The organism is Thermopirellula anaerolimosa (genome assembly GCF_054657335.1).
In genome coordinates, this window is sequence record NZ_BAAHYX010000006.1 from 57,672 (window position 1) to 519,044 (window position 461,373).

General features: G+C 60.2%; 324 protein-coding genes, 8 tRNA genes and 2 pseudogenes (2 of these 334 running past the window's edge). 142 read left to right on the forward strand and 192 right to left on the reverse strand.

The window, feature by feature from the left end:
* Positions 1-81, forward strand: partial view of a sialidase family protein gene (locus ACYQ6J_RS06440; RefSeq protein WP_460183362.1) — the 3' portion only. The gene continues 1,182 nt to the left of window position 1, outside the view; only the last 81 of its 1,263 coding nucleotides appear in the window; its start codon lies off the left edge, out of view; the stop codon is at positions 79-81.
* A gap of 399 nt (positions 82-480) precedes the next feature.
* Here ACYQ6J_RS06440 and ACYQ6J_RS06445 read toward each other — a convergent pair whose 3' ends face one another.
* Positions 481-1,713 (reverse strand): inositol-3-phosphate synthase, encoded by a 1,233-nt coding sequence (locus tag ACYQ6J_RS06445; protein WP_460183363.1) that lies wholly within the window; start codon positions 1,711-1,713, stop codon positions 481-483.
* 198 nt (positions 1,714-1,911) lie between these two features.
* Here ACYQ6J_RS06445 and ACYQ6J_RS06450 point away from each other — a divergent pair, with 198 nt between their 5' ends.
* Positions 1,912-3,114: a pyridoxal phosphate-dependent aminotransferase gene (locus ACYQ6J_RS06450; RefSeq protein ID WP_460183364.1), complete on the forward strand. Its 1,203-nt coding sequence runs from the start codon at positions 1,912-1,914 to the stop codon at positions 3,112-3,114.
* A 179-nt stretch (positions 3,115-3,293) separates the two neighbouring features.
* On the opposite strand, the gene nadB is transcribed toward ACYQ6J_RS06450, so the two are convergent.
* The 5 genes from nadB to ACYQ6J_RS06475 all read right to left on the reverse strand — a co-directional run bounded on the left by nadB (position 3,294) and on the right by ACYQ6J_RS06475 (position 10,468).
* On the reverse strand, positions 3,294-4,949 hold the full coding sequence (gene nadB / locus ACYQ6J_RS06455) for an L-aspartate oxidase (protein WP_460183365.1): 1,656 nt from the start codon (positions 4,947-4,949) through the stop codon (positions 3,294-3,296).
* Between the two features lie 1,172 nt (positions 4,950-6,121).
* On the reverse strand, positions 6,122-6,448 hold the full coding sequence (locus tag ACYQ6J_RS06460; protein WP_460183366.1) for an HU family DNA-binding protein: 327 nt from the start codon (positions 6,446-6,448) through the stop codon (positions 6,122-6,124).
* A 311-nt stretch (positions 6,449-6,759) separates the two neighbouring features.
* Positions 6,760-8,304: a hypothetical protein gene (locus ACYQ6J_RS06465; RefSeq protein WP_460183367.1), complete on the reverse strand. Its 1,545-nt coding sequence runs from the start codon at positions 8,302-8,304 to the stop codon at positions 6,760-6,762.
* Between the two features lie 94 nt (positions 8,305-8,398).
* Positions 8,399-9,367 (reverse strand): glycosyltransferase family 2 protein, encoded by a 969-nt coding sequence (locus ACYQ6J_RS06470; RefSeq protein WP_460183368.1) that lies wholly within the window; start codon positions 9,365-9,367, stop codon positions 8,399-8,401.
* Positions 9,368-9,421: 54 nt separating this feature from the next.
* Positions 9,422-10,468, reverse strand: coding sequence for a lysylphosphatidylglycerol synthase transmembrane domain-containing protein (locus ACYQ6J_RS06475; protein WP_460183369.1), 1,047 nt, complete (start codon positions 10,466-10,468; stop codon positions 9,422-9,424).
* A 683-nt stretch (positions 10,469-11,151) separates the two neighbouring features.
* On the opposite strand from ACYQ6J_RS06475, the gene ruvX reads away from it, so the two are divergent.
* From ruvX to ACYQ6J_RS06520, 9 genes are all read left to right on the forward strand, one after another.
* Positions 11,152-11,664 carry a Holliday junction resolvase RuvX gene (gene ruvX / locus ACYQ6J_RS06480; protein WP_460183370.1) on the forward strand — a complete coding sequence of 171 codons (513 nt, stop codon included), beginning with the start codon at positions 11,152-11,154 and terminating at the stop codon, positions 11,662-11,664.
* 175 nt (positions 11,665-11,839) lie between these two features.
* Complete coding sequence (locus ACYQ6J_RS06485; protein WP_460183371.1) at positions 11,840-12,763, forward strand: SDR family oxidoreductase; 924 nt, start codon at positions 11,840-11,842, stop codon at positions 12,761-12,763.
* A gap of 130 nt (positions 12,764-12,893) precedes the next feature.
* Positions 12,894-16,646: a hypothetical protein gene (locus tag ACYQ6J_RS06490; RefSeq protein WP_460183372.1), complete on the forward strand. Its 3,753-nt coding sequence runs from the start codon at positions 12,894-12,896 to the stop codon at positions 16,644-16,646.
* 347 nt (positions 16,647-16,993) lie between these two features.
* Complete coding sequence (locus ACYQ6J_RS06495; protein WP_460183373.1) at positions 16,994-17,185, forward strand: DUF6800 family protein; 192 nt, start codon at positions 16,994-16,996, stop codon at positions 17,183-17,185.
* Between the two features lie 74 nt (positions 17,186-17,259).
* Positions 17,260-17,604, forward strand: coding sequence for a histidine triad nucleotide-binding protein (locus tag ACYQ6J_RS06500; protein WP_460183374.1), 345 nt, complete (start codon positions 17,260-17,262; stop codon positions 17,602-17,604).
* A gap of 26 nt (positions 17,605-17,630) precedes the next feature.
* Positions 17,631-18,833, forward strand: coding sequence for an 8-amino-7-oxononanoate synthase (gene bioF / locus ACYQ6J_RS06505; protein WP_460183375.1), 1,203 nt, complete (start codon positions 17,631-17,633; stop codon positions 18,831-18,833).
* A gap of 262 nt (positions 18,834-19,095) precedes the next feature.
* Complete coding sequence (locus ACYQ6J_RS06510) at positions 19,096-19,668, forward strand: DUF2760 domain-containing protein (RefSeq protein WP_460183376.1); 573 nt, start codon at positions 19,096-19,098, stop codon at positions 19,666-19,668.
* A gap of 126 nt (positions 19,669-19,794) precedes the next feature.
* The gene (locus tag ACYQ6J_RS06515) at positions 19,795-21,591 is read left to right on the forward strand and encodes an Hsp70 family protein (protein ID WP_460183377.1); all 1,797 of its coding nucleotides are present in this window, start codon (positions 19,795-19,797) and stop codon (positions 21,589-21,591) included.
* Between the two features lie 211 nt (positions 21,592-21,802).
* Positions 21,803-24,724 (forward strand): Hsp70 family protein, encoded by a 2,922-nt coding sequence (locus tag ACYQ6J_RS06520; protein WP_460183378.1) that lies wholly within the window; start codon positions 21,803-21,805, stop codon positions 24,722-24,724.
* A gap of 66 nt (positions 24,725-24,790) precedes the next feature.
* On the opposite strand, the gene ACYQ6J_RS06525 is transcribed toward ACYQ6J_RS06520, so the two are convergent.
* The 4 genes from ACYQ6J_RS06525 to ACYQ6J_RS06540 form a co-directional block, all read right to left on the reverse strand.
* A complete protein-coding gene (locus ACYQ6J_RS06525; protein WP_460183379.1) occupies positions 24,791-25,189 on the reverse strand; it encodes a hypothetical protein in 399 nt (132 codons plus the stop codon).
* A 105-nt stretch (positions 25,190-25,294) separates the two neighbouring features.
* Entirely contained in the window at positions 25,295-25,972 is a 678-nt protein-coding gene (locus tag ACYQ6J_RS06530) for a hypothetical protein (RefSeq protein WP_460183380.1), read from the reverse strand.
* Between the two features lie 243 nt (positions 25,973-26,215).
* The gene (locus tag ACYQ6J_RS06535; RefSeq protein ID WP_460183381.1) at positions 26,216-27,319 is read right to left on the reverse strand and encodes a polysaccharide biosynthesis/export family protein; all 1,104 of its coding nucleotides are present in this window, start codon (positions 27,317-27,319) and stop codon (positions 26,216-26,218) included.
* Positions 27,320-27,652: 333 nt separating this feature from the next.
* Complete coding sequence (locus ACYQ6J_RS06540) at positions 27,653-29,239, reverse strand: glycosyltransferase family 39 protein (RefSeq protein ID WP_460183382.1); 1,587 nt, start codon at positions 29,237-29,239, stop codon at positions 27,653-27,655.
* 953 nt (positions 29,240-30,192) lie between these two features.
* Between ACYQ6J_RS06540 and ACYQ6J_RS06545 the strand changes: the two genes are divergently transcribed.
* The 3 genes from ACYQ6J_RS06545 to ACYQ6J_RS06555 all read left to right on the forward strand — a co-directional run bounded on the left by ACYQ6J_RS06545 (position 30,193) and on the right by ACYQ6J_RS06555 (position 34,723).
* Complete coding sequence (locus tag ACYQ6J_RS06545) at positions 30,193-31,221, forward strand: dihydrodipicolinate synthase family protein (RefSeq protein WP_460183383.1); 1,029 nt, start codon at positions 30,193-30,195, stop codon at positions 31,219-31,221.
* 135 nt (positions 31,222-31,356) lie between these two features.
* Positions 31,357-32,364: a TerC family protein gene (locus tag ACYQ6J_RS06550; protein WP_460183384.1), complete on the forward strand. Its 1,008-nt coding sequence runs from the start codon at positions 31,357-31,359 to the stop codon at positions 32,362-32,364.
* An 844-nt stretch (positions 32,365-33,208) separates the two neighbouring features.
* Positions 33,209-34,723 carry a trypsin-like peptidase domain-containing protein gene (locus ACYQ6J_RS06555; protein ID WP_460183385.1) on the forward strand — a complete coding sequence of 505 codons (1,515 nt, stop codon included), beginning with the start codon at positions 33,209-33,211 and terminating at the stop codon, positions 34,721-34,723.
* A gap of 165 nt (positions 34,724-34,888) precedes the next feature.
* Here ACYQ6J_RS06555 and ACYQ6J_RS06560 read toward each other — a convergent pair whose 3' ends face one another.
* Positions 34,889-35,710 carry an OmpA/MotB family protein gene (locus ACYQ6J_RS06560; RefSeq protein WP_460183386.1) on the reverse strand — a complete coding sequence of 274 codons (822 nt, stop codon included), beginning with the start codon at positions 35,708-35,710 and terminating at the stop codon, positions 34,889-34,891.
* Positions 35,711-36,043: 333 nt separating this feature from the next.
* Between ACYQ6J_RS06560 and ACYQ6J_RS06565 the strand changes: the two genes are divergently transcribed.
* A complete protein-coding gene (locus tag ACYQ6J_RS06565; RefSeq protein WP_460183387.1) occupies positions 36,044-36,727 on the forward strand; it encodes a class I SAM-dependent methyltransferase in 684 nt (227 codons plus the stop codon).
* A 17-nt stretch (positions 36,728-36,744) separates the two neighbouring features.
* Here ACYQ6J_RS06565 and ACYQ6J_RS06570 read toward each other — a convergent pair whose 3' ends face one another.
* The 4 genes from ACYQ6J_RS06570 to ACYQ6J_RS06585 form a co-directional block, all read right to left on the reverse strand.
* A complete protein-coding gene (locus ACYQ6J_RS06570) occupies positions 36,745-39,750 on the reverse strand; it encodes a cytochrome c biogenesis protein (RefSeq protein WP_460183388.1) in 3,006 nt (1,001 codons plus the stop codon).
* 198 nt (positions 39,751-39,948) lie between these two features.
* Positions 39,949-42,225 carry a hypothetical protein gene (locus ACYQ6J_RS06575; protein ID WP_460183389.1) on the reverse strand — a complete coding sequence of 759 codons (2,277 nt, stop codon included), beginning with the start codon at positions 42,223-42,225 and terminating at the stop codon, positions 39,949-39,951.
* Positions 42,226-42,611: 386 nt separating this feature from the next.
* Complete coding sequence (locus tag ACYQ6J_RS06580; protein WP_460183390.1) at positions 42,612-43,775, reverse strand: helix-turn-helix domain-containing protein; 1,164 nt, start codon at positions 43,773-43,775, stop codon at positions 42,612-42,614.
* Between the two features lie 69 nt (positions 43,776-43,844).
* On the reverse strand, positions 43,845-44,198 hold the full coding sequence (locus ACYQ6J_RS06585) for a hypothetical protein (RefSeq protein WP_460183391.1): 354 nt from the start codon (positions 44,196-44,198) through the stop codon (positions 43,845-43,847).
* Positions 44,199-44,705: 507 nt separating this feature from the next.
* Here ACYQ6J_RS06585 and ACYQ6J_RS06590 point away from each other — a divergent pair.
* From ACYQ6J_RS06590 to ACYQ6J_RS06605, 4 genes are all read left to right on the forward strand, one after another.
* A complete protein-coding gene (locus ACYQ6J_RS06590) occupies positions 44,706-46,190 on the forward strand; it encodes an ATP-binding protein (RefSeq protein WP_460183392.1) in 1,485 nt (494 codons plus the stop codon).
* Positions 46,165-47,592, forward strand: a complete 1,428-nt coding sequence (locus ACYQ6J_RS06595) for a sigma-54-dependent transcriptional regulator (RefSeq protein ID WP_460183393.1) — start codon at positions 46,165-46,167, stop codon at positions 47,590-47,592. Before ACYQ6J_RS06590 ends, ACYQ6J_RS06595 begins: the two co-directional genes overlap by 26 nt.
* A gap of 15 nt (positions 47,593-47,607) precedes the next feature.
* Positions 47,608-48,099, forward strand: coding sequence for a SixA phosphatase family protein (locus tag ACYQ6J_RS06600; protein WP_460183394.1), 492 nt, complete (start codon positions 47,608-47,610; stop codon positions 48,097-48,099).
* Positions 48,100-48,417: 318 nt separating this feature from the next.
* Positions 48,418-49,677: an aminotransferase class V-fold PLP-dependent enzyme gene (locus ACYQ6J_RS06605; protein ID WP_460183395.1), complete on the forward strand. Its 1,260-nt coding sequence runs from the start codon at positions 48,418-48,420 to the stop codon at positions 49,675-49,677.
* Positions 49,678-49,787: 110 nt separating this feature from the next.
* Here ACYQ6J_RS06605 and ACYQ6J_RS06610 read toward each other — a convergent pair whose 3' ends face one another.
* From ACYQ6J_RS06610 to ACYQ6J_RS06635, 6 genes are all read right to left on the reverse strand, one after another.
* Positions 49,788-50,096 carry a putative quinol monooxygenase gene (locus tag ACYQ6J_RS06610; protein WP_460183396.1) on the reverse strand — a complete coding sequence of 103 codons (309 nt, stop codon included), beginning with the start codon at positions 50,094-50,096 and terminating at the stop codon, positions 49,788-49,790.
* 95 nt (positions 50,097-50,191) lie between these two features.
* Positions 50,192-51,337 carry an enolase C-terminal domain-like protein gene (locus tag ACYQ6J_RS06615; RefSeq protein ID WP_460183397.1) on the reverse strand — a complete coding sequence of 382 codons (1,146 nt, stop codon included), beginning with the start codon at positions 51,335-51,337 and terminating at the stop codon, positions 50,192-50,194.
* Between the two features lie 1,434 nt (positions 51,338-52,771).
* The gene (locus ACYQ6J_RS06620) at positions 52,772-54,253 is read right to left on the reverse strand and encodes a sulfatase-like hydrolase/transferase (protein ID WP_460183398.1); all 1,482 of its coding nucleotides are present in this window, start codon (positions 54,251-54,253) and stop codon (positions 52,772-52,774) included.
* Positions 54,254-54,332: 79 nt separating this feature from the next.
* Positions 54,333-55,643: a hypothetical protein gene (locus tag ACYQ6J_RS06625; protein WP_460183399.1), complete on the reverse strand. Its 1,311-nt coding sequence runs from the start codon at positions 55,641-55,643 to the stop codon at positions 54,333-54,335.
* A gap of 378 nt (positions 55,644-56,021) precedes the next feature.
* Positions 56,022-57,188: a hypothetical protein gene (locus ACYQ6J_RS06630; protein WP_460185530.1), complete on the reverse strand. Its 1,167-nt coding sequence runs from the start codon at positions 57,186-57,188 to the stop codon at positions 56,022-56,024.
* Positions 57,189-57,611: 423 nt separating this feature from the next.
* On the reverse strand, positions 57,612-59,087 hold the full coding sequence (locus ACYQ6J_RS06635) for a trypsin-like peptidase domain-containing protein (protein WP_460183400.1): 1,476 nt from the start codon (positions 59,085-59,087) through the stop codon (positions 57,612-57,614).
* A gap of 654 nt (positions 59,088-59,741) precedes the next feature.
* Here ACYQ6J_RS06635 and rnc point away from each other — a divergent pair.
* From rnc to ACYQ6J_RS06655, 4 genes are all read left to right on the forward strand, one after another.
* Entirely contained in the window at positions 59,742-60,566 is an 825-nt protein-coding gene (gene rnc, locus ACYQ6J_RS06640) for a ribonuclease III (RefSeq protein WP_460183401.1), read from the forward strand.
* A complete protein-coding gene (locus tag ACYQ6J_RS06645) occupies positions 60,563-61,564 on the forward strand; it encodes a hypothetical protein (RefSeq protein ID WP_460183402.1) in 1,002 nt (333 codons plus the stop codon). The genes rnc and ACYQ6J_RS06645 overlap by 4 nt, the downstream gene beginning before the upstream one ends.
* A 179-nt stretch (positions 61,565-61,743) precedes the next feature.
* Positions 61,744-62,838 carry an ROK family protein gene (locus ACYQ6J_RS06650; RefSeq protein ID WP_460183403.1) on the forward strand — a complete coding sequence of 365 codons (1,095 nt, stop codon included), beginning with the start codon at positions 61,744-61,746 and terminating at the stop codon, positions 62,836-62,838.
* A 142-nt stretch (positions 62,839-62,980) separates the two neighbouring features.
* The gene (locus tag ACYQ6J_RS06655) at positions 62,981-64,138 is read left to right on the forward strand and encodes a hypothetical protein (RefSeq protein WP_460183404.1); all 1,158 of its coding nucleotides are present in this window, start codon (positions 62,981-62,983) and stop codon (positions 64,136-64,138) included.
* A gap of 12 nt (positions 64,139-64,150) precedes the next feature.
* Here the strand turns inward: ACYQ6J_RS06655 and ppk1 are convergent, their stop codons facing one another.
* The 7 genes from ppk1 to ACYQ6J_RS06690 all read right to left on the reverse strand — a co-directional run bounded on the left by ppk1 (position 64,151) and on the right by ACYQ6J_RS06690 (position 73,298).
* Positions 64,151-66,256 carry a polyphosphate kinase 1 gene (gene ppk1 / locus ACYQ6J_RS06660; RefSeq protein ID WP_460183405.1) on the reverse strand — a complete coding sequence of 702 codons (2,106 nt, stop codon included), beginning with the start codon at positions 66,254-66,256 and terminating at the stop codon, positions 64,151-64,153.
* Between the two features lie 187 nt (positions 66,257-66,443).
* Positions 66,444-68,024 carry a Ppx/GppA phosphatase family protein gene (locus ACYQ6J_RS06665; RefSeq protein WP_460183406.1) on the reverse strand — a complete coding sequence of 527 codons (1,581 nt, stop codon included), beginning with the start codon at positions 68,022-68,024 and terminating at the stop codon, positions 66,444-66,446.
* 138 nt (positions 68,025-68,162) lie between these two features.
* Complete coding sequence (locus ACYQ6J_RS06670) at positions 68,163-69,152, reverse strand: CHAD domain-containing protein (protein ID WP_460183407.1); 990 nt, start codon at positions 69,150-69,152, stop codon at positions 68,163-68,165.
* Between the two features lie 432 nt (positions 69,153-69,584).
* The gene (gene bshB1, locus ACYQ6J_RS06675; protein ID WP_460183408.1) at positions 69,585-70,280 is read right to left on the reverse strand and encodes a bacillithiol biosynthesis deacetylase BshB1; all 696 of its coding nucleotides are present in this window, start codon (positions 70,278-70,280) and stop codon (positions 69,585-69,587) included.
* Positions 70,281-70,331: 51 nt separating this feature from the next.
* Positions 70,332-70,985, reverse strand: coding sequence for a LutC/YkgG family protein (locus ACYQ6J_RS06680; protein WP_460183409.1), 654 nt, complete (start codon positions 70,983-70,985; stop codon positions 70,332-70,334).
* Positions 70,982-72,448, reverse strand: coding sequence for a lactate utilization protein B (locus tag ACYQ6J_RS06685; protein ID WP_460183410.1), 1,467 nt, complete (start codon positions 72,446-72,448; stop codon positions 70,982-70,984). Before ACYQ6J_RS06685 ends, ACYQ6J_RS06680 begins: the two co-directional genes overlap by 4 nt.
* Positions 72,449-72,530: 82 nt before the next feature.
* On the reverse strand, positions 72,531-73,298 hold the full coding sequence (locus ACYQ6J_RS06690; RefSeq protein ID WP_460183411.1) for a (Fe-S)-binding protein: 768 nt from the start codon (positions 73,296-73,298) through the stop codon (positions 72,531-72,533).
* A gap of 472 nt (positions 73,299-73,770) precedes the next feature.
* Between ACYQ6J_RS06690 and ACYQ6J_RS06695 the strand changes: the two genes are divergently transcribed.
* Positions 73,771-74,280 carry a nitroreductase family protein gene (locus tag ACYQ6J_RS06695; RefSeq protein WP_460183412.1) on the forward strand — a complete coding sequence of 170 codons (510 nt, stop codon included), beginning with the start codon at positions 73,771-73,773 and terminating at the stop codon, positions 74,278-74,280.
* A gap of 206 nt (positions 74,281-74,486) precedes the next feature.
* Positions 74,487-75,764, forward strand: a complete 1,278-nt coding sequence (locus tag ACYQ6J_RS06700; RefSeq protein WP_460183413.1) for an N-acetylglucosamine-6-phosphate deacetylase — start codon at positions 74,487-74,489, stop codon at positions 75,762-75,764.
* 42 nt (positions 75,765-75,806) lie between these two features.
* Here the strand turns inward: ACYQ6J_RS06700 and ACYQ6J_RS06705 are convergent, their stop codons facing one another.
* Both ACYQ6J_RS06705 and ACYQ6J_RS06710 read right to left on the reverse strand, forming a co-directional pair.
* Positions 75,807-76,727 (reverse strand): hypothetical protein, encoded by a 921-nt coding sequence (locus ACYQ6J_RS06705; RefSeq protein ID WP_460183414.1) that lies wholly within the window; start codon positions 76,725-76,727, stop codon positions 75,807-75,809.
* Positions 76,728-76,951: 224 nt separating this feature from the next.
* Positions 76,952-77,188 carry a hypothetical protein gene (locus tag ACYQ6J_RS06710; RefSeq protein WP_460183415.1) on the reverse strand — a complete coding sequence of 79 codons (237 nt, stop codon included), beginning with the start codon at positions 77,186-77,188 and terminating at the stop codon, positions 76,952-76,954.
* A 523-nt stretch (positions 77,189-77,711) separates the two neighbouring features.
* Between ACYQ6J_RS06710 and ACYQ6J_RS06715 the strand changes: the two genes are divergently transcribed.
* Positions 77,712-77,954 carry a hypothetical protein gene (locus ACYQ6J_RS06715; protein ID WP_460183416.1) on the forward strand — a complete coding sequence of 81 codons (243 nt, stop codon included), beginning with the start codon at positions 77,712-77,714 and terminating at the stop codon, positions 77,952-77,954.
* A 144-nt stretch (positions 77,955-78,098) separates the two neighbouring features.
* Here the strand turns inward: ACYQ6J_RS06715 and ACYQ6J_RS06720 are convergent, their stop codons facing one another.
* The 5 genes from ACYQ6J_RS06720 to ACYQ6J_RS06740 all read right to left on the reverse strand — a co-directional run bounded on the left by ACYQ6J_RS06720 (position 78,099) and on the right by ACYQ6J_RS06740 (position 84,306).
* Entirely contained in the window at positions 78,099-79,976 is a 1,878-nt protein-coding gene (locus ACYQ6J_RS06720; protein WP_460183417.1) for a hypothetical protein, read from the reverse strand.
* A gap of 50 nt (positions 79,977-80,026) precedes the next feature.
* On the reverse strand, positions 80,027-81,034 hold the full coding sequence (locus ACYQ6J_RS06725; protein ID WP_460183418.1) for a DUF1573 domain-containing protein: 1,008 nt from the start codon (positions 81,032-81,034) through the stop codon (positions 80,027-80,029).
* Positions 81,035-81,613: 579 nt separating this feature from the next.
* On the reverse strand, positions 81,614-82,597 hold the full coding sequence (locus tag ACYQ6J_RS06730; RefSeq protein ID WP_460183419.1) for a BON domain-containing protein: 984 nt from the start codon (positions 82,595-82,597) through the stop codon (positions 81,614-81,616).
* A gap of 612 nt (positions 82,598-83,209) precedes the next feature.
* The gene (locus ACYQ6J_RS06735) at positions 83,210-83,491 is read right to left on the reverse strand and encodes a hypothetical protein (RefSeq protein WP_460183420.1); all 282 of its coding nucleotides are present in this window, start codon (positions 83,489-83,491) and stop codon (positions 83,210-83,212) included.
* Between the two features lie 200 nt (positions 83,492-83,691).
* On the reverse strand, positions 83,692-84,306 hold the full coding sequence (locus ACYQ6J_RS06740; protein ID WP_460183421.1) for a class I SAM-dependent methyltransferase: 615 nt from the start codon (positions 84,304-84,306) through the stop codon (positions 83,692-83,694).
* Between the two features lie 275 nt (positions 84,307-84,581).
* Between ACYQ6J_RS06740 and ACYQ6J_RS06745 the strand changes: the two genes are divergently transcribed.
* Positions 84,582-85,253, forward strand: a complete 672-nt coding sequence (locus tag ACYQ6J_RS06745; RefSeq protein ID WP_460183422.1) for a metallophosphoesterase family protein — start codon at positions 84,582-84,584, stop codon at positions 85,251-85,253.
* A gap of 21 nt (positions 85,254-85,274) precedes the next feature.
* Here ACYQ6J_RS06745 and ACYQ6J_RS06750 read toward each other — a convergent pair whose 3' ends face one another.
* The 6 genes from ACYQ6J_RS06750 to ACYQ6J_RS06775 form a co-directional block, all read right to left on the reverse strand.
* Positions 85,275-85,841 carry a phosphatase PAP2 family protein gene (locus tag ACYQ6J_RS06750; protein ID WP_460183423.1) on the reverse strand — a complete coding sequence of 189 codons (567 nt, stop codon included), beginning with the start codon at positions 85,839-85,841 and terminating at the stop codon, positions 85,275-85,277.
* A gap of 280 nt (positions 85,842-86,121) precedes the next feature.
* Positions 86,122-86,343 carry a carbon storage regulator CsrA gene (gene csrA / locus ACYQ6J_RS06755; protein WP_460183424.1) on the reverse strand — a complete coding sequence of 74 codons (222 nt, stop codon included), beginning with the start codon at positions 86,341-86,343 and terminating at the stop codon, positions 86,122-86,124.
* A 286-nt stretch (positions 86,344-86,629) separates the two neighbouring features.
* Entirely contained in the window at positions 86,630-87,277 is a 648-nt protein-coding gene (locus tag ACYQ6J_RS06760; RefSeq protein WP_460183425.1) for a hypothetical protein, read from the reverse strand.
* 196 nt (positions 87,278-87,473) lie between these two features.
* Positions 87,474-89,246, reverse strand: a complete 1,773-nt coding sequence (locus ACYQ6J_RS06765; protein ID WP_460183426.1) for an NADH-dependent [FeFe] hydrogenase, group A6 — start codon at positions 89,244-89,246, stop codon at positions 87,474-87,476.
* Between the two features lie 122 nt (positions 89,247-89,368).
* Positions 89,369-92,551, reverse strand: a complete 3,183-nt coding sequence (locus tag ACYQ6J_RS06770) for an NADH-ubiquinone oxidoreductase-F iron-sulfur binding region domain-containing protein (RefSeq protein ID WP_460183427.1) — start codon at positions 92,549-92,551, stop codon at positions 89,369-89,371.
* Complete coding sequence (locus ACYQ6J_RS06775) at positions 92,548-93,084, reverse strand: NADH-quinone oxidoreductase subunit NuoE family protein (protein ID WP_460183428.1); 537 nt, start codon at positions 93,082-93,084, stop codon at positions 92,548-92,550. Before ACYQ6J_RS06775 ends, ACYQ6J_RS06770 begins: the two co-directional genes overlap by 4 nt.
* A gap of 649 nt (positions 93,085-93,733) precedes the next feature.
* Here ACYQ6J_RS06775 and waaF point away from each other — a divergent pair.
* Both waaF and ACYQ6J_RS06785 read left to right on the forward strand, forming a co-directional pair.
* Positions 93,734-94,789, forward strand: coding sequence for a lipopolysaccharide heptosyltransferase II (waaF, locus tag ACYQ6J_RS06780; protein ID WP_460183429.1), 1,056 nt, complete (start codon positions 93,734-93,736; stop codon positions 94,787-94,789).
* A gap of 13 nt (positions 94,790-94,802) precedes the next feature.
* The gene (locus ACYQ6J_RS06785; RefSeq protein ID WP_460183430.1) at positions 94,803-95,651 is read left to right on the forward strand and encodes a glycosyltransferase family 2 protein; all 849 of its coding nucleotides are present in this window, start codon (positions 94,803-94,805) and stop codon (positions 95,649-95,651) included.
* Between the two features lie 189 nt (positions 95,652-95,840).
* On the opposite strand, the gene ACYQ6J_RS06790 is transcribed toward ACYQ6J_RS06785, so the two are convergent.
* Together ACYQ6J_RS06790 and ACYQ6J_RS06795 are read right to left on the reverse strand one after the other, a co-directional pair.
* Entirely contained in the window at positions 95,841-96,602 is a 762-nt protein-coding gene (locus tag ACYQ6J_RS06790; RefSeq protein WP_460183431.1) for an SDR family NAD(P)-dependent oxidoreductase, read from the reverse strand.
* Positions 96,603-96,789: 187 nt separating this feature from the next.
* Positions 96,790-98,277, reverse strand: coding sequence for a beta-galactosidase (locus ACYQ6J_RS06795; protein WP_460183432.1), 1,488 nt, complete (start codon positions 98,275-98,277; stop codon positions 96,790-96,792).
* Between the two features lie 312 nt (positions 98,278-98,589).
* Between ACYQ6J_RS06795 and ACYQ6J_RS06800 the strand changes: the two genes are divergently transcribed.
* Positions 98,590-102,279 (forward strand): glycosyl hydrolase, encoded by a 3,690-nt coding sequence (locus tag ACYQ6J_RS06800; protein ID WP_460183433.1) that lies wholly within the window; start codon positions 98,590-98,592, stop codon positions 102,277-102,279.
* Positions 102,280-102,584: 305 nt separating this feature from the next.
* Positions 102,585-103,580 (forward strand): CBS domain-containing protein, encoded by a 996-nt coding sequence (locus tag ACYQ6J_RS06805; protein ID WP_460183434.1) that lies wholly within the window; start codon positions 102,585-102,587, stop codon positions 103,578-103,580.
* A gap of 59 nt (positions 103,581-103,639) precedes the next feature.
* Here ACYQ6J_RS06805 and ACYQ6J_RS06810 read toward each other — a convergent pair whose 3' ends face one another.
* Positions 103,640-104,629, reverse strand: a complete 990-nt coding sequence (locus ACYQ6J_RS06810; protein ID WP_460183435.1) for an ATP-dependent 6-phosphofructokinase — start codon at positions 104,627-104,629, stop codon at positions 103,640-103,642.
* A 301-nt stretch (positions 104,630-104,930) separates the two neighbouring features.
* On the opposite strand from ACYQ6J_RS06810, the gene ACYQ6J_RS06815 reads away from it, so the two are divergent.
* Both ACYQ6J_RS06815 and ACYQ6J_RS06820 read left to right on the forward strand, forming a co-directional pair.
* The gene (locus ACYQ6J_RS06815) at positions 104,931-105,485 is read left to right on the forward strand and encodes a magnetosome magnetite crystal formation protein family (RefSeq protein WP_460183436.1); all 555 of its coding nucleotides are present in this window, start codon (positions 104,931-104,933) and stop codon (positions 105,483-105,485) included.
* Positions 105,486-105,906: 421 nt separating this feature from the next.
* Positions 105,907-108,504: a redoxin domain-containing protein gene (locus tag ACYQ6J_RS06820; RefSeq protein WP_460183437.1), complete on the forward strand. Its 2,598-nt coding sequence runs from the start codon at positions 105,907-105,909 to the stop codon at positions 108,502-108,504.
* 94 nt (positions 108,505-108,598) lie between these two features.
* On the opposite strand, the gene ACYQ6J_RS06825 is transcribed toward ACYQ6J_RS06820, so the two are convergent.
* The 3 genes from ACYQ6J_RS06825 to ACYQ6J_RS06835 all read right to left on the reverse strand — a co-directional run bounded on the left by ACYQ6J_RS06825 (position 108,599) and on the right by ACYQ6J_RS06835 (position 113,099).
* Entirely contained in the window at positions 108,599-109,264 is a 666-nt protein-coding gene (locus tag ACYQ6J_RS06825) for a lysophospholipid acyltransferase family protein (RefSeq protein ID WP_460183438.1), read from the reverse strand.
* 157 nt (positions 109,265-109,421) lie between these two features.
* Positions 109,422-110,120 (reverse strand): (d)CMP kinase, encoded by a 699-nt coding sequence (cmk, locus tag ACYQ6J_RS06830; protein WP_460183439.1) that lies wholly within the window; start codon positions 110,118-110,120, stop codon positions 109,422-109,424.
* A 78-nt stretch (positions 110,121-110,198) separates the two neighbouring features.
* The gene (locus ACYQ6J_RS06835; protein WP_460183440.1) at positions 110,199-113,099 is read right to left on the reverse strand and encodes a hypothetical protein; all 2,901 of its coding nucleotides are present in this window, start codon (positions 113,097-113,099) and stop codon (positions 110,199-110,201) included.
* 487 nt (positions 113,100-113,586) lie between these two features.
* On the opposite strand from ACYQ6J_RS06835, the gene ACYQ6J_RS06840 reads away from it, so the two are divergent.
* Positions 113,587-114,933, forward strand: coding sequence for a hypothetical protein (locus ACYQ6J_RS06840; RefSeq protein WP_460183441.1), 1,347 nt, complete (start codon positions 113,587-113,589; stop codon positions 114,931-114,933).
* Between the two features lie 145 nt (positions 114,934-115,078).
* Here the strand turns inward: ACYQ6J_RS06840 and ACYQ6J_RS06845 are convergent, their stop codons facing one another.
* Both ACYQ6J_RS06845 and ACYQ6J_RS06850 read right to left on the reverse strand, forming a co-directional pair.
* A complete protein-coding gene (locus ACYQ6J_RS06845; protein WP_460183442.1) occupies positions 115,079-116,770 on the reverse strand; it encodes a glycoside hydrolase family 172 protein in 1,692 nt (563 codons plus the stop codon).
* A gap of 108 nt (positions 116,771-116,878) precedes the next feature.
* The gene (locus ACYQ6J_RS06850) at positions 116,879-118,477 is read right to left on the reverse strand and encodes a glycosyl hydrolase family 28-related protein (RefSeq protein WP_460183443.1); all 1,599 of its coding nucleotides are present in this window, start codon (positions 118,475-118,477) and stop codon (positions 116,879-116,881) included.
* Between the two features lie 267 nt (positions 118,478-118,744).
* Between ACYQ6J_RS06850 and ACYQ6J_RS06855 the strand changes: the two genes are divergently transcribed.
* Positions 118,745-119,557 (forward strand): nucleotidyltransferase family protein, encoded by an 813-nt coding sequence (locus tag ACYQ6J_RS06855; RefSeq protein WP_460183444.1) that lies wholly within the window; start codon positions 118,745-118,747, stop codon positions 119,555-119,557.
* 16 nt (positions 119,558-119,573) lie between these two features.
* Here ACYQ6J_RS06855 and ACYQ6J_RS06860 read toward each other — a convergent pair whose 3' ends face one another.
* Positions 119,574-120,701 carry a DUF1570 domain-containing protein gene (locus ACYQ6J_RS06860; protein ID WP_460183445.1) on the reverse strand — a complete coding sequence of 376 codons (1,128 nt, stop codon included), beginning with the start codon at positions 120,699-120,701 and terminating at the stop codon, positions 119,574-119,576.
* A 347-nt stretch (positions 120,702-121,048) separates the two neighbouring features.
* Here ACYQ6J_RS06860 and ACYQ6J_RS06865 point away from each other — a divergent pair, with 347 nt between their 5' ends.
* Positions 121,049-122,227 (forward strand): cysteine desulfurase family protein, encoded by a 1,179-nt coding sequence (locus tag ACYQ6J_RS06865; RefSeq protein ID WP_460183446.1) that lies wholly within the window; start codon positions 121,049-121,051, stop codon positions 122,225-122,227.
* A gap of 279 nt (positions 122,228-122,506) precedes the next feature.
* On the opposite strand, the gene ACYQ6J_RS06870 is transcribed toward ACYQ6J_RS06865, so the two are convergent.
* From ACYQ6J_RS06870 to ACYQ6J_RS06880, 3 genes are all read right to left on the reverse strand, one after another.
* Positions 122,507-122,579: transfer RNA gene (locus ACYQ6J_RS06870), tRNA-Lys, on the reverse strand.
* Between the two features lie 551 nt (positions 122,580-123,130).
* Positions 123,131-123,203: transfer RNA gene (locus ACYQ6J_RS06875), tRNA-Ala, on the reverse strand.
* 52 nt (positions 123,204-123,255) lie between these two features.
* Positions 123,256-123,327, reverse strand: a tRNA-Gly gene (locus tag ACYQ6J_RS06880).
* A gap of 263 nt (positions 123,328-123,590) precedes the next feature.
* On the opposite strand from ACYQ6J_RS06880, the gene ACYQ6J_RS06885 reads away from it, so the two are divergent.
* The 4 genes from ACYQ6J_RS06885 to ACYQ6J_RS06900 all read left to right on the forward strand — a co-directional run bounded on the left by ACYQ6J_RS06885 (position 123,591) and on the right by ACYQ6J_RS06900 (position 128,364).
* On the forward strand, positions 123,591-124,100 hold the full coding sequence (locus ACYQ6J_RS06885; protein ID WP_460183447.1) for a hypothetical protein: 510 nt from the start codon (positions 123,591-123,593) through the stop codon (positions 124,098-124,100).
* Between the two features lie 117 nt (positions 124,101-124,217).
* A complete protein-coding gene (locus tag ACYQ6J_RS06890) occupies positions 124,218-125,609 on the forward strand; it encodes an SPFH domain-containing protein (protein WP_460183448.1) in 1,392 nt (463 codons plus the stop codon).
* Between the two features lie 33 nt (positions 125,610-125,642).
* Positions 125,643-126,842 (forward strand): DUF1570 domain-containing protein, encoded by a 1,200-nt coding sequence (locus ACYQ6J_RS06895; protein WP_460183449.1) that lies wholly within the window; start codon positions 125,643-125,645, stop codon positions 126,840-126,842.
* Between the two features lie 169 nt (positions 126,843-127,011).
* Complete coding sequence (locus ACYQ6J_RS06900; RefSeq protein WP_460183450.1) at positions 127,012-128,364, forward strand: Gfo/Idh/MocA family protein; 1,353 nt, start codon at positions 127,012-127,014, stop codon at positions 128,362-128,364.
* A gap of 156 nt (positions 128,365-128,520) precedes the next feature.
* On the opposite strand, the gene ACYQ6J_RS06905 is transcribed toward ACYQ6J_RS06900, so the two are convergent.
* The 4 genes from ACYQ6J_RS06905 to ACYQ6J_RS06920 form a co-directional block, all read right to left on the reverse strand.
* Positions 128,521-130,440 carry a DnaA ATPase domain-containing protein gene (locus tag ACYQ6J_RS06905; protein WP_460183451.1) on the reverse strand — a complete coding sequence of 640 codons (1,920 nt, stop codon included), beginning with the start codon at positions 130,438-130,440 and terminating at the stop codon, positions 128,521-128,523.
* 468 nt (positions 130,441-130,908) lie between these two features.
* Entirely contained in the window at positions 130,909-131,856 is a 948-nt protein-coding gene (locus tag ACYQ6J_RS06910) for a GNAT family N-acetyltransferase (protein WP_460183452.1), read from the reverse strand.
* A 12-nt stretch (positions 131,857-131,868) separates the two neighbouring features.
* Positions 131,869-132,591 carry an NAD(P)H-hydrate epimerase gene (locus ACYQ6J_RS06915; protein ID WP_460183453.1) on the reverse strand — a complete coding sequence of 241 codons (723 nt, stop codon included), beginning with the start codon at positions 132,589-132,591 and terminating at the stop codon, positions 131,869-131,871.
* Positions 132,592-133,042: 451 nt separating this feature from the next.
* Positions 133,043-133,984, reverse strand: coding sequence for a sugar phosphate isomerase/epimerase family protein (locus ACYQ6J_RS06920; protein ID WP_460183454.1), 942 nt, complete (start codon positions 133,982-133,984; stop codon positions 133,043-133,045).
* Positions 133,985-134,203: 219 nt separating this feature from the next.
* Between ACYQ6J_RS06920 and ACYQ6J_RS06925 the strand changes: the two genes are divergently transcribed.
* Positions 134,204-135,028 carry a hypothetical protein gene (locus ACYQ6J_RS06925; protein WP_460183455.1) on the forward strand — a complete coding sequence of 275 codons (825 nt, stop codon included), beginning with the start codon at positions 134,204-134,206 and terminating at the stop codon, positions 135,026-135,028.
* A 30-nt stretch (positions 135,029-135,058) separates the two neighbouring features.
* On the opposite strand, the gene ACYQ6J_RS06930 is transcribed toward ACYQ6J_RS06925, so the two are convergent.
* From ACYQ6J_RS06930 to nth, 5 genes are all read right to left on the reverse strand, one after another.
* The gene (locus ACYQ6J_RS06930) at positions 135,059-136,543 is read right to left on the reverse strand and encodes a hypothetical protein (protein WP_460183456.1); all 1,485 of its coding nucleotides are present in this window, start codon (positions 136,541-136,543) and stop codon (positions 135,059-135,061) included.
* 154 nt (positions 136,544-136,697) lie between these two features.
* The gene (locus tag ACYQ6J_RS06935; RefSeq protein WP_460183457.1) at positions 136,698-138,038 is read right to left on the reverse strand and encodes a Gfo/Idh/MocA family protein; all 1,341 of its coding nucleotides are present in this window, start codon (positions 138,036-138,038) and stop codon (positions 136,698-136,700) included.
* A gap of 160 nt (positions 138,039-138,198) precedes the next feature.
* Positions 138,199-139,875 carry an ArnT family glycosyltransferase gene (locus tag ACYQ6J_RS06940; RefSeq protein ID WP_460183458.1) on the reverse strand — a complete coding sequence of 559 codons (1,677 nt, stop codon included), beginning with the start codon at positions 139,873-139,875 and terminating at the stop codon, positions 138,199-138,201.
* Positions 139,876-139,920: 45 nt separating this feature from the next.
* Positions 139,921-140,499, reverse strand: a complete 579-nt coding sequence (dcd, locus tag ACYQ6J_RS06945) for a dCTP deaminase (RefSeq protein ID WP_460183459.1) — start codon at positions 140,497-140,499, stop codon at positions 139,921-139,923.
* Positions 140,500-140,610: 111 nt separating this feature from the next.
* Complete coding sequence (gene nth / locus ACYQ6J_RS06950) at positions 140,611-141,375, reverse strand: endonuclease III (protein WP_460183460.1); 765 nt, start codon at positions 141,373-141,375, stop codon at positions 140,611-140,613.
* A 268-nt stretch (positions 141,376-141,643) separates the two neighbouring features.
* Between nth and ACYQ6J_RS06955 the strand changes: the two genes are divergently transcribed.
* Together ACYQ6J_RS06955 and nrdR are read left to right on the forward strand one after the other, a co-directional pair.
* Entirely contained in the window at positions 141,644-142,081 is a 438-nt protein-coding gene (locus ACYQ6J_RS06955; protein WP_460183461.1) for a DUF309 domain-containing protein, read from the forward strand.
* A 73-nt stretch (positions 142,082-142,154) separates the two neighbouring features.
* The gene (nrdR, locus tag ACYQ6J_RS06960; protein WP_460183462.1) at positions 142,155-142,640 is read left to right on the forward strand and encodes a transcriptional regulator NrdR; all 486 of its coding nucleotides are present in this window, start codon (positions 142,155-142,157) and stop codon (positions 142,638-142,640) included.
* Positions 142,641-142,832: 192 nt separating this feature from the next.
* On the opposite strand, the gene ACYQ6J_RS06965 is transcribed toward nrdR, so the two are convergent.
* Positions 142,833-162,680 carry a GEVED domain-containing protein gene (locus ACYQ6J_RS06965; RefSeq protein ID WP_460183463.1) on the reverse strand — a complete coding sequence of 6,616 codons (19,848 nt, stop codon included), beginning with the start codon at positions 162,678-162,680 and terminating at the stop codon, positions 142,833-142,835.
* Positions 162,681-163,310: 630 nt separating this feature from the next.
* On the opposite strand from ACYQ6J_RS06965, the gene pheS reads away from it, so the two are divergent.
* The 3 genes from pheS to pyrF all read left to right on the forward strand — a co-directional run bounded on the left by pheS (position 163,311) and on the right by pyrF (position 167,886).
* Positions 163,311-164,336, forward strand: coding sequence for a phenylalanine--tRNA ligase subunit alpha (gene pheS, locus ACYQ6J_RS06970; protein WP_460183464.1), 1,026 nt, complete (start codon positions 163,311-163,313; stop codon positions 164,334-164,336).
* Between the two features lie 124 nt (positions 164,337-164,460).
* Positions 164,461-166,845, forward strand: coding sequence for a phenylalanine--tRNA ligase subunit beta (gene pheT / locus ACYQ6J_RS06975; RefSeq protein WP_460183465.1), 2,385 nt, complete (start codon positions 164,461-164,463; stop codon positions 166,843-166,845).
* Between the two features lie 63 nt (positions 166,846-166,908).
* Positions 166,909-167,886 (forward strand): orotidine-5'-phosphate decarboxylase, encoded by a 978-nt coding sequence (gene pyrF, locus ACYQ6J_RS06980; RefSeq protein WP_460183466.1) that lies wholly within the window; start codon positions 166,909-166,911, stop codon positions 167,884-167,886.
* Between the two features lie 126 nt (positions 167,887-168,012).
* On the opposite strand, the gene ACYQ6J_RS06985 is transcribed toward pyrF, so the two are convergent.
* Complete coding sequence (locus tag ACYQ6J_RS06985; protein WP_460183467.1) at positions 168,013-169,089, reverse strand: Mrp/NBP35 family ATP-binding protein; 1,077 nt, start codon at positions 169,087-169,089, stop codon at positions 168,013-168,015.
* Entirely contained in the window at positions 169,086-169,637 is a 552-nt protein-coding gene (locus ACYQ6J_RS06990) for a hypothetical protein (RefSeq protein ID WP_460183468.1), read from the reverse strand. Before ACYQ6J_RS06990 ends, ACYQ6J_RS06985 begins: the two co-directional genes overlap by 4 nt.
* A 233-nt stretch (positions 169,638-169,870) precedes the next feature.
* On the opposite strand from ACYQ6J_RS06990, the gene thiD reads away from it, so the two are divergent.
* The 3 genes from thiD (at position 169,871) to ACYQ6J_RS07005 (ending at position 172,195) form a co-directional block, all read left to right on the forward strand.
* Entirely contained in the window at positions 169,871-170,668 is a 798-nt protein-coding gene (thiD, locus tag ACYQ6J_RS06995) for a bifunctional hydroxymethylpyrimidine kinase/phosphomethylpyrimidine kinase (protein ID WP_460183469.1), read from the forward strand.
* A gap of 61 nt (positions 170,669-170,729) precedes the next feature.
* Positions 170,730-170,963 carry a DUF2905 domain-containing protein gene (locus ACYQ6J_RS07000; RefSeq protein ID WP_460183470.1) on the forward strand — a complete coding sequence of 78 codons (234 nt, stop codon included), beginning with the start codon at positions 170,730-170,732 and terminating at the stop codon, positions 170,961-170,963.
* Between the two features lie 191 nt (positions 170,964-171,154).
* A complete protein-coding gene (locus tag ACYQ6J_RS07005) occupies positions 171,155-172,195 on the forward strand; it encodes a glycosyltransferase (protein WP_460185531.1) in 1,041 nt (346 codons plus the stop codon).
* A gap of 98 nt (positions 172,196-172,293) precedes the next feature.
* Here the strand turns inward: ACYQ6J_RS07005 and ACYQ6J_RS07010 are convergent.
* Positions 172,294-172,367 (reverse strand) — tRNA-Ile (locus tag ACYQ6J_RS07010).
* A gap of 389 nt (positions 172,368-172,756) precedes the next feature.
* On the opposite strand from ACYQ6J_RS07010, the gene ACYQ6J_RS07015 reads away from it, so the two are divergent.
* Entirely contained in the window at positions 172,757-174,649 is a 1,893-nt protein-coding gene (locus ACYQ6J_RS07015) for a redoxin domain-containing protein (protein WP_460183471.1), read from the forward strand.
* Between the two features lie 576 nt (positions 174,650-175,225).
* Here ACYQ6J_RS07015 and ACYQ6J_RS07020 read toward each other — a convergent pair.
* From ACYQ6J_RS07020 to ACYQ6J_RS07035, 4 genes are all read right to left on the reverse strand, one after another.
* Entirely contained in the window at positions 175,226-176,662 is a 1,437-nt protein-coding gene (locus ACYQ6J_RS07020; RefSeq protein WP_460183472.1) for a transposase, read from the reverse strand.
* A gap of 123 nt (positions 176,663-176,785) precedes the next feature.
* Positions 176,786-177,370 carry a hypothetical protein gene (locus tag ACYQ6J_RS07025; RefSeq protein WP_460183473.1) on the reverse strand — a complete coding sequence of 195 codons (585 nt, stop codon included), beginning with the start codon at positions 177,368-177,370 and terminating at the stop codon, positions 176,786-176,788.
* A 53-nt stretch (positions 177,371-177,423) separates the two neighbouring features.
* Positions 177,424-178,968: a phage portal protein family protein gene (locus ACYQ6J_RS07030; protein ID WP_460183474.1), complete on the reverse strand. Its 1,545-nt coding sequence runs from the start codon at positions 178,966-178,968 to the stop codon at positions 177,424-177,426.
* An 18-nt stretch (positions 178,969-178,986) separates the two neighbouring features.
* Positions 178,987-179,568, reverse strand: coding sequence for a KTSC domain-containing protein (locus ACYQ6J_RS07035; RefSeq protein ID WP_460183475.1), 582 nt, complete (start codon positions 179,566-179,568; stop codon positions 178,987-178,989).
* A 308-nt stretch (positions 179,569-179,876) separates the two neighbouring features.
* Here ACYQ6J_RS07035 and ACYQ6J_RS07040 point away from each other — a divergent pair, with 308 nt between their 5' ends.
* Positions 179,877-181,313 carry a transposase gene (locus ACYQ6J_RS07040; RefSeq protein WP_460183476.1) on the forward strand — a complete coding sequence of 479 codons (1,437 nt, stop codon included), beginning with the start codon at positions 179,877-179,879 and terminating at the stop codon, positions 181,311-181,313.
* 266 nt (positions 181,314-181,579) lie between these two features.
* On the opposite strand, the gene ACYQ6J_RS07045 is transcribed toward ACYQ6J_RS07040, so the two are convergent.
* The 14 genes and pseudogenes from ACYQ6J_RS07045 to ACYQ6J_RS07110 all read right to left on the reverse strand — a co-directional run bounded on the left by ACYQ6J_RS07045 (position 181,580) and on the right by ACYQ6J_RS07110 (position 190,187).
* Positions 181,580-182,188, reverse strand: a complete 609-nt coding sequence (locus tag ACYQ6J_RS07045; protein WP_460183477.1) for a hypothetical protein — start codon at positions 182,186-182,188, stop codon at positions 181,580-181,582.
* Between the two features lie 40 nt (positions 182,189-182,228).
* Entirely contained in the window at positions 182,229-183,731 is a 1,503-nt protein-coding gene (locus tag ACYQ6J_RS07050; RefSeq protein ID WP_460183478.1) for a terminase large subunit domain-containing protein, read from the reverse strand.
* Positions 183,728-183,892, reverse strand: a complete 165-nt coding sequence (locus ACYQ6J_RS07055) for a hypothetical protein (protein ID WP_460183479.1) — start codon at positions 183,890-183,892, stop codon at positions 183,728-183,730. Before ACYQ6J_RS07055 ends, ACYQ6J_RS07050 begins: the two co-directional genes overlap by 4 nt.
* Before the next feature lie 280 nt (positions 183,893-184,172).
* Positions 184,173-184,490, reverse strand: coding sequence for a hypothetical protein (locus tag ACYQ6J_RS07060; protein ID WP_460183480.1), 318 nt, complete (start codon positions 184,488-184,490; stop codon positions 184,173-184,175).
* Positions 184,491-184,757: 267 nt separating this feature from the next.
* Positions 184,758-185,684 carry a hypothetical protein gene (locus ACYQ6J_RS07065; protein WP_460183481.1) on the reverse strand — a complete coding sequence of 309 codons (927 nt, stop codon included), beginning with the start codon at positions 185,682-185,684 and terminating at the stop codon, positions 184,758-184,760.
* On the reverse strand, positions 185,681-186,247 hold the full coding sequence (locus ACYQ6J_RS07070; RefSeq protein ID WP_460183482.1) for a hypothetical protein: 567 nt from the start codon (positions 186,245-186,247) through the stop codon (positions 185,681-185,683). Before ACYQ6J_RS07070 ends, ACYQ6J_RS07065 begins: the two co-directional genes overlap by 4 nt.
* Positions 186,198-186,563, reverse strand: a complete 366-nt coding sequence (locus ACYQ6J_RS07075) for a hypothetical protein (RefSeq protein WP_460183483.1) — start codon at positions 186,561-186,563, stop codon at positions 186,198-186,200. Before ACYQ6J_RS07075 ends, ACYQ6J_RS07070 begins: the two co-directional genes overlap by 50 nt.
* Positions 186,564-186,819: 256 nt before the next feature.
* The gene (locus ACYQ6J_RS07080) at positions 186,820-187,101 is read right to left on the reverse strand and encodes a hypothetical protein (RefSeq protein ID WP_460183484.1); all 282 of its coding nucleotides are present in this window, start codon (positions 187,099-187,101) and stop codon (positions 186,820-186,822) included.
* A 55-nt stretch (positions 187,102-187,156) separates the two neighbouring features.
* Positions 187,157-187,498 (reverse strand): hypothetical protein, encoded by a 342-nt coding sequence (locus ACYQ6J_RS07085; RefSeq protein WP_460183485.1) that lies wholly within the window; start codon positions 187,496-187,498, stop codon positions 187,157-187,159.
* A gap of 755 nt (positions 187,499-188,253) precedes the next feature.
* Positions 188,254-188,433, reverse strand: a complete 180-nt coding sequence (locus ACYQ6J_RS07090) for a hypothetical protein (RefSeq protein ID WP_460185559.1) — start codon at positions 188,431-188,433, stop codon at positions 188,254-188,256.
* A 49-nt stretch (positions 188,434-188,482) separates the two neighbouring features.
* Positions 188,483-188,599: pseudogene (locus tag ACYQ6J_RS07095) on the reverse strand (carbon storage regulator); the annotation flags it as partial.
* Positions 188,593-189,429 (reverse strand): tyrosine-type recombinase/integrase, encoded by an 837-nt coding sequence (locus ACYQ6J_RS07100; RefSeq protein WP_460183486.1) that lies wholly within the window; start codon positions 189,427-189,429, stop codon positions 188,593-188,595. The pseudogene ACYQ6J_RS07095 and the gene ACYQ6J_RS07100, both read right to left, overlap by 7 nt.
* 317 nt (positions 189,430-189,746) lie before the next feature.
* Positions 189,747-189,938: a helix-turn-helix domain-containing protein gene (locus tag ACYQ6J_RS07105; protein ID WP_460183487.1), complete on the reverse strand. Its 192-nt coding sequence runs from the start codon at positions 189,936-189,938 to the stop codon at positions 189,747-189,749.
* Between the two features lie 176 nt (positions 189,939-190,114).
* Positions 190,115-190,187: transfer RNA gene (locus ACYQ6J_RS07110), tRNA-Glu, on the reverse strand.
* A 781-nt stretch (positions 190,188-190,968) separates the two neighbouring features.
* Between ACYQ6J_RS07110 and ACYQ6J_RS07115 the strand changes: the two genes are divergently transcribed.
* The 9 genes from ACYQ6J_RS07115 to ACYQ6J_RS07155 all read left to right on the forward strand — a co-directional run bounded on the left by ACYQ6J_RS07115 (position 190,969) and on the right by ACYQ6J_RS07155 (position 199,622).
* Positions 190,969-191,949 carry a class II fructose-bisphosphate aldolase gene (locus ACYQ6J_RS07115; RefSeq protein WP_460183488.1) on the forward strand — a complete coding sequence of 327 codons (981 nt, stop codon included), beginning with the start codon at positions 190,969-190,971 and terminating at the stop codon, positions 191,947-191,949.
* Between the two features lie 597 nt (positions 191,950-192,546).
* Entirely contained in the window at positions 192,547-192,903 is a 357-nt protein-coding gene (locus tag ACYQ6J_RS07120; protein WP_460183489.1) for a hypothetical protein, read from the forward strand.
* Positions 192,904-193,233: 330 nt separating this feature from the next.
* On the forward strand, positions 193,234-193,560 hold the full coding sequence (locus tag ACYQ6J_RS07125) for a hypothetical protein (protein ID WP_460183490.1): 327 nt from the start codon (positions 193,234-193,236) through the stop codon (positions 193,558-193,560).
* Between the two features lie 70 nt (positions 193,561-193,630).
* On the forward strand, positions 193,631-193,924 hold the full coding sequence (locus tag ACYQ6J_RS07130) for a hypothetical protein (RefSeq protein WP_460183491.1): 294 nt from the start codon (positions 193,631-193,633) through the stop codon (positions 193,922-193,924).
* 81 nt (positions 193,925-194,005) lie between these two features.
* Positions 194,006-194,512 (forward strand): A24 family peptidase, encoded by a 507-nt coding sequence (locus ACYQ6J_RS07135; protein WP_460183492.1) that lies wholly within the window; start codon positions 194,006-194,008, stop codon positions 194,510-194,512.
* A gap of 205 nt (positions 194,513-194,717) precedes the next feature.
* Positions 194,718-195,884 carry a Flp pilus assembly protein CpaB gene (gene cpaB, locus ACYQ6J_RS07140; RefSeq protein ID WP_460183493.1) on the forward strand — a complete coding sequence of 389 codons (1,167 nt, stop codon included), beginning with the start codon at positions 194,718-194,720 and terminating at the stop codon, positions 195,882-195,884.
* 206 nt (positions 195,885-196,090) lie between these two features.
* Positions 196,091-197,488, forward strand: a complete 1,398-nt coding sequence (locus ACYQ6J_RS07145) for a TadA family conjugal transfer-associated ATPase (protein WP_460183494.1) — start codon at positions 196,091-196,093, stop codon at positions 197,486-197,488.
* The gene (locus tag ACYQ6J_RS07150; RefSeq protein ID WP_460183495.1) at positions 197,488-198,402 is read left to right on the forward strand and encodes a type II secretion system F family protein; all 915 of its coding nucleotides are present in this window, start codon (positions 197,488-197,490) and stop codon (positions 198,400-198,402) included. Before ACYQ6J_RS07145 ends, ACYQ6J_RS07150 begins: the two co-directional genes overlap by 1 nt.
* A gap of 173 nt (positions 198,403-198,575) precedes the next feature.
* Positions 198,576-199,622: a type II secretion system F family protein gene (locus tag ACYQ6J_RS07155; RefSeq protein WP_460183496.1), complete on the forward strand. Its 1,047-nt coding sequence runs from the start codon at positions 198,576-198,578 to the stop codon at positions 199,620-199,622.
* Positions 199,623-199,720: 98 nt separating this feature from the next.
* Here the strand turns inward: ACYQ6J_RS07155 and ACYQ6J_RS07160 are convergent, their stop codons facing one another.
* Positions 199,721-200,581 carry a sugar phosphate isomerase/epimerase family protein gene (locus ACYQ6J_RS07160; RefSeq protein ID WP_460183497.1) on the reverse strand — a complete coding sequence of 287 codons (861 nt, stop codon included), beginning with the start codon at positions 200,579-200,581 and terminating at the stop codon, positions 199,721-199,723.
* A 303-nt stretch (positions 200,582-200,884) separates the two neighbouring features.
* Here ACYQ6J_RS07160 and ACYQ6J_RS07165 point away from each other — a divergent pair, with 303 nt between their 5' ends.
* From ACYQ6J_RS07165 to ACYQ6J_RS07180, 4 genes are all read left to right on the forward strand, one after another.
* Complete coding sequence (locus tag ACYQ6J_RS07165; RefSeq protein WP_460183498.1) at positions 200,885-201,529, forward strand: flavodoxin family protein; 645 nt, start codon at positions 200,885-200,887, stop codon at positions 201,527-201,529.
* 354 nt (positions 201,530-201,883) lie between these two features.
* Entirely contained in the window at positions 201,884-203,191 is a 1,308-nt protein-coding gene (locus tag ACYQ6J_RS07170; protein WP_460183499.1) for a hypothetical protein, read from the forward strand.
* 105 nt (positions 203,192-203,296) lie between these two features.
* Positions 203,297-204,793, forward strand: a complete 1,497-nt coding sequence (locus ACYQ6J_RS07175) for an aldehyde dehydrogenase family protein (protein ID WP_460183500.1) — start codon at positions 203,297-203,299, stop codon at positions 204,791-204,793.
* A 309-nt stretch (positions 204,794-205,102) separates the two neighbouring features.
* The gene (locus ACYQ6J_RS07180) at positions 205,103-205,519 is read left to right on the forward strand and encodes a tetratricopeptide repeat protein (RefSeq protein WP_460183501.1); all 417 of its coding nucleotides are present in this window, start codon (positions 205,103-205,105) and stop codon (positions 205,517-205,519) included.
* 61 nt (positions 205,520-205,580) lie between these two features.
* On the opposite strand, the gene ACYQ6J_RS07185 is transcribed toward ACYQ6J_RS07180, so the two are convergent.
* Together ACYQ6J_RS07185 and ACYQ6J_RS07190 are read right to left on the reverse strand one after the other, a co-directional pair.
* Entirely contained in the window at positions 205,581-205,994 is a 414-nt protein-coding gene (locus tag ACYQ6J_RS07185; RefSeq protein ID WP_460183502.1) for a 6-pyruvoyl trahydropterin synthase family protein, read from the reverse strand.
* A 59-nt stretch (positions 205,995-206,053) separates the two neighbouring features.
* Complete coding sequence (locus ACYQ6J_RS07190; protein ID WP_460183503.1) at positions 206,054-206,779, reverse strand: 7-cyano-7-deazaguanine synthase; 726 nt, start codon at positions 206,777-206,779, stop codon at positions 206,054-206,056.
* Positions 206,780-207,243: 464 nt separating this feature from the next.
* Between ACYQ6J_RS07190 and recR the strand changes: the two genes are divergently transcribed.
* From recR to ACYQ6J_RS07210, 4 genes are all read left to right on the forward strand, one after another.
* Positions 207,244-207,843: a recombination mediator RecR gene (gene recR / locus ACYQ6J_RS07195; protein WP_460183504.1), complete on the forward strand. Its 600-nt coding sequence runs from the start codon at positions 207,244-207,246 to the stop codon at positions 207,841-207,843.
* A 186-nt stretch (positions 207,844-208,029) separates the two neighbouring features.
* Positions 208,030-209,526 (forward strand): RNA polymerase factor sigma-54, encoded by a 1,497-nt coding sequence (gene rpoN, locus ACYQ6J_RS07200; protein ID WP_460183505.1) that lies wholly within the window; start codon positions 208,030-208,032, stop codon positions 209,524-209,526.
* A 265-nt stretch (positions 209,527-209,791) separates the two neighbouring features.
* Positions 209,792-211,513: an ATP-binding protein gene (locus tag ACYQ6J_RS07205; RefSeq protein WP_460183506.1), complete on the forward strand. Its 1,722-nt coding sequence runs from the start codon at positions 209,792-209,794 to the stop codon at positions 211,511-211,513.
* 70 nt (positions 211,514-211,583) lie between these two features.
* Positions 211,584-211,832: a dodecin family protein gene (locus tag ACYQ6J_RS07210; protein WP_460183507.1), complete on the forward strand. Its 249-nt coding sequence runs from the start codon at positions 211,584-211,586 to the stop codon at positions 211,830-211,832.
* 184 nt (positions 211,833-212,016) lie between these two features.
* Here ACYQ6J_RS07210 and ACYQ6J_RS07215 read toward each other — a convergent pair whose 3' ends face one another.
* Positions 212,017-212,676 (reverse strand): MBL fold metallo-hydrolase, encoded by a 660-nt coding sequence (locus ACYQ6J_RS07215; RefSeq protein ID WP_460183508.1) that lies wholly within the window; start codon positions 212,674-212,676, stop codon positions 212,017-212,019.
* A gap of 372 nt (positions 212,677-213,048) precedes the next feature.
* Here ACYQ6J_RS07215 and ACYQ6J_RS07220 point away from each other — a divergent pair, with 372 nt between their 5' ends.
* Positions 213,049-213,933, forward strand: a complete 885-nt coding sequence (locus ACYQ6J_RS07220; RefSeq protein ID WP_460183509.1) for a DUF1571 domain-containing protein — start codon at positions 213,049-213,051, stop codon at positions 213,931-213,933.
* A 70-nt stretch (positions 213,934-214,003) separates the two neighbouring features.
* On the opposite strand, the gene ACYQ6J_RS07225 is transcribed toward ACYQ6J_RS07220, so the two are convergent.
* From ACYQ6J_RS07225 to speB, 3 genes are all read right to left on the reverse strand, one after another.
* Entirely contained in the window at positions 214,004-214,486 is a 483-nt protein-coding gene (locus tag ACYQ6J_RS07225) for a putative molybdenum carrier protein (protein ID WP_460183510.1), read from the reverse strand.
* Between the two features lie 80 nt (positions 214,487-214,566).
* Positions 214,567-216,006 carry a LysM peptidoglycan-binding domain-containing protein gene (locus ACYQ6J_RS07230; RefSeq protein ID WP_460183511.1) on the reverse strand — a complete coding sequence of 480 codons (1,440 nt, stop codon included), beginning with the start codon at positions 216,004-216,006 and terminating at the stop codon, positions 214,567-214,569.
* 194 nt (positions 216,007-216,200) lie between these two features.
* Positions 216,201-217,112 carry an agmatinase gene (speB, locus tag ACYQ6J_RS07235; protein WP_460183512.1) on the reverse strand — a complete coding sequence of 304 codons (912 nt, stop codon included), beginning with the start codon at positions 217,110-217,112 and terminating at the stop codon, positions 216,201-216,203.
* A gap of 489 nt (positions 217,113-217,601) precedes the next feature.
* Here speB and ACYQ6J_RS07240 point away from each other — a divergent pair, with 489 nt between their 5' ends.
* Positions 217,602-218,654 (forward strand): DUF1559 domain-containing protein, encoded by a 1,053-nt coding sequence (locus ACYQ6J_RS07240; RefSeq protein ID WP_460183513.1) that lies wholly within the window; start codon positions 217,602-217,604, stop codon positions 218,652-218,654.
* Positions 218,655-218,790: 136 nt separating this feature from the next.
* Here the strand turns inward: ACYQ6J_RS07240 and ACYQ6J_RS07245 are convergent, their stop codons facing one another.
* The 5 genes from ACYQ6J_RS07245 to ACYQ6J_RS07265 all read right to left on the reverse strand — a co-directional run bounded on the left by ACYQ6J_RS07245 (position 218,791) and on the right by ACYQ6J_RS07265 (position 224,362).
* The gene (locus tag ACYQ6J_RS07245; protein WP_460183514.1) at positions 218,791-219,174 is read right to left on the reverse strand and encodes a cupin domain-containing protein; all 384 of its coding nucleotides are present in this window, start codon (positions 219,172-219,174) and stop codon (positions 218,791-218,793) included.
* A 248-nt stretch (positions 219,175-219,422) separates the two neighbouring features.
* The gene (locus tag ACYQ6J_RS07250) at positions 219,423-220,589 is read right to left on the reverse strand and encodes an HD domain-containing phosphohydrolase (RefSeq protein WP_460183515.1); all 1,167 of its coding nucleotides are present in this window, start codon (positions 220,587-220,589) and stop codon (positions 219,423-219,425) included.
* 12 nt (positions 220,590-220,601) lie between these two features.
* Positions 220,602-221,876, reverse strand: a complete 1,275-nt coding sequence (locus tag ACYQ6J_RS07255; RefSeq protein WP_460183516.1) for an HDOD domain-containing protein — start codon at positions 221,874-221,876, stop codon at positions 220,602-220,604.
* Positions 221,877-221,926: 50 nt separating this feature from the next.
* Positions 221,927-223,375: a two-component system sensor histidine kinase NtrB gene (locus ACYQ6J_RS07260; protein WP_460183517.1), complete on the reverse strand. Its 1,449-nt coding sequence runs from the start codon at positions 223,373-223,375 to the stop codon at positions 221,927-221,929.
* 123 nt (positions 223,376-223,498) lie between these two features.
* A complete protein-coding gene (locus ACYQ6J_RS07265) occupies positions 223,499-224,362 on the reverse strand; it encodes an HDOD domain-containing protein (protein WP_460183518.1) in 864 nt (287 codons plus the stop codon).
* 368 nt (positions 224,363-224,730) lie between these two features.
* On the opposite strand from ACYQ6J_RS07265, the gene ACYQ6J_RS07270 reads away from it, so the two are divergent.
* The 3 genes from ACYQ6J_RS07270 to ACYQ6J_RS07280 all read left to right on the forward strand — a co-directional run bounded on the left by ACYQ6J_RS07270 (position 224,731) and on the right by ACYQ6J_RS07280 (position 228,080).
* Complete coding sequence (locus ACYQ6J_RS07270) at positions 224,731-226,185, forward strand: hypothetical protein (protein ID WP_460183519.1); 1,455 nt, start codon at positions 224,731-224,733, stop codon at positions 226,183-226,185.
* Between the two features lie 246 nt (positions 226,186-226,431).
* Positions 226,432-227,175: a rhomboid family intramembrane serine protease gene (locus ACYQ6J_RS07275; protein WP_460183520.1), complete on the forward strand. Its 744-nt coding sequence runs from the start codon at positions 226,432-226,434 to the stop codon at positions 227,173-227,175.
* Between the two features lie 74 nt (positions 227,176-227,249).
* On the forward strand, positions 227,250-228,080 hold the full coding sequence (locus ACYQ6J_RS07280; RefSeq protein ID WP_460185532.1) for an SDH family Clp fold serine proteinase: 831 nt from the start codon (positions 227,250-227,252) through the stop codon (positions 228,078-228,080).
* Between the two features lie 5 nt (positions 228,081-228,085).
* Here the strand turns inward: ACYQ6J_RS07280 and ACYQ6J_RS07285 are convergent, their stop codons facing one another.
* The 5 genes from ACYQ6J_RS07285 to ACYQ6J_RS07305 all read right to left on the reverse strand — a co-directional run bounded on the left by ACYQ6J_RS07285 (position 228,086) and on the right by ACYQ6J_RS07305 (position 235,936).
* On the reverse strand, positions 228,086-229,366 hold the full coding sequence (locus tag ACYQ6J_RS07285) for a tetratricopeptide repeat protein (protein ID WP_460183521.1): 1,281 nt from the start codon (positions 229,364-229,366) through the stop codon (positions 228,086-228,088).
* Positions 229,367-229,422: 56 nt separating this feature from the next.
* On the reverse strand, positions 229,423-231,681 hold the full coding sequence (locus ACYQ6J_RS07290) for a hypothetical protein (protein WP_460183522.1): 2,259 nt from the start codon (positions 231,679-231,681) through the stop codon (positions 229,423-229,425).
* Between the two features lie 88 nt (positions 231,682-231,769).
* A complete protein-coding gene (locus tag ACYQ6J_RS07295) occupies positions 231,770-233,956 on the reverse strand; it encodes a BatA domain-containing protein (RefSeq protein ID WP_460183523.1) in 2,187 nt (728 codons plus the stop codon).
* Positions 233,957-233,975: 19 nt separating this feature from the next.
* Positions 233,976-234,872 carry a DUF58 domain-containing protein gene (locus ACYQ6J_RS07300; protein ID WP_460183524.1) on the reverse strand — a complete coding sequence of 299 codons (897 nt, stop codon included), beginning with the start codon at positions 234,870-234,872 and terminating at the stop codon, positions 233,976-233,978.
* Positions 234,873-234,979: 107 nt separating this feature from the next.
* Positions 234,980-235,936: an AAA family ATPase gene (locus ACYQ6J_RS07305; protein WP_460185533.1), complete on the reverse strand. Its 957-nt coding sequence runs from the start codon at positions 235,934-235,936 to the stop codon at positions 234,980-234,982.
* Positions 235,937-236,497: 561 nt separating this feature from the next.
* Between ACYQ6J_RS07305 and ACYQ6J_RS07310 the strand changes: the two genes are divergently transcribed.
* Complete coding sequence (locus tag ACYQ6J_RS07310; protein ID WP_460183525.1) at positions 236,498-238,891, forward strand: DUF4159 domain-containing protein; 2,394 nt, start codon at positions 236,498-236,500, stop codon at positions 238,889-238,891.
* Positions 238,892-239,053: 162 nt separating this feature from the next.
* On the opposite strand, the gene ACYQ6J_RS07315 is transcribed toward ACYQ6J_RS07310, so the two are convergent.
* The 3 genes from ACYQ6J_RS07315 to ACYQ6J_RS07325 form a co-directional block, all read right to left on the reverse strand.
* The gene (locus ACYQ6J_RS07315) at positions 239,054-239,392 is read right to left on the reverse strand and encodes a hypothetical protein (RefSeq protein ID WP_460183526.1); all 339 of its coding nucleotides are present in this window, start codon (positions 239,390-239,392) and stop codon (positions 239,054-239,056) included.
* 110 nt (positions 239,393-239,502) lie between these two features.
* Entirely contained in the window at positions 239,503-240,648 is a 1,146-nt protein-coding gene (locus tag ACYQ6J_RS07320; protein WP_460183527.1) for an SMP-30/gluconolactonase/LRE family protein, read from the reverse strand.
* A gap of 286 nt (positions 240,649-240,934) precedes the next feature.
* Entirely contained in the window at positions 240,935-242,602 is a 1,668-nt protein-coding gene (locus tag ACYQ6J_RS07325; RefSeq protein WP_460183528.1) for a hypothetical protein, read from the reverse strand.
* Positions 242,603-243,039: 437 nt separating this feature from the next.
* On the opposite strand from ACYQ6J_RS07325, the gene ACYQ6J_RS07330 reads away from it, so the two are divergent.
* Positions 243,040-244,905: a S1C family serine protease gene (locus tag ACYQ6J_RS07330; protein ID WP_460183529.1), complete on the forward strand. Its 1,866-nt coding sequence runs from the start codon at positions 243,040-243,042 to the stop codon at positions 244,903-244,905.
* 102 nt (positions 244,906-245,007) lie between these two features.
* Here ACYQ6J_RS07330 and ACYQ6J_RS07335 read toward each other — a convergent pair whose 3' ends face one another.
* Together ACYQ6J_RS07335 and ACYQ6J_RS07340 are read right to left on the reverse strand one after the other, a co-directional pair.
* Positions 245,008-247,413 carry a glycoside hydrolase family 127 protein gene (locus ACYQ6J_RS07335; protein ID WP_460183530.1) on the reverse strand — a complete coding sequence of 802 codons (2,406 nt, stop codon included), beginning with the start codon at positions 247,411-247,413 and terminating at the stop codon, positions 245,008-245,010.
* Positions 247,414-247,838: 425 nt separating this feature from the next.
* A complete protein-coding gene (locus tag ACYQ6J_RS07340) occupies positions 247,839-249,167 on the reverse strand; it encodes a DUF4339 domain-containing protein (RefSeq protein WP_460183531.1) in 1,329 nt (442 codons plus the stop codon).
* 122 nt (positions 249,168-249,289) lie between these two features.
* Between ACYQ6J_RS07340 and ACYQ6J_RS07345 the strand changes: the two genes are divergently transcribed.
* A complete protein-coding gene (locus ACYQ6J_RS07345; protein ID WP_460183532.1) occupies positions 249,290-249,904 on the forward strand; it encodes a MarC family protein in 615 nt (204 codons plus the stop codon).
* Between the two features lie 57 nt (positions 249,905-249,961).
* On the opposite strand, the gene ACYQ6J_RS07350 is transcribed toward ACYQ6J_RS07345, so the two are convergent.
* Both ACYQ6J_RS07350 and ACYQ6J_RS07355 read right to left on the reverse strand, forming a co-directional pair.
* Positions 249,962-250,177: a hypothetical protein gene (locus ACYQ6J_RS07350; protein WP_460183533.1), complete on the reverse strand. Its 216-nt coding sequence runs from the start codon at positions 250,175-250,177 to the stop codon at positions 249,962-249,964.
* Between the two features lie 151 nt (positions 250,178-250,328).
* The gene (locus tag ACYQ6J_RS07355) at positions 250,329-251,648 is read right to left on the reverse strand and encodes a beta-ketoacyl-[acyl-carrier-protein] synthase family protein (protein ID WP_460183534.1); all 1,320 of its coding nucleotides are present in this window, start codon (positions 251,646-251,648) and stop codon (positions 250,329-250,331) included.
* 435 nt (positions 251,649-252,083) lie between these two features.
* Here ACYQ6J_RS07355 and ACYQ6J_RS07360 point away from each other — a divergent pair, with 435 nt between their 5' ends.
* The 6 genes from ACYQ6J_RS07360 (at position 252,084) to ACYQ6J_RS07385 (ending at position 261,003) form a co-directional block, all read left to right on the forward strand.
* Positions 252,084-253,346: an L-rhamnose isomerase gene (locus ACYQ6J_RS07360; RefSeq protein ID WP_460183535.1), complete on the forward strand. Its 1,263-nt coding sequence runs from the start codon at positions 252,084-252,086 to the stop codon at positions 253,344-253,346.
* A 75-nt stretch (positions 253,347-253,421) separates the two neighbouring features.
* The gene (locus tag ACYQ6J_RS07365) at positions 253,422-255,659 is read left to right on the forward strand and encodes a purine-cytosine permease family protein (protein ID WP_460183536.1); all 2,238 of its coding nucleotides are present in this window, start codon (positions 253,422-253,424) and stop codon (positions 255,657-255,659) included.
* A 92-nt stretch (positions 255,660-255,751) separates the two neighbouring features.
* On the forward strand, positions 255,752-258,538 hold the full coding sequence (locus ACYQ6J_RS07370; RefSeq protein WP_460183537.1) for a family 78 glycoside hydrolase catalytic domain: 2,787 nt from the start codon (positions 255,752-255,754) through the stop codon (positions 258,536-258,538).
* A 227-nt stretch (positions 258,539-258,765) separates the two neighbouring features.
* The gene (gene proC / locus ACYQ6J_RS07375; protein ID WP_460183538.1) at positions 258,766-259,575 is read left to right on the forward strand and encodes a pyrroline-5-carboxylate reductase; all 810 of its coding nucleotides are present in this window, start codon (positions 258,766-258,768) and stop codon (positions 259,573-259,575) included.
* Positions 259,576-259,800: 225 nt separating this feature from the next.
* Positions 259,801-260,295, forward strand: coding sequence for a hypothetical protein (locus tag ACYQ6J_RS07380; protein WP_460183539.1), 495 nt, complete (start codon positions 259,801-259,803; stop codon positions 260,293-260,295).
* Positions 260,296-260,439: 144 nt separating this feature from the next.
* Positions 260,440-261,003, forward strand: coding sequence for an elongation factor P (locus tag ACYQ6J_RS07385; protein ID WP_460183540.1), 564 nt, complete (start codon positions 260,440-260,442; stop codon positions 261,001-261,003).
* Between the two features lie 47 nt (positions 261,004-261,050).
* Here the strand turns inward: ACYQ6J_RS07385 and xseA are convergent, their stop codons facing one another.
* From xseA to ACYQ6J_RS07415, 6 genes are all read right to left on the reverse strand, one after another.
* Positions 261,051-262,298: an exodeoxyribonuclease VII large subunit gene (xseA, locus tag ACYQ6J_RS07390; protein ID WP_460183541.1), complete on the reverse strand. Its 1,248-nt coding sequence runs from the start codon at positions 262,296-262,298 to the stop codon at positions 261,051-261,053.
* A gap of 90 nt (positions 262,299-262,388) precedes the next feature.
* On the reverse strand, positions 262,389-263,222 hold the full coding sequence (locus ACYQ6J_RS07395) for a lysophospholipid acyltransferase family protein (RefSeq protein WP_460183542.1): 834 nt from the start codon (positions 263,220-263,222) through the stop codon (positions 262,389-262,391).
* 101 nt (positions 263,223-263,323) lie between these two features.
* Entirely contained in the window at positions 263,324-264,163 is an 840-nt protein-coding gene (gene dapF, locus ACYQ6J_RS07400) for a diaminopimelate epimerase (RefSeq protein WP_460183543.1), read from the reverse strand.
* A 165-nt stretch (positions 264,164-264,328) separates the two neighbouring features.
* Positions 264,329-264,658 (reverse strand): hypothetical protein, encoded by a 330-nt coding sequence (locus ACYQ6J_RS07405; RefSeq protein ID WP_460183544.1) that lies wholly within the window; start codon positions 264,656-264,658, stop codon positions 264,329-264,331.
* Between the two features lie 175 nt (positions 264,659-264,833).
* Positions 264,834-268,052, reverse strand: a complete 3,219-nt coding sequence (locus ACYQ6J_RS07410) for a hypothetical protein (RefSeq protein ID WP_460183545.1) — start codon at positions 268,050-268,052, stop codon at positions 264,834-264,836.
* The gene (locus tag ACYQ6J_RS07415; protein ID WP_460183546.1) at positions 268,049-269,365 is read right to left on the reverse strand and encodes an ArnT family glycosyltransferase; all 1,317 of its coding nucleotides are present in this window, start codon (positions 269,363-269,365) and stop codon (positions 268,049-268,051) included. Before ACYQ6J_RS07415 ends, ACYQ6J_RS07410 begins: the two co-directional genes overlap by 4 nt.
* 399 nt (positions 269,366-269,764) lie before the next feature.
* On the opposite strand from ACYQ6J_RS07415, the gene ACYQ6J_RS07420 reads away from it, so the two are divergent.
* Together ACYQ6J_RS07420 and ACYQ6J_RS07425 are read left to right on the forward strand one after the other, a co-directional pair.
* Complete coding sequence (locus tag ACYQ6J_RS07420) at positions 269,765-271,237, forward strand: cytosine permease (RefSeq protein ID WP_460183547.1); 1,473 nt, start codon at positions 269,765-269,767, stop codon at positions 271,235-271,237.
* 192 nt (positions 271,238-271,429) lie between these two features.
* Entirely contained in the window at positions 271,430-272,851 is a 1,422-nt protein-coding gene (locus ACYQ6J_RS07425; protein ID WP_460183548.1) for a sulfatase family protein, read from the forward strand.
* Between the two features lie 80 nt (positions 272,852-272,931).
* Here the strand turns inward: ACYQ6J_RS07425 and ACYQ6J_RS07430 are convergent, their stop codons facing one another.
* Complete coding sequence (locus tag ACYQ6J_RS07430) at positions 272,932-275,187, reverse strand: hypothetical protein (RefSeq protein WP_460183549.1); 2,256 nt, start codon at positions 275,185-275,187, stop codon at positions 272,932-272,934.
* A gap of 396 nt (positions 275,188-275,583) precedes the next feature.
* Between ACYQ6J_RS07430 and ACYQ6J_RS07435 the strand changes: the two genes are divergently transcribed.
* Positions 275,584-277,041 carry a sulfatase family protein gene (locus ACYQ6J_RS07435; RefSeq protein ID WP_460183550.1) on the forward strand — a complete coding sequence of 486 codons (1,458 nt, stop codon included), beginning with the start codon at positions 275,584-275,586 and terminating at the stop codon, positions 277,039-277,041.
* A gap of 190 nt (positions 277,042-277,231) precedes the next feature.
* Positions 277,232-278,644 (forward strand): Gfo/Idh/MocA family protein, encoded by a 1,413-nt coding sequence (locus ACYQ6J_RS07440; RefSeq protein WP_460183551.1) that lies wholly within the window; start codon positions 277,232-277,234, stop codon positions 278,642-278,644.
* A gap of 91 nt (positions 278,645-278,735) precedes the next feature.
* Here ACYQ6J_RS07440 and ACYQ6J_RS07445 read toward each other — a convergent pair whose 3' ends face one another.
* The 8 genes and pseudogenes from ACYQ6J_RS07445 to ACYQ6J_RS07480 form a co-directional block, all read right to left on the reverse strand.
* Entirely contained in the window at positions 278,736-281,402 is a 2,667-nt protein-coding gene (locus ACYQ6J_RS07445; RefSeq protein WP_460183552.1) for a molybdopterin-dependent oxidoreductase, read from the reverse strand.
* Between the two features lie 262 nt (positions 281,403-281,664).
* Positions 281,665-282,009 (reverse strand): annotated as a pseudogene (locus ACYQ6J_RS07450) (hypothetical protein); the annotation flags it as partial.
* Between the two features lie 18 nt (positions 282,010-282,027).
* Positions 282,028-283,221 carry an NrfD/PsrC family molybdoenzyme membrane anchor subunit gene (nrfD, locus tag ACYQ6J_RS07455; RefSeq protein WP_460183553.1) on the reverse strand — a complete coding sequence of 398 codons (1,194 nt, stop codon included), beginning with the start codon at positions 283,219-283,221 and terminating at the stop codon, positions 282,028-282,030.
* A gap of 59 nt (positions 283,222-283,280) precedes the next feature.
* Entirely contained in the window at positions 283,281-284,183 is a 903-nt protein-coding gene (locus ACYQ6J_RS07460; RefSeq protein WP_460183554.1) for a 4Fe-4S dicluster domain-containing protein, read from the reverse strand.
* Positions 284,184-284,815: 632 nt separating this feature from the next.
* Positions 284,816-284,888, reverse strand: a tRNA-Cys gene (locus ACYQ6J_RS07465).
* 475 nt (positions 284,889-285,363) lie between these two features.
* A complete protein-coding gene (locus ACYQ6J_RS07470; RefSeq protein ID WP_460183555.1) occupies positions 285,364-289,731 on the reverse strand; it encodes a secretin N-terminal domain-containing protein in 4,368 nt (1,455 codons plus the stop codon).
* Positions 289,732-290,298: 567 nt separating this feature from the next.
* Positions 290,299-292,485 carry a hypothetical protein gene (locus ACYQ6J_RS07475; RefSeq protein ID WP_460183556.1) on the reverse strand — a complete coding sequence of 729 codons (2,187 nt, stop codon included), beginning with the start codon at positions 292,483-292,485 and terminating at the stop codon, positions 290,299-290,301.
* A gap of 271 nt (positions 292,486-292,756) precedes the next feature.
* Positions 292,757-294,814, reverse strand: coding sequence for a prenyltransferase/squalene oxidase repeat-containing protein (locus ACYQ6J_RS07480; protein ID WP_460183557.1), 2,058 nt, complete (start codon positions 294,812-294,814; stop codon positions 292,757-292,759).
* Positions 294,815-295,341: 527 nt separating this feature from the next.
* Between ACYQ6J_RS07480 and ACYQ6J_RS07485 the strand changes: the two genes are divergently transcribed.
* The 3 genes from ACYQ6J_RS07485 (at position 295,342) to ACYQ6J_RS07495 (ending at position 299,550) form a co-directional block, all read left to right on the forward strand.
* Entirely contained in the window at positions 295,342-296,814 is a 1,473-nt protein-coding gene (locus ACYQ6J_RS07485; RefSeq protein ID WP_460183558.1) for a protein kinase domain-containing protein, read from the forward strand.
* A 418-nt stretch (positions 296,815-297,232) separates the two neighbouring features.
* Positions 297,233-298,642 (forward strand): twin-arginine translocase subunit TatC, encoded by a 1,410-nt coding sequence (gene tatC, locus ACYQ6J_RS07490; protein WP_460183559.1) that lies wholly within the window; start codon positions 297,233-297,235, stop codon positions 298,640-298,642.
* Between the two features lie 380 nt (positions 298,643-299,022).
* The gene (locus ACYQ6J_RS07495) at positions 299,023-299,550 is read left to right on the forward strand and encodes a hypothetical protein (RefSeq protein WP_460183560.1); all 528 of its coding nucleotides are present in this window, start codon (positions 299,023-299,025) and stop codon (positions 299,548-299,550) included.
* Positions 299,551-299,694: 144 nt separating this feature from the next.
* Here ACYQ6J_RS07495 and ACYQ6J_RS07500 read toward each other — a convergent pair whose 3' ends face one another.
* Positions 299,695-300,753 (reverse strand): hypothetical protein, encoded by a 1,059-nt coding sequence (locus ACYQ6J_RS07500; RefSeq protein WP_460183561.1) that lies wholly within the window; start codon positions 300,751-300,753, stop codon positions 299,695-299,697.
* A 185-nt stretch (positions 300,754-300,938) separates the two neighbouring features.
* Complete coding sequence (locus tag ACYQ6J_RS07505) at positions 300,939-302,396, reverse strand: cryptochrome/photolyase family protein (RefSeq protein ID WP_460183562.1); 1,458 nt, start codon at positions 302,394-302,396, stop codon at positions 300,939-300,941.
* A gap of 300 nt (positions 302,397-302,696) precedes the next feature.
* Here ACYQ6J_RS07505 and ACYQ6J_RS07510 point away from each other — a divergent pair, with 300 nt between their 5' ends.
* A complete protein-coding gene (locus ACYQ6J_RS07510; protein ID WP_460183563.1) occupies positions 302,697-303,599 on the forward strand; it encodes a sugar phosphate isomerase/epimerase family protein in 903 nt (300 codons plus the stop codon).
* A gap of 30 nt (positions 303,600-303,629) precedes the next feature.
* Positions 303,630-305,039 carry a Gfo/Idh/MocA family protein gene (locus ACYQ6J_RS07515; RefSeq protein ID WP_460183564.1) on the forward strand — a complete coding sequence of 470 codons (1,410 nt, stop codon included), beginning with the start codon at positions 303,630-303,632 and terminating at the stop codon, positions 305,037-305,039.
* Positions 305,040-305,118: 79 nt separating this feature from the next.
* Here ACYQ6J_RS07515 and ligA read toward each other — a convergent pair whose 3' ends face one another.
* The 3 genes from ligA to ACYQ6J_RS07530 all read right to left on the reverse strand — a co-directional run bounded on the left by ligA (position 305,119) and on the right by ACYQ6J_RS07530 (position 310,478).
* Positions 305,119-307,134, reverse strand: coding sequence for an NAD-dependent DNA ligase LigA (gene ligA / locus ACYQ6J_RS07520; protein ID WP_460183565.1), 2,016 nt, complete (start codon positions 307,132-307,134; stop codon positions 305,119-305,121).
* A 206-nt stretch (positions 307,135-307,340) separates the two neighbouring features.
* Positions 307,341-309,083 (reverse strand): DUF1559 domain-containing protein, encoded by a 1,743-nt coding sequence (locus ACYQ6J_RS07525; protein ID WP_460183566.1) that lies wholly within the window; start codon positions 309,081-309,083, stop codon positions 307,341-307,343.
* Between the two features lie 96 nt (positions 309,084-309,179).
* Entirely contained in the window at positions 309,180-310,478 is a 1,299-nt protein-coding gene (locus tag ACYQ6J_RS07530) for a Gfo/Idh/MocA family protein (RefSeq protein WP_460183567.1), read from the reverse strand.
* A gap of 386 nt (positions 310,479-310,864) precedes the next feature.
* Between ACYQ6J_RS07530 and ACYQ6J_RS07535 the strand changes: the two genes are divergently transcribed.
* From ACYQ6J_RS07535 to ACYQ6J_RS07560, 6 genes are all read left to right on the forward strand, one after another.
* The gene (locus ACYQ6J_RS07535) at positions 310,865-313,624 is read left to right on the forward strand and encodes an FAD-dependent oxidoreductase (protein ID WP_460183568.1); all 2,760 of its coding nucleotides are present in this window, start codon (positions 310,865-310,867) and stop codon (positions 313,622-313,624) included.
* A gap of 160 nt (positions 313,625-313,784) precedes the next feature.
* A complete protein-coding gene (locus ACYQ6J_RS07540; protein WP_460183569.1) occupies positions 313,785-314,759 on the forward strand; it encodes a sugar phosphate isomerase/epimerase family protein in 975 nt (324 codons plus the stop codon).
* Between the two features lie 26 nt (positions 314,760-314,785).
* Positions 314,786-315,799 (forward strand): Gfo/Idh/MocA family protein, encoded by a 1,014-nt coding sequence (locus ACYQ6J_RS07545; RefSeq protein WP_460183570.1) that lies wholly within the window; start codon positions 314,786-314,788, stop codon positions 315,797-315,799.
* A gap of 26 nt (positions 315,800-315,825) precedes the next feature.
* A complete protein-coding gene (locus tag ACYQ6J_RS07550) occupies positions 315,826-316,224 on the forward strand; it encodes a metallopeptidase family protein (RefSeq protein ID WP_460183571.1) in 399 nt (132 codons plus the stop codon).
* 170 nt (positions 316,225-316,394) lie between these two features.
* A complete protein-coding gene (locus tag ACYQ6J_RS07555; protein ID WP_460183572.1) occupies positions 316,395-316,799 on the forward strand; it encodes a UxaA family hydrolase in 405 nt (134 codons plus the stop codon).
* A gap of 61 nt (positions 316,800-316,860) precedes the next feature.
* A complete protein-coding gene (locus ACYQ6J_RS07560) occupies positions 316,861-318,096 on the forward strand; it encodes a UxaA family hydrolase (RefSeq protein WP_460183573.1) in 1,236 nt (411 codons plus the stop codon).
* A 67-nt stretch (positions 318,097-318,163) separates the two neighbouring features.
* On the opposite strand, the gene ACYQ6J_RS07565 is transcribed toward ACYQ6J_RS07560, so the two are convergent.
* Positions 318,164-319,183 (reverse strand): 2-hydroxyacid dehydrogenase, encoded by a 1,020-nt coding sequence (locus ACYQ6J_RS07565; RefSeq protein WP_460183574.1) that lies wholly within the window; start codon positions 319,181-319,183, stop codon positions 318,164-318,166.
* 228 nt (positions 319,184-319,411) lie between these two features.
* Between ACYQ6J_RS07565 and ACYQ6J_RS07570 the strand changes: the two genes are divergently transcribed.
* Both ACYQ6J_RS07570 and ACYQ6J_RS07575 read left to right on the forward strand, forming a co-directional pair.
* Positions 319,412-320,167: a glycosyltransferase family 2 protein gene (locus ACYQ6J_RS07570; protein WP_460183575.1), complete on the forward strand. Its 756-nt coding sequence runs from the start codon at positions 319,412-319,414 to the stop codon at positions 320,165-320,167.
* A gap of 15 nt (positions 320,168-320,182) precedes the next feature.
* Positions 320,183-321,862, forward strand: a complete 1,680-nt coding sequence (locus ACYQ6J_RS07575; protein ID WP_460183576.1) for a hypothetical protein — start codon at positions 320,183-320,185, stop codon at positions 321,860-321,862.
* A 63-nt stretch (positions 321,863-321,925) separates the two neighbouring features.
* Here the strand turns inward: ACYQ6J_RS07575 and ACYQ6J_RS07580 are convergent, their stop codons facing one another.
* Positions 321,926-322,462, reverse strand: coding sequence for an adenine phosphoribosyltransferase (locus ACYQ6J_RS07580; protein WP_460183577.1), 537 nt, complete (start codon positions 322,460-322,462; stop codon positions 321,926-321,928).
* 57 nt (positions 322,463-322,519) lie between these two features.
* A complete protein-coding gene (locus ACYQ6J_RS07585; RefSeq protein ID WP_460183578.1) occupies positions 322,520-323,263 on the reverse strand; it encodes a hypothetical protein in 744 nt (247 codons plus the stop codon).
* Between the two features lie 264 nt (positions 323,264-323,527).
* On the opposite strand from ACYQ6J_RS07585, the gene ACYQ6J_RS07590 reads away from it, so the two are divergent.
* Positions 323,528-324,157 (forward strand): methylated-DNA--[protein]-cysteine S-methyltransferase, encoded by a 630-nt coding sequence (locus tag ACYQ6J_RS07590; RefSeq protein WP_460183579.1) that lies wholly within the window; start codon positions 323,528-323,530, stop codon positions 324,155-324,157.
* A 40-nt stretch (positions 324,158-324,197) separates the two neighbouring features.
* Here ACYQ6J_RS07590 and ACYQ6J_RS07595 read toward each other — a convergent pair whose 3' ends face one another.
* The 5 genes from ACYQ6J_RS07595 to ACYQ6J_RS07615 all read right to left on the reverse strand — a co-directional run bounded on the left by ACYQ6J_RS07595 (position 324,198) and on the right by ACYQ6J_RS07615 (position 332,381).
* Entirely contained in the window at positions 324,198-325,430 is a 1,233-nt protein-coding gene (locus tag ACYQ6J_RS07595; protein ID WP_460183580.1) for a Rid family hydrolase, read from the reverse strand.
* A 359-nt stretch (positions 325,431-325,789) separates the two neighbouring features.
* Entirely contained in the window at positions 325,790-327,691 is a 1,902-nt protein-coding gene (locus tag ACYQ6J_RS07600) for a heparinase II/III domain-containing protein (RefSeq protein ID WP_460183581.1), read from the reverse strand.
* A 397-nt stretch (positions 327,692-328,088) separates the two neighbouring features.
* Positions 328,089-328,871 carry a glucosamine-6-phosphate deaminase gene (gene nagB, locus ACYQ6J_RS07605; protein WP_460183582.1) on the reverse strand — a complete coding sequence of 261 codons (783 nt, stop codon included), beginning with the start codon at positions 328,869-328,871 and terminating at the stop codon, positions 328,089-328,091.
* Between the two features lie 251 nt (positions 328,872-329,122).
* The gene (locus tag ACYQ6J_RS07610; RefSeq protein ID WP_460183583.1) at positions 329,123-331,351 is read right to left on the reverse strand and encodes an NfeD family protein; all 2,229 of its coding nucleotides are present in this window, start codon (positions 331,349-331,351) and stop codon (positions 329,123-329,125) included.
* 400 nt (positions 331,352-331,751) lie between these two features.
* On the reverse strand, positions 331,752-332,381 hold the full coding sequence (locus ACYQ6J_RS07615; protein ID WP_460183584.1) for a GNAT family N-acetyltransferase: 630 nt from the start codon (positions 332,379-332,381) through the stop codon (positions 331,752-331,754).
* 362 nt (positions 332,382-332,743) lie between these two features.
* On the opposite strand from ACYQ6J_RS07615, the gene ACYQ6J_RS07620 reads away from it, so the two are divergent.
* Positions 332,744-334,924: a protein-disulfide reductase DsbD family protein gene (locus ACYQ6J_RS07620; protein WP_460183585.1), complete on the forward strand. Its 2,181-nt coding sequence runs from the start codon at positions 332,744-332,746 to the stop codon at positions 334,922-334,924.
* Positions 334,925-335,074: 150 nt separating this feature from the next.
* On the opposite strand, the gene ACYQ6J_RS07625 is transcribed toward ACYQ6J_RS07620, so the two are convergent.
* Positions 335,075-335,824 carry a hypothetical protein gene (locus ACYQ6J_RS07625; RefSeq protein WP_460183586.1) on the reverse strand — a complete coding sequence of 250 codons (750 nt, stop codon included), beginning with the start codon at positions 335,822-335,824 and terminating at the stop codon, positions 335,075-335,077.
* Positions 335,825-336,647: 823 nt separating this feature from the next.
* On the opposite strand from ACYQ6J_RS07625, the gene ACYQ6J_RS07630 reads away from it, so the two are divergent.
* Positions 336,648-336,830 carry a hypothetical protein gene (locus ACYQ6J_RS07630; RefSeq protein WP_460183587.1) on the forward strand — a complete coding sequence of 61 codons (183 nt, stop codon included), beginning with the start codon at positions 336,648-336,650 and terminating at the stop codon, positions 336,828-336,830.
* Positions 336,831-336,969: 139 nt separating this feature from the next.
* Here the strand turns inward: ACYQ6J_RS07630 and cobA are convergent, their stop codons facing one another.
* A complete protein-coding gene (cobA, locus tag ACYQ6J_RS07635; protein WP_460183588.1) occupies positions 336,970-338,649 on the reverse strand; it encodes a uroporphyrinogen-III C-methyltransferase in 1,680 nt (559 codons plus the stop codon).
* A gap of 207 nt (positions 338,650-338,856) precedes the next feature.
* Between cobA and ACYQ6J_RS07640 the strand changes: the two genes are divergently transcribed.
* Complete coding sequence (locus ACYQ6J_RS07640; protein ID WP_460183589.1) at positions 338,857-340,344, forward strand: tetratricopeptide repeat protein; 1,488 nt, start codon at positions 338,857-338,859, stop codon at positions 340,342-340,344.
* 110 nt (positions 340,345-340,454) lie between these two features.
* Positions 340,455-340,757 carry a 30S ribosomal protein S20 gene (gene rpsT / locus ACYQ6J_RS07645; protein WP_460183590.1) on the forward strand — a complete coding sequence of 101 codons (303 nt, stop codon included), beginning with the start codon at positions 340,455-340,457 and terminating at the stop codon, positions 340,755-340,757.
* Positions 340,758-340,862: 105 nt separating this feature from the next.
* Here the strand turns inward: rpsT and ACYQ6J_RS07650 are convergent, their stop codons facing one another.
* The 3 genes from ACYQ6J_RS07650 to ACYQ6J_RS07660 form a co-directional block, all read right to left on the reverse strand.
* On the reverse strand, positions 340,863-341,714 hold the full coding sequence (locus ACYQ6J_RS07650; RefSeq protein ID WP_460185534.1) for a dihydroorotate dehydrogenase electron transfer subunit: 852 nt from the start codon (positions 341,712-341,714) through the stop codon (positions 340,863-340,865).
* A 187-nt stretch (positions 341,715-341,901) separates the two neighbouring features.
* On the reverse strand, positions 341,902-342,741 hold the full coding sequence (locus tag ACYQ6J_RS07655) for a pseudouridine synthase (RefSeq protein ID WP_460183591.1): 840 nt from the start codon (positions 342,739-342,741) through the stop codon (positions 341,902-341,904).
* Positions 342,742-342,947: 206 nt separating this feature from the next.
* Positions 342,948-343,787 (reverse strand): DUF4339 domain-containing protein, encoded by an 840-nt coding sequence (locus ACYQ6J_RS07660; protein WP_460183592.1) that lies wholly within the window; start codon positions 343,785-343,787, stop codon positions 342,948-342,950.
* Positions 343,788-344,908: 1,121 nt separating this feature from the next.
* Between ACYQ6J_RS07660 and ACYQ6J_RS07665 the strand changes: the two genes are divergently transcribed.
* The 4 genes from ACYQ6J_RS07665 to ACYQ6J_RS07680 all read left to right on the forward strand — a co-directional run bounded on the left by ACYQ6J_RS07665 (position 344,909) and on the right by ACYQ6J_RS07680 (position 351,175).
* Entirely contained in the window at positions 344,909-348,328 is a 3,420-nt protein-coding gene (locus ACYQ6J_RS07665; protein WP_460183593.1) for an FG-GAP repeat domain-containing protein, read from the forward strand.
* A 465-nt stretch (positions 348,329-348,793) separates the two neighbouring features.
* A tRNA-Pro gene (locus ACYQ6J_RS07670) sits at positions 348,794-348,869 on the forward strand.
* A 578-nt stretch (positions 348,870-349,447) separates the two neighbouring features.
* Positions 349,448-350,758 carry a Gfo/Idh/MocA family protein gene (locus ACYQ6J_RS07675; RefSeq protein WP_460183594.1) on the forward strand — a complete coding sequence of 437 codons (1,311 nt, stop codon included), beginning with the start codon at positions 349,448-349,450 and terminating at the stop codon, positions 350,756-350,758.
* 69 nt (positions 350,759-350,827) lie between these two features.
* On the forward strand, positions 350,828-351,175 hold the full coding sequence (locus ACYQ6J_RS07680; protein ID WP_460183595.1) for a P-II family nitrogen regulator: 348 nt from the start codon (positions 350,828-350,830) through the stop codon (positions 351,173-351,175).
* 125 nt (positions 351,176-351,300) lie between these two features.
* Here ACYQ6J_RS07680 and ACYQ6J_RS07685 read toward each other — a convergent pair whose 3' ends face one another.
* Positions 351,301-352,554, reverse strand: coding sequence for a hypothetical protein (locus tag ACYQ6J_RS07685; protein ID WP_460183596.1), 1,254 nt, complete (start codon positions 352,552-352,554; stop codon positions 351,301-351,303).
* Between the two features lie 372 nt (positions 352,555-352,926).
* Between ACYQ6J_RS07685 and ACYQ6J_RS07690 the strand changes: the two genes are divergently transcribed.
* Together ACYQ6J_RS07690 and ACYQ6J_RS07695 are read left to right on the forward strand one after the other, a co-directional pair.
* Positions 352,927-353,637, forward strand: a complete 711-nt coding sequence (locus tag ACYQ6J_RS07690; protein WP_460183597.1) for a HEAT repeat domain-containing protein — start codon at positions 352,927-352,929, stop codon at positions 353,635-353,637.
* A 294-nt stretch (positions 353,638-353,931) separates the two neighbouring features.
* Entirely contained in the window at positions 353,932-354,981 is a 1,050-nt protein-coding gene (locus ACYQ6J_RS07695) for a DNA integrity scanning protein DisA nucleotide-binding domain protein (protein ID WP_460183598.1), read from the forward strand.
* Between the two features lie 93 nt (positions 354,982-355,074).
* Here ACYQ6J_RS07695 and ACYQ6J_RS07700 read toward each other — a convergent pair whose 3' ends face one another.
* The 19 genes from ACYQ6J_RS07700 to ACYQ6J_RS07790 form a co-directional block, all read right to left on the reverse strand.
* Positions 355,075-355,854 (reverse strand): DUF6690 family protein, encoded by a 780-nt coding sequence (locus ACYQ6J_RS07700; protein ID WP_460183599.1) that lies wholly within the window; start codon positions 355,852-355,854, stop codon positions 355,075-355,077.
* 411 nt (positions 355,855-356,265) lie between these two features.
* Positions 356,266-356,685: a hypothetical protein gene (locus ACYQ6J_RS07705; RefSeq protein ID WP_460183600.1), complete on the reverse strand. Its 420-nt coding sequence runs from the start codon at positions 356,683-356,685 to the stop codon at positions 356,266-356,268.
* A gap of 432 nt (positions 356,686-357,117) precedes the next feature.
* Positions 357,118-357,714, reverse strand: a complete 597-nt coding sequence (locus ACYQ6J_RS07710; protein WP_460183601.1) for a hypothetical protein — start codon at positions 357,712-357,714, stop codon at positions 357,118-357,120.
* Between the two features lie 72 nt (positions 357,715-357,786).
* Positions 357,787-358,665, reverse strand: coding sequence for a 5'/3'-nucleotidase SurE (surE, locus tag ACYQ6J_RS07715; RefSeq protein WP_460183602.1), 879 nt, complete (start codon positions 358,663-358,665; stop codon positions 357,787-357,789).
* A gap of 168 nt (positions 358,666-358,833) precedes the next feature.
* Entirely contained in the window at positions 358,834-362,190 is a 3,357-nt protein-coding gene (locus ACYQ6J_RS07720; protein ID WP_460183603.1) for a protein kinase domain-containing protein, read from the reverse strand.
* A 130-nt stretch (positions 362,191-362,320) separates the two neighbouring features.
* Positions 362,321-363,436 carry a zinc ribbon domain-containing protein gene (locus ACYQ6J_RS07725; protein WP_460183604.1) on the reverse strand — a complete coding sequence of 372 codons (1,116 nt, stop codon included), beginning with the start codon at positions 363,434-363,436 and terminating at the stop codon, positions 362,321-362,323.
* Between the two features lie 3 nt (positions 363,437-363,439).
* Positions 363,440-363,598 carry a hypothetical protein gene (locus ACYQ6J_RS07730; protein WP_460183605.1) on the reverse strand — a complete coding sequence of 53 codons (159 nt, stop codon included), beginning with the start codon at positions 363,596-363,598 and terminating at the stop codon, positions 363,440-363,442.
* 34 nt (positions 363,599-363,632) lie between these two features.
* Positions 363,633-364,571 carry a type II secretion system F family protein gene (locus ACYQ6J_RS07735; protein WP_460183606.1) on the reverse strand — a complete coding sequence of 313 codons (939 nt, stop codon included), beginning with the start codon at positions 364,569-364,571 and terminating at the stop codon, positions 363,633-363,635.
* A gap of 45 nt (positions 364,572-364,616) precedes the next feature.
* Entirely contained in the window at positions 364,617-365,468 is an 852-nt protein-coding gene (locus ACYQ6J_RS07740) for a type II secretion system F family protein (protein ID WP_460183607.1), read from the reverse strand.
* Between the two features lie 122 nt (positions 365,469-365,590).
* Complete coding sequence (locus tag ACYQ6J_RS07745) at positions 365,591-367,576, reverse strand: TadA family conjugal transfer-associated ATPase (RefSeq protein ID WP_460183608.1); 1,986 nt, start codon at positions 367,574-367,576, stop codon at positions 365,591-365,593.
* Positions 367,577-367,658: 82 nt separating this feature from the next.
* Positions 367,659-368,453, reverse strand: a complete 795-nt coding sequence (locus ACYQ6J_RS07750) for a hypothetical protein (RefSeq protein WP_460183609.1) — start codon at positions 368,451-368,453, stop codon at positions 367,659-367,661.
* 158 nt (positions 368,454-368,611) lie between these two features.
* Positions 368,612-369,580, reverse strand: coding sequence for a hypothetical protein (locus ACYQ6J_RS07755; protein ID WP_460183610.1), 969 nt, complete (start codon positions 369,578-369,580; stop codon positions 368,612-368,614).
* A 128-nt stretch (positions 369,581-369,708) separates the two neighbouring features.
* A complete protein-coding gene (locus ACYQ6J_RS07760; protein WP_460183611.1) occupies positions 369,709-370,605 on the reverse strand; it encodes a hypothetical protein in 897 nt (298 codons plus the stop codon).
* A gap of 203 nt (positions 370,606-370,808) precedes the next feature.
* Positions 370,809-372,272, reverse strand: a complete 1,464-nt coding sequence (locus ACYQ6J_RS07765) for a Tad domain-containing protein (protein WP_460183612.1) — start codon at positions 372,270-372,272, stop codon at positions 370,809-370,811.
* 73 nt (positions 372,273-372,345) lie between these two features.
* Entirely contained in the window at positions 372,346-373,335 is a 990-nt protein-coding gene (locus ACYQ6J_RS07770) for a TadE/TadG family type IV pilus assembly protein (RefSeq protein ID WP_460183613.1), read from the reverse strand.
* Positions 373,336-373,421: 86 nt separating this feature from the next.
* Complete coding sequence (locus ACYQ6J_RS07775) at positions 373,422-374,009, reverse strand: prepilin peptidase (protein ID WP_460183614.1); 588 nt, start codon at positions 374,007-374,009, stop codon at positions 373,422-373,424.
* 50 nt (positions 374,010-374,059) lie between these two features.
* Positions 374,060-374,266, reverse strand: a complete 207-nt coding sequence (locus ACYQ6J_RS07780; protein ID WP_460183615.1) for a TadE/TadG family type IV pilus assembly protein — start codon at positions 374,264-374,266, stop codon at positions 374,060-374,062.
* 169 nt (positions 374,267-374,435) lie between these two features.
* Positions 374,436-374,648: a hypothetical protein gene (locus ACYQ6J_RS07785; protein ID WP_460183616.1), complete on the reverse strand. Its 213-nt coding sequence runs from the start codon at positions 374,646-374,648 to the stop codon at positions 374,436-374,438.
* Between the two features lie 57 nt (positions 374,649-374,705).
* Positions 374,706-375,821 (reverse strand): TadA family conjugal transfer-associated ATPase, encoded by a 1,116-nt coding sequence (locus tag ACYQ6J_RS07790; RefSeq protein ID WP_460183617.1) that lies wholly within the window; start codon positions 375,819-375,821, stop codon positions 374,706-374,708.
* 543 nt (positions 375,822-376,364) lie between these two features.
* Between ACYQ6J_RS07790 and ACYQ6J_RS07795 the strand changes: the two genes are divergently transcribed.
* The 3 genes from ACYQ6J_RS07795 (at position 376,365) to tgt (ending at position 379,306) form a co-directional block, all read left to right on the forward strand.
* Positions 376,365-376,437: transfer RNA gene (locus ACYQ6J_RS07795), tRNA-Thr, on the forward strand.
* A 230-nt stretch (positions 376,438-376,667) separates the two neighbouring features.
* Positions 376,668-377,996, forward strand: a complete 1,329-nt coding sequence (locus ACYQ6J_RS07800) for a tetratricopeptide repeat protein (protein ID WP_460183618.1) — start codon at positions 376,668-376,670, stop codon at positions 377,994-377,996.
* A 179-nt stretch (positions 377,997-378,175) separates the two neighbouring features.
* Entirely contained in the window at positions 378,176-379,306 is a 1,131-nt protein-coding gene (gene tgt, locus ACYQ6J_RS07805) for a tRNA guanosine(34) transglycosylase Tgt (protein ID WP_460183619.1), read from the forward strand.
* Here tgt and ACYQ6J_RS07810 read toward each other — a convergent pair.
* A complete protein-coding gene (locus ACYQ6J_RS07810) occupies positions 379,252-380,406 on the reverse strand; it encodes a helix-turn-helix transcriptional regulator (protein ID WP_460183620.1) in 1,155 nt (384 codons plus the stop codon). The two genes, tgt and ACYQ6J_RS07810, sit on opposite strands and share 55 nt — an antisense overlap.
* Positions 380,407-381,060: 654 nt before the next feature.
* Here ACYQ6J_RS07810 and ACYQ6J_RS07815 point away from each other — a divergent pair.
* Complete coding sequence (locus ACYQ6J_RS07815; protein WP_460183621.1) at positions 381,061-382,935, forward strand: COG1470 family protein; 1,875 nt, start codon at positions 381,061-381,063, stop codon at positions 382,933-382,935.
* A 49-nt stretch (positions 382,936-382,984) separates the two neighbouring features.
* Here the strand turns inward: ACYQ6J_RS07815 and ACYQ6J_RS07820 are convergent, their stop codons facing one another.
* A complete protein-coding gene (locus ACYQ6J_RS07820; protein WP_460183622.1) occupies positions 382,985-384,991 on the reverse strand; it encodes an NPCBM/NEW2 domain-containing protein in 2,007 nt (668 codons plus the stop codon).
* A gap of 294 nt (positions 384,992-385,285) precedes the next feature.
* Here ACYQ6J_RS07820 and ACYQ6J_RS07825 point away from each other — a divergent pair, with 294 nt between their 5' ends.
* Positions 385,286-385,951, forward strand: coding sequence for an HAD family hydrolase (locus tag ACYQ6J_RS07825; RefSeq protein ID WP_460183623.1), 666 nt, complete (start codon positions 385,286-385,288; stop codon positions 385,949-385,951).
* A gap of 139 nt (positions 385,952-386,090) precedes the next feature.
* Here ACYQ6J_RS07825 and xylA read toward each other — a convergent pair whose 3' ends face one another.
* The 3 genes from xylA to ACYQ6J_RS07840 form a co-directional block, all read right to left on the reverse strand.
* Positions 386,091-387,404 (reverse strand): xylose isomerase, encoded by a 1,314-nt coding sequence (xylA, locus tag ACYQ6J_RS07830; protein WP_460183624.1) that lies wholly within the window; start codon positions 387,402-387,404, stop codon positions 386,091-386,093.
* Positions 387,405-387,586: 182 nt separating this feature from the next.
* Positions 387,587-388,426 carry an SDR family NAD(P)-dependent oxidoreductase gene (locus ACYQ6J_RS07835; RefSeq protein ID WP_460183625.1) on the reverse strand — a complete coding sequence of 280 codons (840 nt, stop codon included), beginning with the start codon at positions 388,424-388,426 and terminating at the stop codon, positions 387,587-387,589.
* A gap of 191 nt (positions 388,427-388,617) precedes the next feature.
* Positions 388,618-389,961 carry a Gfo/Idh/MocA family oxidoreductase gene (locus tag ACYQ6J_RS07840; protein ID WP_460183626.1) on the reverse strand — a complete coding sequence of 448 codons (1,344 nt, stop codon included), beginning with the start codon at positions 389,959-389,961 and terminating at the stop codon, positions 388,618-388,620.
* 183 nt (positions 389,962-390,144) lie between these two features.
* Here ACYQ6J_RS07840 and pyk point away from each other — a divergent pair, with 183 nt between their 5' ends.
* Positions 390,145-391,617 carry a pyruvate kinase gene (gene pyk / locus ACYQ6J_RS07845; RefSeq protein WP_460183627.1) on the forward strand — a complete coding sequence of 491 codons (1,473 nt, stop codon included), beginning with the start codon at positions 390,145-390,147 and terminating at the stop codon, positions 391,615-391,617.
* 348 nt (positions 391,618-391,965) lie between these two features.
* On the forward strand, positions 391,966-392,277 hold the full coding sequence (locus ACYQ6J_RS07850) for a hypothetical protein (protein WP_460183628.1): 312 nt from the start codon (positions 391,966-391,968) through the stop codon (positions 392,275-392,277).
* 106 nt (positions 392,278-392,383) lie between these two features.
* Here the strand turns inward: ACYQ6J_RS07850 and lysA are convergent, their stop codons facing one another.
* The 6 genes from lysA to def all read right to left on the reverse strand — a co-directional run bounded on the left by lysA (position 392,384) and on the right by def (position 398,281).
* Positions 392,384-393,667 carry a diaminopimelate decarboxylase gene (lysA, locus tag ACYQ6J_RS07855; RefSeq protein ID WP_460183629.1) on the reverse strand — a complete coding sequence of 428 codons (1,284 nt, stop codon included), beginning with the start codon at positions 393,665-393,667 and terminating at the stop codon, positions 392,384-392,386.
* Between the two features lie 150 nt (positions 393,668-393,817).
* Positions 393,818-394,618 (reverse strand): type III pantothenate kinase, encoded by an 801-nt coding sequence (locus tag ACYQ6J_RS07860; protein ID WP_460183630.1) that lies wholly within the window; start codon positions 394,616-394,618, stop codon positions 393,818-393,820.
* A gap of 130 nt (positions 394,619-394,748) precedes the next feature.
* Positions 394,749-395,759 carry a GTPase ObgE gene (gene obgE, locus ACYQ6J_RS07865; RefSeq protein ID WP_460183631.1) on the reverse strand — a complete coding sequence of 337 codons (1,011 nt, stop codon included), beginning with the start codon at positions 395,757-395,759 and terminating at the stop codon, positions 394,749-394,751.
* Between the two features lie 176 nt (positions 395,760-395,935).
* Positions 395,936-396,187 (reverse strand): 50S ribosomal protein L27, encoded by a 252-nt coding sequence (rpmA, locus tag ACYQ6J_RS07870; RefSeq protein WP_460183632.1) that lies wholly within the window; start codon positions 396,185-396,187, stop codon positions 395,936-395,938.
* Between the two features lie 174 nt (positions 396,188-396,361).
* Positions 396,362-397,318, reverse strand: coding sequence for a hypothetical protein (locus ACYQ6J_RS07875; RefSeq protein WP_460183633.1), 957 nt, complete (start codon positions 397,316-397,318; stop codon positions 396,362-396,364).
* 375 nt (positions 397,319-397,693) lie between these two features.
* Positions 397,694-398,281: a peptide deformylase gene (gene def / locus ACYQ6J_RS07880; protein ID WP_460183634.1), complete on the reverse strand. Its 588-nt coding sequence runs from the start codon at positions 398,279-398,281 to the stop codon at positions 397,694-397,696.
* A 399-nt stretch (positions 398,282-398,680) separates the two neighbouring features.
* Between def and ACYQ6J_RS07885 the strand changes: the two genes are divergently transcribed.
* The 6 genes from ACYQ6J_RS07885 (at position 398,681) to ACYQ6J_RS07910 (ending at position 405,521) form a co-directional block, all read left to right on the forward strand.
* On the forward strand, positions 398,681-399,745 hold the full coding sequence (locus ACYQ6J_RS07885; protein ID WP_460183635.1) for a VWA domain-containing protein: 1,065 nt from the start codon (positions 398,681-398,683) through the stop codon (positions 399,743-399,745).
* Positions 399,746-399,774: 29 nt separating this feature from the next.
* Positions 399,775-400,866 (forward strand): hypothetical protein, encoded by a 1,092-nt coding sequence (locus ACYQ6J_RS07890; protein WP_460183636.1) that lies wholly within the window; start codon positions 399,775-399,777, stop codon positions 400,864-400,866.
* 52 nt (positions 400,867-400,918) lie between these two features.
* Positions 400,919-401,959, forward strand: a complete 1,041-nt coding sequence (locus ACYQ6J_RS07895; protein WP_460183637.1) for a MotA/TolQ/ExbB proton channel family protein — start codon at positions 400,919-400,921, stop codon at positions 401,957-401,959.
* Entirely contained in the window at positions 401,959-402,375 is a 417-nt protein-coding gene (locus tag ACYQ6J_RS07900; RefSeq protein WP_460183638.1) for an ExbD/TolR family protein, read from the forward strand. Before ACYQ6J_RS07895 ends, ACYQ6J_RS07900 begins: the two co-directional genes overlap by 1 nt.
* Positions 402,376-402,456: 81 nt before the next feature.
* The gene (locus tag ACYQ6J_RS07905; RefSeq protein ID WP_460183639.1) at positions 402,457-402,909 is read left to right on the forward strand and encodes an ExbD/TolR family protein; all 453 of its coding nucleotides are present in this window, start codon (positions 402,457-402,459) and stop codon (positions 402,907-402,909) included.
* On the forward strand, positions 402,906-405,521 hold the full coding sequence (locus tag ACYQ6J_RS07910) for a hypothetical protein (RefSeq protein ID WP_460183640.1): 2,616 nt from the start codon (positions 402,906-402,908) through the stop codon (positions 405,519-405,521). The genes ACYQ6J_RS07905 and ACYQ6J_RS07910 overlap by 4 nt, the downstream gene beginning before the upstream one ends.
* A 15-nt stretch (positions 405,522-405,536) precedes the next feature.
* Here the strand turns inward: ACYQ6J_RS07910 and ACYQ6J_RS07915 are convergent, their stop codons facing one another.
* From ACYQ6J_RS07915 to ACYQ6J_RS07930, 4 genes are all read right to left on the reverse strand, one after another.
* Positions 405,537-408,326, reverse strand: a complete 2,790-nt coding sequence (locus ACYQ6J_RS07915) for a GDSL-type esterase/lipase family protein (RefSeq protein ID WP_460183641.1) — start codon at positions 408,324-408,326, stop codon at positions 405,537-405,539.
* A 119-nt stretch (positions 408,327-408,445) separates the two neighbouring features.
* On the reverse strand, positions 408,446-409,792 hold the full coding sequence (locus ACYQ6J_RS07920) for a Gfo/Idh/MocA family protein (RefSeq protein WP_460183642.1): 1,347 nt from the start codon (positions 409,790-409,792) through the stop codon (positions 408,446-408,448).
* 127 nt (positions 409,793-409,919) lie between these two features.
* Complete coding sequence (locus ACYQ6J_RS07925; protein WP_460183643.1) at positions 409,920-412,214, reverse strand: SLC5 family protein; 2,295 nt, start codon at positions 412,212-412,214, stop codon at positions 409,920-409,922.
* Between the two features lie 252 nt (positions 412,215-412,466).
* On the reverse strand, positions 412,467-414,356 hold the full coding sequence (locus tag ACYQ6J_RS07930) for a rhamnogalacturonan lyase (protein ID WP_460183644.1): 1,890 nt from the start codon (positions 414,354-414,356) through the stop codon (positions 412,467-412,469).
* A gap of 161 nt (positions 414,357-414,517) precedes the next feature.
* On the opposite strand from ACYQ6J_RS07930, the gene ACYQ6J_RS07935 reads away from it, so the two are divergent.
* Complete coding sequence (locus ACYQ6J_RS07935; RefSeq protein WP_460183645.1) at positions 414,518-415,291, forward strand: hypothetical protein; 774 nt, start codon at positions 414,518-414,520, stop codon at positions 415,289-415,291.
* Positions 415,292-415,350: 59 nt separating this feature from the next.
* On the opposite strand, the gene ACYQ6J_RS07940 is transcribed toward ACYQ6J_RS07935, so the two are convergent.
* Complete coding sequence (locus ACYQ6J_RS07940; protein WP_460183646.1) at positions 415,351-415,857, reverse strand: acetolactate synthase; 507 nt, start codon at positions 415,855-415,857, stop codon at positions 415,351-415,353.
* A 180-nt stretch (positions 415,858-416,037) separates the two neighbouring features.
* Here ACYQ6J_RS07940 and ACYQ6J_RS07945 point away from each other — a divergent pair, with 180 nt between their 5' ends.
* A complete protein-coding gene (locus tag ACYQ6J_RS07945) occupies positions 416,038-416,538 on the forward strand; it encodes an NUDIX domain-containing protein (protein ID WP_460183647.1) in 501 nt (166 codons plus the stop codon).
* A gap of 128 nt (positions 416,539-416,666) precedes the next feature.
* Here ACYQ6J_RS07945 and ACYQ6J_RS07950 read toward each other — a convergent pair whose 3' ends face one another.
* A complete protein-coding gene (locus tag ACYQ6J_RS07950; RefSeq protein WP_460183648.1) occupies positions 416,667-418,403 on the reverse strand; it encodes a hypothetical protein in 1,737 nt (578 codons plus the stop codon).
* Between the two features lie 151 nt (positions 418,404-418,554).
* Between ACYQ6J_RS07950 and ACYQ6J_RS07955 the strand changes: the two genes are divergently transcribed.
* Together ACYQ6J_RS07955 and ACYQ6J_RS07960 are read left to right on the forward strand one after the other, a co-directional pair.
* Positions 418,555-418,866: an acylphosphatase gene (locus tag ACYQ6J_RS07955; protein WP_460183649.1), complete on the forward strand. Its 312-nt coding sequence runs from the start codon at positions 418,555-418,557 to the stop codon at positions 418,864-418,866.
* 216 nt (positions 418,867-419,082) lie between these two features.
* Entirely contained in the window at positions 419,083-420,078 is a 996-nt protein-coding gene (locus ACYQ6J_RS07960) for an ABC transporter permease (protein ID WP_460183650.1), read from the forward strand.
* 77 nt (positions 420,079-420,155) lie between these two features.
* Here ACYQ6J_RS07960 and ACYQ6J_RS07965 read toward each other — a convergent pair whose 3' ends face one another.
* The 7 genes from ACYQ6J_RS07965 to ACYQ6J_RS07995 form a co-directional block, all read right to left on the reverse strand.
* Positions 420,156-421,373: a serine hydrolase domain-containing protein gene (locus ACYQ6J_RS07965; protein WP_460183651.1), complete on the reverse strand. Its 1,218-nt coding sequence runs from the start codon at positions 421,371-421,373 to the stop codon at positions 420,156-420,158.
* 250 nt (positions 421,374-421,623) lie between these two features.
* Positions 421,624-422,163 (reverse strand): 50S ribosomal protein L9, encoded by a 540-nt coding sequence (gene rplI, locus ACYQ6J_RS07970; RefSeq protein ID WP_460183652.1) that lies wholly within the window; start codon positions 422,161-422,163, stop codon positions 421,624-421,626.
* A 139-nt stretch (positions 422,164-422,302) separates the two neighbouring features.
* The gene (locus tag ACYQ6J_RS07975) at positions 422,303-422,758 is read right to left on the reverse strand and encodes a single-stranded DNA-binding protein (RefSeq protein ID WP_460183653.1); all 456 of its coding nucleotides are present in this window, start codon (positions 422,756-422,758) and stop codon (positions 422,303-422,305) included.
* Positions 422,759-422,885: 127 nt separating this feature from the next.
* On the reverse strand, positions 422,886-423,296 hold the full coding sequence (rpsF, locus tag ACYQ6J_RS07980; protein ID WP_460183654.1) for a 30S ribosomal protein S6: 411 nt from the start codon (positions 423,294-423,296) through the stop codon (positions 422,886-422,888).
* Between the two features lie 89 nt (positions 423,297-423,385).
* Complete coding sequence (gene pth, locus ACYQ6J_RS07985; protein WP_460183655.1) at positions 423,386-424,018, reverse strand: aminoacyl-tRNA hydrolase; 633 nt, start codon at positions 424,016-424,018, stop codon at positions 423,386-423,388.
* Between the two features lie 65 nt (positions 424,019-424,083).
* Positions 424,084-424,713: a 50S ribosomal protein L25 gene (locus ACYQ6J_RS07990; protein ID WP_460183656.1), complete on the reverse strand. Its 630-nt coding sequence runs from the start codon at positions 424,711-424,713 to the stop codon at positions 424,084-424,086.
* A 239-nt stretch (positions 424,714-424,952) separates the two neighbouring features.
* Positions 424,953-425,903 carry a ribose-phosphate diphosphokinase gene (locus ACYQ6J_RS07995; RefSeq protein ID WP_460183657.1) on the reverse strand — a complete coding sequence of 317 codons (951 nt, stop codon included), beginning with the start codon at positions 425,901-425,903 and terminating at the stop codon, positions 424,953-424,955.
* Between the two features lie 230 nt (positions 425,904-426,133).
* On the opposite strand from ACYQ6J_RS07995, the gene ACYQ6J_RS08000 reads away from it, so the two are divergent.
* The 8 genes from ACYQ6J_RS08000 to ACYQ6J_RS08035 all read left to right on the forward strand — a co-directional run bounded on the left by ACYQ6J_RS08000 (position 426,134) and on the right by ACYQ6J_RS08035 (position 437,923).
* Positions 426,134-427,492, forward strand: a complete 1,359-nt coding sequence (locus ACYQ6J_RS08000) for a leucine-rich repeat domain-containing protein (RefSeq protein ID WP_460183658.1) — start codon at positions 426,134-426,136, stop codon at positions 427,490-427,492.
* A gap of 462 nt (positions 427,493-427,954) precedes the next feature.
* Complete coding sequence (locus tag ACYQ6J_RS08005) at positions 427,955-429,061, forward strand: DUF1559 domain-containing protein (protein ID WP_460183659.1); 1,107 nt, start codon at positions 427,955-427,957, stop codon at positions 429,059-429,061.
* 114 nt (positions 429,062-429,175) lie between these two features.
* A complete protein-coding gene (locus tag ACYQ6J_RS08010) occupies positions 429,176-429,529 on the forward strand; it encodes a hypothetical protein (RefSeq protein WP_460183660.1) in 354 nt (117 codons plus the stop codon).
* A gap of 242 nt (positions 429,530-429,771) precedes the next feature.
* A complete protein-coding gene (locus ACYQ6J_RS08015; RefSeq protein ID WP_460183661.1) occupies positions 429,772-431,208 on the forward strand; it encodes a tetratricopeptide repeat protein in 1,437 nt (478 codons plus the stop codon).
* Between the two features lies 1 nt (position 431,209).
* Positions 431,210-432,928, forward strand: coding sequence for a CRTAC1 family protein (locus ACYQ6J_RS08020; RefSeq protein ID WP_460183662.1), 1,719 nt, complete (start codon positions 431,210-431,212; stop codon positions 432,926-432,928).
* Between the two features lie 44 nt (positions 432,929-432,972).
* Positions 432,973-434,706: a CRTAC1 family protein gene (locus ACYQ6J_RS08025; RefSeq protein ID WP_460183663.1), complete on the forward strand. Its 1,734-nt coding sequence runs from the start codon at positions 432,973-432,975 to the stop codon at positions 434,704-434,706.
* Positions 434,707-434,822: 116 nt separating this feature from the next.
* Positions 434,823-436,112 (forward strand): tetratricopeptide repeat protein, encoded by a 1,290-nt coding sequence (locus tag ACYQ6J_RS08030; RefSeq protein WP_460183664.1) that lies wholly within the window; start codon positions 434,823-434,825, stop codon positions 436,110-436,112.
* Positions 436,109-437,923 (forward strand): CRTAC1 family protein, encoded by a 1,815-nt coding sequence (locus tag ACYQ6J_RS08035; protein ID WP_460183665.1) that lies wholly within the window; start codon positions 436,109-436,111, stop codon positions 437,921-437,923. Before ACYQ6J_RS08030 ends, ACYQ6J_RS08035 begins: the two co-directional genes overlap by 4 nt.
* Positions 437,924-437,987: 64 nt before the next feature.
* Here ACYQ6J_RS08035 and ACYQ6J_RS08040 read toward each other — a convergent pair whose 3' ends face one another.
* Complete coding sequence (locus tag ACYQ6J_RS08040; protein WP_460183666.1) at positions 437,988-439,247, reverse strand: cellulase family glycosylhydrolase; 1,260 nt, start codon at positions 439,245-439,247, stop codon at positions 437,988-437,990.
* A 260-nt stretch (positions 439,248-439,507) separates the two neighbouring features.
* Between ACYQ6J_RS08040 and ACYQ6J_RS08045 the strand changes: the two genes are divergently transcribed.
* The 3 genes from ACYQ6J_RS08045 to ACYQ6J_RS08055 all read left to right on the forward strand — a co-directional run bounded on the left by ACYQ6J_RS08045 (position 439,508) and on the right by ACYQ6J_RS08055 (position 443,567).
* On the forward strand, positions 439,508-440,476 hold the full coding sequence (locus tag ACYQ6J_RS08045) for a sugar phosphate isomerase/epimerase family protein (protein ID WP_460183667.1): 969 nt from the start codon (positions 439,508-439,510) through the stop codon (positions 440,474-440,476).
* Between the two features lie 281 nt (positions 440,477-440,757).
* Complete coding sequence (locus ACYQ6J_RS08050; RefSeq protein ID WP_460183668.1) at positions 440,758-442,122, forward strand: L-lactate MFS transporter; 1,365 nt, start codon at positions 440,758-440,760, stop codon at positions 442,120-442,122.
* A 122-nt stretch (positions 442,123-442,244) separates the two neighbouring features.
* Positions 442,245-443,567 (forward strand): Gfo/Idh/MocA family protein, encoded by a 1,323-nt coding sequence (locus ACYQ6J_RS08055; RefSeq protein WP_460183669.1) that lies wholly within the window; start codon positions 442,245-442,247, stop codon positions 443,565-443,567.
* A gap of 93 nt (positions 443,568-443,660) precedes the next feature.
* On the opposite strand, the gene ACYQ6J_RS08060 is transcribed toward ACYQ6J_RS08055, so the two are convergent.
* On the reverse strand, positions 443,661-446,378 hold the full coding sequence (locus tag ACYQ6J_RS08060; protein ID WP_460183670.1) for an FtsK/SpoIIIE family DNA translocase: 2,718 nt from the start codon (positions 446,376-446,378) through the stop codon (positions 443,661-443,663).
* Between the two features lie 304 nt (positions 446,379-446,682).
* Between ACYQ6J_RS08060 and ACYQ6J_RS08065 the strand changes: the two genes are divergently transcribed.
* On the forward strand, positions 446,683-449,553 hold the full coding sequence (locus ACYQ6J_RS08065) for a hypothetical protein (protein WP_460183671.1): 2,871 nt from the start codon (positions 446,683-446,685) through the stop codon (positions 449,551-449,553).
* A gap of 344 nt (positions 449,554-449,897) precedes the next feature.
* Here the strand turns inward: ACYQ6J_RS08065 and panB are convergent, their stop codons facing one another.
* Together panB and ACYQ6J_RS08075 are read right to left on the reverse strand one after the other, a co-directional pair.
* A complete protein-coding gene (panB, locus tag ACYQ6J_RS08070) occupies positions 449,898-450,701 on the reverse strand; it encodes a 3-methyl-2-oxobutanoate hydroxymethyltransferase (protein WP_460183672.1) in 804 nt (267 codons plus the stop codon).
* A gap of 269 nt (positions 450,702-450,970) precedes the next feature.
* Positions 450,971-451,591 carry a TlpA family protein disulfide reductase gene (locus ACYQ6J_RS08075; protein ID WP_460183673.1) on the reverse strand — a complete coding sequence of 207 codons (621 nt, stop codon included), beginning with the start codon at positions 451,589-451,591 and terminating at the stop codon, positions 450,971-450,973.
* A gap of 426 nt (positions 451,592-452,017) precedes the next feature.
* On the opposite strand from ACYQ6J_RS08075, the gene folK reads away from it, so the two are divergent.
* The 3 genes from folK (at position 452,018) to ACYQ6J_RS08090 (ending at position 455,644) form a co-directional block, all read left to right on the forward strand.
* Positions 452,018-453,160: a 2-amino-4-hydroxy-6-hydroxymethyldihydropteridine diphosphokinase gene (folK, locus tag ACYQ6J_RS08080; RefSeq protein ID WP_460183674.1), complete on the forward strand. Its 1,143-nt coding sequence runs from the start codon at positions 452,018-452,020 to the stop codon at positions 453,158-453,160.
* A 136-nt stretch (positions 453,161-453,296) separates the two neighbouring features.
* Complete coding sequence (panC, locus tag ACYQ6J_RS08085; protein ID WP_460183675.1) at positions 453,297-454,196, forward strand: pantoate--beta-alanine ligase; 900 nt, start codon at positions 453,297-453,299, stop codon at positions 454,194-454,196.
* A gap of 17 nt (positions 454,197-454,213) precedes the next feature.
* A complete protein-coding gene (locus tag ACYQ6J_RS08090) occupies positions 454,214-455,644 on the forward strand; it encodes a prolipoprotein diacylglyceryl transferase family protein (RefSeq protein WP_460183676.1) in 1,431 nt (476 codons plus the stop codon).
* Here the strand turns inward: ACYQ6J_RS08090 and ACYQ6J_RS08095 are convergent.
* From ACYQ6J_RS08095 to ACYQ6J_RS08105, 3 genes are all read right to left on the reverse strand, one after another.
* On the reverse strand, positions 455,638-456,819 hold the full coding sequence (locus ACYQ6J_RS08095) for a glycoside hydrolase family 5 protein (protein WP_460183677.1): 1,182 nt from the start codon (positions 456,817-456,819) through the stop codon (positions 455,638-455,640). The two genes, ACYQ6J_RS08090 and ACYQ6J_RS08095, sit on opposite strands and share 7 nt — an antisense overlap.
* Positions 456,820-456,856: 37 nt before the next feature.
* Complete coding sequence (locus ACYQ6J_RS08100) at positions 456,857-460,420, reverse strand: right-handed parallel beta-helix repeat-containing protein (RefSeq protein ID WP_460183678.1); 3,564 nt, start codon at positions 460,418-460,420, stop codon at positions 456,857-456,859.
* A gap of 284 nt (positions 460,421-460,704) precedes the next feature.
* Positions 460,705-461,373 carry the 3' portion of a zinc ribbon domain-containing protein gene (locus ACYQ6J_RS08105; protein WP_460183679.1) on the reverse strand. Its footprint extends 171 nt past the window's final position, so only the last 669 of its 840 coding nucleotides appear in the window; its start codon lies off the right edge, out of view; its stop codon occupies positions 460,705-460,707.

The following is a 461,373-nucleotide window of genomic DNA, read 5'->3' on the forward strand; positions in this document are numbered from 1 at the left end:
GCGAGAGAGCCAGTCTTCCCCAAATCTAGGTTGAAGATGCTCATCAGCCGGCCGTTGGCGATCAAAAAAACTAAGCCGTGAGGTTCCTTCCCAAGGCGAGAAATAGGGGTTTTCGGTCGCTCTACGTTGTCTATTGTGTCCAGGTGATACTTCTATCGTTGGGCGGCGCAAACTATGAGCGCTCTATCCTGCGCAGACCAGGGCCACGCTCCGCGGAACTGCTCGGCGGTGAAGGTATATAGTCACGGTGCTCGCCCTCTCCGGGGCGCGACTCTTGACCTCGTTCTTCGTCGAGGTCGGGGCGTGCGTCACCGCAGCGCTCACGATCGTCTCGCCTCGAACCTCTACCCCATGCTTGGCCAGATTCGGTCGCGACCGTCATTTCTATCTTAGTCCCTAGTTGTGGCCGTATTATGCTGTTGCCGGGCGGTTGTTGTGCAGAGATTTCGTTGCTTTCGTCCGGCAATCGCTTGCGGCGAATCAGCTACCGTTATCCGCGAGTGATGCGACCCAGTGCAGCAAGTTCCCCTGCTGGGAGAAGAAGTCGTTATCGGAGACTCCAAAGGGGCTTTTGAAGAAGGGGGCCAAAAAGGGCATGGTTCCGGTGAGCCCGGAGCGCGCGGCTCGCTCCGTCAAGCGAAACAGGTCCAGCACCAGCGGCGCGGCTAGCAGGGAATCACAGCCCTGCCAAATGAATTGCAGCACCATGGGCGTTCCCAGAAAACCGGAAAAGTGAATGTGATCCCACGCCGTTTTCCAATCGCCCATGTCCTCCACGTATTCAATCGAAACGACCGTCTTCGGGCTATAGCCGAGGATGTCGCCAACAAGGTGGTCCTTGCTGCGGACCTTGGTCGCTTTGTGGTGGGGTTCGTCCAGGATCCGCCCGTCGAGGTTTCCGAAGATATTGTGACCAACCCAGCTCATTACCTGAAGGTTACGGGCGCGATACATGGGCGCCAGCACGCTTTTCATGAGCGTCTCGCCGGTCTTTCCGTCGCAGCCCATGTGCAGCGTGCGATTGATTTCCGCCAGTTCGGTGAGGGCCGGCAGCGAAGCCCCGAGCGACGGTGTGAAGTTGACGTACGAGCAACCCTCGGATAAAGCCGCAACGGCGTACAGCGTGCTGGGAGGGGGCGAGAGTCGGCCCGATCGCAAGGCCTCTTCCATCGCCTTCCAACTCGACGGATAGGATGCGGCATCGACGGGCGGTTCCGTGGAGGCGACGTTCACCACCACGACGTGTCTCAGCCCGCGCGTTTGCCGAAACGCGGATAAATCTCCCCGCAATCGTTGCACGGCTTCCCAAGGCGACGCGTCGCGAGGAACATCCGATGCCGCCAATTCCATGACGGCCTGAGAAGCCCCGCTCAAAGTTCCCCAGCGAATCCGCCCGTCGCAGTCGTCCAGTTCGCTTTGCAACGAGTCGATCCAGTCGGGCGAAAAAACCCGATTGGTGCGGTGGAAAGCCCGTATCTCGTCCACGAGTCGCGCAAAGCGAATTTCGTGGCCGCCGATTACCACCTGATCGAAGGGAATGAGCCCCGCCTTGCCGAATTCGGGCAGCGCGGTGACCAGGCCGGTGGGCGGCACGGCATTTCGCCGCAACAGGAACAAGCCCAAGATCGAACAAGAGGCAACGCCGCCCCGTGCACCGATCAACCACAATCCGACCGGATTCGTGGGAATCCCTTGATTAGCGGAAGACGTCATCCCAGCCTCATCGACAAAAGCAGCGTGGAAAATCCAGTTAAGATCGGCGGCAGAGGGTGCTACCGCTTCAGAGAGCGTCGGTTTAACCTATCAATTATCCGCCGAATCGCACGGCACTTCAACGATGGGTTGACGTGAGTCGTCGGCCGTTTTGCTCTCTGAACGGGATTTTTCCTCGCGAAGTTGAAGGACATTGGCATGACAGTGACCGTCTCGCAACTGATCCAGGCTCTCGAACCCTCCGCAACGATGGCGATGGCAGCCAAGGCCAAGGAATTGAAGGCCGCGGGCAAGACGATTTACGACCTCAGCTTGGGAGAGCCTGACTTTGCGACCCCGGCGCATATCTGCGAGGCCGCCGTCGCCGCCATGCGCAACGGGCATACGCATTACACGGTGGCGAGCGGCATTCCCGAACTGAAGAAGGCCGTCGTGAAGCAGTATCACGAGCGTTACGGTTTGGAGTATCCGCCCGAGCACGTCGTGATATCCAACGGAGCGAAGCACGCCATTCATAACGTCTTTGCCTGCCTGCTGGATCCCGGCGACGAAATGATTATTCCGGCGCCCTATTGGGTGAGCTATGCCGAGTTGGTCAAATTGACCGGTGCGGTTCCCGTCATCGTCAACACGCCGCAGTCCAACGGATTCAAGTTGACAGCCGACGCTTTGCGCGATGCCATTACCCCCAAGACCAAGGCGCTGCTCCTGTGCAGCCCGTCCAATCCGACGGGCACGATGTATTCGCGTGAAGAGCTACAAGCCCTTGCCGACGTAGTTTTGGATACGAACTTGGTCGTAGTGGCGGATGAGATTTACGATCGGCTCATTTACACGGGGCAGCCCTACGCCGGCTTTCCTACGGTGCGACCGGGATTGAAGGATCACACGGTGGTCATCAATGGAGTCAGCAAGACGTATGCCATGACCGGTTGGCGGATTGGCTGGGCTATTGCCCCCAACAAGGCTTTCGCCAGGGCCATGGGAGATTTGCAGAGCCAGGAGACGTCGAACCCGTGTAGCATCAGTCAGTACGCCGCCATCGCCGCCATTGAAGGACCGCAGGACTGTGTGGAAACGATGCGGCAAGAATTCGACGCACGGCGCCGCTACGTCGCATCGCGACTGGATGCCATGCCCGGCTTGTCGTGCCCGAAGATGGAAGGAGCGTTCTACGCCTTCGTCAACATATCGCAACACTTGGGCAAAACCTACGGCGGCGTCCGCGTGGATCAGGACTCTCAATGGTGCCTGGAGCTTCTGGGGCAAAAGGGTGTGGCTTCTGTGATGGGATCCGCCTTCGGGGCGCCGGGCTACGTGCGATTCTCCTTCGCAACCTCGATGGAGAACTTGGCTTCCGCCATGGATGCCATCGAAGCGTTTATCAACGAGGCGAAGTGAGGCTGGCCGCTTGTGCGGGCACTGGGCGTTTCGATCGGGTCCGGCAAGTTGCAATATCCGGCGATTCGATCTTTTCCCCTTTGCCGCACCGTGCACGCCGATGTTGTCCTCCGTTCAGCCCCGAGATGGCAAGGCCTTCGACTTTGTCGCGCGTTGCCGGACAGCGGTGCGCGCGATGGTCAAGCGTGTTCGGCGATGCCTTGGACTTCGGTGGGACCCGACTCTCCGCCGGTTTGACAACCAAAGGTCAGGTGCCTACGCCATTCTTCGCGCGGCTCGGGATAGTCGGTTCGGAAGTGGCATCCCCGCGATTCCTCGCGAGCGAGCGCTGCCAGGAGCATCACTCGGGAAACGATGAGCATATTCTGGAGTTCCCAGCCCTGCGGGTGATTGAATTGGCGAGGCAGCACGTAACCGCACCAGCGAGAAATATCCTCCAGCGCCTCGCGCATCAGTTCGGGATCGCGGCGAACTCCCATGGATCGCCACATTAGGCTTTTCAATGAATTGCGGATGTCCACGAGGTCCAGGGGTTCGTGAGAGGGTGGGACAGGCGCGCTTTCGATGGGCGGGACATCGAATCGGTCCTCTCGTTCCATGGCCTCCGCCGAGGCACCGGCACCGGCGCGGGCGCCGAAGACTAAAGCCTCCAGTAAGCTGTTGGAAGCGAGTCGGTTCGCGCCATGAAGTCCGGAGGCCGTCACCTCCCCCGCCGCCCATAAGCCGGGAATCCCGGTGCGTCCGTTCGCGTCCACGGTCAATCCACCCATCATGTAGTGGGCTCCGGGGCGAACCGGGATGCGGTCCCTGGTGATGTCAAGGCGGAACTCTTCGCATATGGCGGCGATGCCGGGGAAGCGTTTGCGAATGTGCCTCGCGTCGAGATGGCTGAGGTCGAGGTATACGCAGGGATGTCGCGTTTTCGCCATTTGTTCTACGATGGCCGCGGCCACCACATCTCGCGGTGCCAACTCTCCGCGCGGATCGTAGTCCGCCATGAATCGGTAACCGTGTCGATCGACCAGACGCGCGCCCTCGCCGCGCATGGCCTCGGTGATCAAGTGTCGCGCGCCTCCGGCGATGTAAAGCACGGTGGGATGGAACTGCATGAATTCCATGTCGCGCAATTCGGCCCCCGCCCTACAGGCCACGGCCATACCGTCGCCGGTGGCGACTTCCGGATTCGTGGTTTCGCGATAGATCTGTCCGCAACCGCCGGATGCCAGGATGGTCTGTCTTGCCCAAACAAGGGTTCGACCGTGACGATGGTTCCAGAGTATCGCTCCCCGGCATTCCCCGTCATGGGTCAACAGATCGATCGTGAAGGTATCTTCCCAGATGTCGATATTGCTTCGGCAGCGGATGCGTTCGTGCAGGGTCCGCACCAATTCTCGACCGGTCGCGTCGCCGTTGGCGTGAAGGATGCGATTTCTTCCGTGACCGCCTTCTCGCCCCAGGGATATCCGTCCGTCCTTACGATCGAATTGTGCGCCCCAGTCGATTAGCTCGCGAATCCGTTGCGGGCCTTCCTCAACCACCATCCGGACGATGGCTTCGTCGCACAATCCTCCGCCCGCCTCCAGCGTGTCGCGAACATGGTCCTCCACCTTGTCTTGCGGATCATAGACCGCTGCGACGCCCCCCTGCGCGTACCAACTGTTGGAGGCTTGTAGCTCACCTTTGCAGACGATGAGCACGGCCAGTCGCGGATCGACCGCCAAGGCGGATCGCATGCCGGCCACACCCGCCCCGATAACCAGGACGTCAGTGAAGTAGTGCGGGATCCGCTTGGGATGGAAGGGTGTGAGATACCGAGAGCCGCAGTCGATTATCATGGCTTCTTCTTCCGGATGTAAGCCTGCGAAAAACCAGAGCGGACCGGCGGCGATCAACAAATGGCGTCGCCGCCGATGCGTTGCGGGAAGACATGAATTGGATTTGTGTGGCGATCCCCGGCCGACATTTGATTATATCCAAGATACGGGCCGAGCGATTGGAGACTGGCGGCCGGTGGCTGGTTCGTGCCTAGTTTGAGGGGAACCGTTGTCTCTGCTCGCTGCCTTTGCGATGGAGGCCAAGGCCGCGTGGCAGCGAGTTGAGAGATTTGCCAAAGCCGCTCGGCATGGGCGAAATCGGACGAACCGGGTTTCGTCTGGAAGTTACCGAACACCCAAATCGGACTCAATCGACCTCGCGCGATTGCTGAAGGTGAACGGCTCAAGATTCGGGTCTTTCGGACGCGCCCGCTGGGCAAGTTCCGAAAGCTCCGACGGCGGGTCGGGTTGCCCGCGGAGGTCCATCGAGGTGCAACCGGCGGACAGGAATAGCAGTATCCCCACCGCAGCGAGCAGCCAAGCCTGAGAAAGAGCGGACTTCACGCCGACTCGCCCAAGGGGCCCGAGAGATTGGCAGGTGGCTAAACCACGGTGCGGACAACCGGAATCATGCCGCTTTTCATTCGTCCAGGAACACCCGTCGTCGTGAAGCATCGCCATCCTATCATCCCATTTTTGACGATGGTGGTTGCGAAACCCGATCGGTAAGCAGGGGCGCGATCGAACCGCAGTTTTGAATGGAAAGCCGTAAGTGGCAAGCCGTCAACGATTTGGCTCAGTGGTCGCCTTTCGGCGGGGCGGAGTGTGCCAAAAAAGAATCGCCGAATCAAGGGCGATGAGGAGATTTTGTGAAAGAGCCAAGACAGCAAGCGCTCTGCGAGGGCCGCGAGGCAATGACCATCACGAGCGGGAAGAAAACCCAAAAGTCCGTTGCGAGCCGCGACGGACTTGGGAGCAAACATGCGGAAATGTCAACGGACCAACCCCACTTGTAGGCGGCGTCATCCCGAAATCATGGCCGAGCATCTTCGTCGACTCATTGTTTTTGCGGCAGTCGTTCTCGCCCCCGAACCGTGCATGTCCGAAACGAGCGAAAGGCGAGTCGATGTTGAACACTCGGCCATGACCATCGGCTGAGAGATCCGGGCGACGATAATGCCGCCCGGTCGCAATCACACCATAGCCTTTAGGGGCTTGAGCACCCGGACCCGAACCGTGTTGTGGGCGGGCTTGGCGGGGATGGTGATGATTTCATCGGGTTTGCCGGGCCGGGGACGCTTTTGAGCGGGCCGGGCCTTCACACGCTTCTTCACGATCTTCAAAAGACCGGGCAGGACGAAAGCGCCGGCGCCGCGCGGACCGAGCGACTTCTGGACTTCCTTCGTCAGAGCGTCCAGCACGGCTGCCACGTCAGCCTTCTTCAGGCCGGTCGCTTCGGCGATGGCGTCGCGAAGTTGCGTCTTCGTCAACGGCTTTTTGGGAGCTGCTTCTTTGGCCATAGACCTGATTCCTCCATGCCACGTCGAGAAATGGTTGGTAACGAACGTCCGTCCGAGTCGGGGCGAAAACTCCCGCGAGAACGGCTGCCTGAATGCAATGATTAGACCCTGATTCCCGCGAATTTCAAGGGGGTTAAGCAGTTTATCGGTCGGGGAATGGGCCAAAATACGGCGTTTTCGCGCGATTTTGCTCCGCGTGCGGCGTTGGAATCGCCGAAAACGGCCGTTTTCGACGCTCTTTTCGCCCTGGAATGGCCACGGGCGAGGGCTGCGCCTTCATCCCGTGCTGCTGCGTTTCGGGTCGTGGGCCGTCAATACGCGATCCAACCTTGGTACTCCAACCATCGAAAGAGCCAAGGATGAACCCAGGGCGACCACGTCGGATAGGCTGCCGACATCGCCGAGACTGCTAGGCACGCCAGCGCGCCCCCCCTGCCCCATCGGGAGCGGGCCAAGCGGTCCAGCCCCGGTGCCATGAGCAGAAGCCAGAACGGGGCCCACCAGAACATCCAACGAAAGCCGCAGCAAAGGCCGCCGTAATTGCGTGCGCGGAGGTCCCGCGTCCAATAGAAGATCAGACATATCAGGGAGGCCGCGGCGACCGTCGCGGCGAATGCACGCCATCTACGGTCTTCTCCGAGGCATGCAAACCAAATTCCGCCGACCGTCAGCAGCCAGATGGGCGTCAGGGAAAAAATCCCGTGATGTCCGATCAGAGAGTGGAAGACATACGCGGCGATCGAAGGCTCGCCCTTATCGATCCCCACGGGGTTGCGCCAATAACTCTCGATGACGCGGCCCCTTCGCTCGTAGGTATAGTCGTACCAGTTGTCACCCTCCTCACCGCGGTGCGAGTAGGGAATGGTCAGAGTCCCGTGGGCCAACCAATTGGTGCAGAAGTAGGCCGCGCCGACCAGGAGTGCGGCAGGCAAAAAACACAAAACCGTTCTGCGAAGCGAAACCATAGACAAAAAACCGAGGATGGCGACGAACATGATAAGCGCCGGCAGTTCAAACGTCACGGCGAAAGCTGCCAGGAAGCCGACGAGGGCAAATCTCCATGCCTCTCGGCGGTCGTCCCAAAAGATCGGCACGGCGAAAAACATCGCCCCAAATGCACATACCGCACCGGGCAAGTGATTGTTGAGCGTTACAACTATGGTGGTCAGAAACGTCGCGAAGCATCCTGCCGCCAGGACGAAAATGCGTGTCCAATCATTGCGTGCGAAACGCTCCAGGAGAGAAGCAAGGCCGATCAAATACGCGATCAAGGGAAGCCATTGCACCAGGATCAACACGACTCGCGCGATTTCGTAGGGCTGATCTCGCAACGTCCAACCCGTGGTATGCAAGATGACCCAATAAAGCCCGGCCAAAAGCGTTGGGAACAGAGGCGGCTTGCTCGAGTACAAATGGCCGTCGTGCTTGACCATGTCGATGGTGTCCCATCGCGGTTCCTGAATCACGCGGTCGATGGCGTACGGCGCACCGGGTACTCGCATTTCCGGTTCCACCAAGGCGCGGACGGTGCACCAGCGACTGCGATCATTAGCGCTGAGAAAGGGGCGACTGAGGACGGCCCGATCCTGGAGGGCTTTCTCGATGCGAGCCATTTCGGCCTCGAGTCGCCTGCCGGTGACGCCTCGGGCGACGTATTCCGCGCGGCGCGACTCCAACTCCCTTGAGATATCTTGCAAGCGTTGCCGTTCCAGCAGTTCGACATCGACCGACGTAACCGCCAGAATGCGTCCCAACATGGCCCCCGCCGCGGCGGTGATCAGAATCGCGTAGCAGGTGCGACGAACGAGCGTAGACGTCAAAGCGGAAGAAGTTTCGGCAGGCGGTGAGGCGGTCATGGGCGGCGGTCTCCCTTTGCATGGGGTGTCGGATGGTTGCGTTCTCGATGCCCGGCAGGATGAACGAAGCAAAAGGGATCACCGGTCATGCTTGTCACGCGGGCGGCGAGTCGATCCGCTCCGCGACGGAATACGTGCGTTCGGGACGGACATGATAGGCCAAGAATAGCTCGGCCAAGAATCCCATGCTCATCAATTGTCCTCCGAGCAGCAGCAGACCGGTGGCGTAAACCACCAAGGGACGATCGTGCAGCGTGACGGGGTTCCAACCGGGGAGCGTGCGCGAGCAGGTCCAAAGAGCGGCCAAGTACGTCAAAATCACGGCGCCCAAGGCGAAGGAAACCAGGCCGATGGTACCTAACACGTGCTGCGGACGCTGGCCGAAACCGGTCAGAAATCGTACCGTCAGCAAATCGAGAAACCCTTTGACGAAACGAGAAAACCCGTATTTGGATTTGCCGAAGCGGCGGGGACGGTGGTGAATCACGAGTTCGCCGACGCTAAATCCTCGGGCGGCGGCCAAGACCGGCACGAAGCGATGCAACTCGCCGTAAAGAACGACTTCTTCCAAAACCTCGCGGCGGTAGCACTTCATGCCGCAGTTGTGATCGTGCAAACGTACGCCGGTCATACTGCTGACCATCCAATTGAACACGCGGGATGGAAGCACCTTGTGCCAGGGATCGTGACGGATCTTCTTCCAACCACTGATGACGTCGAAACCCTCCTCCACTTTGGCCAAAAAGTTCGGGATTTCGTGGGGATCGTCTTGCAAATCTGCGTCCATCGTCAGGACTCGCGGGTTCTTCGCCATCGCGAATCCGGCGCTGAGTGCGGCGGCCTTGCCGAAATTGCGACGGAATCGCACGGCCCGAATCCGTCCATCTCGCGACGCCAACTCGCGAATCACGGTCCAGCTATCATCGCGAGAACCGTCGTCCACGAAGATAATCTCAGCCTCATAATTGTGCTGTGCGAGAACTTCGGCGATCTCGTCGTAAAGCTGCCGCAGACTGGCAGCCTCGTTGAAAACCGGTACTACAATCGACAAAGGCTGTGCCATGTTCGTTCCCTTCCGCGGTGTATGCGAGGTCGTCGGCCCGCGGACCGCAAGCGTTCAAGAAAGGTCCGTCGGCAGGGCTGGGGACATGGCGTCCTCGTCCGGCGTCCCCGGGGGTGGCGAACGCATTTCCGACCGCGATGCGTTGGATGATCGCGCAGCGGGCCACGCCGACAGCCAGCAAACCAGTGCGGCCGCCACTTCGGCCAAAAGCCAAATTACGCGCAGCAGTCCGGCCGCGAGAACCGCCGTCAACTCCCCTCGACCGGCAAGTTCCGAGGCGACCGGCGAATCCGCAAGGTAGGGTGCCAGCAACGCTACCAAAACGAATTCTCGAACGCCCAAACCGCCCGGCAAAAGAATGATCACAAATCCGGAGACGGTGGCCATGGCTGCGGTGGCAACCATGCGGGGCAACGGTTCCCAAAACGGCAAGCCGTGCAGTCCCAACGCCTGTAACGTCATCCAAAGGCTGATACCCAGACATATCCATAGGAGGAACATCCCCAGCCAGCCTTGCCACAACGTGCGGAATCCCAGACGCTCCACGGCTTGAAGCACGTCTTGCCGACCGCTCTTCCGGGCGACGATTCGCAAAACAGGCTTGAAAACGGGCGGCAAGGTAAAAAAGACGGCCACGGATGCGATGCCCGCCGCTGCCGCCAGCAACTCCCCTTTGCCCTGCCACGCAAAGACCAGGTAGACGGCGGAAAGAAACGCGCCCACCGCCATCATCGTCAAGGTCTCGATAAACACTGCCGCTGCCGCCATGGAAGGCTGGACCTCGGGCCCGGCAACCAATCCTACTCGCAGGAATACGACCCACAGTTTCCCCGGAACGTATTTCCCCAAGTGCCCGATGAAATAGGCCCGCATGGCCCGGGCCAGGCTCGTCCGTTGGCCGAGATCTCGCAGCACTCGATGCCAAAACCAACCGGCAGGCAAGACACCCACGACATACATCGCGGCGGCACCCAAGCACCATCCCCACCGAAAATGAAGGCGGATGCCCGAGTCCGCCTCAAGGCGGTGGAATTGCCCCCAAGCCCCCAGCAGCGTGTTGCGTAAAAAATAAACCAGCGCCAACACCACGAGAAAGCTCACGGCATGCCGCACCCATGCATGCCGTCGCCGTCCGGACCTTGGGGGCCGATCGGAGGTCGATGTGGAGGGCACGTTGCTGTTCACAGCGTTATCTCGAATCGACAAAATGAATGACGAATTCGTTTCAGCGAGCGAATCATCGGCGAAAAAGAGTTACGGCATTCGGCGTGGCGGGATTACGATGCCGGCGGTCGTTTGCGAAATCCGCCCCCAAGTCGCCGACCTATGTCGATGGGGGCGGACACTTCGGGAACGTCAAGGCGACGGCAACCGGCACGCGGTTCATGATACCACGCCGCGGAGCGGTTCAAAAGGTTGAATTTAGGCCGCGAAAAAAGCCAAGGTGTTCGTTTCTCGATCCAAGGACGCATTCTCTCGCCGGGGCGATTCCGTTTCCTCTCCGAGGCATGGCGAAAATGGCGGCGAATGCGGTTTCGCGGCGCCGTTTGTTCCTTCGCTGATGCAACCACGAGACAGTGCGGAGCCGTTTATCATGCGAAGAAGCCTCAGCCCACGCGCTTCAACATCGACGCCCTGACTGGAAGCGCGGATAAAATATAGGGTTGTGAGGAGAAAGCAAGAAGGCCAAGCTTCGCGACGAATTGAGCGTCGCATTCCGTCGCCCAATGGTTTTCCGAGGGGATAGGAAATCGCGATACCCGAAGAGGGATGCGTCACCACAGATGAAAGAGCGGCCAATTCCAGCAACGGGACGGTTTGTCGGCATTGACTACGGGAAGCGACGGATTGGCTTGGCCATCAGCGACGCCGGGCGGTCCATCGCCACGCCGTGGGACGTTTATTGCCCCAAAGACGAACGGCAGGATACCGCCTTTTTTCGGCGACTCAGGGACGACGAAGGAGTGGTCTTGTTCGTTGTCGGCCTCCCCGTTCATTGCGACGGTTGGGAGTCGGAACTGTCTCAGGCGGCACGATCGTTCGGGCAATGGCTCGAATCGGCCACGGGAGTGCCGGTCGTGTTCATGGACGAACGATTCAGTTCCAGGACTGCCGAGACGTGGTTGACTGAGGCGGCGATGACCAAGAAACAGCGAAAGAAAAGGCTCGACAAGGTGGCCGCGCAAATCATCCTCCAGGCATATCTCGAAACCTTTGCACGTCGAAACCCCACCGTCGCCGTCAGTTGGGAACCGACCGGCCTGGATGATGGTAATGGCGATACGGCCTCCAGTTGATCGAATCAGAATAAGTCGGGGCAAGCGTTGTTGATGGCGTGTCGCTCGAATTCATCCGTCGGTGAGAGAGGCAAGCAAACCGGGCGACGTGCGACCCCGGCACGCTATTTAGGGGTTCGGGCCGGCTTTTCGAATCCGATTAGGATCGCTCCTTACTTCAACTCAAGGGATGGCGATGCCCTCACGATTGATTGTCGGCGCCGGCTATTTGGGAAAACGCCTGGCCGAGGCCTGGCAGGCGCAAGGGGATACGGTTTTCGCGGTGACCCGGTCTGCAGAGAAAGCGGCCCTCTTTGAGTCGGAAGGGCTCATTCCGGTTGTCGCTGACGTCACACGATCCAAAACACTGGGTCGACTGCCGACCGTAGACACTCTGGTCTTTTGTGTTGCCTACGATCGGCAGAGTCACGAATCCCCATACCAGGTGTACGCCGAGGGAATGCGCAACGTGTTACTGTCTCCCGCCGGAGAGTCCGCCTGTATCGTTCATATCAGCAGTACCGGGGTTTACGGAGATCATGCCGGAGAGTGGACGGACGAATGCAGTCCAACGCGTCCCGTACGCCAGTCCGCCAAGGCACTCCTGGAAGCCGAGAACATCCTGAGATCATCGCCGGCAGGCCCGAGGAGCATCGTGCTGCGATTGGCGGGCATCTACGGTCCCGGACGGATTCCGCTGCTAAGGAATCTCATCCAAGACCTTGTGTTGCCCGGCGAAGCCGAGGCTGTCGTCAACTTGATTCACGTGGACGACGCCGTGACGGCAGTGCTCTTGGCGAGCCAAGACGCCTCTAGACCTAACGTATTTAATGTTTCGGACGGTCAACCCGTAACCCGCGCGGATTTCTATCGGGAATTGGCACGACTCTTGAATCTTCCTGTGCCCAGGTTCGACAATCCTTCCCAGGAGGGTGCATCGGAGGGTTCCGAGCGGAGTTTCAACAAAGGGGCGACCCGCGGGACGGGGCACAAGCGGGTCTCGAATCATAAGATTTGCCGGGAACTGGGTTTCTCGTGCCGTTATCCAAGTTATAGGGAGGGACTCGCCGCGGTCGTTCGGGCGGACTTGGCCGGGGAGACGCTCCAAGATCGGGTATAATGCAAGTAGGTTTTGCCGCGGGAGAACGGCGTACCGGTGGTGATCGCAGTAATCCCCTACGCCGTCCCGGGCACGCTATAAACAGCACGTCGGTCGAGTGGGCCGTCAAACGACGCAATTGAGGTTGTGTATGTCCGGCTCCGAAGCCGCTCCGACAATTCCGTCCGTTGCAACGTCCGTTCGTTCCGAACAGGACGAATTGGAACGTCGGATCGAAGAACGTATCCGTTCCGTGGGACGGCGGATCGGTTGGGTCGAGTTGTCTTGGCGGCTATTGATTTGGCTGGTCGGAGTCGTCGGCTTCTTGTTGGTTTTCACCGTCTGCGATCAATGGCTGTTTTCTCGTGGAATGCCGACTCCGTTGCGGTGGACCGCCTGGTCTCTTGTAGCGGGACTTTCCGCCGCTTGGCTGGGACTCGCGGTCGGTCCCTATCTCCTGCACCGCATTCACCCGCTGTTTGCCGCGTACGTATTGGAAAAAGCGTTCCCCGGCCTGAAGCACGCCGTGATGGGGTTCTTGCTATTACGGGAACGAAGGCAAGACTTCGAGCACGATCCCCTTTCCAAGCACGTTTTTCTAGGATTGGAGCGCAAAGCGGCGGCGACCGTCGAGACCGTCGCGTTGGACTCGGTCGTGGACCGTGCTCAAGTAGTACGCTGGGCCGCCGTTCTCGCTGGTGTGATTGCCGCGTTCTGCCTGTACGTCGTTTTCTCCCCTAAGAATGCCTTGGTTTCCACCGCCCGGGTACTGATTCCTTGGGCCGACATCGCGCCTGCCACGCGGGTCCGGATCGAGGACGTGTCACCCGGCAATGCCGAAGTTACGGCGGGGGATCGGGTCATTGTTACGGCCCACGTGTTCGGCCTACGCAGCGGCGAGGAACCGCGACTGCACTTCTCCACGGCGGACGGACAGTTCTCGGATCAGGTCATTCCCCTGCGGCCCGTCGACGGCGAATCCTCGCGGTTTTCCGCCGAGTTATTCCCGGCAATTCCCTGCGATACCACGTATCGCATCGAGGCGGCGGACGCCGAGACCAAGGCATTCCGGATTCGCGTACTCCCAACCGTGAGGCTGGAGGTACAAAGCCTGGAACTGGAATATCCGCCGTACACGCGACTCGGGAAAAAGACGTTGACCGGGACAGGCGATATTTCGGCCATTGAGGGGACTCGCGTTACGGTCTCGGCGCAAGCTTCCGTACCCTTGAGAGACGCCGAGATCGAACTGGACGACGGCAGGATCCGCATACCGATGCAACGCTCGGGCGAAGGCTGGCTGGGTCGATTCACCTTGAAGATGAGTAAGAAGGACCCCAACATAGGCGAATTCACGTCTTACGCCCTGCGCGGCACGGATGAGGACGGTCGAAGAAACCGAGATCCGGTTCGATTCAGTATTGCAACAATTCCCGATCGGCCTCCTTGGGTGGATTTTCAAGACCCGCCGGCGGACGGTTCGGTCATCCCGGTCAATGCGGCGACCACCCTTCACGTGAAAGCCCAGGACCCGGACTTCGGCTTGAACCGATTGGCCCTGTATTTGGAGAAGGGCGGTCGGTCGATCCATTCATCGGTGCTGTTGGAGACGCCGCCGTCCGAGTCGGGAAGCACCGAAATTGTAACGAAATCGTTTGAGCTTCGCCCTGCCGAACTGAATCTCCAGCCGGGAGACACCGTTTTCTGCTGGTCGGAGGCCTTGGATAACCGAGAACCAACCGCCAATCGCGTCGAGAGTCGGCGCTTGCAACTCGTGATAGGAGAATCGACTCCGTCCGACAACGCGCAACCGCAGCAGCCGAATGCTGCCGGCGGGGACGCTTCGGCGGAGAATCGATCGGACCGATCCGATTCGCCGTCATCGGATGCTGCGCCTGAGAAGAATGGAAAGAACTCTGCAAACGGACAAGATCGCCCTCCCCCGTCGAACCAAGGCTCGACGTCCGAGAATAGTGCGTCCTTAGACGGACAACAGAATCCCGAACCTGCCGACGCATCTTCCGGCGGAGATGGACAACCGCAGCCAAGCGACAACAATCGCCCCGACCAGTCCAAGCCAAGTGAGGGCGGTTCCGATGCCCACCAGGGGCAGCAGGGCATGGAGGGCCAAGGGGCGCAGAGCGGTTCGCAATCCGGCGGTGCATCGTCCGGCTCGCAGTCCGCCGACGGCACCGGTTCGCAAAGTCAAAGCGGGAGCCAAAGTGAGTCGGGCGGCACCGGCCAATCCTCGGCGGCAAGCCAGTCTGCTGGTTCTAATGGCAATTCCGGCGGCGACTCCCCGTCAACAACCCCAGATGGCCAAGCACAACGGCCTTCGCCAGCTAATTCCGGAAACGGGGCAGGACAAGGTGACCCGGCAGCGATGCAGGAAACCGGCGGCGGTCGCGACGCAGAGGGCGCCCAATCGCTGGGTGACGGGAAAGGTCCCACGGCGGGAGCGGTAGGGCAGGAAGGCTCGACGCCCGCCGATACATCAGAATCCGGAGAGTCGGGCAATAGCGGACGCAACCCGACCTCTAACGGTGACGGCGGTCGTTCCGGGAAACCGCCGAGTCCGGCGGATGGACAGAATAACCCGGGCGAGGCTTTTGAGAGGATTTTGAAATACTTGCAAGAGAAAGGCCGGACGGGGACGCCGGGGGGCGAAGGCACGCCCGACCCTGCCGTACAGCAAGAGTCACCAGCTAACTCACCAAGCGAGGGCACGACAGGCTCCGATCGGCCGGGCGCAGAAAAGCCTTCCCCCAACGCAGCGGAAGGAGCCGATTCGCCTCAGGAACGCCCACAAGGCTCGGGCACGCCGGGCGAGTCAGGCCCCGAGCGAGGTTTTCCGGCAGGCGACAATACCGGACAAGACTCGGATGATCCGGATTCGCAGTCGCCGCGGGGAGGGGGGGAAAGCCCTGCCAATCCAAGTGCACAAAGCGGAGCTTCCCAACCCGGCGCGGCCCCGGAAGATGCCGCCATGGGGACAACGCCTCCACCGGGTTCGCAGACGCAAGGCCGGTCGCCGCAAGGAACGCAGTCGTCCGAAACGCCGCCTCAAGCCTCTCGTTCTCCGCAGACGGAGGGGGCCTCTGAGAGTTCACCCGAACCGCAAGCCTCCACCGATCCTTCGTCTCGCGACAGTTCGCAAACCCAAAGCGAAAACAGCGGTACGCTCCCCGGCGGCGGGCGAGAGGGACAAGGACAATCGTCCCCGCAAAGTGGTTTTGGCACCCCCGGCAGCCAATCGCCGGCAACTACCGGTGGTGAAGCAATGCGAGACCCCAACGGTCCGGAATCCGGTGGGCCGAATGGAACGGATGGTCGTGCCTCCGCAAATCAGGGCTCGCAGCAAGGTGGCGCGGAGACCTCTGCTCGGTCCGACGAGGCGGGCGATTCGGGGCGGGCGCCTTCGGTCGGACAAAGATCTCCGGGGAACGGCAATCCGCGCGGTGGCGGGTTGCCCGGTGACGCGGATTCCGCCCCCGTCCAACGCGCGCCGCGCCCCGACTCGGCGGATGAGCCGATCGTGGAATTCGCACGCAAGCAGACCGATTTGGCTCTGCGTTATTTGGAGGAAGAGTTGGCCAAGAATACGCCTGACCCGGAACTCCTCGACCGACTTGGTTGGACCCGAGAGGATATGGAACGCTTCGCACAACGCTGGCGAGAACTGCGAGATAAGGCGGAGGTGCCCACGGCGGACAGTAGCTCGGCCCGGCAATTTAGAGAAGTATTGAAGAGCCTGGGGCTTCGCCCTCGGGGCACCGAATTGCGGAGTGGGCGGGGTGCCAATGACTCGCAACGTGGGCTGGGGACTCCTCGCCAGACCGCACCGCCCCCGCAATGGAGCGAACAGTACCGCGAGTACCTCAAGGCCCTTGGCAAGTCCCAGTAACGACTCGGATATAGCCAATCGGATATAGCCAAAGGGTATGGGCGCATACCGACAAAATTGAGTCGGAGTGTCTTGTCCGCTGTCCAACTGAGGGCGAGACTTGACCGCTGCGTGGCGGATCCTTTTTTCGCCCGGCGTAAGATTCTGCCCATCGAAGCGGCAGCGACGAGGCCTGCTACGTCGATCGGTACGTATTGACGCTCCGCCGAGGGAGCGGTAATGATTGAAGGTTGGGATCGTGAAGGTTCCGCTGCCGGACGGTATCCCGACGATACGGCTTGCGGCCGGTTTGCGAGGCGCGCTCGATTGCGAGTTGATTCTAAGTTATTGAGCTCAAGGGAGAGAATATGCCCATCAGTGAGAGGAAGACGGAACTGCGACGTCGGCGAAAGCGCAGCGAAAAATACGCCATTTTGAAACGCAAATTGGAAAAGGCGACGGCATCCGAGCGAACCGCCATCGCCGAGAAGATTCGACGCATGGCGCCGAACCCGGAAGTCGTGCTGGACAATTTCGGTTTGACGGAGCGGTCCGCTTGACGCGTTTCAGCGGACGACTTTTCTCCGATCGGAATCGAGAGTTGTCCGCAGCCTCGACGGGATGAGGTGTCGGCATGACGTCCAAGTCCGTATTCCAACGGATCATCGACCGCGAGATACCGGCTGAAATCGTGTATGAGGATGCCGATTGCTTGGCTTTCAAGGATATTAATCCGCAGGCTCCGGTGCACATCCTGCTCATTCCCAAGAAGGAAATTGCGGACTTCGAGTCTCTCGACGAGGCGGACGAAGCGGTCATGGGCAAACTGCTAATGGCGGTCCGGAAGATCGCCGAAAGCCTGGGGCTGAATCGAGGCTTTCGCCTGGTTTTGAACAACGGTCGAGATGCCGGTCAGGAAGTCAAGCATTTGCACTTTCACATCCTCGCCGGGCGCCCGTTCGGTTGGCCGCCCGGTTGAGGTCCTGTTTCCGCCGGCGCCGGTCGATGACAAATTCTCCTGACGTCTCTCCCAACTCGCTCGGGTGGCTCGTCGAATCTCTAGAGAGCCTGCGTCGCGAAGATCTTCTTCGTTCGCCACGTATTCGGCTTACTCGACAAGGGCCTGTCATCGACCTCAACGGACGCTCGTGCGTGAACTTCGGGTCGAACGACTACCTAGGTCTGGCCGGCGATTCGCGGTTGGTGGATGCCGTCCGCCGGGCCATGGTTGAAGAGGGTTTCGGCGGGGGTGCCAGCCCGTTGATTTGCGGGCGATCAAGCCTGCACGACGCCCTCGAGTCCGCCCTTGCGCAATTCGAGGGCACGGAAGCCGCCATCGTGTTCTCGTCCGGTTATTCGGCCAATAGTGGGACGATTGCGGCACTCGTCGGTCCGGGCGACGCCGTTTATACGGACGAAAAGAACCACGCCAGTATCTGGGACGGTTGCCGTCTGAGCCGCGCCGATGTGAAGGTCTATCGTCACGGGGACGCGGATCATTTGGCCGCCTTGTTGGCCAAGCCTCATCGTCACCGTCGCCGCTTGATCGTGACCGACACCGTTTTCAGTATGGATGGAGACCTTGCACCGCTTTCCCAGCTTGCGGAGGTCGCTAGTCAATTTGGTACCATGCTGATGGCGGACGAGGCCCACGCGACCGGCGTTTTCGGGGAATTGGGGCGGGGACTTTGCGAAGCCTACGGCGTGGAGGATCGCGTCCCGATTCGCGTGGGGACATTGAGCAAGGCTCTCGGTGGGGTGGGAGGATTTACGGCGGGGTGTCGGTGGTTGACTTCGTGGTTATTCCAACGTGCCCGATCGTACGTCTTTTCGACGGCCTTTCCCGCCGCGTTATGCTCGGCTGCAATGACGGCACTGGATATCGTTCGAGCGGAACCGCACGCAAGACGCAAGTTGCTGGAACGGGCCGAGACGGTGCGTAACGTACTTCGCGGCCAGGGATGGAACGTCGGGCGCTCACAAAGCCAAATCATCCCGATCATCGTCGGCGATGCCCGAACTGCGATGGAATTGTCCGCGGCCTTGTGGGATGCAGGGTTTTTCGTGCCCGCGATCCGCCCGCCCACGGTGCCAAAGGGCGAGGCTTGTTTGCGTCTGAGCCTTACCACCGTACACGAGGACGGCGACGTTGCGCGGTTCCTGCAAGCGCTCGAAAAAGTGCGGGACCGGTTCCTACTTCGCCGCTAGGCCGTTGTACGACGGGCCTATGCCGCCTGAACCACTCGGTTCTTAACTCGCTCGAACCCGTTACAATAATGGAATATCCGCCTCCGGTTGCGATATCGGCTGACCGGGGGCGCTCAGCGATTGCAAAACGGCGGCAATCGAGGCGGGTTTTCGGTGCCACGATGCGACTTCGAGAACGGAAGTATCGGAGGAGCACGCGTTTTATTTATTGCCGCCGCGTGTCCATACAAATCGAGGAATGAGTGTCAACATGGAGTAGGTCATGCGACTTGGATTGGCTTTCCGGGCTTTTTTTGCCGTACTGTTCGATCGTTTAGCGGCGGAGCGAGTGCGCATCGCCATCGACACAGCCGTGGAGAAAACTGCGACGGTCCCCCCGCCGCCCGAAGGCGCGGCTGAAACCGACAAGGTTGCCACACGAAAGGAGACACGCCCGCCCGCCAAAGCGGTCAAGAGCGAAGCCCTCATCCTGTTGGAGGTGCTTCAACGGGAGGGCCGATTGATCGACTTTTTCAAAGAGTCGATCGCGGAGTACGGCGATGCCCAGGTGGGTGCCGCCGTGCGCGACATTCATCGTGACTGCGCCGCGGCTTTGGAACGCATCTTCGCCATTCGTCCCGCCGTCGATCAGGGCGAGGGCCAAACGGTGGAGTTGCCCAAAGGCTACGATTCCGGAATCTACCGACTGGTGGGAGAAGTCGGCGGATCGGGGCCGTATCGAGGTATCCTCCGCCATCACGGGTGGAAGGCGACGCAGTGCCAATTGCCGGTGTGGACCGGTTCGACTCAAGCCGCTCAAGTAATTGCTCCGGCGGAGGTCGAAGTCCAAGCTTGAGTTTACAGCGGACGGGAACCGAACTTCCTCTCGCGTGCCGCCCCATGATGCGGGCCGAACAGTCGCGTTTTCCACCGAATTGAAAGCCGCCGAAGTCGTCGGCGCTATGGAACGATTTGAGTGCCTATGAGAACGAAGTATGTGATCGGAGTCGATCTGGGGACGACCAATAGCGTGTTGGCTTATGTGCCGATCGATGCGGAAGAACCGCAACCGGAGGTCCTCCGGATTCCGCAACTGGTTGCGCCGGGAACGGTCGAGGAGAAGACGAGCCTGGCATCCTACGTATATCTCAGTTCCGACGACGAGGCGACCGAGGGTGCGCTTGCCCTCCCGTGGGATCGGGCGCCGAAGTGCGTGGTGGGCGAATACGCTCGACGCCAGGCCGCTGATGTGCCGCAGCGAACGGTAAGCGGGGCCAAATCATGGTTGTGTCATAGCCGTGTCGATCGGCGGCAACCGATCCTTCCCTGGAATGCTCCGGCGGATGTCGCCAAAATTTCTCCGGTTCAGGCTTCTCGGCGTATCCTGGAACACCTGATCGCAGCTTGGCAGCACGCCTTTCCGGATGCACCGTTCGCTCGACAGCGCGTGGTGCTTACCGTACCGGCCTCGTTTGACGCAGCCGCTCGCGAGTTGACGCGGGAAGCCGCACTGGAAAGCGGGTTTCCCGCTGATTTCGTGCTTTTGGAAGAACCGCAGGCCGCGCTGTACGCCTGGCTCGCCGATACCGGAGCCAGGTGGCGCAAGGTCCTCAATGTGGAGGATCAAGTGTTGGTGTGCGACGTCGGCGGGGGCACTACCGACTTGACGCTGGTGGGAGTCGCCGAAGAATCCGGCGAATTGACTCTCCGTCGTCTAGCGGTGGGCAATCATTTGCTGGTCGGCGGCGACAACATGGACCTGGCCCTCGCGCACATGGCCGCCCGAATGTTCGCGGAAAAAGGCACCTCTCTGGACGCGTGGCAGTCCGTGTCGCTTTGGCATGCTTGTCGCCAAGCCAAGGAGTCGCTCTTGGCGGAGGACGGTCCCGACGAATTCCCGATCACCATCCTCGGTCGGGGCAGCAAACTGATCGGCGGCACCATTAGCGTGAAGGTCAAACGGGAGGAGGTGGCGGCATCCCTTCTCGAGGGCTTCTTTCCGCCCTGCGAAATCGGTGAACGTCCGGCGAAACGACGAACTTCCGGCTTCAAGGAGGTCGGCTTGCCGTACGAAACGGACACCGCCGTGACGCGGCATCTGGCGGCGTTTTTGCAGTCGCATGGGCCGGACGACGGCGGTCCGGCACGACCGACGCAATTGCTGCTGAACGGCGGCGTATTCCGCGCCCCTCGACTCCGTCAACGAATTCTCGAAGTACTACGGTCCTGGTTTCCCGACGATCCGCGGCCTCAGATGTTGGCGGGCAAGCAGGACCTCGATCACGCCGTGGCCAAAGGCGCGGCTTATTACGCCTGGGCCAAGGAACACGGCGGCGTACGAATTCGCGGTGGCACCGCTCGGGCCTATTATGTGGGCGTGGAGACCTCCGGTCCTGCGGTTCCCGGCATTCCTCGACCGTTACGTGCGCTGTGCGTCGTACCCATGGGCATGGAAGAAGGTTCCGCGGTGGACGTCCCTTCCGAAGAGGTGGGATTGATCGTCGGTGAACCCGTTCAGTTTCGCTTTTTCGGGTCGTCGATCCGAAAAAACGACCGACCGGGCGATGTGCTGGATCGTTGGACGCCCGAAGAACTCGAAGAAACCGACTCTCTGGAGGCGTGCCTGCCCGCGGAAGAGGCCGGCGAAGGCGAATACGTACCCGTGCGATTTCACGCCAAGGTCACAGAATTGGGAATGCTGGAACTGTGGTGCAACAGCATCCATTCCGACAAGAGATGGAAGCTCGAATTCAGCGTGCGTGAAGCCGATGAGGGTTAGTCGACCTCCCTGCCCGACTTTCGGAGCTTCCGATTCGCGTTTGCCGATCGGCCCCCGCAGTCATCTCTCCATCCCTACCAGACGCCGGGACGCACGTCGAGGTCCTTTTCGGCGAGTAGGACGACCAAGGGAGCGCCGCTTGTGCCGCGAAGGGGGTTTCGTTGTGGATCGACGCGGGAGCTTTTTTCAAATCCGCGAGGAAACGTAATACTTGCAATCAACCTTCGGGATCAAACGCCCCATGGAAGACGATCGCGCGGCTTCGCGTTTTGTGGTGGGGATGGACCTGGGCACCACCAACTCCGCCGTCTGTTATGTGGATACGGAAGAGCATCCCCGACGCATTCGAAGCTTTCGCATTCCCCAGATCGTCTCGCCGGGGCGTATCGAGTCCTTGGAGGTATTGCCCTCGTTCCATTACGAGGCCGCCGAAGGCGAGTTTCCGGACGATGCCTTGCGGTTGCCGTTCGTCGGCGAGCCTCGCAATTACACCGTCGGCTTGTTCGCAAGGGATCACGGAGCCTTGGTGCCGGGACGATTGATCGCTTCGGCCAAGTCATGGTTGTGTCATAACGGTGTTGATAGGACGGCGCCGCTCTTGCCGTGGCATGGTTCGCCGGATGTGACCCGACTTTCTCCCGTCGAAGTCTCCTCGCGATATCTCCTGCATGTGCGGCAATCGTGGGACGCCGCCTTTCCGAATTATCCGTTGTCGGATCAGGAATTTGTGTTGACGATTCCGGCCTCGTTTGACGAAGTGGCTCGGCAACTCACGATCAAAGCCGCCGCGGTCGCAGGATTGGATCGGGTCATACTGATCGAAGAACCGCAGGCCGCCTTCTATGCCTGGTTGTACCGTCACGCCCACGATTGGCAGACCGTCGTGAAGCCCGGTGAAAAAATATTGGTCTGCGATATCGGCGGGGGAACCACGGACTTGACGCTCATTCGCGTTCGCGGGGGAGCGGATGGAAATGTCCGGTTCCACCGCATTGCCGTGGGAGATCATTTGATTCTCGGGGGCGACAATTTCGATCTCGCGCTTGCCCATCATGTCGAGGCCAAACTGGCGCAACGCGGGACGTTGGAAACGCGTCAGTGGTCCGTACTGGTACGTCGTTGTCAACGGGCTAAAGAAGAATTGTTGGGTTCCCATCCGCCGGAGAAGCTCACAATCGCGATCCCGGGGAGCGGGTCTCGGATCGTGGGTGGATCGTTGCAGGTCGAGCTTTCCAGGGAGGAAGCTCAACGGGTGATTTTGGATGGGTTTTTCCCGTTTGTCGAAAAAGACGCACGTCCTGAATCGCGGCGCACCGGTTTTCAAGAGTTCGGCTTGCCGTACGCGAATGATCCCGCGGTCAGTCGGCAAATAGCCTTCTTTTTGCAGTCGCACCGCGAGATTCTGACGCAGGATCCGCCCGCTCAAGACGACCTTGATCCGACGGCGCCCGATCACGTGCTGCTAAACGGCGGAGTATTCTTTGCCGCGGCCATACGCGACAGGCTGATGTCGGTGCTGGCCCGATGGTACGGCAATTCGGAACGGAAATGGGAACCCAACCTCCTGGAGAACGATCGCTTGGACTTGGCGGTGGCCCAGGGCGCGGCCTACTACGGCATGGTTCGTCGCGGCGAGGGAGTTCGAATTGCGGCGTCGCTCGCGCGGTCTTACTACCTGGGCATCGATCTGCCAAGCGAAGAAAAGGATGTTTTGGAGTCGGCCATGGAGGCTCGCACCGGCGAACCGTCCCAGGAAAAAGTGGAGACACCTAGGTTCGACGCCGCGATTTGCGTACTTGCCGCCGGAACCGAACCGAATCAGGAGGTTACGCTGACCGATCGCCCCTTTCGTTTGCGTGTAGCCGAACCGGTCGAATTCCCTGTGTATTATTCGGGTACACGACTGACCGACGCGGTGGGCCGAATCATTCTCGCTCACCCTGAACAAGTGACCGCCTTGCCCCCGATTCGCACGGTCCTGAAAGCCGTGCGGCGCGCCGCCTCTGAGAAAGAGGCGGATGTGGAGATACACGCCAAATTGACCGAAATCGGAACGTTGGAGATGTGGTGCAAACGCCTGGATGGGCCGGGGAGTTGGCGACTGGAGTTTGATGTTCGCTCTGCGGTTCGGACGGAAATCGCTCCCCACGGCGGAGGCGCCGAGGACGAGGGGGTTTGGGACGAAGGGGTGACTGAGGCGGCAGTTTCCGCGTTGCAAGAGTATTTCGGCGTAGGAGCGCGGAGAAGTCCTGAGGGAGTCGTGAAGCAACTGGTCCGACTCACCGGTGTTCATCGCTACGAATGGCCCGCGTCATTCTTGCGACGACTTTGGGCAGGGTTGGTGGAGTGCGAGCAAGGACGGAGGCAAAGTCCTTCGCACGAGGCGCGTTGGCTGAACCTGCTAGGTTTTTGCCTGCGACCGGGATACGGCGTCGCCGCTGATGATTGGCGAGTCGCGGAGACGTGGCGTCTGCTCCACGGGCGTTTGGTGCATCCCTCCCCAATGTGCCGTGCGGAATGGTGGATCTTATGGCGACGTATTTCCGGGGGATTGCCGACCGGACGCCAACGGAGCCTGGCCGATCCGCTACTGGCTTCCGTGCGGTCGCTTCAGCGACAGGCAGCGACGGGCAAGACCGGATCCGATTTTCCCACGGCGTCTCATGAGGGTTCCGAAATCTGGCGACTGCTTGGCTCGTTGGAATTGCTGCCCGTCGATTGCAAGGTTGAGTTGGGAGGGATCATTCTCGATTTGCTGCCGCGTCGAAAGACCGAAAACATGCGGGAGGCCATGATTTGGACCCTGGGCAGATTGGGGGCCAGAGTGCCATTGTACGGACCGCTCAATTGCGTCGTGCCTCAAGAGACGATCGAAGCGTGGTTGCGGCGACTGATGGAACTGGAACTCGCCGGAAATACCGCGGCGTTTTCGATCATGCAGTTGGCTCGCTGCACCGGCGATCGTTTCCGCGATCTTCACGCCTCGCTCCGCGAAAAGGCGGCTGAGAAATTGGAAACCATGGGGGCGCCGTCTCACTTGATCGAATTAGTCCGAACCGGCGGTTCGCTCCGCGAGGAAGAACGGAAAGAGGCTTTCGGTGAAAGCCTGCCGCGAGGTCTTCGCGTGGTTTGATAGGGGTGTCGGTGCCACGAGAAACTCAATGATCGACGCGGCAGACAAGCCTGATCACTGCGGCGACTATTCGGGAACATCGTCGCGCAGGGTCTGCGGAAGCCGAGAGTTTGCCGCCGCGGAATCCTGTTGTTCGCGAGAAAGCAGTTGCGCCGTCATACTCGCGGCACGATGTCGCAGGCGATCCAGTTCGTCGGCCAGGCTTTCCAATCTGCCAATGTCGTAGCGGTGCGAATACATCAAGCCGCTGAGTTCCTGATAGGCCCGATTCCATTCCATCCACAGTTTCAAAGCCGCTTGCATTCGTTCCACGAGTTGCGAGAGGGTCGATATCTTTTCCTTGCAACCCTCCTGATTTTCTCCCGTATCAGCGGACCACCCTCCCGTGGAGAATTCCAAATTGAAACAGGCCCCCGTAATCCCTTCACTAAAAACTGGATGACTTGGCTGGGATTGCGAATTCACAGAAGACTCCTTTCCAAGATTTCCGTCGGCCTCTGTGCCGCGAGATATTTCTCCGGTGAGGGTCGCGCCGCTTGACTTGTCGGCATTCGTCGGCGGAATGGGGCATTAACGCGGGCCTGCGGAGAAAAACCCGTAGTAGTTCATGAAATAGCCGCCCACCGATCCCCCGCGACCGGTCGGTGCGTTACCGTAGCCCGATCGCACCTCATTAATTTGTCGTGACAGTTGCTGGTTCACTCGTTGCTGTTCGATTTGGGGACGCACGAGCGTATAGTAGTTGCCCGCAGTACCCAGGCTGCTATTGCTTCGGAAGAGATTCATGTAGGGGCTGACGGCCTGCGGCGACGAATAGTTGGAGAACGGGCGACCGGCGGTGCCGACCCCGGTACCGCCGCCGAAGTGTCCGCCGGCGGGCGTCCCGTAGCCCGTCATGTACGCTGGAAACGGGCCGCCTTGTAACGCCGCCGTACCGCTGACCCATCCTCCCGATGTTCCTGCCGCGGAACTGCTCCGCGAGTAACCTGTGGGCGGAAGCGGGATGCCGGCGCCGCCCGGTGCAACGGAACCGTTTACGACGTCCGCTTGGCCGGTCTGTGATCCGGCCGCGCTCGTCGGGGGAAGCGGCATCGCAGCGGACTGTCGCGGTGACGCCGCAGGCGGTCGAACTCCACCGTCCGTCCCGAGCGTACCCGGCGTCACTTGTCCCGCGCAAGTGCGACCGATCAGCGTGGCGGCAAGCAGAACCAGGACGGTGAGGGTCGGTTGATTCGTGAGCCGATTCATATCCGGTGCTCCCAACACAAGCGGAATGTGCGACGCCAGGCGATCGGCCAAGGCGTGCGGTTCTTTTGGCAGAGACCGTCACAACAGTCGCATGCTCCCTGCTTGCATTCGATATTGCTTTTAGCCTCGCTGAAATTATACGAATTCCATTCTCCAAAAGTGGGGGTGACGGAGAAAAGCATGAGACTGGGATGTCGGGCGGTCAAACCCAGGCGTTCTTTTCCGCTGCGTCACGTCCATCGCTTAGAACCCGCTGCGGTTTTGATTGTATCCGCGGCCCATGGTTTGCAGGCTGCGGACCGTCGAGGTTCCCAGGCTGGTGAAGCCGAACAGGCGTTCCACCGGGGCCACCATCTTGTCGATCCAGGCGTGCATGGCGATCATCTCGTCGTGGGCGATGAAGATGCGGTCGCCCGGCAAGACCTGGTAGTTCGTGGCGGTGTTGCCGCCGCGGGTGATGGCATTCCAGTCCACAGGCAGGACCTGTTCGCAACCGGTGCCCGCCGGTGAGGGCCGTGCGATCCAGATCTTCTTGCTGGAGACCTGCGACACGCCGCCCACCTGCGCGACCGCGTCCAAGACCGTCTCGTTGCCGGTGCAGGGCAGGCGGATGACGTTGTCGTCTTCGCCGGGGCCTTCCGTGATGACGTAGTACACCTTGCTGTTGTAGGCCAGCACCTCCAAGGAGACATCGGGCGAGTCGAGGAATTGGGAGAGGTGCCGGCGGACGGCCTCGCGGGCCTCGGGGAGCGTCATTCCCGCCACGTACACGGCGCCGTACTGTTTGAGGTTGAGCGTCCCGTCGGGCCCCACCAGGTAGACGCCGCCGATGGGTTGCAAACCGCTCGCCCGGGCCAATTGGACGGCGACTTCGGGGGCGCGGAGAATCCGCCGCAGGTGCTGATCGATGGCCCAGCGGGCCTCCTCCACGGTCATGCCCGCCACGCGGACCGAACCGTAAGCCGGTCCCAGATTGATCGTGCCTTCGGCCTCCACCATGTAGTAGCCCGCGATGGGCTGGTCCAGCAGCGTCCCGATCACGTCCACTTGCAGCACGTCGTAGACCTCCAGCCGATAGGGCGGGAGGGGGACCATCTTGGGGACCTCGATCTGGACCACGTCGGGCGGTTCCAGGCGGTAGGCGGGCAAGGAGACCTTGGCCAATTCTCGGGGAGGCTCCAAATCGGCGGAGGCCGGCGTCTGCTCCAGTCCGGGATCGTAGAAGTCCATGGTTCGGCAACCGGAGGCCGCGAGCGTCAGGACCGCGATCAGGGAAAGAGACGCGGCGAAACGACCGCAAGACCGGAAATCCGGGCAGATTAGGTCGAAATTGCGACCGGGGATCATGGCGATAGGGACTCCTCAACCGAGTGAGGCATCAGGTTCGGCACGCAAACCGAACGCAGGCGACAAAACCGTCGCCACTGTTGCTGTCGGAATAATCGGCAAACTTTGCCAACAACTTGCCTGAAAGTTGGGGAAAACAGATGAGAGGGAAAATATCTGCGGCCCAATTGCCACGGAGATAGCCCTAAAGTGTGGTAGAGTCTCCTAAAAGATGTGGTGTTGCAAAGAGTCTCCTCTACTACGCTGCCAACTATCTCGTGGCCGGTTCGATGTGGCGTGCCTGTGATCGCTTTCCGCACCGGCTCACTAGCCTGGCCGGGCGACAAGAAAGCCCTACTCGATTTGCGGTTTGATTTTGACTAAGTAGGCTTGGCCGGGGCTTCGATCAGGCATGAGGACGGGCTGAAGAACTCCTGCGCGGACCAAGTCGTGGAATTGCTTTGGCTCAACGTAGTCGGTAAATCCGTAGTTTCCCGGAGATCGGTAACGGGCGATTTCAGCCCAATTGACGAAGACGCAGCCGATTCCTTCCCGCCGCAGGATTTCATGTATCTCTTTCGGGGACTTTCCTTTGGTGAGGACTTCCCAAGGTTGATCGTCGAAGCAGGTCGCGTACACGACGGGCATTTCGAAATCGAAGACCGCAGCGTCGCCCACGGTCAGCAGTTTTCCCGAAAACACGTTGGGCCACATCCGGTTCAGCGTGACGTGTGCTTCGCCGATTCGGTCCGGATCATCCCATAGGTCGGAAAGCGGCGCTAGGATGCGGTTGTAACTGCAAATCCCTGCGCTGCTCAACAGAAGCGTAACGACAAGGGCGGGAATAACGACGGCGTATACAGACCATCTCCAAACCCGGTATTGCGAGAAGGCGTGCATTCCCTCGGTCGCACCGACTGCCAGAAATGGCAAGAGGGGCAGCCAAAAACGATCAATGCGATGAGTTAGTAACCACCATACGATTGGAATCCAAGCCGCCATCAGCCAAAGCACTCGTCGGCGAGAGTCGAGTCGCCCGCCCGAGACCAAACTCACGATTGCGAACGGCCACACCAGTGGTCCCAGCCAGTCGCTCGCGACGGCGAGACGAAACGCGTCTTTGGCAAGACTGGCCGGGGCGTAGTCGGGGGCTGCGTGAACCTGGCCCCAGCGTTCATTCTTCTGATCGTCCCAGGTATATCCTCCGAACCAACGATAGAGCAGCGGGTAGGTTGGATTGCCGCACAAGACCGCGTTTTTGGCATACCAGGCCCCTCCGCCGAACCCGACGGCCAGCGCGAAGACGAGAGTGGCCTTGGCGGCCTGCCTATTCGCGTGCCGAGTCACTCTTGCCATCATCAGTGCCGCAAGCGGTATTACGGTATAGACCAAGCCTGTGTACTTGCACGCCGCAGCGGCACCGGCCAAATAACCGGCCAAGGAAAGCCATCCGAGGTCCGGGCTACGAGGGGAATCCGATTGAGAACCATTCGGTTTCCCCGCTCGGTTGGAGTTTTTTTGGTCGATCTGACTCTCCCATGCCCGAGTGAAAGCATAGAAGGCTGTGAACACGTAAACGGCGAGGGCGATGTCATTCAATCCAGCGGTCGACACGTTGACGAGCCAAGGCGTGGCGGCGAGGGCAAGGCACGCTGCTACGGCATGGGATCGTCGCGCCCATCTCTGCGCTGCTGCATAAACTGCGGCCATCAGAATCAGCCCGTAGAAAGCCGTCACCGTTTTCCCGGCCAAGGCCCCGGTACGGACATCGCCCGACAGAGTCATCGCCGCCAAGGCGTGCATTTCCGTTCCCAGAGGCATATTCGCATACACGTTATGGGGAATGAACCCGATGCCGCCGGCAAGATGAAATTCCTTCGGTGCTTGGAGGTGGTATTCCCGCACATCGAAATCGGTGGGCGGCAAGACCCCTTGTAGCAAGATCAGGACGCCAAGCGTACCAACCCAAATTAACCAAGCCAGCCCGAATAAGTCGGAAGTGGAACCCGCGCGTTTATTGGTCTGCGATTGGCTAACGGAAGATCGACCGGATGCGACCTCGCTCGCCGGAGTGGCTTTTCTTGTGACTGTTGCCTTTCCATCCCTCGGAGTCGCGGTTTTTAAGAAAATCGGATTCAGCAAAGATCGTAACCAAGACGGCGCGATGTGTTCTCGCACGCATTTCGCGTTCCCTTCGTCAGCACTCATTTGGTTCCTTTTCCGAACCTCAACAGCGAGGAAGAGTAGCCATGCCCCCACAAGGAGACAAAAGACGGGCATGGCGGTTGCCACAAGGCCAAATAAGCCCAGAAGCAGTACCCCGGTCGACAGGAGGTTCAGTCCGACCGTGACAGCTAGTACCAAACGCTCGCCGCGGTCGCAGCGGTCCGCGATACCGAGCAATTGAAGGATCGCGACACCTCCGACCCATGAAGTCAGAATGATGACGACGGCCAGGGAGATCGGTGCGACGCGATCCAAGATCGCCCACCTTCCGTTGTTTCCCAACCAGGAGCCAAATATTTCGTCCGGAATGAGCAGATACGGGAATACCTGAAAACGGGCGAACGGATGACCCAGTATTGCGGAAACGTCTTTCAACGGCGTCGCGTAAAACACAATCGTGTAAATCACGACTGCAATTATCGCAACCCATGCTGTCAACGTATTTCTTGGTCGATTCACGGGGGATCTCGGAAAGCGGAGCGAAGTAGCATCTCAAGACTTGCCAGGAACGAATGCCGGAATAGCTTGTCCCACGCCCTAAATCATCCTATCTTAACAGTGAGAGATCGGTCGCAATGAATCGCTCTACGTCGTCGACTGCCTGAGATCCACCGTGAAGGGGCCATCCTTCCCTCGCTTGACCTACCAGTCCTGGTTTCGGGATTCCCATGAACTCCGCATCCCCCATCGAAGGTATATTTGTTCCCAATATGGTGCCCTTGGACGAGCGGGGGCGGTTGAACGAACCGGAGCTTCGGCGGTACCTCGAATGGTTGATTGCCAAGGGTGTGCACGGGCTGTACCCCAACGGGTCGACCAGTGAATTCGTGCGGTTCACACCCGAGGAGCGACGTCGGATCATCGAAATCACGGTAGATCAAGCGGCAGGACGGGTCCCCGTCTTGGCCGGTGCTGCGGAAGCCAATGTCAAGGAAACCCTTGCGGCATGCGAGTATTACCACAGTTTGGGGGTTCGGGCGGTCGCCATCGTTTCCCCCATTTATTATCGATTGTCGCCCGACAACATCTACGCCTACTTTGCGGAAATTGCCGCTCGTACGCCGGTTGATGTAACCATCTACAATATGCCCATGTTGACTTCGCCGATCGACGTGCCCACGGTCGTTCGGTTGGCGGAAGAGTTTCCGCGCGTCGTAGCGATCAAGGATTCTTCGGGCGATATTCCGCAGATGATGCGGCTGATTTCGGCCATTCGTCCACGGCGACCCGAATTCGCTTTCCTGACGGGCTGGGACACGGTCCTGGTTCCCATGCTCCTTTTGGGCTGCAATGGGGGAACGAATGCCGGGGCGGGAGTGGTTCCCGAAGTTACCCGAGCGTTATTCGACGCGGCAAAAGGCGGGCGATGGGATGAGGCTCGCCGCTGGCAGTACCGCCTCCTCCAATACATCGATGCCTTGTTCTACTCGGCCGACTTTCCGGAGGGATTTCGCATTGGTGCGGCGGCACGGGGATTCCACATGGGCGAGAGTCGTCAACCGCTTTCCGACCGGCAGTCCGAATCGCTCCGTAGTCTTGCGCGCACGATGGAAACCATGTTGGCTGAGGACGGGTTCGAATCCGAACCGTCGCCGAAGGGATTGTCGGTGGAAACGGGGAAGCCCGCGTCGGATCGACTCGTCGTGCAGCGGGTGGTCCAAGAGGTCTTAGAGGTCTTGGCCGCTCGTCGCCGCTGAAGGCAAATTCCCGACGATGTCCCACGATGAGGCCCCTTGTCGCAGCGTGCGGCCCTAGGCTATTGTAAACGGTCAGCGACCGCGTGGGCCATTCTTGTACCGCAAATCGGGCGGGCGTCGGGAGCGACGACTCAAATGACGGAAAACCTACTCGATATCCACTGGTGGCATTGGTGTCTTTTCATCGCTGCGGTGGTTGTTGGGCTGTTTTTGGACCTCGTCGTATTCCACCGCAAGGAGCACGCTCCATCCATACGAGAGTCGGCGGCGTGGTCCGTTTTTTGGGTCGGATTGGCCCTGCTTTTCAATGCCTACGTTTGGTGGTGGGGATACCGCCTGCACGGGACTTCCGAAGCCGGTGTCAAGTTTTTGACCGCTTACGTTGTCGAGAAGTCCCTCTCGGTCGATAACCTCTTCGTTTTCGCGGTCATTTTTCGGTATTTCGGAGTCCATATCCGATACCAACACCGCATCCTGTTTTGGGGGATACTGGGCGCCATCGTCACGCGCGGGTTGTTCATCATTGCCGGGGTGGAATTGATTCGAGCGTTCGAATGGCTGAGTGCGGTTTTCGGGGTGTTCCTATGTTACACGGGCGCCAAGTTGGCTTTTGCTTCGGGAGAGGAGGTTCACCCGGAAAAGAACATCGTCCTGCGACTCGCTCGTCGCATCATGCGGATTACTCCGGAGATCCGCTACGACCGTTTTCTTGTTCGAAGGGAACGCCTGCTTTATGTCACTCCGGCGTTCTTGGTGCTCTTGGTGGTCGAGAGTACCGACGTACTTTTCGCGGTCGATAGCATACCCGCGGTCTTGGGCATCTCGCGCGATCCGTTCATCGTGTACTCCTCCAATATCGGCGCCATTCTTGGCCTTCGGGCCTTGTATTTCCTGCTGGCGGGGGTGCTCGAGCGTTTTCGCTATCTTCATTACGGCCTCGCGATCGTTCTAGTATTTATTGGTTTGAAGATGGTGGCCGAGTACGTCGCCGTCACGTTTGCTCATCATCACGGCCATTTGATTGATCCGTGGGTTTCGCTCGGGATTGTGGGCGGGATTCTGGGGGCGTCTCTCTTGCCGACATGGTTTGCAAAACAGGGGCCAAAGTCGGGCGGCGTGGACGGGGAGGCACGGGAGGAGTAGTACGGCGATTGTCTGCGTGACGTAGCGATCGTCTCCACCGTGCGAAAACGCTCCATCCAATCGGGAAAACCGGACGGCGTATTGACCGGTCCCGAAAATTGACGGCCAGCTCGAAAAGAAGCTTCCCTTTGGGACCAGTTCCGTTGGCGGGGCGTAGAATTCCAAAGAGGCTCGCAAAGGCGCCGAGAGTATCGGTCGCTCGCACAGGCACCGTTAGTTGCCAGGTGTTGATCGGTGAGAGTCCATCGCATTCGGTTAACCGCCGCTTGGCGCTTGCTGAGGGAAGAGAATCCCACGTGGGAGCGTGTTTTCCATGCGCCAACCGGATTGGGTCCGCAAACTCAGGTCCGGCTTTGCTTGCGAACTTCGGAACCGCCGACCGACGTGATTCTGAACGGCGCCAAGCTCCGTCCTGACAAGGAGAAATCCGACACGTCGCCGCATGGTTTGACTAATCGAGCGATGTGCTGGCCGGTGGAGCGAATGTTAGCTCCGGTGAATCGATTATTGGTTACGTTCCCGGGTGATACGTTACAATCGGCGGAAGCGCCTCTCGGTAGCGAGGATGACCGACCACCGCAACCGTCCCCCGGAGTGGTTGAGTGCTTCCTCGAAATCGACGAAGATGCAGGCTGACGCCCGGATGCGAGGAAAAAACGCGGTGACCGCGCCTGGATTTACGATGGTGGGCCGCGAAGCGGAATAGCCCCGCCGCGTCTTCGACTCCCTGCGCCGCTTGGTAGGGATCGGAGGCTGAATCCAGTCCGGCTGCACGCGGGTTCGGAGAAGACACGAAATGTTCATATCGCGAGGCCGAACGATCGGTCGTTATTGGAACGTGGGGATGCCCGGCCCTTCGGACTTGCGGCGAGTGCTAGCCGGTTGCGTGTTGTTGTTCGGGCTTCTTGCGGCGGCGGGCATGGCGCGAAGGGCCTACGCGCAAGCGACTGCCGACTCACCGCAGGAGTCGGATTCCCTTCGAGTTCTCGCGACGCTGGAAAACGCCATGGTGCAGGCGGTGGAGCGGGCGGAGCGATCCGTGGTTGCGGTGGCTCGCGTGCAGCGCCCGAAGCCGGGGGAAATCACGAGTTTGGAACCGCGGCCCGACCCCTTTGGTTTGTTTGGTGCAGGTCCGGCGGGGGCGTCGTCGGACGATACGCTCGTGGTGGGCGATTACGCCGCAGGCGTGGTGATCGACGCCTCGGGGTTGATCGTGACCGTATATCACTTTCTCGGTCAGGACTGCGACTACTATGTGACCACAAGCGACCATCGCATATTCAAGGCTGCGGTCAAGGCGGCCGATCCTCGCAGCGACCTGGCCGTGTTGGCGGTCGAGGCTTCGGATCTTACACCCATTCGGTTGGGTGCCGCCGAACGTCTTCGCAAAGGCCAATTCGTGTTCGCTTTGGGGAATCCCTATGCGATAGCGAAGGACGGGCAGGTCAGCGCGAGTTGGGGGATCGTTTCCAATTTGCATCGCAAAGCCCCCCTCAGCCCCAGCGAATCCGAACCGACCGGCAAGCCCACGATCCATCACTTCGGCACGCTGATCCAAACCGACGCCAAGCTAAGTTTCAACACCAGCGGCGGGGCGCTTGTCAATTTGTCGGGCGAGATGGTGGGGCTGCTGACCGACTTGCCTCTTGCTCCCGGCTATGAGAAGGCCGCCGGTTACGCCTATCCCGTCGATGCGACGTTTCGCCGGGCATTGGAACGTCTGAAACGCGGCGAAGAGGTGGAATATGGATTCCTCGGCCTGCAACCGGACGCCTTGCCGCTGGCGGAACGATTGCAAGGGGCGCAAGGCACCCGAGTCGATCGGGTGGTGCCCGGCACGCCGGCCGATCGCGCCGGACTTCGGCCGCTCGACGTCATTACTGCCGTGGACGGGAATCCCGTCTACGATGAAGATGGTTTGGTCCTGGCGGTGGGAAGCCGACCGGCGGATGGGCGTGTTCGTCTCGACGTGATTCGCGGGGAGAGAAGTTTCCAGGTCGAAGTCGCCTTGACGAAGTATCCGGTGCGCGGAAAGAAAATTATCACGGCGCCCCCGCGCAAGTGGCGCGGCATGGTCGTGGAGTATGTCTCGGCCATGGGACCGGAACGTGACGGCGGTATGTGGTTCTTTCCGCCGACGCTGGAGGCCGTGGCGGTCAAGGAAGTGGACGAAGGCAGTCCCGCTTGGAAGGCGGGTTTGCGGCCGGGAGACCTGGTGAGTCACGTGGCGGGCACGCCGGTGGGCAATCCGCGGGAATTCTTCGATGCCCTGGCAGACAAGAACGGTCCCGTGGTGTTGCGACTGGTGCCGAACGATACGCAAACGGAGCCGATCAGTCGTACCGTTGGGCCGGAATGAATCTCCAACTCGCCGTTCACGGTATCGCCAAAACAACGATCACGCCACGTGCCTCAGCCGAACCCTCGTTCCCCCGCGCGATTGCGGTTGCGGCTATAAACTACGATGGCCGCGAACAACGGGGCGATTCTTCCCGGTGCGTATCAAGTCGGTAACCGATCGGCTCTACGACGAGCGCTTTTCCGGGTAAATGACCAGTTCTACTCGCCGATTCCTTAGCCGACCGGCCTCGGTGGCGTTCGACATAATCGGATGCGATGCACCGTGGCCCACGACGAAGAGTTGATCCGGTTGGAAGATGCCTTGCGAGACCAATGCGTCCTGAACCGCTGCCGCCCACGAGACGGACATTTGGAGATGGTTTTTCCATGTGTTGGTGCGAAGGGGACTGGAATCGGTGAATCCCTCGACGCCGATCATCTGGTTGGGGTAGGTCCGTGCGATTTCCGCGCCTACTGCCGTCAGTAAGGGAACGGCGTCCGGTCGGAATTGCAGGATGCCCTGCTCAAAAAGTTGATCCGCCGGCAGTTCCACCCGAATGACGTCGCCGTCTCTGCGGACTTGAACGCCGGGGATATTCACAGCAGGAAGGGCTTGGCTCAAGCTGTTATTCGGCTGGATGCTCACGCTCCCGGATCGTTGCAACGAAGCGTTCAGCGTTTTGACTTGTCGCTCGGCTTCCTCTTTCTCCTTTTGCAATTGCGCGACCTGAGCGGCGGTGTCGGTCAATTGCCGCTGAACCACCGACACTTGGTTTTCCAGGATTTTCGCGCGCTGATTGGCCTGGGCAAGCATGGTTTGAAGCTGCTGATTATCGCGATCCAAGGCCACGGCCCGCGCCTGGGCCTCCTCCAATTGACGGCTCAAAGCAGCCTGCTGCTGTAGCATGGCCGCATTTTGCGAGGCTGCGAACTGATTTTGCGCGCATCCGGACAGCCCCGCCGCGATCAGGGCGGTCGATATGAAGATGGCGGCGCAAAATCGCATGACAATCACCCCTCTGTCATCCTTTGCGACCGTGGGCGGAGGTGAATCGAGCACAAGTTGGTTGCGGGCATGGAACAACATGCTTTGCGTCTATTTATCTAAGCCGCCCAATTCCCGCAAGTGCGATTCCGTGCTTGCTCGGCCCGCCGCGGTGCGAACATGCCGCAATCGGGCGACGTGAGGCGGTGAAGGAGAGAATCCGCAAGAAAAGGCTTGCTCAGCCGTCTGCGCGGGGGGTATCTTTGGGGTTATTGCTTATCCTTGAGAATAGCGTGAGCCAATCTTGTCGGCGTGTGTGCCGATTAATCCGCTGGTCATGGGAGGTGCTTCACGATGAAATACGGGATTCGCGGCCTGGTCGTCTTCGCGTTGGTTGGCGCTTGTGCATGGCTGCATTCGGCGGCGGTCGCCGATTGCCCGAGTTCGCGGATTCAAGACGCCGCTGCGTTCGCCTCGCGAGACGGATCCGGTTACAGTTATCGCGAAAAGGCCGAGTGGATTCTGGACCGTTTGGATTTACGACCGGGAGACACCGTCGTCGATATCGGCGCGGGCGACGGTTGGTGGTCCGATAAGTTGGCTCAACGGGTGGTGCCGGGCGGTCACGTCTTCGCCGCAGAAGTTCAGTCGTCGCTCGTGGAAAAGATGAAGCAGCGATTCAATGGAAGGACGGAAATCGAGCCCTATCAGTGTCCGAACGATCAGCCCGGCAGACCGGAAGGTTCCGTGGACTTGGCTTTCCTGTCGCAAACCTACCACCACCTGCCCGCCGACGGTCGCGTCGCATACTGGCAGGCACTAGCCGAACAATGCAAACCGACCGGTCGGGTATGCGTCATCGAGACGTACCCCGAGATTGCCTTACGCGGACAGGATCACGGGACACAACTGAGCAAACTCGTCGCCGAAGCCGAGCAAGGCGGATGGATCGCCGTGGAAGTGTGGTTCATTCCCGGCACACAGCATTATCTGGCGATTTTCGCCCCCAAGCGGGCATTCTTTGCTCAGAGTAAATAGCCCGACAACCGCTGCCTTCACGCATTCGTGCCGACGGGTTGCATATCGCGCCGCGGATTGACGGGATTCAGCGGTTGGGTCTTGTTGTTGCGACTCGATGACCGGGCAGAGCGTATCTCTTTGAGGTAACGCAAGCGCGCCACTCCCACGAGCAGCAAATTCGCGGTGAAGAACGCCACCACGTAGAGGCCGCCGCCGCTTCCTTCTCCGGCATAAGAATGCAGTCCGATGGGCATTAGGTAGTTCGTGCCATACCATGCCCAAACGACGGAAATCATCCCGATCACGGAACCGGCGGCCATCCCGAAATTGCCGATCCAACCGGCATACCGACCGTGAAGCAGGACCATATAGACCAAGATGGAGACCAAGGCCCAGACCTCTTTCGGGTCCCAACCCCAAAAGCGTCCCCACGCTCGATCCGCCCAAACTCCGCCCAAGATGGTTCCCGCCGTCAACAGTACGACGGCGACCTGAATGGCCTTGTACATGTAGCCTGCCAGATGGATGCAAGGCTCCGGAGACTGAAGGGCCGCGGTCTCGGGCTCGCCCCCTGCGGCGGGGCGATGAATGCCGTCGCTGCCGGTGACCGGTCCTTCGGGCACGAGTCTGTATCGACCGAACAGGTAATAGCCCAGGGCCAAGTTGCCCAAGCCCCAGGCCAGCAAGCCCGCTCCGTAACCCGCCGTTACCGTCAACACGTGGGCGAATAACCACATGCGATCGCGCAAAACGGGTTGCAGGGCATTGATGCCGCGATCCCACACGGGAGTGAAATAGCCGATCATCGCAACGGAGAAGGCCAGTGCCGCCCCCGCCAGCGCATAGGGTTTGCGTGCGTAAGCGTGCCGAATCGCGGCTTGAAGCTTGTCCCGATTCATGCCGGCGGGAATCGTGTAGAGGCTGAGCGCAGCGCTCAAGATCAGTCGCGGCACACCCCAAACGATGGAGGCAAGAATGCATATCCCAACCAGCCATCCCAAAAGAATCATCAGAATGTCGCCCGCCGACGGCGAAGTGACTCCCCGGGCGAATTCAGGCACCAGGTCGAAGACGGCGCGACTCTTGGCCACGTCGTAGGGAACGACGGCCAACAGCATAAACAACACCACCGACAAAACGATCCGGATGGGGGTAATGGCTACCAGCGAAACGAGTCTCCTGCCGACGTTCGCAAAAGTCCATACGGAGCGTTCGCCGGAACCGCCGCGGCCGATCGGCAACCGTAGCGGCAGGGCCGTCCACCTCCATGCCTCGCTCAAACCGTCGCCGATGATCGGTTGCGTCACGAACCAAATTGCCAGCACGCCCGTCACCAGCGACACGAACAGTACCGACTCGAACATGTTGGTAACGGGAGCCCAGCCCGTGATGGCAATCCGTAGCGCAAAACCCGAAATCGTAATCGCTTGGGCGGCCGCTAGAAGTGCGACTCCGGTCCAGAACAGAGGGCCTCGAACTCGGCCCAAGCTCAGCAAAATCGCCAAGAAGGCTGTGACATTGACCAGCCAAGACCAGAAGAATGGATCGAACCGATTGTAGAAAAGCTCGGTGGCGACCGCATTGCGGGCGGGGTAGGCGGTCGCCGCCAAGATATCCTTGTGACTGACGTCCAGCGGGAGCGTGCGTCGCATCGGTTCGACGGCGGTGCCCAATTCTCGCAGCCCTTCATTGAACTGCGTCAAAGCCTGGGCCAAGCGAGCGCCGCGATCCGGCGCATTGCGCTCGCGATAGATCGCCGCGGCATCCTGGAAGGCTTGCCGAGTCTTTTTCAACAACTCGCCGTACTCGGTCGAGCATCTCGCAAACGGCTCCAAGACCCCGTTGGGTTCATTCCACACTCCGTACAGTACCGCCTGCAAACTAATCCACGGAGAGACGGGTTCGCCCGTGTCGCTCTGAGCGACTATGCAGGCAACAAATGGGGCGGGAAGCACGTGGGGACCGCCGCCGACATCGTACAGCATCACCTGCGACGCTTCGACGTTTTGCACCAAACCTTGCAGCCGAGTCGTTATCAGGCGGATGTTGCCTCGAAGACTGTCGAATTGCGACGCGTCCATCCCGGGCGGCGAATCGACGCTCGCCGCGCGGTTACGGAGGCTTTCCAAGGTCTGGGACAGTTCGCGGAGCGGTGCCTTCAACGCCCCCAGATCGCGATCTAACGCGGCAAACGTCGCTCTATTCTGGAGATCGGCCTCCAATGCCTTGAAGCGCTCTTGGACGACCTCGAGCAGGTTGGGCGTGGGTTGTGAATGGACGGCCTGAGCGGCGGCTTCCAGTGCACCGGCCCCTGAAAGTTGCCGCAATTGCGGTTCGATGGCCGACCAATCCTCCAGCAATTGATTCAATCTCGCGGTTACGGGATGTTGCAAAGGCACCGTCGCAGGAAACTCGGGTACCGCATCTGGTCGCGGTTGGTACGTCAAGAGCCGAAAGCGCGAGTAGGCGTTCCACAGCGATGAAACTTTGTGATCCAGCCCCAACGGCCGAAATTGTTCGCCTCGCGATTGCAACTCCCGGCGACGCCGACTCAAATCTCGCAGATATTGCTGGAAACGCTCCGCTCGCTCCAGTTCCCTCGGCGAGACGAATTTCAATCGCCGCCCTTCCCCGTCCACGACGGCAACGCCGAGGATCTCCGCGCGGAGCCTTTCGTGGGAAGCCTCCAGGAACGCCACATCTTCCCAGAGTTCCGGTTCAACCAACCAACTGAACAGCAACTCTTGGGCCTCCCAGCGACGCGGTTGACCGCCGGGAAAAAGCGGATGATCTTTGCGAGGATGCCCCGTGGAATCCAAGGGCGGAGAAAACGTGGGGGCTTCGCGTCCGCATAGCTCGGTCACGATCTGCCGAGCAAACGTATCCATCGGCTTGATCCGACCATCCTCCCAAAGCGGGATCGTCTGCCATGCGGAAAAATCGAGTTTTGTGTTTTCTGAGGCATGGCCCGCCGGCAAAACGGCTAAAAAAAAGGCTCCCAAAGCCGCGACGAAAGCGATTCGCTTAACAAGTAACAACATGGAAGTCATCCGAGTATCCCTCGTTACGCACAACTTTTCAAATCCACTCCAAAACCGCGTACACTTGTTCTCGCCATGGTCCGCGGTCACGCACTTCGGCGACGGCAACTCATGATTCGACCAAACTTATGAATTGTATGCGATCAAACCCAACGCGGCCGCAGAGGACCTGCCCTGAGGCAAACGAATCGATGCGGCTCAACGCCTCGGAAGGGCGACGGGCGGATCATGATTCGGCTCCGTGACTTCCATGGGCGAGCGAGGCAAATCCCCCGACGGTGGCGGGTTCGCGGCGGGCTGTGCGGATGTCGATTCCGCCGCGACACCATCCCGGGTGCGACGCCGGAAGAAATACGCCCGCATTCGGTACATGGTCAATATTCCGCCGACGATCAACAGCGAACCGAAATACTTCAATCCGCGGCCCGGATCATAATTCACGGTTAGAATCGAGGCGTAAAGCTCGGATTTCGCCGACCCCGGCCCTAACACCCTTTCAAAAACCGGGTCGCCGGGTCGGAAGGGACCGTTGAAAGCCTCTTGATAAAGCCGATAGGTGCGACCGTCGCGAGGATTCGAAAGGTTCACCGGGTGATTCAGCGTGATCAGGATGCGAGGCTGCACCAGAGTCAGCCCGGCGTCGCGCAGTTCCGAGTCCTCGGAAGTGCCCGCCGGAAGCCTATCGAACCGCTCGGCTGTTGCCGTCGGTACGTACATATCTACCAAGCTGGCGTAATGGGACGGCTGTGTGGTGCCGGGATCCATCTTCCGTTGGAACTCGACCAACCGCAGGCGAAAGCCCACATCCACGGCATCGTAACGAAGAATCAGACCGGCGGCTTGATCCCTCTCCGACACTCGAATCAGTTCATCCGCCGAAAAGGCTTCCGTGGCGCCTTGCGGCAGGACCGCCAGCCAGGATTCCTTCGTTTGTGATCCGAGCGTCAGCCGTACGAGGGCGCGCGGTTGCTCCATGCCCGTCCGGCGTTTTCGAAACGGTCGCGGGACCACGACTTTGCGTTCCGGTCGATCGAGATCATACGGCAGAAGCGTCCGCACGGCGAGCCTCAGCGAATCGCTCCCCTTCCCGACTTGGAAGGGCGAACCGTTCAGGGGAACCGTGCCGGAAGCCACGAAACGCGGGGCTTTCCAATAGCGGTAGTAGAGCTTTCCATCGGCGGACTGAAACAGGTCCACCCTGCCCTGGGTTCCCCCCGCCAAGGCCTGCGGATGGATGCCGGCCAGCCGATTGGGGTCGTTGCCGACGGCGGCGGTATCGACCCAATATGTCCCGAACACACCGAGCTTTCCCGCCTGCTGGTTGAATTCCGGACGATCCGCGAACAGCAGCATTTCGTCCGAATTGCCCGTTTGATCCTCGACCGTCAACTCAAGGGCCAACAACCGATCCTCCCGTTGGGCCAGCGTCACGGTCAAGCCGCTGTCGCCCAGCGGTACTTTGGAACCGTTTTTCCAGTCCTGGGTCGGAACGACGTATCGCACTCCGCGGCAAAAGAAGACCACTTGATCTTGAAACGGTTCATCCGCCTCGGGGCGCGACTCCAAGAAGCCGCGAACCTCGTCGGAAGATTTGCTCGCAGAGACGGTGAAGGTCAAATTCGTCCCGTCGGCCAAAGTCCCCCTCGCACCTACGGGACGGACGCTTTCCCCGCCGGGTTGCCGGCCCGGCGCGATTTCGAGTTCGACCGGTTCCCATGCGCGCGTCGCCCCTCCGTCCGGGCTGCGCTGGGTCTCCGCGTAGAGACTCAAATAACCCCCCGCCACTTCCTTCGAATCGCTGTAATAGTCCAGGACTTCCAAACGGACACCATCGCGATCGTATAGCACCCCCTTGGCCATGGACCGCAGACGCCACGGAAACCACGGCAGTCGTCCGGGATCGGCGAAAAAGATGTGCCGCCAATCGAAGGAGTGATAGTCCCGCCAATTGAAGGGACCGCAATGAAACGGAATGCGGACGATTTGCGCTCCGCGATCGGCGACTGCTGGGTCATTCGAGCCCGAATCTGGCAGGGTAAGTTCGAAGTGCATCGTGTCTTCGAAGGCCAACCCGCCCAGTAGGTCCGCCCGCGGTCGGTCGGTTTCGTAAATTCGCATCTGCGCGTCGATGCCGTGCAATGCCGATAGCATCGAACCCGTCAAAAGTACCAGAATTCCGGCGTGAGTTATCACGAACCCGGTTTGATGCCGTTTCCAAGGAAAGCGGACGGCAGCGGCGAAAAAGACATTGGTGCCGAGAAGGGCGCCCAAGCCGGCAAACCACCCCGTACGGTACACACCGAAACGCGATGCCGCCGAACCGTACGCCTGTTCGATAAAGGTCGCCCAAGCCAACACGATGATCAGGGCGGTCAACGTGACTACGGCCAACCGTAGCGACGCGAGGAAACGAATCACGGCGGTAATCACGCGGAGGGGGATCGATTTCGGAGATTCAGCCTGGGGATCGCGCATTCGAGAGTCCGTATGCCGCGGAAGGCGCCGCGAGCGGGTGAGTCGCAGGGGCGATTATTCAACGATTATCGGGAAGCTCCCCAAACCGGTCAGCCCAGCAGTATCGCCGGGTCGCGGGGTGACCGGCGGCAACAGACGGCCTTGGGAGAACCACCGTTGATTGAATATTATACGGCGCGCGAGACGGAAAGACACCCATCCGGTATTCACCGATTAGCGGAGCGCACCGTTTCAGCCGGTTCGTCGATCGCGTCGTTTAGCTGCGGGAAGAAAGCGACGACACGCTTTCCAGTGACCTTCCCGATTTGCCGGCCCCCTTGTGCAGACACAACGAGGTCGCCGGCGACTTGCCTTGGTGCTGAGCGTGACGGATTCCGTGTCCCGGCCTATTTGGGCAAGAAGCTCAGGATGGCATCCATGATGGAACTGTTGAGAGAGTATGGGCCGTTCCAACTCCACATGTTCCGCACCAAGTCGAAAGTCATCATCCCACACAGCAGCAGCAAGACGGCCGTGACAATGATGAGGACGTTCCATAAAGTGCCCCAGGGGGCCTCGACGCCCATCATCGCGGCGGCGTAGGCGGGTGCCGGAGCGGCGGCGGGGCCCATACCGACACCCGGCGCAGGGGCCCCGAATGGACCGCCGGGGATAGCCGTGGCGGGAGTCATGGAAGGCGCCAGCGGGGCCTCGCCCAAAAGCCCGGCCATCCCCGGCGATGATCCCGTCCCCGGTTCGGTATCCAGTGCGATGACCTGAGAACCGCTCTCCGTTTCCTCGCCTTCTTCGACTTCCTCGAAGGGAGTCAGCATGAAGTCTTCATCGGTCTTAAGCTGAGTGGGGGCCTCCGTATCCGCCGACTGATCCAGCATCAGCATGTCATCTTCGATCAATTCCAGCGACTCGTCCCCGGTCGCCAGTTCGAGCGGTTCTTCCAGCGAAATCCCGCTGTCGTTAGCGTCGACCAAAGAGATGCCGCTGTCGCCGCCCAAGGTGATATCGCTACCGCTTCCGCTGCCGCCGATGACGATCTCATCGTCGTCGAGGCCGCCGTCCAAATCCACGGCCGAGTCACCCGCTTGTTTGCCGGCGCTCGCGGCATCCGACGGAACGGCCTCCTCCTCCAAGGGCAACAACTCATCGTCTAATCCTGCTCCGGCGGAGATCACGCTCGATCCGCCGCTTGGTGCGGCCTCCGCGGCGGTTTGGGAATTGAGCAGATCGAGATCGCTGCCGCCGAGTTGGATTTCGTCGTCGGCACTTTCGGGCTTCTTTTCGCCGCCAATGACCGTCCCGGAAGCACTGCTTCCGACCGAGGGAGAGAGGTCGTCGAGGCCGAGCACGATTTCGTCGTCGGAAAACGACGGCGGAGCTGCGGCACCGGTACGACGCTGCCGCACCATTTCCTCGATATCTTCCGCCTTGAATTTCCAGTCCGTGCCGTCACGATAGCCGCGCAATTCGTTTCTCTCACGCATCGAATTGACTTCGGCGGGAGAAACCCCCAAGATTTCCGCGGCTTCTTTGGTAGTGTAGTACTTCTGGACCATTCCCGACTTCTCCCGAACCGTGCCGCCGCGCCCGGCTCCGGCTACGGGATGTCCCGCTACCGGAAACGATCACGGCGACTTCAATAGTGATTCCAGTTCTCCAGGTGACGGCCGATCGACGTTGTATTCCAACATGCCCATGTCGAACTGAATGTTCCGTACGCTTTTCAATCCGATGCGTCCGGTGGCCAGATCGATATGGTATACCGCAAGCACCCCCGCTGCCGCATCCAGTACCACAATTTGCTGGTACTTATCCGTTTGGCATGCCAGGGCGATCATTCCTTGATTTGGTCGCTCGGGCATGACGGGGCCGCGGGCGGGGCCCGCGACTGGAGGCAATTGATAGGTACCGGCACCTAATACCGCACCTACCGCCAGCGCCGCCACGCACACTACCGCAAAAACCAACGGCAACTTCATGCGTCACCTCCCTGTGACTTCGGATGAGACGGCGAAAGCCTCCTTTTTTCATTGTAAACAGGCTTCGCCCGACTTCAACAAAAAACCTTCCAAAGCCCCCTATTCTGTGTAGAAGGCACGCTCCCGCCGAGAAACACGGGTGTGACTGCTTGCAGCCATCAAGCGGCAGCGTGAATTCCATTCCCGTAGCGAATGAAGCCGCCCTGCCGACGTTTCCGGGCCGTGATTTTGCCCATTTTTTCAAAGTAGGCACACGGGAGTGTAGCCTCGCGGGAAAATCCTCTCAAGATCACACGATGCTACTCTTTTTTGGGGGGCTGAGAGAAACAGGACGCTTTATCGGGTTGATTAAGCAAAGAGTGAAATCGTTTCTGTCGCGCAGATTGACATTTCGGTCGATTAGTTTAACATCACGTTGCTGGGGGGAGAACGCCTGTCGGTCGGCTTTTTGAACTTTGCCTGACCGCTGCGAGTCGCGTCCGGCCCCCAATGTAAGGGGGGGCGGTAGTGGCAAAACCCTGTGAGGTCCGCATGCAATTCCCGTCGCCCAAAACGACTCGTCGCCGCCCTCTCCGCCGTCGCTTTCTCGCGGCCTTCGTCGCGATTGGTTTCCTGGCCTCGTTTACGGCATCACTTTCCATGACCCTGGCTTGGGTCGAGCGTGCCCGCGGGCAGCGAATGGCGGACCTGGCGCGCATATCGGAGACGATCGAAACGATTTCTTTTCCGTTATCCCGACCGGTTCTAATGCAAATGCAGAGGCTCACCGATGTGGATTTGGTGACGGTAAACCGCGACGGCGTCCTTCTGGATTCCACGCGGACTCTTTCGCCTGCCGAACAAGTTATGTTGACCGCCTTGCCGGGCGGACCGTCGTCAGTCTGGGGGCGGGAAATATTTCTCTCCGACGGCCCATACCGCGCCAACGCGGTATCCCTCAAGCATTCGGCCAACGCCGGGGCGGATAGGGCCGCGAAACTGATCGTGCTGATTCCCGAGGTCACTTGGTGGCAGGAGTTTCGTCGAACGCTCGGCCCCGCCTTTTTCGCGGCGATTGTCGCGACATTGTTGTCGGCGGCAACGGCGGTCTGGCTGTCGCGACGTATCAGTCTCCCGCTACAGAAATTGGCCGCCCAAACCGCTGCAGCGACCCGTGACACGACCGTGGACGTCGATTTGCCGCGCGTACACGACGAATTGCGCGACTTGGCCGTGGCAGTGGACGGGTTGCTGAGGGAACGTCAACAGTACGAGCGGACTCTTCGTGATGAAGAACGCCGGCGATCCATTCAACAGTTGGCCTCGGGGCTAGCGCATCAACTCAGGAACTACGCTACTGCGGCCAGGATGGCTTTGGAACTGCATATCGCGGACTGCCGATCCGCCTCGATTCCTGAGGAATTGGAGGTCGTGCTTCGACAGATTCGCTTGATGGAGCACCTGCTGCGACAATTCTTGTCCCTCGACGCTCCCCCGGAGGCATCGACTGACGGCGCAGACCTGGTACGCACGATCGAAGAAACCGCGGAACTGAGCGGGCCTGCATTTCGCCACGCGGGAGTGGCCTTGCATTTGGACTTGCCGAAGCGATCGGTGTGGTCGCGCGCTGGGGACAGCGCGCTCCGCCAACTTGTTTCCAACTTGCTCAACAATGCCCTGGAAGCGGCGCGAGACGCACCCGAGGAAAGGGAGGTGTCCGTCATACTGCGTTTGGACGAAGATGCGGCACGGGGTCGACTCGAAATCGTCGATAGCGGAGTCGGTCCCCCGCAAAGCGTGTGGGATAAGCTCTTCTCTACGGCGGTCACGACGAAGGTCGACGGATGCGGCCTCGGCTTGCTGGTCGCAGCCCGCATCGCCGATCGCATGGGCGGCAAGCTGTCTTGGGAGCGGCGGCAAAATCGAACCGTATTCGCGTGCGAATTTCCTTTGACGAGGGCGGAGGAGACGAAAGGACTCGGCGGCGATGGCGCATCTGCTGATCGTGGATGATGAACCGGACATCTGCTGGGGCTTGCGGCGACTGACGGAGCGTCTCGGTCATTCCGCCGAGGTCGCCTCGGATGGGGAGGCGGCGTTGAAATCGATCTCGGCAAGGCTTCCTGACTTGATCTTGATGGATGTGCGACTGCCGGGACGGGACGGCCTGGAAATCATGCGGCAAATCCGATCTCTGCATGGCAAAGTCCCGATCGTGATTATGACGGCATACGGCGATCTAGAAATCGCCGTGCAGGCGATGCGGCAAGGGGCCTTCGAGTATCTCGTCAAGCCGTTTGAATTGGCGGTCGTGCGTCGCATCATCGAACGAGCATTGCAGCCTTCGGTGCAAAGCGGAGACGGCGTCAGCGTGGAATCGCCTGATTCGGAAGGCGAATTCCCAATCATCGGCGTTTCGGCGTCCATGCAGGAGGTTTTCAAGCAGATCGCATTGGTGGCGCCGACGGATGCCGCCGTGCTTTTGCAAGGAGAAAGCGGTACCGGAAAGGAGTTGGTGGCCCGGGCCATCCATCGCTTTAGCCGTCGCCGCGACGGTCCGTTCATCGTTGCGCATCTCGCGTCGCTCAGCCCGTCGTTGGCGGAGAGCGAGTTGTTCGGGCATGTCCGCGGAGCGTTTACCGGAGCGGAGGAGAGTCGCACCGGACTGCTGGAACGCGCCGATGGCGGAACGCTGTTCATCGACGAGGCGGCCGACATCCCCCTGCTCCTACAGGTCAAATTGTTGCGTGCTTTGGAGTACCGCGAATTTCTGCCGGTGGGCGGCACGCGGCCGGTGCGTTCCGACTTTCGCCTGATTTCCGCCTCCCATCGGGACATCGCCCGACTGGCGGCCGAAAACAAGTTCCGTCACGACTTTTATTTCCGGTTGGTTACGTTCGAGGTTCGCATCCCGCCGCTTCGCGACCGGCGCGAAGATATCGAACCGCTTGTTCGACACTTCGTTCGGCAATTATCGCAACGAATGGGAATCGATCCACCTTCCTGGGATCGAGGATTCCTGGAGGAACTCGAATTGCGACCCTGGCGGGGTAACGTTAGAGAACTGCGCAGTGCTCTGGAATATGCCATGATCCTGGCAAGGGGCGGTGCTCTCAGACGCGAAATGCTGCCTCCGCCGCTCTTGGCCAACCCGGCCGATTCCGCCTCGCCGGCGGTTTCTCTACAAGAGTTGATCCGGCGTTGGGCCGATGCGATGCTGAAAGAGGACGCCGCGACCGGCGACTTGTACGACCGCTTCTTGCAAGTCGTAGAACCCCCGCTGCTGCGAACGGTTCTGCAACGTTGCGGAGGTCGCTATTTGGCTGCGGCCAAAGTCTTGGGTATGCACCGCGTTACGCTGCGGCGGAAACTGCAACAATACGGGAGCGAAGACGGTTCGCAAGCCGCGGATTGATCAAAGGTCTCGACCATGCTGACCGTTCATATTTTCCGCCATGCCTGGGCGGAAGAAGCCGATGCCAAGCGTTGGCCGGATGACGGATTACGCCCCCTCACGAACGAAGGTGCGTCGCGTTTTCGGAAATTCGCCGAAAAACTTGCCGCCCGATCGATACGTTGCGGCAGCATTGCCGCCAGTCCGCTCGTCCGCTGCGTGCAGACCGCCGAAATCCTGCGCGAGGCTTGCGGAGGCAAGAATCCGATCGAGCTTCTGAAAGCCCTTCGGCCCGATTCCGATTTGGAGGAAGTGCTGGGGTGGATTCGCAACTGGGACGGTCGGTTGGACGAGGTGGCTTTGGTAGGACACGCGCCGGACACGGCACGGATGGCCGCCTGGTTCATCGGCGGAGGCAACCTCGACTGTCCCAAAGGCGGGGTGACCACCGTGTTTTTCGAGAGAAATGTCGAACCGGGACGCGGCGTGTTGCTGCGATTGATCAAGCCGTCTTTCCTTAAGTGTTGAAAAGAACAAGATTTGGGCCGAAGCGCATGGTTGCTGGGCCAAGTGATTTGGAATGTCGACCGCATGCGCTTGTTGGGCTGGAACCTACGCCCGAAGATTCCGGCGGTACAATAGTTTGTTGCTCGAGCTCGTACTCGTGAACGTCTCGGCTTGTGCGAACCCCCGCCTGGGGAACCGCATCATGTCCCTTGGAGAGAGCTACGAGGTGGCGTCTCTATGTGGCCCGTCGATTTCGCGTTTCATAACGAAATCCGGGCGAAGGAGACGCCCTCTGTTTTATGGATTGCAAAGAGAAAGGACGCCTCGCCCGATATCATCATGAAAACCACATCTTGCTCGGAAGAATTGGATCCATCCCTGTTTCGCCCGGACTTTCCCATACTGCGAAAGGTCCTCCGCGACGGTATCCCGCTGGTTTATTTGGACAACGCGGCGACCACGCAACGTCCGCGACAGGTAATCGCCGCCATCGTCGACATCTATGAACACCATTACTCCAACGTTCATCGGGGAATCCATACCTTGGCCGATGAAACGACGGAGTTGTACGAGGGTGCCCGGGATCGATTGAAGGAATTCTTGAACGCCGCCGATCGCGGGGAGATCGTGTTCACCTCGGGCGCGACGGCGGGGATCAATTTGGTGGCACATGCGTGGGGTGACGCCAACGTGCGTGAGGGCGATGAGATCCTCCTCACGGAAATGGAACACCATTCGAACATGGTCCCGTGGTACCAGTTGGCTCAACGGACGGGTGCCGTCGTCCGCCACCTGCCCTTGACCGAGGAGGGAACACTGGAATTGCGGATGCTTCCGCAATTCCTCACGGAGAAGACCAAGCTCCTCGCGGTGACGGCGGTATCGAACGTGTTGGGGACGATCAATCCGCTGCACGAGTTGATTCCCGCCGCTCACGCAGTGGGCGCAAAAGTCTTGGTCGACGGGGCCCAAAGCGTTCCTCATCACCCTACGGATGTTCAAGGATTGGATGCGGACTTTCTCGTATTCAGCGGGCACAAGATGTTGGGGCCCACCGGAGTAGGCGTGCTGTACGCTAAGCGAGAGCTTCTCGAGTCCATGCCTCCCTTTCTCGGCGGCGGAAGCATGATTCACGAGGTGACGCTGGAGGGATTCGTGCCCGGCGATATTCCCGCCCGATTCGAGGCCGGCACGCCGCCGATCGTCGGTGCCATCGGCCTAAGGGCCGCCGTCGACTACTTGGAGAAGGTCGGTTTGAGTCGCATCGAAGCGCATGAACGGCGACTTACCGAAAGGCTTCATGCCGCCTTAGGGGAGGTCGAGGGGGCGCGCATTCTCGGACCCGATCCCGCTCACAAAGCCGGCATCGTCAGCTTTGTGCTGAAAGATTTGCACGCCCAGGACTTGGCGCATCTATTGGATCGGTTCGGAATTGCGGTTCGCGCCGGGCATCATTGTGCCATGCCGCTGCATCGACGCTACGGCGTCGCGGCCAGCGCCCGAGCCAGTTTCTATTTATACAACACCTCCGAGGACGTGGATCACCTCATCGAGGGAATGTTGAAATCGTTGAGATTGTCTCATCGCCGCAAAGCGTAGTCGGCGTGTGCCGTTCGGCGTTCGGAGAGCCCTCCGCGAGAACAAGCGAGTACGGCAAATCACGTGGCCGTCACGCGTTCGCCGAAGGGTCACGCCCGGGCATCCTGATCTTACGCAGGCTCCATGACGCGGGCGGTTAAGCCCTCCATCATCGGCCCGGCCTGTTCCAAGAATTGGTGCAGGGCATCGGCCGCCGCATGAGCATTCAGCGCCTCAAGCGATTCCCATTTTTCGATCACGGTGATGACGTTAGGACGAACGGACGGTTGGACCGGCAACCCCGACTCGACCTCCACGGCCCCCACGTATTCGATGCATCCCGGTTCCTGCCGAACTTTCTCGGCCGCTGCGCGAAACAGTTCCAAAACCTTGTCACGGCAACCCGGTTTCGTCGTAATCTCCGCGACGACATGAATCATGGTTTCCATCCTTTCCCTAAGAGCGATACGCTGATCCCGTTTTCATTCCGAATACAATCAGCCCATGGCCGCATTGTGGGGGAAATGGCCTCTCCTCACTGCCGCGTAATCTGGGCCGTATCTCGAATCAAGTCTCCCCAATCGTTCGGATTCGGCTCGACGCCCAAGCCGGGCGTCTCGGGCAAACACGCTACAAGTGTGCCGCTCTGTTCGTCCTTTTGGACCGATATCGGCTCCACCAAGTCCTGCGCCAAGAGTTCGGACGGACTCCAATAGTCGGCGGGATAGCAGAAATTACCGCGGCCCGCCAATGCCAGTGACGCTCGCATCCCGATGCTGCTTTGGGGGGTCAAGCCAAGATAATTCGGGACGCACTCCGCATGGCAAGCGTCGTAGATGGCGACCGCGGATGTCAATCCGCCGACACGCCCCACATTGATATTGACGTACTTGCAACTCCGCAGCTCCAAGGCCATGTCCGCCAACTCCGGGGTCGTGATCGATTCGTCCAAACAAATGGGGGTGCGCAAGGTCTCTTGCAACATGGCATGGCCCACCAGGTCCTCGGGAGGCAAAGGCTGTTCCACCATGCGCAACCCAAAATCGTCCAATCGGCAGAGAGTGTCCATGTGGTGCAAACCCAACGCACCCTCCAGATCTCCCATGATATTCTCAGTGGGAAATTCCTGACGAACGGCGTTCAACATGGCCAAATCCCAACCGGGACGAAGCTTCAAGCCTACACGAGAATACCCGGCTTCGAAGGCTGCGGCAATCTCTCGCAAGAAATCCTCGTGCGACTCCGTACGATCCAACCAGATGCCCAAGGGTATGCGGGTTTCTTTGGCCTGAAGCAGTTGATGCAAAGGTTGATTCTTCAGTCGGGCTTGCAGATCCCACCATGCGATATCCAGGGCCGCCCGCGCATAACGATGGCCCTTGATCGGTGTCAAAAGCCCCTGCAACTGTCCGGCATCGGCGATGTCCCGCCCCACAATTCTGGGAGCCATCCAGTCGCGCAGGCAGCGAAACGTGGCATCGCTCCACTCCGCAGTCATGAAAGGGGCGTTTCCCGGCGAAGCCTCACCCCAACCGTCGCCGCGATTCGTCCTGAGACGGACCACTACCGTCCGTACGCCGGTCCACTGGGGCCAACCTTCGGAATACGGGACCGTTTCCGGAGTACGCGGTTTGCGCAGAGGAAGGTCGATCAAGTAGATATCCACGCATTCGATGATCATAGCGCCTAACGTACTCCGGGGTTGAATGGGAAGAACGAGGGCACGGAAAAGCGATCGCCAAACTCGAGCACTGCGACGGCGGGCAGACCGTCCCGATCTCTTTCCACAACATGCCGTCGTTTCTCATATTACTCGGCTGGCGGAAAAGGATTCGGTCTTCAGCCGTCTCTAGTTGGATCTCGAAGATCGCTGCAAAACCCTCTTTCTAATGTCTTCCAAGCTCGGTTTGGAAGTACCGCCGGCGGGAGGGGACGATGCATCGGACGTTTGGCTTCTCGTCTTGGCCGAGGGCGAGTTCGACGACGAGGAGGCGTTGACTGAATCAGGCTGTGCCGGTTGTGACGTTTCGGGCGTTTTGCCGGTATCGCGAGCGGGGGCATTTCCCCCAAACAATCGCGAAACTCCTCCCAGTAATTGCCCGAAGGCGTTGCCACCTGTGGAATTCGCGGTCTCACCGCCCGGCGACGGCGACGAATTCGCGGGAGAAGCCGGGGCATCGGTAGCGCCGGGGGGCTGGTTCTCAACCCCGGAGTCATTCGGCATCTCAAGAATGGTTTGTCCGTCACCCCGCGGCGGTACCGGGAACGCCGATGAATCCGGTGGCACCAGTAGGGGCAAAGCCGGAGCGTTCGCGGTCGGGGAAGGTTGAGAAGGCTGTGCAGGCGTTGCCGGAGAGGCGTCGTCCCGGGGCGGGAAAGTCGGCGCGTCTCCCGGCGATTTCAGCCACGGTCCGGGGGGAGCAGGCTGCACGGGTTGAGGTGCCGACATAGCGGGAAAGTTCGGAGGCATCATGGGACCCGATTGACCCGGATATCGTTCAGGCGACGCCCCGTAGCCCCACTCGGGTAACGCCGGACGAGGCCCCTCCGAACCGACCGACAATCCAAAGTCCCCCAACATCCTCCGAAATCTTTCTACGAGAGGACGCGGTGCAGCGGGCGGTTGGGCTCCCGGATAGATCGCTCCTCCACCAGGATTCGGCATAGGCTGCAAACCTGGGGCAAAGGATGGGTTTGAAGCCGACGTCGCCTTTCGACGTTCCTCAAGTCGGTCGCGAATTCGGTCTCGCAGACGCTCGCGCGGTCTCCCCGATGGGTCGTCCCTCACCAGCACAAAGTTATCGTCCGGCAGTGGCTGCGCTGCCGCGTCCTCGGGAAGCGTTGTCCGCAGCGGCGGCGAGGTCGTGGGCTGGGAAACGGAGGCTTGGTACCCCGCCGCGAACGGGCAAACGCCGATCACGTAAGAGCCAAGCGAGAGAATCGCGAACGTCGCGACCAAGGAATACGGCCTCAGCATCATGTTCTCCCATTCCAATACCAACCCCACAGGCGTATTATACGGCACCTGCCCGGTCGCCGTGAGATCGTTTCGCTCGGCGGTTCTCGGCACCCCATTCCCTCAGGCGAACAGGAGCCTTGCCCTTCGCGGCATTGCTCACGGCGTCGCAGTTTCGGAAGAACCTTGCGGGGCGAGAGCGGGGACAAGCTCCGGCAACGATCTTCGCCACGCCAGCAGTTCCACCTTTAGTCGTTCTGCGACTTGCGGAAATTCCGATGCGACGTTTTCGTATTCGTCGATCTCACCCAGCGAACCGATGCGGTAGAGTTCGGGGCGACTGCCGTCCGCATTGATGAGAAACTTCCATTCCCCGGCACGCACGGCCAAGTTGGGGCTCACGTCGCGATCCAGGGCGGGCTTCAAATAGAACTCAGCCCGACCGTACTCCCAATACAGCGGTTTCGACCGCTTCATGCTCCCGCCCAGCAGCGCCGGCAACATGTTCTCGCCGTCCAATTCTTGGACCCTGCCCTGAAGTTCGATGCCCGCGGCCATTGCAAAGGAGGGCAGCAAGTCCACCGTGCTCATGACGCTCTCGCGGTTGACCACACCTTGGGGCACGGTTCCGGGTTGGCGGGCGATCAGCGGCATGCGGATGCCGCCCTCGTACAGGCTCCACTTGCGGCCTCGGAAGCCCGCCGTGCTTCCCGGCGGATTCCAGCCCGCTTTGTAGTACAAAGGCCAAGCGGTCGGCCCGTTATCGCCGGTCAAAACAATCAAGGTTTTTGGGGCCAGTCCCAGCGAATCGATATGATCTACCAGGCGACCGATCTGACGATCCATCTCGGTCAGTACGGCAAAGAACTTCCGTTCAAAGGGGTTCTCGGTGATCGCTTCGAATCTTTCGGCCGCGCCGGGTTCAGGCTCATGGGCGTCGTGTACGTCGTTCAACCAGAGGTGAACGTAGAAGTTGCGATCCCGGTTGCGTTCGATGAAGTCGATGCAACGGTCCACGTAGATGCGGGTTTGTTCGTGCTTATTCACCCGCGTGATACGCCCTCGGCCGAGTCGCTTGCTTTGGTCGGATAGTCGGCCCGGCGGCAGAATTCGGTCTCCCAACCCTTCGAAGGACACCAAGGACTCGTCGAAACCATAGGCGGTCGGTAACGGAGCGTCGCCCACATCGCGTCCGCCCCCCTGATGCCATTTGCCGAAATGGGCGGTGGTGTAGCCTGCTTCTTGAAATAGGCGCGCAATGCAGTTTCCCGTCGGGTCCAACCAATCCCGCATGCCGTGACGGCGATTGCTCGCGCGGTCATTGAGATAAGAGTTGATGAGACTCTTGGCGGGATAGCGTCCCGTCGTTATGGCCACGCGAGAAGGAGAGCAGATAGGCGAAGCCACGTAGAACTGCGTAAGCCGGACACCTTCTGCCGCAAGGCGGTCGATATTCGGCGTGTCGGGGTAGTGAGCCATGGGGTCCGCATCCCGCGTCACTGCACCCAGGTCGCGAAAGCAGGATAGATCCCCAAACCCCAAGTCGTCCACCAAGATGAAGACGATATTAGGGCGTTCGATTGCGGGAAGGTGAGGTGTCCACATCACCGCAGCACAAGCCAAAAAAACTTGGCGAAACACCACAGCGATCTCCCAAAACTTTAGTTGACGCCAAATGACGGCTTATCGGCCGCCGTCGGTACGCAAGATGCACGCGGCCTTAATTACCGACCGACGGTTCGTGGAAAACGAGCCGCGAGTCGCCCTTCGGCAGATCGAAACAAACCAGCGTCTCGTGCTGATCCCGCAGAAATGTGCCGGCGCGAAGTTCTTTGGCGTGAAATACTTGCGAAAAAACAACGTGTCCCGCCTCGGTCCGCAGGCCGGCGCCTCGCAGTCCGCCCGACAATTCAGCCGACGTTTCACCAGCCACACTCACCGTGAAGTCGGGAGCGGCAAACGGGGCGCGAAATACCACGGACTCTTGTTCCCAAGCGATCTGCGTCAGTTCTTTCGCCGCCCAATAGCGTGCCAATTCACTCAATTTCATCCACAGCAGCGTTTCGAACCGCGACTCGAGACGTTGTACGACATCTTTCAGGATCTTGAATCCTAGCTCTTGACCGTTGTAGTAGATTCCGGGCCAATGGCATACCATGACCGCCGGTTCGCCGCGCTCGAGCACTTCGACCATTCTGCCGCGATCGAGCGAATTCGTGATGAAATAGTCGGCGTCGCCGGGAGTCATGCCATCCCAACCCCCGAAGCGGTCGTCCGTGCATCCGATGATGGACACGACGCAAGTCGCATCGTGACCGTCGATTCCCGAGGCATATTCCACCCGCGGAGATACGCTGCGATCATCGGTGAAAACGTGACGAAAATAGTGCGGAATCTCCGCAGAAAACACATCGCGACACGCCTTCAGCGCGGCCCGTGCCAACTGCGGAAGCACACGATTGCCGAATCCTCCCGGCGTTGTGATGCCTTCGCAGGGCATGTCCACGTTCTTCAAGATTCGCAGGGCGTACGCCATGTAATCGGCGAGTTCATCCACCGACTTGCTATCCGTCCAGTTCCAATTCTCCATGAAACGGACGGACCGTTCCGGATAAGGCCGCCCCGTCTTGGTATCGATGACCCAAGTGTGCGTGACCATCTCGGGATGAATATCGAACCGGGGAGCTACCCGCTTTCGCACCAAATCGAGACTGGCCGTCAACTCGTTGCGTTCCCAACCCGGCAGATCGCGGTCCAGCCACCCCACGCAGGCCGGATAGGGAACCAAGCTGTACTTGCCCTTTACGTCGTGCAACTCGCACCAGTCGATGAAGCGGGCCACGAAGGCGTCCGGGATTTCCCGCGGCATCGTCCGCCAAGGTTTCTTGTATTCCTCGCGGTTCGGCCAGACCTCCGCGAACTGCGGCATCGCGAAATGGGCGAGATTCACCAGGCAGGTGGAGTCGTCGATGATCAGGGAAACGATGTGCCGATTCCTCGGGTTAACCACGCGTAACCCTGCCGCCGGCATCGGTCTTTCTCCCGGAGTTTGGCCAAGCACGGGGAAAACCGTATGGCCGAGGCACGCAGCACCAAGGCTCGCTGCGCCGGCACGCAAAACGTCTCGCCGCGTCCACCCGTTCAATTTCACGGTTTGAGTCCTCTGTTGAGTTCGCGGTAATTGCCAATCTTGCCCATTCCCGTTGAGCACGGCCCCCTTTCGGGGCCTTCGGATCGAGCGGCACGGGAGTTCCGCTGTGACCGGATGTAGTTTCCGGTCTCTTCATGGCAGAAGCAAGGGCGTAGCAGCGACGACAAGAATCATGGACGACGACACTTGCCGGTTCCGCGGAATGAAAGGTCTTGGCCAAGTGTTGGGCGAGTACCCTTAGCAACGGCTATTGCCGCATCAACGGCCCATGAAGGAATGCATGCGCGGACGGGCGGGACGAAAGAAGGCCGAGAGTAAATGTTCCTGGGCCGCGAAATCCAGGTGGAGCAGGCTGCCCAGAACCGTGGACTCACCGATCACATCGTATTCGAAACCCGGTTCCGTTATCAACCCGGAAGTGAGAGATTCCGGTTCGAACCACCATTCCCAATTACGATATCCCCGCACCTCGGTCCCCGCCGGTCCCAGCCAAGTGGCTTTCCGCAGGTGTAGGGCCAGCGCCGAAGGTTCTCCGAATTGTGGCATCCGTCGTCCGGAAGCGGGCAACAATCCCGCGCCCGGTATCATGCATCCGGGCTTGATCTCCATCCAACGGCACAAATAGGCCGCGCCCGCTCCCTCGGCATACACGCGACCGCCCCGGCGAACGTGCGCGCGAAGCGATTCTTTGATGCAATGATTCTGCGCCAAGGCCGCGGCGTAGGGGGTACAATCGCCACAACCCAAATAGACGCAATCCACGCCGTGAGGTAACGACTCGTCGTGTAGGGGAGAAAAATCGACCAACCTCGCACCGCGGCGTTCCAAGGCATCGAGCGTCTCGGCAAAGTAGCAGCGGAAGGCCTCGTCGCGGGCGACCGCCACGGTAATGCGACCGCCGAAATCCTCCACCGTTCCCGGTCCGGCAGGTAAAGGGCGGCATCTGCTTTGATCGAGCAGTGAGAAAAATCGTCGCTCGTCCCAATACGTCATCGTCGCACCGGGACGTTCCCCGCGACGTGCAGAATGTTGGCGACCGCGCCAGGGGGCGACTCCGCCCAGCAAAGGCACGCCCCAAAGGGCTTCCACTTCGACCGCGGCCCGCACTGCCCTATCTCGCGGCAAGTTCACAAGGAAAACGCCGCCGGCATTCTCCGGGAGATTGGTGCACGTCCCCAAGGCGAGTTCCGATGCATCCTTGACAACTACGCTCGTCAGGTCGAGCCAGTTACCCAGCGGTTCGAGGACTCCTCCGCTCAAGGTCTTGCAAATGCACCCTCGATGACCGGCTTCCGCGGGATCGAGTGCCGGCGGATTCGGGATGAAGGAACCGGACTCACGGAAGCCCGGAGACACGTTCGAGTTGTGCGAACTCCGTGCCGCGCTCCAGGCGGGCCCGAAGCTGCGGTAGCGTCCCACGACCATTGCCACATCCGCCCCCCGGATTCCTTTGATAAAGGAATCCCGGCAATGCTGAGGGGACATCAGCCAACTGTCCAAATGCCTAGGCACGGCACCCGACCACGATCGAAGCTCCTGAAAACCCGTGAAAGCCGCATGCGCTAAAAAACATTGAACGTGAACATCTCTCTCCGTAAGTTCACGCAGGAGAGCGCGAAGAATGGGGCGGATATCCGTCTCCGCCTCAGTGATTCCGATCGCCAGACGAGCTACCGAAGTCATGCGGCCAAACGCTCCAAATACCATCAATTTGCCGGTCGGGAGACCCGTTCTCGCAGCCCATTCTCCGCTAACAAAATTCGCTCAAGGGCATTCTTCGCAAGGAAGCTGAGATAGTCAACGGCGGAAACCTTGTCCGTTTCGGCGGAGGAAAACGCGTTGGCGGGCCTATTTCGGCTTTTTTAGAACCACAATTTGCCGACCGGCGCGGCTGACGACCTCCAGGGATACCTCCGAAACATCCTGGTTCCGGTCCAAGATTCGTTGAAGGTCGCGAAGGTCTTTTACGGACTCAGCACCCGCTCGGACGATCACCATTCCGGCTTGCAGACCGCTTTGCCCTCCCGGTTTGTTGCGATCGGCGTGAATGACCACCACGCCTTCGCTGACTCGAACGCCCAGGCCCGACGCCAATTCCGAGTCGAAATCCATCAGCATCAAGCCCAGTGATTTGTCATAGGTCTTTCGGCGCGGAGTTTGACCGACGTCTTCATCCTCAACCGGTTCATGGCTCTGAAGTGCCGCATCATCCGGCATTTCATCGAGCTTTACTTCGATTTCCAGACTTTTTCCGTCGCGAATAATCGCAACGCGATGAGTCTGATCGATGGAGGCCCGTTCCACCAATTCTTGCAGCGCCGACATCTCGGAGACGGGAGTATCGTCGAACGCGGTAATCAGATCGTTCCGTTTGAACCCGGCCCGATGGGCGGGAGTGTCCTTGAACACCTGCCTAATCACGACTCCCTTGGGGCTACCGTTTTGCTGGTACGCCGCTGAGGGGGCTAAGACCTGCTCTAACGCCACGCCGAGGTATGCCCGGCGAACTCGCCCATGACGGAGCAATTCGTCTGCGATCCATTTGGCAAGATTGATGGGAATGGCAAAACCGATACCTTCGTTACGACCCGTGCGAGAGAAGATCGCGGTGTTGATGCCGATGACCTCTCCGTCAAGATTGGCCAAGGCGCCTCCGGAATTGCCGGGATTGATCGCCGCGTCGGTTTGGATCAGGCGGGTCCTTCCAATAGTGTTGAGGGTTCTGCCCTTCGCGCTGATAATTCCCGCGCTGACCGTCCCTTCCAATTCAAAGGGGTTCCCCACTGCCAGAACCCAATCTCCGATCTCCAACTGGTCCGAGTCGCCGAGGGTCGCCGTCGGCAGAGGTGAGCCCGGTTCGATCTTGAGTACGGCGATGTCCGTTTTGTCATCGGTCTTCTTGTCGATAACGGGGAATTCGCGACCGTCGGAAAGCTGGATCGTGATGATGTCCGCTTCCTCGATCACGTGTCGGTTCGTCAGAATAACGCCCTTGGGATCGATGATGACGCCGGAACCCAAACCCATCTCGGGACGCGGGATTTGAAAACGAAACCCGGGATTCGGACCGCCGAAGAAATCGTCAAGCGGATTCCGGTTTTCGCCCTGATTGGATCCCGCCTTTTGGGGTGACGAAGCGGTCTGCACTTTGACGACGGTGGGAAGCACCTTTTGAGACGCCGCACGGAATGCCCGGGAAAGGCTCTTTGCCTGTTCGATCGCATGCTGATCGCCGTCCTGTGCCGCTAGAGTGGGAATTGCGGCGGCAGGGAAGCATGCAACAACGAGCAACCCGCAAATTGCTACCAACCGATTTCGCGACATAGACGCCCTTTCCCGTGATTTGGGGCTTGCCAGGTCGATTTGCCTGGGAGCATTCAGCGAAAAGCGAGAATCACCCTTGGATTTGAAGTTATCACCGAATCTGCGACGACGGAGATTTCTGCGGCGGGCGGTGGCTAGGTAATCATAACATCAGAACGGGAAGCGAGTTCCGCATCGTTTTCCGATTTCGCCCAGGGACGCAGTCCGCCCTGGTGTGACCCAGTGCCGTAAGCCTGCCGATCGTTGCGCCCCACCGCCCGCTGTTGAAGTTTACGTTGCAACGCCTTTCTAAATCAATCGAGATTGCGGCAAAATCGACCCAGGTTCCCCACGATGCCCTGCTTGAAGGGGCGCAATTTTCGCCCGTCCCGTTTCGAGGCCGAATCGTTCCGTGGCTAACCCGTGGTCGTGATAACGCCGGGGCGCTGCCTTATAATGAAGACGGTTGTTCAAGGCCGCCTCAGGGCCCCGTCCCAAAGAGAGCTATCGACACCGTGTCGACTCTTTTTGGGACGTGTTCCGGCGGTCCTTTCCCCGATTTTCGGGTATCGCTGTTCGTGAGGATTCATGGTTTGCGGGTCGATTTTCGGAATTCCGGTCCGCGCACCGAAGAATCTCCCGGTCCCAGCGACACCGTCGTTAGATGGAAAGGCTATGTCCGCCGTGGAACCGGCCAACCAATCTGAATTGCCGCAATCGCTGGAGCGAAAACTGGAGGAGTGCCAGCGGGCCATCGGCTACCGCTTTCGCGATCCCCACCTGCTAATTACGGCGCTGTCGCACGCCTCCGGCGTCGATCGGCGGCAGTGCTCCAATGAACGCCTGGAATTTCTGGGGGACGCCGTGCTAGGGTTGGTCGTCTGCGATCTCTTGTACACGACTTACCCCGATTATCTGGAGGGTGAACTGACGCGGCTTAAATCCATCGCCGTCAGTCGTCACACCTGCGCGGCGGCGGCACGCAGTCTGCGGTTGCACGAATTCTTGTTGCTGGGTAAAGGGATGATGACCCACAGTCGGTTGCCTCAATCGGTGATTGCGGCGGCCTTGGAGGCGGTGGTCGGGGCGGTTTTCATCGATGGCGGGCTCCAGGCGGCCAAGGCGATTGTGGAACCCCTGATGCGGCCCGTTATTAGCTCCATTGTTTACAACGCGATCGAGGAAAACTATAAATCTTTGCTGCAACAGTACGCGCAGAAAAATCTGGGAACTACGCCCGGCTATCACCTGTTGGAGGAACGCGGTCCGGATCATGGAAAAAGCTTTCTCGTAGCGGCAGAGATGGGCGGCATCCGGTATCGACCGGCCTGGGGGCACAGCAAGAAAGAAGCCGAGCAAAAAGCGGCACGCAATGCACTGATCGAGTTGAAACAACTTGCCTGGGAGGAGGCGGATTCTTCTTCGTTCATGGACTCCACGTCGCCTGGCGATAGCGAATCCTTCGAGAACGTTGACGCGGAACAAGAGGGCCGACCGTGAGCACGACAGCGGTGGCCTTGATATCGGGCGGATTGGATAGCTTCCTGGCGACTCGCATCATCCAATCGCAGGGTTTCGACGTCGTGGGGCTTCACGTTCGCATTCCTGTGTATCCGCATACCGCCCGAGCGTTTCGCGGTGCCGCTGCAATGGGTATTCCCTTGGCTGCCCGCACAGTCCGCGACGACTATCTCGACCTGTTACGGGCGCCGAAGCACGGTTTCGGACGCGGAGCGAATCCCTGTCTCGATTGCCGGGCCTATATGTTCCGATTGGCGAGAGAGTTGATGGAGGAGATTGGGGCCGTCTTCTTGGTTACGGGAGAGGTTTTGGGCCAGCGACCCTTCTCGCAGCGCCGCCGTGATCTCCTAATCGTCGCGCATTTGGCCGGACTGCAAGACCGTGTGCTACGTCCACTATCGGCAAAGCGACTTCCGCCGACCGTGATGGAACGGGAAGGGCTTGTGGATCGCTCACGGCTCTACGATTTGGCGGGCCGATCCCGCCGTCCTTTGCAGGCTCTGGCCCGGAAATACGGTTTGCGATTCATTCCCGACGCGGCGGGCGGCTGTGCCTTGACCGAAAAGCTGTTCGCGCCGCGCGTTTTCGACCTGGTCGATCACGACTCGTCCGCCGGCGTCTGGGACCTCCAACTTCTGACGGTGGGGCGGCATTTTCGAGTCAACAAGGAAACTAAACTTGTACTGGGAAGAAACGCCGCGGAAAACGCCTCGTTGCGGCGGTTGTTCGAATCTTCGCCGCGAGAGGCAAAGCTATTGCACGCCGTGCCAAAGAATTTTCCCGGGCCGGAGGGACTCCTTGTCGGGAGTTCGGCCGAAGAATCCTTGATGGAGGGACTGACGCTGCTGGTTCGATACGCCAAGAAAGGACTGCCGGAGCGGCTTCAATTCGAGGTATTTCGTCGTCACCCGCCCTTTCGGGAAACCGTAAGCGTACCGCGCGACGTGCCGGCTTTGCCCGAAGTCCCACCGCTGTGATGAGCGTTTCGTCGCAGATTGTGTCGCCGCCGCATAACCGGATTGACGGACCGGCGAAGCCCTGATCCGGGTGCGAAGGGGGCGAGGAAGAATCGACGGGACATCATGCCGACATCGGAGATCATCACCGCACGAAGAATGCGGCATCGCGCCGAAAGCAAGAGAATGAGGAGAGTAGTATGGTACGCAGAACGCAAGCGACCGAGAAACGGATCGTCGCCGTGGATATCGGCGGAACCAAAATTCTGGCCGCTGTCGGAGACCCATGCGGCACAATATACGGTCGGGATCGATGCTCGACACCGCGAGATTGCGGCTCGCTCGAGATATTTCACGCCGTAGAGTCGGCCGTCCTGGCGGCGATCAAGAAAGCGGGCTTGCGCCCGCGGCATATCGCGGGGATGGCGGTCGGCATTCCCGGCGTCGTAGATTACGAGCACGGTCGGATCGTGAAGACTCCCAACATGCCGCTCACCGAGGCTCCGCTCCGCGAGTTTCTTTTCGAGCGATTCGGCGTCCCCATCGTGCTCGAGAACGATTGCAATCTGGGCGCATTGGGAGAGGCGTGGCTGGGTGCCGGGCGTCATTGTCGCAGCGTGTTCGGCGTTTTTGTCGGAACCGGTATCGGAAGCGGTTTCGTTCGAAAGCGGAAACTGTGGCGAGGCGCGCGTTATTCGGCCGGGGAAATTGGGCATATGGTCATGCAGATCGGCGGACCGGTGTGCGGTTGCGGCAACGCGGGTTGCTTGGAGGCGCTGGCCGGTCGTACCGCGATCGAGCGGGATATCCGTGAAGCGGTGGCCCGGGGCGAAGCCACGGTACTTACGGAGTTGCTCGGGGGTGATTTGAGCGTTGTCCGAAGCCGAGCCCTGAGAGCAGCCTTGAGCGCCGGCGACTCCCTCGTAACTCGCGTGTTGGAACGCGCGGCCGACATCCTCGGCGCGGCGTGCCTCTCCGTCCGCCACCTGCTGGACCCGCAGCGCATTGTCCTGGGCGGCGGCGTTATGGAAGCATGCGGCGATTTTCTGATGCCACGGATCCGGGCGGTGCTCGATGCCGATCAAATGCGATTGACGAAGGACCCGGACGAGGTATGCCTCTCGCAACTCGGTGATTACGCCGTGATCGTCGGGGGAATGGCCTTGGCCGCACGATTGTGCGGCGCCAATCCCTTGAAGAAATACCCCGACGCGGAACTGCGCGTCCTGACCTCCTCCAAACGAAAGCCGAGCAACCCGCAGAATGAAAGCAACACCCGGAATAAAGCGACGTGACTTTTCGCAGGCTGAATGATCGCCGGCGGACGGCGTCCCCTGTCTTCTCGGCAAGGAAGCCTCGCGAGGTAGCGGGGACTTCGCGCTTGCGAAAAGACGATGGTGTGGCGCGTGGTCGGCGCCCTAATTGAGGAACGAACCCATGCGTAGCCGAGTCGTATTGGCGGCTTGCTTGGCGGTATTGCTGCTTTTCGGTCCGGAGCGACCCGTTCAGCCTGCCGAAGAATCGGCCGCGCACGTCGTCGGTGAATCGGCGGCGACGACGCCCCGCGCTCGCCGGGCGTTGGGGGTTACGCACGTGGATGGCAAATACTGTCTTTCCGATTCGCCGTTCTTGTTGGAGGGCGCAGATGCCATCGCCGAACTGGGCGTGCAAGTCATCAAGCTGTACCTTTCGTTGAATCCGGACGGAAGCTCTCTTCAAAAATACCCCTTCCACACGGATTGGCCGCCTTGCCGAACTCTCGAGGAACTCGCAGATTCGCCTCCTTTTCGTGAAGTCTTCAGTCGTCCTTTTCGCGTGTTTGTGCTTACCGTGTATCGACCCGGCGTCTCGGCGGGATACTGGTTACGAGGCATCAGCGCTGACCAAGAGCGGGAGGAACAGGAGGCAATCTACCGAATTGCGGCCTATTTGATGCGCACCCATCGCGGCACGGGCAAGACGTTTGTCTTTCAGAACTGGGAGGGCGATTGGGCGGTGCGCGGGCACTTCGACCGAAATCAAGCGCCCTCTTCGGAAGCCCTGAACGCGATGTCCCGCTGGCTCGCGGCGAGGCAGCGCGGGGTAGAACAAGCCCGCCGCGAGAATTCTCAATCTGATGTCCGCGTGTACCATGCCGTCGAGGTGAATCTTCTGCGTCCGACCATCGAACAGGGAATGCCGTGCGTTCTTACGCACGTCGTGCCGGAGGTTCGCCCGGACTTGGTGTCCTACTCGGCGTGGGATACTCAAAATGATCCCGAATTGTTTCGCAAGTCGCTCGATTTTATTGCTCAGTATGCACCGGATTCCGCGGCATTCGGCAAAAAGAACGTTTACGTCGGCGAGTTCGGTTTGCCCGAGAATGAGCATTCTCGGGAGCAGGTCACCCAGTTGATTCGCAACGTAGTTTCGGTAAGCGTCGATTGGGGCTGTCCCTGGGTCATCTATTGGCAGGTCTACTGCAACGAAGCGCGACGATTGCCGGTGCGTGAGTCGCAGGATGTTCGCGGCTTCTGGTTGATTCGTCCGGACGGTTCCCACGCTTGGGCGTGGGACGCGTTGAGCCAAATCCTACGATCCGAGCAGACGCCGTAATTCGCCGCAAAATCAATCTTGCGGCGCTTTGAGTACCTGGTACTTCGGTCCCCGTGTCGGTGTCTCGCGCGCCGCCGCGACGGCCTCTTGGTGAAAGACCTCTTGGGCGCGAATGGGCGGACCGGATCCGCGAGCGCGCCGATATTCGCCATCGGATTGCAGGGTCCAAGCCTTGACGTTGTCGGCGAAGAAAACGTCCAGGATATGCAGCAACCGCGATCTGAGTTCGGGCGCCTCGACCGGAAAGATGGTCTCAAAACGCCGATCGAGGTTCCGCTGCATCCAGTCCGCACTGGACAGGTAGATCTCGTCGTGTCCGCCGTTCGAGAAGTAAAAGATTCGAGCGTGCTCCAGGAATCGATCCACGATGGATCGCACCTCGATGTTGCCGGAAACTCCCGGTACGCCTGGAACCAGGCAGCAGATTCCGCGGACGTTCAGCTTGATGCGTACGTTCGATTGAGATGCTCGATACAGCGCCGAGATGATCTCGCGATCTTGGAGAGAATTGATCTTGGCGAGGATCATGCCCGGTTGTTCCGGGGTGGACACGCGAATCTCTCGTTCGATGAGTTCCAGAAATCGCTGCTTCAGCAAGCCCGGTTCCGTGGTGAGTTTGTTCCATCCCACGGCCTCCGAGTAACCGGTCAGAATGTTAAAAAGCGAAGAAGCATCCGCCGCAATTTCGGTGTCGCACGTCAGTAGTCCGAGATCGGAGTAGATTCTCGCCGTGCGGTCGTTATAGTTGCCGGTGGAAAGGTGAACGTAGCGGCGAATACGACCGCCCTCGCGCCGCACGATGAGCATCGCTTTGGCGTGCGTCTTGTAGCCTGCAACTCCGTAAACGACGTGAGCGCCGGCGTCTTCCAGTCGGCGGGCCCACTGCACGTTGCGAGCCTCATCGAATCGCGCCTTGACTTCCACCAAGACGGTAACCTCCTTATCGTTTCGGGCCGCGTTCTCTAGAGCCTCCACGATCGGGGAATCGCCGCTGGTCCGGTAAAGCGTCTGCTTGATCACGAGGACGTCCGGGTCCTCGGCCGCGCGACGCACCAACTCGACGACCGGATCAAACGACTCATAGGGATGGAAGAGCAAAACGTCGTGATGCTGGATCGCCTGCCAGAGGTCGTCCCATCCCAGAAGATCGCGGGGCGGTTGCGGCGGCCAATCAGCGGCCCGTAGATGATCGAATCCGGGCAAACCGGCCAACTCCCAAAGGCAGCCCGCGCCGACGATCTCCGCCTCGTCATAGACATCCTCTCGGTGCAGAAACAGCGTCTTGAGCAAGGCCTCGACGATGGCGGAATCCGCGTTCGGCGTCACTTCCAGTCGCAACGGGTCCCGACGGCGGCGAGCCAAGACTGCCGACTCCACCGTCGATAACAGATCGCTGGCGTCGTCGTCTTGAATCGAGACGTCCGCATCTCGGGTCACCCGAAAAACGCACGCGGCTTCTACCTTAAAACCGCGAAACAGCTTGGCCCCGAACTCCAACAAGATGTCTTCGATAAGAACGAAGCGGCGCGGCTTGTCGCCGGGCAAGGCCACAAAACGCTTTTGCCGCAACGGAATGGGTACGACGGCAATTCGGTCGGCGTCCGCTTTCTCCTTGCCTCGAGTTAGCAGGAACGCAGCGTGAACTTGCAGACCGGCCAGCACCGGCGGCGGATCCAGCGTGCTCATGGCCAGAGGCGTCAAGAGCGGCGACAACTCACTCTCGAAGTAGTCGCTCAAGTAGCGACGATCCTGGGCCGACCATTCCCGCGGTCGGAGCACGCAAAGTCCCTCTTCGCGGAGCGATTCCATGGCTTGGCGGATTCCCGCCGATTGCTCGGCAGCCATGCGATGGACTCTTCGTCGCACCGCATCCAATTGTTCTCGCGGCGTCATCCCCGCCGGATCGCGCTTCTTGGAGCCGCTCTTGATGAGTTGGATGATCCCCGCGACCCGAATCATGAAGAATTCGTCCAGATTCGTGGACACGATGGCTAAGAACTTCAAGCGTTCCAAGAGCGGCACATCGTCCGCTAAACCTTCCGCCAGCACGCGATGATTGAACTCCAACCAACTCAACTCGCGATTGAAGAACGGTTCGGGCGTTTTTTTCTTGGACATGTCGTGGCCCGCCTCCCAGACGGTTTTCAGCGAATTGCCCCTTACTGACGCCCCGGGACCGTCAAGTCCGTCGGCAGTCTCGAACAACCTTTGAGTGTCAATGAAACCGGCGACCGCCGGTCGCCGTTGGAAAGGGATACCGGGGACGGGTGCGCGAGTCCTGGGAACGGTTGCACCCCGCGTGGGTTTACTCCACACGCACTTTCATCCCGTAAACATCTTCGAACATGTCGCTCTTCAGTGCCACGGAACGTTTTTCCAGGAACACCTTCGACAAGCCTCGGATCGTGATGAAAAGCTCGTCCTCATCGTGTCCGAACTCCACTTGTTCCGCCGACTGGATGTTTCCGCGGGCAAGGGCGTCGGCCACACGGAGCACCGCGGCCAACTTGTTCACCACCACCCGACTCTCGCGCGGCAGCGCCGCATACTCGACGTGCGCCGGCTTTGGAGGACTGCGGCGGTGATAACGAGCGATATGCGCGATGATCTCGGTCTCTTGACGTGTCAACCCGAATATCTCCGAGTTCGCAATGATGTAGTAACTATGTTTGTGGTGCGCGGTGGGACTGATAAAACCGCCGACCTCATGGAGAACGGCGGCGATCTGTAACAGAAACCGATGTCGCCGTTGCAATCCATGATCGCTTTGCAGGTAATCGAAAAGGCGAACCGCGATTTCGGAGGATACCCGCGCGTGCTCCAGATCGACGCAATAGCGAGAGGCCATGGCATATGCCGCGTGCAGGATACCCTCGCGAATGGATTGGTCCTCGGAACCGGTCGTCTCGCGCGCCAGTTCGGCCAGCACGCCGTCGCGCATGGACACCTTCGCCACCAACAACCGCGTGGCTTGGGTGTGGATCAGCAGTTCCCAATACATCAACAAAGCGGGAACCAGCGTTTCCGCCTCGGCGAAGGTGAGGTTGAACCGGCGGCACAATTCCTCGGGTGACCACCGCACGCATTGCTCGATCAATTGTTCGAAACGTTCCTTCGGCACCTCCAAAAGGTCCTCCGAGTGCGTGGGGCGTCCGGCCTCGCGCGCCGCGAATCGTACGTCTCCGCCCACGGCTACGAAAGTGTCGCAATGCGCCAAAGGCAAGGTCCGATTCACAGCGGCCACTTGCATGCGGATATGCTGCCGAAAAAGCTCGCCGAGTTTGTCGGTCGGCTCGGAACGAGCGGATAGCATCTCCAAGAGGCGGACGGAACCGAATCGCACGCCCACGGAATTGACGATTTCGCCTTCATCGAGGATGGTGAGAATCGTGCTCCCCCCGCCGACGTCCGCCACCAAGGAGTGCCCGCGGTTGACCTCGGACAGTTCGCCGACCGCCTCTCGGACGGCGGCCACCGTCAATCGCCCCTCTTCGGCGATGCTGATGATCTCGACGTTCAATCCGCAGGCCAGATAGATGCGGTCGAGCACGTTGTCGGCATTGGCGGCCTCGCGAAGGGAACTGGTGGCTACCGCCCGCACCCGTTCGATGCGGTACTCTTGCAAGACTCGCACGTAGTCGCGCAAGATTTCCGACGTTGCACGCATGCATTGCGCGCCGATGCGTCCCCGTCGAAAGGTGTCCTGCCCCAACCACACCGCGCGCTGGAATCGTTCAAGTACTTCGTAGCCGCCCTCCTCAAGAACCTGGGCGACGACCATGCGAATGGCGTTGGTGCCGATATCAATCACGGCGACCGGGCTGACCGCGCCGCCGCGCGAACCCGAATGCGGAGGAGAGCCATTCGTTGGGGAAAGATTACTCATGCTGCCGACGGTCGCCTTGATTCTTAGGGTTGGGTGTTCGATTCACGAAGGGGCTCGTATTCTCTCCCGCGACTACTTGCAACACTCCGGAAACGGATCGCCGGGGACGAGCGGCAGGCCGTAACGGCCATTAGCATACTAGGCCGGGGAGCCTGTCGCATCCGCATTCTCCGCACGCTGCGAATTGTTCAAGGTTGCCACGATCCGAGGCCACAACGCTGCCACCTTTTCGTCCTGCCAGAAAGCGCCAGCCGCGGCGAAAGATTGACGACGACGCTCGCGGCACGTTTCTTGCAAAAACTCCAGTCCCGAGATGAAGCGTGTTTGGTTCATCCAACCGGAGAGCAATTTTTCACCGGCCTTCAGCCGACGGACGGCGCTCTCCAATTCGGCAATCCAAACATCGCAGTCGTGAATTTCACCCAAATAGGACTGCATCTCGCGCACTGCTTCGAGAGCCACTTCGAAATGCGTCCCGAGCACCGGGGCGTAGATTTCCAAGGTATAGCGGAGTTTTTTCGCGGCGACGCGAAACTCGTGATGGCGTGCCACGTCTTGTTCATTTCGAAGGGAATCGCCTTGTCTCAGAAACTCATTCACGCGCTGAAGAAGGCGTTTCTCGTATCCGGTCGGCGGCGCTTCGGTCTTTCCGACCGCGGTTGCCAGATTGCGTCGGGCATCGTTCAACCACTCCTTCATTTGACGCAGCGTTCCCGTGCGCAGAAAACGCCGGAGCGCATGACGAATCTGCGGTTGGCAACGACTGCGAGTCGTTTCCAGCAACGCAAGCCAAAATACAATTCCGTGTCGGATTTCCGGATCGCCGCTCTCACCCAATCGACCCAGCATGGCGGCGATTTGGACGTCGGTATCTCGTGCCTTCCCCAGTGCGGACGCCAAATCGCGGAGGGCCGACCGCCACCGCTTGGTGCGTTCCTTTCCCAACAGCTCCCGAAAGACACGGAAACCGGCGCGGAGTCGGCGACATGCCACTCGAACCTGATGCACGGATTCCGGATTCCGTGCCCTCGGCAGGCCGACCAGATGGCGGCGCAATCGCCGAACGTGCCGGCCCAAATAACGAACGGCGGTGACGGCGGAGACGTCAACCGGCGGCTTCGCTAACATCGACTCCTCCGAAACGACGATCATCGGGACGAGAAAATTAAGGCAATTTAACGCCACAATCTTGACGGTCGAAGAGCCTATCAATCACCTCTCAAAACGTACGCGCCCGGCCATTTATTGTAATCTTCAGACGTCGCATTTACCGCCCCTTATGTCGGGCCGTCGAACCGTCGAAATTGCCATAGATCGGCCAGACGGCATATCATGAGCAAAAGGCCGAAATTATGTTAACCCCCGCTCGCGGGCGCTGGCTCATCGAGGTTTTTCTCGAACCGATGGTTGGAAGTTGCCGATAGGCAAACCCCGCAAACCTGTTGGGCACACACCCGACCGACTTCGCGAACGAGCGTGTCCTGCATTCGGGAATATTGAGACAAGTATCAAGACAGCCGCGGATAGTGAGCAAGGGCGGTGTCGGCCGTCGGACCTGCTTTAGAGAATCGCACGAAAGTCGGCAAGACGCAAGACCTCTCGGACCGCGAAAGGCTCGCCGTACTGAGTACCGACGGTCCAGCCCCACATGCGGGCGCGGTACTCGATTTGCTCTTCCAGGCTGGCTCCGGATCCACTTGGAGAGGGGGGATTGGCCAATTGGCTCGCATAACACCTGACGGCCGCGAGCTTCTTTTCCCAAAAGGCGCTAATGTCCACGACGAAGGACGGTTCCGGAATCTTCCGGATGTGCGTGCAGAAATAGTAGATCACCCTCTGCGGATGAAACGGTTCTCCGGGCAAATCCGTTTTTGTCAGCTTTGCCCAGAATCTTGCCGCTTCGATGAGTTGGGTTGCCGCCGTGTGGTCCGGGTGCGTGTCTTCCCAGTACGGGCAGAAAATACAATTCGCTCGAGTGGTTCGCAATACGCCGGCCAGCTTGGCGCGTGCTTCCAACGTGGGTTCGAGCGATCGATTGGGGAGCCCGAGATTCGACCGCCAATCCAAGCCCAGGATCTGCGTGGCCGCTTCCGTTTCACGGCGGCGAATCTCTTTGCTGCCGAACGGCGTTGGTTCTCCGTCCGTCAAATCCAAGATTCCAACGCGAAGACCTTCCGCTTTCATCTTCAAAATCGCGCCCCCCATGGCAAATTCCGCGTCGTCGGGATGGGGAGCGATAACCAAGACATCCAGCATATTACCCAAAACCCGCTTAACCTTTTTCCGAGAAATCGGCAGTCACCTTTTTCAGCCTACGACCAGTACCAACAACCGCTTGGGGCCGTGGACGCCAAGAATGAGGATTTTCTCGATGTCAGCCGTACGACTCGGCCCCGTAATGATGACAAACTCTCCGCGGCGGTCGGGTTCCGCGGCCTTAGCGGCCAACTCGTTCCACAAAGCCGGCAAATGCTCGCGAAGCTGAGAGACCTCGGCGACCACGATGCACGCGGGGGGCAGATAACAGGCCAGTCGTTCGCCCGGTCGTTCGCACACGACCACACTGGAACCCGTGTCGGCCAGGAGATAGTCGGCTTGGATGACGGCCACCGGTATGCCGGCCAAATCACGGGCAGGCGGATCATCCGGTAGGAGGGTCGTTTCCCAAGCCAGATCGGCCCTGGCAACCAAGTCCCGAGCGAGCGGGCGGTCCATGACGAGGACTCGATTCCAGCCCGCCGCTTGAACCAAATCCCGGAGCACCGATGCCGCTTCCTCCCGACTGGAGGCGGCGATGGGTTCTCCATGCACGGAACGCAATTCCTCAACGAACCGCGATCGCAGGTCTTCGGTAGCAGGGTTCGTCGTCGGCCAGACGACCGGGACGGGCGGGAGTTCCGGCGAAGGGGAAGATCCCAGATTCTCTCGGATTCTTTGCAAGACGATCGAACGACTCGTCATGCCGAAACCTCCTTTCTCGCGGAAGATGCGGCTACATCGCCCTCCCCGTTGTCGCCGACGAATTCCCGCCCTCGCCGACGCCACCACGCGCGGAAGGTGTACGCCGGGACCTCGGGCAATTCGCGACCGCGAGTCCATGCGCCCAATTGGGCGGGGTGCCAGGGCAAGAATTTCGCCAGTCGCACCCCCAACCGTACGGCGGTCATGGCGAGCCGATAGCGCACCGGGCCAGCCATCGCCCAGGACCAGGCCTTCCAAATGACGCGCTCGAAGGGAGACCGGACCGGCGACGGACTGTTGACCGCCTTGTGCCGCAAGTGGACTAACTGGTGTGGGATGTCGATTTTGACCGGGCAAACCTCGCCGCAAGCGCCGCACAACGACGATGCGAAGGGCAGTTTGCCGGCATCCTCCATGCCGATCAAATGCGGGGTGATGATCGCGCCGATCGGGCCGGGGTAAACCCAACCGTAGGCCCAACCGCCCGTGCGGCGATAGACGGGACAGGCATTCAGGCATGCGCCGCAACGGATGCAGAACAGAGAGCTTCGCGCGGCAGGGTCGCGCAGGACGTTGGACCGCCCGTTATCCAAGATGATGATGTAAACCGTTCGCCCGGGCGTTGCCCCGTGTACCACGTGCGTGTACGTCGTCAGTTTCTGGCCGGTACCGCTTCGCGCCAGCAGGTTGAGAAACAGTGGCAGGTAACGAATGCTGGGGATCACCTTTTCGATGCCCATCACCGCTACGTGTACCGGCGGCGCGGAGATGGAAAGGCCGGCGTTGCCCTCGTTTTCCACAATGCAGATCGACCCGGTGTCGGCCAACGCGAAATTGACCCCGGAAATGCCCATGTCGGCTCGCAGATACTCTTCGCGTAAATGGCGTCTTGCGATGTCGGTCAGCTTCTCATGTTCGCTGGTATAAGGCTCTTGAAGTTTTTCAGCGAATAACCGTCCGACGTCCTCGGCCGACAAGTGGAGGGCCGGCGTCACGATGTGCGTGGGGCGTTGCCCCGCCAATTGCACCAGGTACTCGCCAAGATCGGTTTCCAGCGCGCGAACTCCGGTCGCGGTGAGGACATGATTCAGCTCCATCTCTTCCGTGACCATGGATTTGGATTTGACTACCGTCTTGACCTGATGCCGATTCACGATGTCCAAGACATGCCGGTTGGCCTCCTCGGCGTCCTTGGCCCAAAGAACTACCGCTCCGCGTGCGGTTGCATTTCGCTCGAACTCGACCAGTAGCTTGTCCAAATTGAGGATGGAAAACCGTTTGACTGCGTTCGCCTCTTCGCGCCATTGCTCCCAATAGGGGACCGACAGGGTTACCTGCCGATTGTGCTTGCTCGAACGCTCCGCCGATTCGCCCAAGGCACGCGGACCGTGAGGCTCGGCCAGTCCCTTGTTCTCCTTCCTCAAGAACGGAGCGCCCGAAAGATGAAGGCCTGACGAAGTCATGACTTTTTGTGCCTCCAAGACATGGTTGAGGCCGCTCATTGAAATGGAATGACTCGGTTCCCCATACGGTTCCCGACCACGGTCAGCGCTGCACCAAGATCTCGGCAATGTGCATCGGCCGAATATGGCGCATTTGGGGATTCCGTTTGAGAATTCCCCCGACATGCATAAGGCAACTGATATCGACGGAAGTCACCACGTCGGCCCCGCTTTGCAGGATGTTGGCCGCTTTCGTCTCGCCCATGGCGATCGACGTTCCCGGCATTTTGACGCTGAAGGTGCCGCCGAATCCGCAACATTCCTCGATGTTCGGCAGTTCGCGGTACGCCAAGTCTTTCACATTCTGCAAAAGAGTGATCGGTTGATCCAAGATGCCCAATTCACGGCGACCGTGGCAACCGCTGTGCATCGTCACCTTGTGCGGAAATCTTGCGCCTAAGTCGGCGACGCCCACGACGTTGACCAGAAACTCAGATAGCTCGAAGACGCGGCGACCAACGGAAACGATCCGATCATCCGGATCGACCTGTTGAAAAAAAATGCGGCACATTGCCGTGCATGAGCCTGAAGGGCAGACGATGTAGGGGTATGGCCGAAAGACATCGCAAAAATGCCGCACCACCCGTGCCGCCTCTTCCCAATATCCCGAGTTGAAGGCCGGTTGCCCGCAACAGGTTTGGCCCTCCGGGAAGACGACCGGAATACCCAACCTTTTCAAAATCGTGGCGGTGGCTTCCGCAATTTGCGGAAAGAATTGGTCGATGTAGCACGGAATGAATAGCGCAGCTTTCTCACCCCGGTTGTAACTGGGATATTTGCCGTCGGGAAGCCCGTTTTTCAGGTGAATCATAACCAAATCCACTCCTGTCGAATTTGGATGCTGTCAGGCCTTGGCTGCGCTACCAGCCTTGAATCACGGCGATTACAGCGACCGGCTACCCCGAAGTCGAACAACCCCGGAATTTTAGCCCTCTCGGCACGCGCTCGCTACAACCTCTTGCTTCAGGAACCAGCCCGTCTTCGTCCTTCCGCTCTCCCCTGCCCGTGTGCGGCGCCGGCATTTTCCTAAATTGTCAAGCCAGTAAGAGGCCTCGGCGGAACAGAAATCGAACGACGATACCGGACATGAGCTTCAGCGGCGATGGACGTCGCGACGCCTCCGTCGCCGCGAAAGCCGCCGCGTGATGGGCCGTAGCTTTTGAAGTCGCTGGAGTCCGGCTACACTGAACCGTTATTATTACGCACGTGGCTAGGAGATGGATCAACGATATCGTGATTCGCAAGGCCGCCCATTTTAGGCATTTGGGCGAGAGGCTGTGCCCATGGACGCTATCGAAGCCATTCTGACGCGAAGGAGCGTCCGCAAATTTGCGGAACGAAGTCTGCCGCCGGACACGGTTGAGCGACTTTTGGAGGCGGCGATGGCGGCGCCGAGCGCCAGGAACGCGCAACCGTGGCATTTCATCGTCATCGACGATCGCCCCACTTTGCTGGAGATCGCGGGGCGGTTCCCCAACGCGGAGGCTGCACGTCACGCCCCGCTGGGCATCCTTATTTGCGGTGACTTGACGCTGGAACTATCCAAAGGCTACTGGATCATAGATTGTGCGGCGGCAGCGCAAAACTTGCTTCTGGCGGCGCACGCCATGGGGCTGGGCGGATTGTGGACCGGCGTTTACCCTCGCGAACAGCGTGTGGAGGGACTGCGAGAACTACTGAGAGTTCCCGATCACGTGGTTCCTCACAGCCTATTATTGTTCGGCTACCCCGCCGAGACGCCGCCGCATGTCCGCCGGTACAATCGCGATCGAATTCACAGAAACCGTTGGTAATGAAGGCGGATTTTCCGCAACGGCAGGTCCCGACGCTCCCCCGCGGCTCGCAGTTGCGTCCCCGAAAATAGGTTACTCGCGCAGAATGGAGCACTCTTGGCTGGGGCACGACGCTGACGGCGTCCCCGCCGCGCCGACCAACCTGAGATTATGTCACCGATTATGTGGCATTGAGAGACGGCTTTCCACGACTGCAACGTTTTCCGATGACCATCGATTCCGAGCACTGTATCTTGGCTACGTTGCCCGGTACGGGCGAGACCGTCCGAGCTCGTGTGAATCGCGGACGCATCGTTGCCGTTGAGGAAACCGGGGGCGCTAACGAACACTCGGACGAAGCGCCCAAGAGCGATGATGGACGTCCCGATGTGGCACGCTCCGCGGATGATCGCCCCCTGTTCATCTCCGGCGGCTTTTTCGACATTCAGGTCAACGGTTACGCCGGCCAAGAGTTCAGCTCCCTGCGACTTTCGGTGGAAAAGGTATTTGAAATCGCGGAGGCTCTTTGGCGGTTCGGCACCACGCGATTCCTGCCGACGCTGACGACGCAATCCTTCGACGTTCTGGCTCACGGGTGCCGTGTGCTGAGCGAGGCGATATCGGGCGATTCCATCCTTCGAGCGAGGATTCCCGGTCTCCACCTGGAAGGCCCGTACATCAGTCCTCAAGACGGCCCTCGCGGCGCTCACCCGCTGCCGCACGTTCGCGCCCCGAATTGGGACGAGTTCGCAAGATTGCAAGACGCCGCCGACGGAAACATCCGTCTCATCACGCTGTCACCCGAGTACGAGAGCGCCCCGGAGTTTATTCGCCGGGTCGTAAGAACCGGGGTCGCGGTGGCGATCGGCCATACCGCCGCCGATGGGGAACAAATCGCGCGGGCGGTCGACGCGGGGGCGGTCTTGAGCACCCATTTGGGCAACGGCGCCCACCCCCTGCTTCAACGCCATCCCAATTATCTCTGGGATCAACTCGCCGAAGATCGACTTCGAGCCAGCCTTATAGCCGATGGGTGGCATCTGCCGCCGGCCTTCGTAAAGGTGGCGGTCCGAGCAAAATCGACCGAAAATTGCATCTTGATAAGCGATCTATCGGGCATGGCGGGTTTGCCCCCGGGTCACTATCAGACGGATCTCTGTGCGCTGGAGGTTTTGGAAGACGGACGATTGGTCGTCGCCGGGCAAAGGACGCTGCTGGCCGGGGCATCGAAACCGATCGGCCAGGGTATCGTCAATGTCATCGATTATGCCGGCATCTCATGGAATAAGGCATTGGCCATGGCGGTCGAGAATCCCGCCGAATTATTGGCCATTGCACCGGCACGAATTCAACCGGGCGAGCCGCTCGACTTGGTCCTTTTTGAAACTCGCGACCGGACGGTTACGCCGGGATTCAAGTCGTCAGGCAAGGGGCACGGTACAGAACGGGAATTGGTCGTTCGCGAGGTATTCTTCCGCGAATTCCATCGGCGCTGGGATGACTGATCGTCCGCGGACGCATCGGACGTCGGCAAAGCCGACTTGCCGTTAGGGTAAGCCGATCTCATCCAGTCCCAGGTCGTCCCCTTCCTGGAAAACGTGCCGCAGAGGAGCCATTCCAGGCCGAATTTCGAGGCGAGTCCACGCATAAGCCTGCGGGCCGATCAGGTCGGCAGGGCGGTCGAAAAACGCCGCGAGCCGATTGAAATCCAACTCCTCGATCCCCCGATTCGGCCGAGAAGTCACCGCCGCCGGTCTCGCCAGGTTGTTGGAGATGATGAGCAGGTAATACTCACCGGGGTGCGGCGCAACAAGGTTGAAACCGCCGTCCGTATCCGCCTGAGCGAAGGCGCCGCCAAGGCTCGCCACTTGATCCATCGCATCCTTGCGCGAAGCGAGACTGGCGTTCCAAGGGCGAAACCCCTCCACCGTCAAAAGCTCTTGTGGAGGAGACAGCGGCAGGGCGACGACCACGGCGCCCGCATCGGGCGCGAGAGGTTTTCCTTTGGCCGCGAACTGAACAGTGCCCGCCAACAAGACGGGATCCGACGAGGATGGCGCATTTGCGTGCGAAGCGGCTGCGGGAGAGGCTCGACCGGAACCGGCGGTGCCGCGACCCAGCAAGAAACCCATAAGCCCCGTGCCCATCAAAAGCAGCACATAAGCCTGGATTCTTCGCCGGCTAATGAGGAGGTAATCAGACTCTTGCGAATTCCGGTAAAGCCGACCGACAACCGTGGCGGAAGATGAGGGCGAGGTTGCGTCTTCAACGACAAGTGCCTCCGTAAGCTCGGCGGAAGTATCAGTCGTTGCTCGCTCGGTCGGTTCATCCGTTCGTTGAGCACGAGTAGCGGTTTTCGTCACGGCGATTTCGCGCGGCGAACTGCGGCGCTCCTGCGGCAACGGCGGAGGCACGGCAGGGCCCTTCGATTGTTGCCCGGTCTTTTCGCGCGATGAATCCAAACTCACGCCTCCACTCCGTCATGAATAGCCCGACACCGGCCAAGGCTTGCGAGCTTACCGGAATTCGCCGTACACGACGCCGCGGGAAGTCCATCCCGCCTTACGTTGATTATATCGATCGCATGGCACTCGATAGAGGCGAAGGGATCGCGGTAGCGCAGCCTCGTTTTGTCTCGCGCGGCCTTCGCGATGACCTGCACCACCACACGCGGGCAAGGCCTAACGGAGATTCAGGTATCGCCGTCGGATTGAGCCACGTGCAGCAGCGCGAGCACGATGACCAACATCACCAGGTCGAGGATCGCCAGGATCCCGACGCCCAGGCCGACATAGCGTACGACGGTCCCGCCCAACACATCGCCTAAGGCCTGCAACACCGACGAAACGGAGAGAACAATTCCCAGGCCGATGAACCAGAAGAGCAATCCCGCCGTGAGGATCCAGAGAAGACTGCGCAGCGTGTTCATGATGGTTCGCCTTCGAAATCGCCGTTGGTTGAACCGAAAACTCAATCTTGTCGCGCCTCAGCAAGAGCGTCAACGTCAACCGGCGATTCATCTCTCGCCGATGGCGATCGTATTCTGTGATACATTGAAAACGGCGTTGTTTTTCAGCTATTTCGCGCTTCCGTGAAGAGGCGTCGACTGCTCGGCGGACGGCGCTGCGAACGGCACGCAGACGATCGTGTTGTTGTGCTCCGCGTGTTATCGCTTGGGATGCGGCGTTTTCATCGCATGCCATCGCAATCGTGCAAAACACAACTTGCAAGTTTTGAGGAAGACGATAACATTATGGCATAAGTTATCGTGCCGAGTTGAATGTGCCGCGCGGTTGTGCGAAGGAATCTCACCCGCGAACGCCACATGCAAGGAATGCACGGTACGACGGACGAAACAATGCCGCTGCGGATGCGGCGCCGGTACGTGGTTTCCGGTTGTTTCTAGGAAGGGCGAAGTCGGCGACTTCTCACGTGGCAGTGGAGGGTTGCGGATGACGCCGAGAGGTTTAGTACAGGAGGTCCCCAAGGTGGCCCAAAAGAAAGTGGCGAAGAAGGCCCCGGCCAAGAAAGCGGTGAAGAAAGCCGCGAAGAAGGCCCCGGCGAAGAAAGCCGCCAAGAAGGCCGTGAAAAAGGCTCCGGCCAAAAAGGCGGTGAAGAAGGCGCCGGCGAAGAAAGCACCCGCCAAAAAGGCAGCGTCGGCCAAGAAATCGGCCCCGCCCGCTTCGAACGCCTGACCGCGCTCGCCGGAAACGGCAGCACGCCGCGGCCCCAATGAACACCAACGAGAATGAGACGCCCGCCTCTTCGGCGGGCGTCTCAGTTTTGGCTTCGCGTTGGGTAATCGCGTTTTGGTTGCAAGGGTTCGGACGCGATTGCGATCACGGCTTTTCCATTCGCTCTTGCGGATCTATCGCCGGTTTGCCCAAGAACCTTTCTCGAAACCACTCGGCGACCGACTGCGTTATCATCGCGGCGCGTGACATCTGACCGGAACGGTCGCCGCGTTTGAACCAATCGCTGAGCGCGGATTGCAATTGCTCTCTCGAATCGACGGGGATCCACGTCATGACGGCGTCAAGGTTGGGGTAGCGCTCAACCGGAAGCAACGGCATACCCAGCAAGCGGCGTTTCACGGGTCGAACCTCACCTACCGAGAATCTCCAGCCGAACAGGTGCAAGTCTGCGTCATACCGCGCCTTCCACAACTCGTCGATGGTCACGCCGTCCACCGAGAAGCGAACGCGATCCTGCCGGATAAGCCACGGATAAATGGGCGCGGCATCGCGAATTCGGCCTTCCGTTCGCATGCGTGCCGCGTTGCCGATGTCCCAAGGGCGTGTGAAGACGCACTCGTCGTTGTAATTTCCGGGTACGGTGGGCGGGACCGCTGCCAAGACCGTGATCGGGTGCGCTCGATCGGACGGCACGGTGCTCGCCATGTCCTCGAGGATCGCCCGCTGAATGTGCCAGGACAACAAGTAATTGTTTCTTTGGAGAAGGAACGAGGTCGTATTCACAAGGAAAATGCAGCCGAAGATGGCCCATCCCTTCGCGAAAGGAGCACGAGAGGATGCGTTCCGCTCCGCTCCCAGATGACTGCTGATGGCCAAAGCGCAGGCCACCCAAAAACTCGAGAGCTTTCGGTTGTCGTAACCGAATACAGCGGCATAGGAATTCGAAAGGACGAACAGAAAGATCGAACTGCCGGCGGCGACCCAGCACGCGATCCGCAGCAGGCGAATCGTCGAATCAGACTCGCGGCCTTGACGCGACGCAATCTCTCGTTCTTGTGCCGCCTGCCCGTGGCGGAACAACATCGCCATGAATGCCGCGGACGTCGTCAAAGTCAACCAATCCCATGCGTCAGTCCACCGCAGAAGACCGTCCGCCCACAGTAGCGGAAGCTGTACGAACACGGCCATGAACCAGTAGGCCGCGGTTCGAATCGCCATTCCCGGACCGCCGAATTGCAGTCGGGACATGTCGGGCGCGAATGCCGGAAATATGCATTTTTGGAGGATCGCGGCGGTCAACACCGGCACGAAAATCATCGCCGCCCAGAACGCCGTTTCGCGTCGTAAGACCGGCGGTCGAGTCCGCTGAGTCTCGCGACATACTCTTTCCTGCTGAATAGCGAGCGGCAGTGCCAACTGGATTAAAAGCAGCGGGAGGAATATTTCGTACAAGATCAGGCCCAACAGCAATAGCACGGCGACGGCGCCTGCCAATCCGATCCGACGACGGCGCGTGTTGGCTTGGGCGGCGGAAACGGTCAGATGCATCGAGACCGCCCAGATCAAGTAGGAGGCGGAGGCAAGTTGCTGCATTCCCGGTGAAAATACCAACGTGGAAGCCGCGCTGGGAAGTGTGGCCAAAATGAAGAAACCTGCCGCCGCGCCGGCACCGAAAAATCGTCGCCAGATCAGGCTGACGATTCCCATCGCCGCAGCCAGTACGAGCAAATGAAAGCAGATGTACGCGGTGGGTGAACCGGCGAAAAGCGTCGAGGTGGTCGCCAGTAAGGCGGCGGCGGGCGGACGAGCGGCAAAAAGTGGAAACCACGAGAGAAAGTCGCCCTGCCATGTTGGATGGTCAACCGCGTGCGCAAGGACCATCCAGTCATCGCAAACAAAACCGCCGTGGGCGACGAAGGGGATCATGATCGTCGCCCACAGCGCGGCGAGTGCTGCCGGTAATGCCCGTCCGGACGGTCCAACGACGGACCGCCCGGCGTGGTTTTCGCGGTCGGACATCATCACCGGAGATCGTTGGCCATCGGGTCCATTTCCGCCTGCTCGGCGAAGGTTCAATTCTTGACCAGCGCCACCGCCGTGGCATCGGGGATGGGCATGTCTTCGCGGTCGCTGCGGATGTGCAAGCGGACATTGACCCGCCCTTCCTCATCACCGGCGGTAAACTTCACCGTTACGATGTGCAAGGTCCGCGGGTCGGAACCGGTGGGGATCTGGCACTGAAGACTTCCGGAAGGACAATCGGAACACTCGGCACCCAAAACGGAAAACGGTTGTCGTCCTCGCACAACGAGCTGACGCGACACCGACTGGCCGGGCTTGACCACGCCCAAAAAGAGCAGCGTCGGAGTGACCGTCACCAGTGCCTCTACGTTTCCTTCCACCATGAGCGGTACTTCACGGAGTTGCGGGTCGTTTGTCACCAGCGTCACGTATTGATGAAGCGATCCCGCGGGCGCGTCGCCCGTCAGACGCACCTTGACCGGATAATTGATTCCGCTTGTGGTGCGTTCCGGCGGCAAGACCTCGGCCGAGAGATAAGGTACTGGGCTTTTGACCTCCAGTACCCGCCAATCGCCGCGACCGATCCGGTTGACGACCACCGCTTGTTCGCTTTCCGCGCCCTGCTCCACGGTGCCGAATCGCACGCATTCCGGGTCGAACTCGACATCGCCGCGGATGTAGCTTCGCACCCTCAGTTGAACCTCCGCGTACTGAGGCTTATCAAAGGTAACGGTAATGGTTGCGCCTTTGGCTCCGAGAAACGCTCGCGAATTGACGGTCGCCACGATCGCCCCGGTTTCGTAGGTCTTGACGCTGGGATTCTCCACGCGGACCAACGTGCACCCGCACGAGGACCGGGCATTGGCGACGTGAATCTCTTCCGTGTAGATGTTCTTGAACTCGAACCGAAATTCCGCTTTGGAACCGCGGGGCACCACGCCGAAGTCGTGCTCTCGGACTTCGAACATCTTGGTTGCCCAATCTTGTGCCGCCGCGGAGGCTACCCCGAAAGCGGTCACGGCACACGTCAACAAGACGACTCTTGCGTAGCAACGCATGGTCAGGCCTCCTCGTGGCAGGAAAAATGACCGCCGAACGTTCCCCGGCCCATATTATATGCCTGTCGGGACGCTGAGACCGCCGGGGCGCTCATGCACCCCCGTTCCGCGGTGTAGTTCGGCGAAGTCGGAGGGAGGGAGCGGTCGGCAGCCAACGCGCTGCCCAAAATCAACCACTCACTGAGAAAACATAGAACACGTTGACTTGCGTCGTCACCGACGAGGATATCGCCTGAGCGGGACTCCGCACCGGTTTCTTGAGGATTATGACGCTTGGGACGGTTCGATCGGCCGCGCTGTTCCGTAGTCCACGAATGGCGAGCCCCGCGGTCCGGGCCTACCGCCGTGCGACCGCCGGAGTTTCATGCCGTTTGGCGGATACCCGGTCCGCGACCTGCGATGAGAGCAGTCGGTTGCACCTCTGCGGCGCCGCGCGGGGCATGAGAAGACGGGTGATGGGGCGGTTTCGAAGTCGGGGCAGCGCGTTCGGATTGCAAGACGAGGAAAAGGGCCCTTGCCTGCGGTGAGGCAAAGGCCCGATTTCCATGGCAGAAGGAAACTCGCGACAATCCGCCGGTATCAGTGACCCTTAATTGCACGGAACAAACCGGAAACGGGGCCCTTGTGCGATCCGTCGTCGAAGTCGAGGAACCACCAACCGTCGTGCCATTCCAAGGTCACTTTCCGCCATCCCAAAGGCACTTGCGGGTAGGGATAGAACGGGCCGATGTAAGGCCAGGCGGTGGCCGAATATTGCTTGGGATAGGTCAGCGCGGCGTAGTTGGGATAAGCCGCGTAGCTGGGCCAGGCATAGTTCGGCATGGCGGGCTGATCGTATCGGACCGGCGCCGCGCCCCCGGACGCACCGGCGTACATCGGCAAGGGGCGATTCATGGGGACGCTCTGCGTTTCCATCGGGGCCGCTTGTTGCTCCGCGGCGTCCTGCGCCATCGCGATCGGGATGGGACGCAACGGCTTGGGTGCGGCGGGCGCCGGTGTCGGCGTCGCAGGCTGTGCCGGTGTGGGAACGCCCACCAACTCGTTCGCACCCGTCGGGGTCACTTCGGGCGGAGTCAGCGCGGGACCTTCCGCCAGGGCTGAGGTACGTTGTACCGGGGCGGGCGCAAATTCCGCCGGGACGGGGTCCGCGGTTTGAGTCACCGGCAAGCGCGAAACCAATCGGCTTGCCGTCGCTTGGCTCGTTCCCATGGCGAAACCGCCGTTCGAGGTCAATCGCTCGGGGGCGAAGGCACCGGCGGGTTGCTGCACGGCCTGCGGTTCGGCGGCGGCCAACGTCAACTCGTTGACCACGTTGGTCACTCCGGGAACCTGCTTCGCAATCTGTTCCGCCGCTTCGATTTGGCTGGAATCGGAAACCGTGCCGCGAAGGCTGGCGGTCCCGTCCTGGTAGTAGCGAATGCCGATTTTGCACCCGCGGAATTGACCGCTACCCTTGAGGGAAGCGGCGATTTGCTCGGCGACCTCTTGGTTGCCTGCCAGCGCAGTCAAAGGACTGAGTACGATGGCTGCCGCAACCATCCATTTCAAGCAGAAACCTCGCATGCCATTCCTCCTGTCTGGAATCCATTCCCGCAGCGTGGCGCCGACTTCGCTCGATGACCGGCGGCTGACGCCCCCCATTGCTTCTGCGTTCGCGACCTGATGTGGTTAAGAACGATCCTCCGTTGATCCGCACCTCCGTCGATGAATTCGGCTCACTTCGTAACCGAGCTTTCCCATGCGGCTTCGCAGGCCGCGGGCGACTCGCGGTTCGGCTGATCACCGACTCACACCGAAGGCTACCTAGATATAGGTTTCGGTAGATTCGGGTGACTTCAGGGAGCTTTTTTTCGATTTTGGCGTTCAAACTGGGCAAAACGATTACTCTGGGGGCGGTAATCTTGATGTATTTTTCCCAGAGTCGAATTACGTGACTTCCGGCAGTCGCCTTTCCCACGGGAGTGCCCCGGAAATAGATCTGTGGTGACGTAAGCCGTAGGGCCGTCTCTCGCTCGCAAGACGCCGTCAGGGGTTGCCCAACCCCAAGGGGCCGGAGAGGGCGACGCCGGAGACGTGAACACTTCCCGTTGGGTCTTGGGGCACGGAAGACGGTATCAAAGCGTCAGGATGAGAAGTCGCGGAACACCGAAGAGATACGCAGAAAAGGTAGGGTGTCTATTGAGAATAACGCTCCCGCTGGGGACGGAAATCCGCCATGACCACGAGGATCATGCTGCACAGGGTCAAACCACAGGAGAGCCAAACGTCGGGCGACCGCCCTGCGGCCAAGACAATGCCGGTCAGCATGGCGAAGCTGCCCCGAAATAACCATTCGGTGCAGCATGCCCACCTCGGTCGCCGCACCAGGCGTATGGCAACCGCAGAAACGATTCCGAGCGACTGAATCCCCCAAAGGAACAGGGCCGCCACTTCGTTCTGTGCAACGGGTATTAGCAAGTGCGTATATCCTTATTCTGGAAGCTGGATTTCACCTCCACCTCGGCGTAGCATAGCCGACGATTTGCGATGAGAAAATACGAAATTGGGCCGTACCTATCAGTTGTCACCGAGAATTCTCTGTCTGCCGCCAAATTGTTCAGCAAACTGCGTTGGCGCCAAGAGATGTGGCTTCCATCCACATCGTGGGGATTTAAGCGTCAGGGTCTGGTAGCCGAGGTCGGCACCGGACGTCGCATCACCGCCGAAACCCCGGAAAAGGTTTTGCGGACCACTCGCGAATCGAAAGTGAACTCGCGAATCTGGATCATCTCGAACAATCGCCCCAACTCCGACCTCAGCTCCTCTTCGCTCACCGGCGGCAATTCCGAGTCGGAGCTTTGTGCGTTGGTCTTGGTAACGCAGATATAGTAGGAGCCCGGCTTTGTGACCCGCCAAAGCAGATCCAGCAGGCGGCTGAGATCCCATTGCCGCAGGAACTGATAAAAGCTGCTGTCGTACACCACGTCAAATACGCCGGCGTGCAGCCCGAAGCGGAAAACGTCCTCCAGGACGAAGCAGACGTTGGCCGATGCACTCTGGGCCCGGGTGCGTGCCCGTTCCACCGCCGTGGGCGAGAAATCCACCGCGGTGACGTCGAATCCGCGCTGGGCAAGAAAGACGGCGTCGGCGCCGGTCCCACAGCCCAAATCCAAAAGAGTACCCTTGGGGAACCGGCATTCGTCCAAAATACGGACCAGTTCCGGGGAGACGGTGCCCACTTCCCAAGGCGGCAGAGTTTCTCTGTAGAGCACGTCCCAGTCCATCGCCGACATTCCACGCCTTCCCGTAAAACCGTTCATGGGCCGCTACACCCCCGAACTCCCGACGCGCGGGCGTTCCGTTAAAGAGTCGAGACGAGACGGAATGGGTTGAAGACGACGCTTCGCTCCCTTCTTGGCGAAAGGCTCGTACTCCCCCGCAAAGGCAACTATAATTTCAACCCCACGCATCCGCCACGCAAGTCCGCGCGGCGGAATATCGTGAAGAATCGCTCTATCTCGGTTGGTCTTTCGACAACCATGACCGAAAACGCACAACAGGCAAAAGTATGATTATCACCGCGATCAGCGACCTTCACAATCGACGAGACGTCCTTGAGGCAATCTTGCGGGTTTCAGCAGACTGTGACGTCATCGTGTTTCCAGGCGATTTGACGCACTTTGGCGGGGCCGCGGACGCGGAATACATCGTCCAGCAAGCCCGCGGTCGAAAAGCCGCCGTCTTCGCCGTGGCGGGCAATTGCGACAATGCCGCCGTGGATGCCGTTCTGGAGGCAATGGAAGTGTCGATATCGGGTCGCGGCGTTTGTTTGGGCGAGGTCGGTTTTTTCGGCGTATCCGGCGTCCCGCCTTGGCAAACAACGATGTACTGCTTTTCGGAGAGCGAACTGTCGGCGCGATTGGAGACCGGGGCCGCAGCCACCCAAAATTGCCGCGTTCGCGTGGCGGTGACGCATGTTCCGCCGTACGGAACGACGCTAGACCGTGTTTGGTCGGGCGGTCATGTCGGCAGTCGCGCCGTCCGGGAAATCGTGGAAAGGGAGCAGCCCTCGCTTTTGGTGTGCGGGCACATTCACGAGGCCCAAGGCGTCGAGCGATTGGGACGCACGTTGATCGTCAACTGCGGCGCCGCGAAGTCCGGGCACTTTGCCCGAATCGAGATGAATCTAAGCCGTGCGGGACCGGAACCGAAAATCGACGTGGACTTTTGCCGGATTTGAATCGGCGGGAAGGCAAGCTCCTTAGTCGGCCGGGGTTCGCGATGACGCCAGGCCGATTCGCGTAAACCACCAGCAAAACGCCCAGGCGACCGCGGCCCCAAAGAGGATATCGCTGGGATAATGGGCACCGCTTTGCAATCGCTGCAAGCAGGCCAATACCGCCGGCAAGGCGAAATACCACCGTGCTTGCGGATACACGACGGCGAAGCCCAACGCCAACCCTACGGCGACCGCTGCGTGGGAGGACGGAAACGATTGGCCGCTGGTATGCGTTACGAGTGGTAGCCAGCCTTGGAATGTGGACCAGACGTCGCCGGTGAAGGAAAAGTCCCGCGGCCGCGTGCGCGCAACCGTAAGTTTGATGAAATCTGCGAGCAATCCGCTGCCGTATGCCATAACGATCAGTCGGAGAGTATGTTGCCGGTTGGAGCGATCCAATACGTAGAAACCGGCTAATATTACCGCCACGCTCGCCCCGTGAGCGAATGCCTCGCTCATGTCGATCAAATCTCGCAACAGGCGCGGTAACTGATGATGCCTGAACCACAAAGCGACGGGCACATCCGCGAGAAGGGCGATCGATGCCATCACCAGAAACGCGGCAACCGGCCAAAATGGCACCTTCAATGATGCTGGGCTGCCTCGGTCATTTTCGCCCGTCATGTGCCAACCTTTTATAGAAAGCTCCGCGTGAACCACGAGGTTGCCGCTGTCGTTCCGAACGGCGCCCCGGACTGAACGTCGAGCCAGTTTAGGTCGAGGGCATGGCCCAAGACAAGATGAAATTGGGCAAAATAGCGAATGGTCGGGGTGGTATGGCGAAGGGGGGGCCAAAACTCGCCACGATGGGCGTGGTATCGCAGAAAGGTCAGCGCGGCGCGTTCCGGAGGGGACCGGGAGTATCCTCTGTCGGCGCCGAAGGCAATGAGGCTTTCTTAACCAGAGCGTAAATCTCCCCACGATGGATGGAAAGCGTGGCTGGGGCATCGATTCCGAGTCGCACGCTTCCGCCCCGGATCGACACCACCGTTACGACGATGTCGTCGCCGATGATAATCTGCTCGTTTGTTTTTCTCGAAAGTACCAACATGATTCGCCCGGAACCGTTCGCCGGCGATGCCTGCACCGCAACAATTGTACACACTTGGCCCTGCCGGGGTAGCGTTGACTGTCGCGAATTACACCTTAATGGGGGCAAGGAGTCACTCTTGGTGCTTTTTTCCGCGACCGCGATGATCGACTTCCGAAGGAAGCGACGGAGTGCGTGTGGAAACTCGGTATGACAGGCAAGCCTGGAGGGAGACGCGGCACTAAAGGGGACTCAAGATCGGCGTTCGATCTCAACAACGAGCGATGAGTGCCGTGAGTGTGCCCGCTCAGGGACACAGAGAGCCGCTTTCGTTGAGCGATTCCGTCATCCAGGCGCAGTCCATGGCGCGCGCCGGGCAGTGGGAGCAGTCTCCGAAACCTGCCGTACCCGCCGGTTGCACCACGTGAATCCGACGGATTTCGACGGAAGTCTGAAGCCCTGCCGGATCATAGGTGATCGTTCGTGACACCGGCTCGTGTTCCACAGCCAAGATCACGTACCACATGTTGCCGACGCCGTCCATCGCCTGGCGATTCAATGCCTCCATGGCGGCAATTGCCCGGCGGTAGGTCATCACTTCCTCTTGGATGGCGCCTTGAGCCTTGCACACGCAGCGGGGGACGTCGAGCGGAGAATCCGGTTCCCAGCCCATCGGCCACCAAATGGCGGCAATCTTGTATTCCAGGGGTGTGCAAATTCGCATACCCTGCCAAATCTTGCCGACGGCGCCTTTCTCCACGACGACGGCCCATTGGGCGCCGTTCTCGGCGCGGCTGCGCTCGTTGTATTCCACGGCACCGCGCAGCGCCGCAAAGATCTGGGAATACTCTCCCAATTCGCCGCAGGGTAGCCCCAACTCCAGCGGCAGATCATCGCTGCAACGGGGCGTCCAGTCTCGCGGTTTATCGATCAAGACAACCTGGTACGTCGACATCGGAAACGCTAAGCCTCACTGATCGGAAAACGACGGAAAGGGACGACGCCTTTTCGATGCGAGACGCCCTTCGCGAGGCCGGCGTCGGGGGCGTACAAACCCGCCGCCCGAGGCCGCCCTCATTATGGTAACACACGGAGGGACCGCCGACAAAGGGTTTTTGCGTGAGGCCGTTTCTCAACACAAGGGGGTGACTTCAGACACGTTCGCGAGGTTGATAGGAGGTGTGAAGCAGGTGGTGCGACACTTCTCCCAGCGGCGATCCTAGGAATTCCGCGTAGAGTTGCTGAATCTGCGGATTCAAGTGTGATTTGCGGATCGGCTTGCCCTCGTCTTCCTTCAGAATGGCAGCGATCCTGGCTTGCCGCACGCGATTGTCGGTGAATCGCGGTTGTCCCCCGCCGCCGATGCATCCGCCGGGGCACGTCATCACTTCGATGAAATGGTAGGATCGTTCGCCGGACAAAACGGCTTGGATGACCTTTTCCGCATTGCTCAGCCCGTGAGCCACTGCCACGCGCAGCGTGACCCCATCCAGGAACCGCCAATCCGGCAGCGGGTTTTCGATCGTAATCTCGGCTTCCTTAACGCCCTCCAGGCCGATGAGGTCGGGAACGTGCAGATTCGGTGTCGGCAGCGGCCGTCCGGTGACGATTTCGTAGGCGGTCCGCAGAGCGGCCTCCATGACGCCCCCGGTATTCGCGAAGATAACGCCCGCGCCGCTGGAGATTCCGAGCGGCGCATCCATCTCTTCTTCCGGGAGGGCGTGAAAGTCGATTCCGGATGCGCGAATCATGCGGGCCAGTTCCCGGGTGGTGAGCACGGCATCGACGTCGGGACCTCCGCCCCCGGTCATTTCGGGGCGTTGCGCCTCAAATTTTTTGGCGGTACAGGGCATCACGGAGACCACGAAGATTTCCTCCTTACGACGCCCCGTCTTTTGTGCGTAGTAGGTCTTCGCGAGTGCGCCGAACATCTGCTGCGGCGATTTGCACGAGGAAAGATGCGGCAACAGGTCGGGATGAAACGCCTCCAAATACTGGACCCAACCCGGTGAGCAACTGGTGAACATGGGCAAGGCCGCGCCGTTACCGCTCGCCAAGGACTGCTTCAAACGCATCAGCAACTCCGTGCCTTCCTCCATGATGGTCAAGTCAGCGGCGAAGTTCGTGTCGAAAACGGCGTCGAAGCCGAGTCGCCGAAGAGCGGCGGTCATTTTGCCGGTAACCAGCGTCCCCGGGGGATAGCCGAAACACTCACCCAATGCTGCGCGGATGGCCGGGGCCGTTTGCACGACGACGATGCGATCGGGGGCGTCGATCGCCGCCCAAACGGATTCCACATAGTCCCGCTCCGTAATCGCGCCGACGGGACAGATAGCGGCGCACTGGCCGCATTGCACGCAGGTAACGGAGGCCAAGTCCTGCCCAAAGGCCGGGCCGATCACGGTGTTGAAACCGCGAAACTGCGGAAACAATGCCCCCACCCCTTGGATTTCGTTGCACACGCTGACGCATCGGCGACAGCGGATGCACTTGCCGTTGTCTCGCATCAAAGCGGGCGTGGATACGTCCACTCGCTTGCGCGCGGATTCGCCGCGGAACTCGATCTCGCGAATGCCCAACTCAGCGGCCAAATCTTGCAACTCGCACTGTCCGTTGCGATCGCATGTTTGGCATTCGCCACAATGCTCCGAAAGCAGAAGTTGCACCACGGTCGTCCTGGCACGCCGCACTCGCGCGGAATTCGTACGAATCTTCATCCCCTCCGCGACGCAGGTGGAGCACGACGCGACCAAGTTGCGGTAATTCTCAACCTCCACGACGCAAACCCGGCATGCGCCGATCGGCTTAAGAGACTCCACATAGCACAAAGTCGGGATGCGAATCCCTACCCGTTTGGCGGCACAGAGGATCGTCGTTCCTTCCGGAACTTCCACTTCCTGCTGATTGATCCAGGCTTTGACCATGGGCTGATCCTATCCGGTTTTCCTGACGGCGATACCCTGACTAAATTTCAGCCTTCCGGCGTCGTCAGGGTGTTTCCTGTATCCCCAAGGGCGGACCGGCAGCGTAAGTTCCGTCGCCGCGGTCACAATTCTCCCGTTTGATGTAGCACGACGACTTCCGGCGTTCCGCCGGGCACGTTTTCTCGACGACCGTAGTCGCAGCGCAAGCAGCGCCGCGCCTGCCGGACGGCAACCGGTTCGGGCCACGGCAGTTCGACCTCGTCGAAATTGCGGCACCTCCGGTCCACGGGCAACAACCGCAGTGGTTCCCGCACGGCGTCGGAGGGTTCCGCTTCGGGGTCAAAGGCCGTCTCGATTGGGCGCAGCTGTCGCCAGAATGCGTGCATCTCGCCGGTTAGATAATAGTCGATTCCAACAGCGGCACGCTCTCCCGCGGCGACGGCCTCGACGACGGAGGCCGGACCGCTGACGGCATCTCCGCCGGCAAAGACCCAACGTTGCGAGGTCTGGCCCGTGACCGGATCCACTTGAACGAATCCCCGGGGGTTCTTTTCCAAGGGAACGTCGGGGCAAAGAGCTTCCAGGTCCAAGACCTGTCCCACGGCGACCAGGATTTGGTCGGCGGGGATGCAAAAGGCCTCCCCCATCTCTCTAGGTCGACGGCGGCCCGATCGATCGAACTCACCCAATTGGACGGGCACGCACTTCAGGCCGACCACACGATTGTTCTCCACCAACACGTCCACCGGCGCCGTCAGCAATTGAAGGCGGACGCCTTCGTGTTCGGCTTCCAGTACCTCTTCTTCGTAAGCGGGCATGGCATCTCGATTGCGGCGGTAAACCACGGTAACGCTCTCGGCGCCGAGTCGCACGGCGGTGCGCGCCGCATCGATGGCCGAGTTCCCACCGCCGACTACTACTACGCGGCGACCGACGGGTACCGAACCGCGAATGTTGTACGTCCTCAAAAAGGCCAATGCGTCGACGACGCCTTCGGCCCTTTCATTGGAGACGCCAAGCCCCGCCCCCTGGGGAGCACCCAGGCCGAGGAATACGGCTTCGTAACCTTGCGCGCGGAGCGAACTGAGCGTGAAGTCTTTCCCCAGCGCCCGACCGGTGAGTATTTCCACGCCCATTTGTTCGATCATGCGAACCTCGCGGGCCACGACTTCTCGCGGCAAGCGATAGGCGGGAATGGCCTGTACCAACATGCCGCCGGGACGCGGTTCGGCTTCGAAGACCTCGGGGCGATAACCCAGGCGAGCCAGGAAATAAGCGCAAGTCAAGCCTGCGGGCCCGGCACCGATGATAGCGATCTTTCGGTTGGCGTTCTTGGGGTTCTCACGGATTTCGGGAACCTGCAACGTCACTTCTTGATCCACCATGAATCGTTTGATGGCGCGAATGGCTACCGGGGCGTCCAACGTGGAACGTCGGCACTTATCCTCGCATGTGTGGAAGCACACCCGGGAGCATACCGCCGCGAATGGATTGCGTTCTCGATGGAGTCGCAGGGCTTCGGCGTAGCGCTTTTCGCCGACCAAGGCCACAAAACCGGGGATGTCCACGTTGGCGGGGCAGGCGCTTTCGCAGGGGGCGGCCACCAATTCCGGGCAAACTCCGGCTCGGCAATGGCGATCGCGGATGTGCTCGATGTATTCCTGACCGAAATGGCGAATCGTCGACAGGACCGGATTTCCCGCCGTCTGCCCCAATCCGCACAGGGAGGTATCCTTGATCATCTCTCCCAATTCGACCAAACGTTCGATATCCTCCTCCTCTCCCTTTCCGGCACAAATGCGTTCCATGATTTCCAGCATGCGCTTGGTGCCCACGCGACAGGGAACGCACTTGCCGCAGGATTCGTCTTGTACGAATTCGAGGAAGTATCGGGCGACGTCCACCATGCAGCTATCGTCGTCCATGACAATTAGTCCGCCGGAACCCATGATCGCCCCCAGATCCGCAAGGGACTCATAATCCAGCGGGACGCTCAAATACTGTTTTGGGATGCAACCGCCGGAGGGACCGCCGATTTGGGCGGCCTTGAAATTCTTGCCGGAAGCAGTGCCGCCGCCGATGTCGTAGATCAAGTCGCCGAGCGGCATGCCGATCGGGACTTCCACCAGGCCGGAGTTCTGGATTCCGCCGGCCAAAGCGAAGACCTTGGTTCCGCGACTTTTAGGGGTTCCCCACTGGGCGTACCACGCGCCGCCGTTGAGAACGATGGGCGCGATGTTGGCGAACGTCTCGACGTTGTTGAGTAGCGTCGGCGCCCCCCATAACCCGCTCTGCACGGGAAACGGCGGTCGGGGCCGAGGTTCGCCGCGATTTCCCTCAATCGAAGTCAACAGCGCCGTTTCTTCGCCGCACACGAAGGCACCGGAACCCATACGGATTTCGAGATCGAAATCGAGGCCCGTACCGAGGATGTTCTTGCCGAGCAGCCCCGCCTCGCGTGCTTGGCCGATGGCGATTTTCAGTCGTTCAACAGCCAAGGGGTACTCGGCCCGGACGTAGACGAACCCTCGCGATGCGCCGATCACGGCGCCGGCTATGGCCATACCCTCGATGACGCTGTGCGGATCGCCTTCCAGGACGCTTCGGTCCATGAAAGCGCCCGGGTCGCCTTCATCGGCGTTGCAGACGACAAACTTCACGTCCCCCGCCGATTGCTTCGCGGCGGACCATTTTTTCCAGGTGGCGAAGCCAGCGCCGCCGCGCCCTCGCAACCCGGATTCGCGAAGCGTTTCGATCACGGCGTCCGGATCGCCTCGCCGCAGGACTTCCCCAAGAGCGCGATAGCCGTCGCGTTCGATGTAGTCTTCGATTCGCGTCGGGTCGATCCGACCGCAATTCCGCAACACGATCTTGACTTGGCGGCGGAAGAAGTCGATGTCTCCGACGTGCGGCACGGGACGACCATCCGGACGCCGGTGCGCCAATCGCTCCAGGACCCGACCGCCGATCAAGTGTTCCTGAACGATCCCGGGCGCATCTTGTGGCCGAGTATGTTCGTAAAGTACGTCGTCGATCTGCACTACGGGACCGCCGAAACAGGGACCCATGCAGCCCGTACCGACGATTTGCCATCGCTCGGCGATTCCGCGGTCTTCGATCGACTGCCGAAGGGCGGTCAGCAATTGGAGGGAACCGGACGCGATACAGCCCGCACCCGTGCAAATGCGGATCTCGCGTTTGCCCGCCTCGGCGGCCTCTTGCCGTTTTCGCTGCAAGTTTTCGCGCAGGGCGGTCAGCGAATCCACGTCTTCAATGCGACGACACGGCGTGCCATTGGAGATCATTCTGCGTCCTCCTCGTCCTCGGCAGGACCGTTGCGGTATTGGTCCAGCAGTCGAGCCAACTGCGATACCTTGATCCGTTGATGAACATCGTCGTCGATCATGATCACGGGAGCCAACCCGCACGCCCCGAAGCACCTGCCCACATCCAGGGTGAAATTCAAGTCGGACGTGGTCTCCCCGACGTCGATTCCCAAGTGCGACTTTAGCGAGGCCAGAATCTGTTTCCCACCGCGGACGTAGCAGGCTGTTCCAAGGCAGACGCGAACCGTGTGCTTGCCCCGCGGTATCGTGTTGAAAAAGGAGTAGAAGGAAACGACCCCCGCCACTTCGCTATAGGATTTGTTGAAGGCCCGGGCAATGCGTCGCAACGCTGTTTCGGGCAGGTAGCCGAAAATGGCCTGCGCCATTTGGAGTACCGGAATCAAGCCGCCGGGAACCGAGCGATATTCGCTCAGGATGTCGTCCAATTGGCGAAATTGGTCCTGTTCCGTGACTTGATTGCAGTCGCAACCGGTTGAAGTCGGCGACTCCATGTCGCTCCCCTTTTTCTTGGACGCGTGATACCTCGAACCGTGTGATGAACTGAGCGGATCGCCGACGCATCGGTGATCAGTGCGTCGGTCGCCGGAGTCAGTTCTCAAGTTTACCTCATCCTCGCAACAGGGCATAGAACGGCATCTTCAGAAAATAACGTAAAACTCCAAATAAGCGACACTTTGTGCAGGAAATATTTCGGCTCCAGCGGTCCCAGAATGGCTGTGTTCGGTGAGTTGCCGACGCCGTTCGCAAACGGCTACAAGGGTTGTCGCGTTTGTATTAGAGGAAACCGCGTGGACACGCGAACATGGCGACAATAGAATGGGGTTAGCCCCTCCGAGAGTCGGTTGCCACGACTGCTCCGCCTCCCCGCAGTCAAGCGAACCGGCCTCGCGAGGGGTTCTTTCGTTGCCGGGCACGAATTTCAGCGGTCGAAGTCGCCGCTTGGCCTCGCGCCAATCGCCTCGTTGCGGTTTTTTATCCCTTTATCGATAGTTTTGTATTGGACGCTGCGTGTTCCGGCGACCATTTCTTGACCAATTGCCCTTCCCCAATTCCCCGTCAGAAGGGACAATCGTGGCGGAGGAGTAGGATTCCCCTGGATTGCCCTCGTCCGGGCGTCACCTCGGCACGGAGGTCGAAGTCGTGAACATCTGCCTCTTTCTTCCGAATTGGCTGGGTGATGTGGTGATGGCGACGCCGGCCATTCGCGCGATTCGTCGCCGGGTTGGTCCGCAGGCTCGCATCGTGGGAATTCTACGTCCAAATTTGTCGGGCGCGTTGGACGGCACGGGGTGGTTGGACGAAACGTGGTGCTACCATCCGGGCAGCGACGATCCGCGGTGGAAGACTTCGAGCTTGGTTCGTCGTCTTAAGGCGGAAAAGTGGGACGCGGCGGTGCTGTTTCCCAACTCGTGGCGGTCTGCCTTGGTGGCCTGGCTTGCCCGAATTCCCGTCAGGATCGGCTACGGGCGGCACCACCGGGGGAAATTTCTGACCCATGCTCTCGCCTGGGAATACTCCCGAGAGCAGGGTTGGCGGGTTCCCATGGTGCAATACTACCTGCGACTGGCCGAGACCTTGGGGTGTCCCGCCGAGTCGCCTCGCCTGGAATTGCGAACCACCCCGGATGGCGAGAGTTTGGCCGACCGCGTTTGGGAGGACTTGGGGTTGCCCGGCGACGGTCGAGTTGTCGCCATGCATGTCGGCAGTGCCGGCGCGTCCGTGAAGGTATGGCCCGCGGAATACTTCGAAGAACTTGCACGCCTTATCGTTCGCAATACCAATCATTCCGTATTGCTGCTGTGTGGCCCGAGCGAGAGAAAAATCGTCCGCGGAATGGTTCGCCGCATCCAAGACGGTCGCGTCGTTTCATTGGCCGATCAACCGTTGCATATATCCCTGCTGAAGAGTTGCATCCGCCGGTGTGGATTGTGCGTTTCGACGGATAGCGGTCCGCGCCACGTCGCCGCGGCGCTGGGGCGGCCGGTGGTGACGCTACTCGGACCGACACCGGAGGAGTTGATCGCCAATCCTTGCGTTCCGGGTTTGAATCTTCGGGTGCCTTTATCTTGCGCCCCCTGCCTGCGGCGGACCTGCAAGCTAGGCCATCATCGTTGCATGAGAGACATGACCCCGGCATGGGTCTTTGAGCAATTGGCGCCGTTTTTCCTCGAGCATGTTTCGGCCCGAGCGGCTTAGGGATCCGCGTAGCATGCGACCGCCCATTACCGTCGTCGTTCCCTGCAAGAATGAGCAAAGGCACATCGCGGCTTGTCTCGATTCGGTTTGGGATTGGGCCGACGAGATCGTGGTCGCCGACAACGGTTCGACCGACGACACTTTGAAGATCGTGGATCGCTATCGTCGCCGTTCACCCGATCGTTGCCGCGTGATCCAACGAGAATTCATCGGCTACGGTGATTTCAAGAATTGGGCCATGAGCCATGCCCGAAACGATTGGGTCCTTCATCTCGACGCGGATGAACGTTTGACGACGGAAATAAAGGAAGAGATCGACGTCGTCCTCGGGGATCATCCTGCGTATGTCGGATACCGCGTTCGATTTCGGACGTATTTTCTGGGGCGCGTGATTCGCCGCTGCGGATGGAATCGTTACGGCCCCATTCGCTTGATGCGCCGGTCGCAATGCCGCTTCGACGATAGACGCATTCACGAGGGTGTCGTGGTCGCGTCCAAGGCGATCGGTTCGCTACAATCGCCGATCGAGCACCACACTTACCGGTCTCTCGAGCACTGGACCGACAAAAAGAACCGATACACCACATTGGGGGCTGAGGAACTCGCAGCCTCGGGAAGGTCGGCGCGACCGTTTCGCGACCTGCTGCTTAGGCCATGTTTCCGCTTCTTGCGAATCTACCTGTGGCACGGCGGAATACTTGACGGCATCCCCGGGTTGATCATCAGCATCGACGATGCCTTCGGGACTTTCCTCAAGTACGCGAAGCTTTGGGAATTGCACAACGTATCGACCCCCGCGGGGGAGGATAAGCCTGAGAATCCCTCGCTCCCCAAGCCTCCCGTGAATCGAGTCGCGGTCTGACTCTTCCAATCGCCGCTCATCCTGCGGGTTCGTGAGTCTATCAGACTTCACCAACCGGTATTGCCTGCGGTTACGCTGCCGACTCGCGCCGGTAACAGGCGATTCTTGGTTGAGATTGCAGATGCGCCCGCGTGTTCCTGACGCGGAGAATCGCTTTTCCGCGAACGGCACCGCGGCGACGCTTTGAGTTCAGGCGATTGTGCGACCTCCATCGACCGGCAAGCATGCGCCGGTAATAAAATCGTTATCCCAAAAGAATTCCACGGCCTTGGCGACGTGCAAGGGTGATCCTTCCTTCTTGAGCAGCGTGGCCTGGATCGCCTCCAGTTTTTCGTGCTTCGATAACGTCGCCGGCAACATGACCGGTCCGGGGTGAATGCAGTTGACACGAATCGCCGGATTGCGGTGCGCCAATTCGACCGCCAACATGCGGGTAATGGTGGGGATGCAGCCTTTGGATAGGAAATAGGCGGGATAGTTTAGATACGGGCGTTCGACCGCCCAATCGCCGATCGTCACAATCAAGCCGCCCTCCGGTTGTTCGACCATCATAAGCCCCGCCGCGCGGCAACACCAAAAAGTCCCCAATGCGTTGACCTCGAAATGCCGTCGAACATCGTCCGGCGTCATCTCTTCCAATGGTTTGGGGTCCCAGATCGCGGCGGACGTCACCATCACGTCCAACCGCCCGAAACGATCCTTGACTCTTGCGAACATGCGATCGATAGACGAGGGCTTGCTCACATCCGCCTGAAATGCCGCGGCGCGGACACCTTTCGCGACTAGCGACTTCACAGTCTGCCGGGCCTCTTCCCGCGAGCGGTTGTAATGGATGGCGACGTCGAAACCGCGGTCGGCCAAGCTTTCGGCTATGTGATATCCCACGCGCTGCTTTCCCGCCCCCGTAATCAGCGCCACGAGCCGCGACGTTTCTGAGGAGGAGTTCTTCATGTTTTTGCCAGTCTCCATAATCTTCGGATGCTACGGTTGCGATGCTTCTTCATCGGATCTCGAGATCCCGCTTCCGCGGTGATGATAACCATGCCGCGCCACGACGAGTCTTACCGTAGTAGGTGACTGCCGATCGCCAAGCACTCGGCTCATTCGCCAAAGCGTGAGATGGGAGGATATTCTCCCGCTATTCCCGCGACGATCCCTGCCGCGACTCGATCGCGCCCTCCAAGGCCTTCCGTCCCACTTGAGCATCGACGATAGCCTGATCCCAATCGAATTCCGCGATGGGCAATGGCGCGGCGTTCGTGTCCGTCGTTCGCGCCGTCGTCGCTTCTTCTTCAAGGCTGCGGCTGATGTCCTGAAAAACCTTGGCCCATTCCTTGGGTCGCCCGTCCGCGGTGAATAGCCCCGTCAATTGACTGACATCCCGTGCCTCCGGATGATCGAATACACCCCAATTGAGCCAACCATCCGCCAAGTCCCGCGTGCTACCGATTGCCGAACTGCACCATTCCGCTTGCTGGGATTCGCTTGCCGACGGATGACGGCCTTGGTTGATCGTCAATTGGCCGCCCCCGTACCAACCGAATTCGGCCAGGACCACGGGTCGCTTCACCGCGGCACAGGCGGCGACCGTCGATCGCAAGTAAACCAAGTTGGCGATGATGTCTTCCGGGCGCTGATAGTCGAGGAATCCCCGTGCCAGAGGATAGAAATGGACCTCTAGAAAATCGATGTGTGGGGCGATCCGCTCTGGGCGGAAGGCGGAATAAGTCTTCACTTCGGGCAGGATGACGGGAACGCTCCATTGGATCAGTCCGACCGTTACCAGGGCGTCCGGATCGGCCTTGCGGATGGCCGCCGCTTGCCTCGCCACCCATTCTCTCGCCACTTCTTCGCGAAAATGTTGGTAATCCAGAATCTGCGGTCGGGGCGATGTTGCGGGATCGGGAGGAATGGGCGTCTCCCAGTTCTCGAGTTCCGGTGCCACTCCCCACGCCTTCGCTGCCGACTCGGCCGTGTCGTAGCGCTGGCGCAAATAAAGTTTCCAACGTTCCCGCAGGGTCGGACTATCCCACGGAACCATCGGCTCATTCAAAAGGTCATAAGCAAAAATGGACGTCCGACCGCGATAGCGTTCCGCCAGCATTTGCCAGAAACGTTCCTGTGCGGATAGCAATCGCTCGTCCGAATAGCGCTCACCCCTGGCCCAGTCAGGGATGCCTTCCCAGTGATCCGGCCCCGTAGGATGGAGGTAGATTCCACTCCTTTCGGCAATCTCTAACATGCGGTCGAGTCTCTCCAGACCGAATTCGTCTAGGCGATCCGGTTGGTTGAAGAACGAACCGAAGGTCAGGAAGATGCGAACGCATCGCACCCCGTACCGGCGCAACAAGACGAAATCGCGTTCCACCGCCGACTCATCGAATTGTTTCCATAACTGAGGCGCCCAGCCCGTGCCGGGGCGGAAATAATTCACGCCTATGGGGAAAAACCGGCGACCGTCCGGCAGCACGAACTTACCGTCATGAACGGTGACTCGCGGCAAGGGCGACTCGATGAGACTCTGATTCGCCCAGGCGGTGCCGCACAGACAGATCGCCAAAATGCCGGCAACCGCCCGCCTAATGCCTCCGGGAACGACGTGCCGTAAACCTAGTACGGAAAACATGAATCTTCCCCTTGAGACCGCAATTCCGTGAATGAAGGGCAAACGCTTGGTGATGAACTGAGCAAGTCGGCAGGCGATCGCTCGCGGCAGCCTAAGGCCGTCGGCCATCTCCCGGGGCATCTTAGTGCAAAAGATTGGCAGACTCCAACGGTTGCCGTAGCCGGAAACCACCGTTATTCTAGGGTGCGTTCGCCGTCTGGGCGACCATAAGATTGGACCAGCCTTCGGCTTGACGCTCTTGGCGTGAAGAAGCCGAATAGGAATCATAGGGACCTTGCCTCGAAACATCGTTCTTCCGGAGGGATACCTGTTATGGCGCGTACGCTTCGGATCGGCACGACCGGGTGCGTGCTTGGGTGTGTGTTGGCTTCCGCCTTCGCCGCTCTTGCCGCCGACAAATTGGACACCTCGGAGCAAGTACTAGCGATTTTCGAACACCCGCCGCGAGAATTCAGCACCGCTCCCCTATGGGTCTGGAACGACATGCTCAGCGACGAGCAGATCGTTTCCACCCTGGAAGACTTGGCGTCTCAAGGCGTGAAGCAGGTCTTCGTCCATCCGCGACCGGGCCTGATGACGCCCTACCTGTCGCCGGAATGGTTTCGGCTGTGGCGACTCGCCCTGGATACAGCCGAGCGGCTTGATATGAACGTATGGATCTACGATGAGAATTCCTATCCGTCGGGGTTTGCGGGCGGTTGGGTGCCGGAGCAGATGCCGAAATCACGCGGCCGAGGATTGAAATGGATCGAGACCGACGATCCGGCCAAGGTGCCCTCCGGCGCAGTGACGGTCCACCGTTTGTTCGACGATCACTTCGAGGATGTCACGTCGGATTTCAAGGGAGGCAAGCCGTTGACGCCCGGGCGTTATCTCGCCACCGTTGTGGAGCGTGCGGGCACCGCGCCCTGGTACGGCAATCGTTTTTACGTTGACCTTTTGTACCCGGGAGTAACGCAGAAGTTCTTGCAGATCACGCTGGATGCATACCAGCGCGAAATCGGCGACCAATTCGGCAAACGAGTGCCGGGTTCCTTTACCGACGAGCCTCGCTTGCTGTCCGCCGGAGACTTGACTTGGACCGAGGATTTGGCGGCCGAGTTTCAGCGTCGCATGGGTTACGAATTGCCCGCCCATTTGCCCGCTCTTCGATATCCCCTGGGGGATTGGCGCAAGGTTCGGCACGATTACTACCAAGTGCTGCTGGAGTTGTTCATCGAGCGTTGGGCGCAGCCGTACTTTCAGTGGTGCGAAGATCACGGGCTGGAATTCACCGGGCATTACTGGGAGCACGAATGGCCGAACTGCGGTGTAGTTCCCGACAACATGGCGATGTACGCCTGGCACCAGCGTCCCGCGATCGACTGTCTGATGAATCAATACGCCGAACATACCCACGCCCAATTCGGCAATATTCGGGCCGTTCGCGAGCTTTCGAGCGTGGCCGATCAACTGGGAAGACGGCGAACGCTGTGCGAGATCTACGGAGCGGGCGGTTGGGACTTGCGGTTCGAGGATATGAAACGAATCGCCGATTGGTTGGGCGTCCTCGGCGTCAATACCTTCGATGAGCACCTCTCCTGTATCACGATTCGCGGGGCGCGGAAAATGGATCACCCGCAATCGTTCTCTTATCACGCATCGTGGTGGAATGATTATCACATCGTGGCGCGATACCTGACGCGACTGTCCCTCGTGCTGTCCGCCGGAGAGCGTCGCAACGACATCCTTGTGCTGGAGCCGACCTCCACCGCTTGGTTCTACCAGGGCGACGCCGCCGCGACCGATGAACTCCGCCGCTTGGGTGATCAATTCTTCGATCTCCTCAAAGCGTTGGAGTACGACCAGGTGGAATACGATCTGGGGTGTGAAGACATCATGGAACGGCACGGAGCGGTCGAGAGCGGGGCGTTGCGTATCGGCCAGCGTTCCTATCACACCGTGGTGATTCCTCCTCTGTGTCAAAATCTGGAATCCGCGACCGTCCGGCTACTCAAGGCTTTCTTGGAAGACGGCGGGACGGTCATTTGTTGCGGCGACGCTCCCCAGTTTGTCGATGGCGCCGCCACGACCGCGATTGCAGATTTGGCGGCCATGCCGGGCTGGATTTCGTCTTCGCCGACGGAGCTATCGGCGCAATTGTTGAAGCGCCAGGACGCCGCCGTGCAAATCACCTGGCAGGAGCCGCGCCAGGGCATTTTGCTGCATCAAAGGCGACGACTTGCCGACGGCGAGATTGTGCTCTTAGTCAATACGTCCCTCACGCATTCCGCGGTTGGCGTCGTCAATTCGGCATATCCCGGTATTCAGCAGTGGGACCTGGAAAAGGGTGTTGCGGCGGCTTATCCGTTTCAAAGAATGAATTCCGGCAGCCGGTGCGAATTCACGCTGCCGCCCGCGGGCAGCTTGGTCCTTTTCCTCAGCGCCAGGGAGACTCCGCCCCTAAAGAAACCTGAATGGACGGAACGGCCCGTCGCGAGCAACGCGCCTATCGAGGTTCGACGACTGCAACCGAACGTACTGACCCTGGACTACATGGACGTTACGGTCGGCGAAAAGACCCGACCTGCCTTGTATTTCTTCGAGGCGTGCGACTGGGTCTTCAAGCAGCATGGTTTGCCGGGCAACCCCTGGGATCGGGCCGTGCAATTTCGAGACGAATTGATCACGCGTGAATTCCCGGCGGATAGCGGATTTACCTTGGCTTACCGATTTACGCTCCGCGAAAAGGTGCCCAATTCGCTTTGGATTGTCGTGGAACGAGGCGACCTCTATCGGATCGCCTGCAATGGACGACCGCTGACGGTGAGCGAAGACTGGTGGTTGGATCGAGCGTTCCACCGCATCGACATTCGCAGTGCTGCGCAGGTGGGCGAAAACGAGGTGACCCTCGCGGCTTCACCCATGACCATGTGGCACGAGCCTGCATCGGCGTATCTACTGGGGGATTTCTCTCTCGTCCCCGTAGCGAAAGGTTTTGAAGTGGTTCCAGCCGAAGCGATGGGGTTCCAAGACGTCGAGCGAGCGGCACACGACACCGAACCGAACGGAACCATGTGGCTGTCTTCGGGCGTCGGTTTTCGGCCGAACTCCAAAAACGATTACGCACCGTGGCTGCTCTTCGATCTCGGGCGACCGGTCAACCTGCGATCCATGAGAATCTGGAATTACAACGAAGTGAACTTGACGCAGCGCGGCGTCAAGGATTTTGAACTCGTTGCCCTGGATCGGGCCGATCCCGACGCCCCGGGACGTCTCTTAGGACGATTTTCCTTGGCTCAGGCCGCCGGGGCCAAAGCAGGCGCGGCGAACCAATCGCCGCCTTCTCAGAGCCTGGCCGTGGCCGGCGACGGCGTCCGATTTGTGAAGCTCGTGATTCGATCCAACCACGCCGGCGTGGTTTACCCAGCCGCGCCGGAATCGCCCGACAACGCCTTCGTCGGGTTCTCGGAAGTCCGGTTCTACGAAGCCACCGACGGACGGGAGCGGGAGGTCGGCGGCGTGGTGGTTGCCGCCGCTTCCAGCGAACTGGCGGAAGGGTTTGGGCGGCTGGCCGTTCACATAGTCGACGGGTCGGGCCTTTCAAGCGGTTGGAATTCGCAAGGCTGTCCTTTCTACGCGGGCGACGTTTCCTACAGTACCCGAATCGCAGTGGAAGATCCTGGTTCGGCCGACTATTACGTGCGCTTGGGACGTTGGAACGGCGCGGTCGCCAAGGTCTTGGTCAACGGTCAACCGGTCGGCCATATATATCGTCAACCTTGGGAGTGCCGCATCAACTCGGCGCTGAAGGTCGGTGAAAACACCGTCGAGATCGTCGTAACCGGTACTCCAAAAAACCTGCTCGGTCCGCATCATGCCGGCGCCATGCGAGGTTCCGCCTGGCCGCATGCCTTCGCGCAAGGGCCCAAGGAAGGGCCTCCGCCCGGTTCCGCCTACGACACGATCTCTTACGGACTGTTCGAGCCTTTCGAGGTCGTAGCGCGAACCCCGGCCAATTGAGTCGGCCATGGTCCGGATTCGGGACGACCATCGTCCATGCGGAGCGTGGTAGCGGTCGCGGTGCGACGCCGCGCGTCCTCCGCGAACTCGTCGACGGCGAGACGATTCGATCGTCGGCGTACCGGGGAGAGTGTAGGCCTCCTTCTGCGCGACGACAATTCCATTTCGACGATTCGGTGGGCGCGGTTGCCGGAATTGTCAATCCAACGTAGGATTGACAGAGATGCGTCAATCCCCGTACCCCATTCTTCGCCCGCCTGCCCCTTTCGCGCGGAACCTTTGGCCACACGGAGCCGACATTTCTGATGCTGCCTTCCGAGGAACACCTTCGCCGAAGCGTGCTGGAGTTCATCGATTCGGAATACCCGCGACTTTTGGAAGGGGAAACCATCGAATCGGCTCTGGCACGTCTGCGCGAATCGGGGTTCAAGTCGCGAGCGATCTATTTCTACGTCGTAAACGCGGAAGGGCGTTTGGTTGGGGTGGTTCCCACCCGGCGCATGTTGTTGAATCCCCCCGACACGCCGGTCGCTCAGATTATGGAGCGACGGGTGGTCACGGTGCCGAGCACCGCCACTCTGGAAGATGCCTGCGAGTTGTTCATCCTGCATCGACTGCTGGCGGTGCCCGTGGTGGATGAGGACAAGCGAATGATCGGCGTCGTGGAGGCCACGGTGTACAGCGACGAGATGTTTCGCTTGGCGGACTCCTCGGAGGAGAACTGGAGCGAGGAACTGTTTCAATTGATCGGTTTCACGCTCTCCGAAATTCGGCGCGGCAGCGCTCTGGCCATTTTTCAACGCCGATTTGTTCTGCTTCTGAGCAACTTAGCGGGCGGTTTGATCTGCGCCGTGTTGGCGGGAATGTTCAGCGAATTGCTGAACCGCGCCGTCGCGCTGGCCCTGTTCCTGCCCGTGGTCCTGGCCTTGGCTGAAAGCGTCAGCATTCAAACTTTGACGCTCGTTTTGGACCGCCAGCAATTGGGGGTCTTTTCCGGGAAACGCGTGTTTGCCTTTCTTCGGAGGGAATTGCCTACGGGAATTTTGTTGGGGCTTGCCATGGGCACTCTGGTGGGCGGATTTGCCGCCGCGTGGCACGGGCAATCGCTGCTTTTTCCGACCATTGCGGCGGGTATCACCCTGGGCCTGTTGATCGCAACCGTAATTGGAACATTTGTTCCCATGATGTTTTGGTTGGCACAACGCGACGCCCGACCGTCCGCCGGTCCGGTGGTCCTGGCATTGACCGACGTCGCGGCGCTCACGGCTTACTTGCTGGTAGGCCTGCTGATCATCCCTTGACGGTCGAGGTTGAGACGCGTCTGCCGCACTGCCGACCGCTTAGGACTCCCCGAACCCCGTCACGTTGCCATGATTTCCAGCAGGTGCATGTCTTCCGGATCGACTTGGCGGTGGGCGGCATAGGTTTCTTCAAACGGCGTCAGAACCAAGCGCCCGCCGATTTCCCCCGCCATTACGCCCGTCTTTCCTTCGAGGACGGACCTGACAGCGAAGTCACCCAAGCGCGAAGCCAAGATGCGATCGGAGAACACGGGCGACCCGCCCCGTTGGAGGTGGCCTAGTGCCAGAACACGCGTTTCGTAGGGACAGCCTAGTTCTTGAAGTTCACGCTGAAGTTGCGCCGCGCCGCCTCGTTCATCGCCCTCAGCCACGATCATCATGACGGATGTTTTGCGACGTCGCACGAACTCATGGAGCAGGCGAATGATCTCATCCGTGCGGGTAGGAGTCTCGGGAATGGCCGCGATTTCCGCCCCGCTCGCGATGGCGCAAAATAACGCGATGCTTCCGCAGTGTCGCCCCATCACCTCGACCAAGAACATACGCTCATGGGCGTCGGCGGTATCGCGCAGCTTGTCCACGGCATCCACGGCGGTCTGGACGGCGGTGGCAAAGCCGATCGTGTAATCGGTGCCCAGGAGGTCGTTGTCGATGGTGCCGGGGCAACCGACGATCCGACCGTCCCAAAATCGAGCCAAAGCCGTAGCGCCGTGAAATGTGCCATCGCCGCCGATGGGAATCAGGGCGTCGATTTCGTATTTCCGCAGAATTTCGGCCGCTTTTCGCAAACCGGCCTCCGTGCGAAACTCTTGGGAGCGACTCGTGTGCAAAATGGTACCGCCGCGACGCGCGATGTCGGAAACGCTTCGCAGCGTCATGCGATAGTCGCCGTCTTCGCTGCGGAGAAAATCCTCGGCCAAAAGACCGCTATAGCCCCGTCGAATCCCCACGACCTCGTTTCCTGCCGCCAAGGCCGATCGCACCACGGCCCGAATGCACGCATTCATCCCCGGCGCATCGCCTCCGCTGGTAAGCACACCGATCCTCATCGCTTGTCGCCCTCCCAACTATTCCTCGGGCATCTCCGCCACGGTTCAAAAGGACGCAACCAGCAATCCAGCGTATCCGAACATGGGAAGCATGGAAACCTGGCCGGCGGATTCGATGCCGATACGGCGCTCGCGGGTTGCCCGATCGGGGTTGTGCCGACCCCGGGCGATGCATCATGCTAAGGGAGTCGGCGTGGTCGGCTCGCGGTTCGTGCCTTGGCGGGATGGCTCGAAAAAGGCCGTGCTTTTCGGGATTGTCCCTCGTGCCAAGGCACCGGCAAACGCGGAAATGGACACGAAAATGAACGTCTCGGAAGAGTTGGAACGCCTGCACCGCTTGCACCAAGAAGGTGCCATCAGCGATGAGGAATACTCGGCCGCCAAGCAGCGCGTTTTGTCGGGCGAGGCGTCGAGCGCGCGGTCCTCGCGAGGATTCTTCTCGACGCTCGGCGGCTTGACCGGCGACACTCCCGATGCACAGATCCGCTTTTGGACTACCGCCGTCCATCTTTCGTTCTTACTCGGATTCGTGATGATGCCATTGGGCTTCGCCGCGCCTGTGGTGATCTGGCTCTGGTTTCGGGAAAGGTTTCCCGAAGTGGACCGCCACGGAAAGAACGTGATCAACTTCCTGATCTGTTGGGGAATCGCATTCGGTTTTTGTCTGGTAGTGGGCGGGGCCGTCGCATTAGCCGGTTGGCTCTTTCCCCTGGGAACGCTTTCGATCCGCCTTGTATTGGGATCGATCGGGAGCATCCTGACCGTGACCGGGGTGGTCCTGCCCATCATAGCGGCCATCAAAGCCCATCGCGGGCAAGAGTGGCGGTATCCGCTGATCTATCGTTTCCTCCGGTAACGCACTCCGCGGTTCGGCTTGTTGAGCGGCGCTGCGAGACGAACGTGAAACGGCACGGTCCGCGATTTAAAGACGCGGCACGCCGTTCCGTGTCGCGCAAAGGGTTTTCGGCAACATTTTGGGGGTGAGAAATCGGATCGCTCCGCTGCGGGCGAACGTTGGCGATCTGCCTCCCGAGCACGCGATCCGAGGCAGAGTGAGCTTTACCGTTCTCCGCAAATCGCAAATAATGCCTTTTGTCATCGCGGTCGTCAAAGGACTCTTGCCGCCTTGAATTGGAGGCATGGGGAGATGAGATTCTCGCCGGTCGGACGACTTGCCGATGACGATCGCGCATTAGACGGTGGATAGGTCTTACAAAAACATCCGCCCGGAGGGCGGTCGCGCAAATTCGCCGTTCCTCCCTGCAAGGACGAAGCTCATGGATTCATCAAAGACGAATCACGGATGGAAACGGTTGCTCGTCGGGTTGACGCTTGCGGTCATGGCGACGCTGCCCTTTGGCTGCTCCAAGTCGCAGAAATCGGAACCCGCCGCAGAGGGCGCAGCTTCAACCGGAGGAAATTCGATTGCCGCAGCGGGCGATTCCGGGGCTGACGCGGCGTCTCGCCCACAACCCGGCGGCGAAGGTTCGGAAGCATCCGAGACCGTCGAAAGCACGCCTCCGCCCAGCACGCAAACCCCGGAGGAGATTCTTCAAGCGATGGTGGACGCCTACCGTAAGGCAAACAGCTACGCGGACAACGGCAAGATCATCATCCGTGGTTGGTTCAACGACCAACCGGTGCAAAGCCAAATGGAGTATGTGACGGCCTGGGAACGCCCCAATAGACTCCGCTTGATTTGTTACGAAGGCTCTCTTGTCTGCAACGGCGAGCAATTTTGGGCCACCGTGCGGACGCTACCGAATCAGGTGCTGCGTCTGCCCGCTCCGGCTGAGTGGACGTTGACGGCGTTGATGCAGGATACCGTCCTGGCCAACGGTCTGATGCAAGGTCCTACGCAGGGTTTCTCCTTGGTGCCGCCGCCGCTCGTTTTGCTCTTGGCCGAAGATCCGTTGAAGACGCTACTATACCAGGCCGGACCGCCCGAACTGCTTCCGCCGGGAACTTTGGGTAGCTTCACGTGTGACCGCGTTCGGGTAACGCGACCGGACGGGAACGCCGTCTTTTGGATCGACCGCCAAGATCACCTCCTGGTTCGTTTGGAATACCCCGTCGAACAGATTCGACGGGCCATGGGGGCGGGCCAAATCCGTGATTTCGTTATTTACGCGGAATTCGTGGGTGCCGGCCTAAACGTCACCATCGATCCGGCGGCCTTCAAGTTCGAGTCTCCTTCCGATGCCAGAATCGTCGACGAATTGCGTCCTCACGGCTATCAATACCTGGGGAAACAACCGGAACCCTTCGAGTTCGTGGATGCCCAAGGGGAAACACTGAATTTGCAGCGTTTGGCGGGGAAACCGGCGGTCTTGGAGTTCTGGGCCAAAAACGACCCGTACTCGCAATATCCTCTCAAGCAGATCCAAACGCTGCTCGCCGACTACCGCGATCGCGTGCAGTTTTGGGCGGTCAGCGTGGATCATGTTACGGAGGGATTGGACAGCCGCGCCGTTTCCAACGAAGAATTGCAAGACCTTTTGAAGAGTTGGCAGGTGGAACTTCCTTTGGCCCGCGACCCCAAAAACGATGCCGAGCGTTGCTTCTCGGCGGTGTACCGTCCTCAAGGCGGCACGGTCCCCGCCATGGCCGTACTCGGACCGGACGGGACCGTGCAAACCTACCACTTAGGCTCGGTTCAAGACTTGGCCGAACGTCTCGGAGCCACGCTGGATAAGATTCTTTCCGGCGTGGACTTGGCCCAGGAGGAAAAGAACAGTTTCAAGAAGATGAAAGATGAATTGGGGCGTTTGATCAAGGAGGCGGAGAGCAACGGCTTATACACTTTTCCGGTCGAGGAGATTGTCGGCAAGGCGTCCGTGAAAGCGGCCCCGTTTTCGCAACCGGAGCGGCACCGCCTGACGCAAGTTTTCCGCTGTGAAGCCCTCAAGTCACCGGGAAATCTGCTGGTCTTCGACGCGACCGGCGACGCTCCCAACGTCGCGGATTCGCGGATCTTGGTGGTGGAAGATGCCAACACGGCGACCGAACTGGGCTGGGACGGTCAAATCGTCGCGCGCTATGTTTTGAAGCCGACGCCGCCGGATGTCGTCGACTTTCTGCGGACTGCACAGGATACGGCGGGAAACAGACTGTTCGCCGCGTGGGGCATGGGCGGACGACAACTGCTGGTTTTCGACGGAACTTTCCAACCGCTGTTGCGTTTCCCGCCCGATGACGCGCCTCCGCACCAAGGCCTTGCCGATGTCCGTCTCCTTAATTTGGATGGCGACGATAAGATGGATTTGGCCGTGAGTTACCTGGGCATAGGCGGAGTGCAAGGCGTCTCCCTGGAAGGTAAACGCCTCTGGGGAAATCGGACCGTCTCCGTCGCCTTTCGCATGAGCGAGGTACTAAGCAGCGACGGCAGTAAGACGATTTTGGTCACGAACACCGGCAACGGCAGCGCGGTGCAACTGAATCTGGAAGGCGAACGCATTCGAGAGGTGGTCGTTCCCGGTCGAACCATCACTTGGCTGGCGGCAGCCGATCTTGACGGCGACGGCCAATCCGAACTGTGCGGCCTGGATGTCACCGATTACGGTCAAATCGAGGCATTCGGTTTCGATCTGGAGGGCCGAGAACTGTGGAAATACCCGCTTCCGCGAGGTATGGCCGAGTATCCCGTGGAGCAAATCACCTGGGCACCGCTCGAGGGCGAGAATGAACGGCAATGGGTACTGGCCGCCGCGGACGGTTCCGTGCATGTGTTAGACAAGACCGGCACGCTCGTCGATCGCTTCAACTCCGGCGGCGCCCTCTCCGGTCTGGCCGTGGGACGCAAAGACGGAAAACCGGTGGTCCTCATCGCGCATCCGAATGCCGTAGAGGCCTGGTGGTGGGAGGCCGCTCAATAGCTTGCGTGCCGGAACTGACCTGTTGCCCGGTATCGCTCACTCGCCATGGCTGACGGGAGTGTGCGTCTCGCTTAGGCGCATCGGTCGAATGGGATTACTTGCGGCGAAATTCCTTCCGGCCGCGCAACACGAGAAGGCATTCTTTTACGCGGGCTTCGGTCTCCGCGACAAGGCGATCGTCCGGCCAGTCACGATATTCGTCCGGTCCCAGCGGCATGCCGAAATGAATGTGAACGCGTCCGGGCCGAGGGAATCGGCGACGGCGAGGCCACGCTTGGAACGCGCCCTCGATCGCGGCGGGGACGATGACGGCTTGAGACCGCCGAGCGAGGGCGACAAAACCGCGTTCAAACGGTTGCACATCGCCGTGCGGGGTTCGTGTACCCTCGGGGAAAATCAGCAAGGCATCCCCGGACTTCAAACGACGCAGGCTTTCCTTGATGCCGGGCAGGGGATTGCCTTCCAAATCCAATGGAATGGCACCATAGGACCGAATAAGCTTCGAGAAGAACCCGGAGCGAAAAAGGCTCTGCCGAGCCAAATAACTGATGGTCCGAGGTACGCCGGCACCGATCAGGGGAGGATCCAAGTGGCTTTGGTGATTCGCAACGATTAGCACCGGACCGGTCCGAGGTATCTCCCAATCGCCCGAGTATCGAATGCGAAAGAATAACGCCGCCGCCGCTCGTACGACGAACCTGCTGAATTCGTACCAGCATCGATTCACGTACTTCGGCGGTTGGCCGTTCGTGCGGCTCACGGGTTTCTTTGCCGCGTTTCGTGCTGACGATCCTTGTGACATCCGTCTCGTTCTAGTCGATAGGAAGCAAGGCCTGCTTGCCGAGGCGGGTATCGCCCCGCCACTTGGGGCCGGCGCCCGCGACCGCGGGGACCGCGGCGACGCCGCCATCGGGATGCTACTCGGCTTTCATCGTTAGCGATCCGTTGCTTCCCTGTTGCGAGAGCGTTGCCTGTTTTTCCCGAACAATCTTTTCCATTTTGGCAACCACCTCATCCACGGTCAGTCCGTCGGTACGGATTTCCACCGCATCATTAGGGCGCCGCAAGGCTCCCACGGGACGATTGGCATCCGCGTGATCGCGCTCCATGATGGCCCGCAAGACCTCCTCCCACGCCAATGACTTGCCTTGGGCCGCATAATCCGCGACGCGACGCTTGGCTCGCTCCCGCGGATCCGCAGTCAAAAAGAACTTGCACTCGGCATTCGGGAACACGAGAGACCCCTGGTCGCGTCCCTCGGTAACCAGATCGCACGTGCGGCCGATTTCCCGCTGCAACTCGGCCATCTTTTCGCGAAGTTTGGGACTGTCCGCGACGAACCGGGTCGCCTCCGTCACGTCGGGCGATCGAATGGCTTCCGTTACGTCTTCGCCGTCCAGGAAAAGGCGAGGGCCTCGCCATGCGAGATGGATGCGGTCCGCCAAGCATTCCAGTTGGGCGGGATCTCTCCAGTCGATGCCCGCCCGCATGGCGGCCAAGGCCGCTGCCCGATACATGGCACCCGTGTCAAGATATCGAAATCCCAGCCGCGCGGCGAGCATGCGTGCCGCCGTACTTTTTCCGGCCGCGGCCGGCCCGTCAATCGTAATGATCATGGCACAGGTCCCATTCTTGACTCGTGGATCGTGCCGTCTTTTCGTTGTCCGGCTATCGGCCTCAACTCCGCGTCTTGCTCAGGCATCACGAAACCGGACCTCGATGGCGAGTCGTTGAAATCGCGCAAAATTCACCGTTACGGCGTCTTCGGCGGCGGGTAGCGGTTCGATTTCTCGCTCCCACAGGTCCAGTCGGTACGCGGAACGCACGGGACGGCAGAATCGAACAACGGCATTTCCCGCTCGGCCCTCGGTCTCCCAAAGCTCCAAGCGAAGCCCGGTGAGTCGATCCCCTTCGGTCAGCGGCGACATGCTTGTCAGCAGCACATTCCGAACATCGACGTGAACCATCCACGCGCAGGCGGGATTCGGCAAGGCGGAACCGATCGGCATGGCCGTGGGCGGTTCGATCAACTGCAAAGCCGCGTGCAAAGGGTATCGCAAGTCCAAGCCGATTCCTACCTCGAACTCGCGCGCGGTTTCTCCCTTGACGATGAGCAGCGTGTCCAATCGCCGCAACCCAACGCGGCGGTGAAACGGCAGCCCCGGCGTCAGAAACGCCAACGCGTGCTTTTGCGTCATTAGATGCACGTACCAAGGGCTTTCCAGGAGGGATGCTTCGGTCTTGTTACAACACCACCCGGACGATCCGTAAACCTCTGCCGTCTCATCATTCCAGGCAAAACGACACGCGTAATAATCAGCCCAGGGTGAGCCTTCAGGCAAACGCTCCGGCAGTAGTTGAATTCTGATCCGTGCGACGGGGAGTCGTTGCGCAACGCTCACTCGCTGCTCGAACCGTGCCACCGAATCGCCCGCGAGATTGACCAGTCGTCCGCGGGACACGATTTCCGCCGTCGGCGGCCCTGCGGAGATAACTTCCACGGATTCGGCGATCATGCGGCTGTAATAACGCTCCGGATCTTCCAGTTCGCCGGCGTCGGAATCGGCCGGGACCGACAGCCGAAGGCCTAATTTCTGCCCCAGAAGGTTTCTGCCGACGGGAGCCGCTGCGAAAGCACCAATCCCGCCGGTCGCCTCGTCCACCTTCAGTCGGAAAAACTCGTTCTGAACGGTCAAGCCCTCAACACGCAAGCCGGGTTCGTCCTTGGATCGACGCGAGAAGAGTCCCCGGCGTCTCTCCGTTTCCGCCTGATAAGGCCGATCACTCTTGGGGATCGCCCAATAACTGAACGGCGGCACCTCCACAACGACCGGGGCGTCACCTTGGGTGCCGGTCGCCAGGACCGGGCTTTCGGCCCGCGGCGGAAATACCGATCCCGACAGTGAGACCGCCCCACGCTGAGAGAAAGGATGCGCGTTCAGTAAAACATGACCGGTCCCTTCGGTATCCGTCCCTCGAGGAACTTGTAACAAATTCTCCGCGAACAGATCGATCGCTTGACGGTGCATTTGTTCGCACTGCGCGACTCGGTCTGCCAGGGCCTGATGGTGGGGTAATTGCTCGACCGCGAATGTCGCCTCATCCAAAAGACTGGTCACCCGGTTGTGGATATCGCCCGCCTCTTGGTCCCAACGACCGGTGATTAATGCCCGCATGACCAGAACGTTCACCACGGAATCGGCCTTGATGACAAGACGGAAGAGTTGGGTCCAACGACTGATCGGATCGGGAAGCCCGTCCGCAACCCACTGTTTCAAATAAGGCGACGTATAACGTTCCGAGGCGTGCTGCGTGCGAGCGCCTACGTACTGCGTGTCGCGAAAATACTCCGGCAAGAGTCGAAAGGCTCCCAAGACGGGAGAGTAGCCGGCCGTAATGCGCAGCATGCGATACCAAGGGCTTACGGCATCGGGCCAGTGAGCGAATACCGCCGTTGCGGCGTGGTCGAGGTCCAGGATTCGCCCGACGGTGTCGGCGAGTTTCAAAAAAGTGCTCGGGCGGGATGCGTCCAGCGGGATGCGTCCGAGGGCATCGACCGTCCGGCCGTCTTCGCCCTCCCAACGGAACTTGCTTTGATTGCCGACGGGGAAACCGCCGTCATCGAGGGCGAAATGCAGCGTCCCGGCGAATCCCGCCGAGGCCAGAAGGCCGGGCAAGTGCGGCGACAATCCGTAGCGACGGCGCCCGAAAACCACCGGGGTCGTTTGCAAATGTGATTCGTATTCCGTCCAACCTCGCTGAAGATTTCGCACCCAAAGGGATTGCGGCAGTAACGTCGATGGGCCTTCGTGAAACTCTCCCCCCACAATGGCCGCACGATTCTCCGCCAGCGCCGCCTTCAAAGCGGATAGAGTCTCGGGGTGGCCGGCCGCGAGCTTGGCAACCAACCCGCCGGTTATCACCAGATTGATTCGCCGGCCCTCTCGCAACTCGCGGAGCAAACCCGCCCCAACAGTCGTGTCCGCCGTCAGGGTCAGGTCGATCAGATGATTCTGAACCGGATAGAAGTATTCGCGGGATTCACTCAACAGGTCGAAGGCACGCTGCAAGTGAGTTCGCACCTTGTCGGCTTCTCCAGAACAGGCCGCCTCCGCCGCCTTCAGCGCGGATTCCCGAAAGCGGATTTCATCCAGATTGCTCATGTATCGCAATTGCCGGGTCATCAGCTCAGCCTGAAGGTGAGCGAAACCCAGGGCAAAAAACTGCTCCAGAATGGACTCGTCGCATTGCGGCAAAGGCTCGGGCCAAGCCTCTTCGACCTGCTTTCTCAGCCCTTGCTGATCTTTGAAATTCCGAAGAAGAATGACTTTGTCGGGGTCGAGATTCTCGAGCCAACTCGGCGGGAGGCAGGTCTCCGAAACGCCGGGCAGGGCGATCAGCGCGTTCTCCGGATCACTCGGCGGATCGTAGGCCCGCTCCCAGCGCGGAAGGAATCGAACGTGCTGCAAAAGTGCGGGATGATAGAGCGTGGTCCAGGCCGCGAGCAACTGCTCCGCATCATCATCGCTGCGGTCCAGTTGCAGGTCTTCCAGGCTGTAGCAGGGCAGCAGTACGATGAGTTGTTGAATCGCCATCGAGGAGTCTTTATTCAAGGAAGTCGTTTGCAAGTCGTTTCGTAGTGCGTTGCGAGGCGATTTGCGGAAGGACGACATCCACCGCGCCGTGGATGTTCGCCGAATCGAAACGTCGCCTGTGGGGAAGCCGGTTCGAGGTCCGATTCCCCACGGAACGCGCACGGTCTCGGCGACACGCACGGAATCACCGCCGGCTGTGGGCGTCGCCCGAATCCTCCGCTTTCCCGCTCTCGCAGTGGGCAGGGTCTAAGCCTTCAATATAGTCCATCTTCCCGCGGGTGCGGCAGTCATGCGGCGGGGTGAAGGGGATCGGGCCTTGTTCTCGGCTTACGGACATCGGCTGCGCGGCCTCGCCGATCACCTTGCCGGAAGGGACCGATAAATTGCCGCTGCCTTTCCATTACACTGCCGCGAATGTCCCGACGGCGCCTCGGCTGATAACGTCAGGCCGGCCTTTTACAATGAAAAGGTAGGATAAAGCGAGCGCATGCGAGGGGCAATGGCGTTGTTGCGGAGGGACGATCCGGTGGAGTGGTATTGCCGTATCATCGCGACAGGCCAAGCCTTCGGTCCCATAACCGGCAGGGATCTGAAAAGTCTGGCGGAACAAGGTCAAGTCAGCCCCCGGGATATGGTGGCCTCATCACCGGAAGGGCCGTGGTATCCCGCCGCTCAGGTTCGCGGTTTGTTCGCCAACACGCAGGCAGTCCCTGCTCCAACGGGCCCGACGACGAACGAGGTGCCGGCAAATCCGCTTGCTTCGCCAGTCGTTTCCTCTCCCGCCATGGCTGCTCCCTCGCCCTATGCTGCACCGATCCCCCTCCCCGTGTCGCCGGGCGTCAAGACTGAGGCCGACTCGAAAGATGCCATTGCCCTCGAGATTCGGCGCAAGAAATTGTTGCAAAAACAACGTCGCCGGAAGCTGATTCAGCTTCTGGTGGTTCTCTTCCTTGTGGCCAATGCGGCGCTCTTGGTCGCGGTTTTCCGACCTCGAGGCGGCAGCTCACCAATCGCGACGAGCACGCCTGGCCGTACGACGGGAGATCAAGCCTCGCAAAAGCTAAAACCGCTGGATACACAGGACTTGGATAGTCTCCTCCCAAACTCCGGCAAAAGCGGCGCGTCGCCAAATTCGGGGACGTCCGACCTCGCGGCAACGGCGGCGGCCTTCGGAGGATCGTTGCGTAAACTCTCCGACCAAATCGGAAGTATCCGCATCGTAATCGACAAGATCGAACAGGGATATCCCGAGTTACGACAAGGCAACACCCGCGCTTGGCCGCCCACGCCGGTGGTCGTTCTGACCCTCACGATCACGAACACAGGTGGCGAGGCGGTCAACTATCGGGGTTGGAAAGGCCGTCCCGAGAGCGCCTACCTTTCCCTGTCGCCGGACGGACCGCCGATTTCACGATTGCGTAACTTCCCGGCAACGATCGAAGTGGTGGGCAGCGCCGGACCTTCACGTTTGGCGCCCGGGGATTCCCTGCAAGACGTCGTGCTCTTCACCGACCCCGACCGGCAAGCCGAGACGTGGTACTGTACCCTCGCCGGTGATCCGGTCGGAGTCACGGGAAAACAATTCCAGTTCATCATACCGGCCCAAGATGTCGTGGAAATGCCCATCCCGCCCGAGCTTGCCAAGCGATTGGGAAGGACCGGCGAACCGGGAAATCCTGAGACCGCGTCCGGCGACGAGGGCGCCATCGGACCGGCCCGGGAAAACACTGAACCGCAATTACCGGAAAATGAGCAGAAAACCTTCGGCAACGAGCCGATCCCGATTCCCGGCGTCAAAACGGACGCCGCTGAAGGGGATGGCGGATCGCTATAACTCGTTGCGATTGGGGGACTCGCCCTCGGTTCCTACCAGGGGACGGCCTTCTGCGCGACCGTTCCAGAAAACGGAGGCCGGCAAAATCCCTTCGCCAACGGTCGCTCATCCGGTCTACAACCCGTGTGTCGGCTAATTCGTCGGTTCACGGCATGGGTTCAAAGTCTTGCGGCGCAGTTCGCTGCTTTTGCCAACGCTTCCGCAGCCTTACGGAGTCGACGCCCAGCTTGGTACCGCGTGAATCCTGCGATTTGCCCAGACACTCGAAACGAAGGGTATGTTCGCCGATCGCCAGTCTTCTCTGCCCTAAATTCAACTCGCGGACTTCCACCTCGGGTGAAAAAAAGTCTTCTCGCGACCGCACTTCCTCATCGTCCAGCATGATGCGGTAGATTCCGAAGTCGTAGGAATAGGTCACACGCAAGGTGAGTTGGGTCAACTCCTCTTCCGTCACATGAAAGGTGCACGAAAACCACGCCCCTTTTCCCGTGGGGTTGTCAAAGAATAGCTGGCCGTCTCCCGTCCACGGGTAACCCTTTTGGAGATGGAGCGTCCCTCCTTCCGCCTTTGCCGCGGCGATCAACTCTTTGCCTTCGGTGATTCGGTCCAATTCGGGCAACTTTCGCTCGGCAGCAGTCGGCAATCGAGCAAATCGCTTGGGCTGCCCTTGCTGATACCAGAAAGCGACGGTCGCAAAGTCGTCGTTACGCTCGACGAATCCTCGATGCACATTGGGAGCCAGTTCATCTTCGCTGATCCATCCGGCGTCCTCGATCTCCACGCGGAGGGAACGTGAGAATCGCACGGCGTCCGGGATGTGCCAACGATAGACGGTCGTTCGGTAGCCGACCATCCCCCACTCCCCATCCAAAATGGACACACCGAAATACGGGTACGTCCCGGTTCCCATCCCCCAGGCGTTCAAAGCATAGTCCTCCGTGCCCGTGCCTTGGATGCTGGGGCGTGTTTCGCCGTCGATGTAGAACTTTTCGTCCCCCTCGCCGAACCACTCGGGACTACGGGAGCGGACACTCAAGACAGTGCCCACATATTGCCCGCGGCCTTCCGCATCGAGAATCAGGTAATCGCGTCCCGACTCGACGGGAAACTCCTGACGGTATTGGGCGCAGAAGTACAACGTGTCGTCAGGCAGACTTGCAAATCGGGTAAAGTCGATCTGGTAATAGAACGCATTCAGGGGCTTTCGGCTTTCATTCGTGATTTCGATGCGTGCCGAGCGGAAGAAAGGCATGGGCCACCAACAGTTGTAGGCGTCTCCGCCTTCGACGGTGATCGGCGCCGAATTGACGGCGGCCCTCTTGCCGAAGCCCGCCGCGAAGAAGTCGCCGACGGGTGATTCCACGGCAGGGTCCTCGGCGCCGTCCCAATACATTCGCAGGACCAACTCGGAGTGATCCGCATTGCCGTCCTTCCCCAGCCAGCCTGGTTCAGGCCCGGGAAACGTCAGCCAAATATGCTGGATAACGGCCGGACCGGCGATTTCGGCAAGCACTAAAGTCTGCCCGGGTCCGATGAATCGGTTATCGAAGTTGCTGGAGCGACGCGGTGCCGCCGATGAGATTCTGCCGGATCGCCCCGGGAGAGGGCGCAACATGGCGCCGAATTGCAGTCCGGAAAAAGGATCCGACGAGGACGCCGCCTCACCGATCTGCGCGGACTCGTGGATCGTCGGTGACGGAGTCGAGGTTTCCTCGGCGAGCGCCACGGCGTTGACCACGGCGACGGTCGCGGTTGTCGCGGCGACGACACATGCCCAGAGCGGACAACGACCGAACCACGCGGAGAACACTTTCCACTGAAGTTGCCAGGGGTGCATGTTCCATCCCTTGAGCCAATGGAAAAGATAAAACCGGCACGGCAGGGCGCACCGCGCCACGGCGACGGAACCGCGCTATCAGGCGGCGGGGTCTTCACCCGAATCTTCTTAAGGAGCGGACTCCCGGGTCAGGCGTCGCGCTTGCATAGCTTCGTACAGGTTGGTCGGTCGCAGTCGTTCCGGTTCCACCGCCTCCAACCACCGCGCGTTCAAATCGGTCGCTTCCGGCAACTGCGGAACGACCTTGGATGGCTCGGCGATGCGGACGCCCACGATGTTGATTGCATCCATTTGCCAGTTGGGCCAGGGAGTGGACCGGGCGGACCGAATGTTCCAAAAAGTGGCGCCGGCACCGCCATGATGACCGCGATTGCCGCCTCCGCTGGAGGCGAAGAGTCGTCGGCCGAGTCCGGCATCGATGTCGGTGAACAGATTTTCGTACGACGCCCAGCGGTGATGGTCCATGCAGAGATCGACCGCCTTGCCGCGCGAAAACACGCAACCGATGGAAGACTGCACCGTCAGATCATGAATAAAGCGAGTCTGCACATCGAAATCCTTGCACAGACAATCGTTGCCCTGGAGGGAGATTCCGTGATGCCCGGCGTATCCTTGCGAAGATAGCCGCTCGGCATCGGCTTGCAATCGAATACCTTCCACCGTACAAAAGAAGCCGAACACGTACGGCCCGCTGTCGGCGTTGCGAATCGTCAAGTTCCTCAGCCAGCAATGAGCAGCGGAACGAGCGATCTCGACAGGGTTATATCCGACTTCGAGAAAATGCCCCCGGTACTGAGTTAGCGGGAACTCAAAACCGATTTCTTCGATCCCGACATCCGTCACGGACGGGACGAATCGCGAAACCGTTGGTTGCCAGGAAGTACGGACGTCGAACCGCAAGGGACGGTCCAAGACAACCGCATTGCCCTCGACCCGGCGTACGCGAAAAACCTGCACCACACGCCAGTTGTTGAGTCCCGAAACGTCGCCCGTCTGATCGCGATACAAGTATCGCACCAGGGACTTCTCGTCGTCGTCGCGAAGCGAGAGAATGATCTCGTCGCCCGCCTGGAACGGTAGCGATGCGAGCGTCAACCGACTGCTGCCGCGAGTTTCATCGGAAACTACCCGGATTCCTCGGGAAACGTCCAACGAACCTCGACCGACGGCAATCAATCCCCCGGCCCAGGACCAGTTACTGGTCGATTGGCCGCCGTCGGTTCGCGAAGGCCGCGGGTCGAGTTCGACGCCCGGTTTACGGAATTCCAGGATTGTCGAGTCTGGTCCGGCGCCGCGCAAAACCGTGCCGGAGGCTTCGATGCGGAATAGGTCGTTGAGCACGTAACGCCCGGCGGGAATCAGGATCAGTTTGCCTTTCCCCGCCTCCAGCGCGCGGTGAAAACTTGCCGTATCATCCGTCATCCCGTCGCCGACCGCGCCGTAGTCCTTGACTGAGATGCTCTCGCGCGGAATCCGGTAAGGTTCTTCGCCCCGTCGGTATCCGGCAAACGAGAAGTCCGGCAAGCGACTCTGGGGCGACCAAAGCTCCCCGGCGACGCCCCACAGTCGTGAAGTTACCGCGTCTTCCTCCGCGAGGACAGCGGTAATCTTCAAAGCGACTTCGAGCGTTGCAACTGTGATTGCCGCTGTTAGGATGGCGGTAAAGCTCCTGCGGATTCCGCATCCGGAGTGAGTTCGAAGCGGCATCGTTTTCTCCTCTCGTCCAATCCGGAAGCCTCGGCCACCGCCCGGGAATCGACTTCTTCGCTGGAGACCTTCGGACTCTGCCATTGCGATTGTGGCCTCAGTTTGATACGAATCACGTTACAACGCAAGCTATACCGCAAGCTTGCGGAGCACCGACGGCGTGGTCCGGGCAAAGGAAGGCGGCTAAGGCTGATTATGCTTGGGGATTTGCGGTTTGTCGCCGGAGCGGTTTTCAACTCGTACGCGCTTTGGAGGACGGTTTAGGCGATGACTGACAAGGCATTGATTCTTGCCCGCGGGCTGGGCACCCGAATGAGGAAAGATGATCAGTCCGTAACCCTTAGCGAAGCGGAAGCTCGTGCCGCGGCAACCGGCGTCAAGGCTATGATTCCCATCGACCGCCCGTTCCTCGATTACGTCCTGAGCGCGCTGGCCGACGCCGGGTATCGTCGGGTTTGCTTGGTGGTGGCTCCCGACCACGAGGTCATTCGCCGCTATTATCAAGAGGAATCGCCGCCTCAACGATTGACGATCGACTTCGCGGTGCAAGAAGTGCCGCGAGGAACCGCGGATGCCGTTGCCGCCGGTGAGAGCTTTGCCGACGGCGACGACATTCTGGTCGTAAACTCCGACAACTACTATCCCCGCGACGCCTTGCAAGAACTGCGTCGCTGTACGGGATCGGCGGTCGCCCTTTTCGAACAGGATGCCATGCTGCGGGAAAGCAATATCGCTCCGGAACGAATCAAGGCGTTCGCGGTCGGGTTGGTGGATCACGAGGGTAATCTCGTCCGCATTTTGGAAAAGCCGGATGAAAACACGCTGTCGGCCCTGCCGCGTCCCCTTTGGCTCAGCATGAATTGCTGGCGATTCTCTCCTGCCATTTTCGAGGCGTGCCGCAATATCTCCCCCTCTCCCCGCGGTGAGTACGAAATCACGGATGCCGTTCAGTACTGTATTGATCGCCTCAACGTGCGATTCCAGGCCGTCCGAGTGCCGTTGCCCGTTCTGGACATGACGAGTCGGGCCGACATCCCTGCGATCAAAGAGCGATTGAAGGGCATCCAAGTACGGCTTTGAAGGCGGCGGATGGCGCTCACGGTCGTAGCGCGCTCAAAAAGCGGCCGATACGAGCTTCCAGGTTGTTCCAATCAGAACCAAAGACCTCGGTGAATTCGTCTTCGCGATCGCGTTCCGTCAGTTCAGTCAACGGTTTACGATTGTTGACCGCGCTCATGTAAGCGATGAACTTTGCCGGTTCCCGCTCGGTGAAATAGAACGTAGCAGCCCAAGCCTCGGCGTAGGCCAACGCCGCATTTTCGCGGAAAGCAGCGTCGCTCAGAACCATCTTACGCAGCCATGGGGACCGACTGCCGCCCGCGTGAACCGACTGAAAGGCGGCCAATCGCGCGGGATGGACTCGCCCGTTCGCGGAACTGTAGGAATCCCCTCCGAAAACGCCGGCGGATTCGAACAGGGTCGCCAATCCCTCCGCCACCCAAAGCGGGGGCGGGTTCACGCGAGAGTGAAAGCCGACGTTGAACGCCCACTGGTGGAATCCTTCGTGAGCCAGGACATTGATGCCGCCGCGATCTTGCGGCTTGCCCGACCCCACGTCCCAAAGCACGATCCGGTTCGACAGTCGGTCGTAGTACCCTAATGTTCCGGGAGGCACAGGCGTCCCCTGCCTCGCCGCCGTGCGTTGAAAACTTTCCCACGTTGGACAAATCACGGCGGGAAGCAGAAAGTCCGGTTTGCGGAGCGGAAATCCTCGTGTGCCGAAATACCGCGTCGCCGAGCGGAACAGTTCCTCCAGTCGGTCCTTCCAAATCTCGGACATTCCATGCGGGCTAATGATGAGGTAGTGCGTGGAACCGGTCACACTGTAACCGCTGCCGAATTCTCGCAGCACAGTCGCTTTGAAGCTAGGGAAATCCAAGGCTTGAAAACGATCCGCCATCTTTCGGAAGTCGGTCGCCTTGTCACGATCGAGATAGAGTAGGCGACCATCTCGTGCCAGGACGCAAAGCGTTTGTTCAGACCATGCCAACGGCGTTCCCTGAATTTGTTCTCCCAAGTAGGAAAAGTCCATCATCCAAGACGGCGGGGATTGCGCCGCCATATTCCCGTTTTCGGCCCACAGGGTCACCACAAATATCCAGGGCGTCAAGAAGCCCCGGACGCAGCGTTTGGACGACCAACCACGCAGTCGCATTGCCGCCATGGATTCGTTTATCACCGGTGCTGAAGAATCAAGAGCGCGGCTCTTTTACCGCACACGGGCCCACGTTCACACATCCACCCTTTGATCTAACAAGCGGGACAACGGCAGGATTGGGATCACCGGTCCCGGTTCAGCGTCACCCCTAACGTCCCGGACTGATTTTCGTAGCGACACTTGAAGTCTAGCTCACGGCCCCCGGATCATTAGTGCGAAGCTAGGGATTGGACGATCGGCCTCTTGCGGCGGGGGCCGGCGGATTCGACGCATCTGGTTATTCCAAAAGCCGATTTGTACATTGAGATGAACTCCCCTTCGCGCAGAAATAAACCTAAGCAATCAACTGATCTATGCGATCCATCTATTTGGACTACAACGCGACGCGACCGATACGCCCCGAGGTGTTGGACGCTATGATGGATTCTTGGCGAAAGACGGGCGGCAATCCTGCTTCGGCCCATCACTTGGGCCGCGCCGCCAGGGCCTTGCTGGAAGACGCTAGGGAGGGCATCCTGACGCGGGTCGGGGCGAAGGCTTCGGGCGAGGATCGGGATCGGTTGGTTTTCACCAGCGGGGGCACCGAATCGAATAACCTGGCCATTCTCGGTCTGGCGGCCGCAAGAACAGGCGGATTGCCCGGCGAGTGTATCGTTTCATCCTTGGAACATCCCAGCGTGCTTCGACCGGCGGAGCACCTGCTCGACTTAGGTTGGCGACTGCACACCATTCCCGCCGCCCCAAACGGTCTAATTCGGACGGACTGGCTGGCGGACACGGCCTCACGCAGGACCGCCCTGGTGAGCGTCATGACCGTGAATCATGAATTGGGCACGATCCAACCCATTCGCGATGTTAGCCGGATTTGTGAAGATTTGGGCGTGCCCTTGCATACCGATGCCGTGCAGGCCGCGGGCAAAATACCGCTGGAGTTTCGAGATTGGGGCGTATCTGCGATGACCTTAGCCGCGCACAAACTCGGCGGACCGGTCGGGATCGGCGCGCTGATTCTTCGCGGCGAAACATCGATCAGCCCGATCTTGTTCGGCGGCGAGCAGCAGGCGGGACTGCGACCCGGCACGGAATGCCCTGTCCTTGCAACCGGCATGTGGAAGGCGATGCAACTTGCGGTCGAGGAACTGGACGAGACTGCCAAACGTCTTGCTGAATTGCGACGATATTTCGAACAACGTCTGAAACAATTCATCCCTGATATTCGCATTCAGGGTGAATCTGCGGCGCGAGTCTGCCAGACGGTCAATGTCGCCATCCCCGGGGCCGACAATCAGGTACTGTTCACCGGTTTGGATCTGGCCGGAATCGCTTGCTCCATCGGTTCGGCGTGCACGAGCGGATCGCCCGAGCCTTCCCCAACGCTATTGGCCATCGGTGCCAGTCGCGATGAAGTCCGCGGTTCCCTGCGTTTCAGCTTCGGTCCGGATACGACCCGGCAAGACCTGGATTACACGGTCGAAGTTTTGTCGCGATTGACTGCCGGTTTACGAGGGAAGACCGCCCCACACGGTGTCTGATCCTGGTCGAAGCGGATTCCGTCGGCGGCACGCGGCTCTGTTAAGCGTGGGTTTGCCTGCTCTTCGCGCGTGCAGGAGAGGGCCCCCTATTGCCGCGGATGCCGCCCCAAAAGAAAGCGAGCCGACTCGAATCCTCTTTGCCGCCGCTAAGGAATGGCGTCGGAATGGACCATGCCCATCGGAATGCCGGAGGGGAAACGCGAGGCGAAAGATTTCCCCGGGGCCGAAGTGTGTACCCCACCGCACTCCGAAGACAAGTAAAGGACAAACTCTAAAAAATGAGGCTGTCGGGACTCGAACCCGAGACCTACGGATTAAAAGTCCGTTGCTCTACCGACTGAGCTACAGCCCCGAAACAATCTTTCTCGGCAACTTTTGCCAGTCCCCGCCGCGGACTGAGACGGGCCGTCGGCGAGTTCCGAAAAACGTTCACCTTGAACGAAATCACCCGCCGGTTAAGCCCCGACGGGTGTCACCGCTACCACCGGCAGAAGGCCGTCGCTTTCCGCCATGGTGATAAAAAAAGTCTACCCGGTTCTTCCCTCATCGTCAATCGACCGAGGTCCTTCCGTAGGCCTTCCGGAAGGTTGGCTATCCCAGCGAAATACCGGTGAATTGCTCACTTGGTTGAAGAACCGACAAGCTTTGAGCAATCATTCGCCCCGCGTTGCCCCAAATTGGATCAGTACCGGTCGCTGGGCACATCCCGAATCATACCCTACCCAAGGGCGAGTGACCTGCTGCGATATCTGATGCCGCCTGCTCCTTCCTTGCTTCCTGTTATCCGAAATCCGTCGAGATGAGACGACAACGTTGAAAGACGAACAGCAATTGGATTTGACGGATGCGTAGACTGAAAAAAAGGGCCGCATGTCTTTTTGATGACAGGCAGCCCTTTCGGGGTGGAGATGACCGGACTCGAACCGGCGACCTCCTGCTTGCAAAGCAGGCGCTCTCCCAACTGAGCTACATCCCCAAAGACCAAGGGCCGCTCCACGGCGGCACACCCCGAAGCGACCCGGTGCGAGAGCGGGAGACGGGATTCGAACCCGCGACATCCAGCTTGGGAAGCTAGCGCTCTACCCCTGAGCTACTCCCGCATAGTCCAGATTTCTGCCTGTAGTTTAAGCGTCCGGTGCCGCGCCGTCAACCACGTCTTCGGCGGGGTTCCGGCCTGCGGAAACGCGGTCCGGAATCTCTCGTCGGGGGACGAATCAATTTGGTCCGTTGTATGCCCATGTGCTATCATGAGTGCGGCGTGCCTTGCCGGCGGAGTCCGGGCCGATGAAGGCGGAAACGGTAACGCGGGGAGATTCCTCGTCATCCATGGGGCCGATGTTCCTGTTGAACTGGGAGAGCGGCAATGGTGGAACCCTTCGAGCATACGCGACATCGAAATTGGTTGGAGACCATTCTCCGCTACATTCCCGGTTTCCGCGGATACCTGGAAAAAGAGTACCGGCGCGACAGCGACGACCTTCAGCGGCGCTGGCTGATTCAGCGGTTGGATACGTGCCGCCGATCCCTCGACAACCTGACGGGGCTGATCGTGGAGTCCTGCAACATCGACGTTTTGCCGAAGGTCGATGTCGTTCGCGCCAAGATCGATCACCTCTCGTCCCGCATCGGCGGCGCCATGGAGGGGTACAGCGGTTTCTTCGATTTGGTGCGTATCGACACGGACGTTCTGGACCGCATCTATCAGCACGATCTGTCTCTGATGACGAAGGTCGATCGCCTGGCGAATCTGGTCGAGGGGCTTTCTCAGTGCACGGCCGACTTGTCTCGGGCCTTGCGCGACGTGGAGCAGGGACTGGATGACTTGCAACGAGCCTGGGACGAGAGGACGAAGATCCTGGAGGGCATCGACTGATCGCAACATGAGTTGGTCGCGCACGACCTGCGCGGAGTGGTGAGAGCGGGCAAGGTCCTCGTCGACCAACCCTTGGAAAGCGGAAACGGCAAACACGGGAAGAAAGGCGGTAAGACCATGGGCATACGGATGGAAGTGATCCAGTTCCTGGACGAGACGAACCGATCTTTAGTGCAACGCGTTCCGCCTGAGGGGACGGCCGACATCAAGATCGGGGCTCAACTGATCGTGTACGAAAATCAGGAGGCGATCTTCTTCCGCGACGGCAAGGCGCTCGATCGGTTCGGCCCGGGACGATACACGCTGACCACCGCCAACGTGCCGCTGATCACACGTCTGTTGACCATCCCTTGGGAAAAATCCCCTTTTCAGTGCTCGGTGTATTTCATCGGGAAGCAGGTGTTCCTGGACCAGAAATGGGGCACGCGGCAACCGATCGTCTTTCGCGATCCGCAATTCGGCATGATTCGGCTTCGCAGTTTCGGCAAGTATTCGTTTCGCGTGCGGGACGCCGAAGTGCTGGTCAACACCTTGGTGGGAACGCAAGGCAAGTACACCACCGAAGAAGTCACCGCTTTCCTCAAAGACCTTGTGGTTGCGAGGCTGACCGATCTTCTGGGTTCGCTTCAGATGGGAATTTTGGACCTGCCGGCGAAATACGACGAAGTTGCGTCCGGAACGCGGGCCAAGGTGGCTCTGGACTTTACCAAATACGGTTTGGAATTGGTGGACTTCTTCATCAACGCCATCACTCCGCCGGACGAAGTGCAGCGCATGATCGACACCCGCAGCGGGATGGCGGCGGTTGGCGACCTGAACAGCTTCTTGAAATACCAGATGGCCCAAAGCCTGACGAAGATGGCGGAAAAGGGCGGCGAGGCGTCGGGAGCGATGGGCATGGGATACGGCGCGGGCTTTGGGATGATGATGCCCGGCATGATGCAGCAAGCCATGCGGGAGGCGGCTGCGCCCGCCCCGCAGACCGGCGGGCCGGCGGGGCAAGTCCCGCTTGGCGGCGTGCCGGGCGCTCTGCCGACGGGGACCGCCATGACGCCGGGTATCGTGGAGTCGCCGATCGAATTGACGCCCGCGGCACCGGACAAAGAAGCGATGTCGGCGATGATCCGGTCCACAGCCGAGGCGGCGAGGCACACCGTGGAACCCCATGAAGCCGGATTGCGGATCACGGTATCCGTGCGCGAACTTCGCAAACAATTCGTATACGTCGAGTTCGTCGAACCGACGCAAGAGCACGGCCCCTTTGTCCGATTTTGGAGTGTTTGCGGACCGGCAGGGGAAAAAAACGCCGCCGCCCTTTTGCGATACAACGCTCGGCTTCTGTACGGCGCGTTCGCCTTCCACAAAGTCGGCGGTCAGGATATGATCGTGCTCCAAGCCAACGTTTTGACGGAAGGTTTGACCCCGGCCGAGGTATCGAGAATCCTATCCGCGATCGCTTGGCAGGCGGACGCCGTCGAACAAAGACTGACCGGGCAAGACACCCTGTAGGGGATTGCAACCGGGAAGCCGCGGAAAGTCGAGATGGAAGTACTTCGTCATGGAGGCAACATGCCGCAAATCGCAAGGGCTGGCGAAATGGGTGCGTTGGTTCGGTGCCGGTGCCGTCTTTTATGGATGCTCGTCGTGGCGTGCGTTTCCTTAGAAGTCGGCCAAGCGGCGGGGATGGACCTGCTGCGCATTCAGGAGCACGACATCCAACGCGAGCTTCGCGGCAAGATATTGGCGGAGGGTCAAGATGGCGGCGTCCTTCTCTTGGGGCAGGACGGAGTTCTACATACGGTTCAGCCCGGACAAATTCTTGCCCGAGGTTCCGACGAATCGCCGTTCACCGCTTTGACCGCGGAAGAGGCCGGCGCCCTTTGGTTATCGCGACTGCCTCAGGGCTTCGAGACCCATCGCACCGCCCATTACGTGATCCTGCACAACGCCTCACGTGAATACGTCCGTTGGTGCGGGGGCCTGCTGGAACGTCTGTACGTGTCATTCACGAATTACTTCACGCGGCGTGGCGTGGAGGTTACCGAACCGCAATTCCCGTTGGTGGTGATCGTCTTCGCGACCCAAACTCAATACGTGGAGCATTGCCGCGAGGAAGTGGGGCCGGGCGTCTCGCAAATCAAGGGGCATTTCAATTTGCAGACCAATGTGGTGACCACATACGACTTGACAGGCTCGGGGGGGACGGTTTCGGCCATGGAATTGGCGCGATCGCTGGCGAGACCCGAGGTGCAGCAGAACGTCGCAACCCTGGTGCACGAGGCGGCGCATCAGTTGGCCAACAACTGCGGCTTGCTTCTCCGGTGGAACGACACTCCGCAATGGCTGAACGAAGGCCTGGCCATGTTCTTTGAAACACCGGACCTACGCGGCAGTCGCGCGGTGACTTCGGTGGGGCTGGTGAATACGGCGCGATTGTCGCAATTTCGAAGTTATCTATCACGCCGACCGGCCGATTCGCTGCGCACGCTCCTCCAAGACGATCGGCGACTGCAAAACACCGACACGGCGGCGGATGCCTACGCCGAGAGTTGGGCCTTGGTTTACTATCTCTTGCTCCAGCGCCCGCGGGAATTCACGGCCTACCTAGAACGCATCGCTTCCAAGCCGCCTTTGATGTACGCCGACGCCGAAGAGCGCATTCGAGATTTTCGCGAAACGGTGGAAGACGATTTGGACAAGTTCGACGCGAATTTCGTCCGTTACATCTCGCGCCTGAAGTAGTAAGCGGTTTGGTCGCTCCCGCTGCTTTCCAGCCCACTGAAGCTACGCGGGTTGCTTGCGTTGCCTTACGGCATTTCCTAAGATGACGTAAGACCGCATCAGACCGGACTCGGTCCGTCGGCGGCCTGCGCGAAATAGTTTTGTTGTACACCGGAGGAAGGATTGAATCATGAAACGACGACAGTCTGGCACGACGGGGAAGAGCGTGGACCGAACGCGTGCGGAACAGGGCACTTCGCGTCGAGACTTCTTGCGCACCACGGGGGCGGCCGCCGCGATTGGAATGAGCGGTTTGAGCTTGGCTCGCAGCGTCCACGCCGCGGGAGAGGATCCCATCTTGAAAATCGCCCTGATCGGCTGCGGCGGGCGTGGCACCGGGGCGGCGGCGAACGCGATGGACGCCGATCCGCGAACCCGACTGACGGCCATGGCCGACGCCTTCGAGGATCGTCTCAACGGTAGCCTTGCGGCCTTGAAGGAAAAATACGCAGACCGTGTGGCTGTCACGCCGGACACGGCGTTCGTCGGTTTGGATGCGTACGTCAAGGCCATTCAAAGCGATGTGGACGTCGTCCTGCTGTGCGAACCGCCCCACTTTCGGCCGATCCATTTGCGGGCCGCCGTGGACGCGGGGAAGCACATCTTTTGCGAGAAGCCCGTGGCCGTCGACGCCCCCGGTTATCGTTCCGTCTTGGAAAGCACGGAGATCGCGAAGCAAAAGGGCCTGTCCCTCGTTTCCGGTCTTTGCTGGCGGTACCACAACGCCACTCGCGAAACGGTCCAGCGGATCCAAGACGGTGCGATCGGCGACATTGTGACGATTCAAGAGACCTACAACACGGGTCACATCGGCGGACGCCCGCGGGATCCCGCCCTGACGGAAATGCAATTCCAGGTGCGGAATTGGTACTGCTTCACATGGCTTTCAGGGGACCACAACGTCGAGCAACACATCCACAGCCTGGACAAGGCCTTGTGGGTAATGCACGACGAACCGCCCGCCGCCGCGTGGGGCTTAGGGGGCCGGCAAGTTCGCACGGAGATGCCGAAGTTCGGGAACATCTACGATCACCACGCCGTCTGCTACGAATATGCGAACGGCGTCCGCGTTTATTCCTACTGCCGTCAGCAGGCTCACTGCTGGAACGACACCACCGACCACGTCTTCGGCACCAAGGGGTTGGGGGTCATCCTGAATGATTTCCGCATCGACGGTGCTGAAAAGTGGCAGTATAAGGGCGAGAACACGAACATGTACGTGGCGGAGCACCAAGCTTTGTTCCACTCGATCCGCGCCGGAGAGCCGATCAATAACGGCATCTACATGGCCCGCAGCACGATGATGGCGATCATGGGTCGCATGGCGACTTATACCGGGGATCGCATCACTTGGGAACAGGCGACCCAATCTGAGGAAAACCTGTCGCCCTCGTCCTATGACTGGAATGCGACGCCGCCGATTGTGCCGGATGCCGAGGGCCGTTATCCCGTCGCCATGCCCGGCGTCACCAAGTTCGCGTGATTCCGCGGAAGGCAGCGTACAGGGCGGGCGGATGCCGCTCGTCTCGATCGGTTTGTGAAATTGCCGCCGCGGCAGTCCGAACGACTGCCGCGGTTTGCTGCGCAATATGGTCTCGCAGTGGTCTCCGCAGCAAATCTGAAGTCCGGGAACCCCGGTTTAGCCCACGCGAAGTTGCCGATGCACCTCTTCGATGACGTCGGCGACCTTCCACGTGCGTCGGTCCGCACGCAATTCCGCGTCCTCCGCCAACCACTGATCCACACGTTTTTGAGCGGAGATGACGGTGGCATGGCTCCTCTTACCGAAATACCGCCCGATTTCGTTGAGCGGCGCACGCGTGTATTTTCTCGCCAGCCACATGGCCAGCATCCGAGGCCCGCTGATCCGGCGATCTTTGGTGTCCGCGTGAAGCGACTTGTCGGGCAGGCCGAACGTGCGGCAAATCGCCTGCTCGATCTCTTCGATAGGCACTTCCGCGGAAGAGGCAGGCAACAAGTCGGCCAAGACCTCTTCGGCCTCCTTTCTGCCGATGGGCGTGCCGGAAGTCCCGGCAAAGGCCTTCAAACGACAAACCGCCCCGGTCAGTTGACGCACGTCGCCGGTCAGTCGTTGTGAGAGCCAGCGGCATACGGGCTCGGAGAGATTCAGATTCACCGACGCCGCTGCGCGGGAGATGATTTCCATTCTCATGGCGGCGTCGGGAGGATCCAAGCGGCAGACCATCCCGCTTTGCAGGCGACTGATCAGTTCGGAACCTAATTCTCCCAACTCTTGGGGCGAGCGATCCGCTGCGCAGATCACTTGGCTTCCATTCTTGAGCAACGCGTCGATGGTGTATAGCAATTCGATTTGGGTCTGGCGTTTGCCGCGGAAGAATTGCAGGTCGTCCAAGATCAGCAGTCGCACGCCGCGATATTTCATGCGCAGAGCCGCGACGCCGCCGCCTTTGACCGCGTCGATGAATGCGCTGGTGAACTGCTCCGCCGACAGGTAGAGCGACGGTAAGTGCCGATGGCGTTGACGGACAGCCGACCAAACACCCTCCAGCAAGTGCGTTTTGCCCGTCCCGGTCGGCCCGTAGATGGTAAGCGGCGAATACTCGCCGAGATGTTGGATCACCGTTTCCGCCGCGGCAAAGGCCAGTTGATTGGGCGGACCCACCACAAAATCGCGGAGGCCGGCGAATCTCCTGCCCCGACCGCCCGACCTCGATCGCGAAGACGTCTCCGACGGCCTCTCGTGGTTACCCGCGCGACTATCTTCGCAGGGCGCCGCGATTCCCGAACCGCGTCGCGAAAGGCTCTCGGTAAGAGCGGTAGAGTCTCTCGCTTCGATCGACGATTTGGAACCGACGCCCCGCCGTCCGCTCACGCCGCATTCCGGTTCGTACATGTCGCCATCCATGGGAAACAGTAAGGGCTGGAGCGGCAATTCGTTTGCTTGCCGACCGCTTGCGCTACCGCGAGCCTTGCCGTTTTGATGCGCGTGAGAATCTCGATCGACCGGTGCATCGCACCCCGCCTCAATCGCGCCGTCGTCCGCGCTCAAGGTTGCCGAGAAGGCGTCACCTTGTGCGAGAGAAATCGAGTTCAAGTCCGTCGCTCGCGACGAGCCGACGGCAAGTGCTTCCGAAGAGCACTTGGCGGACGAAATCACCGCTTCCGCGTCCGAGGGTAACTCGGAAGCCGTGGTTGATTGAGCGAGGACCGCGGCAATGTTCGAGCCATCGCCTTGCTCCGCCGAGAGGTGCGATTCGTCCAGACGCAGGTTGGCTCGCAGCACGTCGGGTTGAGCGAAAAGGCTCGGTCGCTGGTCGGTCTTGGTCGGCGGCTTGAGTCGAAAGTCGATGGGCGGAGTGTACCCCAACACCGCCGTGCAGCCTTCATCCACGTGCTTGCGAAACCGCGTCCGCAGCCAATCCAAATAGAATTGGTTGGGCACGACGACAAACACGCGAACGCCGTCCCACAGGAATTGAGCGCTCTCTCCGAACCAGAGATGAAAACGCTCGCGTCCGACCCTGTCAGCGACTGCTCGTCGCAGTGCCGACACGATGTCCATATCGTCCTTGGCCACAGTCTGCCGCTCCCGATGCGCGCAAATCCAGCGCTAACGCCAAGCGTTCGGCTGAAATCACGATTCCTTGAGGCAGGCCTGCGCATCAAGATGAGTTGCGCCTGAGCGACGGCGTCACCGCCGGGGCCTGCCGGTGTGTCACCCGATGAGCATGATTGTACCGGTGCATGCACTGCAATCAAAGCCCCGCGCGGGGACGGCAAGGCGAAATCTTTTGTGGTCGCACCGTCACCGTGCGAATACGTGGAAAACCGTCTTCGATCGCTAAAGGGCCGCTTGCAACATTATCGCTCAAGATGAATCGTGGTCGTGGGATGGATTGTCGAACGAATCACCGCGGCGGCGTTACGAGAAGATTGGACCGAGAACGTAAGTGCCTAAATCACGCAGGTTTGTACCGCGATCCGGAGACGCGATTGCGGAATTGCCGCATGATTCGCAGTGTCGGCGAACCGCGAGTCGGTCTCGTCAACTGCGCCGCAGGGAGCGGATAAAAACGACACGTTCTTCCAGTTGCCGAAACCCCAGCCGTTGGTAGGTCTTGATAGCCGGATAGTTGCCCATGTCCACCGCCAACAAGAGCGCATCGCGACCTCGCGATTGGGCCAACCATTGGGCGAATCGGACCATGTCTGCGCCGCGGCCTCGACCTCGTTCCTCGCGAATCAGCCCCATGTATACCAACTCCATTTGGTTCGTGTCCGCGTGGTCCGCCAAGATCAGGCATCCCACCGGGCGACCGGCTCGCGTGACGGTAAACCACAAATCCGGAGAATAGGGACTGGTGGCGCGATAACTGGCCAGAACATCACTGGTGCGACGAATGCCATTAAGCTGAGGGCAATCAAGAGTCCCTTGATAAGTAGCCTCGACGATGTCCGCAAAGCCAACTTGGGAGGTTTGGTTCAACGGGGCAAAAACGTAGGGCGTCGAAGGCTCCTCCGTTGGGAAACTGCTGCCGAGCGCCGCAAGGTACACCAATCGCGTCAAGTATTCGAATCCCGCGGCTTGAAGCGGTTCCACAAACGGACTCTGATTGTCCGTGAGGCTGGTGAAGATGAGTTCCGCGGTCGTGGCACTCAATCTTTCCACGACGTCACGATAGAGGGTTGAGACGACGGGCATATCGGAGGCGGTCTCGATGCCGGGTACGGATAAGATGGCAATTTTGCCGGGATAAATCGTCCACATGATGGCGGCGATCAGTCGTCCCTGCCGTTCGATGTGCAGCACACCGCTGGTGCCCGGAGGGGCCTTCCGTAAATGCGAAGACAGGAAGCGAAAATGGTCTTCGCGGTGCTCCTCGGGATACTGCGTGCAGATCAATTCGATGGCGCGACCCAGTCGCTCACCCTTGCCGGCGTGGACCGTGATTGCTTCGGAGACGTCTTCGGAAGACCGGTCATCGTTCGACATCTGACGCCTCCGTTATTGCATCCCGGCTTTTTTCTCGAACCGTTCATCCTCGGCGGCCTCGCGCAACACCTCTCGGATCAGCTTGCGGGGCGCCCCAATGTCCAAGACATGCACCCGGCCCAGAAAATCCGCCGCGCCCTCAACCAAGAAACCCGATTTCCATGCCACAAACGTCGCGGTCACGTCCGCACGGACCATGACGCCATCCGTAGGCCCCTCGTCGCAATCGAGACCGCTGGGTAAGTCCACCGCCAGAACTTTTTTGCCCGAGCGGTTGAGCGATACGATGACTTCGTCGAACGGGCGACGAGCAGGTCCCACCGAACCCGTTCCCAACATGGCATCGACAATCCAGTCGGCGGCGTCGAGCCTTTTTGATAGATCATCGTGACGAATGGGCACGGGGAGCGTGTGGATGGGAATATCCGACTTGCGGATGATGTCGAAATTGAGCAGCGCATCGCCTTTGAGTTGATCGGGTGACGAACAGAGCAAGACCTCTGCGCGGAATCCTCGCAACTCAAGATGTCGGGCGATCACAAACCCGTCGCCCGCGTTGTTGCCTCGCCCGCAAATTATCAGGACCGTCCCGTTGATTCCCAAACGACAGAGCAAGTCCGCCGTCCCCCTTCCCGCGTTCTCCATCAAGACGGGACCGGGAATGCCGTATTCTTCGATGGCTCGCCGATCGATCTCGCGAATCCACTTGCGACTGAGCACGGCGATTGTATTCATAGCACGGCCAAATCCTTTGGACGGCGATCTCCCGAACGACCATGGCCCGGCAATCAATCCGGTGCCGACGTCTCGTCGTCTCACGTCGGGACACAACTCAAAGTATCGCATGAACGCGGCGACGGGAAAACCTCCGTCGCGGGGGATCGGGGAGGAACCCCATGGGACCGCGGAACTGTTTGAATGTGAGCGTGATGCGAAGCGTCGTGCGAGCGCCCTCGCCGGCCCGCGGACACGGGGGGCATTTCTATGGGTGACGGCGCGCAACAACATCGCGAGGCGGTTCAAAGAACGAAACCGCTGCGTCACCGTGGTAACGACGGAATTATTCTTAAGAGGGCATCTGCCGCGAAGAAAGCACCGAGGCGCCGTCAATCCAAGGTGATGGCAAAGGCACGGTGAGGTTTCCAGGATCGAGGCTGGGCTTGTGCTCTAGTCGGACTCGTCTCGGTCAGACGTTCCGGTCTGCCCAATCCACGACGAATCGGACGCACTGGGCTACATCGTTTTCAAGATTGTCCGAGTCGTGCTCGTACTCCACGCTCAACACGCCCCGGAAGCCCTGCCGTCGCAACTCGGCCAGCACGTCGGCGTACCTGGCTTTGCCCTGCCCCAGAGGCACGTCACGCGCCTCCGGCACGGCCCATTCCGCCACATCCTTCAGGTGGAACGTCTTAATTCTGCCCTCCATCATTTTGAGGCACTCGATCGGATCCAGTCCGGATCGCACCCAATGCCCGGTGTCGCAGCATGCGCCGATTCTCGAACTGCGTCCACGGCATGCCTCCAGCACATTCTTGGGGTGCCAGTATTGCGATTGGGGGGACTTAGGATGATTGTGGATGGCGAGGTCGATGCCGAACTCCGCCGTCAATTCGTCCAGCATTCCGAACGCGGCGGGCGGCGGTTCCGCCACAACGGTCTGCGATCCCATCGCTTTAGCGAATTCAAATACCTGCCGGGCCTTGGCTTTGTCCGCGCCAACGTCGCCGTAGAAGTTTGCCATGGTTAGGCCGAGGGATCGCAAGCGATCCCGAAGCTCCGCCCTTTTTTCGGAAGAAAGCGTCTCGTTGACAACCAGACCCTGTTGTTCTTTGTCCAGTGGCAGGAAGAAGCATCCTTCCACGTGCGAAAAGCGCAGCTTTGCCATGATTGGGGCGGCTTCGTACAAGGAATATCGGCGAAACGTATAATGTTGACAGGCGAGCGTCCAACCGAGTTTTGTCAGCCCGTCGGCCTTGTCGACCGGCGTCGCCGCCACTTCCGCGCATGCCGGACCACCCCACCATGCGGCGCTCGCCGCTCCCAATCCGCATAAGGCGGCGCGTTGCAGTACTTCCCTCCGACTGTGTCGATCGTTGGAATCACCCTTTCGTAAGCTTCGGCGGATCATCGTACGGTGCTCCTCTGTCAAGCAAACTCAGATCAAGTCCTCGGCTCCATCGGCCAAGCGACGGCAGTCCGTTGATAGCATAGCAAAGGCATAGACGTATGCAATAATCGAAAACACGCAGACACGGTCTGGTTCCGCATGCGTAACCGGCGTACATTGTAGGTTTCGGCCGTTCGATCGGCCTTATCCCATCCATGTAGTCGCAGCGTTTTCGCACTCATGAACCCAGCAATCTGGAAGAAGGCGATCTGGGACGGTTGGTCTCAGTTTGTCGTCAGCAGTCTGCTTCTATTCGGTTTCGCGTGGCTTTTCGTATGGCTCAACAGCCTCGTCCACATGGATCTTTGGGTCCGACTCCTTGATTTTTTGCCGCCGTTCGCGGTGCGATTGATTGGGATTCCGCTGAAGGCCCTGGCGTCACCCATGGGACGCATCAGCGTGGTCTTCGTCCACATTGTCCCGCTGCTGGTGCTGATGGGCTGGGCGGTAGGGCGCAATTCCGAGCTGGTGAGCGGCGGTATTAGCAACGGCACACTCGAAGTCTTGTTGACCGTCCCCGTTCGCCGGATTCACTGGATTTGGATTCCCGCCGTGGTTTGGAGTTGCCAAGCTTGCCTCTTGGCGGGATCGCTATGGCTCGGATTGATCGTGGGTCTCCGCGTGGTCGGTACGAGCGAAGCAATCCGGTATACCGTGTTTTTCCCCGGTGTCGTGAACCTCATCTGTATGACATTCTGCCTGTCCGGCATCACGGCGGCGCTGTCCGCCGTCGATAACAACCGCTGGAGAACCATCTGGTTGGCAACGGGCGTCTTCATTGTCGCCACGATCATCAAGATGGTTGCGCGAATCTGGGAACCGGGCGCGTGGTTGGCGTACCTCTCGTTTCTTTCGGCCTTCGAACCGCAATTGCTGATTCTTGTGCCGGAGGAGGCCGCCCGGTTGGCGTGGCGGTATAACGGCACCCTCTTGGGCGTCGGCCTTGTGGGTTACGTCGCTGCCGCCGTTCTCCTGACCCGGCGCGACATTCCCGTGCCCCGGTGATTAGCCCGCACGTTTTCGTCAGTGTCGCCGTCATCGCGATTTGCTTGCCATGATGAACACGGCGATATCGTCGTCGAATTTTGGGGAATTGATCCGCAGTACGCCGGAAGAGGTCGCGGCGCTCTGCTCAGGGCTCTTTTTTCCCGTCTTCGTGTCGATCCAGACCACATTGTACGTGCCCGCGGGCACCTTCAATTCCAGCACGGCTTGGGCGTTCAAGAGTCGCAAATCCGCAAGATTCTTCGGTTTCTGCGGCAAAGGGGCGTGTAGGTAAGCGGCATAGGCCCGGCCCTCCTCTGCAAGAACATACGTCGCCAGTTTGGGACTTACTGATTGCACGAGATCAGGGGCGGGTCGCATGCGGATGAAGTCGATCTCGTCGAGAAAGCGTTTCAGAATTCCCAATTGCTTTCGCAAAGCGGGGCTGCCGCCGCCGGGGGAGGAATAGTCGGCCAAATCGCCGCGGGGATGGCCGCTGGTGAATGAATAATCGAGATTGTTGTAGAGCGCTCCGCCCGACAGCATGAAGGCCCAACCCTCCGTGCGATAGAGCAGGTCGTCCTTACCGCGAAAACCCGTCTCGTTTTCCCCGATGGCAACATTCCAGTGGTAATTCTCGGCCACGGCGACCGGCGGAACGCAATAATGGAAGTTCAGAATCTTGACTGCGGGGTGCAGGCGTTCCACCTTCTTGGAACCGTTTGCAATATTCATGGAAACGAGATGCTTCACCCCTAGGGAACGCTCCGTTTCGGCGATGACGTCCGCAACTTTCCATTGCCACTCTTCGGTGACGCCGCCGAAATACGGTTCGTTGCAGACCTCGTAGTAGAGGTTGTCGAATTCCTTAAGCTCCTCAACAACCTTGCGAACAAACGCCAGTTGCACGTTCGTGAGATCGTCGTGCTTAAGGGCATAGACTTCCTCGCGCGGACAGGTGCCGATGCCGTTCACGTTGTTCGCGGAGTTCATGGCGTTCGCCCTCCACAAATCATCGTTATAGAAAGGGCAGAACAAGTTGAACTCCACGACGACGCCGTACCGTTTGGCGGTCGTAAGGAAGTCCCGCAGGCGAAGGAAGTAGTTCTCGTCCCAACGGGTCAGGTCGAATTTGTTTCCACCGTCGAAATACCCCGGTTGATCGCTTCTCGCCCATGGAGCGATATAGCGGTTGGGCCGCGGCGCCAGCGGATTGCCGGTAATGCCGAAAGAGGAAGGAATCTCGCGGTACGTTCCCGAAAAGGTACGCGTGTGATTGAGGCCGTCGGCGGCCAGCGTTTGCAGGTAGGCGGTGAAATCAAAATCAAGATTGAGCACGGCCCCGTAGTGCTCGCCGGAGGTAACCAGGACCGTCGGTTTGCCTTGCCAAAGGAAGTAGTGGGGATTGTCGGGATGAAGGGCGATGGGAGAATCCCTTTCGACCGCGAAGGCGACATCCATGGGCGGGAGAGGAATGGCATTGATCGCCGCCGAAAACACGATCCCAATTGCGATGGTGCTAATCGTTTTCAACATGGGAAGCGCCCTTTCTCGAGATTCCGCCGATTCGCCCGCCGATACATTCGCGTCCAATTGAAAGAAAACGGAGTCGACCCGGACGAGTACGCCGACTCCGTGGAACAAATCATTCTCATTCAATCAACACGGTGATGAACACGCGGCCGAATACTCAAACGCCCCAGCCCTGTCGGTACTCGGGCCTGAGGTACCGGTTAAGCTCGGGATGATTCTTGACCGTTCGAGATTCGGCGTCCCATTCGATCTTACCGCTGATTTTCAAGGCCAGATTGCCGAGCAAATAAGCCTCCGTGAGAGGGCCTGCATAACTGAAGGGGCAACTCGGTTGATCCGGGTTCCCCTGACGAATGCCTCGAAGCCATTCGGTGTACATGTCGTCGTACCGGCGGAGCGATTGGGGAACGTCGGGAAAGTCGCCCACGGACTTGTGCCCTACCCCTAGCGCCGCTTTGGTACCGACCAGCAGGGCACCGCCGCTGGGTGGTTGAGCCACGCCCAACAAATCCGGGGACGGCGTCTTGCCGCCGTCGTACCAGAACAATTCCACGGGCGGTCGGGATCCCTTGCCCGGAAACGTGAACTTCAGAACGGACGATAGGGGAAACATTTCCGTCACGGGACCGGACATCTCCACCACCTCCACCGACTGGGGAGCATCCAACTCCAAGCCCCAGAACGCGCTGTGCCACATGTGCGGCGCAATGTCGCCCAAGGCGCCGGTCCCGAAATCCCACCAACCTCGCCAAACAAACGGATGATAGACGATGCCGCCGTGTCGCTGCTCCGGCGGGAGTTGGTAGACGGGGTGCCCTTCCGGCCATTTCTCTCGGTATGGGCGAGGCTGGGCCACGCCCAACCAGTTTTCCCAATCGAGATAATCCGGAACAGCGTCTCGACCTTCCGGTCGATCAAAACCTTGCGGCCAAATCGGACGATTGGTCCAATAGTGTACCTCTTTGATATCGCCCAGCGCGCCGCTGCGAATGATTTCCACCGTACGGACCGTATCTTCTCCCCCACGTCCCGGCGTTCCCATATGGGTCACAAGCTTTTTGGCAGCGGCCACGTCGGCCATCCGGCGAGCCTCTTCCACGGTACGCGTAAGCGGCTTCTCGCAGTAGCAGTGCAATCCCAAGTCCATGGCAGGGATGCAAATGGGCGCGTGCATGTGGTCCGGCGTGCTGACCACGACCGCATCCAGTCCCTTCGACTCGTCCAAGAGCTTGCGGTAGTCGGTGTAGTCCCGAGCTTGCGGAAAACGCTTCTTTGCCTTTTCGAGGGGGCGCCGATCCACGTCGCAAATGGCGACGACATTCTCTTTCGAAACGCCGTCCAAGTTGGCCCCTCCACGACCGCCCACCGCGATGACGGCGATGTTGACTTTCTCGTTGGCCTCGAATCCGCGAACAAGTCGGGCGGGCAAGAACATCGCCGCGCTGACGGCGACTGACGACTTCAACATGATACGGCGGTTGACTTTGGGGTGATTCATGGGCGGGATCCTTCAAACGGAATGGGTGGGAAACAACGACCGACCGCCGATTCCGAACGGCGGCAAAGTTGCCCTCGAAGGGGCTTCAACGTCTATGATGATGCGCCGCCGGAGGACGTCCGTCAACAACCGAAATACTGCCAAAGCAGATTTTCGGTGTTTATTCCGACTCGGCAAGCGAGATCACACGCGCTAGCCATACACCTTGTTTGCGGACTTCGGCGACCGGCGGTCGATCGAGGAGGGATTGCGGCAGGCCGTCGAGATCGGCGCGCCGATGATAGAGAACCACCCATCGCGGTTGCGGATTCTCACCGCTCCAGCCGATCAAACGCACCTGCCTCTCCGCCAGGGACGGCGATGCCAGCACCAATGCCGGCGCTTGAAACGGGGCTAAACTCGGGGCAAAACCGACGGCTTCACCCTCCCGACAGCCCTCGGCGACGGTCCGCAACAGGTGCTCGGAAATCCCGTCTCCCCAATAGCTGACCTCAAAGCCGAGGCGTTCGGCGCCCCATAATCCGCCTGCCAACGCGTTGTAATAGCTGAGCCAAGCCGGGCGCAACAACAGAATTCCGACGCCCTGCAACAAGAGAAGAGCGGCGACAAATATCCATCGGTGGGATGCCGGACGACTTTGCCAACAAGCTATCGGAAGGTCAACGAGCGATTTCGCCCCGATTCCCACGAACACGGCCCACAGCGGAAACACCGGCAACATCAATCGCTCCCCGTCGTAAACCGGCACGCGCGGCAGGGAAAACAAAAACAGGAAAAAAACGATCGTCCCCAGCACCAACCGGCATCCGCGTGAGGCCCGCAACGCGTCATCCGCGGTAGCTCGGCTTTCCCCCACGTTTGCATCAGGCGACTGCGTGACGCTCGCTTGCCTCGGGAACGCCGCCCGAAGTCCCAAGGCGCCCAAGAACAACAAGCCGACGGGAATCGTGACCGCAAAAAGCACCCAGGGATAATGCCAAGGAACGGCGACGTCGTTCCAGACCCGGCCCATGTAAAAGGTATGGATGGAGGTTCGTAGGGTCGAGCCGATTACGTACAACCGAAAATTGCCGAGGGGATCGAGCCAGAGCCAAGGCCAACCCAAAAAGAAGACGCTCATCCCGACGCTTAACCAGATCAAAAACGCCGACCATCGACGCCTCTCGCCCGCCCAGAGGATCCAAATTCCGATGGGTATCCCGATTAGCAGTCCGTGGAAGCGGGTCAGCATGGCCAACCCCCACGCGCCGCCCGCCAAAGCATACCAAAACAATGAATTGCCGCGTCGTTGCGCCGTTACCACGGTCGCGACCGCCGCCGTGCAAAATAGGGCGGTGAACAGGTCGAGCGTGGCCAAATGCGCATGCCCGAACAGCCGAGGGGTAAGCACGACCGCAATGGCGGACGCCGCTCCCGCCGCCATGCCGTGTCCTTCGGCTACAAACCAACCGACCAGAATGACCAAGATGCCCAGCGCCATTGCCGCCGCAAATCTTGCGGGAGTAATCGCCAGCACGGTGAGGTCCAGTGGTTCGGGATCGAAAATCCAATGGGTCCAACCGAGAATCCAATTCCCCAGCGGCGGATGGATGGGCGGTCCGCTGGCCGTCCAAGAGTACGCCTCGCGAATCCGCCCGGGATCGGTAGTCCAGAATCCGGAAATCAAAGCGGAGACTACCAACCGCTTCCCGTAACCGATGTGATAAAGCTCGTCGCACGTGACGCCCGGCCCGCTTCGATCCGGTGCGATGTCCGCCAGGGCCAGCGCCGCGGCCATGATTCCCAAGGCGACAAACACCGGAAGCCGAGCGGTCTTTTCCGCGGGCGGAGTCTGCATGATTCGCTCCCAGGCGCAACCGGCGCGCAGCCAATCTCGCGGATTCTAACCGTGCGATTCCTCGATTCCGAATGGCAATCGCGCGCGTGGACGCCTACGCAGGCCGGGGTTCAACTCTTGGAAGAGGAGGCTGGGCTGGATGTCCTTATTGTCTTGATACTTCCCGTTGCGATATTCTTCGTACTCGCCGCGGATCTCGTGGTAGAAAATCTGGCAGATCGGCACGCCGGGATAGATGCGCACCGGTTGGACGGCGAACATCTCCAGGGTCCAGTAACCGCGGAAGCCGACGTCGCCGAAGCCCGCCGTAACATGAACAAACAAGCCCAATCGCCCGATCGACGATCGCCCCTCGATCATCGGGACCAAATCGTAGGTTTCGGTCCTCTCAGCGGTGCGGCCCAGGTAGAGTTGGTTCGGTGTCAGGACCAGGCCGTCCTCCGGAATCACGACGCGGCGGACGCGATTCGGTTTCCGCATGTCCAAAACCACTTCCTCGTACAGCAGCAGTTCGTGGTGCAGCGTCAGATCGTAGCTGTTCGAATTGAGATGCTCCTCTCGGAACGGTTCGATGATGATCTTGCCGCCCAAATTCGCGAGAATCTCTTTGCCGGAAAGAATCATGGCGATTCCTGGATCAAGCGTTGTTGAAAAGTCGCTTTCAGCGGAGCGAACTCCAAACCTGCCGCGTTGCCGGAGTCGGCGCAATCCTGTCTCCGGGGGCAATCCCCATTATCACTGGTTTTTCTCTTTTCCACGACTCCCCGCGCTGCGCACGCGACGCTGCGGTGCGGTATCCCGGCGCGTCCCTTGACGCTCACGGGTCGTCCGCGGAGGGCGACTCGCAAGCGGCGATCGTACCTCCTCCGGCGTTCCAATCTTCGGGCAGAGGTCCGCCAAAGGGCAATCACCGCAGTTCGGCTTCTTGGCTTGGCAGTACCGCCGCCCGTGTTTGATCATGCGATGACTGAAGGCAATCCATTCGGATTGCGGGATGATAGCCATCAAATCCTGCTCGATCTTGACGGGGTCGGTTTGCTCGGTGAAACCCAACCGGCGACTGATTCTGGCGACATGCGTGTCCACCACGATTCCCGAGGGAATGCCGAACGCCGTTCCCAGCACTACGTTCGCCGTTTTTCGCCCGATGCCCGGAAGTTCCACCAGAACATCCATCTCTTGCGGCACGTTTCCGCCGAATTCCCGATCCAGTCTCTCGCAGCAGGCTTGAATACTCTTGGCCTTGTTACGAAAGAAGCCCGTGCTTTGGATGTCTTTTTCAAGCTCAGACAAAGCGGCCGACGCGTAGTCCCGCGCCTTTCGATACTTCTTGAACAGGGACTTCGTGACTTGGTTGACTCGCTCGTCCGTGCATTGGGCCGACAGAATCGTGGCGATGAGCAACTCCAGCGGGGAGCGGAAATCCAGCGAGCATGAGGCGTCGGGATACTCGGCGGACAGTCGGGCCAAGATTTCACGCGTACGTGAATTCGGCGGCATAACGCGTTCGTGGGCAAAATTCTTTCGGAAAAGGTCTCCGCTTACCAAAAGCAGGATTGTTACCATGCCGGATGCCGCTGTCAAGTCCGTGAAAAAAGCGGCTATTCCGTACAGGGAAACCGATGCGTCCGTCGTATCATCGGGCTTGGCGGCACGCCTTCCCGCGCATAAGATTGCCGGAGGCTTTCCGTGGGGATCGATGTTCTCGAAACCGACACAGCCATGCATGTCCGGGCGACGGCGCAGGCCGTCCCTTAAGAGTGAGCGAATGAACGAAGAACAACAAAGGGGGCTTGAGCGGGGAATCATCGCATTCAATCGCGGTGAGTTCTTTGAAGCTCACGAAATTTGGGAGTCGGCCTGGCTGGGATCTCAAGGGCCTGTCCGAGATTTTCTCCAGGGGCTTATCCAGGTTTCCGTGGCCCTCCACCATCTCAGTCGGGGAAATCTGCACGGGGCTCGAAGCTTGCTTGAGCGGGCCGCGGCCCATTTCGAGGGTTTGCCATCTCCGTGCCACGGGATTCATTGTGAAGAATTGCTGCTCGTTGCAAAACGCTGCGTAACTTTGGGAGAAGAAATGCTTCGGGCGCGTAATCCTGTGGGCAAGGGTTGCCTGACCAAGCAGGAATGGTCTGCCTTGCCGTTGCCGCGACTGGACATCGAACCTCGCCGCGACCAAGCCGCAACGGATGACGCCCTCCTCTAGTCGGAACCGTAACGGGAAAGTCATACTGAGTAGTAGAGCCGGATCGCGGAATTGCCGACACGGAGGGCCGACCATGAAATGTCCTTACTGCAAGTACGACGACGATCATGTAATCGACAGCCGAGTCGTCGAAGACGGCACGGCGATTCGCCGTCGCCGCGAATGCAATCTTTGCGGTCGGCGGTTTACCACCTACGAGCGATTGGAGCGTCGTCCCGTCAAAGTGGTCAAACGCGATGGATCGCGCGTACCGTTCGACAGGATCAAATTGAAATCCGGACTGGAAAAGGCCTGTTGGAAACGGCCCGTGAGTGACGCCCAGTTGGAACGAATCGTCAACCTGATCGAGCAGCAGATCGAGGCCGACTTCGAATCCGAAGTGGAAAGTCGGCACATCGGCGAAATGGCCATGCAGCACCTGCGCGACCTGGATCAGGTGGCTTATGTGCGATTCGCCAGCGTGTACCGGCGCTTCGAAGACGCCGTGGATTTCGTCGAGGAAATTCGCCCGATGTTGCGACGCGACCAGGATCTGAATCCGCCCCTAGCATCGGAGTGACGTCGCGATTTCCGGACTCGATCTGTGGCGCGATCCGCCGGGGACTGGGTTGTTGCCGCCAACCTGAGAGTCTTTTGCAGAGTCGAACGGCACGTATCACGAAAATGAGGGATCCGCTCGGCATCGCCGGCGAATCCCTCAAGTCATTTCAGGCGAGATCATGCGGGCGGCTACCCGCGACTCGCATCACCGTCAAACGTCGGTCCAGAAGCCCTTGGCGATGAGGTAATCGACAATCCCCTCGACGTGCTTGGTGTTGTAGGGGCTGTTTCCTCGTGCCTTGACCTTTTCGAACTGAGTCAACCACACGTAGTAAGGCAGGCTCGGGTTCTGCAACAGCATGTAGTCCGGCGTGGCCTGCAAGTGATCGACGCCCGCCGAATCGTAGACGTTCGCCGTGTCGACGCCGCCACCGCCGTAGGCTTCCACTCGTTCGAAGAACTTCGCTCGGAGATAGTAGCCGGGGCCTTTCAGCCGCGAATACTCGGGCGTCGCGATGAGGTCATCCTTGCCGCTGGAACCGTACATCCGCGCCGTGTCGAATCCGCCGATCGAATAGCCGTGGACGTAGTCGAAGGCCTTCGCGCGGGCCATGTAACCGGTGCCGGTGACGCGGGCATAATCGGGCGTCATGATGAACGTGTCGTTGCCGGTCGTATCATACAACTGAGCGACATCCAAGCCGGTGGTGGCGTATGCGTGAACGATACCCACGTTGTTCACCGTCACGGCATAACCGGGCCCGGTCAGAGTGCTCTTGCCCGGCCGAGCAATGAACCAATCATCGCCGGCAGAGTCATAGAGTTGGGCCACGTCGTTGCCGCCATTCCCGTCGATGGTGACCTCATCGAATGAGTAAGCCGCGATGCTGAATCCGGCATTTTCCAACTCCGCCGAGGTCGGCGTGGTTTGGATCATGTCATCGGCGGTCGCACCGGTAATGGAGGCGGAATCGGCTCCGGAACCGGAGGAGAACGCTCGCACCGCGTCGAACTGTTTGGCCCTGGCGAGATAGCCCGGTCCGACCAGGCGGGCCTGGTTGGCGTCAGCCGTGAAGGTGTCGTCGCCCGTCGTATCGTACAGATCGGCGCGATCATTGCCGGTGGACGCGTACCCGTGCACGAAGTCCACGCTGTTGACTTCGTAAGAGTATCCGGGGCCGACCATCGTAGCCCGGCCCGGCCGAATCTCTAGGGCGTCATCGCCGGTGCTGTCGTACAACTGAGCGGCATCGGTACCGCCGTTTCCGAAGACGATGAAGCGTTCCACGTTGACGGCCGAGGCCTTGAAACCGGTTCGCGTCATCGTGCCCGCGGTGGGTTGCAGCACGAACAGTTCATCCGCCGCCGTGCCGCTGAAGGTCACGGTATCGCGCCCGCCCGCCCCGTCGAATCGTACGTCGTCCACGTCGGCCGTGGAATAATTGTAGGCGGTTCCGTTGACGATCACCGTGTGCAGCGTACCCGCGGTGCTGATGCTCACCTGATCCTCGCCGCTGCCGCCCGTGACGAAAACCACGCGACCCTGCCGAACCACCTGAGCGGTCGAAACCGCGAGAGTGAGGCGGTAATCCTCGACCTCGCCGTCGGGTGCGTAGCCGGTCGGGGCGCTGACGCCCTGGCTGCTGAAGCGGAACCGGGCGTAAGTGTCGCCCACGCGAGCATCCGACGGGATATCGAAGCTCAAGGTGTTGACACCCGCGGAGAGCGAGCGACCGCTGAAGATGCGCTCGCCGGGATCATTCCAATCGCCGTCCCGATTGAAGTCGATCCAGGCATCCAGCTTCCCTGCCGCGGAAGCCGTCACATCGATGACGGCGGTTCCACCGAGCAGAAGTTGCGAACCGAAGACGACGCCGTCCTCATCATCCGAGATGAAGGTATCGTCTCCGTCGGCGGCGACGCTCGGACGTCCGTCTCCTTCAGCATCGATGCGAGCGCCCAAACGCAGCGAACCGGTCAGGTGTCGTGCGCCGTTGTCGGCCAAGGTTGTGGGATAGGGTGCCGGAGCATCCCCGTAGTCCATGCTGCCGTCATCATTCAGGATCCAGATTTGCGCTTGCGGATCGTCGATCACGGCCAATTGCGGACTGCTGATGTTCAGGAAGAAGTTCTCGTCGGCCTCGATCCGCGTATCGCCCACGATCTCCAGTTCGATCGTGGCCTTGGCCGTGGCGGGTTGCTGCCGAGCGACGACGATCTCGTAGTTGCCGCCCTCGAACCGACGCCAAACGGCCAGATCCTCGCTAATCACGGGATACCAGTCGTAGCCCGGATTGTTGGAAATGTTCCGCGGGATGCCGGTTGTGCTCAAATCGGTGTAGTACACTTCCCAATTGCCGTTGACAAAGGCGTGCCACACCAATTCGTTGCCGTGGACGCGCGGCAACTCATCCGGAACGTTGTTATCGGTAACTTTTCGCAACGAGGCCGGTCCGAGATTCAAGTTGATGTAATATATCTCGAGGTCCGTGCCGTCATTGCCTTCCCACACCACGTTGTTGCCGGAAATCTCGGGATGCATGTCATCCCGATTGTTGGAGGTCAAGATCGTGGTGGTGTTCGTGGCGATGTCGTACAGCGCGATCTCCCAATCGCCGCCGTCGTGCTGTTGCCAGACCACGTTGTTCCCATCGATCCGCGGGAAACGATCGTCCAGCGTGTTGTTGGTCACGCGGCGAGTCGAACCGTAGGCGTAGACGTAGATTTCATTGTCGAAACCGTCGAACGCGTACCACGCCACGTTACGCCCCGACACAACCGGCAGGTAATTGTTGAACCCGTTGTTCGAAATATTGATGGGATCACCGCCCGCGGCGATGTCGTACGCGAAGATTTGCTGGACGCCGCCGGGGTTCCCCCACCAAGCGACCAAGTCGTCCGAGACCTGCGGGTCCTTGTCGTCGAAGTCGTTGTCGGTCAGCTTCCGAGTACTGTCGGTGTTGATATCGTACAGATAGATTTCGTAGTCCTGACCGTCGAACCCGGACCACACGACATAGTGACCGTGGATCGACGCAAACCGGTCATCCGTGGTGTTGTCGGTCAATCGCCGCGTGCTCGTGCCGTCGAACAGGTAGATCTCCCAGTCCTGCCCGTCGAAGGTTTCCCAAACCACGCGGTCTTGCCACACGCTGAAGTCGTAATCATTGACCGAGTTGAGCGTGAGCAGTTCCGTGTTCCAGGTCGGAGTAGGAATACCCTGCGGCGTGAAGACGAACGTGCCGGAGGCCGGAATGTAGTCGTTATTCGCCGTGGTCGCCGTGCCGTCCGCCGTCTGGTAATTGAATGAGATGGGCGCGCCGAACGAATCGGAGACTTCGACGGTCACGCGGACGCGGGTGCGACCGCTATTCCCCTCGGCCACGGCGACATCGTCCACCACAACGTGCGCCAGCTTGTAGTTGCCGAAGTTGACGTCGGTCAGATTCTCGCCCGTGGCCAAGGTGACCGAGTAAGATCCGTCGTTGCCGCTCCGGGTCGTGGCGTCGACCAGCGGGCTGGTGAGCGGATCGAAGATCACGGTCGATCCCGCCAGATGCACGAGATCGGCCTCAGCGGTTGCCGTAACACCGAATCCGGCCACGGCGTTGATCGCGTTCATCACCGAGGCGGCGATGACCGTAGCGCTATCGGTCGTATTGAACGGTATCCGACGGTTTCCGGCGGTGACGGTGCTGTTCGAATCGAACTCGAAGGTCACCACGGTGGTGCCGTTGGAGATGGTGAACCGCTGACCGTCCGTAATGGACGATCCCGCAGGCGCTCGGAGGTGCCGGGTCTGCCCGTCGGGCAGTACCAGTCCCGCCGTCGGATAAGTCTGAATCCAACCGCTCGGGACCACTTCGCGGACGGTGTAGGAACCTGCAAACAGTCCGGTGAATTGATAGAAGCCCGTTTCATCCACGTTGGGCGTGGAGGGATCATCCAACTGCGTGACCGCCACCGGTTCGAAGGAATCGAGTACGGCGTTATTGTTGAGATCCACGTAGACCTGCACGCCCGGCAAGCCCGGTTCCACGCCGAACGGTCGGCCCGTGTTGGGATCGAAACGGAATGCGTATTGCCGCTGTGCCAAAAGCGCGGTGAGGTCGGCGGGGGTCGAAGGCCGGGCTACGCTGAGGTAGTTCAAGCCGTCGCCCGCATCGTATCCGATCTGTGCGCCCGGGGCGCCAAAACCGTTGACGCCGAACCCGTCGCCGGTGGTCCACTCCATGTTGTGGTAGTAGAAGGCCACGACGTCGCCGCCGGGATCGTCCTCGATGTACAACGAGAACGTATTCCGCTTGTCGTTGTGTTGGTTGTAGTATCCCACGTTGACCCAGTCGATTTGCACGACGGGGTTCCCGCGGGAACTGGTGCCTTGCTGCATTCGGATCTGGCCCACGCCCCGCGTGTCCGCGTCCGCCCAGAAGGGCGCCAGCATCGGCTCACCTTGCGGGAACCCGGCAGCCGAGAACGCGCTAAGCGGATTGGCAAAGGTGACGATGCCGTTCGTGGACACGTAGATTTGGTTGTAGGCCTTGCCGAAGAATTCGAAATCGAATCCCAGCGGAATGGCGCCGCTGGCCATGTCGTCGCCGGCGGGCAAAATGATGTTGCCCGCACCCGGAGGCAGAATGGTCACGGCGGGCACATCGGCACTCGGCTGTCGATCCCACACGCCGTTGGCGTTGAGATCGTTGAACTTGTAGCCGCTGATGGAGGAGGTCCCGGCGATCACGCGGACGAGATAGTCTTCCACTTCGCCGTCGGGAACGACGGTTTCCCCCGCCGGCGTGTACGGCAACAGGCCGGGCGTGTGGCTGAAGCGGAAGCGAGCGAAGGTATCCGCGGACTCCAACTCGCGCGGAACGCGGAATTGCAGCACGTTGTTGCCCGCCGCCAGCGATTGGTCCGCGAAGATCTGTTCGCCCGGATCGTTCCAGTCGCCGTCGGCGTTGTAGTCGATCCACGCGTTGAGATAGCCGCCGGATTGCGAGGCGTAGACCGTGATGGTCGCCAATTCGCCGGTCAGCAGCGGCGTGTTGAAGATCACGCCGTCTTCATCGGCCTGGTCGGTATTATCGTCGCCGGTCGCCGTCGCGTCGGGTTGGCCGTCCAACTCATAATCCACCGATTGACCCAAATGGAATCCTCGGACCACCCGGTGTCGCGCTCCGCCGTCGGCGGCCAGAGTCGGATACGGCGCCGGGGCGTCGCCGAAGTCGAGCGGAGCATCCACGACCGCCGTCCGGTAGTCTTCGACCTCGCCGTCGTTGGCAAAGCCTGTGGGAGCCAAGTTCATATCGGTGCTGATTCGGAAGCGGGCGTAGGTCGTCCCCAGGACCGCGTCTTGCGGAACGGTGAAGAATAGACTGTGCGTTCCCGCCGAGGCGAGGGGTTGATTGACGAAGATTTGCTCGCCGGGGTCCGCAAAATCGCCGTCGCGGTTGAAGTCCACCCAGCCTTGCAGATAGGCGTTCGGCTGCGAGACGACGACCTGTACTTCGACGGGACTGCCAGGTACGAGGGCATCCAGGAACAGTACGCCGTCCTCATCGTCGATGCCCGCCTTGTCGTCGCCGTCCGCCGGGACCGTCGGCTTGCCGTCCAATTCCGCGTCCACGGCGGCACCCAGGTACAATCCCGAACCGAGTCGGTGTCGAGCGCCGTCCACGCCGCGAGTCGTGCCGTAGGAGTCCGGAGCGTCGCCGTAATCTTCGTGGTACGGCACCAACTCGACCAGGTAGTCTTCGACCTCGCCGTCTTGGGCAACGCCGGTGGGATTCAAACCGCCCGCGCTGCTCAGACGGAAGCGAGCGAAGGTCTGACCGGGAGCCAGTCCCGACGGCAGGTTCACCGTCAAAAGGTTTACACCGGGCTGAAGCAGCACGGAGTTGAACACCTTTTCGGCCGCGTCGGTCCAGTCGCCGTCCATGTTCAGGTCGATCCAGGCATCCAGATAGCCTTCGGCGGACGCGACGACGCGGATCTGCGTATCGCCGCCGATGAGCAGGCCGGCGTCGAACAACACGCCGTCGTCGAAGGTGTCGCCGGTGGCCGTGGCGTTTTGGCGAGCGTCGGCTTCGCTGCTCACGCCGCTTCCCAGGTAGAGGTCCGGCACGATGATATGGCTGGCACCGTTGTTCTTCAGTGTGGTGGGATAGGGACCGTCCGGCGCATCACCGAAGTCGATGCCCGCCACGTTGACTGTGAAGAACGTGGTCCCGTCGCCCCGATTGGGCTGAAGCGGATTGTTCGCCAAGTCGCGTATAGCCTGATTATCGAGCACGATCTTGTAAATGTGCCCAATGGACCAGACGCCGGAGGCGGGCACCAGGTAGATGATGTCATCCACCGGTTGGTACTGGAAGAAGTAGTCCTTGCCCTCCTCGAGCAACACGTCGCCGCGGTACACGGAGACGGCACCCGGCACGACCGTGCGGTCGTTGATTCCCACGCCGTCCTCGTCCAGCAGTTTCACGGCAAAGCGGAAGACACGCTGACCGGCGACGAACACGTCGTTCAGTCGTCGATCGCGATCCACTCCCGCACCGTCGTTGTCCAACGGTTCGATCAAGCCGCTGGTCGGACCTCGGAAATCCACGCGGTCGACGGCGCCGCGGTCCTTGTAGACGCTGAGACCGCCGCCGGGAGGCGGATTGACCGCCGGATCATCCTTCCGCAATTGACCATACAAGTCGAAGGTCGGTGCGATGATCGGCGAGGCCGAAATGCCGATCGGTTGCAGAACGGAATTGTAATAAGCGAACCGCTCCTGCAAGGAATCGATCGAACTGTCGATGATCTCCGAGCCTTGGTCGGGGATGAAGTTGTAGTTGGCGGGATCGACGAACAGCGGCGCTCCGGCGGCCAGGACGCGGTCGAAGGTACCCAACCCTCGCCCCTGGACGTTGGCGTTGTTGCCTTGATAGGCGTTGCCGCCTAAGACCGTGTTCGGATTGGACGACGCATCCACCAGGATGCCCGTGTTGAGGTTGGCTACCACGTTGTTAAGCAGCGTCGGGCCGGCGTTGTTGACGACCGTGATCCCCACGCCGTTCGGGGCCAAGCCGCCGTACACCGTGTTGTTCACCACGCGAACAAAGGGGATGGCGCCGGTGGGTTGGCCGACCTCACCGCTGATGCGGATGCCGCCTTGTGTGTTGAAGGCGACCAAGTTGTTTTGCAACGTCACGCCCGCCACCAATTGATTGGGAGCGTTCATCGTCCGCCCGGAAGCTGGATGCGGAGCGTTGGATCCCGGTTCGCGGGCGGCGGGTTCCACACGGATTCCGTATTCGGAGGCGTGGAAGACCGAGGTGTTCTCGACGATGATCTGACCCTTTTCACGGAAGGCGTTGCGCTCGCCGATAACGGGATTGCCCGCACCGTTCGAGAATTTCACGGTCTCGTTGGGCAAGCCCGTTCCCTCCACGACCCCGTACGAGATGTGTTGCAGGGACTGCGGTGCGACACCGCCGATGCTGCCGCCGACGTACGTCGCGCCCCAGAGGTCCACCCTCTCGCTGGTGTTGATGGATGCCGCGCTGACCATCAGGCGCCCGGCGTCTCGGGCCGCGTTAACCGCCGCCGCGACGGCGTTGGCGACTTGGCCGGCGCTCCACGAAGCCTGGAAGTAAACCGGCACTTCGCTGCCGTCCAACGGCGGATTGAGCGGAACGCTCGTGCCGACCGTGCTGTCGAGGAAGACGAACGTCTGTTCTCGCACGCCGTCGTTGATCCAGAAGCGATCGCCGTGACCGATGTTGCTCGCCGCCGGGAATTGGAGCGTGTAGCCGGTTGTCCAGCGGTCGTTGGTGTTCGCCTGCGCAGCCAGCGGGACCACTCGGTACGGATCAAGTACCAGCGTACCGAATTCATCACCGCGACGAATCTCGAGTTGGTAACTGCCGGTGACGACGACAGGCTCGTTGACCAGCGGCGCCCGCATGAAATCGAATCCGGTGTTACCGGCCGGTGCATTGGTGATCATCTCGCCCCGTTCGGCAAAGCCGATGATGATGTCATCGATGTACCAACCCTCGAAGCTGTTATTCTGGCCGCGACGGAAATCGTAGAAGCGATTATTACCGCGAGCGGTTGCGCCGTAATTCTTGGAGGTCGTATCTCCCTGCAAAGCGTTGCTCCAAGACAACGGGCCGGAGTCCGTCACCGGGTGGCCGAACAGCCGCATCAGCGGTTCGGTCTGGCCGCGACTGTCGGTCAGTTCGTCCAGCTTGATGGTCGTCTGGTTGAGATCGGCCTCCTTCAGCGGACTGGCGGTCGGGTTGGCCGGATTCGTGCCGTCGAACGCGGCTTGCGGTCCGCCGAGCTGAACGGTTTGATTCAACACCACCGCCGAGATTTGCAGGCCCGCGCCGGTATTCAACAGATTGATCGCCGCCGAAATCCGGGCTGCGATGTCCTGCGGCGTCGTCGCGCCTTGCAATCCGACGATGACGGCGTAATCGGCCCGAACTCCCGGCGGAAGGCCGAGACTCGCGGGATTGACAATCAACGGCGTCGCAAACGATGTCGTGAAACCTAACAAGGCATAAGCCGGGACATTACGAGCGTCCAGGGCCGTCACGGTGACGGCCGAATTGTTGAGCCCCGCCGCCGTCGCACTGTTCGGAACGAAGATCGAGTTCGGTGTAGCCCGGAACTGGCGATTGACCGCGTCGGTGATCAGCTTCGAAACCTCGAGCTGAGTCATGTCGGGCCGGAGGTAAACGGGCACATTGCTCGCGGTGATTTGACCGGGAGTGCTCCCTTCCAGCAAGATCTGGGCGGCCCCCAAGGTCACGGTTTGAGCACCAACCAAGAAGATTCGATTACCGTTGGCACCGCTGAAGACGACATCGCCGGGAACGTAGGCGCTGAGATTCAGCCCCAGGCCGTTGACCACCCCAGCCAAGGCATCCGTCAACTGTCGTGCCGTCATCGTATCGTCGATGGGAACGGCGACGTTTCCGGACAATACGGTGCCGTTCTTATCGAACTCCAAGGTCGTCGTGGAGGAACCGTCGCTGATCGTGATGGTTTCCCCGTCCGCGATCCGCACGCCTGCCGCGTTGGGAATGACCAGGGCGTATCCGAGATCGAACTCGAACGTGACACCGTCCACGGCAAAAGTGGCTCCGTCGTGCAACTCGGCGGCGTCGGGTGCCGTCAGGTATTCGCCCGTCGTCGTGACATTGCCGACATCCATGTCGCTGGCCGTGCTGAAGTCGAAACGGATTCGGAGATTGTCGAGTCCGGCGAATTGGCTGAGGTCCAACCGCGCTTGCCGCCAATTACCGCCCAAATCGATGACTTCGCGGATGTATCCGCCGAGAGGTCCCGTGTCCCGACTAGGACCGATAAGATTGGCGTCGTTGAGGTCCGTATTGGTGGCCATCAACGTCCAGTTTGCGCCGTCGTTCGAGATGAAAACTCGCACGGAGTCGAAGTCGGCGCTATTCTCCGTTTCCGCGTAGTAGTTGAAATACAGGGTCGGCTTGTCCGCGGGGCTGTAGCCGGCAAGGCTGAACGTGCCGCTGGTGAGACTTCCGTGGGCACCACCCGGCAAGTTGTACGTGAACAGCCGGCTGCCGTCGCTGTTTTGGTTGGTCGTAAAGTTGTCGGCGCCGGGCTGATTTTGGTTGCCGTCGCCGTCCGTAGGATCATCCAGACCGAAGTAATAGCTGCGGTTGCCTTCCAGCAGCGGGTCATAGCCTTCCGCCGGTACGCGGCTATCGTCGTACGTCTGATAGACGCCGTGTCCCTGATCGCTCCATCGGCGATCCGTCCAATGCCACAAGTTGTAGTCGACCGGCGAGAAGTCGATGCCGTAGATATTCCCGACCGTAGGCGGATTGACGCTGACGGCCCCATCCAGAAATGCTCCCGCCAGCGCGCCGGTCGTCGTCAGAGCATACACATTTCCCGCCGTATCGGATGCGAAAAGCGTTTCGGCATACTTGCCGCCCTCAGCATTTTGCGGACCGGTCGCCAGACCGGAGAAAGCGATGGGTTGACCCGTGGTCGGATTGACGACTTGGCCGATGTAGTGCAGTTGAGGGCCGGCACCCGGAACGCGAGTGAAGAATCGCGGTCCGCTCTGGGGATCGACCGGTCGAAAGCCCCACGAACCGCCGTTAGCATACGCGCTGACATTGGTGATGTAATACAAACCGCCCGTGTTGGAGACCGCGTAGAGCGTGTTCCCAATATAGGCCATCCCCGTAATGTCGCCGCCGACGCCTTCGCCCGCGAAGTCGAGTTGCGGAGCGTTGGTAATGGCCACCGGATTCAAGCTATCGACGTTCGCCAATTCCACCGTCGCTCCACTTACGGTCGCGCCGGCCAAGAAGGCGGCGCTGTTGATGGCATTGGCCATCGCTTGGGCGACTTGCTGCGGCGTGTAACCCGCCCCAATTGGTACTCGGACGCGTCCCGGAGTCACGTCGTGGGCACCCGCGATCAGCGTCAGTGGAGCGGTGGATGAGAACACACTGGCGTTGAGGAACGTGAGGCGATCGCCCGGGCTGTTGGGGTTCGTGGTGGTGGTGGATCGGAAGGCGTAACTTGCATCGATGCCACCTGCGCTCGAGTCGACGATCGATTCGATCTGCTGGCCGAGTTGTTGCGACGTCCAAGTCTCCTCGAAGGAAATTGGCGTCCCGGATGAGGCGCCGTGCGTGCCTTGGATCGCCACCTGAGCGGGATCACTCGAGGCGGGCGGGTTGCCTGTGGAATCGTTAATCAGAGTAACGCGATTGTTTACGGAACCGGCCACCACCGTGAAGGCGCCCTGGGCGTTGATGGCGTTGACCAACGAGTTGGCAAGAATGGCGCCGGTATCGCCGTTATTGAAGCCGACGCGAACATTGTTGTTGTTCGTCAGCGTGTTGTTGTTGTCGAATTCGAATGTGACGGAAGTGGTTCCGCCGCCCAGCGTACTCCCCCAAATGGTGACCGTCACGCCGTCGAGCGAAGCACCCGCCGAGGCCGGGAGGACGACTACCGGACCGCTGTCGAATTCGAACGTGTACGTCAAACCGTTGTTGACGTTGACCAAGCTGAAGGTTTGTCCGTCGCGGAAGGCCGCGGCGCCCTGGGGATCCATGCGAACATCGAGTCCCAAGTCGAATTCGAAATTCACGGTGGTTCCGCCGGCGTCGGTCACGGCGAACCAATGGCCGTCGGCGAAGTCGCGAGGTTGGACGCCGCCCCCGAACGAGTAAATCGGATCCGTTTGCGAAGCGGGGTTGGCGATCAAAGTCGGAGCGGTAAACAGTTGCCCGATCGGCACGATATTGCTGAAGAGACGATCCCCGGCGGCAGCCTGCCCGTTGTTGATCGCCGGGTGGTTGATCGCCGTTCCCGAGGGTGACAGCATCCACACCAGATTTCGCCCCGAAGTAATTCCAGCGCCGCCGCCCAAGTCGGGATTCGGCACGTTGCCGACGATCATCACTTGCCGGCCCAAATTGCCGGTGTTCTGCAAATAATGAACCATCGCCTCGACGTAGAGGCTGTTGTTGGGATCGTTCTGAAGGTTATTCAGGTTGCCGGGATCGCGGCGGATGATGTTGATCCCGGTGTCAACATCGACTGCCAGATTGTTGGCGTTACCCGTGTCGAATTCACGATACCGCGGATTGAAGTCGACGCCGGGACCTTGGCTGACGGTCATCAACCGCCCGTCGTTGCGCATCGCGATGTCGTGGTAAACGATGTTAGGACTACCGGGCAAATAGGGATCGGCCCAGTCGGTGACATCCGTCTCGACCTGACCTGTGAACGGATCGACCGTGTAAAGGTCCGTCCCGGTGAGCGTGTAAAAGACCACGTCGCCCAGCTTGAACTCGTCCGGTACCAGGCTGAGTCGTTGTTGAGCGGCTGTTATTCCTGAGGCTGGGCCGGAGTCGATGTGCTCTTCAACGATCCGCTCCACCGAGTTGACCGGTTCGATTCGGACGAGCGGGTTGGCCGTCGAGTCAGCGCTCCAGGTTCCGCCGATGACCGAGGACAGGACTTGCGGTGTGGCCAGGGCCGAGGTGACGGCTACGTAGTACGTGGTATTCGCACCTTCCGGCAGGTAAACCGGCCCGATGTACGGATCTCGATTCCAGACGGAACCTCGGTTGAGGTCCTCGATGGCGTTGCTCACCACGAGCGCCATATCGTCGGCGATGTTGGAATCGTTGCTGCGAAGGATCAGCCGCCCCTGGCTATCGAATACCCAAATCGCCAGGTCCGGCCGAGCCATGCCGTCCGCGTAGTCGATGTCGAAAATGGTGGAAAAGATGCTTCCGAGGTCGTTCAAACCGCCGATGGACTGGATACCCTGCAAGTCGATTTGGAAGCTGTACCAGTCGACGTCGGTCCGCCCGCTCAAGTAACCGGCAACCGAAATCGTGTTGCGATCCATGCGGAGCAGGTTGCCCAAGGGCTGCGCGTTGCCAATGGCGTCGTTGGCGGCGGTGGTTTCCGCAACCTCGCCGAGCAGCGGATGGTGTTGCGGGAAGCCGAGCACTTCAATGCCGTTCGTGGCGTAACGGACGTCGGCGTACTTGACCGTGGAACCCGCCACTTCCTGCATTTCCCGCAATCGGACTTGCAACTGGTAGTTTCCCGCCGTGTTGGCGAGGAGTCGCATCGACGAGGTCAGCGGGTTGAATTGGGCGCGGACGCCGTCTAGGAATATCTTCCCATTCTCGTAACGAGCGGTGATCTCGAAGTTCTTGGCCAACTTCTGCCCGTTGATCGCCGTCGTAATCGCGGCGGCCACCTGATCGGCGGTCATCCCGTTAGCGACGGAGACCGCCACAGCCGATGGATCGGACAGCGTACCGTCTCGGTCGAACTCGAAGACAATGCTCTGGAAGTCGTCGGACACGATAAACTGGGCTCCCTCCGCGGCGTTGACGCCCGTCGGGATTTGAGATATCGCAATGACGCTTCGGACACGCACGTAATAGGTCCGCACTTCGCCCGCCGGACCCGGCAGAACCAACCGCAAGCCCGCGTCGCGCGGGTTCATGCTGTAGAAGTCGCCTTGCTCCGCCGGATCGCTGGAGGTGGAGCGAATCCACGGATCACGATTCATGGGATATGCGAGGGTCGTCACCGAGCCTTGCGGCGTCTCGGTCAGGGAATTATCGCTCCGGGCAAGCACGTTGCCGTCGGCGTCGATCAATTCGATGATCGTGTCCAAGGCGAACGTCGAACGGTCGATGTCGATCCAGATCTCGGTGCCGGCCGAGGCATCGAAGCTGTAGACGTCCGAGTCGGTGCGCTCGTCATAACGCACGGCCCCGTAGATGTCGAATCCCAGACGCAGGTTGTCGTCGCCGGCCTTTTCGTTGGGCGCCAATTGGCCCATGTACTGAGCCCGCTGCGGATACGCGTTGATATCGGTCACGCTGCCGGTGGCGGTCTCGCGTTCGATAATCGTAGCCAAGTTGCGATCGTGACTGTAGCGATCAAAACGGACGCTCCGCCACTGACCGGGGGCGGCGGTGCTCGCACCGTCGCCGTTGGTGTCGTACTGCGGGTTGCCGAAGATGTCGAGACCCGCGCCGACCGAATCATCAGCCAAAGAGGTCAGCACCACGGGATAGCCCGGTTGACCGACGACTTGAAGGATGCCGCCGATTCGGTCGTCGTACTCGAGAGGCCGACCGGAGGCCGTGAATCCGGCGTCCTGGCCCCACAGTTTGACCACCAGACTTTGAGTGGGCGCGCTTTGCAATCGCAAGCCGCCCTCGTGGTGGTAATTTCCGATCACGATTTCGCCGTACACCGCGTGCACGATGTCGGTGTCGTCCCACACGCCTTGCGTGGTCAATTCACCGGCACGGACCTCCATGGCGTTGAATTGATTGCCGGTCATGCGGTTTAACGCGACCAACGGCCCCTGGTTGCCGTCGAACTCGGAGAAGACGTCGATCTGGCCGGTGCTACGTCCCCAGTCAGGCACTTCCCATGCATTGAGCGCGTTGACATCCACGGAGACGATGTGCCCGGAGTTGTCGACGAAGCGATTGTTGACGATGACGGGCTGAGCGCCTCGGACGTAAATGGTGGCCGGTGTGATGAAGCCGCGCCCGTTTCGATCGCCGGCCGAATTCGCGCCGTTATGCTCGAATCGGGTGTTGGCGATGCGGACGTGCGCCTGCCGAATCTCGATGGGATCGAAGCCCGCGAAACCGCCCTCGATCGCCGTCTGGCCTCCGGCGTACGCGATGATCGCCTGATCGATACTGCCCTCGGACAGCGGAGCGAAGCCGATTCCGCCCCAATCACCCTTGCCGGGTTGCTGGCCGCTGGTATTCTGTGCCGTATTGAACGTTCCGCCCGCACCGTAACGATTGTCGATCACGGAGGTAAAGACCACCTTGTAGCCCGGCACCGTCTCCGCAAATCCGGGACGCCCCTCGGCGATGAGTTGAGCACCGATCTCGGTCTCGATGCGACTGCCCTGCAACTTGACGATCACGCCCGGATCGACTTGCAATCGGGAGTCGATTCGCGCCTCCAGATTTCCCAGACCTTCGACTTTCAATTGAGCGCCGCGCTGCGTGAGGTTCACGTTGGCGCCGACCGCACCGGCCGTCACTTCCAAGCCGCGCGACACGGAAGCCGCGTTGATGGCCGCGGCCAAGGAGGCGGCGACTTGCGTCGCGGAATCCGTCAAGCTGTACGGCACCGCGACGCGACCGGCCACAACGCCGTCCCCATTGTCGAACTCGAACACCACACGCGTCCGACCGTCATAAATGGAGAAATACTGGCCGTCCAATCCCACACTTGCCGCGGAGGTTTGGATGCGGAAATCGTTCGCCAGGGAGACGCTGGGAGCCGTAGAGGCCCGTTGGAGGGCGCCGCCCGGCGTGCCCGCGATCGCCAGGTTCTCGGGCACGTAATGGACGATGTCCCAATCATCCCATCGACCGAAAGTGGTAAGCTTCTTCGTCGCTCCACCTGCGGCGGTCTTGATGCGGACGTAGAGGCCATTGATCGAGTTATCTACGACGTAATTGCCGCGGATGGTAGGTCCGACGCGATCGTACTCCACGGTGTAGGGCTGCGCCGGATCCCAGCTTTGGAATTTCGTATCCGCGAAGCTGTTGGGGTCGGCCGACATTGCGGCGTCGGCGCTGCGGCTGATGCTATTGAATAGGATGGTGGGTCGCGCCTCGACCATGTGAATCGGGTTATACACCGACCGCACGCCGTTCACGATCACTTCGCCGCCGCCGTAGCGCATGTCGGCGTGGCTGACATAGTTCAGGAAGATACCCTGGTCTTCCAACACCTGGCGCGGCGGTAGGCCGGAGGCGGGGTTATAGTTCCGGATGTACTGGTAATCGAGATCGTTGCGGAAAACGATACCGCCCCAATCGCCGGATGCCGGTGTGGTGTTGTTGGTCGGCTCGGGATCGCGGCCGAGCGACTCATCGTAGTACGAGGTGAAGTAGACCGGCAGCCCGGGAATGCCGAGGACCTGCAACGCTCCGCTGCTGCGGTCGATGCCCTCGGCCAAACTGCCGACCGTAATGTTGGAGCGGAACAGCTTGATCATGGCCCCGGCGTCGACCATGACCGTCACGCCTTGCGGCACCTCCATGCGGACGCCGTCGGCCATGGGGGCATTATCCACCAAACGCCGCCCGATCTCGTAGGGCACGTTGTCTCGCAGCGTGGCCGGCGCATTCGGGTCGTCATTGGCGAAATTATTGCCCACGATCCGCACGATCTGGTTGGGACGCGCCGCCGCGAACGCGCCCGAGATGGTCGTGAACGGCTTGCTTAAGGAGCCGTCCGGCGCCGTGTTGAACGACAGCTTGTCCACGAAGAGCGTGTTTGCTTCGGACTGGACATTGAACCAGAAGTTGTATTCGCCGCCGGGGACGCCGTCCAAGTCGCCGTCCAGGAACAACCCCGTCGAGTCGATGATCATCGACGGATTGGCGGTGTTCGGTTCGCGGAATGTGGTCGGATTGTTGGGATCGACGCCGCCCGGCGTGAAGTTCAAGCGGAGCTTGTAGGCGCCCTGCGTTACTCCGCCGATGCCGGTATCGTCGATGTTGGGGTCGTATTGCGTGTTACCGGACGCGCTCACTCCGATGAAGTACGTGCCGGCCGGTAGGTAGATCTCCAGCGCGGAGTCCTCGCTGTAGAAATCGTCGTTCCTCGCGACGACCTCATAGGTGGTCTCGACGTATTCCTTCTCGACGGGCACGCCGTTTTCGATCACGACGTACTTGCGAAGCGTGTCAACCTGACGATAAAGCGTGATCGCAGCGTCCAGCATACTGGAGTTGGCCATCCGCTCGGCCAGGATTTCGGCACTCACCATGCCTCGCTCCTGGAGGTCGAAGCGGTACATGTCGACGTCCGTGCTGTCCGGCCTGTACATGTGGCGACCGTGAACGATGTCGGCCATGCCGGGGAAGACCGGTTCGAAGGAGCCCGTCGCCGTGGTGGCATCTTCGGAACTGCCCATGATGACAAACGGCGAGAGATCGTAGCTGTGGCCGTAGCCCAACAGGTGGCCGATTTCGTGCATGGCGACTTGGAACCATCCGCCGCCGAATTCGCTGGCCCCCCAATTCTCGGCGTAATCCATGACGGCCACGCCGCCGCCGGCGACGCCGCCAACGCCGCCCGGCGCTGATTGCAGCCCCATCAACGCCAGGTCGCCGGTGATGATGGCCAGGCCGCCCGTCTCGCTTTCGTAGAATTGAATCCCGAGGTATTCGCCGTAAATCGCGAAGATTTCACGCGCACGCTGTTTCTGAGCTTCCGTGATCAGATTATAGCTGCCGGTGGGGAAATAGAACGGGATGCGCGGGATACTGGTGGACGCATCCGGGCTGGACTCGCCCGTCAAATAGTGGTCTTCGATCAGGATGCTGTCGTAGTTGGGAAGATCGCGATGTCCCGGTTCATCCACGGCGCCGGGCCACTCCAGGGTATAACGCTCCGGCACGATGGCACCGGAAATGATGACGCTCTGGGGCGCCCCTGCGTTTCCGAACCCCGAAACCAGCGACGAATTGTAGAACGAAGAGCCGGCGTCCGCGCCTTCGCTCATATTCCAAGTCTGAACTACCTGATAACGGCTTCCGATCCGCAAGCGCGCCGCCCCGGTACCCAGGTTGGCCAAATCTTGGCCGAAATCCAGAGTCACCTTGTTCGCGTCGGCGTCGTAGCTGACGGAAACGGGCAGCACCACCGTGTCGTCATCCGGTCGCGCAGTACCTTGGGTGAATATGAGCTGGTAGAACTCTCGATTCGTGGCGGCGTTGGCGTCAAGCCGATCGTTGCTGAGATAGACCTCGATGACACTACGCCGCTGCTCCAGACTGCGCACCTGGAACTTGCTAGTGCGCGGATCGAAAGCGGCGGCGGAACCGCTCAGAGTGATTTGGGCGGTCAATGGATCCGAACTGACCGTCAAATTGAGGCCTTGGCCGATGATGGCTGCGGCGACCGCCGACGTGACCGTTGCGGCCGAATCCGTAGTTTGGAACGGGACGGCGATGCGTCCGGCCTGGACCCCGTTGTTCAACGCTTGATTTTCGAACTCGAAGGTAACCTGAATCGCCCCGTCGCTGACGACGAAGGTCTGCCCGTCCGTGATCTGGTTGCCGGGGGGCACGGTTACGCGAATATCGCTGCGATAGACCGGTTGCGGAACGACGGCGAGGATTTGCGGGCCGAGATTGACGTCGAATTCCAGCGTCAAATCTTGCCCCACACCTAGGTCGGGATCGAAACGGAAAGGAACCGGAGGAGAGTCCAAATTCGTGAGCGGATTTGCCCCCGTACCCCTGATGACCAGGTGGTATTTGTCATCGGGTAGGTTCTCCGCGAAACGAACGATGACCTCATTCGGCTTGTCGCCGATGCCGATGTAGCCGATCGGGACGACGACCTCGTTGCCCTCCGCGAACGAATCATCACCGCCCGCCCGAACGAACTGAATCGCGCCCAAGGTGTTCGGGTCCAGTTGTTGACCCTCGTTGAACCGCAAAATCAGTTCGCGCGGCGCGACGTTGAGTTCGGTTCCTTCCTCAATCAGGCTTCCTTCGTTGGGAATGACGGCGACCAGATCCGGCGGAACGCTCGGGATTTGCTGTCCATAAACGGCCAATCGCCAAGAATTCAATTGACCGACCGTTCCGGTGACGCGATCGCGGACGATCAGCGTCCAGTCTCCGCCCGCCGATTCTCCCCAATTCCTGGCCGTGGTGAAGGTCCAGCGAATTCCGTTGTCGAACGGGTCGTGCGTGTGCGGTTCCGCCAAAACGGACTGCGTGCCGGAGGGAGAGACCAGGACGATTTCCAGGTCGCCCGGGCTTTGATGGCTGATATCAACAGTGACCTCGGCCCACTCCACGTGGTTGATCGTGGGTGCCACACTGACGACGGAGGAGATTCCGGCCGGATTGTTGTCCGGGATCACCCGACTGACGGTCATCGTGCCGGAATCGAGCACCAATTCCGGTCCCACGGGCTTCCAGGTCTGTGCCGCGGCGACGGCGGCAGCGGCATCCACGACGCCGAACCCGTACTTGTGATTGATGTGGTAACCGGCAGCGTTCGTGGTCCAACCCGAGTCGCTCGCATCATTCATCCTCGCCGTCTGGGCCAGGATGTATTGAACGTCGCGGTAAGTGAGGTTGGGATTCGCCTGAAGCATCAAGGCGATGATGCCGGAAACCAGCGGCGCGGCGGAGGACGTTCCGCCGAATTGGGACGTATAATCGATGTCCGGCAGCGGATCGCCATCCGCCGTCCCCGTAACGTTGTACCCATCCTCACCCAAGCGGTCCGTGGTGTAGATGCCCGAGACGAGTCCGTTGGAATAGGCGCTCACAAGGATGTTTGCGCCAGGTTCGGAGTACCAAGCCTGGCGACCGTCGTGGTCTACCGCCGCCACCGCAATGGTGTAACGCGAGTTGGCCCAACCGTCGTAGTTGGAGTTGTCGTTGCCTTGCAGACCGTTACCGGCGGCCCAAACGTAGACGGAACCCAATCCGCCGCGGCCTGTCGTGATTCCTTGCTGCAATGCCGCCAAGCTCAATGGACCGGGGCCAGCCAAGACTGAAAACGGAATTCCGCCGCCCGCATCCGGGGGGCCCCAACTATTGTTGTAAATCTGGATGGCATCGGTCCGATGTCCGATGGCTTGGGCGATTTGCAGGTCTGTGACGGACCCGCCGATGAGGCGCAACGCCGCCAGTTGGGCATCGAAGGCCGCCCCCGTCACTCCCAAACTATTATTGCCGGACGCCGCCGCGACCCCGGCTACAGCGGTCCCATGGAAGTCTCCCGTCTCAGCCTGCGGATCGGTATCCCCCATCAGGTAGTCGTAACTCAAATCCGCGCGATAGTTGGCGACCAAGTCGGGGTGTGTCGTCTCGATACCGTCGTCCACGATACCGATGACGACACCATCGCCTTGGTAGTTATCCCAGACCCCGGTGACTCGAACATCTTGGCCCAAGGTTCCGCCGGATTGGCCCGTGTTGAGCAAATGCCACTGCTCGACGAATAGGGGATCATTGGGAATCAGCCGGCGGTCCAACTGTTGCGGGGCGAGCGGAAAGCGAAATTGCACGCCCTCCACCTGGTCCAATCGCGCAACGATGGTTTCCCAAGAGATTTGCGAGGGGAATTGGAAGACGTAAGCCCCTTTGATGCCGCTGGCGACGGCAACCTGTTCGCCCCCGACAAGCGAGGCAACCAGTTGCGGATTCAAGCCGTCGGCCAGTCCGACCACCCATTGATGGCTGGCCTGGAGTTGCTGAACCGAATACTGGTTCAAGTCGGAGGCCGCTTCAATAGCCCGCTGTAACGTATCCTCCCACACCCGATCCGGATTATTGGGAGACACGCTGAGGAGGACGCGATCTTCGAACTTTTCGAGCCGCAAACCTCGATGCCGTCGGGCTTTAGGTTTTTGATTGCGGGCCGAATTCTTTTGAGCGCGTTTCTTGGGACGAGCGGAACTGCCGAAGGAAGAAAGAAAGCGGATCGAATCCCAAAGCCTCATCGAATGGATCCCCCTCAGGCGTAAACGAACGGCAGAATTGCTAAGAGATGGAAGAAGCTGGTAGTAGCGCGGCCGAAAAATCCGTCAGTACCCATTGAAATTACGAATTACGGAAAAATCAATGCCAGACTTCGCAGATTATCCATTTTGACCGTCCGGTTGAACTCTGCGAATTGGGCGTTGGCACCTTGCGAAGCATCGACGCAACTAGATTTCTCGCAACCTCGACACAGGGGTTGGCGTCACGGTCCGGCAAAGGTTGAAACCGGCGCGCGCATTCTCCTCCCTCTTTTGCCGTTAGACGCAGGCCGGTTGTGCCGAGTTCCCAAGATTTGTGACCTGGAGAGGAAACAGGAAAGATGCGGAATATAGAGGCAAAACGTTAGCCGAACGTACGGCATGGGCACTTTTAGGTGGAAAGAATCAACTCCTAAGAGTTATTTTCCGCTGCAAACGACGCGAAACACTCCGTCGCCGTCGAATCGCGGGATACTCAAGCCCGGGTCGCTGCGGTACATTGATCGTTTGCGACAAACACGCGGATTCGAAGTTGTCGAAACAAGCCCGCCGCTAGGGAGAGATGCGTTTTCCCTAGATACCCAAGAGATTCATCCTGTAGGGGGGTGCGTCGTGGAAGATATTTGGCGACAGTTGGAGGCCGATCTTAGGCAAGCGAAGAGCTTACCGGAGATTGAACAGGTCCGCATCAAGTACCTCGGGCGGAAGGGAATCATTACCCTCCTCGCCAAAAATACGGATTTCAGCAAGCTATCGCCGGACGAGAAGAAGTCGTTCGGCCAACGCCTGAACTCGTTGAAAGGTCGGGCCGAGCAGGCCGTCCGGACGGCGGCGGAGCAGGCATCGCAGGACGCAAGTCCCAAAGCTGGAGCAACGGGCGGGGCGGACCTCTCCCTGCCGGGCACCGATCGGCGACTGGGCGCCATGCACCCCATCTCGTTGGTCCAGCGAGAACTGGAGGATATTCTTCAAGGCATGGGGTTCCGTGTCCTGACCGGCTACGAGGTCGAGACCGAGTACTACAACTTCGATGCCCTTAATATCCCGCCCGATCACCCCGCACGCGACATGCAGGACACCTTTTGGCTGGAGGACGGTCGTCTGCTCCGAACCCATACCTCGGCCAATCAAGTGCGGGCATTGGAACAGTTCGGAGCGCCGATCCGAGCGATCTTCCCGGGACGATGCTTCCGCAACGAAGCGATGGACGCCAGTCACGAGAACACATTCTACCAACTAGAGGGCCTGCTGGTGGATCGCGATATTAGCGTCGCCCACCTCATCGGCGTCATGAAGACGCTGCTCTCCGCGGTCTTCCACAGGGAAGTCACCGTCCGACTGCGACCCGGTTTTTTCCCCTTCGTGGAACCGGGCTTTGAACTGGACGTTCAGTGCCTGATTTGCGGCGGCGGGGGCTGCGCCACCTGCAAACGCAGCGGATGGATCGAATTGATTCCGTGCGGGCTGGTTCACCCACGAGTTTTGGAGTTCGGCCGCGTCGACACTTCCGTGTTCAGCGGCTTCGCCTTCGGGATGGGACTAACGCGGATGGCGATGATGAAATTCGGCATCCCCGATATCCGCCTCTTCAATTCCGGTGACATTCGCTTTTACGAACAATTCCCGGTTTCCATGTAAGGGCGATCGAAACGGAGGCTCCGGCCGAGTTCGTCCGCATGATCCGGCGGAAAGGCCGCGCCGGCAAAGGGCAAGACACCGATAGCAAAACTTTAGGATCCACACCGTTTGCAAGAGGTTTTCCGTGAAGATTTCACTGGACTGGATCTCCGATTTCGTGGACCTTCAAGGAGTTTCGCCGCAGGACCTGGCCGAGCGCTTGACGCTGGCCACGGCGGAAGTCGAGGACCTCCACTTCATCCGACGGTACACGCAAGGCGTGTTGGTGGGGCGCGTGACGGCGTGCGAGGCCATCGAGGGGCAAGCCGCCGGCGGGTTGAGGCGTGTGGAGGTCGATTGCGGCACGCGACGGTATGAAAGCGTGTGCGGAGCACCGAATGTTGTCCCGGGCATGGTTTCGGCCTTCGCCCCGGCAGGCGTCACGTTGGCCGGCGAAACAGTCATCGTCGAGCAAACCGTAGCCGGTCGCCGCAGCGAAGGGGTTTTGTGCTCCGCCGCCGAGTTGGGTATGAGCCACTGGCACGAGGGTATTCTCGAAATACCGGAGGGTATCCCCGTTGGTACTCCTTTGGACGCGCTGATTCCGCCGGAAGACGTCTTGATCGAGATCGACAACAAGAGTCTGACTCACCGGCCAGATTTGTGGGGACACTACGGTTTCGCAAGAGAAATTGCGGTCATCCTCGATCGACCGCTGAAACCCCTCCCGGTTTACGATCTCTCTCAATTCGAGTCCTTGCCGCCCTATCCCTTGGAAGTCGCGTCTTTCGACGATTGCCCCTGTTACGGTTGCATCGACCTCCGTTTTCGGGCGGGAGTTCCGTCGCCGCTCTGGATGCAACGTCGCTTGCATGCCTTGGGCCAGCGGACCTTCAATCTGGCGGTGGACGTAACCAACTACGTGATGTGGGAATTGGCTCAACCGACCCATGCCTTCGACGGAGATAAGCTACGAAAAATTCGGGTAGCATCTCTTGGCAAGGAAGGCGTGTTCGTCACCCTCGACGGACAAGAACGGCGGATGTTGCCGGACGATCTGTTGATCTGGAACGAGAAAGAACCGGTAGCCCTGGCAGGCATCATGGGGGGGTTGCATAGCGAAGTCAGTCGCGAGACGCAGCACGTTCTGCTGGAGAGCGCAAACTTTCGAGCCGATCGTGTGCGGCGGACATCCGTTCGATTGGACCTTCGCACGGAAGCGGCCCAACGTTTTGAAAAGAGCCAACCGCCCGCCAACGTCATTACCGCCGCCGCACGAATTCTGCAATGCCTCGTCTTGGCCAACGAGTCGTTCGAGGTGTTGAGCCGATTCACTGTGGCTGGCGATCCCGACGACCGCCATCGCCCGTTGTTGATGGATTGGGCGCAAGTCAACCGCATGGCCGGCGTCCCGGTGCCGCGTGATGAAGCTCAGAGGATCCTAACCGGATTGGGGTTCCAAGTGGTTTCCCGGCAGGAGTTGCTGGAACTCGGCATACCGCCGCACCGAAGCCGACGCGACCTTTCGATTCCGGCGGATATTGTCGAGGAGATTCTGCGAATCTACGGTTACGGGCGCATTGAGCCCCAACTTCCGGTGGCACCGCTGGGGCATCTTCCGGTCAACGAAGGATTGCAACGCGAACACCGGGTCCGCCGAGTGTTAGCCGGGGCCCATCAATTCATCGAGGTGCAGAACTACATATGGTTCGACGTCCGTTGGCTTGACGAATTGGGATATCGGCCGTCCGATGGGCTACGATTGCGGAATCCGCCGGCCCAGCACAACGGCACCCTGCGGACCACGCTGGTGCCCAACCTGCTGGCGCTGGTGCGTCCCAATCGCGCGCACCGCGACAACTTCCGCCTTTTTGAAATCGGTCGCGTCTTTCGAGCGGCGGAGCAAGGCCGGCAGGAACGGACGTTCTTGGCAGGCGTTGCGTACCAACCGGCGCGATCCGACCCCGAAGAGTTGATTCGCGGGATTCGAGGGGCGCTCGAGGACGTGGCGATGAGCCTCGGCGGCTCACCATTCCGATTCGAACCCGCGACGGCGGACGCATCTCCGTGGGGGAAAAGCGGCTCATCGCTGGTGATTCACGGCAGTAATGGGCCGGTCGGCGGCATGGGTTTGCTGACGGGCAACGTGTTGAAGACGGTTGTTCCCGACGGTCAGGTCGCCTGGTTCGAAGTGGATTTGGAGGCCTTACCCATCGCGGTGCACCCGGCAGTGAAGTTTTCGGCGATTCCGGTCTACCCCGGCTCATGGCAGGATTTTTCGCTCCTCTGGGATGCTGCTCGGGGATTTGCCGAACTGGAATCCGTGCTCGACCGGTTTGTGCACCGTTTGATCGTTCGTCGCGAATTCGTGTATCGATTCAAAGGCAAGGGCTTGCCGCCGGGAAAGGCGAGTTATACGTTCCGTTACCACTTAGCGGCGCCGGATCACACGCTTTCCGCGGATGAAATCGACGCATTCCGCGGCGAATTCCTGCGGCATCTCGAGTCGCATCAGATCGTCTTGCGTTGAGCAGTGTGGTGAGGGCAATTGGACGGCGACGGTGCGACAACCGCCGCCGTCCGATGGAAATGCATGGTCGCCAACAGGGAAACCGCCGTGGATCAATTCATCGATCGTTTGGAGCAAGCCGTCGTGCGTCGGGGCACGCCGGTCGTGGTGGGCATCGATCCCCATTTGCCGATGTTGCCGGAGAGCATATTGCCTGCTTCCGCACTCCAAGCCGGTCCAGAGTCCCAGGGTTGGAACTACGAACGCTTGGCCCTCGCTCTGCAAAATTTCTGTCGCGGCGTGCTCGACGTGGCGGCGGGATTGGTCCCTGTCGTCAAATTTCAATTGGCGTTTTTCGAGCAAATCGGACCGGCGGGCCTGTCGGTCTTGGCCGACCTGGTGCAACACGCCCATCGCGGCGGCCTGCTGGTGATTCTGGATGGCAAGCGGGGCGATATCGGGTCCACCGCGTTGGCATACGCCCAGGGCATGTTGGGGGCGGGCGAGACTAGTGCTTGGGGCGGCGATGCCCTCACCGTCAATCCTTACTTGGGCGACGACGCTCTCGACCCATTCGTTCAAACGGCTTGCGAACGTCGCGCCGGGGTTTTCGTCTTGGTGAAGACTTCCAATCCGGGCGGGCGAGTCTTTCAAGATCTTGTCGCCGAAGGAAAGCCGATCTATCGGCATGTGGCCGCGCTCGTGGAAGACTTGGCGTGCAAACACCTGGGCAAGTGCGGTTACGGCGACATCGGCGGCGTGGTGGGCGCGACATATCGAGAGCAGCTTGCCGAATTACGCGAGGCCATGCCGCATACATGGTTCCTTGTGCCCGGCTATGGGAGCCAAGGGGCGGGCGCGGCCGACGTGGCGCCGGCGTTCGACGCTCGGGGGCGAGGCGCCGTCATCAATAATTCTCGTGCCGTCATCTTTGCCTACCGTCGGCGAGAATATGAGCGATTCGGTCCGGCGCGGTGGCAGGAGGCTATCGAGGCGGCCACTCGCGACATGATGGCCGAGATTCGAGCGGACACGCCCGCCGGACGAATTCGTTCGACTTGACCGCGGCCGAAACCGAACGGTTACTGCGACGCACCCGCAATGCGGAACGACCCGACAGCGTCGTGCCCACGATCTTGGTACCTCGTGAGCGGGACCCGTCGTCCGCAAGTCACGCAGAATCGAACGTTAGCCTAGCACCGACAGCGTCGGCAATTGCGGCTCGGACCTCCGTTTGGACGTCAAGTTCCGGACCAGATTGCGGCAAACCTCTTCCATTGCCGGGGCGCTGACCGGATCCGAAAAACACTCCACAAGGCGACCGATGTCTCCCTGAATTCTTAAGGACACATTGAGGGGGATTTCCCCGAGAAAGGGCACGTCCAATTCTGCGGCCTTCTTCTTCGCTCCTCCCGTCCCAAAGATCTCGTGCCTGGAACCGCAATCGGGACAGACGAACCAACTCATATTCTCCACCATTCCCAGAACTTCGATGTTCACTTTACGGAACATCGCCACAGCCTTGACCGCATCGAGCAAAGCCAACTCCTGGGGAGTGCAGACCACGATCGCGCCGCTCACCGGGAGTAGCTGCGAGAGGCTCAGCGCGATGTCGCCGGTGCCGGGCGGCATATCTACGATCAAGTAATCTAATTCACCCCACGCGGTGTCCTTCAAAAACTGCTGCACGGCCCCATGCAGCATGGGACCTCGCCAGATGACGGCTTCGTCCTTGGGCACGATGAACCCCATCGACATCACGCGGAGGCCGTCCACGTTGATGGGCTGGATTTTTCCCTCGTACAGCGTCGGTCGTTCGGTTGCACCAAGCAGATGCGGCACGCTGGGACCGTACACGTCGGCGTCCATCAAACCCACTTGAGAGCCGGAGCGAGCCAACCCCAAGGCCAGGGCCGTCGCCACGGTGCTCTTGCCCACACCGCCTTTTCCCGAACCCACGGCAATGACGGCCTTCGCAGTCAGACCGATCGCGCCCAGCTTTTCGGCCGGACGGTGATGCTGCGTGATTTTGACGTTTATTTCCGTACCGACCGGCAGTCGGGATGTCAGCAGATTCTTGGCTTCCTCCTGCAATTCCGACCACAGCGGAGCGGACAACGTGGTCAGCCCCAACGTCACGTCCACTTGCCCGTCTCGAACCGTCACGTCTGAGACCTGGTTCAAGCGAACCACGTCGCGTCCGGTTTCGGGGTCGCGAAAGTCCGACAACGCTTTGAGAACGTCTTCACGCGCAATCGCGGTCATTCCGTTTCTTCTCCCTTGCTGGCCGTCATTTCCTGATGCCGCAAAATCGGGTTGCCTGCGGTGCTTGAAAACTCACGCCATGGAATGCCATCCCACGCCGCCGCCCAAGGATCAACAAAATGCCCGGGCAAGGCTCGAAAATGGCCGTAAATCACGGCGGCAAGCGGCCCGGCAAAGGCGACTCGATCGGCTACCGCAGCGACTCCCATTTCACGAAAAAAAACTTCCAACTCCTTTGCTCGCGGTGACACCGCCGCGACCTTGCTTTCCGAATGCCAGCGACGGAGGTAGGCGATTTCCGCCGCGATGTTCGACTCCCAACCGGGTCGCACTTCAAGCACGAAGAAGGAACCCGGCCTTTGAGTTGCGAGTCGGCGAATCTCCGCCATGCGGCCGAAACGTATCCAGGCCGGCGCCGAAACGTCTCCGCGGTCCGCGAACGACTCGCGCCACCGCGAGCGCAGGGCGACATGCCACAAGCCCCGTCTCTCGTAAAGCAACACCGCGGGCGGAAGACGCTCGTCTTGCATCGACGGCATCCGACTCATACGCCAACCTCTTTGTTCCGCCGTGTGAAGACCGCGTGAGAGATCGAATTGCGATCCGCCGCCAACCCCCGCTGCCGAAGCGGCGCTTTTGCCCCATTTGGAAGCGGTACTCGCAATCGGCCTCGACTCCCCTTCATCCTAGCGCCGATCGCAGCGGGCGGCAAGGAAACCGCCGCTTCGCTACAATGTTTGGGGGGTGAATACACGAAGTCGGAGTACCGAGGGAGAAAGCAATGATTCCCGTGGCGATGACAATCGCCGGATCGGACCCTTCCGGAGGCGCTGGGCTTCAAGCCGATCTGAAGGTGTTTCAACAATGGGATGTCTTCGGCACGGCGGTGGTGACGCTGCTAACGGTGCAAAACACCGTCGGCGTCCGACAGGTGCAGACGTGTTCGGCGAATTTTGTCGCCGCCCAGTTGGACGCCGTCTTAGAGGACATTCCTCCCGCCGCCGCCAAGACCGGTGCTTTGGGAAGCTCTGAGATCGTCAATCTGGTTGCGGAAAGGGCCGGCGAATTCTCGTTCCCCTTGGTCGTAGATCCGGTCGTGGTCAGCAAGAGTCGCGATCGTCTGATCGACGACGATGGCTTAGAGGCCGTCCGCCGACGACTTTTGCCCGCCGCGCTCATCGCAACCCCCAACGCTTATGAGGCCGAGGCTTTGACCGGTATCGCGGTTGTTGACGAGCCGAGCATGATTCGGGCCGCCGAAGCTATTGCGGAATTGGGCCCGCGCTATGTCCTTCTCAAAGGGCCGGAAATCGCGGACGATGCCCCCGACGTACTGTTCGGTGAGGGGTGTTGCAGATTCTTTCGCGCCGAACGCATCCGAACGCCGCACACGCACGGTTCGGGGTGTGCCTTTTCGGCGGCAATCGCTGCGGGATTGGCCCGCGGGATGCCCGTTCCGGACGCGGTTCAAGCCGCCAAGGAATTCGTGACCGAAGCGATTCGTCAGGCGCCCGGTTTGGGCAAGGGGCGGGGACCGCTGGACCTGAATTTACGACCAACTCGGCGGTCTGCCGAATAAGACTTTCCGACTGAACGGATGGGACACGAGCATTGACCCAGGTCCCTATATGGGCGCGACAATGAGCGAAAACATCTCGGAATGGCGATTGCTTGCAGGAATAGTGATTGTGCTTGTTGCGATGGGACTCTCGCTTGGCGTCGCCAAGTTGCTGGGTTTTGGGCTGGGGCGTTTGCCCGGCGATATCGTGCTCCGCGGGCGGGGATGGGAGTTTTATTTTCCTCTCGTGACCTGTTTACTCTTGAGCTTGTTCGTCACCGTCGTAATCAATCTCTTGGCTCGCTGGTGGCGATAGGGTAAATGCCGTCACCGAGTCGCGGACTTCACGCGAAAACCAAGTCGTTGTTGCAACTGTGCTGCATGGATGATCGCGGTGCCTTAAATTCTCAGTGCGATGCTTCACCCCGCCAGCCAATGTTGCTGCGCATCGCAGTCCTTTCTGCTCAGCGAGGATGGGGAGGCGGCGAAGAGCAGGCAAAACTCTTGGTGCAAGGACTGGCTGCGCGCGGGCACGAGGTTCTCCTCCTGACGCCTCGCAGTTCGCCTTTGGCTCACAAAGTGCCACCGGCAAGTGAGACAAGGGCTGTTTTCAGTTCGTGGACTCCTGCCTCGGCATGGCAAATCCGTTCAGCCCTTCGCCGATTCCGTCCGCACGTCCTTTATTGGAATGATCCAAAAGCCGCATTTTTGGGGTCGGTGGCCAGTTTGGGCTTGAAAGCCGTCCGAGTCGCGACCAAACGCACGCTTTTTCCACTGCGATCTGCGAGCCTGTACCGGCATTTTTGCAACGTGGTCATCTGTGCGTCCGCCGCCGCCGTTCGGGTTTGTCGGAATGCCGGTCTTCCGCCCGACCGACTACGGTTGGTCTATGACGGCGTTTCGCTCGAACGCATCAAACACGCGGATCCCGTCCGCGGCGCTGAAGCACTACGTCGCTTCCTGCCGCAGGCCGTGAATACTTCCAACGCCGTATTTCTGATCAATGTGGGCAAACTTACGCCCGCCAAGGGGCAGGCGGTTTTGATCGAAGCCTTTCGAGACGTGGCGGCGAAGAGGGAAAACGCCTTCCTGGTCATCGTGGGCGACGGCGAACTCAGGGAGTCCTTGAACTCGCAAATCGCGGAAGCGGGACTCGCCGATCGCGTCGCCTTGGTCGGCTTCAGGGAAGATGTGCCGGATCTCCTGGCCGCGGCGGACCTCTTCGTGTTTCCCTCTCTCTCGGAGGGGCTGGGAAGTTCGGTAATCGAGGCGATGCTGTTGGGCTTGCCCGTCATCGCATCCGAAGTCGGCGGCATACCGGAAATACTCTCGCCGCCGGGTGTGGCCGAAGGGAAGGTTTTGGGTTGGCTCGTCCCACCGGGCGACAGTCGCTCGCTGGTAACGGCTATGGAGGCCGCTTTGGACCTTCCGGTGGAAGATCGATACCGCCTAACGACGACCGCCCAATCCGCCGCTGAACGGCAATTCCCTGCCGATCGAATGGTGGAGCAGACGCTGAGCCTGGTTTACGAACTGCTCAGACGGTGAACACCGCGAAAAACCGCGACACAGACGGTCAGACTACGCATCCGGAAAACCCAACCCACTAGGCTGGGTCTAGCCATGCAATAACCCACCCCTGAGAGTGGGCGCACGTGGATTCGAACCACGGACCTCGTCCTTATCAGGGACGCGCTCTAACCAACTGAGCTATGCGCCCGATCCTATTTGACCGCCAGCAGGCTATTGACCTTTCGCACTGGTCCGGACTTCCTGCATGGCCCAGGCTACCCGGCGTCAAGTCCGTCACATTCCTGCTTGTTGAGACGGAAGCTCCGTGAGGCAATGCCCCCTCACCAACTCTCGAACTGCTATTGTAGCTTGTCACTCGGCTCTGTAAAGTCGGGGCCCTAAGTCATAGCAGAGAGCGAAGACGTGCGACCGCAGGCCGTCCCGACCACGGCACGGCCAAAGTCTTAATCGGCTCGGCGAAACCTTGCTCCGGGGTGGATCCCGAATACAAGAAACAGCGTCGTTGCGGCAGCGCGGCCTGTGCATCGCGACGGTGAGGTCAAAGGAATGTCGGCTCGAGACGGAGGAAAGTCATCGATGTGGCTTCGTTTTTCGGCGATTTCCGCGATTGTGATGACGGTGTGGATGGGTGGTGTCGCGATGGCGGCCCCTCCGACCGTCGAGCAAACCCTAGTGTTCAAGCCGTTTCAAAAGGGGGTCACCATTGACACGCCCTCAGGCGATGAATTGGCCCAGTGCAAAGTTGAGGCGGAGAAGATCGGCCAATCGACCGGTTGGACGGTAAAAGACGGCAAAGGTTTCGTTCTCCGTCGCTTCCTCGATACCAACGGAGACAACAAGGTCGATTCGTGGTGCTACTTTCAGGGCGGCCTGGAGGTCTACCGCGACATCGACTCCAACGGAAACGGTAAGGTGGATCAAAGCCGTTGGCTGAATACCGGCGGCAGTCGTTGGGGACTCGACTCGAATGAGGATGGGACCATCGACCAGTGGAAACAGATCTCGGCCGAGGAAGTAGCGGAAGAGGCGGTGACGGCCCTTCTCGCCAAGGATTTGCCGCGATTTCGTGTATTGCTGGCGACCCCGGCCGAACTCAAGACATTGGATTTGGGGCCAGCTTATACGCAAGAGCTTACCGGCCTGCTGCAAGGCGCGGAAAGCCGTTTCGCCGAAAATGCGGCCAAGGTTCCCGCCGTGGGGGCTTTGAAATGGATTCAATTCGCCGGTCACCGACCGGGTGTCGTGCCGGCAGGCACATCGGGACTGTCGCGTGATATCGTGGTGTACGACAACGCGGTGGCCTTCGCGGAGTCGCAACAAGGCACGATTCAAGTTTTTCTGGGAGCAATGATCCAGGTCGGAGACGCTTGGCGGTTGGTCAATGCCCCTTTCATTTTGGATGAGAATGCCGCCGACTCTTTGGCCGGAGGGGTGTTCTTCCGACCGCCCTCACCGGCAGGGCCGACATTGCCCGTCGAAAATGCTCCCACCGAGGAAATGCAGAAGTTGTTGGCCGATTTGGAGAAGCTGGAAAAGGCATTGTCGGAGGCCAAATCTCTGGATGAGCAAACGGAACTGAACGGCAAACGGGCCGATCTGCTCCAAGCGTTGGCCGCTGCCGCGACGCGACCTGAAGACCGGGTCACATGGCTGAAGCAATTGGCGGACACGTTGAGCGCAACCGCTCAAAGTGGAACCTTTCCCGAGGGAGCGGCACGCCTGAAGGCCCTGTACGACCAAGTCGCCAAGGACTCCTCCCAGCAGGCTCTCGCGGCGTACGTGCGATTTCGCCAATTGGCGGCGGAGTACGGACTGAGCCTGCAAGCCCCCGACGCAGACTATAACAAGGTCCTCACCAATTGGATCGCCAACCTCGAGCAGTTCTTGAAGGATTTTCCCGAGGCGCCGGACGCGCCGGAGGCGATTATGCAGATCGCCGTCGGGAAAGAATACTTGGGCGATGAGGAGGGAGCGCGACGCCAATATGAATTATTGGCGACTCGATTCCCCGACTCGCCGGAGGGCATCCGAGCGCGTGGCGCGCTGAAACGGCTAACGATGGAGGGCCAAGTGCTCGATTTCAAGGGGAAAGACCCGCAGGGTGGCACGGTGGACTTGGCCGCATATCGCGGTAAGGCGGTGGTCATCCAGTATTGGGCCAGTTGGTGCGAGCCTTGCAAGGCGGAAATGGCGATCCTGAAGGATCTGCTCTCACGCTATGGCAGTCAGTTGGCGGTCATCGGCGTCAACGTGGATACCGACGCAGCGGACATGACGGCGTACCTCCGCGAAGCTAAGCTTCCCTGGCCGCAGATTCGCGAAGAAGGAGGCATGGAGAGCAGACCGGCCCTGGAATTAGGAATCCTGACGGTTCCCACCACCATCCTTTTGGACGGCCAAGGCCGTGTCGTGGACCGAAGCGTCGTGGCCACCGAACTGGAAGCAAAGCTCAAGCAAATCATTCGCTAAGCCCATCGGTTCCGCCGGACTGCGATACCGGCGAAGACGGCAACCAAGCCGCCGGCGTCGAGCGCCGCGTTTCTCGGGACGCGGCGTTTTTGCTTGTTGGTACGACGCGATGCCCCGCTTCGGCCCAACCGCCGCCTATCCGCATGCCGGAAACCATCGCCGGACCCGGGGAAGAATTGCATCAAATCCCTTGCATCTCGGCCATGTTCCCCGATGAGTCACGCAAATCGAGCGGGCATGGTGACAGAATGACCCCATCCGGACTCAGGTTGGAGCCGTTTGCGTTGTAAACTTTTTGGCGGGGGAGTGAGTTAAGAGCGCGAGGCTGGATAGGTCAGGAAGAGTCGCGGAAGAGGGATCAGGTGAATACGTGGGGCGGGGAGTCTTGAAAAGAGGGGACTCCAGAGGCGGGAAGGTGGCACTCGAAGGAAGAAAAGGCGGCGTTCGAGGGAAGAAAACGCCTCAAAGCGGTGCTTTGGCGGCCTTCCGCGCGCACTCCGCGCAGACCGTCATCCTGCGAGACGAGCTCAGCACCGACAAGATTCCCGATTCGTCCGCCGCTCTGGGGTAAAAAACCTAGGTGACCGCTACGGCGGGTTTTCCTGAAGGCTCTTGCTCAGCGGCGGAGCCGGACTCGGGATGTCCCGGGGCGGCAGGCTTGCCGTAGACTCTTTCCCGCAAGGCCTTGGAAATCGGACTGAGCCGCATCTTTCCCAACGTCCCCTCTCGACGCGGGGCCATCGCCAACAGCGTCGCAAACGCGGCGTGCACCACCATCACCGCCCCCACCTCCGCCGTAAACCGCCGGGCCCCGACGATGTTCCCGTCATCCACCCCCCAAAACACCTTCAGCCGGGCATTTACCCGTTCCACCGCCGTCCGCCCGCGGTACAACCGCTCAAACTTCCGCGTCGCCCGGGGTATCGCCGGAAACCGCCGCAAGTCGATCTCCCGCGGCACACGCACCGTCTTCCCGTAGGACTTCCCCGCATTGCAAATCTTGCTCATCAGACACTCCCACCCCTCGTGCTTGGCCGGACACCGATACTTGATCGTCTCCCGCGACGGCTCATACCCGATGTAGGCCATCCGATACCGCACCATCGGTTGGCTCACCCGATCGTAACAGTACACCGTCCCCGCCTCGTCGTAGACGATGTTCGAGTTCCCATCGTGGCCGGGCAACATCCGCTCCGCCTCCTCCTTCCACAAACTCCGATTCTCGATTACCGCCTTGATCCCCTCCCGCGACAACAACTCATGCACCGGATTCGTGTCGGCCGCCTTGTCATAGGCCAGACTCTTGATCCGACCTTGCGGCAGATTCCGTTTCACCTGCTCCAAAACCGCCGGCAACGTCTCGGCATCCCCGGCCGTACTCTCCGTGACCTTGTACCCCAACACCACTTCGTGCTTCACATCCACCGCCAGGTGCAGCTTGAACCCGAACCACTCCACCACCCGCGTCACGTTCCCGTCCTTGTCCGTGTACTCCTTGCGACCGCCCTTGGGTTGCGGAAGACCTTCCGCCTTCTCCTCCTCCGCCGCCTGTCCCTCCTTCCGCCGCGCCTTCAGCCCCGTGGCGTCCCCGGCCAGGTTCTCTCCCAAGTCCGGCACCACCTCGCCTAATCGCCGCACCATCGTGTTGAACATCTCCTGCAGGAGGCTGCGAAACGGTTCCCGGCCCAGCAGCTCCATGAACCGCGACATGTTCCAGGCGTTGGGAACCTGATCCTCCGATTCGATCCCAATCAGCTTCCGCAGCTCCGCGTTCCGCCTCAGTTCGGCCAGGCACGACTCCATCGTGGGATGCCGCAAGGCGATCTTCAAAAGCCACGTCCCCCAGAGCACACGGACCGGATAGTCGTTCCGCCCCTTGCCCCGGGATCTCTCCAGAGATGCGAGAAACTCCTCGTCGGGAATGGACGTTAGAAATTCCCGCAGGGTGCGAATGGTGGGACTATCTTCCAGGGTATCCCAGGCGAAGAGAGGTCGGAGGTTGGGGATTTGCATGGAGGTCTTCCTGAGCCGGAGAACAAGGGATTCCGCCAACGGCGTGCTTTGCAGATAAAGTTCTTGTTCCGCACCAACCAAGGGGCTTTGGATCAAGCCGATCCTTGTGAACGCATACATTTACTACGCATGACATCCCCGCTTGCTCGCAGGCTTGGTCGAAAAATCAGGAAAAATCGCTCCATCGCGGGAAAAACCGCCCGTTTTCCGCACATCCTGCGGGGAAGGCCCTTTCCAGGCCCTTCCTAACTTCAATCCATCACGCGAGATGGGAACAACGCAAAGGGCTCGAACAAACCCTGCGAGGCTGGAGCGCTCGACGTTTTTTCCGAACACGTTTTTCAGGTGGGTGTCCCACAGGGCCACCTCCTCCAGGTCGCTGCACACGATCATCGTGGCATGGTGCTGAGCCAGGCGGCGCTTGGCCTCTTCACCCAGACTGGGCCAGATGCGCGTGAGTGCCAGCGACGCCATGCGGCGGTTGTTCTGCCGCCGCTGTTCGCGCTCCCGTCGCTTCCGACCGAACCCCAGACTTTCCGAGACGCTCTGCCGGATCGTTCGCAGTCGTTCCCGAAGCGGATGGTCCGAAAGGGGATCGCTTGTCCCGCTCTCCAGGAAACCCCGCCGCCACCCGTCCGGGTCTTTCTCCGGCTCCTGCACATTGTGCCAGCGGCTTTTGAGGAGGATCTGCAAGCGGCCTTGGTACACCCGCGTGATCCCGTCGGGTTTCTTTGGGCGGGTATAGGTTTCCGGGGCAGGGCCTAATCCGGCGTCCAGCCCCGTGAGCGGCCGGTCAAGCCGGAGAAAGGGTCCGCGGGGTCCTCCGCCGTCCCCACCGGCTCGCCCGTTCCGATCCCCGCTTCCCTTTGCTCATCGCGACCGGAATTGAGGGATAGAATCTCTTCATCCTCGGCCGGCTCCGCCAGTCCCAACAGTTCCCGCACGTCGCGGGCGCGAATCGGCAGTCCCATGCCATAGGCCGCCTGCAAGGCTTGGAGTCGTTCCAGCACGTCCGGCTTTTCGGTCTCGATCACCAGCCGTGACGGGCATTCGTCGAACCAGGGATAGTTCCACTTGACGATCCGAGCGACCAGCTCGGTGGTGAGCGTCTCGGCCAGGTTGATGGAATCATATTGGACGATTTGCAGGAAGGTATCCAGGTGGATGGACGCGAGGTTGGAGCCCAATCCCGTGGCGTGGGCCTCCGTGGTGAGGGTCTGGCCGAGGATGTAGCGTTTGATTTGGTGCCCGAAGTATTCCGTGATGATGTCCTTCAGCGTATGGGCGCCCGAGAGATCGGGGTGGACCAATTGCACGCCGTAGGCCCCGCCCTCCGGGCCGGCGGGGCGGGGGATGATGAGGACGTTGCGGGCGTTGCCGATCCGCTCCGTAGCCGCCCGGACCATGTCCTCCTTGGCCCGTTCGCTCCCCGCCGGATAGTACCATAGTTCGATTCCCAGCGCGGAACGTTCCAAGAACTCCATCAGCCACGCCAGCGCTTCTTGTTTCTGGTACCAGGACCAATAAATCCGCGAGCGGACGCCGACCCCGAACACGCGGGCGGCGTTTTGCGGCGCGTGGTAATCGCCGTCCTCGACGGTGTGGCGGTGGATGGTAATTAGCTCGCGCAGGTGTTCCGGCGGGAAAAAGGCCGGGCCGAGGTGGGTTGTGAGGATGCGCCCGCCGTTGGCCTCCGCCCAGGCCCGATAACGCGAGGCCCCTTCCCCGGGCGTGGCGAGAGAAATCCGGATCCCGAATTCCTCGGGGTCGAAGTCGCCCCGGTCGTCGATCCAGCGCCACACGAGTTTATCCCCGTGGAGGGGGCGCCAATGGCCGACGCCGATCAATTGCCTCCCCTTGCGGGAGAACCAACGGCAACGGTTCACGACCGCGTAGCGGCCGTAGAAGACGGCCTCAAGGAGGGTCTCGCGGTACTGGGTGAAATTCGGCAGACGTCGCAGAAGGTAGGTCACTTCCTCGGCCGCCTCGGCCTGTTCCGGGTCGTCGGGGTCGTCGGGTTCGATGTGCCAGTCGAGCAGGGCGACGGCCCGTTTCCGGACCTCCAGCGGCTCCATCACGGCGACGTCCTGCCGGAGGTATTGGGCATTGGACCAGGAATGCTGGAGGGCCTCGTCGCTGGACATGTAGGATTTGGACCCGCCGCCGTAGACGCCCGCGAAGGTCACCACGTGGGGGACCGCGGATTGTCCCAGGTTGGGCAGCAGTCGGCTTTCCGTTCCCGATTGGGTCAGGTCCAGGCGCCGGGGCGGCTCCCCGGGCGCAATCCAAACGGCCTCGTCGCTCATGGTTGCCTCGATGACGGCTTACAGCCCGAACAGGACGGCTTGATCGGGCGAGATGGGTTCTTGCGGCTCGAATACGCGGACGACCTCGTAGGGGTTGAGGGATTGCAGCCATTTCCCGGTCGGACCCGGGACGATCCGGGGCACGAACATTTCGCCGTAGAGTCCCTCGTATTCCTTGGATTTCAGCGGTCCGAACGTGGCCTTGCGGGGAACGTAGGTCCCGGAGATGGCGACCAGCCGGTAATCGAACCGGTGTCCGGAGACGGTCCCCCGAATGCGGAGATGATCCCAGACCCAGTTCCCCGGGGAACGGGTTTCCAGCAGGTCCAAGAACATCGAAGGGGGCACGTTGTAGTAGGCGTAGATCGGTCCCGGGCCGACCGGGACCCAATCGCCGACGTCCTTGTTGTATTCCTTTTCGTGAAAGCGAACATACAACGCGGCCTCGCGGTAGTCGTAGGCGGCGGAGTGGACGTTGCTCGATTGGTTGACCGCAACAAACTCTCCCGACCAGAGGGGATGATCGGCGGGGATGTTGCCCAATTCCGGCGGCGCGGGCAGGGCGGGGGAGGTCGCCGCGCCGGAATCGGGGACGGTCATCTTGGGCTGGAAGAGAGCCCTTTGCGTTGTTCCCATCTCGCGTGATGGATTGAAGTTAGGAAGGGCCTGGAAAGGGCCTTCCCCGCAGGATGTGCGGAAAAGAGGCGGTTTTTCCCGCGTTGGAGCGATTTTTCACGATTTTTCGACCAAGCCTGCGAACAAGCGGGGAATGGGTGCGTAGTAAAGGTATGCGTTCACAAGGATCGGCTTGATCCAAAGCCCCTTGGGTGGTGCGGAACAAGAACTTTCCCTGCAAAGCACGCAAAGCGTTGGCTCAATCCCTTGTTCTCCGGCTCAGGAAGACCTCCATGCAAATCCCCAACCTCCGACCTCTCTTCGCCTGGGATACCCTGGAAGATAGTCCCACCATTCGCACCCTGCGGGAATTTCTAACGTCCATTCCCGACGAGGAGTTTCTCACATCTCTGGAGAGAGCCCGGGGCAAGGGGCGGAACGACTATCCGGTCCGTGTGCTCTGGGGGACGTGGCTTTTGACGATCGCCTTGCGGCATCCGACCGTGGAGTCGTGCCTGGCCGAACTGAGGCGGAACGCGGAGCTGCGGAAGCTGATTGGGATCGAATCGGAGGACCGGGTCCCCAACGCCTGGAACATGTCGCGGTTCATCGAGCTGCTGGGCCGGGAACCGTTTCGCAGCCTCCTGCAGGAGATGTTCAACACGATGGTGCGGCGATTAGGCGAGGTGGTGCCGGACTTGGGAGAGAACCTGGCCGGAGACGCCACGGGGCTGAAGGCGCGGCGGAAGGAGGGAGAGGCGGCGGAGGAGGAGAAGGCGGAAGGTCTTCCGCAACCCAAGGGCGGTCGCAAGGAGTACACGGACAAGGACGGGAACGTGACGCGGGTGGTGGAGTGGTTCGGGTTCAAGCTGCACCTGGCGGTGGATGTGAAGCACGAAGTGGTGTTGGGGTACAAGGTCACGGAGAGTACGGCCGGGGATGCCGAGACGTTGCCGGCGGTTTTGGAGCAGGTGAAACGGAATCTGCCGCAAGGTCGGATCAAGAGTCTGGCCTATGACAAGGCGGCCGACACGAATCCGGTGCATGAGTTGTTGTCGCGGGAGGGGATCAAGGCGGTAATCGAGAATCGGAGTTTGTGGAAGGAGGAGGCGGAGCGGATGTTGCCCGGCCACGATGGGAACTCGAACATCGTCTACGACGAGGCGGGGACGGTGTACTGTTACGATCGGGTCAGCCAACCGATGGTGCGGTATCGGATGGCCTACATCGGGTATGAGCCGTCGCGGGAGACGATCAAGTATCGGTGTCCGGCCAAGCACGAGGGGTGGGAGTGTCTGATGAGCAAGATTTGCAATGCGGGGAAGTCCTATGGGAAGACGGTGCGTGTGCCGCGGGAGATCGACTTGCGGCGATTTCCGGCGATTCCGCGGGCGACGCGGAAGTTTGAGCGGTTGTACCGCGGGCGGACGGCGGTGGAACGGGTGAATGCCCGGCTGAAGGTGTTTTGGGGGGTGGATGACGGGAACATTGTCGGGGCCCGGCGGTTTACGGCGGAGGTGGGGGCGGTGATGGTGGTGCACGCCGCGTTTGCGACGCTGTTGGCGATGGCCCCGCGGCGGGAGGGGACGTTGGGAAAGATGCGACTCAGTCCGATTTCCAAGGCCTTGCGGGAAAGAGTCTACGGCAAGCCTGCCGCCCCGGGACATCCCGAGTCCGGCTCCGCCGCTGAGCAAGAGCCTTCAGGAAAACCCGCCGTAGCGGTCACCTAGGTTTTTTACCCCAGAGCGGCGGACGAATCGGGAATCTTGTCGGTGCTGAGCTCGTCTCGCAGGATGACGGTCTGCGCGGAGTGCGCGCGGAAGGCCGCCAAAGCACCGCTTTGAGGCGTTTTCTTCCCTCGAACGCCGCCTTTTCTTCCTTCGAGTGCCACCTTCCCGCCTCTGGAGTCCCCTCTTTTCAAGACTCCCCGCCCCACGTATTCACCTGATCCCTCTTCCGCGACTCTTCCTGACCTATCCAGCCTCGCGCTCTTAACTCACTCCCCCGCCAAAAAGTTTACAACGCAAACGGCTCGCTGGAAGACGTCCTCGGTAAGGCGGCTCAACCCGCGGATGTCGCCGAAGACCTCGGCGGCCTGAAGTTCCCCGGTGTCGCGGAGGAACCGCCAGGCGGCGGCCACGGCCCGGGCGTGGGCCGCGGGCGTCATGGGCCGGTTGGGGTTGGGGAGGACTTCGTAGCCGAAGACCCGAAGCAGCCGCATCGCGGACTCCAGGGCGTCGGCGACGCCGCGCATCCCCCGCACGGGCGCCGTGGGGGAGCCGAACATCTCCAAGAGGAATTGCCCCGCCTCGCCGAGCGATTCCAGCCATGCCCGCACCAGGTCCCCTTGGGGGGAATCCTCTTTCGCGTATCGCTCGATCGAATACGAAACGGCCCGGAATCGGATTCCCTTGAGGGAGGGAGTTAGGCCGAATTGCTGCACGCGGACCGCGGCCAAGAATCGCTTGACGTCGGCCTCCTTGGCGGGCTTGTATCCCGATCCCAGGCGCATCAGACGCCCGACCGGCGTTCGCGCAAACTCCTCCCTGGCCGCCTTGCGGGCTTGTCGGTGGTATTCGCGGAAGAGGTCGCCGTAGTTCGCCATAAGGCCCATTCTAGCGCAGCGGGGTGCTCGGTTGCGGCCGTTAACGTCCCCATTCAAAGGGGACGGATTCGCGCCGACCGGGGCGATAGGTGAGACTTTCCACACGGCGCGGGGCGTGCTCGGTCATGACGCGGAGGGCCATTTCCAGGGCGTCCGGGACGTCATCGTGCCGGCCGATGGGAAACTCCGCCAGTTGCCGCCCTAACAGCCGCCCGTGGGGCGTGTCGGCGATGCGGAGTTGTCGCGCGGCCAGCCACGGTCCCAGCCGCCGGACGCGGAGAATCTTCGGCAGTGTGTTTTGGATGTAAACCAGGGGTAGGGACACGCGGAACCCCTCCCGCCCCCGTCGCTCCAGTTCCTGGGCGAAGAGGATTTGGAATTGATTCGTCTCCACGGCGACGAAGTCGGGCCGGAGGGTGTCGAACAGGCCGAGGGCCCGCTCGAGCGTGCGGTTGGGGGAACGTACCTCCAGGTCGCAATCCACGAATACCAGGTCGGAGTTCTTGTGCATCCCCGCCCAGACGATGGCGGCGTAATCCGACGCCGCGTCGTCGCGCCCGCGGGACGGATCGACGGCCATCACCAGGGGATCGAGTTGATCGCGCGTCGGCCATTCCCCGACGGGGACCCAGAGGTGGTCGCCGAAATACTCCTCGGGAAACTCGGTTCCGCCGGCCGCCTTGGGGTCCTGTTGGTAGAGGGCCGCGAAGCCGCGCGGGTCGGCGGTTTCGACCTCGCGCATCTCCTCGGCGGACAAGATCTCCGGCCACAGGGCCTCGCCCGGCTTGCGCGGGTCGCGGGGGTCGGGGCTGCGGCCGTCGGCGATCCCGGGGAATCGCACCAGTTCCCACGAACCCAGTCCCCGGCCGCCCAGCTTGAGAATCCGCCCCACCACGTCGTCCACGTTCCAGCGGGTCATAGTCACCAGCACGCGGGCGCCGGCGGCGCGGCGCGTCCAGAAGTCGCGTGTGAACCATTCCCAAATCCGCTCCCGGATGACGGCGGATTCCGCCTCCTCGGCGGACTTCACGGGGTCGTCCACGATCCCGTAATCGAATCCGAATCCCGTGATCGCGCCGCCGACGCCCACCGCACGCAGATAACCCCGGCGCCCTACGATCTCGAAATGGGAGTCGGTCCGTTTGTACCGCCCGCGCGATGCGGACCGGCCGGGGAGGGACGTTTGGAACAAGGCGCGATAACGGTCCGATTCGATGATCCTCTGGACGTCGCGGGAATTGGCCTCCGCGAGGGCGGCCGTGTGCGCGGCCATGATGATGCGGGCGTCGGGGTTCTCGCCGCAGATCAGGGCGGGGAGACGACGCGATACCAGCTCCGTCTTGCCGTGGCGGGGCGGCATGCAGAGGATCAGGCGCGGGACGTCGCCCCGCCGCCAGTCATCGAGCACCTTGCAGACGGCGCAGTGGTGCCACGAGGCCCGATATTCGGGGAAGGTCCAGCGGGTGAAGGCCAACAGTTCCCGGCGGGCGCGGCGGCGGGCCAGTTCGCGCGCGGCGGGCGGCAAGCGGGCCGGGTCGATCATGAGAGGCATTCATCGAGCGTCGCGTATCCCAGGCCTTGGATTTCGGCCTCGGCCATGCGCAACAATTCAGCCTCCTCCATTTGCTCCATCTCCGAGGCGGGCGGGCCTTCCGGGGCGGCATCCTGCCGGAACCGGCGGCGATAAGAGGCGAGGATGTACATGAGGAGCCGATCCGATCCCGATTTGGCACGTCTCCAAGCCTCGATCTCCAAATCGTCGATGGCGTTTTCGCGGGCCGTCAGGAATCGCTTACGGTAGTCGGGATCGCGAAGCCAAACCTAATGCGTGCTCCGATCCACGCCGGCGGCCCGCGCGGCATCCGCCACGTTGCAGGATTGCGCGAAGGCCGCGAGGAATCGTTCCCGGGCTATGGCGGTCGCGTCCCGGGTCGGCTTATCGGCGCGGTCTTTCACGCGGCCGGCGGCGGTGTTAGCGCGGGGTCTAGCGCGGGTTCCTGTCGTCTTTGGGCGAGACTTCTTTGGCATCGGCAGCGCCCAGTAGGCAGGGGCGGGCCTCCATGATGTACCGCAGCCGCTCCATGTCGTGGCGCGTCCGTCCCACGTCCTCCAGGAGCGCCGACAGCATCGCCGTTTGCCGCGAAATGGCGGCCGTGTTCGATTCGATGACCTGTTGGGCGCCCCGGGACAGGCGGACGATATGCCATACCAGCCAAATGGAATAGCCTAGAAGCAAAACCGAGAATGCGGCGAATCCGCCCTGGATGGTCGCCTCCCACACTTCGCCGACGGCCAGAATCATGCTCGTCCTCGCCCTTGCGGTCGTGCTATCGCCGAAAGCGGAAAACGCGGATGCGTGCGGACGGGACGGAACACGAGCCGGAGGCGCAGCCGGAGCCGTCCGCGGAGACCCGGGGCGACGCCGGCAGGGAGGCATCCTGCCTCCCCGCCGACGCCGGAACCTGGGGAGGTGCGCATAGCGAATAGTCGGGAATCACAAGGGTGTAGTCCGCCGCGGCCAGCGCCAACGCGAGACACCCCGTTGCGTTCATTATCGCCTTGATCTTGCTCATACCAGAAGATAATCCAACTTCTTGATTGGGAAACCGTCCAAGTCGCCGACGGCGTAGGCCTCGCCCTTGCGGACCAGCAGGTCGAAGGCCTCCGCGTCGGCCCGGTAGCATCCGGGCGGAATCGGGTAGGCCCCTTCCGGTCCCGTGACCCAACCATCCCCCCAGGAGCGATTATCGAGGATCAGATGCGGGCGGGATCGGTCGTCGTCCGCGCCCACGGCCAACCAACTGTGGGCGGTGGAGCCGACGGGGCGTAGGAATCCGTCGGCGTCGCGGCGCGCGGGGAGCGAGCGCCAAAAGGCCTGGGACGTGCCGAACCAGACCACGTATCCGGCGGCGATTGCGTCGCGGGCCTGGGCGTAATTGCGGACCGGCGCCCATTGGCGAACCAGATGCCGCAGGCAAAGCGGCTCCAATTCATCGGGGACGCCGCGCAGGCCCCACTGGGCGGCCAAGCCGTCGTCGTCCTCCGGCGGAATCTCGATCGGCCCGCTCTCGGTTTCATAGCGCCCTCGCGGGAGCACTCCCAGACGGCGGACGGCCTCGACCGCGTTGGCGACCACGGCCCCGTCGCCGCGGATGCGGCGGCCGCCGATTTCGACGCGGGCGAACCCGTAGATGATTTCGGATGAAATGCGGGCCCTCCACTGGGCCCCCTCGGCGACCTTGAGGGCTTGCAGGATGTCGCACGCCCGGCCGCCTCCCCTGCCGACGCAAGTCCCCCGCGTCTGCGCGCGGTAGGGTCGCCAACCGCCCTCGGCTTGCCGTAGCGCATCGAGCAGAACCGCCCGGACGCCTTCGCCGACCCCCTTCAGGTGCGGCGCGGCGGCGTAGAGGTCCTCCGGGCCGTTGTCGGCGCAGATGCGGTCGATCAGTTCATGGTCCAGCCGCCAACCGCCCAGGAGATGCAGAGGTCCGATCACGGCGTCAACCCCTTCGCGATGTCCCGAAATAAGGCGGCGTGTTGGGCCGGGGTCTTCAGGTTTCCCGCCTCGGCCAGCCCGTTCATGTAGGTCCGCAAGCGTTCGAACCATGGGAGCCAGGCGTTCCGATCCTCGCCCAGGGCCTTGCGATTGGTCTCGGCCGCCGCTTCGATGATGCCCGCGACGGTCGTCAGTTCGTCCCGGTCGATGCGTTCCGCCGAGTTCCGGAAGGCGCCCGCCAATTGCGGGGCCTTGGCCCGCGCTTTCTCGGGTACCTGCGACAGCCACTCGCGGGCCAGTCGCGAGGCCTCGGCTTCGGGTTGCGGCGTCGGCGGAGCCGGGTCGGACGGTCCGACGGTGACGACGGCGGTTTGGAGTTTGGCGGGGGACCCGGCGGCCCAGACCAGAACCCAGCGCCCGGGCGCCACGGGCACGACCGCGGCGTCATCCGCGCCTTCCACCACGATGGTGATTCCGCGGTCGGACTTTTCGAGGCGAATCTCCGCCCGGGCATCAAGCCACGGGAGAAGCGTCAGGGCGGCCGCCAAGATGAATCGCTTCATGGACTTCGTTCCTGATCGACAGGAGTTCGTCGGAGGATAGCCCGGAGGCGTCGGCCAGGGCCAGGAGGTCGTTTTCGGAGGCCGCCCACCGCAACAGCCGATAGAGCAGCGTCCAAAGGCGATCGTCGGCGATCGCGGCGGCCAAACCGCGCACGGCGGCGTCGTCCAGGGTCGTCGGCGTGAACGCGGCCAGTCGGGCGGCGGTTTCAAGGACGGTTCCGAGAAACTCCCGCAGGGCCGCTTCGTCCTCGATGGACGGAAAGCGGAGGGCCGACCGCAACGCGCGGAGGATTTGCAGAAGGGCGGCGATCCTCATGGCAGGCTCCGGTTTCGTATGCGACACGCTAAGCACGCGATTTCGGTCACCAGCGCCCCGCAGCCGGGACAGCGATGGGCGATGCGGAGGACCGGCACGGACACGGGACGCCGGCGGCATCGGGAGGCGGTTCCCCGGTCGATGCGCAACAGCAAGGCGACCGACCGCAGCGAAAAGCCTCGCCGGATCAGCCCCTGGGTCGCGGCGGCCAGCGTCGGCGGCGTCATCATGCGTTCAGTGTAGACGGCCGGTCGGGTCAATTGCGGCCACGGCCGGCCTCGATCAATTCCGCATAGAGGCTCGCGACAAGATAGGGAAGATCGGAGAGCGCCACGACCAAATACCCCTCCGGGACGTCGGAGGTCGGCCGTTCAGCCACCAAGACCGCGATGCGACCGTTCCGCACGGCCCGCGTCCGGGCTTTGTGCAACCGCAACGGGGTATCGCCGCAGGGCGGAACGGATTGGCGGTGGAGCGACGGGGATTGCAAAACGGCCGCCACCGCCTTTTCCAGCCTAATCGTGACCTCGGATTCCATTCGCTTCTCTCCGATCCGTCCGGAGGTTCGCTCGGCGGATTCCTACGGGCAGTCATTACGTGGTTCCCGGTCGTCCGTTGCACCGTACAGCGTTCATCGCATCGCGGAACATAGCCCGCACCTCTTGCGCCGAGGCCGGGGGATCGAGCGTTTCCGGCGGAGGGCGTTTCGGATCGCGCGGCGGCGGATGGGCGACCTCGTAGGGAGTCGGGAACCGCCGCAGCCAAACCGCGGGGTTGGGCGATTTCGGCGCCATTTCGAGGATCAGCCGTTGAAGGTAGGCCCCGGGCTTCCTCGGGGCGGCCTCCCACGCCGTCTCCAGCACGGACCTCGCCCAATCGCTCCCGTTGCAGGCCGCCGAACAAAGCCTCCAGAGCAGCACCCGGTCGCGTTTCACGGACGGACCGTCCCTGCCCCACATGCGGCCGAAGTGCTCGAACGCTCGGCGAATCGCGAGTTGGCTTGGGGGTTCCGCTGTCGTCCCGCCGTCGTCCCCGGCGTTTCGGGACGGGGCCGCGTCGGGTTTCCCCCCCGGCCCCCCCTTTTCCCCGATTCTTTTCGTCGTCGTCGATAATATCCTCTCCTTTCTTCTGTCCTGTAGTCCCGACACGATCGGGACACGATCGGGACAAAACCGGGACGCGCGGCAACCCGTTCGCCCCTTCTCCGGCGGCGGCCCCGTCGCGGCGTTGCCGTCGCTTCTTCTCCCGCTCCGTAAATCGCCGCTTCGCCGCGTGGGATAGCCACCGGTCGAAGCGGGGAATCCTAACTCCGGCCTCGTCCGCCTCCAACCACCCGGACGCGACGACGGCACGGACGAACGACGTGGGAATACGCGCGCACTTGGCCAGGGTAACGGGGGTACTCCCAGGAAACGTTCCGTCGGTGCTGTGCGCCTGGGCCCAGGCCCAGAGGCGAATCAATAGGCCGACGACTTCATCCGGCGACCGCCGGGTTGCCTCGGCGATCGCGCACACCTCGGGCTTGAAGGGCAAATCCACCGATATGGGAATCCAGTCCCCGGCCATGCTGCACCTCAAGGTATCCCGGCGTTGGGGCGCCTCCGTCGCCTCAAAATAACCGCAGCCTGGGTTTCCTCAGCCTGCCGGCGATCGGAAACTCGGAATCTAATGCGTCCATCAGGGCTTCGACCTAACGATGCGGTATCTCCAGCCCCGGAATTGTCGTAATACCCAGCAGCCAGGCGTTGACGATCTCGCGCCCGGACGGCGAGGCCAGGTCGCCGGCGGGGAGCATCATCCGAAAGTGGTACGAACCGGTTTCCAGAAATATGGAAACTCCCTCGCCGAGCCTCGTGTAACCCAATTTCATCGGGCCGATCCCCCTTGTCGTCCTCGGCCTTGTGGATGATCCGCTCGATCAATTCCTCCCGCAGGACCGCCACGCGGGAAGGGGCCTCGACGCCGATCCGGACCTTGTTTCCGTCAACGTCGCAGACCGTAATCACGACCTCGACGTCTTTGGCAATCTTTAGCACGATCCGACCAACGGATTGATCTTGGCAATCGCCGACAGCGACGACCGCCGCAAACGATGGAAGCCGCAGCGCGGCCCGTCGGACAATCCGATTCCGCGGAGTATTCGCCGACGGTGGCGTTGGAGCGTCAACGCGCACCCGGACCAGGGAAAAATGCGGGGATCGGCGTTTTGCTTGACGGTCTCGATCGCTCGGATGGCGTGACGGTTGAGGTACCACCTCCGCGACGCGCGCCGCCCTTTGATCGCCTCGGCCGGAACGGTAATCCAGTTCCCCTGGATCCAGTCCCACCGGGCGGCCATCGCCGTTCCAATCCTCCAGGCCGTGTTGTAGATGAGAATGACCAGGGCACGCCACCACGCGGCCGGGTCCACGGGCCGGGTCAACGCCGGTTCGATCGTGGTCCGTGCGTCCGCGATACGCCGAAGGTCGTCGTTCTGCCAAACCTCCCGCGCCGTCTTGCGGGCTGGAGGAAACGCGATTTTCGGCATCCGGACGTCCGGGCGGTCCGTCGCGTTCATGATCGCCCGAAGTTGGCGCAGGTGTTTCCGTATGGTGTTCGGGCTGATCGGCGCCCCGCGGCCCGGACGGGCCATCAAGCCGCGGGTGAATGCGGTGATATGGTCCGCCGTCAATGCGTCTATGGGCGGGTCGCCCGTAATCTCGGCCCACAAGCGGATCGTGATTCGGTATTCTCTCGCCGTCTTCGAGTCCCAGAACAACTTGTCGCGTTCGATCTCGTCGAAGCATTTGGTCAGCGTCGGCGCAGCGGATGGGACAAAATCCCCGGAATCTTCCGGCCATATCACGCGCCATTGAATCGCGCTCATCGGTGCTACCCCCGTGGTGCAAGGCGGCCTCCTCGGCCGCCGTGCCCCTGGAGAACCGTAATCCAAGGAAGAGATTTCCTTTGTCATAATAATGCGGTATCAATCGCGAACAGGCGCGCTGTGGGTGCATGATTCCACCACGCAGGACGATTGCGGGCTAAATGCTCAAACGGTTTGTGGGCACCCGCTCAGTCGCCGCAGAGGCGGCTAAGAAAGGTGCCGGACGATTTTGCTAATAACAATCTATATATACGTCAAGCATTTGTCAATAGTGAAACACAGCATTCGCGTGAACGGCGTAAGTGCTTATTGGTTTGCTATTTGGAATACGGGCGCCGTTCCGTCTCATATTTTTCCAGTTGCGATTCCGGAACGAGAAGGATTTTCGCGACGCGCATCGCGGATATCCGGCCTTCAGTGATGAGCTGATGCACGCGGCCTTTCGTGATGTTCAGCCGTTTGGCTGCGCTATCGAGCGTGTACAACCGCTCTTTTGGTTCGATGATCATGTCGCTCATGCCTTCATTGTACAGGTACGTATAGGTTTGTGCCATACAAATTGGCAGGTGTAGCAAGGCAGTCCGGCACCGCCGAAGCCCCCCGGTCGTCACCGATCCGGGCACCTGCCGTTTGACGCCTGGTGTTATCGGACTCCCGATCCGATGACACCCGCCGATTTCCACAATACCCCCTAGGGGAGTCGAACCCCTGTTTTCGGACTGAGAATCCGACGTCCTGGGCCACTAGACGAAGGGGGCCTAAACCGTTTCTTCGTTGATTTCGCTGTTTACTTGCGTAAACCCTTGAGTAAATCTTTCGCTAAAATCACATCAAAGCGAATTTACGAACAAGATACCATTACCTTCGACGGCAAGATTCCCGGACTAAAACTCCACTCGTCCAGTTTGCCGTCGCGGTTCACATCGACCGAAGGGCCCTGGAACCAGGTGGCGACCAAACACCCACACGGTTGCAAGTCCAACTCGCTGCAACCCCCGCCACGTACGAGCCGGGGAGGGAGATGAATCACCGCATCTCGTCGGTACCGAACCTTGACAACTAAGTATTGTCTTTTCCTGCGATGGATTCGTCAATCCACCCCCCAGGCAACATAGGTTTTGTGCGTCGTTTTGGGTTCGAGGCCGGTCGGTTCAAAGCCGGTCGGGCCAACAAAGTCTTTGGCGATGCAAATACGAGTGACGGTGTGCCCTTTCGAAATTGGTGAATGTTTCACCGGGCTACTGCGGCGTTACCCCCTGTCTGTTCGGTCAGGCGGACGGCGGGTAGAATCAAACGGTAGCAGTTGCTAGGGTACCGCTGCCCGTCGCTTGATGGAGGAGATGCCGGTAAAAGTTCGATTTTCGATCGTTTGCGGCAATCCCCACCTTTCTTTTGGCGCTCTATGAGCGATTCCGTTAGTCCCAGCAAAATGTTGTCCGTAAGGTTTGGGGGATTGGGGAAAAAGTTTTAGATCGGGCAGTGCAATCCGGCTCTTATTCTTGGGGGGAAGTTCAGCCCTTTGTTCGAGGAGAAACGATTATGATCGTCACCACTACAGAGTTGTTTCGTCACGCCTACGGCAAGTATGCGATCGGCGCCTACAACATCAACAACCTCGAACAAACGGTCGGACTGTTCCGCGGCAATTTGGGGAAGATCAAGAAGAATGAGGAGCCTGTCGATTGGCAAACGGCGGCTCCCTTCATCTTGCAGATCTCTCGGGGCGCCCGTTCCTACACTGATAAGCGTTTCTTGGAGGCCATGATTCGGGCGGCCGACGAAATATTTCCCGAATCGGTGTTCGCCGTGCACTTGGACCATGGTACGGAAGACACCTGCTACGACGCCATCGACAGCGGATTCTACAGTTCGGTGATGATCGACGCCTCTCACGAACCTTTTGAGAAGAACGTCGAAATCACCAAGCGGGTGGTCGATCGCGCTCATGCCAAGGGCGTGGTTGTGGAGGCGGAGTTGGGCCAATTGGGCGGGGTGGAGGAGGACGTTGTGGGTAGTGTCTGCCTCACGGATCCCGCTCAGGCGGCGGAATTCGTGAAGCTCACGGGGTGCGATTCCTTGGCCGTGGCCATCGGCACGTCGCACGGGGCGTACAAGTTTTCCGGACAACAGGCCCTGCGACTGGATGTGTTGGAGAAGATTCAAGCCGCTTTGCCCGAGGGGTTTCCCTTGGTGATGCACGGTTCCAGCAGTGTTCCTAAGGAATGGGTGGACCGGATCAACGCGGCGGGTGGAAAACTGGGAAGCACCAGCGGCGTCAACGAAAAAGAGTACATCGGGGCCGCCAAGCGAGGCGTGTGCAAGATCAATATCGATACCGACGGGCGGTTGGTCTGGTGTGCCATCTATCGCGAGACGTTCCTCAAGCAACCGGAGGATTTCGATCCGCGGACTCCCGGCAAGGCCTTCATGCCGGCTTACGCCGAATACATCATCCACAAGAACAAAATGCTCGGCTCCGCAGGCCAATTGCAGAGCGTGACGAAAGTGCTCAAGAGATAAACCGAGCGTTCTCGGTGATCGGTCGCCGCAAGTGGGGTGAACGACGGATGCGACGGCCGCCCGGTTATCTTTTTCGCCATGCTTCGCTGCTCGTTTGAAATTAAAGCTAAGATACCTGCCCGGCTTCATAGCCGGGCTTTTTCATTGCCGGCGGGCAACGTCTACCGAATGCGATGCTTGGGTGCCGTTGCTCGGCACCGCCAAAACCGCGGCAATGCCGCGGCAGTATTACGTTGAGCGGATTCCCCCCTCGAAAGAATGTTTCCCCGGCGAAACATGTTGTCGTTCGAAAACGTACGTCGCTCCGGCAAGGGAACGCGTTTGCGTTTGTAAACGCGACCAAATCTTCGCGCCGGGAGCACGGCTTCTTCACTCCAACGCCTGCCAGTGACGCAAATGTCTTGAAAATAACGATTTGCGTCGTTGGTTCTTCTTCGTCTCACTCTTAAGGCGGCATTTGGCACGGCATGTGCATTTGATGCTTGCCCGTTGGGTTCTCCCAGGGTGGGAAACCTGCAACCACGTGGTTGTGCCGCCGGCTCGCGGTGGGTCGGGGCTTATCCGTTTCTCTTGTCCTCAGTGAAAAGGAGCGACAGAGTGAAGAGTTTCATGTCTCGCGTGTGGCGGGAGGATGAAGGCGTATTGACCTTCGAATGGATCCTCCTCATCACGGTCCTGGTGATCGGCGTCGTCGGCGGCTTGAGCGCCGTTCGCGATGCGGTGATCACGGAGTTGGGCGACGTGGTCGAAGCGATGATCTCGCTCGACCAGTCCTATTACATCGCGCATCCTTGGGACGTTCAGGTTCCCGACTGCGTGGTGGACGGCGCCTCCGACTCCTCGTACACCGATTCGGCCGGTATGGATCAAGGCCGTCTGGCTACCGGTGACATTGCTCAGGACCAGGGTGCCATTGCCGATTGCGGCGATGACGTTGAGAATCCCAGTCTGTGATTTCGCCTGTTGACGGTCGGCACGACGACGTTCGGCCGCACCGTCTCCCGATTGCGGCTCCGCGGTGGGATGCCAACCGGCCGCGGAGCCGACTCATCGGGATTAGCGTATCGGGGCGTCATTCCGTTCTTCGTGCGAAGTCGCCCGTTTCTCGTCGTTCCTCGTCGATCGTCTCGTCGCAAGTTGGTCGCCGCGTTCGGCACGTCATTTGTTGCAGTAATTGTTTTCCGGATCACAACCGCCGTCAGAGACGGGCATAACGAGCGCCACGAAAGACCCGAGTTGATAAGCTCCGTACGGATAGTGAACAAAAGAACAGAGGCTGAGACCATGAAAAGCGTGCATGCTGCGATCATCCGCGGTTGGAATGACGATGAGGGTGTTCTCACATTCGAGTGGATTCTTTTGCTGACGCTTCTCGTCATTGGGATCGTGGGCGGACTGTCCGCGGTACGCGACGCCGTGATATCGGAACTGGGAGACGTCACGGCGGCGGCGGTACGCATCGATCAGTCGTACCAGGTGAATACCGACGCCACAGGCTGGGGAAACGCGTTCAGTTTCCAGGATACGCTCCCGACGTGCGCCGGCGAGCAGAATCGGCCGACCTCAGGCCGACCGGACCAGGGAGCGGTGGGCGACTGCGGAACGCCGTAGCGGCCGTTCGAGGTTGCGGCCCGCAGGCGCGAGAGCGGTTCGGATCGAGATTTAGAAGCGAGTACATCCCATGAAACGGCACATGCACCGGCTTTGGACGCAATTGCAAAGGGAGGACGAAGGACTATTGACCTTTGAATGGATTCTGCTTGCGACGTTGATCGTGATCGGCCTGGTGGGAGCCTACTCCGCCGTCCGGGACGGACTTGTGGATGAATTGGGGGATGTGGCGGAAGCGGTCATCCGAGTCGATCAAAGTTTCCACACCGAGGCGCCGGCGGACTTGCCCTACGCCGGGAGTTGGGGAAGTTGGCAAGATGACGATCCCGCCCCGGTGGTGACGCGGGGGCGTGACCTCCCGTAGCGTGGGACCGAGTTGTGCCCGTAGGCGGAAACCGCCGGTTTTCAGTTGTTCGTGCAGGATGAGAATTCAACGAGGATCGGGATGATGGGATTTTGGCTGTTATCCGTTGCCGTGTTGACGATCACTGGGGCTGCCGCCGTGACCGACTGGAAGATGCGGCGGATTCCCAACGTCATCACCGTTCCGGCGGCGATCCTCGGCGTAGCCTACCACGCACTGTTTCCAAGCGGGCTGGGGATCGTGTTCGGCCTGAGCGGCTTAGCCGTGGGCTTCCTGTTGCTGCTTTTGCCATACATTCTGGGCGGCGGAGGTATGGGGGATGTCAAGCTGCTGGCGGCCCTCGGCAGTTGGCTGGGGCCGTATTGGATCTTGGTTGCCCTGGCGTCCGGTACGGTGGTTGCCGCGGTGCTGGCTCTGGTGATGCTGGTGTTGGGAAAAAGCGTCGCCTGGCGGCCCAAGCCGGTGGTAGCGTTGCCTTCTCGCAAAAGTCGCGTCCCGCAAACGAAGAAGGCGCTCCCGTTCGCCATTCCCTTGGCGCTGGGAACGTGGGTGATGATGGGTCTGTTCCTGGTTCGCGGCGGATTCTGAGATCGCTTTGGGAATAGCGGAGGCACCAAGGTCGAATCGAGAGTATTGAGGCACACGTTTTGCAGGAACAACACACCATGGAATGCTTCGGCCTGCCGCCGAGCCTCGCAGTGGGCCGCAGGCATTCGGAAGTAACAAGGTTCTAGTCGCGTTCGTGTCTAGTCGAGTTCGTTGATTCTGGTCAACACAGTGAAGAGGTCCGTCGATGAAACGAGTCACTCCGGCAAGTGTCACCTTCGTGGTGTTCACCATTTTGATCGGGTTGGCCGCCGCGTATGCGGTCCGCCACCTGAATCGCGGCCCGGAGCAAGCCCAGGCCGCTGCTCCCCGCGCTAAGAAGGCTACCATTGTCGTGGCCAAGATCAATCTGCCCCCTTATGCACGGGTGATCGAGGATTACATCGACACCGTCGAGGTGCCGGCCGACAAGGTTCCGGAAGGTGCTGTGAAGATCAAATCGCGGGCGCTGTACCGCTTGGTTCGGAACACCGTGATGGCGGGCCAGCCGATCCGTGAAGAGGATCTGTACGCCGTCGGGGAATTGCCGCTGTTGTCGGAGCGATTGCCCGCCGGTCAAAGGGCGGTGACGTTGGCCGTCGATGCGAAAGCGGCCCTTAACGGCATGATTCAGCCGGAGAGCTTGGTGGACATTACCCTCACGGTCAAGAACGACCATCCGGAAATCGGCGGTTTGGCCGCTCTCACGCTGTTGCGGCGCGTTCGCGTTCTGGCGACCAGTCGCAATCGATTCCCGGCCAGCGAAGATCGTCCCGGCGACCTGCGGAACATTACGGTGGCGGTCTCGGCCGAGGATGCGAACAAGTTGATTCTGGCCCAGCAGTACGGGACGCTGAGCGTCGTTCTGTGCAGCAAAGAGGATGTTACAAGCTCGGACGCCACGCCTGTGATCCCGGCGTCGGCCTCCGCAGGCCCGGAGCAGTTGGTTCCTCAGCCGGATCCGCTGACTTCCGATATTTCGGGGCACGACATGGTCAACATCAATACGCTCCTTGGGCTGCGACCCGTCGAAGTGAAGCCGCAGGAAAAGCCGGTACCGAAGACCGCCCAGATTTGGCGGGGGAATAGCGTGGAGGAAGTGACCTTCGCCGACTGGCAGGTGGAGGAAGCGGAGAACGCCACGCTGGCCGCGGAAGGCAAGAAGACGACGCCGCTGCGGGTAGTGCCGAGCGGCGCGGCCCAAGCCGCTCCAAATGCTGAACAAGGCGACGGCAAAGCCGACTGCCCCGCTTGCGAAAAGAAGCGACTGAAGGAAGCCGCTCAAGCCGCCCAGGCCGCCGCGGGCGCCGGTGTTTCCAATTCGCATCAGGGGGGCAACGATGTGTTGCCGGTGGCGGTCGGCCGAGCAGGCTGAGTCGTCGGCCGCCTGGGCCGGAAGCCTCGTTTTGCGGGCATTTCGACGGAATAGGGCCGACCTGGAAAAAGAGTGTTATCGATTCCTAACATCATCGGCACGAGACTTGCACCCATCGACTGCGAGGGACAACGTCAGGACCTGCGAGGAGACTTGCGACCGGCGAACGGACCTCTTAGTTATCGCACCAACGGGCAAGAGCAGCTATGAATTTTCTGCGAAGAAATCGCGAAGACAAAGGCAATGGTGAGCGTCGGACTGCGACGATTGCCGTGGATTCCCCCGATGCCCGAGAGACGGACTTCCAGCGGCTCAAGACGCGCATTCACCGCGAGGTCTTGGAATCGCTCGATCTTTCGCGGCTCGCCAAGTTGGATGAGACGGAGCTTCGCCGGCACGTCCGCAATCTCACCGAGAGCTTTCTTCGTTCTCGCCCCGAGATCGTGGACTCCGTCGACGAAGATCGCCTGCTCGAGGAACTAATCGCAGAATCGTTCGGATTGGGACCGCTGGAACCGTACATGCAGGACCCCGATGTTACCGACATCCTGGTCAACGGTCCGCACGAAGTCTATGTAGAGCGGTTGGGGCGGTTGCAGGCGACGAACACCGTGTTCGCGGATGAAGAGCACTTGCTGCAAATCATCCAGCGGGTCGTCTCGCGAGTGGGGAGACGCATTGACGAACAGAACCCGATGGTGGACGCCCGCTTGCCCGACGGTTCCCGCGTTAACGCCGTCATTCCGCCGTTGGCGTTGAATGGGCCGATCCTTTCCATCCGGCGCTTCGGGCACGAACGCTTGCGGGCGCACGACCTGCTCCGTACGCGCTCGATATCTCGTCCGATGTTGGATTTTCTGAGGGCGGCGGTCGAAGGACGCGTCAACATTTTGATTAGCGGCGGAGCAGGCTCCGGAAAGACCACGCTGCTGAATATTCTTTCGGCCTACGTCCCGGTGCACGAGCGATTGGTCACGATTGAAGACTCCGCGGAATTACGGCTACAGCGCAAACACGTCGTCAGCCTGGAGACCCGCATCGCCAATGCCGAGGGACGCGGCGAAATCACGCCTCGCGACCTGGTTCGCAACGCCTTGCGGATGCGGCCCGACCGGATCATTCTGGGTGAGGTTCGCGGAGCCGAGGCCTTGGATATGTTGCAGGCCATGAATACCGGTCACGAAGGCTCCCTGACGACGGTCCATGCCAATGACACGCGGGACGCCTTATCGCGATTGGAAGTCATGGTCAGCATGGCCGGCTTCGAACTTCCGGTTTCGGTGGTGCGGCGCTACATCGGCTCAGCCATCACCCTTGTCGTGCATTTGGCGCGGTTGAAGGGGGGCGTGCGCCGCGTGATGCGGATCTCCGAAATCGTGGGCTTTTCGGACGACGACTACCGTCTTCAGGAGCTTTTCGGCTTCCGACAAGAGGGAGTCGATGAGGAAGGGGCCGCCAAAGGCCGGTTCTATTGCACGGGCAACATTCCGAAGCTCGCCGCGCGACTCGAGGAGCAGGGGATCGCCCTGCCGGCCACCCTCTTCGAAAAGGGTGTCACCCGCTGCGAGGAAGAAGACGCCGAAACGCGAGTGGAGGTCTCTTGATGACGCTCGATCCGTTCAGCACGATCCTAGCCTTCTCGGCCGTCACTACGTTGGTTTTGCTGTTCAGTCTCATCGTGCGCGACCTGGTGTCGGGCAAGCGAAAAGACGCGGACGGCGACGACCGGTTGCCGGCGTTGTACGTGCCGCCCGAAAAGGCCGGGCGCACCGCTTTGGATCGCTGGTTCTACAACTTGCTGGAAACATCCGGCAGTTCGATGGATCGGACCACTGCCGCTTTGATTCCCGCAGCAGGAGCCCTCTTGGGTGCGGCCATTCCCGTCGTCCTATTCGACAATATCTTGCTGGGCGTGGCGGGAACGCTGTTGGGAGTACTTTTGCCGGTCGGGTGGTGGCAGGTGCGATCGTGGCGTCGGCAAGCGGCCATGCGGAAGCATCTGCCCGAGGCCCTCGATTTCATGGCGGATGCGGTTCGCGCCGGACTGTCGCTGGAAAAAGGTATGGAACTGGTAGGGCGGGAAGCCCGACCGCCCATCCGCGACGAGTTCCGCATGTGCGCGTCCCAACTGGCGATGGGATATCCCCCGTACACCGTGCTCCAACGGGCATCGCGCCGGATCCCGATTCCCGAGTTCCGAATCTTCGCCACGGCGGTTTTGGTCCATCGCAAGAGCGGCGGCGACCTGGCTTTGCTGGCGCAACGATTGGCTCAAGCCGCGCGTGACCGTGCCGAATTCCGCGGACACATGAAGGCGGTGACGGCGGGGAGTCGGCTTTCCGTGATCGGTCTCACGGTCGGCACGTTGATCGCGTGTGCGGTGTTGACCTACACCCGACCCGAATACTTGCAACAGTTTCTGGCCAATCCCTCGGGGCCGTCCCTCTTGGCTGCGGCGGCGGGATTGCAAGTCCTCGGCCTGCTTTGGGTTTGGCGGATTCTCCAAGTCAAGTACTGAAGCGGTTGCGTACGTTTCGCCGCGTCACGACGGAAACGTCCGTCACACGGCAGGAACGCCGGACGACGAGGCGGCTTTTCACGGCGATAGAATCGGCATCACCCTAAACGGAGGTGAGCGACGATATGCTCAGCGAGTTTATTTCCCTATTTGCTGCGACGGAATCTCAATCGGTGGCGACGTTGTGGTCGCAATGGGGAATTCCGGCGTCCGCCTTCATCACGGTGGTTTGTTCTCTCGCGTTGCTGCGGCGGGCTTGGCAAGCACGAAATCAGGCCGCGAAGAACGACGAGCCTGATTTGATGCCGGTCCTTGAAGACCCGGACACCGCCGACGACGGCGCCTTTGGGCCGTTGACGCCCGCCCTGGCTTCGCAATTGCCGGAATCGGAAAAAGAGTCGCGAGATTTTCGTTTACTGCTCCGGCAAGCCGGCATCTACCACCCGGCCGCGCGCAATACGATCTACGCCCTCCGGTTTCTCTTTTTGGTGACGCCGCTGGTCATCGCGGGCGTGTGCGTCAATGTGGCCGATCCGGAGTGGACATGGCCGATACTGGGAGTCGGCGTGCTGACCGCTGCCGTTTTGTCGATTATTCCGCGTCTGTACGTTTTCTTTCGGCGGAAGAGCCGCATCCACCAAATTCGTGCCGGCTTGGCCGATACCGTGGACATGCTGAGCATGTGCATCAGCGGCGGGTTGAACCTCAGCGAGAGCCTGGAGCACGTGGCGGGTCAGAATCGGGCCTATCCCGCCTTGGCGGAGGAGCTTCGTATTCTGAAGCGCCAGATGGAGGTCGGCAGCCTGAGTCTGGCCCTGGCGGACCTCAACCGCCGCGTGGATATCCCCGAGATTCGCCAACTCAGCGCATTGCTCAACCGCGGAACCAAGTTGGGGACGCGCTTGGCCGGCACCCTGAATGAGCAGGCCGATCAACTCCGCAAGTCACTGCGGTTGGCCGCCACCGCGCGAGCCAACAAGACGCCGGTCAAACTCGTTTTTCCCATCATGTTCTGTCTCGCTCCCGCCGCGCTCATCGTGTTGACCGCCCCGGCGCTTTTGGAGCTTCGCAATTTCTTCGTGCCCGCGGCTCAACAACCTGCCGGCGTCCGCGGTATTACCTTTGGTACGAACAACGTCATCAACGCGCTGAACGATCTCGATCAACGCGTTGAGGTGGGTTTGCCCACCGGCAGGGCTGCGCCGGAGCTTCCGTACTGAGCGGTCCGTTTGCGGCGACCGCAAGCCGAGGCCGGACATAGGGCCAACGGCGGCCACGAAGAAACGGATCCGATCCGACTTGCGGCCTCGCGGCGACGCTACGAGGTCGCAAACAATTTCTTGAGGTATCGGCAATTGTCCTTGTAGCAATCGACGACGCCGCGACCCTGCTCCGTGGCGCCTTCGATGATCAGCCAGTCGTAATAGCCGATCTCGCCGAGTACATCGCGAATCTTGACGAAATCGATAGGCCCTTTTCCCAAGAGGTGCCCGGATTCCTTGAGGTGGATTTGGCAGATACGCTCTCGGCCCAATTGCCTCAACTCGGCGAAAATGTCGTATCCCGAGTAGTGCATGTTGGCGACATCGTAGTAGACCTGAACGGCGGGCGACCCCACTCCGTCGAGGATGCGTAAGTGATCGTCGGCGTTCAAATAGCTCTCCACTCCCAAGATAACACCCGCTTTCTCGGCCTTGGGGGCCAACTTCTTCAGTCGCCGGATCACCTCGTCTTGAAGCTCAGGCTTTCCGCGGATGTCGCCTTTGCCGAAAAAGGCGACGAGGACGATCTTTTGGCCCATGGCGGCCATCACGTCGATGCATTGCGACAGCCATTCGACCGCCACGTCCTCCGTCGCAAAAGGCACGCTGTTCAGGATACCCATCGCCAAGGACGCTATCTCGACGCCGGTATCTTTGACGGCTTGTTGATAATCGCGCCGCACCTGCTCGACGCGCAAGTCGAAATCACCGCCGGGGCGTCCGAAACTCGCTTGGATTCCGTCCAGCCCTATCTCTTGCGCCACCTTGAAGGCATCGATGTGCTGCTGTTTGCCGATAGACCAGTCGCAGGCGCCGATCTTGTATCGGCGTTGCCCATCCTCGGCGAACACTCGCAGCGTCGGCAACGAAAGCAAGCCCAATCCTGCCGCCAGAAAACCGCGTCTCTCAAGGATCATTGCAAGGCCTCCGCGAAGTTGACAGCCTCCAGCGAACACCCGTCCCCGCGCCCACGGGAATGAAAACAGTCTACCATTCCCGACGATAAAAGAAAGCTCGCCGGCGGGGCGAAGAATGAGCAATTCGCAAGAATACGCTCACGTGCTTTCAACCCGGGAAAGACGAAGTATAATAGCGGCGTCGCGCTCAGGAGAGCGACGGCAGCGGGATTTGGCGAGGAGGGACTTTCAACATTGGGAGCGAATGCCATACAGGACCATGTGAATCGGAGAGCGTTTTTAGGCACCACTGCGGCAGCGGGAATGGGAACGGTCTTGGCTGCTAACGGCCTGACCATGGGGTCGGAGAGCGGTGAGAAAATCAAGATTGTGGCGGTGTCGTGCAGTCCGCGAAAGGGAAAGACCACCGCGCAGGGACTGAAAATCGTCTTGGATGCGGCGGCGCAGGCTGCTCCCGATCGGATCGAGACGGTGTTGATCGAATTGGCGGGCCTAAGCCTTCCGCTGGAACCCGCCTTCGGTCAGGCCGTTCCGGAAGGAGTGCGAGACGATTTCGGCCTTGTGGCCGAGCAGTTGGGTGACCCCGCTTTGGGGGCGCTGATCGTAGGGTCGCCCGTTCACTACGCCAATATGAGCACCTTGTGCAAGACCTTCATCGATCGGCTTGGCATGTTTCGCAAAGACTTTCGATTGTCCGGCAAGGTGGCGGGTGCCCTGGCGGTGGGGGCGGCACGCAATGGCGGCCAGGAATGGGTGCTACGCAGTATTCAAAACGCTTTGATTTGCCACGAAATGTTGCTGGTCGGCGACGGCAAGCCGACGGGGCATTTCGGGGCCACGTTATGGAACAATAACAACGACGACATCTCGACGGACGAGTTCGGTGTGAAAACCGCCGTCAACCTGGGACGGCACGCCGCCGAGATCGCATTGCGACTGGCGCGGTAGCTCACCTGCACTGCCGCATTTCCCGACTCAATTGTCCGGGGTGCCAAAAGCGGATGCCGAGAGCGAACGGTCCGACGCCGTTCGCCCCCGGTCTTGCTCGATGTTCGTCCTTCGACGATCGCGCCCGCTCGATCGACCGTCGGAGAATGCAGCGTTGGATGTTTACTTGCGAATGTGTGGAAAGCCGCCCGCCGAATCGGCGGATCGTTGGCGTTGCGCCCATTGCTGAAAACCGGCTTGAGGGAGTAACATCAGAGAAACATCCTGCGGCAAGGTGGGCGATTGGGCCGGGCGGGGTGTTTCATGTGCTGGTTGGAGTCGGGGCGTCGGCATTCCCGGACAGGTGAGTGCGGAATGGTCGATCTTTTGGGCGAATATCGAATGGATCCTACGACGTGGCTGTACGTGGCCTCGTTGATGACCATCGGTATCTATTTCCGATTCCATCGCCTATTCAGTATCCGCAATCTCGACTTGATCGGCTTGATCGCCTTTGCGCCGGGCCTGCTTTTGATTTTCCACGGTATCGAGGATCAAGGTTATCTTTGGCTCGTTGCGGTGTCCCTGTTGTTCTTGCCGCGGTTGCTGATCGACCCGGCATTTTCACGCCGCCCCCTAACGGAGCCGAATCTAGCGCCGGGCGGGATGGCGTTCATGGCCGCGGCATTGATGTTCTTTTTGACCGCCAACATCTTGACGGAGCGCGCCGTATCCACAGCGGGGGTAACGTCCGGCGGCGATCCCAAGGAAGTTGCGGCGATTTGGCGGGTTCCTCAGGTGCGGGGCCCCGGCTTCATGCCGTTCTATCGCGCCATTTCCCTGACTCGGGAAAATCCCGGCATTCCGCATAACGCTGCGGGCGGTAGCGCGGAGGGCGAGCAGCGACCTGCACCGTCGCTGATTCTTCGGGCAGGAATCAAGGCCGCGGCCATTGTTTGCCAATTCGCCATTGTGTTTGGGATGCTGTTTTTCGGACTGCGTCACTTCGACAACATCCAAACGGGCCTAGCTGCAGCGTCACTATATCTTTTGTTGCCCTATACCAGTCTGATGACGGCCCGTCTCGATCACCTGGTTCCCGCGGCTTTCGTCGTTTGGGCCTTGGCTTCCTATCGGCGACCGGTCATTGCTGGAATATTCCTCGGCGGAGCGGCGGGGATCGCCTTTTATCCATTTTTTCTGGTGCCCCTGTGGATCGGATACTATTGGCGACGGGGCGCCGTCCGATTCGGCGTGGGCGTTGTCATGGCTCTCGTCGTCTTGGTGATCATCCTTGTGTGTCTGCATTCGGATATGCGGCAACTTCAACTCGACCTGGCCGCCATGTTCGGTAAGGGCTTGTTTCGGTCCGAGGGTGCCGACGGTTTCTGGGAAGTGCATCCCGCGGTGCTGCGGATTCCCTTAATCGCGGCGTTGGGAGTCTTGGCGGGTAGTTTGGCGCTTTGGCCGGCGGAAAAGAACTTGGGGAATCTGTTGAGCGGTACGGCTGCCTTGCTGCTTGTTTCGCAACTTTGCTTGATCCATCAGAGCGGCCTCTATATGGCGTGGTACGCACCGGTCCTGATTCTGGTAATATTTCGACCGTCCCTGGAGGATCGCACGGCGGTGCGTGCCGTGCCGCCGCGTCCGTTCGCGGCTTTGCCGCGACTGCGTGAACCGTGACCCGCGTGTTAGCGACGGCGACCGTGCCGGGCTCTCTTTTCTGGTCGCCGCGGAGTCGAGGAAGATCGACGGTGAGCGACCGTCGGAAAGTTGAGGAGGTCTAACATGAGCCGATTGCCGTTTGACTTGCTTCCGGAAGTTACTCAATTCTTGGCCGCCTCTCCCTTGAAATCGGTGATCGGTGGGGAGGAACGCGAGTCCGCAAATGGTCGGACCTTCGTAACGCGAGACCCGGGGACGGGTATCGTCCTCGCGGAAGTCCATTTCATGCAGGCCGAAGACGTGGATGCGGCGGTTCATGCCGCGCAGGCAGCCTTCGATCGACCGGGTTGGGCCGATCTGACGCCTCACGCCCGCGGCGTGCTCCTGCATCGTCTGATCGACGCCGTGGAACAGCGCAAAAACATCTTTGCCCAAATCGAGGCCCTGGATTGCGGCAAGGTGCTGCGGCAAGCCGAAGCCGACGTGCAGAATTTCATCGACACCATGCGGTATTACACCGAAATGGCCCTGCACGTGGAGCGCCGGGCGCCCCTCGCGGTTCCGCACTTCGACGCTTACAGTTATCGCGCCCCCTGGGGACCGTGCGCCTTCATCTTTCCGTGGAATTTTCCTCTGCTACTCGTCGGTTGGGGGATTGCGCCTGCCCTGGCGGTGGGCAACACGGTGGTCATTAAGCCGGCCGAAGACACCCCGCTCTCGGCGACCTATCTTGCTCGTCTCGCGGCGGAGATCGGTTTTCCGCCGGGCGTCATCAACGTGTTGCCGGGCGACGGGGAGACCACGGGGGCGGTATTGGCCAAGCACCCCGGCATTCGGAGGATGTCGTTTACCGGTTCGCCCGAGGTCGGCCGACTTGTGGCTGAGGCCTGCGGTCGAAACCTGGTTCCCGTCAAGCTGGAATTGGGGGGCAAGGGGGGCGCCGTGGTGTTCGATGATGTGGATGTCGAGGCCACCGCACAGCAACTGGTTGGGGCCGTCACGTTCCACAGCGGGCAGGTTTGTTGCACCGCCACGCGCTGGATCGTACAGAAAAGCATCTACGATCGCTTCGTCGATGCAGCGGTCCGGCAACTTCAGACTCTCCGGATCGGCCACGAACTGAAACGCGGCGTCCAAATGGGACCGGTCATCAGCGAAAAACAGCGGCGACGGGTCCTATCCTACATCGATCGCGGGCGGGAGCAGGGGGCGGAGCTTGTCTACCAGGGAGCATTGCCCGAGACGGAGGCATCGGGAGGCGGCACGTACGTCGCTCCGGCTTTGTTGGCAGGCTCGTTGGAAAACGTGGCCGCTCAGGAGGAAATCTTCGGCCCGGTGGCCTACCTCACGCCGTTCGACGACGAAGAGGACGCGGTCCGAAAGGTGAACGCCACCGACTATGGTTTGGCCAACAGCGTCTGGAGTCGCAATCTCGACCGGGCGCATCGAGTGGCGGAGGCGATGGAGGCCGCCAACAGTTGGATCAACGCCCACAATCTATTCCCCCACGGCGTGCCGTACGGAGGAATCAAGAAGAGCGGCATGGGCGGCGGCGTGCTTTCGGAGCAGACGTTGTTCGACTACCTCCGCGCCACCTCGGTGGTTCGTCCGCGCGAGTGAGTTCCTCGCACCACTTGCGGCGACGCTCCCCGCCCCTCGATTGGCGGTAGGTACATCTGCGACGGGGCGGTTTCTTCATCCGCCGTTGTCCGATCGGCACCGCGAAACGACTGCCGAATCGGCAGGGATTGCTCTGGTGAGAGACGGTCGCAACGTCGGCGTTACGTTCGCAACCTGAGTTTACTACTTAGTTTGCGTCATTTACTCTGCAGATCATTGGTTTGGAATCAAAGTTGCTAAACGAATTGTAGTTTCCGAGTGAGATTATTGGCGATCCCTGGATGAAGCCTTCGCCGGTAGGGGATTTCCATGACCATTCACGATCGAAACACGATTCGCATTACGCGACGCTTGCGGGAAGTTGCCGGCTACATCGAGTTGGGAATGCTGGGCCACGCCTTGCAAGCATTGCCCGCTGGGGACTTGGGCGTTTGGGAAGGCCCGACGCTTTTTCTCCGCGGCCAAATCTTGACCGCTCTCGGCAATCTGCCGGGCGCCGCCGAATCCTTCCGCCGCGCGGCGGAGGTTTCGAACTATCCGCACGATCGCATCGCTTGGTTGGCCCTGAGTCATTGCCTGCGCAGGGCAGGCGACGTGGATGGGGCGGTGCAGTATCTGGGTCGCGCGCGGGGAGCTTTTCCCCGCCATCTCTTCTTGACGAGTGAAGAGAGTAACGTGATGCCGCATTCAAGCGAGGGGCGATCCGAGCAAGAGGGTAATGTGTGACCTCCCAAACTGTCGCCGGTGCCTTTCGCTCTACCGAATTCTCATCCGACGGCGTCTGGCATCAAGCCGTCTCCGAAGGCCGGTAGACGGCGACGCAGCGTGGCGTTTCGTAAAGGGCGGTCTCCACGATGGGAAGCCCTCGGCTCGCGGCGAATTCGAAGATAACGCGGGCGATGTTCTCCGCCGTCGGATTCTCGTCCATCAAGAAGATCGGCTCACCCATTTCCTGGAGCACCGGAACGACGGGGTCTTGTCGGCAAAGGATCATGCGATGGTCCAAATGATCGTCGATCCATTGCGATATGATGCGTTTGATGTCGCCGAAATCGATCACCATGCCCCGGGCATCCAATTCGGCGACTTCAAATGTCACGATGAGCAAGCCGTTATGCCCGTGCAGATGTTTGCACTTGCCTTCGTAGTTCAAAAGGCGGTGACCGTAGCAGAAGTCAATCTCGCGAGCAACTCGATACATGGAGCACCTGATTCCTAGCTCACAATCGGGGTTTTTCCGTGAATCTTGGGTGAAGGATATCATTCCGCCGATTTCGCGGCCGGATGTTGATCCGATTCATAGATCGTGCGATCGGACAATCCTGCCTCACGAAACGCCCGCCGACGTTCGGCGCACTTGTTGCACAACCCGCAATGCAAACCGTGCCGCGGGGCGATGCACGAGAACGTTTTATCCAGGGGCAAGTCTCTCGCGCGGCGCATCCATTCTTTCTTACTGAGGCCGCAAAGAGGCCGCAGGATGCGAACTTTCTTCGAACCGTACGCCGCAAGACAGACTTCCATGGCGTCGAAGAAGTCTCCGGCGGCGTCGCCGAAGGGGTTGGTATCCAAGACGCCGATGGCCATCCGTTCGAACCCGTGCAATTGGCACCATATACCCGCCTTGGCCAGCATGAACAGGTTTCGGCCCGGTAGGTATACTGCCTCGTCGGGTGAGGCCGTATCCGGGACGTCCTTGCCGGTCAGACTCCAATGATCCGGGCAGAGGTCGCGTACCGTCAATTCCAGGACGACCGGCGGGGCTACGATCGGCTCGAAAGAGGCGGTAACATTGTGTACGGTGGCCAGTTCCTCGGCCTCCCAATGCAAGCCGCACCGAATGTAAATCGGCTGAATCCAACCGGGCTGACATACCCCTGTTGCTCGCCGCGCGAAGAGGCCGAGAAGGATCATGCTGTCCAACCCGCCGCTCATCAGGACGGCGACCGGTGAATCGATCTCCCACTCCGCTGAATCGTCGGTCATAAGCCCCCATCGTCAAGGGACGTCGTCAAATCGATCTTCATTCTACGGCGGAAGGCTTGCCGCCGTGCAATCGGTCGGCACAACAAAGCTCGCGCGAACTTGATGTATTGTTGAGAATCCCGTCCGATTGGCAAGCCCCGACCGTTTGCCGGAAGGCGTATCGTGCTCAGGATGCGTGTGATGAGTAACGGGATGAAATCATTGGACCGCAGGTAATACCCGTGAAAAAATGTGCGGAGTCTAACGCTCGGAAAGGCACTGAAGCTTTCGTCCGCACGTTCCCATTCCGTTTGGACAAGGTACAATTCGTACGGAGACCAGTTGCACGTCAGCGACGTGGGAGGCGTGACGAACGTTGATACAGGCACGCCGGCGTCCGCCCGCGTCCGCGTGGAGGCACGTCTGGGAATGCGGTGTGAAACGGAACGAACGAGGCACGTGGCGGTGAGGAAGGAGCCTAAATTGTGGCGGAATTGACGGAATCCGTAAGCCGGTTGATCGAGGAATTGACCAAGTTGCCCGGCATCGGACGGAAGTCGGCCGAGCGCATCACGTATCATTTGTTGCGGATCAGTCGCGAAGAAGCCCTGGCGCTCTCGGAAGCGATTCGGACGGTGAAGGAAAACGTTCGGCATTGCACGAGCTGCTACAATCTGGCGGAGGATGACGTATGCTCGATATGCCGGGACGCGACTCGCGACCGCTCCTTGCTGTGCGTCGTAGAACAACCGCGAGACTTGATTGCGATCGAACAAACGGGTTTGTATCGCGGGTTGTACCACGTCTTGCTGGGGCGGCTTTCCCCGTTGGACGGGGTAACGCCGGATCAGCTCACGATCTCGGATTTGGTGCGGCGGGTGAAAGAGGGCGGCATTCGCGAAATCATCATGGCAACGAACCCCACTGTAGAGGGTGATGGCACGTGCTTGTACATTTCCAATCAGTTGGCTGATCTGAATGTTACGATAACACGTTTGGCGAGAGGGATTACCCCGGGTAGCGTGATCGAGTTCGCGAACCCGGAGGTATTGGCGGATGCATTCGCGGGACGTCGACGATTGTAGAGACCGGCAAGAATGTAATGCGGTAGTAAATACGGGGGGGCGGGGCGGCATGGGGCCGACGGTACAGCGATTTTGAGTTCAGGATTGATTCCGTGTAGCCTTTGGCAGAAATTCCGCCGAATCCGTGCCGGGGTGCGGTGCGCGGCGGACTGAAGGCGTTGCGCGGCTTAGGGAGATGAGAGCGTCATGCGGTTTTCCCTCGGTCAAGAATTGCGGCAAGTTCAGAAACAGATACTTGCTCCCCGCATGATCCAGTCGATGGAGATCCTTCAGCTTCCACTCCAGCGACTGGAGGAACGCATTCAGCAAGAGATGGTCGAGAATCCGTTCCTCGAATTGAGGACCGATCCGCCCGATACCGACGAGGAACCGAGCACAGGGCAGGAAGAACAGTCTTCCGTTGAGGTTCGGTCCGACTTGGAAAAAGAGTTGGTGATCGATGAGAGCGGTTCCGAAGAGTTTGAGCGATTGGATACCTTGACGGAGGAAAATCCGGAAGTCTTCGATGACGAATTGTCGCGACCCTCCAGCAATCGGATGGAGGAGCTTTCCGATCGTTACAACGACATGATGGCCAATGTGCCGTCGCATGAACCGACGCTCCAAGATCATCTTATCGAGCAATTGGCGGGCCTGGATATCTCGCCGGAGGTCCGCGCGATGGCCGAGATGCTGATTTACAGCCTGGACCATGACGGTTACCTGAAGACCGATCTCCGTGATTTGTTAGGGCCTGATGCCACGGATGAAGACTTGAAAGCCGCCGAGGAGGCTTTGGCGGTGGTGCAGCAGATGGATCCCGCGGGCGTCGGGGCCAGGACACTCAAGGAGTGCCTGTTGCTTCAACTCGACGCCGATCTGCCCCATCACAGGGAATTGGCGATCCTGATACGTGAGCACTTGGAGGACGTGGGCGAGAACCGCGTCCCGCAAATTGCCAAAAGACGCGGTTGGACGGTGGATTTTGTCGAGGATTTGATCCGCGAACTGCGGACGCTGAATCCCAAACCCGGCGCGCAATTCGGCAGTTCCTCGGTGCCGAACGTCATCCCCGACGTGTATGTGGAAGAGACGGAAGACGGTCGATTCGTCGTGCAATTAAAGGACGACCACCTTTCGCGACTGGGGATCAACGAAGATTACCGCCGACTCGTGGAATCGCGTCGCTCGGCCAAGCAGGATCGGGAGTTCTTCCGCCGCAAATTGACGCACGCGCAATGGCTGATCGAGGCCGTTCAGCAGCGTCGCAATACGTTGCGGAAGGTAGCCCAGGCGATTGTTGACCATCAGCAGCGGTTTTTGCGAGACGGACCCGAGTACATTGAACCGCTCAAGATGCAGCAGATTGCGGACGAGGTGGGCGTGCACGTCACGACCGTCAGTCGCGCCGTCGACGACAAATGGATCGAAACGCCCCGGGGCATTTTCCCACTCAAGCGATTCTTCCGCAGCGGCACGGTCGGACAGGACGGGCAAGAAATCGCTTGGGACAAAGTGCGGTCGATGCTTCAGGAGATCGTGGCGGCGGAGGATAAGCAGAATCCGCTGACCGATGAGGATTTGGTCGCAGAGCTTGCGCGTCGCGGAGTCAATGTCAATCGGCGGACTATCACCAAGTATCGCCAGGAGTTGGGCATCCCCAGTTCCCGCCAGAGAAAGGATTGGAGACAAGCCGCCAAGTAGATCCCGTCGTCCGAGGGATCGCCGGGGCGGCAACGAAAAGATTCGGACCGCGCATCGGAACATTTCCGCCCGATCTTTCGATCGGATTGCTTTCGATCGGCCTCGCGAAGACATAAAATGGGCGGTCGGTGGATGGCCGCGCATCACCCGACGAGTCCGTCCCTTTGGTCATGACGTGGATGCACCCCGTCTTGGTGCCCGCCGCGCGTCGTATTCGAAACTCGGTACGATTCAGCCTCGCTGCGAGGCCGTGGGAGGATTTTTCGTGCCTTCGCTGTTCGTGATTCGAGGCAACGATCAGGGTAGTCGGTTCGAGTTGACCGCTGCGGTGGTGACCATCGGACGGGACTCGGGCAACCGCATCCAGTTGCACGATACCGAGGTGTCTCGCCGGCACGCAGAAATTCGTCGCGTCGATGATCGGTATCTTTTGGTGGACCTGAATAGTTCCAACGGGACCCTGGTCAACGGCAAGGCCGTCCGCGAACACGTTTTGAACAGCGGCGATCAGGTGCAGGTGGGCCGAACACTCATGTTATTCACGCGCCCGGCCAATGAGTCCCAAGCCGTCGCACCCTGGAACGTGGCTTTTACTTCTCAAGAGGAGGGGGACCGATCGGAGATCATCAGCGCCGTCAAACCGGAAGAGGGCAATCGCATTTTCGCGGCTTCCGAACCCGGTTATGACTCCTGGTTGGCCCGCGCCAAACGCAATCTCGAAATCATGTACCACACGGCGCTGGCCATCAGCCACACCGTGGACATCGATCAGCTCCTCAACCGCATCATGGATTTGATTTTCGAGTGGGTGGAGGCCGATCGCGGTTGCATCTTGCTGGTCGATCCGGATACCAACAAACTGACGCCCAAAGTACGACGCAGTCGACAGGGAGCGGCGGATCGCTTGGTGATCAGCAAGACGATTCTCGATTACGTTCGTGAACGCAACGAAGGGGTGCTGACCAGCGATGCGCGGCACGATCAGCGATGGGATTCGGGGGCAAGTATCGTTCAGGCGGGAATCCGCGAGGCGATATGCGTTCCGATGAAGGGACGCTACGACGTCGTCGGAGTCATCTACATCGATACTTCCCTTTCGCCGCAAGACATTCTGGCCCGCGGCGCCACGAACAAGTTTACCCAAGATCATCTGATGTTGATGGTCGCCATCGCCCATCAGGCCGCTTTGGCCGTCGAGGATACCCATTATTACTCCGCGATGGTGCAAGCCGAGCGTTTGGCCGCGATCGGGCAAACCATTGCCATGCTTTCCCACCACGTAAAAAACATCCTCCAAGGCATTCGCGGCGGAAGCTACTTGATTGAAATGGGGCTGAACAGGCACGACGAGGAATTGATTCGCAAAGGCTGGACGATCGTCGAGAAGAATCAAAACAAGATATCGGGCCTGGTAATGGACATGCTGACGTTCAGCAAGGAACGGGAACCGGACCTGCAAGTCGCGGACATCGGACAGGTGGTCCACGACGTGGTGGAGTTGATGCAACAGCGGGCCGCGGAATTTGACGTTCAGCTTGTTTTGGATGCCGTAGACGAAATACCCAAGCTGGTATTCGATCCCGAGGGACTTCATCGTGCCGTATTGAATCTGGTCACGAACGCCATCGACGCCGTGGCGGAAAAGGCGGAGGACCGGCGCGTGCGAGTGACGCTGAGCTATGCGCCCGAGGCTTCGCTCGTGCGGATTCAGGTCGCCGACAACGGCGCCGGGATACCTCCGGAACTGATGGACAAGATATTCAGTCCTTTTGTTTCTCAGAAAAAAGGGAGCAAGGGTACGGGCTTGGGATTGCCCGTCAGCCACAAGATCGTTCAGGAGCACGGCGGTCGGATTACGGTCCAAAGCGACCCCGAAACCGGTACAACCTTTGTGATCGAACTGCCTGCCGTGTTGCCGCAGGAAACGCCGGGGGAATCGCACGGGGAGGCTTCCGGCGACACTTCCGCCGCGACCGTGCCCCAGTAGTCTTTTCCGATAGGTCGGGTACAATATCGCTTTTCCCCGCGTTCTCAAAAACGTGATCCGGATTGCCGACTTGGAATGGGCGATCCTAATTGCGATGGAAGGAGATGCAGCCATGGCGGAACCCGTTTTCAAGAAACTCCAGGTCGTCGGCACTTCGACTGTTTCTTTTGCCGATGCCGCTGCCCAGGCCGTTGCCAAAGTCGCGCAAACGGAAAAGAAGGCGTCCTGGTTCGAGGTCGTCGAACTCCGAGGTGCGATCGCCGACGGCAAGGTTTCTCAATACCAAGTCACGGTCAACATCGGCTGCAAACTCGACTGACCGGGGTTGCGTCGCGGAGACCGGCAGTGTGGTCGGGTCGCCAATCCGGATGGCTGGCGCGTGCTGGAAGTTCGCGTCCGGTGGAAGGCCCCGGGGGTTTGATTGGGCCGACCTTAGCCTAGGCCGGCGAGTAGTCGAGCGCTGTGTTCAACGACGAGGCGGTCGGCCGCGCCGTTGAAGTGCGTTATGGATTGCCTCGCACAAAGGGGTTGCTCGTTTTTTCCCGGCCTACGGTCGTGACGGGTCCGTGTCCCGGTAGGAGCATCGTCTCATCCGGGAGGGTGTATAGCTTTGCGCGAATTCCAGCCGCGAGCGATTCGAAACTGCCGTCCGGAAAGTCGGTCCTGCCGACGCTGCCGGAGAAAATGACATCCCCGACGAAGACTCTCCATGGGCTTCCCGTCTCTACAATGAAGACCACGTGCCCGGAGGAGTGCCCGGGTATCTCTCGGACCCGTAAGTCCATGCCCGCCGCGCTCAGGGTCTCGCCGTCGGCGACCAAAATATCCGCGGCAGGGCTGGCGATGGGAAATCCGAAGTCGTGAGACAGGTTGAGCTTGGGATCCGTGAGCTTGTCCGCCTCATTCTTTCCCGCGATGATGGGGCAATTGGGCCAATGCGACTTCATGGAGGCGATCCCGGCGATGTGATCCGCATGGCCGTGCGTCACCAGCACCGCCGCGGGCGTTAGGTGATTCGATTGCAGACGCTCGATCAGGGTGGCGGTATCGAAACCGGGGTCGACGACGAGGCAATCGTCGCGGTCCGGCGCCGCCGCCACGTACGAATTCTGTCCGAAAAGCTCCGACACGATGGTCCAGATCCGTACACGTTCGCCGTCCACGCCTGGGGTCCTCTTGGTTGAAGGTTGAAAATAGGGTGTTCGGGTTGTGTTGGAGTTCTATATAATACTTGACTCCTGGCGAATCGCCGACGCTTGAATCGGACATTATAATGGTTTCGGCTGTTCCACGCGATAAGGACGTAAGGACGAAACACGGGTCGGCGGAATCATGGCTGTAGAGGGACGGCCTGGGAGATCATGCCGACCCGGCGGTTCGGAGGCACGGAAGGCGGAGCGGCAACCTTTATCGCGATGCGTGTCGCGGGAAGAATCGCCTGAGGAAAGCCGCCCGTCAGGTCTCTTTTCGTTTCTGGTTAGTCTGATCCGACGGCGTTCGAAGACAACCATTGCATTAGTATGGGAGTGGAGTCCATGACCCGGCTTGGTGTGGGCCGATCGGCCCTAATTCTGACGGTTCTCGCTTGGGGAACTCTCGCAACGACGGTTTCCGCGCAGGAGGCCGCCGGGAGCGCTGCGACCGGAAACCCCGGCGATCTGCGCATCGCCGATCGCGTTCCCGCGGATAACTCGATCGTCGAGCATCCCCTGATGCCGGCGATCCGTTGGGCGTACACCGGGATTCAAGACATCGAAAAAATCCACGACTATTCGGCCGTCATGGTGAAGCGGGAAAGGATCGGCGACCGGCTGAACGACCCCGAATACATGTTCATCAAAGTTCGCCACAAGCCGATGAGCGTGTATATGTATTTTCTGGAACCCGCGTCGCTGAAAGGCCAGGAGGTCATTTGGGTCGAAGGTCAGAACGATGGAAAAATGTGGGCGCATCCGGGCGGAATCCGCAACCGGTTGATCGGTACGGTCTCGCTCGATCCAACCGGGCCGATCGCCATGCAAGGGAACCGTTATCCCATCACGGAAATCGGCGTCCTCAACTTGGTTCGTAGGTTGATCGAGGTCGGCGAACAGGACTCGAAGTACGGCGAATGCGAGGTGAAATTCTTCGAGGGAGCCAAGATCAACGACCGCGTGTGCACCTGCATTCAGGTGGTGCATCCCGTACCGCGACGTAACTTCCGCTTCCATTTGGCGCGGATCTATGTGGACAAGGAACTGAACATTCCCATCCGCTACGAATCGTACGATTGGCCGCGGGAACCCGGCGGAAAACCGCAGTTGATCGAAGAGTACACCTACCTCAACGTAAAGATCAACAACGGCTTTACGGACGAGGACTTCGATATCCGCAACCCGAACTACAGTTTTCGATCCAAAGACGCTGGGGAAAAAGAGTAATCACGCCGCGCGGCGAATTCCCCACGCAATCGACTCGGCGGCCCGGTGTTGCGGCACGGGGCCGCCCTTGTTATTTCCCGCCGGCATCTTTCCATTGCGAAAAGACGTCTCGCAGATATCGCTTAGCGGCGGCGTAGATGCCGGGTTGGTTGCTCTCGCGGGGACCGGCCACGTTCAGCACCCGGATGTCGTGATCGCGTATCCAACGGATGATCGCAGCAGCGTCCGGCGGTTGGTTGATATCGATTACGGTCAGAGGTTTGCCGTGCCGCAATGCGAGCTTGACGGTCAGTTCGGTGCCGCCCTGAAGAGGTCCCGCCGATACGACCAGGGTTGCGTCGGAGTCGAGGACGTTTTTCTCAGTGCGAACCGCGTAATCTCGGCTTTCCGTCTCTTTCAAGGGCAGTTCCGGCGGGATCACGCCGTCTTCCGCCAATCGGCCTTGGGGGCACCAACCGCCGACGGGCAGGCCGACTTCCATGGCCGCGTGCAGAGCCGCGCGATCGACTCCCGTCTGCCCGCCTGAAACGATCTTCAGTGTGCCTCGCGGCATGGTGGTCGTGGCTGATGTTGCAAGCGAGGGTTGGCTGATCGCGTCGTTGTTTCAGGTGAGCCGACGTCGTAACCTCGGCCTTAGCGGAACACTTGCGGCGAGGGAGCGGTCGCGGCAGATTCGGCTTGGGGCAAGATCAAGGTAATGCCGGGGCGAAATCCCTCCATCTGCTTTCCAAGCCGACCCCGATTCAATTCGTAAATCTCCACCCAGCGCGAGGCTCGTCCCAACTGTCGCCGCGCGATGTCGAAGAGGGTCTCGCCCTCCTGCACGGTGTAGGTCCTTCCGCTCAACCCGGCGGTGCCGGTTGCGTTGCCCGCGGCCAACGGCGGCACCTGAGGAGCCTCGCCGCGGCCCCAACCGGGGTTTCCGATTGGTGGGGCGGGCTCCACCGGCGCCAACCCGGCGGCGCCGTTGGAAACGCGCTGGTCGCTCGCGGCAGCGAAGGGTGTCGCCCCGACGCCGCTTTGCTCGAACGACGGCGGGGGCGTCGCCTTTCCGTTTTCGCGGGTGGAGGCGAGGTATTCACGATTGTCCGGATTGTTTGGAGTTACGGTCGGATTGGGGGATGAGCCGTCGGAAATCGTCGGGGCGGCGGTCGGGCCGTCATTCGCCAAGGAAGTGTCGTTTTGCGTGATTGGCGCTCCGCCGGCAAAGAAGTCCGGTGTGGTGCCGACTGTGTCAGCGGGAGGGATGGAGCCTGCGGCGGAGGGCGCGGATACCGCTGACGGCGGCGCCGTGGCGATCTCCGCCGCCGGAGTGCCGACTGCATTCCACGGTCCGAACGGAATGTCGCCCGGGACTGCGTTCGATGCATCGGTCGGCAAGTTCGAGCCTGCTTCATTTTCCGGGATTGGAGTGCCTGCTGCGGTGTCGAAATGCGATGGGGAGTCGAGACCCTCTGCGGGGGCGGTCGTCGTGAGATGTCCGCCGCCGTGAGATGCAGTCTGGTCGGTAGCCGAGGCGTCGGGCGGTTCCGGCAGCATGGTCTGCCCGATGTCCACTTCGGCCCATGACGAACCGGCGTTCGCCGTTGTCGCCTTGGGAGACGTTTCGGAGGGCCAGGCCGGAGCGCCGGGCGCGACCGAGGGGGTAGTGGTGGGATTGGAGTAATCGATATTCCAGACGGAATTGGCCGGTTCCGCTGCCGTCCCGGACGCGTTGGACGACTCGGGCTGGGATGGCTTGGGGTCGGTAGAAGAAGTCGGGGCGGGGGAAGAGTCCCCAGTCTCCGTCGTTTCGCTTTGATTTTTTGCCACCGCCGTTGCCGGGGCTTCCGAGGGCAGGCTTCCGTCGCCGGCCTTCATTTGCCAGATTCGGTAGATCAAGACACCGACCAGGATGACCAACAGAAGCCCGAGGGTTCCCAAGCCGATCTTGATTTCGGTCCGCATTCGCTGAAACCGACCGGCACCCTCCAAATCTTGTTCCGGTTCGGGGGATTCGGGAACTCCCCCGTTGTTCGTCGCATTTTCGGCGGGAGCGTTATCGCCGGAGGACGGAGAATGGTGTTTGGACATGGTTCCGCGTCCTTGCGGATCGAGTGGATCGGATCGGTCAAAGGGTCAGGCTCTTGAAACGCGCCGAGGGATCGAATCACCCTGATGCTCGCTCGAGCCTAGACCATCTCCTATGGTCCTTGTACCCAATCGGCTTGTCGGACTCAAGAGGAAATGTGACGGCAGCAAGACGGCGCCGCGTCGGACCTGTTAGTTTAGGCCGGGCCTAAAAGGATGGTCGTCGCAGCTTGGTAGACGAGTTTGGCCGCCAGGAAGTCGGGAGCGTGCAGTCCCGGGATTGGCGCCAACTCGACGACATCCATCACCGGCACGGCGGCGGCGTGCTGCGCGATCGTGTTGAGAATCGCCAAGAAGTCGTGCCAAAGCAGTCCGCCGGGTTCCGGTGTGCCGACCGAAGGCATGATCGACGGGTCGAAGCCATCGAGGTCGATCGTCCAGTAGACGTGTTTATCTTCCACGAAGCGCGCCAACTCCGTGAGGTATTCGCCGCGAGGCACGTCCTCCGCGAACACCGTGATGACGGGAGGATCGCTCGCCAAGTATTCGGCCTCGCTTTGCGACAGATTGCGGATGCCGATTTGGAAGAGCGGGGCGTACTCGACGATGCGTCTACCCGCGCACGCGTGGTTGAAGCGACACTCTTCGTATTCGTCTCGCAAATCGGCGTGGGCGTCGATTTGTACGGCAACCCAGGGTTTGTCGGTCCATAGGCGCGACAGTGCGCGGGCGATCCCCGCGGACAGGGAGTGCTCTCCCCCTAGCACGACGAGTAAATCAGGTTGTGGCTTGCCTGTGAAGACCTCGTCGATCGTCTCCGATACCCAGTTCATCATCTCTTCGGGAGACTGGGAGGAAACCGCGAGACTGGGAAGCGTGGCGAAGCCCAGTTTGCCCGCCGGTTCGAGTTTGCGTCGCCGGTCGTAAAGTTCGACTTGCAACGAGGCGGACAAGATGGCGTCGGGGCCGAATCGCGTGCCCGCTCCGTAAGTCGTGGTCGCCTCGTACGGTATGGGCAGCACCCACACTCGGGATGTGTCGGGCGAACTGAACTCGACGGGCAAACCGAGATAATTCCGGGGTACGCCGGTGAATTTGCTGGGAATCATAAACCTTCCTTTACTTGTCGCAGTCGTTGAGTCGCCGGGGGATACCGAGGCAATGCCCACGCCAATCCAGGCTTCAAAGAGTGGCTCGTCGCACAAGAAGACACGTTCATGATAAATGGGGAACTTCAATTCTTGCACCGGGTGGAGAATCGTGTTCACCGCCTCCACCGGGCGGTGCCGCTCTATCTACTTGCGAGTCGACCGTATGCCGCCCTTGGACGGCAGGCGCGAGGCTCTTTTGATTTTCGTGATGCATCTTCGCCTTGTCGCATGGATTGACAGTCCTGGTTACTGACGCGACGCATCGGGCGGCAGGCAACACGCGATGAAGCGTGTTGAAAGAGCGCAACAATCTTGGGAGTGGTCCGGAAATCAGCCTCGAAACGGCCTATTTCGTGATAACTGACGGCCGGTTTGTTTTTGCGGCATATGGTTTGCTTACGGTTTTAGGTAGTTCTGGGAACGTTCGTTTCCGCGATGATCTTGGACATGACGGAGATTGTAAACGTGCCTCGATGCGGCTCATGTCGTTGCAGCGGCGGTTTGGCATTCAGGCGGGCGTTTACCCTCGTGGAGCTTTTGGTGGTCATCGCGATCATCGGTATTTTGATCGCGCTGCTCTTGCCCGCCGTGCAGGCCGCACGGGAGGCCGCGCGTCGTGCCGAGTGCTTGAATCACCTCAAGCAACTCGGTCTCGCCACGCAAAACTATGCAGACGCTTGGCGATGCTTCCCGAGCAGCGCCATCGTGGAGACGGCATCTCAAACGACGGGTAACAATGTGTCGTGGGGCGTGCACGGGCGTCTGCTTCCGTACTTGGAACAGCAGGCGGTGGCGGACCGCGTGGACCTTTCGGCGGCATGGGACTCGCAACTCGTGATCGATGCGGTCCGCATTCGCGTGTTTGCATGCCCCAGCGATCCTAAAAGCGACGAGATTCGCGATCCCGGCGGCGGCAAACCCCGACTGTATCCCACCAATTACGGCTTCAATTTGGGGACCTATTTCGTTTTTGATCCCGGTACGGGCCGCGGCGGAAACGGAATATCGTATCCCAACTCAGCGCTCACGTTCAGTTCCGTTACGGACGGGACAAGCAATACTTTGCTTGCCGCGGACGTCCGAGCGTGGCAACCTTATCGCCGCAACGGTGGACCGACCGTCACGACGGCGCCGAATACGGCGGAGGAAGCCGCTGCGGTGACCGCGTCCGCCGCCGAGTTCAAGAACACAGGCCACACCGAATGGCCCGACGGACGCGTTCATCACACAGGCTTTACGACGTGCTTGGTTCCGAACAGTCGCGTGCCCTGCTCTTGGGCCGGTGTGGAGTACGATTGCGATTACAACTCGTGGCAAGAGGGCAGGAACGGCGCCGCCGGCAATCCGACGTACGCGATCGTTACCGCTCGGAGCCATCACCCGGGCGGCGTCAATGCCGTGTTGGTGGATGGCTCTTGTCGCTTCTTCGCCGAAAATATCGCCCTTGCAGCGTGGCGGGCCTTAGGCTCGCGAGACGGCGGCGAAGTCGGGCAACCGTGAGGCGTCGACCTCCGAGACTTCCAAACTGGTCGGGTATGGGAGTACCCATGGTCGTGCGAGGCGGAAGGATCGACGGTGGATTCGGGCGGACGATGATCGCCGGGATCACAGAACACGCGTGAGCGAATAGCTCACCTCAGTCGCACGAGCAAGCCGCGACGCAACTGACGGCGCCGCCTCGCATGGCGTTCGGAATCAGGCATAGAAACCTGAGAGCGGATCGTTCGCCGGCGCGGAATTGGTGAATCGCATTGGCCGGCACGTACACCACCGTGCCGGGTCGCAGGGGCTGCGGTTCGCCGTCGCGCATCACGAAGCCCTCGCCTTCAAGGATGTAAACTTCGTGTTCGTACGGATGAGCGTGTAGCGGCGTGTGGCCGCCCGGTTCGACTTCGAATTGGCGCATGGTGAAGTTCGGGGCGCCGTCGTCCGGTCCGATCAGGACGCGCATCCTGCACCCTGTCGCTCCCTCCATGACGACCTTTTGCGATTCGATGGCTTCCGCCGCGACAACCTTCATACTTCCGTCCTTCTTCGCACCCAAAGAACCAAGAGACTTCCCACGCGTCCGTGACGCTCCGCCGACCAGAATTCCGTCAAGCAGTTCTTTTCATTCTATCCGGAAGACGCGAAAAGGTGAGACTGCGGGCGCGGAAATCCCCCGGAACAGTGCCGAATGTTGGCCCATTCTTCTCTTACCGGTTTTCATCCGTTTGGGCGACGACGAGAGGCGGCGGCCCGGCGGGATTCGAAAAAACGGCGGCGTATTCACGCCTCCGCGCCTTGCGGGACTTCGGAAACGGGTACGAACACGCGAATGGGACGACTGATGCCGACATTGACCGCGTAATTGCGTAGGCGCAAGCGAATTGGCGGAGTTACCGGCTGCCCCTTGCTGCAAAGCAAAGTTCCGTTCACGGAGTAGATGTTGTCCGCGAGGATCCAGTCATCGACCAGATCGGCGATGCGCACTTCGCGAACGACATACCCTGCTTCAAGATCGAGGATGCGGCGGAGAGCGGCGACCACCTGGGGATCGTACCAACCGCGGCGATCGGCGATCTCGGCAAGGGCGAAGTCGGGACTCAAGCCGGCTTGTGTCAAGTCGTCCCAGTCGAAGGCCAGTTTAAGGATGCGACTCCCCAAGGGAATGTCCTCGCCGGAAGTCCAGTCCGGCGGATAGCCTTGTCCGTTGAAGAGTTTCCCTTGGTAGGCGACGATCTCCGCCACCGACTCTAATCGGGGAATCTTGGATACAAGTTCGCGGGCGACACGCGGATGGGAATCCAATACGTCTTTCTCGGATTCCTTCAGCGGTCGGCCTTGCAGGGCTTTCTGAAGGATTTCTTGCGGGACGGCCAAAAGACCGATGGGCGCCAGCATGGCGGCCACCTCAATCGGCCAACTCGGCGACACACCGAGGTCCTGGCACAGCTTTCGGACCAACTCCCTGGCTCTGGTTGCTCGCCCGAATGCTTCCGGGGCGGCCAAGGCTAGAATGTCCGCCAAAACTTTGATGGCGCCGGCCAAGGTCTTGGAAAGCAGTTCACGCTCGGCGGTGACGAGTCGATACTGTTCCAAGCCCGCCTCGATCATCTTCGCGAAAAGGTCGGGAGGGCAGGGTTTGGTGATGAAGCGAAAGATATGGCCCTCGTTCACCGCGTCGATGGCGGTCTGCTGGTCCGCGTTGCCGGTCAACATCATGCGAATCGTGTCGGGGGCCAGTTGCCGGACTCTGCGGAGGAGTTCCACGCCGTCCATTCCCGGCATGCGCATGTCCGACACAACCACGGCGTACGGTCCCCGCTCGGTCACTATTCGAACGGCCTCTTCACCGCTGGGGGCGGTGTCCAATTCGAATTTGTGCCGCAGCGTACGTGAGTACGCCCGCAGAATATTCGGATCATCATCCACGCATAATACACGGCGACTCATGATGTCGGTCCCTCATAGTACCGCGGGAATGTGCGTCGCGGTCGGCGAGAATATCTCTCCGGTGTAGCGGAGCAGGCGGGGCGCGAGTTCGAACTCTTCGACGACGGCACCTGCGATTTGTTGCCAGCGATCAATTCTTGAGATGACCCCGACGTCTTGCAGGTAGAGCGCATCCAAGGGGTGATTCGGATGGAGCATCTCCGACATCGCTTGGTCAACCAAGACGCAAGCCGCGTGAACCGCCGTCAGAGCGGAAAACGTGCGATCGGGTGCGCGACGCGGGCAGGATGCGTTGCGAACAATCTCCACCAGTTGGGGAGACAACCCCCATAGGCCGAGCAGATAAGCGCCTACATCGGCTCGATGAACGCCGAAGAATTGTATTTCCAGTTCTATTCTGGAAATCTTTTGGCGGACGCTCAATCGCCATATTTGGACGTACTTGGCGGGATCGATTACGGCCAGCACGGCCACCCCGATGCGAGCCAGACGTCCACCCATTTCGGCCAATCGCACGGTTCGTTCGTCGTCGGTTTCCTCCGCCGCGATTCGTCTCGCCGTTTCCGCCGTTGCCCGCGACATCTTTTGAAACAGATCGGCTGCGGTTTCAAGGATGGGTTCTTCGGGCAGCGCGGGGAAGATGCGTTTCTCGAATACCAGGCTGCGGAAAGTGTCGGCTCCCAACGCAGGCACGATTTCGGCCGGATCGCTCACCGCGTGCTGCGTACCGAGGAATCCGGAACCGACCAATTGAAGGCACTTCGTGAACAACGTAGAGTCGTCGGTGACCAGGCGGATCAACTCCGCCTCGGAGATTTCGGGTTGAGACAAAACGTCCGAAATGATCCGCAGGCGGTTGGCGGCGACGGGGAGGGCCTCCAGTCGTGAGACCGCCGTGCGCACCTCGGCGTTTGCGAGTTGATCCTGCACGTCGAATATTCGGCTGATGGTGTTCCGCAGGACCTCGGCGCTACAGGGCTTGGAGAGGAATTGGTGAGCCGGGCCTGCTGCATCCAGTACCGCTGAGCGGTCACATTGCCCGGATAGTATCAACCGTACGGTTCCCGGATGGCGGCGTCGCACCTCGTCCAGCAACTCGGCCCCGTTCATTCCCGGCATCCGCATATCGGATACGACGATGTCGGGCTCACGCTCGGCCATGGCTTCGAGTGCGGCCTGACCCGAATGGAAGAACGACATCTCCCATTCGTCGCGTTGCGAACGCAACATGCGCCGTAGCCCGTCCACAACTCTCGGTTCGTCATCCACGAAGTAGATTCGCTTCACGACTCGCGTCTCCTTGCCGGCGGCCTTGAGTGCCCGCCGCTTTGGCAGGATTAAGGCTCGTCCGCGGCGTTCTCTCCCACCGTGCCTCGGCAGGGGATGCGCACGATGAATTCGCTGCCCTTGCCGACTTCGCTTTCCACCAGGATCGTCCCTCCGTGTTTTCCCACAACAACGGCGTGAACGATGGCGAGACCCTGGCCCGTCCCTTTTCCCACGGGCTTGGTCGTAAAGAACGGATCGAAGATTCGACAACGGATGGCTTCGGGGATGCCTGTACCCGTGTCGGCGACTCGCAACTCGAACCAATCGCCGCGCAACCGAGTGGAAACGGTGATTGTGCCTTTGTTCTTCGAATCCGGTCCGACCTTTTCGGCAATGGCGTGAGCGGCGTTCACGATCAAGTTGAGGATGACCTGATTCATGTCGTCGGGAAAGCACGTCACCTTGGGGGCGGACGGGTCCAATTCCAATTCCACGTCGGCGACGTATTTCCATTCATTGCGCGCGACCGTTACGGCGTTTTGAACGGCGCGATTGAGATCGACCGCCTGTTTGGTTCCGCCGCCCGGGTGCGCGAATTCCTTCATGGCAAGCACGATGTTTGCCACGCGTTTCACCCCGTCCAGGGTCTCCCGCAAGGCATTAGGAACTTCCTCAGAAAGGTATTCCAGGTCCGCTGCGCGAATCCGCTCCAGCAGCTTGGTGAGAATCTCCTCTCGAACCGAGACGTTGTCCGCCTGATGTTGCAATTCCAAACAGGTTTTTACGATGCCCTCCATGTCGCGAAAAGCATCCAGAACGAAGCTTGTATTGTCACCGATGTACTGCACCGGCGTATTGATTTCGTGGGCAATTCCGGCGGCGAGTTGGCCGATGGATTCCATCTTTTGGGCTTGGCGGACTTTCGCCTCAAGCATCTTGCGTTCTGAAACATCGCGAAAGCTGGCGAAGTAGAGCGACTCGTCGTCCACCAGCACACGGCTTAGCGCCATTTCGGCCGGCAGCATGCGCCCATCGGCACATCGAACGACGATTTCGACCGCCGTTTGGGTCGACGCCGCGCGATTCAGGAGTTTCAAAATGTCGGAGCAAGAATCCACCGACGGGTGATCAATGACCTCATCCAGGGACTTTCCCGCCAAGGCTTGTTCCGGGAGACCGAACATTCTTTCCGCGGCGTCGTTGGCTGAGCATATGACGGCGTCGTTGTCGAGAGTCAGGATCGCGTCGGCCGCTTGACGCAAAAGTGCGTGGATTTGGCGAAGGTGTTCTTCGCGCTCCGCCAATCGGGCCTCACGCTCGGCGATTGCGGTTGCCACGGCCTCGGCGTGGGATGCCTTCAGGGCGGCGAGTTCGTTTTGCAATTGCCGGACGCGGGCCTCGGTCAGGGACTCCGAAGAACCCGACGCATGGGTATCAGGTTCATCAAAGAGCGGCGGACTTGCGGATGCGGTCGCGCAGGAATTCAGTACCGCAGCCCATTCCGATTCCTCTGCCATGATCGTCCCTCCTCTGACGCGAAGAACTCGGCACCGGCCGGTCCGACGCATACTCGGCGAAGTGCTCAGGTAAAATCGGATGCCGACGATGCGGCGAGACGTCGTACGAACCAATCGATGAAATCACAGTTCAAACAGAGCGCGGTTATCTTTGATCTCTCCATCGAGATCCTGTGCGAGAACGAGAATGTCATTCTTCGTCAAATCCAATCCCTGGATGGCCCAAAGCGGTACTTGAACCAGATTGCGGCCGACCGAGCTAATCCCGCGAAGCGAGCAAATCAAATTGGCGACGGCCACGCACCGAATGATATCCACCTCCTCGCCGCGATAGGTGACGCCGTTATGATGATGGGCGATGGCGGCGCGGACGTTTTCGGGAAAGCTCCACTTGCGCGCGATTTCCTCGCCCAATTGACAGTGATCGAACCCGAACACGTTTCGTTCCAATTCGCAGAGCGGTCGGCCTTGCTCCAACAGTCCAATCAGCGAGCGGAACCGCTGGTGATGGTATTGGTCGAGTAGGATGATGCCGACGTCATGCAACAAACCGGCCAGAAAGGCATCTTCGAAATTCGCGAATCGCCGTCGCTTGGCGATCAATCGAGCACACACCCCAACCGCGACCAAGTGCTGCCATAGGCCGGTTCGGCGATAGGGGTCGATCCCGACCTCCGTGCGGAACATCTCGGATACGCTGGCGGTCAAGGCAAGATTGCGAATTTGCTTCAAGCCGAGATACGCGATGGCTTGCTGCAAATTCGTGATCTTGGTCCGCACCGCGTATGCCGACGAGTTGACACAGCGCAAGACCCTGGCGCTCAGCGAGGCGTCCGTCTCCATGACGTCCTTGAGATCGGCGGCGCCGGAGTTTGGGTCATTCGCCACTTCCAGCACTTTGAGTGCGATCGCCGGAATCGTTGAAATGTCTTGGACGCGACGCACAAACGTATCGAGAGAGCTTTCGGCCGCGGTTGCCGGTGCCATGAGTCTCTGCCTCCTTCGTTTCCCGGAGCAGGGGACCGAGTACGATTCGGCCCATTGAAGTCGGAGAGTCTTGCCTGATCCTATCAGACGCCCAAGAAACTATACTTTGCAACGAGGGTAAACGACGGGAACATCGGCCCTCAGACGCGTAACACAGCGATTGGCCGATTAACGCGGCGATTGCCGGATGTGACGATGGTTTAGAAGGCGCATGTCGTGCGGTTTATCACGACTTTGCGACGTCTACAGACGCCTCGTAGGAGTAGCGTTTCGAGCGTTTCCGCAAGCGACGCCTTGTGTTAAGCTGAATCCAGTGAAGACACGGACCGCAACCACTCATGCCGACCGCGCTGGAACGGGAAAAAGACATGTTCGCACACCGAAATCGAGAAGTGGCAACTGCGGCGCGATGCGGCGCGATGATCGTCGCGCCGGTGATAGTCGCCTTGTGGAGTCTCCTCGCAAATGCAGCGGGTGGGGCCGATCTCGAAAACGCCGGCGCACCGCCGGTATCGCCGGGGCAAGCGGCGACCTCGGAAAGCCCCCCTATCGCCGGCATGCGGGACTTTTTGTCGGCGTTTGGAATAGGCGAAAGCAGTTTGGCCCAAGCGAAGGATGGTCGGCCGGTCTGCCGGGAAGACGAAGAAGTGCTCGTGCGTTTGCTGGACCGCGTTTCGGCGCTCCAACCGGCGGAGATTTCGGATTGGAGTGAACCGCCTCCCGACTGGCGGGCCTACTGGGAGCGACCGGAGGCATTACGCGGCAGGCTTTTTGCCGTGGAAGGCCGACTTCGCGACGTGCAATCGGTGGATGTAAGTCCGGAACTCGCTGCGCGGTCGGGCATCCATCGCTACCACATTTGCACGGTGACGGGCGAGCGGGGCGACATCTTTTCGGTATATGCCCGCCGCGTCCCCGATGCTTGGTCGTCTCGCGCTGTAGTGGGAGATCGGGTTCGAGCGAGCGGCATCTTTATGAAGTGGTCGGGAGATTCGGTTGATTCGCCCGGGCCTGTTCTGGTTGCGGATCGCCCCGCCTGGTTTCCCGACAACCTTCTGGGACGATTGGGCTTGGATTGCGCATTGCTGGACGATATCCCGGTCAGAGGAAAGACCCGGGCCGAGGATGACGCCGAGGCGGCGCCCGGCCTGGAGCGTTTTTTCCTCACCGGAAAAGACCGCGAGGCGTTTTATCAGATGTTGGCGGCGGCGGGCCGAGCAAAACCGGGAGAGCTTTACGAAATAGCCCACCGGGACTTGGATAAGATGGGCACTCCGACATTTCCCGTCGTGAAATTGTTCAACGAACCGGCATCTCAGATTGGTCGACTTGTCTTGCTGTATGGGACGGCGAGGCGGATCGAGAGGATCGAGGTTCAAGACGCCGACATACGGCGGCGTTTCGGCATTACGCATTACTATTCCATCTACTTGTTCACGCAGGATTCGCAGAACAATCCCCTGGTGTGCTGCGTCCGAGAACTGCCGCCCGGCGTACCGCTGGGTGAAGGGCCGCGCTACGCGACCGATTTGGCCGTGGCGGCTTTCTTCTACAAGACTTGGGGCTATCGCCCGGAGCGCCCGGCATCCGACACGGGATCCCAGACCGCGTGGCAATTGGCGCCGTTGCTGATTGGCCGCGAGGCTCTGCCCCTGGCGGAATCCGACAGTCGCAACACCGCCGGTTTGACTGCGGTATTTATCACCGGTCTTTTGTTTGTGATACTGATCGTATGGTTATGGGTATGGATCGCAAATCGCCGCGATCGGGAGGCCCTTTCCGAACTGCGGCGCCGAATCGGCGAAACGCCTTCGTCGGGTTAGGCTATCGACGCAGAACCTTCCGGTGACTCACATTCGCCGAATAGTGAGGCGGGAGGGGCGTCGGAGCGACCGTCGAAGGATAGTGTTGGCTAGATGCGCGGCGACGGCGTGCGCATCTCCATCGGATACGATGGAATGGCAAATGCGCCGCCGCGGCCGATGGCTGCGATACTTGGCGAATAACGAATAGACGTTTTAGTGCCCGCCGATACTTTCTAAAGCCAAGCGGGTGTGCGAGGCCGAATTATGATTCCCGTGATGGATAGTGTTCCCAGTCGCAATACGCCTATCGCATTGTACGGCATTATTCTGGTCAATGCTTTGGTGTTTTTTCTGGAGATTCAATTGCCCGCCGGCATTCGCGACCAATTGTTCTATTGGTTAGGCCTGGTCCCCGCTCGGTACACGCACCCGGCTTGGGCCCAAATCGCGGGGTTTGCCGCGGATGACTACTGGCCGTTCCTTACCAGTATGTTCTTGCACGGCGGGTGGCTCCACATCATCGGGAATATGTGGATACTGTATATTTTCGGCGATAATGTCGAAGATCGCATGGGGCCGGTGGGATTCCTCGTGTTTTACTTACTGTGCGGAATTGCCGCCGCCGTTGTGCATGTATGGACGAACCCGATGTCCACGATACCGACGGTGGGGGCCTCCGGTGCGGTGGCGGGGGTGATGGGCGCGTACTTTGTCCTATTTCCGCGGGCACAAGTTGTCACGTTGATTCCGATCTTCCTTTATCCGCTCTTTGTGGCCCTTCCCGCGTTCTTGTTCATTGGACTGTGGGCGCTGATTCAATTTTATAACGGGACACTCAGTATTCTGACCGTGGATCCCAACGTGGGCGGCATCGCGTGGTGGGCGCACGTCGGCGGATTCGCGGCGGGCGTGATCCTTTGCGGATTCTTTTCGCAGCCGGCGAAGGCGTGTCGAAAATGCGCCAAGGATGAGGTCCTGTGGGAACTGCCCTGGCTGCACGAACGCTAGGCGGCTTGAGACGACCATGTTTCCGTTCGGTTGATATTGGAAAGCTTGCGACGGAGTGAACGACCGTGAATGTGATGGATTTTTTCTGGATATTCTTGATGATCTCGGCACTGCAACCGGTTCTGAGCCGCAAGCTACTCGAAGCCGCGCGGCAGCGGATGATCGCCAGGATAGAAAAGAAACGGAATTCTCGCGTGATCGTCCTGATCCACCGTCAGGAGACCATGAGTTTGCTTGGATTTCCGTTGGTCCGGTATATTGACATCAACGATTCAGAGGAAATTATTCGGGCGATTCATTTGACGGATCCCGACGTTCCTGTCGATTTGGTGCTGCACACGCCGGGCGGTCTCGTACTGGCCTCGCTTCAGATTGCGCGAGCCATTCATCGTCGACCGGGAAAGGTGACGGTCTTTGTGCCGCATTATGCCATGTCCGGGGGAACGTTGATCGCTTTGGCCGCGGACGAAATCGTCATGTGCCCGCATGCGGTGCTGGGGCCTGTGGATCCCCAACTCGGGAACCGTCCGGCGGCCTCCATCCTTCGCGTATTAAGCCGCAAGCAACCCGCCGACATGGACGACGAGACGCTGATTTGGGCCGATGTCGCGGAAAAGGCCGTCGATCAGGTGCGTCTGGCCGTACAAGAGCTTCTCTCGGACAAAATGGCGCCGGATAGCGCCGAGCGTGTCGCGCGTTTGTTGTCGGAGGGGACGTGGACGCACGATTATCCGTTGACTGCGGACAAGGCGGTCGAGATCGGCCTGCCGGTTCGGACGGACATGCCGGACGAGGTCGTGCAGTTGCTTCAACTCTATCCGCAGAATCGACCGAGCGGAAGCGTCGAATACATTCCCACACCGTATCGACAACACCCGTCGCCAAAGGGGCGAGTGGCGACGTGACGGAATCAATCCGGGTACTCGGGCGGCGGGGCTTCGGTATCGGCGGGTGAATCATTCCAGCCCGTCTCGTTCGCCCAAGGACTGTGCGGTGCGAGTCGCACGAATTCTCGCCGGTGGTGTTCGGCCTCGTCGAGCCTGCCCATCTCACGCAACAGCTTGGCAAGCAGGTAATGGGCGTCGGGATAGTCGGGCACCAGCGTGAGCACGCCGCGGAAGGCGGCCTCCGCCAGATCGAAATCTCCGGATTCCGTCAAGACTGCCCCCAAGTTGAGCCGCGCCTCGACAAAGCCGTCGTCCAATTCGATCGCCGTCCAAAACCGTTCCCTGGCTCCAGCCAAATCACCCAAGCGATAGAGCGTGTCTCCCAACTGAAAGGATAACTCAGCGGTCAATCCGCCGGCGGCAATGGCGGCGCGATAGTGCTCCACGGCCTCCGCAAGGCGTCCCTCGTCATCGCATGCCTCCGCCAGTGCCGCCAGGGTCTCCGCATCAGCCGGGGGCGATTCCAGGTCGGCATTGTGAGACGGAGCGGCGAACTGCAAGGCGTCGGATGCGTCCGGCGACGCTTGAAAATCGTCTTCCGCCTGGGTCTCGAAATCGAAATGGAGCTGACCCGCCGGATCGATCAAATCATTGTCGCGGCGCAGCAAGATGCGTCGCCCGTCGGCCACTAGGGTCATGCGGCTAAGATTCCGTTCCAGCGAGGGTAGGAACGGCAGCAGTTTGCGAACGCGCTGCGTGATCGCGTCGAGAGAGAAGCCTTCTTGGCGAAGCAGAGCCAGGCGTCGGGCGGCGGCGGCCTCCGAGAAATCGAAGTAGGGTAGCCGATGGACGACACGCGCGGCCCGAAGCAAGCCCTGGCGATACCATCGCCTCACGCACGAGGTCGGCACGCCGATCAGGTCGGCCAACATCGCCGGAGTGAACCAACGGCGAATGTCGTCGCCGGCGTCGAGCATGCCCAACGCCTGCCAAAGCTCCGTTTCGGTGACGATCGGCACTTTTCGGAGCTTGGAAGCCGGGGCATTTGCAAGGTGTTGCCGCAGGTCGGGCGAATCCGTCCAGGAAAAGTCCCATTCGCCGAGCACAAGGACTTCCACGGAAGGATCGTTCGGTTCCACGACGACGAACCCTTTCCGCTTGAGCAAGTCCGCGGCGGACGCGTGAGTTAGGGCCGCCAAACGACCGATAATCGCGACACGAGACCCCGAGATCAGACGGGATGCCTGGTACGATTGGCGGGCGGTGGCATCGTCGGGGATATCATTCGAGATTCGCCGGTTCATACTACGTCCTGCCGTTGAGTCTCACCGGCCTTCCTTGAGCACGGACTAAACACGGACTAAACCAGTCCCCAGCGTTTGCGAAGATACCACTCCGAAGTCGCCAGCAAGGTGAAGATGACCAGAATGGGCCAGGTGTCCCAAAGAGTTCGTCGCGTCACGATGGGGACTTCCAATTCCTTCGTTTGTGCCAGCAGACGATCCAGCAATTCCGGAAGTTGTTCCGGGGGCAGTAATTCCCCTCCCGTCGTCGATGCCAAGGAGGCCAACAAGGTAGGATCGGCGGCGGGCTGATCCATCTCCAAGTCGCGCGTGACGACCAGGAACCGCGTTTCTCGCGTACCCAACTCCCGACCTGCGACCGTGGCGCGTACCGTGAGCAGATAGTCACCGGCCTGGTCGGTTCGACGGAATCTCGCCGACGCGCGACCTTCTCCGTCGGTGAAGGCCACGTTTTCCGTGCGACCGTCGGGCAAACGAATCGTGGCTTCCAGTACGGCATTGGGGATCGGTTCGCCGGCCTCGTCGTTGGCCCCGGCCTCGAATTCGAAGCTTTCCCCCAGCAAAATCCGCCGTTGAACCGGCCGAATCCAGACATTGGGACGACGCGACTCGTCTTTACCGGCCAACCAGAGCACGAGTTGTCGCCAAAACCGCTTGTGAATATTCTCTTCGCCGTGCATCCACCAGCGCCAGGTGGAGTCGGCGGCGAAGGCAGCGGTTCGTCCGTTGCCGTAAAACTGGACCACCAGGAGCGGGTTTTTCTGTGAATCTTCGGCCAAGACCAAGGCGCCCGGCTTGATGCCTGAGATCCGATTCGCGCCGTCCAGCGGCGGCAGAGTCCCCCAAAGCCGTCGCGATTCCTCCGGTGAGGCGGCGAGCGTCAAGGCGAAGTGTTGCAGGCCGATATCCGTTGGAACGAACTGCAAAGGACCGGGAAGGTGCAAATCGGCTCGCAACGGTGCGCCCGGATCTTGACGTTCCAGACGATTCAATCGGACGGGCAAGACCTCGGCCAGAGGCGTTTCGGCGTATCCTCCGGCACCAAAGCTCTGAAATCCGCCCAGCATCAGCAAGCCCGATCCTCGAGATACCGTCTCCGCCAATTCCGTCAACCATTCCGAGCGGAAAAAGGTGGAATCGATGTCGCCGATGATGTAAACGTCATATCGGCCCGGACGGAATCGCTCCGCCAAACCGCTGGGATCGCCGCCGTCGGGCGGAGCGGTCGGACGCAAAAAGTCCGTCTGAATGTCGGGGGAAGAATCCAAGGAACGCCGCAAAAATCGTTGTTCAACGCGGAGCGATCCCTCCAGGTAGAGAACGCGGATGCCGCCTTCCATGACGTTCACGACGGTGCTTTGTTCGTTGTTTAGGACGCTGGTTTCTCCCGGTTGCGGGGCGACGGTCACCGCGATCTTGCGTTCTCCGGGCGTTTCGGGTGTGTAACGAAAGCGAACGGGGATTCTCTCATCGGGACCGGTGATTTGCACCTCTTGTGAATCCACGACCTCCATTTTGCCGGGTTCGGTCTCGTACAAAAGTTGCGCGGCGACGGTTTGGCCCGCATAACCGGCGGCACGCATGCGGACGGTGATCGTCAACTCGTTCTTCACGAAAACGCGGTCGGGGCACGAGAGGTCTTCGAGCGCCAGGTCGCGGGCTTCCGCGGCGCCGCGAGCTTTGCCGAAGCGAAACGCGAAGAGGCGTTGGTCCAGGCTCTTCATTCGCATGGCCGCCGGTTGCGGCAGCGCATCCCGCGGATAAAGCGCCCGCTGCGCGCCGTCGCTGAAAAGCAGAGTCGCCATCACACGCTTGCCCGCTTCGATTCGCAGCACGTCCTCCAGTGCCGCGCCGATCGCGGTTTGAGGTCCCTCCGGTGAGGACGGCAAGTCGGGGACTCCGTCGCGAAGTGTCATGGGCGACGTTTCGGCGTCGAACGCATAGGCTCGGATTTCGACTTCTTCGGCCAATTGGTTCAATCGCGGAGCGGCCTGGGACACGGCGCGGAGCATCGCGTCGTAGCGTGAAAGGCCGTTCAGTTCATCGGGGACGGACATGCTTCGAGAACGATCGAACAGCATGATCACGGTCGCCGCTTGCTTGGTCGTCGTGACGTAGACGAGTGTTGGTCGCAGAAGGACGAACAGCAACACCAGCAGCATGGCGCAGCGAATCGCCGTCAGGATGCGGAGCTTTTTGCTCGCCAGTGAGGCGGCCAAGGGAAGGCGATACCACAACAATAGCAGCGCAACCGCGACGCCGATCGCGACGAGATAACTGTCGGCAATGGGGTTGAGCGTCAATTGCGGCGTCACGTGGGGAGTCTCATCTCCGCGGAGAACGGGTATGGGATTGTCATGGTGATACGGGCCATCGGGCGTTTATCGGTCGCGCCGCCTTCGTTCACTTCCGGTCACCGTAAAAGCGATTGGCTAGCACCTGCTCGGCCGCGAAAATCATCACGAACAAAAGAGCAAGGTAGGGCACCAAGTCGTAACCGCTTCGGCCGACGGAGACCTCTCGCGTCAATTGCTGCCGCGTCCGTGCCAACCGTGCTCCGGTTGGACTGAACCATTCGCGGAAGCGTTCGTCGGGCAGTCGGGTGAGGTCCGCCGCTTGCGACGAAAAATTGACGCTGAAACCCCAATCGTAGGCCGACTCGCCGACTCCGGCGCGGAGTCGGTAATTGCCCACGCGATCCGTGCTTGGTACGACAACTCGCCCGGTGGCAGGATTGGGCTGAAGTCTGACGGGCGGTTCCGGCGCAGGCGACGGCGCGAAGATGTCGGCGGGACGTTCGAGAAGGAACGTCGAGGCCGCATCGCGACCGCCCGTCGGGGCCTCCACCACCTCGTTGGGCAGATAGTTGAGACGTATATCCGCAGCGCCCGACAGATACATGCCCAACTGGTTGGCGAGGATGACAAAGGGCCAAGCCTGACCGACGGGCAAAAGGTTCCAAGGGGTCTCGTCCGGCAAGTCGGAGATCGGAGTGGCGGCAAGGATGACGCGACCGCGTCCCAGGGTTTTCTCTAGGATCGCCGCCCGACCGTCGCTGAATTCGGCGACGACGAAGGCGGACTGCGAGTCGATTTCGGTAAGCCAGTAGCGATAGACGGGAAAGAGATCCCAGGGTATCGAACTGGCTAATGAGCGAAACGGGCTGAGCAGGTAATGGGAATAATCCCGAGGCGCGAGGTACACATCCCCCGCGGGCGCTCGCGACTGGATGAGGGGACGCGCCGGCAATATCCGTTGCAAGGACGCCGTATTCCACGCCTCGGCGGGCGAGGCCCGTCTGCCCAGAAAAATCGCCAAGCCTTTCCCCGATCTTACGGCGTCCTCGATTTTGTCCCAAACGGGATCGGGCAGTTTCGGCGGGTCCAACAGAATGATTGCCGCGCAGTCGCCGAAGTCGGTCGCGGGGAGTTCGTTGTGGTCGATAACGCGACAGTCGAACGTGGCCGTACCCGCTCGGCGAAATGCTTCCGGCGCGAGGGCCTGCGACAGATACAAGGCGTGGCGCTCCGCGGGCGGCGGCGCGGCGATGAGAATCGGCACGGCGCCGCGAACCTCCACCGTGAAGTAAGCCCGATCATTGGCGGGCAGGGGCGTCTCCCCTTCCAAGGCCACGAATCCTTGATGGATGCCCGGCGAAAGATTCCCTAGCGAAAACGAAAGGCTTGCGATGCCGTCGGCTTGCAGATCAACGGTCCGCTGGCTCCTTTTGACGAGCGATTCCTCCGCGGTCGGATTCGATCCGGGGGATCGCAAAAACACAGCAACCGTCTGCGATACGGGACTTCCGAAGCGACGGCATTCCACCTCCAATTCGACGGGATTGCCCCCGGCGGTGACTTCGCGATTCAATCGCAGACCGCTGATTGCGGAATCCTCCGGTTGCGGTACGCCCACATCCACGAAATAGACGCCCGTCTTTGCTTCGCCCTCGAAGATTCGCTTGACCTGGGATATTTGATCCTCAGGCCAGGCCGCCGCGGCAAGGTCGGAGAAAACGTAGATCTCGCGACGTTCCAAGGTGCTGGTCTTTAGCAGTTCCTGCGCCTTGACGAGGGTCTCGGGCAGCGAGGCGGGACGCAGGGAGATGGGGAGTCTGGCGATTTGCGTTCGCGCCGCCGCGCGATCGACGGCAAACGCAGCGGCGGACGTTCCGGTGTCCACGACCGCGATTTCGCTGTCGCGCGGCAATTGCGTCAGTAACCAGTCGGCGATTTCCCGGGCGGCCTCCAACCGTGTTTGATTGCGTTGCCGGTACGTCATCCTGGGAGCGGTGTCGAACACCAGTGCCGCTGCCACTGGGGATTCTTCTCCGGTTCCGATGCCGCTTGGCCGAAGACTGGGGCGGGCGAGTAAGACGCACAGAAAAAACAAGAGGGCCATCCGCAAGATCAGCAGAATCCAGTGGCGGAGGCGAAGTCGGCGGCGCACCACCTGAAAGCGGTTGCGAACGAACCGCAAAGCGGGAAACGTCACGCGGCGACTTTGCCGGCGCATCACCAAGTGCAGCACCAACGGGATGCCCACGAGTGCCGTGCCGATCCAGAGAAACAACGGGGTGACGAACGCCATGGCAATCCGTGCGAGCGGGTCAAAATCGGGCGCGACGCCGCAATAAGTATTCGGTTAGGGCTTTGTCGAAAGGCATGGAGGTATCGAGCGGTACGTAATCGATTCCCGCCCGGAGGCATTCCTTGCGATACCTTTCGCGAAATTGTTCCAGTTCATGCACATACTCCGCCTGGACGCCCGTCGCGTCGACCTCCAAGCGATCGAGCGTCTCGGGGTCTTCCAATTCCACCATTCCGCTGAAGGGAAACCGGACCTCGGCTTCGTCCAAGACGTGAAACAAGATGACGTCGTGACCGCGGTGCTTGAGACGATAGAGGGCCTTGATGATCGGTTCTTCTTCCGCAAGGAGATCGGAAAAGATCATGATCAGGGAGGCACGATGCAGAACGCCCGACATCCGATTCAACCCGCCGACGATGTCGGTTTTGCCGCTGGGCGTCAGTTTCGCCAAAACGGAAAGCACGTTGCCGAGTTGGGACCGTCGCGACTGGGGGGCCAGCGTTCGCCGCACGACTTCGTCGAAGACCCACAACCCCACGGGGTCCTGTTGGCGAATCATGAGGTAGCACAAAGCCGCCGCGAGACCGACGGCGTAATCGAACTTGGTCATCTCGCCGCGGTAGGTGTAGCCCATGGAACTGCTCGCATCGACCGCCAAAAAGCCGGTGATGTTGGTCTCGGCCTCGAACTTCTTGACGTAATACTTATCCGTCTTGGCGTACACCAACCAGTCGATATCGAGAGGATCGTCGCCCGGCACATATTTGCGGTGCTCACTGAACTCGACCGAGAACCCTTGGAAAGGGCTTGCGTGGAGTCCTTGTAAGAAACCTTTCACGATGAACTCGGCGCGGAGATCCAGCCGCTTGATCTGTCTGGCTACCTCGGGTTTGAGATATTTGACGACGTTGGACATAACGGCTTCGCGTTGCCGAGGACGGCTTTGCCGATTGAACTCACAGTCTCGCCGGCGAATCGGGGCCGCGACCGCGACCGGTCGGCTTGCACGTTCCGGCGGTCAGGCTACGATTCGAACTTGGGAACGCTTGGCGGCGGGATCTCCTTCACCAAACGCAGTACGAGGTCGTCGGCGGTCATCCCTTCGGCTTGGGCCTGGAAATTCGTGCTGATGCGATGTCGCAAGACGGGAACGGCCAGCTTTTGAACGTCTTCCACGGCGACGGTGAAACGTCCGTCCATGGCGGCCAGGGCCTTGCCGCCCTGGATGAGGAACTGCCCGGCACGCGGACCGGCGCCCCAATCGACCATCTCCCGCACGAACTGCGGGACGGCGGCATCGTTGGGACGCGTCGCCCGAACCAGTCTTGTGACGTATTGGATGATGTACGGGCTGACCGCCACGGAATTGACTAGCTTTTGGAGGCTGACAATCGCCTTGCCGTTCAAAATCTTGCGAACTTCCGTCTTCTCGCTCCGCGTGGTCGTAGCCAGAATCTTCTCTTCCTCCTCCAAGGTCGGATAGTCCACCTTAATGTTGAACATGAAGCGGTCGAGTTGTGCTTCGGGCAGCGGGTAGGTGCCCTCCTGCTCGATCGGGTTCTGCGTGGCGATCGTGAAGAAGGGTTCGGGCAGGGGATAGGTTTGCTGCCCGACCGTCACTTCACGCTCTTGCATGGCTTGGAGCAGCGCGGCCTGCGTCTTCGGCGGCGTACGGTTGATTTCGTCGGCGAGAAGGATGTTCGTGAAGACGGGGCCTTCCATGAATCGGAAGTAGCGTTTGCCGTGATCGTCCTCCTCCAACACGTTGGTGCCCGTGATGTCCGAAGGCATGAGGTCGGGCGTGAACTGGATTCGTTTGAACTGGACGTCCAGAATCCGAGCCAGGGTGCTCACCATGAGAGTCTTGGCCAGCCCCGGCACTCCCACCAGCAAACAGTGGCCGCGCGTGAAGATGGCCGCCAAGATTTGCTCCAAGACTTCGCTTTGCCCAACGATTACTTTCTGCAATTCCTCCTGCATCAGCTTCCGATGATAGCTGAACTCCTGGAGGACGTCTCCCAGACTTCGTGGTTTTGTGGACAATCCGACACCTCATCCCAGGGAACCAGTTCTTTCGCCGAAACAAAGGTCGCGGACCCACGGTCGTCGGGCTCGCGATCAACAGCGAACCCTCAATTCACCGAATGGATCACGAGACCTACCCGTGGTGTGCAGGGTCATACGCGGCACGACCATCCAAAGGGGCTTTTCGCGGCACGGTTCCTGCCCTATCGTAATTTGAGAGGCAACCGCGATTCGACGCAAGACCGACGGACTGCACTCGATGGATAGCCGTTCGCCTCCGCGTTCGCGAGGGTTGTTTTAGACGTCATGGGCGGCCCGAGCGAGAATCCCGCGCGTTGCTCTTCCCACGAGTTTTGCCGTACCAGTTGTCATCACGGCGAAATACGGCAATCGGCGATGAATATAAGGGATAGGTGAACCTTGCCAGCAAATAGTGTCGATCGTCAACGGGATCGGAAGTCGGAGGTGGCAGTGCGGCCATCCGCCGAAGGGCCTTCCTGCCCCCGGCGATCGGCGATGGCAGCGCGGCTGCTTCTCTGCCTCCTGCCGGTTGTTTCGCTGGGGGGAGCGGCCTTCGGGCAGAATGTCGCCGACGGCCTAGCGCCCTTGTTGCAGCAAGCCATCGACCGCGGCGTGGAATACCTGAAGCGGCAGCAGAAGGCGGACGGGTCGTGGACGGATCTTCCGCCGCACACGGGCGGCGTGAGCGGGCTTTGTGCGCTGGCCCTGCTTACCGCCGGCGTTCCCGCCGACGACCCCGTCATCCAAAAGGCGCTGCGGCGGTTCCGTCAATTCGAGCCGAGCAAAATCAACTCCACGTATTCGGTCTCCCTTCAGACCATGGTGTTGTGTCGGGCGAATCCGAACCGCGATGCCGCCCTGATTCAGCGTAACGTGCAGTGGTTGGAAAGCGTGCAGGTCAAGGACGGACCGGATCGCGGCGGTTGGTCTTATCCCGGTTTCGGCCTCCGAGCGGATAACTCCAACAGCCAATTCGCGCTGTTGGCCTTGTACGAGGCGGAAAGGGTCGGCATTCGGGCGGCGGATGAAGTCTGGAAAAATGCCCGCGACTATTGGGAAGGAACGCAGAACCCCGACGGTTCCTGGGGGTATCGCAAAGGTTTGGACGGTACGGGCAGTATGACGTGCGCCGGCGTCAGCGCTTTGGTCATCACGTACGCCATGGTGCACACCCCTAACGCCGCCGTTGCAGGTGATCGCGTGGAATGTTGTCAACCGGCGAAGGATCAAGACGACCGTATCCGCCGCGGACTGGACTGGCTGGCACGCAACTTTTCGGTGCGGCAAAACCCTCGGGCCGGGGATTCGTGGTTGTTGTACTACCTCTACGGCCTGGAGCGGGTGGGGCGTCTCACCTCCCAGCGATTCATCGGATCTCATGACTGGTATCGTGAAGGCTCCGCTTTCCTCTTGGAGTTGAAGACACGCCGTGCCGGCGGTGACGAGGCGGGGCGATTGGCGGCCGACTATTGGGTCGGTCCGGGGCAATCCGGGACGGGTGAGGATGATCCCGAAGTCGCGACGGCCTTCGCGCTTCTATTCCTTGCCAAGGGAAGGCGTCCCATCATGGCCGCCAAGCTCAAATGGGGAGACGAAGCTGCTTGGAATTCTCACCGTAACGACATCGGCAACCTGACGGAACATGTCGAAAAGGCGTGGAAAATGGATCTCGGTTGGCAGGTGGTGGATTTGTCCGCCGCGACCGTGGACGACCTCCGCCAGTCTCCCGTTCTGTATTTCGGGGGCACGCGAAGCCCGCTTCCGCAGGATCCCTCGGCAAGTCAAACGCTAGCCAAGAAGCTCCGCGATTATTTGGATCGCGGGGGATTCATCGTAGCGGAGTCCGTTTGCTCGCAGGGGGACTTCGATCAGGGATTTCGCCGACTCATGGAATTGGCCTTTCCCGAACCGGAGTACCGACTCCGATTATTGCCTCCGGAGCACCCGATTTGGCGTGCCGAAACGGCGATTGCCCCGGAACAACTGAGACCGCTTTTGGGGCTGGATTTTGGTTGCAGGACCAGCGTCGTTTACTCCCCGCCGCCCCAAACCGGGCAAGCATCGCTTTCATGCCTTTGGGAGATCTCGCGAGCCGGACGCGAGTTGCGGTTCGCGGAGGCCGTCCAATCGCAGGTGGATGCCGCCTTGGCGCTAGGTAGGAACATTATGGCCTACGCGACCAATCGACAATTGAGCTACAAGTACGAGTTCTTCGATCATTCCGCGGATCGACCGCCGGAGGTGGGACGGCGCAATCGATTGGCCGTGGCCGTGCTGCAACACCCCGGCGGTTGCACCGTAGCGCCTCGGGCCGTGATTCATCTTCTCGAGGCCGCCGAGAAAGAATTGGGATTGCGAGTCGATCTTGTAAAGTACGATATCGCGATTACGGACGAGTCGCTCTTCGATTTCCATTTGGCCTTCATGCACGGCCGGAACGCTTTCAGGCTTACTCCCGAGGAGCGACGCCGCCTAAAAACATTCGTGGAGAGAGGGGGCATGATCCTGGCGGACGCCGTGTGTGCCTCGCGCGCCTTTGCCGACTCTTTCCGTTTGGAAATGCAGGCGATTTTGCCGGAGCATCCCCTGGAGCCGATACCCGTCGACGATGATTTGTTGCGGTCGGTTTACGGCGGATTCGACCTCCAAACCGTCACCCGGCGAGATCCGCAACCGACCGGTCTTCGCGAAGCGTCGGCGGATATCTTGAGAAAGGTCCCGCCGGAACTGGAAGGGATTCGCATCGACGGTCGTTGGGCGGTCGTGTTTTCTCCGTATGATTTGAGTTGTGCCTTGGAGAAGCAGCAAAGCATCGGCTGCCAAGGCTATATTCCCGAAGACGCGGCCCGGATTGGACTGAATGTCCTGCTGTATTCCTTGCAGGAATGACCCGGTCCAAGAAAACCGGTCCAAGAAAAGAGGTATGAGCGAACCGATCGCTGCGGAGGATCTCCGGTCACGAAAACCGTAAGACTACCGTTCGGCGGACAATCGCGCGTAATCAGGCTGCGGGCACGGAGCGCTCTTGTCGGCGGAGACCGCCGATCGTCCTCACATGGATGCGGCGCCGGATTCCCCCTGATCGGGTTCGGATGCGTGCTCCGTCGATTCGTCCGAGGAAGCGCCGGAGGCCCCCTTCCACCGCAGCGACGAGCGGTGTTGCTCGATGAAATCACGGATTTTCGGCGCAAACTCCAAGAGCCGATGCCATTGATCGGCATAGAGCGTTACCGGCATGCGTTGCAGTCCGTAGACGCTGACCGCCCCTTTGGGGCTGACCTTGCAGCTCAAAACGCCTTGTGACTCCGGCATACTCTTGAGAAGGCTGTCGGCCTCCTCGGGGGTCAATTCTCCCGCGGCCACCTTGGCGAGAATCTCCTTTCGATCCATTCCAACGACTCCTTGCGTCTAGGGCCGGAATTAAACGGGAAACCGAAGCAACCGCACTCGCCCCGCAACGCGGTCCGCGACCGGTTGCAGGCGACCTCTTACGAAATCGGTCAAAATCCTAAACCCTTGGTCTTGGTTTGAACTCGCAGGAGATACATATCGGCCGTGATGTACAACACGGAACCGTCGTTACCGAAGGCGCAGTTAGCGGTTGGAACCGAGACGCGGATCCGCCCCAAAAAGGTGCCGTCCGGGCGAAAAACATTGACACCGCCGGGACCCGTCGCGAAAACGTTGCCTGCCGCGTCGACTTTCAAACCGTCCGGCAGTCCCGGCAGTTTGCTTTCCTTCCAGACCGAGGCGTCGAAGAACTTCCTGCCCTCTCCCAGCGTCCCGTCCTCACGAACGGGAAAGGCCATCCAAATCGGTTCGGCGGGATCCGATTGAGCCACGTAGAGCGTCTTTTCGTCCGGAGAAAAGCCGATGCCGTTCGGGCGGGTCATTCGATCCGTCAACAGCGTCAATTGACCGTTTCGCGAGATGCGATAAACACCGCAAAACCCCAAAGCATCTTCGGCCTTGGCGGCCTCCGGCGTCATGCCGTAAGGCGGATCCGTGAAATAGATGTCTCCATTGGATCGGATGACCAAATCGTTCGGACTATTCAAGGGCTTATTTTGATATCGATTTGCCAGGGTATGAAAGCAACCCTCCGACCATACGGCGACTCGTCGGTCGCCGTGTTGGCACAGGACCAGCCTTCCCTCGGCGTCCACCGCCAAGCCGTTGGATCCCGACTCGCCTCCGCGCGCTGTCATGCCCGTGTACCCGGACGGCTTGAGGCAGACGTCGATTCCCTTCCCTTCCCGCCACTGGAACACGGTGTTTCGCGGTACGTCGGAGAACAGGAGGCACTCGCCGTGCCTCCACCAAACCGGTCCTTCGGACCATTCAAATCCCTCGGCCAACACCTCCACCTTGGCGTCCGGGGCAATCAAGTCGTGAAAGTGCGGATCGGCGACCTCCAAGACGGCCACGGATTTTTCGACGGTTTCCTCTGCCGCGGATGGCCCGACCGAAAACAACGTCCCCGCCGTGGCGGACACAATCACTCCGGCCAAGAGTATCATCCTTCGGATCACCGGAGGACGCTTGTCGATCACCTGCCCAAAGGCAGCGTCGTGGTTTTGCGTGCCGCGCGGTTGCCGCTCGGAAAACAACGGTCGCGAACGCGGAGAAAGGCTGGAATCAAACATGGCTTTAGGCTTTCGTTCGAGAAAAGGCTTGACCGGAAAAAAGCCGCGACAATCCGCCGCCCGAAACGGCGACCGGACGAGGCGTCGTGGATTCATCAACGATCGCCAACCGCCGCCCTCGCGTTCGGCGCAGACCGTTCGTTCGTCGCATTTGGTCGTTATCATATAGCCCGCGGACACCGTCGGCAACACGGCACCCTGCGAGCAAACGGCAGCTATCGTGCTCAATGTTCTTGCCCGGTCCGGGGAAATGCAACCTGATAAGATTTCGCGATGGTCAGCGCGGTCATTGGCCGACTCGCGTTTTCTCACCCATTTGAATGCGGTAGAGATGCACCCCTAGCGGTTCGAAATGATCCGAGAACTTGCCGTCCCGAATCAGAACGCCGCGGTTTTCATCGATGACGACGGCCACAGTCCGGTCGGCTACCGCTGCCGTCGTCGGCAATTCGGCGGTATTGAGCGAAAACACGACATCGGCCGGTTGATCCCTGGGATCGTAATTGACGGCGAAAACATAAACCGCGTCCTCCGCGACGGTCAAGAACGCGGCCACCCGTCCCCCTGCGGTCGTCCAGGACAAGGCATTGTTATGCCGCGGCGCGAGAATGGCAGGAGCCAAGCGAGTCAGTCGATCATTGATGCGTCGCAGGGCTTCGCGATTCTCTGCGGGCACCCCGAACTGGTTGTACGACGGTTTCCATATGTGAGTGAAATAACCGATACCGGTAGCGCCCCCGCAAAGAGCCATCCACACCTCAGCCTCAATATGTCGGGGCGTCACGTCTTTTTGATTCTCCAAGGCGCCGGTGTACTGGCCGCCCTTGCCGGTCTCGATCCACGCGTAAGTCGGCCGATTCCCTGCCAAATCCGTGAGTTGAGCGGTTGCCTCGTAGACCAAGTGAATCCATTCCGGCTTGTTCCAACCGTAGATCGGATATATGTCGAAACCGACGACGTCGGCGGACGCGATGTACGCCGGATAAAGACGGCTACGAACTTCGTCCGGCCATTTTCCGAAGTGAGGATGGAAGTATCCGGTGAAGGTCATGAAGACGGGCCGATTGGCGTCCCCTTGCCGGATGCGTTGGTAGGCCTGCGCTGTTTGCTCGGGCGTTTGGCGGGGTATCCAGCGAGGCGGGGCCAACAATACATTCTTACCGTCTTTGTCGTAGGCGCCGATCTCCGCGATCGAACCCCATTCGTTGTTGCCGGGATCGGTCTTGGTGACGCGGAACGTGAAGCGCGAGGCCGTGACCGGTTCCGGCAATTCGATGGCTTGTTCGCCGCGGCGGTTTTCCAATGTGGCGACGGTCGCCGTATTGCCGTCGGCTTGAATTTCGATCTCGCGCGCCACGCTCAGACCGGGCGACGTCGTTAACCAAAACGAAAAACGGCGAACCGTGACGGGGGAAGGCAGCGGAATTGTAATCGCGGCCTCCGCGAGCGGGTCCAGTACCGACCACGAACTTGTGTCGCCGTCGCGAATCCGCCATAGCGGGGTTTTGGTATTGATTCGCAAACCGGGCGAAGCGATGACTTCGCCGTCGCTTACCTGCCGGGGGAGGTCCGGTTCGTCGTCGTGAATATAGGCGAGAAGTGCTGGGTGACCGCGGAGGGCGTCGTCGTATGGCATGACGCCGTACAAACCGGCCTCTCGCACTCGATCCAAATACTCCGCAACGTCGCGCGTCCCTCCCGAACCGCGCCAATAACCGGCGGTAGTATTCATGCCGCAATTCCGGACCGCCGGAAAATTAACCGGATCTTGCAGCCAGGACATGATGGGGAGAAAAGGCCTTCCGTTGACTCGCACTTCCCGATTGGGTCCGATGGTGACATCGCGAATAGGTTCCGGGGATTGGGCGAACGTCCGTCCGGCCACGGTCAGCATGCAGCCCAAAAGAGCGACGCGCATTAGAAATCGTTTGTAGCGGGATAGGAATCCTTGCATGGCTTGCCTCCCCAGACTTGCGCGGAATGCCTGCGCGATTGGAAAAAAGCGTTGCGTTAGAAGTCCGTCTTCGTGTCCTCGGGTATCCCTGACCGTTTGGCGGCCGTCCCGATCTGTTGCGAATCGGAGTCGGTTCCATCCGAGGCCGCTTCGTCTTCGGTAATGGTAGCTGCATTCACCGCAATCAACATACCGACTTTTGAAGCCGGAAAAAAGCTTCGAATCGCGCATGTCACTGCGCCGGGGAATCCCGCGGCGATGCGTTGATTCCGCCGCCTTTTGGAGAATAATGGCAGGAGGCGAAGGTTGGTAGCGAAGCCCGGTGCGTTCGTTCTTCGACGGCGATAGGACGCTCATTGCGCCCATAATACTGCTTGGCCCCCCGCTCTTGTCCTTCGTGCTATTTCCCTGCATCTCATTTCACGGAATCTTCCCAAATGCGTAGTGCGGAATCGCGTTCTCTGAAGCAAGTTCGTGGTTTGGCGCTCGTTCTGTTCACCGCGATCATCGCTTACGGGGCGGTCGCCGCGCATCGTGTAGGCCTTGCGACTGAGGATCAGCCTGTAATCCGGATTCAAAGCCTGGACGACGCGCGGGAGTTGGAGTCGCACGTTACAGAGTTGGTGGCAAAGGTGCTGCCATCCGTCGTATGCGTTCGGGTAGGAACTAATCAGGGATCGGGGGTAATCGTGACGGAGGACGGTTACGTGTTGACGGCGGGCCACGTCGTCACCCAACCCAATCAGCGAGCGGAGTTCATCTTCGCGGACGGGAAGCGCGCTTCCGGCACTACGTTGGGTCGCAACGAGGATCTGGACGCCGGCCTCTTGAAATTGGAGGGCGACGGGCCTTGGACGGCAGCGCCGATGGGAGACTCGGATGCCCTCTCGCCCGGCGATTGGGTGCTGGCTTTGGGGCATCCGTTGGGCTATACGACGGGACGCCCCCCGGTTTTGCGATTGGGACGCGTCTTGCGAAGCGATCGGACCCTGATTCGAACGGACTGTCCGCTGGTGGCGGGCGACTCCGGCGGACCGCTGTTCGACCTGGAAGGCCGCGTCGTGGGAATCCACAGCCGAATTTCCACCGCAACAACCACGAACTTTCATGTGCCCGTCCAGGTTTTTCGCGATGGTTGGGATCGTTTGGCGAAAGGCGAGGTCTGGCGAGATTCCTTGCCTTTGCGAGACTCCGATGCGGTCAAGCAGGCTTTCGCCTCCGTTACCGCGGGAGCGCGCGACTGCGTCGTGCTCGTGCGATGTGGGGACAAGGACGTCGCGTGGGGGACGATCGTAGGTCCCGACGGATGGGTCGTGACCAAAGCCGATGAGTTGGAACCGCCGATCGCTTGTCGTCTGGCGGACGGACGCGAGCTTCCGGCCGAAATCGTCGGCCTATCGTCCGAACACGACGTTGCCATGCTCAAGATCGACGCGAAAGGTTTGCCGGAACTGACCTGGCGCAAAGGGGAGGACCCGAGGGTGGGGCAATGGCTCATCTCGCCGTCGTTCAATGCCGAGATTCCCGCGGTGATCGGCGTGGTCGCCGCGCCCCGACGAACTATCCCGCTTCAGCCCGGTGTCTTGGGTGTATCGCTGCGGGACACCGAGTCGGGGCCCAGCGTGACGCAAGTGCTGGAGGACACCGCCGCGTTTGCCGCGGGGATCAAGGCCGGCGACATCGTGCTGTCCGTGGACGGCATTGCCACGGAGAAGTCGGCCGACGTTGTGCGGGCGATCAGAAACCACCGCCCGGGCGAAAAGATTACCCTCAAGCTTCGTCGCGGCGAGGAGCAACTCGAGATCCAGGCGGTTCTCAAGCCGTCGGATACCCCCGATGCGAGAAAGCGGCGGATGCAAAATACCTCGGGTGTCGGCGTTAGTCGCCGAGCGGACGACTATCCGGCAGTGTTGCAGCACGACGGCGTCTTGCCGCCCAAACAATGCGGCGGCCCCGTCGTCGACTTGGAAGGGCGCGTGGTCGGCATCAACATCGCGCGGGCGGGGCGAACCGAGACCTTTGTGTTGCCGGCGGATGTACTCCTGGGGCTGATGTACGATCTGATGTCCGGGCGTCTTCGTCCGCGGGAAGCGACACCGTCAGAGGAAGAGGCCAAGCCGGTCCTGGCGAACGAGCCCCCCGCCGAAGCCTCGCCGGTACCAACGCAGAAGGAACCCCCGGCCGAAGAGCCTGCGCCCTCGACTCCTCCCGAAGACGAATCGACGCCGGAAGGTTCTCCCAAGCCCCCGGAGAATCCCACGCCGGCGAACCCGAATGCGCAGTCGGAACCCATGCCCGAGTGACCGGGCGGAGTGCCGAAACGCATAGCTCCGCAGTCGCGGCAAATCGCCCGAGCAAAAGCGGTGCATGCAGGCGGAGCCACATCGCGGGCGTCAAGCCGGCGCCTATTCCACACGCCATTCCAGGATACCGCCCGAGTAGTTCTCGCGAAGCTGAACTTCGATTCGCAGACCGGTCGTCTCGATCGGCGAGAAGCCGACGCGGTTGAAGGCGTCTTTTCGCAAGCCGAATTCGTCACGGGTGCTAATCGGCCGCCACTCGTCGCCATCGAGGTAAAGCAACCGCCAGTTAGCCGGAATGCGGCACTGACCGCCGACCGGTTCATCATCGAACCAATAAACCTCGGCGGCGGAAAGCGTGACGGGCGATGCCCAATGGTACTCGACCCACTCGACCGTACCGCGATGGTCCCACCAAGTAAACCGCGGAATTCCGTGATCGCTAGAGTTGCTGGGAACCAGGGTGTCGTTGAGCGCCTCGACTTGGTCGCTGGGGTTGCAGTGGGAGGCGGTAGGCTCGGCGGCCTCCAAGGGCGTCAGCGGCTCATCTTCGCCCAAACCGGCGGGATCCAAGGGGCGATACAACAAGCCCTGCCAGGAGGGATCGTCCGTTTGGGGATGGCGCGACTTGCCCGATTGTCGGACCCATACCGCCATGGGACCCGGTTCGCGGTGATCCCAAACGTAGTATGGAACGGCGGTTACGCGACGGTGATCGGCGGTGTCGGCCCGCAAGACGACGATCCCGCCGAGCAGGTCGGGCCGATATTCCGTTTCCACACGCGGGTCCTTGGCCAGCACGATTTTGCGAACGTCAAAACCGTTATCCACGCTTTCGAAACAATAGACGAGCGGTCCGCGCTGAAGGGCGACTCGGCCGCGATTGGCCGCGACGGCGGGATGGGCCTCGATCCGCTCGACCGGTATGGCCAGGCTCAGGTTTACGCGATCTCCTTCTTTCCAAAGGCGTCGGATCGCAAGATAGCCCTTCTCGATGGTTGGTTCCGCGATCGTCTCTCCGTTCACGTCGGCTCTGAATTGCCGACACCAACCGGGAATTCGCAGCTTGAGCGTGAATTCTTGCGGTTCTTTGGGGAACAACCGGATGGCTACGTCTCCATCCCAGGGATAACGTCCCTCCTGGCGAATTCCCAGCTTTCCGTGGGCCGTCTCCAACACGGCGCCGCCCGCCACGTACAGATTGACGAAGATTTCGTCGGGGTCGGTGTTCTGCATGTAGACGTAACCCGGCACGGACGGAATCAGTCGCACCACGTTGGTGGGACAGCAGGCGCAGCCGAAGAACGGTTGCCGATAGTGATTGCCTCCCGACGCCAACGGATTGACGTAGAAGAAGTGCTCGCCGTCCAAGGCGACGCCGGCCAAAACGTTGTTGTACAGTGCTCGCTCCAAGACGTCGGCATATTGGGCGTCGCCGTGCATGAGTGCCAATCGGTAGGACCATAGAACCAGACCGATGGCGGCGCAAGTTTCGCAATAAGCGGATTCGTTGGGCAATTCGTACGGATCGCCGAAGGCCTCGCCGGCGTGACGTGCGCCCACGCCCCCCGTGATGTAGAGCTTTCGCAGGGTGACATCCTTCCAAATGCGATCCATGGCGGCCATCAATTCCGGATCACCGGTGTACGCGGCGACGTCCGCGACGCCGGAATACAGGTACATGGCGCGGACGGCATGACCGACGATTTCCGACTGATCGCGGACCGGAATATGGTCTTGGCAATACGGCCCGTAGGACGGACGGTGCGAGCTATCGCCCCGTTGATCGATGAAGAACTTGGCCAGGTCGAAGTAACGCCGCTCGCCGGTGACCTCGTACAATTTCACCAAGGCCAACTCGATTTCCTCGTGGCCGGGCACGCCGTACTTTTTGCCGGGACCGAACACGCTGTCTATATGATCGGCCAGGCGAATCGCCACATCCAACATGGTGCGTTTGCCGGTTGCGCGAAAATGCGCCACGGCGGCTTCGAAGAAATGGCCGGCACAATAGAGTTCATGCATGGCCGGTAGGTTCGTCCATCGTTTGTCCAATCCCGTCAACGTGTAGTAGGTATTCAGATAGCCGTCGTCGCGTTGCGCGGCGGCGATCCACGCGATGACGCGATCCATGCGTTGTTCCAAGTCGGGGTCCGGCGCGGCGGCCAGCGCGTAGGATGTCCCCTCCAAGACCTTGTACACGTCGGAGTCGTTGAAGTAGATGCCTTCGAATTCGCCCGGCATCAAACCGGCGGCCTTGGCGAAATTCGTGAAGCGACCGGTTTCCTCGCACCAGCGAAAGTTGTGCGGGATGGATCGATCGTGGTTCGTTTTCAATCGAGTTGACCAAAAGCCGTCATCCAATTGCACGACCGTAAAAGGAACGGGCGTCAAACGATGGGCGGCGGAAACATTTTCGCCGGTCGCCGGTTGGGCGATTGGCGCGAGACTTGCCGCCGTGAAAAAAGCGGCCAAACATAGAGTACGACTGAGTTTTCCGCATGCCGTCATCGTAGCCTCCGGGTACCTTGCATCAATCAGGCCGTTTGGAAAGGGGGCGTCTCGGAAGGGCGCGGCTTGAGGTGAAACGACTCCAAAGCAAGGAATCGCCACCGTCGGCGGGTGGTACCGCGGTCCGGCGCACGGGCAACCGCCCCTGGGTGTTCATGGTTTTTTAACGTCCTGCCATCGGTCTTGCAATCGGCGGCGCGAATCCGGCAAGTTGTTGGGCTAAAGGGGCGCCGGAACCGGCGAGTTCCGAGCGTAGTTGTCGACGGGTTGGGGGCTTCGGGGCGGGCGGTTCAACTCGGATTTGATGCTTTGCAACGGCGCCCGGGCAATCGTCATCGTCCGCCCGGTGTGCTCGGCGCCGGCGGTAACATCGGTCGACCGGGGCGAATGCTCGCCGCGGACGAGCCAATCGGTACTGCTTGCGTTCATGCATCCGTGACTTCCGACCGGTCGCGTTCCAATTGTTCGAGCCGGGCGGGAATGGCCAAAATGGAGGCCAAAAGGGCCAGCACAAGCTGTCCGAAGATGAAAAGCAGATACGTGATCACCGGAAAAAGACCGCCGAGTATTAGGAAGATTCGCCCCGACGCTTCGAACCCGATTGCCATCATTCGGGTATTCATAGCCTTGGCCAACTGCTGAAAATCCCCCGCCGCGACGTCCCTTGTCTCTGCAAAACCCAATATCCATGCTGCCAGCAATTGGAAGAAGCCGAGCAGGATCAAAGTGCCGAAAAGGATCGGCGTGATGCGCAACATCATCTTGAAAAAGAACTGCAACAACCCCAACGCCTCTTCGGCGGGCGTGGTTTCGGGGACGATCGCGATATTCATGCCCTCAAGGTTCAGCATGGAGAGACTGAGGTAGGCGAAGACGATGAACATTCCCAAAGCGACGAACAGCATACTCGGGGCGCCGCTGCGAAAGGCCGCGACGGTCAATGCGACCAAACCCGTCACGCCGACGAAGAGAGATATCAGCGACAGTCCGTCCGTGGTGGCCGAGGAGCCTAACTGTGCATGAACCAGGCGATCCCAGCGTTCAAGGACGAAAAGCAGTCGGGAGGCCGCGTATTGCAAAATCACCAAGACCGCGGCGAAGGCTATTGCGATGAAAACTTCGGTAGAATCCGAGCGTCGCAGACCGGCGGTCACTCCGGCGACAATGGCGATGCCGGCACTCGCCCAGAGCCCGAATTGTCCGCATAACGCGAACAGTCGCAACGTGCCGTTGATGAAGTCGCTCCCGAAGAATTGCCGCAATAGCCCCAGGATGGCGTCGAAGACGTGTCCGCCCTGACTTTCGCGCGATCGGGCGAACGTCGTCGGTGAGTTCTCGAAAGCCGCTTTGAGTCTCCCGGTTCGCCCGACTTCCGGTCGCGAAGACGATCCCGAAAGCGGCGGCGGACGTTGCGGCAAAGCCTGATGCTCTTCCGCCGGTTCGGGTGCGGCTAGCGAGCTATTCGCGTCCGAAACCGGTTGTACGAGGGGATATGCGTCCTCGTCGGCGGGAAGAGATTCGTTCGCCCCGGGGGCTTGCGGCGGGTTGGGAGAGGTAGGCGAGACCGTCTCTTCCGCATTGCCTTCCGGAAATAGACCGCGAATACGCTTGGCGGCCATCCAATCTCGGAGTCCCTCTCGCCACACGAGGTCGTCGGGCAACAATTCCGCACTCTGGGCCAGGCGTTTCAGTTCGCTTGCGGTAATCGGTCCGATCTTGCGTTCGCCCTTGGCGTAATACCACTGTTGAGCCATACGGTCTCCTTGGAAGGTCGGTCCGGCGGGGCGCCTGCGGACGGCTATTGACCCTTCCAGCGCTATCGTGATTCAATTGATGAGGTTTTGCAACCCGCCGCGAATACGGAAAGATACTCGTCATGCCCGCTTCCGACGACCTCCTGAGTCGCTTTCTGTATTGCCTGGTTCCTCTTTTTGTCGCCGTGGATCCCATCGGTATCCTGCCGTTGTATCTCGGGTTGACATCCGAACTTTCGGAGGTGGGAAAACGTCGCGTTATTCGACAGTCGCTGATGACCGCGGCGATCGTCGTGATCGGCTTCGCTCTGGCCGGTCGCTGGGTTCTGCTCTATCTGCAAATTACCATCGGCGATTTCATGATGGCGGGCGGGATTTTACTGTTCGTGCTGGCGATGGGGGACCTGTTCGCCGTCGAAAAGGGATCTTTGCGGTCGGATCCGGATTCGCTGGGAGCGGTTCCACTGGGCATTCCGTTGATCGCGGGACCCGCCGTCTTGACGACGGTCTTGCTGTTGACGAATTCCTACGGTGTGGTGCCGGCGCTCCTTGCCGCGATGATGAACATCGGCCTGGCGGGCGTGTTTTTCCATGCGGCATCGGGCATAGAAAGGCTGGTAGGGGCCACGGGCCTGCGCACGGCCTCGAAGATGGCCGCCCTGATTTTGGCCGCGATCGGCGTCATGATGGTCCGGCGCGGGTTGCAAGCGACGTTCCCCGGCATGACGGGCGGCTAACGCAAGTTCCGCCCGATTGCAGGGAAAAACGCCGAGACGTTCGGTGCCGAAAGGCGCTCAAACGACTTCCAAAGTGGATTCGGAATCCTCGGGCGAGGCCTGCCGAATCTTGCTTAAGAGGCCTTCCACCAGAGCACGCTTTTCGCGGAGCATGTCCCGGACGTCCGCGAATCGGGTGTGCCGGATCTCGCAGTGAAGATCGGCCCTCTCTCTTTCCAACAGTTCCAGCAACAGCACGCATTCGGACTGCGAGAGGTCGAAAGACGGGACCATGGTTACACCTCCTCGCGCGAATGGAACTAGCCCCCCAAGACAATGGTAGGCGTCTATCGGCGAAGAGACAAGCAGACCGATCAGGGAGACCGGTAGCGACGGCGGTCGCACGTTCGGAAGGCCGGGTTAGAGTTCGCTTTTCGACTGGCGATCAGTTATCGGAGAATCGCCGAACGACTGCTGCGGAGGCCTGTCCATGCGAGTTGAAGCTCAGGTTCACGAACACGTCACCGGAGGGGATGTCGCCTTCGGGAACGACGCGAACCGGGCAGTCGGGATCGGGGACCTCGTAGTTCAAAGTGGGAAAGAGTGCATCCTCAAGCAAAGAGAGCACGCCGATAATCAACTCCACCATGCCGCTGCCAGCGCCAAGATTGCCGTAAAAGCTCTTTGGAGCAAGAATGGGAACCGAGTTTGGGCCGAAGATGTCGGCAATTCCCAACGCCTCCTCGCGATCGGCCGTGCGAGTGCTCAGACCGGTGGCGACCACAAAGTTGACTTGCGACGGGGACAAGGCGGCCTGCTTCAACGCGCTCGTCAGGGCCAGTCGGACGGCCTGCCGCAGATCACTGACGCCGTTCTTGGCGATTGCAGCGACGGAGGAGGCCGAGAGCACCTCGGCGTACACGGTTGCGCCGCGGTTACGGGCGTGGGAAAGCTCCTCCAGCAGCACGGCACCCGCACCCTCCCCCAACACCATCCCTTGACGGTTTTTGTCGAAGGGGCGACTGACGCTCGACGGATCTTGGTCGTCGGTAACCGCCAACTCCTCTTGCTGGAGGCAATGCATCAGTTTCATGGTGCTCAAGCGAGTGCCGGTCGAACCGGCCAGCATGGCATCCGCGCGCTCGTAGCGGATGGTGTTGAGGGCATCCATGATGCACACGTTGGGCGTGGCTTCGCGGAGCGTGAGTGAATTGCTCGGGCCCCGTAAGTCGTTGTAAATGCCCAAATGACTGGCGGGCATGTTGGGGAGATACTTCAGGAGCCACAGCGGAAATAATTGGGGCATTCCCTTGACGGGCCAGAGCGAGAACCGAAATTCGCCGTCTGCATCCCGCGAGTTGCGAAAGCCCTCGGTGAATTCTTCGGGCGAACTGACCATATAATCGCTCCCGAAGCAAACGCCGATTCTGGCGGGATCCACCTTGCCGGGCGCGATCGCGGCATCGTTCAAGGCCAATTGTCCGGCCGCAACGCCCATCTGGCACTCGCGACACATGACTTTCAAGGCTTTGCGCAGGTTTTTTTGCACGTCCTTCGAGATATTGCCGAAATCGCCGATCGAACCGGTAAAATCCTTGACTTCGCCGCTAAAGCGGACCGGAACCGCCTCCGGCGGCAAGACGGACAGCGGCCCGACCCCGCTGCGTCTGTTTCGCAATGAATCGATCACGGCGTTTTTGGAACTTCCAATCGGACTGAGAACGCCCAGTCCCGTTATGACGACCCTGCGCGACTCCGCGTCCATCCCAATTCCTCGCCCAAGAGATGCGTTTCGAAAATCGGCGCGAAAGCTCCAGTTTACCGCCGAGATGAGCCAGCGTCGAGGTCGGCGCTCCCTGCGTCAAGCTGCGCGGCGGAAAAAACGTCGATTCGGCAATCTCACCAACCGGCTACGCCGAGGCCTGTTCGCGGCGGGGGAATTCCGCGGCGGGGTGCTGGCAACACCTTCAGCGGCGCGTCACAATGGACCGCGTTTTGTGCGAGGATTGGTGCGAAAATTTTTCAGGCGGTTTGGGTGACGGTCGGCTTTTCCTCCCGGTTTCGGCCTAGCGAGTACCGCGGGGTCCCCAAAGCTTGCCCGCCCGGTCATGCTTGCCGGCTATCACAACGAAAGGGGTGAACATTTCGGCGAGGGAGCCTCGGCTCATTGTCATCGATGGTTGCAACTCGGGAGATCATTATGGCGTCGGATATTGACAAGGCGTTTGAAGCGGCGGCGGCACGGTACGCCGAATTGGGTGTGAATGTCGCCTCGGCGCTGGAAAAGCTGGCTTCGATCCCCATTTCCATGCACTGTTGGCAGGGAGATGACGTCGGTGGTTTCGAGAGTGACGCGGGCCTCAGCGGCGGCGGGATTATGGCCACGGGGTCTTACCCCGGCAAGGCCCGTAACCCCGACGAATTGCGGCAGGACGCGGATCAAGCGTTTCGCCTGATTCCGGGACGCCATCGTTTCAATCTGCACGCCATCTATCTCGAAAGCGGCGGCAAGAAAATCGAGAGGGATGCCGTTGCTCCCGAGCACTTTTCGCGTTGGATGGATTGGGCGGCGGAGCGTGGCATCGGCCTCGATTTCAATCCGACCTTCTTTTCGCATCCCTTGGCCAATGACGGTTTCACGCTGACCCATCCCGACGAGGGCATACGGGGGTTTTGGATTCGTCACGGGATTGCTTGCCGCAAGATCGGCGAGGCTTTCGGGCGAAGATTGGGTTCCACTTGCGTGACGAACGTGTGGATCCCCGACGGACAAAAGGATGTGACCGCCGATCGGCAGACCCCGCGTCGTCGCTTGGCGGAGTCGCTCGATCGGATTTTTGAAGAGCCGATCGACGCCGCCTATCTTCGGGACGCCGTGGAAAGCAAACTTTTCGGCATCGGTTCCGAAACGTACGTTCCTGGATCGCACGAGTTCTATTTGGGATACGCCGTCACGCGAAAGAAGCTGTTGACGCTGGATGCCGGTCATTTCCACCCCACCGAGAGCATCGCGGACAAGATTTCGTCCGTGCTCTTGTATTTGGACGGCGTGTTGCTTCACGTCAGTCGCGGCATTCGTTGGGACAGCGACCACGTCGTCATTTTCAACGACGAAACTCGGGCGGTGGCGGAGGAGATCGTTCGCGGCGACCACTTGGGGCGCGTATTCATCGGGTTGGATTTCTTCGACGCGAGCATTCATCGCGTGGCGGCATGGACGATCGGTATGCGCGCCATACTGAAGGCGCTGCTTTGGGCGCTTGTGGAGCCGATCGATCGACTACGAGAATTGGAGGCGAATCGCGACTACACGGCGAGGCTCGTCCTTTTCGAAACCGTCAAAACGCTCCCATTCGGTGCCGTTTGGGATTATTATTGCCGACGCAGTGAAGTGCCGCTCGATACCGAGGTCATCGCCGAAGTCCGGCGATACGAACGCGAAGTTACAAGTTGCCGCGGTTGACGCGACGGGCAAAGACGAACGTGGTGGATTCTCGCGTAATCGCTTGTCCTTGAACTTGGGATTGGGAGACGAGATATGGCATCGGGTGACAGCCCCCAAAAGGGTCAGGGAGTCTTTGAGCGACTCGACAAGCTGAATGAGTTCGAACGCCAACCGGTGACGCCCGACAAGCTTCACGGCGGGCGGTATTTCGCCGGACTCTTCGCGGGGGAACACGTGGCGGCCACGGAGTTCGTGATCGGGGCCCTCTTCGTCATTTGGGGGGCCAAGGTCTACGACGTCGTCGTCGGGCTTTTGATCGGCAACCTCTTGGCGGTCCTCTCGTGGACTCTGATTTGCGCGCCGATCGCGGTCGGGACTCGCCTCACGCTGTATTGGTACCTCCGCCAGATCGCCGGTCCCGTGGTTACGGTCTTGTACAACCTTTTGAACGCCGTGTTGTATTGCATCCTGGCGGGCTGCATGATCACGGTCGCGGCGTCCGCCGTCCGCATCCCCTTCGGCATCGCTCCGCAGACAGGCTGGTTTCCCGAAGACACGGGATTCGTGTTCGTGGTGATCGGCGTGGGAGCGGTTGTGGTGACTCTGGCGATCTTGGGGTTCAAGCGATTGGCTCAATTCGCCGTCGTGTGTTCTCCCTGGATGCTCCTGATGTTCGTTTGCGGCGCGATCATGGCCATGCCCGAAGTAGGGCACGTCTCCAATCTGAAGAATTTTTGGTCGGTCGCGGAATCGCGGATTTGGAGCGGTCCCGGACCATCCGTCAGCGCTATCGAGACTCGCGCCGCGGAGGACGGCAACAGCAAGGAAGTCGTACTTCACCTGGCTAATTTGAAAGATCGCCTGCTGATTCTTGCGTCCGGAGAATCACCGCAACAGGCCTACGAACCGGACCCCACTCGGCCCGAGTTGCCGGGGTTCTTCCTATCATCCGATGCGGATCCGAAGACGGCGGTGTTCGTCGAGGCCAAGGCCCGGGTGGAAAACGTATACGGCGAAGATACTTCGGGATTGACGCTGGATTCGGTATTCGCCGCGGAAGCCCAGGCTGCAACGGCGACGGCGGAGGCCGCTCCGCAGTCTCCTCCCCTCCCGCCTTTCGTGCCCCAAAGCCCCAACATTCCTCCTCCGCCTCCCGTCAAAGAACGCATCATCGTACTTCATGCCGAAGGCGTAACCAATCCGCAATTGATCCGCTATGTGCGACCGAAGGCGAGGACGGGCGCTATTTGCAACGACAACTTCGTCCCCCTTCAGGATTTCACCGCCGACATTCAGGGGACGATTCTCTCGGTGGTAACCCATATCGGGTTCTGGCATATCGCGGCCTTTGCCTGGATTTGTAACTTGGCCATGCATATCGGGCTATCCGATATGGCAATCTTCCGGTTCGCGAAAAGCTCTTGGTACGGGCTTTATTCCAGCTTGGGCATGTTTTTGGGGCACTACCTGGCCTGGATCTGCGCAGGCATCATGGGCGCGGCGGCGGCGCGACTGACCGCGACCCCGCTGATGATGCTCGACTCCGGGCAAGTGGCCTTCCTGTCCTTGGGCTGGGCCGGTGCGATCGCCGTGATTATCGCGGGCTGGACCACGTCCAATCCCACGTTGTATCGGGCGGGGCTTGCGCTGCAAGTCATTACCCCCAATTGGCCGCGATGGCTCGTTACGCTCCTCGCAGGGGTCATTACGACGACCATCGCATGTTTCCCGTTCGTGTTCTTGTATCTGCTCGATTTCGTCGGCGTCTATGGCATCTTGTTGATGCCGGTCGGCGCCATCGTGGTCGTAGAGCATTGGATCTTTCCGCTGCTGGGTTGGCAACGTTATTGGTCTTCCCTGCGGGGGCAATTGATAAACGTTCCTGCCGTGATTGCGTGGGCGGCGGGGTTGGCCCTGGCGCTCATCGGTTGGCAGACGGGTTGGATTCACCTGTTCTTCCTTGCCGTGCCGGTCTGGTTCCTGACAGCGCTGGTCTACCTGATTTTGGCGTTCCTGGCCGGTGCCTCCCGACATGTGGAGAAGGAGGGCGACCTGTCCAACGCGACGACATCCACTTCTTCGAGCAGTCCGCCGCCGTCGACGACCGAATCGGCTTCCAAACCTCGCTCCACCGGTGTGGCGACGTTTGCCTTTGGTGCAGGAGCCGCGCTGTGCCTCTTGGCCAGCCTCGGATTTGCGATCATCGCCTTCCTGGGTTATATGGACCCGGCGACGATTAAACCGTCGCTACTGTACCTGGCGATCGTTTATTTCGTTTTGGGTACGCTGTACGTTGTAAATCGCGAGCGTGCTCGCGCTAGCAACGCCTAAGCGGACCGAGAATCCCCTGCACGTACCGCTTAAAAGTACCCGGAAGACGACTACGGTTCCGCGATAGGCTCGCGGACAAAGGAGAATCGAAAATGCCCAGAAGCATCAAAATCTTGATTGCGGTCATGGTTGGCCTTTGCATGGGGACGTGGCTTGGCGGCACGAGGGTTTTCTCGGAGGAGAGTGGCGGCGGCGCGAAGAGCTCCGCCCGAGTCGAGCAACTCCGCTGCGAATACCGCGTGAACCCGTTGGGAATCGATGTGGTCAAGCCTCGCTTGAGCTGGATCATGGTCGATGCCCGCCGCGGGGCCCGGCAGACCGCCTACCAAATCTTGGCGGCCTCGAGCAGCGAGAAACTTGCTCGCGACGAAGGTGATCTCTGGGACTCCGGGCGAGTGGAGTCATCTCTCACGAATCAGATCGAATACGGCGGGCGTCCGCTGAATTCACGAATGGAATGCCACTGGAAGGTCAGGATTTGGGACGCGGACGGGGCTGTAACCGATTACAGCCCACCCGCCGTGTGGACGATGGGCTTGCTGGAGGACGCGGACCGCGAGGCACAATGGATTCAGGCGCCGGCGGCTTTGTATCACCCGGTCATGGAGCATGCCGCTCCACAGGACGACCCCGCCAAGAAAATCTTGGCAACGGGGCTTTTCCGTAAGGAGTTCAACGTCGATCAGCCGGTCCGAAAGGCGACGCTGTACGCCAGCGCGTTGGGACTGTTCGATGTGGAGTTGAATGGCACGGACGCGGTTGCGGACCTCTTTCCGCCGGGGTGGACCGACTACAACAAACGCGTTTATTACAACACTTACGACGTGACGTCACTGGTAGGTCCGGGCAAGAACGCCATCGGCGCGACTTTGGCGCCCGGTTGGTATTCGGGTCACATCGGGTGGTTCAAGCAGGCCTTTTTGTACGGCAAGGACCCCAAGATTTGGTTACAGCTTGAACTGGAGATGGCGGACGGTTCTCGCCGGATCGTGGCGACGGACGATTCCTGGAAGTTTTCGTTCGGTCCCGAATTGGAAGCGGAATTCCTGGCGGGCGAGACCTACGACGCACGGTTGCGGATGCCGGGCTGGAGTGAGCCTAATTTCGACGACGGCAACTGGAAGCCCGCCGTCGTAGCCTCGGATGTTGTGGCGACGCTGGAGGCTCAACCCGGCGTACCGGTACTCATCACGGGTGAAGTCCCCACACAGTCGATCACGGAACCGTACCCCGGCGTCTTCGTATTCGATTTGGGACAGAATTTCGCCGGTTTTGCGAGATTGAGGGTGCAAGGTCCTGCCGGCACGCGGGTGCAAATGCGTTTCGCGGAGGTGTTGAACCCGGACGGAACCATCTACACCACGAATCTGCGTTCGGCCCGGGCGACCGACACGTACATCCTTTCCGGGGACGGGGTTGAGGTTTGGCAACCGCGATTCACGTTCCACGGTTTTCGCTACGTGGAAGTGACGGGTTACCCCGGGCGTCCGGAAAAAGATGCCGTGACGGGCTTGGCCGTGAACTCGGATATCCCCATGGTCGGATCCTTCACGTGTTCCAACCCCATGGTCAATCAACTTTTCCGGAACATCGTATGGACGCAACGCGCCAATTTCATCTCCGTGCCCACCGATTGCCCTCAGCGGGATGAACGCTTGGGATGGACGGGCGATGCCGAAGTGTTTATCCGGGCGGCTAGTTACAACGCGGATGTGGCGGCCTTCTTTACCAAATGGCTGCGTGATTTGGAGGACGCGCAAGGACCGGAAGGGGACTTTCCCGACGTGGCGCCGCGAATCGTCGCCATGGGAGGCGGTACGGCGGCATGGGCGGATGCGGGAACCATTTGCCCTTGGACCATTCATCACGTGTACGCCGATCGCAGGGTGTTGGAAGAACTTTTGGATGCTATGGAGCGTTGGATCGCGTATTGTCGCACGCACAGCCAAGGCCTTTTGCGTCCGGCACAAGGTTACGGGGACTGGTTGTCGATCAACGCCGACACGCCCAAGGATGTGCTCGCGACCGCCTTTTTCGCCTATAGCACGCGGCTTACCGCCGAAGCGGCTGAAGCCCTGGGGATGAAAGACAAGGCTGCCGAATATCTGCGGCTTTACGAGGACATCCGGCGAGCATTCCAAGCGGCTTATGTCTCGGATGACGGTCGCGTCAAAGGCGATACCCAAACCTGCTATGTGCTTGCGCTGCGTTTCGGTCTTCTTCCGGAAGACCTGCGGGAAAAGGCGGCGCGGCACTTGGTGGATGACATCGCGAAGCGCGATCACCATCTCTCGACGGGATTCGTCGGCACGGCCTTCTTGATGCCGACGCTCTCCGATTTCGGCCACACGGGCACGGCCTATCATTTGCTGTTGAACGACACCTTCCCGTCTTGGGGCTTTTCGATCAAGCATGGCGCGACTTCCATCTGGGAGCGGTGGGATGGCTGGACTCCCGAAAAGGGCTTCCAAGACCCGGGGATGAATAGCTTTGCGCACTACGCTTTCGGCGCGGTCGGGCAATGGCTGTTTCAATATGTGGCGGGGATCGATACGGACGGCCCGGGATTCCGGCGGATCGTGTTGCGCCCGCATCTGGGGCAAGGGCTTGATTTTGTCAACGCGCGTTACCGGTCGATCTGCGGCGAGATCGTCAGCGAGTGGCGGAAGGACGCCAACGGCCTCTCCTGGCACGTCGTCGTTCCCGCCAACGTTGCGGCGACGATTTGCGTTCCCGCGGCGGGTACGGATGTGATCACCGTGGACGGGCAATCGATCGAAAACGCGTCGGGCGTGCGGGTCGTTCGGCAGGAGGCCGATTATCGAGTCTTGTCCGCCGGAGCGGGGGAATATCAATTCCAGGTGCGACGTGGGCCGTAGTCCTACGGGGGCGGGGGCGGCATCGACGGGATCGTTTCGCCATTGCGGCCGTCCGTTGCCGTGCGGCATCGGGAGGGGCCGCGCGGCCCGATCGGGGCGGGGTGCAACCTCGTGCCGATCGATAATGAAGGTGTGCGCGGCCCGGTCGGAAATCGGGCTTGCGGAACACGAAGAAGGTCTTATCGGCTTGCCTGGATGGTACACGGATGCAATTCGAGACAGGAACCATGAATAGGAAGCGAATAGGGTTTATCGGCGCAGGCCGAATGGCCCTGGCCTTGGCCGAAGGTTTCCGGCAAAAAAACGTCGTGACACCGGATTGCCTGATGGCCTCGGACGTGTCCGCAGAGGCAAGAGAGCGCTTTCGTGCGGCGACCGGGGCCTCGGTGACGGCGGATAACCTCGAGGTTTTGCGGCGACAAGAGGTGATCTTCTTGGCCGTCAAGCCGCAGTACATGGACGGCGTGCTTCGGGAGTTGGCCGGCCGGGTCTCAGCCGACCGACTCATCGTTTCGATCGCCGCCGGGGTTTCGCTGGCACGCTTGGAGGCCGCATTAGGGAAGGATTGCCGCGTCGTCCGCGTCATGCCGAACACCCCGTGTTTAGTCGGTCAAGGGGCGTCCGGTTATGCGCTGGGTTCCCAGGCCAACGATGAGGACGGGCACCTGGTCGGCGAGTTGCTGTCCGCCGTGGGCGTTGCCGTTCGAGTCGAAGAGCGATTCATGGACGCCGTGACGGCGGTATCCGGTTCCGGACCCGCTTTCGCGTATGTGATGATCGAGGCCATGGCGGATGCCGGCGTTCGCCACGGTTTGCCGCGCGAAACCGCACAAATCCTTGCCGCCCAAACGTTGAAGGGGGCCGCGGAAATGGTCTTGGCGACGGGATCGCCGCCGTCGGTGCTCAAAGAGCAGGTGACGAGTCCCGGCGGAACGACCATCGCCGGTTTGGCCGCTATGGAATCGGCCGGATTTCGGGCGGCGGTTTTCGCCGCCGTGCAGGCCGCTGCCGAACGTTCAGCGCAACTGGGCGGATGAGAGCATGGTGGCGAAAGACGGACGGCGCGCGGTCCGTCGGCAGGGTCGTTACCCTGCAACGTTGAATCGGTACAATAGTGTTTGTCCGTCGGAACGGCGGGGTACGAGGGCAAGACGGATCGCGGGTCGTCGTGTGCGATTCGCTTTCCGGCCCGTGCCGCCGTGCATTGGGCGCATCATGGCGCGACGCGGATCTGGCAATACCGGTTCGGGGAATCCGATAGCATGTCGATGTTCCAGCATCCCGATTATCAATGGCGAGAGACCTGTTTCGTCTATTTTCATCGGGATCATCGCCCCCAACTCAAGCAAGTGATCAAGGCGTTGGAGGCCTTGGACGCCGGATTGGAACTGTCCAATCCTCAGGCCGACGAGCGAGGCTATTTCGAGTCTGTGACCGTGGTCGCTCCGGGCAATCACGCCGCCATGGATGTAGCCTACATTTGCGGCAGCGAAATTCGTGAAGAGGCCGCCAAGTTGGTGAGCGAGCTTTCGCGTGCCGATTTGCAACCGGATGAGCGAACCGAATTGCAACGAATTTTGGACTGCGACGGTCGTTTCGACATTCTCCATTTCGAACAGATCGCCAACGACGATGACGGCGACGACGGACCGGGCGATGAGCTTTTCGATCCTAGTGCTTTGATTCTAGTGCTGGGCGAGTTGTCGCGATTGACCAAGGGGGTTGCGGTGGATCCACAATCCGGCGTCGTTTTATGATCGAGGGCATTACGTCGCCTCGACGGAAAGGGCGGCAATTCTCGGGGATGGAAAGCGCGACGCATCAATTTCCGTGTGACGGATGGCGGCGGTCGACCGGACGAAGCGACCGCCGGTGAGGAAGGAACCTGCGAGGAAAGCAACATGTTGGCCAAAGATATCAAACGCGGCACCATTGTGCGGTATCAAGACGCGCCGTGCCTGATCGAATCGGTTCAAGTGCAAACGCCTTCCGCTCGCGGGGCGGCCACACTGTACAAATTTCGCGCTCGAAACTTGATCACCAAACAAAAGGTGGATATCAACCTCAAGGGCACGGAGGGGTTGGACGAGGCCGACTTCGAGAAGCGACCGGTAACGTACATGTATGCCGACGGGTCGCACGTCCACTTCTTGGACTCGCGCGATTACAATCAGTACTCGCTGGCAAAAGACGACCTGGCGGACGAAATCCACTATTTGAAGGAAGGCTTGGAGGGCATCTTCGCCCTGATCTACGAAGGCGAGTGCGTCGGCGTGGAATTGCCGGTCGCTGTGGAGTTGCAGATCGTCGAGTGCGATCCCTATATTCGCGGCGCATCGGCGACGGGACGCACCAAACCCGCCAAATTGGAAACCGGCTTCGTCGTGCAAGTGCCGGAGTATATGTCGCAGGGCGAAGTGGTGAAGATCGACACCCGAACCGGCGAATTCCTATCTAGGGCCTGAAGAATATCGCGATTCGGCGGAGGCCTTTTCAAACAGGTCCGCCGCATTCACTCCGGTGTTCGATCCTGCGAGCGAGAGGTGCTTTCAACCCGACTCAAGGCCCAACCCTCGGCGAAGACGGTCCGCAGACGCATTCCCGGGGTGATTTCCGCGGAACTGCGTAAGGGGCGTCCGTTCTCTTCGACGTGGGTGACCGTGTAGCCCCGCCTAAGGACGGCTAACGGGCTGAGCGATTCCAACCGATCAGTTGCGGCTTGCCAGCGGTGCCGTGCACGTTCGCAATTTCGCCGGACGGCCAGCATCAGTCGGGTATCCCATTGATCGGCACGCTGGGCGGCGACTCGCAAGCGATCGAGAGGTCGGAGGAAGACCGGATGCCGTGCGAACGAGTCCAATCGCCATCGCGCGGTTTGCAATCGCCCGCGGATCGCGCCCAACAGCCGATTCTCCATGCCCGACATGCGTTCCACGACTTCGCTTTTCGCGGGGAGGACGCGCTGAGCAGCGTCGGTCGGCGTCAATGCTCGCACGTCGGCGGCCAAATCGGCCAGAGTAACGTCGATCTCGTGGCCTACGGCGGAAACCACGGGAATGCGCGATGCCGCGATCGCCCGGACCACCATCTCCGTGTTGAAGGCGGCCAAGTCTTCCAGGCTGCCCCCGCCCCGCGTCAGAACGATGCAATCCGGGGAGTGTGACCAGTGGTTTACCCAGTGGAGTGCCTGGGCAATCTCTTCGGCTGCTTCCTCGCCCTGTACTCGGACCGGCACGATGACGACATCCGCGGCGGTTAGGCGACTGCGTAGGGCGGTCAAGAAGTCGTGGATGGCTGCGCCGCTGGGACTGGTGATGACCGCGATCGTGCGAGAAAACGCCGGTAAGGGGCGTTTGCGATCCGCTGCGAACAAGCCCTCCTTCGATAGCTTTTCCTTGAGTCGTCGCAGCGCCAACTCGAGCGATCCGACACCGGCGGGCGATATCCGTTGCACGACCAACTGGTATCTTCCGTGCGGCGGGTACACGCTAAGCCTGCCGCGGCACAAAACTCGCAAACCGTCTTCGATTGCAAATTTCACCGTGCTCGCCGTACTTGCCCACAACACACAGGGAATCTGCGCGCCCTCATCTTTGAGCGTGAAGTAGATGTGCCCGGATCTCGCCCGCGCCAAATCGGCGATTTCGCCCTCGATCCACAAGGACGCGAAGGCGGACTCCAACACCCCCCGAATCATAGCGGTGACTTCGGAGACGGTGAGGATGCCTGGAGACTCCCCGAGGTTTGTTGGATTGGCCACGATGACGCTGCCTTCGTTGCTCGATTGACAACAAATTCCTGTATCGATCGATGCGGGGCGGATTCCGGCGAGGTGATATCGAATCGGCAGTCAGGCCGAGATTTTGCGGTTGTCTCGGGGGCCTTGGCGTAGTGCGCCTTGGTACTCCATGTCGAATGCAGGGGGACAAACCTGCAATTCGCCGTTCGTTGTTATTGCGGCACAAGCGGCGGTCGGCGGATGGTGGGCGGCCTGACGCCGAAGCGGTCTTTCGCCGGGGATGCGTACTCCAGCGTTCGCCCAGCGTTCCGCTTCGTCGGTCAGCCGATTCAATTCGAGTTCGATCCGGCGACGATATTCCTCGACGCCGTCTCGGTCCAGATCGGCGGGAATCCGCCAGGCACGACCGGTCATCGCTCGCGCGCGAGAAAATGGGCGAGGGATGGCGAAGCGATCCCAGCTTTGCAGTCGCCAAGGCCGATGATAACCGAATCCCATGGCCACGATCGGCATATTCAATCGCGAAGCCAGATAGATGGCGCCCGGGGCCATGTGCCGACGCGGACCCCGCGGACCGTCCGGCGTGATTGTCAAATGTTGGGTCTTGCCTGCCGCCATCATGCCGCGGACGGCCCCCAGTCCGCCGCGTTTCGTCGATCCGCGTACGAAAGCGAAGCCCATCTTTCGGGCGGCCTGCGACAACAAGTCTGCGTCGCGATGCCGTGAAAGCAGCATGGTCAAGTTGCAGTGTCCCCGCAGGTAGAAGGGGAAGAGAATATATTCGTGCCAAAACACATAGAGATTGGGACCCGTGCACTCCGGAAACACGGGGTCCACGGTGGGGTCTTCGTACAGTACCCGATATCGCAGAGTCCCCATCCACGCTTTGAAAGCCGGGAGAATGGCCGCCACGGCTGCACGATTGCCCCATGCTCGCATCGACATCTCGGCCTCCTTGCCTTTATCTGCCCGTAACTTCAACAAAGGCGTCTATTTCGGTGATTGATTCCGGGCCCATGGTAGCAGCAGGAACCTCTTTCGTTCGCTCACTCGGGCCAATCGCCGCGGAAGACTTCGACCGCCGGTCCTGTGAGAAATACGGGTCCCTGCTCACTCCATTCGATGTCTAAGACGCCGCCCGGCAGGCGAACCGAGATCCGGCGGTTCGTGCGTCCCGTCAATACCCCCGCGACGCACACCGCGCAGGCGCCGGTGCCGCACGCGAGCGTCTCACCCGAACCCCGTTCCCAGACGCGAGCTTGTACGGCGCCGGCGGATTCCACGCGAACGAATTCTACATTCACGCGGCGGGGAAACGCCGGGTGACGTTCGATTGCGGCCCCTAGTCCGTGAACAAGATCGTCCGTCAATTTCTCTACAAAAATGACGCAGTGCGGATTACCCATGGACACGCACGTCACGGGCAGGGTTTTTCCGTCCACTTCCAGGGGACAATTCACGGCTCGTTCCAATCCCTCGGCAAGCGTCGTCGGAATGTCGCCGGGTTTCAAAATCGGTTCGCCCATGTTGACCCGAACCTTGTGCACACGATTCATTTCGAGCAGAAGGTCGAGGGACAGGACGCCGCGTCCGGTCTCGATTCGGAGCGGATTGTTGCGGCTGATTCCGCTTTCGTACACGTACTTGGCGACGCAACGCACGCCGTTGCCGCACATTTCGGCCTCCGAGCCATCGGCATTGAACATCCGCATCCGTGCATCAGCGACCTCCGAGGGAGTGATCAAGATCAAGCCGTCTCCGCCGACGCCGAAATGGCGATCGGCGATTTTCGGTGCCAATTCCGCAGGCGGTTGGGGCAGCTTTTCTTGAAAACAATCGACGTAAACGTAATCGTTGCCCGCTCCGTGCATCTTCACGAATCGCATGATGTGCTTTGCCTTGCGTTGCCGAACCTTGTTGCCGAATGGATTCTCGCCCCATCGCTTCTCAAAATCTACGCTCCGACTTGCCGCCGCAAAACCCGCTACGAAGCGAACGCGCGACTGTCGCAGCCCGGTGGCAGGGAAACGGACGTTACGGGACGGCGGCGGTCAACCGCTGACATCCAGCAGGTTTCCGCTCTGACCTGCGGGATCGGGCGGCAGCGACGTCCGCGGTGCGTCGTTGCCGTCGTCGGCATCCTCTTTCGCGATGGGTGATTCCTCCCAAGGCCGTCGTCCGTCGGCATCTCGTTCCGCGGCCTCGTGGTCTTCACCGTCCGTTTGGCCCACTCCGGCGCTCTGTTCCGCCTTCAATTCCACCGCCCGATTGCGGTCTTGATCGGCCGTTTCCTTGGCTCGCTCCGTATCGCCGGCTCGCACTTGCGCCAACGGAGAGCCTGCCGCGCCCGCTCCTACGGATCCCAACGGTCCCATGCTCATGGCAACCTCCTGGAATTCGCGAAATCGAAAATCGGATCGTCATCGTCCTTCAAGGTCGCGCGGCCCTTTTCGTCAGAGAATAGGGCTTCGACGCTGACGCGACTATGATCGATTCTTCGACCGAAACCGTGTTGGAGCTCTGAGCCGGCATGCCGATGGGCACCGGTCGGAATCTTTATGGTATCAAAGGCACGACGTCCCGCAATTGCCGCGAGTTCCGCTCGTCCCCTCTCAACCACTGTAGGGCTTGCCCCACACTGGGCAAGGGATCGCGCCGCACTTGTGGATCCTTGAGCGTCCCGCCCACGTGCACGAGGATGATTTGTTCGCTGGCCCCGCGAAAAACCTCCTTGACCACGGGGATTTTCAGCTCATTCGGCCCGAGAACCGAGCGGAAAGTCAACCGCAGATTGGAATCGAAGTCCATCTCGCCTTGTCCCACGAGACTTACGGCGTCGCCGCGAAACATCAGGCGATCCCAATACAGGTGGTTTCCCGCGATCTGAAACCGGCCTTCACATTCGTTGAAGGCGGTCCGATTCGGGCGGCGAATGCTGAGGATTTTCAGCAAGGCCACCACAAGCGGCAGTTCATAAATATCCGCATCCTTCAACTGGAAATTGCCGTAACCGGTCAAACCCTGGATGCCGCTTCCTTTTCCCTGGAAGGAAACGGCAGCGTAGATCGCGCCCCGAAGATTGGGGGCGTCCACCTGGTGATCTCGAGCCAAAACTCGCAAATCGGCCTGGCTCAGGGAGGCGGAGAACTGGTACTCGAGCAAGGGATAAAAACGAACCCAACCGCCGGCACGGAGCACGCCGTCCCAGAGACGGGCTTCGATGGGCTGCGACGGTTGTCCGGAATCCGGCGCCGCAGCGATGACGTGTCCGAGCAAGAGCCTGTCGTTTTCCAGACGGAAAGGGCCCCGCATTGCCGTGCATTGGATACCCCGAAACGACAACGAATCGAGGTCCAGTTCACCCTCGGTGGTGAATGTTCCCGCCGAATAGCCGCCCCGAAGCGTGATGTTTCCGTGGATGTTCTGGAGGGGTATCTCCGTCCCGGCCGAATTGCCGGCCAGAGTCACCGCGGCGTTCCAAGCGACGCGGAGTTGCGACGGCGTCACCGTCCCATCCGTCGACGCATCCGCCGCGGCGTTCGGCGGGTGGCCGATTTCCATGCTTCCTCGCAGGTTGATCGGTCCGCCGACATTGAGACGTGCCAATCCGTTGCTGACGGATTCCGGCACAGCCGTCATGAGGCTTCGATCCACCACCAGGCGATCGATCCACAAGTCCTCCAATCGTAATCGCCAGGCGCCGCCCGGATTGGTTTCGCAAAACGCGCGGGCTTGAAAGGAGCAGTTTCCGTGCCGACCGCGGAGGTTCTCGACGGATACGGCGCCGTTTTCGAACCGAAGCGTGCCTTGAAGGTTTTCCAGACGGTAGGGGAAAGCGACCGGTTCCAAGGCGGTGCGAGCATCGCTGGGAGTGGCCGAGAAGTAGATCTCGCCGCCGCCGTAGTTTCGGTAGACGTAGAGGCCGTCTGCGACATCGACGGTACCCTCGGGACGCAGGCTGTCCCAGACCTGCCGCCATTCCTCCTTGGGCAAGGCTTCGCGAAGATCGCCGTCCAAGCGGATTTGTCGCCCGTCGAAACGCAAGGAGAATACCGAGCCTCTTTCATCCGGAATCAAGTTTCCCGCTGCCTGGATCTGAGAATTGCCGTGCGTGCCTTTCAGGTCCCGAAATTCCCAGACGTCGCCGCGCTTCTCGATACGCCCGGTAATGTCGGAAATGGCGTACGGAAAGCCCGTGAACTTGACGGAGCACTGCCGCAAATCGATTTGTATTTGGGTGCGAGGCTTTGCGCCCGGCGCTTCTTGTCCAATGCCCAGCCAGACGTCGATCTTGCCAGCGGCATGCAAGGCACGCAACAATTCTTGCGTGCCAGGGTTGAGAACGGCTGAAAACAGCCGGTCCGTTAAGGGGATGCTTCGGCCTGTGACCGACAAGCGTGCTTGGGAGATGCCGAGAGGATTAAGAATATGTCCGCGAATCTCCACGGGTTGATTGTCCGCTCGCGCCGTGATGTTCACGTCCAGTCGGTCCTCGGACAAATCCAATCGCAAGTAGCCTTGGGCCTTTTGCAGGCGATAGGGGAACTCCGCGTAGGCGAAGGAGGCGTCGAGCAAATCCATTCGGATGAAACCGCGGGGATGCGAAGCAGCCCACTCGAGTCGGGTAGTCAGATTGACCATTCCGGCGGGGAAGACTTTCGACCATTGTCGCTGCAATGCCGCGGGCAACAGTGGTTTCAAACCCGGCGCCACTTCCAGATTGGTGACGGTTGCATCCAAAAGTAGCGGTTCGAACCTCTCGCCGAAGCGAGCCTCCGCTTGGCGAATCTGAATTTGAGTTCCGCCCCACACGGCCAGGACCTCATCCAATCGGACGGCCTCGTCGGTAATCCGAAATCGGCCCGCAACGTCCGTGAAGGGATGAGCTACAAGCGGCGCATCCCATCGCCCTTGGAGAAATTGCCCGGCAAGATCGAATCGCAGCGGTTTGGGAGCGGCCGAGTCGTAGAATATGCGAAATCCGAACGCCGCTTGGGCGCGAAGATTCGTCAACAGGGATAGCCGATCGGATATCCGCTGCGGCAGCGCGGTCCAAAACTCGGGCGACACCTCCAAAGAGTCGACCGTGCCCTCCAGATTCATCTGCAAGGTATGCGGATTGATTGTGCCCTCGATGTTGACGCGTCGCAGGAAGTCGCCGGTAAAAGTCCCGCTCAGGCGGCGAATGTGAGAATCCGACGAACCTGCGGATGGAGTACCGCCGGGAAGCCCCCAAATCCGCAATTCGACGTCCCGCAAGGCCAGGCTGCCCGGACCTGGGCGAAGTCCGAGGATTTCCAAGGTGCCGCTTTCGATTTCGATCGGCGGCGGATTACGACTGAACTGCGGCAAAGGCAAGAGGGACGAAAAATTCCAGGTCGTTGCATCGACCTGTACGGCCCGTATCCGCGGACGGCGTACACGAACCGTTTGGACCGTGACATCGCCCTGCCACAATCGTTCCAGCGTGGCCGAGAAACCAATAAACACTTCCTCGATCTCGCAGATCTCCCTCGTTTCGGCGTCCAGTCGCGGATCGCGAATGCGAATCCCCTTGAGCTGGATTCCCTCGCCCGATATCCATACCGCGGAGCGCAACCGCAGGTCGAGGTTCGGGTAGCGGGAGGAGAATTGTCGTTCGATTTCCGTCCGGAGGAGAGAATCCACCTGGTGAAAAAAGTAGAAGTAGGCGCCTCCGACCAGCATAGGGAGGAGGACAAGTGCCCATTGGAGCACGGTCAGTAGCGGTCTTCTCTGTTTGCGTATTTTTTTCACGGCGAAGGACGCTCGCCCGACTTGTGCTCATCGGCGAGAAGCGGAGGTATCTGTTCTCGATTGGCTCGATGCCCTGCCGATCGTAGGGTGTCGATCGTGTGGAGGAGAACCGGCGAGGCTGCAGCGATCAGGCCGAATATGACCGGTTGGCGGTATCGTACGGAACTGACGAAAACCGCGTGCAACAGCGTGAAATACACCGCCGGCAACCAGCAGGTTACAACGGCGATCCCTCGTGCACGACCCAGCACAAGCCCTGCCGCCGCCGGGATGATGACGATCAAGAACCCCGCCGCCATGACGAGATTCACGGGGAACGTATTGAAGGTCCGTTCGTTGGGAATCGGACTCCAAAACCGGCGTAGCTTAACAACGGCCAACCGCAGAAATTGATCGGGATTTTCCCTCGCCCAGCGCAGGGCTTCTCGGCGGAGACGGCGGTCCACCTCCAATTCCACGGCGAGCGGGTCGGTCGCACCGACGCCCAGAACTTGCTTCGTTTCCTCCACGGCGGTCTCCATGAAGTCCATGTTGCTACCGCCGTCGGCGTTGGGATTGCAACCGTCGTAAAGGCTCGGTCCGACCTGCGTCGTTGTCAAGATCCAGCGACCGGTCACCGAGTAATTGCGGATCCACCAGGGCAGTAGTACCACGACGGCTATCCCCCCCGCTAGCGCAAGCAGACGCAGGGGCACGGCCTTGCGATCGACGATGACTAGGAAAGCGAACGCGAAAGGCGGCCACAACAGCGCACTGGGGCGAATCAAGACGGCGATACCTGCCGTCAAGCCGACACAGGCCGCCCAATGCCACGCCGCCGGCGATCGCGCGAAGCGTATCAAAGCGGCCAGACAAGCCAGATGAACGATCCAGACCGGGCAGAAGGCCGCCTCACTGAGGATGGGTACCGAGGAGAGTACGCATTCGGGATGGATAGCGGCGACAAAGGCGGCACACCATCCCACGCGATCGTCCCACAGCAACGCGGCAAGGCGTCCTGTGGCAATGACTCCCAGGGTACCGAGGATCGCGCCGAGGACCCGCGCCGCGAATAAGGGCGGCGATTCCCCCGCGATCAGGAACAGGGGAGCCAGCACGAGGGGATAGCCGGGCGTCCGAAAGACGCGGCCGTATTCGCCGTAACGAAACGGCTCTCCATGTGCCGCGGCCCGAGCCAAGTGCCAATAGCTGACGCTGTCGCCGAAGACGAGTCGACCCTGAAATCGCCAATCCCAGGCAACCGCGGCGCCCAGGCGAACCGAGAGCGCAAGGCCGATCAAAGCAATCCAGAGCCGTCGCCTACTTGTATGCACGGATTCGCCGTTTCCATCCATGTCTCGGCGTCAGGGCCTACTCCTCGGAATCGCCGGGGTGGCAATCGGGGGAGTTCGATCCAACGATCCCCGAGGCAGGCTGCTGGAAACGAACAGTTTCCCGATTGTGATTTCAGCATGTTACCGTCAGAACTTCACATCGGTCAACATGGCTTCAATGTGGAGGTTTGGGAGGAGTATGTCAGCGGGAATGGCCGGAGAGTGTGGAAAATGTTCATAACGGTTCTGGACATCGGCGGTGCGTCAGGTATACTCAATCCCAATCGCATGAAGTGCTTGCACCGGTGTCAGTGCCAATGCCGCGAGTGCCCGGTGCGACGAAGGTCTTGTTTTGCGTCTTAGTGCAACATTTCCCCGAGGAATGAGAGGAGGATCGCAATGGCTGGAATGCTTCCGGACTATGTGGCCTCGGCCAAGCCCGTGCCGAAGGAAAATCGAACGCCTTGGTACGCCAGTACCGCACCAACCTATGCGGGCATTTTCCTTTGGTTCGTGTTTTGGCACCAAGTGCCCGTCATCAAGGAGTTGGTGGGAGGGAGCGGCATTCCCTTGACCGCCGGCGGCGCGCTGTCGCAGGGCATCGGAATCGCTCTTCTGGCCCTGGTGGTTTCCGCATTGTTGTGCCACTACCTCTTCTATCTTGTGCCGGGCAATTTGGGCGTGAAGACGGGCCTGCCGCTGTACATCGTGGGAACTTCGACTTACGGCGTACAAGGCGGATTCATCATGCCGGGATTCCTCATGGGGTGTTTGCAGTTCGGATGGTTGGCGGTCAACGCCTTTTTCACCGCCGGTTTGTTGTGTGCTCCCTTCGGCGTGGGTTTTGGCAGCCCAACCTACGCCGTGGTGGCCGTCGCGTTCATCGTGTTGGCAACGTTCATGGGGCTGAAGGGGATCCAGTACGTCGGGCGAGTGGCGACCTATCTGCCGCTCTTCCCGTTGACGATCCTCATCGTGTTGGCTCTGGTCTCGGTGGGCGGACTTGTTCAGTTCGACCATAAGAAACTGGTGGAAGCCGGCAAGGAACCTCTGCCTGCCGCGACGCAAACGGAATCGGGGGCGGAAGCCCAAGCGGTTCAAGCACCGAAAGCCGCCGATGCTTTGACCGTGTGGGGTGTGTTTGTGGCCATCTCCACCTATGTCGTCGGCTTCTTTGCCACCGCCGGAGCGGCAGGCGTCGATTTTGGAATGGGCAATCGCGACGAAAACGACGTCAAATGGGGCGGCCTGGTCGGCATTGCCGGAGCCATCATCCTGACGGGCGGTCTGTCTCTGCTCATCGCAGCGGGCGCAGCGGGGGCCGGTCTGCTCGATAAACCGCCGGTCTTGCAGACGTCAACGATTATGGGCAAGCTGGCTCCGAGTCTGGGAGAGGCCGCGCCGGGCGTCTTCTGGTATCTGCTGGCCATCGCGGCGTTTCCGCCTGCCTGTTTCTCCAGCTTCATCGCCGCGAACAGTTTCAAGACCACTTTGCCGAAGGTCAATCCGTTTGTTTCGTGCGGTATCGGCGCCCTGGTGGCGATCGTGCTGGTGTTGAGCGGTTACGCAGGGAATGCGGCAGGTGTGTTTACGATCATCGGTGCTTCCTTCGGCCCGGTTTGCGGCGCCATGGCGGCTGATTACTTACTGGCCGGGAAACGTTGGGCCGGTCCCCGGGCGGGATTCAATCCGGCGGGCTGGATCTCCTGGGTCGTGGGTTTCGTGGTGGGCGGCATCGATCTGGTGCTGGGGACGAGCTATGTGCCTTGTCCGCCTGTCGCTGCGTTCATCGTCGGGTTCGTGCTGTACGGGGTGCTCGCCCTAGCCGGGCTCGAGACGCAAACCCTCGAGATGCCCGCCAAAGAGGCCTGAGGCACGAGAGGCCCCTCTCTTGGCAACGGACCGCCGTTCGGGGATCAGGTCCGGGGCTTTTGGGGAAACGTTGTTCCCTATCGCGCCATAGCGGCAGGGAAAGCGAAAACGATCGTTGCAACGAATAGTGCCCTGGCGGAGCCTTCTTTCGGTAGAGGGCTTCGCCGGATTCTTGTTTGTTGAGGACCGACGATGCGAGCGACGACCTTTCTAGCGGTCTTGGCGAGCTTGGGTCTGTACGGCATGGTTTGCGGCGAAGCGCCGGAGAATCGTCCCAATGTGCTCATCATCATGGCGGACGACTGCACCTATAACGATTTGCCCATCTACGGCGGCAAGAACGCGCGGACGCCACACCTGGATCGTTTGGCTCGCGAGGGGCTGGTCTTCGATCGTGCTTATCTAAGCATGGCAATGTGCCAACCGTGCCGCGCCGAACTGTATACGGGCTTGTATCCTATGCGGAACGGTTGCTGTTGGAACCATTCGGCGTCTCGAAGGACGATTTCCAGCATGCCGCAGCATTTGGGGCGGTACGGATATCGCGTCGGACTGGCTGGAAAGGTCCACGTGGAACCGCGAGAGGTTTTTCCTTTTGAGCAAGTTCCCGGCTTTTGTCCCAATTGCGTGGCCAATCCAACGCCGCCGCATGACTTGGCCGGAATTCGCGAGTTCATGACGCGCCGGTCGGATCAACCGTTTGCCTTGGTGGTGGCTTTGGTGGAACCGCATGTACCCTGGGTGATGGGCGACGCGTCGCAATACCCCGTCCGTCGCCTGCAACTCCCCCCGCATATCGCCGACACGCCGAAAACACGGTCGGATTTCGCGGCGTACCTGGCGGAAATCACCTATATGGACGGGCAAGTCGGGGAGATTCTCGAATTGCTGGATGAAATAGGCTTGCGAGAGAGCACGCTGGTCCTGTTCACTTCCGAGCAGGGTGCGCAGTTTCCCGGTTGCAAGTGGACCAATTGGGACCTCGGCGTGCATACGAGTTTAGTGGCGCGCTGGCCGGGCAAGGTGCCCGAGGGAAAGCGAACCGCGGCACTCGTCCAATACGCGGATTGGTTGCCGACTCTGCTGCGGCTTGCAGGGATGCCGGATTCGGAAACCAAGGCGTTCGACGGTCGCAGTTTTCTGGGCGCGCTTCTCGGCCGAGAGCAAAAACACCGCGATTACGTCTATTTTGCACACAACAATTTTCCCGAAGGCCCGCCGTATCCCATCCGGTCCGTCTCCGACGGCGAGTGGCACTACATTCGTAACCTGACCCCTCAAGAGATCTATATCGAAAAGCACGTCATGGGCCTTCAGGGAGGCGGGGCCTTGAACAATCCGTACTGGCCGACCTGGGTAGGCTCTTCCTGGAATAGTCCGCGGACGTACCAACTTGTGAAGCGATATGTTGTTCGACCGTCCGAGGAATTGTACCGTACGACCGACGATCCGTTTGAGATGACCAATCTGGCCGAGGACCCGCAGTACGCCGCGGTCAAGTCGCGACTGTCGAACGAGTTGGATCGCTGGTTAGCGGGACAACGGGATCCTGGCATTCCTCTCGACACGCCCGAGGCACACAGCGGCATGAAACAAGGCCAACCGCTGTTCTGAACAGCCTCGTGAATGCGATTGGAAGGACTCGGACGGCGACGTTCGTTGCGGCTTTTCCAAGGATCGGCTTGCGACGGGGCCTACTCTTGAGCGGCAAGCGTGCCGGGCTTCCAGTTGCGGGCCAAATCCACGTCGTTTTCCACGTGGGAAGAAATGGCACGAAGATCGCCCCGACCCACACGATTGAGTAATTGCGGTTGATACCGTCGGTAAGCGGTATCGGCATAAGCCCGCCAGTGATCTCGTGCCTCTTCCAGGCGGGCCACGGCAGAAGACCGTCGCTCCTGTTGACCGGACAGATCGAATAGGTACAAGGCGACCGCCCCCTCGATCTTCGCGGCATAGTAGTTGCCCAGGTGCGCCATTGCCGTAATGTCATCGAGTGTTTCTCGAAGCTCACGATCATCGCCCGGGTCGATCGCCGCGGCGAGTCGCAATGCCGCCTCGGCATGAGCACGGAGTTGCTCGGCCACCTGTAAGGGCGTTATGCGGGGAGATTGGTCGAGCAAGTTTTCAAGAACGACGCCGCCTTCGCCTCGTGGTGTCGAGTACCGTTGCCGACTCTTGCCCATTGCCGCATCGCCGTACTGCCGCACGTCCAGGATGCCGCTGCCCGGCATGGTTCGTCCCGTAATGAAGTCCCGTACGGTGTGAAAACCCTTGTATCGGGTGGGATGGCTGATGCAGGCCTCCGGAAACCACTGAAAGTCGTAGTCTTCCCAGTGAAAACGGTTGACGAGAGGGATGATTTGCGAGGACTCCCGCAGTGCTTGGAACAATTCTGGGGCATGGGCTTGGCGAAACCTCGCCGTCAGCACACGCTCAAAATGCTCATCCGGCAACGTGGGGTCGAAGCTCAGGCGTCCCCAAAGCATGAACGTGTACCAAAGGCGTTGGATTACCAGCGGGCGGGGACCGTTCGGATCATTCTTCAGAAAGTCGCGTCCCCAGCAATAACCGTCGGGACCCATGTAGAATCCCGCCGTACGGTTTTCTCCGGGCATGGCGCGGATATAATCCCGGGCATAGTCGGGGTCTCCCCACTGAAAGCTATAAATGTCGTCGTTGCGGACGGTAAGCCACGTTCGGAGACCGGCGGGCATGCGCGGCAGAACGGTTTGAATGAAGGGTGGATTCGGCATCGAGTACATGTGGGCAATCGAATACTTGAAGCTGACGTCGAACGGGCCGGGGTAGTCCTTGAACGCTTGCAGAATTTCGTCCAAGCCCGTTTGGTGAAAGCGGTGAATCAGGCGGAATCGCCGCTCCGGTTGCTCGGCGAGGGCGTCGCGAATTCCCTCGCCGTAGGTCTGCCACAGCCATTGTTCGCGAGTCAAGCGTCCGTCGCCGCCTCGCTCCATCTGCTCGCCCGCCGTCACGCCGATTCCGGCCAAAAGCGGGTACGTACGCACCGTCTCGCGGACGCTGGCACGAAAGTAGGCGATCGTCGCAGGATTGTCCTGTTTCGCGGTGATGCCGTATTTGCCGTCGGTGCCCCATACGAAGATGTTCCATGTGAACCAATACACTTCGACGCCGCGATCGCGGGCGTATTGCATGACATCCCGCCAGAAGGCGATTTTCTCGTCGATCGTAATCCGCTTGACGACCTCGTGATCCGCCAACATCGCCGGACGAACCATGTCGCTTCCGGTCAACGCAAAGGACGAATCGAGGCGAACGCGGGTCCGCCACACATCGTTGAGCGCGATGTCGGGGAACTCGGGAACCTTCACGATCGACGGGAAGGGGTGAAGGTTCCAAAGAGAGAGCACGTTGTAGCGGTGGCGTGCCATCTCGTCCAGCATGTCCCGCCAAAAATCCATGCTCCACACTTCGGGAATGTTGGCCTGAAAGGAATCAGCCGCGTCCGAGTAGCTGGGCGTACGCAGATCGAGCGGAATGTTGAACTTGATTCCGCGCCGCTCGATGTACGGTCGACGCACGCCTTCGGCCAAATGCTTTAGGGATCCCAGCCGAATCGCCTCGGCGACGTCCAAGCCGCCGTACATCGCGCCGGTCGCATCGCCTCCGACGACGCGGACCGATTCGGCCGAGTCTGTTTCGATGCGATAGCATTGCGGCCCGAGTTCCGCCGGGTTGATTTCCAGCGTCACCGTTGCGCGGATATCGCGGTCGCGTGCAGCCCTTTGAATCTCTTCGACCGCAAAAGCCGTTTGCGGTCGATCGACGTCTCCCAGTACCTCGATCCGAGCCGATCGTGTTTGATCAGCGGCGGACGACGCTGCTCGGGCGAATGAGGGCGGCGTCCAGGAAATCAACGCAATTCCGAGAAAAACCCAGCTCGGCCGTATGTCGAAACGATAGTGATGCATTGTGCGATATCCTCACTCACCTCTCGCGAAGCGCCCCCTCATTTGCTGAATTTCGTGCCGGATGAATAACCCGAGCAAGACGGATTATATCTGCGATACAATGGGGCCGATACCGTGGCGGCGCGTGGGCCATCGTCCAGGTTTGCTCGCGGTCAGTTTCCGGGCTAAAGTCTAGGCTTAGCCAACGAGGTCGAAACCCATTCGGACGACGTGGGTACCTTTGGCCCGAACGTGCGCTGTTTCATGACGTGGATCGTTAACGAAAATGGGACGAAATCGATGGGCATGCACATACGAAACCTTGCGGCGACCGGGATTGGCCAAGGGTGTCGCCGAGTGTCAGCGTGTTCATGGCTATTGGCCATCGTTGTCGGCCTTGCATTTCCGACTGGGAACTTGCCTGCTGCAAGCGCGCGGTCGCATGAGTTCGGTGTCGCTAAACCCAACATCATCATCGTCCTGGCCGACGATCTTGGTTACGGCAGCGTAGGGTTCCAGGGCGCGCCGAGCAATCTAGTGGAAACGCCGAACCTAGATCGACTTGCCCGCGAAGGGATGCGATTCACCGACGCCAACACCCCGTCGTCGGTGTGTACGCCGACACGCTACGGATTGTTGACCGGGAGATACTGTTGGCGAAGCCCCTTGAAGCAAGGCGTCGCGAACGTCTTGGATCCGCTCTTGATTGAGACGGATCGCCCCACGCTCGCGTCGCTGCTGAAGCGGCACGGTTACCATACGGCCATGATCGGCAAATGGCACTTGGGATATGGCATGAGCAGGCCGGTGGATTTTACGGGCGTACTCAAGCCGGGCCCGCTGGAATTGGGTTTCGACTATCAATTCGCCGTCCCCCAAAACAACGGCGACATGACCGGGGTCTATGTTGAGAACCATCGAGTATTCGGCCTTCGGTCCGCCAAGCGAGACCCGAATCCGGGTACGACGTTCTACGGTTCCCCCTATCTGGGCTTGGATGCCCCGCAGCGAGACGATACTCGCAATATGCCTCTGCTTACCGACAAAGCCCTTGCTTGGCTGCGTCAAGTTCCGCGAGATGAGCCGTTCTTTCTGTACTTTGCCGCCACCGCGGTACATGAACCGATTACGCCGTCTGCGGAGGTGGCGGGGAGCACGGCGGGCGGACCATTCACCGATTTCATTCGCGATGTGGACCGTACGGTGGGACGCCTCCTCAAGGCCTTGGAGGAACGCGGCGCGGAAAGAAACACGCTGTTTCTATTCACGAGTGATAACGGCGGCGTACTTCCGCCCGCAAATCCCCAGGCCGCCGATCGCAATCCCGCGATCCGGCAGGCCGTGGAGGCCGGACTGAAGGTGAACGGCGACTGGCGCGGTGGGAAACACTCCATTTGGGAGGGCGGATTTCGCGTACCCTTTGTGGTGCGCTGGCCGGAACGGGTTCCCTCCGGTACCCGCTGCGATCGTATGATCGGCCTGATCGACGTTTATGCAACGGTGGCCGAGTTGCTCGGTGAACCGCTCGCCGCCCCTGATCCTGCCAAGGCGGAAAGCCTACCGGCACCGGACAGTATGAGTTTTCTTGCCTTGCTTTACGATCCGGATGCCCCTCCGCCGCGAGAATCGCTGATTCTGCACAACGCAAAAGGAGTTTTCGCCATCCGTCTTGGGCCGTGGAAATACGTCGAGGGAAAACCTTTCGCTAGGGTTACGCCGGCCCAACTCAAGAACCATCCCGAATATCATCCGCAACTCTACAACCTCGAAAGCGATCCCGGCGAAACGGCGGACGTGTTGGCGCGATTTCCGGAGAAGGCCGAGCGAATGGCAACTCTGCTGGAAAAGCTGCGTGCATCAGGCTTCAGCCGATAAGGCTCGCGGTCGGGGGACGACGACGATAAGCGACCGCTCGGCTTGTTGACGCGAGTCTTCGTCCCCTAGAATGACGGCATCGCCGACGTTATTTCCAAATGCCGGCGCTCTCGCCCCGCGAGAAGTAATGCGGTTTATCCGACCGGAAAGAGGCTTTTCAACCGATAACAACGGTACTCGGAGATGCGAGATGACGGAGAAGCACCAAAACGAGGTCTCGCGTGGCAAGTGGCTCAGCAAGGGGATTCTTTCGACTTCGGTCGCGGGAGCTGTCGGCGCGGCATTGCCGCACGTCCATGCCGCCGAAGATAACACGATACGCGTCGCGCTGATCGGTTGCGGCTTTCGCGGCACCGGCGCCGTCTCCAACGCCCTTTCCGTGGAGGGTGTGCCGGTTCGGCTGACAGCCATGGCTGACGTGTTCGAGAGCCGAATCGAGTCCAGCTTGAAAAACTTGACCGGTGCCGTGGAAGCACGGTACGACCGCTTGGCCCACGAGGGATACGAACGGCAAATCGAGGTTCCCAAAGATCGGCAATTCGTGGGATTCGACGCCTACAAAAAGGCGATGGACTGCCTGCGGCCGGGGGATATCGCCATTCTTGCCACGCCTCTCGCTTTCCGTTGGCTTCATTTCGGCTATGCGGTGGAGCGAGGGCTGAACGTGTTTATGGAAAAGCCGCTGACGGCGGACGCCGTGACCTCTCGCCGGATCTTGGAGGTCAACCGGCAGGCGAAGGCGAAAAACCTGAAAGTCGGCGTCGGTCTCATGTCCCGACACGCTCGAAACCTGCAACAACTCCGCCGGCGAGTTCTCGACGGAGAGCTTGGCGACATCCTGTTGATGCGGGCATACCGAATGCACGGACCGGGAGGGACGGCCTTTTCGCAAAGATGGCCGGGAACTCCCAGCGAGTTGTTGTGGCAGATTCAGAGATTCCACTCGTTCCTTTGGGCGGGCGGCGGGGTCTTCAGCGATTTCTACATCCACCTCATCGATCACTGCTGTTGGCTGAAGGACGCTTGGCCGATCAAGGCGCAAGGAATCGGCGGTCGTCACTTTCGCGGAGACTGCGTCGATCAAAACTTCGATTTCTACAACGTCGAATACACCTTCGCCGACGGATCAAAGCTGCGTTTCAACGGGCGCTGTATGCACGGGACCTTCGGCGCGTTCTCGAGTTTTCTGCACGGCTCGAAGGGGTGCGCGATCGCTTCTCGCATCAACGATTGCGGCGGACCTTCCAGCATGTACCGAGGCCAAAGCTTCGAAAAAGCGGACCAAGTCTGGCAGTCCGACGTCCCGCCGGGGGAAATCAGCCCGTATCAGAATCATTGGAATGCCTTGATGGCCGCGATTGTCGAAGACAGGCCCTTCAACGAAGTGGAAAGCGGCGTGATGGCCAGCCTCGTCACTTCGATGGGGCGCAAGGCTGCTCATACGGGTATTGAGGTCACCCTCGACGACATGCTCAGCAGTTCCGAGGAGTATGCGCCCGGACTGGAGCACTGGACGGAGGACTCGCCGCCACCGTTGCGGGCCGACGCTGAGGGCCGATATCCCATTCCGCAACCGGGAATCGTGACAGACCGAGAATACTAACTCGCCGTGCGACCGTATTGAAGCGGTCGCAGACGAATCAGTCGCGGCGGGTACGGCTACCAATCTTAAGCCGGGTTCGATCGCATCGCGGTCAACCGCCGGACACTCCGGCGACCGGTTCGAGTTTGACGTGGGTGTCGTAAAAGCTCACACTGCCGCCGACCGGGTCGAACATGCAGGTGTTCTTCACCAGTGGGTCGGTCCACATGGCGGCGTTGGCATGGATTCCCAGGGTGCGGCGTTTTTCACCCCGAATCACGACGCCGTCGATCTCCACGTCGGATGCCCCTGTGGCCCAGTGCCCGAACCCCAGGGCAAAGCTGACGACTCCGGGCCGGATGGTTTGCGTCAACACGATTTTGCCGATCATCGGCTTGCTTCCGGCTTCGCCCAGGTCATACTCGCCGCGGGCATTGGTGGCGCTGGTGACCCGGACAAGTTGCCCGTTGGCGAGGCCGAGGCGTTCCGCGTCCCGGGGATTGATCAAGATTCCGTTCTCGGGCATCAGGGCGGACAGCCACGGGTCGGCAATCGTGCGGCTTTTCGTTTGGCTGATCACGCGATGCGTAATCATGGCCAATTCGTAGTCCTTGCGGTACTCGTCGGGTTCTTTGCCCTCGAACGTGCGGATCGGTATATAGCGTGCATACCCGGGATTGTGCTGACCGGTTCCGGCGTGAATCGTGGAAGCCGTCTTCTCTTGGTAGAGGTTGAGTAGCGCCCCGTAGGGATTACCGGCTCGATCCCCGCGATAACCTTTTTCGTAATCGTCGAAACGGCCTCCGCGAGAGAGCACGTACACCACCTTGGGCCACATCTTTTCGCCGACGATGCTTTGCCAGCGAGCGGGGTCGAACACGCCGGCAGGCAGATGCCGTCGAGCGGCCAAGAATATTTCCATCTCGCGCGCATCGGCGTCGGGAACGTTTTGGGATCCGTCCGGCTTTTCTCCGAATGCCAGATTCGCCACGGCTCGCAGGTACAAGTCGTCGGGATGCTTCAAAGGCAGGCCCTCCCCGAAGCCTGTTTCACCGAATCCGGGAAGATTCAGCCGCTCCGCGATGCCGAGCAACAAGGCCTCGAAACTGATGGGGATCTTATGCCCGAATACGGTGCAGTCCTCCGGGATGGGTGCGATGACCGGTTGACGAACGGGTTGAACCTTTTGCGGGATATTTGGGTGGCTGCCCTGAAACTCCCAGCGTTCCAAAAAGCTCAAGTCCGGAAAGATGTAATCAGCGTACATCGAGGTGCTGCCGATCAAGATGTCGACCGCGATGTACAGCGGCAACTTCTCGGTATCGCACAGGACCGCCGTATTGGTGTGCCCGGCTGGCAGTGCGTAGTTGGGCGCTCCCATGTACGTGAACAACACCTTGACCGGGTAGGGGTAGGCATCTCCTATCGACGGGATGATTTCCTCGTAGACGTCGCTGGACAGGGGATACCAATTTCGCTTGGCAGGATAACCCGAGAAGAGCGTGGTTTTTTCGTAGTCGATGCCGTGCCGAATGGAACTGATCCCAAAGGCCGTAATTTTGTTGGGATGGGCAGTGAGGTCGAATAGTTTGCCTTTGCCCTTGATATCCCAGGTTGCGGCCTTGATCATGCCGCCCTTGGCGTCGAAGTTGCCCAAGAGCATGTTCAGCGTCATCCAGCTCAGTACGTTGTAAAAGCCGTTCGTGTGCTGAGCGGGACCGCGATGGACATCGACGCAAGCCGCTTTTCCGTAGCTGGTCAGTTCACGAGCCACGGCGATGAGGTCCGTCTCCTTGACGTCCGCCAAAGCCGCCCAATCCGCGATGGTCCGTTCACAGGCGGATTCGTAAAGAATCTGCAATGCGCTCTTGACGACGGTGCCGTCGGGCAGGGTGGTATCCACGAAGAGATCGCCGTACACCGGGGTCGCGTCGTCGTTGGGATCGACGGGCGTCGGCTTGCCGTCGACCATGACCAGCAGGAACTTCTCGGAGTATTCGCCTTTGCCGTCCGAAGTGGGGCGAGTTTGCGGTTCCACCAACGCTCCACCGTCGATCTTGACGTCCGCAGCACGCACGAACTTTCCCGGCACACCGTCGTGGATCGCCACCAACCACGAGGCGTTGGACCAACTGTTTTCGCCCGAAGCGAGAGCAGCGGCCTTGTTCGCGCAGCTCAAGAATTTGGCGTCGTAGCGTTTTTCCTCGATAATCCAGCGGATCATGGCCATGGCCGCCGCCGCATCCGTGCCGGGCTTCAAGGGCAACCACTTCCAGGCTTTGCCGGCCAACTTGCTAAAGCGCGGATCGGCCACGGCGATCTTGGTTCGACCGCTCACCAAGTTGCCCGTTAGTCGAACGGTTCGATTGGGTGGACCGTAGTTGGCTTCAAATAAATTGGCACCGACAAAAAGAATGAACTTGGCGTTTTCGGTATCGGCTTGCCAATAGAATTTTTGACCGTTCGTAAATTTCCCGTCCACGTACTGCTCGCTGACGGCCTTACAGGTGAAATACAGCGAGCCTTGGCAAACGGTCGTATGACCGTGAGCGTTGACGGTGCCCAAAGCCGCGGCGAAGCGCTTGTACAAGTCGCCGCGACCGTCTTTCAGTCGCCCCCATGCCACGACGACCTGATTGTTCTTGGGGCCGAGGTCCGGGTGGTCCGGGTCGATGAGCACATCCAGATGGGCCGCGTGTTTTTCCTTGAACGCCGCGACCAGAGCCTCTTTCTTGGCGGGGTCCTTCTCGTTCCAGATGGCCTTGATGTCCGCGTCCATGGCCCTTGGCGACATCCGGGGCTTTCAGGGCGAGGCAGGCGGCCAGTCCTTCGACTTGGCGATTTTCCTCGCCGGGGACGTGTCGAAAAAGCGTGCCGCCTTCACAGATTTCTTTGACGGCCTGTTCGAACGGAATCGTGATCCATTTGTTTTCCCCTCGCTTGCCCGCTCGCTTGAGCACTCTGCGAATGCGGTAAGGATCGTACGCGGTTTGCAAACCGGCCTGACCCTTCGGGCAGATCGCACCGTCCACCGCCGCGGCATCGCTCGGAGGGGTCGCGTAGGGGAGATGCGGGAGGAGCGTCCACGGGTTGTAAGGGTTGCCGTCGATCTTGGTGACAAAGCCGTCTTGTATCTTGCACTTGATGCCGCAACCCGTGTTGCACTGAAGGCAGGCGCTATAGATCACGGTCTCAGGTTGGGCCGGTTCATAAGGAGCATCCGGACGCCGACTATTCAAAATGGAGTGCTCTTTCCCGTCGGTATCGCCCGCTCCCAAGGCGGTGGCCGGATTCGCAATCGCCGAAAGCATACCACCGCCCAATAGCGCACCGCCCGCCAAGAATCCGCGACGTGTTTGATTCTTTGAGTGGTTGATATTCTTCATGTTGAGCCTCAATATTTTTCAGTCTTGCGAGCCGAAGCGTCGCGCCGCCAGATCGTTGATCTTGTTGCCGACGAAGAAAACCGCCATTCCTACCGCAAGCAGGAATAGTCCCACGAAATACTCCATGGGCGTAGCATGGTAGATGTACTTTAGCCGCTCGTGATGGAAGGCCTCTTGCAGTCCCTCCAGTTCTCCCACGGCCTGACCGGGTATTAGCACGTTTAAACGTGCGCTAATGAAGCAAACCGCCACGAGCACGGCAGCGATCCACCAAAAATCCTTTCTCCGTGTAAGAAACAGCGCGAATGGGAGGATACCTCCCAGAATGAGATGCACGATCCAGAAGACCCACCAGTATGGTCCGCGGAGGATCAACTCGATGGCGGGCGCGTGCACTTCGGGATTCCATAGGGCGATCGAAAACTCGGCGAATTCAAAGACGAAATACACCGCCAGGCCGATCAAAGTCACGATGCGCAAGCGATTCAAAGCCGCCTCATGTTCCTGAACGGATTCGGCGCCGGGGCCGAGCAGAGCACGCACGGCGAAAAGTGCGGCGCATCCTGCGGTAATCGCCGATGCCAGGAATAACATCGGCAACAGAGCACTATGCCAGAAACCTTTGGCCTCCACCACACCGAAAAAGGCGCCGCTTTGACTGGGGAACAGGATGGAGAACAGGATGGCCGGCGCTAGTAAGGGTTTGAGCCATCCCGAGTTCGGCTGAAACGAAAGCAGCCAACAGACTGCGGCCAAGATGATGAAAGCCGTGTACATCCAGGCATTCAGCGTCATCATGCTATTGAAATTAGGGGAAAGAAAGATATAAGAAGCGCGTTCCATGTGCCCTAAATCCAGCCAAACTCCCATGAAGGCCGGAATGATAGCCGCCACCGAAAGCACAATCACCATCCGCAACGTGGCTGGATGGCGAAAGCCGGGCCAATCCAGCAGAAAACCGCCGGCACCCAATAGGAAGGCTCCGCCCGCGATGCCGACGCCGTGGAAATAAATCGCCACCCACAAGCCCCACGGTACGAAGGAACCGTAACCCGCCGGCAAATGGCCCATGGCCCATCGCTGATAGACTCCCACCAAGCCGACGGCAAGGGCGATCAGCCACAAAGCCCAGAGCGCGTACTTGATCGGCGGCGAGATAGGACGGGAATACCCCATCGGTTCCACTGCATTTGTTGAGTGTGCCGACGTCATGTTCGAAACCTCTCTAACGATTTGTCGCAAAGCAATCCGCCGTGGATATATCTGACCAATTACGCGATGTAGAAGACTCGCGGACTGGTGCCTTTGTGCGGCAATAGCACGTAAACGTTATTCTTGGCGATCAATTCCGTCACCAACGCATCGGGGTCGGATGCGTCACCGAAGTATGTGGCGCGGCCGATGCAAGTGGTTACGCACATGGGCAATTGCCCGACTTCGAGCCGATGCAGGCAAAAATGGCATTTGCGGGCATTGCCGACCGGGCTTTGATGTTCCTTGCGACTCCACTCCTTGCCATATTCGTGGTTCGGAAGATTCTCGAGCGAGTGATCCCGGCCCTTGACTGCGGACCCGTCCGCGCCGACCGCGGCACCGTCCTCGTAGTGCAAGCCGAAGTCGCTGGTACGTGCTCCATAGGGACATGCGGTGAGGCAATACCGGCAACCGATGCACTTATCGTAATCCACGATGGTCACGCCGTCGGGGCGTCGCCAAGTAGCCTTGACGGGACAAACCGGCACGCACGGCGGCTTCTCGCATTGCATGCAGGGGCGAGGCGTAAACTTCAAGTGAACGTTGGGGAATTCGCCTCGTTCTTCGGTGATCACGGGCCGATACACCACGCCGGGCGGAAGCTTGTTTTCCGCAACGCAACCGATCGTGCAGGCATGACAACCCACGCACTTCCGTTGGTCGATGACCATGACCCAACGGCGTTGCTCGACGGGTTTGGCCATAGCCTTCACCAGATCGCGCTGCATTCGCAGCAAAACATCCTCGTCGAATCTCGGTTCGACGTTGCTCAGGACCGTCAATTGCCGCACCGTATCCTCGCCCTGCGGATCGCCGGTATCGCGATTCAACCTTGCCCGCGCGACCAAGGTGCCGGTGGCCAGCACTCCGACTGCCGTAAGAGCCCCGGCTTTGACAAGCTCACGTCTTTCCATGGTCATTTGCATACCTCCGCTGAACGCGAAACCAATGATGGCGTCCACCACGAAACGCCGTAAAGATTAGCATACGGTCCACGACAATGCAATCAGACAAAATAGACAAAAGTCTCCGCTTGCGTCTATACGAAAAAACCTGCTGTTGTGTTCCTCGGAATGAAATTAATAAACGAGAATGAGTCTCAGTTGCATGGGCCGATTAATAAGTCCCGCACGCACACAAATTTCTATAAAGGATCGTCCAAGCGTGCACGCAGTGGTCGCATGGGTAACGAACTCGGGACAGTCGTTGCGACGCATCTGACGAGATCAAAGACGTCACAAGCGGGTCGGGGGACCTATCCAGAACTGCGACGGGCGAAGACAGAAAAACTGTCGATTCCGCGAAGCGTGCCGCCAAGGGAATCGGCCGATATTGCCAAACGTTGGCGCGGCAAATAAAAGGATTTCGCTGCTTCAGCGAGCGACGCCCGATTCGGTCGCGTCGCCAAAAACGAGAGCTGAATGGCGCAAAGAGCTCGGGCGGCTGGAGTATCCCGAGGGGAATGGCAGAGGCGGCACCCCGACTTCTGAGGCGAATCTGCGAACCTCTGATCGTGAGAAGGCCGCAAGTATGAAACAGACGAGAAAACAAGAGGCGCCGGCCGGATTCGAACCGGCGAATGGTGGATTTGCAATCCACTGCCTTAGCCGCTTGGCTACGGCGCCTTGTATGCAGTGCCAGGAACGTCTCGTCCAGCTAGCAATTGCTTTGCCTTTTGGGCAAAGTCGAATCTCTTGAGCTCGCATGCCCGGCTAGCGGTTGCGGGGTCGTCCCTGCTCCGACGTTACACGCTCATTATAAGTTTCAAACCGTGTCTGGCAAATACCGACCTTGCCGATCGCTTGCGGTGCGACGAGCGGAGGACTCCACGCCGGTAAGAACCTAATCGGAACTCGAGCCTGATGACTCAAGAGATTTTACCACGGTCGGGGATTCTCGCAAACCCCACGGCGGATTTAGAAAATAGGCGACCCGCTCGGCAAATTGCGTTTGCATGCCTTTCCTTAAAGCGATTGAGCCATTGGAAGGATTTTCCGCAGGCTCGCGGATCGAAGTGGCGGCATTTGCCGGGGCCTGCCGGTCGTTGTTGGCGAGTTTCAACCGGGGCAAGGACGGGCTGCGAGCGCGAACTGGGGCGGCTTAGCGTCCTGATCTGCGGGAGCTTGAATTTCCTCTGCTGAATCCGCCTCCAGAAGTACCGGTGCCTACGAATCCCCGAAAGCCTCCAGGAAAACCGCCGGGGAATCCTTGGAATCCGCCGGGTTGACCTCCGAATCCGCGAAACTGACTGCCGGTGCTGGAACGACTGGAGCTGCTGCTTCCGGTACTCCGCGTGCCGGAGGAACCGCTGCTGCCGCGAATCTGGACGTCTCCGCCGAGCAGAGCGGTGAGCGCGGATCGGACCGATTCGGGATTCGCCCGCTGCAAGGTTACCACCTGCGTCGTCTCCTCGGACTCCGTTTCTGCCCGCTGATCCAATTGCTCGACCAATTGTTGCACTTCATTCAATAGTTTTTCGGGAGCTGAAACGATGAGAGAGTTCGTCCGAGTATCCACGCCAATCGACATTTTGGGCTGCTCTTCCTGCGGTTGCGAACGCCCGCCGCTTCCGCCTCGCCCGCCTCGCAAAAGCTGAATCAACTCCTGCGGCGATGGTGCTCGCTGCTGGCTGGACCCGGTTACCAGCCGATCTTGATACACGCTGCGAAGAATGGAGGCAATTTCCTCCGCTTGGGTGTTTCGTACCGGAATGATGACGGTCTTGGGTTGAACAGCGACGTCTTCAGGGCTGTCGGCGCGGTCCAGAACTCGAAGGATTTCTTCAACCAGCTTGAGGTCTTCGGGATAAGCTTGCACAATCAATGCATTGAGACGACTGTCCGGGGTGATTTGAATGCGGCTGGAAATACTACTGGAGGCGGACGAACTGCTGTCGGAGGAGCTTTCCTCGGCGCCGAGAAGGCTGCCCACGAGTCCGCCGCCGACGTTGCCGAACGCCGCTCGGGCAATCTCACCGACGAGCGACCCGCCGGTCGAACCGCTGTTGGTGAGGGTGCCGCCGCCTAGAATCTGATCTAGAATCGCGCCGGCCGTTTCCGCCTTGGCGTGTTTGAGGTAATAGACGACCAATTCTGGTCCGCCGCTTTGTTGGTATTGCCCTGCGGTCATCATGCGCCGAAGCAAGTCTTCAAGCTGGTTGAGGGCGTCCGGGTCTTGGGAAGCGATGATAAGGCCCTCCGGCGTGACGGCCACCACGACCGGCGGCGTCCCGGACGGCGAAGGCGGCACGGCGGGAGACGGGGGGGCTCCATCTGCCTGCGGCGGCGTTGGAGCCGAACCGGTCGGGGGCGGCGCCGAAACCGCGTTGGGATTCTCGGTTGGGGGCGGCGTCGGTTGAGCGTCGCCAACGCTTCCCGTCCCCATATCGCTCGCCTCCGCCGACTGACTCACCAGATGGAAAGGCGATTGAATCGCGTGCGGACTTTCAGTTTCCCACGTCAAACGATTGTTCGTTTGCGGTAGGGAAGTGGAACGGTCGGACTCGGATCGGTGTTCGTGCGAATGTTCGTGTCCGCTGGAGCCGTCGGGGACGAGTGGCTGAAAACCGCCGGGAGGCCCCCATGGGCCGGGCGGGCCGAATCCGCCCGGTGGTCCCCAACCGCCCGGTGGCGGCCAGCTAGGCGCGGGCTGGGGTTGCGTCGACTGATTGCTGGAAGAGGATGGGGCAGTTTGGGCGGATGATCGACTTGTGACGCTTCCCCCGACCAATCGTCGCGTCGTCATTCCCGCCGCTCCCAACGGGATGCGGAAAGATTCCAGTTGACCGCGTTCCACGGGTTGGCCGTCGGCACCGGTCGGTACGGCAGGTTCGGGCGGTGACGCGTCATCGGACACGGAACGCGGCGTAATGACCTGCAAACGGTTATCGCGCACGTTGGGCCAGACGGTTTGCAATTCCCGCAGCATGGCCTCGGCGACTTCCGGCGACATCGGTATGGTCCGGATGAGGTTCACATTTCCGCCGCCCGATCCCGGTTCAGGTTCGCCCATCTTTCGCAGCATTTCGCGAATCTGCTCGATATGAGCGCGGCTGCCGCGAATCAGAAGTTGCCGGGTCGTGATATCGGCGTCCACGGTCGGGGCGTTGACGTTGCTACCGTCCGCGGCGCCGAACAGCTTGTTGATGGCGAGCACCGCCAATTGCGGATCCACGACGCGAAGCGGAATGACCTCGACTTGCCCCGCCTCTCCCTGGAGTTGTTGCAGCGTGGCTCGAATCGTGGCGTGCTGGGCCGGTCGGGCGAAGGCAATCAGATTGCCCGTCTTGGGATCAATCGCCAAGCGGACGTCCGGCATGCCGACCAACAGCGTTTGCAAGACTTCGAGGACGGCTTGCGGGTCGGCGGCGGTTACGGGATAGACTTCCAGTTGCGGCGTGGACTCGATCCCCGCCCCGGATCCGCCGGATGCGGTGGGATCCGCCGCTTCCACCACTTTCGAGAATCGATCCAGCATGTCGGGCGTTCCGGTCACCAGAAGCCTGGCCCCGCCCGGGTCCAAAGCGAAACGCAGGTTGCCGTCCGCCGTGGCGTTTTGATCGGCGGGTATTTGAAACATCTGCCGAACGATGTTCAGCACCTGATCCACCGTGGACGGATTGACTTGGATCACGCGAACATTATTGGCGGCGGCCTCCGGATTCTCGATCGCGTCGATCACTCGGCGGATCGTCCGCAGTTTGCCCGCCGTTTCGGTCACAAACAACTGTTTTGATTTGGGCAACACCAGCACGCTGCCTTGGGGTCCTAACAGCTTTTTGACCTCCGTTTCCGCTTCCTCGGGCGACATGCGTTGAAGCTGGAACAGCGTGCTTACCAACTCATGATCGCCCCGCTTATCCAGGTCCTCCGGCAGAACGGTATCGACGAGGTTGGGCGGGATGCCGTCATCGAGATTCAGGAGGATCAGCATACGTTCCTTACGAACGAGCATGTAACCCTTCATCAACAAAACGCTGTTGAGCAGATCGATGGCCTCCGACGGCGTAAACGCCCGATCGTCGACGTAATTGAACGTTCCGGAGGGCGGGCTTTCCATCACCAGCGATAGACCCGCCTGCTCGGCAAACCACTTCAATACTTCCTGCCAAGGTTGATAGCGAAAATTGAATCGAAGCCGAACGTCCGACGGGGCCAAGGTCCCTGCCGCCGCCGTCTCGGCTGTTGCCTGTTGGTCGACTGCCGGCGTTCCGGGAGGGATTTCGCCGGCGGACGGAACACCGGTAGTCGTGGTCGGAGGCCCAACCGTTTGAGCCGGCGGCGTCGGCGGTGTGGGTTGAGTCGCGGGCGGGGCGACGGCGGACTCTTTGCTCGCCTCACCTTGGCCGTCGGGTATGGACTGCTCGACCGTCGGTTGAGGAGCGGGGGCGTCTGTTGTCGACGGGGCGGGACTTTCCGTTTGGGAGGAAGGGGGCCCCGGTTGCATGGTTTGAGGGGGCAAGGTGTCTGCGGCGGTCACCGGCGCTGAAGGCGACGCTTCGGAAGGTGACGCCCCGGTTTGAGGCTGGCTTTCCTCGGCGGCAGGCCTGGGCGAAACTGCGCCTTCAGGCGGGGTTGCCGCTTCCGGGGACGCCGTACCAGTCGAAGCGGGCGACGTTTCCGCAGCCGCAGTGTCGGAATGCCCTTCACTTGGGGCTTGGGGCGGAGCGGCGGGTTCCTCGACAGGCGGCATCTGTGGTTCCGGAGCTTGCGCTACCGCGGCGGCGGACATAGTATCAGGCGTATTGGGTGGGGGGGCTGACGGTTCCGTTGGCTGTGTTGCGGCGTCCGCGGGCGGTTGTCCGTCGGCGGTTTCCGCGGCGGAAGTCGCGGGGACGCTTGCGACCTGCGCAGAGGCTTCGCCCATCAGGATGGCTCGAAGCGCGGCCCGTTGGGGTTCACCCAGTATGGCTGCGATGGGTTCGTCCAGCTTTTTCACCTCCTCGGGCGGGGCGTCGGGACCCAAGACGCGGAGCTTTTCCTCCCGAATTCGCACCGCCTCACGAACGGCCTCCTGCTGTTCGGGAGGGATTCGAAGGCGTTCCGCCATGACCGGATCGGCCAAGAGAGACAGCCCGTAACGTTTGAATCGCAATTGCTCGAGCTTGGCCCGTTGCTGCGGGCTGAGTACTGCCAAGCCCTTGTCTTCGGTTTCTTTGCGAAAGGGGGCGAGTTTGGCGAATCGCTCATCCGGAGTCAGACCTCGAAAATCCGAGGCAAGATCGAGGACCTCGGCCTCGCGATCCACGACGATTTGGTTGATCTGCGCCAATTGTGTTGGCGTAAGCCCTAGCTGTTGAGCTACTTCCGGCTCCACGGCCAATGCCAACACGCCGACGACCTCGCGTTCGGCGGCTTGGCCGACCGTCATGGAAAGGCCCGTCACCAGCGCAAACCATGCCGCCGCCCAAAGACGCCAACTACGACGGCCCCTGAAGGTCAGGGACGGCGAGCTTTTCGGGGAACGCATCGAGTCCTCTCCAAAAAATGGTCCGCAAATGCGCGCTGATCTTTTCCGAGGTTTTCCACCGGACCGTGATGCGGCACGAACCCAGCGCCAAACGTAGGAAAAATGGGGAAAATAAGGTGCCTGCTTGCGCGACGTGAAGTCGGAAAACAGCCACCATCCTCATATTATGCTCGGAAGTTGCCGTACCTCCAAAGCTCCATTCCAGAAAACGGGCGGTTCAGGCCGGCGATCCCTGCCGAGACCGTGATCAGGTGCGGTGTTCGGAAATGGCATCACCCTGTTATTGCCGCCACGGCTTTCCCATTACTATTAAACCCGACGGTCGTGGCCGGTTTCGAAATAGGCGAAATTCGGGGGGACTTACTGGACAAATCGGCGGCTCACTGCGGGCAACCACTCAAGAGGGTGGTTTTTGACTGGGGTTACCGTGGGAGTTCCAGCCATAGGGTGTGAGGGGCAGAGACGCTCACACGAGGCGGGAAGCGACGAAGTTCCGACAATCTCGGCTTTGCCAACTCCCAAGTTTGACATCTCCGTTGCCGCGCACAAACCCAAGGATGAGAAAAGCTAGCGATTCACGAAGATCAAATACCACGTCGTGGCATATTTCCCCAGCGGAATCTGCCAAGAATTCGATGACTCCGTGGCAGCGAAAGGATCGCCTATGGGGCGTCCGTCCGCGTCCAACGGGACGACTTCCACACCTTTGGCTTCGATGTTCGAAAGGGTGACACGTCCGCGAATGACCTCGATTTCGGTGGGAGCATGCCCCCAATCGTCCAGAGAGGTGCGGTCCGCATTCCATTTCTGCCCGGCATTTGCCACCGAACCACAGAGCGTCAGCAGCAGTTTGCTTGCATCGCGAACAGGTACCGGTTCCACGGCGGAAAGCGTGATCGCGGCGAAATCGTTCTCGACGCTGATTTGCATGTTGGCGGTTTCCGCCGAGAGGTCGCGACAGTGACCGATTAGGGCCTGCGAGCGCGGGGAGTTGACGACTACCAAGCCCCGGTCTTTGCCTTGCGTGAACCAAGTCAGTTCACCGGTATCGGAACGGATGGGATTCTCGACGACGGCATCCGGGGGTATGCGAGTTTCGCCGACGAACGATTCCACGCGCATCGCGTGCCGCAGCGGTAGAGCGGGCGGCAGACCCGGCGTAAAAAGGGGATTCCATTCCCAGCGATTCTTCAGACGGATGCTCTCTCGGACGTCCTCGGGGCTGTAAGATCGGAGGACGGCTTGGTCGGCTGCGCGGACGTCGCCGCGGAGAAAGGCCGGCGCGCAGGCCGCCAATTGCGTCATCTTGACCGGATCGAACGCCAGGTCAAAGTGACCGGCGATTCGTGGTTCCGTCCCCACCACTTCGGCATGGGCCAGGGTGTACCAAAAGATGCCGTCCCAATCTTGAAAGGCCCCGTAGGCAGCCAGGATGGGTATTCCCTCGCACGCGAATTGATGGGGGAACGGGTGATTTACCTCCGAGACGGTGTAGGGTTTGCCGGCTACCGGCGTACGTGCCAATTGCGCGACCGTCGAATGAAGCGGATCCACGACCATGGGAGTATTGGGAATCTTGAAGCCGATGGTTCGCCCGGTGTCGGGATCGCGAATGTACGAGGGATGCTGCCAATACACATGACCGTCCACCACATCGAGCAATGAGGTCGCCGCCACGATCGGATAACCCGAGTGCCCGTGTCCGTGATCGCTATTGCCCACGATCAGGGATTGAACGCCTAAGTCTTCGCGCAAGAATTGCCGCATGGCCATGAAATAATCGCGTTCCAATTCCATGTAGAAGCGGGCCTCGGTGTGGAATCGTTCCGCGGATGCGGACGAGAATTGATCCGGATTCAATCGTGGAATGGCCTCCCCCTCCGCAACCGAGGTCTCCCTTCGGATGCGTTTCAGCGTTTCGGGCGAGACGTTTTGGGTTAACCAGGCGTTGTATCGTTGGGTCAAGTCCGCGGCGTAGCTTGCGGGGATGTCGGTCCACGTTCCCGGGTTCTTCCGCGTATTGGTTCCCCGCAGTCGCCCGTCCATCCAGGCTTCCACAAGCGAGTTCTCGTTGACCAACTCGACGATGGCGACGCATGGTTCGCGGCGGTATTCGTTGCCGGTATAGGGGTTTTTGTGAGTCAGCAGTGTTCGGTCATATTCTCGCTGAAGTTCGAGGAGACGCGGATCAAAATAAGTCAAACCCTTGGCGAATCCCAGCAGTTCATAGTCTCGGACGCCGTCGCCGATCTTATAGGAACGCGCCACGTTGAGGTTGATGTCGCTATAGATGCCTCGGGCCTTGAGTTGGGCAACCATGTAATCCAACCGGTCCAAGTATTCCGGGTCGAGGCGGCGTGTATCGTCGCGAGATGGGTCAATGATGCCGTTCGGGGCGGGACGGTCGAAAAAGTGGAATCGCACGCAATTGACGCCCCAGCGTGCCAATCTTTCCGCCGTCGCCTCGGCATGTTCTTTGGGAGGCAGACCGCCCTTGCCGGAGAGGTTAACGCCCCAAAAACGAATCCGCTTGCCGTCCGCGGTCGCCAAATGACCGTCTCGGACCGTGACAAAACCCGATTTTCCGGCCGGTTTTTCCAGCATATAAGAGAAATCGATCAAGCATCCATCAAGCTTTCCCCAGCTCACGGGAAACGGTTGCAAGGCAGGCGTCGCGGTTTCCTCCGCCGCCCGGGCGGAAAGACAGAACAGGAAAATCCCCATCGCACCGCAGGCGCCGATTCGGGGCATCATGGAGGATTCCTTCGTGCTGGAGGGACTGCTCGGCAAGAAAGACGCAGTCGCGACCGGCGATCTTTGCATTACAACGCGCTTCTGCAACTGGCACGCCGGAACTGCGTCCGTGATGTTAACGTCGGTCATCCTGCTTGCCTAGCGGGCGCGGCCTCAGGCAAGAATGACCACGTCCGACGAGGCCGACATTCGACCGCGGGTTCTCGCCGAAGAGATAAAGGGAAGCGGCACCGCCGGTTACAGTCCGTCGCGGCGGGTCGATCGAATCGACTTACTGGGGCGTGCGGTCGTTCGGCTTTTCGGGCGGGCGGCCTCCGTTGCCTCCCATCTCCCCGGTCTTTACGATCAAGGCCGGCGAGGTGTCGTAGAGGGGCATGTGTCGGTAATAGACCTCCAAGGTGCAAATCGCCAAGGCCGTGGTATAGATTCGGCCACCCTGACGACCGAATTGATCGAGAGGATCCCAACTTCCCGCCAACGAGCCTGTCTTACGCTGACTGGTCAGCAGCGTCTCCTTCATGGCGTCGTTCCATTTCTGCCAGAAATCGCCGCCCATATGATGCATGACCTGCGTGGCGTAGTAAATGTAGTAGAACCACGGCATGGAGGTGTCGAGCTTTTGCGAACTGGGCCGGTTCTCGTTGAGCAGATAGTACGCCCCCGCTTTCAGTCCTTGATGATCCCGCGGCCAGCCCAAGTATTGACGGCAGAGAAGGGCCTCAGCCGTCATGGTGGGAGTTGCTCCCCCACCCGGTAAATAAGCGTAACGCCCGCCGTAACGGTCGGCTTGAGCGCTATCGAGGTATCGCGAGGCCCCGGCGAAAACGCGATCCGGCACGCGGAGGTAGGCCATTTTGCCGCTCCGAAGCGCCATCAACTGCCACCCTAAGACACTCGTGTCTCCCGCCTGCCCCGGGTCGTATCGCCAACCGCCGGCGGAGTGCTGCGCACGCACGATGAAGTCCAAGGCCTTTTGCGCCGGTTCGCGGAGTTGAGGATCCCGGGTCATAGCGTAAGCCTCGCACAGCACGATGGCCGCTTGGCCGTGGGCGTACATATCCCCGATCCCACTCCCTCGCAAATCGCCGTCCTCTTTCTGTTGACCGACAAGCCAATTCAGCCCTCTCAAGACGAGGGATTTGTACTCGCCGCTCCGATGCGTTTGACCGGCCCCCAAAAAGGGCAATAGCGCCAAGGATGTGCCCGCCACGTCCGACTCTTGCCCCAGACCGTCCTCATCCCCGACCGCCCCCGGTGCGCGGTGGAAAGCGTGCAGGCTCCAGCTACCGTCGCGGTTTTGATAACGCGATAACCAGCGAAGTCCGCGGGCAACAGCGGCCTCGGTCTCGTTTGTTCCGCCGCCTTGTTCCAATAACCGGCTTCGCACCGTGGGATCTCGTCCGGCGAACATCACGCCCACCGGGGGCGGAGCCAAAGGCGCCGCGACGTTGCTATCCGCCAGAAAGCTCGAGATGTTCAGGGGGACCGGATCGGCCACGGAGGGGACTTCCACCTCATCCACCCCGGGCGGCGCATCCGCGACGATATCGACCGGCACGGTGAGGCCGGCCTCCTCGAATTCCGCCGGCAGTTCTTGGCGTTCTTTCAGCAACCCTTCTTCACCCTCCAGGTCTCGGTAATTGATGGAGGTCGACAGGGTGATGGCGGCCCGTCGGCTCAAATCGGGAGTGGTGAGCAAGGCCAATAGTAGAAGGGCCACCATGTGAAAGATCAAGCTGATGAGCCAAGCCGGCAGGTCGCTCCAGAGAGTTCGCGAAAGCGTTTGCGGCCGCGCGGCAACGGCGGCGTTGCGGTACCATTCGCGACGGGAAGGCTCGCTGCGGCGGCGGGCCCCTTGGGGGACCAGGATCAATTCGGGCGACGCCCCCGGCGCCACTTCCGCCGCCCACCGACCGGGTTTCGCGTTCTCTGAACGCGACGGTTTCGGCCCCGGCGGTGTCGCCGGTGTTTTGGCGACCGCACGAGAGACGGTGGGTTGAATGGCGGAGGCCGCCTCGGCCGTCCTTTGCTCCCTCTCGGCCTCCCATTGTTGCAGCAGTCGCATGGCCTGCTGCTCTTGCTCCTCTGTCAGTTCGATGCTGAGACCGCAACGCCAGCAATCCGCCATCCTCAGCCAGAGGCGAATGGACATCGGCGCGCCGCATTGAAGGCAAGCGCAGGCCAGCACCCCGCCGTCCAGCCAGATTTCGGTGGGCGACTCTCGGGTTGCGGGTTGCGAGGATTCGACGCTCGCCGAAACGATGCGTTCGGCCGTGTCGCCCGAGGCGGCGGGAGAATTCGCTAACGTTTCCGCCGAAGAATCCTTCATGTAACCAATGCCCTGGCGACGAGGCCGACGGAAAAGACGAGCTCAACCCCCGAGGAGCCGAATGCGATTGCGACAAGGCGAACACCAGCCCTACCATCTAACCGCCGGGGACCGAACGCCTACGCTCGTGCGTCGGCGATGACCTCAACAATCCGGGGCGAGCCTCCTCGTTCATCTCGGCCGGCTTTTCCCACGCCCTGTAGTTGGTGATTCGTCGCTGCCGCCCCGACCTTGCACTCAAAATCATTCTACGAAAGGATTCTCGTCCGTGCCACGACGAATCGAGAAAAAACGACTCCGCGGCGCGGCGTTTGCAAAGCGATTATTTGCCACGAGGGGATGAGCAAAATCGACAGAAGGGTTGTACAAGACGTGGGCAATCCCTCCTCTTAGGAGGGGTGCCGATTCGTTGCGACGAGCGGAAATCAAACGTAGTATAAAAGAAGCTTCGTTTCGAGGCGATGGCCGACTGCCTTGCGGTGGGGCACGAAGGGGTCGGTTTTTTTCAAGGCACCGGAGCAGAGTGCATGACCACCGATTGGACTGCTGAAAGAACCGCCGAACGCGCGGTAGAACTGGGCTTGATCAGCGATTGGGAACTGCGGCGAATTTGGTCGGAGCTGGGGCGTCGCAACGTCCCCCTGGACGAATTCCTGCAATTCCTGGTCCGACGCGAGTTCCTTACCAATTACCAAATCGAAAAGCTCCTCAAGGGGGATAAAGAGGGATTCTTTTACGGCGATTACAAGGTGCTGTATCTGGTCGGAGCGGGCAGTTTTGCCCGCGTCTTTCGGGCAGTCAATCAAACCAACAATCAAGTGGTGGCCCTGAAGGTTCTGCGCAAAAGGTACAGCGAGAACCCCGAGTGCTTTCGCCAGTTCTTGCGGGAAGGACAACTGGGGATGGTCTTGCGCCACCCCAACATCGTGCCGGTGTACGAAGTCTCCTCCCACAACGGCACCCACTATCTTGTGATGGAGTTTGTCGAGGGACAAAATCTGCGCGAATTCCTGAAAATCCGCAAAAAGCTGGAACCGCTGGAAGCCACTCGGATCATGATCGACATCATGAGCGGGCTGGATTATGCGTTCCGTCAGGGTTTGACGCACCGCGACCTCAAGCTCAGCAACGTTCTCATCAGCAGCGAAGGCACCGCCAAACTGGTCGACTTCGGCTTGGCGACGGTGGACGAGTACCTGGAGTCCACGCTTCCCGAGGTTCCGCCGAATGCCCGGGCGATAGACTACGCCGCCTTGGAAAAACTGACGGGCGTCAGTCGCAACGACCCACGCAGCGACATCTTTTTCTCAGGCTGCATGTTTTATCACCTGCTCACGGGCATCGCTCCGCTGTCGGAAACCAAGGATCGGTTGAAGCGGATGAACAAGAATCGGTTTTATGAGATTCCCCCCATTCAAGAGCGGGACAAGAGCGTTCCCAGACTGCTGACGGGGATCATCAACAAGGCCATGTCCTTGGACGTGACGTATCGCTATCAGAACCCCGCTCAGATGCTGCTGGACCTGAAAACCGCCGCCAGAAAACTTGCTCAAGGCGAGGCGGATTCGGACCTGGAAACGCTGCACAACGGCGCGGTGTCCAACGACTCGCAACCGACCGTTCTCGTCGTTGAGTCGAACTATGAACTTCAGGAGTTGTTCCGAAACGGGCTGAAGAAGGTGGGCTTGCGCGTGTTGGTGGTTTCCGATCCGCAAAGAGCATTGGATCGCTGTCGCGATGAAGAATCTGCGCCCGATTGCGTACTCCTAAGCGCCGCGGATTTGGGCGACGCGGCGCTGACCTGTTTCAACCAATTGGGTGATGACCCAAGGACCCACCTGCTCCCGGCCATACTGTTGCTCGACGAGCAGCAAAAGCATCTCGCCGCAATCGCCGTGCGGAGCGATCACCGCCGCGTGTTGCAGATGCCCTTGACGATGAAGGCGCTACGGACCGAGGTCTTGGAGTTGGTGAACCTGCAAAAAGACTTCGCTCGGTGATCGGGCTTGGGCGGGGGCACGCCCCTCACGATTGTATGGTCGCAAATCTGCTCGAAACGTTGGGGCTTTGTCTTGCTGTAATTGTCGGCGTGGCCGAGAGTGAAAAATCTGCACGGTTCCATGCGGAAAGTTGGGGCTAGTCATGTCGCGGCGCGCTCCCCAAAGTATCTCTAGGTTCGCCTGCCCGTGCGACCAAGCATTGCTCACCCAACTTGCTTCATCGTGAATTTCGCGCTGCCTTCGATTGCGGCGGTGCGATTCGTTGCGAGACGGAGCGGGCGCTGGTAGGATGGAAGGTTCAAGCGTTTTGCCATTTGGCTTGTGAGAAATCACCATCCCGCCCGGGTTTTCCATATTGCCCATGATTCGCCTACTCCCCCCGCCGAAATCCGACGAAGATCTCTTTCGCGAAACAACGATGACCTTCGGGGAGCACCTGGAGGAGTTGCGAAAATGCCTTTTTCGCGCCATCGTTGGCTTGGCGATCGGGTTCGTGATCGGTTTGTTTCTGGGAAATCAGGTGGTCAAGCTGATCCAAGACCCCCTGGAAAAGGCCTTGACCAAGCATTACGTCAAGCTGTCGCAGAAGGAGGTGGCCACTCGTCTGACGAGCATGGCTTCGCAGGGGCAGCAAACGGCCTACTCGGCCGACGGCGCCGCCGAGTTCATCTCCTCGCAGCAAATGCTGGTCGATGAATATTTGATCTCGCCCCGCGACGTATTGATCCAGGTCCCCGGCAGTCTGCGACGAATTCGAGAGCGCCGAGAGGATAGCCTCCGGCAGTTGGCGGCAGTTAAGGCAAAACTTGAGCGGGCGGCCAATGGGACAACCGGCGAAAAGATCACGGCGGAAGACCGGGCCTTCCTCCTGCAATTAGGCTTGCAAACCGCGGCGGAAAGCGTTGAGAATAACGGAAACGGGACGCAAGACCCCGCCGCCGACAAAGATTCCCAGGGGCTTCAAAACTCTCCCCAATTGCGGGCGGCGATGGAACGCTTGGCTCAGAACGATTGGGAGACCGTCGTCGATGGGCCGATGTACGGCGTTTTGGCCGAGGCCGTCGGCTCGATGGAGACATCGTTACAAGCTACTTTGGATCATCTGGACAACTTGATCCGATCTTACGATCTGACGGAGGAGGCGGTCGGCAAGTCGCTCAGCGGACAGGTGGATAATCGCGAGTTGATCCACATCTTTGCCTGGCGTCCCGCCAAAGACGATTCCCGGGTAAGAGCCAAGAGTCTTAGTGCCCACGAGGCGTTTTCCATCTACATCAAAGCTTCCTTGTTGGTCGGCGCGATTCTCTCGGCCCCTTGGGTGTTTCTGCAAATCTGGTCGTTCGTTGCCGCCGGTCTCTATCGGCATGAACGCAAGTTTGTGTACACCTTCCTTCCGTTCAGCTTGGCGTTGTTCTTCGCCGGAGCGGCCATGGCGTTCCTGTACGTCTTCGAACCGGTGCTCACGTTTCTCTTTCAATTCAACGAGTGGATGGGCATCCAGCTTGAACCGCGAATCAGCGATTGGCTTTCCTTCGTCTTGATCTTGCCGCTCGGTTTCGGGATCGGCTTCCAGTTGCCGCTGATCATGTTGTTCTTGGAAAGAATCGGTATCTTCACCGTGAAGGACTATTTGTCCCAGTGGAAAATGGCCATCTTGGTGATCTTTGTGGCTTCGGCCATCTTGACCCCCCCGGATCCCTCAAGCCAGTTGCTGATGGCCGTACCGCTGAGCCTGCTTTATTTCGGCGGACTGCTGCTGTGCAAGTTTTTCCCGCGGAGTCGCAGCGGATTTAGCGACGGGACCGATAGCTCGGCCTCGACCGCATAAGGTGCCGGCATAGCGCCGATAAGATCGCCGCTTCTTGGGAAGCAAGGTGTCGCATTCTTCTCAAGAGTCGCATGTCTCCTGTTATTCGCATGCTTCCCATCCTTCCTGCGTGGCCGCAAAATCGAGCAAATTTGCACAGCCGGTAAGTTCGCTGAAGGCCATAACATTGGCTGGTCGATAACGTAGATACTATGTGGTGCGACCATTGCCAAAGAGACGTTCCGATTCTGCGACAGCCCGACGGCGGTCTGTTATGCCCCCAATGCGGGACATACCGCCGTTCGGCTGACTCTACGCTTGCCAAAGGGCGGGACGAAGCCCCTCGTGTCTCGGCATGCGAACTCGGGACCGATTCGGGAGACACCTCCGCGACCGGACCGATGCCCGAGTCTCCAACGCCCCACGGGTTGGATTCCTTTTCGATTTCGAGCCAAGATGGTTGGTGCAAGTTGGAGGCTCGATTGCGCGAGTTGAGGCTTGCCCTGGATGGTGTGATGCCGTTGGACGCCGCCGAGGACCGTGAGGCCGTTCGTACCTCCCGGCACGACCTGGCACATCAAGAGGTCTCGGCGGTACATTGGTCACGACCGGAGCGACGGAGTCCTGCTCGTGTGCCGGTTGATCAGCGGGATCGCGCGGAATCGTCCGTCGTATTCTGGGGCGCGCTCGCGCTGGGACTCACGTGCTTCGTTTGCGGCTCGATTCTCCTAGGTTGGTCGCTTGTTCTCAAGGCGACCGTTCTGGGGTTCTACGGCGTACCGATCGGATCGGTAGGGTTGGGCTTTCTGTTGGTTGCCGCGCTCTTCCGCCCGCGCAATACGGCAACGCGGAAGTTGCATCCGATGCCGAGGCAGCGCCGCACTGCCAGTCGCCTTCGGAGAAAGAGTGGCGGTTTACAGTACTTCTGACCGCCGGCGGGCTTTTCCGCGCCGCCTCGTCACCGCGGCGAAAGCGGGTGCAATCCGAAATCGAGAGTGGTACCCCGGCGACTGCTGCTTTGGGAAGAATCCGTCCGGTCGGCGAATCGCCGCAAAATTCGTATGCGACGCGGCCTAATTCTCCAGGAACAGCCTGACGTGTTGATCCCGCCCCGCCATCAAGGGCAAGGCCTGTCCGAAAAAGGTTTTTGCCTCTTCCATGCGGTTGTCGAAGTGGAGCATTACTCCCAGCAGGAATAATAAGTCGCCGTTTTGGGGCGATTGCTGAACGGCCTCCGCGAGGCGGGCAATGTGAGCACGCTTGGCGGGTTGGTCGTTGCCGTACAATTTATCGAGTCGGAAAGGCCCCTTCGGCCATTCGGGATGCATTTCGAGGCCGCTTTTCGCGGCTTGCGCGGCCTGCTCGTAGGCGCCCATCGCCACCAGCGCAAAGACTTGACGGAAGTAAGCGTCTGCCAGACGCGGTACGGCCTTCGCGGCGTTGCGGTACTGGCCGTAGGCCTCGCGATACTTCCCCTGCGTGAAGAGCCGATCGCCGTTTTCCAAGAATCGCCAACCGGTTTGCAGCATCCTATCATCGCCGAGGTTGCGATTGTCGGCGGCGGGGTCGTTTCGGCCGGCATTCTTCGCAAGCGGTTCGATCCGGCGAAGTTCGGCGTCGCGAGGACTCGGCCGATGGCCTTGCGGCACCGGACCGATCGGTAAGCCGGGCAGGGGGAAGTTCGTGACGAGGGGCACCGTTTGCCATTGGTAGTAAGTGTACGGTATCCCGCGAACCCCGCCGTATCCGCCTGACCCGCTTCCGGGGTCCCATCGCCACAGCCAAACAGTTTGTTGGCGGTAGTAAAGGGCGTACGGCACGGGCCCCGGCACCACGGTCGAGTAGGAGAAAGTGCGCGGAACCTGAAACGGCGGCACGACGTAAATAGGCGGAGCGGAATGGCCTGGATGCGAGCACGCGTCGTCGCCCCCGGGTCGGTAGTGTCGGTCGGAGATGTCTTCGGCCCGAACCGAAACCCGTGAACCGACGAACCCGCCCATCAATCCATTCAGTGCGACCGCCGCGTAGATCAGAAGAATGCCGCCGGACGATGGTCGGCCTTGCGACCTAAGTCGCCCTTGATCCTTTCGACCACCTAAGCGCGGCCCGGCAAGGGATCCGTAATCGAGCATAAAGGCCCCTCCTGCACCTGGTCGACTCCAACGGTGGCGCACCGCAGCATCGCCGTGGGTAGTTCGCTCAGAGAGGCCGAATCTTGGTCGCGACGATTCCCGTTGGCACAATATCATTGTACGCGACCGAGTCGTTGGGAACGAGACGCATTCGCCTGGGAAAGCGACGACGTCGCCGGGCATCCTCACTCTCGGATGGCTTCCCAGGCCTTTAGGGCCTGCGCTCGTGCTTCGCCATGCTCCACGATTGGCAGCGGATAATGATCCCCCAGGGTAACCCCTGCTTGGGCTAGGGCTTCAGCGGGCATTTCCCAGGGACAATGGATATACGACGTCGGCACGCGGCGCAACTCCGGAATCCAGCGGCGGACATAGACGCCCTCGGGATCGAACTTCTTTCCCTGAAGAATGGGGTTGAACACACGAAAATACGGCGCGGCGTCGGCGCCGCAACCGGCAGTCCACTGCCAACCGAGAGTATTGTTTGGCAAGTCGGCATCGACCAAGGTGTCCCAGAACCAACGGGCGCCTTCGTTCCAGGGGATAAGCAGGTGTTTGACGAGAAACGAGGCGACGATCATTCTCACGCGGTTGTGCATCCATCCGGTATGCCACAATTCACGCATTCCGGCGTCCACGATCGGGTAGCCCGTCCGACCGCGTTGCCATGCCCTCAGACGTTCGCGACTGGGTTGCCACGAGAATCGCAGAAACTCTTGCCGTAAGGGCGTATCGGGCGTGTGCGGGAAGTGGTAGAGCAAGTGATGGGCGAATTCGCGCCAACCCAACTCACTGCAAAATACACGAACATTCTCGTCTTGCTTGTCTTTCCTGTTTGGCGACTTCGAGTCGCGACCGGGAGAATGCCCGTTCACTGCATGCCAGACGCGACGGATACTGATTTCGCCGAAGTGCAAGTGCGGGGATAAGCGCGAGGTGCCCCGTACGTCCGGTCGGTTCCGAAACTCCGCGTACTCGGGCAAGCCTTCCGCGAGGAATGCGTTCAAGGCCGCGGTCGCCCCGTCTTCGCCGGGATTCCACGCGGCGCGAAGCCCGCCGGCCCAATCGATCGTCGGTTCCAAACCGAAATCGGCCAAATCGAGCGAGTGAGGGCGTGGATTTGGGGGCAGCAGGGTCGTAGGAACCGGCTTGGGAGGTTCGGGCGGCAGATGCGCGGCGCATGCTTTCCAAAACGGCGTGAAGACCTGATACGGTCGGCTCTGCCCGGTCAAAACTTCCCAAGGTTCCACGAGGAGCGAACCCTTGAAACTTTCCGCATGGACTCCGTTCTCGCGAAGGAGCCGCTTGATCAGGGAGTCTCGCTGCATGGTTTCCGGTTCGTATACGCGATTCCAAAAGACGGCGTCGCAGTCCGTTGTTTTTAGAATTTCCTGGATCGTTTCGATCGTCGGTCCGCGTCGCAACGTCAAGGACGCGCCTAGACGCCGCAGCGATTCGTCGAGTCGGAGCAGGGATTGATGGAGCCACCACCGCGAGGCCGCGCCTGGTGCCCAATCTCCTTCCTCTTCGGGCGCCCAGACGAAAAGGCAGACAACCGGTCCGCCGCGCTGAACCGCCGCGAGGAGAGCGGGGTTGTCGTCCAGTCGAAGGTCTCGGCGAAACCACACAACGGAACCGCTCATCGTTGTCTCCCGTCGACCAATCTTGGGTCGCGTTTACCGGTTCGTCTCTGCGCCGCCGACGCGGGCGGGACGCAGTTGGCCCTATCTGAAAAGCCCTGCACGGAATTCATCCCGTCCGACGGCATCGCGTCTCGTTCCGGCGGAGCGAGTCGCCGGTTCGCGGTCAACTTCACCGAGTTGACTTGTCCTCCGATCGGACACTACATTGTTGTCGGCAAGGCGGAGGACCGTCTTCCGTATCCCACCGACCCGGGCGACCGGACAACGGCGTCATTCCCACTTATGGCAGAGGCGACGAACGTGAAATCTCCCCTTCCATTATCGCGACGTTCCCTGCTCAAGACGGCATCCGCGGCAGCGATCGGCCCATGGACAGTTTCGCTTGCAACGGCGGTCGCTTCGGATGAAAAGCCCGACGGGACCGGCTTGCGACTGTCCGCATCCTCCATCAATTTTTCGCGATTGCCGATCGAGGCGGCCTGCCGCACAATCGCGGAATTGGGATTTGAAGCCGTCGATATCTGGTCGGCCCACGCAGGCTGTCCACATTTGGATGACGTGCAAAATCGACTCGGCGCCTCCGGTTTGCGCGAGCTAATGGATGCGGTGAAACTCAAGCTGTACGCCTTCTCCGTGTACGCCGGAGGTTATCCTAAGTATGCGGAATTGTTGGGACAATGCGGCGGCGGAGTGGCTATTCGCGGGAGTGCGGGGCCTTGCGATTCAGTCGAATTAATCCCCAAGATGAAGGCTTTCTTAGAGTCACTCAAGCCGGAATTGGAGTTGGCCGAAAAGTATGACTCTTACTTGGCCATCGAGAATCACGGAAGCGCACTCCTCGACTCATGCGACAGCTTGAAGGCGTTCACCGACCTCAACCGGCATCCGCGGCTGGGAATCGCCTTGGCGCCGTATCACATCCAGGCGCGTAGTGAAGATGTGGCTGAGGCCGTTCGCATCTGCGGCGGGCAACTGTTTTACTTTTACGCCTGGCAGAGGGCGGAGGGGATGGACCAACTGCCGGGCCACGGGCCGAGTGATTTCACCGCATGGTTGGCTGCGCTTCGCTCGGTTGGCTACCGGTGGTACGTTAACCCCTTTATGCACGACGAACCGGAACCGGATGTCATGGCGGCGGCCCTGGCCAAGTCCCGAGACTACCTTCGAGAACGTTGGAATGCCGTTCTAGTCGCCCAAAACTGATTCCCCATCCATTTTTTAGGGAGAAACGCCGTGAATCCTCGCTCGCATTGTCGGCTATGGACTCGCAGGGACTGGCTGGGAAGCACGGCATCGGGTTTGACCGCGCTCGGTTTGCCGATGGTCGTCCCGTCCGCGTCGGTTTGGGGTTACGAAGCCAACGAGCGGCTTGCCGCGGCGTTGGTTGGGGTGTCCGGTCGCGGTGAATGGTTCGTGCAGACAATTCCTACGATTGGTGCGAAGGTCGTCGCCCTTTGCGATGCGAACGCGCGGCGAGCGGCGGCGGCATTCGCGAAGTTTCCCAACGTACCGAAGTTCTCCGATTTCCGTCGCATGCTGGATGCGGAAGGCTCGCGGATCGATGCCGTCGTGATTGCGGTCCCCGACCATAATCACGCCGTCATCGCCGACACCGCGATTCGCGTGGGAAAGCACGTCTACTGCGAGAAACCTTTGACCCATGACGTGCGCGAGGCGAGGATTTTGCGGCTCAATGCGGTACACTACGGTGTAGTCACGCAAATGGGAAACCAGGGCACGGCCACCGACGCCTTCCGTGAAGGGGTGGAGTGGATTCAATCCGGCAGGCTGGGAGCGGTGAAAGAGGTGTTCGTTTGGAAGGACAGCGGCGGAGCGGGGCCTCGCCCGTTGCCGCAGGGAGGCGGTGCGCCGCCCGATGAGTTGAATTGGGACGTGTGGTTGGGACCGGCCTCGGATCGCCCCTTCGACAACGAGTGGCTGCAATGGCACACATGGCGGGATTTCGCCACCGGAAACCTGGGCAATTGGGGATCGCATTCAGCCAACATGGCGTTCATGGGACTCCGCTTGGAAATCCTTTGGCAACACGGCGGGGCAAGTTCGCCGATCGTGGTTCGGGCTGAGGTGGGTTCTCCGCCCGGTCCGACCCATCCGCGATGGGAAATCGTCGAATGGCGCGTACCCGCCCGCGAGGACCTGCCCCCGGTCGCCTTCCGATGGTTCAACGGCGCGGGATCGCCCGGTCAACGCGAGCATGTCGAATCGCTGATGGGCAAAAAGCTCGACTGGGGAGACGCCGGGGCGAAAAAGTGGGACGATCACGCGGGGTGCCTGATTGTCGGCGAGCGAGCCATGATTCACGCCACCGGCCACAACTCCAGCTACGTCTTGTTGCCGGAGGAGGCTGCGAAGACCCTCGAAAGACCGGCCCCCACATTGCCGCGGCACGGAAGTCACGAACGAGAGTGGGTTCAGGCCTGCAAAGGCGGGCGGCGTCCCATGTCGCACTTCGGCTACTCGGGACTGCTGACCGAATTTCTGATGCTCGGCAACGTAGCCACGCTATTCCCTGAGAGGGAACTGGAGTACGACCCAATCTCCGGTCGCATTCGCAACGACGTGGACGCGGACGCGGCGCTTTTGCGCGAGTATCGAGCCGGTTGGCAACTCGAGGAAACGTAGTCCGACCTCTGATCGAGGGGCGATTCCTCGTACAGGGGCGGACGCTCGGCCGACTCGTCGGCATCCGCCGCTGCGCGGTTCATTCCATTTCCTCGGTTGGGATGAACTTCCGGAATTCCTCCTCCGTGAGTTGGGGAACGCCCAGCGATTGGGCCTTCTGGAGTTTGCTGCCCGGGTTATCACCTACCAAGAGAAAGTCGGTCTTGCGCGACACTTGCGACGCGGCCTTGCCGCCGAGACGCTCGATCAGACGTTCCACCTCCTCGCGTGTTCCGAGTTGGAAACCGCCCGTGACCACGAGCGTCTTGCCTGCCAGGGGTAACGGACCGCTTGCTTCGACCGCGTCCTCCGTCAGCTTGACACCGCATTGACGCAGGTCTTCGAAGATGCGACGTCCGCGCGGACTGTGAAAAAATTCATGGACGCTCTGCGCGATGACCGGTCCGATCTCCGGAATGGCGGACAAGTCCTCGATGTCGGCGTCGAGCAGGCCGTCCACGGAACCGAAATGCCGGGCCAAGATGGTCGCGGTCTTTGTGCCCACGTGACGAATGGCCAGTCCGGCCAATACCGCCGCAAGACCGCGCCGTTTGCTTTTCTCGATGTTGCTGAGCAGGGTGCCGGGGAGTTTTGGGCCCATCCCCTCGAGTCGCGAGAGTTGTTCCCGATCCAGTCGGAACAGATCGCCGTAAGTTTTCACCAGTCCGCTTTCGACCAACTGTTCGATCAGCTTCTCGCCCAAGCCGTCGATATCCATGGCGTCTTTTCCCGCGAAAAAGCGGAGACGTTCCTTGAGTTGGGCAGGGCATTCCGGATTGCGGCAAAGGACATAGACGCCGCCTTCCTCGCTTGCAAGTTCGGAACCGCAGTCGGGGCAGAGACGCGGAAAAGGAAAAGGCGGAAGTCGGTAGCGACGACGGTGCCGTTCCACTCGGACGATGTGAGGGATGATCTTGCCCGCCTTTTCCACGACTACCACATCCCCCACGCGGACATCCTTGCGACGAATCTCGTCTGCATTGTGCAGGCTCGCTCGCGTGACGACGGTCCCGGCCAGTTGCACGGGAGCCAGGATCGCCACCGGGGTAACCACGCCGGTCTTTCCCACTTGGGCATCGACGGCGACCAGTCGCGTCACGGCTTCGTATTTTTCGAATTTGTAGGCGATCACCCAGCGAGGGCTTTTGGCCGTCGTACCCAAACGCTCGCGCTGATCGAATCGATTGACCTTGATGACCAATCCGTCGATTTCGAAATCCAACTCGTGCAATCGCTCGATGACGGATTCACAGTATTCCAGGGTCTCGGTCGTGCTACGAAAGCACGCGGCTAGAGGGGGCACCGGGACGCCGTATTCCCGCATCTTTTCGAGAAACTCGGAATGGGTCGCGACCGGGAAACCTTCGGCATATCCCAGGCCGTGGCAAAAAAACCGTAATCGCCGGCGGCGGCATATTCGGGGATCCAGCAGTCGAATCGTGCCTGCCGTCACGTTTCGCGAATTGGCGAAAGGAGGCTCTCCCAGGCGTTTTTGCTCCTCGTTCAGCAGGCTGAGATCGGTGTTCGTCATATAGATCTCGCCCCGAATCTCCAGCACGGGCGGTACGTCCCGACCCATCAATCGCAACGGGATATCGCGGATCGTCTTGGCGTTGTGGGTGACGTCGTCGCCGACCATGCCGTCGCCTCGGGTCACGGCGCGGCGGAGAAGGCCGTCTTCGTACCACAGGGAGGCGGCTACGCCGTCGATCTTCAGTTCCACCACCCATTCGACGTCTTCGCCGGGCAGCAGTTTCCGCACACGCTGCATGAAATTGTCAAGCTGATTCAAATCATAGGTGTTTTCGATCGACAACATCGGCACGCGGTGTCGCACCTTTTCCAGCCCTTCCACAGGCCGGTCGCCGAGGCGGCGTGTGGGGCTGTCCTCCGCAGCGTATTCGGGATGAGCCGCCTCCAGGTCGCGAAGTCGCTCCATCAGGCGATCGTATTCCCGATCCGATATCACGGGCGCCGCTTCGACGTAATACTTCCGGTCGTGATATCGAATCAGCTCGCGTAGACGCTCGATCTCTTGTGCAACGTCGGATGTCATGCCAAGCATTCCGTTCGAGGGTTCTCGGCGATCTCGTTGGAACGGCAGTCCGCTGAAGAAAACGGGCGCAAACCGTCACGGCGGATATCACGCCGCGTGATCTGCGCCGAACCGTTCGGAAAACCGTTGCCGAGGCTGCATCCCGGCCGATTTAGCGCCGTGACACTTTTCCGCGCAAAAACTCGACAGACGGCCCCCGCATTTGATCAATAATCTTGAACCACCTCGCCGTCCGCTATTTGTGCGAGCCGACGAAAGGTCACGGCATCGATGACGGCGGACACGAATCGAACCGATCCGTCGCAAAGGAGCACGCCGAATCCCCCGGGGTGCGCACTACCCAATCCGTTGAGCGGATTTTCCGGATCGAACTCGAGGTCATTCGGCTGGGTCCATACCACGGCGCGATCGGGGTTCACCTCCACTAACATGATCGTATTACTGGTACCGTCGCGGATGTCGGCGAACGTGCGCGGCTCTCGGCCCTCGAATAGCGTGCCCGGACCGACCAGAGCCAGATAATGGGCCATCCCGGGTTCCGTCGCTGCGCTGGGGTTTTTGTAGACCTCGGGCATGAGCGGTATGAGCGTCTTGTTGTGCTCGCTATCCCACGGTTCGTCCAAATGGAATTGTTCGTAGAGGTCTTGACATTCGAGGAAGGGAAGGATTTCGACGCGCCAACTCAGCAGCGGTCGGCCTTCGGAATCGAAGATGGCACGCGCGGGAAAACGCCTGTACACATCGTGGTAATTGTGCATGGCCAGCCCCAGTTGCTTCAGATTGTTGAGCGACTGCGAAAGGCGGGCGGCCTCTCGTGCGGACTGAACGGCGGGCAGGAGCAAGGCTACCAAGACGCCGATCGTCGCCATTTGCGCCTGCCTCCCCTCGTCGATTCGCTTGTAGACCGTGTTACCCTTCCGCTCCGGTTGGATAAACCCGAGATAGCGGTCCGTAATCCGCCGCATGTATTGGGCCATCGCCTGTTCTATCGGATCGTCGCTCTCAGCTTGGCGTTCCAATTCCTCTAGGGCGGTTGCCCTCACCTGCTCGAGTATTCCCGAGATGGTGTTTTGTAGCTTCAAGGCGTCGGTGTTATTGTTGGCGCGTATCGCCAGGTACATCGACCAGTTTCCGATGAGATCGATTTGGGCCTCCATGTCGGCTACTAGCGGCGGAACGTCTTGCAACGCGGCCAACGGCGGCGGAGGAGGATCTCGCATCAGAAAGCTCTGAACCATCGGTCGCAACGGCGCAAAATCCAAAGCCGCCGCAACATCCGGCAGGCGTTTCATATCGGCAATGATTCGGCTGACCTTGCCCGGTTGCGGATCTCGATGATTGGTCAGCATCTTTTGCAGCATGGCCTCCTGCGCGACGATCACCGAGTGGTCATCGGGCAGGAAGATGCTCGGCATGAACATCGGGTTCTCGGCACGGTAATACGGGCGGCCCTCCAGCGTCCGTTGCTCGGTGTTCCGCTTGAGCGACGCTAACAACCGGGAATCATCCAAGGGGGCGGAGGAGCGTAGTATCAGACCGAATTGAGGCGGTCCGAATTCGGATACTTCAACCACGCCCACCGCCCAATCGATTTGCATCGGATCGAGTCCGAACTCCTTCTTCCCCGCCGCGGAAATGACTTCCAAAGGCAGCAATTCGGATTCGGGAGCGGTGAGGACGCGGCGAGGATGCAGAATCAGGGCCGCCGTCGCCGTGGGGGGCACATAATCCACGTCCGCGGTCGATCCTTCTTCGGCCGACCGCGCGGCGTCCCCATCCAACTTTCCAAGCCCGTCGGTCTTGGGCGAGGCCTTCCGTTCGACTTTCGGCGCCGATGTCGGGCGCAGCACCGCCGGGTCGCTCGCGGCGGCGATCGCCGCCAACCAGTGACCGTGAATCAGGGCGGTCGTGAGCAACCACACCGTCACAGTTTTCCACGGACGCTTCATGACGCACCTCCTCTCAGTAAGGAGACTCCTCGCGGCCACGACGACCGGAGTGATTCGAAGAGCGAAACGCCTTGGCGGGATCTCCGCCCAGGTAATTCAAACCACGTTGGGATACTGCCAGGGCGATCGATAGTCCCGCTTGAGCATGCGGTTGGCTTCGTCGTCGCCCACGATCACCTCTTTTTCGCCGTCCCAGGCGATGCTGCGACCCAATTTCAAGGACAACATGCCCAGCAAACTCATGTTTGTGGAGCGATGCCCAATCTCGATGTCGCAGACGGGAAGGCGCCGTTGTTCGATGGCTTCCAAGAAGTCGGCCCAGAGCTCGGGGATGTTGTGGTTATCCTGCCCGTGAAGTTGTGGCTCCTCGTGGATCACGGACTTGTTCTTGTTGGTGGGATAGAAGGTCCAACCGTCCAGCCAACCGAGGTGGAGCATCCCTTCGGTACCGTAGAAGTAGCAACCGATGTTGTGCTTTTCGGCGTCGTTGCCGCCGTAACGGCGGTGTTCCCAGACGGCGGTAAACGACTCGAAGGTGAACTCGACGACTTGCGTGTCGGGCGCATCGTCCGTGGCCTGACGGATGAACCGCCCACCCGTGGAAGCGACGCGGCGAGGATATTTCTCTTCCGTCCACCACAGTATCTGATCCATCCAATGGATGCCCCAGTCTCCCAGCGTGCCGTTGGCGTAGTCGAGAAACTGACGAAAACCGCGAGGATGAATGGCCGGATTGAAGGGTCGCAGCGGGGCGGGACCGCACCAAAAATCCCAGTCGAGGCCCGACGGCGGATCGGCGTCCGGCGTGGGTGAGCCTACTCCGCCCGGATAATGTACGAAGGCCCGAACCATGCCGATCTTGCCCAAGCCGCCTTCCTTCAAAAACTTCTGCGCAGAGATGCAGTGCGGCGAGACGCGACGATGGGTTCCGACCTGGACCACCCGATCCGCCTGCCGTGCCGCTTGTACCATGGCCCGGCCCTCGTGAATCGTGTGGCTGATCGGTTTTTCGACATACACATGCGCCCCGGACTGAACGGCGGCGATGGTGATGAGCGGGTGCCAGTGATCGGGCGTGGCGACGATGACGATTTCCGGCTTTTCCCGCTCCAGTAGCTCGCGATAGTCGCGGTATTTCGCCGGAGCGTCACCCGTCCATTCCTCGACTTTGCCCGCGGCGGGATTGAGCTGGTTGCCGTCCACGTCGCACATGGCGACGACCTTGCATCGTTGCGACTCGACCGCGGCCTGAAGGATGTTCATTCCCCACCAACCGGAACCGATGAGGGCCGTGCGGAAACGATGCTCTTTCTCGGCTCCGATCACCGCCGGTGCGGTCCACGACATGGCTCCCACTCCAATGGCTTGCATGACTTTGCGTCGCGACAGTTCCACGTTCCAGTCTCCGGGGTTCACGGTTTGATGATGGGCGATTCCGTCGCGAAGCGGGCGGCCGGTCCGTCAAAACGTTAATTTGGAATCGGCTCCCGCCGGCACGCAACGAGCTACCGAAGATAGTGTGACGGTTTGACGCGGCGACTGCAACCAAAAACCGGCCGGCGCAGGGCACACATCGGCAAGACGCCGGGCGGCGAGTCCCCTCTCGCGTTACGTTGAATTCGCGTTTTCGGAAGGATAAACTTTGAGGGTGCCTGAAGACGGCGGTGTCAACGCGATTTGTTTGCGGGCCGCTGGGTGTGCGCAGAAATCATCGAAGCAGTCGCCCGTCGGACTCGGTTCGTCGGCAAGCGAAGTTAACAGCGCGAGAGGAGCAAACACGCGTGCGAATCGCAAGGGAAACGGATCAACGGTGTTGGGTGCGCATCTTGACGCTTGCCTCGTTGGCGATCGTTCTTGGTTCGTCGGGGTCGCTCTTAGCGACTGAAACGACCGGAGCGGCGGACGATTCTCCGAACATCGTCTGGGTGGAAGCGGAGCACTTTCAGCAACCGGGCGGTTGGGTCAACGATGCCCAATTCGTCGATCAAATGGGATCGCCTTTTCTCTTGGCGATCGGCTTGGAAGGTCCGGTGGCGGACGCTGTGACCTCGGTTTCCATCCCGAAAGCGAACAAGTACCGTCTGTGGGTTCGCTGCCGAGATTGGGTGCCTGAGTACAGTCCCGGAAGGTTCCAGGTCGTCCTCGGCGGCAAAACGACGCAGAAGGTATTTGGGGCGTCCAAGTCAGGAGAGTGGATTTGGGAGGATGGGGGAGAATTCGATCTCCCGGCGGGGAACTTGGAGATTCGACTTCACGATTTGACCGGGCACTACGGACGATGCGACGCCATCGTGCTGACGTCGGATGCCGAACTACGTTTGCCGGATGATCCTGCTAAGATCGCCGTCTTACGCGAACGCTACGGCGGCGTCAGTCGCGAGATTCGAGATGTTGGGCCGTACGACACCGTCGTCGTGGGCGGCGGTTTGGCCGGTACGTTTGCCGCCGTGGCGTCGGCCCGGATGGGTTGTCGCACCGCGCTGGTGCAGAACCGTCCTGTTCTTGGAGGCAATTCCAGTACGGAAATCCTCGTGAATCCGGAGGGTGACACCACGCGAGAACCGCTGGATCCGGGCGAGGGCGGAATCATCGAGGAAGTGCGCGGCGATGTGTTCGGTTATTCGGACCGATTGCTCAAGTTGGTTCAGAATCAGCCCAATCTCGACCTCTTCTTGAATACGCACGCCAAGGGCGTGGAATTGGCCGGGCCGAACAGAATTAAGGCGGTACTGGCCCTGGACGTCAACAGCGGACAGCGCTATCGATTCCTGGGAACCACGTTCATCGACTGCACGGGCGACGGGGCGATTGGTGTCTGGGCGGGCGCCGAATATCGCCACGGACGGGAACCGCGGTCCATGTACGGTGAGACGCGGGCGCCGGAGGTCGGCGATCTCAACAAGGGAACCATGGGCGGAACGCTTCGCTACGCCACGGAGCAGTTGGCCTCTCCGGTCGAGTTCGTGGGGCCGGAATGGGCCCGGCACTTCCCCACCTGCGACGACTTCAACCCGGGCAGACACCCGCAATTGCGATTCGGCGGTTGGCAATGGGTCATCGAATACGGCGGGGAATTGGACACTTACAAAGATGCTGAAGTCATCCGCGACGAATTGCTCCGCATTATTTGGGGCATGTGGGATCACGCCAAGAATCACTGCACGAAATTGGGAGACGAGGCCGACAACTTCAAACTTACTTGGGTCAGTCATGTCGTCGGAAAACGCGAGTCGCGACGATTGATCGGCGATTACGTGATGACGGAGCACGATATCGCCAATCGCACGCTCTTTCCCGATCGTGTGTCGTACGGAGGTTGGGGAATCGACATCCATCCGCCCAAAGGTTTTTACGATCCCGGGCCCCCGGCGATCTTTTCGCACAAGGTCAAGTTTTCCGTCCCGTTTCGGAGCCTGTATTCCAAGGACGTGGACAATTTGATGATGGCCGGTCGGTGCATCTCCGTGACGCACGCGGCATTGGGCGCCACGCGCGTGATGATTACCTGCGGACTGCAAGGCCAAGCGGTGGGAACGGCGGCGGGCTTTTGCAAGCTCCACGATACGACGCCCCGCGGAGTCTACGAACGCTACATCCGGGACTTGCAACAACAACTTCTTAAGGACGGTTGCTACATCATTGACCTGCCCAATCAGGACCCGCGCGACCTTGCCCGGGGCGCTTCCGTAACAGCGTCCAGCGTTGCACCCAACGACGTGTATCAACCGAGCGCAGCTTTGACGCGGCACAATCTGGATCACGATCGCGCCGTCATGTTCCGATGGCAAGGCGGGCGACTCGAATCCATCGCGATCCATCTGGAGTCGGCCGCGGCCAAGCCCGTCGCGCTGGAGGCTCATTTGTGCCAAGCCAAGGGATTGGGCGAGTTTCAAGAGGCGGAGCAAGTGGCCGCGGTCGAGGTCGCCGTGCATCCGGAAAGTCGCGGTTGGGTGAGCGTCCCTATCGGTTTGCAGTTGGAACCGGGCTATTACTATCTTTGGCTGCCCAAGACCGCCGGCGTGAGTTGGGGGCTGTTCAGTGAAGAACCGAACGAGACGGCGCGGGCCTATCGAGGCGGTGCTGAGTGGACCCGCATGCCGGGTTGCTATGCCTTCAAAACGGAGCCTTCCGGAGGGCAGGCCTTGCCCTTGGCCGAGGAACGCGCCGACCAGCCCTGGTTTTCGCCGCAAAACGTTGTGGACGGCTTTGCGCGAGCGATTCGCGGTGTTCCGCACTCGTGGCGACCCGATCCCGCCCAAGACTTGCCGCAATGGGTGGAACTGACGTTCGCCTCGCCGGCGGAGTTCGATACCGTTCACGTTACGTTCCAAAGTCGTCAACTCGCGGCAAGCGATTTTTCGCTCTCCGCCTTCAGGAACGGGGTTTGGGAACCGCTGATCCGCGTGTCGGACAATACGCAACGCCGTTGCGTGTTGACGGTCCCCGTTACGCGTGCGGAGCGTTTGCGATTGACGGTTGGAAAGGCTCCTGCCGAAATGGGGGTTTGCGAAATTCGCGTGTATCGCGCGGAAGAGCCCTAAGTGGTTAGGGCGTTTCGAGCAGAGGCTTCCGTTGCTCCGTTCGGTTCGGGCTAAAACGGGCGCATGAGGCGAATGTCCTGAGCGTTTGACGTCCTTGGTTGGCTCAGCCTCGGGCTGGAGGTGGTTTGTACTGGCACAGTTCGCTTGGAGAAAAACAACCATGTCTCAATTGAATCGGCGTGCGTTCGTAGCGTCTTCGGTGGGTGTCGTCGCGGGAACCATGGCGGGACGCGGCCTCTCCGCACTGGCGGGGACCGTGACCGAGGGACCGACCTATCGGACGAAGCTGTTTAAGTCCATGATCGGCAACCCCGATGAGGCGACGCTGAAGTCTCTCAGGGAGGCGGGTTTCGACGGCATCGAATCCAATCAGCGGCACGCTGCGGTCGATGAAGCCGGCGCGGCGCGCAAGCTGGCCGAGTCTCTCGGGCTCCGCGTCCATTCAGTCTTGTATGGCTGGGCGAATTTCAATACCGACAGCGTTTCGGCCGACATCGAAAGCGTGGCCAAGTCGTTGGAAACCGCCGCCGCCTACGGAGCGGACGCCCTGCTGCTGGTTCCGTGCCGCATCGGCGGCATGGCGATGCCGAAACCGTGGGAATTCGATATCGAGTTCGATGAAAAGACCGGCCACTTGCTCAAGGTGGTGTCGGGCGATAACGCTCCCTACCGGGATTATATTGAGGCTCATAACCATGCCGTCGATACGTCCACCGAGGCCGTCAAAAAGCTGATCCCGGCGGCGGAAAAGACCAAGGTCATCATCGCTCTGGAAAACGTGTGGAATAATCTGTGGGTTCAACCCGCCGTCTTCGCCCAGTTCGTGAAGTCGTTCGATCACCCGATGGTGAAAGCCTATTACGACATCGGGAACCATGTGAAATATGCACCGCCGCAAGAGTGGTTGCGAGCCTTGGGCAAGGAAATCGTGAAGTTGCACGTCAAGGACTTTCTCTTGAATGAGGACGGTCACGACGGAAAGTTCGTCCATCCTCGCGATGGAAGCGTCAATTGGCCGGAAGTTCGCAACGAGATCGAAAAGATCGGATACAGCGGTTTCATGACGATCGAAGACGGCGGATTGAGTTTGGACGAATTCAGCCGGCGTCTCGATCTCATCATTGCAGGCAAGTGAAAAGCACCGCGGCGGAGGAGCTTCCAATGAGATTCAGCGTAGGTTTGTTCTCGGCTTTGGCGGTATGCGCTTCCGCGATGGTCAATGCGTCGTTGCTTTGGGGCGAGGAGACATCCGCCAAGCCCAAGCCGCTGCGGGCCGGTCTGATCGGTCTGGATACGTCGCACGTCCTCGCTTTCACCGATTTGATCAATGATCCCGCGGCGGAAGGCGTCTTAGCCGAGGTCGAGGTCACGGCAGGCTTCCCCGGAGGATCGCCGGATTTACCGGCCAGTTGGGACCGCGTCGAGGAATACACGGCGAAATTGCGGGAAAAGGGGGTGACTATCTACGAAAGCATCGAAGCGATGCTGCCCCATGTGGACGTGGTTCTCGTGGAGAGTGTCGATGGACGTCCGCATCTCGAGCAGGCCCGCAAGGTGATAGCGGCCAAGAAACCGCTCTATATCGACAAGCCCATGGCGGCCTCGCTGGTTGACGTCCTCAAGATATTTCGCTTGGCGGACGACGCCGGCGTCCCGGTGTTCTCAAGCTCTTCCTTGCGATTCAGTTCCGGGTTTCAGGCGGCCCGGCGGGGTGAACTGCCGATTGGAACCCTGCGCAAATGCACGGCCTGGAGCCCGATGCACATCGAACCGCATCACCCGGATCTCTTCTGGTACGGGGTTCACGGTGTGGAGACGCTCTATACGATCATGGGGCCGGGTTGCAAGACCGTGGTGCGCGAAGGCCCCGAAAGGGTCGTCGGCACTTGGAGCGATGGTCGTATCGGCGTGTTCGAAGCCCGTCAGGGGTACGGTGCGGAGGTCGAGGGGACCGAAGGCACCGCTTCGGCCGGAACCTACGAAGGTTACAAGCCCTTGGTTGTTGAGATCTGCCGCTTTTTCAAGACGGGGGTCTCCCCGGTGCCGCGCGAGGAAACCATCGAACTGTTTGCGTTCATGGAGGCCGCCGACGAAAGCACGCGATTGGGCGGCAAGCCTGTGGAAATCGCGGACATTCTGAAGCGTGCGGAAGCGACCGCTGCGGATACCAAATGATGGCACGGATTGCCGGGTGACGTTGCATGGACCGACGGACGCGGTTGTGGTTCGACCGTTTGCTCGAGGACGTGTTGGCCTCGCTGCCGGATCGAGTGAAAGAGATGGTCTCGGCCATTCCGTTGTACGTGGAGGACTACCCGTCTCGAAAGTTGGCCCGAGAATTGGGGCTTCGTAGGCGATCCGAACTGTGCGGGCTGTTCTCGGGGGTGCCTCTTCACGAAAAGCGGTTGGACGAGCCGACGGTTATGTTGCCGGATCGCGTGACACTGTTCCGCGAGGGCATTTTGGCCGCTGCCGCGGCGGGCCGCGGTCGAATCACCGAAGAGGCCGTTCGCGAGGAAATCCGCATCACATTGCTCCATGAATACGGGCATTACTATGGTATGTCGGAAGAAGAGCTGGAGAACTACGGATATGGTTGACTCCAATCCCCGGCGAGAACTCCGTCGAACCTTTCGTGAAGAGCGAGCGCCGGGCTTGCGTCGCGTCCGACTCGTCTTTGGCTTTATGGTCATCGAGGCGGCGGCGAGTTGATGGAGGCGCGACGCATCGCGACCTCGACGTCTCGAATCAATTGCGTAAAGGAGATGCCGTGAAAGCCCGCCTGATACGCCTTCATGCCGATGACAACGTTGTGGTTGCGTCGGGAACGATCGCCAAAGGCACGACCCTGAAACTGGACCGGGTGCGTTTGACCGCAGCCTCGAACCTGCGCATGGGGCACAAGGTTGCCGTGCGACCGATAGCCGAGGGCGAGGCGGTGGTCAAATACGGCCACCCCATCGGGGTTGCCACCGTGAACATCGAACCCGGCCAGTGGGTTCACGTGCACAATATGCAAAGCGCGTACATATCGACGCGGGAGAGGCGAGGGGCCGACCCGATGCTCGCCGAGGCGGTCACGGACAGCGTGACGGAGGAAACTTCTGCACAGGGGACGGATGGAACCGCGAATCCTTGCAATCCCGATTTGACGGACGCTTCCGCTTCGCCGTGATGCCGCGGATGGGAAGTCGCTTTCGCAAGTCGTATCTCTCTCGCGATCGAGGAAACTCGTCATGACGGAAAAATTACCCATCACCGGCGTCGATCTCGCGCGTCCGTGGCAGGGATATCAGCGCGCGGACGGTCGCAAGGGCATCCGTAATCTCGTGCTGGTGGTCTATCTCGTGGAATGCGCGCATCATGTTGCGCGGGAAATCCAGTTGCCTTATCGCAAGTCGGGCGTGCATCTCGCCGGTTTTCCGGGATGTTACCCCAATGCATACGCGCGGCGCGTGCTAGGGGGCGTTTGTACGCATCCGAACGTCGGTGCCGTTCTGTTGGTCTCCCTGGGGTGCGAAAGCTTCGACGCCGAAGGCCTGGCTCGCCAAATAGCGGATTCCGGGCGACCGGTCGAAACGTTGGTCATTCAACAGGCGGGAGGCACCGAGAAGACGATTCGGCTGGGACGTGCCTGGGTCAAGCGGCAGTTGGAGGTTCTGCAAGAGACGCCGCGCTGCCCCATGACCGCAGCCGATTTGACGATCGGTACCATCTGCGGCGGATCGGACGCCACCAGCGGTTTGACGGCCAATCCGGCCTGCGGTCACGCTTTCGATCTTCTCGTGGATGCCGGCGGCACCGCGATCTTCGAGGAAACGGGCGAGTTGTTTGGGTGCGAGGGCGACTTGTCGCGGCGAGCGATAACGCCGGAGTTGGGCCAAGCCCTCGTAAATGCGGTGGCCAAAGCCTTCGAGTATTACGCCACGCTAGGGCACGCCAGTTTCGCCCCCGGCAACGCCGAAGGCGGTCTTACCACCATCGAGGAAAAGTCGCTGGGAGCCTATTTGAAAAGCGGCACGCGGCCGATCTCGGGACTTCTAAAACCGGGAGACATCCCGCCGCGACCGGGGTTGTATCTGCTGGACGTGGTTCCCGACGGCGAGGTCCGCTTCGGTTTTCCCAACATTGCCGACAACGCGGAGATCGTGGAGATGATCGCTTGCGGCGCACATGCCGTGTTGTTCACTACGGGCAGAGGATCGGTGGTCGGTTCCGCCGTGGCGCCGGTCGTGAAAGTGTGCGCCAATCCGGAGACATTTCGCCGGATGAAGGCCGACATGGACATCAACGCAGGGGAGATCCTGCTGGGCAAGTCGGACGTGCCCGCGATGGGGCGGCGTATTTTCGACTACTTGATTGAAGTGGCCGCGGGCAAGAGCACGGTGTCCGAGCGTCTTGGTCACCAGGAGTTCATTTTGACGTACAAGACGTTCGAGGCCTTAGGGCCTGCTTGCCTCCCCTTGCGTTGAGGACGGCACAACGCCGGTCCCGGGCGAGGCGTCTCGCGGATACGCTCGGGCGGGACGGCGGGAGGGTTCAAGCGGCGCCTGCACCGCGGACGTCTTCCCACTTGATCAGGCCGCCCGGCGTTTCGCCGCGTTCGAATTGGGTGATATTCTCGAGCGTCTGCCGAGAAATGTGTTCCATGGCCTGATGGGTGAAAAAGGCCTGATGTCCCGTGATGATGACGTTGGGGAATGTCAGCATCCGCATGAACACATCGTCCTGAATCACCTGATTGGAAAGGTCCTCGAAGAATAGGTCCGCCTCTTCTTCATACACGTCCAGGGCCAAGGCTCCGATTTTTCCCGATTTCAGGGCGCGGGTCACCGCCCGAGCGTCGACCAACGCCCCGCGACTCGTGTTCACCAGCAGGACGCCGCGTTTCATGACGGCGAGAGATTCCTCGTTGATGAGATGCCGCGTGGCCGGGGCCAAAGGACAGTGCAGCGTAATGATGTCGCTCCGGCGAAAGATCTCGTCGGTGGTCAGATACTCCACTCCCGCCGCGATCAATTCGTCGTCCGGCGTCAAGTCGAAGGCCAGTACGCGGCATTCGAAGGCGAGCAAGCGTTTGGCCACCAGACGGCCGATTTTGCCCGTACCGATGACCCCTGCGATCTTGCCTGCGATGTCCATCCCCAGGAGGCCGTCGAGCGAGAAATTGCCCTCCCGGACCCGATTGTACGCCTTGTGAATGCGTCTGGCCGCGGCGAGGATCAAGGCCATGGTGTGTTCCGCCACGGCCTGGGGTGAATAGGCGGGCACGCGGGCGACGGTCAAATCCAATTGGGCGGCGGTCTGCAAATCGACGTTGTTGTACCCGGCGCAACGGAGGGCGATGAGTCGGGTCCCCCCCCGCTGAAGCATCAGCAAGACCCTCGCATCCAAATCGTCGTTCACGAAAACGCAAACGCCCGGATAGCCCTTGGCCAAAGAGGCGGTTTGAGAATTGAGTCGGGCTTCGAAAAAGACCAGTTCATGCCCGAACGCAACATTGGCCGCGCGAAAAAAATCCCGGTCATACGTTTTCGTGCTAAATACGGCGACGCGCATTGCGGTTCCTTGCTGATTATGGCCGGTTCGATCCCCACCTTGGGATTCTCGGGCACGCCCTCGCACGGGTACGCGGCGTTCCACGAACGAACCGGCAAGTCATGGCGATAGCTTTTAACAAGATGTCCAATCGGTCGGAGGCATGCCACCATTTTACGGAAAGCCGCAAAACTCGGCGTGAGCGAGCGTTCGCTTTTCCGGTGCGGCCCTCTCGATAATAATAGTGGCATGAGCAATTTCCTGACGGCAATCCCGGTTTTCAACGAAGTCCGGCATGTGGGTCCGGTCTTGCGTGAGGTCCTGAAATACGCCACCGATGTCCTCGCCGTGGACGACGGTTCATGGGACGGGACGGACGCGATCTTGCGGCAGTTCTCGCGGGTCACGACGGTGCGCCACCCGCACAATCGGGGCTACGGCGCGTCCTTGCGGACCGCGTTCCGTTTCGCGATCGAACGCGGCTACGACGTGATCGTGACGCTGGATTGCGACGGTCAGCACGAACCCCGGAGGATCCCCGACTTCGTCCTAGCTTGTTCCGGAGACGTCGATATCGTTTCGGGAAGTCGCTACCTGGCGAATTTCCCGGGCGACGGCAAACCTCCGGCGGATCGCCGAAGGATCAATCAGATTATTACCGACGAACTGAACCAAAGGCTGGGACTACGCTTGACGGACGCCTTTTGCGGTTTCAAGGCGTACCGGGTCGCCGCTTTAGCGAAGTTGGACTTGACGGACGACGGTTACGCCATGCCGCTCGAACTATGGGTGCAAGCCGTCCACCATCAACTGCGGATCATCGAATTGCCGGTACCGCTCATCTATCTCGACGAAGAGCGATCCTTCGGCGGGGCGCTGGACAACGCCGACGTACGGTTGGCGGTCTATCGGGAAGTCTTGGAGAACAGCCTGCGAAGGGTGGGGCGATGCCAGCCGCTAGAGGCGTGTTTTTCGAGTGCTTCAGGTCGTTTTCCTAACCGGTAGTCCTGACGAACCGTGATGACATCGCAGATCGACGTCGCCGACTACCTCGCCTATCGACCGTTGCGTGCCCCGCAAGAAGACCGCGCGGTGTTTCTGCAACCGCCCTTGGATTTGCTCCCGAGGGTCGTTCACCGCAACATCGTCGGCAAGAGGGAATCGTCGCACGCGGCGTCGTTGCCGTTCGATGGTGCGTGGTTGCGCAGGTCTCGCGAAGAATTCGTTCGTGCCGCCTTGGCTTGGACGGGCTTATACGCCGATACGAGTTGGGCCGAGCGAAGGTGCGAACAAGCGGCGAACGGCGACGTTCCGCTGCTGCTCGCCGGACACCAGACCGAGATGTTTCATCCCGGTGTGTGGTTCAAGAATGCCGTCCTGTCGTCGGTCGCACGATCGCTCGGAGGTTTGGGCGTTAACATTTTGATAGACGGTGATTCGCCCAAAACGACCGCCGTTCGCGTCCCGACTAACGCGGGCGGGCGTCCCGCCGTGGTTTGCATCCTCCCCGATCAAAGCGAGAGCGGTCTGCCCTACGAAGAGCGATTCGTACGCGATTGGGAGTGTTTTCAGAGTTTCGGCGATCGCGTGCACGGGGTGCTGGCGCCTCTCGTTCCCACGTCGATGATTCGCGACTATTGGTCGCTGGTGCGAAGCCGCGCGGGGGAAAACCGCCATTTGCCCTGGTCTCTTGCCCAGGCCCGGCACATGCTGGAACGCGAGTGGGGTTGGCGCACGCTGGAAATCCCGCAAAGCGTCATGTGCGATCTGCCCGGTTTTGCCGCCTTTGCGGCCTTCCTTTGGAGTCGGGCGGCGTCGTTTTCCGACATCCACAATCGCGTGCTGGCTCGGTATCGTCGCATCCACCGCATGCGTACCGAAGCAAGGCCCATGCCGGACCTCAAACGGAACGACGATTGGTGGGAAACGCCTTTTTGGATTTGGGCCGCCGAGGAACCGAATCGCCGCCGGATTTTTGTTCGACGGTCGGGCCGATGTGTCCAAGTGTCCGACGGGGTCTCCGCGCTGGGGTGCCTGCGAGAGGATGATTTCGACGGGGCGGCGGCGTGGTGGAGCGATCTTCGCCGTCGCGGGACTAAGATTCGCGGTCGGGCCATTATCACCACGATGTGGGCGAGGATGGTCCTGGGGGACATGTTCTTTCACGGCATCGGCGGGGCCAAGTACGACCAAGTGACCGATGCCGTTATGTGGGAGTTTTGCGGTTTTCGACCGCCGAAATTCGCGATTGCTTCGGCCACCCTGCTGCTGCCGATCGGCACGGAGCGAGTCGCGTCGCGCATTTCCGCCGATCCCGGTGAATTGCGGAGGAGACTTCGGGAAATGACTTATCACCCCGAAAGATTCATCTCATGGGATAACCTTTCCGCAGACGAGAGGGAATGCGTACAAGCGTTGGTCGCGGAGAAAAGACGCTGGGTGGAACTTCCCAAAACGCTGAGCAACGCGGCCGAGCGTCATCGCGCAATTACGAAGGCTAATCGCGACTTGGGGGAGTTTCTGTCGCGGGAACGCGAACGTCTTTTGCAAGCGATCTCGGATGCCGAGGAACAGGCCCGGGGCGCGGCGATTCTGTCGTCGCGGGAATACGCCTTTTGCCTCTATCCGGAATCGCACCTTCGCGAATTCTTTGAGCGCTCGCTGGGATCTGCGGCGGAATCGGTCGAAGCGGACGATTGAGCTACGCTTGCGCCGCTCCGCTGTAGCGACGTTGCCCGCTACTCCGGCGTTTCCCGTACCGATTCAGTCACCGTGAAACTGGAGCAAACTGGTAGGTTGGTAGTCCGCCAGTTTCTCAGCGCCCTTCAGATCGACCAGTTCAATCAGGAAGGCGCAGCCGACAACTTTCCCGCCCGCCTTTTCCACCAAGCGGCAACAAGCCTCCACGGTCCCGCCGGTGGCGAGCAGGTCGTCCACGACGACCACGCGGGACTCCGTGGGCAAATCATCGCGGTGCATTTGCAGCGTGTCGGTGCCGTATTCCAGGCTGTAACTGTGGGAGATGGTGACGGAGGGTAGTTTCCCCGGTTTGCGAATCGGGATCAATCCCACGTTCAATTCCAGGGCCAACGGTGCGGCGAACAGAAAGCCCCTCGCCTCCGCGGCGGCAAGAAACTGCGGATTCCGATCTCGCACGGCGTCCGCCATCCGCTCGACGGCGAACCGCAAAGCCGACGGATTCGCCAAGAGCGGGGTAATGTCGCGAAACAGGATGCCCGGCTTGGGAAAATCCGGAATCGAACGAATGTATTGGCGAAGGTCCTCGACATTTTGGATCATGATTGCGGAAAATCCTTTCCAAGGAGATCGTGTCGGTTGTCCGCGGAGGTCGCCGTGTTAGCGGTAGGTAATGGCTTTGACCAATGGTTGCACGATATTTGGGATGACGTATTGCTCGACTGCCGGTTGCGCCGTCTTGATCAGCAAGTCCAAGGTCTGCTCGAAGCCGTCTTTTCCCGGCAACCAACCGTAGTGGCGCACCGTAAAATGCACGCTTAGATTCTCCGTGGTGTAATCTTTGAAGCGAATCTGGTCTTCGGGCGTGCGAGTTGAGATTTCGAGGCGGCACTGCAACCGGCAATCTTCATCCAAAGCCAACACGATACTCGGCTCGTAGCGGATCAATTGATTACCGGGAAGGTCGCGCAGGGAGTCCAGTGCCGGCAGTACGCCCAACGCTTCCGCCACCACTTGGTTATGGTTACCACGGTATCGGAAATCGAATCCGAAGAGCAGATCGACGTTCTCGCAATCCAATCGACTCAACGAGAGGTGAAAAGGCGCCGTTTGGGCGACCAAACGATGGTACTCGAAGGCTTCCGCCAGGGAATCGGGATTGAGGAATCCGGCGGTGACGCGTCGGGCCTCCAAGCTGCACCAGCGATACGAACGCTCGTTTCGATCCTCCTCCAGCGCCAACTCCACCTTCTCCCTAGCGAAGAAATTGGTCATCGCGGGATACGCCTTTTGCAATCGCTCGAAAAACGTGAGCAGCGTTTCGCGATTGGAAGGCAAGGAAAGCATGGTGTCGATAGCAAGATTGACGTAATAGTCGTCGCAATACGCACTGTAGCTGTTCATGGTCGCTGCGTGTTTTTCCAACCTCGCGTGCACAACCGGGACCGGCGCGAAACCGTCCCGATACCGTACTGCCGTCTGATCGCAGGATATTGATTTCGCCCGCCGATCTCCCCCACGACGGGCTAGTCTCTAGTCGTAGCTCAACACATTGATATAGAGTATAAGGGGCTGCTGCGATAGGTGTCAAAATCCCCTCTCACGAGCCAACAATCACACTCTTTCAGAGTGCCTTCCGGGCCTTCAAGCAACGCAGGCTGTCAGTCGATGGATACGAGATGGGTCGGCTTAGGAGCGATGGAAACGCCGCTGGGAGGCCTGGCGTTTCTGCTGTCCGATCAAGGGGTGGCCGCTGTTCGACTCGGATACGCCGATTGGGAGGCGGCACTCGATGCCGTGGTGTCCCTCCGAAAGGTGGATTCTCGCTTTCCGACGGGCCTATCTCGTCGCCAAGAGGCCCCTTGTTTGACGGTCGGCCTACTGCACTGGTGTGGGCTGGGCGAAAACTCGCAGCCAACCGAATTGGCTTCCCGTTTAGCTGACGAATTCGCGCGGTACTTTGCGAGAGAAACCGTCGATTTTGGAAGCATTCCGCTCGATTTCGGACAAGCCACGGTGTTTCAACGCCAAGTCTGGGGGGCATGCCGATCCATTCGGTTTGGCGAAACGATGAGCTATGGCGGGTTGGCTGCACGTATTGGGCGTGCCTCGGCGGTCCGTGCCGTCGGCCGCGCGCTGGGGGCGAATCCGATCCCGCTGATCATCCCGTGCCATCGGGTGGTCTCCGCCGACGGCGATTTGCGCGGCTATTCCGGTTTTGGCGGAACCGTCACCAAACGTAAGTTGCTGGAACTAGAGCGGGCGGCGATAGAGAAACCTACCCCTGAATGCGGTTGACACGTCGGTCAGCGTCGCGCGATACCGGAAGCGCGGCGTTTTAACAATGGCCGTTGCTGCAACCGCCGGCGCCTCGCTCCGCGAACGCCACCCCTTCGATCTCGACCAGCAGGTCGGGGCGGCAGACGTCGGCCACCGCATAGATCGTCGGCACATCGCCCATCCGTTTCTTGCAGATGGCCGCCACTTTGGGGTAGTCGGATTTCCGCTTGATATACACTCGAGCCAACGCCAAGCGATCCAGGGAACTGGACATTTCGGGCAGGCAGTGACGCCGGAGGTTGGGGCCGTCGATGAGGGCCTCGATGTTGTCCAGGGTCTCGTGCGTCTGGCCCTCGACGTCGCCCTCGTGCTGGGTTTCAGAGTCGGTGATGCTGGCGGTTCCGGAGATGAAGAGCGTGGCGTAACTCCCGCAGGAGAGTGCCATGGCCCGCGAAAACTTGGGACTTTTGGGGCTGTAGTGGCACCCGTAGCCGAATGCCGGCGTTTGGCGGGGATTCTCCAGCGGCATGGCGACGATATCGGAGCGGTCCGTATCCAATGCGATGCAACTCATCACTACGTCCCGATGATCCGCCCCGATTCCGGTGCTGGCCGGGTAAGCGGTACCCTGTTCCACCGGCATCCGATCGCGCAAGAACGGTATGCCTTCGTAGAAGTCCGCCCTTGCCCGATTGAGTTCCTTGTAACGCTGGGATTCGCCCTCCGGATCGACGATCCCGCCCAAATAGAGCCACGTGCGAATGACCTGATCGAACCGCACGTCAACCCGTTGCAACAAAGCCTGCATCCGTTGAAAGGCGTCCATCGTCCGATCGTACGTCGCTTCGGCGGAAGTTTGGGGTACCACGTTCGCGCAATGTACCCAGGAAATGTTGTTGTGTCGGGCGAGAACGAGTTGTTCACTGAAGCGGAGGATATCCACATCACCCTTCTTGCGACCTACGCCCAGTGCCTCGATCGAAATCAGCCCGCCTTCGCAAGGCAATTGCGGAACGTAGGTGGTAGCGGGCATTTCCGGGCCGTAGAAGTCCCGTATGATCTTACGGACTTCTTCGAGTTGGGAGTAATCTCCCAAAAAGACGACCTGATGGACAATCGATCCCAGCGTCCCCTCCTCGCGAATGACCGCTTCGATCGTCTTCAGGGCATCGTCGGCCTGGGTCTCCAGGCTTCCGCCGCACCGAGGAACCGCCGCGGCAAACACATGGCGGACATCGGTCAAGTCCACAACGGAATAGCCAACGCCGTCGCTACAGGTTTTTCGAATCATGGGTCCCTCGGAAGCTCCCCGTTCCCTAGTCCCGCTTTCAGTTTAATCGCACCGCGGCGGAGCGACAACAAAACGGCTTCCATTCGCGTTGCGGCAGTCGCGGCGGTGAAGTTGCCGAACCCTTTCAGGAGGCACAAAATCCCAAGATTTATCCCGGCCAACCGGGTCTACACCAAATCACTCGGAGGGGTTGACGGTGGGTGATCTAATTATTTAATGGCGCGTTTTCCGCACGGCGCACCACTTGCACGAAGGATCGTCGCCAAGGATACGCGAGATGCTCGGGTTCTAAGCGGCGGGAATATTACACTCAAAGGTAAACTTACTCCTATTCCCCCAAGTTTCGCGGGGCTGCGATGCTAAGGCGTGGACCAGGCGTCCAAAGGTTTTACCGGGGGAAGCTTGGCCGCGGAGCCTTCCGGCACGAAAGCAACCGTGATACGAAGCGGTTCGCTTTCCTTCTTCAAACGCACTACAAGTTTGCGGACGTCGGGTTGCTGCCTTTGCGGCGGTGGAGCGTCGGCTTTCTCGACGGCGAATTGGGCGTCATCGGGAGACAAGATCACCGCACGAATCGAAAGGTCCTCTTGCCGCAGAACCGCCTCCCGACCGTGCGATTCCACCTCCGCCGGGGTGTGCGCTTGCCACTGGATCGAACGTCCTTCCAAGCCTTGGATCTCGTCCTGGACAACGACAATCTTCTTATTCAGAACCGCCACCCCTCGCCGTACCCGGTCCGTGGACGAGGCGGCACCCTCGCCACCGGATTGCGAGGCGTAGGCCTGGGAGAGGTCCGCCACGGCGAACAGCCGATCTGGATGATCCGAAAAGGCCGTGATTGGGGCTTTGGCGCGGGGAGCCTGGTTTTGGCCGTCGACGATCAACGTGTTCTGGCCTGCCGTACCCAGACGGTAATAGGTCCATCGCAGGTTTCCGAAGTAGCCGGGCAGATTGTAGTTGTCGGATCCGAGATCCAGAATCCAGCGCTTCCCTGCCGCGTCCAAGACGAAACTGCCGAGTTCCAGGTGGCTGTGGTTGACGGCATTGTCTCCGCCTTTGAAGCCGACGAAGACGGCATCGTCCGTCCAGTCGCTGCGCATGGTGACGATATCCGCTCCGCGGAACCACCTGGCGATGGGTTCGCCCGACATACCGCCACCCCGCGGATCGTACCACCACAGATCCAGGGCCGATCGGCCCTCGAGGTAATCCCGTTCGTGCCATGCGTAGACCGGACGGTCGAATCGCTTGGCGAGATACAACATGCACGGGGCGCTTCCTACCCGAGAACCGCCGTCCGCAAAATTGAAACTGAGTTTGGTCGGGCCGATGACGTGCATCCAGAAATCGCCGGTGACGGAAAAGCCGGGCGAGTTACCCAGGCCGAAATCCGTTCCCAAAGCCGTCTCCAATCCCGCCAACATATAAACCGTGTATCGGGTGGCGTAATTCCAATAGCCCGGCCCTTCCGCCCACGCGCCGTCGGGGGCGTAGCTTGCCATGGCCCGGGGCAGCGAAGCAATCGCCGAAGACACGATGAAGGACGCCAATTCCGGTTCGTCTTCGGCGACGGCCAAAGCCCCCATGGTCAGACCGCCGTTACAGACTTGATTCCAATTCCAGACGGTTCGCGACCAACCACCCCCGCGACGATAGATTTTCTCTCCCTCCCGCAACCCCTTTTCCACGATTGCCGTGCGGATCGCTTGCCGATCTTCCGGCGAGAGGATTTCGTACAGCCAGTCGTACCCGATCGCCAAGGCATGCGTCATTTCGGCGGTGTCGAGAAAATGCGAGGGGTTCCAATCCGGAAACGCAGCGGCGGTCCGCATTTCGACGACGGCACGATCCGCGTATTTCTTGTCGCCCGTTAGGCGATAGAGAGTGGCCAAGGTGTAGATTCGATCGAGGCACAGCCGACTTTGATCCAGCAATCGAGGGCCGATGAGACGATGGCGTATGGGCGAATCCGAGAGGATGCCATCTCCCCGTTCACGGACGGATTCGAAGATTTGCCGCGCCTTTTCGTCGGTCCGCAGCAACTGCCGCAAAGAGTCTTCCGCGCCCCGCGGTGCGATCAAACGGGGATGCTGCGGAACGAGGGTCTTCAAGACTTGCTCGGGTGCGGTCGAAGCAGCGGGTTCCAAGGCGACGGCGATGCCGGTCGAGACAAGTGTTACGACCGCGAATATGGCCGGATTGAGGCACGTCGCGGCACGAAGTCGTCCAAGCCGACGGACAAAGCAAGGGAACGCCGCCATGAAAAACTCTCCTTCGTCTGATGCGACAGGAAGTCCGCTATAGGAACGGTAGGTCGTAGCAAAATGGGGCGGGAAGCACAGGGTCGGAAGCGGAATCCGCATGTGTAGGAGAGTGTAACCCTCGCCCGTATCGCGGTCAACTATTTCGACAAGACGATTTCGCGGCGGGAGAAGTGCTTGCGGATAGGATGGACCTTGGGACGCCGATCGGGAACGATAGCGCAGCTTGGCCGGGCGGCGGCCACGGCATGCAAGTGCGCCCTTGCGCCGATCGGAGAGCCGTGGGCAAACGACGAGCACAAAAGCGCCGCCGTTTCGATGAATGCGGCGGGCGACGGTCAAAACGAACGAAATCGCGATCGTTCCCGCCGGACACGACGAGCGGCGTCAATCGTCGTCACCGGTCGGGGGCGTCGGGGCGTTTCTCTTGCACCCAAAGGTAGTAATCGGCCAACTTCAGTTTGGAGGCCGCCTGTCGATCCAGAAACACGACGGCATCCCGGTGCAACTGTAGGGCCGAAGCGGTGACCATACTTGTGATCGGGCCTTCCACGGCGGCAGCCACGGCATCCGTCTTGGCCTCTCCGTGGGCGATCACGATGATGCGTTTGGCATCGAGAATGGTGCCCACCCCCATCGTGATTGCGAACGACGGCAACTCTTCATCGGGATCGAATTGTTCGGCGAACTCGGTTAACCGTCGTTTGGACAGGGTCTTGATGCGCGTCCGGGAACCCATGGAGCTTCCCGCTTCGTTGGCGCCGATTTGCCCTTCGGTCCCAATGCCCAGGATTTGAAGATCGATGCCGCCGCAATCCTTGATTCGCTGTTCGTACCACCGGCAGTAAGCCTCGTAATTGTCCGTGGTGCCAAGGGGGAAGTAGGTATTCTGTGGAGGAATGTTGACGAACTTGAAAAGATGCTCGTGCATGAAATAGCGGTTGCTTTGGGGATGATCGCGTCCCAAACCGACGTACTCGTCCAGGTTGAACGTGGTGACTTGGGAGAAATCGATCAGCCCCTCCTTGTGCATCTTAACCAACTCTTGATACAGCCCGCGGTGCGTGTTGCCGGTGCTCAGCCCCAGCACGGCGTTCGGCTTGGTATTCAAGACTTTGGTGACCGCCTTGGCTGCCGCCGCACACATTTCTTCGTAGTTGTCCTTGATGATGACTTCCATGGCGAGCCTTCCCGGGTTGTGGCCGCGAACGAAACCATCGGGTGGGATAGGGCCGACGTGAAAGGCGTCTTCAGACGTCCCCGCGATGCAAGCCCCGCCCCTGAAAAGGGTTACCGCGTCCCTCGCCGACGCGACCGAGTTTCATGATAGCAGTGTGAAATGTTTGCCGCTTGGCGTCAAGAATGCTTGGCCGCGCGCGGCGGATTCCTTTCCCAACAGCGAAGTGATCCGGATCGCCCGGCAGCGGATACTCACGACAGCGGCCGAACGATAATCCGCGTTCCGCGGATCTCAGTCACGACGACTTCGCGACCGGAATCGATGGGTTCGCCGTCCTCCGAAAGGACATCGAACAGACGCCCGGCTAGGCGGGCCTTGCCGCCGGGCAGTAGCGGAGTCACCGTCGTCCCGCGCTCGCCGACCAGCGATTCATCGACCGGCAGCAGACTGCGACGCCGCTCCATATCCTCCGCCTCTTCCTCGGACGGCGGCAACAGGACGATCCGCCCGATGCCCGGCGTGTGCGGTAACCATCGCCCGATCAGCGAGGCCACGACACCCGTTCCCAAGGCCGCGCCGGCAATCACCAAGAGAGATTGCTGGAACTGCGCCCATTGGTAACTATTGCGGGGCCAAATGAAGGTCTGACCGGCCAAGACCAACGATGCCAAGATCAAGGCGCCTCCGCCCAAGCCGAAGATGCCGAAACCCGGCAAAACGAACAATTCAACGGCCAGACACGTCAAGCCGACGAGAAACAGGATGATTTCCAACCATTCCGCCGTTTGACCCAGGAAGCGACTCCAGAAAAAGAGGACGAAACACACGGTCGCCACGAAGGCGCCCACGCCGATACCCGGTGTCTGCAATTCGATCAGAAGGCTGACGAAACCGATAATGACCAGGGCCACGGCGACGCCGGGAGAGGCCAACCCTTCGATCAGCATGTCCGACCACGTCGGTTCGAGGAGGGCGGGATCGTTTTCCAGGCCGTACAATTCTTTCATGGCCGCAAAGGAATCGACCGTCTCCTTGGCCAAGCCGAATTCCAGGGCTTGTTTGCCCGTCAATTGCAGGGGTTTGCCGGGTACGGAGATCGCGTCGCCCTTCACCCAATCCTCCGGATTCGGCAGCGTTTGCCACTCCTGCTCCGAGAAAAACTCGGTCAGGCCGGGCGAGGACTTCCGCGTGTAGCGAAAAACTTCGAGATTGGGGTCCAACATCGCGACCGGCAGCGACCAAGAGCGTTCGATCTTGGGGGCGACCGCTTCGCTCCAGGTTCGCCGGACCTGTGCCAAGTCGTCGGCGGTGGGAAGGCCGTCTCCTTCACCGCCCAGTCGTGCGTCCGGATGCATGATCAAATGATCGCAGGCTAGGGCTATGAGCGCCGCATCGGAAAGGGCCTGCCTGGGAACGTACGCCACGGTGCGAATTCGATCGCTGGGCAGATCCACGGCCAAGAAAGTCGCGAGTCGTAACGAATCGACCGGCGAACCGCCCGCGCTGTCGATGTTCAGGCAGACAAAATTTACGTCGCGTCGCAAGGCGTCTTCGATCAGCTTTTGAGCCCGTTGGACCGTCGCGGCGCGAATCGGACCGTGAATCCGCACTTGGACGGCCTGCCACATGCCGCCCGCTAGCACCTCCTCCTCCACCTCGGATTGCGGAATCGACAGGGCGACCAACAACTCCCGGAGGTCCGCGGCGGTGTAGTCGATCAGGTCCAAGGCCCGGGCTTCACGCCCGGTCATTCGGCCGAGTTGCCCTGCCGGAAACAAGACGACGGGTTTGCCCACCACGGGGCGTCCCAGCTTTTCGAGACCTTCCGGAGTGACGAATACCCGCTCCACATCGGTTTCCACCTGCAAAACCGTTCGGTCGGGGTCCAGCATTCCAAGGGCGATCTCCACGGGCATGACGCGACGACGCTGGGCAATCTCGCGGTAAGCGCTGAGCATGGGCGGCGAGACGCGTTTTTCGGCGATGCCCGCGGAACCCAGTTCGGCGTCGGGCGCGAGAATGATCTGGCCGCACGCCAGAATAACCAGGACGGCGTGGCCTTCGGCGCGATACGGAACATAGGCGATCGTCCGCACGCGGCTCAATTCGTCGCTCGTCAGAAACTCCGCCATGTCATAGCATGCGCCGAACTCGCTGCGCGACGCGAACTGCTCCTCGCCCCGATTCGTTTCGAACACGAAAATCAGGTTCTTGGGCGGACCGCCGCGGTCGTTCAAGACGTCGCGTACACACTGCTTCAGCCGAGATGCCGTCGGACCGGTAATGGGGAGCGTGATGCGGACGACTTGCGTCTTGTCCTCGCTTGGCCGAGTCTCAGCTTTGGCTTCGGTCGCCTCGGCGGGGGTGCCGGCTTCGGTTAGTGCGCCCTGGACGGGCTCCAAGAAGGCGGCCGAATGGAAGGCCGTCAATAGAACAAAAGCGGCGAATATCCCGACGCGCATGACTGCGGCGGGCCTCATCCCTGTGAAGCTTGCCTGCTGCGGACAAGTTCTCCGGCGCATATACTTGCTCACTTCCGAGGCCTTTCGTGATTCCGGTTCAGGGCGGCCTGTGAAACAAAACCGCACGGTACGCCGACACGCCCTCCCACCGGAAGATTCTGAGCCGATCCGACTTAGGCCGCACATCGATCGAAACCCGAACGCTGGGCAGGGGCCCTTTTCTCAACTCCGACCTGAGTTCGTAAGGATGAGCATATTATAAGATTGCCAAAGCGAGCACGATACGCTGTCGGCTGTGCCTGGGATGGCGCCCCGTCAGAATGATGGGGGGCCAAAAGCTATTCGCGAATCGGGACCGAATATTGAAGCAAGAGGAGTCCCGACCCTTGGTCATGGAATCTCGGGGCGCGCCCGCATGTCAGCGACCTGCCGGGACGTCCGCCACCTTGTAAACCGTCCGCACGATGGCGAAACCGAGACGCTCATAAAGTTGGATCGCGCCTTCGTTCTCGGCTGTGACCTCCAGAAAGGCCCGGATCGCACCCGCCTCACGAAAGCCGGCCAGGGCGAGCAGCAAGAGCGCCGAACCGATGCCTCGACCACGATGTCCAGGGGTTACGCCAACGTTCTGGACGGCCCCAACTCGCGTATCTTCATCGAGAATGCCCTGAATGGTTCCACAGTATTCAAGGTGACCGTTTGAGGAATCATCTTCGAACGCCGCCAGCCAGGTGGCTTCCGGCAAAAATCCGGGTTTTCGCCGGATCGCCTGCATCAAACGGCGACACCCATCTTCGTGGGTGAAACAGGCGAATACATTCGCATCGATCTCGTGCCGAAAGCTCTGGTACTTGACCCGAGCATGATGCTCCAACAGTTCGTCGCGCCAGGGCAAAAACAGATATTGGGGCGGAAAGACAGGCTGTGGCGGTTTTTCGGCCAGGTCGATTTCCATGCGGTAGCGTTTGAAGTAGGTCCAAGCCATGGGCGATGCCCCGCCTGCGCCGGCAACCTCGTTTCCGCGCTGCCATAGGATTCGGTCAAGCATCTAACGGTAATCTATTCGCTCCAAACCGCGCGGTCAACGGCAAGCGGTTTACCGCATGCAGGGGACGATCGTCTGTGCAACGTTTGGGCGGATGAGTGTGCGACGGTGCTTCCCGTTCGAGACGGTCGGCTTGCGGATGTGTCTATTAACGCCGTTATCTTTGGGTAGTCCGCGGGTAGGGGTGAACGGATGCATCCAGAAAGCAGCGATCCGAATGGACCCTTGGCCGAACTTGCTTTCAGTCCGTATCATTGTTGAGTCGATTCGTTGACATTGGATTAGCCGATTCTTTTGCCGACCGCGATCTATGGGCCGGTCAGGATTGACGAAGTTCTCCCATGGGCTTCAGGAGAGTGAAAACTATGACGGATCATCGACGCACCGCCGCACGAATTCGGAACGGAATGCTGATTCCCTGGCTGGCGACGGTCGTGTTGTCAGTTCTCTTTCCGCACTTGTCGGTTGCCCAGTTTTCCCTCAGTCCGGGCGGCGGGGGGCTTTTCGGTACTCCCAAGGTTCGCGTGAAGGCGGCTTTTACGGAGGCGACTTCGACCCGGCCGGCGCTGCTGTTCGTTCAGGCCGAGATCGATCCCGGTTGGCACATTTACTCCGTCACACAAACGGGGGACGGCCCACGCCCCACGATTATTCGTCTGAAGCCGGATCAGGGTGTTCGCGTCGCAAGTGCATTCGTTCCCGACCGTGATCCGGAGCGGAAGACGGAGGCCGCCTTTCCCGGCATCGAAGTCGAGACTCACGACGGCGCCGTGTGGTGGGTGGCGGCCATCGCGATCGACCCTAATGTCGATGTCAGCAAGCTGGCGATTCAAGGCGTCTTGAACGCTCAACCGTGCGACGCCTCGAGTTGTTTGCCTCCGCAAGATTTGCCGTTTACGGCGGCACGAGTAGCCTCACCGCCGATTGCGGAGGACGTGCTGGCCGCCCTTCTGCCGACGCTTCTTGCCGGCGGATCCCGATCCGGGGATCAACCGCCGGCGGCGAGCGACTCCTCAACCGGCGATACTGCGAAGCCTACCCCAAGCACGGCACCCCAGGGCGGTCTGATTTCCCCAATCCCTGAGGATTGGTCGGGAGACGATCTTCCTTGGCAGCCTTTCACGATGCGGACATTTTTGGCCTTGGTTGGGGATGAGTTCGATCCGGACGCCATGCAGGCCAACGTGGGATTCACCAAGTGGAGTTGGCAAGAGTTCGTCTTGAAAATCTTGGCCGGATTCTTGGGAGGCATCATCCTCAACGTGATGCCGTGCGTTTTGCCGGTGATAGGATTGAAACTGCTTTCCTTCATCCAAACAGCGGGAGAGGACCGTCGTCGCGCGTTCGCTTTGAATGCGTGGTATTCGGCGGGCTTGCTCTCCATCTTTTTGTTGTTGGCGATATTGGCCGTCTTCTTGAAGCTGGGATGGGGCTATTTGTTCAAGTTCGCGGAATTCAACGTGGTCATGGCGGCGATCGTTTTCGCCATGGCGTTGGCGTTTTTAGGCGTGTGGAGCATTCCCATTCCCGGTTTCGTCGGTTCCGGAAAAGCCGTGGAGTTGGCGCAAAAGGAGGGGGCCGTCGGGGCCTTTCTCAAGGGCGTTCTCACGACGATTCTGGCCACGCCGTGTACGGGCCCCTTCATGGGAGCGGCCCTGGCCTGGGCCTTTTCTCAGCCGCCCAGCGTTGTGTTTGCCGTATTCATGAGCGTCGGCTTGGGGATGGCAAGCCCCTACCTGGTGGTCGGAGCTTTTCCGGAGTTGATGCGATTTATGCCGAAGCCCGGTCCATGGATGGAATCTTTCGAGCGCGTGATGGGGTTCGTGCTCTTGGGAACGGTCGTGTACATCTTCACGTACCTCGATTGGCCGTACTTGGCTCCGACCCTGGGCTTGCTCTTCGCAATTTGGGCTGCGCTTTGGTGGGTGGAGCGGACGGGATTCACCGCAAGCTCATCCAAGAAATTTCGAGCATGGCTCGAGGCGGCGGCCTTCGTGGCTGTCATGTGGTTGCTCTTGTTTCCCGGCATCCGCGTTGACGGTCGGCAGTGGGGCGGCCTTCTGTCGGTCATGGAACACCGCTTCCTCAGGCGGGCGACCACCGTCGTCGATCTGAAGCTATTTCAAGAGGGCAAGCAGATTGTCTCCGGCGACCAAGCGGAAAAACCCATCGTTCCGCCCGGAAAATACACCATCCTGGTGGATTGTACGGCCGATTGGTGCGTGAATTGCAAGACTTTGGAGGCGACCGTATTGAACACGGAACCGGTCCGCCGCATCCTGCGGGAAAACAAGGTGGTGTTGCTCCAGGCGGATTGGACGCACGAGTCGCCCGAGGTCACGCGGTTCCTCAATTGGCTGGGATTCCAGCAGGTTCCGGTGGTGGTTGTGTTCCCGGCGGGGCGACCGAACGAACCGTTCGTCTTTACCGGCATGTTCACGCAGCGGGACATCGTCCAAGCGGTGGAAAAGGCGGGACCGTCCGTCGTGGCGCAATCGCGCGGTGAATCGATTGAGACAGTGGCCGCAACCTCGTCGGGACGGTGATGCGGAGGAGATTCAGCAACCGCCCACTATGTGCCTTTCCGGATTCGGTCCGGATCCGCGTTCCATTCACTCGGGCGACGGCACTCGGTTCCCGACCGCGATTTGCTCCGTTTGCGGCGGGGGGCGATGTTCCGCGTCGACTTCGTGAAATTAATCACGGGACGCGGATGGGCCTTGGAGTGCCGCCGCGACGACATCGTCGCTCGCCGGCTGCGGGAGTTGGTGGCTTGCTCGAAGCAGTTCGAGATACTTGCGGCGGTATTCCCAAGCAACCCAACCGATGTACAGCACCGCCGCGAAGGACGCGGTCATCCCCGAAAGAGCAAGCGTATTCATCAGCGAATTTGAATTCGCGGTTGACTTTTCCGGCGGCGGCGGACTGCTATCGGCAGGCGGTTGGGTTTCGCGCCCTTCTTGGGGTTGAGCGGCCTCCGCTTTTTGCGAGTTGGGTGGACTCGCCGTTGTCTCGGGTGAGGGCGTGCCCTGAGCGGCCCCTTGCGTCGAAGCAGGAGGCGAGGCTTCCATGGGCCGAGGGACGGCAGGTTCGGTGAAAACCAGGGGTATCGTCGGGGATGGCAAGGTCCCGTCCGATGGGGTGGATCGCTGATCGTCGAGGGCGGCAGGAGACCCGGGCACAGCAGGCGTGTCGGTGATCGCCGGACTAAAAGGCGGTGTTCGGCGCTCGACCGGTCCGCGTCCCACCTCAATGCGGTAGCTTCTGATCGACGGCAGGCCGGGCGGGACATCACTCGCCGCGATGATGTCGCCCAACTTCAAATCCGCCAACTCCTCCGGGGATACGCGGATCACGTATTCCATCCCACCGTCGGGCAAGGGACGCCAGCCGACCTCTATGCCCAGGCAGGCGATACCGAGAAGGACCGACAGCGCCGATGACATATGCTCCGCTCCTGCGGTTCACTCATTCGCTGGGACGGTTTTGCTCGAACCGGTGACGCTTGCGAGGCGAATGTCGCCTTGGGTTGCCGGTCCGCAGGTTTCCGTCAATCAAACGTCATTCTGACGATCCCCGCTCCCGACTGCAACGAAACCGGGCGCTTGAAATGTCGGATTCGGAACATTCGAGCTTGCCGGCACCGATCAGGCAGAGACCTTTGCACTAGCCCGTCGCAACGCATGCCCCAAAACCCTTCGGCTTTGCCGAGGCGTCATCGGGTTTTGGTGGCGGCCTGGACCTTCGACGCGGGCCGAATCTTGACCGGATCATCACGGACCGGCTCGCATTGGGATCGCGCCTGCAAATTCGACCGCCGCGGGACGCCGCCACACGATTGGCGCATCGCCAATCCCCTCAACATGGAGGGTGTGCTATTGTTAATTTGGCGAGAGTGATTAGCATGGATAATTGACGGCAAGTCTTGCACCGTTTTGTAGAGGCGGCACTGCGGATTTGAGGGCCGGGATTCATGTCTTCCCGTCGGGGATTGCGTTTGCGGCGAACCGGGTCACGTTCAGCCGGCTTATCGCAATGGGTGTTGAGCTGAACGGGTCGGGTTGTCGCGCGCGGTGTGCCGCCGGCTTGATCTCCGGTTGAAAGCAAAAGCCGAAACGATCATACTTTTTCCATTCTGTAACACCGGAAACAACGGGCGACAAAACTCAGCATAACTGCACCGCCGAGCCATCGGGCGCCGAAAGACAATCATGATGCGGCAGTCTCATGAGGTTCGGTTTGGGATTGCATCCGTGGGGAATTCCACCAATGCCTAAGGCCCTATGCGTGTTTGGTATGGTAGCGGCGGGACTTATGGTTCTTCTCTTCGGTCTCGACTTGGCGATTGGTTTGCCCTTCGGCAAAGCGAACGTCATCATGGACGTCGGTTCGCTGGTGGCGGCGGCTCTGCTTGGTTATGCCAGTTTCATGACATACCGCGAGATTCCGTAGGGCCGATGCTCGTCGCGCGCCCGGTTGCTCCGCCGCCGCTATTCGCTTTCTCTGGTTCTCCAACTTCGCCCGATCAACTGACCGCATCACCCGGGTGTGGTGCAGGTTGCTCCCGTGACTTGAGAGCGGTTGTAGTCGCTCACCTTTCCGACGGGTTTGAGGCATGGGGGCCGTCTTGACCTGTCGAGTTCATCCGTTCGTATCGGCAAATAGCGTCCACGATGCCCGACATGGTGTAGACGCTCGCCTCCACGGCAGGCTCGAATCCCAAACTGCGGAGGGTCTCGCTGGTGATGGGGCTGATCGAGGCCAGTTTTACGAGGTGCAAATCCTCGCCGAAGAGTTTTGCCAAAGAGGCCGCGATAGAGGAACTCGTGACGGTCATCCAGTGGACGGCGCCCTCGCGGATTCGCTCCACGATATCGGGTTGGGGTGTCTCGACATCGCGGTTGACGTAAGCCGTCACTTGCGTCACGTCGCGACCGGCCTGCTTCAGCGATTCCGCCAAAGTCGGACGCCCTCGACTTGCTCTGACCAGCAGGTACCGCCGTCCCGACTCCTGGGTCAGCAGGGCCCCGGCTAAGGATTCGGCCCGGAATTCCGGCGGAATCAAGTCGGCACGAATCAGGAATCGTTGCAGTTCCTCAGCAGTGCCGGGTCCGATCGCGGCGATTCGAGCTTGGCCGAAGGCCCGGGCGTCGCGGCCGAGTTGTCGCATTCGATCGAAGAAAAAGCGCACGCCGTTGGCGCTGGAGAACACGACCCAATCGAAAGTGGACAGTCCGGCGATGGCGGCGTCTACGTCGGCCCAATCGTCGGGCGGCACGATCTCGACCGCCGGGTGGGTCAAGACTTCGGCGCCCAGATCTACCAGCATTTCTCGAATCTTGTCGGTCTGATGTTCGGGCCGAGTGACCACGCAGCAGCGGCCGAAAAGGGGGCGATCGACGAACCAGGATCGGACCGGGGCATGGCGGGCGGCCTCGCCGACTACAATTACCGCCGGGGGCTTGACGGCTTGTTTCTCGATGACCGAGGCGATCTCTCCCAGCGAGGTGAAAACGGTTTGCTGATTGGGCCAACCGCATCGGCGAACCAAGACGACGGGAGTATCGGCGGGCTTGCCGTGGCGCATCAGTTCCTCCGCCCAAACGGATGCCGAGCGAACTCCCATATAGAACACCAAAGTTCCCGGGAATGCAGCCAGGGATTGGTAGTTCAAGGGCGCGCCGTGAAATTCATGAGATTGCTGCCCCGTCACCAAGGCCACCGCCGAGGCGAATTCGGCATGGGTGAGCGGAATCTCGCCCAGGGCGCCGACGGCGAGTCCGGCGGTGATGCCGGGAATGATCACCACGCGAGCGCCCGCCTTTCGTAGGAATTCCGCCTCGTCGGCTTGCCGACCGAAAACGACGGGATCGCCGCTTTTCAGACGCACCACCGTCTTGCCTTGATCGGCGGCCTCCAAGATTCTCCGGTTGATCTCGTCCTGAGTCCAGTGATGGCCGCGGCTGTGATGGCCAAGGGACACCTTCTCCGCCTCGGGCGGGGCGAATTCCAGCACGCGAGGGTCCACGAGATAGTCGTAAAGCACGAGGTCCGCTTTGCCGAGGATTTCGGCAGCCCAGAGGGTGAGTAGTTTGGGTTCTCCAGGTCCCGCGCCCACCAGATAGACGCAACCCCGGGTGGGCACATGCCCCGGAATGGCCTCCTTGGGGGAATCGCTGGGCGAATCGAACTCCCTGCCGGCATTTTCCGGATGAGAGGGAACCGGAGCGCCGGAGGCCGGGGCTGTGTCAGGCTTAGGGGAATCATTCATGGAATGTGCTGTTCGGCGAAAAGGCACTCACGGCGAGTCGGCATCCGCTTGTTGCCGCCGCGGCGAATGCACGGGGGAACCGTCCGTTACGCTGTTGAGTTGACATTTGCGGCAGTTACAATGATGATAGAAGCGGAAAAAGACCCTCGCGGCAGGAACGGATTTTTTCGGGCTACGCTTGAGGTTGCGCTACTTATCGAGGCCGCCATGGCATCAGAAACTCCCACACAAGCCGTCGACACGCGATTTCCGGAACCAAGCCCGGCAAAGCGCAAAAAGCTCAAGGAATGCTTTGAGTACGGCAACCGCATCGCCGCGCAGGAGAACTTCGACTACGCCGCCGACATATACACGGAGTGCGTGGTCGGCGATCCGGGCAATGCGATCTACCTCCAAGCCTTCTTGGCCAACCTCAAAAAGAAATACAACAACAACAAGAAAGGCAAGAGCTTTTCCTTCTTCAAGTTAGCGCCTTTACGGAGCGCTATCAAGAAAGCCCTGCAAAAGAAGGATTGGGTGAACGTTTTCAAGCATGGGACGGAAGCCCTGAAGGTCAATCCCTGGGATACGACGGTTCTGACGGCCCTTTCGGAGGCCTGCGAGCAGTGCGATTTCCAGGAAACGCAGCTCATTTATCTGAAGATGGCTCTGGACGCCAATCCCAAAGACGTCGAGATGTGCCGACGTTGCGCCAAGACCCTCGCCGATTTGGGGATGTACGATCAGGCCATCGCCATGTGGCATAAGGTGGAGCAACTCCGCCCGAACGATCCCGACGCCTCACGCAACATCGCCAATTTGGCGGTGGAAAAGACCATTGCGGGCGGCGGATACGACGAGGGGACGGGCGAATCCCGGCGGAAGGTGGAAGCGGCGGGCGGCGAGATCGGACGCACCGGCGAGCCTTTGAGCAAGAAAGAACGCTTGGAAGTCGAGATCAAGAGGCAGCCGAAGAACCTTCCGCTGTATTACGAATTGGCCGAGATCTACGTCCGCGAGGAGGATTACGCCAAGGCGGAGGACTTGCTTCAACGTGCCTTCGAGGCCACTCAGGACGTTGCGGCGAAGGAGAAACTCGAGGACGTTCAATTACGACGTTTGCGGGTCGAACTGGGCAAGGCCGAGGCCGAATATCGAGCGAAGCCCGACGATCGGAATCAGCAAAAACTCAATGCCGCGAGGAAAGCGCTCTGGGCGAAGGAGTTGGAGGTCTACAAAGATCGGGTTGAGCGATTCCCCAACAACCAAGCCTTTCGTTTCGAGTTGGGCGTTCGGTACCAACTCAACGGCCTGTACGAAGATGCGATCAAGCAATATCAGGCCGCTCAGAGCGATCCCCGGCGTAAAGGGCTTTGCTTGCTGAATCTGGGGCAATGCTTCGAAAAGATCGGTCAGCACCGTCTGGCAATGAAGCACTACGAGCAAGCCGTCCAGGAGATCGCGGACCGAGACAGCGACAACAAGAAGCGGGCTTTGTATTCCGCCGCCGTCTTGGCCTATCGCCTGCGAGCATTCCAGGAGGCCGAACAATTTGCCAGCGCCCTCGCGGCCATGGACTACTCGTACAAGAACATCGGCCAACTGCTGGACAAGATCGGCGAGAAATTGGAGCAGCAGCGTGCCGGAGCGTCCGCCGCGGCCGGAGGGGAAGAGCCGATCGAAGTGGAATTGCCCCCTGGACAGGACGAGGATTGACCCTCATAATATCGGTTTCCGGTGAGCGAAAGCCGTGGTGGCAAAGGCCGATGGGAGTCAGCGGCCGTATTGAATATCCTCGTTAACGGAACCGGTTGGTTCAGGTCGTTATGCCAAACACCAGAAGTGCCAAAAAGCGTTTGCGTCAGGATGAAAAGCGGCGGATGCACAACCGTTCCATCAAGCGGTCGGTACGCACGCAATGCCGTAAGGTCCGCGAAGCCGTTGCGGCGGGTGATGTCGCCCAGGCCGAGTCGGAGATCCGGAAAGCGGCCAAATTGCTGGATCGCGCCGCGGCCAAACGCGTCATTCATCCCAATTCCGCGGCTCGTACTAAGTCGCGATTGACGGCCGCCGTGGTGAAGGCGAAGCGAGCGGGGGCTCCCGCTTCCGCCGATGCGACTGCCTCTTGATCGGCGGAGACGGGCGTCTCGCCGGTCGCCCTCCTTTCGAAGCCGGGTCCAAATTGCCGCTGCGGCCTGTCTTGCCGCCCGTGTTGGAACGGGTTGCGTCGTTCATCAATCGAAGATGACTCGCGATGCGTCGAATACGGGTCCCTCGACGCATACGCGGTGGTAGTCCCACCCTTCGCCGGACACGTCTTTCTCCTCGCGAAGACGCACCACGCAACTGAAGCAGATGCCTAACCCGCAGGCCATGGGGGTTTCCAGCGAGACAAAGCACGGGACGCCGTGCGCAGCGCAAACTTCCGCTACGGCACGCATCATCGCTTCCGGACCGCAACTGTAAACACATGCCGAATCGGCGGGATACCGATTCAAGACCGCCGGCAGCATTTCGGTCACCAGTCCTTTTCTCCCGACGGATCCGTCTTCCGCGGACACGAGTAACTCAGCTCCGACGTCGGAAAACGGAGTCAAATCCGGCAGGTATTCCGCCGTTCTCACACCGTGGCACAGAACGACGTTCCGGACTTTGGACGTTCGCGGCGACGTACCATAGGCTTGCCTGTTGAGTGCCTCCTTGGCTACCGCCAAGAAGGGCGTGTAGCCGATTCCTCCCGAGACGAGGATCAAATGGGGGGCTTGGCAGGGAGCGAACCCATTGCCCAGGGGCCCCCAAATCTCGACCGTATCTCCCGGTCGAAGATGTGCGAGGAGTCGCGTCATGCGGCCCAACGTGATATAGACGATGTCCAACTCGCTCAGCGAGCCGTCCTCCGCGGCAACCGTCGTGTCGTACATGGCGAGCGGTCGTCCCAACAGCGGGTCTTCTCGGCCGGGAAGTCGCAGCATCACGAATTGCCCGGGCACGATGCTGCGCGCGATTTCCGGACACTTCAATCGGATACGAAAGGTATCTCGGGCGATCATCTCATGTTGGGATACATCGACCGATCCGCTCCAGATCCGGTTCCTCGAAGGCGACCTGTCACAAACATGGGAATGTGTCGAATCTGGGGAGGTCATGCGGATAATCCTGGTCGTCGGCGAAGGATTTTCAAAGGATGATTCGTCTTCGAGAGGACAAGCCCGCAGGCCTGTCGTCGATGATCGTCACGCTCTTCAGGAAGCACGGAGAGGTCGGCGCCGGGCGTCAAACGGGCCGTCTCGCGGTTTCTCGACGCAGGGCGGCGATTTCCTCTCGCGTCAGCGGTCTGGCATCGCCGGGCAGCATCTTGCCGAGTCGTATCGGGCCCACCGCGATTCGCTTCAGCCGCTGAACCTTGTGTCCCACCTTGGCCATGATGCGGCGAATTTCCCGGTTCCGGCCCTCGTTCAAAACCATCTCCAAAATGGTGCTTTGCTTGTGTTTTCGTCGCACCTTGATGCTCGACACGCGCGCGATGCCCTCGGCCAGATGCACCCCCCGCATCAGCTTGGCGAAGACCTCCTGATCGGGTTCGCCCGCCACTTGCACTAGATAGGTCTTCGGCAATCCGAACCGCGGATGGGTCAAGCGATTCGCCAATTCTCCGTCGTTGGTGACGAGGATCAAGCCCTCGCTGTGAAGATCCAGACGCCCTACGGCAAAGAGCCTGGCCTCCCTTTCGGGAACCAGGTCGATTACGCGTGTCCGTCCCGCCGGGTCGCGGTTGGTGCATACGACGCCGTCCGGTTTGTACACGGCATAGTACAAGGGCTTCTCTTGCCGAATGGGTACGCCGTCCACCGTGATCTTTTGCCGCAGGGGATCGGCGCGAAACCCAAGTTCCGTGACGACCTTGCGATCGACCTCGACGCGTCCCATGCGGATCAATTCTTCGCATTGCCGACGACTGCCGATTCCAGCGGCGGCAAGGATTTTTTGCAGACGTTCTCCCGGCTCATCCGCCGGGATGTCGAGGGCTTTGCGAATGCGTCGGCGGGATAGGCTCTTGGGCCGTCGATGTTTTTTCGCCTTGGATTGAGGCTTTGAACCGTCGCGTCGGGGCATGTTGGCTACCCTTGTGCCCGATTTCGGTAGGGAGTTTGGACGGTCGCCCTCCGCCGCTGTCGGCGTGCTCGGAAACAACGACCGCTCGGCCGTTAGGAATGCGGTGAAACCACTGTTTGAATCTTCCGACGGCGGCCAAACCTTGATGATAAGGTTTTACCGTTCGGGCGGACAGGTGAGCATGTTGCTGCGGCAGGTCCCGCAAGTCAGGCGGACCTTCCGAAACCGCCGAAAAAGAAAAACATCGCGATCGCGACCGCCGCGAGGGCGATGACGGCGAGAATCACGAGAATGAGGCGTGAGGACCGCCTAGATGGGCGAGGGGTGTGCTGTGCGAGGATCCGTTCCGCGGCAGGGGAAAAGGATTCCGGTTGAGGAAACTCTGCGCCGCCGAGCGAGGAGAACACGTGCCGGGCCTCACGCCAGTCTCTCCAACCCTCGCGCCAGACCAGGGTGTCGGGCGTGATGCGTCCCTCCTGCAACCACTGCCGCATGATATCCCCGGTTGCCGGGCCGAACTGGCCCCCAGAGGGTGGGCGGACATACCAGACCAATGCGACGTCCGCCAAGGCCGCATCGTCAAAGCCGGTTGCTCTTGCATGCGGAACATCTACCTCAGTAGGCGTCACGGAGGAATCGGGCGGAACGGCGACATGATCGGCGTTCGCCAACGAAATTCCCATTTCCTCTTCGGTAAGAGGTGTCGGGAACGAGCGATATTCCGGAACCGACTCCGAACCGGAAATCGTCGAAGCCTGAATTCCGTCGGCAGGGCGGACATCCGAAAAACGCGATACGGCGGGCCATGAGACCGGTGTCCCATCAGTGCCGCCATCCTCGGTCTGCGCCGACTGCGACTCCGCTTGGGATGCAGCGCCGGCGGAGGCGTGCTGCTTTTGCGCGCGCAAAACTTTAGTGCTAACCCGCGTGCTTTGAAGGGGGATCTGCACTTTGGCCCCGCAATACGGGCAGATTCCGCGCATGCCCGCCTGAAAGGCCTTCACATGCAACTTGTGGCCGTTTGGGCAGTAAAAGCGGATTCCCATAGTCGGCCTTGCTTGTTGGATGCCGCGCCAACCCTACGCAGCACCTCAGGGCAAAGAACAAGCATCTCCAAAACAAGTCCTGGCGTGCCGCGACCTCTCACGAAAGCGTCGCGGTGGATCATATTCCCGTTTCGACCCAAACCGCACGGGATCGTTGTCGGCGGACTGTTCCGGCAGAGTAGCCACGTTCCATACGTTATTATAGCGTCAATGAGCGTGCCGACTCAAACCGCACGGTCTTTCGACGACTTGTGCGATTGCCGTTATGCGGGCAGGCGGCGATCAGCTTGCTGCGATCGTCTCGGCGACCGCCGGTGAGAACGGTAACCCCTTTGCACTGAGAATCGTTTGCAAAGCGAGGCGGTCTAGGGCGTCAATCTTCCGGATTGGGTTGTTTACGCGCGAATCGTCGAGCTTTAATCGGGGAGTTGAATCGCTCCGTTGGCATGCCGGCTCCTCCCCAAATCCGCGCCCCTCATCGCCAAACCCAAGTCCTCCCTTAATCAAGCCGTTCCGGCGTCCTAACAATTCAGACCGGATCAAATGATGTCAGGGCATCCGATACCTTGTGAATTGGATCCCTTGTGCGGAAATCTTTTATGGGCAACGTTTTGCGGCATCGCGCGGCGTGGCTAAAATGGGAAGTAAGGGGACTGGCGATTGCGGCCTGGTGTGCCTCGTAAGGTAGCGATTAGAGCCGGAAAGGCAGGGGCCTGCGCTGACTGCCCCCCGTGAAGCCGGACACGCCTCGCGTGGTCGTACCGGTATGTCAGGCGGTGCTCGGGGCGGTACCTGGGGCAGCGCCCAGTATCGGGAAGCGATAATCATGACGATTTGCATACCAGACTGGGAATAGGTGCGAATGATCCGATAAGCCACACGGAACAGAAGAATCTCGCGTACTTAACGGTGAAAGGAGGGGTACTCCAAGCAGGCCGAGCCAGAGGGATTTCGCGAAATCTGCTTTTCGGGAGGGGATCATGATTGGCCGAGATCGAGCAGCGCGAAAATTGGAATTGCGAGATTGTCGCTCGTCGCGAAAAAGGGCGGGGCTGACGACAAAGACGTGTCGAATCGGGCGCCGAAAACCGAGTTTCGAAACGCTGGAGGGACGATGGCTTTTGGATGCCGCCCTGCCGAGCATCTTTCCAGGATTAAAACTTCACCTGGGTAATGTCGAGCCGTCATCGGTCGTGATGGGTGATCTCAACGAAGATGGAAATCCGGATTTGGTGACTGCCAACGCACTGGCCGACACCATCACCGTGTTTTTGGGGGAGGGCGATGGGCGATTTACTGCCGCACAGTATGCCGTGGGAGACTTCCCCCTCGATGTCGAGTTGACAGATTTCGACGGTGACGGCCATCTGGATGTCGTCGTTTCCAACAGCCGAGATAATTCTCTATCGCTGTTTTTCGGCTTCGGTGACGGGACCCTGGGGGAGGAAGCGCGGTGGTCCATGGCATCGTCTCCCCGTGATCTCACCATCGGAGATTTCGACGGCGATGGCCATCCCGATATTGCGGCGTTCGTCGTCAACAATGACGGGGTTTATGTGGCCATCTTCAGCTATCAAGGAGATGGCGATTTCGAGGTGATGTTCGAGTCACCTGCCGGCATCTCGCCCGACGCCTTAACTGCGGCGGATGTCAACTGCGATGGGCGTCTAGATTTGATGGTCGGGAATCTCGGCAGCATCGATGCGTACCTCGCGGGCGAGGATGGCACATTCCAAGCGGTGAGCACACCCACACTTTTCCGCTCGAACTCCGTCGCTGCGGCGGACTTCGATGGCGACGGACTCGTCGATGTAGCGGCATGTGAGAGAGGATCTCCCCACCTCATAGTTGGACTGGGTCGGGGGGACGGCGGTTTTGATCTCTTGCCCAGCCAGACTTTTGACCAGTCGGTTCTGCACGTGCTGACCGGGGACTTCAACGATGACGGAAGCGAGGACCTGGCCCTCTTCGACGCGGAAGGGACCATTCTTTCGCTGATAGGGCGCGGCGACGGGACCTTCGAGACGCGCATCCCACTTGGACCCTCGGTGTCGGGGGCGATCGCAGTGGGCATCGCCGGCGACGTCAACCACGACGGGCACCTCGACGTGGTGACGGCGAACGCCTACGACGTTTCCGTTATCCTGGGTGATGGGAGTGGGGCTTTCTCATATCGACGAGTGTTCGCAGCAGGACGTACCCCCTCGCGAGTTCATCGTGCCGATCTCAACAATGATGGCTGGCCTGATTTGCTCGTTGCCAACTGGTTGGGCGGGGATGTCTCCATCTTTCTCAACGATCGCAGTGGCAACTTTGTGGAGGATGGGCGTTATCCAGTGGCCCCCTACATGGGCGCTGTCACATCTGGGGATTTCAACGGGGATGGTCTGCCCGACTTCGCTGCCGTTGACCGCTTGAACGGGCAAGTGGCTGTGTTCTTGGGCCATGACACGGGCGGGTTCACGCCAGGTTCGCAATTTGCCGTCGGGCAGAATCCCTCGGATGTGGTCGCCGCCGACTTCAATAGCGACGACCGCCTCGACCTGGCAGTCTGCAACCAGGGCGGCAATGATGTCTCGATCCTTCTGGGGCAGGGCGATGGGACGTTCCCAACGCAAGCCCGCTTCCCCGTGGGGGAGAATCCGTTCTCACTGGCAACGGCCGATTTCAATGGTGACGGTTGGGTCGACCTGATCTCCGCCAACTGGGACAGTGACGACGTGTCGATTCTCCTTGGCAACGGCGACGGCACTTTGCAGGCCGAACAGCGCTACGCGATGGGGAACGGTTTACGTTCGGTGGCGTTAGAAGATTTCAACGGCGACGGCGTCGTGGATGTAGCGACGGGTAACCGACAAGATCATTCGGTTTCCGTCCGTCTGGGGAATGGTGACGGAACGCTTGGCATCGAGTCGCGTTATCCCGTGGGGAATTACGTGACTCACTTGACGGTGGCCGACTTCGACGACGACGGCCATCCGGACATCGCTGCGACTAATGGCGAATCGCAGGATGTAGCGATTCTTTTTGGCAACGGTAACGGGACCTTTCTTCCCGAAGTGCGTTTCAGCGTGGGGGAAAGGCCGGAGGCACTCGTCGCCGTGGATGTCGATCGCGATGGTCGCGTTGATCTCGTGGTCCTCGACCAGTCGGCCGACACGCTCACGGTTCTCAACAATCTCCTGCCGGCTCGCTTCGCCGTCCGCAACGTGGGGCCCGTTGACGATCTAACGATCCCCCAACTGAGTATCCCGGAACCGGTCGATACGGTCCTTCAAGTTACATCCGTGCGGAATGGTTTCCTGACGGTACTGGCCGAAGGCGTGAAAATCCCGGGTTCTCTCGTGCTTCGACTCTACGACGATAACCCCTTTGAGAATCCGGAAGCGACACTCTTAGCGAAGTCGGAATTGGCAGGAAACCAGGACCGGTTGGATTTTGAATATGCCGAGGGTGGACAACCTTACTATGTCACGGTTTCGGGTAACGACAGCGATTTTTCGCTTCGGTTTGTCAATTTATTCACTGTGGAACCCCAGGGAGAGTCCGGGACGCTGATTTCCGTTTTCGGCACCGACCGCGATGACTCTTTGGTCCTGCGGTTGGGATCCACCCCCGAGGTGCTAATCAATGGCGTTTCCTATGCACCGCAAGACGTTCCGGATTTCCTCAGCGTGCAGGGCGACCTCGGACCCGGCCAGGACATCGTCGTGGCCTGCGATGGTCATGGTGACGATGTTTTCTATTTACGTCCTGGCTCTCTGGAAGCGGTGATCCCAGCCCCTGTTCCGGTCATCGTGGATGCCGTTGCGGGCTTCGAGGAAGCCCACATCTACGCGACCGGCGGCGGCAGGGACACGGCCTGGCTGTACGACTCGTCGGAAGCCGGTTTGACCGATCTGTCGGTGAGGTTCAAATCCGAGCCTCAGTATAGGCACGTCAAGATGATGGCGCTGGGGATGTACCATCGGGTCAAACTATTTGAAGTGGTCCATGGGTTCGCGGTGGGCGATAACGACCATGCGGTGTTCTTTGACTCTTCAGGCGATGACACCTTCACCGGCGGCTTTGGCTCAAGCCGGATGTCCGGTCCCGGTTATGATGTGACGGCCCACAACTTTCAAAGTGTCACGTCATTCGCTTCGCTGGGGCGCGACACGGCAGCGTTGGTGGATTCCGTCTTCAAGGACGAATTCCACGCCAAGGCCCACAAGTACGAGATATTCGACCAGGTTACCGGAGGGGCACGATACCGGGTGACCGTGCGATCCTTCGACCATGTGTATGCCAACGCAAGCACGCCTGGTGCCAATCGCGATACGGTGAAGCTTTGGCCGACAACCGGGGATGACTTGGTGGTTATCAACGGAGACGTCCTGGACCACTTTTTCGTGAGTGGCGACGAATTCCGTTGGCTTTGCCGAACTGTGGGCTTTGAGTTCGCCAAGCTTCAACCCACCGCCGAGAGCAATGACCGAGTACAACTGACCGAACCTGTTCAGGTGAGCTTGGACATCGGCAATGGGTGGGAGGTGAACTGAGGCCTTCCCATTACGTCGCGACATTATTCTTTCCAGAGTGGGCCCTGGGACCTCGAGTGCCTCGCTTCGTTCGGCTGATCCGGTTTGAGGTGTTCCTTAAGCAGGTAGCTACCCGCAAGAGACATGCGATTAACAGCGTGCCGATGGCCGGTCGGACCAGCGTCATTGTCGTCTGCGTAAGGCGGGCGAATGCCTTTGGCAGAGCGTTGGAGTGCGAGGTCTTCGAGACGGGAAGCCCATCCCCGCAGCGATTCCGCCGGGTGGTTGGGCGAGCGGGGATTCGTTCGAGTCATGGGAATCGACCGCAGGTATCGGGTGGGAAGGCTGGGCGGTTCGCTGGTTCCTCACTTAGAGCAAGGGACATTTCTATTCGTGAGAATCAGGGGACATTTCTAGTCGGGGGTGACACGGTCCGGCGCCCGGCATTGTGTTACCCGGCAACCTCGGCTAAACTATTCGAGAGATCGGGGCGTGGCGCAGCCTGGATTAGCGCGCTTGCTTGGGGTGCAAGAGGTCACCGGTTCAAATCCGGTCGCCCCGATTACTTTTCGTTACCACGTCACTCATCCTGGGGTGGCATAGCCGCGGGCTTGGTGCTTGTATTGGACCGTCACCGGCAGGTTTGGAGAAAGCCTGCTACCTTGCTGCGCCCTCCCGCCCACTCGCTTCGGGCGCCCGTAGTCTTCATTCGGCGCATGAAGTTTCCTGCAACGCCTCTTTGACGTGGCAGCAGTCGGCCCTCTCCGTGAGTTAGCATTTCCGCAGGGAATGCCATGGCACGTCGTCGTTGATGTCTGCAAAGGTTCTGCCCAAAAGGGCTTGCTTTAGCCAAAAGGTGTCTTGCACCAACGATGCCAACCGCGATGTCCCGCATGGATGAATGCTCTTGACTTTCAACGAGAGCGTATTCGCGTTGTCCCCAATGCTGGGTGCTTTGCCGTTTGCCGGTCGGTCCTTGCGCTCGCTAAGGTTATTGACACAGCCTTCCGTTCTCATGAAACTGAACACAGTCCGCCGTAGCGGTCGCGCCGCTTCGTAGCAGACGGGCATAGCGGTCGGTTCCCGATTGCGGGGGTGCGGCGTCGGCAAATCAGGGTTTTGATCTGGGAGGAAAACAACGTGAGTCATCGCCGTTCCATCGAGCGTCGTTCCTTCTTAAAGCTGTCGGCCGCGGTTGCCTCGGGCGTGCCCGTCCTGATTCCGCGCGTCGTGTTGGGGACTGCGGAGACCCCCTCCGCGAACGAACGGATCGGCATCGGCGGGATCGGAATCGGTCGGCGAGGGCTGCAGGTTTTTGCGGAGGTGCCCAGCCTGGGGCGTATCGTTGCCGTCGCCGACGTCAATCTGCCGCGGGCGGAGGAAACGGCGGGCAAGTTCCAAGGCATCGCCTATAAGGACTACCGCGAACTGTTGGATCGCAAGGACGTGGACGCTGTCATTACCGCCACGCCCGATCATTGGCGGGCCTTGGTTTGCATTCACGCCTGCCAGGCCGGCAAGGATATCTACGCGGAAAAGCCGATGTCGTTGACCATTCACGAAGGCGGCAAGATGGTCGAGGCCGTACGCAAGTACGGTCGCGTTTTCCAGACCGGCAGCCAGCAGCGGTCCATGGCCGCCAATAGACTGGGCTGTGAATTGGTTCGCAATGGACGGATCGGCCAGGTTCATACCGTGATCGCGGCCAATTATCCCAGTCCTTGGGAAGGCGCGTTGCCCGCGCAACCGGTTCCCGCTGGATTGGACTGGGACATGTGGTGCGGGCCTACGGAGGTCGTCCCCTATCACCTCGATTTGTACACGCCTCGAGCTAAGCCGGGATGGATTTCGTTTCGGCCTTATTCGGGCGGGGAGATCACGGGGTGGGGATCCCATGGCTTCGACCAGATTCAATGGGCTTTGGGTACCGACGACACCGGTCCGGTAGAGATTTGGACGGACGGTGCCCCGTTCACCCCGCCCACGTATTCGCAACCCGAGACTCGGGAACGTGGCGACAAACTGTGCGCTTCGCCGAAAGTCTCGTTCCGTTATGCGAACGGCGTAACCGTGCATCTCGACAACGGTCCGGGCGGCGGCGCCATCTTTATCGGCGACCGAGGAAAGTTGATCTTGGACCGCGGGAAATTTACCACGGAACCCGCCGAGCTTGGGAAACCGCCTTACGACGATTTCCAGGTGCATTTGTATCGCAGCGATGACCACATGCGGAACTGGCTGGATTGCATTCGCACGCGCGAACGTCCGGTGGCCGACGTCGAGATCGGACATCGATCGGCGACGATCTGTCATCTGTGCAACATCGCCCGTTGGGTCAATCGCCGACTTCGATGGGACCCCTCGACCGAGCGGTTTTTGGATGACGACGAGGCCAATCAACACCTGGACCGAGTCCGTAGGGCTCCGTACCAATTGCCCGAGACGGTGTGACGGTCCATGCGGTCGCCCTTATGCGACGAGTAACGGCACGGGACGGTCTGATTTCAGGGAGCGTGATGCGTGAAGCTGGTCTTGGCCGTCATTCAACCCCCGAAATTGCAGAGCGTTCGGGAAGCCTTGGATCGTATCGAAGTGGGCCGATTGACAATCACGGACGCCCAGGGCTTTGCGCGCGGCACTGCGTTGGGCTGGGATGAGTCGTCGCGTCGCCGCGACGGCAGAGTCCTGCGAAAGTCGCTCCTGGAAATCGTCGTCAATGACGACTTCGCGGAGCGAACGATCAACACGATTGCCCGGGTCGCGAAGACGGGTCGCACCGGCCATCCGGAAGACGGCAAGGTATTCGTTTTGACGGTCGAACGGACCATCCGCATCAGCGACGGGGCGGTCGGCCCCGGCGCCGTCTAACCGGCATTTCTTACCGCCTCGATGTTCATGCATCCGGCGCTGCGCGCCTGATCACACGGAGTGCTTCGGGTGCGTCTCGAACGATTCGATTTTCCGGAAGGACCTGCGATCGCTGCTCCGCTCGATCATTCCGAAGCATCACCGGGTTGGGGGGATGAGCCGATCGGCGGCGAAGCGATGTATCTTTCGTCGTCGGCTTCTTCGACGTACACCTCGTTCCAGTCGGTACCATCGACGGATCGGCGGAGAAGTAAATAGATCATGGTCGTTGCCGCCCAAAAATAGGAGAATAGGAACGAGACGGCGACGGATTGTACGACGTAACGCCAACTTCGAATGGCTTCTACTCCGAACCGGCCCAAAAGGCCTAATGCCTCATCGCCGCGGGTCAGGCTGTGGATTCTCGTTGCCGACAAACCGGCCATGGCGGCGGCGTTGGTGAGGGAGATGAGGCTTTCCGCCAAGGCTGACACGATGACCCAAGCCAACCAGCCAAGGAACGCGGCCACGATTACATAAAAGGCCAGCGGCAAGGGCCGACGGTACACGTAAGAGAAGGCGGTGCCCACGGCGCCGAAACCGTCCTGACCGTCGGCACTGATCGACGCCGACAACAGCGGCCAACCGAACATCAACCCCACCAGCGTCAATGTGGCTGCCAAGCCGATCGCGAGTGCCACCGGCCAGAGCAAGCCGGCCAGGGCTAGACCCGGATCCGAAGTCAGCAGCAACAGTCCCCCCAACGTCAGGATGCCCCACAACAGCAAAACAACCAAGACCAAGCTCAGCGGGGCCAGGAAGTTATGAAGCCATCGAGAGGCGGCGAACCGCCACAAGTCCCGCCATGCGGGTCGATCTCCTCCCGCAAGTTCGAGCGCCGCGTGTCGGGTGAGCATGGAACCGAAAAGGGCCCAGACCGCGACAATCCACGTCCCCTGGAGGGCCAGGCGTACGCGATCGAACCAAGAAAGTTCCGCTGCGCAAAACAACGCGGCGAAAGGCGCGCTCATGCGCCGCCAAATACCGATCATCGGGTCTTCCAGGCGATCAATGCCCGGCATGACTCCCCACGACGATTTTACCCGCCACGTTTCCGGCACCAGATTTTCCAAGACGGACTTCGACGCCGCGAAACCGGCGACGGCGCCGGCGGGCGAAGGCTCATCCACGGCAAGAACCCCGACGGAAACCATGCGGGCTGCCGGGCGCACGGGCATGACGGCGTCGATGATGCCCCAGCCGAGATATGTCAAAATGACGCCGACAAAGGCCGTGACGAGGTTGCCCGGCGTGATCGCGATCCATAGGCAGTTCCAAAGACGCAGCCACGGGAAGACGTCCAGCCAGCGAACCTCTTTGACGGTCTGCGGATTTCCCATGCATTTAGTCTCTCGATATCCCCCGGAGGTATGGAGGGCTAAGCTCGGTCAAACGCAAGATGTATACGGCGATGAAGAGAGTACCGAATAACACGTTTGTAGGATACCCAGGCGGGAAAGAGGCGGCAAGTTGGTGCGGAAACGATCGTTCGATGCTTCTTTCCGTTCACGGAGGGGAAACGCGATGGAGACGGAACGCACGGACGAATCGATGCGGAGGGGTTGGGGCGGCCTCTGCGAAAATCGGAACTCGCCTTGGCCTCCTCTTGTGCATTCGGTACAACCTGGGCGAATGTGTTGGTGAGAGCAGGGCGACGCAACTGCCGCTGGTGACGTATTCTCAATGCCCAAAATGGGCTTCGGTGGCCGATCATGTGCAAGAGGCGGAACCTATACGTTGCCGTTCATCGTTTCGTGCCGATGCTGGTTATCGTCGTCGCGGTTTCCGGTTGTAGTTTTTGGCGCGGTTTTCAGCCGTTCAAGAGTTCCGCGAAGAACACGCAAGCGAGTCTACCGCCCGGCGTCGTGCTTCCAAGGGATCGCCTCAAGGCGTGGCAGGATTCCGCGAAAAAAGCCGGAACGCCGGAGGAACGAAGGGCGCTGGCTTCCCGGTTGCAGACGGAATTTGCCGACGAACCGGATCCCTTCATGCGACGGGAGATTCTGCGATTGCTCTCGAAACTGGACGTTGCCGCCGCAGTTGAGACGGCCAAGTCCGCCGCTAACGACCCTGAAGAGTCGGTGCGGTGGGATGCGTGTGTGGTGCTCGGGAACGTCGGCGGGGCCGAGGCCGTGGCGGTCCTCGCGGATGTGCTGCGACGTGAAACGTCTGCGGACGTCAAACAGGCCGCCATCAAAGCCTTGGGCAAAGTCAAAGACGCGAGTGCCGTTCCTGTCTTGGCTCAGTTCTTGAACGAACGCGATCCCGCAACGCAGTACTTGGCCATGCAATCCCTTCGCAAGGTCACGGGAAAGGATTTCGGTAACGACGTCCGTCGCTGGGAGGCATATGTCCGCGGAGAAAACACGGGGGAGCAACCCTCGGCTTCTTTGGCGAGCAAAGTGAAGGATGCGATCTTTTGATCGTTCAAGGGCGGTTTGAATATTCCCCTGCTGTCCGAAGTTGCCTACAACCTCGGGGCTTGGCGTTTTCTAGTGCGTGACTCCCTAAGTCGCGCGCGACTCATCGCTCTGGGCGACCTCGTGAGGCATAGTCCGAAGCGCCGCCAAGAGCCGAGGCAGGCCGCGTGCATCCTACTAGGACAGCAGCAGGTTTTTTGCCCCGCCCGCTTTGATTGCCAAAAAAATGTCCGTCGGCTAGAATCGTACAGCTACCCCGCTACAAAACGCCGCTGCTCTCAACGCTGGATCGCTACGTTGTTTGAGCTGATCGGCGTACGCCCGATTTCTTTTGCCGCAGCCCCTATTGCGATGCCAGACGACCCCAAGAATCCAACGAATCTCCCGGAGAAGAAAAACGTCGACGACAAGAAAACCTCCCCCGACAACCCGGAAAGCTTTCGCTTCACCGAGCAGTTGCGTTTTCTTCTGGAGGGGGGAGTAAAGCTGTACGATCAATTGGACGCGGCTGCCATTCTCATCTTCGTGAACGGTCCGGGCGATTGGGGGCGTTTGCGATCGGCGGTCGGTCAGCGTCGCGTGATTGTTGCGTCGGAACGATTGGCGTACTTGTCCGGTGCCGCGGAGGTCGGGTTCTCAACCGTAGCCGTGAACCTGCCGACGTCCTCCCCATATGAGCGAATCACGGAGGCGCTTCTCGAGTCCGTGACCGAGGAACTGTTGACCCGCGGGCAACGTGTTATTGCCCTGTTCGGGCTGTTCGAGCCATCCAGCGTGGACTCTTTGAGTGTGATCCGTCTGTCGGACCATCTGGCCAGGCTGACCGCGCGCGACCTTCGGGAGCTTAATACTGCAATTCCCATCGAAACGCTGAAGTTGGTAATCAATTTGGCGGTGGAGATCGGCCAGGAGGGACGTGAAGGCAAACCCGTCGGCGCGATTTTCGTCGTCGGTGATTCCCGCAAGGTCTTGTCACACACTCGGCCGCTGGGATTCGATCCCGTGCGAGGCTACAGCAAGCACGAGAAGAATCTATTCGATCCTCGCGTCCGCGAGGGAGTCAAGGAAATCGCGCAACTGGACGGAGCGTGCATCATTTCCGAAGATGGGACGATCCTGGCGGCGTGTCGGCACATCGACTGTTCGGCTTCGGATATCGTACTATCGAAGGGCTTGGGCGCGCGGCATTGGGCGGCGGCGGCAATTACCCGAAAGACCAAGGCTGTGGCCGTTTGCGTCAGTGAGTCGAGCGGTACGGTTCGCGTGTTCTTGGACGGCGAATGCCGTTTCCGCATTGAGCCTCAAATGCGGCGACCACTGCTCTGGCGCGAGAGCCCGCACGACTGAGTGTTTCGCGAATCGGGTGCCTCACGGGTTGAGCGACTCAGAGAGGGGGCAATCCTGCGCATCCGCTCCGCTTGCGGCGGACAGCCGCTTTGCTCATTGCGGATAGGCTAAGGGGACGGCCGAAGACGCTTGCGGAACCGCGGGTTCGGGAAGACTTTCGCGCAGGCGGGTGAGCAATTCCTCGGTGGGACGCTCAATAACGAGATCCAACTCGAATCGAGCATGCGGTTCGGCGGCACGCAGCACGCGCTGGGGACGGATCCAGAGGTAACTCTTCACGCCGCCGCGCGAGCCTTCCTCCGGCACCACGTACAGGAACAGTCCTGGATCGTTCGTGGGTCGGTGGCAGAATCCGAATTGGGCCGCCAAGTATTGGATTAACCGGTTGGCGTTGCCCGTTGTTCCGCGAAACGTGATGCGCTGCACCTCTTGACGAGGGTTGAAATAGTACGTCACGGAACCGGCCAGATCATCCTCGCGCGTTCCGGTGACGAGCGGTACGCGGTACCCCTGTAGTTGAATGCCCGCCGTCGCCGCCGTGACTCGCGGCCAATGCTGCACCAAATAGTCGGGCCGAATGTCGAAGCGAAAGACTTCGGCGAAATCCGCGGTGGGAACGACATACTCGGGAGTGGGAGTCTCGGTTGTGGTGGAGGGAACCTCCTCAGGCGAGCCTTCCATGGCCGGAAGAAATGCCGTAATCGATTCTCCGGAAAGAATGCCGGCCAGAACATCTCCGAGCTTGTGAGAACCGGGCAACAGGACCAGAGGCGACATCACAAGTAGTACGCCGACCACCGCCAGCACGAAGCGGTTGAGGACCGGACTTGGCGGCGGAGGCGGCGCGGGTTGTTTGTCGTCTTTGTCGGACATGCATCCACCCCCGAGCACGAAAATTTAACTTGCCGATTGACCGCGTCATGCGCGGTACGGCCGCCTGGATCGACGGGTTACACGGATCGTTCCGGTCTTGCGCGCCGAGGTTACCGTACGTAAATATCTTCGACCGGCAACCGGTGATGGGTGGAGATGGAGGGCGCTACTCCGCAAAATGGGCACGATCGGCGGGAAATCGCGCTCGTAGCACCTGTTTGCCCGATTGAAGCCCGGCTACCCTCTCCGAGAAAGCGGATTCGTCGTCGCAACCGCGCAGACCGGAAAAACCCTGCAACGCGTTCCAGGCGTTTGCTTCGCCGCAGACGGCCGAATTATGAATTCAGCAACTCGCGAAGCCGTAACGGCAAGACGAGAGATTCAAGCTGGGCGGGCAGCGGTAAGCTTAACTTACCATCGCGGCCAGAGCCACCATGGCAGATTAGGCAATCGCCCCAACCCGAAAGGGTTTCGCCAAGAATCGAAAGGAAGAGTCCAAGGTCCCTGCGGATTTCCCCACGGCCCGTAGGGCGTGGCGCCCGCACGGAACGGGAACTCCCACTCTTCGTAGGGCCTAAGGAATTCACCCAACCCCCAAGTCCGCACCACGTGGAGGTGATCGTAGCTTTCCGCGCCGCGGATCGTCGATCGCGTATGCCGATACCCGCTGACCACATAGTTAGGCGCAACAGGTGAGGCGATGGAGTTTTCGGGCTGAAATTGCGCTACTCTTTCGCCCTGAGGAGAGTGGCTGTAATACGACGGCTGAAAGATCCAGCTTTGGGCCGGCGCCGGCGAATCCGGAGCCGATGCCCATAAACCGATCGTCACGGCAAGACAAAGCCACTTCTTAGCATGCGTTTGCCTCGAACCAACGGCATGGGGCGCGTTGCAGGCGGGGCGGCGTTTGGCTTGTGCAGGGCTGCCGCCCAACACCATCCCGATTGTCCGCACCCATCGCGTCCGCATTTGAAAGCCGTCCGGCGAATCGCCCGTTCGAGATGAGAGAATATTTCCGCAACCGGCGTGATTCGGCCCAAGTCGCGCCGGCACGCCGTCGCGGGTCGCGTCAAACCCACCGAGGGCGGAAAGCCGCGCATCGCGTCGCAACACCGCCTCTCAATTCCAGACTAATTGGACTGCGGACGTTTTCCAACGAAAAACCGCGGTCGGGCAGTTCCAGATCGGGCATGCCGCGACGTTCGGTTGCGTCGGCACGGGACTTGCCGAAAAGGTGGGTCGGTCACACGCAAGGCATGCGTTCTAGCGCGACGGTTGTTCGACCATCAACTCTTCGCGGGCTGGATCGTACACGTAGCGGTGACCGGGCGGGAGTTGCGGCAATTTGATTCCATTTGCTTCGATGATCTCCCGCCAGAACTCCTCGTGCGACTGCGGCGCCCGCCCGTTGGTTGCCTTGAAGAGCTGCATCGCCTGCGGCACTTGGATGCGGAAGGCCACCATTTCCTGACTGCGAAAATAGACGTAAACGGGAGTCGTGAGGAACCCGGGTTGGCCCAAGGTACTCCCCTTTTGCCCCACTCCGACCTGGGCCGGCACTGACACCACCGGGGGCGCGCTCGGGGTCGCTTGCTCGGCGGCGACCGGAGGCGGCGGTTGCGTCTGCATGACGTCGTCGGGCGATGCGATGCCCGGCGGCATTGCGACGGGCCTACGCGGAGGTTCGGGAGTCGAGGGGGGCGGCGTGGGCGTCGTCGGTTGTTGGGGCTGAGAAACGTTTGCTCCCCCGGGCGCAGGCACGTCGGTCTTGACGCGGAAGGACTCGTTGTCCGCCGTACCGCAACCGATCAGCAGGATTGAAAGCCAACCGGCCAACCAGGCTTGCGTCACTCGCCTCATGGTAATTCTCCCTCGGAATGAGCCTTTCGACTCCCCGTATCCGGGCAGATTGGGGCTAAACCATCGTTCTTGCTAGGAACCGTCGCGCCTTTTGGACCCGCCTCGCGAAGTGCGCCGTGCAGATCGCAGGACGAGCGTTTGGTTGACCGCAGCGGACGCACCGTTTGGCGATGGTACGGGGCGGGGTATTAAGACGAAATCGCTTTGGTCGATTTGCTCCAGTGCCCTTCTCGCCGTCAAATCGTAGTGTAACGGCGTAACCGAGATTTTTCCTTGGGCCAGCGTCAACAAATCGGTTCCGGGGGCGTCTCGTCGCGGAGGCGGATCACCGGTCGCCCAGTAATAGGTTCGGCCCCAAGGGTCGGTCCGTTTTTCGTAGTTGCCGCCGTACCGTCCCACGTCCATGGCGACTACGCGCACTTCCGGCGAATCCTGGAATGCGGCTTGAAGCGGAATGTTGACGTTGAAAAGCCGGGCGCCCAGATCGCTCCAGCGAGAGTGAATATGCTGAATGATTTGCACGACGTGTCCCGCCGCTCGGTCGAACGGTGGGTTTTCGTCGAACTCCAAGGAAACCGCCACGCTGAGGATGCCGAAAAAAGCCCCCTCCACCGCAGCGGCCACCGTGCCCGAATACAGCACATTGATGCCCGCGTTCAGGCCGCCGTTGATTCCGCTAACCACAAGATCGGGGCGACGCGGGCACAACTCGTTGACCCCGAGCTTGACGCAATCGGCGGGGCTACCCTCGACCGCGTAACCGAAAGGTCGGTCACCCTGGTACACCTCTTTGACAATCAGCGGTCGCAGATAGGTAATCGAGTGCCCGACGCCGCTTTGTTCGGTGGCGGGGGCGACGACGCAAACCTCTCCCAAGCCGTCGAGAGCCTGTTTCAGTGCCGCCAATCCCGGGGCATAGATACCGTCGTCATTCGTCAGCAAAATCAGCACGTTGCGCTTTCCTCCGTGCGCCGTTCGAGTTTTTCCGCTTCGTCGGTCACTATACCACATCCCATCGGAACCGACAATTTCCGCGAAATTGCGATGGGAATGTGAGAATGTGAGCTTCAGCGCGAAGGAAGCACGCGAAGGAATCAATAGACCGAATAGTCCGCGCGTCTAGCGATTCAAGCCGGCCAGAACCGCTCGCGCCCAATCTTCGATCAAAGGTGAGAGATAGCGTGTCGGTTGCCTTCGCTCGAAGCGGATTTGGACCTCTTTCTCGCGATTGCCTTGGGCGGATGCCAACTGTTGATCAAACGTCTCGATGATTGCCCGGGTTTGCTTTCGGCCTTGGTCGTAAGCTTGGGCGGCTTCATTCCCCAGCGATCGGACGGCGTCGTCCAGGGATTGCAGATCGATGGGCAGGGGACGCTCACGCTCGTCGGCGACGCCTTCGATGAACTCCCGCAACTGTCCCAGCCAAAAGACGGTTCGCGGAAGGTCCAATTCCGTGGTTGGATAAGTTGCCTCGGCACGCCGCGGCCAGTGTTCGACGAAGGCTTGCATTTCGCCCAAGGCTCCGCGGTAGTCGCGACGGAAAACCTTGATCCAAGCGAGGAGCAAATAGGGCAACGGTTCGGCAGGGTGGCTGACCTTCAGCGGTTCCAGATAGCGGACGGCTTCCGGCAATTGCCGATTTTTGACCAGCAGTAAGCCGTACAGCAAGAACGGTTCCGGTTCCGATTCGATCCCTTTGGAGGCATTGCGGAACGCCTCGTCGGCGATTTGCGGGTTCACGTCTTGCATCGTGATCATGGCGGCGAGCGTGCGAATGGCGGCTTTGGAATCCTCGCTTAACCGCGGGGGGCGATTGTCCGGGAGAAAGATTTTGACGGTCTGCCGCGATCCGGCAGGGACTGTCTGCGGTAGAACCTTGTTTACGAAGCCCAGCAGTTCAGTGGGATCCAACTTACCGTCCCGGTTTTCGTCACCGTCGCCCTGGTATGCGAGCGCTACCGCCCGACCGAACGACGTGCCGGTCCCGTCGGCCGCGATGGTGGCGGATTCTCCTGCCGACGCTCCCGCCACGGCGGTGGCCGTACGAAAAGCGGCCATGCCGGGCGGACCTTTCACCGACTCGAGCGCCTCCGCGGCGGATACGCTGTTGGGCACGGGAGTGGGCGAGGCGGGCGAGACGTCCAGCAATAGAAGCTTTTTGGCGGCGGGAGAAGCTTCCAAATTGTCTGCCAGCCACTGAATTCCGATGCCCGTCGTTGACGGATCGTTGAGATCGGTGTTCTTGGCCGCCAAGAACACCTGACCTTGCGAATCGCGAACCGCCGTGCCCGCGTAATAGACCACGACCTCGCCGTCGGACGGAATGTTCTTCAGAAAGCTGTCCACCGCTTGTTCCAGGCGAATGCGACTGGGGTTCGTAAGGCTGAGGAGTTGATTTCTGGGGACGGCGTAACGAGTCCGCAGCGTGTTTTCCAATATTTCGGCCAAGGATGAGACGGCGGGCGCGGCCGGAATTCGTCGGTCGTCGTACTCGCCGACACAGGCGATGACGGCCCACCGGGTCGGGTTCTCCGGGCGAATCGCGTCGATTTTGAGGGCGCGTATCGACTCGCCGCCCGGCGTATCGTGGGTGATATCCACGCGGTCGCCTTCACGCAAGTCTTCCAGTGAGACGGTTTCTCCGAATAACGTGATCGGGCATTCGGAGCCGACCAGGATGCGCAGGGGCTGATTGTCTTCATCCCGGGTGATTTCGAGGCTTCCGGCAGCGTAGTGAACCTGCCGAACAATTCCCGCCAGACCCAGGGTGCGATAGGCGTCGATTCGCGAGATCTCCACGTCGTGGGTTATCGTGACTCGATCACCGGGTTGTAGATCCGCCGGTTTGACGATTCGGCTTTGAAACTCCGTTCGCCCGTTCAGCGTGACGACGCAATCGGCGGTGTAGGGCAGAGTGACCGGGTTTGCCGCCCGGCTCGACCGAAACGTCAGTCGGCCGTTCTTGGCATCGACCTCCGCCAATACGCCCTCCGTGGTAACCGTGCGGCGAACCGCAAGCCGTACAGCCGAGCGATCATCGTCCGCACCGCGGAACTCGACTTCGGCGCGATCTCCCGGGTGAATGTCGCTAAGCATGACGGTGCGTCCATCCAACTCGGGCCGACCGTTGAACTCGATGGGCGTCGTCTGCGCTACGCGGATGCGCAGCGGCGGTGCTTCACCGTCAACGGCGAGTGTGATTTGCGCGTCGGCCAGGGAAACGGCGGTGATTTGCCCGGCGACGCGTTCGGGTCGCACGATCTGCAATCGCTGCACGAGTCGTCCGTCGGTTTGTGAAGTCGAAATCGTGATTTCGTCTCCCGGTTGCAAATCTCGCATCAAGGCCTTGGCATCATTGATGAATACCTCGTCGGCGGGGCGGATGGGCACCTCCTTGGGAGTGCCGTCGGGCGTTTCCACGACGATCAGACGCTCGTTCAGGAACACCCGGCGCACGATTCCTCGCAGCGATTCGGGAGCCTTGGCGTCTTGGGTGGGTTTCGTGCCGCCGGGCAGCAGCATCAGTAGGCTGATGAGGAGCGAGCACACAACGGCGGCCACCGCCGCAATGCGGAGATACTTCTTGTTCTTGGCTTCGCGGAGTTCTTCCGGCCTCGGTCCCGCCGGCTCCTCAGGCGGCGGAACGGGGAAGCGGACGGACTGCGAAGTCAGCATCCGCAAGGCCTCCCGTGCGGATCCCAGTCGCTGAGTTTGTTCCTTGATGACCAACCGATCCACGGTTTCGGCCAAGTCATCCGGAACTCCTTCGAGTACGCGGCGAATCGGCGGGAGACGCTGGTCCGGGGAACTGTGCCACATCATCCAAGCGATTTGGCGATCGCGGCCGAACGCACTCAGCCCCGGGAAAAGCAGGGAAAAGTCCGGCCCGCAAAGTAGTTCGTAGGCGGTGAAACCCAAGGAGTAGAGGTCTCCGGCGGGGCCGACCTGGCCGAACTGAGCGCTGATCAATTCCGGCGCCATGTACTTGGTCGTCCCTTTCAGCAAGCTGCCGCCTTCGTCGGTAGCGCGGCGGGCAAGACCGAAGTCGCCTAGCTTTACCCGGCCTTGATTGTCCAATAGCAGATTGCTGGGCTTGATGTCGCCGTGAATGATCCCGTTGCCGTGCAGAAAATCCAATGCCTGTAAACTGCCGATCAGGATTTCCCGCAGAAAATCCACGTCGATGGGACCGGTCTCGGCGCTTTGTTGGAGGTTTCCCCGCATCAACTCCAGGACCAACCAACCGCGACTGCGGACGACGTCGTAAATCGTGATGATGTGCGGATGCTGGAGCGAGGCGAGCAATTGCGACTCTCGCCAGTACCGCTCCAATTGCTTAGGGGATTGAAGGTATTGAGCGTGGATTTCCTTGATCGCGACGTCTCGCCCAAGTTCTTGATCTCGAGCGCGAAAGACTTGAGCGAAGTCGCCGCTGCCGATCCTCTCGATGATTTGGTATCGCGACGCCGAAGCCATGCTCATCCTCTTACCGTCGCCGTAATCCTGATGGATTGGAGTTTCACAACCGCTGCCCGTCACGCATCCGACCGGTCCGCGCCGCACGACGTCGCCGTCCGCGAAGCGCCAAGGCCCCGGCCGTTCCGCTTCATTCTCGCAGCAGGATTCGCAACTGCTCTTCCAGCTTGCGATCCCGCGCAGCGCTGCCCGTCAAGCCTTCGTAAGGTGCACGATCCCGATGTGCGTAAAGCAGCAGCAAGAGTCGCCGATATAGCTCTTTTTCTCGCTTGAAATCGCCGCTGTTGTGGGCGCGTTGAGCCTCTCGTAAGAGAACTTGGTAGTCGGCGGGCGGCGTTTCGGGGTTGAGGCTCGGGATGTATTCGTCCATCAACACACGGCGTGCGGCATTCCGCGTCGTGGTGTTACTGTTCTCGCCGGAGTCGGGTTCAATGAAGACCAGGGCCAGCGACACGATCATGCTCGTGCATAATACCACGAAAAGCAGCAACGGATTGGTGGACCGCTGATTGGAAGCCTGGGCTTGGGTCTGGGATTCCTCCAAGTGCAGGCTGGGCAGACTGCCGTCGGCGGCCAAGGTCCAAGTCGGTTCGACCGACTCGGAGAGGATTTTCATGACGGCCTTTTTGCGTGCCCTCGCCGGTTCGGCCTGGGCCGTCGCACCCTGCGAACTCATGGTCGCGGTGCTGGAACCTTTGTTGCGAATAACGCCGTCGGGCGATTGAGATTGTTTGCCGGTTCCCGGCACATGGGGTGAGGGACCTGCTGCGTCCGACTTTGGGCTTTTTTCGCGGGCGGTCTCAGGCCCTTTTCCCGCTCCGGTGGAGGCCTCTCTCGGTTTGGAGTCTTTGGGCGGCGAGGCAGCGTCTGTATCCCGCTTCGCTGCGGTCGGCGACTTGCCGGCCATGGTCGGAGGGGGCGCGAAGGGCGGTTCCTTTTCCGAATCACCCACCCGTTTCCAACGGCTTAAACCGGCGGTTTTCCGATCGCCGCCCGAGTTCCCTGCTTTCTCGGTATCCGCAACCGTGGGAGGCGCTTTAGCCTCTTCAGCGGACGGATCGACGGAAGGGGGAGCGGCCATCGGGGCGCGATTCGCAGGGTGAGGGGGGGCGCCCTGACGCTCCAGCGTCTCCGGCGCGGCGCGAAACCGGTGGTGGCACCACGGACAACCGACCACTCCGCCCAAGGCGGCGCTGCTGACCGTCATTTCGGTTCGGCAAAGGGGACACTGAATTTTGATGGGCATGTCCTAAGCCCTGAATTTCCCGACCACGGCGGGCTGAAACGTGTCGAAGCCCGGCGATCCGACGAGTCGAAAACCGGGTGAGAATCGCCGACCCGTTCGCTGCCGATCGGACCAACCCGCGACGGTTTCCCTCGGGTTCCAAACCGTGATTCGATCCGCCATTGCCTCCTCCTTGCGCCGCGAACGTGCGGCCCGTTCAAAGCGCCAGTCCCAAATCCAGGTAATTGAGCAAGAAAGGCCCGATCAGAATCAGGACCGCCGCCGCCATCACCAGTATACCCGGAAGCAGCATGTTCACGCCCGCCTCGCCGGCAATCGTCTCGGCCCGTTGCGATCGTTTGATCCGGAGGACGTCGGCTTGGGTACGGAAAATGGACGCGAGCGGCGTACCCAAGGTCTCCCCCTGAAGGATCGATCCGATGATGCTGGTAATCTCGTCGTCGGCAAGTCGATCCTTCATGGCGGCGAAGGCCTCGTATCGCGTCTTGCCCAGTTGCATATCGGCCAGGACCCTTCCAAATTCTTCGGAAACCGGATGACCGCGGTATTCATCGACGGCCTGAGCCAAGGCATTGAGAAACGTGGAACCGGCTTCCATCAAAAGGGTGAGTAGATCCAGCAGGAAGGGCAACCTGCGCTTGATGTCGCGCAGTCGCCGCGCCGCGCGCGAGGCCAAACGCAGTCGCAAAATCCACACGGTCAGCAGCGATGTGGCCAAGGCAGGCAGCAATCCGCTGAGCCCCACCGCCCGGACGAAGAAATAAGTGTATATCGGCAGCAGAAATAGGGCGATCATCTCGAGTTTGCCGAGATACTCCTCGGCCAACCAGAACCGCGACAAACCCGCGGCGTGAATGTGGCGTTGAATCTCCGGCAACGCGTCGCGAAAGGCCGCCCGATTGAACCGCCCCAACATTTGCAACACCGGTTGAAACGATCGGAAGAACCAGTCGCTCCGCCGCAACTCATTGATGCGGCTGATGTCATAGCGCCATTCGGCGCCTTGCGGAAGATCCTCGGTTTGGAGCACCAGCCACAACCATCGCGCAATGAGGGCGGCGGACGCACCCCACATCAGGCAGGCTGCCGCCAGGAGATAACCGCTCGATTGGTGTACGTCTTGCCAATCCGTCATAGGTCCGTCAAAACCCGGATGTTCTTACCATCGAAACGCCCTGCTTCAAATATCGGGCCGCAACAACGCGCGTGCCCAAAGGTACGCGATGACATTCAAAATCGCGGCAGTTGCCAGGAGCAGATGCCCCAGCGGTTGCACGAACAATTGCGTCGTGTTGTCGGGATCCATGAAGTAAAAAGCCGCGAGGAAGAACAAAGGCGCAAGGGCCATATACACGGCGGATTTTCTGGCTTGAGCCGTCTCGGATAGGACCTTGCGTTCCAACCGTTGTAGTTCCAGCACGGAACCGGCGATCCTTTCCACCGTTTCGCTCAGCCTTCCGCCGTGCTCGTGCCCGGCCAAAACTGCTGCTGCAAACAACGAGAAGTTTTCGCTTTTCAGTCGCTCCTTGGCTTCCGTCAGAGTTCGATCCAGCGGCTTTCCCAGGTTGTATTCAGCGATGATTTGACGAAATTCGGCGTTGATCGGCTTGGGGCATTGGGCCGCCAGAATCTCCATCGATTGCGTAAGTGACAGGCCGGCGCGAACCGCGTTCGAGAGCGTGACCATGGCGTCCGCCAGTTGATCCTCGACCTTTTGCCGGTAGCTTTCGGCCAGACGCCGCAAGAGGTACCAGGGAGCCGCCAGGAGAAACGCTGCGCTCACCGTGCCGAAAACCAGGCTGTTCAGCCCGAGACTGAAGCCGAAGAAGACCAAAACGACTCCCAGCAGCCAGACTTGCAGCCAACGTCTCAAGTTGGAAGGTGATGCACGCAGGCGGCGCAGTTTGTCCCCGATGTCGTCTTCCATTCGGGAAAAGAAGGCGTCGATCCAATCCTGCGAGGCGTACACCAGCACGGTCGCGGCCGCGCCCGTCGCCACGCATCCCAGGATCAAGTCGGTTGCTTCAGTCATGGATGGTTGCACCAGCCTGTTTGCCGCTTCCGCGGTCGCCTTTCAACGCGAGTGCGCCGTTGGATGCCGCGGTACTGCGGCGCGATTCCAGGTCGTCGTATCCCTTTCGGTTGATTTCCACCTTACGTAAACGGCACGGACTCTTGAAAAGCCAGGTCGCCGGGGCGATTGCGTTTGTCGCCCTCGCGCCGATGGGCCTCGATGGGCTTTTCGGATTCGCCCATTTGTTCGTACAAGAATTCCAGGTCGAGCAATTCCTTGGTCACCAGCGATTCCACGAAGGTGGGCAGGTAACCGGTGGGCATCAAGGAGTGACCGTTCCGGAAATTGAAGATATCGTGGATGATGACGTCCTTGGTGTCGGGGTCGACGCCCACCACCTCGGCGATTTCCGTCACGGCGCGACGTCCGCCCGGCAAACGCGAAATGTGGACGATCAAATCCACCGCGGAGGCGATCTGCCTGTGAATGGAGTAGATCGGCAAGTCGGCGGCCATCAGAATGAGGACCTCCAAGCGTTCGATCACTTCCCGCGCGTTATTGGCGTGCACGGTGGTGAGCGATCCGTCGTGGCCCGTGTTCATGGCCTGAACCATATCCAGGGCCTCGGCGCCGCGGCATTCGCCGACAATGATGCGGTCGGGACGCATCCGCAGGGCGTTACGGACGAGATCGCGGATGGTGTAGGCGCCGGCGCCCTCTACGTTGGCCGGTTTTGCCTCCAAGGGGACCACGTGTTCCTGATGAAGTCGTAGTTCGATCGTATCTTCGATCGTGACGATGCGTTCCTTGAAGGGAATAAAACTGCTCAGAATGTTCAGCAGGGTGGTCTTACCGGCGCCCGTGCCGCCGCTCACCAGGATGTTCTTCCGGTCGATGACTGCCGCCCTGAGAAACGTGGCGGCAGCGCGGCTGATGGAGCCGAATTCGACAAGATCGTCCATGGTCATCCGTTGGAGCGGGAATTTGCGGATGGTGAGGCACGGTCCCTTGACGGCCAGGGGCGGGATGACCGCGTTGACTCGGGAGCCGTCGGGAAGGCGGGCATCGACCAGGGGTTGGCTCTTGTCGATACGGCGACCCACTTGGGCCACAATACGCTCGATAATGGCTTCCGTCACCTTGTCCGAGATGAAGCGGCGACCGGACTTTTCGATCACGCCGTTCCGCTCGATGTAGATTTGATCCTTGCCCACCACCATGATTTCGGTCACCGCATCGGCGCGGAGGAGGTCTTGCAGGGGACCGAAGCCGAAAATCGTGTCTTTCAAGTCCTTCTTCAAGGTTCGCAGGATGAGGTATTTCCGCAATTCGCGATGGAGATGAGGTCGAACCAGGTGAAAGACCTCGTTGAATCGTTCCTCCACGCGTTGGACCTTTTCGGTGGTATCGCGGCACTGCTCCAGGTCCAAGCGGTCCTCCATGAACTTCATGATGCCCATCAATTCGGTCTCGCGCTCGGGGACCAACGTCGCGGGCACGTCGAACTCGTTGAGAGTGATCCCCATCATTTCGCTCAAGGTTTGCGAACCCGATTCCATGACCAGACGATTGATGATGTGGTCCCGCAGGACCAAACCGGTGATCTCTTCGAGAATCGGTTCGTTCTCCTCCTCAAAGACTCGCAATTCCCGGCAGATGTCGTCAATATTGTTTTCCAGGAGGAGCGTGCTCTCGGTATCGCCGGCGCGGCCGGTTTCGAATTCGTAGAGGTCCAAGCGTTCCAGCAGTTTGCGGTGAATGCGCAATTCCAAGTCGGCGATGAGGCCGCGGAGGTGAGCCTCCAACTCTTGCCGGGAGAGCACCGCGGTCTTTTCGGCCTCGAAGCTTAGGGTGAAAGGCCAGATGCGGACCTTGGCGCCCGGTGAAAAATAGACCGTCTGGCCGCCCAGCACTTCCTCGTCGGCCACCAAACAGCTATTCAGCCCCACGTTCTCCAGTTGCAAGCGTCCGTCTTCGAGCAGTCGTACCACGGCGTGACGGCGTGATACCAGGGGGCTGGCCAAGACGACGTCGTTCGCCTCATCGCGACCGATGGAGACCTCGTCTCCGGGGATATCGATCATCGTGCGCCGACTGTCGTTGACCCGGTTATACCAGACTTTCATGTCTTATTCCCAAACGCCGTTTTCACCGTTTCACGCTCGAGCTCTCTTCAGTGAAGCGAGCTTTCGGCCTTTGCGACTTCGATCAATTAGCGGACTTTTGCCGAGCGTGTAGAATAACTCCCACCTGCCGGAAATTCGTGGCTTCGAGCATCTTCCAGAGTTGCTCGGCCTTGGGTTCCAGGCGACCGCCGACAAGCCGCACGCTAATGGTGAGTACATTTTCTTGAGACTGCGGCAATTGATAGGCCCGGTGGATATCGAGGTTGCTCAAGCGATTGCCGATCGCCAGTATTTTGAATTTGCCGACGATCCGCGGCGAACCCGCCGGCACCGTCTGTGCGCCGGTCTGAGGCGGCAGGAGACTTTGCGGGCCGTTCGGTGCTTCGGCGTCTCCGGATGCGGCGCTCTCGGCGGGAGTCGGCGCCGAGATGATGAACGATACCGTGTCTCCCGGTTCCAACAGCGAGGTCACGATCGTTCGCGTGTCGATCGGAATGAACATGGCGATCTCTTCCTCGTTGCCTGCCGGTTGCCCGCCGAAGACCAATTTCGGCGGCGGCGGGCGGAGGTCGTCCACGAGAAGAATCGATCCGCCGGGAACCGGGCGCGTCGTCCTCATGCCGACCACCGTGGCGCGATCGTCGGGATAGACGAAAGCGAAACCTTTCAATCGCCGGGCGGTAGCGGCGGGCAAGGGGACCGGCACCAAATCTTCGGCGGCCAGAATCTGCCCGGCTTCGACGTTGCGGTCCGCGGCGATACCGAAAAAGGCGACGGTCTCCACGCTGCCCGTCGCCCGCGTGATGTACGCCCAATTGAAAAGGGCCGCGGCGATGCCGATACCCAAGCCCAATATCAACCCGTTAAAGCCCTTCATGCGATGTTTCCGTAGCCGAAAGGTTTTCTTGCCGGGAGGAGGATCCTGCCGCGATCCGCCCGGTCTTGGGACGAATAAGGTAGCCGGTTTCCAAGAAGGTCCAATCTATTGTAACTTGCCGCGAAATCGCGACGAAGCCGCGTCGAATATACCCCCGATCAAGGTGGTTCGGACTCGCTGCCCCCGCCGTCCGACCCGAAGACGCTCGGCGGCGACGATTCCTGCATCACGAATCCGCGTGCCGCATCCCCGTCTTCCCGCAGGGTCACCAACAGGTAGTCGCTCGAGTCGTGATCCCCGGATTGGCTGCGTCGGTAGCGCCGAACGGCCTCGTTATTTCGAATCTGCCACCTCGCGTCGGCGGACCAACCGTGTCGATCCAGCCAATGATCGAAGTGCGCCATCCAGGCGGATCTGTTCACGTGGTTACCGCGAAACGCCCGTAACATGGTTCCGTCGCCGAAACGGATGGTGAATCCCGGTTCCGCGCCGACCGGTAACGGAATATCGGCGGTGGTGCGTCGACCCGATGGATTGGATCCGCTGACGGCCAGGGCGATGCGCCAAAGGTCGCCGTCCATGGGGACTATGAATCCCCAAGCAACGATTCGGGCGGCCTTAGTATTCGCAGAGCCGGCATCGTTCCCGCTGCCTGTGGAATCCAAATCCTCGGGTTGGCCCGGTTCGGCAGGGGCGTTCTTCACCGCCGACCGCGTGCCGAGCCAGATCGGAAGGGATTGATTAAGCCGATACACCGCCGACTCTTGCTCGCCTTTCAAAAACGGTTGACGCTCGGTCAAGTGGCGAAGGACGGACAGTTCCTTTTCGTTGGGAGGATCCGGCGGAATCGCGGCCCGTTGGGCTGCTTGTAGCATTCGGCGGGCCAAATCGTTCGTGACCTCCTCCTCCGGTCCCGAGGCGGTGTACAGAGTGGTCGTCCAGTCCGCGTCGACCCATTCCACCGCCGTCCAGCCCTCGTTGTTGGGAGACGTGACCGCCGTGACGGGGGGCGTCTCGGGCACACGCCACCACCTCAAAATCTGCGACGCAAAAACCAAGGCGGCGGCGACGATGAGGAACGAAACGAAAAGACGAGACGTCCAATCCGCGATTCGGCTTGCCGTCACGGACCAGCCCAGCGGCCTCTCGACGTTGGATTCAGCGAAATTCCGGCGGGCGTCTCCGGTTGGAACCGGCTTTCCGAGAGACGCCTGGTCCGATTTGTTCGATCTATCGCCGCGGGAGAGTGGGGGCATTATCGGCCGTGGTTCTGAAGGACGGCCAGAAAGGCGTCCAGCGTGTCGATCTTTTGTTGCAAGTCGGTAATCTCGTTTTGGATGGAGGCCGTTTGTCCGGGCGAGGGCGGCGGCACGGCATTGAGTTGGTTTTGAAGCTCTTGAATGACGCGGCGGTAGAGATCGCGAAAGGCTCTTGCCATTTGCTCTGCCAGGGAGGGAACGTGAGCTTGGCCCGGTCCGCCCCGGACCCCGGCGATTCGTTCCACCAAATCGTCGACGCTGTCTTGCGCCGTCTGCCGATCGAGGCTGCAAAAGCCCCGCAAGCCGGGATGAAAGTCGGGCGATCCGCCTCCCCAACCGAATCGCACGCCGTACGCGGCGAACTCATCGTCACGGTCCAAGACGCGGAGATCGTTGCGTAGCGGCATGGTGAGGATGGCCCGCGCAGCTTGGACGTATGCCAGCGAGTAGCTCGGCGGTGCGGTGGGCAACGAATAAATGGCGGGAATGCGGTGATCGCCGTTGTGGCTCATGCCCGTGCGCGAAAACTCCCAGCGATTGTCCAGCAATTCCGTCTCGGTATCCATCCGATACGGACCGAGGGAGGCCAAGAGCGGGAAGTCCCTCGTCAGTCCTGCGCGGCCGCTTCGGATGTGTCGCCCCGGATCCAGCAGGTCCCGGTTTACCGCAAAATCACCGATAAACGGACCGCGTACCACCGGCATGTCCACGCGAGGATCTTGCAACGTAGTCGCATCCGGGTCCCCGTGAACGCCCAAATTGGCTGCGGTCGGCCAATAGGCGGGTCGAGGAACGGCTTGCAGGCTCCGCGGATAGCGGCTTGCCCAAACCGTCTGACGCGCCACCGCCAACTCGCGGATTCGCCAGGAGGAAACCGTTCCGAAATTGATCATTAGGGCCATCACAAACAGAAGCAATGGCAATGCGATGACCAATTCCAGCGGCGCTAACCCGCCGCGATTTCCTCGCGGCTGCATCGTCCGGCATGATGCGACAGACCGACTGCGTGTGTGGGAAACGAGCATCCGGCTTCGGTTGCCGCTGTATGCGCGCCGGTGATATCGGTTGGAGGTTGCGCTCATGACAAGTCCGCCGATCAATGCGGGCTGATTTGCTGAATATCCCCGGCGGAAAGTCCGCTCAAGTTGGGAAGTTGCAGGCCCCATCCGGCAAACTCCGGCAAGGGCGGTCGCGTTTGCAAAATCGCCGGGAGCGTGTCGACCGTTGCGGGCGTCAATTGGCAGGTCCAGTGTTGGTTCCACAAGTCCCAATGCTCCGGCACGGGTTGGCGAACGACCTCCCAGTGACCGCCGCCGGGCGGCGGGGTCGTGTTGTCGTCTTCGGCAGGCAACTCGGGAAAATCGCCGGGGATACCGCCGAGGGGATTGTCCGAACCCGGCACGATGTACATCCAAACCAATCTTTTTCGCGGGACGAAGATGCGCACCTGGGCAAATGTCACCGTATCCGCTGTGAGAGGGTGACGGAAGACTCCCGGCAGCATCGCCCGCATAGGATGCCAATACGCCACACCGATGAAGGTGAAATAGCGATCGAGATGATCGTTGGCGTTGACGATTTCGTCGCGTGTTTCTCGAATCAAAAAAGGGAGATTCCGCGTTTCGTTTTCCTGCAACAACTGCTCCAGTTGCCCGCAGGTGAAGTTCCGCCAAAGACTCGAGAAACGACTCATCTTCGCTTCCCGGTCGAAGAAGTACATGGCCCGACTGTTCCACATGCCCAAGTAATGACGAGCTTGGCTGCGTCGCTGACGCTGTGCGGCGGCCAGATTTTGAGGTTGTTCCGTCGAGAAATCATTGACGGGGTCCACCACCGGCAGCGTCGGTTCCACCCACTCACCGGCACCCCCGACCGGTACGACGGAGGTCCGCCAGAGTACGCCCAGCATCTCGCCCCTTCCAAAATCCGGACGACCGTTGCGTCTTGCGACCTCTAGCGCGGCCTGCTGAGCGATATCGGGAAAGGCGGCCACGACCGCCCGCTGGTATTGCGGGATCAATTCTTCGGCCAAGATGAACTCCAGGGTGGGAAGTATCCGTTCGGATGCCGCCGCCGCCCATTCGCTGTACACCCGAACCAATTCTTGCTCCAGGGGAGTTTTGGCGGGGATGGCTGCGGCCAAAGGAGTGAACTTGGCGAAATTGGATTGGGCGAAAATCGGCGCCTCCTCATTCCAGGCGGCCAGAATTTCGGGAACGAAGGTTTCCGCATTCCGGTCGCGGGCTTCGCGCATGAAGGCCGTCAGGGCGAAGACGTCGCACAGAAGATGGTTGCTGAAGGCCAACGCATTCAGCCCCCTGGCAATCGCGACGCCGCCGGAATATGCCACGGCATCGGCGGCATTCTGCATACGAATCTTGTGGTCGGCAGCCTTGCCCGCATTCATCACCATCCCCAGCAGGATAGTGAGAAGCAGCACGGCGAATACCGAAACCAGACTCATGGCCCCGCTTTGATCGCAGGGCAGTCCGCGAATTCTTCCCAGTGACGCGGCAAGGGACGAGACTCTGTGGGCGGAGGGGCGAATATCGAGAGTCATGATCAGTGCCTCCGGCGCCCTCACAGTTACTATAGACGGAACAAAGCGCCGTGACGGGTCGACGCGGAAAATGTTACGTGCCGGACAGGAGGTAGGTGTACGGCACGACGGACTTTTCGCCTTCGTTGCCTAGGGTAATGCTTGCCGAGAGAGGATAAACGTAAATGCCGTTCCGCAGCTTGATACCTTGGGCGGTGGCGTCGGGGCGCCCGTCCGGCGAAGTGGTGGGACGAGCCAGAAAACGTCCGGGACCGGGCAGCATCGCCATGTCGTGTCGGACCGTCACTGTGACCGAATCTTGAAAGCCGAGTTCGTTGGCGTAGAACTCGCCCGGATCGTCCGGTAAGAGATACGGCATCAAGGGCGGATCTTGGTTGGAGTGGAAAAACCGCACTTCGATGTTCGTGAAGTTGATAGCGTAGGCCAGTTTATTCACCAATCGCTGTGCGATTCGGGGATTGCGATCGAAATCGGGCACGTTTTGACGGTAGACCGCTTGCAAGACCGCGGCGGATGAACTCGCAGTCACGGGGAGTGAAAGCCCCAAGTCGCGGGATGGGCAGATGGGCATCACGGCCAGCGTAGCGGCGGAGACGATCTTGGAATATTTAGGCCCGCCCGGCATCACGAGAAACGTCAAACCGCCGGACCCTGGTCCGTAATTGGGATCGCCGGGATCCAAAATCGGCGTTGTTTGATCGCCCGCAGAAGGGTCCAAGTAATACGTGCTGATGCGATTCTCCGGTTCGGTGAAACCTGCGCGAGCGGGAATCCAGACGATTGCCGATCGTGCCGCCGCGTAGGCCGCGTAATGGACGATCACCGTGCCGATCATGATCTGACTGACTTGCACGATGAACAAGATGATCAATACGAAAAAGGGCAGGGTCAGCACGAAGCTGAGACTCTGGACCGCACCTTGTTGATCGGTGTGAAGTCGCAACAGTTTCCGAAAATTGGGAACGGCGTGGGCGGCGCGGCAAAGCGGGATTAAGAGGAGAACCGCGACCGCCGAGACCGCAAACCATGGCAGACAGGCCCGGAAGATCGCCGCGGCTATCATGCCGATGCTCCCAAGTCGTGAGTGATAATTCGTCTCTCGGACTCGCACTGCCGGTGCTTGCCGACGGAACCCAGCCTCGCGACGGATTACGGGAACAAGAGCGGCGGCAAGCGTTCGGCAAGCTCAAATCGCACAATGACGACGGCCAAAAAGGCGCTCGGTGCCAAAAACAAAGGCGGTTCGAGTTGTTTTCTTTGCTCGGACGTCAAGGGGTTAAATCCGCCCAAGCGGACGCTCCAAAGCAGGTGCCGAATTACGGAAGTCAGCAGGCGAATCGGGCCGAGTCGCCAAACCAGCAAGATCAATCCCGCACATGCCCCGAGGACAAACGTCCAGAGCATGGCGACAACCCCTTGCTCCGGGCCCAAAAAGGCGCCGATCATGGCGATCAGTTTCACGTCACCGCCTCCCACGCGAAAAAACACGTAGCAGGCGATCATCACCAACCCGCAGGCCGCAAGACCCATGAGGCAAGCCGTCATACCGATCCAGCCGACCGCCGCCGCGGAGTCGTGCGACCACCAACCGGCAGCCAAGCCCAATGAGCCAACGCCGTTGAGCATTACGGCCGAGGCGATTCCCGGGTACGTGATCCGGTTGAATATCTTGCCTTGCGTGACGTCTGTGGCTACGGCAGCAGCCAGCAGGACCAGCAGCACCAGGGTCGCCAACATGGGCCGGGCCTTTTTGCTACTCGACCCGCCGAGATGTCGCGGTCTCGGGCTTACTGAATCGCGTTGGATCGCTCGGCTTCGAGGTCTTGTAGACCTTGCGTGAAGTAGCCTTTGACTCGCGGCCAGCCCACGCGAATGAGGAAAATAAGGATCGGCAGCGCGATCGCGCCGATAATGAGGATCGTCTCCAAGCTGACCGCTCCTCGCTCATCGCTGTGGATTCGCGCCAACAGGTTCCTGATGCCTGCTCTTGCCATAATGTCGGCCCTCGATAAGAGACAAACTTCTCTGCACCGTGTTCCGAAGAAGAGACCATCGAACGGATGAAGGGACTCCCGACATCCTGATTGCCTCCCCCCTGATTAACTATATCCGAATCGCCGCCGCGCCACAACAAGAAAACTTGCCGACGGCGGCAGGGAGTTCTCACATGAAAGGCCAAACTAGTAAAACGTAAACCATTTCGTAGGTCAGCCGAATGATCCGCGGACCGGCCCACATCGAGAATGCAGCAGCGGGGAGGATGACGCCCATTACCAGCACGTAATCCAGCGTGGCGGTTGCGCCGCGACGATCCTTGGGCCTGTAATCGCCGCGGCGTCTAGCGCTTCCCGTTTCTTTGCGGGCGAATCGCCTCATGACTCAAGTCCTCGAACTAATCGCCGACGATGGGGTTCGACGTTGCTCGACGCCTCTTCAGTCGAGTTCCCAAAGTTCCTTGGACGCCCGAATCCGGTGGGCAATACCCTCTTGCTTGGGGGCATCGGCAAAAGTAGGTCGGAGGCCGGTAAATGCCAGTTCCGCCTGTAAACGTCCGCCCACGTATCGTCCCACCAGTTTGGACGCGAAAACGTCTTGCACGCTGAATTGTCCGGCCTCGTTCAAGCCTCGGACTTCGGCGATGCGGGTTACCTTGCGGGAACCGTCTTCCTGAAATCGGGCGATCTGGACCACCAAGTGGATCGCCGCAGCTACCTGCATTCTAGCTACGTGAATCGGGATTTCCACGTCCGACATCAGCGACAGCGTCTCGAGTCGGATAAGAGCGTCTCGCGGCGAACTGGCGTGAATCGTCGTCAAACTGCCCGAGTGACCGCTAAGCATCGATTGGATCATGTCCAGGGCTTCGCCCCCTCGCACCTCGCCCACGATAATACGATCGGGACGCATCCGCAGCGAATTGCTAAATAGCTCGCGAATGGTCAAACCGCCGTGACCGTCCCGCCCCCCGTGCCGGGCCTCCAAATACACGACGTGAGGCTGCATGAGTTGCAGTTCGGACGTATCCTCGATGACCACAATCCGCTCTTCCGGCGGAATCGCCCGCGTGATCGCACCCAGCAACACCGTCTTGCCCGTGCCCGTTCCGCCGGAAATGAGGACGTTCTTCCTGAGGAGTACGCAGATTTCCAGGAACTCTTGGGCCGCTTCGGAAAGGCTGTTCAGGCGTACCAGATCGGCCAAGGAGCGTGCTTCGCGGGAAAACTTCCGGATGGTCAAGCACGTTCCATTGCGGGCACTGGGCGGAATGATGGCATGGACGCGCGAACCGTCCGGGAGGCGAGCGTCCAAGACGGGGCGGGAATCGTCGATCTCTCGCCCCACCCATTGAGCGATATTATGGATCGCCGACCGCAGCGCGTCCTCGCTGTTGAACTGAGCGGACGTCTTCTCCAGTCGACCGGCACGCTCAACATAGATCTCGGTCGGTCCGTTCACCATGATCTCGGTCACGGCGTCGTCGTCGAGGAACGCCAGGAGGGGCGCCAAAAAGTAGCGGGTGCTGGATTCGAAGATGGCGTGTCGGGACATCAGACGTCTCTAGAGCCGAATACCATGGTCGATTGTCGAAGAGTTGTTCGCGAAGGCTTGAGTACAACGCCGTCCTCCGCTCGACTGTATCGTAACGTCAACTGCGGCGTACAAGCAACCAAGAATGGAATCGCAAATCCCGTCAGCTTTCCGAGGTGCGTTTCGCCGGAGATCGGCCTGGTTGGCTCCAAAGGTACCAGATATTGGACCAAGCGGCACGGTGTTTGCAAAAAGGCGTGGTGGCGGACGTAAGTTCGGCAGTGAAGCAGCGGGGACGCCCACGGAATGATTCGTATTCGCCCTGCAAGTATCGCATGGAGGGGCCGCGTTTTGGTGGGGGTATTGGGTTCACCCGCAAGAGGGTGCCTTTCCCGGCTCTTTCAGTGATTCGCCTCCCTCGCAGGGGTTATTTCTTGCGGGAGTCTGTCTTGTCAGATGTGCGTTTCTTGTTATGTTAAAAGTTTCAGTCCCGATCAGTGTTGGACGGACGGAAGCCCGGCGGGAATCGGCATAGAATATAAAAAACCGTACCTCGGATCGGTTGCCAGCGTAGCTCAGTCGGTAGAGCACTGCTTTCGTAAAGCAGAAGTCAAGGGTTCGAGTCCCTTCGCTGGCTTTGGTGCGAGTTTGTCCCGGCGGTTCGCGGTCGGCGGCGCGCGGCGACCGTCTTCCCAGAGCGTTAATTCCACAGACGGGCGTGGAAGCGTTGCTACGCGACCACCGCTTCGTGATTCCGAACCCCTGCTCTTCCTCTCGATGTTGTCGCGGGCAGTTGAGATTCCCATCAGCGGCGGATTGGCTGCTTGAGACTGTGCGTAGCCGAACGGATGGTGTCACCCGGAGACTATGATGATCGAATCCACGGCATTCGATGTGCGGCAAACCGTTCTCAGCAACGCGTTTTTCGGACCGGATGAGGTTCACCGCTTAGCCGCCGCCATGGCGGAGGACCCGTCCCAATTCCGGCAGTTACGGGACGCGGTGGGAGAGTTGGAGCTTCGCGACGAGCAGACTCCCGCCAGTAATGTGCGTCTTGGATGCTGCTTGTACCTTCTTGGCCGCTATCCGCAGGCGATTGCCGCGCTGAAGAAAGGCGATGGCGGCGCCCTGGCTCATTTCTACCTCGGCAAGTGCTACGTGGCGGCGGAGCAGTACGATTCTGCTTTGGATGCGTTTGCCGCCGCAAAAAAGGCGGGCTATCACGCGGACGACTGTGCCGTGGCTCAGGCCGAAGCCCAGCGTCTTAAAGGTGATCCTGCCGGTGCTCTGGCGGTATTGGACAAACTCTCAGGCGCGATCGAGCAAACGGCGGAGTACCTTTATCAAAGGGGTGCAATCGTTGCGGCCCTGAAGGCGAATCCGGAGGAGGTCATTGCCCTTTACGAGAGGGCCGTGCAGGTGGACTCCGACCACCCGGGAGCGCTTTTTGGATTGGCCGTCGAAAATGATCGACGCGGCAACGACGACGAGGCGCTGCGCCTTTACGAACGATGCGTCTCTCGTTTTCCGCCGCATTTGGGCGCGCTTTTGAACCTCGGCGTGATGTACGAAGACCGCGAGGACTACGAGAAGGCGGTCAAGTGCTATCAGAGGATTTTGGAGTCCTATCCCGATCACCGCCGTGCTCGTCTTTACCTGAAAGATGCTCAGGCGGCAGGAAATATGGCGGTGGACGAGGATTCCGCTCGCAAGCACGATCGACTCGCCCAGATTCTCAGTACGCCCGTCAGCAATTTCGAACTTTCGGTCCGCAGTCGCAATTGTCTGCAAAAGATGGGGATTCACACGCTGGGCGACCTTTGTCGATGCTCGGAGCAAGAATTGCTCGCCAGCAAGAATTTCGGCGAGACCAGCCTCTCCGAAATCAAGGACATGCTGGCATCCAAGGGCTTGCGTTTGGGCCAATTGTTGCCCGAGCGCCGCGGCGAACCCGTTCCCGAAGAGGAGGAACCCGTCGAGGTTGGGGATCAGCCCATCCTGTCGAAGTCGGTCATGGAGTTGAATCTCTCGGTGCGAGCTCGAAAGTGTCTGGGGCGTTTGGGGATTAGTACCGTCGGCGAGTTGATCCGGAAAACGGGCGACGAACTGCTGGAGTGCAAGAACTTCGGGGTGACCAGCCTTAACGAGGTCCGGGAACGCCTGCGTGATCTCGGCCTGAAGCTCCGCGGCGAGTGAGTCGCCCGCTCTCTCGCAACACGAATCGTTCGCTAACGATCCGATGAAGGACGGCGGCATCGGCGGTGTTGGAAGCGGCGCGCGGGGGTGCCGAGGTCGGGGCTCAAACGCCTTTCTTTGCGTAGGAAAAACCCCGGCCGTCAAAATCAACTGCGTTCCCCAATCGCTGATGCCACGCCATGTCCGAGCCTTTCTTTCGGCTGCTTCATGTTGATACCCAATCGGGCGCAAGACGCGGCCGATTGGTGACTCCGCACGGAGCGGTCGAGACGCCGGCGTTTATGCCCGTCGGCACGCAGGGTACCGTGAAGGGTGTCTTGCCTGCGTTGCTGCGAGAGACGGGAACGCAGATGATCCTGGCCAATACGTATCACCTCATGCTTCGCCCGGGCGAGGACGTCGTGTCCGCTTTGGGCGGGTTGCACGAGTTCGTCGGTTGGTCCGGTCCGATCTTGACCGACAGCGGCGGTTTCCAAATCTTCAGTTTGGCCAAGCTCACCCGTGTCGACGAATCAGCCGCGGTCTTCCGGTCGCATGTGGATGGTTCCGTCGTTGTGCTGTCTCCGGAGCGGGCCGTAGCCGTTCAGGAAGCCCTGGGGGCGGACATCATCATGGCGCTGGACCATGTGATCCCCCTGCCGGCCTCGCGTGAAGCGGTGCTCGACGCCATGGAGCGATCCATTCGCTGGGCCGAACGTTGCCGGCTTGCTCAAAGTCGGCACGATCAGCGTTTGTTCGCGATCGTCCAAGGCGGTCTGGAGGAGGATCTGCGGATCCGCTGTGCTTGCGAGTTGCGGGCCATGGATTTTCCCGGCTACGCGGTGGGGGGGCTAAGCGTCGGGGAAACCCCTGCGGAAATGTACCGTATCCTCGATGTTACGACGCCTCACCTGCCGAAAGAAAAGCCGCGATACCTGATGGGCGTCGGTCGGCCGACGGATTTGCTGGAAGGAGTACGCCGGGGAATCGATCTTTTCGATTGCGTGATGCCGACCCGTAACGGTCGGAACGCCATGGCCTTTACGCATTACGGCCCCATTCGTATTCGCAATCAATGCTATGAAAGAGATTCGCGTCCGCTCGAAGACGGTTGCGCGTGCCCGGCTTGCCGGTTTCCGCGCGCATATCTGCGGCATCTTTTCATGTCGAAAGAGATGCTGGGGCCGATTCTGCTGACGCTGCACAACATCACGTACTACCAACGCCTCATGCGGGAGACGCGTGATGCCGTCGAAGCGGGGTGCTTCGCGGAATATTACCGCGAACGAATCAAGTATTGGGAATCTCCGACCGCGGAGGGAGCGGCGTGATCGAGATGCGAGTGCTTGGACGCAGAAGTCTTGGCGCCGCGACCGGATGCGACTCGCTCTTCTCCTCGCTTGTCGTAGTCGTCGCGGGAAGCACAGGTTTTCGTCGCATGCTCGGACATCGGTTCATAGCGGTGATTCATTTCCGCCACTTCGGCCGCGACGGCCGCGCGTAGATCGGGGGGATCGAGCACTTCCGCGTGCTTGCCGAAACTGAGAACCCAGCGGGCGATCTCTTCCGTGCCGTCCAAATCGAATTCGGCGATCAAGCTGCCGTCGCTCTGGGGAAGCAACGTTTGGGACGCGTGCCACTGTGACTCGGAGACGTAGCGCGCCACTTGGGGCGAAAACAGAACTCGCACGTGATGGTCGCCTTCGCCTTGAAAGATGCCGAAAGACTTGGCGAGATGCTCCTTCAGGCTGAAATCCTCGGGAATCTCGAATGTCTCGGCGGTGGTTTCGACGTTTTCCACCCGGTTCATCTTCCAGTGGCGAATTTCGTTATGCTTGACCGCCAAGCCCACCAAATAGAGTGCTCCACGATGGAACGTGAACCCATAGGGGCAAACGGGATACGTCGCCGTTTCCTTCGCTTTCAATGAGCGATAGGACAGTTGAACGACCTTGCGTTCTTCGACGGCGATGACCAACTCGTCGATCAGGTCCGCCATTCTGGAATAGTCGCAGCGCCCGAAGGTTGTGGCGTGGAACGCCCCCGCCAGTTGTTGTACATAGCGTAGGGCATCCGGCTTGAACATGGTGCGAATCTTCTGAAAGGCGCTTTGAGCGGCCTCCCAGAACATGGTTCCCGCCAAGGGTTCCATGAACGAACGCCCCAGGTGAAGCGCGATGGCCTCATCGTAGGCCAAGAAAACGCCCTGACTCGATGCGTCGCCGCGGAGTTTCCAGCGTTTTCGCCCGTATTCCACCACCGTCTCTTCAATGGGAAATCCGGCGAGAGCGAAAGTCTCCAGATCTCGCCGAATCGTTTTCGTACTGACGTTCAACTCGGCCGCAAGTTCGCGCACCGTGGCGCCGTAATGCCGCGAGGACAATATCCGGAGGATAGTCCATTGTCGCACCAAGGCGGCTTGCCGTGACATCTCCCACTCCGGTAGTGCTGCGTACGACCGGGTTGCGATGGCCGCGTCCCGGACGACTCTGTGAAACAGTCTCAACATCGTCATGCCGCAGCCCCATAAAAGACGGCAGTCGACGGAAGGCGCATTATAAGCTCCAGTCGCATCGTGCTTCAAACCGATCGCGACTTGAAAACCACGATGCACTACAGCCCGTTCACCTCATAAACAAAGACCAGCGCGCCCGGAGGCCCGTCGCGCGAGCTTCGCCGGACGGAGCGCGTCCTGCTCTGCCCTCGCTCGTGGACGGGCCTTTGGCGCGTTGGCGGAGACGGCGGATTTTCGTGAAACGACTCCGCACGCCATCCCGCAGTCACGTTAGCTCAGCCCTCAACGTTCCGGCCCCAACGTCTCGACGGCCTTTGTCGGCCCTCTGTGCCCCGCCGAAAGACATCATAATGCGTGGGGCGGACAGGGACGGTCCAACCCTGCGCTGATCCGGCGGGACGGCGCAAATCCGGCGGGGCAACCTGAAGTCGCTGTGATTTGCCCGACTTTGGCGCGGTGATTGCGAGGCATCTGCAATGTGTTAGAATTGCCAAACGTCGCTGGGCCGGGGGCACCCCATGCATTTCCTTACCAGCCCGAATCGCTTTTCCCATCCTCGGAGAAGATGCTATGAACCGCCTCGGACATCTTGTAAGTTTGGCCGTCTTGTCAACAGGCGTGATGCTGTCAGTTGGCTGGGGCAATGCTGCGAGAGCGGATTCCGCACGCAAATTGCCGGTCCCGTCGCCCTCCCATCCCGGCAACGTCTTTCTCGAGGGTGAGACCGTCATCGTGCCGGTCGGTGACGGTGAGTGGCACGTCTTGGATGCCGACGACCGTGTGATCGCATCCGTTGAAGCCACGGACGAAAAGGCCGCTCTCGGCACGCTGCCTATCGGCTTCTATCGGCTGAGACAAGAGACATCACCGGATGATTGGGTTTCCGTGGCTGTTTTGAGGGCCTTGCGGGCACCGACTCCCGAAACGTCTCCCATAGCCGTGGACGTGGCGATGAGTTGGTTCTATCCGGTCGAGAGAATGCCCGATGTCGCCGGACTCTGCGCCCTGGCCGGGGTCAATTGGGTTCGGGACCGACTGGCGTGGCGGGAAATCGAACCGCAACGCGGCGTGTTCTCGGGGCACACGCGCTATGACGCATCCGCCGATGCCCAAAGCGGTGCCGGTTTGAAGGTGCTTCAAGTCAACCATAGCTCGCCGGAATGGGCCAATCCCGATCACCGCCGTTTCCCGCTGGATTTGCGAGACTGCTACAACTTCCATCGGCATATTGCCGCCCGCTGGGAGGGCAAGGTCTTGGCCTTCGAACCTTGGAACGAAGCCGATATCCAGGTTTTCGGCGGTCACACGGGCGCGGAAATGGCGTCTCTGCAAAAGGCGGCTTACTGGGGGATCAAGGCGGGCAACCCGAAAGCCGTGGCATGCATGAACGTTTTCGCACTGCATAATCGTGCTCAACTCGAAGAGATTCAAGCGAACGAGACTTGGCCGTACTTCGAAACCTTCAATTTGCACCACTATGCGGCTTTCGATGCCTATCCTTCGCTGTACGCCGATTTCCGCGAATTCTCGGCCGGAAAGCCTCTGTGGGTTACGGAATGCGCCATGCCGCTGCGTTGGAGCGGAGATGAGGCCAAGAAGGAGTTGTCCGAGGAAGACCTCAAGGAGCAGGCTCGGCGGTTGGTCAAGGTTTTTGCCGGTTCTCTCCACGAGGGATCGCGAGCCACGTTCTATTTTCTTCTGCCGCATTATGTGGAGGGACCGACGCAATTCGGGATTATTCGGCCCGATCTAACTCCGCGACCGGCCTACGTGGCGTTAGCGGCGGTGGGGCGATTGCTGGCGGATGCCCGACCGATCGGTAGAGTGAAGCACGAGCGCTATCGAATCTACGGGTTCAGCGCAAAGCCCGATGGGCACGAGAGGATCGTATTGGTCGCCTGGAGCGATCAAGGGCTTGGCCCTTATTCTCTGCCTGGGACGCCGACAGAAAGCTACGATCATTTGGGACGCCCGTTGACTCCCAAGCAAGATGTGGAATTGAATACCTCGCCGCAATACTTTCTTTTTGACGAATTGCCGTACGCCGCGAGTGATCTCCAGTTGCCGCCGCCGACTCCCGAAAGGCCCTCGGGCCGGCCGTGCCCCATCGTCTTCCAAGCCGTTTGGCCGGAAAACGCGACCGATCTCAAGCAGTCGGCCTATCGAGTATCGGCAAAAGGGGCCGAGATACCGCTTTACGCCTATCACTTCGGCGGGGAGCCTGCCGCGGGGGAAGTAGCCGTTGATGTTCCGGACGGTTGGAAGGCTGAACTGTCGATGCCGGCCGAGTTACAACCCGGCGAGCGTTGGGAAGGCTACCTGGAATTGCAACCGCCCCAGGATGTGGACGCGTCCGTTCATGCCGTTCGGGTCTCCGGCGAATTCGGCAAACTTGGCAAAGCCGTACTGTCGTTCCGTGTGCTCGTGGAGGACGCGGGCAAATAGCCCGGGTATAGATTCGGTTCGGTCGGCAGGGTTCGGCAACTGCCGACTGCTACGGGGCGACGTCCCATAGTCGAAGCAGTGCGACCCCATGTCGCCCGACCTGGCGAGAGATTCCGGTCTCAAGAGTCCCGAGTTCGGTCTGCGGCCAGAGATCGCGCACCCGCTGCGCTTGCGATAAGCCCAATTCCTCCCACGTCACAGACATCTCTCGCGGGAACTCGCTCAGATTGAACAAGCCCAAGGCTCGAGATCCATCGGCCAAGGGCTTGACCAGAATCAGTTCGTCCTCGCTCCGTCGGGCAATGCGGGCCTGCTTGCCAAGCGGGTCTTGGTCCACGGCGATGACCTCTCGATTGCACAGGATGTTGATCGTGAAGTCGTCCAGCTTGGTCATGTCGCCAGAGAAGATCAGAGGCGCGGCCATCAGGCACCACATGGACATATGCGAGTACTGTTCATTGGGTGTAAGAGAGGTCGGGCGTCCTTCGCCGCCGGTCCGCGCGTCGCCGACCCAACCGATCAGCAAATAGTCGGGATCGTTCCAATGACCGGGACCGGCATATTCCCATAGGGTCGCGTTTTTCAGCCCCACTTGATAGATGCCGCGGCTCAATTGACCGCCCTCCAATCCGAGGTCGCCGGTGGTCCGCCAGCAATGTCCGCCTACTTCCGCGCCCCACTCCCACACGTTGTCCATGCCGTATTGGCACAGATTGAAAACGATATCGCGGTCCAGATTCTTGAGAATGCCGCCCATTAAAGCGTAGGGGCGCATAAAGTCTTCCCGGGCCTTGGCGGGCGAGACGCGACCGTAAGAACACCAGTCGTACTTCAAAAAATCGAAGCCCCATTCCGCGAATTTGCGGGCGTCGATCTCCTCGTGTTGATAACTCCCCACGTATCCGGCGCACGTTAAGGGTCCCGGCGAAATGTAGATTCCAGCCTTCAGTCCCCGCTCGTGGATGTGGGCCGTCAAGGCTTTCATGTCGGGGAACTTGCCGTTGGGGCGAACGGCGCCTTGATCGTCCCGCGGCGGTCCTCCCAAGACGGGGTCGGGCGAACCGGGCTTGACCATCCAGCAATCGTCGATGTTGACGTAGGCGTAGCCGAAATCGGCCATGCCCGAGCTAATCATGGCATCCGCGGCCGCGCGCATATCCGCATCGGATACGCGGTGATAATGGATGTACCAACTATTCCAGCCCATGGGAGGCGTGAGTGCTAACGTCTCGCCCACCACGATCGTCATACGACCGGCGTCCTCACCGAACGCGTTCTTGGCGTGAATCTCAAGAATGTATTCGCCGGGCTGATTCGGCGCCGTTCCCCGCAGAATTCCGCTTTCGGCGTCCAACGTAATTGAAGGCGGCAGACCGTCTGCGGCGAAGTGAATCGGCCGATTGCCTGTGCAAGGTATGCGATGCAGAAAAGGACGTCCCGGTCGGCATCCGTAGACGGCGGCGTTGTTGAGCAGGGGCTTGGCGGGCGGCGGGGGCGTCAGGATGACCGCATCTTCCCGCGGTGCGGCCACGGGAAGCGGCGGTCGGCCCTCGAATGCGAAACGGGCATCCGCCCAATCTGCATGATCGAAGTCTACGCCGTCGTCGGCCGATCCGACGTAAAGCACCATTTGGCGAATCCCTCGCAGATCGATCGCCAACGGTTTTGCCTCTTCACCGCCCCGAACGATGCCGCTGTCGAAGAGGACTCGCCCATCACCATAAACGCGAAAGACGACGCTGCCTCGCTTGCCGGCCGAATCATCGACTCCCACCAACGCGGAAAACTTCGTAACCCGTCCATCCAATTCCAAATGCATGACGGACGCGGCATGGGTTCCCAAGCCCGTCTCGAATTGCCGACCCGCAATGGTTATGGGCTTTTCGACGCAGTTCTTGTTGGGTTGCGGCTTGCCCCATCCCTGAGAAACGTACGTCAGGTCCAACTCGCCCAACCCCACCGATGAAGTTGTTTCTGAGCTTTCACCGAGCGCACGGGCCGAGGAGGCGATCAGACAGACGAGGAGCAACCATGTCAAAAAGCGGTACGTTTGCACGTTGAGGCCCTCCCTAGGTAAGCGGGTACGGACGCGTCCCGAAACCGATTCCCGAAAGCATTAGCGTCGCTGTTCTTCAGCGGCGACGCTCAAGACGTGAGATTGCATCCGTCTCTTTTTTCGCGGCCGAATGTACGGTACAGTATCGCAAGGAAATCCGGTCGTCAACTCACCAAAGGGGTTTCCCGGTGACGCGAGGGCTTTTTCGCAATCTACGTCGTCACGTGAGGATTCCGCGCCCCAAAGATTGCTCGACACGGCGCGTTTCATCACCTTCCCAACCTTGGAGCAGGCATGCAAGGCATCGGCCTTTCGAACGCCATCGACATCATCTATTTCGATCTCGGTCGGGTAATCGTGCACTTCGATGTGCAGCGCATGTGCCGCCAAATGGCTGCGGTCACCGAAGTGACGGCGGAAAATGTTCGCGAGGTTCTATTCGAAGAAGGTTTGCAAAGAGAATACGAACTTGGCCGGATTGACGAAGAGGAGTTTTTCGAAACGTATTGTCGGCGAACGGGTAAACACCCTCCGCGCGACCGACTGTTCGAAGCCGCCAACGACATCTTTTGGCTGAACCTCGCCAACCTACCGATCGTGACCCAATTGCAAGCCGCCCGAATTCCGCTGGGAATTCTTTCCAATACCTGTGAAGCGCATTGGCGGCATTGTTATGAGAAGTTTTCGATCCTGGAAGGCTTCCGCTTCCACGCCTTGAGTTGTCGTATCGGCGCCATGAAACCGGACTCGACGGTTTACCGTGCCGCTGCGGAATTGGCGGCAACCCCGCCCGACCGCATTTTCTTTATCGACGATATCGCGGCCCATGTAGACGGGGCACGGCAGGCCGGTTTTCACGCCTTCCATTATGCCGTGGAACCGGGCGGAGCCGATCAATGGGAGGCGACGCGCGCTTTAGCGGACGCGCTCCGCGGCCTTGGGATTCGCTTCAACTACTAAACGGGCAAGTGCCCATCACCGACAAACATCGCGGATTGCCTTGGTGCTGTCCGGACGTAGGATAAAAAAGCCCGGGCAAAGGTCGCCGGACCTCTACCCGGGCATATGCTTGTCATCGCGGACGCCGCGGCGGCGAATCCTAGAAAATGTAACGATTGACGATGTTTTCGAATAGCTCTTGCCGACCGCTCTTATTAGCGGCGGCATCACCCTTCTCCAACATATACTTCTCCAAAGATTTGAAATCGTGCTTGCCGGCCTCGATCTCGGCGCCGACGCCGGAATCCCACGAGGCATAACGCTCCCGGACCATGCGCTCGATCTCGCCGTCCGCTCGCATGGCGGCCGCTATCTTCAGGCCCTTGGCAAAGCAGTCCATGCCGCCGATGTGGGCATAGAAGAGGTCGACAGGCTCGAAACTTTCGCGTCGCACCTTGGCGTCGAAATTGATGCCGCCCGGGGCGATTCCGCCGTATTTCATGAAGACCAACATGATCTTGGCGGTCAGGTAAACATCGGTTGGGAATTGGTCGGTGTCCCATCCGAGCAGCAGGTCGCCCGTATTGGCATCGACCGAACCGAGGAAACCCTGCATCCCGGCGTATTCCAACTCGTGTTCGACGTTGTGAGTCGCCAAGGTTGCGTGATTCGTTTCGATGTTGAGTTTGAAGTGCTTTTCGAGACCGTACGCTCGCAGAAAATTGATGCACGCCGCGGCATCGAAGTCGTACTGGTGCTTCGTCGGTTCCTTGGGCTTCGGTTCGATGTAGAATTGGCCCGTGAAGCCGATCTCCTTGGCGTAATCCACCGCCATGTGAAGGAATCTGCCGAGGTGGTCCAACTCCCGCTTCATGTCGGTGTTCCACCACGACTGATAACCTTCGCGTCCGCCCCAGAACACGTAGCCGGACCCGCCCAATTCCTTCGTGACCTCCAAGGCCTTCTTCACTTGCGCCGCGGCGAAGGCGAAGGCATCGGCATTACAGCTTGTGGCGGCGCCGTGCATATAGCGCGGATTGCTGAAGAGGTTTGCCGTGCCCCACAGCAACTTGATCCCGGTGCGTTCGCTCTCTTCCTTAATGACTTTGACGACGGCGTCCAAGTTCTTATTGGATTCGGACAGCGTCTTGCCTTCGGGAGCGACGTCGCGATCGTGGAAACAGAAGAAAGGCGTTCCCAGCTTTTCGCAGAACTCGAAGAACACGCGAATTCGATTGACCGCGTTTTCGACCGTGTCTTGGCCGCTTTCCCAGGGGCGCAGCATGGTGCCGGGGCCGAAGGGATCCGCTCCCGTGCCTCGCATGGTGTGCCAAAATGCCACGCTGAAGCGGAAATGGTCCTTCATCGGCTTGCCCTCGACCAACTCTTCGGCGTTGTAATGCCGAAAGGCCAGCGGGTTTCGCGAGTCGGGGCCTTCGAACTTGATCTTTGAGATTTCGGGAAACGCAGCCATCGTCATCCTCCAATCGAAAAAAATCCTTGCTCGGCCTGACCGCCGCAATAGGAAGGGAACCCCTCCGTCGCGTTGTCGACCGCCGATTGTTTGGTCGGCCCGAGCATCCCAGCGTCGCCAATGCGGTACGTCGCCGCTATGGTGGCAGATTCCGAGATGACAATCAAGAGGGGGGCGAAGCGTCAGTCGCCGCGGGTAGTCCAACGAATAAGCCGATCGCCGAGGCTGGGGAAAAGCTGACTCAGGGCGAATAGCAGCCTAGCTTTGCCGGGAATCACAATCTCGGGGCGTCGTCGCTGGCAGGCATCCAGAATGCGCCAGGCCAGCGATTCGGGAGACACCGCGCGCACGCGGACTCCCGCACCAGGTTTTTTGGCGGACTCCGGCACATGGTCGGCGCCCTCCAAGGCGTAGAGCCGCTCGCCGGGTCGCGCCACGGGACCGGGACACACAAGCAACACATGCAGGCCTTGCTCGCCGAATTCCAATCGCAATTGTTGCGAGTAGGCGGCTACGGCGTGTTTGGTGGCGGGATAGGCCCCGACAAATCGCGCCGCCGCCTTGGAGGCCAACGAACCGATGTTGACGACGTGCCCGCGACGCCGAATCAACTCCGGCAAAAACGTGCGCGTCACCCGCACCAGTGCGATGAGATTCAATTCCATGAGTCGGCGGAATTGATCGGGCGTGGTGTCCAGCAATCCCCCCCGCATGGATCGACCGGCATTATTGACGAGGGCATCCAACTCGCCGAACGCGGAGTGGACGGCCTTGGCGACACGCACCACGTCATCATCCGAGGTGATGTCCGCGGCGATCCCAAGGACCGCCTGATCCGACGCCGCCCGGCTGCGGAGAGTCGCTACGGCCGCGTCGACGCCCTCCGGTTCCAAACCGACGATCGCAACGCGAGCCTGGGAGTCGATAAAGGCTTGCGCAATGGCCAAGCCCAGACCGCTGGAGCCTCCGGTTACGAGAACCGCCTTGTCTCGCCAGTATGCCGAAGCACGTTCCGTCGCCATGGCATGCCCTGCTTGCAATCAAGCCGTGCATCGTAAGGCGGATGGCGGAAAGCCCGTTCTCGGATTTCCGCCTCCGCTCATCCGTCTCGCCGTAAAGCTGAACGGCGGTAAACGACCCTGGAGCCGATTGCGCTGAATCATGTAGCGGCACGCGCGGCTTGAGGATGCAAACGCGGTGATGATCGCTCGCTTCAAAGGACGATCTGATACGGTTCCCGTTGCGGTCGCCGAGTCAGAGCGTTGGCCTCGTCGTCGCCGGGGAATTCGTACTTGTCGGGGTCCCACTTGACGACCCGGTTGAGCAACATGGAGATGTTGGCCATGTGGCACGAATTGACCGACTTCGTGTGGGTGAAGACGTCCGAAATGGGCAAGCTGCGATCCTTGACGCACTCGAAAAAGTTACGCATGTGGCTGCCCGGTTCTTTGCCGCGGTAGAGTTTGCGGACTTCGTCGTCCAGCCACTTCTTCTCGGCGTCGGTAAGGTTCTCGATCGGCGCGCCGGTGAGACTGCCGCGATTAACGCGGATCTTGCCAAGTTCGCCTTCGATGATCAGTTCGTTCTTGCCGCTGAGCAGTTTGATTTGGTTGCCGTTCGGAAGCAGCATGTCGCACTCGAACGATTTGGCAACGTTGTAGGAGACGGGGAGTTCCTGCCACGGGCGTTTTCCCAGCAGGGTATCGAGCATCAATTCCCGACCGAGGGGGAATTCGAAGTTGACGGGCGTGACTTGAATCGGCCCGGTTTCTTCCCCTCCCAAGGCCCAAAGCGCGATATCGGTGTGATGCACGCCCCAATCGGTCACTTGGCCGCCGGAGTACTCGAACCACCATCGGAAGTTCCAGCCGATCCTATTTTCACAGAACGGAACCTTCGGCGCCTGTCCCAACCAAAAGTCCCAATCGAGGAATTCGGGAGGCTCACCGACCGGGAAGGGACCGCCGGAGGTGGCCTGGCCGACGGAACTGACTGCCCGGAGTTTATTCCCCAAGCGACCGCTGCGGGCCATCACCACGGCCTTGAGAAACATACTGTCGAATTCGCTGCGTTGTTGCGTTCCGACTTGGAAGACCTTGCCGGTTTTCTTCACCGCCTCGCAGATCAGCTTGCTTTCCTCAATGGTGAGCGTCAACGGCTTTTCGCAATACACGTCCTTGCCGGCCTTCATGGCGTCAATCGCGATCTTGACGTGCCAGTGGTCCGGCGTGCCGATGGTGACGGCATCGACGTCTTGGCGGTCGAGGACCTTGCGGTAATCGGTGTAAATCTCGCAACGGCCTTCGTACGGTTTGGCGAAGTTTTCCGCGTTCTTGCGGTGGACGTCCGCGCACGCCACCATGTTTCCCAAGGAGGCGGCTTGACGCCCGATTCCGGTACCCCGCCCGCCCACCCCGATCGAGGCGACGTTAAGCCGTTCATTCGGCGACTCGGCCCAGGCGAATCGCCCGAGCCACATATGCGGCAAAGCGGTTCCGGCACCGATGGCGGAACCGACGCGGAGAAAGTCTCTTCTGCTGTGTTGCGACGAATGCATTGCGATACCCTTTGTCCGAAGACGGTTACGAAGAAATATCTTGGTGGGGGCCTCCCCAACTCTTGAAGTCTAATACGACCGGGATACACGTGCAATCGGCCTCGAAAACGGTCATCATAGTGGAGTCGCAGTCGTTTTTTGCGCTGTTGCTTTCCATGACCGCCGAATCTTGAGGAGCCTTCCGTGAGCTTTCCCGTTCGTCCCAGCCAAACGAAGATCGTGGCAACCCTCGGCCCGGCGTCCGAGACCCCGGAAATGGTGCGCGACATGATTCGGGCCGGAGTGGATGTGTTTCGCCTCAACGCCGCGCACGGCACGCTCGACGATCACCAAAGGCGGTTACAAACGGTGCGGCAAGCTGAAGCTGAGCTTGGTCGTCCGGTGGCGGTGCTTCTCGATCTGGCCGGGCCGAAGATTCGATTGGGCGATATATCGGGCGGAAGCTTGGAATGCCACTTGAACGACGTGGTGCCATTCGTCAAAGGCGCGACGGCGACGAAACCGGGTGAACTATCCACGACGTTCCCCCCGATCCTGGACGACTTGGAGGCGGGAGACCGCGTTCTGCTGGCGGACGGGTTGGTCGAACTTCAGGTCATCGGCACGTCAAAAGACGCCGTGAAGTGCCGCGTCGTTCAACCGGGCGTGGTACGAAGCCGACAGGGCCTTCACGTGCCGGGAGCCAAACTTCGCGTCCGTGCTATGGACGATGCGGATTTCGCCGCGGCGGAGTGGGCGGCGCTCCACGGAATTGATTTCGTGGGACTGAGTTTTGTGCGAAGCGCCGAGGATATCGACGAATTGCGCGATTATCTCAAGAGTCACGGGTCCGACGCCCATATCATCGCCAAGATCGAAAAGGCTGAGGCTCTCGACCGCCTGGACGAAATCATCGGCACTGCGGACGGCGTGATGGTGGCGAGAGGAGACTTGGGTGTCGAGACGGACATCGCCCGCTTGGCCGTGGCTCAAAAGCAAATCGTGAACGTCGCCAACAGGCACCGAAAGCCCGTGATTGTCGCCACTCAAATGCTAGACAGCATGCAGAATTCGCCTTTGCCGACACGGGCGGAGGTCACGGACGTCGCCAACGCCGTACTCGACGGGGCGGACGCTTGCATGTTGTCGGGAGAGACCGCGATCGGGCGTTTTCCGCTGGAATCGGTAGCCATGATGCACCGGATTGCATTGGCCGCTGAGGAGTACGTGCGTTCATCGGGCCGAGTTGTGAGGGAATTGAGTGCTCACGACGTGCCCGGCGGAAGCGACGCCTCCATCAGCGAAAGTACGGCCTTGCATGCGGGATGCATCGCCGCGGAGGTGGAAGCCAAATTGCTGATCGTAGCGACCCATTCCGGCAAGACCGCGCTCCGAATCTCCAAACACCGCTTCAGCATGCCGACGGTGGGAGTCTCCGGGAATCCGGCGGTCCTCCGGCGCATGGCGTTGTACTGGGGAATCATCCCGCTTCCGCAAGCTCCCGTGGCCGAAAGCGATCGACTGCTGGAGTTCGTCGCTCGGTGGGGAGTCGAGCAGCAACTAGTTCAGTCCGGCGACCTCGTGGTGGCCATTTACGGAACGGGATTGCCGGACACCAAGCACAACGGCGTCCTCGTACAGCGGGTGAGCGATGCCGATATAGGCGAGGACCATTAAGAATCGGTCGCTGCGTCGTGGAATCGGTCGGACGCCGCCGCTCCGTATGTCCCGCGGTCTTGCGGTTTTTGTTACCGCCCGGCCAAGCAATAACAATCGCCGAAACCCACATATCCGGCGCGATTGATCGGACCGCTTTCCTCGTCAATTTCGCGGCGGCGCGTATTCGATCTGACGGTCGCCACGGTACTTCGCATGGGATGGAAAGTGCCGGGCGTCGCTGATTTAGCCGTGGTATGGACGATGGAAAACAGAGCCGAATCTCATCGCGAAGATGCCGATTTCCGAACAAGAGAGCGCCTCACCAAAGTCGGTTTGGGCGTCGCATCGCGAAGGAGACTCGCCGCCATGAAAAAACAGACGATACGCGTGGTAACTCGCGGTACCGACGGTCAGATCCGGATTCGAGATTACGACAGCCCGGAGGACCTTCTCAAACGGCATTCCCAAGTCGGAATCGACGACTGTTGCACCGATCTGACGGTTCGCGGATTGCCGGTATTTCGCGGCCTCATCGGGCCGATTCCCGAAGCCCCCGGGATCGTTCGCTACGAGTCTCCGGAAGTCTTCGAAACATTGACCAAGGAGTGGTCGTCTCCCAAGCCCACGAGGACGCGGACCCGCACGCAACGGGGTAAACGCCAGTCTCAGACTTCGTAGGGCGCGAAAGGGTCGACGCAAACAGGTCGCGGGGCATCCGGCACGCGACCTTCTCGGCCCTTGTGAACGACGGGCCGATGAACGCGAGCTTCGTGCCACGGTCAGGTCAACGTACTTGCTTGGGCGGCACGTCCCAGGCCGTCAACTCCGCGTATGTTTGCCGGCGGCGTACCAACTTCGGCACACCGTCCTCCACGAGAACTTCGGCGGCATAGGGTTTCGAGTTGTAGTTCGAACCCATGACGAAGCCATAGGCACCGGCGATTTCGATGACCAGGTGGTCGCCGACTGCGGCGGCGGGGAGGCGTCGCTTGGTTACGATGCCGCCCTCTTCTTGCGTGAAGATGTCTCCCGACTCGCAGAGGGGACCGCCGACTACGGCCTCGACCACGTCGCGGGCAAGATTCGATTCACGCGGAGCGAGGGAAATGGGGTGGTACGCACCGTACATGATCGGTCGGGCCAAATTATTGAACCCCGCATCCGCTACATAGAACAAGTTGTCGCCTTGATGCTTGACGGCCCGAATCTCGCAGATGAGGAATCCGGCTTCGGCGACGAGATATCGCCCCGGTTCGATCTCCAATCGCACTGCGTGTCCGAAGGCGTCTTCCAGTCGCCTTCGCGAGGCGTGCCACAGTTCGAAATAGGCATCCAGGTCAATGCGGGTGTCGCCGGGACGGTAGGGGACCGGCAAACCCCCTCCCGCACTGATCGAGCGGACGCTGCGCCCCGCCTCCAAGGCCGCCTTTTCCATCGCGGTACAGACCTGAGCCAGGTGTTCCAAATCGGTACCGGAACCGATGTGCATGTGAATGCCGGTGACGCTCAAGCCGTAGTGCTCGGCCTCGACCAAGGCGTCGTGCAATTGCGAGTGCCAGATACCGTGCTTCGATAGGTCGCCTCCGGTGTTGGTCTTGCGACTGTGGCCGTGACCGAAGCCCGGATTGACTCGAAGCGTGATTTCCCGACCGGAGACGCGTTCTCCGTACTGCTCGATCATATCGCGGGAACCGCAATTCACGTGGATGTCGCGAGCGAGCACCAGGTCCAGTGCGTCGTGATCGAAGATGTCGGCTGTGTAAACGATCGGCGGTGGATCGCCGGAGGGCGTGTAACCCGCCGCCAAAGCCCGATGAATCTCGCCCGCACTGACGGCGTCCACCAAGGCCCCCTCGCGGCGGAGCAAATCGACGACGGCAAGGTTGGAGCAAGCCTTTTGTGCGTAGCGCACCACGTCGAACCGACGCAGTTCGGCCAAACGCGATCGCATGACGGCGGCATCGTACACGAACAGAGGCGTGCCGAACTCTTTCGCCAGATCGGCGATCGGTATTCCCGCCACCTTCTCTCGGATTAATCCCGACTCGTTGCCTGGGGAATAATTCATGCTCTGTCCGACTCCTATCGAAATCATGGCTGGTCGCGAAAATGAAACCGAGCGCCCCATCAAAGCAGCGGATTCTCGACGTATGTGCCGCGTCAAAAGGGCGCATTCACTCCGCTATATCTCATGATGATTCCTCGTTTCCGTGCCGACTTACGGTTGGTTTGCGTGATGAATTGCCGTCAGGCCGATACCGGCGAGCGTAAGGTCGGGGACGTGCCTTGCGCCGTCCAGATGCTCGGCGAATATCGCCGCGTGTCCCCCGGTAATGAAGACGTCGGGCGCTTGCCCGAGTGTCTCGGCCTGCCGGTTGAGCAACTCTCGGATCGCGCCCAGCGTGCCCCAGAAAAGCCCGGCACGCATGGCGGCCTCGGTATCCTTACCAATGGCGTTCGGGGCGGCTAGGTTTTCGACCGGCAAGAGCGGCAGCATGTCCGTAAATTCGTGGAGGGCGCGAGCCATGGAGGCCAAGCCCAAGAGGATCGCCCCTCCTAAAAACGCGCCGTCCATGGAAATTGTATCCACGGTGATCGCGGTACCCAGATCCACAACCAGCGCGGGACAACTCGGGCACCGCATCCGCTCCGCCGCCACGGCGTTGACCAAGCGATCGATGCCAACACGATCGGGATTCGGGAGACGGACGGACAGCGGCAAGTCGGCGGCACTCAACAGCACAAGACCGTGGGCGGGACGCATTTGCCTGAGGCAATCCAGCAGTTGACCGGCAAGCGGACGGTTGACACTCGCGATCCACCATGTCGGCGGTACGGTCTGAGTCTCGTGATCGTGGTCCCCCATGGCGTTTAGCGTGCGAGAGACCCATTCCACGATCTCGGCCGGATGCTGCGAGGCGAAGGTCGCTTCGGGCGACGGCATGGAAGGCCGGTCTCCCCGTAGGCGGAATATCCCGCATTTGAGGCGATGGTTGCCGATGTCTACCGCCACGAACATGGAACGATCTTTCTCGTAACAGGACCCGATTCGAACCGCGGGCGGGAATCAGATCCAGCTCAACGTTGCATGGAGTCTGAGTGTCGTGATTCCCAATCGTATGTGCCCGGCCTCAGTTGCGGACATGCGGTCATGAATTCGTCGTCTCGGCGCGTTGTCGGCGCAGCGTGTCCCAAAGGCGTTGCACCAATCGGTTGAGATTCTCGCCCGTTACCGCGGAAATCGGCGTCACCTCCATATTCAATCGGGAGGCGAGCCTCTCGCAAACCATGCGACAGGACGGCAGATCGGCCTTGGTGACCGCGACCACCTCCGCTCGCTTGGCCAATTCGGGGTCGAACTGCAACATCTCTTTGCGGATTAGGTGGTAGTTGTCGAGAGGGTCACTGCCGTCGTAAGGCTCAGGCTCGACGAGATGCAGCAGAACCGCCGCCCGTTGCACGTGGCGCAGGAACTCGTGTCCCAGGCCGGCACCGGCATGAGCGCCTTCAATCAGTCCGGGAATATCAGCCAAAACGAAACTTCGCTCGTGGTCGAGGATAACCTTCCCCAAATGCGGGTACTTTGTCGTGAAAGGGTAGGCCGCGATCTCGGGTCGCGCTTTTGTTAGCCGGCTCAGCAAGGTGCTCTTGCCGGCGTTGGGTTTTCCTACCAGACCGACGTCGGCCAACATGCGGAGTTCCAGTCGCAGACGCCGAATTTCCCCGTCTTCACCGGGCGTGCTTTGCCGAGGTGCGCGGTTGGTGGCCGACTTGAAAGCGGCGTTTCCTTTGCCGCCCTTTCCTCCGCGAGCGGCAACGACACGATCGCCGGATTCTCGCAGATCCTTGAGCAGTAATTGTCGCTCAGCATCAAAGACCAAAGTTCCCGGCGGAACGGGGATAACAAGATCATTGCCCGATCGCCCGTGGCAAAGTGCCCCTCGACCAGGCCGACCGTCCTCGGCTCGCCAGTGGTGACGGTGCCCTAGGGCCGTCAAATGATCGACGCCTTCTTCGGCGACAAGGATGACGCTTCCGCCGTCTCCGCCGTCTCCGCCGTCGGGACCTCCGCGCGGGACATACTTTTCCCGCCGGAAGCTCACGCAACCGTCGCCTCCGCGGCCTCCCAGCACGACGATTTCCACTTCATCCAGGAACACGGTGTCGTCGCGAGATACCTTAAACGGACAATGATTGCGGTGAACCGAAGCAGCGGCTCCCCTACCAATTCAGGAAGCCGACACCGCGCAAGAAAAAACGGGGCGGCCGAAAACCATCCCCGCAAATTGCACTTGGCCGAAACGCACGTTCGCTTTTTGGGAACCGCGACGGCGCTTCAATTGTTCTGCGGCAGCACGTGTACTCGGCGACCGCCACGATCGAAGGTGACGTAACCATCGACCAGCGCGAAAAGCGTGTAGTCGCGGCCCAAGCCCACTCCCTTACCGGGGTGAAACTTCGTTCCCAACTGGCGAACCAAAATGGAGCCCGCCGTCACGTACTGACCGCCGAAACGCTTCACGCCGCGATATTGCGGATTGGAATCGCGACCGTTGCGACTCGAACCTTGACCCTTCTTGTGTGCCATGGCGACATCCTCGAGCTATATCCCGCCTGATCGTCTGCCGGTGCGGACGGGCGTTCCGATGACATCATGTGGAAAGCAGCAAGAGTTTCGCACTACTCGCTCAGCGGGTCTTCCGCAACCGCCAGGCGTGCCACTCCGACAGGGATTACCCGAACAAGCAGGCGAAACTTATTTTTAGCGGAAAACCCACTCGTAGTCAACCTGCCCGGGGATTCCGAAACGAATCTGGCTTTCCTTGAGGATGAACTCGTCGCCCGGGCGCCAGAAATTCAATTGCAGGCACTTCCGGGTAAAGACGCGACCTTGGCCGATGGGATCTCCCGCCTTGTAGGCACCCGGAGGATCCTGCCAGCGGTACGCATTCGACAAGCCCGAAACAAAAATCGAAAAGCGATCGAGGGAGGGATCGATATCCTCCCAAGTGGCGACTCCCCAGTAGGTTTCGCCTACCGCGATTTGTCGCTCGTTCATTTCCGTGCCGTCGAAGAATCGAATGGCTGGGTCTTCGCGGCGTCGAATCTGGGATACGATAAGGGGATTGGGGCGGTCCGGATATTCCTTCCCGGATTCCAATATCTTCAAGGTGAATCGCGGCAAGAATCGTACCGTTTCCGCGACCTCTTCCACGCGATAAGTCCCGTCGGGCTCGGGGACCGGCTTCAAGGCCTTTCCCGTATTGGTCACGGCGTAAACCAAGTATAGGATGGGCTTGCGTTGCATCCGACCGCTTGCCTGCGGCATGTCCACTTCGATTAGTCGCGGCAGCTTGAATTTGAATTCGAGGCAGTACACCGTCCGACGAAAGTCGCAGTTCTTCGCCCAATCGAATGTCGGGTCCAGTGTTACAAGTTCGACAATGTCCGACCGATTGTGCGTCTCGTCGACCTGGACGTCGGGCGGGATGGTCACGAGCACGCCTGGTGCCAGGATACGCGGAGTACCTTCAATTTGAGATGACGAAGGCGGGACAGGGGCGGTAACGGCAACGGGTGCGGCGGGAGAGGCGGGGGTCGTTTGATCCGCCTCGACCGCAGGGGAATCCTCGGCGGCGGACAGTGCGGCATTATGTCCCCAAAAGGTGCCGGCCAAGATCACCATCCCCAAGAATGCCCGAACCAGCAAATACTTCATTCCGGTTAGCCCTCAAGGCAAGTACTCGGCCGAACCGCCTTCGACCTACGGAGGCACCACGATCGCCCGGGAGAATTCACGATTTCGCTGGCGACCCAACGTCGAAACGAACCGGATTGCGTCATTCCGACGCAATGGTCTCCCGCATAAATCCTAGTTTACTCGGGTTTCCTTGTTTCGCCAAATGTTGCAAGTGCCGTGCGCCGATTTTTCCGAACGATCCCCACTGATCCCGTCATCCCGGACAAAGCCGGTGCCCCGTACGACCACCGCGCCGCATCGGGCCGGATTGGGGCTTCCGATCGGCGGAAAGCCCCAATCGCCGCGAGTGACGGTACCTCAAGATTTCACACGATTGGACGGGGGCGGACTCCGCTAGACTCGCAGCGCTTCCAGATCCGCCAGTCGCCGCATCACGTCTTCCTCTTTAGGTTCCGTGCCCGCGATGACGCGACCGGAGTACTCGCTTTCTAACGCGTCCACTTGGTCCGCCACTGCCCAACGGCGCGTCGGAGTCAGACGATCAATGAAAAGCGTCCCGTCCAAATGGTCGTATTCGTGCTGAAACGCCCGCGCGAAAAGCCCCTTCAATCGCCCATGGACCTCTTCGCCCTGGAGATTGTAGGCCAAAATCTCGATTTCGGCGGAACGTCGCACCACGGCGGAGATGCCCGGCAGGCTGAGACAGCCTTCCTTGTCCTCCTCGTTACCCTTTTTGGAGACGATCTCAGGGTTGATGAAAACGAATTCCTCCTCCTTTTGGCTTGGGTCGCCGGACAGGTTGATGATGAAAAATCGGTAGGGCAAATCGACTTGATTGGCCGCTAAACCGATCCCTCGTTCTTCGTACATCAATTCGAACATCCGACGGACGATGGCCCGAAATTCGGAATCCACCTTTCGGATGGGCTTCGACTTATACCTTAGAGTGGGGTGTGGATAACGAATAACCCTCAAATCCATGTTCGCCTCTACAATTCGTTCCCTTGTTTTGAAGTGCCGGGGCTTCTTCCGTCGAGTTGCCTTAAGATTCATTGCGGTATCGCGAGTTGGTTTGGCCAATTGCCGCGACAGACGCATCAGGGATAGCGATTGTCCCTCGTAAAGGGGGAATTGAACGCGACGAAATCGCGATCTTGCTCTATTATACAGCTAGAGCCTCGGCGTTCCGTTACGGGTTGCCAGGTTCATGATAGCGCTATTTTATCGACCGAGATGCCGCGTGACGGCGCCCTCGATAGTTGAACCGGATTATCAGCTCGGTATGACGCTCGCAGAGGATGGCATTGGCGTTGTTTTCGTCGTACCGGATGCGTCATTCCCACGATTGCCTTCAGGGGAGTTTTCGTCGAATCTCCGACAATGGCGGCGGGACACGTTGTGACACCAAGTTGCGACAATCAGCGCGGACAAATCCTTCAGGCTGCGAGTCACGCGGGCGGTGCCTCGCCGAGCGGACCCCGCTGGGCGATTCCCGCCTGGTTGGTATCTCTTCTTCTCCATTCGCTGGCTTTTGTTGTGCTTGCCTGGTTTTTCAGCGACCGGCGACCCGCCGGATTGAGCGAGGAGCGAGCGGCGGATGTCGGCATCGCATTGAAATATCGAGACGGACCGCGCGACTATTTCATCGACTCGGAATCCGTACGCGAAGCAGCGCCTTCGTCGGCGAATACCTCAACGGGGCAACCGAATCTTGCCGAGATTGCGCAGGTTTCGCCCGCCTTTGATGCCAAGCAGTTCCTTCCGCAATCGCACCTCGGCGGTTTGGGGCCCAGCGCCGCGGAGGAGACCGGCGACGGGGCGCTGAGCGATGCCTCACGCAGCACCGGCGCGGGCGGATTCGGCCGATCTCCGGGAAGCGGCGGCAGCGCCACGCTCTTCGGAATTCGCAGCGAGGGGAGCAAATTCGTCTACGTCTTCGACCGTTCCGGCAGTATGGGCGGAGTGGGCAACAATGCCCTGCAATTCGCCAAACAGGAACTTCTGAAGAGCATCCGAGACTTGCAGTCCACGCAGCAATTCCAGATCGTTTTCTACAATCATGTTCCCGTGGTGTTCAGCCCGTCCGGTCAATCGGGACGCCTTTCGTTTGCAACCGATGAGAATAAGGCGCGGGCCGAACGCTTCATCGCGGCCATTCAAGCCGCCGGGGGGACCGAGCACGAGGCCGCGCTCAACACCGCGATTCGCCTTCGTCCCGATGTGATATTCTTCCTTACGGATGCCGACGAACCGCGCCTGAGCGAAGTGCAAATGGAAGACATCCGGCGTCGGGCGGCGGGCATCATCATCCACACGGTGGAGTTCGGCTTGGGACCGGCAGGCTCGAACCGGAATTTTATCGCTCGGCTCGCGGATGAGAACGGCGGCCAATACGTTTACATCGACATCACCAAGGCCCTTGCCTCGTCGCCTCGCCGCCAATAGAGCGGTCGGAAGACGAACGTCGTGCGTCCATGCTAACGCAGTCTCTCAAGCTATCGCCCGGAATCTCCCCAACTCCGCTCGACGCCATTCGAGGCCGATGCGGTTGGTTGTTGCTCCTTCTCCCGTTGCTTTGCCCTTGTTGTTTCCCTTCGGAGGGGCTTTCCGAAGAGGGTTCACCCGGTCGCGTCGAACCTGCGCAAGACGTCGTCGTGATTCGTGGGAGCAACGGCGAAAAGGTGAAATTGACCGGACAAGTCATCGAATACACGGGGGACGGTTTGCTATTTCGTCCGCGAGTGGGGACGGACCGTACCATCCCGGTGGAGCAAGTCCTCGCAGTGGAGACGAATAGACGGCCGAGTTTCCTCGAGGCACGAAAAGAAAAGGACGCCGGCAGAATCGAGAAGGCGATGGCCTTGCTGCGCGACTCGATGGACGCGGAGACTCGGTCGTGGGCACGGCGGGAAATCGCTGCGGAGATGGTGCGTTGTTTGCAAGCGGCGGGCAACGACTTGGCCGCGTGCGACGTTTTTTTGAAACTTATCACAGAGGATCCGCGGACGCCGTACATGGATTGCATCCCGCTGGCGTGGTCACCCGACCAACAATCGGCAGCGACCGAAAAGGCCGCCGCGGGTTGGATACGCGACACTCGACCGGCGGTTCAACTGCTCGGCGCGAGCTATCTTCTGTTGGGACCGGGAGGAGGCGAGGCGACCGCCCGATTGCGGAACCTGAGCCTTGGGCGAGACGGAGATTCGCGGATCGCCTTGATGGCCGGAGCTCAGTTGTGGCGGACACAGGCTCTGACCGCGTCGCCCGAGGATATCGAGCGATGGGAAACGATCGCCGAAAAACTGCCTTTAGCCTACCGCGCTGGGCCGTATTATGTGATTGCATCGGCGTGGGCGCACCGCTACCGATCCGACCGCGCTGCGATCTCTTACCTAAAGGTGGGGCTGTTGTGCACAGACCCTCGGCCTCTGATTGCCAGGTCTTTGTGGGAAGGCGCTAACGCCCTGGCAAAGACCGATTGGAAGGACGATGCTGCCAGGGTTGAGAGCCTAAGACAAGAACTGAAACAACGGTTTCCCGAATCCTCCTGGACGCGACAACCGTAGCGATACGATGAAAGAGAGAACCTGGGGTCTGCGGCACGGAACCAGAGGTGACATGAATACCGTCAAAGCGATGAGTCGAATTTTTTCCTCGGTGTTGCTGGCTCTAGTTGTCATCGGGAGTTGGTCGGGTTCTTGCCTGACTTCGCCCTCCGCGGTCGCCGCTGGGAGCGTCGATTACCCGGTCGCTGCGCGCGTTGGGGCTTTTATTGCGGGAAGCCTCGAATCGGCGCCGATCTTGCCGCTGCCTCCACCGGGGACCGCCGCCGAGAACAGCGGTTCCTCCGCTCCCTCCGGTCCGCCGCCTGTTGCCCAGGCGCCGACCGCTAAGCCGGATTCCATTGCGTCACCTGGATTGAATGTTCCGGAGACCGTCGCCGCACCGCCAACCGACCGGGGCGTCGCGGAGTCGTCTTCTCCGAACTCGGAGTCGAAACTCAGTTTGTGGGGGATTCTAAAGGCGGGCGGGACGGTTGGATTCTTGATCATACTGTTGTCCTTGGCCACCGTGGCTTTGGCCGTCGAACAAGCCCTGACGCTGCGGAAATCGATACTCATTCCCGAGTCGCTCGCGACGCAGGTCCGCAGCGCCTTGGCTGCGCGCGACGGAAAGCAAGCCCTCGAACTGTGTCGGCAACAACCTTGCCTTTTGTCGCATGTCTTGTTGGCGGGCATGGCCGAGTTGGAGGCAGGCTGGAGCGAGGTGGAAAAAGCCGTCGAGGATGCGTTGGCCGAACAGTCGGCCCGGTTGCTGCGGAAGGTGGAATATCTGTCGGTCATCGGGAATCTGGCCCCCATGCTGGGGCTGCTGGGCACGGTGGTTGGCATGATCCTAGCCTTTCGCACGGTGGCGGAAACTCAGGGGGCGGCGCGCGCGGCGGATTTGGCCGAGGCGATCTATCTGGCACTCGTCACCACGGTTGAAGGCTTGATCGTGGCGATTCCCGCCCTGGCCCTTTACGCCTACTTTCGCAATCGCACGGACGAAGTGACGGCGGAGGCCGCAAGCTTGGCGCAGCGTACTCTGCTGCCTCTGAAACGACGGCGATCATCCGTCAAGCCGCCGGCCGCGCCGGTCCCGGAAGGAGGTCGCTGATGCGGGCGCCATCCGTGGTCGGCCGACCCTCCGTGCGCATGAACATGACGCCGATGATCGACGTCACGTTCCAGCTCATATTGTTTTTCATTTTGGCCGGCCATCTGGCGCAGCAAGAGTCGCCGGTGGATCTGCGGTTGCCTACCGCCGCGACGGGTGAAAAGGCAAAGGAATCCGAAACACGCCGCATCTTGATCAATATCACGCCGACTTCCCAAGTACTGGTGGGTGGCCGGGTTGTCGATGAGACGGGCTTGCGAAGGGTGTTCGAGGCGGAAGCCGCGCGGGGGGGCGATTTGGAGGTACGAATCCGAACCGATCGCCGGGCGCCTTATGCTGCGGTGGCCCCCGTTTTGGTCTCGTGCGCCAGAGCCGGTATTTGGAATGTGTCGTTCAGTGTGGTGGAGAATGACTGAATCGTTGCCGATCATTTCCCGACGCAATCCGCGCGTTTGTTGTTGTGAACCGCGACGGCAACGAGTCAACTAGGCGATCTCATGGTCCGTCTTCGACTTGCGATCCATAGCGGAACGGCGCCCCTTGATCTGCCGATGACGCCGATGATCGACGTCGTCTTTCAGCTCATCATCTTTTTCCTGTGTACGACTTCTTTTCAGCCGCTGGAACTGAGGCTCCCCAGCCCTTTGAATCTGCCCGGCAGTTTGGGAGAAGCCGCCGCCCTGCCTCCTGAGTTGGAGCACTTGACGACCATAGTGATCCGGATGTTGCGCGAAAATGGGACGACGATTTTCATGCTCAATCAGCAGCGCTACGGATCGCTCGACGATGTCAGTCGCAAGCTGCGGGAGTTGGGAAGCATTCGGCGCGATCTGCCCGTCATTCTCGATCCGGCGGGAGAGGTTGCCATGGAAGATGTGATTCGCCTCTACGACGTCTGTCGTGCGGAGGGTTTCCGTCGGATTCAATTCGCCGCACCGGTGGAACCGTGAAAAAGGTTCTGGTCATCTTTTGGGTTACCTTGCTCCTCGGCCTATTCGGTCTCACGTCCGGAAAGGCGTTCGGGCAGAGCGTCGCCGTTGCCGATGAAAGCGAGGTCGATCGCCGATTTGTCGAGGCCTTGCGAGAGCGGTTTCTCTTCCAAACCGCCGAGGAATACTGTCGCCTTCGTTTGGCCGAAAAGGACCTCTCGGGCCGCGGGCGAGCACTCTTGTTCGTTCAATACCTCATCTGCCTCAGGGACCACGCCGAGTCCCTGCCTCCTCCGCGGAGAGATGAGCTATGGGAATTGGCCGCACGAACGACCAGGGAATTCTCGTTTTCGGAGTCGGTCGGTGATGACGCCAATTGGGCGACTTTGCAATTCGCCTTATTGCGGATTTCTCAAGGGCGACTCTTGCGAGAGGAACAGGAGTTGTTCGGAAGGCAGGGGGCTTCCACCGGCGGTAATCAGAGCGGCGAGATCGAATCGGTGCGGGCACCCCTGCGCGAGGCGATCCGCGACTTGCGAGAACTCGAGAAGGTCACTGCGGAAAAGCTGCAAGCAGTTGCCGCTGCGTCAGTGCCCACCACGTCCGAGGGTGTGTGGAGCGAAAGCGAATGGCTGGGATTCGAGAAGACCGTCCAATTCCACTTGGCGGCGGCTGAAATGGAACTGGCGCTGACCTATCCGGAGGATGGCCCGGATCGCGCCGCGGCGTTGGCCGAGTCGCAACGGCGGTTGCAGATTCTCGCGCAACTTCCGCCGGATCACCCTTTGGCTCTTGACTCCCGACTGGCTCTGGCTCGGGCCTGTCGCCTGTTGCGACAGTGGGACTTGGCGCGGGCTGCTCTGGCGGCGATCGACGAGACCTCGCTTTCACCTCGAGCATTGCTGCGGGTGCGTGCCGAATCTCTTCGCTTAGCTCTGGATTCGGGAGACGCAGCGACCGTCGAACGCATCCTTTCGCTGGGGCGTGAGTACCGGGGAGAGACGCTTTCCGCGTACGATTTCGCCCTGATGGAAGCCTATTGGACGCTGCGGAATAGCGCGGAAAAGGAAGAACGACCGACGGAACCTTGGAATCTCAAGATCGTGGAGATATTGGACGCCCTTCGCCAGGGGGGCGATCCTTATTGGGTACGGCGGGCCGAGTTATTCCTCGCGGGGCGCGGCGGATCAACGCTGGGGGACGATGACGCCATGAGCGCCGTAGCGGCAGAGAACGCTTTCCGCGCCGGTCGGATCGAGGAAGCTTTGGCCGGCTATGACCGGGCGCAAGCGGCGGCGGCACGCCGTGGAGGCGCAGTCGACGCCTTCCGCTACGGCCTGACCGCCGCCGCGATAGCAAGCGATCGGGGGGATCACCGGGAGGCCTTTCGTCGATTTGCCGAGTTGGCTGACCGCTTTGGCGACCAACCGCAGGCGGCGGAGGCGGATTTGATGGCGATTCATCACCTTGCAGTCCTCGTTCAGTCCGACCCCGCGCAATACCTCGACACTTTCCTCTCGCGCATTCGTACCTTCTTGAGCCGACACCCCGGCCATCCCAAGGCCGGAGAATTGCGTTTACGCTTGGCGCAATCGCTCGAATTGATGGGAAAGCGGCGGGAAGCGGCGGAGGAGTATTGGCAGCTTGTGCTTTCATTGCCAGGGCCGACGGACCCTCAAGAGGAGGCGGATCGAACTCGGCGATGGTCGGCGATGGACGGTTTCGCCCGCTGCGAAAGCGAGTATTTTCAGTCCATCGTTGCCGCAGGGAAAGATCCTGCCGCCGAAGTTGCGGAAGTTGCCGCACGACTGGACGCTTGGGTTCAACAGGTGCGGCAGGCCGACTCGGGCGACACGGCGATCCGCGATCCCGCCGTACGCGAAGCGATTCGGCTTTCGGCTCAGATGCGACTCGAGCATCATCTGCCCGCGCAGCAGGCCGCAGCAGGGCTTGCTACGGCAATCCAAGAGGCGGAATCGGCACAGTTGCCTCAACAGGAGTACGCCGAGATCCTTTTCCTGGCCGCCGTCGCTCGTATCCTGTCGGGCGACCGTACGGTGCCGCCGCTGAGTCCGGGAAGTTGGGACGCGGACACTTTGCGACGGGTGATGCAAAGCGGCGATTGCGTGCTTCAAGCGATTACGGACGAAGCGGCGAAACGCAGACTGGCCGAGTTTCTCGTGGGGTTGACGGACGGCCTGGAAGCTTCACGGCGGTCGTCGTGGACATCGGCGGAGCGGCAGGCTTTTGGGGAGAGTCGGGCGAGATGGTTGACCCTCGCGCGCCGGTTGGATGCCGCTTTGCAAGCCTACGGCGAGTTGGCCGAGCGATTGCCCGACCGCGGTGATATTCAAGAGGCGATGGTTCTCCTCTTAGTGCAAAAAGCGGATACGGCTTCGCTCGAAGCGGCGTTGAACCGACTCCTCGAATTGACGCGGCGAAGCCCGGAGGGGTCCGCGCGTTGGTTTCGCGCGAAGTACCTGACGGCGTGGTGTTTGGCACGACTCAATCGCCGTCGACAGGCCGCCGAATTGATCGCCGTCGTGGAGACCCTCTATCCCGACTTGGGCGGGAGCGAGACCCGGGAACTCTTTTTGCAACTCAAGCGGCAGTGCGAGGCCGCGAGCCAATGACCGGTGTGTGAATCGCTACTTCGCGGCGCCGACGATTTCAGCGACCTTTTTGCGCAGCAGGTCGTTCCAAATCTCATAGCCTCGCTGATTGAGGTGGAGGCCGTCTTCTCGCAAGAGGTCGCCGCGCGGAAAACCCTGATCATCGAGCATGGGCTTTTCGACGCTTAAGAAATGAACGTCTTGTTCGGGGTGGTTCTCCGCCCATTCCTGAATCTTTCGATTGGCCTCACGGATCTTGTCGATCAAACGCCATCGTGCGACGCTCGGTTTGATGCCGACGAAGATGATGGGGGCACGCAACTCTGCGTCACGAAGCTTCTTGACAAAGGTCTGGAATCGTTCCAGAACCGTGTCAGGATCAACCCCGGAGGCGAGATCATTGTCGCCCGCATAGAAGACGATGAGTCGCGGCCGATATGGTAGGACGATACGATCGGCGAAATGCGTCACCTCGTGGATTTGAGAGCCTCCAAAGCCGCGATTGAGCGTGGGCCATTCCGGAAAAGATTTCGCCGTGTCCCATAGCCGAATACTGGAACTGCCCACGAAGAGCACGGGGTCCTTGGGCGGCGATTGTAGCCGGTCTTGCTCTTCGAACTTTCGGATATCGGATTCCCAGCGGGTCGGATCGCTGGGACGCCCGGATTTTTCCGCGGCGGCAGGCTCCGCATCGGTCGGAGCGGGTTTTTCGCGGGGGCCTATCTGCTCAAACGGCGGGATGCGAAAGCCCGGCAACTTCGCGAAGACGGGTGCTTGCGGGTTCCATCGTAATTGGCCGTTCGGGTCGAGCAGGCCGCTGTCGTCGGCGGTGCCTAAGACGAGGTTTTCCTCGACGTTAATATAGGGGCGGGCCTTGGCCTCTACCGATTCCCAAGTGCCGCCCAAGCAAAGGTTGTGACGAATGACATTGCCGCGCGGCGCGGCCGGTTCTTGCTCCAAAATGGGAGGCAAGTCGGGATAGCGACCGGCCCAGAGGGTGTTCTGATAGGGCATGGCGCGGAGTCGCTCCGTCATCGTCGTATCGACGTGATACGACGCCCAACCCATGGCCCGGGCATCCACGTGAACCGCCGGTTTGCAATCGATGAACAGGTTATTTTCGACGAGGTTGTCGCGACCTCCGCCGATGAATGCGGCGCGAGTGACGCGAACGAAGATGTTGTCGGCGATCACCGTCCCGCAAAACATGTCGTCCAGATACACGCCCATGCATCCGCGATTTTGGAAACCTTGGATGTCGTGGAAATAGTTCTTCTCGATCCGCGTGCCGCGCATGGTCCAGTCTCGCCCGGAATAGACGGCACCGGCGTCGTTGGATTCGAGGCAAACGTGGTCGATTTCGTTGAAGGCGATTAGGTGGTCGTTGCCCGAGAATCCGACCGCCTGATGAGGAGCATGGTGAATGTGGTTGTGGAGGACGCGTTGTCCTACGCCGCCGATGGAAACGCCCGCTCGATACATGGGGTAGATGCGACCGTAATCGGAAATCTCGCAGTCGGTGACTTCGTGTTCCGAAGGAGTCAGGGTAGGCCGGTCGCCGCCGTCCAGGCTGACGCCGCCCTCTCCCAAAAGATAGAGTCGAGACCGCCGCACGGCGCACTGTTCACCGCCGCGGACTTGCACGCCCCAGCCTCCGCCGTTTTGCAATAGGCAGTTTTCGACGGTGACCCGGCGACTGTCGCGGATGGCGATCATGGTACCCCTGGCATGCTCCAAAATCAGGCCCGAGAGCGTGAGGTCTTCGACATTGTCAACTTCGAAAAGCGTCTGCAATATGGAAACGGTGGGGCGTCCGGATTTCAGAACGGCGTCCACGTCCGCGGTCTCTTCCATCGGCGGTAGAAAGTAGAGGACTCCCGACTCGCGATCCAAATACCACTCGCCGGGACGATCGAGTTCACACAGTAAATTGAAACCGTAGAACCACTGCCCCTTGCGGTAACCGTAGGTGTGATACGGGGGCCGAACCTCGATAATTCGCTTTTCGGGATCGATCGACGCCACGGAGTGGCGCTGGTCGGACCAGTCCCAAAACCAGTAACCGTGGACCCAAGGATCTTTTTCTTCCGTCCATCGCGAGGGACGATCGCCCTCGAAAACGAACTTTCCGACCTTGTCGCCGGGAATACCGTGAATCTTCATCGGTTGTTCCCCGAGGATATCGGCGATGTGCGTGAAACCTTCGTTGGGCCAACGCGCAAGCGTCATGGGGCGGTCGTCGAAGAATAGTTCCAATCCACCGCCGCCGGGCGAACCGAAATCGGTGATCCCCAAGTCCTTGAGAGAAGTTTGGCGCACGCGATCGCGCACCTCTTGGGGCAGTCTTGCTTTCACTTTGGGATCGGTGATCGGTTGCCACGCAGTCAGTCGCCGACCGCCGCTGAGGCGAACCTTGCCCGGCACGGCGGACCGAATGACGAGCGGAGGAAGGGGCTTGTTTTTGCCGGAAAGGGCTACCGTGCCGTCCAACGCATACTCGCCCGGTTGAATGACGATTTCCACGCGGGGCGTGTTCGCGGGTAATGCCGCCGCCAATGCAACGGCACGACCGATGGTCGCCACCGGTCCGTCTCCGGCATCCGGGTTGGGACGCTCCGATCGACCGGCCCAAGCATCGTTTCCGTCCACGGAGACATGAATGATCGTCGCCGTCGACTCGCGTGCATCGGTCGATCGGTCCTGCCGTCCGAAAAGAACCGCCAAAAAGAACGGCGCCAAATACAATGCAAGGAGTCGGGACGGAAGTGCCTCACGTCGGCGAGCCGATCGGGCATTTCCAGCCGGGCGTACGTAGTGCCGCTGCATGGTGCCATCTCCATTTTGGAAAACCAGACGTCGCTGCGTGCGGCGCGCCGATCTCGTGACCCGACTATCTCGGGTTCCAAGGCGCCGCAGTCGATAAACTTATTCTGCGATGTGCGGGATCAAATCGCTTCCGGGGTAGGGTGTTGCCAAGGCTCGCGGTAGGGGCGGGCCAAGCGTCGGTTGGCCTCTTCGTCCCCTGGGACTTGAAGGCGGTCGGAGTCCCAGGTCAGGGATCGCCCCAATTCCAGTGCCAGATTGGCGAGGATGCACGAGGACGACGAGATGAATCCTTGTTCGATGTCGGCTACCGGTTGCTCGCGAGAATCCACACAATCCAAAAAGTTGCGAACGTGCCGCCGCAGGGCGGGCGCAACATGCCGTTCCAGATCCTTCTCGGTCTTGTCTTCCGGATACTCGTCCAGCTCGTAAACGACATCCTGATGCACGACATCCCCGCGTTGCGGAATGAAATCGTAACGCATGACGCTTGCCTTGAGGGTGCCTTTGTCGCCATAGAACGTGGCCCCCCAAGGATAATCGCGATCCGGCGTACTCCCCCAAGTTCGATGTTGCCAAACCACGGTCACATCACCGAAATCGAAGGAGGCAAGCTGCGTGTCGGGAACGTTGGCCTTGCTCTCCTTGTCAACGTAGATTCCACCGCTCGATGCGATCCGCTGCGGCCAGCCCAATTCCAGCATCCACCGCACCATGTCCAACATGTGGACGCACATATCACCTAGGATTCCGTTGCCATATTCCTTGAAGGAACGCCAACGACGGGGGTGAAACAGCGGATTGTAGGGACGCAGCGGGGCGGGACCCGTCCAAAAGTCCCAATCCAGGTAATCCGGCGGATTCTCGTCCGGCGGGTTTCCGGAGGTTCGCATATGGTAGTAGCAGTAGACTTCCACCAAGCCGACCTTTCCGAGTTTGCCCTCGCGAATGATGCGGTCGCGGGCGTCGATGAGGTGCGGTGTGCTGCGACGCTCCAAGTTGATTTGGACGACGCGCCCATACTTGCGGGCGGCGGCCAACATTGCCGCTCCTTCGATGACGTCGGTGCTGATCGGTTTCTCGCAAAAGACGTCGGCGCCGGCCTTCATGGCGGCAATCGCCGCCAGGGCGTGCCAATGATCGGGCGTAGAAACCAGGACGACATCGAATTCGTTGTCGGCCAGCATTTCGCGGAAGTCGCCGTACGTCGCGGGCTTCTTGCCGGAAGGTTGGCGTCCTGCCACAATCTCGGCAGCCTCCGCCAGCATTTGCTTGTCCACGTCCGCCAATGCCACCACTTCACACGGTTCCACTTGCAGAAACCGCAAAAGGACGCTCTTGCCGTACCAACCGCTTCCGATCAATCCGAGCCTCCGGGGCTTGCGGCGCGTCAGGCCGACGGCATAGCCCGGTGCCGTGCCCACAAGCAAGCCTGCCGCCGTCGAGGTAAGGAATTCGCGTCTCTTCATCGTCAGGACTCCTTCGCTCCATTTCATGACCGGAGCATCTCTCCGGTCGTTTCGTGTCGTGCGCCCCCCGATGAGCAGTTTAACGCCCGACAGGGCCCGCCGAAGTGGCAACGTCGTGCCGAAAACGCTAATTAATCTTGGCGACCTTTTCGGAGGATCGCAATTCGAGCACCTGCAATCCACCGTTCGGTTGAGCGATCAAGACCGCCTCGGGAGTACGGAGGTTCTCGGGAATTTCCGTTGCTCGGCGGATTTCCACTTTGGCATCGGCGGGCGAGATCCATTGCTTCTCGACCTCTCCTACGCGCCACCGAAAGATGCGGACGCGGCCATGAAGCCCGTTGCTTGCCGCAGCGTTCTCGGCAATCGTTTCAGTGGTTTCCGAGACCTCTTGGCCGTGGGGAATCCAGGCGACTATCTTCTCTGCGGTATGGACCTCGCCGTTTTGGTTCGCTTGGGTTTGAAGCTCTACGATATAATCCCGTGCCGGCGTTAGGTGCATTCGAAGGACGGTTCCCGCCGGAGCGCCGCCCGCTCTCTGCGCGGTCCCGTACGTCAATTTGCCGTCGAGGCCGATGAAAAGCGTGTCGTCGAGGAGCGGATTCTCGGTTTGCAGTTCCACTTTGCTTCCCACGAGCGGCCGGCCGTCGAGCAGGAGTTGGGCCTGAACGGGATAATACGGTTCGCCGCCCGAAAAGGCCCAGTATAGCGCCACCATCACCACGACCAAAACCAGCGCGAAGACGCGAAAGTCCATCAGCCCTCGCCAGGCTCCTTCCGCGCGGAGGGCTTCCCACGGCGTCCTCCAGACCAGAGATTCACTCTCCGGGGTATGGCGATGCGGGAAAATGAACGACAGCAGCACGATCGCCACGGATTCCGCCGCAAAAAGAATAAAGGCCATGAAGAGGCTATTGATCGTCAAGACCTTGGACAGGGTTAGCAGAAAGACCACCAAACCGACCAGCGAACCGCCTACCAGCGTGATGAATGCCGCACGCGCGGAGGTTCCCCGCCAGAACACGCCCCAAACGAAGGTCACGGCGGTCGGCGGCGCGACGACGGGAAAGACATCGACCATGGCTTGGAAAATGGTGGTGTCTCGTTGCCCCAAGGCCATCGTCCATGCGATTGCCACGCACATGGCCACGAAGGTGGCGAAACGTCCGACCCAAACCAGGTTCCGTTCCGAGACGTCCGGCGTCCAACGCTTGTAAATGTCGTAGCTGAAAAGCGTCGCGATGGAGTTGAGCGCACCGGATACCGTGCTCATGAGGGCGGCCAAGAGGGCGGCGATGACGATCCCTCGGAAGCCCGGATTGAGCATCGTTTTGATCATGTGGGTGTAAGTCTGCTCGGTATTCGGCGACCCATCCGGCAGTTCCGGCAGGGGAGGCAGTTTGCCCGTGTTCACCAAGCCGAGGCAAATGACGCCGGGAAGAACGAACAAAAAGACCGGCAGTATCTTCAGAAATCCCGCGAAGAGCGGGCCGATTCGGGCGTGGTTTTCGTCTTTGGCTCCCAGCACGCGCTGCACGATGGTTTGGTCGGTGCACCAGTACCAGATTCCCAACACAGGATAACCCAGAAAGACCGCGTACCAGGTGATCCCGGTGGGGTCCGCCGAGGAGCGGAGGATCGTGAGATTCACGGGGTGAACGCTCTCCACCAACGCGTTCCACCCGCCTATCATGTGAAACCCGATCCAGGTGATGCAGGCGGCGCCGACCAACAGCACCACGGTCTGGATCGTTTCCGTCACCACCACCGCCAGCAAACCGCCGACGATCGTGTAGATCGCGGTGGCGCCGGCCATGGCCAAGACCGTCCAGAATCGGTATTGTTCCGGGGAGTCTACGAAGGCCGCCAGGACGGTGCCCTCCAATACGATGGCGCCCGTCAGTAGGGAAAACCCGATATGGACGACCACGGCGGAGAAAATCGACAGCACGGCCAGATAGTCGCGGCACGGGCGGTTGAATCGCCGTTCCAAAAAGTCGGGCAGCGTCGCCACATTGGCGCGCAAATAGAAGGGCGCGAAAAACAGGGAGAGGATCACCAGGGTGAACGCGGCCATCCACTCGAAATTGCCGTAGGTCAGCCCTGACGTGTAACCGTTCTGGGCAAAGCTTACCAAGTGAATCGTGGAAATGTTCGTGGCGAATAGCGCCATCCCGATCATGGGCCAGACCAGGGACTTACTGGCGAGAAAATAATCGCTACCTTTCGATTCGCGGCGTCGCAGGCCCGCCAAGCAACCCAGCAGCACAATTCCAAACAGATAGCCGCCTACGATCCAAAGGTCCAGGGCGGACATGGTGACGTGCTGCGGTGCGGTCGGCGGCCCGCCCGTTTCGGCGAAGGCTTGGGTGGATTGGGTCAACCCCAGCAGAATCATCGCCGTCGTCATGGCTCGGACCATAGCGCGAACGCGGTTTCTTCCGAAACCAACCATGGGTGCAAAACCTTTCTCGCCTTATGCAAAAACCGAAAGGAAGTTGGATTGCGATATTGCCGTGAATCGTGTTCTGCGAAACCCCGAAATATCATGCCCGGCGGGACGGTGCGAACTTCGTCTGCAACAGGTCGCGAACGCGGCAATGCGGCCCAATGTACTCCGGTTCTTTTCCGACCGCAAGCGTCCGCGTTTGTGCCTTACGAATCGCGTCGCCGGTCAAGGATTGAGCGGGGATGAACCACCCGTTGCTCCGATCCGGGGAGGCGAAGCCATGCCCTCGCCCAGGAAGAAGCCGGGATGCGGCGGTTGATTGTAACCGACATTCTGGTGTGCAACCGCCACACGATAAACGGGATTCTGCATCAGTGTGACGAAACGATGCGTTGTAGCGTGGGGGGAGATGAACAGCAGCAGGCGTTTCCCATCTCTCGACGGCCAGAGTACTTCCTCTCGCCAGTCTCCCAGGATGTCCGCAACCAGGCTGGGGTTCCCCTTGGTTCCGTTGATGGAAACACAGCCAAAATCGGCCGCATCGAGCAACAAGTGGCAACTCTCGCGCTGCGGTACCCATTTTTCGATCTTGGTGTGGTCCAGCAGTTCACGTAGGAGATCGCCGTCCCACCACGCGCCCATGTTGCACGAGGGCGGGCTTCGCTCGGCAATCCGTCGCCCGTGGCAATCGTACAGGCCTTTCAACCCGGCGCCGAAGGCCCAGCATTCCAGGCCGCGGTATCTCGGATCGATGTCTAGGGCCAAGCCTCGACCGACGTCGCGAGACGCTAAGCCCCACAGCACCTCGCCGGTCGCCGCGTCGCGCAGGTTACAGGCGTACGGGTGCTGCGGGCGTTCGTGGATGGCGAAGACCTCCAAACCGGGTCGATCGGGATCAATGTCCGCCACGTGAATGGCGTCGCCGTGACCTAGGCCGGTGCTGTACAGCGGTTTGCCCGTGTCATCGATGGCGCACGCTCCGTAGATAATCTCGTCGCGCCCGTCGCCGTCGACGTCCGCGACGGCCAAATTGTGATTGCCCTGACCGCGATACTCCGGACGCGGCGAGTCGGGGGCATCGCTATCGAATACCCAGCGGAGGGTGAGTCGCGACGCTTTCCAGTCCCAAGCAGCCGAGACCGTGCGCGTGTAGTAGCCTCGGGCCATCACCACGCTGGGTCGGCAGCCATCCAGATACGCCACGCAAGCCAAGAATCGGTCGGAGCGGTTGCCGTAGTCGTCGCCCCAGTCTCGGACATCGCCGCGAGGCGGGACGTAAGGCTCGCTCGCCAAGGCTTTTCCCGTTTTGCCCGAGAACACGGTCAAGAATTCCGGGCCGGCCAAGATCAGGCCCTGGGCGTCTCGGTGGTCTGCGCCGGGATCGCCGAGGACCTGGCCGGTGCCGTCGATCGTACCATCGGAGGTGCGGCAAACCACTTCGGCGCAGCCATCGCCGTCCAGGTCGTACACGATAAACGGGGTATAGTGGGCGCCTTCGCGGATGTTTGGCCCCAGATCGATCCGCCACAGGAACCGACCGGTCAGGGTGTAAGCCTCCAGCTTCGTCCTGCCGGTGGGACCTCGCTGTGAATTGTCCTTCGGTCGCATCTCTTGCTTGAGGATGATCTCGTAGGTTCCGTCGCCGTCGAGATCGCCCACGGACGCATCGTTGGGAAAGTGCCCGGGCAGGGTTTGCAGGGGTATCTCCAGATAAGGCTTTGCGAGCGGGGCAACGGGACGCGACTGTTCGCTCGCTTTCCCGTCGGTCCACGCCTCGACGACGTATCGGCCAGGCTCGCTCGGCGGGGCCGCGTCGATGAAGAACGTGGCATGATCAAGCGCGTGTTCGGTCAATCGGATCATGGTGTCGTCACCCGTGGTCCGGTAAACGTGAAATTGCGTCGTCGGCGAATCCGTGCCTAGCAACCGCCAGGAAATCGCAATCGTTCCGTCGGGGCGAACGACGGCGACGACGCCGCGATCCAGTCGCTCCATCAGGCGAACGGGTTCGTTTCCCGAGAGCGGTGACGGGGCCGAAAAGACTACCGCGATAGGTAGAAGCCAAATACTACGCAAAATTGGCTTGCGCAACGGGGCCTGAATGTGATGAACCATATCAAAGTCCTGAACCGCCTTCTAAGGCCGAAGGTGCGAAAAACGATAACTCGGTAGTATTTGCGGACTTGGATGCCGAACGTACACTGAAAGGGAGGCAGGGACCGTTCACTTCTCCGGCAGAGGGCGGCACATGGCCGCAACTGCGAGGTTCTAATCCCATGAGCATCGAATTTCTTTGTCCCAACGGGCACCGCATCCGCTGTTCCGAAGATCGGGCCGGCAAGCCCGCCAAGTGCCCGCGCTGCGGGATTAAGTTTCTGATTCCTACCTTAGAGGAGATTGCCGCCGCGGAAAAGGCGGAGGAATCCTCGGCAAACCCGTCGGCGGGAAAAGAAGGAAAAATCGAGTTTTTGTGTCCCAACGGCCATCGCCTGTTTGGGCCGGCTGATTTGCAGGGGAAACCGGGGAAGTGTCCGGAGTGCGGTAGCACTTTTCGTATCCCCAGCTATGAGGAGTTGTCGGAAATCGAACAGACGGCGGCCACTCAGGTGTCCGTTGCGGCCGACTCGGCGATCGAAGCCAAACGGAATTCGCTTGCGGTGGGACAGGGCTTGGGTGATTCCGCGGTCACAATCGACAGCGGTTTGCATCTGGACCTATCGGGCGGACGGTTGACGGGGGACTCCCAACGGGCTTCCGGATCTCGGGCGAAGGGTGCGGGCGTCGCGGAAAACGGCGGTATTTCACTGGCCGACGTCTTTCGGAACATTTGGGAGGCGAAACCGTCCGGGGCGGAGCTGAGGGTCGAGTTGGAGGGCGGGCGATCTCTGTTGGTCGAGCAGAATTTTTCAGCGTGGAGTGGGGAAAAGCTGCTCGTGGTGCGGGCGGAGGAGTCGCCCTACGGCAAGGGACTTGTGGTGGTTCCTTGGTCGGCCGTGAGGTTGGTGCACGTCAAAGGGATGGCGGAACCGCCGCCGGGACATCCCGCATGAATCAGCGGAGGCTCGGCGGGAGGGCGGGGGCGACGCACCCAAGCCGCCCACGCCGAAAGTCAGTTGTCGGATTCCTCTTCAGGACCGAAAAGATCGTGCTCCGTTAATAGGTGGAATCCTCGTTCGCGGAGGATTTCGCAGGCGGCAACCACGTCATTCACGGTGACAATCGCGATGGAATCGCTCTTGCCCGTCGTGGCGATGACCTGTCCGGCATGCACCTCCACCTTGTCCCGGGTCAACGGCAAGCAAATCTGCAACAAGGGCTGCGGGCCGGGGCCGAGCCGCACGGCCAACAGACGGTTTTCCACGATCGGTAAACCTGACCGCTCGAGGACCTCTCTGCCGGTGGAAGACGGATGCAGAATGAATCGGGCGATGGTATATCCCAACTCGCGTTGCAAAGAAAAGCTCACGAGGCGGCAATTGCGAGCTTCAAAACGCCGCAATAAATCCGCCAAACGGGAGGGGCCGTCATCCAGAAACACCGTGAATTGCCGTACACCCGGGTAGGATTCCCCGGACTTGCCGGTCTCGTTCGTGTCCTTATTCGGGACTTCGGGCATGGCTTCCTCGATTCTTCGTGGCGAGAGAAGGTTATTATAGATTCCGCGGGAGCGGTGCGACGAGTAGGTGGCAGCCGCCTTCACCGTCGAGTAGGAAACGGAAAAACCGGGAGATGGTGACGGGCAAACGTCTGGATACGGCGCGAGCCTGCGCTTCGCTGTGCCGGAGCGTTGGGCCGCGTGAACCAAGGTTGGGAAAGCGCCCGCCGAGGCAAAGCGAAACTCAGCGAGGGGATCGCGTTTTTGGTCATGTCTACGCCCGATCAGGATCATCGCGGCACGAGTCGCAGAGGCGTCGTGGCCGTGATTCGACGCGGTCCGCGGTTCCTCATCATCCGCCGCGCGGCGCAAGTCGCAGCGCCGGGAAAGCTGTGCTTCCCGGGCGGCGGCATCGAACCCGGTGAGACCGAAGAACAAGCCCTTGTGCGGGAACTATTGGAGGAATTGGGCGTCGGCGCCGTGCCTCGTCGCCGACTGTGGCGGCGAGTGACTCCCTGGGGTGTTGATCTCGCCTGGTGGTTGGTGGAACTCGATCCCGAACAGCGTATCGTGCCCAACCCAGCCGAGGTCGGCGAGTACTTTTGGCTTACGGCGACCGAATTGGAGCACCGCCGGGACCTGCTGGAGAGCAACCGCCAGTTCCTGTCCGCATGGAAGAACGGCGAGATAGATCTTGCCTAGAACGAGATGCCCGTTGAAGGCAAACGTCCGCGCCGCTCGCAGCCGCTCAAATGGCGGTTGATTTGCGGATTGTCTTGCCCAATACCGAAGCCATGCCTGCCGGTCACCGTGTGACGACGGATCGACCGCTATCGGTAAATGACGTTGCTCTGCGCGGGCAGGTGGTCACCAAAGGGCAGAACTTGGGGCTTCGCTTGTTCGGTTGCCGCCGGTGTGGCCGATTCCGTCGGAGCACTACGCGAGGTCGGACGATACTCAGACGGGTTCGCGGCACTTGGTGGAAATGCCTCGATGCGTGCCGGTTTCGGGGAATTCGGGGAAGCCAATCCAGCCTGCTCGATCGCATGACCGGGTTGCAGGCGGGCAGGCATCCCGCCGTTGTTGGGGGCGAAGCTGTCCTGATTGCTGGAAGGAACGGGGATGAGTTTGCCGCTTTCCAGGGTTATGGAGTGTTCGCTTTCCGCGCTCTTGCTAAACGATTCAGGGAAGAATCTTCCATTTTCATCCGCCAAAGGCAACTGAACCGCTCGGCCCTGGGCCTCCCATGCAATGGCTGACTGAACCAAGCCCGGTTCCGAGATTGCCGAGGCGGTCACCACACCGTCCGATGTGCCGGCCGATGATTCCATCGCGACCGCCGGAGACACCGCCTGCAGCAATTCGGGAGGGATGCCGCCCGGCATGTCCGCCTGGGCGTCACTTGGGCCGGTCGGTTGTTTCTCGTCGCCGTCTTTTCGCGTCACGGCGAATACCCAGTCCACCAGTTCACGATACTGTCGCGCGGAGGTGCCGGAGAAAATCGGCGCACTGGTGCCGCCGTGGGGTCGGGTTGGCACAGCCAGCAGCGGACTTGCGCCGGGGTCTTCGAAATTGATCCAACGGAACACGACTTCGAGATTGTGAGCGGTTTCCGATCGCGTGGCAGGCCGACCGAATGGGATCCGAATCAAGCGGCGATCTTCGGGAGAGTTCACGCCATGGCAGCCCGCCGTGGCACATTGATTGCTTAAAATCGGCTGGATGACTCTGACAAAATCGGGTCCGGCGTTTGCCGGCAGACCGCGAAGAAGGACCGACGGATCGCTTCGCCGAACCGGAGGGGCGGTCGCGCTGGGAGCATCGGTAATTCTGATCGATAGAGAAGGCCGATCGTCGCCGATTTCTCCGCGGGAGGGTGTCGGCGACGGCATCTTGGGTGAATCTACTCCGCTTGCTTGGGCCAACCACGAAGGCAGGGGTAGCGAATTATTGACGGAAGCGGAAAACGGATCGATCCCTTGCGGAGGCGACGATTCCGGTCTTTGCGATTGACGAGGGAGGTCGGCAACGGTCGCACGGGACAATTCAATCCGTCGTTCCGCTAAGCCGATCATGGGGTGGTCGGGCCGTAGAGATCGAACGATCTGCAATTCTTGCCGCGCCTGCTCCGTGAGGCCGTGTTCCATGCACCAAACGGCCAGTTCCAGGTGGGCATCCGCCTCGCCCGGCGGTAAGCGGTCGCGTTGTCTCAGGTATAACTCCAAAGTGGTACCAGCTACTTCCAAGATCTCCCGCCTTGGGACGAGGATTTCGCCGTAGCGGACCGCGATGCGGACATTGTCGCCATCGTCCAGCAAGCTACCTACGATGACGGCGCCGTTTCGCAGGAGAACCGCTTGTTCGGCGGTCGAGGGCGACTCAGTAAGGGAGACGCGCTGCTCGGCGCGGCCATCATCCCGGTACGCACACAGTGAGGCAAGAACGACAAGAGTCGCGCACACTGCGCCCCGGGGAACTCGGAGGCTGGTAGAGGCGGGCGGAGACAGGGAAGCTTGGACCTTCCGCAGGGCGCGCAACATCTGGTATGGATCGAGAATGGTGCTCATGATGGAGGAAAAGTACCGAATTTTTGGCGAGTGCCGCAAGGGCGATGATGAACGCCATGACGATTCCCCGTCGATGTTGCCGCCCACCCCCAAGGTGGCATAACTTGGACGCCCATCCAAGCAGGGGGATCAGCGATGTGGGAACGGGCACGTGAAAACTGATGGAGCGGGCGAGTGGAAAGGGAACGGTCGGATGGAAAGACGGGAAATCTACTACTCGGGGAGGGTACAGGGGGTAGGATTCCGTTACACGACGCTGCAAATTGCGTCAAGGTTCAATGTGACGGGCTTTGTGGAAAACCTGCCGGATGGTCGCGTTCATCTGGTCGCGGAAGGCCGGTCCGACGAATTGGACCACTTCACCCGCATGCTTGGGGAGCGATTGGAACTTTACATCTCGGCGACTCAGGAGACGCACGGCCCGGCGGCGGGAAATTTTTCCGGGTTTACCATTCGTGGCTAACCGAAAAATGCCCGTATCGGGTGGTGGGGGTGCCTATTCGATTGGCGTTTCCGCCCGTTTGAACCAAAATAGAGGGGATATCGTATTGGCCCAGTCGGCGGGGCGAACGTCTCGCGATTCGGATATCTTCAATGACTGGCGAGGTCGCCGCGATAATCTTGTTGGCGAAACAGACAGCGCCGTCAGAAAGGCATCAGGTTCGGAGCTTTGGCTTTTATGAACGCGTCGCAGATCGCTTCGGAATTTTGGCAACCGATTCTGGCGAGTTGGTTGGGGCGATTGGACACCCTGATCGCCATGCTTCCGGTCTGGATGAAGCCGCTTTGGATCGTTGCTTTGGGGTTACCCGCCGCTTTGGCGCTGATCGCCCTGGGCTTGCAAGCCCTGAGCCTCGTGGCCCCACGCATCACCGCAATCGCTCGGACTACCTCAAAGGAATCCACGTCCCAACCGCTTTTCTACGTACTTTTGGCGTTCGGAATCGTCGCCCTGCTGTTGTTTCCCGTTCTTCCGTTCAATACCTTCGGCGAGGATATCAAACTCGTCAAGGCCGACGGGCTTACTCTCATCAAGGTTCTGGCCGTGATCTTGGCGGTTTGGACGGCCAGTGTCTCCATCGCCGAAGAGATTGAGGGACGAACCGCGTTGACTCTGCTCTCCAAGCCGATTGCACGATGGCAGATGGTTGTCGGCAAGTTTCTCGGCGTCATGCTGCCGGTGATCCTGATGTTTCTTTTGCTCGGCTCGGTATTTCTGTGCAGCGTTTCCTTCAAGGTGAGTTACGATTCCCGCGAGACGTCGAGACCGGATCCGACCGTCCAAGAATGCCAAAATGAAATGTTGCAAACGACGCCGGGGTTGCTGCTGGCCTTCCTGGAGACCATGATCCTGGCCTCCGTGGCGACCGCAATCTCGACGCGTCTGCCTCTCTTGCCGAACTTGGTGATTTGCGCGACCGTTTACGCGTTGGGGCACCTTTTGCCCACTGTCGTGCAACAAACCGCCGACCGACTGGAATTCGTGGCATTCGCGGCCAAACTGTTGGCCGTCATCCTGCCGGGTTTGGATTACTTCAGCATCGAAACCCCGATTGCCACCGGGCAACCGGTACCGCCGGAGTACCTCGGCCTGAGTCTCTTATACAGCGGCATCTATATCGGTATGGCTTTGCTGCTGGCGCTGCTGCTTTTCGAGGAGCGCGATCTGGCGTAGCAGCAAATCGCCTTCGGGAAGGCCGGGGAGTCATTCCCTCCGGCCGAGTTTAGGCCGCCCCTTATCGGCCGTGCCGTCTATTCCAGGATCGCTTGTACGGCGATCTCTTGAAACGTCTTTCGCACGTCCGACTCGTCGGCGTTGGGAAGTCCCGCCCGCTGGATCAAAAGGATGAAGATCATTTCGCGCTGCGGATCGATCCACCCTTGAGTACCAAAGGCGCCGCCGTGACCGAAAGTACCGGGCGACAGCATTTGCGTGACGCCCTGGGGTTCGCGGACGATGCACCAACCCAGGCCCCATGCGTTTCCGGGAGTGAAGCCGACGGTGAATTCTCCGGTCTGAATTCGCAGCATTTCGGCAACAGCCTTGGACGAGAGAATCCTTGTCCCGCAAAGCTCGCCGCCGCTCAAGATCATTTGATAGAATCTCGCCAGATCGTTCGCCGTCGAGAATAGTCCCGCTGAGGGATTCGGCGCCCGGATTCCCGCATCATCCACAATCCACGAGGCAAATGGCTGGAGGGCATCTCCGCCGTCGGATTTCCGGTATACCTTGGCCGTGCGCTTCCGTTGCTCGGGAGTCGGCTGGAATGTCGTGTCATTCATTTGTAACGGCGTGAAGATGTTTTCCTGAAGGAACCGATCGAAGGGGCGACCGCTGACGACTTCCACAATGCGCCCGCAGACCGTCATGCCAGGACTGTAAGCCCAGCGTGTGCCAGGCTCGGAACTCAATCCGCCGGCGACGATGGCCGCCACCGTTTTCTCCAAGGTTTCCTCGGTCCGCTGACTGCCGCTGAATCCGGAGGTGTGAGAAAGCAAGTGCCGCACCGTGACCTGGTGCTCGGGTAGCTTCCCTCCAATTTTGAGATCAGCGAACTCCGGCAGATACTTTACGACCGGGTCGTCCAATGCGACTTTGCCCTGATCGACCAGAATCATCAGGGCGGTGGCGGAGATGGGCTTGGTCATGGACGCGATTCCGAACAGCGTATCCTTGGCCATGGGGATTTGTTGCTCGATGTCCGCCAGGCCGACGGCTTCATGGTGGACGATGCGGCCCTTACTCACCACCATCGTTACGGCGCCGCTAATCTCCTTTGCTTCAACGAACCGCTCCATCGCGGACGGAATTTTGGCGAGGGTAGCCGGATCCATGCCGACTTCGCGAGGATTACCCTCGGGGAGGCAACGCCCGCTCTCCGCGGCGTGCGAGACGCAGACGCCGACCGCCAAGAATACCGCAACGAAACTCAGTACTAAACGACCTCGCGTTCGTCGTGAGTGTTTCATCAGTTGGGACTCCGTATGCTCAGCGTGGTTTTGGAGAAACGTTCCTGACGCTCGGGAACCGTGATACCATGCTAATCGGCGGATTCAGCCGGGAAAAGAGCGCCTCGGGCGCCGGTGTCCCCGCCGAGACGAAATAGCCGGTCGAAGTTCAGGCGGCTGAAAACAACAAGGCGTGCCGATTGGCACGCCTTGTCAGTCGCTGACCGAAGTTTTGTGCGCAGCAACACGACCGCGGAACGGACGCCGCCGATCACCTTGCGGCTTTCTCGCCCTCGCTCGCCGCAGGGACGACCCAGACCTTGAGATCGGCGAATACCTCGCCGCCCAAGTGCACCTGGACGGTATACAATCCCAATTCCTTGAGCGGTCCTTGGAGACGCACTTGGTCGGGTACGATGTTGAGGTTTTCCCGTTTCAGCGCCTTGGAAATCTCGACCGGGCCGACTGATCCGTACAAATGCCCTTCGTCGTTGGCATTGGCCTCGATGGAGATGCTGACCTGCGAGATATTCTCGGCCAATTGCCGGAGATTGGCCAGCTTGGCTCGCTCCAGTTCCAACAACTTGGCCTTGTGTTTTTCGACCATCCTTCGATGATGGTCCGTCGCAACGGTGGCCAGCCCTTGGGGCAACAGGTAATTCACGGCATAACCGCGCTTGACTTCGACCACGTCGCCGGGTTTACCGAGGTGTTCCACGGTCCCCACCAACAACAGTTGCACTCCGCCGTGCGGGCCGCGCGGGAGGCCGCGGGAAGCATGTTTTCGTTTGTTCGATTTGGAAGCTGCCATGAGTCCGCCTCAGTCCTGTTTTTCTCTTCAGATTAGCTCTTTTCAGCCTCATCGCTCATCGCGGCGATGTGCTTCCGCATTGCCAAAGCTCAGCACGGCCGCCGATTGGAGCGTCATGAAATCGTCGTCCGGATGTCGATCAGAACGGCACGTCGTCGTCCGGGGGGATATCAGCGGGGGGCATATCGTCCGCAGCGGAATTGCCGCCGCCTGCCGCCGGACGTCGTTGCCGTGTCCCGCCGCTTGGGGCCGCATCGCCTGATCCACGCGAGCCCAACATCTGCATCCGCTCTCCCACCACCCGGAGTCGGGACCGCTTTTGCCCTTCCTGGGACTCCCAGGTGTCGAGACGCAACCGGCCTTCGATCAAAATGGGCGAACCTTTGGTAAGATACTCGCCCGCGACTTCAGCGGTCCGGCCCCACAGCGTCACGTCCACATACACGACCTCGTCGATCCACTCGCCGGACGCGTTCTTGCGCCGCTCGTTCACGGCGATCCCAACGTCGCAAACCGCCGTGCCTTGGGGCGTATATCGAACCTCCGGATCCCGGGTCAGATTCCCTAACAAGATGACGCGATTGTAACTTGCCATGAATCCTCCCCCAGCACCGGATGGACGTGTTTCTCAATCAATACCTTGTGATAACCCACCGATGCATGCGGTCAGGGGCGGCGAGGTGCCGCGCTCGGCTCGGTCTGCCGATCCGAGCCCCGCCGGATCAATTCTCGGCGTCGGCGTCCACCACCGCTTCCACGCTATCCTCGGATTCTTCGCCCGTGTCCGCGCCGGCGCGCGACGAAATCAACCCGCCTCGCGCATGCTCCACCAGCATGTCGATAATGCGAGGATCGATCCGCACGTGCATATAGCGGAGGATATTATCCGCGTGTTGGAAACGAGCGCGAACCTCGTCCAGTCGCGGGCCTTCGAGCTTGAAGTACACCAACCAGTACGTACCTTTCCGCTGTTTCTTAATGGGGTACGCGAGTCGTCGCTCTTCCCACATGCGGCTTACGAGTACCTCGCCGCCCGCGTCGGTAATGGCGTCGGTGATTTGTCGCACCGTACCGTCCGGATCCCGAGCGAATTTCCCGGAATCCAAGATGTAGAGCCCTTCGTAGTAATTCAAAATGGCGCTCCTTAAACGACCGGATGCACGGTAACCGTTTCCTCGGCATCCGCCCAAGCTGATCGACTTGGCAGGGTACGGTCGAACCTCTAATTATAGCGGTTCATACATGCGTCGATACCCTGCGTGACCCAAACCGCCACCGCGTCGCACGCCCTGGTCACGGCCTCACGGATGACTTCTCGCTCTTCCGCCGAAAACCGCATCAGCACAAATTCGGCTGCATCCAGGCCCTGCGGCGGCGAACCAATCCCCACCCGCAATCGCGGAAAATTCTCCGTACCCAAGCTACGAATAATATCTTCCAGGCCCTTGTGCCCGCCGGAAGAACCCTTAGGCCGCACCCGAATTTTCCCCAGGGGGAGGCTCAAGTCGTCGCACACCACCAGCAAATCTTCCGGACCGAGCTTGAAAAAACCGCAAGCTTCCGCCACGCTTCTGCCGCTGCGATTCATGTATGTCGTGGGACTCAGCAGCAGGACTCGGGCCCCGCTTAAAGTTACATCGACCGTTTCCCCGGCGAAACGATTTCGAGGTTTGCCGGCATCGTATCTCCGCGCCAACTCGGCAAGGACGTCATAGCCGACGTTATGACGAGTCCCTCGGTATTTCGCACCGGGATTGCCGAGACCGACCACCAACTTCACCGGCGAATCGCCTTCAGGTTGCCATCCGGTACCGGCAAGCCGCTGGATCAGCCTCGACCACCATGCCCGCAGCACCGAGGAGTCCTCGACTTATGCCCCTGTAACGAAATACCTTTCGTTGATTTGCGCGATCAAACCCGTTATTCCACCGATTCTTCCTCTTCCTTCTTTCGCCGAATCACCTCCGGTTCCACTTCCGTCGACGTCGTCCCTTCCGCGGTGGGTTCCTCTTCTTCCACCGCCACGCGGCATTCGACCACGACCATGGATGGATCAAGCTGGGTCGTCGCGCCTTCCGGCAACTTAAGGTCGGCGACGGTCAATTGCTGATTCAACCCCAGGCTGCCGATGCCGACGTGAACCACCTCGGGCAATCTATCGACGTCGCACTCGATTTCGAGCGAGTGAAGATGTTGTACCACGACACCGCCTTCTTTGATGCCCGGTGCTTCACCGCGAAGTTCTAACGCAACCTGAGCTTGGACGCGTTCGTGCGCCGAAACCCGTGTCAAATCGACATGGAGGATGTACTTTCCCCACGTATCGCGTTGCAATTCCTTGATGAAGGCGTTTTGTTGCACCGCCCCGGTCAAACGAACGACCCGGATTCCATGACGCACGGCGTTTGCAACCGCGTCCGAGGGCAAAAGTAGGCAGACGGTTTCCTGCTTGTGGCCGTAGAGCACCGCCGGCAGTTTTCCCGCCGCTCGCAGACGGCGATTGCTGCGTTTCCCACCCGGTTGCCTTAGTTCTGCAACGATTTCTTCCATTTCCGCAGGACCCTTCCACCAGTGTATCGCGGGCGACGCCCACCTTTGGGTGTGCTTTCCAGTCAGATCGGGAACCCTTGATTTTCAACAAAACGGCGGAAATTTCAAGGGCGGGTGAGACGAAGTCGTCCGGCGTGCTTGAGGCACCCGAATAGTCGTGAACGCAAAGACAATCACCGGTCGATCGAATTCGAAAACCGATGATCCCGTTGCCATTCCATACTCTGAAATCAATCGGTCTACCGGTACATGCCGAACAGGCGACTGACGGACTCGTTGCGATGAATTCGTTTGACGGCCTCTCCAAGCAACTCCGAGACGGTCAGCACGCAAATGTTCGGAAGCTGTCGCCCGGATGAAAGCGGAATGGTATCGGTCACGACGATCCGCTCCGCCGGCGCCGTGCTCAATCGCTCCAAACACGGCCCGCAAAAGACCGCATGCGTGGCCGCCAAATAAACGGCTTTGGCGCCGGCTTGCTTGACCATCCTGGCGGCCCCGGTGATGGATCCGCCCGTACTGATCATGTCGTCGAACAAAAGCGCCGTCTTTCCCTGAACCGATTCCCCAATCAGGTGGGCCTGCGTGGTGGATGCACCCTCACGACGCTTGTCCACGATGGCAAGCTTGCCCCCAAAAATAGGGAGGTGGATTAGGGTGCGTTTGATGCTTCCCTCGTCCGGGCTGACCACGACGATGTCGTCCAGCGGGATACCCAAGTTCAGAAAATAGTTGTCCAAGACCGGTGCCGCATAAAGGTGATCGACCGGAATGTCGAAAAAACCTTGAATTTGCGGGGCGTGGAGATCCATCGTCAGAATTCTGTCGGCGCCCGCTCGGGTAATGAGATTCGCCACCAATTTCGCGGTGATGGGGACGCGTCCCTCATCCTTGCGGTCTTGCCGGGCGTATCCAAAGTAGGGAATGACGGCCGTGATTCGGCCGGCGCTTGCGCGTTTGAAGCTGTCGATCATGATCAACAGCTCCATTAGATTTTCGTTGACCGGCGGGCAGGTCGACTGAACGATAAAGATGTCGCGACCTCGGACGTCCTCCTCGATCTTGACGGAGATTTCTCCATCGGCGAAATTGCCGAGGGCGATTCGTCCAAGGGGTAGTCCTAGGTACTGAGCGACCTTCTCAGCTAGTTCGCGATTGGATCGTCCGCTGAAAACCTTGATTTCGTACATGGTTCGCGTCTCTTCGCTGCGGCCGAATCGTCCGAGGGCGATAACACGTCTATCTTCGTATCGCTATTCCCTAATCGCCAGGGGGATTGTCTCGATTCACGACTCCCGCGATCTTCTGCTCGCCTATTCCCCGCCCGTGAAAGTGAAGGATGATAAACTGATGGAATGCGGTCTCGGAGGGATCGATCGCGGCCAATACCCGTTTTGATGTCCGTGCCGGAGGCCTTGGCATGAGTTTCCCCCGGTTGTTTGGGTTATGGATCGGCATTGCGGCGGGGTTCGCGATTTCGCCGCCTGTTTCTGTGCATCTCTGCGCCGAAGTCGTTGGAGAATCCGCTAAGGTCGCGGGGCCCGGCGGATCCAACACAGCTTTGCAACCCCCGGTTCAGTCCGACGCCGGCGAATTGGCCAAGCCGGGGGAAGGCAACAGTCTACCTTCGACACAAAACATCACGCCCTCTCTTGTCCTCGAGATACTCGCGGCGGAAGAGAGACCGATCGCCGAGTTTCTTCAGAAGAAAGGCGCGATTCTGGGGGTGGATCGACCAACCAAGCCCGCCCGAGTGGAAGTAGTCGATTTGTCGGGTTGCCGCATTACCGATTCCGACATTGCGGAGATGCATCGTTTGAAGGCGGTCAAATTCCTTATCTTGGACGACACGCCCGTGACCGATGTCGCCATGGCTTATGCGGCGGGAATAGAGAGCCTGGAGCGCATCAGCGTCAACGGAACTGCCGTGACGGGCGCCGGATTGGCCGTCCTCGGCGACTTGCCGCACTTGAAGGGCATCTCGGCGGCGGGGACGCGTGTTACCGATGCCGCCATGCCGTCGATTGCCGTCATCCCGAATTTGGAGGAACTGACGATTGCTGGGACGGCGGTCACCGATCAGGGGTTGAGCGAATTGGCCGCCGCGAAGTCCCTCCGCTATCTGGACGTGAAGTTCACTCGGATCGGCGACATCGGCCTGGATGCCTTGAGTGCCCTGCCCGAGCTTCGTTATCTCAATTTGCTAGGGACCCGGGTGACGGACCAGGGCGTGGCTTCCGCGGCGAAAAACGTGTCCTTAGAAGAGCTTTATCTGCCGGAGTGGATTACCGACGCCGGTCTGGCCCATGTTGCGGGGATGTCGGCGCTTCGATACTTGGGGATTCCCGGAACCGCAATATCCGATGGCGGTCTGGCAGCCCTGGGTTCACTAAAAAAGCTGCAAGGCTTGAACATGGCGAAGACTCAGGTCACCGATTCCGGCTTGGAATCCTTGGCGGGCCTGTCAGAGATGCAATATCTCGATGTGAGCGGGACCCTAATTACCGACGCGGCGGCGACGACGCTTCGGCGCTTCTCGAAGTTGCAGCTCTTGAATGTGAGCGGAACGAAAGTAGGCGATGGGATGCTTCGAGAATTGCGGGATTTGCAGGACTTGCAGAATCTGGGGTTGGAAGATACTTTAGTAAGCGACGCCGGTCTGGATGCGATCGCTGCGATGGCCGGGCTTCGTGTGGTGGGTTTAAGCCGCAGTCGCGTGACGCCGGAAGGCGTGCAGCGATTACAGTCGCAAAAGCCTGATTTGAAAGTTATCTACTAGGTAATGCTTGGCCGATGTAGGAGTTCATTTGTTTTCGCATACTTCGCGCCGAGTTGTAGCTGGGGTTACAACATAATAGCTCCCGCAAAATGCGGCGTTCTTTAAGGGGCTGAAGCTTTTGGGGTGTGAGGCACAATTCCTTCAGCGGTCAAACTCTTGAGAGGTTGGTCGCGGGTTGCGGCTTCGAGCACGGAAGCGAACCCCCCGTATGGTGGAGAATTGGCCCACAATCGGGACCCGAAATGTTGGGAGAGAAATATCTGCTTTACCGAGTTGCAATTTCGTTGACACGGAATTTCGAAAAGCTATCATACAGAGGAGACCCTCTGACGGGGAATCTGAGACACATGCGTGGGGCAAAATGGGGCTTGTCGGTGTGGATATGGCCTGCAACTGCGTCGGCTTGGGTTGCGGGCGAAGAGTTGATGTCTTTTCCAGTCGTTTCTCGAAAGGAGTGAAGTTATGACAGCCTTGGCCGTCGTCGCACGATGGCGCAAACGGGCGTTCACCTTGGTGGAACTGCTCGTAGTGATTGCCATCATTGGTATCTTGATCGCATTGCTGCTCCCTGCGGTGCAAGCGGCGCGGGAGGCGGCACGCCGCAGCCAGTGTTTGAACAACCTCAAGCAATTCGCACTAGCGGTGCAAAATTACCATGACGTGTACCGGGTGTTTCCGCGGCAAGGGTATGTTTACTGGGTCCCGAACTTCGGCGTCAACGCCGACCCTTGGCGGATTTGGCAGGGGTTCAGTGTGCACACCATGATCCTGCCCTTCATCGAACAACGCTCCCTCTACGATCAAACCATGGCGGAGGCGCGAGCCCGCCGCGCGACCGGTGCGGAAGCCAACTGGTACGACACCTCGGATCCTCTCCGCAAGACGGTGATCAACGCCTACCTCTGCCCCTCGGATATGAAGGCCCCGCAGACCGGTTGGTTGAACGGTCCCGGTTGCAATTACGCGGTGAATAGCGGTCCCTGGCTCATCTGGTGGGATCACGACAACCGTTGCCCCGGAGCGATCAAGCCGCAGAGCGAGACCTCGATGGCCGATATGATCGACGGCACCTCGAACACCATCTTGGCGTCTGAAGTGCTAAAAGGGGACGACAATGGTTCGCAGTATCTGCCGGGCGAACCGGTCGCTAATCAGATCCCTAGTTGGTTCAATCATGGCGATCCGAACACGTTCCTCTCGCCGCTGATCACCGGGCAAAACCCGCAGACGATCATCGACGCCCTGAATTCGTGGGGCGTGCAGTGCGAGGCGGGCAAGGGCAGTCACCTCAGCAACAACGGTTGGAACTGGATGGGCGCGAACTACACGCAGACGGTGTTCAACACCGTCGTTCCGCCCAACTGGCGGTACCCGACTTGCATCGCCGAAGGTCCTCCGGGCATGGCCTCGGACCGCGACGGTCTGTATCCTGCTCGAAGCTATCACCCGGGCGGTTGCAATCACGCCATGGTGGACGGTTCGGTGCGGTTCATCTCCGCCACGATGGACATCCAGACCTACTGGGCCTTGGGTAGCCGAAACGGTCGTGAACCGATCTCGAATCAATAGGATTCGGTGAGGCTTGTTATTTGAAATCGGAGGCGCGGGCACGAAGAGGTCGTCGTGCCTGCGCCGTTTTCCATTGCCGTTGTACGACCAAGGATCAGCTAAGGGGAATCGGTCATGATGGCGCACTGCAAGAGGCTCGTGGGTTCGTTGTTGATGGTCGCAGTCGTTTTGGCGGTCGGTTGTAGCAAAGGTGAGGCCGTAAAGCCGGTGGAACGGAACCCAAAGGAGGAGTTGACAAAGATTCTCCAGGACGTATCCGCCGGAAAGATGCAGCAATTGGGAAGTGCGTTCGGGCAAGTGATGAACTTGGTTGAAGAAATCAAGAAGACCGACGCGGCCCTGGGGGCCTCGTTGGAGGAAGACGGCAAGAAGCTCATGAGCGGTTCCGACCCCGCCGGGGCCAAGGGCGTTGCCGAGCGAATGCTCCAGAAGCTTGGGGCCGGCCCTGCTCCCGCCGCCGGACCGTGACACGATCTTTGATGCCGCCGCGGCGCAGACGTGCGATAGCATCGCGGCGGTCTATCGAGTCAAGCCCATGCCGTGCCGAATTGTGCGAACGCGGCATGGGCTTTTTGCGTAGTTCGCGTCAGGGATCATCGACGGCGGCGATTCGGCCGGGTCTTACTCTCCGTATCCCAAGTCGCGCGCCGTCTTCCGAAGAAGTTGAGGGAGCCATGCCATCTTTTCAGGCGGATTCCCACGAGTCGTCCATGCCAAAACCGGCAAACGACGGCGGTGATGCGTCGTCAATCGGGCCCGAGTCGTCGAAGACAGCAACGACAGGAGAGGATGCGCGAAGGTCGGCCGGCATAAACCAATCGCTCCGCTACAGCCGGGTCGTCGCGCTGGCCGGGGCCGTGGTTCTCTTTGCCGCAGCGGGCCTGGCGATCTGGTTGAATCGGCCGCGTCCGAAACCATTGGAAGAGGTGGCCGCCAAAGCCGAACCGGAAACCGCTGCGCTCATTCTGGAAACGTCGCACTTGGTGGAAGATACGTTGGCTTTGTTTCCCAATGATGTCTACGCATGGGACTTGGCCGGGCGGATGTATAGTCGTTTCGGAAAGACCGAGCAGGCGCGGCTTTGTTGGGAGAAATGTCTGGAGTTGGATGAAAATTTCGTTCCAGCGCACCAGGCGTTGGGGGTGGCGGCACTGGAATCGGGCGATTTGAAGGCGGCGGCGGAACACTACCGCAAGGCGTGGCGTTTGTCGCCCGAGTCTTCCGTCTATCCCACCCAATTGGCCGAGGTCTTGATTCAAGACGGCCAACTCGCCGCGGCAAGGGATGTGTTGCGGGAAGCCCTGCGGCGGCATCCGCGGGCCGTGGCCATGCGGGCGTTGCTCGGCCAGGCCTTGGTTCAGCTTCGAGAAGACGCCGAAGCGGTGGAGCACCTTTCGCTGGTGGTTCGGATGAATCCCGAGTACACCAACGGTTACTATCCTTTGGCGACGGCGCTGGATCGTCTGGGGCGGAGGGAAGAGGCCGCCGAGATGCGGCGTCTGTTTCAGGAACGCAAGCGGCAGGATGAGTTACGACATCGAGAACAGCTCAAGGACGCGGACATGCAGGCGGAGGCGGTGCGCGTTTCGGTCGCTCAAGCGTATGTTTCGGCCGCCAAGATTCACATTTCCGCGGGAGATACTCCGACGGCGGAGCAATACTTGACGAGGGCCGTGGAACTGGCGCCGCAATTTACCGAGGCTGCGCTTTTGATGGCGTGGTTGAAGAATCGGATGGGCGACCGCGCGGCGGCGCGCGCAAGGGTCGAGCGGCTTTTGGAATCGCAACCGGCGCACCTGGAAACGATCATGCAGGCGGCGAAGCTGTTTGCCGAGTGGCAGGATTATGACAGGGCGGAAGCCCTGTACCGCCAGGCGATCGAATTGACGCCGTATGAGGCGGGCGGCTATCTGGCCTTGGCGGATTTGTACGTTTCGACCGGGAAGCGTCCATTCGATGCCCAGGTCTTGGCGTTGAAGGCCGTTGCACGAGAACCCGCCGCAGCGTGCTTCGCTCTGCTGATTTCGGCGGCACAGCGAAACGGTGACCTGATCACCGCAGCGGCAGCGGCTCGGGAGGCCGTCCGACTCGAACCCGATAACCCGAATTATCAGCAAATCGCAAAAGCGTTGGGCGTTCAACCGTAAGATGTTTCGACGTTGGATCGTCACGGGCTGTATTGTGGCGGCGGCCGCACTAGCTGCGGTGTGGCTGCTTTTGCGCCGTGATTCGCCGAAGACCGAGCCTGAAGAGGCACTGGTCTTTCGCGACGTCACCTCTCAGACCGGCATTCGCTTCGTTCATACCGACGGCGGCAGCGGGCAACGGTATATCGTGGAGACGGTTTCCGCCGGGCTGGCGGTTTTCGATTACGACGGCGACGGCGATCTCGATGTCTACTTTCTGAACGGCGCGCCGTTGAGAGGAACGGCGGTGGATACACCGCCGAAAAACGCGCTTTATCGTAACGACGGCGACTGGCGGTTTACCGATGTCACGGACCGGGCCGGCGTGGGGGATACCGGCTACGGATTGGGCGTGACCGTGGGCGACTACAACAACGACGGTCTTTCCGATCTCTACGTGAACAACGACGGCCCCAACGTGCTGTATCGTAACAACGGTGACGGCACGTTTGCCGACGTTACCGAGGAGGCGGGAGTGGGGGCGGGAAATCGGATGGGGGCGGGGGCCGCCTTCCTGGACTACGATCTCGACGGGGATCTCGATCTTTACGTCGCCAATTACGTCCGGTTCAGTTACGATCAGCACCGCGTGCATGTCGTCAAAGGCTATCCCATGTATGCCGGGCCTCGCGACTATGCACCGGAACCCGACATCCTCTACCGTAACAACGGCGACGGTACGTTTACCGACGTCAGCCTGGAGAGCGGGATCGGGCGTTCGGCGGGATCGGGCATGGGGATGGTCTGTTGCGACTACGATGACGACGGAGATACCGACGTCTTCGTGCTGAACGACGTCTCCGGCAATTTCCTATTTCGTAATGACGGGGACGGAACGTTTTCGGAGGTCGGATTAGAGGCCGGTTTCGCTTACAATGGGAGCGGCGATGAGACTGGCAGCATGGGCATCGATTGCGGCGACTACGACAACGACGGTTGGCTCGACCTTTTCATGACCTGTTATCAGGCGGAGTTGCCGGTCCTGTACCACAACCTTCGAAACGGTTCATTCGAAGACACCACGGTCATCACCGGAGCGGGCAGCGGCAGCCTTCCTTATGTCAATTGGGGAACCGGGTTGATCGACTTCGACAACGACGGTTGGCGGGATATCTTTATTTGCCAGGGGCATTTGCAGGACAATATCGATCTTTACGACGATACCACCGCGTACGAAGTGCAAAACTCCGTGTTGAGGAATCGCGGCGACGGTACCTTCGAGGATATCTCGCGCCGCTGCGGCGACGGTTTGGCCCCCAAGTACAGCAGTCGCGGAGCAGCGTTTGGGGACCTGGACGGCGACGGGGACATGGATGTGGCGGTCCTCAATTCTCGAAAGCCGCCCACCCTGATTCGCAACGATCAGAAGACCGGCCGCCATTGGGTACAGTTGCGTCTGCGGGGAACGACGGCCGGCCGCGACGCGGTCGGCGCAAAGGTCACGCTGATAGCCGGCGACTTGCGACTCACCGACGAGGTCCACGCGGGCCGCGGTTACCAGAGCTATTGGGGGCCGTGGGTCCATTTCGGCCTCGATCGGCGTCCAAAGATCGACCGAATCGAGATTCGCTGGCCGCAACGCGATCATAAAGTGGACACCTGGACGGATCTTCCGGCCGATCGCTTTATCATGCTGACGGAAGGAGACCCGACTCCCGTCGTTCGAGCCAAACCATTCTGAGCACGTGTCCGGCGCCGAACTTTGTTGATACCTGCGAGGGTCGAGTGGCGAACTGGCAAAGCAGGTTACGAACCATGATTTCGGCGATGGCGGTCATGCTCGTCATCGTCGGGGGATGTCGCAGACCCACCGGTGATTTGAAGGCGACCGGACCGATCGCGTTGGAAGACGTGTCGGATCGCGTGGGCATCTCGTTCCGTCACACCGACGGCAGCAGCGGGCGCCGCTATATTCTGGAACCGATGAGCGCGGGCTTGGCCTTGTTCGATTATGACGGCGACGGTCGCATCGATATCTATTTTTTGAACGGGGCCCCGCTGCCCGGTTACGAGTCTTCGACGCCGCCTCGCAACGCTCTGTGGCGGAACAACGGCGACGGGACGTTCACCGACGTTACGAACCGGGCCGGTGTGGGCGATACCGGCTTTGGGCTGGGCGTGGCCGTTGCGGACTATGACAACGACGGACATCCCGATCTCTTCCTCAACAATTACGGTCGCAATGTGCTTTATCACAACAAAGGCGACGGAACCTTCGAGGATGTGACGGACAGAGTCGGCGTGGCCGGTCGGGACGATAGCGTGGGTGCAGGCGCTCTATTTCTGGACATCGAGGGAGACGGTGATCTCGATCTGTACGTCGGCAATTACCTGCGGTTCGAACCCAGCATGAACGTGGAACGGATGGTGGACGGCATGCGGCATTATCCGTCGCCTCGCGACTATCTGCCCATTCCCGACAGTCTGTTTCGAAACGACGGAAACGGCAGGTTTACGGACGTCAGCGAGGAGTCGGGTATCGCCTCGGTGGCGGGAACGGCAATGGGAATGATCGCCGCAGACGTGGACGACGACGGCGACACCGACGTCTTCGTGCTGAATGACGTGGCGGAGAACTTTCTGTTCATGAACGACGGTCGGGGGCGGTTCCAGGAGCGGGCGGTGGAGGCGGGTCTGGCTTACAATGCTCAGGGGGAGGAAAACGCCAGCATGGGAGTCGACGCCGCCGATTATGATCACGACGGATGGCTCGATTTCTACATGACGGCTTACGAAGACGAGCTGACGATCCTCTATAGGAACTTGGGCGGCGGTTTTTTCGAGGATGTCACGCGATTGACGGACGCCGGTCAGGGCACGTATTTCCATGTCAATTGGGGCGTCTGTTGGGCGGACTTCGATCAGGACGGCAATCCCGATGTTTTCGTCGCCAACGGCCACACGGAGGACAATGCGGAATTGCGGCGTACCGCAACCGCTTGGCGCGTGGCCAATCTCTTGCTTCGCAACACCGGCGATGGTAAGTTCGTGGATGTCTCGTCGCAGGCCGGCAGCGGAATGCGACCGGTCTTCGCTAGTCGCGGTGCGGGCGTCGCCGACTTGGACAACGACGGCGATTTGGATCTTGTCATCCTCAACTCACGTGAGGCCCCGACGATCGTTCGGAACGACACTCGAAATGACAATCACTGGGTGCAAATCATCCTCGAAGGGACTACGGCGAATCGTGACGGAGTCGGCTCGCACGTAAAGGTGTTTACCGGCGACTTGGTTCAATTGCAGGAGCGTCACGCGGGTCGCGGATATCAGAGTCATTGGGGAGATCGACTACACTTCGGCTTGGGAAAACATACGAAGATCGACCGCGTCGAAGTCCGGTGGATGGGGGGGACAACGGAAACGTATCACGATCTGCCGGTGGACCGGTTCATCCTCTTGAGGCAAGGTTCGGGCAAGTATCAGGTCCTGGATCTGCCGAAGGGGCGCTTGGGCCGATGATGCGGGGCTTTTGGAACGGGACAACAAGGGAATAAGGGAATAGAGTGCGAGGCAACAAATAAACGGATAAGGCGATGTAAACGAAAGCGGTGCGCGTTTTGGCAGGGGCTGCTGCCATGCGAAGCGTCCAACGGCTTCTCTTGTTCAAGTCCCCGGCTCGGCTCTCGCTGATCGGGGGCGTTCTTGTAATCACGGTACTAGCCGGCTTGCTCGGGCATTATCGGGTGGGCCTTCTTACCTTTCGCAATCCTGTCGCGGAGCACGCTCCCGCTTCGAAGGCCTCCGCGGTGGATGGCTTACGCGCCGTCGAAATGTTGAAGGAATTGCCCGACGAATCCGCAACGGTTCCCCGAAGCGCGGGCGATGTTCGCGAGGAAATGCGACGCTTGGCCGAGTGGCTGAAGCGTTGGTATCCCGACGCCGCCGACGCCGGCATTATCAGCGGTCGTTTGTGCTATCATTTGGGCGAGATGGATGCCGCGGAGGAGGCATTTCAGAGCGTGTTGAGGTTGGATTCCGATAACGTCCACGCCCATCACGGGCTGGCGTTGATCGACGTAGCACGCAGCCGTTTTGAGCAGGCCGTACCGCATTTTCGGCGAGCGGTCGCGCTCTCACCGGGCACCATCGGGCCGATGTTGGAACTGGCGGACGCGTTGATACGGACCGGGCGGATCGATGAGGCCGTGGAGTTGCTGGAAAAGGATTTTCCAAGCGAACTCGAGTCCGTGTGGCGATTCCAAATGTTGGGACAATGCTACCTGCATCGCGGGGATTTGCGGCGCGCCAGGATGATGTATGAGTTGGCGCTGCTTTTGGAACCGGATGATCCCGTCGCGCTGACCGGTTTGGTGACGGTCTTCTCCCGTTTGGACGATGACGAGCAGACCGCGATATATACCGAGCGTTTGCGCCGAGTTCGTGAACGGGAGCGGGAGGCCGCCCGGCAAACGCGGCGAACACACGACGATGCCACCGCTCTTGCCGGCAAGTTGGCCGAGGCTTACGGTGCGGCGGGACGGTTCTGCCTCGTTCAAGGCGATGATAAGCCGGCGGAGCGATTGCTCCTGAGAGCCCTCGGTTTACGTCCGGACGATGGGGAGACGCATCGCGATCTCGCCGAATTGTTTCTGAATCGCGGCGACCGGCGAAATGAGGCCGTGGTTCATGCGGAGGCCGCCGCATCCGCCCTGCGCGACGCAACGACGAACCTCCTTTTGGCTCGCGCCTATGATGCGGCCGGGCGTTCTCAAGAGGCGCTGGAGGCGGTTCGCCGGGCCTTGGCCGGCGGAGAACGTCGGGCGGATGCGCTTGCCCTTTATCGCCGGTTGACCGAAAGCCGTCCGCAAGACGCACCGGGCAATCGCTACTCTGAGGTCTCGGCCGGTTTCTCCGAGCGACCATGAATCTCCCCCTTCGCTTCCCAACGACGATTGCGCTCGGATTGGTGCTTGCCGTCTTGGCGGCGTGGTACGCATGGCACGGCATCTCGCAACGCAATCGAGACGCGGCCGATCGCCGGGCAATCGCTTCGAAGAAGGCGTCCGAGCATCTTGCCGCGAAAGGCGATGAGGCCTCGTCCGCGAAGGAGGCGTCACCGTCGGAAAGAGGCATATCGGCTTCGTCGCCGTTCCACTTCGTGGATGTCACGACGGAGGCGGGGATCGACTTTCGCCATACCGACGGCAGCAGTGGGCGTCGGTATGTCATCGAGCCGATGTCCGCCGGCCTACTGATCTTCGACTACGATAAAGACACGTACGAGGACATTTACTTTCTTAACGGCACACCCTTGCCCGGCAGCGAAGACCGGGAGACGCCGCGAAATCGATTGTATCGAAACTTGGGTGATTGGAAGTTCGTCGACGTGACCGAGGCTGCGGGGGTCGGCGATTCGGGCTACGGACTGGGAGTGGCCGCCGCCGACTTCGATAACGACGGCTTTGAGGACGTGTACGTGAACAATTTCGGCCCGAACGTTTTCTATCGTAACAGGGGTGATGGAACCTTTGTTGAGGCGGCCCAAGAGTGCGGTGTTCGCGGCGGTGATGCGATGGGGGCCGGCGTCTGTTTTTTGGACGCCGACCGCGACGGGTGGGTCGATTTGTACGTGGGGAACTACATCGATTATTCGTTCGACCAACACGTCGCGCGGTCCATCAACGGAGTCCCATCCTACCCCGGGCCGCTCGATTATCAGCCGATTCCCGATACCTTCTATCACAACGAAGGCGACGGCACGTTCCGCGATGCGAGCGAGTCTTCGGGCATTGGGGAGTTAGCGGGGACGTGCATGGGGCTGGTGGCGAGCGACTTCGATAACGACGGCGACACCGACATCTTCGTTTGCAACGACGTCAAGGAGAATTTCCTCTGGATTAATGATGGAACCGGACGTTTCGAAGAGAATGCCATTGTTCGCGGCGTTGCCTACGATGCCTTCGGGGCGCCTCAGGCCAGCATGGGGGCGGATAGCGGCGATCTTGACAACGACGGCCTAGCGGACATCTTTATGACGTCGTACCAGAACGAAACCGTCACCTTCTACCGAAACCTGGGAAACTTTTTCGAGGACGCGACTCCCACCAGTGGAGCCGGCGTCAGTTCGTATTCTTTTGTGACCTGGGGCGTCGTCATCGCCGATTTCGACAACGACGGTTTCCGCGACGTTTTCATTGCGTGCGGCCACCTGGACGACAACGTGGAACTTCGTGACCGTACGACCTCGTATTGGGCCAAGAATATCCTCCTCAAGAACCTCGGCAATGGGAAATTCGAGGATGTCAGCGAACGAAGCGGTCCGGGGCTTCAGGTGCGATTGAGTAGTCGCGGGGCCGTCGCCGGAGACCTGGACAATGACGGGGACCTCGATATCGTCGTGCTCAATTCTCGCATGCCGGCCACCGTCTTGCGCAACGATACGCCGTCGCGGAATCATTGGTTGCAGGTGCTGCTGGAAGGCCGTACGGCCAACCGTAGCGCCATTGGAGCGAGCGTGGATATTACCGCCGGGGATTTGCGAACCCGGGATGAGGTCCGCAGCGGGCGCGGCTATCAAAGCGACTGGGGACGGCGGTTGCACTTCGGCCTAGGTTCCCGGTCGATGGTGGATCGCGTCGAGGTGCGTTGGCCGAGCGGCAATCGGGACGTACTGGAAAACGTACCGGCCGACCGATTGATTTACATTGTCGAAGGGCAAGCCCCGGCGAGCGAGTAGCAGTTGGTCCGCGAGGCGCGCGTCGCTCTTCTTCGGATTGAAAACTCCGGAGTCGGGCACGCTCTCAAGGCTGGGCCAGGTAATAGGTGGGAGTGTCGCCAAGCTCCAGCGTTACGGCCGAACCGGATGCTTCGAGACCGGTCGTTTCTTCGCCGAGGTAGTTCAGCGCGCGATACTTGCCGGTGGGAATTTGCACCGTGACGCGCACCGTCCGCCCGTCGGTTTGACTCCATGCGGCAAGGGCGGGGCGACCGTCCTTTTCGAAAAGCAGGACGTGGCAGTCCGCCGCCTGCTCACCGCCGACCTCCAAGCGTTTTACAAATCGGTAGCCGGACAGCGCTCGATTGAGTGCCTGTGCCGCGAGATAGGCGGGCTTGGGATCGTAAACGGGATCTCGGCCGTCATGGTACGGGAAGGCCGTCATGCCGAAATGATGCTCCGGTTCCTTCGGGTCGGGCCCGTCGTCGTGCCAATCGTACCAGATTGATACCGGGATGCCTTCCGCCAGGTTGGTCAGCCATTGGCGAGGAAGGTATTTACCCTGACGCTGCTCGTCGTAGTTCTTCCATGCCGCCGAGTATCCCCACTCTCCCGAAATGATGGGAATCCTCTTTCCGGTCGGCGCGTACTTCGCGATCAACTCTCGCAACTTTTGATACTCGGGAATCACGGTCTCCGGGACGGTTTGGCGATAGGGGTGGACCGATACGGCGTCCCAGTATTCCAGCAGGCCGGCCTTGAAGCAATCCTCGAGGAATTCCAAGTCGATCTGGGACGTGGCCGGTCCGATGTAGATCTCGGCGGGGGCTTCGCGGCGAATCGCTTTCCCCACCTCGAGGGCCAGTGCCGCGTAATCCGCTACATTGGGTCTGGGTTTCCAGAAACCGATGTTGGGTTCGTTATACATTTCCCAGAGAATGCCGCGACCCTGAAAATGCTTTGCCGCGGCGGCGGCCCAGCGTGCGAATGCCTGCCGTCCTTCTTCCGAGTGCGGAGAGAGTCCGTCGTCGTAGTGCCGATTCGAATAATCCAAAATGAGCAGGGCCCGAATTCCATGCTTTTCCAGATCGCTTAACAAATGATCGTAGGCCGAAAAATCGTACACGCCCTTTTCTCGTTCCGTGCCGCCCCACGCGAAATCCATGCGGATCCACCGCATCCCGGAAGCGGCCAGCATTTCCATTTCGCCCGGTCTGGCATGCGTAAAGTGAATGTTGGCACCGAAACCGTCGGGAACCACCGCGGCGGGCCATTGGACTTCCGCCGACAGGACGGTGCCGGCAAACAGGAACAATCCGGCCGCAAAGATCGTTGATATCCTCATGCCATGGGCCTTTCTCTGCGAGTGGAGCTTGCGGTGGGGAAGGGGAGCCTTGTTAAATCTTGCCGGAAGGAGGGAAATTCCGGCGGCATCTTGTTACCGATTATGACCGAGCTTTATATTGGCGGCAAGTCGGCGACCGCGAAATCCGCGCGACGTAGGCCGGTCGTCGTCGAACCAGGTGCGACGGCGGATTGTTGGTGTTAGCATCGTGGAAGTAATTTTAAGCCGGGCTTCACTCCAGCCCCTGGGAGGTCGATCAAATGCTTCTCGACGGTCATGCATCACGACGTTGTTTCTTGGGCGGCCTGGGGGCGACCTCCGCCGCGGTCTTGTTGTCGGACTTGCTCGCTTGGGGAAAGGCCCTCGGTGCAACGGCAGGTGAAGACGGCCTTCATGTTGCCGCGAACGCCTATCCGTGGTACACGTACTATCGCCGCGAAAACCGCGACTTCAACGCCGACCTGGATGCCGGTTTGGCCGATGTGGCTGCCGCCGGTCTGCAAGGGTTCGAGGCCCTGCTTGGATCGCCTGATGACGTGGATCGCTACGCGCCGCTCCTCAAAAAGCACGGCTTGGAAATGCGGTCGTTCTACATCAGCGTGCCGCTGTACGACAAGGAGACGGTTAACGCCTCGATTGACGGTGTTTTGGCGACCGCAGACAAAGCCAAGGCGGAACTGAATTCCCGAATCGTGGTCATCAATCCCGCCCCGCTGTCCTGGAATCGGGAAGCGGGCCCGGCGGACAAGACGGATGAACAACTCGAGGTGCAGGCGGACGCCTTGAATCGGCTGGGTGCCTCCTTGCGGGAGCGAGGCATGGTGCTTGCATTGCACAACCACGACATGGAACTGCGCAACGCCGCGCGCGAATTTCAGCACATGATGCTGGCCACCGATCCGAATAACCTCACGCTTTGCCTCGATGCGCACTGGATGTATCGCGGTTCGGGCAACTCGCAAGTATTTCTTTTCGATATTGTGAAGTTGTACGGTAAGCGCGTGAGCGAGATTCATTTCCGCCAATCCCAAGACGGCGTGTGGACGGAAGTATTCGGGCCCGGGGACATCGATTACGCGCGTCTGGCTCGGGAATTGAGCGACATGGGCGTTCGGCCGCATCTCGTGCTCGAACAAGCCGCCGAGTCTGGGACCCCGCACACCATGGACGGCGTGGCGGCCCATCGACAAGGGCGGAAGTACGTGGTCGAACTATTCGGCCGGGCATAGCCGGAGGCCGAAGAAACCGGCGGAGAAGATTCGTCGGCGGGACTGCCCACAAGAGGATTTGTGTGGCATGTAACGCTGCTATAATAGGCATCCATCGCGCCCGGGACCGGGCGCTGCGGTGTTGTGATCGTTGTGGCGGGATGCTCGCGCGCAGACAAAGGGGTTTCCGCGGGCGACGAGGCTCAGCGTTCGGCATGACGCCGACCGCCGCGTCTTATCCCGTCGGCGACGATGGTCGGCGTGAAGTTCCTTTTCCCATCGCTTCCGGGAGGACCCAGATCGTGTCAAAGCCGGTGATGAGTCGCTGGTGGGTGGTGCTCGGCGCCATCCTCATCCAGTTGTGCTTGGGTGTCATTTACGCCTGGAGCGTGTTTACCAAGGCGCTGACCGAGGAACCGTTCGGTTTTCTCAAAACGCAAACTCAGGTCATCTTCAGCGTGGGCTTGGCCACCTTCGCCGTGGTGACGGTCATCTCGGGACGACTTCAAGGCAAGATTCCCCCCAGAATCATGGCCCTGGCCGGCGGACTTGTCTTGGGGGCAGGCTACATTGCGGCTTACTTCATGGGAGCAAGCTACGGAGGCTTGGTTCTTACGATCGGATTGGTGGGCGGGGCCGGAATCGGGTTGGCATACACCGTACCGATCGCCGTCGGCGTGCGATGGTTTCCGGATAAGAAAGGCTTGCTCACCGGTCTCGCCGTGGCGGGCTTCGGGTTCGGAGCTTTGCTCTGGATCTACTTGGCCGGCAGTTTCGGCGGTTGGATCGCCAAGTTCGGCGTTTCCGGGACGTTTTTGATGTTCGGCGTGCTTTTCATTCTTTTGGTGGGCACGGGGGCGATCTGGATGGTCAATCCGCCGGAGGGATATGTACCTTCCGGTTGGAATCCGGAAGCGGCAAAGGCTGGGCGACACGCGGCGGCCAAGGGACACGATTTCTCCAGCTTCCAGATGTTGCGGACTCCCCAGTTTTATCAGTTGTGGGTCATGTTCGCCGCGGGGGCGATGGCGGGGCTCATGGTCATCGGCTGTATCAAACTCTTCGGCACGGAAAGACTGCTTGAGCATTTTCACGCGACTGGGATGGATGACGCCGACGCCGTCGCCAAGGCCGCCGCTACCACCGAGCTGGCGATGGCCGTGTTTTTCGCGATAGCGAACGGGTTGGGCCGGATCGTCTGGGGAATCATCTCCGACGTCATCGGGCGAAAGGCGTCCTTGGGGATCATGCTCTTTCTTCAAGCCGCCGTGATGGCTTCGTTCTATTGGTTGGCCGCTTCGCCGACGGTTTTTTGCGTGGCGGCGGCCTTGATCGGCTTCAATTTCGGCGGCAACTTCGCCTTGTTCCCCGCCGCGACCGCGGACTTGTTCGGTAATAGGAACGTCGGCGCCAATTACGGTTGGGTGTTCACCTCGTACGGTTTGGGGGGGATTGTCGGGCCGATCCTCGGCGGTTGGTTCGGCGATTTCGCGAAGAATAGCGGCAGTCTGACGGCGTGGCTGGTACCGTTTCTCGTTGCAGCGGGCGCGTGCTTGCTTGCCGCTTTTCTGGCGGCTATGCTGAAGTCGCCGAAAGCGGCGTCGCAAGCCGTGGAAACCGCCGCAGCAGTTCTCCCGGAACGCCGCGAGTCCGTTTCCGTCAAGTAGTTACCGTTCGGTCTGCACGTGGTCGTTTTCAGGCTCCGCGGACCGATGGACAGGTCCGGAAGGGGCGCTGTTTGGTTCTGCGCGACCATTTTTTTGCTACCAATGACGAGGAGAATCCTTCCATGGAAAACGCTGCTTCCCAAGGTCGAGTTCCCAACCGACGTCACTTTCTTCAGGCCGCTGCCGCCGCCGGGACCGCGGCGGCGCTGCCGCTGGCACGCTCCGCCCACGCCGCGGGTAGCGATGTTATCAAGATCGCCCTGAGCGGTTGCGGGGGTAGGGGCACGGGCGCTTTGGCGGATGCGCTATCGAACAGTGTGGGCGCGAACGTGCAACTGATCGCCCTGCACGATGCGTTCGGCGAGCGGATCGAGAATTGCTTGCGGGCCATCGCCGCGCGGTTTCCCGACAAGGTGGACGTACCGCCGGAGCGTCGTTTCACCGACCTCGACGGCTATCAACGGCTTACCGAAACGGGTGCCGACATCATCATGGATTGCAGCCCACCGGGCTTCCGGCCCATGCATTTCGAGCATTACGTGAAAGCCGGCAAGCACGTCTTCATGGAAAAGCCGCTGGCGGTCGACGCGCCCGGCTATCGTCGCATTTTGGCAGCCAACGAGCAGGCCAAGGCCAAGGGGTTGCGTGTGGCGGTCGGCCATCATCTACGCCACGAATTGAAGCACAAGGAGATGATCAGCCGCATTTGGAACGGCGAGATCGGCAAGATCACTCATCTGCGGGTCTATTTCAACTCCAGCGGTGTTTGGGTTCGACCTCGCAAGCCGGATCAGACCGAGATGCAGTATCAGGTCAACAACTGGTACTACTTCACGTGGTTGAGCGGCGACCACATCGTCGAGCAGCACGTCCATGACCTGGACGTGATGAATTGGATGATGGGAAACCGCCATCCGGTTGCGGCGCAGGGGATGGGCGGACGCCAATTCCGCATCGGCAAAGACTACGGTGATATCTTCGACCATCATGCCGTCGAGTTCACGTACGAGGACGGCACGAAGGGGTTCAGTTATTGCCGACACATTCCCGGGTGCTGGGATAGCTTCTCCGAACACGCCCACGGCACCAAAGGGTACGTCAGCATCGAAGGGCACGGTCACGCCATCATCCAGGTGGAAGGCCGGGATCCTGTGCGAGTGGAGCGCGGACCGGACGGCCACGGTCTGGAATGGAACGACCTGCTCAAGGCCCACCTCAACGGCGACGCCTACAACGAGGTGGATAATACCGTCCAGGGCACGATGACGGCGATCTTGGGGCGTATGGCCACGTATTCGGGCCAAATCGTCACCTGGGACGAGGCGGTAGCTTCGCAACTGGATCTGTCTCCCAGCGGTTATAGCTGGGATGCCGAACCGCAACCGAAACCCGGACCGGACGGGATCTATCCCTGTGCGATGCCGGGCCAAACCAAAGCCTATTGATTACCTCGACGGGCCTGCCGAACAACGCGGCTCCTAATTCGGCGGTGAAGATTTTAGACAATTCCGCCTGTTCAGGTGCACAGACGTCGCCCGTTACGCCCCTTCCGCCTTGCGTTGGGACGGCGGTTGTTCCTCCCAGGGAGCGATGGAATCGTCGTAATCGCGATCGGAACGTGGATCGCGAAGCAGGGGCGGTTCCGGCCCCGCAAACGGACGCCGAGGGGCTTGCGTCTTGGGATCGGATGGACGGCGCGCGGTTTCCGGGGCAGACGGAATTTCGGATGATATCCCTCGGGTCGGGGGTCCCGGATTCTCGGAATCGTCAGTTTGGTCTTCCGAGGATGTTAGAATGATCCGACCGCCGGGCCGCGTCTGTGCAGGGGAGGCATCCGAAACGCTGCTCGAAGTTTGAGGCTTTAATGGTGCCGCGCCCGGCGTCGGTCGCGGGAGCTCTCCTTTTCCGGCTTCCCATTCCTCCACACTGATGAGTACCTCGCGGGCCTGGGAACCGTTGTAGGGTCCGACGATACCGTCCTCGGCCATATAATCGATCAACCTTGCCGCTCGCCCGTATCCGATTCCGAGCGCGCGTTGCAGCAATGAAACGCTTCCTCGTCCTTCGCGGATGACGATATCCACGGCGGCTTCGTACAACTCGTCGCGGACCTCGGTCGGGGCGGGCGCGCCGCCGGGAGAGGAGGGTTTCAACTGGACCAATTCCTGAACAAACTGCGGTTCGCGAACGGCAACGGCGTCAATCACGCGATTGATCTCGTCATCGCTGACATAGGTACCTTGTCCGCGAATGAGCGTACTGGTGCCCGGGCGAAGAAACAGCATGTCGCCGTTGCCCAACAGCTTTTCCGCACCCATTTCGTCCAGCACGACGCGACTGTCCACGCGAGAGGCGACCTCAAAGCAAATGCGGGCGGGGAGGTTGGACTTGATCAGGCCGGTGATGACATCGACGGTGGGTTTTTGCGTTGCCAATACCAGATGGATGCCCACCGCCCGGCTTTTTTGGGCCAAACGAATGATGTGCGTCTCGACTTCCTTGGCCGAGGTCATCATCAAATCGGCCATTTCGTCGGCGACAATCACAATGTAGGGCATGTGGGTCGGGATCCGGGCGCGTTCCTCCTCGCTTTCCGGGCGCATGCGTTCCATCAATTCCTCTTCGCCCAACTGGTTGTAAACGCTGAGGTGTCGTACTCCGGCACGGGCCAGAAGGCCGTAGCGCTCCTCCATCTTTTCCACTGCCCACGCGAGAATGGCCTCGGCCTTCCGCATGTCGGTCACCACCGGATGCATCAGGTGGGGGATCCGCTTATAGGGGCTAAGTTCCACCATCTTGGGGTCGATGAGCAAGAGACGCACGTCTTCCGGCGTCCGGGTCATCAAGATCGACATGATGATGGAGTTCAAGCACACGCTCTTACCGGTGCCGGTTCGCCCCGCGATCAATAGGTGGGGCATGGTGGAAAGATCGACGACCAGCGGAGTTCCGGCGACATCCTTGCCTAGGAATATGGGAATGCGCATGGCGGAGAACTTGGCGTGCGATTCCTCGACCACCTCTCGCAATCGCACAATCTGCCGTTCGCTGTTGGGCACCTCGATCCCCACCGTGTTCTTGCCCGGGATGGGCGCGACGATGCGCACACTGGGCACGCGCAGCGCGATGGCCAGGTCGTCCGCTAAGACGGTGATCTTGCTCAGTCGCAGTCCTGCTTCAAGTTCCACCTCGAATTGGGCGATGACCGGACCGGTTTGGATTTCCACCACGCGGACGCGGTATCCGAAATCGGCGAATGTCTTTTCAAGGATTGCCGCTTTTCGACGAACGTCTTGCTCCTGAGTTTCGAAACGGAAAGGCTCGGACTCGAGCAGAAGGTCGAGGGAAGGGAGCTTGTAATCGATTTGCGGCGCGGCGTGAGTGACCGATTCGATCTCTTCCAAAAGTGATTCGCGTGACGGTTTCTGCGGCTTCCGAATTTTGACGTCCGCGCGCCGACCGGCTGGGGCCGATACCGGTTCATCGGGGACCGGCGACGGATTATCCTGCGGCTTGGAATCGGCGCCCGGCTTGATGATGCGAACCGTCGCGTCGATCGGTTCGTCCTTGGGCAGCCTTTCCCGACCATCCGCGACGCGAGAGGCGGCCTTGCCGCGTCGGCCTTCTCCTACGTTTTTACCGTCCGGGGAGTCTTGCTCGTGGACCGGAACCGGCAGGCCGTACGCACCGGCGACAAGCAAGATGCCTTGCAGGAGGCCGTGCATCGGGCGGAAGAGAATGCGAGCGAATGCGCGAACTTGGGCGTTGCTCGCAACCAATGCCCCGGCGGCAAACGACACCAGGGCAACGAGCAACGATCCCGCCGTGCCCGCGTATTGCCGCAAGATCAAGGCTGTGAGCGCTCCCAAATAGCCTCCCGGACCGGCGGCGACTCCCGGGCTCCACGAAGTTACTAGGATGTCGGCGGCAGTCGTCAGTCCCAACAGAGAAAAGAACCAACCGGCGACTCGTATGCCCGGCCTGGTGAAAGGAACGCGAAATAGCAGGGTCGCCGTCAGCCCCACCAACGAAACAGCGGTATAGAACGCACCGATTCCCGTCCATTCGAGCAGATAATGGGCTGTGACGGCGCCCGCCCAACCGCAGACGTTGGAAGGTTTCTCGTTGGCCGGATAGACTACGTGAGACGGCGGATCCGCGGGATCGAACGTCGCCAGGGCGGCGATGAGAAACAGTGCGAGCGCAAAAGAGAATAGCGATAACAGGTCGCGCTGCAATTCGGATTGCACGGACATGATGAATACGGCCTCGCCACGGGAAGGTGGAGGTCGACGGGGATCCCTAATCATCTATCGGCAAACCGGCGCGGGCGGCGCAGTGTCGCGCGGGTTCGCGCGTCAGTCTACGCGATCCGATTTTGCGCCACGGTCATTATGAACCGGATGGACCGAGCACATTTGCGATCCGGATCATTCAGGCATGACGGCAAAAAGCCGGCAATCCTGCGGTCTCAGCAGACGGATCATCCTTTCCGGCGTTAAACTGTGGTGAACTCAGAGCGTTGCAGCGGCGGACGTTTTCGGGAAAGGACGTTGAACGATGAAAAGTTTCTCACGGCTTTTGGCGACCGGATGGGAGGAGAGGGGGATAGTCGTTCTCTTCCCGATTGTGACGGTAATCATGATTCTCTCGGCTTGCGGTGCCGAGATTCCGGCAATAACGAATGTCCAAAGTGCTCCGCTCACGCGGCGGGTACAGGTCAATCCGGATATGCTGCGGGGGGAGACGCCATTCTCGGGCAACGTCGCAAGTCTGGCGGACGAGCAGGCCCTGGTCGGCAATCCCCCAACCGGCAAGCCTGAGAAAGGCTGGGACTTCGACTATCGGCAGGAGCAGAGTCTTCCCCATTCGGTGGTGATCGACTTGGGCAGCGAGCGGACCGTCGCGAAGTTGTGGTTCTTCGACACTTTCAACGTCGGCAGGTTGCGTTTGGAGGTGGGGGAGCCCGGAAACTGGCGGGAGGTCGCAGTCGTTTCCACGGACCGCTTTCAAAGTTGGGTCGCCGTGCCGCTGGACAGGGCCTGCCGTTACCTGAGGCTGTCGCGATTGGACGGCGCGGCCAACATCGCCGAGATTGCCGTCGATGAATACACGCCGGCGGGATTGGCCGATTTAGAGGCGAGGCGTCGAGCGGCGCTAGAACGGGAGGCGGCGCTGAAGGCCGCCGAGGAGGAGGCGCGCCGACGCCCGAAGGTCAATCTCGGTCCGCCATTCGGAGAGTTGTCTTTGGTCGATGAGATCGATTGTTCGGCTGATCCGGCGACGCATGGTTTTCGCGAAGATCCGCCCGGCGTTTCGGAGGTACGAGAAATCCTTGGGCGACCCTGTCGGGTTTTGCGTCCGCTGCCCGACCAGGCCGGATACATCGCGTATCGTATCGGTCGATACAAACTGTTGCGGCCCGGTGCGACTTATCTGCTGGTGATCGATTATCCCGAGGATGCGCCGAGACATTGGGTCGTAATCAACGGGGGATGCGAGACGCGGCTCGGTTTTCACACGGGTTCCACGCTTCCGGACGCTTTGCACGCCAAGTACGTCGACTCCCTGCCGGAATCGGTGCGGCTACCGCTGTCGGGAGAATACCGCCGGTGGAAGATGCTGTTTCGGTTGCACGACCGCTTTCCCGAGTTGGGTATCCCGCGCGGAGAGGCCGAGCGACCTCTGGTCCCGGAGGATGGTTTCACGGTGGTTGTCGGCCAGTTTTCGGCTCCGAACATTCCCATGTCCAAAGGCGCCGCCGTGGCCGCAATACGCCTTTTCGAGGTGCCGGACGAAGAGCAGTTGGCGTGTCCGATTCGCTTTCCGCCCGACCCGTTACCGCGGCGGCACGTGTTTTGGCGCGAAGAAATGGCGGATGGAGTGATCGCCTCACGAAACGAGGAAAAGCGAGGGCTTCGCGATCCCTTGGATTGGTATCGCTTCAAGCTTGCCACGATGAAGTTCCTGGGCATTCCCACCTATTGCAAGGATTTGCTCGAATTCGGCGCGTGTCAGGGGTGGGATCCCAGTCCCTACGGCGGGAATCGCTGGGTGCATTTCAATGATTTCCACAAAGACATTTGGGAGCGAGTCGTGGAAATGATGGGGCAAGCGGGAATGGAGGTTTTACCCTACTACGAGTACGCGGGCAGTCGGGGAGATCAAGGACTGGGCTACCAGCGTCGGGCGAAGCCTCTGGCTCGCGATGACGCCTACACTCACATCTCTTGGGTTGAGAACGCCAACGCCGACGTTACCGACCCCGACACGTGGGAAGATTTCCGCAAGATGCTGGAATTGACCGTGGCCGGACCCTCGAGTAAAGCCCCCTTTGTCGGGGTGTGGTTACGATCGCGGGGCCAACTGCCCATCAGCTTCGCCGATGCGACGCTCCGCCGATTCGCGGAAGAAACGAAGCAGGATGCGGTACCGACGCGCGAACATTTGCGGAGCGACGCCGCGTTGTTAGGGCGATATTACGATTGGTGGTTCGAGAAACGGCGCGAGTTCTTGATTCGGGTGCGAGACTACATTCGCGCAAATGGAGCGCGACCGGACGCCGTGGTCCTATACACGTCATTGCTTGCGGAATCGGGGGCGTCGTTCCCGACTTGGGACAAGACCCTTGTCACGGATGATCCGGCGACGTGGGAATCGTTGTTGCAAACGCCGCCTCATCGTCAGGACAAGAAGTGGCGGGTGCTCGCGCTATCGGAAGTCGTCGAGCGGGGTCTGTACTTGGACGCTCTCCTCTCGCCGCCTTTGAATTGGGGCGGTTGGGAGTGGCACCATGCGCACCCGGCACCCGACCCGGAGCGATATGCCACCACGGAAGGCGTCTTGATGACCTACGCCTTCAATCGTTTCTATACCGTGCTCTCGCCGCCAACGTTGGCTCGTTTTCGGGGACCCGGCGGACTGGCGATCGTCCGGCACTATCCCCTGAATGAGGACATGATGTTCGATGCGCAGGACAAGCCGAAACTCGATTATTTTGTCGCCGACATCGAACATGCAGGCCCATTTTGCATGGCCGCCGAGGCACTCGCCGTGGCGAACGGGGACCCATGGTTCATCGGCTACCTAACAGGCAACTCGCTGGCCCGGGGTTTTCCCGAACATGTTCGTGCCTTCAATCAGGCGTTCTTATCGCTTCCGGCATTGCCGAGCGAAGTTGTTTCGGGACTTGCTTCCGACGCCGCCATCGTGGTGCGCCGCATCGAGGCCGCCGACTACGGCACGTACTTCGCCCTGGTGAACACCGATTGCCGAGTCAAACCCGGCGTAGTCGTTCGGTTACCTGAGGGCACGTATGAGAATACCGTTTCGGGAGAGATCCTCGATGCAGCACAGGCCGTGCTGACGCACGACTTCGCCCCTTACGAATTGTGGACGGTGCGCCGCCTGCCAAACCGCGAGCAGCAATAGACTCCCGGTCGAGGCGGGAGACATGCCGAAGGGTCTGCCGTCTTGGCGTGAGAACGGTACTCGGTCTAGCGACATCACTGAGGTGACCGAGCGACTGCGGCGTTCTCGATCGGGAGTGAGGTCGAACACGTCAAGGCCCAAGCCCTGCCGGTTCCGAAATATGCGGTTCCGTCTGCGTGGAAAACCTTTTGGTCTGGCTAAAGTGGCCATGCTTGCCGAACTCGCCGTCCAGGCAATGCCGGGCCCCCGACCGTGGACTATCAATTCAAACGGCCGACGAAATTGCCGTCACGGCTTGCCGCATTTTGCCGTGCATGAGACATGGACGCCGATACCGCGGCTCATCAGGAAAACGAGTTCTCCGGTCCGGGGAAACGGCCCGTTTGAACATCGTCGGCGTAGCGCCGGACGGCGTCCGTAATGATGGAGCGGAGGTCGGCGTACCTGCGGGAGTGCTTGGGAATGCGTTCCTCCGGCGAATAACCCAGCAAATCGTGATAGACCAAAATCTGTCCGTCGGTTTCGTTGCCTGCTCCGATCCCAATCGTGGGGATGGTTAACCGCCGCGTCAATTCGCCGGCGACGTCGGCGGGCACGCATTCAAGGACTACGGCGAAGGCGCCCGCCGCCTGGACTGCCTCCGCGTCGACCAGGAGTCGTTCCCGATCGCGCTCCACCCGGTATCCGCCCAAGATGCGTACGCTTTGCGGTCGCAGGCCGAGATGGGCCATGACGGGAATGCCGGCATCGGTGAGCGCCGCGATCAATTCCGCCTGCTCTTTTCCGCCTTCAAGCTTGACGGCCTGCGCGGCGGTCTCTTTCAGGATGCGTCCGGCATTCTCGATCGCGCGGGCCGCGCCCAATTGGAAGGTCAAGAATGGCATATCCACGACGACCACAGCCCGCCGCACGGCGAGGGAAACTATCTCGGCGTGGTAGATCATCTGATCGATCGTGACGGGCAAGGTGGTGTTTTTGCCCTGGACCACCATTCCCAAGCTGTCGCCCACCAGAACGCCGTCCGCTCCTGCTCGATCGACGATGGCGGCGGACGGATAATCGTACGCCGTGAGCATTACGATCTTGCGTCCGGAATTCTTTAGCCGGACGAATTTCGGTACGGTCAACTGCTCGGAACCGTCAACCATGGAGAGATTCCCGATCGATTCTCTTGGCGCACTCTTTTCGCGACCGGAGCGATTCATGAAGCAGAATCGCCACGTTCCGGCTTGCCATCTTCCCTCACCATAGCGGCGACTGAATGGGACAGGCAAGGCCGTGCGGGACGAACCGCCTCCACTCACTCGCCGTGATCGTGCCGCTTCGACAAAAAGCGGGTTCGGCGACAAATCCGTCGCGTTTCTTCGGTCGCGTCAGCGTGAAACGGGATGTGGCTTTCGTCCTATGGTGATCCGATTCAACTCGTCGCCGGGGATGAAGCCAAGGTACGTTCGATGGCGGCGTCAATGTTTTCGGGATCCGGACGACTGCCGCCAACGCCGAAAGTCTCGACGATTTTGCCGCTGCGATCGAGGAGTTTCAGGTGGGGCAAAGCGCCGTCGGATATTCCGAACTTTTCGACCGACTCTGAACTGACGCCGTACTTGGACAAGAGCGGGATGACATAGCCGCCCCTTTGCGCCAGCTTTTCCTCGACTCCGTTGACGTCATCCGGATCGTCGATCGCGACGGCGACCACAACCAAACCTTGAGGGCCGTACTTGTCCGCCGCCTCCAGCGTGTGCGGCAGCAATTCCAAACAGGGGGCACACCAGGTGCCCCAGAAATCGATCAACACCACTTTCCCTTTCAACTCGTCCAGCACGGCTTGAAACTGGTTCTCATCGACAACCCGAACTTGGGCGACGGGTGCACTGGGTTGGGCGGTTGTCGCTCCCGGCGGTGAGGCAGTGTCGCTGTCCGAAGAAGGCGCCGGCGGTTGTTCCGATGCCGGCCCGGCAGGGGCATCAGTCGGACGAGAACAACCCATCAAGTGAATAATTGCAACTAACACGAGCGACATGGCAACGTAACGCATTTCAAAACTCCTCCATCGAATTCACACGCTGTGAACGAATTGCTATTTCGAACAAGTGTGGCTTTTCAAGCCCCTCCTCGACCCGCGGACGCTTGAGGCATCGGCAACTTCGGCCCGTTCCCATTATTAGGAAACAGCGAGCAAAAGGCGAATGGCTAACCGTTGGATGTGTGCGATCCGCGAAGCGAAACCCTTGAACTCATGCTCTCCCTGCGACCGCGACGAGGACGCTGAGCGTTTCGCGAGGCGTTGATTCTCCTCATAATAAGGGATTCTCGGGTTTTCCGAAGCGGATCCCGTTTGCGGCCTCACGGGAATCCGGCGACGATGGCATTTTGATTTGCGCGGCCAAGGAGTCTGCCAACGGAAATGTTCGGCGTCTTTCCTCCTGGGCCCCGAACGAGGAAGCGTGACTGAGGAACGAAAATGGCGACGGTTCTCATCGGCTTGGGGAGTAATCTTGGAGATCGGCATGCGACGCTGTCGCGAGCCTTGGATATGATCTCCGCCCAGGCTTCGATAACCGTCGCGAAAGTCAGCCGTTTCCGAGAATATCCGGCAGCGGGGGGGGATGTTTCTCAGCTTCCGTTTCTGAACACCGCTGCCGTACTGCATAGCCGTCTGACGCCGATTGAGATACTGCGGGTGCTTCAGGAAACGGAAGTCCTGCTCGGTCGCCAAAGGACGGAACGTTGGGGGGCACGGACCGTCGATCTCGATATCCTCCTCTACGACGACTTGATCGTGCGGTCTGCGAATCTCACCATACCGCACCCCCGCCTGGCGGGACGGTTTTTCGCTCTGGAGCCTTCCGTGGAGATAGCTCCTGATCACTTTCATCCCGTTTGCGGGATGACGTTGGCGGCAATTCTTTCCCATCTTCGCGCAGTACCGCCCTGGATTGCATTGGCGCCTCTCGGTTTTTGGGCATTTGCGGGCGATTCGCCTCCCAGCGAGAACGGCGCATTCCGTTGCGATGCTCCGCAAGGGGTTCTCGAGGCCTGCGAGAAAGCAACGATTCAAATTGCGGCGGAGTGTGTCGCCATGCTCCGCGCAAGATTTCGCGAGAAAAAATGGCCTGCGGCGGCGGAGCATCTGGGCACGACTGAGGACGCCGCCGCCTGTTCCTCTGCTAATAACGTACGGATGTGTGAGTTGGCATCAAGGTTACACGACATGTCCGGTCGCGGGTCGCCGTCGGTGTTACTGACGGGGACTTGGCAATTCCTTCGGTCGCGACTCTCATCGCCGGGCGGTTCGACCCAATCTTCGGCCGAGGGGACCCTGCCCCGCCTGGTCGTGCTCGGACCGACCGCTCTGCAATACCTTCCCCGGATATCCTCCGCGTGGAGATTTCCGAAGGAATCTCCGGCGTCTCATGGCGAAAACCCCGTTGGCGGCGTCGCGAGGGACGCCGAATCGGAGCGGACCATCGCGTGCGTGCGCGACGAAATCGACTCTTGTCGGGGAAAGGTGCCCATGGTTTTTGTGGAATCTCAAAAACCGCAATCGGTCGTCGCGGAGATTGCGGGCATCGTGGAGGGGAGCCTGCAATCCGCCCTTGGCTGATGCATCGGCGAAGAGGGGAATCGCACGTGCGTCTTGCCGAGAACCGGCGGTTGCGGCGAGACGTCAATCTATGCGAGAGTCATCAAGATAACTAGAATGCGCTTTTTCGTCAGGGAACCGGGTGCGGAGGGATGGCATGTCCACGGAACCAACATCGCCCCGTATCGTGAGCCAAAGCCACGAATTGCGGGTAGCTCTTAAGGGGCTTCGTCAGTCCGGGCGAATTATCGGCTTTGTGCCGACGATGGGAGCCTTGCACGAGGGGCACCTGAGTTTGGTCCGCGCCGCTCGCTCCGAATGCGATGTCGTCGTGGTTTCGATCTATGTCAATCCCACTCAGTTCGGACGGGGAGAGGACTTCGACCGATATCCGCGTGATTTGGAATCGGATACACGATATCTGTCCCAACTGGGTGTCGATTGGGTGTTTGCGCCGACCGATGGAGAGATGTATCCGGAAGGTTTCGATACGTGGGTGCAACCGGGAAAAATCGCCGAGCGTTGGGAGGGAGAGTTTCGACCTGGTCACTTTCGCGGCGTGGCGACGGTGGTGTTGAAGCTGTTCTGTATGGTTGGGCCCGATCGGGCGTACTTCGGAGAAAAGGACTATCAGCAACTGCTGGTCATCCGCCGCATGACCGAGGATTTCAATCTGCCGATCGCTATTGTGGCGTGCCCGACCGTCCGCGAACCGGACGGATTGGCGATGAGTTCCCGAAACGCGTATCTCTCCCCCAAACACCGTGAACAAGCACGAGTCTTGTCGCAAAGTCTCTTTCACGCAGCGGAGTGTGCGGCGTCCGGCGAGAGATCGGCCGACAACCTCATTGCGGCAATGCGGAAAACGATCGCCGCGGCCTCGGACGCGGTTATCGACTATGCCGCGATCGTCGATCCGAACACATTGGAACCGGTCTCTACCGTGACGACTCCCGTGCAGGCCTTGCTGGCCGTCCGCATTGGGGGAGTCCGTCTGATTGACAATCTTCGGTTGATGCCGCCCGAGGTTTCGGCTACGTCGCCCGCGAACGATTGAATCGAGAAACTTCAGCCATGTGGCAAACCTTGATCTACATCCCGGAGAAGTTGGGGGGGATTCCGCTCTTCGGATTCGGCTTGCTGTTCGTGATTTGGGCAATCGCAAGCCTGATCGTAATGATTTTGCAAGTCCGACGCGCCGGATGGAATGCGGACGCCGCGGGAACGCTCGTCACGCTGGCCGTGCTGGGGGCGTTGGTTTGCTTCGTTCTGCCGAACGTGATGGTGGAGATTCCAGGGACTCGCGCGGCCGATGGGGGACCGGCCTACGGCTTGCCTATCCGAGGTTATGGGACCATGCTCCTTTTGGCGGTGGCGGCGGCCCTTTCGCTGGCCATGCATCGCGCCAAGCGACGAGGCCTGGATCCCAACGTAGTGATCAACCTCGCGTTTTGGATCATTTTGCCCGGCATCGTTGGGGCCAGGCTGTTCCACGTGATTGAGTATTGGCCCATTCACTACGGTCCCGTGCTGCGACAACAAGGGCTGCCGGCGGCATTGGCCGCCGTGATCAATATCTCGGCGGGCGGACTGGTCGTGTACGGTTCCTTGATCGGCGGGCTAATCGGCGGGGTCGCTTTCATCCTGCGGTACGGCTTTCCTTTCTGGGCAACCCTGGACCTCATCTCGCCCAGCCTGGCTTTGGGCTTGGCGATAGGACGCCTCGGATGTTTTCTCAATGGTTGTTGTTTCGGTGGAGCGTGCGACTTGCCTTGGGCGGTGCGTTTCCCGCCCGCATCGCCCGCCTACGAGCACCAGTTGGAGCACGGCGATCTTTACATCGCCGGAGTCAAGTTGGGAACGGATCCCGATGCGCCGCAGGGGCCGCCCGTGATTCGCTCGGTTTTGCCCGGATCTGCCGCCGAGAAATCCGGCGTTCGGCCCGGCATGCACCTTCTGGCCGTCAATGGTCGCGCTATTGCGTCCGTCAACGCGGCAGCGGAACCGCGGGTATTGGCCCCCGGTTGTGCGTGTTGTTCGCAGGCCGGCAAGGCGGAGTCTTCATCGGATGCCAAGCGAGCAGGCGTCCGGTTGCTGCTGCAAGCGGTGACGGACGCCGCGAGGGACGGTCTGCCGGTCCGATTGACGTTGAGGACGCAGGACGGGCAAACGCTACGTTGGTCCGACGCGTCGCCTCTACCGGCGCGTGGCGAGCCTTTGCACCCCACGCAGCTTTACAGTTCGTTGAACGCGATTATTCTGCTATTCGTGCTGCTGGCCTTCGAGCCTTTTCAGAAACGCGACGGCGAACTGTTTACCTTGCTCATGGGGCTGTATCCCATCTCTCGGTTCGCGATCGAGATCATTCGCAACGACGAACCGGGAGCTTACTGCGGACTGACCATCTCTCAAGTGGTCAGCCTGGCGATTCTGATACTAGCCGCTGCCTCGTGGTTGTATTTGAAGCGGTTCGGTCGTCCGAAGGGTCGCCCGGCGGTTCAATAGCGTTGGAGCAAATCCAACAAGCGGCGGTCCAATTGGTGCCCCCGCCAATCCTCATATTGGATGTCGGTGCGTCCCGAGTCCAACACTCCGAAGGAACCGCGGAAGTTCCACAGGGCAAATCCGATGTCGTGGCTCTTGAGGATGTCGAGGACGTCCTCCATCCAAGCCAAGAAGACCTGGTGGGGCGTCTTGTTGAAGCAACCCGTCTCACCGCAATGCACCCCGATGCCCTTTCGGCGAAGTTCTCCCCACGGGGCAAAATACTGCTCCATTTGTTCTCGGCCGATGCGGACGGATCCGTCCGGGTTGCGCAGGGGCCACGTCGGCGTGGGAAAACTGGAATTCTTATCCACCCACGATGCCCGGTAATGGCTGATCTGGGCCGGATGGTAGGCATGAACGCTTTGTGCGATCCCCGTCGGGATCAGGCACTCGGCCACACGGGTCCCGACGCTCAAACCGTCGGCGAAGATCAGGCGGTCGGGGCTGATGGCGCGAATGGCGTCCACGGCACGTTTCATGATTCGACAATAGTCGTCCGCGGTCATGTATCCTTCGCGCGGTCCGGGGGCTTCGTTGACCAGATTGAAGCTCAATACCTCGTTGGGAATGCCGCGGTAACGCTTCGCGAACATCTCCCAATGCGCGACGAACGCTTGCTGAGCACGTTCGTCCTTCCACAGCACAAAGGGTTCCCGTTCGGGGTCATTGATGCAGTAACCGGGTGCACGGTGGAAGTTCAGTTGAATGTGCAGACCGTGCTTGCGACAGCGTTCCACCGATTGATCGATCAGATCGAGCGTACTTTCTCGGATATTGAAAACGTCCTCCGGCTTGAGCTTCTTCGTCGTCGGCCAGTCGCTGTCGATCCAGAGCCAATAATCCATGGGCAAGCGGACGAAGTCGAACCCCAACTCCGCGATCCAGATGCAGTCTTCCTCGGGCACGGCCTCGATTTTGGGGCGTCCGTTTTCGGTGGGCCGCCAAAATGCCTGAAAGAAATCTAGCAGATTGAAGCCCCGCCAACGCGGGACTCGGAATGCGGGGAAGCCATCTTCGATCGCGCTTGCGAGGGGTGAGCGCATGCGGTTCGATCCGCCAATCGTTAAACCGGCCGCGGTCGCCGCCGAGGCGGCCAGAAAATCGCGACGATGCATCCTTCCGAAATGTGGCATGACGAAGCCCTCTCAATCAGGTGGCAAGATTTCGGGTTTACGGTTCCCGAACGTACTTGGGCGAAACTTGGTGATGTACGGGCCAGGATGCCCGGAATTCGTCCTGGTACAGTCCGATTTCTTCGAAGGGGATGGGGCGAAAGACGAAACGCCCGAAAATGGGCGAGTCGCTGCGCAATCCGAATTGCTGAGTTTTAGGCGACACGAAGCCAACGTCGCCGCTGTAGGCGTGGTTATCCCAATAGACGTTGACGCCGCGATCGCGAACGGCGAAATCGCCGCAACTGATGACCAGATTGCGGAAGAGGAAATTGCGATCGGGATTGCTCGCCAAATCACCTAATTCGGGAAATCGTTCGGAGAAGGGTGGCCGACCAACGTCAAGCCCCCGTTTCTTGGCTGCCTCCAGCCACGCGGCGACCCGTTCCTGCCAGCGACTCTCTCCCCATTGTGAGAAGCTTACGGCTTGCTTGCATGCGATGAAAAGGTTGTTGTCGGCGATGTTGTCCTTGCCGCCGTGGATTTGTAGGCCGCCGAAATGACCGCCCGCTGCTCGATAGAACACGTTGCCGTAGATCCAGACGCCGCTGATCATGTCGTCGAGACGTATGCCCGCCTGGCCTGCCACGTTTTGCCCACTTCCGATATGGTGCCAGAAGTTGTATCGGAGCACGTTTCCACGGATGACCGGATCGCCGAACATGTCGATGCCCGACTGATCGTCCGATTCGTACACGACGCTGTGGACCTCATTCAATTCCACCAAATGATCGAAGCCTCCCAAGCGGATCCCGTGGTGCGGCGAATCATGGAAGAGATTGTGACGGATCAGGTTGCCCACGCCGTCCATGTTGACCGCCGGCGCGTAATTACGATCGACGCGGGTGAACTCTTGAACGTGGCAGTTTTCCACAAAAAGTCCGCCGGGAGTCAGCGTGGCAATGTCGCCGCCGCGGGCAATCACCCCACCGGCGCCGAGTGTTTGGAGGTCGCATCCCAGCAAGCCGTGCCCGGTACCGTTGATGAGGACGGCGCCGTTCGTGCCCAGGCGGGCCAAGGTGCAACCGGCGACCAGCACGTTCTTGCCGCCTTCGACAACCACGCCCTCAGCACGACCGCATTCGAAGGTCAGGCCGCGCAAGACCACATGGCTGGTATTTCGCATGTGAACGAACGACTCGGAAAGCACGGGAAACTTGACTTGGGCTTGCGACAGGTCGACGGGCGGATACAGGTACAGTATCCCGGTCTTGCGATCGAGATACCATTCACCCGGCGAATCAATCGCCTCGAGGGCGTTGAAGAAGTAATAAGGCATGCCTTCCGCGAATCCGTAGTTGGAGGGCATGGCGGTTGTCAGACGCCGGGTTTGCGGGTCGATCCGGTCCACGCGAATCATGCGACCGGCCCAGAGGTACCGCCAGTAGCCGAACAGCCAAAGATCATCCGCCGACCAAGCCGCCGGTTCAGGGTCGATTTGGAACTCGGCGGGCGAGTCGCGACCGGCGTCGCCAAGCGGCGTGGAGAAACCTCGGGTCCGCACGAATCCGTCGTTCGGCCAACGTGCCAGGGTGCCGGGTGCATCGTCGATGTAGAGATCGACCCAGGGGTTGGCCGGATAGCCGGCCAGAGCGAACCCCCGCTGCCGAATTGCCCCCAAATCCTTAACGCCCGCCGCCGCCATATCAAGTTGCACGACTTTGTCGCGGGCGTTTTTCGGTAGGCGATCCAAAATCTTGGGGTCTTGGACCGGCGAAAATCCGCGGAGCACGACGCCGCCGGTAAACACGGGCTTCTCGCCCTCGGCCGCCTGATAGATGACCGGCCGACCATCTTCTCCCGAATCTTGATCTTCCAATTCCCAGACCTTTGTGCGCGGGTAGATACCGCCGCGAATGACGACGGCGATTCCTCCCGGCGGCAGCCCCGACGCCGTTTTCAAGCGTCGAACGGCATCGCGCGCTCCCTCCAGAGTGGCAAAGGGTCGGTCCGCGGTGCCGGGCGAGGCATCGTCGCCGTTGGGGGCGACGTAAAGCCGGGTCGTCGGTTGAGGGAGCGTAATTCGCGTACGGTGCTCCAGAGGATCGCGAGGCGGCAACCCGCGTGCCACGCGATCCGCCGCGACCGCCGCTTCCCGAGCCTCCCAACGATGGATGGGAATCAGCCGATCGTCTCCGGCAAGGGCCTCGTAGGACTGTTTGGCGGCGATGTAATCCCCTGCCTGCTCGTAGGTCGATGCCCAACCCAGAAGCGCCAGGCTCCGTAATTCTCGAGGAGCACTCGGATCGTCCGCGATTTCGCGATAACGGGCACGCGCGGTATTCCAGTCGCCGGCGGCCCTGCTGCAATGCGCAAGCTGCAAGCGAACTTCCCATGTCGGCAGCCCCTTCTCGGTCTTGAAGGCGGCTAATTGCCGGTAGTAATCTTCCGCCGCCGCCGTCTCGCCCTCGAGAAAAGCGGCTTCTCCGGCTGAAGCCAACAATGTCTGCCGATCCTCGTCGCTCCAAGCTTTCTGCGAAAGGAGAGAGCGATACACCTCCAGCGGGGCGCATGCCCAGTGGATATTCTTCATCTGGACCACGATCATTCGGGCCGCGCCGTCGCGCAAAAGCGTCGGCGTCTGCGGATCCTGCATGAGGGCCACGAACTCCGCACACGCCTCCGGCAGGCGTCCTTGCAAGCGTGCTGCCATAGCCTCGCCGAACTTGGCTCCGGCGGACCAGGGGGCGTTCGGCGCAGTTTCTGCGGCAGTTCGATACTCTTGACGCATCGTGTGCCAGTCGCCGCGTGCCCCGGCATCGGTCGCCTTGGCCAGCATCTCCGCCAACGATGCCGACGGCACAGGTTCCCGCAAGGCGTGGGCAAGAATCTCCGCCGGTGCGAGTGGTCGGGCGAAAGCCGCCAATTCGTCCACTTCCATTTGCAGAGAGCCTATTCCGGCATCGGCGTAACCGAGGGTAAAGTCGGGGCTTTTGGGAACAGTATAAGGGCCTTCGTAGGCGCGGGCCGCGATCAAAATCCCGTTCCAATAGAGTCGCATTTCACGCGTGTCCCAGACTGCGGCAATGTGGTTCCACGCCGCGTCGGGAATGGGTACGACGCCGGTAATGCTGATCGCGTTTTGAGGCTGCGGACGACCGATCTCAAAGTGGATTCGCATGTCGGGATAGTCGCACCAAAGGCGGAAACCATCCCAGTAGCCGTTGCCTTGGGCGAAGACGGCGCCGTTCGTGCGTCCGTTGCCCAGTTCCTTTCCCTGCCCCAACTTGCGAAAGACGACTTCTACGGTAAAGCCTTTGTCGGCGGGCAGGGCGGCGGTGCGCATCGGCGCGGCGTCCAGTGACACGGCCTTGGCCCCGGCGTCTCTTCCGTTAACCAAGGCGGGCGCATTGGGGCCTGCAAATTGCAGGAGGTCGCGATTTCCGCCCAAACTCGGAGTCGCCCGATCTTGCGGCGAGAAATTCTCGAACGAGTAAAGCCACACCAGGCCCGGCGTTTCCCGGAGGCGTTGCTGATGCCGCTTCCAAGAGGAATTCGCCGCAGCTTCTTGCCCATGCGCGATCGGTCCGGATTGTACGAGTAAGACGACCGTGAGGCACATGAGCAGGCGCGAGACAAGAGCCGATCTCTTGAAATGACGGTCGGTTATTGTCGACCGCACGCCTTTGGGAAGGGATTTTTCGGATGATGAATTTGATGGACCGCTCATGGTGTAAACCTTTCATTCCATGTTACAGGCCGGCTTATTGCGATCGGTCTTCCGGTGGTTGACGGTAGGTCGTTCCCTAAACGGAATCGCGCATGATGGCGTGCGCTTGCTGGGGCGGAAAGCAGGTGGGACTCTTGGGATACCCGATCCGAGATCGACCCTGCCGGCACCTGGGGCTAGGTTGTGAATCGGTCACGGTCGAAGTCCACGTCTCGACTCAGTGGCCGAAATTGGTCGGTTTCCTCTTGCCACATGGGCGACTCTGCGCCGGGGCGATACGGCACGGAGTCCAGGAAGGCTCGGATTTCACCGTAGACCCATCTCTGTTCGTCTGCGGCGGCACAATAAATCGGCAGTTTACCATTCTTGTACACGATTTCCACGACGTGCGGCGTGAGAGCCGTGTTTATGTCCGCGGAATCCTCCTCCCGCGAAGTCGGTCCCGTTCGCAGCCGGACCGTTTGAACCTGGTCGCGCGAAAGACTCCAACGCCAAGAGAAAAACAACGCTTTGATACGAGTCATCAGCGTCGCGGCGTCCAAGTACACCAGTCGCGACGCCGTCATGGCCCAGAGGCATCCGCCCAGCATGGCGAAGCCCACCAGCCAAAAAGGAATAGAAAAACAAGCAAACAGGATGTTCTCGATTCCGATCGTGTTGTCCTTCATCCCGCCTAAAAGTCCTAAGGCTCCAATCGTCCAGAACGCGATGAAACCGAGCCAGAATATGGCAAAACCCATGACGGGAACCAAAGCCCACCTGAATCCCATCGCAGGGACGTAAATGAAAAGCTTGTCCGGTCTCCGCTCAATCAGAATCCGAGCGTCCGCCGGTCGTTCGATCGG

Excerpts from the sequence above, each read along its gene's own strand:
- ACYQ6J_RS06965 (WP_460183463.1), bottom strand. The coding sequence starts at position 162,680 with ATGAGGCTTTGGGATTCGATCCGCTTTCTTTCTTCCTTCGGCAGTTCC.
- ACYQ6J_RS06985 (WP_460183467.1), bottom strand. The coding sequence starts at position 169,089 with ATGACCGCGATTGCGCGTGAAGACGTTCTCAAAGCGTTGTCGGACTTT.
- ACYQ6J_RS07600 (WP_460183581.1), bottom strand. The coding sequence starts at position 327,691 with ATGGCGGCGTTCCCTTGCTTTGTCCGTCGGCTTGGACGACTTCGTGCC.
- ACYQ6J_RS06925 (WP_460183455.1), top strand. The coding sequence starts at position 134,204 with ATGAACCCAGCAATCTGGAAGAAGGCGATCTGGGACGGTTGGTCTCAG.
- ACYQ6J_RS07070 (WP_460183482.1), bottom strand. The coding sequence starts at position 186,247 with ATGAAGCGATTCATCTTGGCGGCCGCCCTGACGCTTCTCCCGTGGCTT.
- ACYQ6J_RS07620 (WP_460183585.1), top strand. The coding sequence starts at position 332,744 with ATGACGGATCATCGACGCACCGCCGCACGAATTCGGAACGGAATGCTG.
- ACYQ6J_RS06765 (WP_460183426.1), bottom strand. The coding sequence starts at position 89,246 with ATGGTCAAAGCCTGGATCAATCAGCAGGAAGTGGAAGTTCCGGAAGGA.
- ACYQ6J_RS07485 (WP_460183558.1), top strand. The coding sequence starts at position 295,342 with ATGACCACCGATTGGACTGCTGAAAGAACCGCCGAACGCGCGGTAGAA.
- ACYQ6J_RS07305 (WP_460185533.1), bottom strand. The coding sequence starts at position 235,936 with ATGCAGGAGGAATTGCAGAAAGTAATCGTTGGGCAAAGCGAAGTCTTG.
- ACYQ6J_RS07585 (WP_460183578.1), bottom strand. The coding sequence starts at position 323,263 with ATGAACAGCTACAGTGCGTATTGCGACGACTATTACGTCAATCTTGCT.
- ACYQ6J_RS07850 (WP_460183628.1), top strand. The coding sequence starts at position 391,966 with ATGAAAAAACAGACGATACGCGTGGTAACTCGCGGTACCGACGGTCAG.
- ACYQ6J_RS07020 (WP_460183472.1), bottom strand. The coding sequence starts at position 176,662 with ATGCAAATCCCCAACCTCCGACCTCTCTTCGCCTGGGATACCCTGGAA.
- tatC (WP_460183559.1), top strand. The coding sequence starts at position 297,233 with ATGACCTTCGGGGAGCACCTGGAGGAGTTGCGAAAATGCCTTTTTCGC.
- ACYQ6J_RS07425 (WP_460183548.1), top strand. The coding sequence starts at position 271,430 with ATGCGAGCGACGACCTTTCTAGCGGTCTTGGCGAGCTTGGGTCTGTAC.
- pyrF (WP_460183466.1), top strand. The coding sequence starts at position 166,909 with ATGGTCGCCAACAGGGAAACCGCCGTGGATCAATTCATCGATCGTTTG.
- ACYQ6J_RS06595 (WP_460183393.1), top strand. The coding sequence starts at position 46,165 with ATGGCGCATCTGCTGATCGTGGATGATGAACCGGACATCTGCTGGGGC.
- ACYQ6J_RS07570 (WP_460183575.1), top strand. The coding sequence starts at position 319,412 with ATGAGCAATTTCCTGACGGCAATCCCGGTTTTCAACGAAGTCCGGCAT.
- rpmA (WP_460183632.1), bottom strand. The coding sequence starts at position 396,187 with ATGGCACACAAGAAGGGTCAAGGTTCGAGTCGCAACGGTCGCGATTCC.
- ACYQ6J_RS06795 (WP_460183432.1), bottom strand. The coding sequence starts at position 98,277 with ATGTTTTCCGTACTAGGTTTACGGCACGTCGTTCCCGGAGGCATTAGG.
- ACYQ6J_RS06920 (WP_460183454.1), bottom strand. The coding sequence starts at position 133,984 with ATGATCCGCCGAAGCTTACGAAAGGGTGATTCCAACGATCGACACAGT.
- ACYQ6J_RS06680 (WP_460183409.1), bottom strand. The coding sequence starts at position 70,985 with ATGACGAGTCGTTCGATCGTCTTGCAAAGAATCCGAGAGAATCTGGGA.
- ACYQ6J_RS07430 (WP_460183549.1), bottom strand. The coding sequence starts at position 275,187 with ATGCATCACTATCGTTTCGACATACGGCCGAGCTGGGTTTTTCTCGGA.
- panB (WP_460183672.1), bottom strand. The coding sequence starts at position 450,701 with ATGGTTGACGGTTCCGAGCAGTTGACCGTACCGAAATTCGTCCGGCTA.
- ACYQ6J_RS07525 (WP_460183566.1), bottom strand. The coding sequence starts at position 309,083 with ATGAAGCGTCCGTGGAAAACTGTGACGGTGTGGTTGCTCACGACCGCC.
- ACYQ6J_RS07470 (WP_460183555.1), bottom strand. The coding sequence starts at position 289,731 with ATGCGTTCCCCGAAAAGCTCGCCGTCCCTGACCTTCAGGGGCCGTCGT.
- ACYQ6J_RS07735 (WP_460183606.1), bottom strand. The coding sequence starts at position 364,571 with ATGACGGATTGGCAAGACGTACACCAATCGAGCGGTTATCTCCTGGCG.
- ACYQ6J_RS07760 (WP_460183611.1), bottom strand. The coding sequence starts at position 370,605 with ATGATCAATTTCGGAACGGTTTCCTCCTGGCGAATCCGCGAGTTGGCG.
- ACYQ6J_RS07545 (WP_460183570.1), top strand. The coding sequence starts at position 314,786 with ATGAGATTCAGCGTAGGTTTGTTCTCGGCTTTGGCGGTATGCGCTTCC.
- ACYQ6J_RS06500 (WP_460183374.1), top strand. The coding sequence starts at position 17,260 with ATGACGTCCAAGTCCGTATTCCAACGGATCATCGACCGCGAGATACCG.
- ACYQ6J_RS07360 (WP_460183535.1), top strand. The coding sequence starts at position 252,084 with ATGGCGTCGGATATTGACAAGGCGTTTGAAGCGGCGGCGGCACGGTAC.
- ACYQ6J_RS07385 (WP_460183540.1), top strand. The coding sequence starts at position 260,440 with ATGTTGGCCAAAGATATCAAACGCGGCACCATTGTGCGGTATCAAGAC.
- ACYQ6J_RS07265 (WP_460183518.1), bottom strand. The coding sequence starts at position 224,362 with ATGGCACCGGCAACCGCGGCCGAAAGCTCTCTCGATACGTTTGTGCGT.
- ACYQ6J_RS07180 (WP_460183501.1), top strand. The coding sequence starts at position 205,103 with ATGACCATTCACGATCGAAACACGATTCGCATTACGCGACGCTTGCGG.
- ACYQ6J_RS08030 (WP_460183664.1), top strand. The coding sequence starts at position 434,823 with ATGCGAAGCGTCCAACGGCTTCTCTTGTTCAAGTCCCCGGCTCGGCTC.
- ACYQ6J_RS06490 (WP_460183372.1), top strand. The coding sequence starts at position 12,894 with ATGTCCGGCTCCGAAGCCGCTCCGACAATTCCGTCCGTTGCAACGTCC.
- bshB1 (WP_460183408.1), bottom strand. The coding sequence starts at position 70,280 with ATGCTGGATGTCTTGGTTATCGCTCCCCATCCCGACGACGCGGAATTT.
- ACYQ6J_RS08020 (WP_460183662.1), top strand. The coding sequence starts at position 431,210 with ATGTTTCGACGTTGGATCGTCACGGGCTGTATTGTGGCGGCGGCCGCA.
- ACYQ6J_RS07785 (WP_460183616.1), bottom strand. The coding sequence starts at position 374,648 with ATGAGGCGATTCGCCCGCAAAGAAACGGGAAGCGCTAGACGCCGCGGC.
- ACYQ6J_RS06685 (WP_460183410.1), bottom strand. The coding sequence starts at position 72,448 with ATGACTTCGTCAGGCCTTCATCTTTCGGGCGCTCCGTTCTTGAGGAAG.
- ACYQ6J_RS06850 (WP_460183443.1), bottom strand. The coding sequence starts at position 118,477 with ATGCCGCTTCGAACTCACTCCGGATGCGGAATCCGCAGGAGCTTTACC.
- ACYQ6J_RS07035 (WP_460183475.1), bottom strand. The coding sequence starts at position 179,568 with ATGACCGTCCCCGATTCCGGCGCGGCGACCTCCCCCGCCCTGCCCGCG.
- ACYQ6J_RS07160 (WP_460183497.1), bottom strand. The coding sequence starts at position 200,581 with ATGATCCTTGAGAGACGCGGTTTTCTGGCGGCAGGATTGGGCTTGCTT.
- ACYQ6J_RS06565 (WP_460183387.1), top strand. The coding sequence starts at position 36,044 with ATGAAATACGGGATTCGCGGCCTGGTCGTCTTCGCGTTGGTTGGCGCT.
- folK (WP_460183674.1), top strand. The coding sequence starts at position 452,018 with ATGGCGACGGTTCTCATCGGCTTGGGGAGTAATCTTGGAGATCGGCAT.
- ACYQ6J_RS07310 (WP_460183525.1), top strand. The coding sequence starts at position 236,498 with ATGGCAGCGCGGCTGCTTCTCTGCCTCCTGCCGGTTGTTTCGCTGGGG.
- dcd (WP_460183459.1), bottom strand. The coding sequence starts at position 140,499 with ATGATTCTTTCCGGCAAAGAGATTCTCGCGAATTTGGGCGGCAAGATC.
- ACYQ6J_RS07700 (WP_460183599.1), bottom strand. The coding sequence starts at position 355,854 with ATGTCCGACAAAGACGACAAACAACCCGCGCCGCCTCCGCCGCCAAGT.
- ACYQ6J_RS07765 (WP_460183612.1), bottom strand. The coding sequence starts at position 372,272 with ATGACTCTCGATATTCGCCCCTCCGCCCACAGAGTCTCGTCCCTTGCC.
- ACYQ6J_RS07655 (WP_460183591.1), bottom strand. The coding sequence starts at position 342,741 with ATGCCCCGACGCGACGGTTCAAAGCCTCAATCCAAGGCGAAAAAACAT.
- ACYQ6J_RS07135 (WP_460183492.1), top strand. The coding sequence starts at position 194,006 with ATGATGGGATTTTGGCTGTTATCCGTTGCCGTGTTGACGATCACTGGG.
- ACYQ6J_RS06955 (WP_460183461.1), top strand. The coding sequence starts at position 141,644 with ATGAACGAAGAACAACAAAGGGGGCTTGAGCGGGGAATCATCGCATTC.
- ACYQ6J_RS07000 (WP_460183470.1), top strand. The coding sequence starts at position 170,730 with ATGAGCGAAAACATCTCGGAATGGCGATTGCTTGCAGGAATAGTGATT.
- ACYQ6J_RS07480 (WP_460183557.1), bottom strand. The coding sequence starts at position 294,814 with ATGAAGGATTCTTCGGCGGAAACGTTAGCGAATTCTCCCGCCGCCTCG.
- ACYQ6J_RS06690 (WP_460183411.1), bottom strand. The coding sequence starts at position 73,298 with ATGATTCACCTGAAAAACGGGCTTCCCGACGGCAAATATCCCAGTTAC.
- ACYQ6J_RS06810 (WP_460183435.1), bottom strand. The coding sequence starts at position 104,629 with ATGAGGATCGGTGTGCTTACCAGCGGAGGCGATGCGCCGGGGATGAAT.
- ACYQ6J_RS07750 (WP_460183609.1), bottom strand. The coding sequence starts at position 368,453 with ATGAAGGGCTTTAACGGGTTGATATTGGGCTTGGGTATCGGCATCGCC.
- ACYQ6J_RS06840 (WP_460183441.1), top strand. The coding sequence starts at position 113,587 with ATGCGAGGGGCAATGGCGTTGTTGCGGAGGGACGATCCGGTGGAGTGG.
- ACYQ6J_RS07285 (WP_460183521.1), bottom strand. The coding sequence starts at position 229,366 with ATGAACCGGCGAATCTCGAATGATATCCCCGACGATGCCACCGCCCGC.
- ACYQ6J_RS07875 (WP_460183633.1), bottom strand. The coding sequence starts at position 397,318 with ATGAAGTATTTGCTGGTTCGGGCATTCTTGGGGATGGTGATCTTGGCC.
- ACYQ6J_RS08060 (WP_460183670.1), bottom strand. The coding sequence starts at position 446,378 with ATGTCCGTGCAATCCGAATTGCAGCGCGACCTGTTATCGCTATTCTCT.
- ACYQ6J_RS06900 (WP_460183450.1), top strand. The coding sequence starts at position 127,012 with ATGAAACGACGACAGTCTGGCACGACGGGGAAGAGCGTGGACCGAACG.
- ACYQ6J_RS06720 (WP_460183417.1), bottom strand. The coding sequence starts at position 79,976 with ATGATGTCCGACCGCGAAAACCACGCCGGGCGGTCCGTCGTTGGACCG.
- rnc (WP_460183401.1), top strand. The coding sequence starts at position 59,742 with ATGTCCGCCGTGGAACCGGCCAACCAATCTGAATTGCCGCAATCGCTG.
- ACYQ6J_RS08015 (WP_460183661.1), top strand. The coding sequence starts at position 429,772 with ATGCCAAAACCGGCAAACGACGGCGGTGATGCGTCGTCAATCGGGCCC.
- ACYQ6J_RS06655 (WP_460183404.1), top strand. The coding sequence starts at position 62,981 with ATGCGTAGCCGAGTCGTATTGGCGGCTTGCTTGGCGGTATTGCTGCTT.
- ACYQ6J_RS07500 (WP_460183561.1), bottom strand. The coding sequence starts at position 300,753 with ATGCTCGATTACGGATCCCTTGCCGGGCCGCGCTTAGGTGGTCGAAAG.
- ACYQ6J_RS06785 (WP_460183430.1), top strand. The coding sequence starts at position 94,803 with ATGCGACCGCCCATTACCGTCGTCGTTCCCTGCAAGAATGAGCAAAGG.
- ACYQ6J_RS07225 (WP_460183510.1), bottom strand. The coding sequence starts at position 214,486 with ATGCCGCGAGGCACACTGAAGATCGTTTCAGGCGGGCAGACGGGAGTC.
- ACYQ6J_RS06460 (WP_460183366.1), bottom strand. The coding sequence starts at position 6,448 with ATGGCCAAAGAAGCAGCTCCCAAAAAGCCGTTGACGAAGACGCAACTT.
- ACYQ6J_RS06890 (WP_460183448.1), top strand. The coding sequence starts at position 124,218 with ATGGGCATACGGATGGAAGTGATCCAGTTCCTGGACGAGACGAACCGA.
- ACYQ6J_RS07230 (WP_460183511.1), bottom strand. The coding sequence starts at position 216,006 with ATGTCCAAACACCATTCTCCGTCCTCCGGCGATAACGCTCCCGCCGAA.
- ACYQ6J_RS07710 (WP_460183601.1), bottom strand. The coding sequence starts at position 357,714 with ATGAGGCGAGTGACGCAAGCCTGGTTGGCCGGTTGGCTTTCAATCCTG.
- ACYQ6J_RS07240 (WP_460183513.1), top strand. The coding sequence starts at position 217,602 with ATGACGGAGATTGTAAACGTGCCTCGATGCGGCTCATGTCGTTGCAGC.
- ACYQ6J_RS07185 (WP_460183502.1), bottom strand. The coding sequence starts at position 205,994 with ATGTATCGAGTTGCTCGCGAGATTGACTTCTGCTACGGTCACCGCCTT.
- proC (WP_460183538.1), top strand. The coding sequence starts at position 258,766 with ATGAATAGGAAGCGAATAGGGTTTATCGGCGCAGGCCGAATGGCCCTG.
- cpaB (WP_460183493.1), top strand. The coding sequence starts at position 194,718 with ATGAAACGAGTCACTCCGGCAAGTGTCACCTTCGTGGTGTTCACCATT.
- ACYQ6J_RS06910 (WP_460183452.1), bottom strand. The coding sequence starts at position 131,856 with ATGTCGAACGATGACCGGTCTTCCGAAGACGTCTCCGAAGCAATCACG.
- dapF (WP_460183543.1), bottom strand. The coding sequence starts at position 264,163 with ATGCGATTCGTGAAGATGCACGGAGCGGGCAACGATTACGTTTACGTC.
- ACYQ6J_RS07330 (WP_460183529.1), top strand. The coding sequence starts at position 243,040 with ATGCGTAGTGCGGAATCGCGTTCTCTGAAGCAAGTTCGTGGTTTGGCG.
- ACYQ6J_RS06695 (WP_460183412.1), top strand. The coding sequence starts at position 73,771 with ATGGACGCTATCGAAGCCATTCTGACGCGAAGGAGCGTCCGCAAATTT.
- ACYQ6J_RS07075 (WP_460183483.1), bottom strand. The coding sequence starts at position 186,563 with ATGAGGATCGCCGCCCTTCTGCAAATCCTCCGCGCGTTGCGGTCGGCC.
- ACYQ6J_RS06750 (WP_460183423.1), bottom strand. The coding sequence starts at position 85,841 with ATGGCATCGATCGCCCTTCTCGCGGATGTGCCCGTCGCTTTGTGGTTC.
- ACYQ6J_RS07630 (WP_460183587.1), top strand. The coding sequence starts at position 336,648 with ATGCCTAAGGCCCTATGCGTGTTTGGTATGGTAGCGGCGGGACTTATG.
- ACYQ6J_RS07080 (WP_460183484.1), bottom strand. The coding sequence starts at position 187,101 with ATGGAATCCGAGGTCACGATTAGGCTGGAAAAGGCGGTGGCGGCCGTT.
- ACYQ6J_RS07925 (WP_460183643.1), bottom strand. The coding sequence starts at position 412,214 with ATGGTCCGAGCCATGACGACGGCGATGATTCTGCTGGGGTTGACCCAA.
- ACYQ6J_RS07380 (WP_460183539.1), top strand. The coding sequence starts at position 259,801 with ATGTCGATGTTCCAGCATCCCGATTATCAATGGCGAGAGACCTGTTTC.
- ACYQ6J_RS07790 (WP_460183617.1), bottom strand. The coding sequence starts at position 375,821 with ATGTCCCGACACGCCATCTTCGAATCCAGCACCCGCTACTTTTTGGCG.
- ACYQ6J_RS06465 (WP_460183367.1), bottom strand. The coding sequence starts at position 8,304 with ATGACCGCCTCACCGCCTGCCGAAACTTCTTCCGCTTTGACGTCTACG.
- ACYQ6J_RS07615 (WP_460183584.1), bottom strand. The coding sequence starts at position 332,381 with ATGCTTGACCGAATCCTATGGCAGCGCGGAAACGAGGTTGCCGGCGCA.
- ACYQ6J_RS07950 (WP_460183648.1), bottom strand. The coding sequence starts at position 418,403 with ATGAGCACCATTCTCGATCCATACCAGATGTTGCGCGCCCTGCGGAAG.
- ACYQ6J_RS07015 (WP_460183471.1), top strand. The coding sequence starts at position 172,757 with ATGTGGCTTCGTTTTTCGGCGATTTCCGCGATTGTGATGACGGTGTGG.
- ACYQ6J_RS07130 (WP_460183491.1), top strand. The coding sequence starts at position 193,631 with ATGAAACGGCACATGCACCGGCTTTGGACGCAATTGCAAAGGGAGGAC.
- ACYQ6J_RS07340 (WP_460183531.1), bottom strand. The coding sequence starts at position 249,167 with ATGGCTCAACAGTGGTATTACGCCAAGGGCGAACGCAAGATCGGACCG.
- ACYQ6J_RS07150 (WP_460183495.1), top strand. The coding sequence starts at position 197,488 with ATGACGCTCGATCCGTTCAGCACGATCCTAGCCTTCTCGGCCGTCACT.
- ACYQ6J_RS07165 (WP_460183498.1), top strand. The coding sequence starts at position 200,885 with ATGGGAACGGTCTTGGCTGCTAACGGCCTGACCATGGGGTCGGAGAGC.
- ACYQ6J_RS06775 (WP_460183428.1), bottom strand. The coding sequence starts at position 93,084 with ATGGAGTCGCCGACTTCAACCGGTTGCGACTGCAATCAAGTCACGGAA.
- ACYQ6J_RS06635 (WP_460183400.1), bottom strand. The coding sequence starts at position 59,087 with ATGTCGCGAAATCGGTTGGTAGCAATTTGCGGGTTGCTCGTTGTTGCA.
- ACYQ6J_RS08075 (WP_460183673.1), bottom strand. The coding sequence starts at position 451,591 with ATGCGTTACGTTGCCATGTCGCTCGTGTTAGTTGCAATTATTCACTTG.
- ligA (WP_460183565.1), bottom strand. The coding sequence starts at position 307,134 with ATGACATCCGACGTTGCACAAGAGATCGAGCGTCTACGCGAGCTGATT.
- ACYQ6J_RS07315 (WP_460183526.1), bottom strand. The coding sequence starts at position 239,392 with ATGGATCGAAAGGAGATTCTCGCCAAGGTGGCCGCGGGAGAATTGACC.
- ACYQ6J_RS07345 (WP_460183532.1), top strand. The coding sequence starts at position 249,290 with ATGCCCGCTTCCGACGACCTCCTGAGTCGCTTTCTGTATTGCCTGGTT.
- ACYQ6J_RS07825 (WP_460183623.1), top strand. The coding sequence starts at position 385,286 with ATGCAAGGCATCGGCCTTTCGAACGCCATCGACATCATCTATTTCGAT.
- ACYQ6J_RS06815 (WP_460183436.1), top strand. The coding sequence starts at position 104,931 with ATGAACGTCTCGGAAGAGTTGGAACGCCTGCACCGCTTGCACCAAGAA.
- ACYQ6J_RS07145 (WP_460183494.1), top strand. The coding sequence starts at position 196,091 with ATGAATTTTCTGCGAAGAAATCGCGAAGACAAAGGCAATGGTGAGCGT.
- ACYQ6J_RS06820 (WP_460183437.1), top strand. The coding sequence starts at position 105,907 with ATGGATTCATCAAAGACGAATCACGGATGGAAACGGTTGCTCGTCGGG.
- rplI (WP_460183652.1), bottom strand. The coding sequence starts at position 422,163 with ATGGCAGCTTCCAAATCGAACAAACGAAAACATGCTTCCCGCGGCCTC.
- ACYQ6J_RS06730 (WP_460183419.1), bottom strand. The coding sequence starts at position 82,597 with ATGCGAGGTTTCTGCTTGAAATGGATGGTTGCGGCAGCCATCGTACTC.
- ppk1 (WP_460183405.1), bottom strand. The coding sequence starts at position 66,256 with ATGTCCAAGAAAAAAACGCCCGAACCGTTCTTCAATCGCGAGTTGAGT.
- ACYQ6J_RS06770 (WP_460183427.1), bottom strand. The coding sequence starts at position 92,551 with ATGATCTCCAATGGCACGCCGTGTCGTCGCATTGAAGACGTGGATTCG.
- ACYQ6J_RS07280 (WP_460185532.1), top strand. The coding sequence starts at position 227,250 with ATGGATTTTTTCTGGATATTCTTGATGATCTCGGCACTGCAACCGGTT.
- ACYQ6J_RS07550 (WP_460183571.1), top strand. The coding sequence starts at position 315,826 with ATGGACCGACGGACGCGGTTGTGGTTCGACCGTTTGCTCGAGGACGTG.
- speB (WP_460183512.1), bottom strand. The coding sequence starts at position 217,112 with ATGATTCCCAGCAAATTCACCGGCGTACCCCGGAATTATCTCGGTTTG.
- ACYQ6J_RS06915 (WP_460183453.1), bottom strand. The coding sequence starts at position 132,591 with ATGAATACAATCGCCGTGCTCAGTCGCAAGTGGATTCGCGAGATCGAT.
- ACYQ6J_RS07050 (WP_460183478.1), bottom strand. The coding sequence starts at position 183,731 with ATGATCGACCCGGCCCGCTTGCCGCCCGCCGCGCGCGAACTGGCCCGC.
- ACYQ6J_RS07220 (WP_460183509.1), top strand. The coding sequence starts at position 213,049 with ATGACCCGGCTTGGTGTGGGCCGATCGGCCCTAATTCTGACGGTTCTC.
- ACYQ6J_RS08100 (WP_460183678.1), bottom strand. The coding sequence starts at position 460,420 with ATGTGCCTCACGGTCGTCTTACTCGTACAATCCGGACCGATCGCGCAT.
- ACYQ6J_RS07930 (WP_460183644.1), bottom strand. The coding sequence starts at position 414,356 with ATGGTTCATCACATTCAGGCCCCGTTGCGCAAGCCAATTTTGCGTAGT.
- nagB (WP_460183582.1), bottom strand. The coding sequence starts at position 328,871 with ATGGAAGTCATCATCAAGGACAACTACGAAGAAATGTGTGCGGCGGCA.
- ACYQ6J_RS07060 (WP_460183480.1), bottom strand. The coding sequence starts at position 184,490 with ATGATTCTGGCCGTCGGCGAAGTGTGGGAGGCGACCATCCAGGGCGGA.
- rpoN (WP_460183505.1), top strand. The coding sequence starts at position 208,030 with ATGCGGTTTTCCCTCGGTCAAGAATTGCGGCAAGTTCAGAAACAGATA.
- ACYQ6J_RS07730 (WP_460183605.1), bottom strand. The coding sequence starts at position 363,598 with ATGGCGGATCGAATCACGGTTTGGAACCCGAGGGAAACCGTCGCGGGT.
- ACYQ6J_RS06760 (WP_460183425.1), bottom strand. The coding sequence starts at position 87,277 with ATGTCGACGTACCAGGTTGTCTTGATCGATAAACCGCGAGACTGGACG.
- ACYQ6J_RS07320 (WP_460183527.1), bottom strand. The coding sequence starts at position 240,648 with ATGTTTGATTCCAGCCTTTCTCCGCGTTCGCGACCGTTGTTTTCCGAG.
- nrfD (WP_460183553.1), bottom strand. The coding sequence starts at position 283,221 with ATGACGTCGGCACACTCAACAAATGCAGTGGAACCGATGGGGTATTCC.
- ACYQ6J_RS06450 (WP_460183364.1), top strand. The coding sequence starts at position 1,912 with ATGACAGTGACCGTCTCGCAACTGATCCAGGCTCTCGAACCCTCCGCA.
- ACYQ6J_RS07935 (WP_460183645.1), top strand. The coding sequence starts at position 414,518 with ATGAGCATCGAATTTCTTTGTCCCAACGGGCACCGCATCCGCTGTTCC.
- def (WP_460183634.1), bottom strand. The coding sequence starts at position 398,281 with ATGGATTTGAGGGTTATTCGTTATCCACACCCCACTCTAAGGTATAAG.
- ACYQ6J_RS07595 (WP_460183580.1), bottom strand. The coding sequence starts at position 325,430 with ATGATTCGAAAAACCTGTAGCGACGGCGTTGGCTATTCCGTTGTGGAC.
- rpsT (WP_460183590.1), top strand. The coding sequence starts at position 340,455 with ATGCCAAACACCAGAAGTGCCAAAAAGCGTTTGCGTCAGGATGAAAAG.
- ACYQ6J_RS07040 (WP_460183476.1), top strand. The coding sequence starts at position 179,877 with ATGCAAATCCCCAACCTCCGACCTCTCTTCGCCTGGGATACCCTGGAA.
- nadB (WP_460183365.1), bottom strand. The coding sequence starts at position 4,949 with ATGATAATCGACTGCGGCTCTCGGTATCTCACACCCTTCCATCCCAAG.
- ACYQ6J_RS06610 (WP_460183396.1), bottom strand. The coding sequence starts at position 50,096 with ATGATTCATGTCGTCGCGGAGATTACGACGAAACCGGGTTGCCGTGAC.
- ACYQ6J_RS06845 (WP_460183442.1), bottom strand. The coding sequence starts at position 116,770 with ATGCACCCCTGGCAACTTCAGTGGAAAGTGTTCTCCGCGTGGTTCGGT.
- ACYQ6J_RS07370 (WP_460183537.1), top strand. The coding sequence starts at position 255,752 with ATGCCCAGAAGCATCAAAATCTTGATTGCGGTCATGGTTGGCCTTTGC.
- ACYQ6J_RS06535 (WP_460183381.1), bottom strand. The coding sequence starts at position 27,319 with ATGATCCCCGGTCGCAATTTCGACCTAATCTGCCCGGATTTCCGGTCT.
- ACYQ6J_RS06495 (WP_460183373.1), top strand. The coding sequence starts at position 16,994 with ATGCCCATCAGTGAGAGGAAGACGGAACTGCGACGTCGGCGAAAGCGC.
- ACYQ6J_RS06630 (WP_460185530.1), bottom strand. The coding sequence starts at position 57,188 with ATGGTCGTGGGACGCTACCGCAGCTTCGGGCCCGCCTGGAGCGCGGCA.
- ACYQ6J_RS08090 (WP_460183676.1), top strand. The coding sequence starts at position 454,214 with ATGTGGCAAACCTTGATCTACATCCCGGAGAAGTTGGGGGGGATTCCG.
- ACYQ6J_RS08035 (WP_460183665.1), top strand. The coding sequence starts at position 436,109 with ATGAATCTCCCCCTTCGCTTCCCAACGACGATTGCGCTCGGATTGGTG.
- ACYQ6J_RS07685 (WP_460183596.1), bottom strand. The coding sequence starts at position 352,554 with ATGGGAAATCCGCAGACCGTCAAAGAGGTTCGCTGGCTGGACGTCTTC.
- ACYQ6J_RS07190 (WP_460183503.1), bottom strand. The coding sequence starts at position 206,779 with ATGACCGACGATTCAGCGGAGTGGGAGATCGATTCACCGGTCGCCGTC.
- ACYQ6J_RS07840 (WP_460183626.1), bottom strand. The coding sequence starts at position 389,961 with ATGCATTCGTCGCAACACAGCAGAAGAGACTTTCTCCGCGTCGGTTCC.
- ACYQ6J_RS06805 (WP_460183434.1), top strand. The coding sequence starts at position 102,585 with ATGCTGCCTTCCGAGGAACACCTTCGCCGAAGCGTGCTGGAGTTCATC.
- ACYQ6J_RS07350 (WP_460183533.1), bottom strand. The coding sequence starts at position 250,177 with ATGGTCCCGTCTTTCGACCTCTCGCAGTCCGAATGCGTGCTGTTGCTG.
- ACYQ6J_RS06715 (WP_460183416.1), top strand. The coding sequence starts at position 77,712 with ATGACGCCGAGAGGTTTAGTACAGGAGGTCCCCAAGGTGGCCCAAAAG.
- ACYQ6J_RS06625 (WP_460183399.1), bottom strand. The coding sequence starts at position 55,643 with ATGCCGGCGGCAGGGTTACGCGTGGTTAACCCGAGGAATCGGCACATC.
- ACYQ6J_RS07740 (WP_460183607.1), bottom strand. The coding sequence starts at position 365,468 with ATGACTGAAGCAACCGACTTGATCCTGGGATGCGTGGCGACGGGCGCG.
- ACYQ6J_RS07895 (WP_460183637.1), top strand. The coding sequence starts at position 400,919 with ATGAATACCGTCAAAGCGATGAGTCGAATTTTTTCCTCGGTGTTGCTG.
- ACYQ6J_RS07995 (WP_460183657.1), bottom strand. The coding sequence starts at position 425,903 with ATGTACGAAATCAAGGTTTTCAGCGGACGATCCAATCGCGAACTAGCT.
- ACYQ6J_RS07625 (WP_460183586.1), bottom strand. The coding sequence starts at position 335,824 with ATGTCATCGGCGCTGTCGGTCCTTCTCGGTATCGCCTGCCTGGGCATA.
- ACYQ6J_RS07835 (WP_460183625.1), bottom strand. The coding sequence starts at position 388,426 with ATGGCGACGGAACGTGCTTCGGCATACTGGCGAGACAAGGCGGTTCTC.
- ACYQ6J_RS07860 (WP_460183630.1), bottom strand. The coding sequence starts at position 394,618 with ATGTTCGTGGCGGTAGACATCGGCAACCATCGCCTCAAATGCGGGATA.
- ACYQ6J_RS07890 (WP_460183636.1), top strand. The coding sequence starts at position 399,775 with ATGCTAACGCAGTCTCTCAAGCTATCGCCCGGAATCTCCCCAACTCCG.
- ACYQ6J_RS07475 (WP_460183556.1), bottom strand. The coding sequence starts at position 292,485 with ATGATGCCCCGAATCGGCGCCTGCGGTGCGATGGGGATTTTCCTGTTC.
- ACYQ6J_RS07405 (WP_460183544.1), bottom strand. The coding sequence starts at position 264,658 with ATGAGCATGGGACCGTTGGGATCCGTAGGAGCGGGCGCGGCAGGCTCT.
- ACYQ6J_RS07245 (WP_460183514.1), bottom strand. The coding sequence starts at position 219,174 with ATGAAGGTTGTCGCGGCGGAAGCCATCGAATCGCAAAAGGTCGTCATG.
- ACYQ6J_RS06560 (WP_460183386.1), bottom strand. The coding sequence starts at position 35,710 with ATGCGATTTTGCGCCGCCATCTTCATATCGACCGCCCTGATCGCGGCG.
- ACYQ6J_RS06940 (WP_460183458.1), bottom strand. The coding sequence starts at position 139,875 with ATGCAGACTCCGCCCGCGGAAAAGACCGCTCGGCTTCCGGTGTTTGTC.
- ACYQ6J_RS07125 (WP_460183490.1), top strand. The coding sequence starts at position 193,234 with ATGAAAAGCGTGCATGCTGCGATCATCCGCGGTTGGAATGACGATGAG.
- ACYQ6J_RS06855 (WP_460183444.1), top strand. The coding sequence starts at position 118,745 with ATGACTGACAAGGCATTGATTCTTGCCCGCGGGCTGGGCACCCGAATG.
- ACYQ6J_RS06665 (WP_460183406.1), bottom strand. The coding sequence starts at position 68,024 with ATGAGTAATCTTTCCCCAACGAATGGCTCTCCTCCGCATTCGGGTTCG.
- ACYQ6J_RS07440 (WP_460183551.1), top strand. The coding sequence starts at position 277,232 with ATGACGGAGAAGCACCAAAACGAGGTCTCGCGTGGCAAGTGGCTCAGC.
- csrA (WP_460183424.1), bottom strand. The coding sequence starts at position 86,343 with ATGTTGGTACTTTCGAGAAAAACAAACGAGCAGATTATCATCGGCGAC.
- ACYQ6J_RS07335 (WP_460183530.1), bottom strand. The coding sequence starts at position 247,413 with ATGACGGCATGCGGAAAACTCAGTCGTACTCTATGTTTGGCCGCTTTT.
- ACYQ6J_RS07775 (WP_460183614.1), bottom strand. The coding sequence starts at position 374,009 with ATGTTGGCGACCCTGGTGCTGCTGGTCCTGCTGGCTGCTGCCGTAGCC.
- ACYQ6J_RS07260 (WP_460183517.1), bottom strand. The coding sequence starts at position 223,375 with ATGGCAGAGGAATCGGAATGGGCTGCGGTACTGAATTCCTGCGCGACC.
- ACYQ6J_RS07940 (WP_460183646.1), bottom strand. The coding sequence starts at position 415,857 with ATGCCCGAAGTCCCGAATAAGGACACGAACGAGACCGGCAAGTCCGGG.
- ACYQ6J_RS07920 (WP_460183642.1), bottom strand. The coding sequence starts at position 409,792 with ATGAAGAGACGCGAATTCCTTACCTCGACGGCGGCAGGCTTGCTTGTG.
- ACYQ6J_RS07915 (WP_460183641.1), bottom strand. The coding sequence starts at position 408,326 with ATGCAGCGGCACTACGTACGCCCGGCTGGAAATGCCCGATCGGCTCGC.
- ACYQ6J_RS06740 (WP_460183421.1), bottom strand. The coding sequence starts at position 84,306 with ATGTCGGCGATGGACTGGGACGTGCTCTACAGAGAAACTCTGCCGCCT.
- ACYQ6J_RS06670 (WP_460183407.1), bottom strand. The coding sequence starts at position 69,152 with ATGTTAGCGAAGCCGCCGGTTGACGTCTCCGCCGTCACCGCCGTTCGT.
- ACYQ6J_RS07770 (WP_460183613.1), bottom strand. The coding sequence starts at position 373,335 with ATGATAGCCGCGGCGATCTTCCGGGCCTGTCTGCCATGGTTTGCGGTC.
- ACYQ6J_RS07295 (WP_460183523.1), bottom strand. The coding sequence starts at position 233,956 with ATGGCGTTCGTCACCCCGTTGTTTCTCTGGATCGGCACGGCACTCGTG.
- ACYQ6J_RS07590 (WP_460183579.1), top strand. The coding sequence starts at position 323,528 with ATGGATACGAGATGGGTCGGCTTAGGAGCGATGGAAACGCCGCTGGGA.
- ACYQ6J_RS07030 (WP_460183474.1), bottom strand. The coding sequence starts at position 178,968 with ATGAGCGACGAGGCCGTTTGGATTGCGCCCGGGGAGCCGCCCCGGCGC.
- ACYQ6J_RS07560 (WP_460183573.1), top strand. The coding sequence starts at position 316,861 with ATGACGGAAAAATTACCCATCACCGGCGTCGATCTCGCGCGTCCGTGG.
- ACYQ6J_RS06570 (WP_460183388.1), bottom strand. The coding sequence starts at position 39,750 with ATGTTGTTACTTGTTAAGCGAATCGCTTTCGTCGCGGCTTTGGGAGCC.
- ACYQ6J_RS06580 (WP_460183390.1), bottom strand. The coding sequence starts at position 43,775 with ATGGTCCAGAAGTACTACACTACCAAAGAAGCCGCGGAAATCTTGGGG.
- cobA (WP_460183588.1), bottom strand. The coding sequence starts at position 338,649 with ATGAATGATTCCCCTAAGCCTGACACAGCCCCGGCCTCCGGCGCTCCG.
- ACYQ6J_RS08005 (WP_460183659.1), top strand. The coding sequence starts at position 427,955 with ATGACAGCCTTGGCCGTCGTCGCACGATGGCGCAAACGGGCGTTCACC.
- ACYQ6J_RS07610 (WP_460183583.1), bottom strand. The coding sequence starts at position 331,351 with ATGAGGCCCGCCGCAGTCATGCGCGTCGGGATATTCGCCGCTTTTGTT.
- ACYQ6J_RS06865 (WP_460183446.1), top strand. The coding sequence starts at position 121,049 with ATGCGATCCATCTATTTGGACTACAACGCGACGCGACCGATACGCCCC.
- ACYQ6J_RS06550 (WP_460183384.1), top strand. The coding sequence starts at position 31,357 with ATGACGGAAAACCTACTCGATATCCACTGGTGGCATTGGTGTCTTTTC.
- ACYQ6J_RS08095 (WP_460183677.1), bottom strand. The coding sequence starts at position 456,819 with ATGCCACATTTCGGAAGGATGCATCGTCGCGATTTTCTGGCCGCCTCG.
- nrdR (WP_460183462.1), top strand. The coding sequence starts at position 142,155 with ATGAAATGTCCTTACTGCAAGTACGACGACGATCATGTAATCGACAGC.
- ACYQ6J_RS08010 (WP_460183660.1), top strand. The coding sequence starts at position 429,176 with ATGATGGCGCACTGCAAGAGGCTCGTGGGTTCGTTGTTGATGGTCGCA.
- xylA (WP_460183624.1), bottom strand. The coding sequence starts at position 387,404 with ATGGCTGCGTTTCCCGAAATCTCAAAGATCAAGTTCGAAGGCCCCGAC.
- ACYQ6J_RS06605 (WP_460183395.1), top strand. The coding sequence starts at position 48,418 with ATGAAAACCACATCTTGCTCGGAAGAATTGGATCCATCCCTGTTTCGC.
- ACYQ6J_RS06530 (WP_460183380.1), bottom strand. The coding sequence starts at position 25,972 with ATGAATCGGCTCACGAATCAACCGACCCTCACCGTCCTGGTTCTGCTT.
- ACYQ6J_RS07090 (WP_460185559.1), bottom strand. The coding sequence starts at position 188,433 with ATGAAATTGGGTTACACGAGGCTCGGCGAGGGAGTTTCCATATTTCTG.
- ACYQ6J_RS08045 (WP_460183667.1), top strand. The coding sequence starts at position 439,508 with ATGCTTCTCGACGGTCATGCATCACGACGTTGTTTCTTGGGCGGCCTG.
- ACYQ6J_RS06510 (WP_460183376.1), top strand. The coding sequence starts at position 19,096 with ATGCGACTTGGATTGGCTTTCCGGGCTTTTTTTGCCGTACTGTTCGAT.
- ACYQ6J_RS07745 (WP_460183608.1), bottom strand. The coding sequence starts at position 367,576 with ATGAAAGTCTGGTATAACCGGGTCAACGACAGTCGGCGCACGATGATC.
- ACYQ6J_RS07495 (WP_460183560.1), top strand. The coding sequence starts at position 299,023 with ATGCCCGAGTCTCCAACGCCCCACGGGTTGGATTCCTTTTCGATTTCG.
- ACYQ6J_RS07800 (WP_460183618.1), top strand. The coding sequence starts at position 376,668 with ATGATGATCGAATCCACGGCATTCGATGTGCGGCAAACCGTTCTCAGC.
- ACYQ6J_RS07355 (WP_460183534.1), bottom strand. The coding sequence starts at position 251,648 with ATGGACGCGGAGTCGCGCAGGGTCGTCATAACGGGACTGGGCGTTCTC.
- ACYQ6J_RS07990 (WP_460183656.1), bottom strand. The coding sequence starts at position 424,713 with ATGGAAGAAATCGTTGCAGAACTAAGGCAACCGGGTGGGAAACGCAGC.
- ACYQ6J_RS07505 (WP_460183562.1), bottom strand. The coding sequence starts at position 302,396 with ATGAGCGGTTCCGTTGTGTGGTTTCGCCGAGACCTTCGACTGGACGAC.
- ACYQ6J_RS07965 (WP_460183651.1), bottom strand. The coding sequence starts at position 421,373 with ATGAAACACTCACGACGAACGCGAGGTCGTTTAGTACTGAGTTTCGTT.
- cmk (WP_460183439.1), bottom strand. The coding sequence starts at position 110,120 with ATGATCATTACGATTGACGGGCCGGCCGCGGCCGGAAAAAGTACGGCG.
- ACYQ6J_RS06555 (WP_460183385.1), top strand. The coding sequence starts at position 33,209 with ATGCCCGGCCCTTCGGACTTGCGGCGAGTGCTAGCCGGTTGCGTGTTG.
- bioF (WP_460183375.1), top strand. The coding sequence starts at position 17,631 with ATGACAAATTCTCCTGACGTCTCTCCCAACTCGCTCGGGTGGCTCGTC.
- ACYQ6J_RS06585 (WP_460183391.1), bottom strand. The coding sequence starts at position 44,198 with ATGAAGTTGCCGTTGGTTTTTGCGGTAGTGTGCGTGGCGGCGCTGGCG.
- ACYQ6J_RS07175 (WP_460183500.1), top strand. The coding sequence starts at position 203,297 with ATGAGCCGATTGCCGTTTGACTTGCTTCCGGAAGTTACTCAATTCTTG.
- ACYQ6J_RS07810 (WP_460183620.1), bottom strand. The coding sequence starts at position 380,406 with ATGTCACGGCAAGCCGCCTTGGTGCGACAATGGACTATCCTCCGGATA.
- ACYQ6J_RS06575 (WP_460183389.1), bottom strand. The coding sequence starts at position 42,225 with ATGCGCGATCCCCAGGCTGAATCTCCGAAATCGATCCCCCTCCGCGTG.
- ACYQ6J_RS07780 (WP_460183615.1), bottom strand. The coding sequence starts at position 374,266 with ATGGCAAGAGCAGGCATCAGGAACCTGTTGGCGCGAATCCACAGCGAT.
- ACYQ6J_RS06615 (WP_460183397.1), bottom strand. The coding sequence starts at position 51,337 with ATGATCATCGAATGCGTGGATATCTACTTGATCGACCTTCCTCTGCGC.
- ACYQ6J_RS07690 (WP_460183597.1), top strand. The coding sequence starts at position 352,927 with ATGTGCAAGAGGCGGAACCTATACGTTGCCGTTCATCGTTTCGTGCCG.
- ACYQ6J_RS07580 (WP_460183577.1), bottom strand. The coding sequence starts at position 322,462 with ATGATCCAAAATGTCGAGGACCTTCGCCAATACATTCGTTCGATTCCG.
- ACYQ6J_RS07300 (WP_460183524.1), bottom strand. The coding sequence starts at position 234,872 with ATGTCCAACGTCGTCAAATATCTCAAACCCGAGGTAGCCAGACAGATC.
- ACYQ6J_RS07325 (WP_460183528.1), bottom strand. The coding sequence starts at position 242,602 with ATGCAAGGATTCCTATCCCGCTACAAACGATTTCTAATGCGCGTCGCT.
- ACYQ6J_RS07105 (WP_460183487.1), bottom strand. The coding sequence starts at position 189,938 with ATGATCATCGAACCAAAAGAGCGGTTGTACACGCTCGATAGCGCAGCC.
- ACYQ6J_RS08000 (WP_460183658.1), top strand. The coding sequence starts at position 426,134 with ATGAGTTTCCCCCGGTTGTTTGGGTTATGGATCGGCATTGCGGCGGGG.
- ACYQ6J_RS06885 (WP_460183447.1), top strand. The coding sequence starts at position 123,591 with ATGGTGGAACCCTTCGAGCATACGCGACATCGAAATTGGTTGGAGACC.
- ACYQ6J_RS06470 (WP_460183368.1), bottom strand. The coding sequence starts at position 9,367 with ATGGCACAGCCTTTGTCGATTGTAGTACCGGTTTTCAACGAGGCTGCC.
- ACYQ6J_RS06990 (WP_460183468.1), bottom strand. The coding sequence starts at position 169,637 with ATGAGTCGGATGCCGTCGATGCAAGACGAGCGTCTTCCGCCCGCGGTG.
- ACYQ6J_RS07395 (WP_460183542.1), bottom strand. The coding sequence starts at position 263,222 with ATGTCGATGCGAGCATGGGGCAATCGTGCAGCCGTGGCGGCCATTCTC.
- ACYQ6J_RS07575 (WP_460183576.1), top strand. The coding sequence starts at position 320,183 with ATGACATCGCAGATCGACGTCGCCGACTACCTCGCCTATCGACCGTTG.
- ACYQ6J_RS06445 (WP_460183363.1), bottom strand. The coding sequence starts at position 1,713 with ATGACGTCTTCCGCTAATCAAGGGATTCCCACGAATCCGGTCGGATTG.
- ACYQ6J_RS07460 (WP_460183554.1), bottom strand. The coding sequence starts at position 284,183 with ATGACCATGGAAAGACGTGAGCTTGTCAAAGCCGGGGCTCTTACGGCA.
- ACYQ6J_RS06800 (WP_460183433.1), top strand. The coding sequence starts at position 98,590 with ATGGCGCGTACGCTTCGGATCGGCACGACCGGGTGCGTGCTTGGGTGT.
- ACYQ6J_RS08055 (WP_460183669.1), top strand. The coding sequence starts at position 442,245 with ATGGAAAACGCTGCTTCCCAAGGTCGAGTTCCCAACCGACGTCACTTT.
- ACYQ6J_RS07250 (WP_460183515.1), bottom strand. The coding sequence starts at position 220,589 with ATGAGTCGCCGTGTATTATGCGTGGATGATGATCCGAATATTCTGCGG.
- ACYQ6J_RS06860 (WP_460183445.1), bottom strand. The coding sequence starts at position 120,701 with ATGGCGGCAATGCGACTGCGTGGTTGGTCGTCCAAACGCTGCGTCCGG.
- tgt (WP_460183619.1), top strand. The coding sequence starts at position 378,176 with ATGTCCGAGCCTTTCTTTCGGCTGCTTCATGTTGATACCCAATCGGGC.
- ACYQ6J_RS06600 (WP_460183394.1), top strand. The coding sequence starts at position 47,608 with ATGCTGACCGTTCATATTTTCCGCCATGCCTGGGCGGAAGAAGCCGAT.
- ACYQ6J_RS07720 (WP_460183603.1), bottom strand. The coding sequence starts at position 362,190 with ATGGCTTCGGCGTCGCGATACCAAATCATCGAGAGGATCGGCAGCGGC.
- nth (WP_460183460.1), bottom strand. The coding sequence starts at position 141,375 with ATGCCGCCGAATTCACGTACGCGTGAAATCTTGGCCCGACTGTCCGCC.
- ACYQ6J_RS07975 (WP_460183653.1), bottom strand. The coding sequence starts at position 422,758 with ATGGCAAGTTACAATCGCGTCATCTTGTTAGGGAATCTGACCCGGGAT.
- ACYQ6J_RS07115 (WP_460183488.1), top strand. The coding sequence starts at position 190,969 with ATGATCGTCACCACTACAGAGTTGTTTCGTCACGCCTACGGCAAGTAT.
- ACYQ6J_RS07420 (WP_460183547.1), top strand. The coding sequence starts at position 269,765 with ATGGCTGGAATGCTTCCGGACTATGTGGCCTCGGCCAAGCCCGTGCCG.
- ACYQ6J_RS07960 (WP_460183650.1), top strand. The coding sequence starts at position 419,083 with ATGAACGCGTCGCAGATCGCTTCGGAATTTTGGCAACCGATTCTGGCG.
- panC (WP_460183675.1), top strand. The coding sequence starts at position 453,297 with ATGTCCACGGAACCAACATCGCCCCGTATCGTGAGCCAAAGCCACGAA.
- ruvX (WP_460183370.1), top strand. The coding sequence starts at position 11,152 with ATGAAAGAGCGGCCAATTCCAGCAACGGGACGGTTTGTCGGCATTGAC.
- ACYQ6J_RS07170 (WP_460183499.1), top strand. The coding sequence starts at position 201,884 with ATGGTCGATCTTTTGGGCGAATATCGAATGGATCCTACGACGTGGCTG.
- ACYQ6J_RS06835 (WP_460183440.1), bottom strand. The coding sequence starts at position 113,099 with ATGGCGATTCAACAACTCATCGTACTGCTGCCCTGCTACAGCCTGGAA.
- ACYQ6J_RS07905 (WP_460183639.1), top strand. The coding sequence starts at position 402,457 with ATGGTCCGTCTTCGACTTGCGATCCATAGCGGAACGGCGCCCCTTGAT.
- ACYQ6J_RS07815 (WP_460183621.1), top strand. The coding sequence starts at position 381,061 with ATGAACCGCCTCGGACATCTTGTAAGTTTGGCCGTCTTGTCAACAGGC.
- ACYQ6J_RS06895 (WP_460183449.1), top strand. The coding sequence starts at position 125,643 with ATGGAAGTACTTCGTCATGGAGGCAACATGCCGCAAATCGCAAGGGCT.
- ACYQ6J_RS07660 (WP_460183592.1), bottom strand. The coding sequence starts at position 343,787 with ATGGGAATCCGCTTTTACTGCCCAAACGGCCACAAGTTGCATGTGAAG.
- lysA (WP_460183629.1), bottom strand. The coding sequence starts at position 393,667 with ATGAATTATTCCCCAGGCAACGAGTCGGGATTAATCCGAGAGAAGGTG.
- ACYQ6J_RS06545 (WP_460183383.1), top strand. The coding sequence starts at position 30,193 with ATGAACTCCGCATCCCCCATCGAAGGTATATTTGTTCCCAATATGGTG.
- ACYQ6J_RS07365 (WP_460183536.1), top strand. The coding sequence starts at position 253,422 with ATGGCATCGGGTGACAGCCCCCAAAAGGGTCAGGGAGTCTTTGAGCGA.
- ACYQ6J_RS06485 (WP_460183371.1), top strand. The coding sequence starts at position 11,840 with ATGCCCTCACGATTGATTGTCGGCGCCGGCTATTTGGGAAAACGCCTG.
- ACYQ6J_RS07445 (WP_460183552.1), bottom strand. The coding sequence starts at position 281,402 with ATGGACGCGGACATCAAGGCCATCTGGAACGAGAAGGACCCCGCCAAG.
- ACYQ6J_RS07055 (WP_460183479.1), bottom strand. The coding sequence starts at position 183,892 with ATGTACATCCTCGCCTCTTATCGCCGCCGGTTCCGGCAGGATGCCGCC.
- ACYQ6J_RS07900 (WP_460183638.1), top strand. The coding sequence starts at position 401,959 with ATGCGGGCGCCATCCGTGGTCGGCCGACCCTCCGTGCGCATGAACATG.
- ACYQ6J_RS07725 (WP_460183604.1), bottom strand. The coding sequence starts at position 363,436 with ATGCCCATCAAAATTCAGTGTCCCCTTTGCCGAACCGAAATGACGGTC.
- ACYQ6J_RS08040 (WP_460183666.1), bottom strand. The coding sequence starts at position 439,247 with ATGAGGATATCAACGATCTTTGCGGCCGGATTGTTCCTGTTTGCCGGC.
- ACYQ6J_RS06515 (WP_460183377.1), top strand. The coding sequence starts at position 19,795 with ATGAGAACGAAGTATGTGATCGGAGTCGATCTGGGGACGACCAATAGC.
- ACYQ6J_RS07270 (WP_460183519.1), top strand. The coding sequence starts at position 224,731 with ATGTTCGCACACCGAAATCGAGAAGTGGCAACTGCGGCGCGATGCGGC.
- ACYQ6J_RS07100 (WP_460183486.1), bottom strand. The coding sequence starts at position 189,429 with ATGAGCGCGATTCAATGGCGCGTGATATGGCCGGAAGATTCCGGGGAT.
- thiD (WP_460183469.1), top strand. The coding sequence starts at position 169,871 with ATGATTCCCGTGGCGATGACAATCGCCGGATCGGACCCTTCCGGAGGC.
- ACYQ6J_RS07540 (WP_460183569.1), top strand. The coding sequence starts at position 313,785 with ATGTCTCAATTGAATCGGCGTGCGTTCGTAGCGTCTTCGGTGGGTGTC.
- ACYQ6J_RS06725 (WP_460183418.1), bottom strand. The coding sequence starts at position 81,034 with ATGCGTTGCTACGCAAGAGTCGTCTTGTTGACGTGTGCCGTGACCGCT.
- ACYQ6J_RS06790 (WP_460183431.1), bottom strand. The coding sequence starts at position 96,602 with ATGAAGAACTCCTCCTCAGAAACGTCGCGGCTCGTGGCGCTGATTACG.
- ACYQ6J_RS06710 (WP_460183415.1), bottom strand. The coding sequence starts at position 77,188 with ATGAACACGCTGCGCAGTCTTCTCTGGATCCTCACGGCGGGATTGCTC.
- ACYQ6J_RS06650 (WP_460183403.1), top strand. The coding sequence starts at position 61,744 with ATGGTACGCAGAACGCAAGCGACCGAGAAACGGATCGTCGCCGTGGAT.
- ACYQ6J_RS06700 (WP_460183413.1), top strand. The coding sequence starts at position 74,487 with ATGACCATCGATTCCGAGCACTGTATCTTGGCTACGTTGCCCGGTACG.
- ACYQ6J_RS07640 (WP_460183589.1), top strand. The coding sequence starts at position 338,857 with ATGGCATCAGAAACTCCCACACAAGCCGTCGACACGCGATTTCCGGAA.
- ACYQ6J_RS06930 (WP_460183456.1), bottom strand. The coding sequence starts at position 136,543 with ATGTTGAAAACGATTAGCACCATCGCAATTGGGATCGTGTTTTCGGCG.
- ACYQ6J_RS07885 (WP_460183635.1), top strand. The coding sequence starts at position 398,681 with ATGGCGGCGGGACACGTTGTGACACCAAGTTGCGACAATCAGCGCGGA.
- ACYQ6J_RS06745 (WP_460183422.1), top strand. The coding sequence starts at position 84,582 with ATGATTATCACCGCGATCAGCGACCTTCACAATCGACGAGACGTCCTT.
- ACYQ6J_RS07045 (WP_460183477.1), bottom strand. The coding sequence starts at position 182,188 with ATGGCGAACTACGGCGACCTCTTCCGCGAATACCACCGACAAGCCCGC.
- ACYQ6J_RS07275 (WP_460183520.1), top strand. The coding sequence starts at position 226,432 with ATGATTCCCGTGATGGATAGTGTTCCCAGTCGCAATACGCCTATCGCA.
- ACYQ6J_RS08065 (WP_460183671.1), top strand. The coding sequence starts at position 446,683 with ATGAAAAGTTTCTCACGGCTTTTGGCGACCGGATGGGAGGAGAGGGGG.
- ACYQ6J_RS06935 (WP_460183457.1), bottom strand. The coding sequence starts at position 138,038 with ATGAATCACCCCAAAGTCAACCGCCGTATCATGTTGAAGTCGTCAGTC.
- ACYQ6J_RS07565 (WP_460183574.1), bottom strand. The coding sequence starts at position 319,183 with ATGCGCGTCGCCGTATTTAGCACGAAAACGTATGACCGGGATTTTTTT.